This is a genomic window from Adlercreutzia sp. St.1H8, from assembly GCF_059728655.1.
Window position 1 is genome coordinate 2523015 of record NZ_AP039376.1, and the last position, 353368, is coordinate 2876382.

Sequence of the window (353368 nt, forward strand, 5' to 3'; positions counted from 1 at the left end):
AGACGGGGCTCGGGGCCTCGGAGTGAGCGTCGGGCAACCAGGTGTGCATGGGGAACAGGCCCGCCTTGGTGCCAAAGCCGATGGCCGCGAACACGAAGGCGATCATCATGAGCGAAGGATCGAGCAGAGACGCGTTGGGCAGGATGGCCGTCCAGAACACGGCCTGATGAGCATCGGCCATGACGTCGGCGGCGTTGGCGTAGACGAGCAACGTGCCGAACAGACCGAAGGCCACGCCCGCCGTACACACGATGACGTACTTCCAAGCCGCCTCCAGGGCCAGCTTGGTGCGATAGACCCCCACGAGGAACACCGTGGAGAGGGTGGTAGCCTCCACCGACACCCACATCATGATGATGTTGTTCGACGTAACAGCCAAGATCATCGAAAACACGAAGAGGCTGAAGAAGGCGTAGTACTGCTTCACCTGAGAGGGCCCGAGCCTGCCGTCGGCCACGTCGTGGGCCACGTAGGGCAGCGAGTAGACGCCGGTGCACGGAGCGATAACGGCGATGAGCCCGAGGAACAGGGCCGACAGGCCGTCGAGGTGAAACCATCCCCCCAAGGCGAACACGTCCGCCCCGAAAAAGACAGACGCCACCAGGGCAAGGCCCGCCACGGCGACCCCGGCCAGGGAGACCAGGTGGATGGCCGCGTAGATGCCCTGCGGAACGCTGCGGGACGGCAGCACCGCGATGAGAAGCGCCGCCGCCAGGGGGCATCCCAGCATGATGATGAGCAATGTTGAGTAGTCCATGGCTTATCCCTTCAGCTCGCAGAGGTCATCGGCGTCAAGGGTGTGGGCGTAGCGCGCCATGCGAACCACGAGCACCGCCAGGATGATCACCGCGAAGATGGCGTCGGTGGCCACCCCGATCTCCACCAGCTCGGGAGCCTCAGGCGCCAGAAGCGCCAGGGAGACGTGCGAGCCGTTCTCCATCAGGCAGTACCCGAAGATCTGCTTGAAGATGGAGCGCTGGGTGACGATGCAGGTGAGCCCGATGAAGAAATGCGCCAGCGACACGGCCAAGGTGGGCTTGACCTCAGCAGCCGTGGGCAGGTCGATGCCCGACACGGCCACGAAGCAGACGAACACCTCCACAGCCACCAGCGCCACCGACTTCATGGGGTTGAGCTTGGGCGGCAGGTCGGCCTGGGCGTCGTCGCCGATCTTCTTGAGGGCATACAGGAGGATGGCGGGCACGAGCACCACCTTAGTCGCGAAGGCCGTGGCCGACCAGGTGAACAGCTCCCCCGACCCCGTGGCAAAACCAAGGGACGCGAGCACGCCCACGAGCACGAGGGACTGAAGGGAGTAGAGCCAGGCCGCGGTGCGCCCCGCGCGGGCGAGCACCACCATCATCGACGTGATGATGAGGCAGGCCCCGAGGACGTTGACGAGCGGGTAACCGAACATGACATCACCACCTTAGATTCCGATGACGAGGAACACGAGAGACAGCGACGCTATCCCCACGACGAACCAGGTGTAGCGGCCGAGCAGCTTGTAGCGCACGCGCATGACCGAGTTCTCGATGACCGCCGCCACCAACAGCACGGCAGCCAGCTTGACCAGGTAGGTCACCAGGCCCAGCAGAAGATCGGCCGGAGCGAGCGAGGCAGCGGCGCCGAAGGGCAGGAAGATGGCCACGAACAGGCTGGCCACCACGAGCTGCTTCACGGACACGCCCAGCTTCAGCATGGCCAGAGACGGCCCCGAGTAGGCCGCCAGCGGCCCTTCCTGGATCTCCTGCTCGGCCTCGGCCAGGTCGAAGGGCAGCTTGCCCATCTCGATGTAGCAGGCCATGGCGCACGCCACGCCAGCCACCACCACGGCCACCGCCGGGTATGCGCTCAGGGTTCCCACGGCTTCCGCCATGACGCCCACATTTGTCGAGCCCACCGCCAGCGCCATCACGAACAGCACGAGCATGAGAGAGGGCTCCACCAGCACGCCGACGAGCAGCTCGCGAATGCCGCCGATGGAGGGGTAGGCGGCGCCGGAGTCGATGGACGCCAGGCTGAACAGGAAGCGCGGCAGCGCCATGAGGTAGAGGATGGTGATGATGTCTCCGAGCAGCGGAACGGGGCAGGCCTGCATGATGAGGGGCAGCCCCGCGGCAAGGAGGGCCATAGTGCCCAGGTACACAGCCGGCATGGCGCGAGACACAAGTCCGCTCGGCCCCTCGCGCACCTCGCAGCGGTGCCAGAGCTTAGCCAGGTCGTAGTAGTCTTGCAGGACGCTCGCGCCCGTCCGGGAGTGCATCCGCGCGCGAATCTTGCGGGCGATACCCGACACGAGAGGCGCGAGGGCTACGAGGAGGACGGCCTGGAGCACAGCGATGATGACAGTCATGGCGTCCCCCTATCGAACCAGGATGATGAGCGCGAGGAAGAACACGAGCGCTCCGACGATATAGACGATGTAGGTGCGGAAGTCCCCGCTCTCCAGCCGGCTGAACCAGCGGCCGACCGACGCGACGGCCGAGAGCACCGAGGTCGACAGCGCCGAAGGCGCCTCCTCGGCCGGGGCTATGCCATGGCGCAGATCGCGCTCGTAGCGCGAGGAGCCCTCGGCGCCAGCGCCAGCCGCGGCCGGCGCGGCAGACACGGGGGCATCCTCAGGCGAGCTGAGAGCGCGCTCCAAGAGGCGCGCCACCGCCTGACCCGCGCGGTTGACCGCATGTCGAATGCCGTAGAGCGGCCCCATGAAGGCGCGCACGTTGGCACCCACCGTAGAGGCGAGCACCTCCATCGACAGATCGGGCTCGTAGCCGCACTGCCAAGGCGCCGGGTCCTCCTTGAAGCCGGCGCGGCGGTTGGCCGCGTTGCGCACGAGGGCGCACGCGCCAATGACCACGGCCATGAGCACCGCCAGGATGAGGGGCGACACCACCGATGCGGTGCCGAGGGACACAAGCTCGAGCCCCGCGGTCGCCGGCAGCTCCGGCGCCAGGGTAAGGGACGCGCCAATGGCGTTCACCACCGGGGTCACGGCAACAGCCCCCAGGCCCAGCGCCACGCAGGCAATGGTGAGCAGCACCATGGCGGCGGTCATGGGAGCCGGCGACTCATGGGCGTCGGCCGCCGCCTGGGAGCGGGGCGCAGCGAGGAACGTAACACCGAAGGCCTTCACGAAGCAGGTCACCGCCAGCGCGCCGGTGATGGCCAAGGCCACCACGGCGAAGGCGAAGACGATGCGCAGGAACAGGTCGCCCTCCATGGCCGCCCCGATGAGCCCCTGGTAGGTGAACCACTCGGACACGAAGCCGTTGAGCGGCGGAATGGCCGAGATGGCAAGCGAGCCTACCAGGAAGCACGCAGCCGTCCACGGCATGAGCCGCGCCAGGCCGCCGAGCACCTCCATGTTGCGAGTGCCGGTGGCGTGCAGCACGCTACCAGCGCCAAGGAACAGCAGGCCTTTGAACATAGCGTGGTTGACCAGGTGGTAAAGCCCGGCCAACAGTCCGATGCCCGCCACCCAGGGAAGCCCCGCGGCCCAACCGTAGATGCCGGTGCCCACGCCGAGCAGGATGATGCCGATGTTCTCCACCGAGTGGTAAGCCAGCAGGCTCTTCAGGTCATGCTCGCCCAAGGCGTACACCACGCCAAGCACCGACGACGCCGCGCCGATGACGATGACGAGCACGCCCCAGCCCACCTGGCCGCCCGTGGCGCCCAGCAGGTCGAAGCACACCTTGAGCATGCCGAAGATCCCGATCTTGATCATGCCGCCCGACATGAGGGCTGACACGTTCGACGGTGCCGCGGGATGGGCCTGGGGCAGCCAGGAGTGGAACGGCACCATGCCCGCCTTGGCCCCGAACCCGAAGAAGGCGAGCACGAAGGCGATGGTGGCAGTAGCCGGCGCGAAGGCGCAGGTGCGGTAGTCCATGAACTCAAGCGAGCCGGCAGACACGGCCATGGTGAAGAACGACAGCGCGATCATCAGGAACCCGATGTGGGCCATCACCAGATAAAGGAAGCCGCCGCGTAGTGACTTCTCCGTCTGGTCGATGATGACGAGCACGTAGGATGTGAGCGACATCAGCTCGAAGAACACGAGGAACCAAAACGCATTGTCTACCAGGATGACAAGGTCCATGGAAGCGATGAACAGGTTCATGAAGAACCCGATGACGCCAATGCCCTTGTCGTAGTACTCGTCAAAGTAGGACAGGCCGTAGAGCCATGCGGCGAAGGCCAGCACGGCGATGACGGCCACCAGCAGTCCCGCGAGCGGATTCAGCAGGAGCGTGAAGTCGGTGAAGGGCATAGGGCCCGGCAGGCTCACGTACACGGCGGGCCCGAACAGCGCCATGATGCCGCCAGCGGCGCCGGCCACGGCTGCGGCCATGCCACCGACGCAGGCCACCGTCTTCGACGCCGCCCGCGCCTTCCCCAGGATGAGGGAGGCCACGGCGGTCACGCAGGAGAGCCCCAGCGAGAGCACGATAAGTTCAAGCATTTAGGGCCTCCTCAGGTTCGTCGAGCGGTTCATCATGATCTGGTTCGCGGTAGCCGCGGCCCTCATCTTCTCCTTGCGGATGCCGGTGAGGGCGGTGACGTCGCGCACGTAAAGCGCGTTGGTGGGGCAGGCGCGCACGCAGTGCGGGCCGCCCTCGGGGTCGTAGGTGGAGCACAGGTCGCACTTGACGGCGCACGTGTACACGCCGATGCTCCACGCAAGAAGGGGCGAGACGCCCCTCGGCTGGGTAGGCGTGGGAAACGACAAGCCGGCGACGCCTGCCGTGGACGTGCCTGAGGGGTGGATGGCCCCGAAGGGGCACACCACCGCGCAGAGCTTGCAGCCTATGCAGGTCTGCTCGTCCACGACGATGGCCACGTCGGTGCGCGTGATGGCATCAACGGGGCATACGGCGAGGCAGGGCGCCCCCTCGCACTGATGGCAGGTGACCGCAGCGGTCACCTGCGGGGTGAACGTCAGCGCGAGGCGGGGCTCCGCCTGCAGCCCGGCCTTTCGGTGGCCTTCGCTGCAGGCGGCTTGGCACGTTCCGCACCCGATGCACCTATCCGGCTCGATGGCGATGAAGGTGTTCATTGGCAATCCCATCAATGATGTAGTCGGTTGGCGGATACCCCTTACTCGGCGCCCTCGCAGGTAGGCTCGACGTGCTGGGCGGCAGCCGTCTCGGCCAGATCCTCCTTGAGCTGGCTGTAGAGCTCCTGCAGGTGGCGCTCCGCCCACTTCTGGTCGGGCAGGGCCTCTACCTGGCAGGCGGAGAACTTGTCCTCCGGCGTGCGGGAGCGATCGTCCACGTGATGCAGGGTGAGGTTGTTGCACTTGCCAATCCACCACTGGTAGGTCATGTAGACCGTGCCCGCGTTCACGCGCTCGTCGATGACCGCGCGACTCATGGTCTCACCGCGACGCGACCAGGCCCGCACGAGCTCGCCGTCACGGATGCCTCGCTCCTTGGCGTCATCGGGGTGGATGCGCAGCTCACCCGGCTCGTCGGCCAGCAGGGCCAGCACCTTGCAGTTGCCCGTCATCGAGCGACAGGAGTAGTGGCCCACCTCGCGCACCGTGCACAGGATGAGCGGGAACTCCTCGTCGGGCATCTCAGTGGGATCGCGGTAGTCGTGGGCCACCAGGTGCGCCTTGCCCTCCGGCGTGGTGAACTTCCCGCCGAGGAACAGATCCGGCGTGCCGGGGTGGTCGAGCGTGGGAATGGGCCACTGGGCGTGCCCCGTACCCGCCATCTTCTCGTAGGTGGCGCCGTAGGCAGCCGGCCACAGGGCACGGCACTCCTCGTCCCAGATCTGCTGGGCGTTCTCCCAGTGCATGTCGTAGCCCATGCGCTCAGCGAGCTCGCTGAATATCTGCCAGTCGTGCTTGCACTCGCCCTTCGGCGGCACCGCCTGGCTGAAGTACTGGAAGGTGCGGTCGCAGGCCGTGAAGACGCCCTCATGCTCGCCCCAGCTCGTGGCCGGCAGCACCACGTCGGCCATGGCCGCGGTCTGGGTCATAAAGATGTCCTGGCACACGAACAGGTCGAGCTTCTCAAGCATCTTGGTAAGATGCGGCACATCCGGCTCGGTTTGGACAGGATCCTCGCCGAAGTTATAGAAGGCGCGGATCTTGCCCTCTTCGATGAGCCTCGGCAGATCGGAAACCTTGTAGCCCACATGATCCGACAGCGCCTCCACCGGCACGTTCCAGTGGTCGGCGAACTTCTGGCGGATATCCGGGTCGGTGACCTTCTGATAGCCGGGGAAGTAGTTGGGCAGCGCCCCCATGTCGCAGGCACCTTGGACGTTGTTCTGGCCGCGTACCGGCGCCACGCCCGAATTGGGCTTGCCTATCTGGCCGCTGACGCAGGCGATGGCGGCGCAGGCGTGCACGGCTTCCACGTTCTGGAGGTGCTGGCAGACGCCCATGCCCCAGCACAGGATGGAGGACGGCTCGGCGGTAGCGTACATGCGGGCAGCCTCGCGGAGCAGCTGCGGGTCGACGCCCGTGATCTCCTGAGTGTTTTCCGGCGTGTACTCCTTGATGGTGTCCCACCACTCGTCGAAGCCGAGGGTGTGCTCCTTGACGAATTCCTCGTCCACCAAGCCTTCGGTAACGATGACGTTGGCAAACGCGTTCAGGAAGGCGATGTTGCTGCCGTTCTTAAGCGGCAGGTAGATGTCGGCGATGCGCGCTGTCTCGATGACGCGCGGGTCGGCGACGATGATCTTCGCGCCCTTCTCCTTCGCCTTGACGATGCGACGGGAGACGATGGGGTGCGAGGCGCTCGGGTTGTACCCGAACAGGAACAAGCAGCCTGCGTCCTCCATGCCGGGGACGCCGCAGCTCATGGAACCAGCTCCGAGGGTGTCAATCAGACCGACGACAGTGGGGCCGTGTCAAGTTCGGGCGCAGTTGTCTATGTTGTTCGTACCGAGACAGGCGCGCGTGAAACGCTGCATGGCCAGGTTCGACTCGTTGCCGGTGCCGCGGGAAGACCCCGTGGTCATGATGGCGTCGGGGCCGTACTTCTCCTTGATCTCCATCAGCTTGGAAGCCGTGAAGTCCAGGGCTTCGTCCCAGGTGACGCGCTCGAGCTTCCCGCCCTTCTCGCGACGCAGCATCGGATGGTACAGGCGCGGCGTGAGGATCTTCGTGTCGTTCACGAAATCATAGCCGCACATGCCTTTCAGGCACAGCTCGCCTTGGTTGGTCAGGCCATCCAGGCCCTCCGAGCCGACGATCTGGTCGTTCTCTACCAGCAGGTTCAGCTTGCAGCCTGCCCCGCAGTACGGGCAGACGGCCATGTGCTTCTCCATCAGGCTCTCCTCTCTTTCCTCGGTTATCGTCCTAGTTCAACGGCACGCTCGAGAAGCTCGCGTGCGCCTCGGCGGCCGCCCGGCGCTTCTCACGCTGGCGGCGTTCAAGCTCCTCCTCATCCACAAGCAGCAGACCACCGGTGGGGCAGGCAGCCACGCAGGCAGGGCCGCCCTCGCGGTCGACGCACAGGTCGCACTTGATGATGGCGGCTCGGGGGGTGGTGGCCAGGCGCAGCCCGCCAAGCAGGGCCGAGCCCTCCTCGGTCACTATCTCCACCGCCCCGTAGGGACATGCCAGCACGCAGCTGCGACAGCCGATGCATCGCTCTTGGCGGATGGCCACGCGCCCCTCGTCCTGATACAAGGCGCCCTGGGGGCATGCCGCGGCACAGGGGGCATCGGCGCAGTGGTGGCACACGATAGGCGCCGACACCGACAGCGTGGTGATCAAGTTGAGCCGCGGACGCGGCACGTCCCCGGGGACGCTGTGCTTCAGCACGCAGCCAGCCATGCAGGTCTGGCAGCCGATGCACAGGCCCGGGTCGGCGACGACGAACTTTGAGCCCATGATCCCTCCTTTTCGTAGATTGCGCTTCCTATCTCACGACCAGCACGGCCGATGGCGCCAAGACAGCGACAAGCCAGGAGGGCATGGCTTCGCCCTCGCGCGGATCGTCACGTTGGTGGGTTGAGTTGTAGGATTCCTCGACGGGACAGGGACGGCGAGGCGCCTTGCAGGGGTTGGCGGAGCGTCTCGTCGTGGACGTTATAACCCCGGCCGAAAAGGTTGGCAAGTACCCTCTTTTCGCCGCCCGCGCTGCAGGGGACAGCTCGGCTGCGCGGGATGATTCATAAGGCGTGTTACAATCGTACTACATTGATTTAGATTGACCTGGGTATTCAGTGACGACAATGGGGCATTCCGCTGGGTTTTCGCCACAAGAGAGCCTTCCCGGCGCTCCGGGAATTTTTTTGGGAGGGGGACGCCATGCCGAAGCAGGCGACTCTGCAGGTGAGGATGGACGAGGAGACGAAGGCGCGAGCAGAGAAGCTGTTCGCGGCCCTGGGGCTCACGCTATCCGAGGCCGTCCGGCTGTTCATGGCCCAGAGCGTGAACGAGCGGCGACTCCCCTTCACGCCCCGGCTCAACGGGGGCGAGGGCGGCGACGGCGCCTTTGGCAAGCTACGCCCCTACGGCAAGCCGAACCTCGACGGCGAGGCGCGAGCCGTTTGGCTCCGCGAGCAGGGAGAGCGGGCCGAACGCCGGCAGCGGCGCGTCACGCGCGCGGAAAGCGATGAGACCACCATCGTGGACGAGACGATGCTGCTGCACTACCTGCTCGATGATGAGCCCCGGGCGGCGGCCCAGGCGCGGCGCATCATCGGATCGGGAGCTGCTCGCGTCTACCCGGAGACCATGGTGGCCCTCGTCGATGCCCTTGAGACCGACTACCGGGTGCCGCGCTCGCTCATCGGCACCGTCGCCGAGCTGCTTATCGACGACGTGACCCTCGACGACGCCCCCGCCATACGGCTGGCCTCCCGGCTCTACCCCACCGCACGGCTTCCCTACCGCGCGTGCCTCCTGGTCGCGCGCAGCACCCTGACCGGCTACCCGGTGGAAAGCCTCGACAAGGCCGTGACCCGCGCCGCCCGATAGCCCCCCCCACGCAGAAGGGCCCCTCCCGCATCGACGAGAGAGGCCCTTCGCTCAATCGCAGCGCCTCCGCGCCTACAGCAGGCGCAGGTTGACCTCCTTGAGCTGGCGGCCGGTGACGGCGTTGGGGGCGCCGGTCATGGGGTCGCTCGCGCTCGAGGTCTTGGGGAAGGCGATGACGTCGCGGATGGAGTCCTTGCCGGCCAGCAGCATCACCAGGCGGTCGAGGCCCAGCGCGATGCCGCCATGCGGCGGGGCGCCCAGCTCAAGCGCGTGGATGAGATGGCCGAACTTCTCGTCGATCTCCTCGTCGGTGAGGCCCAGGCGGCGCAGCACGCGGCGCTGCTCCTCCACCTGGTGGATACGGATGGTGCCACCGCCCACCTCGAAGCCGTCCATGACCAGGTCGTAGCTGTACGAGCCGCACTCCAGCGGAGCGTCCTCGATCTTGCCCAGGTCCTCCTCCAGGATGTGGGTGAAGGGATGGTGCTCGGCGGAGTACTTGCCCTCGTCCTCGTCGTACTTGAACATGGGGAAGTCCACTACCCACAAAAGCGCGTGGCCCTCGCGCGGCACGTCGAGAGCCTCGGCCATATGCAGGCGCAGGGCGGAGAGCACCGCGTTGGCCACCTCGGGCTTGTCGGCCGCGAACAGCAGCAGGTCGCCCGGCTCCACCTCCATCTCGGCCTTGAGGGCCGCCCACTCCTCGTCGGTAAAGAACTTCTTGATGGGGCTCTTCTCCTGGCCGTCGGTGGTGAACGCCACCCAGGCCATGCCCTTGGCGCCGTTGGCCTCGGCGATGGAGGCCAGCTTCTCCACCTCGCCGCGGCTCCAGTCGCCCGCGCCCTTCGCGTTGATGGCCTTCACCACGCCGCCGGACTGGGCCACGCTCGCGAACACCTTGAAGCCGGTGTCCTTCACCAGGTCGGTGATGTCGTGCAGGAGCATGCCGAAGCGAACGTCGGGGCGGTCGTTGCCGTACTTGGCCATGGCCTCGGCGTAGGGCATGCGCTGCAGCGGGAACTCGTGCGCCACGCCGATGGCGTCGAGCGTCTCGGCCATGACGCCCTCCATCATGTTCATGACGTCGTCGCCCTCGACGAAGGACATCTCGATGTCCACCTGCGTGAACTCGGGCTGGCGGTCGGCGCGCAGGTCCTCGTCGCGGAAGCAGCGGGCAATCTGGTAGTAGCGCTCCACGCCGGCCATCATGAGCATCTGCTTGAACTGCTGGGGGCTCTGGGGCAGGGCGTAGAACTTACCCGGGTTGGGGCGGCTCGGGACGATGTAGTCGCGCGCGCCCTCAGGCGTGGAGTTGGCGAGGATGGGGGTCTCGATCTCCAGGAAGCCGCGCTCGTTGAGGGCCTGGCGCATGGCCTGGGCCACGCGGTGGCGCAGGGTGAGGGCGGCCAGCATCTCCGGGCGGCGGATGTCGAGGTAGCGCCACTTCATGCGGGTAGTCTCGTCGGTCTCGATGCCGTCCTCGATGGCGAACGGCGGGGTGACGGACTCGTTGAGCACCTCCACGGCGCTGGCGAGCACCTCGATGTCGCCCGTGGCCATGTTGGGGTTGACGGCGTCGGCGCCGCGCTCACGCACCGTGCCGGTCACCTTGAGCACGTACTCGCGGCCCAGGTGCTCGGCGCGGGCGAAGTCCTCCGCGCTCACGCAGTCGGGATCGACGACGACCTGGGTGTAGCCCTCGCGGTCGCGCAGGTCCACGAAGATGAGGCCGCCGTGGTCGCGGTTGTGCCACGCCCAACCGGTCAGCACCACCTCGCTGCCCACGTTTTCCTGGCGCAGCTCGCCGCAAGTGGCGGTATGCATGCAGTTTTCGTTCTTCAGGTCGTTCATGACGGCGTCTCTCCTTGGGACCGGGTATCTTGCCTGCCGCCCGCGCCGCCGCGCCCCGCAACCGGGACACGACAGCCCAAGCGGCCTGATCGCGCAAACTGGCCTATTGTACCGCGCCCGCACGCCCACGACGAGCCGCGCCCCTAAATCGAGCAAACCTCCACGCAGCTGACCCGGCATTCGGCGCAGAGGCCGGCGAGTCGCTTGTCGAGGGTGAACAAGGTGGCTCCCCGACGGCGCGTCAGCACCAGGTACATCATGTCGTAGATCGGGTGGTTGCAGCGAATCGACTCCGCCAGCGCCTCCTCGATCAGCTCCCCGTCTTCCACGAACTCGTCCACCAGCATGGCAAGGCCCGCCAGCACGGTCGACGCATCCGTCGGCGGAAGCACACCAGCCCGCACGCACTTCCAGACCACGTTGGCCCCCTCGATGAGGTAGAAGCGGGGCGCGATGACCTTCTCGCCCTCCAGCATGAGAGCTTCCAGCGCCTGGCCCTCCCCCGTCTGGCGGGCCATGGCCATCGCGGCGCTCACGTCGAGCACGATCATGCGCTTCTCCCCACTTCCCGCGCAGCCGGCTCCTCGCAGAGCCCGCAGGCCTCCAGGATGCGTTCCGTGCGCTCCTCGCGCCCCTCGCGAACCATGTCCACGATCTCGTCGGTGGTGACGTCGACCTTCCAAGGCAGCCGGCGAATCTCCTCGAACAGGCGCCTTCGCTTCCCGATGCGAGCCTGGCGGTCCTCCTCGGTGTCGAGCACGAGGGGGCTGGGAAGCAGATCCGGACGCGCAGGTTCCTCGCTGACGCCGGCAGGGCTGTGGCGTCGCAGCCCCTCCTCCACCAGCGCTATGGTCTGCTGGGCCACGCTGCGATGCTCGGCCGCGGCAAGCGCCTTCAAGCTCGCGTACAGGCCATCCGGAAAGTCCCTCACTTGCAATGCGGGCATGGCGTCCTCCCCTCAATGAATGCATATTGCATGCATTGTACATGGTACGAGGCGGGAATGCTGCCATGATGGGAGGAGATCAGGCAGTCACGGCCGACTATCCCCTGATAGGGAGCGGCTTTCCTCGAGGCTTGCCTACAGCTAGACCAGCAGATGCGGGCTCGCCCGCCATCGCTCGACCCCTTCGTCGAAGACCTCCCGCCACACAAGCCCCACCGCGGCGCCCCGACGCAACCCAGCGCCTCAACCCCGCCCCGCGCACCAGTCGGCAACCACGCGAGGATGCGGTAGAACGGCGCCGAGGACGGCCGAGCCCTACCGCACAACGCGGCACCTTCGCAACAAGCCAGCGAGATCGCCGCTTTTTTCCACCGACCCCCCCCCCGCAACGGGCCCCAAACCCAAGCACGCCGCCCGGGGAGGGGCGGCGCGCTTGGCGACAATGCATGCGAGGCGCCGGAAAGACGGCGCGTCGGTGTCTACAGAAACACCCGGTGCATCTCCTCGGGGACGTCCTCGAGCTTGACGCGGGCCTCCTCGTGGGTGCCCATGTCGCGCAGGGTGCAGGCCCCCTCGGCCAGCTCGTCGGGACCCAGGACGGCCACGCGGGCGGCGCCCAGCTTGTCGGCCAGCTTGAACTGGCTCTTCAGGCTGCGTCCCTGGTGGTCCATCTCGCAGACCACCCCGGCATCGCGACACGCCTGCACCAGCCCGAAGGCCTGGGCACGCACCGAGTCGTCCACGCAGGCCACGAACAGGTCGCAGCGCTGGGCGCGGGGCAGCTCCACGCCCGCAGCCTCCAGCACCAGCATGCAGCGCTCGTAGCCCAGGGCGAACCCGAGGCCCGGGGTGGGACGGCCGCCCACCTCCTCGGCCAGCTTGTCGTAGCGCCCGCCGCCGCCGATGGCGTTCTGGCTGCCCAGGCCGTCGCTCGCCTGCACCTCGAAGACGGTGCGGGTGTAGTAGTCCAGCCCGCGCACCAGCGTGGGATCCTCGGTGTAGGCCACGCCGGCGCCGTCGAGCAGCGTCAGCACGTCAGCGTAGTGCTGACGGCAGTCGTCGCACAGGTGGTCGGTGATCTTAGGCGCGCCCTCCATAACGGCGGCGCATCCCTCCTTCTTGCAGTCGAAGGCGCGCAGGGGGTTGATCTCCGCGCGGGTCATGCACGTCTCGCACAGCGCGTCGGCGTGCTCCTCCAGGTAGGAGCGCACCAGATCACGGTAGGCCGGGCGGCACTTCTCGCAGCCCATGGAGTTCACCAGCAGCTCCATGGAAGCGGCGGGGATGCCCACCTCCTCGTAGAAGCGCATGAGCATGATGATGGCCTCGGCGTCGATGGAGGGCGCCTCAGCCCCCAGGCACTCCACGCCTATCTGGCTGAACTGGCGCTGACGGCCCTTCTGCGGACGCTCGGCGCGGAACATCGGACCCGCGTACATGAGCTTGGCCGGGGCCGCTCCCTGCGGCACCAGGTTGTGCTCCACCACGGCGCGCACCACGCCGGCCGTGCCCTCGGGGCGCAGCGACAGGCGGCTCTTGGACTTGACCTTCTCGCCTGCCAGCAGACGCTTGAGGTTCTCGCCCGAGAGCGCGGCGAACATCTCCTTGGACACCACGTCGGTGGCCTCGCCGATGCCGCGCACGAACAGCTCGGCCTGCTCGATGAGGGGCGTCTCGATGAGCACGTAGCCGTAGCGGCCGAACACCTCGGCGGCCGTGTCCTTGAAGCGCGTCCAGAACAACGCCTCGTCAGGCAGCAGATCGCGGGTTCCCTCGGGTGCTTGGATGGCCATGGTTCCTTCTTTCGTCAGGTTTTCCGGGCGCTATTGTAGCGCAAGGCAAGGCTGCGGCGGGCACCCGCCCCGCCGGGATGCGGGCACGGCACGGCGCCGGGCGCAGGGACGTCGCGGCCCGGACGGGGCCGCCGCGTAGAATCCGGCCGCAAAATGGCCAAAAATGTCGACCTGACGACGTATTGGGGGCACCTGGAGGCGGCTTTCCGAGGCACGGCGTTACGCGGACAGATGCCTACAATCCATGACCTGGGATTACGTTAAGCGAACCGCCGGGCGCCCACTGTGCCTTGTCGTCAAGTCGTCATTTTTGGCCATTTTAGGCAGACGCTCCGCACGAAGCCCTGGCAACGAGAGGGCGTCAGGGCAGCGGGCAGGCGCGCAGGCGGGCGGCGGGTCCCAGGACAGCGGGCGTCGCGCAGGCGGGCGGCAGGCGGCAGCCCCCCGGGGGCGCAAACGACCCCCGCAGGAGCACCCCTCAACCCCCCCCCTCAGGCGCGAGGACGACTGGAGAGGGAGCGCAAAACGCTGGCCAGGGCGTCATCGGGACGATGCTGGAGGTAGGTGGCCAGAAGCGAGCGGCCCACCGCGAACAGGTTGGCGTCCACGGCGGCGCGCAGGGCGTCCCACAGCTCCACCAGGCGGTCATCCACCGGCGCGACGGGGATGCCGGCGGCGTCGAGCACGTCGTCCACCTGCTCGCGCGGCAGCAGGTCCAACCCCTCCTCGCGCATAAGCTCGTGCAGCTCAACCGACGCCTGGGGCGCGTACACCGGCGACGCCATGATGGACTTGCAGTAGCAGGCCAGCCCCTCCCGCGCGCGGCCCGCCTTCCATTCCACGTAGGCCAGCTGGTAGTACGCCATGGCTATCTCGTCGGAGGCCGTGGAGAAGGCCAGGCAGCGCACGAGCAAGTCGGCGGCGGCCTCCAAGTCGCCCACCAGCATGGAGGCCCGCGCGCAGCGGCGGTACGCCAGCGAGAACGTCGGCGCCAGCTCGATGCAGCGCTGTCCGTAGGCCATCGCGGCCTCGGACTGGCTGAACGACTCGTCGAGCAGGTTGATGGCGTCCAAATAGCACAGCAGCAGCGCCGGCGGAACGAGCTCCACCTCACGCCCCTCGTCGAGCCCGCGCAGGTTGTAGGCCAGACGCCCCGCATAGCTGTCGAAGAAGCGGTGCACGGCCTCGCCGGTGTCGGTGAAGCGGCCGCTCGACTCCGCGGCGGCGATGGCCTCGCCCAGGATGTCGGCCGCCCGCTGCGGATCGGCGGGCACGGCGGCGCGGGCGCGGGCCACGGCCTCGGCCAACGGGTTCTCGCCGATGAGGCAGGCACGCACGGCCTCGCGCTCGCCCAGGGCCACGCTGCCCTGCGTGAGCGCCGTCATCAACCGCGTGCAGCCCTGGTACACGAGCGGGTCGCCCGTGGCTCCTTGGACGGCCAGCACCTCGTGGATGGCCTCCTGCACGGTAGCGGCACCGGCCACGGCCTCGGCCAGCTCATCAGCCGCGCGGCGCAGCCCGCCGTCGTAGACGACGCGCACATCGCGGGCCGAGCGGGCACCGAGGGCTTGCCGCCAGGCATCGGCGAGCGGGGCGTCGGCGCACTCGGGCGCGTCCTCGCGCACCACGCGGGCAGGGCGGCCCTCCAGCAAGCAGAAGGGGTCGCGCGGCTGCGGGCCCAAATCGCCCACGGCCGCGGCATCACCTTGCGACGGGTCCAGCACCGCGCCGAAGGAGCCGAGGAACGCCACTGGGTCATCCGACGCGACCCCCCGACGGGCGAAGCGCGCCCGGTCGAATACCACCTGGTAGAAGAGGGGGCCGCCCGAGAGGTCGGTGGCGGCATCGGGCGCAAGCGCCTCGTCGTCGGCAGCCAGCACGAGGGCGGCGACCTCATCCCACGAGTACCGCGCCTCAGCCCCGCCATCATCCGGCGAGCCGTCCTCCTCCGCCGCGAGCGGGCGGGTGGTCACCATCACCTCATCGATGGATCCCGATGCCGCGAAAGCCGCGCTCGCCAGGGCGATGCCCAGCTGCGCCGCATAGGCGCGCGCCATCTGGTCTCGCTCGACGGGCGCAAGCTCCACCCAGCGCGCTGCCGCCTCATCGTAGCGATGGCGCGGCATGAGCGAGGCATCGGGCGCCGTCACCAGAAAGGCCGCCACGCCCGGCGCGGCCACGTCCACGTCGAACGCCACGCGGAAGCGATACGGCAGGCGCAGGCGCTCGAGGGCCTCGGCCACCGACACCCGCGCGTCCCACTCCCCCGCCGCCGACCCGGCGCCTTCGCCGCTCGAACGCGCCGCGTCGCCCACCTGGGAGGCAACGCCCACGCGCAGGGCCTCATCCCACTGGGCGCACGTGGCCTCATCGGCCAGGGCCGCCCGCGCGCCCAGGGCATCGCTCAGCAGCAGAAAGCGATTGAGCGCCGACTCCACAGCCCAGATCGTCCGCTCCGGAATGCCCGCGTCCTCGTCGACCTCGCCCAGGTAGAAGGTGTTCGCGTAGCGCCGCGTGCGGATGAGCCGCAGCGGCCCCTCCTCATCGGCGCCGTAGAGCCAGCCGCGACTCGCGCGATCCGTGAAGCCCGCCTCCTCCAGCCACGCCACCAGCAGCGACGCCAGCGCCGGCGGCCGCAAGGCCGGATCGCGCCGGGCGCGCTCCACCAGCAGGCGCACGGCGCGCAGCCCGCGCACCGGGTTGGCGGTTCCCAGCAGCTCGAAGATGCACCCCAGCCCGCTCGACGGCACGGGGATGCCCGTGAGCGACGGTCGGTAGACGCAGGCCAGGTACGCCCGCGCCAACGCGTCGGGATAGGCCAGGCCGGATGCGGCGGCGCCGAAGTCGTACCAACTGCCGAACAGGTCGTAGCGCCCGGCGCTCACCCGGTACGACGCCACGCGCCGCTCCTCGCCGCCCGCGTCGGCAACCACCACCCAGCCCGCCTCATCGGCCTCCGGGGCCACCTCGTCATCGCGCACGAACGCCAGGTCGGGGACGCGAGCCGGCGGCACTTCGCTCGGCTCGTCGGCGGCAAAGGCGCGGCCGAAGCGATCGAGGTACGCCAGGACGCGCACCTCGCTGCGTCCCGTGAACTCCACGAGGTAGCGGTCGTCTTTGAAAGGGGCCGGCAGCACGCCGCACACCCAGCCTACCGCCACGTCCGGGCCGATGGGACGCCCAGCCGGCGCCGCCTCGGCCGCCGACGGCAGCCGCAGCACCGTGCCATGGGGCCCCGGGAGCACCCCGCCCTCGGGCAGCGGCTCCGAGAACGGGCCGCCGGAGGGCTCCTCCGCCCCGGGAAACGGCGCCAACGCGCCCTCAAGCACCCGTCGGGAGCCACCGAGCACCCCGGCCAGGCCGCCTATGCTAAAAACACGGGGCTCACGGGCCCCGTCGTTGGTTTCCACGTCTCTTCGCTCCAAGCGGACAAGGCGCCCCTGCGAGGCGCCGCTCATCGTTCCGCTCAATTGTAGCGCAAGCCGTCCCCGCCCACCGCCCGTCCGAAGTCCCGGCGCGAGGAGAGGATGCGATCCGCCTTCACCACAGCGCCCTCCACGATGAAGAAGGCGACGTAAGGGCCGAGCCGCCCCAAGCACCGTCATTGCCGCCGAATTGCAGGCATGAAAAAGGGCCGCCCGCGAATGAACTGAACCCCGATAGTGGGACTGGAAACAAAAGTTTTCAGTCCCACTTGTTTTGAGGGGTGATAGCTTGAGGCACGGAACGGACGTCAGAGCCGAGGCGGTGAGATGCTTCGAGGCCGGCTACGCGGAAAATGCGGTCGGACGAATGCTGGGAATATCCGTCACCATCGTAAAGAAATGGCTTTACACTTACAGGGCACTCGGAAAGGAGGCCCTGCTTGTGACCGGGCGCAATACCTACACGCACGAACTCAAGGTCGAGGCAGCCAGAGCCGTCATCGAGGGGAGGATGTCCAAGCCCGATGCCATGAAGGCCTACGGCCTCAGATCGAAAACCCAGATAGACACTTGGTGCAGGCTCTATCGAGAGGGCGGTGCGGACGCGCTTCTGCCCAGGCCGAAGGGCAGGCCCAGGAAGGCGGAGATATGCTTCCCCTCCCGCGAAGAGGAGCTGGAGGCGCGGGTGCGCGAGCTGGAACTGGAGCTCGAAATCCAAAAACGAATCAACGCCTTGGCGGACGAGATCGAGCGGAAGCGGCGGACTCGCTGAGGCGCGACTACCCGCTCAAGCTCGTGCTCGACAAGCTTGGGCTCCCCAAAAGCACCTACTACCGCTATGCGGGCGGCAGAAACCCCGCGCCCGACCGATGGTCCGGCGTTCGCCCTCTCGTGCGCGAGGTCTTCTCCCGCACCCCGAACGGCATGGGCTACCGGCAGGTCGCCATGGCGCTCAAGGCCGAGCACGGCCTCTGCGTCAGCGGCAAGACCGCCCTCAAGCTCATGCGCGAGGAGGGGCTCCGCTGCCGCATCCGTCGCAAGAGGTACGACTCCTATCGGGGCGAGCGGGGCAAGACCGCCAAGAACATCCTCGATCGCGACTTCGGCGCCGAGGTCCCGATGGCCAAGCTCGTCACCGACGTCACCGAGTTCAAGGTGGCAGACGGCAAAGCGTACCTGTCGCCGGTAATGGACCTCTACAATAACGAGATCGTAGCGTGGTCGGTGGCAAGGAGCCCCAACCTCGCGCAGACCATGGAAATGCTCGACGGCCTAGAGCCGCGCCTCGAAGGACCTGCGCTTCTCCACTCCGACCAAGGCTGGCAGTACCAGCAGCCCGCCTATCGGAGGCGCCTTGGGGAGATGGGTGTCACGCAGAGCATGTCGAGAAAGGCGACCTGCCTGGACAACGCCTGCATGGAAGGGTTCTTCGGTCATTTGAAAGACGAGTTCTACCGTGGTCGGGAGTTCGACTCCTTCGACTCCTTCAAAACCCAGCTCAATGAATACATCATCTATTGGAACACGAAACGTTACCAGTTGCGCCTAAATGGGATGGCCCCGGTGCAGTGTACTGCCTCCCATTTCTTGGACACGAGAAATGGGAGGCTTCTTTATGCCATCAGACCTTAGGATCAGATACGACGTCGATGTCCGCAGGGCCGCAGCGGAGCTCTTCGAGGAGGGCTATGGGTATCACGCGGCCGCGACCGTCCTAGCGCTTCCTCCTTCCGTTGTGAAACAATGGTGCTACAAGTTCGGCGCTGTTGGATTGGACGGATTGCTGCAGATGGGCGGACGACAGGTCAGATACACCTACGAGCAGAAGCTGGCCGCCGCGAAAGCGGTGGTCGAGGACGGCGAGAAGGTCCCCGATGCCATGGCGTCTTTCGGCATAGCCTCGAGGTCGGCGCTCCTCAAGTGGTGCAAAGCGTATCGGGAGGGCGGCGCTGAAGCCCTGCGCCCCAAGCCGAAGGGCCGACCCAAAGGGAGCGGGGCCGCGAAGGAAGGGATGACTCGCGAGCAAGAGCTCGAAGTCCGCGTCCGAAAGCTCGAGGCGGAGAACGCCTACCTAAAAAAATTGGCGGCCCTGAGGGCGGAGAAGAGCCTTCGAACCGGGAGAAGGCAGCGGCCGTAGCCGCGCTCTCAGGGCATTACCCGCTCGCTGATCTGCTGGAAGCGGCGGAGATGGCGCGATCGAGCTACTACTACGCGCTGTCGCATCCGAAGGCGCCGACCCGACCGGAGCTATGGGACGCCATAAGCGAGATATTCTCACGGACTCCCAACGGCTGCGGACATCGGCAGATCGCCATGTGCCTGCGCGCCGAGCGCGGCGCGCGCATCGCGGACAAGACGGTGTTGAAGGTCATGCACGAGATGGGGATCAGCTGCGGCATCCGCCGCGAAACCGACTATCACAAGTACAATTCGTACAAAGGCCTCGTCGGCGAGACCTTCGAGAACGTGCTGGGGCGCGACTTCGGAGCGGAGGGCCCTTGGCAGAAGATGGGCACCGACGTCACGGAGTTCAAGCAGGCGTGGGGCAAGGCCTATCTCGCGCCGATATACGACTTCGGGAGCAAAGAGATAATAGCGTGGTCGGTGTCGAAGAGCGCGAGCATGGCCCAGCAGCACGATATCCTCGATCAGCTTTTCTCCAGGATGCCGAAGGGCGCGACACCGATCCTGCATTCGGACATGGGCTGGCAATACCAGCAGAGGGCCTGGGCCGAGCGACTGAGAGAGCATGGCATCGTGCAGAGCATGTCGAGAAAGGGCAACTGCATCGACAACGGGGCTACCGAGCAGATCTTCGGTCATATCAAAGATGAGTTCTTCAAGGGTCGGAAATGGGCTACCTTCGAAGAGTTCAAGAAAGATCTGGACGCTTACATCGTTCATTGGAATACGAGGAGACGACAGGTTAAACTGAAAGGACTGACTCCGGAGGAATTCCGAAATCAGTCCTTAGCAGCTTAGTCCTTACTAATTCGTCCAAGTTTTGGGACGCAGTTCACAGTACCGGGGCCATCAGATAAGGGCCGCTTAAGAACTTTATTTAACCGTCCCACTTTTGGGGTCTAGTTCAGAAGGACGGCCCCTCAGCACGGGGGGGTCGGCACACGATGCCGCGACCCCCGGGCGACGCAACCTAGTGGTGGCAGGCGTTCTCCGGGCCCATGGTGGGCACCTGGCCGGCGGCCACCATCTCGGCCACCTTGCCCACGTTGGGGGTCTGGTTCTCGAAGTACACGGTGATACCCGCGTCGGCAAATCCCATCATCGGACGCATGCCCATGCCGGCCGCCACGATGGCGTCCACGCCGACATCGTGCAGCAGGCTCACGGGACGCAGGCAGCCGCCCTCCTCATGAGGCGGGTTGTCCAGCGCATCCACCTCGGTGATCTCGCCATCGACGATGGTGACGATGGTGAAGCAGTCGCAGTGGCCGAAGTGGCCGCTGCGCTCGGCGTCCAGGCCGGCGGCACCCATGGTGGGAACGGCAAGCTTGATGGCAGTCATAGGAGTCTCCTTCTCGTCGGCGCCCCGTCCCTCGGAGCGCGCTCTGGGTATCCCCACCATTCAAGCCGTTATCGCCCGCCGCGTCAACTATCCCCGGAATAAAAGGGCGGGCGGCAGCCTCGCAGGGACGGCATTCTTCGCCCCCCCCCGCTGCCCGTCCGGCCGCTGCCCCCACCGCCCCGCCAAGAAGCCGATGGGCGACTCGGACGCCCGAAAGCCGCCCGGGCCTTCGCGGCCACAGGCCCGGAAGCCGCGCGCACCCGAGACCACACGCCCGCCGATCCCGCACACGCAGCAGGGCCCCGCGACGCTGCGCGGGGCCCTGACAAGACGATGAGACAGGCCGGCGGCGACGCGGCGCCATGCCCCCTAGTTCGCGCGGTAGTCCTTCCAGTCGTCGGGATGGCGGCCCCACAGCTCGGCGAACTTCTCCGTGGGCTGGATGCGCTCGGCCACGAGCGAGCCCATCAGCTCGGTGCCCACCACCTTGTCCTCCGGCGTGTCGGCCTGCTTGATGTCGCCGGTGCGGAAGCCCGCGTCCAGCACGGCGGTCACGGCGGCCAGCACGTCATCGGCGGCCTCCTGCATGCCGAAGCTGTAGCGCAGCATCATCTCTACCGAGAGGATCTGCGCCAGCGGGTTGGCGATGCCCTGCCCGGCGATGTCCGGCGCGCTGCCGTGGCTCGGCTCGTAGAGCGCCACGCCGTCGCCGAGGCTCGCGCTCGCCAGCATCCCGAGCGAGCCGGAGAGCATGGAGGCCTCATCCGACAGGATGTCGCCGAACATGTTCTCGGTCACCACCACGTCGAACTGGGACGGCCGGCAGATCAGCTGCATGGCCGCGTTGTCCACCAGCAGGTCTGAGAGCTCCACGTCCGGGTAGTCCTTGGCCACGTCGTGGACGATCTCGCGCCACAGACGGCTCGTCTCCAGCACGTTGGCCTTGTCGATGGAGCACACCTTGGAGTGGCGCTTGCGAGCCATCTCGAAGGCATGGCGCGCGATGCGGCGAATCTCGTACTCGCGGTACTCCAGCGTGTCGTAGGCGCGCTGGCCGTTGCCGCCGTTCTCGCCAGCGCCCTCCTCGTCGTAGAAGCGCTCACGCTCGCCGAAGTACAGGCCGCCGGTGAGCTCGCGCACGATGAGCAGGTCCACCCCGTCGATGACCTCGGGCTTGAGCGTGGAGGCGTCGGCCAGGGCGTTGAAGATGGTCACCGGGCGCAGGTTGGCGTAGAGCCCCAGCTCCTTGCGGATGCCCAGCAGTCCCTGCTCGGGACGAGGGCGCGTCGGGTCGGTGGTATCCCACTTCGGGCCGCCGACGGCCGCGAGCAGCACGGCGTCGGACGCCTTGGCCGTCTCCAGCGTGGCCGCAGGCAGCGCCTCGCCCGTCTCGTCGATGGCGATGCCGCCGATGAGGGCCTCGTCGTAGGTGAAGCCCACGCCGTACTTCTCGCCCACGGCGTCAAGCACCTTCACGCCCTCGGCGATGATCTCCGGGCCGATGCCATCACCCGGAAGCAAGCAGATGCGGTACGTCTTCATTTCACGCCTCTTTCCTGGTATACTCATGGAGCCGGCGAAGCCCGTAGGTTGTGACCCATGGACGGGCGGCGCAGGTTCAGTTGATTAGGTTAAGGCCGGTTGCCGCCGGCCTTTTCCTTTTCTCCCTTCGTCATCCGGCATTGCTTATATTCCCTCCACGTCTCGAGCAGAAACCCGGCGACCGTGGCAATGGCCGCAGCGACGTTCAGGATTTCTCGGAATACCTCCATAGGCGATCACTCCCTTCGGGGAGCGCCGCCCGCAATCGGACTTCGCCAGCTGCCGTCATTCTAACGGCGAGCGCGCCTCCCCCTGACCGGAGGCGGCGCGTCCACCAATTGACCATGCGTCTCTACCCCAGCCGCGCCTTCCAGCGGTTCACCAGGCCGCCGGCCTCGATGATCTCGCGGATGAACGGGGGGAACGGCTGGGCCGTGAAGGTCTGGCCGGTGGTCTCGTCGGTGATGACGCCCGCGTCGGCGTCCACGCTCACCACGTCGCCGTCGGCAATGGCGTCCACCGCCTCGGGGCACTCCATGATGGCCAGCCCCGTGTTGATGGCGTTGCGGTAGAAGATGCGCGCGAAGGACTTGGCGATGACCACGTCCACGCCGGCCGCCTTGATGGCGATGGGCGCGTGCTCGCGCGAGCTGCCACAGCCGAAGTTCTCCTCGGCCACGATGATGTCGCCCGGCGCCACCTTGTCCACGAACGCCGTGTCCAGGTCCTCCAGGCAGTGGCGGGCCAGCTCGGCCGGGTCAGAGGTGTTGAGGTAGCGCGCCGGGATGATGACGTCGGTGTCGATGTCGCGCCCGTAGCGATGGACGGTGCCCTTGAACTCCATGGCGTCCTCCTATTCCGCGTCCGCCGCGCAGGCGACGGGCTCCAGGTCTTCCGGCAGGCCGATGTGCCCCAGCACGGCGCTGGCGGCGGCGACGGCCGGCGAGGACAGGTACACCTCGCTCGTCGGGTCGCCCATGCGGCCGACGAAGTTGCGGTTGGTGGTGGCGATGGCGCGCTCGCCCGCGGCCAGGATGCCCATGTAGCCGCCCAGGCACGGGCCGCAGGTGGGCGTGGACACGGCGCAGTTGGCATCGAGGAACACGTCCATCAGGCCCTCCTCCATGCACTGGCGGTAGACCTGCTGGGTGGCGGGGATGACGATGCAGCGCACGTCCGGATGCACCGTGCGCCCGCGCAGCACCGCCGCAGCCTGGCGCATGTCGTCCAGGCGGCCGTTGGTGCAGCTGCCGATGACGGCCTGGTCGATCTTCACGTCGCGAGCCTCGGCCACGGGACGGGTGTTGGAGGGCAGGTGCGGGAAGGCCACCGTGGGCACGATGTCCGCCGCGTCGATCTCAATGACCTGGGCAAACTGGGCGTCCTCGTCGGAATAGTAGGCGGTGTAGGGGCGCTCGACGCGGCCGTCCATATAGGCGCGGGTCACGTCGTCAACGGGGATGAGGCCCGCCTTGCCGCCGGCCTCGATGGCCATGTTGGAGATGGAGAGGCGCTCGTCCATGGGCAGGGCCTCGATGGCGCTGCCGGTGAACTCCATGGCCTTGTACAGCGCGCCGTCCACGCCGATCATGCCGATGATGTGCAGGATGACGTCCTTGCCGGTCACACCGGGGGCCAGCTCGCCGTCGATGACGAACTTGATGGTCTCGGGCACCTTGAACCACGCCTTGCCCGTAGCCATGCCCACGCCGGCGTCGGTAGACCCCACGCCCGTGGAGAACGCGCCGAGCGCGCCGTAGGTGCAGGTGTGGCTGTCGGCACCGATGATGAGGTCGCCCGCGCCCACCACGCCCTGCTCGGGCAGCAGCGCGTGCTCCACGCCCATGCAGCCCACCTCGTAGTAGTGGGTGACGCCCTGCTCGCGCGCGAAGTCACGCACGATCTTGGCCTGCTCGGCGCTCTTGATGTCCTTGTTGGGCACATAGTGGTCCGGCACCAGGATCACGCGCTCAGGATCAAACACGCGGTCGGTGATCTCGCGGACGGTCTTGATGGCGATAGGCGCCGTCACGTCGTTGGCCAGCACCAGGTCCAGGTCGCACTCGATGAGCTGCCCCGGCTCCACCTCGTCCAGGCCGGCGTGGGCGGCGAGAATCTTCTCCGCCATGGTCATGGGACGTGCCATGTACGCTCCCCTTCCGGTAATGCCTACGTAAAACCCCAGCATTGTACCACCGGCCCCTGCGGGAAAACGGCACAGTTAACTATGGCGAAACAAAGGCGGCGGGAGGAAGGAGCCGGCGGCTCCGTGACGGAAGCGCGGACGCTCTGCGGCGAGAACCGGGCGCGAGCCGCATCCGGCGCAAGCGGCGCGACACCCGGCCAGCAGACCACCGGTGAAACTCCGCCGCCTTCCCTTCCTCAGGCAGAGGCGCTACTCCGAAAGCGCCAGGCAGAGCGCGTCGAGCAGCGTGATGGCGAAGTGCTGGGCCGAGCGATCGGCGCCGGCGTCCTCCCACATCTGGCTCGGCAGCGCCAGCGTGATGCGGGCCGGCCGCGCGGCGCGAGCCGCCGCGATGGCGGTCTTGAGCCGCAGGGAGAGCCCCTCGTCGTCAGTGCAGTCCACGGCGGGCACGGCTTCCTCCACCGGAGCGCCCTGCACCGCCACGTGCACGAGCAGCATGCGGTCGTCCGGCGCCACCGAGAGCGCGTCGGCACTCACTATCTTAGAGGCCGGGTTCGTGGCCAGCGCCAGGTTCGACATGCGCGAGGCCACCGACCGCGTGAAGCCGTCGGTGCCGAACAGGCACAGCGCGTTGGCCTCCAGCACGTCGGCCGCGCGGGCAAAGCCCAGGTGCAGCGGCGCGTGGGCCGCCCCCTTCCCCTCCCACGAGTGATGAAGGTTGCGGAGGGCCGCGTAGGTGTAGGCGCCGGCGATGCCGTCCGAGGGCAGGCCCAGGTTCAGCTGGAACTTGCGCAGGGCCATCTCGGTGTAGGCACCGAAGATGGCGTCCTCATGCCCCACGGCAAAGCCGAGCGCGCCGAGGGCCTGCTGCAGCTCCAGCACGTCATGGCCGTGGAAGTAGGGCATACGCAGGTAGAGCGTGCGGTCGCCGAGCGAATAGGACGCATCCACCAGGGCCGCCCACACCTTCTCGGTCACCTCCGACGACTCGGGCACGCCCACGTTGCGGCAGAACGCGCGCACGGCCTGGGCAGTGGCCTCGTCGTAGGAGCCCGTCACCTGGTCTTCCGCCAGGTGGCCGATGAGCATCAGGCGATGCTGGACGTCTTCGACGGCGGGGCCCGTCTGGCCGATCTCGATGGCCTTCATGGCTACTTCAACCTGCTCACGAACCAGTCGGCCATGGACACGAGCAGATCACGAGAGGGCGACGGCTCCACCATGTCGATGAGACGGTTCTTCGCGATGCTCGTGAGGTTCTCCGCGTAGGCGCGCGCGTAGTCCACCGAGCCGCTCGCCTCCATGATCTCCACGGCCTCGGCCAGCACAGCCGGATCCTTCTCCTTCGAGGAGAGGATCTCGATCAGGCGGTCGCGCTGCGGCGAGCTCTGCAGCGCGTGCACCACCACGAGCGTGCGCTTGCCCTCGGTCAGGTCGTTGCGGAAGTCCTTCTTCGTGGACTCCTCGCTGCCCACCAGGTTGAGCAGGTCATCCTGGATCTGGAACGCCAGGCCCGTGTCCAGGCCGTAGTTGCGCAGGGCCTCCACCTGGGCGTCCGTGCCGCCGCCGATGATGGCGCCGATGGCCAGGGGCACGGCGCCCGAATAGTGGGCGGTCTTGTGCGTGGCCATGACCAGGTAGTCCTCGGGCGTGATGTCGTAGCGGCCGTCTCGCGCCCAGCCGATGTCGAGCGCCTGCCCCTCGATGGTGCGGCGCGTCATGTTGATGAGCTCGGTCACCACGCGCACCTTGGTGGCGTCATCGAGGCTGGCGTCGTTCATCACCGTGCCGTTGACCAGGGAAAGCGCCAGATCGCCCATGTTGATGGCCAAGCCGAGCCCCTCGGTGAGGTGCAGGCACGGCTCGCCGCGGCGCAGCTCGGCCTCGTCGGCGATGTCGTCATGGATGAGCGCCGCCGTGTGGAAGTGCTCGATGGCCGCAGCCGCCGAGGTGGCGCGCTCCATGTCGCCACCCACGGCTCGGCAGGCCGCGAAGCAGATGAGCGGCCGGTGGCGCTTGCCGCCGTTCTGGCTGTAGGAGAACAGGGGCTCATAGAGGTAGCGGTCCATGTCAGGATGGGTGCCCCGGGGAATGTACTCGTTGACGAGCGTGCCCACCTTGTCCGCGTAGCAGGTCAGGTACTCCTCGAAGGAGGTGGGGGGCTTCTCAACGCCTGCGATGATCTCGTTGATGGTATCCATAGCGCTTTCTTGCCTAGGGTCGGACGGTCAGCGTGCGGCGGAAGATATTGGTAGGGGCGAAGGGGTTCGAACCCTTAAGCCTTGCGGCGGCGGATTTTAAGTCCGCTGCGTATGCCAGTTCCGCCACGCCCCCGCAGCACAGCCCATCATGTTAGCACAGCGGCACCGGGAAAAACCTTACACTCACGCCACGACGGCGGAAGCCCACGGGCCGCAGGCGAGACTACCCGCGGGCGGCCTCGAGCACCATGCCGTCGAGGATGTCGGACTCGCTCACCGTGAAGCCGGGCAGGCCCATGAGGGCGAGCACCTCCTCCAGGATGACCATGCCCGCCACGATGACCGGCGCACGCCCCGGGTCGAGCCCCACCACCCGCTCGCGCTCGGTGAGGGGCAGCTCCTCCAGGCGCTCGGCCACCGCGCGCAGATCGGCGACGGAGACGAAGGCGCGGTGCACGCGCGCCGAGTCGTAGGAGGCCATCGCCTCGCGGACGGACACCACCGTGGTGGCCGTCCCCGCCACGGCCACCATGCGCCCCACGCCCACCGCCGCGCGCAGATCGGCGAAGTAGGGGGCCATCTCGTCGTGCGCCCAGGCCCGGGCGGCCGCGCGCTCGGCGGCGGTAGGCGGGTCGGACGCGAGGAAGCGCTCGGTCATGCGCCGGCAGCCCACGTCGAAGGAGCGCGCCATCGCCGGCTCCGCGCCAGCGCGGCCGGCCACCACCTCGGTGGAGCCGCCGCCGATGTCCACCACCGCCACGTCCTCGCCGGGGAACCCGCTGCTCGCGCCGAGGAACGAGAGCGCGGCCTCGCGCTGGCCGGGGATGACCGCCAGCGTGACGCCGCGCTCGGCCAGGAGCGCCGCGAACTCGGCGCCGTTGGCCGCGTCACGGGTCGCCGAGGTGGCCATGGCGATGGTCGTCACGGGACGGCCCGGCTCGGCCAGGGCGTCGCGCACCACAAGGTAGCGGTCGACCGCCGCCAGCACACGATCCATGGCAGCGCGCGAGAGCAGGCCCGAGGCGTCTACCCCCTCGCCAAGGTTGGTGATGGCGTATTCCTTGGCCAACTCGGTGATGGCGCCGTCAGCCGCCACATCGGCGACAAGCATGCGGCAGGTGACGGTTCCGATGTCGATGGCCGCATAGCGGCCGGGACGATACCCCATGACATGCTCCCTTCGCTTGCGGGAAAGCCGTCGGCCCGCAGCCGGCGGCACGGTGGCGGGGCGGCGCTAGCTCACCCCGAACAGCGGGTCGAGGAAGGAGTACCAGGTCTCAGGCGCGGGAATCTCGCCCGCCACGATGTTGGCCGTGAACCTCGACTCATCCGGCACGTCGATGCCCGTGACGCTCACAGAGCGCTCGCCCTCCATCACCCAGCCGAACTCCGCGCGAGCCTTGTCCTGCACCCCAGCGTCGGCTGACAGGTAGTCCACCTCGCGCTGGATGGCGTCGTTGCGCTGCTGGATGGCGTCGTACTCGGCCTGCAGACGGTCGCGCTCGCGCACCTCCTGGTAGTACTGCTGGGCCGGCGGATAGAGAAACACGCAGGTCAGCAGCAGGCATACGGCCACAGCGCCCAGGGTGACCAGGCGGTTGCGGGCCGAGCCGGCCTCCCGCTTGTCAGAGGGGCGGGACGGAGCGGACGAGCGGCGCGCACCGTCCCGGCCGTCCTGCAGGCGTGCGGCGCGCTTGTGCTGGCGGCCCATCTGGGTCTCGTAGACAGCGGCGCGAGGGCCCGACTCGGCGGCCGAGGGCTTGTCGTCGCCGTAGCGGCGGGTGAACTCACGGTCGGCCTTGGCCTTGGAGGCGCTGCGCCGCGCCTTCGACAGGCGGCCCATCAGGCCGCGCTTGGCAGGCGGCTCGTCCTCGACGCCCTCGTCGCGCGTGTCACGGCGGGCGCGGGTGCGCTCCAGGTAGTCTTCGGCTGCCGCCTCGCCAGCGTCGCGGCGGGCGACCCGCGCCTCAGCGGACGCGCCGCGCGGTCGGCGCCCCTCGGCGACCAGCGAGGAGGCTGCGCCACGAGCGGCGGCCGGCACCGCACCGCGCGAGCGAGTGCCGCGGGCGGGCGAGCCGCCGTCCAGCACGCGTACCTCGTCACGCAGGCCGTCGTAGCGGAAGGTCTCGCGGCCGCCCGGGAGGGATCCGCGAGAGGAGCGGCCCGCTGCCGCGCCGACGGACGACGCGTCGCGAGAGGCCCGCCCCACGACGGAGCCCAACGTCGCGCCGACGCCCGATATGTCCGCAGGGCGCGCCGCGCCACGACCGGCCTCACGCCCAGGTCGCATTGCGTCCCGCGCGCCCGCACGCGTGCCGGCAGTCGGGCGGCCCGCAGCGCCAGGGGCGTCGCTCGAGCGGCGCCCAGCGCCCTGACGAGTGCGCGCACCGCGGCCCGATTCCCCACGACTCCCCCATTCGGAACCGCTTTCAGACACAAAAGAACGACGCGAGCGCTTCGCGTCGTCGAAGGAAACGATATGCGTCTGCCGGTTCAAGTCCGAGGTGCTCCTTCAGGCATGGGGTTCGTTGGTAGTTCGGGTATGCGAGAAGCCTCTCGCAGGATACCACAGCCCCGCGCCGCGCCTCAACGCCGTCACGAAACAGACAAGCCCGCCGGGCCTCCCCGTCCGCGAGCGTCCCGCCACGCCCTTCCGAGAGCGTCCGACCCGCCCGCACGTCCCCCCCCCCAAACACCAAGGCGCCCGGCCCCGTCCCGCCCCCCCAAACGTCAAGGCACCCGGCCCCGCCTCGCACTCGATCGCACCCGGTCAGCTTTCGCGGCCTTTTCCTGCGAGAAAGTGCGGCTTTGCATGACAGAACCAGCCAAGCGCAAGGCCCGCTCCTTCCAGATCCCCCGTTTGCCCAGGTCGCAATCGCCAGCACCCAACGCCATCCCCGCTTAGACGCCAAGACCACCGCGAAAGTCATGCATATCCGCACTTTCTCGTAGAAAATCACCTCGTTTTGCGCCCGGCCCCAACGCCAAGGCCCATGAGGTGGCGCAGCCCACTATCCGCTCCGTGCAAGCAGCCGGGCGCCCACTCCTCGCGGAGCGGGCGCGCAAAGCAGCATCTCTTTACTTTCCGGGCGCCTTCGGAGCGCCGGGCACCTTCGGCGCACCCGGTGCCGCCGGGATCCCCGGAGCTCCCGGCACGCCTGGAGCTCCGGGAGCCATCGATCCCTTGGGCAGCTCAGCACCGCAAGAGGCGCATACGGAATCCGCCGAGCCGACCTTCTCTCCGCAATGGGGGCAGGTTCGCTCCGCATCAACAGCTGCAGGTCTAAAGCACATAGTCATTCCTTTCTAATCTCTCACGCCCTCTCTCTGAGAGCGCTAATCCCTCGAAGGAGAGGAGCTCGCCCCCGCATGAAGCGCAGCTATGAGCTGTCGGGCCATTCAAGAAGCCACAGGCAGGGCACAGGCCCGGGATGATCTTCATCGGCGCGTCTCGACCGGCAACAAGCGCGCACCGCCCACAAAGCGTGCAGAACTGGCCACACATCGCCTTCGTCCCTCCTCTCTACCATTCCTCACTTGTGAGATAATGTTCAACAGGCATTGACGGGAGGAGGGTGCATGCGCATCGATCATCTTCGGTACTTCGCAGATGCGGCTGACCTCCAATCCATCAAGCTTGCCGCTGAGAAAAACTGCATGAGCCCCCAAGGCATAAGTCGCGCTATTCATAACGTCGAGGAGGCTATCGGGGCTCCCCTCTTCGTACGCAACGCAAATAGCGTCTTGCTTACCCGCCGAGGACACGATCTGCTCCCCTACGCTCGTCGCGTTGTGGCTGACTACGACCTCCTCCTCGCTCAGAATCGTCAGCGGCCGCAAGACACCGCGCAAAAGCGCATCGAAGCCTACTGCTGCACTTTCTTCTTCGTCATGGGTCTCCTGCCACTTCTGCGCCAAGGCCTGCGCGGCCTCAGCTTGCCCACCCCAGAGCCCCAGATCATCCAAATGCATACCGCCTCCATCGTCAGCACACTTATCAATCAGCCCCCCCCCCGGGGGGGGGACGACAGCGACATCCAGCGAGTTGGGCTCCTGCTGTTCTTTGACACCTCGACTGAGCAGAACCAAGCCTTACAAGACTCGCTCCACTCTCATGGCATAGCCTATAGGCCCTACCTTCGCTATCACGACGTCGTCCTGGCAACGCCTCAGGCCTTTACTGCTGCCGGACTGGCTCCAGGAGACCCCGTAGGACGCCAAGCTTTGACCAAGCTGCCAGTTGTTTCCTCAAGCGGAGAGCAAAGGGTGGCTCTTGAACACTATCTCGGATCTCCCGCAGACACCTGCATAGAAGACATCGGAACCCGTCTCCAGATCATCCGCGAAGGACGCGGCGGCATCCTCGTGCCCCCTTTCTCCCAAGCTGCCAGCGATGAATCCCTCGAAGCGCGGGATCTGCGAACGCCTTACGGAGTGGAGATGGGCATCGCTGCGCATCCGGAGGTATTCGATGAGCCATTCGTGCTCTCACTGCTCACAACCTTGAATGCGCACTTTCGACCGCTTGCCGCCAATGGGCTCTGCCGCCTGCTCTAGCCCGCACTGCCTAAGGCATCCCGAGAAACGCGCATAGGGCCGGCAGAAGCGTCACCGACAGCGCCACAAGCACAACGGACGGTATCCACCCCACCCTCACCATATCGGCCATGGTGTAATAGCCGTAGCCATAGGTGAGCACAGGTACGCAGTCCAAAGGCAACAGATACGATATCGACGCCTGCCAAGCCACGACCATGACCATGGCAGCTACGCTAATTCCGTAATCTCCCGCCAGGGAGCCCAGAGGAAAAGCCAAGACGGCCGCTACAGCCGGCCCCACGGGCACTACGCCATGGATGAGGCAGCCCGCCACCGAAGCAGCCAGCAACATTCCAGTTGCCGTATGCAGCCCCGCAGGAACCAGAGCCACCACTCCATCAACGAACCATTGGCCAGCCCCTGTCACCACAATGAAATGAGCCACCGACATCACGCTCATAATCATGAGGATGACGCCCCAATTCATACGAGACAGCAAGGTGCGAAAATCCAGCACGCAGCAACCCGGCAACGACAGGGCGGCCAGAGCCAAGACAGCCACAAGAGCCGTATTGACGAAAGGCACCCACGAGCTAACCACCCATCCGATCAGAGCAGCCCCGATCACGATAAGCGTAGCCTTCTCGGCTCGCATCAAAGGGCCGCATGCACGAGCCTCGGAAACGATGAGTTCCAGGGCTTCCTCCTTAAGGGGCTCCGTTCGGAAAACCGTCGTTAAAGCCGCCCAGGCCACCACCAGCATGGCAACAGCCACCGGAGCTCCCAAGATAAACCACTGAGCAAACGTCACCTCCACACCGAAGAGATCCCTGAAAAGATCCACCGCCAAAACGTTGCATCCATTCCCCGTCATCACCGCGCAACCCCCGGCATAGGAGGCCCAGGGGATGCCCATCATGAGAGCCTTACCCAAAGAGGAGGAGCCAGCCTTCTCGCCATTCAATTCCAGCAAGCGCTTGCCCACAGAGATAAACACCCCGCAAGCCGCCACGTCGGACATGACAGTAGAGAGCGCCGCCACAGCCGCCATCAGTCCGAAAAGCATCTTGCGCGAGCTTGTCCCCGACCAGGCCAACACAGCCCCAGCTATGCGCGTCGGTATCGAAGTCGCATCAAGGGCAACAGTAAACGCGAAAGGGCCAAGCAGAAAGAAAACCGTGCTACCGATGGAGTTGGCAAACGCATCCTCGTAGGAGCATACGCCACAAAGCGGCATGGCCACGAGCATGAGCAGCGCCGTAATTGCCAGAGGAAGAGCCTCGCTCACCCAGAGCACCACCGCAACCAGAAGAATGGCCACGGTGGCCTTGCCCTCATGGCCAAGTCCAGGCACCTCTGGGCCCATAAGCGCCGACGCCAGCAAGACAGCCGCCACGACGAAAGGCGCCGCCTTTCTAAGCGTACCCAAGAGATTTCCGCGAACCGCACGCGCCTCCATTGACCCCGCGCCCCCTCACTTCATGCCCCGAGCCACCTCATCTGGATGGGGCGAAGGCTCTCTTCCGGGCCTTCGCCCCGAGGCAAACGTCTTACACAAGCCCCAGAACTGAACACATGAGGGGCATCACAGTGCAGTTGAGCGCCACCTGCAGAACGGTAGGAACCCACCCACACTTGGCCATGTCGCCAAATTTCAGGTACTTGTAGCCCTGGTAGGACACCAGGTTCACTGCATCGAGAGGCAAGAGGTAGGCGATGGCAGACCACCAGGCAACCGTCATGGCCATGGAGACCACGCTGCCGCCCGAGGCCACCATGAAGCCCACAAAGGGCACCGTCACCAGGCCGGCGACGGCCGGGCCGCCAGGAATGACGTTGTGGATAGCCATGGTCACGATCGAGCAAACAAGTAGCGTCAGCAGCCAGGGCATCGCAGCCACATCGCCGAAGACAACGTTGATGAGCCAGTCGACCGTGCCGGTGCTGGTAAGCGCCGCAACGATGGCGTTCACGGCCATCAGCATGAGAAGCAGCCCCCAAGGACTCTCTTTAACGAAATCGTCGAATTTGATGACGCGCAGCCGCGGAATGAACATGGCAGACAGAGCCAGCAGGGCCACCGAAGTGGTATTGAGCATGGCGACCCAAGAACCGGCGATCCACAGAACAAGCGTGATGAGGATGATGGCTACGTTGGCACGCTCGCGGAACGGCATAGGCGGCAGCTCGCCAGCGCTCCGGATGCCGGAATCCACAGCCTCCTGGGACAGAGGCTCGGGCCTAAACACCATCACCGCAGCAAGCCAAGTGCCAATAAGCAGCACCACAACGGGAATGGCGGCCACCATCACCCACTGGGCAAAAGTAATCTCTATGCCAAAGGTCGTCTGAACCATGCCGATAACCATCAGGTTGATGGGGCCACCGCAGGGAGTGAGCATGGAGCCGATGACCACGGCCCAAGGCACTGCGACGGCCATCGCCTTGCCCAGACGCGACTCGCCCTCGTCGCAGCCGCTCTCCTGCAGCAGCGAATGAACCAGCGCCATCATGACCGCCGCCAGCGCGATATTGCTCATAACAGTGGATATAGCTGCGGAAACAATCATGAACCCGAGGATGAGTTTCTTCGGATTGGTGCCCGACCACCGCAGGATGACGGCAATGAGGCGCTGCGCCACCGAAGAGTGCTTGATGAATACGGTGAACCCAAACGTACCCACCAGAAAGAGAATGAGGCTCGACATGGTAGCAGCCCAGGTATCGTTGAACGACATTATGCCGAACAGGGGAATAACGGCCACCATGGCCATGGCTGTCACCGGCACCGGCAGACAGCCCGTAGCCCAATAGATGATTCCGACGAGCAGAATAGCCAACGAAAGCGTGCCTTCGTGAGAGAGTCCAGGGATATCCACCACCAGCGCCGCCAATGCAATCAGCACAACGCCGACAACGAGCCAGACAAGACCCCTTGTCTCCTTTTTCTCGTTCATTTTCCTTCCTTTCTACGCAATAGCGCCGCTGCAGGGCTTCGGAGGCACTTGAAGAATGAGCTTCTGCTGGCCATCCAACTCGGCAGCCAGATCATCCACGTCGCCGTACCTCAGGCATTGCGCCTCGCAATGCTGCACGCATGAGGGAAGGAGGCCGGCCGACGTGCGTTCGGGACACTGGGTGCACTGAGCGGTATACACAGGCACGAAGTCGTATTGCCACTTCTTCGTGCCGTACTCCCAAGGGCCCACGCACTCCACCTTGATGCCGTACTGGCCCACCGGCAGGTCATGAAGCATCTGGCATGCCACCTCGCAGGCATGGCAGCCAAAGCAGTCGTCGTAATTGATGAGGAACGCCTTTGTCATATCCATCTCCCCCTAGCTCTCGTCAGTTACCTTGTAGATGCGGCACAGGCTTGACTTGTAGTTCGACCCTACGCCGCATTCGCCCACGGAATCCCAGTCGAGCAGGCGGTTGATGTTGAGATCGTCGACGTCGAAGTTGTTCTCCAAGCCAGCCTCGGGATGCGACCAACCATGAGTAGTAGCCACCACGCGAGGATCGACGGCCGGCGTAGTCTTGATCATGCGCTTGGCGCGGCCATAAAGGCCCTCCACCCATACCCACTCACCATCGTTCACGCCATAGGCGGCGGCGGTATCAGGATGGATCTCAAGCGTAGGCTCGGGAGCGATGGCGCGCAGGTGCTCTTGGCGTCGGTTCTCGCTATGGAACGTATTGAAGTCACGGCAGCCGGTGATGATGATCAGGGGATAATCCTCGTATTTGTCCGGCGTGGAATAGGGGCTAGGCGCCGGCTCGTGATAAGCGGGCATGGGATCCATCCCCAGATTGGCGTAGAACGTCGACCAGAGCTCCACACGACCCGTAGGGGTGTTGAAGCCTGGCTGGCCATCCGGTCGCAGCAGCCCCTTTTCGTACTTGTAATACTCGTAAGGCAGATAGACGGGAGCCTCCTCCTGCATCTGCTCGAAAGTAAGGCCGGTGGGCTCCAAGATGTAGGAGTACATGTCTTCCACCGTCTCCCAAGGCCACGCCTCAGGATTGAACCGCTTGCCCAGCTCGAGGTTGATCTCCATATCCGATTTGACCTCGCCGCCGTCAACAGCCTTGTTGATGGTCTCTCCGTGCTGCACGCCATCGCCCACGCGAATGCCATTGCGCTCCGGATACGTAGCCGCGGGCAGAACAATGTCACACAGCTTGTTCATCGTAACCGTCATGAACAGGTCGACGCCCACGTTGAACTCATTGAGCAGCAACGCCTTCTCCGCACGCACCGGATCGGGACCCGTACCCGTCAGCAGATCCGAGGTCTGGATCCAAGCCGCCTTCTGGACATAGGGCTCACCAGTCTCACAGGCACGGAGAATCAGCTGGTCGGAAGCATTAGTGACACCCGATCGATAGAAGGGGTACTCCTTAAGGCCGAGCATCTTCTCCTTCTGCTCCGGCGAGAGGAATTCGCTACCCCAGCCACCAATGTACTGCAGGAGCTCCGGCGGAACGATCATGCCACCCGGCTTCTCCAGATTGCCCGTGATGGCCGCGATGGAGAACATAGCCTGGCTGCCCGGCAGAGCCTCCTTAGTCTGGTCGATGGCAACGCCCCATTGCAGCGCCATGCCATCAGCGGCAGCGATGGCGCGAGAGGCTTCGACGAACTCCTCCTCGTCCACCCAGCACACCTCGGCCACCCGTGCCGGAGTCCACTCGCTCACCCTCTCGGCAAACTCGTCGAACCCATAGCACCAGCGCTCCACGAACTCATGATCGTAGAGGCCCTCCTTGATGATGACGTTGGCCATGCCCATGGCCAGGGCTGCGTCGGTGCCAGGGCGAATCTGCAGCCAGTACTTGGCACGCGAGGCAAGCCAGGTCAAGCGCGGATCGATAACCACCAACTCGCTCCCGCGATGCATGCAGTCGGTGATCCAAGGGCCATACAAACCATCAGAGTTGGAGGCGATGGGGTTGTTTCCCCAGATCAGAATAATCTCCGGCACCTTCCAGGCCGGATTGTCGTAGCGATCGGCAAATTGCTGGGAGTAGTCGCCCACGTAGAAATTACCGCAAGTGGATTGGCAGCCAAACACACGGGGGAGATAGCAAGCGATGCCGTTGATGCCCGACGTAAGGTTAGGACTTCCGAACGACCAGGCCAGGCGCGAGATGTACGTGGCGATATCGCGGCCGGTGCCCTTCCAGAACGAGACCGACTCCGCGCCGAAGTTATCCCGGTAGTACTTGAATCTCTCCTCAATGGTGTCGAAGGCCTCTTCCCACGTGATGCGCTCCCACTTAGAGGCATCTCCGCGGAACTGAGGGTCTCGCTTGAGAGGATAACGCAGACGATCCTCATGGTTCACAGCCTCAGTCAGCGCCAGGCAACGACAGCAGAGACGTCCCTGGTTGTACGGATTATCGGGGTCGCCTTCGACGCGGACGAGCTTGCCATCCTTGTCGGTGAACATGAGCACCCCGCAGCCGTCGTGGCATCCAGGGCCCGACCAGGCGCTTCCCCGCGTGACAGTCAGGTCTCCCACCTGATAGCGATAGGGCTTGTCGTGGGGAACACGAACGCACGCCTCGCTAATTTCCATATTCGCTCCTCCTTATCCTCGATTGGCCAGAAGGAGGATCAGAAGGCCGAGACAGCCTCGGGGAAGAGACGATCGACCGTTCCCCTCCTTCCGCTCACACCTTATCGAGCAGAAAAGGGGTCGAAAACGAGCGGCTTCGACGCCATAGGCCAACATTTCGATGGCCTAAAGCAACCTGTTCCCAACGCAAAGACGCCCGGCCCCGCCTTCGCGGAACCGGGCGCCTCGCGTCTTCTCAGACGACGACCCTACAGGTTGAGCCCCTTGATGTAGGTCGACCACTTCTCGAACGACTCGTCGCTGATGGCGTGCTCCATGAGACAGGCCTCGTGGTCAGCTCGCTCCTCGGGGATGCCGAGGGCCTTGTGCAGGAACTGGAACAGCAGGTTATGACGATCCAGCACCGACAAGCCGTAATCGTAGCCCGGCTTCGTCAGGGTGATGTCGCCGTAGTAGGGCTGCTCCGCGTAGCCCTTCTCCTTCAGAACCGACATGGCCTTGTTGACCGACGCCTTCGAGACGCCCATCTTGGTAGCCACGTCGACGGACCGGATGGGCTTCTCCGGCGAGGCCCCCAGCATGACCATGGCTTCGAGATAGTCCTCGTGGGACATGGACATCTTCTCCACCGCACCCCTCCCTTCCTTAGGTACGGGCTATGGTACCACAGCCCGTCGCTGCCAGGCGGAAGGCTCAGCGTTCGACCAAACCGCCGTCGCAACGGGCCGGGATCGAGGCCGCCAGGGCTGGCTTGTCCGACAGCCCGAGGGACGACGCTCCCTGGGAAGGACAGCCGCCCGAGGGACAGCTGCCGCCGGCGCAGCCCGCGCATCCGGCACAGCCTCCCTCCTTATCGTGGCAGTCGCAGAGGCCACGATGGGTCAGGCGCCGTACCGCCAGGGCAGCGAGGGCGGCGATGACCGCCAGCAGCAGCACCGTCGAGGGGGTGAAGGCCATCTCAAGCATCGTCGTTCTCCTTCAGACGTCGGACTCTAGGCGTTCTGGGCGGCCGTGCCGGCAGCCACCTTGTCCTGCTTGGGACGCGGCGCGGGGCGCAGCAGCAGGAACAGCATGCCCGCCAGCACGGCCAGGGCCACCACAGTCCACAGGCTGAAGTCCACCTCACCCAGGGCCAGGCCGCCCAGCTGGTAGATCATGAGGCCCACGCACCAGGCGAACCCGCACAGGTAGCCGATGGTCGCCCAGGTCCACTTGGCGGACATCATCTGGCGGCGGATGGTGCCGATGGCCGCGAAGCAGGGAGCACACAGCAGGTTGAAGGCGCAGAAGGCCATGATGGCCGCGCTGCCGCCGCCCAGCATGGCGGCAAAGGAGGCCCACAGGGACGGATCGGTCTCGCCCGCCTCGCCGAGGCTGGTGATGACGCCCACGGTGGCCACGACGTTCTCCTTGGCCACCAGGCCCGTGATGGAGGTGACGGTGGACTCCCAGGTGCCGAAGCCCAGCGGCGCGAAGACCCACGCCAGCAGGTTGCCCAAGCCAGCCATCAGGCTGTACTGGATGTAGTCGTCCATGTCGGGGTCAAGCAGGCCGAACTGCCCCTCGTAGAAGCCGAAGTTGAGCAAAAACCAGATGACCATCGAAGACAGGAAGATGATGGTTCCGGCCTTCACCACGTAGCTGCGCACGCGCTCCCACATGGACAGCAGCACGTTCTTCACCGTGGGCAGGTGATACTGGGGCAGCTCCATGATGAAGGGAGCCGCCTCGCCGGAGAAGGCCTTGAACTTCTTGAGGATGATGCAGGACAGAATGATGGCAGCCAGCCCCATGAAGTAGAACAGGGGCGCCACCCACCAGGTGGCCTCGTAATCGCCGCCCGCCAGAGCGCCGAAGACCAGCGCGATGATGGGGAGCTTGGCACCACAGGGGATCATGGTGGTGGTCATGATGGTCATGCGGCGATCGCGCTCGTTCTCGATGGTCTTGGTGGCCATGACGGCGGGCACGCCGCAGCCGCTCGCGATGAGCATCGGGATGAAGGACTTGCCCGAAAGCCCGAAGCGGCGGAACACGCGGTCCATGATGAAGGCAACGCGCGCCATATAGCCGCAGCCCTCCAAGAAACCGAGCAGGATGAACAGCACGATCAGCTGCGGGATGAAGCCGATAACGGCACCCACGCCGGCGATGATGCCGTCCAGGATGAGCGACTGGATCCACGGCGCGGCGTCAATGGCCTCGAGCCAGCCGCCCACCACCACGGGCACGCCCACGTGGTAGAGGCCGTAGCCTGCCGGATCGGGCTCCTCAGCCTCGAGGGCCCTGGCGAAGGCGGCGGAGCCGATGGTCTCGATGGCGACCTCGCCGGTCTCCTCGTCCTCGACCTCCATCTCGCCCTCGACGCCTGCGCTGGCGGCGGCGTATAGGAAGTTCTCGATGACCTCCTCGTCCTCGGCGTTGGGCTCCTCAGCCGCGAGGGCGGCGGTGAAGCCCTCCACGTCCAGGCCGTCCTTCTCGGCCGCCTCCAGGTAGGCATCGATCTGCGCCTGGTAGCCCTCGTACTCCTCGGCGTCGGCCTCGTAGGACTCGGTGTTGGTGTAGAGCCAGCCGTCGCCGAACAGGCCGTCGTTGGCCCAGTCGGTCACGAGCGTGCCCACCGTGGACACGGAGATGTAGTACACGAGGAACATGATGACGATGAAGATGGGCAGGCCGAGGACGCGGTTGGTGACCACGCGGTCGATCTTCTGGGTGGTGGTCAGGGCCTTGGGCGACTTCTTGACGCACGCGGCGCACACCTCGCCGATGTTGTCGTAGCGCTCGTTGGTGACGATGGACTCGGCGTCGTCATCCTCGGCCTCCTCAAGCGCCTCGCGGATGGCGTCGATGCGCACCAGGTCATCCGCCGGCAAGCCGAGCGCGTCGATGGTCAGCTCCTCGCCCTCCAGCAGCTTGATGGCGAACCAGCGAGCCTGGGCCGGCTTCACGCGAGAGCCCAGGATGTCGGACACCTGCGCGAGCGCCGCCTCGGCATCGCCGGAGAAGCGCAGCTCGGGAGTGGCAGGCTGGCCCGCCTTGGCCGCCTCGACCGCCTTCGCGATAAGCTCCTCGACGCCCCGCCCTTTGAGCGCGGTGGTCTCGACAACGGGACAGCCCAGACGCTGCGAGAGCCCCTCCACATTGATCTCATCACCGTTCTTGCGCACCAGGTCCATCATGTTGAGCGCGACGACCACCGGCAGGCCCAGGTCCAGGATCTGCGTGGTCAGGTACAGGTTGCGTTCCAGGTTGGTGGCGTCCACCAGGTTGACCACCACGTCGGGCTGCCCGCTCAGCAGGTAGTCACGCGTGACGATCTCCTCGGGGGTGTAGGGGGAAAGCGAGTACACTCCCGGCAGGTCCGTGACGGTCACGTCCTTGTCGCGGGTGTACTTGCCCTCCTTCTTCTCAACGGTCACGCCGGGCCAGTTGCCAACGTACTGGTTGGCCCCCGTGAGCTCGTTGAACATGGTCGTCTTGCCGCAGTTGGGATTGCCGGCAAGCGCAATGTTGATTCCCATGATCTGCCTTCCGTCTCTCTCGTGTTTCTCTCGTATCTCTCTCATTAGCGTCAACTTAAGTTAACCACTACTAACTGCAATGCCAAAAAAATCGCGCCCCTGCGCGAACGCGACCGTGACCCCCCAGCCGCTTGGCCGCTTTGCCGCTTGGCCGCCTCGGAGCCCCCCATCGCCAAAAGTGCAAAACTCCGCGTTCGAACTGGCTTTTCACTCGCGATGAACCAGCCGCTTGCGAAAGATCCTCGCCAGCGGAGCCAGTAGGGCGGCCCGGATGATCGGCGCCACGCGAGCGAGCAAGCGCAAGCCGCAGGATGCGAAACGCAGAGCGATGGCTCAGAGCGCGGGGCTCGGGGTACGCGGCCCAAGACACGAAGCTCGGAGCACGAAGCTCGGGGCACGGAGCGCGGAGCCCCGGACTCAAAGCGAAGGGCGCGAGCCAAGCCCAAGCGCAGGGCGCTGGACGCAAGCCGGCGCGGGATACGCGACACCTCAGACGCCGCCGCTCGACACGACCCCAGGAGGTGCGGCCGATCTGGCGTGGCGCGAGGGCGCGACCCGGGGGCCCTAGGAGACCAGCACCTGCTGGGCCTCGTCCTTGCGCAGCGACAGCTCGAAGCCGCGCACGGTCACCTCGATGGGATCGCCGAGCGGCGCCACCTTGCGCACGAAAACATCGGTGCCCTTCGTGATGCCCATGTCCATGATGCGGCGCTTCACCGCACCCTCACCCGTCAGGCGACGAACCACTGCCGACTGCCCCACCGGCACGTCGCGCAGCGTCCGCGTCCCTTCCATCTCACTCATTCCTTTCCTTCCCTTCAAACTCGTGGTGCTAGCACTGATAGGCATCTGCCCGAAGACGCGTCACCCGCCGCCGGAATGTTTCACGTGAAACACTCGTACGCCACAACGGGAGCGATTCCCGCGAAATGCCGGCGGAATCTCAGCAAGATTCCGAGCAATCCCGCCGGGACCCCGGCAAAGTCCCGCCAAAGTCTCTCCGAAGCCCCCGAGGGCTCTCCCGGGATCCTCGCAAGATCATCGCGAACCGCTCGCGAGGCGCTCGCAAGACGCCCGCCCTATCGCGTTCGCCCTCGCAGCTGCATCGCGCTCGGCCCCGCAGCCACATCGCCCCGCCCCATGCCTCGCGAACTCCCATGCCACGCGAATGTTTCACGTGAAACATTCGTACGCGCCATGATGCGACCCAGGCACTGCGCGGAATGCAGCCGGCAGCTCGGCCCTAAGCAGCGGCGGTGATGATCTTCGACGCCACCGAACGGTCGAGCGCCACTTGAGCGCCCTTGACCTCGACGATGTAGTTGCCGGCCTGCTCGCTCACCACGCGCACGACGGCGCCCTCGACGAAGCCGAGGTTCTCCAGATGATGATGCACCTCGCCGCGTCCGCGCACCTTCGCCACGCGCGCCGCGTCCCCGCTTCGCAGAAACGTGAGCGGCATCTGGGGCAGCGCGCCCGCCGCGGTCGTCGGGTCCATCGTCGCCGGAACGGCAGCGGAGACGACGGTCACCCTGCCGTCTGCAGCGCCAGCGAAGCCAGCGCCGGTCATCGTCATCACGCCTTCCATGCAGACTCCTATCAGTGTTAGCTTACTGAAACAAAAAGTATCATACAGCAAACTCTTACCAAATGGAACCATGGATAACTTTTTCGCTCAGAATTAGGAACCTCCCGGCCCGAAAGGCTGAAGAGCCCCCAGCGGCGGCACGCCTAGGGCAAATCGCAGACGCAAGACCAGACGGCGCCCGTCCCCCGGGCGAACTCGCAGCCGAAACAGCTCTCCTTCTCGCAGCGCCGATCCGATCGCATCTCCTCCGGAAGCAGGTCTGCGGAAAGGCCCGCGAACGCCTCAGCCAGGGCGGCCTGTTCCGCGTCCACCCGCCCCGCGGCAGCTTCGACCGCCTCCATTGCCGCCACGGCAAGGGCGGCGAGCTGCTCCATGCCTCGCCCGGTGGGATGGGTGCCGTCGCTCGCCTCGTAGTCGAAGCCCGCAGCGCGCACATCGGCCACCAGGCAGCCATTGGCAACTGCCGATGCGCGGATGACGTCGTTGTAGTCATCGAGGTCGATCCCACGCAGCCGGTACGCGAAGGAGGCGCGCCCCGCCCCGAGCTCACGCCCAGGCAGCAGCGTCAGGCACCAGATGCGCGCATGGGGGCAGGCCTTCCGCATCCGAGCAAGCATGGCATCATAGGCGCGAGCGAATGACGGCAGCGACTCCTCAGTCGCAGGCCCGGGCTCGCCCTCGGGGACGGCCAGCGCCTCGGGACACTGCGGCATGGCCGCGCTGCGCGCCGCAGCCTGGGCCCAAGGACCGGCCCACCCATAGTCGTTGATGCCGATGAACACCAGCACGTCATCGGGCTCCTCGCCGTCAGGCCCCGCAATCTCCGCGATGCGCTCAGGCGTGTGCCCGGCAGGGAATCCCGCGCCATCCACCATCGAGCCGGAAAACGCCGCGTTCGACACCAGCCTGCCGTCGAAATGTGCGATCACCCGGGCCCACCAGGTGTCCTCCGGCTCGAGCACGCCGGTCGACCGTCGCAGGTCGCCCGCATAGTAGATGCGGTTGGCCGGGCTCGTCACCCCCTCGAAAGTAGAAATGGAATCCCCAAAGACCGAGAACGTGCGCTGCGCCATGGGCCCTCCTCGCCTCGCGACCAGACGACGCGCCGCCCACGCAGGGCGATTGCGCGTTGCATGAAAACCTGGGGCGGCGGCAAGCCGGCCCGAATCGCAGCATAGTATACTTGTCCGCGTCCGTCCCAGAGAAGGAAGAGACCCCATGACAAACGCCTCATCCGGCGAAGCCGGCCAGAACCTCTACGTCGACACGCGCGGCTGCTGCGAGGCCCCCGTTCCCTTCACCGAGGCCGTCGTAAACGGCCTGGCCCAAGGTGGCGGCCTCTATGTGCCCGAGCACATCCCCACGCTCACCCTTAAGGAGATCACGGCCCTCGCCAAGCTGCCCTACGCCCAGCGCGCAGCGGCCATCTACAAGGCCTTCGCCATCGACCTTCCCGACGATGAGATCGACCGCCTGATGGCCCGCTCCTACGGCGACAACTTCGATGACGACGCCATCTGCCCCATCACCTCGCTGGATGACGATACGCACGTCCTCGAGCTGTGGCATGGGCCCACCAGCGCCTTCAAGGACATGGCGCTCCAGTGCCTACCGCAGTTCTTCTCCGCCAGCGCAAGCGCCCTGCGCGAGTCCGGACAGCTCGACCACGAGTTCCTCATCCTGGTCGCCACCTCCGGCGATACGGGGAAGGCAGCACTTGAGGGCTTCAAGAACGCCGAGGGCGTGCGCATCGGCGTGCTCTTCCCCGACACCGGCGTGAGCGACATCCAGCGCAAGCAGATGGTCACCACCGCTGGCGACAACGTCCAAGTATGGGGCGTGCGCGGCAACTTCGATGACTGCCAAACCGGTGTCAAGAAGGCCTTCTCGGATGATGCCTTCGCCCAGAAGCTTCTCCGCGAGCACAGCGTGGCCCTCTCGAGCGCCAACTCCATCAACTGGGGGCGTCTCATGCCCCAGATCGTCTACTACGTCTCCAGCTATGCTGAGCTAGTAGCCCAGGGCAAGGTGGAGGCCGGCGCACCCGTGGACGTCTGCGTGCCCACGGGCAACTTCGGCAACATCCTGGCCGCCTGGTACGCGAAGGCCATGGGGGTTCCCTTCGGCACGCTCATGTGCGCCAGCAACGAGAACCGCGTCCTCGCCGACTTCATCAACACCGGCACCTACGACATCTCCGACCGCGACTTCGTGACCACCCCCTCCCCCTCGATGGACATCCTCGTCTCCTCGAACCTGGAGCGCCAGCTCTTCGAGCTCACCGGTCGCGACACCCAGGCCATTGCCGGCTGGATGCGCGATTTGTCGGAAAGCCGCCGCTTCCGCGTAGACGCCGACACCTTCGCCAAGGTGCGTGCTGACTTCGTGGCAGGCTCCGTAGGAAACGACGAGTGCCTCGCCGTCATCCGAGAGGTTCTCGATGAGCACGGCTACCTGCTCGACCCGCACACGGCCGTCGCCTACCGCGTGGCCCAGAACGTTCGCGGCGAGAACCCGGTGCTCATAGCCAGCACGGCCCACTGGGCGAAGTTCGGCGACAACGTGTACCGCGCCCTCCACGATCTGCCGGCCGGCGCCCCGCTGCCCGCAGACGTGGCGGCCCTCACTGGCTGCCAGCTCAACGAGCTCATCTCGCGAGAGACGGGTGGGCGAGCCATCCCCGCCGGGCTCTCCTCCCTCGACGAGATGCCCGTGCGATTCGCCGAGGTGATCGACGGCGACGTCGCCTCCATTGAGTCGGCTGCGGAGGATTTCCTCAGCCGCTAAGACGCCTTCCGTGCGAAAATAGCCCGGGGAGCCACTCATGAGCGCCCCCGGGCTCGTCGATAGCCAGCTCGCGTCCACACGCAAGCCAACGTGTTGCGCAGCCAACAGGGCATCACGACCCACCAGACCGAAGGGACTCGCCATGGACCAACTTGACAAGCTCGAGACGAGCGTTCGACTCTCCGTAAGAAACCCCCTTTCCGAGAGCACCTCCGTCTTCGGCCGCGGCGTTGCCGACCTCTGCCTGGGAGTGCGCACCCACGGCTCGCTCAACGCCGCCGCGAAGCACATGGGCATGGCCTACAGCAAGGCATGGCGCATCATCAAGGACACCGAAGCCGCCCTCGACGTCCAGCTGCTGAACCGAGACGGTGCCCACGGAAGCGAGCTCACCGAGGAGGGCGGTCGCATCCTCGACACCTACATCGCCATCAACAACCGCCTCCAGGCCGAGGCGCAGCAGCTCTTCGCCGAGCTCACCGCCTAGGCACCGACACCGCAGCCTTCTCCCGCACCGCCCGCGCGACGCCAGGAGAACCCGCCCCGCCACCGCGCAGCGCCGATGCCTCGGCTCCCGTCGATGCGCAGTCCTCGTAGGGCGGTATCAGCTCAGCCGCCCAAACCTGGTCGGGATCAGAGAGGCTGCGAACCTCAAGCCTTACCGCCCAGCGCCTCATGTCACCCTCGCGCAGCGGCGCAGCCTCCTCCAAATTGCTCGCCGCCTTCTCCAGCGCCGGCTCGCTCCCAAAGCGATAGAGGCAGCCGTAGCACACCTCCATATCCTCGAAGAGCGTAGTCTTGCACACCGGGCACACCTTCATGGCTCCCCCTCTCATCGCAGCGCCGTTCCCATGACGGCCATCTCAACCTTGTCGCCCGCGCTCAACCACGGGCCCTCGCCCGCAAACCGCTCAAGCACGGCCCGGGCCCTCCGGCAGCGCAGACGCCGCCCGGGAGCGACTGCGCGATGGGCCTCGACCACAAGCCCCGTAGCATCCACGAACGCGACATCGACGGCATGTCCCATGCCAAAGGTGTGGACATCGCGACAGGGCGCGAGCAGCATTACTCCCGCCTGAGGGCGTCGGAAAAGGAGCCCACGCAGGCGCGATGCCAGACTCGTCGCCAGGCAGAGCGATCCCGAGCCCCCTCCCATGCGCCCCTCGAAGGAGCACTCCCCAACTGTCGCACACCTCGACACGCCGCCACGGGCAACGGCGCCACGCAGGTCGTCGGGATCAACCAGCGGTACCATGCGGCCCGGCGCGCGCCGCCTCAGCCAACCTTCCTGGCACCGCATCGCGCCCCTCGTCCGAGCGAGGCTCCGACGCGAGCGCTCGTGACGCCGTGGCGCCCGCCCCTCCGCTGGGGCGCCTCGCGCCCTGCCCGTTATTCCACCATCCGCACGCGCACTACGACGCTTGTCCATCCTGCCGCATCGGTGCACGACACCATTGCCCATCGACATAGGCCCTCTCCTTTCACGAACGTCGCGCAGCCCTCCACGCCGCTGGGAACCCCCAGCCAGCCTCGGTCGACCAGCGCTTTCGCCATCATCTCGGCCCTATCGGCCGCAACGCCGGGGAAGACGAAGCCCAGCACCTGCCCATCTTCGCTGGCGTATGACTCCCGAGCACCCTCGGGAGAGAACAGCTCCTCGACGAACCATGCCGGAGCCGACGGCCCCGCACGATAGCCGGGAAGCACCTCCTCCCACGCTGTCTCGCCGCCAAGCACGGCTCTCACCAGAGGAGAAGCACGCGCTGGCCCCGCCACCTCGGGCGCGGGCCCCTCCTCCAGCCGCTGCAACAGCCCCGGTACCGCCACCATCCCCAGCATCCCTGCCACGAGCGCCGCAGCCGCAAGCGCCCGTCTCCGTTGCCTCTTCTCGCCCATTCGCCCTCCTCAGAACAGCATTCCCGGCTTGTACGGATCCACCGTCAGCGACACCCGATGCTCCAGACGCGGAAGCCGCACGCCGAGCACCTCGTCACGCAGCCCCAGCCCGAACAAGGTCGGGGCATAGGCCAGCGTGGCCGTGTAGGTGACATGCCCGAGCACACCGCCCGACACCTCCACTCCCACCGCCAGGTTGTCGCGCACGAGCGCCTCCTCGATCACCGCCCGAATCTCCTCGGCGCCCCGCCCCGCGTCCTGCCCGTACGCCGGCGACGCCGCACAGAGACGCACTGCGTTACGCGCAACCCGATCGAAGGCTGCGCAATCTCCGAAGAACGTGAGCGCATTCACGGCAACAACCGCCACGATGAGCACCACCGGCAGCACGACTAGCAGCTCCACGGTCATCTGGCCCCGGTCGTCAGCCAGCACCCGGCTGCGAAGCAAGGCGATGCCCGCTCTCACCGCCATGGCCTGATCACCTCCGTCGCCTCGCCGTACAAGGATCCCACCGCATCGAAGCAGCGTTCCACCAGGCTGCGAGCACCCTCGCCAAGGGAGGGCGGCAGCGCCACAATCACGGGAATGGACACACCTCCGACCGGTAGCTCGATTCGCGCCACCTCGATCCCGCGCTCGCCAGCCGCCACGGCATCAAGCGCCTCAGCCTCTAGCTCCAGAGCCACCGACGAGAACAGATCAGCGGCCGGAGACGAGAACCGGAGAGCTTGCTCCCTCACCGAACGATATGTGGCAGAAAACCTCCCCTCTCCCTCAGCGACCACATGCACGCTGTTCACGAGCACCGGCCTTAAGGCGTTCAGCCGAGCCGGCTGCAAGCCCGCCGACGAGAAGGCGCCCTGCAAAGCGCCAGCCGCCCACGAGCCCAACCCGCTGGCACTGACCAGCGGAACGGAGGAGGCCGCCGCCTCTACAGCGCCCGTAAGTGCCTCCTGCCCCTTCCCGTAGGCACGTAGCAGCCCCGACCAGGCATCGAGCACGATGCGCGCCGCCCCCACCGCCGCGCCAGCATCCTGACCGAAGCCGTCCAGCAGCGCCGTGATGACCGTTTGCCCCTCGGGCGAGGGATCTTCGAGCAGCGTTGAGCCCGAGACGGCTGCCCGCGAGCCCAGCGTCATGCCGCCGACGACGAACAGCGACTCAAAGCCTTTGTCTGCCGCCACGGAGCCCGTGCTCACCACCAACGACACCGCGCCCCGATACCCCGGGGGAGCCGCCTTGATGCGATAGGCGCCTGCCGACCGAGCCGCTTCAGCGCATTTTCCGATGAGGTCCCCCGCCGCGTCCTTGGCCGCTTCCAACTCTGGCGCGAGCCTCTCCTTGGCAGACCGATACTCGTCAGCGGCCTGGGCTATGGCCGCATAGTGGTACTCGAACCCGTTCTCGATGGCCGTAGACGCCGACGCCACGCTTCCCAAGCTTGACGACGTGAATTCGCACGTAGGGCAAAGCGAGAACTCGCCCGCCTCCCAGTCGGCAGCAGAGCCCATCCCCACTGCCTCCGCCGCGCCCGGGCAGCCACTCCAGGCGTGCATGGCGCGCTGCTCCCCCTCCGTGATGGGAAACGCGACCATGCGATAGAGCGCCGTTTGCCTCATCTCGTCAGTGTTGCGCGGCAGCCGCGGAAAGAAGGCATCGAACGAGTCATCCGTCTCAATCACATAGCCACGCGCAAGCTCATCGGCAGCGAACCGGTAGAACAGCTTGCGCAGAGCCGACCGAGCCTGCTCCTCCACATCGTCTGTCGCGGGGCGTTCCTGGGCCAAGCGCTGCACGTAGTAGGCGCGAGCCCGCTTGAGCGGCACCGCAAACGACCAGGCATCGACGCTGCGATAGAGCGGGTTGAGCGATTCGTCTAAGGCAGCCAGGTGGTTCGCACGCTCGTAGAGGCAGTAGCCAGGGTGAGCGCCGCAATCTCGCTCGAAGGCCCGCTCCTTAGCCTCCTGCGCTTCGCGTGCCGCCTGCTCCGCCGCGGCAGCTGCGCGCTCGAGGGCGCCGGAATTCTCCTCCATGGACTCGCGCAGCACGCCAGCCGCCGCATCGGCCCCCACCGTGATGTCGACCCCCTTGGAGGGGACGAGCATGGCTGCTGTCAGGTAGCCGCCACCCGAAGCACCGCCCTGGTTGGCGACCCCCACAGCCGCAGCGTTGGCGGCCGCTAGAAAGGGCAAGGCGGCCTGGAGCCGATTGAGCCCCCGCGCTGCGCGCTCGGCGAAGGCGCTGCGCGCGTCCAGAATCTTCGAACCCAGCTCCACCAAGCGTGCGCCCACGCTCGCGGTCGGCGGAACGCACAGCGCCACCACCCCTGCGCCATAGGTCACCGCCCCCAGCAATGAGAGCGACAACACCACCGCGTCGCACAGACGCACCGCCACCATAAACTCCGCCACAGGGTTCTCGGCAGCCAGCGCTGCCGCGTCGGCAACCTCTTGAATATCGGCCGCGGCGGCATTCACTCGGTAGACCTGAGCGCTGCTGAACACGAGCGCCAAAACCAGCAGCAGCGCCACGGCCATGCCCGCCGTGGTAAGCCCCTCCTCATCGCAGATGAGCCGACCCCACACGTCCTCGGCAATCCCGCGCGTCACCTGCCGATGCTCCTCACCCGTCCTCATCGATCCACGCTCCTATCCAGCGGGCCGGGTCGCGCCCGACCTGTGCCCCCGCCGCCCACGCCGGCTGCGTCGGCATCGACCGCTCCACTGACATCACGATGTTGCCGCGCTCGTTCGCCAACCCCAGCAGCGCCGCTCCACCGTCAAGCAGGGGAAGCGGGCGCACCTCAGTAGAGACCCTCACCGCCACCCGGTCGGAACGCTCGTCACCCGACATCTCGATGCGCCACGTACAACCGCCCTCATGAACATGGAAGCAAGCCGCCGAGGGAACCGACCCCAGCCGACGCAAGACGTACTCCTCGCAAAGCGTCTCAGCATCGCCCATCGCGTCGGATCGCGTGGCAAGCAGCCGGCACCCCTCGGCTGCCGCCGCCTCCATGACCATGCGGTCGTACAGGAGAATCCCCGGCTGCAGGAGGAGAAGGGCGAGCAGAAACAGCACCGGCAGAGCGAAGGCGGCTTCCACCGTTGCCTGGCCGCGCTCGCCCCGCAAGCGCTCGGCGATGCGACGAGACCCCGGCAGCGAGCCCCGACAGCGCAGGATTCGACGCCTCCGCGTCCGAGTTATTACGCGGCTGCGACGAATCCCGCAACCCGGCCCCGTCCTCATTTGCTCCTCCTCTCCCCCTCGTCAATAGCAGAACGCATCGGATGCCCATCCCGCCGCTATCCCCACGTGGTGGGAGGCCGCAGCCAGGGCATGCTCGACGAACAAGCCCCGCTCCAGAGCGGAGGCAAGCAGCCCGCATGTCGCCACGATGACCACCAGAATCCCAGCCACCACGGCATACTCCACAGTGGCTTGGCCTGACTCATCCGCTATAAGCCGTTGATGCCAGCGGCTATGGCGTCCCACAGCTCCTGCAGTTTTGGCCTGAACAGGGTGATGGCCAGAATGGCTATCACCACTAGGATGCCCACCAGAATGGCGTACTCCGTCGTGCCCTGACCGGCCTGGCAAGCCAGCTTCTCCCGCACGCGCCCCCGCAGTCTTCCCCAGACAATGCCAGCACGCTCCCAGGCGGCGCGCATGCGCGCTGCCCCTCCCTCGATCATCTTCACCTTCACGTCTCTTCTCCTCTCTCATGAGAAACCTCCGATAAGCTCTAGCATCACTGGGCCGAGCACCAGCATCAGCATTGCGGGCAGGATGAGCACCGCCGTGGGCACCATCATCTTGACCGGCGCCTTCGCCACCTGCTCCTGCTTGCGTGCGCGGTAGGCGGCCCGCGCCTCCCTTGCTGCGCCCTCCAGGCTCTCGGCAAGCGAGGATCCGAAGCGCAAGGAGCGCACCACGTTCTCCACCACCCGGCCGAACAGCGCCGAGTCATAGGAGGCGGCAACACGGCGCAGCGCCTCCTCGCGCGAGGTCAGGCCACAGCCCCACTGCCGCTGCGCGGCTGCGAGCGAGGAGGAAAGCAGCGTGTCGAAGTGCTCTCCGTAAAGCGCGAGGCTGCGATCGAACGACAGCCCGCTGCGGAGCCCCAATGCCACTACGTCGAGCATCTCTGAGAGGTGCCGTTCCAGCTCCTCTGCCCGACAGCGGCACCGCCTCTCCACCGCCCAGCGCGGCGCCCGTGCCCCCACGACGGCACCCGCCGCGCCCAGCAGCGCCGCTACCTCGGGAGAGGCGGCCGACCCTACCAGAGCCCCGACCCCCGCGCCAGCCACCAGCAGGCGAACGCGCGCCTCCCCGCACGCCTCTACCGTCACCGCATCCCCTAAGCCCGCCAGCCGCAGACGATCCTCGAACCACTGAGGGTGACGCAGCGGAGGGGGCGCCCACGGTCGAAAGGAGCCCGCTGCCATCTGCCGGGCGACAGCTGCCAGGTACCCTGCGACACGCTCGTCAGCGGCCTCGCGCCGATCGGAGAGCGAGGCCTCCATCCCCCGAACGCCTCGACGGTGCCGCAGACGACGCGCTGCTACGTCGGCACGCATCCATGCCCACAGCCCGAGGAGCCCGGCGAACGCGCACGCGCCGACCGCCCAGGGCCACATCATCTGCTCCACGTCGATCACTCCCTCTCAACGTCAAGCATCCGCCGGACGAGAACCACGCCCGTCACCTGCATGCCCAGCGCCGCTCCCAGTAGGACGAACCCAGCCGGGCTGCTGAAGAAGGGAGCGAGAAAGTCATCGCTGACCAAGGAAAACAACGCCACCAAGATGAACGGCATGAGCGTTACGATGCGAGCGGAGAGCTTCGCCTGCGCCGTCTGGACGCGAAGCGAACGGCGCAGCTCCAACTCGCCCTCCACCGACTCTCGCGCCGCCTCGAGCACCGTGACCAGGCTTCCGCCGCTCTGATGCTGCACGTCAAGGGACACCGCCACAAATGAGAGCTCCGGCAGGCCTCGCTGATCACGGAAGACCGCCAGAGCCTCGGTGGGAGAGCATCCCGTGTCAAGGCGGGCCGCCGCGCGGGCGAACAAGGTGCCGATCCCATCGCCCATCTCGGCCGCCGTCTGCTTCAGCGTCTGCGAAAGGGAGAGTCCCGCCCGAAAGCACACCCCCATCGACCGCAGGGCCTCGGGCACCTCCTCGCGCAAAAGCACCTGGTGCCTCTCCCGGGCTGAGCGCAGCGCACCCGCAATCGCCACCGCGCCGCAGCCGACCACCGCCGCAGCGCACACCACCGATCCGGACGCCATCCCTGCCACCATGCCTGCCGCAAGACAGAGGCCAAGCGCCAAGCTGGCCAACGACTCCGCCGAGGCCAGCATCCCCCGCCCATCCAGCAGCGACTCAGCGTCCTGCGCCATGCGGCGCAGCCGCGTGCTGCGCAGGAGCGCTCGCGCAAACGGCCGCAGAGGCGCCACGCCGTTGCGCAGGAGCCAAGGCACCATGCCCGACCCACGCGATCCCACGAGCGCCTGGGCCCTACGCGCACGCTCCACCGCCTCGGCGACTTGCTGGCCTAGCACCAGGCCCGCAGCCGCAGCGCCCGCTAGCGCGCCACCTGCCATGGCAACTGCCGTCTCCATCGTTCCACCTCCCTCCCATCGATAAGGCCAGCTCGCGCCGCTTGAGCCACCCACGAGGGCTCCGCGAGCCACTGCCCGCAAGCCTCCCCCAGCCCCCGCTCGTAGAGCGGAACGAGCTCGCAAGCCCGGCGCCGCTGATCAAAAGACACCTCGGCCGCAGCGGAGACGAAGCGCGTCCCATCGCGAGCGCGCGTGGTCTGCACTATCAGGTCGAAGGCGTTGCCTATCTGGGCCTCTACCGCGTCGAGCGGCAGGTCAACCGCATAACGCACCATAGTGACCAGGCGGTCGACCACCTCCTGCGGCGCATTGGCGTGCAGCGTGGTCAGCGAACCCTCATGACCCGTGTTCATGGCCTGAAGCATGTCGAGCGCCTCTCCGCCGCGGCACTCGCCGACAATGATGCGATCCGGCCGCATGCGCAGCGCGTTGATGACGAGCTCGCGAATGGTCACCTCTCCGGTTCCCTCGGCATTGCTGGGCCGCGCCTCCAACCGCACCACGTGGGGGTGCTCAGTGAACTTCAGCTCAGCCGAGTCCTCGATGGTGATGACGCGCTCCCCATGCGGGATATGGCACGACAACGCGTTCAGCAGCGTGGTCTTGCCGCTACCCGTCCCGCCCGACACCGCCACGTTCTTTCGCGCGACCACCGCCCACACGAGCATCTGACGAAAGTCGTCGCCAAACGACCCGCCCGCTGCCATCTCGTCAAGCGTCATGACGCGGCGCGAGAAGAGTCTGATGGTCAGCAACGGCCCATCAGGCGAAAGCGGGGGGATAATGGCGTGCACGCGGTGTCCCTCGGGAAGCCGCGCGCTCACCGTCGGCGAAGCCTCGTCGATGCGGCGTCCAAGCGGCCCGATGATGCGGTCGATGAGCACGCGCACCTGCTCGTCGCTCGCGAAGACCGCGGGGCTGCGATGCAACCGGCCCTGGCGCTCGTAGTAGATGCTCTGCGTCCCATTGACCATGACCTCGGTCACCGTGTCGTCTTCGAGAAGCCCGTCGATGGGGCCCATGCCGAAGACGACGTCCACGAGATCATTCACCAGACGCTCGCGATCCTCCACAGACACGCGCTCCCAGCCGCCCTCGGCGAAGGTCTGGCGGCAGGCAGCGCGCAGCTCGTTGCGCGCACGCTCGGGATTCTCGGCCATCAACGCGGCCACCTTCTCCATGGCAAGGCGCCTGCGGACACTGCGGCGCAGATCCTCCACCGTCGCCCCACGAGGCGCAGTCGCAACGTCGCGCGACGCCCCCACCGTACGGGCTCGCTCGAGGAGCGTCATCGCTCGGCTCCTGACTCAATCGCAACCGATGCTTTGGGGCGTCTCCCCCAAAGGCCCGACTTCCGACCGCTGCGCGTACGCCCACGCCGGCGGTCGGGCGCATCGGAAGCAGCCGACTCCGACGCCGGCGGCGCGACCCTGCGCCCCTTCCGGCCACGCAGGCCGCCGCCCGCCTCGCCATCTGGCAAAAGCCCGTCGAGCACGGAAGACAGGCTCGCACATAGCTCATTGCGCTCAGCCGCGAGAGCCGCCGCCATCCCCGAGCCTAAGAGCTCCTCCACCGCCGTGCCGCCGTCGCGCAGCTCCGTGACAGGCGCTCCCTGCAGGGCGCAGGATACGTCAAGAGCGGTAAGGGGGGCGCCCTTGGCGCAGCGATTGAGCAGGAAGAGGAACGAGCCCGTGGCGATGCCGCAGCGCTCGCAGAGCTCGAGCGCATGGCGGCAGGCTCGCACCGACGAGGCTCGCTGGTCCACCAGGAAGAGCGTGCGCGCGCTGCGCTCGATGACGACAGCCTGCGCCTCCGACCAGCTGGATCCTGTGTTGACGAAAACCACGTCGAAGCGTGTCGAGGCCGCCTCCATGAGGCACGGCAGCTGCCCTGCCAGCTCCTCCGCCCGCTCCGGGCGACGCGGGGCAGCCACGAGCGCCGGAACCCCCTCCCCGACCAGCGTGTCAAGGCGTCGCGGATCGGCCAGCACCTCGTCCACCGTAGGCGCGTCAGAGGCCCCGAGCAGATCCGCCGCGTCTCCGAACTGGAGATCCCCGTCAACCAGAAGCACGCGCAGCCCTCGCGCCGCGGCCAGGCAAGCGCTCAAGACGGCGACGGCGCTCTTCCCGGCACCTCCGCTACCGCTCACCACGGACACCACATAGGCCGGCGCCTTCGCGGCGCAAGACTCTACGGCCACAGCGTGGGACGGAGACGCTGCCGCAAGCGCGGGGGCGACGGGCGGCTCCGGTCTCCGAGACCCTCCGACAGCCACCGGAGGCAGCGGCGCGGTATCGGCCGCCGACAACGCGGTTGGCGAAGAGGGCGCAGGCGGCGGCTCCGGCACAGGAGGTCGAGAGGCCCCCAGCGGCTCTGCCGCGGGTGCCTGCGGGGCGTCCGCCATCCTCGCAAGCGCAGGCGACGACTCCGGAGCAGGCTCCTCCCCCAGGAGTTCCGGCTCCCGGGGAAGCTCGTCTATCCCCGGCAAGGGCCGGCGGACGCTGACCGTCGGCGGGGTCTCGCCGGAAAGATCATCTGGCCGGGTGGACGCCTCGGCCGCGCGTAGGGCCGCTGCGCGCGCTGCCGCCCCCAAACGGCGCCTCTCTTCGTGGGCGACACGCCGCGCCAGTCCCTCAGGCGAGAGCATCCCCGTGATTCCCGCAGCCTGGGCACGGCTGATAGCCGACCCGCTAAGGCTCTCGGACACGAGGTAAATGGGGATGGAGGGGGCATCTCGTCGCAGGGCCGCCGCCAGGTTGACGGCGTCCATCTGATCGCTTGAGGCAACCCAAGCCTCCTCAACGGGGTCGCCTTGGCTCAGGCGATCGCGCGCCGCAGCTGCGTTCGAGAACGCCTCCAGCCAGGTTCGACGCGACCACGCCCTCCCATCTAGCCCCAGGGAAGGGGGATCGGCGAGCGACGCGCTGTCAGCGCATAGCAGTATGGTACCCATGGCAGTCCTTTCCGCCGGCCGAAGCCGGCTCATCTCTAGGCCTCGGCCCTGACGGGGCCCTTAACATCCGTGGGAAGCACGAAGTAGATCTCGAGGCTCTGGGCCGCCGACACCAGCTCCTGCACCGCCGAGGGCGCGACTGCGAGCGTCACCCACTCCACCGCGCCTGACGCGAGCGCCCCCGACGTGTCGGTGCTCGTAGCCACGACTAACGCGCGCGGAACGATCAACTCGGTAGCGCTTGCGCCCGTGGCGTAGACGTCAGCGCGCATCCCCGCCTGTAAGGCTCCGCCCACCGCCTGCACCTCGCGCGCGGGAACGCTCACGGCAGCAAGCCCCTCGGGGATATCCAGGGTCGGCGTCAGCCCTGCGCCAATGCGACGAACCGTGAGCGCCTCTCCCTTCAAGATGGCTGCAGAGGCCTGCTTGCCCACCACCTCCCCGCGCGCAGTGACCACGCCGTCTGGCAGCAGGTCGGCCACCCACATCCCCATCGTCACCGCCCCCTCGTCGATGGTCTCGCCGGGCGCAATGTCGCGTCGGGCCACGCACACCTCCAGCTGATCGCCGCCATAGCGAGCCAGCGCCTCGGCCCGAGCGGCCTCAGCCTGGTCGCTCACCTGCACGAGAAACGCGCCCGTGCAGATTGCGCAGCCTGCAGCGCAGGCGATGCCCATGGCCAGGGATCGACTTCGCTTCATAGAACCTCCGTCCTCTCAATGGAAGCGCCATCATGAGCGCCCCCGCCGACACGTGGTCGGAAAACGGGCGACGGGGCGGGGGCGGGGAAGCGGAAGCCGGGAGGTTCGCACGCGAAGCGCGCGCGGGCGCAGGGAGTTGCCCCTGCGGCGCGAAGGGCGGCCAGGACGGCGCCCCGTCGCCTCGCGAGCGACACGAGAGCGCGCCCTGGGAGATGCTGAGAGGACGGCACGGGGGGAGACGGACCGCACGCGAGCGCCGAGAGAGCACGGAAGGGCGGCATCGCACTCGCTGAGGGAGGGGGCGGCCCGACGAGTGGGGCCCTCTGGGATACGCGGCGGGCACGCCACGAATGGCTATCTGCCCAAGACCCAACCGGGCCTCGAATCCGCCTGCCAAAACCTGCCGAGGAAAACCCTTGACGAAACTCCCCGACGCGCCTCACCGGACACTCGTCTGCCAAGTTCTGCCAGGAAGCTATCCGTCCACAGAGAGCCATAGAAAAGAAAAACCCCATTTGAAATGGGGCTTTCTCTTTTTTCTATGGTGGTCGCGGAGGGATTTGAACCCCCGACCTTGTGCTTGTAAGGCACCTGCGCTCCCGCTGCGCCACGCGACCGTCACGTTAAGAGGAGCGCTGCTTCATGGCGGCTCCTCGCGTTTCGGTATTTTCCCACAGATGCCCCGCGGGGGCAATCTTAACGATGGTTGCCGGCCCGATCGCCCCTGAGAAGCTTGGACTGCCCCTTGAGGTCGCGGGCCTTCTTGGCGGTGGAGGCGAGGTCGGCGAGGAAGATCCAGCGTTCGAGTCGCACCGGCGGCAGAGCGCGGGGACACGGGGGATGCGGCAAGCGCCGGGGGGCGGGGATGTGACGGGGCGGGATGCGGGACGCGGGCGGGATAAGGGACGAGACGGGAGCGCGGGCGCGGCGGGGCGCGAGACGCACGGGCGCGGCGGCGAGACGGGGGCGTGGCGGCGCGGGCGCGGCGGCTAGGCGGGAGCGTGGCGGCGCGGGCGCGGCGGCGGGGCGCGGGCGCAGCGGCGGGGCGCGCGGGTGCGGCGGGCGCCGTTTCCGCTTGAATGTGGGGCTGTGCCAGCGGCAGGTGCGATCAGGGGCTTCTGTGTCATAATCGGACTCGAGAACATCGAGGGAGAGCAGGCACATCATGACTGAGACCCGTGACGAGGCGCTCGACAGCGCCCCATCCTCCTTGCGCATCGGCATCGACGCCGGCTCGAAGACCATCAAGGTGGTCATCGCCGACGCGGACGGCGTGATCCTCCATTCCGCCTACCAGCGCCACCAGTCCAACATTCGCAAGACGCTTCAGAGCGTGCTGCACGACCTGTCCTGGCGCTATGGCAACCTGGAGGGAACCGTCGCCATCACCGGCTCGGCCGGCATCAGCGCCGCCGAGATGCTCGGCGTGCCCTTCGTCCAAGAGGTGGTGGCCACCACGCGGGCCGTGCGCGGCGCGTACCCCGCGGCCGACGCCGTGGTGGAGCTGGGCGGCGAGGACGCGAAGGTGATCTACCTGACTGGCGGCCTCGAACAGCGCATGAACGCTACCTGCGCCGGCGGCACTGGCGGGTTCATCGACACCATCGCCTTCATGCTGGGCGTGCGCACCGGCGCGATGAGCCGGTTGTCCATGGGCGCGTCGCGCCTCTACCCCATCGCGTCGCGCTGCGCCGTGTTCGCGCAGACCGACGTGCGGCCGCTGCTGAACGCGGGGGCCGCGAAGGCAGACATCGCCGCGAGCGCGCTGGACGCCGTGGTGCGCCAGACGCTGGGCGGCCTGGCCTGCGGACGGCCCCTACGCGGAACGCTCGTGTTTTTGGGCGGACCCTTCGAGTACGTGCCCGACCTGGCGCACCGCTTCCGCCGTGCCTTGGGGCTCACGCCCACCACCGGCATCCTGCCGCGGGACGCGCACCTGTTCACCGCCCTGGGAGCGGCCCTCATCTCCGAGGAGGAGGGCAAGACGGCATCGCTCGACGCGCTGTGCGAGCGGGCGGCCGCCGGCGAGCTCTTGGAGGCCGAGGAGGAGCTGGGGCGCCTTCCCGCCCTCTTCTCCGACGAGGCAGAGCTGGCCGCCTTCCGCGAGCGGCACCGCGCCGCCGTCTTTCCCACGCTGCGTACCTTTGACGCGCGCGGGCCGGTGTTTCTGGGCGTGGATGCGGGGTCGACCACCGCGAAGGTGGCCCTGGTGGACGCGGAGGGGCGGCTGGTCTACAGCGCGTACGAGCCCACGCGTGGCGATGTGCTGGACACCGTGCGGCAGATGGTGCTGGGGGCGCTGGCCGCCCTGCCGAACTCGGCCCCGCGCGGCGAGGAGGCGCCCTGGATCGCGCATGCGACGGCCACCGGGTACGGCGAGGATCTGCTGCGCGCGGCGCTCGGCATCGACTCGGGCGTGGTGGAGACGGCGGCGCACCTGCGCGGCGCCCAGGCCCTGCGCCCGGACGTGTCGTTCGTGCTCGACATCGGCGGGCAGGACATGAAGGCGCTCTGGGTGGAGAGCGGCGCGGTGGCCGACGCCGTGCTGAACGAGGCGTGCTCGAGCGGATGCGGTGCGTTCATCGAGGGCACCGCGCACAGCCTGCGGTCGACGCCCTCGGACTTCGCGGCAGCCGCATTGCGCGCGGAGAGTCCCGTTGACCTGGGGATGCGCTGCACAGTGTTCATGTCGTCGCGCGTGAAGCACGCCCAGAAGGTGGGGGCGTCGCTTGAGGACATCGCCGCAGGCGTGGCGTACTCGGTGGTGCAGAACGCGCTGTTCCGCATCATCGGATCGGAACGCGCGACGTCGCTCGGCCCCTGCGTGGTGGTGCAGGGCGGCGCGTTCAAGTCCGACGCGGTGCTGCGCGCCTTCGAGCTCATCTGCGGCGTGGAGGCCGTGCGGTGCGACCGCGCGCACCTGATGGGCGCCATCGGCGCCGCGCTCATCGCGCGTGACCGCTGGGAAGCGGAGGAGTGCGAGAGCGGGGAGGCAGGATGCGGCAGGCGCTCTGACGGCGACGGGGCGACGCTCGGAGCGGGAGGCGCGCCGGTCGGGGCGACGACAGCGGCAGGCGCGCAGACTGCGGGGGCGGAAGACGCGCGGGTCGGAGCGATGAGCGCGGCGGCCGCGGAAGCTGCGGGGGCGGCGACCGGCGCAGACGCGCAGGCTGCAGGGGCGGCGACCGGGGCGGAAGGCGCGGAGGCCGGGGTGCCAGGCGCGGCGGGCGCGGGGGTGACGCCCGGAGCGGGAAGTTCGGAGGTCGGGGCGGCGCCTGGGGACGGAGCTGGGGCTGCGAGGGCGACGCGGCGCGGCAGCGGGCTGCTGGGGCGCGAGGCGCTGAAGGCCCTCAAGCCCACGCATCGCGCGCTCGCGTGTACGGGATGCGCGAACGGCTGCTCGCTCGACGTGGTGGAGTTCGGCGAAGGACGCGCATTCGTGAGCGGCAACAAGTGCGAGCGTGGCGCCGACGAGCTCGAACGGCGCACTGCCGCAGCGGCGTGCGAAAACGGCAAGGGCGAAGGAGCGGACACGGGTGTTTCACGTGAAACACCCGGCGATGCAGCGGCAGGCGATACAGCGGCAGGCGGCGCGGCGGATAGCAGCGGCGCGAGCGGCGTCAACACAGCAACCGACGCGATGGACGAAAGCGATGCCGTGGATGTTTCACGTGAAACATCCACGGCCGCTTCCCCGCTCGGTGCGAGTGCGCAAAACGCAGCGTGCAACGGCATGCGCAGCGCGGCGGGCGCAAAAGCAAGTACGAATGTTTCACGTGAAACATTCGGCAACGAAACGACGAGCAAAAGCAACGCTATATGCGGCCGTGCAGCTGCTGGGGCGACAAGCGACGCGGCGGGCGGCGCGGCGAATGCGGACGACCCGACGGGAGCGATGGGCGTGGCGACCGTCGACGCGCGCGACGCCGACAAGGTAACCGGTGCGACGATGGCGGGAGCAAGCGCAGGCGCCGCAACCGTAAAAGCGGATACGGGCGTTTCACGTGAAACACCTGGCGATGACGCGGCGGGCGGAGCAACGAACGGCGCGGCAGATGGCGCGGCGGGTGACGGCGGTGCTCCGAACCTGATGGCGCTTGAGCAAGGGCTCATCGCGCGGCTGGGGGACGTCGAGTCCGCCGAACCGCGCGGAAAGATGGCGCTTGGGATATTAGATACACTCGAGATGTACGAGACGTTCCCCTTCTGGCATACGCTGCTGGCCGAGCTCGGGTTCAGCGTGCGCGTGCCTGACCACGCCATCGGCCAGGGAGGATCGCGTGCGGCTTGGGAGACGGTGCCTTCCGAGAGCGTCTGCTATCCCGCGAAGCTGACTCACGGCCGCCTGTTCTCGCTCGTGGACAAGGGCTGCGACGCCGTGCTCATGGCGCGCTTCGACCGTAGCCACCACTGTCCGGTGACCTGCGAGTACGCCGACGCCCTGGCCGATGGCGCCGGCCTCGGCATCCGCGATGGCATGCCGACGCTCCTAGCCCCGACGCTCAGCCAGAGCAAGCCGCGCTCCCTCGTCGCGTGCGCCGAGGATCGGGCGACCCTGGCCGCCTACCTCGAGCCGCTCGCGGCTGCCACGGGCATGCCCTTGGAGCCGAGTGAGCTGGATGCCGCCCTGGCAGCGGCGCTCGCGGCCCAAGAGACCTTCGAGACCACGATGGAGCAGGCCGGCACGGCGGCGCTGGCCTGGGTGGAGACCGATCCTCGTCGCCATGCTATCCTGGTGGCAGGCCGCCCCTACCACAACGATGCGGCACTCGCGCACGACGTAGACGCGATGCTCCACAAGATGGGCTTCGCCGTGCTCAACCCGCTGGCGCTCGGCAACCGCCTGCGCGAGGTCGACGGACGCGCGCCAGGCGCTTATCCGTGGAAGCCCGCCAAGCACCTCGTCCGGGCAGCTCGCTTCGCCCTCGGTCATCCGCAAATCGACCTCGTGTGCCTCCAGTCGTTCGGCTGCGGGTTCGACGCGGTGAGCCTGGAGGAGGTGCGCGACCTGGCCGTGGAAGCCGGCGCCCCCTTCACCGCCCTCAAGGTGGACGAGATGGTGGACACCGCCCACCTTCGCATTCGCCTGAGAACCCTCGGCGAGACCATCGCCGCCCGAAAGCGCCGTGCCACGCGCGTTTCACGTGAAACACAAGCGGGATCCGACGACGGGGGCGTGCGCGAGGGTTCGGCACGCCAGAGCGCCTTCGGCGGAGGGGGCTGCGCGTCCGACGCCCTCGACGCGCACCAGGGGGCAGGCGCGTCCGGCGCCCCCGACACCTTCGACGACCTCAGCTCGTCGGGTGCGCCCGGCGCCCCCGGCACGCCCGCTGCGCCGGGCGCCCACGGATCCCCGGTCGCCTCCAGCATGCTCGGCTCCCTCGACGGGCGGCGGGAGGGAACGCCCGGCACGTCGCCGGGCTGCTCCCCCGACTCCGACTCCCCCGAGGGGCTCCAGCAGAAAGGCGGCGGCGCCTTCCTGCTGGATCGAGGGCTGGACGAAGGCGACCTCGAGGTCGCGCGGCGCTGCACGGCCAAGGACGTGTGCTTCACGGCCACGGCGCTGGCGGCGCGGGCCATTCGCCTGCTGGAGGAGAACCCGGAGCTGGCGGCCATCACGCTGCCGGCGGTGTGCGAGCGGTGCCTGGTTGACGCCGTGCCGCGCATGGTCGAGCGCGCCACGGGGCGCGCGCCGGAGTTCGTCTGGGAGCGCTCGTGGCGCGCGGATGGCGCCGACGACGCCTCGCCGCAGCACTCCGGAGAAGCAGCGCTGGCCGCAGGCGGCGCCCCGGAAGCCGAGCCCGAGGCGCCTGCCGCGCCCACCGGCTCAGCCGCGGAGGCGGAAGCGGCCGGCGCGCGTTCGACGGACGCCTCCGCCCAAACGCGGGCAAGCGCGAAGCCGCGCATCGGCATCGTGGGAAACCCGCTGCTCGTGCTCGACCCGTTCATGAACGATGGGCTGGTCGATCTGCTGAAGTCGCTCGGCGCCGATCCGGTGCTTCCCGACGCCGACCTGCTGTTCGCCGATGACGTGCGCTTCCTTCCGCAGCTCGACGCGTTTGCGGCCGCGGGCGTTCGCCACGTCATCTACCTCCAGTCCTTTGGCTGCCTGAAAGGTCACGTGAAGAGTCGCGGCGCCCTTCATGACCTGGGGAGGCGCTACCCGGACCTGCAGGTGACGGTGCTCGACTACGATCCGGAGGCATCGGCGCTCAACCGCGAGAACCGCGTTCGCCTGGTGGTGGAGGCGGCGCGACGAGAAACGACCTAGCTCGCCGCCACCGGCCTGCCCCCCGACGACGAAGGCGCCCCCTCCGAAGAGGGGGCGCCTTCGCGGGAACGCTAGCGGAAAGACGGAGCGCGGGGCAGGAGAACAAGCCGACGCCCCGCCTTCGCCTCTTCCTACCCCGCCTCGCGCGTTCCTCTCTGGCAGGAAGAGATCGCGATTGCGCCGCGGGGCGCCAAGGGCCGGAGAGGACGCCGGCGACCACCCCCTCCGAAGAAGGGGGCTTCACGGGCTGCGCTGCCTACGGGCGGGAGAGGCCGTCCACGGGAATCACGGCACCGGAGATGTAGCTGGCCATGTCGCTCGCCAGGAAGAGGTAGGCGTTGGCGATGTCAGAGGGCTCGCCCATGCGGCCGAGCGGGATGCTCGCGATGAGCGGCTGGATGAGGGACTCGGGCAGCGCGTCCACCATGTCGGTGTGGATGACGCCCGGTGCCACCGCGTTCACGCGGATGCCGTCCTTCGCCAGCTCGCGCGCGAGCGAGAGCGTCAGCCCGTTGACCGCGAACTTCGACGTGGGGTAAGCCGAACCCGAGGGCTGGGCGTAGCGCCCCACCATGGACGACGTGTTGATGATGCAGCCGCCCTCGCCCTGCTCGCGGAAGATGCGCGTCGCCGCCTGGCTGCAGAGGAACACCGCATCGACGTTGAGCTCCATGACCCTGCGGAACTCGTCGGCCGTGTAGTCGAGGATGGGCGTTCGCGAGCTGACGCCAGCGTTGTTGCCCAGGATGTCAAGGCGACCGAAGGCGTCAGTCACCTTCTGGAACTCAGACGCGATGGAGTCCGGATCGGTCAGGTCAGGCGCGATGCCCATGACCGGGTAGTCGCCATCGATCTCGCGGAGCTCCGCGAGCGCGCGCTCCACGGTCTCCGGGCGCGATCCGCAGATGGCCACCTTCGCGCCGCACTTCAGGAACTCATGCGCGATGGCAAAGCCGATGCCGCGCGTGGCGCCGGTGATGATGGCCACCTTGCCGCTGAGGATTCCCTCTTCCATGATGCCTCCTTCTTCGGCCTCGGGCGCCACGCGCCGAGCCGGATGTGGTTGAGCGTTTCGCCCATGATAGAAGAAGGCCGCCGCACCCGAGGGCACGACGGCCAATTGCAACGGAGGCGAAACGCGGTGGATGTTCCAAGCCGCCCCGCCAGCCCGCGAGGCGCGACGCTTCCGACGCGAGCTTACTTCATGTTGACGCAGTGAACCTTATTGCCGTTCTCCAGGTAGTCCATGATCTGGTTGACGGCCATGATGGCGCAGTTGTCCTCGGCTTCGGCCGTGGAGGCGCCCAGATGCGGAATGACGATGGCGCCCTCCATGGCCATGACGGCCGGGTTGGCGAAGTCGGTGACGTAGCAGCCCACCTTGCCGTCGGTCAGGCCAGCAGCCATGGCGGCGTCGTCCACGAGGGTGTCGCGCGAGAAGTTGAGGAACACGACGCCGTCCTTCATCTGGGCGATGGCCTCGGCATTGATCATGCCCTTGGTATCGGGCGTAGCCGGCACGTGGATGGTGATGAAGTCGCAGGCCGGGTAGAGGTCGGCCAGGTCGGCGACGAAGGTCATGGCCGGCGAGATGGCGGCGGCGCGGTCGGCGTCGAGGAAGGGATCGTAGCCGACGACCTTCATGCCGAGTGCCTCGGCGGCGGCCACGACGAGCTTGCCGATGGCGCCCAGCCCGATGACGCCGAGGGTCTTGCCGGTGATCTCGCGGCCAGCGAACTGCTTCTTCGCCTTCTCCGCGGACTTGCCGATGTTCTCGTCGCCAGCGTTGTCGCGGCACCAGGCGATGCCGCCGACGATGTCGCGGCTAGCCAGCAGCATGCCGGCGAGCACGAGCTCCTTCACGGCGTTGGCGTTGGCGCCAGGGGTGTTGAGCACGGGGATGCCCGCCTCGGCCATGGCCTCGAGCGGGATGTTGTTAACGCCGGCGCCGGCGCGAGCGACCACCTTGAGGTTGGCGGGGATAGCCATCTCGTGCATGTTGGCACTGCGCACGAGCACGGCGTCGGCCTGCTCGATGTCGTCGACGAGCTCGTACTGGTCGGTCAGCAGGGCCAGGCCCTCGGGCGAGATGTTGTTGAGGCAGTGGACTTTGTACATGGCAACCCCTTAGCGTCGGCGCGTGGCCACCGGCTCGCGCGCGTTATCAGTGACGGCCCTAAGGATAGCGCGCCCCCCGACCGTGCGGCGTCCGCGCCTGGCTGTTTTCGGGTGAGGTGAGCCTGAGAGGGCGCGTGCGCATCAAGGCGGGCCGTTTTTGGACATTTACTTCGAAATTCCGAGGCTCATCTCGGGTTTTGCGGGCAGAAAGCGGGAGCTTGGCAAAAGACGAAAAACGCGACCTGGGGAAACGCTTGCGCCACAACCAGACGTGGCCAAATGAGGCTCGGAATTTCGAAGCAGATGGCCATTTTCGCGGCATTCGCGCGCACGCCGAAGGAGGGCGAGGCGACGAAGCGCGGGCACGCTAGCTGGCGGCGTAGACCCGGCAGCCGCCCACGTAGGTGGCGAGCACACGGGTCTGGAGGATGGCCTCGGGGTCGATGACGGTGAGGTCGCGGTCGAGGACGACCAGGTCGGCAAGCATGCCAGGCGCGAGGACGCCCAGATCGGCGGCGCGCCCGGCGGCGCAGGCGCTGCCGGCGGTGTAGGCGCGCAGAGCCTCGGGCACGGTGAGCGCCTCGGCCGGCAGCCAGCCGCCGGCGGGCTCACGGGTGTCGGCGTCCCTGCGGGTGACGGCCGCGTAGACGGCGGCGAGCGGGTCGGTGGGCGTGACGGGCGCGTCGGTGCCGAAGGCGAGCGTGGCGCCCGCGTCGAGCAGCTGGCGGAAGGGCCACATATACGGCACGCGCGCGGGGCCCAGATCGCGCTCGGGCCCGCCGGGGTCGAGGGTCATGTGGCGCGGCTGCACCGACGCCACCACGCCGAGGCGGGCCAGGCGCGCGATGTCGGCTGGCTGGAAGTTCTCGAGGTGCTCGAGGGTGAAGACGGACGCGACGGGGTCGGCGGCCGGATCGGGGGCGCGGCGGGTAGCATCCGCGGCGGCCGGGTCGGACGCGACGGAGCCGGAGGCCAAGCCGGCGGCCGGGTCGGACGTAGCAACCGGGTCGGGAGAGATAGCCTGGCTGGGCGCGCGGCAGGCGGAATCCCCGGCAGCCTGGCTGGGCGCGAGACGCACAGCATTTGCGGCGGCCTGGCCGGGCGCGACGGGGCTGGCGGCCGGGTCGGGAGCGCAGCACGCAGCATCCGCGACGGCCTGGCCGGGCGCGACGGGGCCGGCGGCCGGGTCGGGGGCCGGGCCGGGCGCGTAGCGCTCGGCGGGCGAGCCGGGCACGCGGCGGGCGGCGGGCGCGGTAGCCAAGTCGGGCGCGCGGCGGGCGGCGGGCGCGACGGGGCTGGCAGCCGGGTCGGACGCGCGGCTCGCGGCGAACGCTCCCCCGCCCGGCCTTGACGCGCCGGCGCGCTCGTAGAGGTCGAGCGCGACGTGGATGGCCTCGTCGCCGATGGCGTGGATGCGCACGCCCTGGCCCTCGGCCGCAGCCCGCTGGACAAGCGCGCTCATGACCGCAGGAGCCACCGTTGGGCGTCCGCAGTCGCCGGGGAAGCGGGCGTTGGCATAAGGGTCTCGCAACCAGGCGGTGTGCTGGCTCGAAACGCCGTCGAAGAACTGCTTGTAGCCCTGCGCGCGCACGAGCGGGCCGCGCAGGCGCGCCTGCAAGTCGGCGAGGCGCGAGCCCTCGGCCAGCAGCGTGGGGAAGAGCGACACGCGCAGGGTCAGCTCGCCGGCATCCTCCAACGCGGCAAACAGGTCGTCACGCACGAAGTCGAGCCCCGGGCCCGCCATGAGCGCCAGGTCGCAGACGGCTGTGACGCCCTGGGCGTTGAGCGTCGCCTGGAAGGCGCGGTAGGCGTCAAGCAGCTCTTCGGCGGAGAACGACCCGACGATGCGCGGCATGAGCTCCATGGCAGCGGCCTCGCGCACGATGCCGGTGAGGCGACCGTCCGCGCCCCGGTCGTAGCTGCCGCCGGCGGGCGGCTCCGCGTCCTCCGTGATGCCCAACCGCTCAAGCGCACACGAGTTCAGCCACAAGGTGTGAGCGTCTCCGGAATAGAGCGCCACGGGACGATCGGGGTAAACCGCGTCGAGCGAGGCGCGCGTGGGCGTCACCGGCGGATCCCAGCGATACTCGCGCCAGCCCTGGGCCAGCAGCCACGAGCCGGCAGGACGGCGCGCGGCCAGGTCGGCCAGGCGATCGACGCAGTCTTGCTCGCTCGTGCCGAGAAACTGGTCGGCCAGGGGCGACGCGTAGAGCGCTGCATGGAAGAAGTGCAGGTGCGCGTCGTGGAAGCCCGGCATGAGGAAGGCCTCGCCCCAGTCGTCTACCACGGCACCTGCGGCGATGGGGTGCGCAGCGTCGCCCGCCTGCGCCGGGTCGCCCGTCCATGTGATGCGATCGCCCGCGATGCCCGCGGCCAGCGGACGCGCGGCATCGTCAAGCGCCGTGAATCCGCGGCGCGCCACCACCACGCGCTCCGCCGCTCGCGGAGCGTGCGGTCCCGCCGGCGCAGGGCACGCGACCCCGTCCCACGCCGTCCGCACGCCTGCCGGAGCCCCGTTTGCGCTCGCGTCGCCCGTTGCCTGCACGGGCGCAACCACGCTTGCCGCAGGCTCTGAGGCCCGCAGGCCATCGCCAGCCATGACCGCCCCTAGCCCGCGAGTTCGACGCCGGCGCCCAGAAACACGAGAAGCGCGAGGACGGCGACCACCACCGCGGCCCCCAGAGCCACGCCAACCGCCACCCGGCGCCGCACGGCCCCGGCGTCCTCCGGCTCAGGCGTCTCACGGCGCCCCATCGCCGGCTCGCCCATGGACGCCATGAGACGCGTGGCGTCTCGCTTCGCGCAGTCAGGCTGATAGGACATGGCAGAACCTCTTCCTCATAGGCAATGATGACAGGAAGCATAGCACGGCGCGTCTGCCTCCGCGGACACACCGGCGCCGCGGCAACGCAACCGTAAGCCGCGCCCGCAGCGCCTGAGGCCATCCAGCCGCAGCAGCCCGGTGCCGGCGTCCCCTGCCCCACAACACGAAAGCGGACCGGCTCCATCGGGGAGGTGCCAGTCCGCTTTCGCTGTGTTTTAGACTACATACACTATAGGATGTAATCAAATAATCGTCAATATCCATCTTTGAAAGGATCTTGGAGATGGGCGCCTTCCCCGCTCCTTGGTCTGATTTCGGACTAAGCTACTAAGTCCGAAATCAGACCAAGGAGTGAGCATGAAAACGGCAGCTACGGCACGCAGCGAAGAAGGGGCCGCCGGAGGCCTCGACGACGGGACCGACGCCAAGGATCTCCTGGCGCAGATGGACCGCTTCTACCTGGAAACTGACGATATCTACCGCCAGGGGGCCCGCAAGGCGGGGCTCTCGGACAGCGCCTTCGACATCCTGTACTCGCTCATGCTCGATGACGGACTCACCCAGAAGCAGCTCTGCGAGCGCAGCTTCACGGCTAAGCAGACAGTGAGCTCCTCGGTGCGGCGGCTTGTGGAGCGAGGGCTCGCGATGCCCGAGGAGGGCAGCGAGCGCAACGCGCCGATCTGGCTGACCGCGGCCGGGCGGGCCGTCGTGGAGGCACGCGTGCGGCCGGCCTATCTCGCAGAGCTTCGCGCCGCCGAGGCCCTCAGCGCAGCGGAGCGCACCACGCTCGCACGCCTGCTCAAGCGCTACACGACTGCCCTGCGCACCGAATTCGGCGCGCTCTAGCCGCCCGCGCGCAATCTCCGCCACCGTGTCCCAGCCCAGCAAGGAGCCCCCATGACCGTCGACATGTCCCGGCACTTCACCACAGGCGCGCTGCTCAAGTTCACCGCCCCCTCCATAGCCATGACCGTGTTCGCGTCGCTCTACACCATCGTCGATGGCGTGTTCGTGTCGAACTTCGCGGGCAAGACGGCGCTGGCAGCGGTCAACTTCATCTTCCCGTTTATCATGATCCTCTCCTCGGTGGGCCTCATGATAGGCACCGGCGGCAGCGCCATCGTGGCCAAGACCCGCGGCGAGGGCGACGACGAGCGCGCCAACCGCGCCTTCTCGATGCTCGTCTGGTTTGCCCTGGCAGTCGGCGTCATCCTAGCCGTAGCAGGATTCCTGCTCACCGAGCCGGTTGCGGCCGGGCTTGGCGCCCAGGGGCAGATGCTGGCCGACGCCACGCTCTACGGTCGCCTGCTCTTCCTCACCCTCCCCTTCTTCATGCTCCAGTATGCCTTCCAGAGCTTCTTCGTCACCGCGGGCAAGCCGCAGCTGGGCTTTGCCGTGATCGTCGCGGCTGGCCTGACGAACATAGCGCTCGACGCGCTGTTCGTCGGCGCGCTTGGCTGGGGGCTCGCCGGCGCGGCGCTGGCCACCAACATCGGCGAGGTCGTCGGCGGCGGCCTGCCCCTCGTCTACTTCCTGCGCAGGAACTCGAGCTTCCTGCGGCTGCGCCCCGCGCGGCCCGCGTGGCGCGTCATCGGGAAGGCGTGCGCCAACGGATCATCGGAGATGGTGGCCAACGTGGCGATGAGCCTGGTGGGGATGCTGTACAACTTCCAGCTCCTGCGCTATATCGGCGAGGACGGCGTGGCGGCCTACGGCGTCATCATGTACACCGGCATGGTGTTCGGCGCCATCTTCATGGGGTACGCGATGGGGTCGTCGCCACTCATGAGCTTCCAGTACGGCGCGCGGAACCGCCGCGAGATGCGCAGCCTCCTCATGAAGAGCCTCGGACTCATCGCGGCCGGCAGCGTAGCCATGTTCGTCGCCGGACAGGTGCTGGCCGAGCCGCTCTCGCGCATCTTCGTGAGCTACGACGCCGCGCTGCTCGAGCTGACGGTGCACGGCTACCGCGTGTACGCGCTGTGCTTCCTGCTGATGGGGTTCTCCATCTACGGATCGGCGTTCTTCACGTCGCTGGGCAACGGGCTCGTCTCGGCGCTCATCTCGTTTCTGCGCACGCTCGTGTTCGAGACGGCCTCGGTCATCATCCTGCCGCTGTGGCTGGGCGTGGACGGCATCTGGCTCTCCGTCACTGTGGCCGAGCTAGCGTCGGTGGCGGTGACCACCGCGTTCATGGTGGCCCTGAGCGGGCACTACGGCTACCGCAAGCGCCTCATCGCCGACAACGCCTAGTCAACGGGTAGGATATGGCTGCGTTTCAGGCAGCCGAAGCCAACCCGCCATCGCGCGAAAACCCGTAACCTGTGCCAAACACCTCGGCGGTGCCTCCGACTCGCTAACTCATCGGCGGCACCGCAAGGGGACTGATCCGCTTTGGAAGGAGCACACCATGGGTTTCACCGATAAGCTGAAGGACATGGCCGAAGACGCCAAGGACGCCATCCAGGACGCGGCCCACGATGTGGCTGAGAAGGCCAGCGACGTGGCTCACGACGTGGCCGAGAAGGCGGGCGACCTCAAGGACGCCGCCGCCGAGAAGGCCGGGGACATCGCCGACGCTGCGGGCGACGCCGCGAAGAAGGCCGCTGACAAGGCGGGCGACCTGAAGGACGCCGCCGCCGAGAAGGCCGGCGACCTGAAGGACGCCGCTGCGGACAAGGCGGGTGACCTGAAGGACGCCGCCAGCGATGCCGCGAAGAAAGCAGGCGACAAGGCCGACGACGCGAAGGACGCCGTGGCCGCCAAGGCCAACGAGGCAAAGGGCGTCGTGGAGGCCAAGGCCGACGACGCGAAGAAGGCCGTGCAGCAGTAGCGGCCAGCCCCTCCGGAACCAGAGAGCCCCCCGTCGCGCAGCCTGCGACAGGGGGCTCTTTTTTGCGGGCGACCCGCCGGCCGCGGGAGGCGAGCGACCCGCCGGCCAGGGCGCCCCCCGCGCCGGCTCCGGCCGCCCGCGGGGAACCCGCCAGGCGTCGCGCCGCCTCTTCCCTACCCTATCTCCCCGGCACGCACCTTGTCGCGCAGCACCCAGCTGGCCGCCACATAGACGAGCACCGTCAGCGGGGCCACCACCAGAAACGGCACGGCCACGGCGCCGGTGGCGTAGAGCACGCTGCCGAGCAGGCCCACCGCCGCGATGGTGCCCACGCCGCGCCAGTTGACCTCGTGCTCGGGCGCGTCCAGGTCGATGCCCACCGCGCCGATGCCCATCTTGCCGCGCACCAGGTAATAGTCGGTGATGAGCAGCACGCACCAAGAGCTCGTGAGAATGGAGCCGTAGCTCATAAACGCGTTCACCTGGTCGAGGATGTTGCCCAGAATGAACGCGAGTCCGATGGCGTTGGCGCCGATGACCGCCGCCGCCCAAGGCAGCTTGCGGCCGGTAAGCGAGTTGACCAGGTTGGACACGGCGTTGGCGCCGCCGATGGAGTTGGACGTCTCCACCTTCATCTGCGACAGGCAGATGACCGCCAGGCCCACGCCGCCGGCCGCCAGCACGAGCGACACGCCGGGGTTGGTAACCGCCGCGTTGGCCGCGAGCGTGGCGCCCATGCCCTGGGCGGTGAAGTACTCGACCGACTTCTCGAAGCCGTAGTAGACGATGAGCGCGCCGCACAGGTAGGTGATGATGGCGAACACGCTGCCGGTGGCGGCGATGGGCGCGATGTCGCGCTCCTTGCGGGCGAACCGCGTGAAGTCGGCGGCGAACAGCGCCATGAGGCCGCTCGTCATGATGGCGTAGTTCACGGAGTAGGCGAAGCCCTGCACCGGCTCGACGCCGGGAATGAGGATGCCGTGGGTGGCCGCGTCGACCAGCTGCCCGTCGGCGGCGATGAGGTAGATGACGTAGCCCATGACGCAGAACAGCGCCACCACGAACACCGCGTTCATGCGGGCGATGACCTTGGTGCCGAACAGCGCCATGACCACCCACACGCACGAGATGCCGATGAACAGCGCCCAGCGGACGGCCTCGCCCTCCCAGCCGAAAGCGAACAGGATGGCGTTGCCCAGCTGCACCGTACCCACGGCCAGCACGCCTACCAGGCAGAATATCCAAATGAGGGATCCGGCGGCCGATCCGCGGCGGCCGAAGATGTAGAAGCGGGACACCACGTTGTTGGGCAGGCCCTCGCGAAAGCAGATCTTGCCCACCAGCAGCGTGAGCAGAAACGACAGGACGAACGTGATGGCCACGGTCACGCCGCCCATCTGGCAGCCGGCGTAGAACGCCACGATGCCGCCGCCCATCACCTTCGACAGGCTCGACACCACACCGCCTAGGATGGCGCCGATGTCGGGCCACGCGAGCCGCTTGTCAGCCGGCACGCGCTCGAACAGGGACACCTGCTCGGTGGCCGAGCCCTTCCTGCGGGACTTGGCCGAGGCGCCCTCGCCCGCCGGGGCCCGGCCCCGCGTCTTCTCGGCCACCTCGTCGGTGGGCTTGCCCTTCGCCTCGCTCGTCTTGCTCTCCATTGGCGGATCGCCCCTCTCTGGTTCCGCTCGCCGGTGCCGTGCGCGAACCGGTTGCCGCAGGCCGCCCGCGCTCCGCGAGGGAGGGCTGGCGGCCGCCCCTCGGCGACCGGCGAATGCCTTTCCCTTCCCGAGGCCGCCCCCGCGGTGGGGTGCGGCGGGCGGCCTCGGGAAGGGAGCTGGGCGCTCGGGATGAGCGCCCAGCGGGAATGCGGGTCCTAGGCCCCGGGGGCCTTGGGCGCGCCCGGGGCCGCAGGAGCAGCCGGAGCGCCGGGAGCCTTGGGGGCGCCGGGAGCGCCCGGTGCAGCCGGAGCGGCCGGGGCGCCGGTCGGCAGCGGCGTGGAGCCGTTGAGGTAGGGCGTGAAGTCGCACTTGCAGAACGGGCAGGTCTTCAGCTCGATGCCGCCCATGGCCTGGATGGTCTTGCCACACTCGGGGCACTTGGCCGGGCCGGCGGAGGCGCCGGTGTCAGCAGGTCTAAAACACATGGTTGTTCTCCTCAGTCGATCAGGGGATGGGGCGCGAGGGGCCCCGGGGGAAGCCGGCCGGGCCACGAGGGAGCTTGGAGGATGCCGCCTGCGGCCCGGTCGGTCAGGTGACGCAGGGCTCCTAGTAGATGCCGACGGTAGCCATGAGGATCATGACCACGAGGGCGCACAGGCCGGCGCCGATGGAGATGGCGGCGATGTGCTTGTAGGAGTTCTTGTGGTTCAGGCCCATGGCGGCCATCATGCCGAACATGGCGCCCGAGTTGGGCAGCGCGCCGCCGATGGTGGCCGACGTGGCGATGATCTTGGCGAGGGCCGCGGGATCAACACCGGTGGCCAGGTAGGGCTCCAGGAAGTTCTGGGCGATGATGCCCACCGCGCCCGAGCCGGAGCCCATGATGCCGCCCAGGGCAGCAGCCATGGTGGCGGCGGAGACGTAGGTGCCGCCCGGCATGTTGAAGATGGCCTCGTAGATGACGGTGAAGCCCACGGAGGCGGCGGCCACGGTGCCCACGCCCACGGCAGCGGAGGTGAACACGGCCGGGCCCACGCCGGCGACGGCGCCCTTGCCGAGCGCGTCGCGAACGGAGGGCACGTACTTGAAGAAGCACACGATGGAGGCGATGATGCCGGCCAGCATGCCGATGTAGACGACGTTCTTCATGCCGGTGGCGGACAGGCCGATGATGACGCCGATCAGGATGATCAGCGGCAGCAGGGCCAGAAGCAGGCTGGGCAGATCCTTCTGCTCCTCGACGGCCTCGTCGTCAGCGTCGGCCACGAAGTGCTCGCCCTTGGCCTCAGCGCGCTTGAGGGCGAACTTGATGTAGAGGCAGCTCACCACGATGGCGATGAGGGAGCCCACGATGCCCATGATGGGGGCGGCGGTGAGGGACACACCGCAGCCGTTGGCGGCGTTGATCCAGGCCACGGCCGGCACGCCGGGGATCATGGCCATGGTGAACGAGCAGGCGCCCAGAGTCCAGGCAGCGCAGAACAGGTGCCACGGGATGTTGCACTCGCGGAACATGGGACGCGCCAGCGGAATAAGGGCGAACATGGCCACGAACATCGAGATGCCCGCGTAGGTGAGCAGGGCGCCCACGCCGGCGATGCCCAGCAGCACGAAGTACGGGCTCTTGGTGCCCACCTTCGCCATGATGGCCTGGGCGATGGCCTTAGCGGCACCCGACTTGTCCATGAACTCGCCCATGATGGCGCCGCCCATGAAGATCATCAGGTTGCCGCGGATGAAGCCCGCGAGGCCCGTCGCGTAGGACTTATCGGCGCCTACCATGGAGTTCATGACGTCCATGCCGTTGGTCAGAGCAATGATGATGGCGGTCACGATGGACGTGATGAGCACGTTCCATCCCTTCATAGCCGCGATGACGAAGAAGACGAGACCGGCGACGATGCCGATGACTCCTATCCACTCCATTTCTTTCCCCTTTCAGGTTGATGCGTATTTCCCCTAAGCCCACTTCCAAGTCCTCCAAGCCTGCAAGTGGACGTAGATGGTGCTGATGACGCGGGGCGGGGCCCGCCTCCCGCGGAGAAGCGCTCGGGCGCGGCGAGGGAGGCGGTGGCGCGGGGCGGAGCGAAGGCTGCGCAGCTTCTGAGCGCAGCCTCGCGCCACCGCCTCCCGTCCCACAGGTCAAGGCGATTCGAAGCCCTACGCCATGTCGTTGCGAGTCGCGCGCATGAGCTCGATGTTGTTGTCGAACTTCATCTGCAGCTTGTCGCGGCGGATGGTGCCCTCATCGAAGGTGGTGAGGTCCTCCTCGCTCTCGAACATGGTGCCCAGGTCGCCGCGCTGCTGGTTGAGCGCGATGGCCTCGTCCACGGGATACGGGATGAGCTGCTTCTTCTCGCGCGGGTTCCAGACGAGATAGGCCGGCTTGGTGGCGTCCGGGGAGGGCATGCCCTCGCAGTAGCGCACATCGCCGTACTTCTCGATGAGCTCGTCGAGCGGGCCGAAGTCGAAGGCGCGCAGCGGGCAGCTCAGGGTGCAGAGGGGCTGCTGGCCGTCGGCCAGGCGGTCGACGCACATGGTGCACTTGCTCATCTTGGCCGTCGGCTCGTCAGTGGCGAACTTCGGCGCGCCATAGGGGCACGCGTCGTAGCACTTGCGGCAGCCGGTGCACTTGTCCTGGTCCACCAGGACCGCGCCGAACTCGTCCTCCTTGTAGAGGGCGCCCGACTCGCACACCTTCACGCACGAGGGATCCTCGCAGTGCGCGCAGGGGAACGCGAGCGCGTGCAGGCGGATGTTCGGGAACGTGCCCTGCTCCCACTCGTAGACGGTCATCCACTTCTCGGCGCCGGGCTCAAGGCCGTTCCAGTCCTTGCAGGCAATGCTGCAGGCCTGGCAGGCGTAGCAGCGGTTCATGTCGAAAAAGAATCCGTACTGGGTCATTGTCTGTTTCCTCCTCTCGAAGTCTTCGCCACTAGGCCGTGGCGGCCGCGTCGCGGGCGCCGTCCTTCTTGGCCAGGGCATCGCGGGTGCCAATGGCGACCGATGCGCCGCGCATGCCGCCGCGCTCGGCCTCGGAGCCGTAGCCCTCGGCGTCGCCGTCGGCCACCTTCTCAACGTTGATGAGGCCGGCGATGATCAGCGCGCCCAGGATGTGGGGCAGGTGGCCGTCATCGAGGAAGATGTTCGGCGTACCGCGCATATCCTGGCCAAAGGCGTTCATCTCGCTCGTCTCGCCGTTGGTCTGGTACCAGCCGCCATGGTGGATGGCCGCGGTGCCGGGCATGCAGCGGTTGGTCACGTAGGCCGTGAGGATGGCCTCGCCGCGATCGCTGTAGACGCGGCAGACGTCGCCGTCCTTGATGCCGCGAGCCTGGGCGTCCACGCCGGAGATCCACACGCCGTGGCGGTAGACGTCCTCGCGCATGAACGGGTTGTTGTCGTTGGAGGAGTGCTGTCGGTAGATGGACACCGGGGTGACCAGCGACAGCGGATAGTCCTTGACCTTCGGGTTGTAGAAGCCGTCGTTGGAGGCCGTGGAGATGTCGCCCTCGACGTAGCTGGGGCTCCACACCGGCATGGCCTCGTACTGGCCGCGCCAGCGGGTCTCGGTCATGTCGTTGTTCTTCACGAAGTTGGACACGAACTCAACCTTGCCCGACGGCGTGAGGAACGGGCTGTCGCCACGCTCCATGACGTTCTTGAAGGGGTAGTACGGCACGTCGATCTCGGTGCGGACGACCGGATTCGCGTTGAACTCCTCCCAGGTGGGGCGCTTCTCGTAGCCGAGGTAGGCCATGACGGTCTCGTTGTCGGCCCACTTCTCGAAGGCCTCCTTGTAGATGGCCTCCTGGGCGTCAACCCACTTCTCCACCGGAACGTCCTTCATGCGGGGGTTGTAGCCCTCGACGACCTCATCGCCCAGACGCTTGGCGATCTCAGTCCACACCCACTCCTTGGAGCGCACCTCGCCGGGGAAGTCGCAGCCACGGGCGCAGAAGGTGAAGTAGTTGCGCATGCCGTTCGGGCCGCTCACGAAGCGCTGATGGCCGTACATGTACTCGTCCATGCCCTCGAGCTGCCACACCGGCGCCGGCAGGATGATGTCGCAGAGCTCGGCGGTGGGCTGGTTCATATGCCACTGGAAGCCCCAGTTGAACTCCGTGTCGGCCATGCCCTGGAAGCGACGGTTCACGTTCGAGTGGTTGTTGGCGTAGTTGTTCTCGAAGATGATCATCTGGATGTTGGGCAGCGGGCTGTCGTTGGTCGGCGAGCCGATGCGATGGCGGAACTCGTCCTCGCTCATGCGGCCCTCCCAGTAGTCCTTCTGCGACGCCAGGATCTCGGTCAGGCAGTTGTTGTTGAACAGCACCGGCACCGTGTAGTCACCCGGATTGCGGCCGAAGTCGGCGCGAGGCGCGGGCACGCGGCCGGGGGTGGGCAGGCAGGCGCCCGACTCGCAGCCGCCAGCACAGGCAACGTTGCCGGTCATGGCCTGGAGCAGCATGGCGGCAGCCGCGCTGTAGTCGCCCAGGTGGCGCTTGGCGCAAGAGTAGAAGTACTGCAGATGCACCGGCTTCTCGGTACCGTAGAGACGCGCGAACTCGCGGATGGTCTCGGCCGGCACGGCGGTGATGGGGGCGGCCCACTCGGGGGTCTTCTTGATGCCGTCCTCGCCCTCGCCCATGACGTAGGCGCGCCACTCCTCGAAGCCGTCCTTCTCGACCCACTCGTCGACGAACTCGTGGTCGATGAGATCCTCTTCATAGAGCACCTGGGCCACGGCCAGCATCATGGCCAGGTCGGTGCCGGGGCGAATGGGAATCCACTGATCGGCGAGAATCTCGGCGGACTGGGTGTAGCGCGGGTCGATGACGATGGTCTTGCAGCCGTACTCATGGGCCAGCTGCATGTAGTAGGACGTCGGTCCGAACCAGGCGACCACCGGATCCATGCCCCACATGATGAAGAGCTTGGAGTTGAAGATGTCCGAGGCCTCGAAGCCCGGCAGGTTATCCGCGACGCCGCGAGCGCACTTGGGCATGTCGACGCCCAGGTGGAACATCTCGCCAGCCGCATGGCCCGAGCAGGAGTGCTCGCCCCACGCGCCGAAGCCCGCCTCCCACCAGGGGGCCAGCGGGAAGCCGTTCTTCTCGAAGCTGGGGTACTGGGAGTGGAAGATGCCGTAGGGGCCGTACTTGCCCTTGATCTCGATCATCTTCTCAGCGATGGTGTCGAGGGCCTCTTCCCAGCTGATCTGCACGAAGTAGCCGTTGCCCGGGCCCTTCTTGCCGACGCGCTTCATGGGGTGCAGAAGGCGCGTCTCAGCGTAGAGCTCCTTCTTCCAGGAGTGGCCCATGGCGCAGGGGCGCATCTGCACGTTGCCCTTCCACAGGTTCTCCCAGCCGCAGTCCTCGCGGCTGTCGTTCTTGTTAATGGAGTCGTCGGGCTCGACGGCGATGAGCTTGCCGTCCTTGAGATGGCACTTCAGAACGCATGCGGAGTCCCAGCATCCGTTCGCCGGGCAGGACGTGTAGAAGATGCGCTCACCTTCGCGACGCTCCCGGCTGGCCTCGATGATTCCCTGTTTGTCCATCGATTCCTCCTCTTCTTTCCTCTTTGGCACTCAGGTTTGGGAGCTTCGATCGACGGTTCTGTGTGGGCCCCCTCGGCGACACGACTCCCCCTTCGCCTGTGCTTCGATCATAGGAAGGTGTAGGGAATCACTACCGCGTCAGTCACCGATTCGCCGTTCGACTTCCTTGCGGGGGTTGCAAAGGAAAACTGACATGAAAGCTTTTGTTACAGCTTCGGGTAAAAAGAACTTCACCGATTCGCGCTGATACCCTGGACTAACTCCAAGTGCGCAGTGTTTAATCTACTCATGTGTGCTTAATCGCGGATGCTGCGCCAGCGTTGCAGAGCCGAGTGAGCCACCCTCTTTCGCACAGCGCAAAGCCGGATGGCGCCCGCCCGACACCGACCACGCTCGTAGCTCCCGGAGGCAAAGGGGGAACGATGCTGTTCGATGACGTTGAGGTCCTGCTCGTTCTATCGAAGGCGAAGAGCCTCTCGCAAGCGGCCGACCAGCTGTATATGTCGCGCCCCGGCCTTTCCCAGAAACTCAACAGCATCGAGAAGAAGTTCGGCACCTCGCTCATCAACCGCTCGTCATCGGGCATATCGCTCACGCAGGCCGGCAAGGTGGTGGTGAAGTTCGCCCAGAACGTGGCGGACATGGAACGCGTGCTGGCCTCGCAGATCGCCGCCATCGACGAGCACTTCCCCGCCAGCCTGACCGTCGGCATGAGCTTCGCCGACGGAGTGGCGCTGCTGCCGCGCCTGGTGGCCGAGTACGTGGAGCAGCTGCCGAGCGCCCGCGTCCACCTGGATGCCGGCTACGAGCCCGACCTGGTGCAGAAGCTGAAGGACGGCGAGCTGGACTTCGCCATCCTGGAGAACCAGCCCATGGAGCCGGGCATCGTCAACGAGGTGCTGGGCTACAAGAAGCTCGTGTTCCTGGCGCCGGACAAGCCGCCCTACAACCAGGCCATCTACCCCGTGCCGGTGGAGACGCTGCTCAAGTGGCCCATGATCGTGTACGAGTGGCATTCCGGGCGGCATATGGTGGGCAATCGCCACTTCCGCGAGCGCTACGGCATATCGCTGCGCGAGCACAACATGGTGGGCTGCTTCGACACGCACGAGGCCATGGTGGAGGGCGTGAAGGCGGGACTGGGCTGGGCCACGCTGCCCGAGTGCATCGCGCACCGCTACCGCAACGAGCCCGGCGTCGTGCGGTTCAAGGTGGCCACCGATACCATGTGGTACCCCGTGTCGCTGACCTGGCCCTCCGAGGCGCCGCGCTCGGACGAGGCCCGGGCGTTCGCCGAGTTCGTGGCCGCCAACATCCCCGAGGGCTACTTCAGCCGCAGCGCCGAGGCCGTGCTGAACTCGTAGGGTGCGGAGGCGCGGGGGTCGCGGGGGTCGCCCGGCGGGGGTCGCGGGGGGCGCCGGGCTGCGGGGGTCGCCCATACCGCCCCGGGCCGCGGGAGTCGTCCATCTCAGTGGGGTCGCGGGCCGTGGGAGGTCGCCGGAGGCGGGCGGCTCCCGCAAACTGCACAGTTTTTGCGACTTTGCGACAATTTCGCCGCTAATCCGGCGCCTTTCCACGCACACCCCGAGTCCGCGAAGAGGCCTCGCCGCCCCGCCGCTCCTGTGACCTGGGAATACGTCGGAGCTTCCCGCTCGCCGAGAGCGCGGCTTGTCGCAAAGTCGCAAAAACTGTGCAGTTTACCCGACGACGAGCTACACGGCACCCGCCTCGACGAGGTCGAGCAGCTCCTGCTTGGTGTGGACGCCCATCTTCTGGTAGATGCGCCGGCGGTGACTCGACACCGTGCCCGCCGATATGAAGAGGGACTTCTGGATATAGGCCGTGTCCCGCCCGCGAGCCAGCAGGAGGAACACCTCCGTCTCCCGTGGGGAGAGCCCGTAGCGCTCCGCCATGGCCGCCAGCTCCCCGTCATCGGCCACAGCGCCTGCCGCGCTCCTTCCGTCCGAAGCAGGCGCAGACGCGCCGTCGGCATCGGGCAGCGCCTCCCCCGTCGCCACGCGGAGATCGTGCTCGGGAAGCACGAACAAGTAGGACACCAGCAAAATGACGATGGCAGCCACCACCATGCTCCCCATGGCGTCCACCGACACATGGTAGGGATCGGGCCATAGGTGCCGCACGACGAAGAGCGACCCGGCGTACCCAAACCAGTAGAGCGCGAACTCAACCGCGAAGACGCGCCCCGCCGGCGTCTTAGAGCAGCAGGCGATGCGAGGCGCGAAGAGCCAGAACACCAGCTGGAACCCCAGGCGCCCCACCAGAGCGCACGCATAGGCCACCAGCGGCGAGAGCTCTTGCAGGAAGGCGGAGAGCCCGCCGATGACCAGGAACAGCGGGATGAGCCGGTAGATGCTGCGCAGCGAGGTGCGCGGCAGCACCGCCAGGCCCAAGGCAACGAGGCACACGGCCGCCGTCACGCAGGTGCGCAGCAAAAGCAGCAGCCGATCCGACTCGCTCGCACCACCGATAACCGAGAACTCCATGGGCATCGAACAGAACACCGACGCCACGGCAAACAGCAGGAACGCCACGGACGCCCGAGCGATGAAGCCGGCCTCCACCCGCTCCGCCCCGCCGGCGCGCACATCACTGCCCGCCCGCTGCGCGAGCGAGCCTTCCGAGGCCGCCCGGCAGCGGCGCAGCTTCATCAGGGCCAGGCAGGAAGCCGGCCCCGCCAAGGCGGCCAGCACCTGATAGGCCGGGGCGAAGAGCCCGGCGCCCGTGTTGAGCACAGCCGCGAGAAAGAAGCCCGCGATGATCGAGAACAGCCCCTCCTCGCGCCAGCGCACCCCCAGCGCACAGCCCCACTGAACGGTCATGAGGGCGACGCCCACGCTCGCGCAGATGGCAAACGGCCCGGCCAGCTCCCCCCAGCCGCCCACGGAGAGGGCCGCGTAGGACAGGGCGCCCAGCGCCATGCAGGCCGCGCCCAGCGCGGCGGCGATATCCGACCGGAAGAAGGCCGGCCTCCTGACAAGCGCGACGGATGCCACCAGGAAGGCGAGCAGAAAGCTGTACGCATCGTAGGCGCTGTTCGCCATGGTGGCCTGGGGCTGGGGCAGCACGTGGTTCGAGACGAAGAAGATCGAGATATAGAGCCGGTAGAAGGTGAAGCCCAGCGTGGCAAGAGCAAACTCTCGCCATCGCCATTCCCCGTGCCGGTACTTCCCTCCCGGGATCATCGTCAGTCCTGCCTCCCCTTGAGCCTGCCTCCCCCTCCGTATTGTAAGGGGCCACGTCGACGAACCCTCTTCGGAGCAGGGCGAAAATAGGCCCGCGAACTCAAAATCATACGTCCTGATGACACGGTTTCCCCTTTTCACCTGTCGTGATGATACCTCCGACCTCCCCTCTTGGATGAAGCTGGAGCCGCGTCCCCGCCACGACGGGCGGAGACGAAGAGCGGTTCACCGAATGAGAAGGAGGGAAATCGTGGAAGAGAGGAACGCACCGAGGGAGATCGTCCCCCTGAGCCGTCGCCGCTTCCTCCAGTGGAGCGCGGCGATAGGCGCCGCGGGGTGCGCAGCCCAAGCGGGCTTCGGCGCCTTCCGCCCTCTGGAGGCCCAGGCCGAGGAGCCCAACGGGGAATGGCGCAACGCCTCGTGCTGGTTCGACTGCGGCGGAAACTGCGTCAACCAAGCCTACGTGAAGGACGGCGCGGTGCTCTACCAGCGCACCGACGTGAGCGGCGACGACACGCCCGACATGCCCCAGCAGCGCGGGTGCCACCGCGGGCGCTCCATGCGCACGCTCGTGTTCGGGGCCGACCGTCTGAAGTACCCCGTGAAGCGCAAGCACTGGGAGCCCGGCGGCGGCGATCGCTCCCTTCGCGGCTGCGACGAGTGGGTGCGCATCAGCTGGGACGAGGCGCTCGACCTCATCGCCGCCGAGACCAGGCGCATCGTGGACACCTACGGCAACACGGCCATCCTGTCGTCGGAGCGCAGCGGCCCCGGGCGTTTCTTCAACGCCATCGGGGGATCGACCACCATGTGGTCGTGCTGGTCCTCGGGCGGCTTCTACTGGACGTCGCAGAAGATGGTGGGCGGCGGCTGGCCACGCCATGCGCTCACGCTCTCCGACCGCTTCGAGTACTACGACTCCAACCTCATCGTTCTCTGGGGCCACAACCCCGTCTGGTCGAGCCAGGGAAACCCCATCCTCACGTTCCTGGAGGCCAAGCGCCGGGGAGCCCGCATCATCGTGGTCGACCCCATCTACCACGACTCGGCCAAGGTGCTGGCCGATGAGTTCGTGCCCGTGCGCCCCTGCACCGACACCGCCCTCCTGCTGGGCATCGCCCATGAGATGATCAGCAACAACCTGCAGGATCAGGCGTTCCTCGACACCTACACCATCGGATTCGACGCCGACCACATGCCCGCCGGCGCGAACCCCGAGGACAACTTCAAGGACTACGTGCTAGGCACCTATGACGGCGTGCCGAAGACCGCCGCGTGGGCCAGCGAGATATGCGGGACGCCCGTCGAGCAGATCAAGTCCCTCGCCTATGAGATGGCCACCACCAAGCCCATGGCCCTCACCTGCAGCCGCGCGCCAGCCCGCACCGCCAACGGCGACCAGTTCGCCCAGGCGTTCCTCACGGTGGGATGGATGACGGGCAACGTGGGCAAGCGCGGCGCCATGGTGGGGCACGTGGTCACCTCCAACGTGGGGTCAGGCACGGGCGGCCCTTGGCTCATCAGCGGCGGCGCCACCAAGGTTCCCGCCATCAAGAACCCGGTGAGCCCCTACGAGTACTACACCATCGACCCGGCCGATACCTCCGACTGGACGTGCATCAACCACTCTGAGATCTGGGACGCAGTCATCGACGGCGAGTACCATGCCGGCGCGCGCGGCGTGCTCCCCATCAACATCCAGATGATCAACCACATCGGGCGAGGCGCCACGCTCAACCAGTCCCCGGCGACCAAGCGCGGCATCGAGGCCCACCGCAAGGTGGAGTTCGTGGTGGCCAGCGGCTACCACATGAACACGAACTGCCGCTACGCCGACATCGTCCTGCCCGCCTGCACCCGCTGGGAGGAGCCGGGCGACACCCTCCTCTACACGAAGACCAACCGCGAGACCATGCTGTCGGCCCAGCAGATCTGCGAGCCCCTGTTCGAGGCGCGCACCGACGCGTGGATCGACGAGGAGCTGGCCGCCCGCATGGGCGTCGACCGCGCGCTCATCAACCCCCTCTCGCTTGAGCAGGTGGGATGGAACCGCATCAGCGGAGCCACCGTGGTGCTGGAGGACGGCGTGACCAAGGCACCGCTGTTCACCCTGGAGGCCGACGACATCCCCGAGGGCGTCGAGGGCAAGCCCCAGGAGGGCACGTTCTCCTATAAGCAGTTCCTCGAGGACGGGTTCTGCCGGGTGGAGCGCCACGAGGGCGACAACTACGGCTACACCGCGCTGAAGGACTTCGTGGACGACCCGGTGGCCAACCCCCGCCCCACCCCTTCCGGGAAGCTGGAGATCTACTGCCAGGGCATCGTCGACTTCGTCGACGCGGTGGGCTTCACCAAGAAGTCGCCCATCGCCAAGTACGAGGTGCCCGCAGAGGGATACGAGGACACGCTGGCCGACTGGGAGACGAAGGAGCCGGGCGAGTTCCCCTTCCAGCTGGTGACGCTGCACTGCCTGCGCACCGTGCATTCCTCGTTCGACAACGTCCCCTGGACGCGCGAGGCGCACCCCAACGACTTCCAGATGAACAGCGCCGACGCCGCGCGGCTCGGCATCGAGAAGGGCGACACCGTCCTCATCCGCAGCCGCTGGGGCTCCTGCCTGCGTCGCGCCGACGTGAGCGAGCGCATCATGCCGGGCGTGGTCAAGCTGGACGAGGCCACCTGGGTCGACGTAAACGAGGAGACGGGCATCGACCGAGCCGGCTGCGCCAACTACCTGGTAGGGCCCCTCAAGTCCGGATCGGGCATCCAAGCCTGGAACAGCTGCAACGTCAGCGTCGAGAAATGGGACGGCGAGGCGCTCGATCCCGACTGCCTGTGGCCGCAGCGTATCGTGGAGGTGGGATAAATGGCTCAGAAAGGCTTCTACTTCGACATGACGTCATGCACGGGCTGCAAATGCTGCCAAGTGGCGTGCAAGGACGTCAACGACCTGCCCGTCGGGCGGTTCTTCCGCGAGGCCCGCGACTTCGAGGGCGGCACGTTCCCCCATATGTGGGCGGCCACCGTACCAATGGGGTGCAACCACTGCGACAACGCGCCCTGCGCGGCCAACTGCCCCACCGGGGCCATCAGTAAGGATCCGGAGACGGGACTGGTCATCCAGGACCGCGCCCGCTGCATCGGATGCCGCATGTGCGAGTGGTCATGCCCCTACGGCGCCCCCTCCTGGGACGAGGCGGAGAAGCGCATGGGCAAGTGCGACGGGTGCAAGGAGAAGTTCCTCGACAAGGGCATGGAGCCCGCCTGCGTGGGCGCCTGCTCTACCCGGGCGCTGCGCTTCGGCGACATCGACGAGCTGCGACGACAGCACCCCGACGCCGTGAGTGACCTCTCGGTGCTGCCCCCGTCCTCGCTCACCCACCCCAACTACCTGACGACTCCGAAGGAGGCTTTGCGATGAGCTACGAGTGGCCCCTCCTCATCTTCACGTTTCTGACCGCCGCCTCCGTGGGAGCATTCATCTGCGGGGGAGGCGCCCGGCTGCTCATCGAGCACGCCGGCGGCGACGCGAGCGCATCCGAGCGCCGCTTCCCGGCGGCCGCCTTCTTCGGCGGCTGCGCCCTCGTGCTGGCCGCGGGGCTGGCAGCGTCGATGGCGCACCTCGGCTCCATCCTGGGCGCGCCGACGGCCCTTCTGAACGTGGGCAGCTCGTGGCTCTCCCGCGAGGTGCTCATGGGAGCCCTCTCCCTCGCGTGCATGGCCGTCACCGCCCTGCTGGCCTGGAAGGCGAGCGGCAGCGTCGCCACCATCTCCTGGGCCGTCTCGGCCGTGGTGGCCGTCGGGTTCCTGGCCAGCGCGGGCAACGCCTACCTGCTGCCCACCATCCCCTATTGGAACACGCCCGCCACGCCGCTGGGGCTCATCATCGGCTCCCTCATGGCCGGATGCGCCGTGGCGTCAACCGTCACGCTGTCCCTTGCGAGGGGTGACGAGGCGGCACGCGGCCGCGCCATCGGCTTTGCCGTGGCCGGCGCGGCGCTGCTCGGGCTTCTGGGATTCGCGACGGCCTTCGGCTTTGGGCTGGCGGGCGCCGAGGGGCCGGCCGGCGTGGCGTCCATCGCCCTGGCCACGGGCGTCCAGGCGCCCCTGCTGCTGGCCGAGGCCGTCTGCGGGGCCGCCGGCGCCGGTCTCCAGGCCGCCGGGGCGCTGCTTGCCGGGCGCGCGGGCTCCGAGGGGCTGGGACGCGGGCTGTCCCTGGCGGGATGCGCGCTGGTGGTCATCGCCCTGCTGCTCGCCCGCGCACTGTTTTACTCCTGCTCCGTCAACCTTCAGTATTAGCCAACCGGGGGCGCCGAGGCGAGGCGCCCCCCTCTTTGGCGAAAGGACGCGCCATGGATAACGATGCCAACCTCACGGTCCGCGAGGCGGTTGCCCGTCTGGGATTCCTCTCCCAGGCGCTGCGCCAGGCGCCCACCGGGGAGATGATGACGGCGTTGCTCGGGCAGCCTGCGACCGAAGCCGAGGCGACTGAGGCGGCCCGCGACTTCCAGCGCCTGCTCGAGGGGCCGGAGAAGCCGCTCTGTCCGCCATGGGAGTCGGCCTGGATGAGCGAGGACGACCTGCTCTTCCAGCGGGAGACCCTCGAGGTGCGCTCCTGCTACCGGCGCCATGGGCTCGCGATTGCGGGCGCGGGGCGGGAGCCCGAGGATCACATCGCCTTCGAGCTGGCTTTCTGCGCTTTCTTGTTGGATAGCCTCGCTGACACCGAGGACGAGGAGGAGGCGTGCTCCCTGAGCGCGGATCTCCGCGCCTTCCACGAGGAGCACCTTGGGCGCTGGAGTGCGGGATGGGCGCGCTCGCTGGCCGAGCGGGCCCGCACGCCCTACTGGCGCGAGCTCGCCGCGCTGCTCGCGGAGGAGCTTGCCGCGCTGGAGGCGCTTCTTGGGAGCGGGCTGGGCCGGTAACCGGGCGCGGATGCGGGCGGGGCAGCCGGGTGGCCGAGGCCGGGGTAGTCGGGCGGCTCGGACGACCGGGGTACCACCGAAGCAGCGGGTCCCGCCCTTCCCGACGGCGTGATGCGGCAAACTGCACGGTTTTTGCGACTTTGCGACAGTCCGGCCCCGATTTCGGCGCTCGCGACGACCATGCGCAGCGGCCCCTCACGAGACGCCTTCCCGCGACCTGCGGAAACGTCCCGACCGCGTGCCGCCTGGCGCGGACGCCTGTCACAAAGTCGCAAAAACCGTGCAGTTTGCCCCCCCAGGGCCAAGCGGCGCCTGTGCCGCCTGCCGGTGAGGGCCGATCGGGCAGAGCAGCTTGGTGCTACACTTCTGGCTATGGGACACTTCAAGACGACATGGGGCGCGCGCTTTGGCGGCGTCCGCGCTAACTTCTGCCTGCGGATATTGATCATGACGGCGGGCGCCATCCTGGTGGCGCTGGGCATCGCGCTCTCGAAGCACTCGTGCATGGGAACGGCAGCCATCTCGTCGATGCCGGCCGTGTTTACTGACGTATCAGCTGCCCACGGCGCCGAATGGATGACCATGGGCGCGTGGACCTTCCTGCTCAACCTTCTGTTCCTGCTGGCGGAGATCGTCCTGCTCCGTGGCGAGTTCAAGCCAATCCAGGTGCTGCAGCTTCCCCTGTTTCTCGTCCTGTCCGTCGCGGTGGACGCGTGGCTTTGGGCGCTCTCGTTCGTGCCGGCCGACAGCTACCCGCTGCAGGCAGTGTTCCTGGCCCTCTCCATCATCACACTCGCGCTGGGCATCAACCTGCAGCTGGCTCCCGATCTGGTGATGTGCCCCGCAGACGCCATCGTCCAGGTGGTGTCGTACGTATCGGGCCGACCCTTCCCGAAGTGCAAGGTGCTCATCGACGTCACGCTAATGTCCGCAGCGGCAGTGGTCTCGTTCGCGGCCCTCGGCGGCTTGCATCAGGTGCGCGAGGGCACCATCATCGCTGCGTTGCTGGTCGGCCGCGCCGTGGGCCTGTGGGGCCGTGCGCTCAAGCCCACGCTGGCGTGGCTGATCCCTCCGTCGCCGCGCACGTTCATCGCGCCGCTCATTCCGAAAGACGGCACGCGAGCGCGAAACGCGAGCAAGCGCATGGTCGTGGAAGACGCCGAGGCGCAGGCGCAAGGAGCCGCGGCGCACTAGCGCGAGGCGACGCAAGCCGAGATGCCGAGGCGGGCGGCCCGAGGCCGATGGCCGCAAGAACGCAAAGGCACCCTGACCTTTTTGCGCAAAGCTCTGCTGCAGATTGGACAAAAACGACGACTTGACGACAAGAACTCGCCGACCTCAGGCATCCTTGCCGCTTGGCGGATCTGCCCGCTTTTGCGACCTGGGCAAACATGCAACGACGCCCGGCATGAGAGTCACCGAGCGTCGTCAGATCGTCATTTTTTGGCCAATTTAGGGCGCCGTTTCGCACAACCCCATCTCACGCCGACGGCCATCAGCCGGGGCTGCAGACCTTGCAGGGAGCGTATCCCTTCGCGCGGGCGTCGGCATAGTCGATGGGGATCTTGCTCTTGCTGAGGTGGCGGCAACCATCGCGGTGATACTTCTCGCCCGTATTGGTAATGTAGACCGTATGCGTACTCTTCTGCGCTGCCGCGGCTTCCTCCTGGGCCTTGCGCTGGGCCTCTGCCGCCGCAGCTGCAGCCGCAGCCTCCTGGGCCTTGCGCCCCTCCTCAGCAGCCTGGGCCTCCGCCGCAAGGCGGGCCTCCTCGGCAGCACGCGCCTCCTCGGCAGCCCGGGCCTCGGCGGCGGCCTTCTCTGCAGCTGCGACCTCCATCGCCTCACGGTCGACCTTTGCGGCCAGCACGACCTCCTGGCCCTCCTCCCCGTCATAGACGCAGCTGGCCGACGTGGGCACGCAGAGGTACGCGTCATCGTAGGGCGCATCGGCCTCGACGGAGAAGCGGTAGGTGCCCGGATCACAGCTCAGGTCGTAGACATGCCCCGGCAGAGCCCGGTACTGGCGCGAGAAGTCCTCGCCGTCGGCCCCCTCGCCCTCCACCTTTATCACGAGGGGCACGTCCTGGAACTCATCGTCGTCCAGGTTCACCGTGAAGGTAAGCCGCGGATCAGACGCGGCCTCCCCGCCTGGTCCGGTCTGCGCCAGGCTCTGCCCTTCGCCATCGGCGGCAGGAGACTCCGGCTGGCATCCAGGCAGACAGGCCGCCCCCACGCACAGCACGAGCGCCAGCGCGACGGCCGACAGGGGCCGGCTGGCGACGGGCACCCCCTTCCCGAAGATGGCGGCCAGCAGCCGCGCGTTGCGCTTCCTACTCATCGATCGATCCCTTCGTCGTAAGGACTATGCCGTCGCCGGTGGAGACGGCCAGGATGTCACCACCCTGGTCGGTACGCAGAACGCTCGCTCCCTGGGCTGTCAGGCGCCTAAGCACCTCGTCGGTCGGATGCCCATAGGAGTTGTCCCCCACCGATATGACCGCATGCTGCGGGGCAACGGCTGCCAAGAAGGCGGGCGACGAGGCGCCAGCCGAGCCATGGTGTCCTACTTTCAGTACATCAGCATGCAGGTTGGCGCCTGCGGCGACCAGGTCAGACTCCTCCTCGCGCTCGGCATCGCCGGTGAAGAGGAACGAGTCGTCGCCATGGTCGATGCGCAGCACAAGCGAGTTGTTGTTGTCATCTGACGCTGGACGCACGGGCCCGAGGAAGGTGACGCGCGCCGCGCCCAGGCTGAAGCTGTCGCCCGGTGCGGGGATGGTGATGGGGACGCCCTGGCGACCGAGCCGCTCGCAAAGGCTGCGCCAGGTGCGCGTGTCCGATTCGGCAGTGGGGCTGTAGAAGGTGCCGCAGGCGGCTGCCTCGAGCGCGCCGGAGATGCCGCCGGCGTGGTCGGCGTCGGGGTGGGTGGACACGAGGTAGTCGAGCCGCGCGACGCCGAGGCGCCGCAGCACGGAATAGACGGTCGACGACGCCTGGGGAGGCCCCGCGTCGATGAGCAGCCACTGGTCGTCGCAGCTGATGAGCGCGCAGTCGCCCTGCCCAACGTCGATGAAGCGCACCTTGAGAAGCGACGCATCAGGGGCAGGCGCGGAAGCGGCGTCGCCCGTGCCGGCGAGGGGCGCGGACGAATCTGCGGCGCCCTCGCCCGCGTCTACGCCGGAGGGCGCGTCGCTCGCAGGGGCCTCGACCTCCTCTGCCACCTCCACCGCACGCTCGACGCGCGGCTCCGACGCGGCACCACCGGACTCCCCCGAATCTCCGCCCGCCGCGCATCCGCCGAGCGCCAGCAGGCCCACCGCAACGACCAGCGCCGTAATGCGTAAACGCGTCTTTACAAAGCGCCCCGAGCGCACGTCATCACCGCCCCGCGGCGCGCCGAGAAAAACCATGGGATCCCCTCTCGATTCAGCCGTCTCCCCTGCTCAACGACCCTCCCTTACCAAGGATGCTACCCTATCCCCCACTTCGGCACAACTTCGAAGGCTATTCGAGGTCAACCCCGACATCATCGCAATACCGGCGGCACGTGCTCAGCAGCGCATCGAACTCACGCTCGATGACCGCCCATATTATCTCCGCGTCAACATCTCCGTAGGCATGCGCCAGACGATTGCGAACCCCCGACGCGCCTGCGGTGTTGAACCCATACGAGCTCGCCAGTTCGTCATCCAGGCGCCCGACCTCCTCCGTCACGCGAAGAACCCGATTCATGAATCCCTCGGCCAGCACCTCATCCTGATCATTCCCCGGATGAAGAAAACGCGCCTTATCAAATGACAAGGCTCCGAGCTGGCGCTGCGTCTGGACGATAACATCGTAAATCTCCTGGATACGCGCAAGGTCAGTCGGTTTTGCGCTCATATACGAGCACCTTCTCTCGGTCGATAGCTGCCGCAAGCGCCTCGTTCGCCACATCGGCGGCCGACACTACGTCGCATTCCCTCCCCGTCTCCTGCTGCACGATCTTCGCAAAGTGACTCAGCTCGCGGAGGGTGAACCCCTCCCCCCGGTCAATCACAAGACGCACATCGACATCACTCCCCGCCGTTTGCGACCCACGCGCGAACGAACCGAAGAGGTAGGCACGCTCGATAGCCGGGAAGAGTGACGCGGCCTCGGCAACCGCCTCCCTCACCTTCTGCGCCTCCCGCGCCGCCGAAACAGGCGCCTGGAGAAGCGCCGATAAGTCATCGAGAAGGGCCCGGTACTCGCCAACGCGCGCATCCGCGCCTTCGCACCCGCCCTCGTCGCCGCCACGCTGCAGACCCTTCTTGATAAGGAAGAGGTAGGCATCGGTTTTTCGCACGCCGTGCTCCCGCGCGAAGCCATCCACCTCATCCGCCAGATCCGCAGGAACGCGCAGAGAGACCGGCACCCGGCGTTGAGCGCCTATCGCAGAGGAAATGTCGCTATGTCGCATGGCTCCCCCTTCCATTCGCAAAGTAATACCATTTGTCATACATATTGTATTACGAATTGTATTATACATGGGCCACCTCCCGCGAAAACCCCTCATGCAGGCGGGTTGGCTTCGACGTGGAAATGGCGTGGGACTGGGGCGGACGTGGTAGGATGAAGGCGACGAGAGGCCGGCGACGTCGGGGGACGCGCGGCCGAGCGCGCGCCGACGAGCGGGCGCCACTACGGATCCACGGCGTCGCGCCTCGGCGCGCGCCCGACTCACCGAGGAGGCAAGGCGCCTCGGCGCCGAACGCTATGGCGAGCAACAATCCCAGACACAACGCCCAGGCAGGCCGGCGGCACAACCCGCAGCGCGGGGGCGATGCGGCCGGCGGGCAGGGCATCCGCACGGGCCAGGGCATCCACTATCAGCCCTCGGGCGGGGACGACGCCTTCTACGCTGACGGCGGAGGCTTCGACGGCGGCCGGGGCGGCGGCACGCCCGGCAACCCGCGGGCGCGGGCCGGAGCGGGTGGGCGACGTACGTCTGCCCAGACCGTGCGCATGAACGCTGGGGCCGCAGGCGGAGCGGGCGGCGGGCAGCAGCCGGGTCGCACCATCGCCATGCCCCCGACCGGAGGACGCGGCGGACGTCGCGGAGCGACGGCCCCGACGCCGGCTGCCGGCATGGTGCCGCCCGGCACCACCGCCAAGCGCCGCGGGAAGCACAAGAAGCTGAAGGTGGCGCTTGGGATCGTGCTGGCGCTCGCCCTGGTGGGCGGCGGCGCCTTCGCCTTCTGGATCGGGGCCCTCGACCGCGCCCTCGGCTTCAACACCGAAGCCGAGCGCCAGGCGCTGCTCGACAAGCTGGCGCCCACGCGCGGCGACGACGCCTACTACGTGGCCATCCTGGGTAGCGACGCGCGCAAGGGCGACACCACTAGCCGCAGCGACGTGACCATGCTCGCCCGCATCGACCAGAAGAACAAGGTGGTCGACCTCATCTCCATCCCCCGCGACACCATGGTGACCATCGAGGGACACGGCACGCAGAAGATCAACGCCGCCTTCGCCTTCGGCGGCGCACCGGGGGCCGTGGACTGCATCTCCGAGTTCGCCGGCGTCCCCATCAGCCACTATGTCGAGGTGCACTTCGACGAGCTGAAAGACGTGGTGGATCTGCTCGGCGGCATCACCGTCACCGTGCCCGAGAGCTTCAAGGCCGGCAACGGCGGCATGAGCTTCAGCGCCGGCGAGCAGCGGCTCAACGGCGACCAGGCGCTGGCCTTCGCGCGTGAGCGCTACAACGTGTCCGGCGGCGACTTCGGCCGCGCCCAGGCGCAGCGGCTCATCATCATGGCCATCATCCAGCAGGTGCTCGACGCCCCGCCCACGCAGCTGCCCGGGCTCATCGGCGAGCTGGCCGGCTGCGTGACCACCGACTACTCCGTCGGCGACCTGGTGGGGCTAGCCACCAAGTTCCAGGGGAGCGGGCTCGTGATGTACCAGGCCGCGTGCCCCAGCTACTCGCTGAGCCAGGGCGGCGTGAGCTACGTGGGCACCATGTTCGACGAGTGGCGCGCCATGATGAAGCGCGTCGACGCGGGCCTCGACCCCACGGACACCTCCGCAACCATTCCCGAGCCCCAGGCCTCAAGCACCACGCTCGGCGCCGCCACCAACTCCGCCGCGCCCAAGGACTACCGGGCGCTCGCAGCCAAGGCCGGCCTGACCACCGACGACGTGGCAAGCGCGGGATAGCCCTTTAGTTCAATATTCGCTAACGATAAGGGCCCTATATTTACCATATAGGGCCCTTATCGTATCAATTTAGGCTTATAATTTGCTAATAGTTTTACTTATAATGCAAGAAAGGCGACTTTATGAATGAAAATGAGCTTATATTATTGCTTAATTCGCTCAATCGCCATTCGGAAAATGAGATTCTCGAGCTTAAAGAGGCCAAAGACTCATTTCGGATAAAGGATTTGGGAAAGTACTTCTCCGCGCTTAGCAATGAGGCCAACCTTCGCGGTGCTTCGAGCGCCTTCCTCGTATTCGGCGTGCAGGACGACGGCAAGACCTGCGGTACCTCGTTTCGCCGCGAGGCCCAGATGCCCAGCAAAGGACTCCAAAAGCTCAAGAAGGAGATCGCCGAGAACACCAACAACCGCATCACCTTCCGCGAGATCTACGAAATCGAGCATGAGGGAAAACGCGTTATCGTATTTGATATTCCTGCGGCAACACGCGGCATCCCCACCCAGTGGGCAGGCGCCGCCTGGGCGCGCGAAGACGAGGACCTCGTCCCCCTCCCCATCAGCAAGATCGACGAGATTCGCCAACAACCGCCTGCGGACTGGAGTCGGCAAGTCGTCGAAGGGGCGACCCTGGCCGACCTCGACCCCGAGGCCATTGGCGTCGCACGGAAAAAGATGCGCGAGCGCTATGGCGATCGCGAGGGGATCATCGACGGGCTCGACGACAGCGAGCTGCTCGACAAGGCCGGCATCACTTTCCGCGGCAAGATTACTCATACCGCCCTGCTGCTTCTGGGCACGCCGGAGTCTGCCAAGCTCATTGCCGGCGCCCTTCCGAAGATCACGTGGTCTCTCTACGAGGCAACCGGCACCATACGCACCTACCAGCACTTCGAACCACCGTTCCTGCTGCGCATCGACGACCTGATGGCGAAGATCCGCAACGAGGAGATTCAGCTTCTCGCGAATCCCGATTCACTCATTCCCCTCACCACTACCGAGTACAACGACTGGTCCCTGCGCGAGCTTGTGGGAAACGCCATCGCCCACCAGGCCTACGACCGCGGCGGCAAGGTGAACATTGAGGAATTCCCTGACCGAATTTCATTCCTCAACGAGGGCGGGTTCATCCCTGGCAGCCTTGAGAAGGCGCTCGAGCAGGGGTACAAACCGCCCTTCTACCGCAACCCCTTCCTCGTGGATGCCATGCTGAGCGTGAGAATGCTCGACCAGAACGCCATGGGCATTCGAACGATATGCGAGAAGGCGCGCGAGCGCGACATGCCGCTGCCGACCTACGATCTGTCGGATCCTCAGCGCGTGCGGGTAGACCTCCCCAACCACGAGATCAACCCGACATACACCCACCTGCTGTTCGCGAACCCCGATCTCCCCATCCTTACCGTGCTTGCCCTCGACAAGGCGCAGAAGGGCCTGCCGCTCGGCGCCGACGAGCGCGCTGATCTCACGGCGCGCGGATTCATCGAGGAGGACGGCGGGCGGCTCCGCCTTGTTGAGCCTCGCGCAAGGAGAGCCCCGTCGCCAAGCTCGCACGATACGGCTCCCGAGGCGAAGGCTTCCGCACGTCTCCTCAGCAAGAGAGAGCTTGACGACCTCATCTGCCAGACGATCATCGACGAGCTGAGGGCCCGAGGGGCCGCCTCGCGCGTGGGCCTCACCGACGCCGTCAGTCGGCGACTGCTGAACCTGGGGGCGCTAGACGCAGACCTGAAGCCCGTTAACGGGAAGAAGATATACCGTCTCCTTCGATCGCTCGAGGAGGCAGGCGTCGTGCGAAGCGAGGGAAACACCCGAGCTACTAGGTGGATGCTCGTCTAGGGGAGCCTGCGGCCGGCGCTTAAGCGCAGCCGCCCCCCGTCGGCGGGGCCCCGTGCTCCGCTGGCTTTCCTAACCCGATTCGTCAACGAACGGGTTGCTGGGCGGCGGCGGGTTGGTGCCGATTCGTCTCGGAGGGCGTCGCGGGTGCGCGGGCGGCATAGCATGATTCCAACGGCAGACGAGCCTTGGGAGGTCATTATGGTATTCGCGAACATCCTGGTTGCGTACGACGGATCCGACCACGCGAAGGCGGCGCTCGAGATGGCGCGGCAGTTCGCCCTCGAGGGCGAGGATGTGCGGCTGCGTCTGCTAACCGTCGTCTTTCCCGCCGATGTCGACCCCGGCATGTACTACGACGGCACCATGGGGCCCGACGTGGAGAGCCTCGAGCTCGATCAGGAGATGGACAAGGCCGCTCAGACCCGCGCGCTTGACGAGCTCCACGAGGCGGCCGCCACGCTAGAGGGCATCCCCGCCGACCGTATCGCCTGCGATGTCGAGCTGGCCCCCGCCGCTGCCGAGACCATCGCCGCCTTCGCGAAGGAGCACGGCTGCGACCTCATCGTCATGGGCCGTCACGCCAAGCGCGGCATCCTCGACTTCCTGGGCAGCACCGCCAAGGCCGTCATGCGCAAGACCGACCTGCCGGTGCTGACGGTGGAGTAGGAATAGCTTCCGGCTTTGACCTCCCCTTTTCTGGCGGTTGCTCATCCGAATACTCTGTGTTCGGGTCATCCTTCGCCTGGTATCCACTCTTGGCTGGTATCATTGTGACTATCTGTTCAATGCAATTCGCGTGCCTGATCACACGGGCATTTAACCAGGACGAAGAGGAGCATCATGACGGATAGGTTTGACGAGGGCTTCCCGCCTGAGCGGCGTCGCCCCCAAGCGGGAAGCCATAACCCGCGCCAGCAGGCCCGGCAAGCTGCCGGCGGAGACCCGCACGGAAGCCGGGGCGGACGAGCTGCGCAGCGCGCAGGCCAGCCTGCGCCTCGGCCCCAGGGCGGCCGCGAGCAGCGAGCCGCCGGCCAAGGGGCCCGCCCCGCAGCCGCCCCCAGCAACAACCCGCGGCTGAATGCGTCGCGCAGCGGCCAGGCTGGCGCCGCACAGCCCCGCGAGCAGCGAGCCGCTGGCGCCGGCAGGCAGCATTCGCAGCGCCCCGCCGCGCAAAGCCAGCCCGCCGCCCGGCCTTCCGCCCGCGGCGGCCGTCGCTCCGGCGTCAACGTCCCACGTGGGCAGCGCCCCGGCGCCCGCCCCGCCGGTATGGCACCCGTCGGTCAGCGGGGCCAGAGCGGCTTCACCGGCTTCGGCAACTACCAGGAGATGATGGCGCCGCCCGCCAAGAAGCGACGTCGCAAGTGGCCCTTCGTCGTCCTGGGCGTCATCGTGCTGCTGGCGGTAGCTGTGGGCGTGTCCGGATTCACCATGCTCAACTCCGCCAAGACCTTGAAGGCCCAGGCCAACACCGTGATGACCAGCGTCTCGGGCATCAAAGACCAGATTGTCGGCGGCGACTACGCCGGTGCTGCGGCGGCCGCGAAGAAGATTGACGACACCGCCAGCGCCATGCAGTCAGAAATGGACGGGCCACTGTGGGGCCTTGCGTCCGCGCTGCCCGTGGTGGGGCCCGACATCCAGAACGTGCGCACGGTGGTGGCCACGCTGAAGGACGCGTCTTCCAACGCGCTCATGCCGCTGACCAGCGCGCTTGAGGCCAACCCGCCCTCGGCCCTCATCACGTCGGAAGGCGCCATCGACGTGGCCGCATTGGGCCTGCTGCTCGACTCGCTGCAGCAGGCAGCGCCCGTCATGCAGCGCTGCACCGACACGCTGTCGAACATGACGCCCATGAACATTGACCAGCTCGAGGCCGTCATGGGTCCCGCGCGTGAGAAGATCGTCGGCATCAACGACACCTTCCAGCAGGCGAACGCCTTCGCGCCCCTGGTGGGCACGCTGCTGGGCGTCGACGGCGAGCGCACGTACCTCATCGCCGCCCAGAATTCCGCCGAGATCCGCTCGAGCGGCGGCTTCCCCGGTTCCATGGGCACGCTCAAGATCAACAACGGCGCCATCTCGCTTGACGACTTCGCCACCGTCTACGACATGCTTACTGATACCACACCGTCATCTGTCCAGTTCACCGAGGCAGAGGTGGCCCTGTTCGGCAATTGGATGACCGTGCCGCGCGACGCCGGGTTCGACCCCGACTTCCCCACCGTGGCCAACATCTGGGCCACGTCCTACACGGCGCGCACGGGCAATTCCGTAGACGGCGTCATCGGCATCACGCCGTGCGTCGTGCAGAAGATCCTGGCCATCACCGGGCCCATCAAGCTCTCCAACGGCACCGAGCTCAACGGCCAGAACGCCACGAAGGTGCTGCAACATGATCTGTATTGGAAGTATCTGAGCGGCACGCCGACGGAAAGCGGCAACCAGATCTGCGACGCCCTGTTTGCCGAAGCAGCTGACCTCTCGTTCAAGAACCTCATCGGCAACATGAACTCCGAGACGCTCATGAAGTTCGCCACCCTCATGATGGAGTGCATGCAGAGCCGCGAGACCATGCTGTGGCTCACCAACGAGACGGATCAGGTCACCATCCAGGAGATCGGCTGGTCGGGCTCGCTCGACACCACACCGGAGACCCCGGCGGTGGGCGTGTTCTTCAACCTGTGGATCGGCTCCAAGCTGGGCTGGTACCTCGATCTGAACAACGAGATCCTCGGCAAGACGGCCAACGCCGACGGCACGGTGTCCTATGAGGTCAAGACCACCTTCACCAACACGGCCACCCAGCAAGAGGTCTACGACGGCGGCCCCTACATCATGGGCAAGCTCGACGGCTTCCAGAGTGGCGACATGATCCCGCAGATCTACCTCTACGCCCCGGCTGGCGGCACCATCACCAACCTAGTCGCCAGCGACGGCTCCGCCCTCTCGTCAACCACCCAGGCCGGCCTGGAGGCCTACCTCTGGTTCCGCCCGAGCCTGCTGCCGTCAAAGAGCATCACCCTCACCTACACGGTGACCACCGCCCCCAACCCCGAGGAGGATTTGGCGTTCTACCACATGCCCACGCTGACGGCGTACCGGTAGGCGATAGACATCACTGCAGAGAAAAGGCCTCACATTGCCTCCACAATGTGAGGCCTTTTCTATGTCGTAATAAATTCATTTATTACGACATCCTTTGCCTAAATTAGGCTATCTGGCGGTTTTATTGCGATATGCAATCGAGAGGAGGGGGCATGCCGTCCCCCAGCGCAGAGCCTAGCATCTCAGAGCGACAGGCTCAGAGAATCCTCCACCAACTACACGAGGAAGGACTCACCACACGAGAAGGGCCTAACAAAGCAGGTCGAGGGATAGCCTCAGAGAACGACTTCGATATTCTCAGAGAGACGTCACGCCAGATGACAACCATCGCTAGCTCATCCAAGAAGGAAAGCGCGCCCGATATGAATCGCTTGGCCGACGCCAGCGATTCCACAAGCGGAGAACAACCATCATCGGGAGATATCGGCCGCAGCCAGACAGACCAGCCCGTCTGCGCCAGGCATGCCGTCGACACCATGTACGCGCAATGCAGGGCGATCTCCTCCTACGCCCATAATGCTAGAGAGTTTTTTGATTCTTCGCGACTGTCTTTTTTATCTTAGCGACAATCCGCTCAAGGGCCCCTCTTCGAAAATCCCACCTTTTCACCAATACACTCATATCTGAGGCCCTCCTCGCATCGTCGAGAAAAGCGGTTCTTTTCGCGTACGGCTCTACACTGCGAACCAATGCGCTGTTCCCAGCCGCGATATCCGCAAATGACGCGGGTCCGCTTTCAATGACAAACTGCAGGTCGTTCAAGGCTTGTTGCCCCTTGTCCGTATTAGTCAGCACAGCAGAAACGCCATCAGATCTGTCAAGACTAGGTAGCGTTCGATCAACTCCCCAGTAGTCTCCTAGGGTTACATCGCTTCCACTTGAGCATTTCGCCGGACAGGCAAAGCATGAAGACCGGATTGAGGCATTGCAGAGAAACGCCTTCATAAACCAGTCATCCTCATGCAAGGACGACTCAGTCGTTCCATCTTCGAAAGAGTACTCAACCGAGAAGTTCTCCCAGTCGATACGCTTTGATCGGAAGTTAACCGAAATGATTCTTTTTTGAGCCACCTCGGAACGCAGCCGTATCCATTGCCGCCAAAGCATCGGAGATGGCACTCCATGACATATGATTTCCGCCAGCAGAAGATTACCGACGGGAGCTTTCATTAATTCGAGGTACCTTTTTACCCCCTTAATCTGACAGGGAGTCCCCGACACTAGAACACGATTACCAGCCGCAAGGTCTTCGCGCATGGATCTATAGAGATCAATCGTCAAATTACTCTGCACATATTTTGACCGCAGTAACTCATTCAGACAGGACGGATCACCAACCCTCACATGACGAACAGCGTCGAACGACTGGGTAAAGGCCGCCCCGTATACAATCCCGCCATCATTGAACACTTGCTTGGCGAGTAATCCAAAGACACCTCCGGACGAGGACTCCAAAAGGAGCTCCCGATCGGCCGCTTTCGCCCAAAGAGCATGCCCTGCTCCCACTGCCACATTCGATGACAAGGCCGGGCACACATCCTCGCACCTCAGACAGCTGACGCATCTATCCAAATCAACAGAAGGGTAAGGAAATCCCAGATCGTCTGCCTTCATTGAAATACAGGAAACAGGGCAAATGGCAGCACATGCCGCACAGCCGCAGCAGCGCTCCCCCAGTCCAACTATTCTAGTCAACTCTCCCCCTTCGCCTCAACATCCTGAATGGGTAGGCCAGTATCGCTTTCTCATATCGATTCAGCCATCCGCCCCAGAGAACCAGCGTGTAAAACGCCAGGAAAAAAGCCGCCTCGCCTGCAAGTGCCAGCCAAGAAACAGTCGGAAAAAACCAGTCGGCTGCAAGATAGGTAGCCGTTCCTGCGAGCGCTGCGGGAACAATCAGGGGCGTGACACTTCCAATAAATTGCTTTATGTCCAGCTTCACTACACGCGCATAGTAGATATTCATGATCGGCCCCGTGCAAAGAAAAAGCAGTATCGCAGCCGTCAGCGCACAGCCGATGACTCCAAATTCTCGTGATACCGGAATCGATACGACAAGATCCAGGCCAGCAGCTACTATATAGAGCACCGAGCGGAATGCCTGCTTATTCTTAGCCTGCAAAATGGAGATCCCAAGATTCTGTATGAGCGATATAGATAGACCCAGCATGAGGACGACAATGGCCGGATACGCATCCGCAAAATCACTTCCCGCCCATAGTAAAACGAACTGACGACCAATAGCTATAAACGCCGCACATGTCCCCCAAATCATTATTGCCTGGAGACGGCCTATTCTGATAAAGAGCTCGTTAATCTCCCCCATATCCTCCGTTCGGCTTGCAACGGCTGTCAACTTTGGCAAAAACACACTCGTTAACCCCGTTGATATCTGCATGTATGCCGAAGTGATCACCTTGCAAACCACACCGTAAACCGCAACCGCCGCTGCCCCGCACACGGCCCCCAGAACAACTTGTCCGGTCTTCCAGAATACTTGATCAAACACCATATTGAGCAAAACGAAGAAACTGAACGATGCAAGGCCTCTGAAGAGAGCCCAATCCCATCTCACCAATCGACACGAGATCGAGAGATTTCTTCTGCAATACACCACATAAAAAAGGACGACAATCGCATTCAAGGCAACCTGCACGGCCAGAACGCCGACAGCATCTCCCTTGCAAACCAAAACTACCCACACGACCAATATCTGCATAGCGTACTTCACGATGGAGAGCACACGGGCAAAAACAAATCTCTCGTTTGCATTGATGAGAGCCAGGAACCAGTTTCCCGGCAAAACGACGGCACAGTTAAGGATGACCAAGAGCATCATCTGATGCGCAAGCTTCAGTTCAGCCTCCGTAAATGTGGTCAAGAAGAGGATTTCCAGGGACGAATCAACCCCCATGCCAACCAGGATGGCCAAAACAGTTATCAAAACATAGATAATGGCAGCCATAGCTAGGAGGTTTTCCACAGAGCCATTCTCCGAGTCTGACTTCGCCTTCACATAGAACCTGGTCAGAGTTGTAGAAAGGCCGACATCCATAACGGATAAATACGAAATAATCGACCCGATTAGCTCGTACACCCCATATTCGGCCTGCGTAAGATGACTGAGCAGAAGGGGAACATACACAAACGATATGATCCCGTTTACCAAAAGGGAGGCATAGGACAACAGTGCCCCGGCTTTGCGCTGGTTAAGCAATTTCTTTCTGATCAATCACCCGGATTGACGGATAGATGTTGCACCGATACGAGTATGAGATAGACACAGCCAGGAAAAAAGGCATAAACACGAGCGTCATTTGAAGCAATGTTCCGAAGGTGCACGCGTAGAGCAGAGCAAATATCTGAAACGCAGCTGCAAAAGCGGCCGACTGCTTCCGGAATACTTTTAGAGAAGGATCGCAATCGCTCGACACGTCTGACTTCAACATGATTACAGCCTTTACGCTAACCACCAATGTTCCCACCGATGCAGCAAGAAAAATCGCCGCGCCAAGAACCCCGGTTTCGGCTAGAAGCTGAAGGATATCATTATGCGCATATATTGATACCAAGCTCCCATTCGGCCATAGGAAGGCGAAGGTGCTCCATCCTGTTCCTACCACAGGGCTTTGACCCCATTGCTCCAAAGCATGAGCCCAAAGAAGCACACGTCCGGAAGTAACCTCGTTCATGTTGTCAGCTGTGGTGGTTTCGATGATCCTCTTGATCGAATTTGCTATTCCCTCAGAATACTGAGCAAGGATCATTATTGCCACCAAAGCAAGCACAGAAAGTAGTGCCAGCTTTAGAATCTTGTTCTTTCTTTCCGTCATTAGGTAGAGACAGATTACTCCCAAAATCCCAAAGCCCAATTGTGCACGCTTCTGCGTAAGGAACAGCGCAAACAAAAAGAGCAACATCAGGATCAGGTACAGAGCGCCCTTTCCCTTCTTGCTAAAAAAGAAGAATGAGGAGCTTAGTATCAATCCAAATGCCATCAAATCGCCATTGTTGCTGTAATGCATGGTAAGACCGGATTGGTATCCAATAGCGTCGGGTTGATCTGCGAAGAAACGCGGCTTAACAAAGTCGGTGTAGACGTCCGGAAAGACATAGAAAAAGAATGTCGCCAATAAGTGGATCACCAGCATCCAGAGCAAGACACGAAGAAAAGGCTTGACCCACTCAGTAGCGGCTGCCCCAAATAAGGCGAGCAGGATTGAAATGAAGAGAGCGAGAACGGGAAACTCAGTCACTTGGAAGGTGGCAAGGTAGCCCAGAAGCGCAATAACCCCCAACACAAGCCACAGAATCCCCACGCCATAAGACCGCAAATCAAAACTCTTCTTTTTGACAAAGAGGCATGCAGCGATCGCGAACCCCAGGAAAAAGAGGGAGCGTGTAAAAATTTTGGGAAGAACATCTTCGAAGAGCGGATAAGCCAGCAGTAAAACCGCCAGGATGTAGTAAAGACTCTCGCTTTTGGATATATTTAAGCCTCTCTCGATCACCGTGATTCTAGCGCTCTCTTCAGAAACTCCTCCGACTCACTTCTTTTTATCGAGAGAAGGGCTTTCGCCTTGGCATATGGCAAGGACACTTGCTGCGGGCCCTCACCGTCAGAAACAAGGCTCTCGTTCAAATCAAATTGACTCACGAAGTTTATGATCCGTGAGTTCATTGAAGCCTCTTTGGCATCTGAACGTTCGAAAATGTTTAGCGGACGCTCGTATATAAGAGAGAAGACCGCCGCATGGAAAGAATTCGTACAGATTAAACTTGCATTTTTTATTAATGCAATAAAGTCTTGAGGGCCCGCCTCGTAGAAGAGCGGACTAGAGAGGTTCATTACCTCAACGTTCTGCAGCCCCTCGCGCTCGCAATACTCGTCAACCAACCGCCGTTGCTGCTCAACATTATTCCCGAGAAAATACGAGAAAACATAGTCGCCGTCCGGCACCATACGAACAGACGAGACGGCATCCCATTGCCCCTCATCGAGAAGAAGCGTTGGGTCAAGAACGACCGGGACGTCTAATCCCGTGAGCTCTTTGATAATTCGCGCTCCAGCCTCTTCTCTCACAGAAATCGATCCTATCGAATCGAGTCCTGAACGATACTCATTCACGTATTGGGGGGGCAGCACGTCAATGCCAAAACTAGGAGCGTAGGCGATGCATTTTTGCTTCGGAGAAAAAGCGGCGAACTGAAAATCCGGATCCGTCAAATGATCCGGATTCCATATCTGGTCGCTGCCAATGCAGAAGAGATCGGCTTTGTTTGCAAGATCCGCTAAATTTGACTTACTCCGAACCTTATACTTTTTGATCGTTCGATCGAACTCTTGGAAGGCCCTGTACCTTCTCGCGCGAACACTCCGATTCAAGGGGTTCCACACCAGCGGCTTGGCAAGTTCTTTGACCATCGGGCCGAATCCAGCCGCAGGGTAATACGCAATCGTTCCGCATGAGTTCCCGAGCTGCTCTATCTTGTGCGTTAACGCAAAATTCTGCAACCGATTCCCATAGTTGAATAGACCATAAGGGGTCACTATCAAGATATTGGCCATTAGCAAAGACCTCTTGCCCTCAGCAAAGCCGATTCGATTCTGCTTTTAAAAAGGAATACGTCTACGTTAATCCCACTTTTACATAGCGCCCTCTTCACCGCAAAGAACATCCCTCGCCTCCCCTTCGATACGTTTCGAGGCAACAGATCCGCGTGGATCCTCTCGTATGTGCGTCGAACCCTCCTACGCTTTTCTTTTATCGGCAAATCGCACTCCTGGAGAAGGTAATTCTTAGCCACACGATTCACTTCGCCAAGGAAACGGCATTCGACCTCGAAGCCATACTCCTCCAAAGCCTCATCATCCAGAACTTTCCTCAATGTATTGATTGCCTCATAAGCCACGGAATCGCTATTTGCCCTATATCGATGAATACTTGATTCGCGCAATTGGTAATATCGATACCAACACGTCTTAACCACTGCAATGGAATCACATCTTTGAAATAGCTTAACGTTCCATATGGTGTCTTCGCAGACTGCCACACCTTCGGGAAACAACACCCTCTTCGCTATGTCCCGCTTTATCAAACGGGCGACCGGACCACCAGATATAACATCGAGAACATCGTGCCGTATGCAAAGGTTTTTATTCTTCGTTCGCCCCGTCAAGGCATATCGAAGCAGCTCGTCCGGCTCCAGCGCGCACACCTCTCCATTTAGCTGCTGCAACGGGATGGGGCAATAGGGTATTCCGCTCGCGTAATACTTCTGAGAAAATCCCAGCAACACATCGTAATTGCCCTCACGAGCAACACTTAAAGCCTGAGCTAAAGCACCCTCCTCCAACTCATCATCACTATCTACGAACATTACATAGGGCGCGCTGGCAAACGAAATCCCGATATTGCGAGCGGCGGAAACCCCTCTGTTCTCCTGGTTGATTATTACGACGTTCTCTTTCTCCAGCGAATAATTCGCCAGATACGCCTCCGTCGTCCCATCGCTGCCATCATTTACCAAAATGAGCTCTACAGCCCCAGGTTGCTCCACGATACTCGTAAGACACCTGCACAACCGGTCAAGCGGCGGATTAAACACGGGTACGATCACGCTTACGTCGAAAATGCTCTCTGTCTTGCGCGTTTCTCCCACGTGCTACAACAGGCTTCTTCTCATCAAATAACTCACCGAACTGCCCTCTCCGGTATAAGCAAACCCGCTCTTTTCATAGAGAGCCCGAGCCGACGCATTGTCTTTCAAAACTTCCAGCGCGATCCGTTCCATTCCTTTCGATCGGGCGATGGAACACGACTCTTCGAGAAGAACCCTGCCATAGCCTAGACCGCGATGCTCTTCGTGAATGGCGAGTTGAGTGATATAGGCCTGCTTCTGCGAAGCATCATTCACATACAACGAGATTGCCCCTATAAGATCATTCGACTTAAAGAGGGCGTAGGTCTCCGCCTTCTCTGCCACCTTGCGAATATAGCCCTCAAAATCGGGGAGCGCTATCCACAGGGGAGGCTCATAGTATCTGCCCAGCACCTCCCAGAGGGCCCTTACACCCTCCTCTCCCCTTACCGGAACAAGCCTGAGGCTCTGATCGTCAACCAAGGCTACTCGACCCCTTGCATCAGTCGCGGAATCTCACGAATCGACGCCGCCGTCAGCACGTCATCACGCTCGTCGCTTGAGATAAGAATGGCATCGCAGCCAGCCGCCCGCGCCATGGCGATATCGCTTTCGTAGGAATCGCCTACCATAAGGAGCTGGTCAGCGCTCAATCCGTCCTCTTCCATGACCGTCTCGATCATGAATGGGCTGGGCTTGCCGACGATGACGTCGCAAGAGCGGTTCGCACACCACTCAACAGGTGCCGTCATGGCGCCACAGCCAGGAAAGAGTTTAGCTCCCTCGCCGGGAAAAACTCTCTCGCGATTACAGGCGATAATCCGCTTGGCATTCAGGGCCACGCGCACGGCCATGGTTAAATCCTCATAGGTCATATCCGGGTTGTAGCCGATCAGGAGGTTCTCCGCCGTGCCATCGTGGCTCACCGTAACCCCAAGGCTCTCGAACTCCTCAACGAGGTTCGGAGAGCCAAATATATGTATGTCCTTGAGTCCCCTCCTGAGAGCATAGAGTGCCGCGAGGTAACCTGAGGTAAGAACCTCCTCGAGGCGGCAGTCGACGCCCATTCCGCAAAGCCGCTCGAAGATCTGTTTGCGGGTCTTAGTGGAGTTATTTGTGGCGAAGTACACCTTTATGCCTTGGTTCCTGAAAAAGGTGATCGTGTCATTTGCCCCAGGGATAATCTTACTGCCGTAGTACACCGTTCCATCTAGGTCGAAGAGAACCGCTTTCTTTTCGCTGAGATTTGGCCTGTTGAGCATCTCCATATCCCTCCCTTTCACAGGCAGTTGAAACTACCAGCCAGTTTTATCCACGCGCACTCTTAACAAGCGCACAGGCTTCGCGCGTCTGCTCCTCAATGGAAGCGAAGTCGCCCTCGTCGACGAGAGACGCCTTGACCATCCAGCTGCCACCGCAAGCCGCAACTCTGTCGCACGCAAGATAGTCACCGAGATTCTTCGCACTCACTCCACCTGTAGGGATAAATGAAAGGCCTGGGAAAGGCGCTCCAAGTGCTTTCACTGCCGAGACGCCGCCAAGCTGTTGGGCCGGGAAGAGCTTCACCACGTTAAGCCCCTTCTTCACAGCAGCCATTATCTCCGTGGGGGTAGCACATCCCGGAAAGACCGGAATGCGCTCCGCGAGGCAATAATCTACCAGCTCAGCATCGAAGCCCGGAGAAACAATGAAACGAGCTCCTGCCGAGACGGCACGGCTGGCTTGATCAATCGTAAGCACCGTGCCCGCGCCCAGAAGCATGTCAGGAAGAGAGGAGGCTATCCGACGGATAGCCTCCTCTGCCGCCGCTGTTCGAAACGTCACCTCAGCACAAGGAATACCACCGTTTACCAAGGCCTTCGCCAAGGGCACCGCCTTCTCGGCGTCATTGAGCACCACGACGGGGATAACCCCCAACTCCCTGATCTTCTTTTCTGCCGAATTGTCCATCTCAGTCCTTTCCGTCGTCGTTTCAGTCGATAAGTACGCGAACATATCGATCGATTTCGTCTGTCAGAGACTTCATCTCCTCGACGTTTGACGCCTTGAACAGAATGGTTCCAAGGGAATGGGAAGTATTGCGATACGCCTCGACAGGCTCTCCCAAGCTGCAGGTGCAATGGACTTCCATTAGGTTGTTTTTTTCGAAATCGTCATCAAACCAAAGACCCGCGAAGCGACCTGATTTGGTGCTGAGAATCATGTAGTTGCTCACACAGCATCGCGTCTCAGCCCGCTTTAAAGATGAGCAGTCCTCGCCCAGGGCCGCCTTTATGGCATAGTCGACCAGATTTACGCCCGTGGCATACGAAATTAACTGGGGGATATAGCTTCCCCCGTTGCGAGGGCCCAGCTCAATGAGGTAAACGTCGCCGCGATCGTCCACAATGGCCTCGATGTTATAAGCAGCAGTGCCCATGCCGAGGGCGGTTATGAGTCTTTGCAGCTCATCATCGAGCCGCGCAAGGTCTTCGTCACTGTGAAGCGAAGGCCAGAACTCCCCAAGCGCAACATAGTCACGCGTTCCCTTATTGCTGTAGAGCTCATTCCCGTAGCTGGTGAAGACCAGCTTGCCATCAACGGAGAACCCGTCGCCAGATATCTGGTATCCCTGCTTCTGAATAAACTCCTCGATGACTATGCGACCACTGCGCGAATAAGAAAAAGCCTCTCGGACAGCCTCCGTGAAATCCTCGGGTCGCTCAACCTTGACGACTCCCTTGCTGCCCGACGAATCAACGGGCTTCACCATCACCGGCAGCTCGAAAAGGCCTCGCCCCTCTTCCGCTTCCGCAAAAGAGGAGTATCCGCAAGCACGCGGAGCGTTGAATCCGTGCTCGCTGAGGAAGGCCCTGAAGCTATCTTTTCGCGTGAGGATCTCAACCGCAGCAAGCGGGTTAGCGCCTGGCAGTCCCAGCTCGCCGGCCACATAGGCAGCCGTCGGAGCCGCTGGATCAGAGGCATAGGCAAGAATGCCGTCGACAGCCAGCTGCCGTGCAAGGCGCAGAACCGCCTCACGATCGGTGGTGCTCACATCATGGTATTCATCTGCCAAGGCATGGCCGGGATTATCGGGCAGATAGTCACAGGTAATGACATAGCACCCCAGTTCCTTCGCACGGCGTATCGCAGGTATCTGCTGCATGCTACCGCCAAGCATGAGAAGCTTTTTTTGGCTCATCTGGCAGCATCCTCGCATTCGCGTCGACATACGAAGCGTTTGATCCTCAGAGCCGCCTCTTCAAGCAGAGAGACATCAAGGGTATAAGCGATTCTCACATAGTCCCCATAAGCTGACCCGTAAGTGATGCCGGGAACAACGGCAACTTGCTCCTCTCGCAAAAGTTCATACGCAAACTGGAGCCCATCGAATCCCGTGCCGGAAACGTTGACAAACAAGTAGAACGCGCCACGGGGCTTGGCGAAACGCAGCCCCGGCACTTCGGCAAGCGCCGTGCAAAGCGCTTCTCTGCGATCCTCAAATACCTCTTTGACAGTAGGATCGTTGCCACATAGCTCGTAAGCAGCCAGCGCCGCATACTGCGAGGGAAGCGGCGCGCAGGCAGCGACGTTCTCCTGCATTATCGTCATGCTATCCGCCAGCGTTGTAGGAACAACGGCATAGCCAAGTCGATAGCCGGTCATGGAGAAACGCTTGGACACACTGTTCACCACTACCGTACGCTCTCGCATACCCGGCACGGTGAAGATGCTCGGGCACGAGGCCTCACTGTAGACCAGCGTCCGATAGACCTCGTCTGACACCACGACGAGGTCATGGCGAATGGCCAAGTCTCCCAAAGCCTGCAGCAAGTCCGCATCCATAACCGCACCGGTAGGATTACAGGGGCTGTTGACGAGAAGCGCGACCGTCCTGTCGGTTATCGCATCCTCAATGGCGGCAAGAGAGGGAAGGAAGTCGGCGCCTTCCTCCGAGTCGACGACAACGGGAACCGCTCCGCACATCTTAATCATCTGAACATAGTTCACGTAATAGGGCGCTGGAACAACGACCTCATCACCAGGATCGAGCAGGCAGGCGAACGTGAGGAAAAGCGCCTCCATCCCCCCCACCGTCACGACGATTTCTGACTGCGGATCAACCTCCATTCCATACTCTTCTGAAAAACGCTTCGCTATCGCCTCTCTCAAAGCAGGAAGCCCCGCATTAGCCGAGTAGCGAGTGCGTCCCTCCATGACGGCCTCGCACGCTGCCGACCTAATGGCAGGAGCAGGAAGAAGATCCGGGTCGCCTAACGTCAAGTCAATGACGTCTTCGTACTCCTTCGCCATATTAAAAAGCCGTCGCGAGAGAGACGGCTCTATGGCTTGCGCCATCTTCGATATCTTTATTGCCATCCATGCTCCTTGGCGCACGCGTCAACGTACTCTTGGGGGACTCCACTCAGCGTCACGGCGATCCCTTCCTCGGTATATCCCAGGAACGTGCCGTCTTCTTCCGCATCGGCGCGCGCTGCTGCGTTCTTTGAATCTAATGCGAATTTGAAGAGGTTGACGAGCATCTTGCAATCCGTCTTGAAGCTGACGTTCTCCACATACCAGACATCGTTTTCCAGACGCTCTTGCCAGGTGCGCGGCTTCCCCGTAAGCTCTCGAGGAGGACACTCCAGGCCTGGACGAACAAGAAGACGGCCCTTGTGCCGCTTGTGATAGAGAGGGGTATACCCGGCAACCAGTGGCCTCGGCCCAATAAGACTCATATCGCCCTTGAGAACGCTCCAAAAGTTCAACAGTTCATCCAATGAGGTTTTGCGCACGAATTTTCCGAACTCGGTTACGCGCTCGGAGGCGTTCAACAGCTCGCCTCGCTCGTCATAGAGGTTCCGCATGTTGCGAAACTTCACAAGCGTAAAAGGCTTCTCATCTTTCCCAATTCTCGTCTGCTTAAAGAGAATCGGACGTCCCACATCAAAGAACGTGATAACCCCAAGAACGAGATTGACCGGAAGCGTGACAGCACAACCAACTAAAGCAAAGAGCGCGTCAAGGATGCGCTTACCGTAGCGGACATACAGTCCGTCGGCCGGCCGCACGTCATCCAACCTGGCGTTTATCATGGGGAGGCGGTCTTCGGCGAGCTTTCCCGCAACGACCCACTGCTGATCAAGCGTCAGGTCTTCTTTTCTCACTGAGAGTCCCCTTGACGTCCTTTGAGAGCCTGACGCTCGGCACTTACGATGATCTCGCAGATCCTAGCTACATCATTTCCTCCGAGATCCGCGAACATCGGCAGCGTAAGAACTTGCGTGGAGATGCGGTGCGCAACCGGCGTCTCCTTGGCGGCATCCTTACCCCCATAACACCCATACTCGCTAGTCAGGGGATAGAAGTAGCGGCGCGCGCTAATCCCCTCCCGCGCCAGGGCGGCGGATACCTCGTCGCGAGTGGCACCGAAGACCTCAGGATCGAAGACTACGGGCATATAGGCGTAGTTGGGGGTGATGTCCTCGGCGGGACGGTAGAGCTGCAGACCCGGCACACCGTCGAGCAGCCCCCAGTAGCGCTCGCTCACCGCCTTGCGCTTGGCAATCTCGTCGTTCACATGACGCAGGTTGCAGATGCCCATGGCGGCAGCAAACTCGTTGAGCTTGGCATTGCCGCCGGGATACTCCACGTGCTCCTCGTCGATGATGCCGAAGTTGCGCCACTGGGCGAGCCGGTCGCAAAGCGCCTGGTCGGAATGGCAGATGGCACCACCCTCGATAGTGTTGAACACCTTGGTGGCGTGGAACGAGAACATGGAGGCATCGCCGAACCGAGCTGCCGGCATCCCGTCCTTCCGTACGCCGAAGGCGTGGGCCGCATCGTAGACGACCTTAAGGCCATGCTTGTCGGCGACGGCCTTGATCGCATCGACGTCGCACAGGTTTCCGTAGACGTGCACCGGCAGAATGGCGCAGGTGCGCTCGGTGATAAGCGGCTCGATCTTAGCAGGATCAAGCGTGTAGTCATCGGGCTTGATGTCGGCGAAGACAGGCTTGAGTCCCTTTCGCACAATGGCGTGGGTGGTGGACGCAAAGGTGAAGGGCGTCGTGATGACCTCATCGCGACCATCCTTGCCCAGCTCCATCGTCTCAAGCACGCACTCCAACGCGGAATGGCCGTTGACGAACAGCGTCACGTAGTCGGCTCCCAGGTATTCCTGCAAGCTCTTCTCCAGCTCCTTGTGCTTCACACCCCGGTTGGTCAGCCAGTGACTTTCCCACAAGGGCGCAATCTCTGCGCAATACTCCTCGAACGGCGGCATCGACGACCGCGTAACGAGGATCCGCTTATCCTCTACCATACGAAGCGGCTCCTCTTACCCTTGGAGCACGCTGGCAGCGCGCCTTTCCCTATTCCCTTGTCAACCGGTCTTCTTGACAATCCCCAGTCCTACTTTTGCCTCTAGTGTTCTTCCGAACATCTCGATTTCCAGATACGCTAAGCGCTTATGACGGTTGATCTTTTTGATCCAGCCTTCGTGGTGCCGCAGCGGCCCCTTGGTGATGCGAACCTGATCGCCCTCGATGACACCCTCGGACATCTCGATAACCCGATCGCCGCTCTCGGTGAAGGCGGCTATCCAGTCGATCTCCTCGGGTGCGAGCGGCAAGAATGCATCGCCGCTGGCCAGGAGCTTAGTGAAGGCCGGCACCTTGCGAAGCTCGGCCTCAAGCGCGTCGATGTCGTCAGTCACCACGATCACGTACCCGGGAAACAGCTTGGCGGTGCACAGCCGCCATTCGCCGCGGAAGCTTTTCATCAGCTCATAGCGGGGCACGAAGCACTCCTCGAGAGCCCCCTCGTCGACAAAGCGACGAATCATCGCCTCGGCGTTGGCCTCACGGCCGGCGGCCACCTGCACGACATACCACACATCAATCACGTCCTTCGCGATGCGCAGGGTATGCGTTGCCATCGGAGCACAGCCCCGTGGCTTCAAGCCGGCACGCCAGCGGCCGAGGAGGCACGTAGCCTCCCCTGCTGCCAGCGCAAAGACGCCAAGGCGCCCGGCATGGCTTCGCCCCTTGCATCTGCAAGAAGAAATAAGCGCTCTTCATTCGCCTGAGCTCACGAAGCGCGCGCGTGGCGTCGTCTTCGCTCCTTCGGGCTATGTTCGGGACAATCGTAACAATGACGCGATCTAGAGTAAACTCCAGCCGCGCCGAGCCTCCCCTGAAGGGGAATACGTGCATCCCGTTGACCGGGCGCTCGCGAGCTGCGCGCCAAGGCGCAAAACAGCTGGTCGCAGGCGTCCAATACGGGAGTAATGATAACACGTCGTCATGAGTGCGTCAGGTGAGACCCCCCCCCATGCCGTTTTTCCGATTTCAGAAGATCCTTCGACTGCTTTTATGGAACAACAGATGGAAAAGCCACCGTTATCAGGGGTTTTGCCCGCCACTCACCGACGCGGATACGAGCACCGAGCCATCGTTTACACACAGAATGCGCACAAACACGCACCCTGGGCACGTGACAGATGAAACCCCTGGTAAATGCCACCTTTCCCACTTAGCAAAAGAGGGGCCGCGCTCGATGCGCCCCTCGGCAGTCGTCACGCTAAGAGTCAACGCGGGCGGGGCTTACTCCCAGCACCACCGCTCCGGATTCCACACATGCCCAACGCATAGGGATCGTAAGACCGGATCGTAGAGATCCTTGCACTTTGATTCAGCAGCGCCAAGCGTTGGGCAGATCTCAAGAACGTGGGCATCGCGCGCTACCTTCTTGTAGAAGTCGCCATAGTCGGCATACCAGCTCGAAGGCACCCTGAACTCATCCGGCAGAACCTTATGCCGCATCCGAGCCTCTACTTCAAGTTTTTGCCGCAGCTGCACTTCATCGATAGGGCAATGCGACGCATAGAGGATTATGTCGACAAGATCCTTCACGCGGGAGGAAACTCGCCCATTGTGCAGGTCAACAACACCCGGCAAAGCAAGCGATGCCGATAGAACCCCTCTATGACCCTTCCTGTATCGAGCGGCGAGTCCCTTGCGGCCTGCTTTATCGCCATTTCAAGCGCCGACGCAGATCGATACCTCATCGTCCCTCCTCCGATGCTATGACAAATCGAGCGGCCAGGTCTGCTCCCTCCTCAACGCCGAACTCCCTTCCCAGGAGGAGGGCAAACCTTCGCAGATCAAAATGACCTCCTCGCGCATCCTTAAGCGCAGCAATGATCTGAGACGGATCCTCTTTGTCGAGAATGAGATCCAGCATTGTACGCTCCGGCTTCGTCAGAGCAAACCCCTCTGAGAACGAGACATCCTCCCTCTCTATCACACGCGTGCCAAAACACACGCCATCTCGTCGGCTGTTGAATCGAACTGGGGAAAGCACTCTAAGAGGGGTAAGGTGAAAATCTCCTAGACCCCGAATAGCAGCTGCGCTACTCCCTCCAATCGCAACGCCATCCCAGCTCTCAGCCGCCATACGCTCGGCGGTCATCTTGCCTGGAGCAGTAAGGCTCCAGGCTGCTTTAGCGCCATCGAGGGGGCCTGCCTGGGCGCCTACAAGCCGATAAGCGCCATGCGCAACACGCTCAAGCATATGAGTGGAACTCGCATATGAAAGCGCGCTCCTCGGAATACCAAACCGCTCCGCCTGGGCAGTTGTGAATACGCCCTCCTCCTCTGAGAGTTCTTGAATGAGCGATCTGTACGTTTGATATTTCATGTTGCAATTGTATTAATTTTTATAACAATTGCAACATGAATTACAAGAAGCAAAAACAAAATAGCTGCGTTTGTATACGCATCCGTATACAAACGCAGCTATCAGAAAGCTACTGTTTCTCGCGCTCCCCTACCGTCGAGAGCGTTTGGGCGTAGCGGCCTTGAGGCGCTCCATGGACGTCTTGGACTCGCTCGCCCTGTGGGAGCGGCTCGTACGCGCGCCACGGCCGCCACGGCCGCCAGCCGGGGCTGGGGGCTGCACCATCACGAAGCCCAGCACCTTGGCGGACGCGATGTCCAGCTGATTGGCCACCTCGGCCAACTCGGCCGTAGGCGTCTCGAACTCAGCCAGGGCCAGTACCGTGTTGCCCACTGCATGCGCGATGTAGGCGAAGTCCGCATGGTTAGCCGGATCGGACGTGTTCACCACCACCAGGCTGTAATGCTCCTTCGCCTCGGCGACGAACTTCTCGAAGGCCGAGGAGCCCAGCATGGTCACCGGGTTCACGAGCGGGCTGCCGGCGGGCAGGTAGTCCACCGACGGCGCGAAGGGGATAACGCACGCGTCCAGCTTGGCTCGCTTCGACACGACGTCCGCCAGACCCACAGCACGGCGTCCGCCCTGGTCGCCACGCATGGCGTCAAGCGCGCCCTCGGCCAGGTCGCCCTCGATGAGCAGCGTCTTCACCTTCGCCTGGCTGGCCGCCTGGGCCAGCTCCAAGCACGCGAGCACCGAATTGCGCGTACCGCCCACTGGCACCACGCACAGCGCGCGCTCGCCCTCGCCAGCAAAGCGGATGTTGGCCAGGAACGCCTCGCGCGCGTGTTCCGGCGTGGGGAACGGCAGATCGCCCAGCTGGCGAATCTTGAGCCCCTCCTCCACCTCCGCGGCGCTGTGCACGGGAGCACGGCGCATATCCATCAGCACGACGATGCACACCGCCACGAACAAACCGGCCAAGAAGGCCACGGCCGAGTACTTCACCAGGCTTGGCGACACGTCAACCGCCGCGCTGGCGTTGGCCACCTGCACCTGCACGTTAGGATAGAGCGTAGCGGCCTGCGTCTTGAGGTTGCCGGCCACCTCGTTGACCGTGTTGACGCAGCTCTGGCCGTTCACATCCTCAGCCGTGATGGCGACGGTCTTGTTGGTGGTGTTGGCCTTGGCCGTGACCTCGAGCTTGCCGGAGCTCTTCTCCTTGGCCAGGCCCTCGGCCACGCCGCCGATGCCGCCCGGCTCACCCGACACCGACACGTTCGCCGTCGCGGAATACGTCTTGGGCATGACGACCAGCACCACGGCGCACACGAGCATGCACGCGACGGGCAGCGCCACGACCATCTTCCAGTTGCGCTTCAGCAGTTTCAGCAGATCCATCAGGGTCATGAGTCCAGCCTTGCCTTCGGCTCCGACGGGCGGAGGTTCTGTCAACGACACACGCCGCATTGGACGGCGTACAGCCTTTCAGTATAAAGCAAAGCCCCCGCGTAGCCGCCGTCATTCATGGCGTCCACATGGGCGATTAGATCGGATCGGAACAGCGTCAGGTCAAGTCGCCGGAATCGGCAAGGTTGACGGGCGCAGCGTCATGAGCGGACTCCACGGGAACCTGAAGAAGGGTGTTGAAGAAGTCCTTGGTGCGAGCGACGGCCTCACGCAAGCTGTACATGCGCTGATTGTCGTAGGCGCCGTGATCGCTGGCCACGCCGCGCGTCTCCATGCCCAGGCCCTGGGCGGCGAACATGGCACGGTACAGGTGGTACGCCTGGGTGGTCACGATGATGCGCTCGGCGCCGAACACATGGCGCGCACGGTACATCGACTCGTAGGTGGAATAGCCCGCATGATCCTCGTAGACGTCCTCGCTCGGCACGCCAAGCGCCACGCAGTAGGCCTTCATAGCCGCCGACTCGTTGTAATGGGACGTGCGGTTGTCACCACTCACGATGATGGCGCCAGTCGCCCCCGAGCGATAGAGGGAGACGGCCGTCTCCAGGCGATCCTGCAGGATGTCGGATGGCGTCCCGTCGGGCTTCACCGACGCACCCAGGACCACCACGGCATCGGCGTCAAAGTCAGCCAGATCGGAGACGGTGTGCACGTTGTCGCGCGTAGACATCACCGTGATGAGGTTGGCCCCACCGACGATAAGGAGCGCCGCCAGCAGGCAGCCCACGACCACCCTCAGGGCAATGCCCAGGAGGCGGCGCACGGGGCCTTTGGAACGGCGGGACATGGGCGGCAGCACTTCCTTGAGGTTCGGGTGCGGGTAAGGTGCGATCGATCATAGCAGAGGCCCTCGCGGCACGCAGGGGCCTCCGAGGGGTTTCAGACGATGGACATAGAGCCGGGCGCGAAAACGCCTTCTGCGTGGCAAGCGATGACGGGTCTGCAACTTTTCCTGGGGTTAAACGGCGGGCTGCCTGAGCAGGCGTAGGCGTTTGCCCTGGTCAGACTCTGTTGAATCCGCTGGGTTTTCCCGCAGTCGGCGAAAAGGGCCGAAAAAATGTTGCAGACCCGTCATCGCTTGCCAAAAAAAGGCAGGATTCTCTGCCGGGCATGGGGAGGCGCCGGCAAGCGGGGGGGTCGGAACGCCGGGGGCCGGGAGTCGAGGGGCGGGACCGGGGCGGGACGACGGGAGCGCCAACAAACGGGAGACGCCGACGACAAGTGAGGAGCGCCGGGGCCAGGGTGGGGGCGGGACGCCGGCGCCGTCGACAGGGACGCCAGCGGCAAACGCGCACAGGGCCCCCAATAGCAGTGGGCGCCCGCAAAAGCGGACGCCCACGCAAGCGAAGACCCTTCGCGCCGCCCTACTTAGCCACCACGTTCACCAGGCGGCCGGCCACGACGACCACCTTCTTCACGTCCTTGCCCTCCAGGGCGCGGGCCACGGCGGCCAGGGCCTCCTCGCGGATGGCCTCCTCGGACGCGTCGGCGGCCACGGTGATCTTGGCCTTCACCTTGCCGTTCACCTGCACGGCCAGCTCCACCTCGTCGGCCTTGGCAGCCTCCGGGTCGTACTCCGGCCAGGGCTGGGCGTGCACCGATGAGTCGGGGTGTCCGAGCACGGTCTGCCACAGCTCTTCGGCCCAGTGCGGGGCGATGGGCGCCATGAGCTTCACGAGCGTCGCGGCCACCTCGGCGTCGAGCGCCTGGTGGTCGGGGCAGGCGCCGCGCGCCTCGGGCGAGAACGCGCGCAGATACTCGCCCGTCACGTTCGACAGCTCCATGATGGCGGCGATGGCGGTGTTGAAGTTGTTGCGGTCGAAGTCGTCGCTCACCTTCCCCACCACGCGATGGCGCTCGCGCATGAGCTTCTGCGCCACCTTGACGGCGGCCTCAGGGTCGGGGGCAGCCTCGAACAGCGTGTCCTCCCCCGCGGCGCCCGCCAGGTCGTTCACCTGGCGCCACAGGCGGTTGAGGAACTTCGCCATGCCGGCCAGGCCGTCTTCGTTCCACAGCTTCTCCTTGTCCGGCGGGCCCATGAACAGCATGGCCGCGCGCACAGAATCGGCGCCGTAGTCGCGGATCATCTCCTCGGGCGACACCACGTTGCCCTTGGACTTGCTCATGACCTCGCCGTTGGCGTCGAGCACCATGCCCTGGCACAGCAGGTTGGCGAACGGCTCGTCGAAGTCGAGCAGGCCGCAGTCACGCAGCACCTTGGTGAAGAAGCGGCTGTAGAGCAGGTGCAGGATGGCGTGCTCGATGCCGCCGATGTACTGGTCGACGGGCATCCAGCTGTTGGCCTTGGCCGGATCGAAGGGGGCCTGGTCGTTGTGCGGGTCGGTGTAGCGCATGTAGTACCAGCTCGAGCACGTGAACGTGTCCATGGTATCGGTCTCGCGCTTGGCCGGCGCGCCGCAGACGGGGCAGGTGGTGTTCACGAAGCCCTCGTGCGTGGCCAGCGTCTCGCCGGCGGCCAGGTCGATGTCCTCGGGCAGGCGCACGGGCAGCTGATCCTCGGGCACGGGCACCACACCGCAGGTCGGGCAGTGCACGGCGGGGATGGGGTTGCCCCAGTAGCGCTGGCGCGAGATGAGCCAGTCGCGCAGGCGGAACTCCACGGTGCGCTTGCCGCGGCCCATCTCCTCAAGGGCGGCCACCACGGCCTCCTCGCCCGGGGAGTGCTTGCCGCCCACCAGGCCCGTGTAGGGGCCCGACTGCACCAGGATGCCCTCGGCGGCGTAGGCCTCGGGCCAGTCCACCTCGGTCACCACACGCCCCTGCTCGCCCTTGAGCTGCGGGAACAGCGGGTCGTCCTCCCCCAGGATGATGGGGATGATGGGCAGGTCGTACTTGCGGGCAAACTCGAAGTCACGCTGATCGCCGCAGGGCACGGCCATGACGGCGCCGGTGCCGTAGTCGGCCACCACGTAATCGGCCACCCAGACGGGCACCTTCTCGTCGTTGATGGGATTCACCACGTAGCGGCCGGTGAACACGCCGTGCTTCTCGCGATCGCCCATGGCGCGCTCCACGGCGCTCACCTTCTTCGACGCCTCCACCAGTTCGCGCACGGGCGCCTCGTAGTCGGTGCCGGCCACCAGCGCGTCCAGCCCGGCGTATTCCGGAGCCAGCACGAAGAAGCTGCAGCCGAACAGCGTGTCGGCACGCGTGGTGAACACGGTGATGATGTCGTCGGCGCCCGGCTCGGCCGGCGCGTTGCCCTCGGCGTCGCACAGGATGAAGTCGACGTTGGCGCCCTCGGAACGGCCGATCCAGTTGGCCTGCTGCTGCTTCACGCGCTCCGGCCAGCCCTCCAGCTGATCGAGGTCGTCCAGCAGCTCCTGGGCGTAGTCGGTGATCTTGTAGTACCACTGGGTGAGGTCGCGCTTCTCCACCTCGGAGTCGCATCTCCAGCAACGGCCCTCGATGACCTGCTCGTTGGCAAGGACTGTCCCACAATCAGGACACCAGTTGACCGGGCTGTTGCGACGCTCCACCAGGCCGCGCTCCCAGAACTTCAGGAAGATCCACTGGCCCCAGCGGTAGTACTCGGGGTCGCACGCCACCACAGTGCGGTCCCAGTCGTAGGAGAAGCCCATGCGCTTGAAGCTGGCGCGCTGGGTGTCGATGTTCTGATACGTCCACGTGGCCGGATGGCTGTGGTGCTTGATGGCTGCGTTCTCAGCCGGCAGGCCGAAGGCATCCCAGCCCATGGGATGCAGCACGTCGAAGCCGCGCATCGTGGAGTAGCGCGCCACCACATCACCGTAGGTGTAGTTGCTCACGTGGCCCATGTGGATGTCGCCCGAGGGGTACGGAAACATCTCGAGCACGTACTTCTTCGGACGGGGCGAGTCCTCGACGACGGCGTAGGCGTCATCGGCCTCCCATTGGGCTTGGAGGCGCGGCTCTATCTCGTGGGGGTTATAAGGCTTCATGGGGCTCCTCGCGATCACGGATGCGGGCACCCGCGCCGACGCGGACGCCCGTTTTTCAGCAGCTTCCCATTATAGGGCTATCGCGCGGCGCTGGGGAGATGAGGCGGGGAAGGAACGGGGCGCCCGGGCACCGCCAGACGCCGGACGCAAGCCCGCCGACGCCGGGCGGCGCGACTCGCAGAACCCCCATGCCGCCGGTTCGGCCCAATCATCAGACCCGATGCTAGCCTCGGCCGGCAGCGTCCTCGGCGCGCCTACGAGGCGCCGAGGCCCTCGCCAGCGGAACCTTCGCTGAGCGCCCCCCCCAGGCGGGTTTTTCGCGGGTCGCTCGTTGATGAGCATGACGGTGGTGCGGAACCAGCAGTCGTCCTCCGCCTCAGCCTTGAGCGATCCGCCGTAGCGGCAGGCCAGGCTTCGCAGGATCTGGAGGCCCCAGCCGTGGGACGCCACGGGCAGCTCGCGGTCGGCGAAGGCCACGCGGGGGCGGAGCTCCTCGGCGGAGGCGTCGCCCTCCCCCTCCGCGACCCGGCCGTTCAGCAGGTCGACCATGAGAACGCCCGACACCAGGCACGCCTTGATGGTGATGCGCCGGCACGGCCCCTCCACGGCGCGGCAGCTGCGGATGGCGTTGTCCATGAGGTTGGAGAACACGGCGCACAGGTCCACGTCCAAGATGGCCAGATCCTCGGGGACGACGATCTGGCAGTCCACGGGGATGTCCGCGTCCGCGCAGGCGCGCAGCTTCATGGCCATGAGCGCGCCCACCGCGCGGTTCTCGCAGCAGTACTCGTCGGCGGAGTCCATGTTGTCCGCAGCGCGCCGGATCCGCTCAGCCGCCTCGTCCGCCCGGCCCTCCGCAAGCAGCCGCTCCAGGTCGCACAGCACGGCCACGATGTCCTCGCGCATGCCGCGCGCCTCCTCCAGGCCGCTGCGCAGGCGTTCGTAGTACACGCGCTGCAGCTCGCGCTGCTCCTCCAGCAGACGCACGCGCTCGGCTGCCAGCTCGGACTCGTCGATGGCGGACAGGGCCCGGAACAGCATGACGTCGGCGACGATGCACAGCGCCGCGACCACCCCTACGGCCACAAGCACCCACAGCGGCGGCTGATAGGCCACCGCGTACCACACGAGGAACGAGAGCACGACCAGCTGGCTGAGCGGGAACGCAAGCGAGATGAGCGCGCGCCGCCGCGGCGTGCGCAGCACGGCCGCCGTCGGGCGGGCCGGCTTGCGGCGCCACGACACGTCGTCCAAGGCAGAGGCTGCCGGGCCATCGTCCGCATCCCCATCGGCACGCCGCGCCGCCGTGCCGGCGCCCGCATCCTCGGCGCCCCGCGCCTCCACGGCCAGCACACCCTCCGCGTCGGCAGCCGCCTCTCCCTCCAGCCCAACGATCTCCACCACGCGCCCCAGCAGCTCGCACACGAAGGCATGCGCCTTGTCCACGGCGCCCTGCGCGATGAGCATGAGCGCCACGTTCGCCTGGTTCCTCAGATCATGCCGCACGCGAGCGACGGCGCTTACCTCGCGCTCGACCTCACGATAGCGCGCCAGGTAGTGCGACAGCTCAAGGGCGAGCACCTGGGCGCGCTCGTCCTCACGCACCTTCAGGTTGTAGCGCTCCATGAGCGGGAAGAAGAACGCGTCGGCCACCACGCACGCCGCCGCCACGATCAGGTTGCCCAGCACGATGGGACGGCTCACGTCGCCGGTGACCTCCATGATGCCCACGCTGAACGCGATGAGCAGGTACTGCACCACGATGAACCCGATGAACTGCGCGATGCCGTTGCGCGTGCTGGTGGATCGCAGCCAGCGCTCCACGGCCTCTAGAACCACGAGCAGCCCCATGAGCACCACCAGGTGCAGCAGGTGCGAGGCGATGAAGAAGTCGAGGTTCACGCCTGCTGCGGGCTTCACGGCCAGGTCGGGCCCGATGACGTGGCTCCACAGGAACGTGGGCGGTATCTCGGCGATGACGACGACCAGCATGATGAGCACGGAGACGAACAGGCGACGCGGCAGCGGATCGCGGGCGAACACGAGCCAGGGAACCATCATCCCCGCCGTACCCAGCAGCATCCGCGCCGGCTGCCTCAGAACATCCTGGGCCACGAGGAACGGCAGCACGACAAGCAGGCTTACCAGCCAGTACCAGCCCTTGCGCGGGATATCCAGCAGGCGCGTGGCGGCATAGATCAGCACCAGCTGGCAGGGCAGACCGGTGAGGAAGTTGATGAGGTTCTCTGGCATGCGCTCGCTCGACGGAGGGACGATGCCCCTAGCCTACAGCCTTTCCTTCAGGAAGTCCATGAAGGCCTCGCGCGTGGGGCGCGAGCGCTTCTGGCTGATGGGAATGGTGGCGCCGGAGAGCAGGTCGATCTGGTCGCTGCGCATCTCGGCGATCTTCTCCATGTTGACGAGGAAGCTCTTGTGGCACTGCACGAAGGTGCCGGGCAGCTTGCGGGAGATGCCGCCCAGGGACTCGTAGGCCTCGATCACCTGGTCGGCCAGGTGGATGCACACCTTGCGCCGGTCGCTCTCCACGAACTCGATGTCAGCCGGCAGTACGCGCATGATGCGGCCGCCCACCTTCACGCCGAAGGGACGCGCGATGCGCTCCTCCAGGTTCTCGATGGCCTTGTCGAGCGCATCGGTGAAGTCCTCAGGCTGGAGGGGCTTGGTGAGGAAGTAGACGTGACTCGTGCGGTAGACCCGCGTGCAATACTCGACGTGGCCCGTGACGTAGATGACCTGGACGCCGGGGCACTGCTGAAGCAGCTTCTGCACGGCGGTGATGCCGTTGCCGGCAGATCCGGCGGAATCCTCGAGCACGACGTCCATGAACACGATGTCCGGAGAGAAGCCGCGGCGCAGGCGCTCGTCAAGAGCGGCGAGGCTGGTACAGATCTCCACCTCGAAGGTCTTATGGGTAGGATACTGCTCAAGCATGCGCTCGAGCGCATGCGCTTGCTCTCTGTCGTCATCGACGACCAAGACGCTTACCGTGTTCATACGTTGCTACTCCTGGTGCGACATCCCTTGGGGTACGAAGGCTCTCCCCGCAGGTTCTCCCGATTGTGTCGCCGCCGAGGGCCCCGATTCCCCCGTCTTATTCGACGCGCTGCCCTCTATTGTAGCCAAGCACGAGAAAATGAGTGCGAGACCTGGTTTTGGATGTAACAATCAAGTTCTAAAATGCACTTTCCTACGGCCCTTTGCTGCCCAGCGGCACTGAGAAGCGCATACCCCCCCCCCGGTACCCTTTTCACGGCAGGTCAGGTAGCCGGGCGCCGCGCTTCGCCTACTCGCCGACTGCCCGGGAAATGAGGGCGCGCAGCTCCTCGATGCCGCCGCCCTTCTCGGCAGAGGTGACCACCACCGGCGTCCCCTTCGGCAGGTCGAGCGCCTTCACGATGACAGCGCGCTGCTTGGCCGCCTGCTGCTTCGAGAGCTTGTCCGCCTTGGTGAGCGCGATGGCGAAGGGGAGCTCGGCCTCCTTCAAGAAGCCCACCATGCCGCGGTCGAGCGCCGAGGGCTCGTGGCGGATGTCGATGAGCGAGACCACCAAGGCGAAGGCGCGCTCCTGGTTGAAGTAGCCGTCGATCAGCTCAGACCAGCGCCCCTTCTCGGACTTGGAGACCTTCGCGTAGCCGTAGCCGGGCAGATCGACCAGGTCGGCGCCGTCCACGTCGTAGAAGTTGATGGTGGCGGTCTTGCCCGGCGTGGACGACACCTTCGCCAGGCCCTTGCGGTACATGAGCTTGTTGAGCAGCGACGACTTGCCCACGTTGGAGCGGCCGGCGAAGGAGACCTCGGGGCCGTTGGAGGGCGGCAGCTGCGCTGAGGTGCCGTAGGCGGCCAGGAAGCGGGCGTTGTGGAAGTTCATGGGGGCTCCTTCGCGAAGGGGTTCGTCGGGCCATTGTACCAACAAACGCGAGGCGGCCCGCGAGCAGGTTCGCGGGCCGCCTCTTATGACAGCGGGCAGGAGCGGGGGATCCCGCCCTCGGGATTAGTTCTCGAAGTTCTCGGCGAAGCGGGCGTTCATCTGCGACTCCTGCACCACGGCAGCAGCCTGCGGATGCTCCACGCGCTCGTAGAAGAAGCGCACGTAGTGGCCGAGCACGAACAGCACCATGATGGCCGCGAACGCCGTCTCCAGGCCGATGAGCACCTGAAGCGCCTCGGGGAAGGGCAGCGCCACGCCAGCGCCGGTCAGGAAGGCCACGCCCTTGGAGAGCGCCGTGGCCGAGATGACGAAGGGGAACGTCATCGCCGCGAAGCTGGGGTAGAACTTGAGGGCCACCAGCTTGGGCAGGCGCGTCAGCACCATCGCGAACAGCGCCTGGGCCAGCACCATGAGCACGCCCACGAACACCGGGTTGGGGTTGGGCGAGGTGGACAGGTAGCCCACGAGCGACAGGCTCATCGGCGCCGCGTAGATGCAGAACAGCGGACGAGCAGGCTCGGGAATCTCATGGCGCAGGTAGCGAAGGGTGACCACGGCCAGCAGCACGGCATAGCAGGCAAAGCCCAGCCAGAACAGGCCGTAGCCCAGCGACTCCATGTTGAACGCCGGAGAGGTGACCGACGCCACGATGATGCCCACGTAGCAGATGAAGTAGGTGGGAAACACCTCATGCAGCTTGAAGCGGCGAATGAAGCGGAAGCTGAACCACACCATGAGGGACAGGTGCGCCGCCACCGCGCAGATCCACAGCCCGAAGGCGGGAACGATGGCCACGGGCGCCAGGTAGCCCGCCAGCTGCATGAGGGCCATGAACAGGGTGGCCGACACGCTGGCCAGGATAGAGTTGTGCAGGTCATCGCGGATCATCGAGGGAAACAGCACGATCTTCGCCGCCAGCAGGCTCACCAAGGCCAGGGCCAGCAGGCCGCACACGCCATGGGCAATCTCGGTGTAGGGCTGGAGCAGGTTGCCCAGGGCCGCCAGGCCAAGGGCCACGCCCGCCGTGGGGATGGGGACCTTCTTTATCAGCTCGCGCATTGGCCGCCTTTCATACGGGTATAGACAAGCGTTCAGACCACGCGCCGCCGGTGGAGGACGCAGCGGCGCGCAGGAACGTGGTGAAGTCATTCTGCCATCCAGTATACCAAATGAAAACTAATGAGTTTTTATCTATCGATAAGATAGTTTTATGATACGGTGGCGACGGCCAGAAGAACGAGAAGGGAGGCGCCCGTGCAGGACTTCCGCGTAAGGACCTTCCTCACGGTGTGCCGCACCCTCAACTACACGCGCGCCGCCGAGGAGCTCCACATCACCCAGCCCGCCGTCTCCCAGCACATCGCCTTCCTCGAGAAGGAATACGGCGCCGACCTGTTCACCTATCGGCGCAAGAAGCTCGAGCTGACGAAGGCCGGCCTCGTGCTGCGTGACGCGCTCTCCACCATGGCCCACGACGAGTCCATGCTCCGCGAGCGCGTGAGCGCCTTGGCGTCGGGCTCGGCCGTGGAGCTGAGCATCGGGATGACGCTCACGGCTGGCGAGTATCTGGCCGCCGCCCCCCTGGCGGAGTACCTGGCCGCGCGGCCCGACATCCGCGCCACCGTGCGCTCGGGCGGCACGCGCCGTCTCATCGAGCTGCTCGACGCCGGCACGGTGGACTGCGCCTTCGTGGAGGGTCTCTTCGACAAGAGCGCGTATGAGTGGGACGTATTCCGCACCGAGCGGCTCATCTGCGTATGCGCCGCCGGCCACCGGTTCGCCCGGGAGCCGCAGACGATGGAGGACCTGCTGGGCGAGCGCCTCGTCACCCGCGAGCCGGGCTCGGGCACCCGCGCCGTGCTCGACCACGCCCTGGCCGCGCGCAACCTCTCCATCGAGGGGTTCGCCGACACGCTCATCGCCGAGAGCCTGGGCGTCATCAAGGTGATGGTCGCCCACGACCTGGGCGTGGCGTTCCTTTACGAGGCCGCCGTGCAGCGCGAGCTGCAGGAGGGCTCGCTCAAGGAGGTGCCCCTGGCCGGCCCGCCCATCCAGCACGACATCGCCTTCATCCGCCTGAAGGGCAGCGCCTTCGAACCCGAGCTCCAAGCGCTCTTCGACGCCCTGCGGGAACGCTCCTAGCCCCCCCCAGACGCAAGAGGGGCCCGACCAGACGGCCGGGCCCCTCGCATCAGCGATGCCTTGGCGTCGCGCTACTCGTCCACGCTCATGGTCAGGGACAGCAGGGCGTCATGGGCAGCCGCCTGCTCGACCAGATCGCGGGTGAGGATGACGCCGCGGGCAGCGGCGAACACGCCGTCGGCGCTGGCCACGTCCTCAGTGAGGGTCTTGCCGATGAGGAATTCCACCAGCTGCGCATCCTCCTCGGAGAGCTCGAGGACCTCCTCCGCAACGGCGGCCTCCGCGAAGTCCTCCACGATCTCGTCCTCGACCGCCAGGGCAGCCACGTCGTCGGCCAGCAGCACATCGTCGGCCACCGGCTCGTCAGCCGCGACCGCGGCCGCAGGCTCGCCGCTCTCGCGCAGCTCGGCAGCCGTCTTGGCGCCGTCGTCGACGAAGACGAACTCGGGGGCGAAGAACACGAAGGCATCAGCCGCGAACACCGTGCCATCGTCGAGGGTGAGGCTGGTGACGGTGCCGTACACCGGGTCGAAGGCGTAGGTGGCCACGACGCCCAGCTTGTTGCCGGTGCGAGTGTAGACCTCGGCGCCGATGAGCGCGAAGCCGTCGCCGATGAGGGCCTGGGCCTGCGGGTCGGACGCCGCCAGGAAGTCCTCGCGCGACTGGACGGTGATGAACGTGTCGCCGACGGCGATCACGTTGGCGAAGGGCAGCACAAGCGGGGTGTTGGTGGTGGCGTTGGAGACGATGTAGTGGCCGACGGCCAGGGTATCGCAGTCAACGCGCAGCTCGCGCATCTTGCCGAGCACCTTGCGGTCATCCAGGCCGACGATGCTGCGAGTGAGGATGGATTCGTTGGTTTCCATGGTGGCTCTTTCTCCCAATGATGGACGACGGTGGCCGCAAGCGCGGCGTTGGTGCCCGCATTTCGCGCGCTTGGCCCATTGTATACGAAACGATGCCCGCCCGGGGAGGGAAGCAGCGCTATTTGCTGGGCTCCACGCTTCCCTCGGCGAGGGTGACCGTGGAGGAGTCGTCCACCAGGTAGATGTCGCTTGAGAGCAGGTCACGCGTGGTGCGCACGCCGTCCTGGTAGTACACGCGGAACGACTCGGAGATGTAGTACTGGCGCAGCTCGCCCTCGGCGTCCTTCTTCTCATAGCGATCCACCACGCGCGAGGTGGCATCCACGGTGACGCCCTCGGGCAGCGGGTCGCCGACGATGGTCACGTCCACCGTCTGGCCGACGGCCTTGGCGTAGATGGTGATGTCGTGCTCGGTGTTGTTGCGGATGCGCAGGTCGATCTGGCCGTAGACGATGGTGGCGTCCAGGCCGATGGGCGCGTAGTCCGACACGACGGAATGGGGATGACGCTCGACGATGTCCAGGTCGGCCTTGACGGCCGCGATGTAGAGGGCGGTGGACACCTGGCAGATGCCGCCGCCATCGCCGACGGCCACCTTGCCGTTGCGGATGACGGGAGCCTCCTGGTAGCCGCGCTCGGCGGAGCTGTCGCCCACCACCTCGTTGAACGAGAAGACGCCGCCGGGCTCGATGACCACGCCGTCGATGGCGTCGGCCGCCAGGCGGATGTTCTGGGCCCGCGCCGCGTCCTCGCTCTGGGAGATGGCCTGGTACTGGCCGATGATCTGCTGCTCGGGGGCCTCAGGCTCCTCCGGGGCATCGGGAGCGGGCGTGGGAGCCTCCTCCGGCGGCGCAGCGGCAAGGGCCTCGGCGGCCTGGTCGTTAGTCATCCACAGCACCGGGTTGCCGAAGGCCATGCAGGCCGAGACGGCCAGGGAGCAGAGCACCACCACGGGCAGCGCCGCCCAAGAGGCCCGGTAGGACGGAGGCATCTCAGGACGGCGGCGCGGAGCGGGCGCCCGCCGGTCAACGCGCTGATCGGGGCGGGCGTGGGCTGCCATGGCCTACCCCATCCTCTCGACTGCGTCCAGCTTCATGCGCTCGACGCGGGTGAGCACGCTTGACTGGCGCAGCTCGGCGGCGACCGCGCGGGCCTTGTCCCCATCGCCTGCCTTGACGTAGCAGGCCAGCTCGTCGAAGCGGGCGCGGCGGGCCTCGTCGGGCGTCGGCGCCGCGGCGGCGGCCTCTGCGAAGAGGCGCGCGGCAATGGGGTACACGCCGCGCTCGCGCAGCGACTGCGCCTTAGCGCAGAAGCCGTCATAGGACGAGGCCGCGGCAGGGGTCGGCTCGGGGGTCGCGATGGGCTCGGGCTCCGGCTCGGGCTCGGGGGTCGCAATGGGCTCGGGGGCCGGCTCGGGCTCGGGGGTCGCGATGCGGGCGGGCGCGGGCTCGGGGACGAACGCAGGCTCGGGCTCCGGCTCGGGAATGATGGCGGGTTCCGGCTCCGGCAGGGGCTCGGGAGCCACGACGGGCTCGGGGGCCGGCTCGGGCTCGGGGGTCGCGGTGCGGGCGGGCTCGGGCTCGAAGGCGACGACGGCAGGCTCGGGCTCCACGGCAGGCGCCACGGCAGACTCGGGCTCGAAGGCCGGCTCCACGGCAGGCGCCTCCTCCGGCGCGCGGGCAGCCGCGGGCTCCGGCTCGGGCGCAGGCTCAGGCTCCGGCTCGGACGCGAAGGAGAACACCTCCCACGTCGGCTTGGAAGATGCCGCGGGCTCCGGCTCGGACGCGGGAACGAACGCCGGCTCAGGCTCGCGCATCGGCTCGGGCTCGAACGTGACGACGGGCTCCGCCGGCTCGAACTCCTCGTCCTCCGGCTCCGCGTCAGCCGGCACGAAGGGCGAGGCTACGAACGGGATCTCCTCCACCGCCTCGATTTCCGCGGCCTCCAGGGCGGCAGCCTCCTCCAGGGCGCGACGGCGCTCCTCCTGCTCCTCGGCGAGCGGGCGCAGGTCGATCACGTTGACCTTCTCCACCGGAACCACCTTGGTAGTGGTGAGGTCGGCGAAGGGAAGCGATATCGTGGCGGGAGTGGGCTTGCCGTGAGCGGGCTTGGTGGGCTTGCTAGGCTTGGGGGCGACGCGCTTGGTGGGCTTCTTCGGCTCGACCACGGGCTTGACCAGCGGCTCGGCCGCCTCTTCCGAGGCAGGCTCCTGCGCGGCGCGGGCCTTGGCAGCCTCGTCCGCGCGCTTGCGGCGACGCGTCTTGTCAGCCGACTCGGTCATCCCCACGTAGACGGCCACGGGAACGACGATGCAGGCCACGGCAAACAGCGGGGCGGTCCACCGCTGCGAGAGCGCGATGGCGACCAGGAAGAACAGAACCACCACGAGGGTCACGCCGCCGAGCGATCCGATGACGGCACGGCGCTGGGAGCCAGGCGGGCTCAGGCGAATGCCCACCACCAGGCCGATGACCACGACCAGGGCCATCAGCGCGATGCCGATCCACGAGTTCTGCATGTCACCTCCCCGCACGAAAAAGAGCACACTGAAGCAATTATCCTATCGAAACCTGGAGTATACCACCAAGGCCCCGTTCGCAAGGGGCGATCAGGGCATCTCACGACTTCTCGCCAGCAAAACGCACAGTTCCCTCCCCCAGACGCAGGAAGGGCCCCGTCATCGGGGCCCTTCGGAAGCGCGGGAGTGCCGCAGAGCGCATCGTCAGGCGCGCTCCGCCTTCCTGCGTTAGCGCGTGTTGGAGACGTAGGGCGTCTTGTCCTTCAGCAGGACGTCGTGGGCGCCGCCCTCCACGATGGACGTGGCGCTGACCAGGGTCAGCTTCGCCTTGTCCTGGAACTCGGGGATGGTGAGCGCGCCGCAGTTGCACATGGTGGACTTCAGCTTGAGCAGCGTCACGTCCACGTTGTCCTTGAGGCTGCCGGCGTAGGGCACGTAGGAGTCCACGCCCTCCTCGAAGGTGAGGGCCTTCTTCTTGCCGCCCAGGTCGTAGCGGGCCCAGTTGCGGGCGCGGGCGCTTCCCTCGCCCCAGTACTCCTTCATATAGGTGCCGTTCACCATCACCTTGTTGGACGGGCTCTCGTCGAAGCGGGCGAAGTAGCGGCCCAGCATCACGAAGTCGGCGCCCATGGCCAGGGCGAGCGAGATGTGGTGGTCGTACACGATGCCGCCATCGGAGCAGATGGGCACGTAGATGCCGGTCTCGCGGAAGTACTCGTCGCGGGCCTTCGCCACCTCGATGGTGGCCGTGGCCTGACCGCGGCCAATGCCCTTGGTCTCGCGGGTGATGCAGATGGAGCCGCCGCCGATGCCGATCTTGATGAAGTCGGCACCCGCGTCAGCCAGGAAGCGGAAGCCCTCGGCGTCCACCACGTTGCCCGCGCCGATCTTCACCGTGTCGCCGTAGTGCTCGCGCACCCACTCGATGGTCATCTTCTGCCAGTCGGAGAAGCCCTCGGAGCTGTCGATGCACAGGATGTCGGCCCCGGCCTCCACGAGCGCGGGGATGCGCTCGGCGTAGTCGCGCGAGTTGATGCCGGCGCCCACCATGTAGCGCTTGTGGCCGTCGAGCATCTCGTTGGGGTTGGACTTGTGGGAGTCGTAGTCCTTGCGGAACACGAGGCTGACCAGGTGATCGTCGGCATCCACCACCGGCAGGGAGTTGAGCTTGTGCTCCCAGATGATGTCGTTGGCGTCCTTGAGGGAAACGCCGTCCTGGGCCACGATGAGCTTCTCGCGCGGGGTCATGAAGTCGGCCACCTTCTCGGTGAGCTCCATGCGGGAAAGCCGGTAGTCGCGCTCGGTCACCACGCCGAGCAGCTTGCCGTGGGCCGTGCCGTCCTCGGTGACGGGCATGGTGGAGTGGCCGTGCTCGTCTTTGAGCTCCACCACGTCGGCCAGCGTCATGTCGGGCGAGAGGTTGGCGTCCGAGGTGACGAAGCCGGCCTTGAAGTCCTTGACGCGAGCCACCATGGCCGCCTCGTCCTCGATGGTCTGGTTGCCGTAGATGAACGAGAGGCCGCCCTCGGTGGCCAGGGCCACGGCCATGCGGTCGTCGGAGACGGCGGCCATGATGGCGGACACCATGGGGATGTTGAGGGAAAGCGGGCACTCCTCCTCGCCCTTGCGGTACTTGACCAGGGGCGTCTTGAGGCTGACCGCCGCCGGCACGCAGGACGCGGGCGTGTGCCCAGGAACCAGCAGGTACTCGTTGAACGTGCGGGACGGCTCGTCGAAATAGAATGCCATGCGCTCTCTCCTTCTTCTCTATGGCCCTCTGACCTGCGGTGACGCCGCTTGCGAACGCGGCTGCGCGATAGGTTGAGTGCATTATAGACGGCAAAACCCCAGGTCGGCAGTCAGATCAGAAAATCGGCGGAATCTCCCGGCATGCGCGGGAGCGGGAGGGGGGGGGCGGGAGGACACGCCCGCAGGAGGGCAGAAGGACGGGGGCGGCCGCGCCCGCGGGAGGGAGCGCAAGCGCAGGAGGGCGAGGCGACGGGCGAGAAGGGGGGGGCGCCCGCGGAGGGGCGGGGACGCGACAAGGTGGGGCAGGCGAGTCGCAGGAGGGCGAGGCGACGGGCGCAGCGGCCGGCGGGCGCCCGCGGGAGGGCGCAGCGGCCCGCAGCCCGCCGGCCGCCCTGGGCTCGCGGAGGGTGCAGGGGCGGCCGACGCTCCGGCGCGCGGCGCCCCTGCCAGCGGAGACCGGACGCTAGGCGTTGCGCAGGAAGGCCTCGTAACCGCAGCGCGCCTCGTAGATGTCGGCCTTGCTCGTAACCTCCCACGGCGCGTGCATCGAGAGCACCGGCACGCCCGAGTCGATGACGTCCATACCATAGCGCGCGGGAATGTAGGCGATGGTCCCGCCGCCGCCTGCGTCCACCTTCCCCAGCTCAGCCGTCTGGAAGCTCACGCCGGCGTCGTCCATGACGCGCCGCACGCGGGCCACGTACTCGGCGCTCGCGTCGTTCGAGCCGCTCTTGCCACGCGCGCCGGTGTACTTGTTGAACACGAGGCCGCGGCCGAGGAAGGCGGCGTTCTTCGCCTCAAATACGCTCGCATAGGCGGGGTCGAAGCCGGCGGACACGTCGGAGGAGAGCATCGACGAAGCCGCGAGGGCGCGGCGCAGGGGCAGCGCGCCCTCCTCGCCGGCGAGCGCCATCACCTCGGCGATGACGTTCTCGAAGAACAGCGACTCCATGCCCGTGGCGCCCACCGAGCCGATCTCCTCCTTGTCCACGAGCACGGTGACGGCCGTCTTTGTCGGCACCTCGTCGGCCAGCGCCAGCTGGGCCACGAGCGACGTGTAGGCGCACACGCGGTCGTCCTGGCCGTAGCCGATGATCATCGAGCGGTCGAAGCCCAGGTCACGCGCGCGTCCGGCGGGCACGACTTCCAGCTCGGCGGAGAGGAAGTCCTCCTCGGCGATGCCGTACTTGTCGGCCAGCAGCGCCAGCGCGAAGGCCTTGACGGGATCCTTCGGCGCGTCGGCGGCAGGAGCGCCGTCGGGGGCGGCGGCGGCAGGAGCGCCGTCGGGGGCGGCGGCGGCAGGAGCGTCGGCGGGGGCGGCGGCGGGGTCCCTCGGCGCGTCGGCGGCGTCTCCGGCCGTCTGGGTCGCAGGCGCGGCCGCGGCAGCCGGGGCCTTCCCCGCCTCGGCGACGAGCGGGCGGTTGCCGACGAGCACGTCGAGGTCCTCGCCTTCCACGACGATGCTCCCCTTCTTCTCCATCTGCGCGCGACCCAGGTGGGGCAGCAGGTCGGTCACGCAGAACACAGGGTCGGCCGGATCCTCGCCGACGTTCACCTCCACCACAGAGCCGTCGGTCTTGGCCACCACGCCGTGGAGCGCCAGCGGCAGCGCCGTCCACTGGTAGTTCTTGATGCCGCCGTAGTAGTGCGTGTCCAGCAACGCGAAGCCGTGGGCCTCGTAGAGCGGGTTCTGCTTGAGGTCGAGGCGCGGCGAGTCCACGTGCGCACCCAGGATGTTCATGCCCGCGGCGAGCGGGCTATCCCCCAGCTGCACCAGGACGAGCGCCTTGCCCTGGGCGGCAGCCCACACCTTGTCGCCCGGCACGAGGGCGCGCCCTGCGGCCACGGCCTCGGACAGCGGGCGGTAGCCGGCCGCCTCGGCCTTGGCCACGGCGGCGGTCACGCATTCGCGCTCGGTCTTGTTTTCCGAGATGAAGTCCCGATAGTCGGAGGCCAGGGCCTCGACGGCCTCGTGGGCGGCCTCGTCGTACGTCTTCCACGCTGCTTCGCGTTCCATGCGGTTCCCTTCTCGCGCTTTGGGGCCTGCCGGCATCGGCAGGCGAAACGTCTCGCCCCCATTATCGCCAAGCAGTTGCGCTATTTTGGAAACATTTGTGAAAAGCAGGGAATGGGCGGCTGCGCCCCCGCCACGGTCGTGCCTATAATAGGCGGGCACACGAGATGACCCCGTCTCGTCATCCGAACAAGCAAGAAGGAGCAACGCCATGACCATGAAGATCCGCCAGGAGATTCCCACCCCCGCCAACAGCACCAACTTCAACGTCGTGCCCGACAGCACCACCACCGTCGGCACCACGCTCGAGAACCTGAAGGCCGCTGTCATGGGCGAGACCGGCGCGTCCGCCAAGTACGCCGCCTTCGCCGCCGCCGCCCGCGCCCAGGGCTACGAGCAGATCGCCCGCCAGTTCGAGGCCACCTCGGCCGCCGAGCAGATCCACATCGGCCTTGAGGCCGCGCTCATCCAGGCCGCCGAGCCCGACTACGTCCGTCCCGAGGCTCCGCAGATGGAGGGCATCCAGACCGACCTGAACCTCATCTCCGGCGCGCTGGGCGAGATCTACGAGACCTCCGACATGTACCCGTCCTTCATCGTGAAGGCCCAGGAGGAGGGCGACGCCAAGGCCGTGCAGGTGTTCACCCGCGCCAAGCTGGCCGAGTCCGTGCATGCCGAGCTGTACCTGGACGCCTACAACAACATCGACGCCGAGGACGACCGCTCCTTCTACCTGTGCCCCGTCTGCGGCTACATCCACAAGGGCGACGACTTCGAGAAGTGCCCCATCTGCTTCTGCGCTAAGGACAAGTTCCAGGTGTTCTAAGCCAGCGCAAGACAACGTGCAAGAAAGGCCGTCCCATCAGGGGCGGCTTTCTTTTTTTGTCGTCCAAAGGGCCAAAGTACACCAAGGAGAACAATCCCCGCCGCACAACGCTGACGCCGACCAGGACGGAATGCTCGCATTGGCGGGAACAGTGCTGTGGAGCAGAGGCGCGGGGAGGGAGCCGGAGCTGCGGACGGGGCGGAAACGCGGGGCCGTCGGCGGAGCACCGTGGGACGGAGGCGCGGGGGAGCCGGAGCTGCGGAGCCGTCGGCGGGGCTGCGGGGCGGGAAGGCGGGAGCCGTCGGCGGCGCGCTGTGGGCGACACAGCTCTGAGGCGGAGTGCCGCTGCCCGCATTGGCGACGGGCAGAGGGATGGGGCGCGAGCGCCGCGCGGGCATGCGAAACACCGTGCGCCGAATGTTTCACGTGAAACATTCGTTCTCGCCGCAAAAAGCAGACGCTAAGGATGGCGGGGCCATGTGAAGAGAGACTCCCCCTCGAGAGACTCGACGTGCGCGCTGAGAATGCGGCCGCCTTCGACAGACACCTTCGCAATGGAACGCGGGAAGCCGCCACGAGGACGAAACGCCGAGCCGGGGCAGATCAGCAGCGTGGCGGGCCGGACGTCGCTCCCCCACTCGAGCTTGGGCACGTGGGTGTGGCCGTGAACGCAGATGTCGGGCAGCGGGTCGCCAGGCGCCAGGGCCGCGCTGCCGGCAGCGGTAACGCGCACATCGCGAGGGTAGTGGGCCACGAGGAAACGAACGCCCTCGAGGACAGGACGCGCGAAGCGCCCCACGAAGTCGCCGTATTCCGGGAAGTCGTTGTTGCCCAGAACGGCAGTCACCGGAGCCAGCGTCTCCAGCTCGCGCAGGATGGCAGGGTCGCCGATGTCGCCTGCGTGGATGATGTGATCCACATCCGCCAGCGCCGCGTAGGCCCGATGGTCGAGCCGTCCGTGCGTATCCGATATGATGCCAATGGTAGCCATGCCCCCCATAGTAGCAAAAACCACCTGCGTCCGCTCGCGCCTGCACACGCCTCGCCCCGACGGCCGTGCCGGCTCGCCCGCGCTCGCCCGCCCTACCGACCACGCTCGTCTGCCCGCGCCTGCTCGCTCCCGCCGCCAGCTCGCTCGCGCTCGCCTCCCGCCCACGCTCGCCTCATCGACCACGCTCGTCTGCTCGTGCCTGCCCGCCGTCATCCGTGCCTACTCGCGTTTGCGTTCACGCAGCCGTGTCGAGCGCTCTTTCCGCGTCCGCACGCGTCCACTTCATCCAGACTTGTCCTGCGCTCAGTGCCTCTGGGATGTTTCACGTGAAACATTCGTTTGCAAAACAGCGGCTCCCGTACCCCCCGTTTTCACCGTACGAATGTTTCACGTGAAACATTTTCTCCGCGCTGGATGGGGTTTCTCCTAGGAGTTCGTTGCCGAAAACCCACGTGGAATTGACTAGGAGGTTACGACGATGACGAGAACATGAGGGGAGAGTGACACGGGGGTAACTACGCCGCCACGAGGCCACGAGGCTCCTTGGGCGCTCGCTATACTGCTAACCAGCAGATGACAAGTACATAAGAAGACAGTTTCCTTTCCTCCTTCTCTCCTGAGAGCGCCGGTTCCTCCCCTTTCCGGTGCTCAACCGAATCGGCGGCTCCCCCTAGGCCGCCCTTTCGGCGTTTTCGGGGCTTCTCGCACGAGAGAGCGGGGAGGTCGACCACACGAGAGGAGTCTCCATGAGCCTCGTCGAAAACAATGAGATCATTCACGATTCCCATCGGGAAGATCAGCATTCACTGCCCCAATTTAAGGACATCGAACTCGTCAGCGACGGGTGGATCAAGAAGTATGTGCTCACCTATGAGATGCCCGATGGGTCGGAATACCGCTACGAGAGCGTCTCGCGCAAGGGGCTTGACGCCTATCGCGCCCAGCTGCTGGGAAACGCCGCCGGCCGCACGCCCGAGCCCGACGCCGTGTGCATCGTGCCCGTGCTCCCCGACGACAGCCTGCTGCTCATCCGCGAGTTCCGCTACCCCGTGAATGCCTCGGTCATTGCGTTTCCCGCCGGACTCGTCGAGCCGGGCGAGACGCTGGCGGACTGCGTCGACCGCGAGCTGCGCGAGGAAACCGGCTACCGCCTGCGTCGCGCGTTCGACCGCGACCCGCTCATGCCGCTGCCGCAGTCGGGGTATTCGTCGGTGGGCATGGCGGAGGAGAACGTGCGCGTGGTCATCGCCTACGTCGAGCCCGACGGCGACGCGCAGCCGGGAGAGGGCGAGTTCATCGAGCATTTCACGCTCACCCGCGACCAGGTGGGACCCTTCCTCGACACGAATCGCGAGCTCATCGGCACACGCTGCCAGCTGCTGCTCGAGGCCGTGCGACGCACCAACGTCCTGCGCAAGCGCCTCACGCTGCTGCAAAACCCCCTCAGAAGCGAGGACTTCGCCTAAGGGGGCGGAAGCATCCGGGCTCGGGCAAATCGGCGGAATCGCCCGAGCCGCTGCCCCCCGGGCGCCCGGGCCATCCGGGCCGCCGGCACCACCGGCACCGCTCGAACCATCCGACCCGCCCAAACCACTGGCGCCACCCGAGCCGCTGGGCGCCTCCTCCGACCCGCCCAAACCGTCGGCGCCAATCGAGTCGCCGGACACCCCCCGGCGCCGGCGTCACCCGAGCCGCTAGGCCCCTCCCTCCGGGCGCCCCGAGCGCCCGGGCTGCTCCCTCCTTCCCCGGCCACCCTGCGTGCAAGGAGGGAGCGGCCCGCAGGGCCCCACCAGAACGAAGCGCTAACTAGCGGGCAGCCTTGAGGGCGGCTACCTTCTCGCGTGCCTCGGCGAGCTGCGCCTCGACGTCGATACCGCGCACGTCAAGGTTCTCGGCGACGGCAAAGCGCACCTCGGGGATGCCGAACATGCGGGCGATACCGCACAGGTACTCATAGCCCAAGTTGGCACCGGCCACCGAGCCGCCGCAGGTAGTGAGGTAGGTGAGATGCCGCGCGCGGCAGAGGCCCTCGCAGCGGGCGTCATCGGTGTAGTGGAAGGTGATATCGCACACGCTCACATGCTCGAGGTACACCTTGAGCGCTGCGGGAAACGACAGGTCCCAGTACGGCGCGCCGACGACGATCTCATCGGCCTCCGCGAACTGCTTGGCCAGGTCGAACACCGGGTCGTCGAAAACGCCCGCTGCCTCCAGCTGAGCGCGGTAGGCGACGGATTCCGCATAGAAGGGCTCCGGGCGCATCTGGCCCAGGTTCACTTCCTGCACGCCGTCGATGCCCTCCAAGTACTCGCGGCACAGGCCCAAGGTGCGCGACTCCTCGTTGCGCAGGCAGGCATTCACGAACAGCACGGTCACGGCTTCCTCACTTTCCCTCGAGCACGTCGAGCGCGGCGCGGTAGCCGCCGCTGCCGTAGCTCAAGCACTTGGACACGCGGGCGATGGTGGTGGCCGACGCCCCGGTGGCCTCCTCGATGGCGGCATAGGACTTCCCCGCCGCAAGCAGCCGCGCCACAGCCAGGCGCTGAGAGGTCTCGCGAATCTCGCGAATGGTGAACAAGTCCTCCAACAAGGTGAACACGGTGTCCTCATCGTCAAGGGCCGCCAGCACGGCCAGCAGGTCGTCAACGTCCTTCGTGCGAATGTCGCTCATGGTCAGATCACTCCTCTGCGGAAGCGGCCGCCGGGCGCTCAAGGCTCCCGCGGTGCGCCGCGCGCACCAGGCCGTACTCTATGGAATCGACGAGCGCGTTCCACGACGCCTCGATGACGTTCTCCGACACCCCCACCGTCCCCCAGGTTCCGCAGGTGTCTGCGGAGGTGATGGTGACGCGGGTGATGGCGTCCGTTCCCTGGCTCTCGTCGAGCAAGCGCACCTTGTAGTCGATCAGCTCCATGGCGGCCACCTGCGGATACGACTCGCTGATGGCAAGCCGCAGAGCGTTGTCGAGCGCGCCGATGGGGCCGGTTCCCTCACCCGTGGAGACGAACCGGCGGGCGCCCACGTGAATCTTGACAGTGGCCTCGGACATGGCGTCCTTAGCCAGCGCGCCCGTATCCTCGTGATCATCCACGATGACCCGGAAGCTCTCCAGCGTGAAGGCGGGGCGGTAATCCCCCAAGTGACGCATGAGCAGCAGGGCGAGCGACCCGTCGGCCACCTCGTAGGAGTAGCCGGCCGCCTCGCGCCGCTTGATGTCGTCGAGTACCGCCTGCACGTCCACGTCAGGCACCGTCAAGTCAAGGCCGAGCGACGCCGCCTTCTGGACGAGCGACGCCTTTCCCGCAAGCTCGCTCACGAGCATGCGCGCGCTGTTGCCCACGGCCTCGGGACGTGCATGCTCGTAGGCCTCGGGAAAGCGCGCGATGGCGCTGGCATGCAGGCCGCCCTTGTGGGCGAAGGCCGAAGCGCCCGTGTAGGGATGATGAGCTGGCAGCGACACGTTGCACAGCTCGGCCACGTACTGGGCCACGCCGGTCAGGTCGCGCAGGCGGTCGGGCCCCACGCAGGCGGCGCCCATCTTCAGTTCCAGGTCGGCGATGACCGTGAGCAGGTCGGTGTTGCCCACGCGCTCGCCTATGCCGTTGACGGTGCCCTGCACCTGCGTGACGCCGGCGCGCACCGCGGCCAGGGTGTTGGCCACCGCGCAACCGGAATCGTTGTGACAGTGGATACCGAGCGCCTGCTCCGGCAGGGCGGCTGCGACGGCCGCGACGGCCTCCTCCACCTCGAAGGGGAGCGCCCCGCCGTTGGTCTCGCACAGGTCTATCGAGTCGGCACCGGCCTCAGAGGCCGCGCGCAGGCACGCCAGCGCGTAGGCGGAATTGGCCTTGTAGCCATCGAAGAAGTGCTCGGCATCGAACACAACGCGCCGCCCCGCGGCCTTCAGGTAGGCCACGGAATCGGCTATCATCCGCAGGTTCTCCTCAAGCGAGGTCTGAAGCGCGCGAGTGACCTGGGCATCCCAGGTTTTTCCCACGATGGTGACCACGGGCGCCCCGCAGGCCAGCAAATCGGCCAGCCCCGGATCGTCGGCCGCGGCCACGCCCTTGCGGCAGGTCGATCCGAAGGCGGCTATCTGCGCGTGGGCCAAGGAAAGCTCCCGCACCTGGCGGAAGAACGCGATGTCCTTGGGGTTGGACGCGGGAAAGCCGCCTTCGATGTAGTCAATGCCAAAGGCGTCGAGCCGCTCGACGATGCGCAGCTTGTCCTCAAGCGAGAGCGTGATGCCCTCGCACTGCTCACCGTCGCGCAGCGTGCTGTCATAGGTGTGGATGCGGCGACTCACCGCGCCTTAGACCTCCGTCAGCCAGTCAGTGTACTCCTCCACGCGACCGTAGGCCACAGCGAAGAAGCGCTCCTGGAGGGCGCGGGTGACCGGGCCCGGCTTGCCCACCTCGCGGCCGTCCACGGCCCCGATGGGAGTCAGCTCGGCAGCAGAGCCGGTCATGAACACCTCGTCGGCAACGTAGAGGTCGCAGCGGGTCAGGCTCTCCTCGATGGCGGGAATCTCCAGATCCTCGGCCAGGCAGAGCACCGTGTCGCGCGTGATGCCCTCGAGCAGGCCGTCGGAGAGCGGCGGCGTGGAGAGCACGCCATCGCGCACGACGAACAGGTTCTCGCCCGTGCCCTCGCAGACCAGGCCGTCCTCGTTCAGCATGATAGCCTCAGCGTAGCCGTGCTCCTTGGCCTCCAGCTTGGCCAGGATGGAGTTCATGTAGGACGCGGTGGCCTTCACCGCCGGCGGGATGGCATTGTTGGAGCGCTGACGCCACGAGGACACGCCCACGGACACGCCGCTCTCCAACGCCTCGGGGCCCAGATAGGCATCCCACGGCCACACGGCGATGACCACATCGGTCGGCGCGCCGCTGGGATCGACGCCCATGACGCCGTAGCCGCGATACACGAGCGGGCGAATGTAGCAGGACGGCAGCTTGTTCGCGCGAATGACCTCGAGGGTGGCTTCGCACAGCTCGTCCACCGTGTAGGGCAGATCGATCAACGCGATCTTGCAGCTGCGGTGCAGACGCTCCATGTGGTCGCGCAGGCGGAACACGAAGCTGCGGTCGGAGTCGGGGTCCTTATAGCAGCGGATACCCTCGAAGACACCAGACCCGTAGTGCAGGGAGTGCGACAGCACGTGCGTGGTGGCCTCAGCCCACGGAACCAGCTCCCCGTTCTTCCAAATGTAGTCCACTTCGGTGATGTCCATCTTGCGCTCCCTTCTTGGACCCTCTTCCAGATGACACCGCATTTTACTCCAACGAACTAACGTCCACCGCCTTTTCCGCCGAGTGGGGCAAAAAGAAGGGCCCCGCCAGCTCAGCAGAGAGCGAGGCGGGGCCCACGGCCGCGTCCCCGGGGGAGGAGCGGCTGAAAGCAGGTGTGCTTAGGACAGGAACTGCGCCAGGCGCTGCAGCGGCTGGGACATCAGCTTGGCAGAGCCCTTGTCCTTGCCCAGGACGAAGAGGTCGGCAACGGGAGTCATCGGATCCTCCACCAGGTCGGTGATGACCTGGTCGGTCACCGGGCGCGTCTCGATGACGCGCTTGGCGAAGGTGGGCATCTGATCCTCCATGGCGGTGATCTTCACCACGTCACCCGTGTGCGGCGCCTGGATGTAGTAGCCGTCGCCCAGGTACATGGCCACGTGGCCCACGCCGTCGGACTGGCGATCGAAGAACAGCAGGTCGCCCATGTGCAGGTCCTCGAAGTCCACATCCTCGCCCACCAGGCACTGGAAGTAGGTGGTACGCGGAATCTCGACGCCCAGAACCTCGCGGTAGCAGTACTGCACCAGGCCAGAGCAGTCGAAGCCGTCCGGGGTGGTGCCGCCCCACAGGTAGGGGGTGCCCAGGTGGGACGTGGCCTCGGCCACCAGGTCAGCGAGCGTGCGCTGCTCCATGATCGCCTCGCCGGTGATGGGGTCGAGCATCTCCTTGCCGGTTTCCGGATCAATGACCGGGAACTCGAAGGTGGAGACCATCTCGTAGTCCAGCGGCTCGTCGAAGCGGGTCAGATCGTAGGTCTCGATGATGTCCTGCAGCTTCTCGGAGTACTGGGTGTCGGTGGCGTAACGGCCCTCCAGGTAGTCCGTGGCGTCCACGAAGGTGGGGGCGTTGGACTTCCACACCGGCGCATAGAAGCCGTCGAGGCCCTCGCACATGAGGTCGGCGTAGTCGTTGAGGGAGTCCTTCACCGTGTCGTACTTGCGGAAGTCCGACAGAATGAAGTAGATGAGGCCGGTGCCGTCGTCCTCGGCGGTGCGCATGAGGACGCTCTCGCCGTTGTGGGAGCCCTTGATGCCGAAGAGGTTGTTGTTCGGCGCCTTGGCCAGCATCGAATTGCCCGAGGCAGACTCGAGAATGGCCTGGGCAATCATGACGGACGCGTAGAGGTCGCGCTCCTGGCCGATCTCACGCGCCTGCTCGCCGATCATGGCGATGAACTTCTCGGTGGTGAGATCGTGGGTGTAGTGCTTCGGCGTGTAGGTGGTATCGCCGTTGTAGGACCACGACGGGTAGGACGGGTTCTCCGCCGCCGGCGGGTCGGCCGGCGTCACGGGCGCCGGAGGCGTCGGGACGGTGGGCGCGACGACCTCGGCCGGCGCCTCGGCGTCGGGGGCCTCAGCCTTGGGAGCCTCGGGGTCGGCCGGCTTGGCCGGATCCTCGGCCTCCGGATCCTTGGGGTCGGCGGGGTCGGTCTTGTCCGCGGGATCGGCCGGCTTGGCCGGGTCGGCCGGCTTCACGGGATCGGTCTGGTCGCCTGGCTTGGCCGGCTCAGAGGGATCCGCCGGATCGGTCGGGACGGTCGGCTCAACCGGCTTCACGGGATCGGTCGGCTCAGCCGGGTCAACGGGCTCCGTCGGGACGGTCGGGTCGGTCGGCTCGACGGGGTCAACGGGGTCGATCGGATCCACCGGATCGACCGGATCGGTGGGGTCAGTCGGCTCAACCGGATCAACGGGGTCAACCGGGTCGGTGGGGTCAGTCGGCTCCCCAGGCTCCCCGGGCTCCCCGGGCTCCACGGGATCCGTGGCGTCAGGGTTCTCGGGATCGACGGCGTCCGGATCCTTGGAGTCGGGACCGACGATGGGCGCCGGGTTATCGGGGTCAGGCTCGACGGCCTCGCCGTTGGCGGCCGCGTTCTTCTCGGCCTCCGCCTTGGCGGCAGCCTCTTCGGCGGCCTTCTTCTTCGCCGCTTCCTCCTGGGCCTTCTTCTCGGCCGCAGCAGCCTGGGCCTTGGCCTTGGCGCTGGCGATGTTGTCCGCAGTGGCGGGATCGATGGCACGCAGGGCGCCCAGATCGATGGAGTTGAGCTCCTCCAGGCTGAGGGAGCCGCCATTGAGGTACTTCACGACCGCGCCGCTGCCGGCAAAGCCGGTGCTGCGAACCTTCTCGATGACGGCCGAAGCCGCGTCCTTGTCGCCGAAGGCATCACCGTCTGCCAACGTGAGGCCTGCGATGGGCGTCACCGCAAGCGCGGTGGCGACCACTACCGCGGTTGCGCCCTTGACGCGATTGCGCCGGGCCCGCGTATCCTTGCCGCTATTCTTACGCATGAGAACCTGCTTTCAGAGTAATGCGCCGCAAAGCAGATAGAGCGGTAAAAGCGTGTGCTACCGCGCGCTGCCCTGCATGCGCGTCTTCTGTCATCGACGCCCATCGCCCCCGCAACGGCATCGATCCTCTTCTCAGATAACCGTGAATTTATCACAGGCACCCGACGACCGCAAGGCAAAGATGTCGTTTTGGTAACAGACGCAGACAGGTTTCAGGGAAAATTCAAAGTGCCGAAGTCAGGATATCCCCGACTCCGGCACAGGCTCCGATGACGTCCTCCGCTGTTTCTAAGCAGTAACCCCGCCCTTTCCATCTGGACGATCGCCGCCACGGTCGAACCCGCCGAATCCGCCGCGGCCGCCGGCCCCCTCAAGCCGGGAGGAGCCCTCGGTGGAGACGGTGGCGCTCACCGCAGAGCCGCCGTCAACGGAACCGCCCCGCCAGAGAGCGCCCTCCGGGACAGCGCCGACCAGCATGCCGCCCACCACCACCTGGCACGTCGCGCCGTCGGCCAAATCGGGGCTCGACACTACGACGCTCTGGAAGGCGGCCTCCGCGGTGAAGGAGGCCAGCACGACGCCAGCTTCGTCGACGAGGGACACGGCATCGCCCGCGGCGCCGCTCGCGGCCACCAGGACCGAGGGCTGCGTGCCGCCCGTAAAGCCCATGGCCATGCCCGCCGAGCCCACCATGATGACGGTGCCGCCGTTGACGGTGGCCTCGAGCTCGTAGTCAAGGGTGCTGTCCGCGCCGCCCGTCGGGCCCGTGACGAGAACGGTACCGCCGTTCACCTCCACCGATCCGTTGCTGTCGATGCCGTCACCGCCGGCCACGATGACGAGGGACCCGCCGTTCACCTGGATGAGGCACTCCTCGCTGGCGCCGGGCAGGGCGCCGCCCCCGGCCCGAAGCCGCCGCGTCCGCCCCCGCCGTCGGGGGCGCCGCCGGGGCGCTCCGCGGAAGGGGCGCCCTCCGCCGACGCGCCATTGGGGGCGTCCTGTGGGGCGGCGGGAGGCTCGGTGCCCTCGGGCAGCACGGGAGGCGTGCCTCCTTCGGCCGAGGCGCCAGCGGGCGGGGCGGACGAGCCGTCCTCACCAGGGGCGGCATCTCGCCAGGACGGACGCTCGTCCCCGGGGGAAGCCTCGTCAGAGCCGGGCGCCGGGGCCGGAGCGGCGCCCGGGTTCCCCGCCCCGCCCGACGGCGCGTCGCCGGCAGGCGCGCCCTCGGCAGGCGCCCCTGCGGTGGCCCCTGCGCCTGCGCCTTCGCCTTCGCCTTCCGCAGCGGTCGGGTCTTCCGCTGTCGAGGCGTTCACCGCGTCGTCGGAGGCCACGATGCGCGTGGCCCCGCCGTTGACGTAGACCTTCTCGGACTCGTAGCCCTCGTAGCAGGCCGCCACGTCAACCTGACCGTCGTCGACCACCAGCTCGTACTCGGTATGGAAGGCGTCGTCGCCTGCCCGCACAGACAGCGTGCCGCCCGCGATGCGCCCGAGCACCTCCGAGCGGAAGGCGTCATCGGCCGCGTCAATCGTCACCGTGCCACCCGTGACGCGGAAGAGGGTGTAGGCGTCGACGCCGTCGTCGCCAGCCGTCAGGTCGAGCGTGCCGCCATCAAGCGTGACGAAGCCGCGCGCCGGATCCTCGTCGTTGTTGGACTTCACCGCATCGCCCCCGGCCGTCACCGTGATGTCGCCGTCGGCCACCTTCACGCAGTCGCGGCCGCGCAGGCCGTCCTCCGCCGCCGTCACCTCGTAGGTGCCGCCGGCGACAACCAGGTCGTCCTTGGAGACGATGCCGTGGCGGTAAGAGCCCTCCACGGCAAGCGAGCCCGTGCCGTTGAAGGTGAGGTCACCCTTGCTGAATACGGCGCCGTTCGGCTCGTCCTCGCCCTCGGCCAGCTCGTAGGACGCGCCGTCGGCCAGGACGTTGCGCGTGCCGTCGGCGAGGGTCACGAACACCTTGTCGGCGCTCTTCACGTAGAGGGCCGGGCCGGACTCGTTGCGCACCGACGCGCCAGCCAGCACCACCTGAACCTTGTCGGCGTCCTTGTCCGCCTCCACGACGATCTGCCCCTGATCGAGGCTACCGGTCACGACGTAGGTGCCGGCCGCGTTGATGGCAAGGGTGCCCGTGGCGGCGTCGAACGCGGCGCCGGGCCCTTCCACGGTACCGGCGGACAGATCGACGGCCGTGACCGAGGTCGCGTCGTAGGAGGCGTCGCCATCGCGCTTGCTGTACTCGAAGTCCATGGCCCCCACGTCGGCCAGGGCGGCCGCCTCGGCTGACGCGGGGGCCTCCGAGGCGGCAGGCTCGCCGCCGGACGCACTCGCGTCGGCGGCCGGCCCGGCCGAGCATCCGGCCAACCCCAGCGCGAGCGCAGCCGCCAAGGCCGCGCCCAGCACGCGCTGGCCGGCGTGCGACCGGGGGCACGCGGCCAGCCCGCCCGCGCCACCGCGCGCGATGGCGGCCTGAGCTCCGTGACGGAAGGGGCCAGCGCCCCCGCGACGCGCTCTCCAACGCCTAAGGGCATCCGCCCGGCGCGCTCCTCCCCCGCCATCCTTCGCGGCCACGCGCCCCAGACGGCGCCTCGTCCTCTCTTCCACGTGTCCTCCTTCTGCAGGCTTGTCGCAGCAGTGCAAGCCCTTTCGCGTATTCTCTTACTTATATATAGGTAGGGTTCTCTTCATTACGAGCCGCAAGATGCCGCACCGCTAGAGCGACTCCCGCAGCTGCGGCGCACGCCCGAGCGAGATCTTCAGGTTGCCGTTGAGGCAGCGCAGCTCATCGATGAGCGCCTTCTCCTGCCCGGGCTGGCGCATCCGCAGCTGATACTGGAGCTGGAAGAGGCTGCCCATGTTGGTGGTCTGAACCTCCACGAGCTCGTATTCCGCAGCATAGCGACCAAGCACCTCGTCAAAGACGCCGTCGTACTCGAGGTCTTCGGGGATGGAGACCTTGAGGGTCTTGCCGGGCTCGCGCGGGCGGCCGAAGGGCGTCGCCACGAACAGCACGTTCACCACCGCCACGATGGCCGTGAACACAACCGCGAGCACCAGGTACCCCATGCCCGTGGCCAGGCCGACGGCCATGGCGAGAAACACGCTGCCGATATCCTTCGCGCTGCCGGGGATGGAGCGGAACCGCACGAGATTGAACACGCCCATGACCGCGATGCCCGCACCCAGGTTGCCGTTGACCAGGGTGATGACCATCTGGACGATGAGCGGCAGCAGGGCAAGCGTGACCACGAAGTTCTTCGAGTAGCTATGACGGAACATGTAGACGCCTGCGCAAGCCATGCCCAGCACGATGGATGCCAGGCAGCAGACGAGGAAGTCGGCGGGAGACACAGCCGAGACGAGCGAGTCGGCCGTGCCGAAGACAGAGGTGAATGCCGCATCAAGCACAGCGGCCTCCTTTCACGAGCGAGCGCCAGTTTTTCGGGCGCGGATGGCACTGATTGGCGTTTTGGTACGGTGGTGGGGGCGATTCGGGGGCGATTTGCCGGCCTTGAGGGGGATTTTGGCGCTCGCAGAAAATCTGACCTGGGGAAACGCCGGAGCTTGGAGAGGGTCGGCTGGCTTGCACCGTACCGAAACGCCAATCAGTGCCATTTTCGGCGGAAAACGTGGCTTTCGCAGCCAGCTGATAGGCCGCGCCGTACTTGGAGAAGGACGCGGGGTAGGCGCGGACGTCGGCGAGGAGGGCCGCGAGCCAGCGCGGGTAGGGGCCGGCGTTCTTGATCTCCATGATGGCCTCGGCGGCGGGAATGACGGGATGCCATGCCAAGGCGGAGGCGGAATCGGGAGCAAGAGGCACGGAGGCAGGGCCGAGAGGCGCTGCGCCGTCGGGGCCAGGAAGCGCCGCGGCATTGGAGCCGAGGGACAGCGCGCCGTCGGGGCCGGAAGACGGCGAGAGGCCGAAGCGGAAGTCGAGGAAGACCAGCCGGTCGTCAAAGGTGACGCGCGGTCCGGCCTCCGCCGATTCGCGTGGCGCCCAGGCCACGCGCTCGCAGCGAATGGCCATCGAGGGCGCGAGGCGACCGTGCCGGACGAGGGCCGCGTCTAGCTCGCGGGCGATCTGGCGGCTGCGCGGCGCGAGCGACGCCTGCTGAAGCGCAGCATCGGCCAAGGGGCGTGCCGCGCAGGCCTCCTCGTAGGGCACCCCGTCGAGGTAGGCGACGGCAGCGCCCAGCGAGAGGCTGACGCGTCGCTTGTAGACGACGCCGCGAAACTTCTTCTTGATCTCGAGGAACACCGGCATGCCAAGATCGGCGGCAGCCGGGGCGGCCAGGCCTGCGCCACCCGAGACGGCAGCCGGGGCGGCCAGGCCTGCGCCGCCTGCGAAGGCAGCCGCGAGGGCGCGGCCGGCAGGCTCGCCGTAGGCGCGGAGACGCAGCTTCTCCTTATAGGGCGGCTTCTCGAGCGAACGGTCGATGAGCGTGCGCTCCGGGGTGTCGAGGTAGAGGCTCGTGATGCACGCGCGCCCATAGCCGTCCGGCGCCAAGGCCGCGGCCAGACCCTCCTCCAGGGCGGCGCGTCGGGCGGCGTCCAGCCGGTACTTCTTCTCCACGCGCTGGAACACGTCGGCATAGGCGGGCATAGGGCATCCTCTCGGGGCGTCGGTCGGCAAGGGGCTCCGGCGAGGCCACGGCCCCGCCGGACGGGAGGGGCGCCGCCGTGCCGGGCAGAAGCCGGTGACACGGCGGCGTGCGGAGGCGCGGCTCGTCAGACGAACGACCGCACCGCCGCAGGTGCCGGGGAACACCGCAGCGCATCCTACGGGAGGGCGCTGAAAACTTCCTGAAACCCCCGCCCGTCCCTTTCAGGAACTTTTCAGCCGGCCCGCTACAATGGGGGCATGAGAGAAGGAGGCCCCGTGCGCATACTCATCGTGGAAGACGACGTCAGCCTGGCCGCCGCCCTGGCGCGCATCCTTGAGGACAACGGGTACGCAGTGGATGTCGTGCACGACGGGAACGCAGGCGTGGCCTGGGGAGAGAGCGGACTCTACGACGTGATCATCCTCGACGTCATGCTGCCAGGCCAAGACGGGTTCTCCGTGGCACGCGCCCTGCGCCGCTCCTCGGTGAGCACGCCCGTGCTGCTGCTGACGGCGCGCGACGCCACCGCCGACAAGATAGCCGGGCTCGACGCCGGCGCCGACGACTACATGACCAAGCCCTTCTCCCCCGCCGAGTTGATGGCGCACCTGCGTGCGCTCACGCGTCGCCAGGGCGATGTGGTGTTCGAGCGGCTGGCCGCCGGCGACTTGTCGCTCGACCTGGAGGCCATGGATCTGGGCTGCGGCGGCAAGACGCTGCACCTCTCCGCCAAGGAGTTTGCCCTGATGAGGCTGTTTATGGGAAATGTGGGGCAGGTGCTCTCGAAGGACACGCTCATCGAGCGCGCCTGGGACGTGGGCTCGAACGCGGGCGACAACAACGTGGAGGCCTACGTCTCGTTCCTGCGCAAGAAGCTGCGCCACCTGGGCTCGACTGCGCAGATAGAGACCATTCGCGGTGCCGGGTACCGCCTGGCGGAGCACGCGGAGGACGCACGGTCATGAGCGGCGATGCCGGGGCGGGAGCAGCCCAGCCCATGCTGCGGCGCCTGCGGGTGAAGTTCGTGGCGCTGTCGATGACGGTGGTCACCCTCGCCCTGGTGGCGGCCCTCGCGGCCATCGGCTACCTCGACTACCGCCAGAGCGTCGACGACGTGTACGACGAGCTGCGCCAGACCCTCGGCCTGGCCGCATCGGTCGACGCCGGGCATCGCGGCGACGGGAGGCTCTTCGGCGAGCCGACCCTCATTCCCGAGAAGCGCCACCCCCTCGGCGAGAAGGCGCAGGGAGGCGAGGCGCCGGAGGCTCCCGCGCCGCCTAGCGCTGAGGAGCCCCCAGCGGACGAGGCGCCGAGCGACGACACGCCAGCGCCTCCGGAGATCGGGCGCGGCGACGGCCAGGGCCTGACGCCCATGGCGGTCTACCGCGTGGACGCCCAGGGCACGGCGACGGCCCTCGGCCGGTTCACCACGGCCTCCGTGGCGCCCGACTTGCTCCCCAAGGCCCTAGCCGACGCCTTGGAAGACGGCAGCGCCCAGGGGTACTTGGGCGACCTGGGGCTGTTCTTCGCCACCCGTCGCGCCGGCAGCGACGTGCTGGTGGCCTTCGCCGACCAGACCGCCGCCTCGTCGTGGCAGAACCTGGCCCTCACGCTGATCGGCGTAGGCGCCGGCGCGCTGCTCATCTTCCTGGCGGTGAGCATCCTGTTCGCCCGCTGGGCCCTGCGCCCCGTCGAACGGGCATGGGAGCAGCAGCAGCGCTTCGTCGCCGACGCGTCGCACGAGCTGAAGACCCCCCTCACGGTGATCCTGGCCAACCTGGCCATCGTGCGCAGCCGCGGCGAGGAGCTGGTGGCGGCCCAAGACCAGTGGCTGGCCGGCACCGAGGTGGAGGCGCGACGCATGCAGTCGCTCGTCGGCGATCTGCTCGACCTGGCGCGCACGCCCGATCCGGCGGCCCTGCGCGCGGGGTTCAGCACCGTCGACCTGAGCGACTTGGCGGAGGGCGAGGCGCTCCAGTTCGACTCCGTGGCGCTTGACCGCGGGGTCTCCATCGCGTGCGATCTGGAGCCAGCAGTGCGTGTGGAGGGCGACGCGGCGCGCCTTGAGCGGCTGGCCGCCGTGCTCATCGACAACGCCTGCAAGTACGCCGAGCCCGGCAGCGAGGTGACCGTGCGCCTGGCCTCAGAGGGCCGCGAGGCCGTGTTGAGCGTGGCCAACCGCGGGCCGCTCATCGCGCCCGAGAACCTGGCGCGCGTGTTCGACCGCTTCTTCCGCGTCGACGCGGCGCGCACCCGCGGGCTCGTCGCCGACGCCGACGAGCCCGCAGCCGGCGGCTACGGCCTGGGCCTGGCCATCGCCCGCGAGATAGCCCGCGACCACGGTGGTGCCATCAGCGCCGCGAGCACGCCCTGCGCCCCCTCCGCCGAAGACGGCGGGGAGGCTATCACGGTCTTTACCGTGAGGCTCCCGAAGGCGTAGCGCGAGGCCGTGCGGGCGCCGGGCGGGCGGCGCAGGAGCGGGGCTGGCGCACGTGGTCGCGGGAGCGACGGGCGGCGAAGGCGAGGCGACCGACGCCCCGGCCCGCGCCTGCGACCCGGAGGAACCCGAGGGCTCGGACGAGGCGCCGGAGCTGGACGAGGGCCCGCACTCCGCCGACGCCGCCTCTTCCTCCGAGCCCTCGGAGGCGCGGCTGGCCATGCTCGGGGAGATCGGCAGCCAGGCCGAGGCCGGCGCGAGCACTGCAGGCAGCGCCGACCAGCTGCGCCTGCAGTGCGAGGCCATCGCCAACACCTACCTGCTCTCCAAGCGGGAGGCCGAGGTCATGTTCTTCCTAGCGCGCGGCTTCAAGTCGTCCTACGTCCAGGAGAAGCTCTACGTCTCCGAGGGCACCGCCAAGACCCACATCCGCCACATCTACCGCAAGCTCGACGTCCACAGCCAGCAGCAGCTCATGCGCCTGGTGGGCACGGTGGAGCTGTAGGGAGGCGCTAAGCCCCCGAACGGCGAGGCTCGCCGTTCGGGGGCTTAGCGCCCTTGCCGCACGAAAAGCGCTGAAGCGTGCGGGGCTCCGTGCGGGCGGCGGCACCCGGCGGTGGAGGGCGGCAGTTGGGGGTTGCCCGGCCACCCAAAACCTTCGGAAAGCGGGGGCCGTCTGCAAATTGGGACGGTTTTGCACTCTTGGCATGGTGCTTGGCGACCGCTTTGCAAGCAGTCGCCCCTATGCGAACCCCACTCACCTGGCCTTTTGCGAGCAGTCTCCTGAGCAGTCCTTCGCCGCAGCCCGGAAGAGAGTGCAAAACCGTCCCAATTTGCGCGCAGGGGGGCGTTTTTCGAAGCACGTCCGCTGCGAGGCGCCTTGACGCTCTCCCGATACTCGCCACCTGCCGGGTGGGCCTGCCGAGGCGCCGCCTGCCCGGCGCGCTCCTCGGCGCTAGCGCTCCGCCAGTCCGCGCCTCGCGCCGGGCGGCAATGGCAGCGGCTTGCCGCAGCGGGCGCAGCGCACCTCGCCAGCGGCGTTCTGGGTGCCGCAGAACGCGCAGTAGCCCGCCGGCCTCACCCGCGCGTCGGAGGACGGCGGGCCGCACTTGCCGCAGTGGATGCACGCAAAGCACCGGGGCATGACCGCCGCCTACTCCGGACGTCGGGCCACGAGCGCCCGCATGGGATGGACGAGTCCAATGACGGCTACCACGACGGCAAGCCCGATAAGCACGGGAAACACGGCATCGAGCCCAAGGCCGGGCAGCGCCACCATGGATGCGGAGAACACGTAGGGAGCGAGGAACGGCCCCAGGTTCATCATGGAGGTCATGACGCCGCTGACAAAGGGCACGCGATCGGGTGGCGCGATGTTGCCTGCGGCGTTCTGGGCCGCCGTGAAGAAGGCCGACCCCGCGAACCCAAGGACGAACACGCCCAGGGCGTAGACGAGCGGGCTCTCAGCTAGAAGGCACGGGACGATGCCCACGGCGATAAGCAGGGCCGCCACGCCGAACAGGCGCCCCCTGAGCCAGCGGATGAGCACGGGGAACAGCAGCCCGCACAGGATGGTCCCGATGCCGCAGCAGTTGATGACGAGGGCCGCCTCGCCCGGGCCGGCCAGCCCGCGCCAGTCGAGCACCGACGACGTGACCACCTGCACGGTGACGACGCACGTCCACCCCGCCAGAGCGAACAAGGCGTAGCCGGCCACCGCCGGCGGCACCGCGCTCCTGGCGCGGCCCCCTTCCCCTGCGTCAGCGCCCGCGTGCGACGGCGCGGCCTTCACGGCGTCTTTGGCCTCAGGCATCCACGCCAGCACCGCCGCGAGCGGCACGAGCCCGACGAGATAGGCCAGAAACGAGTAGTTCCAGCCCAGCTCGGTGAGGTAGCCGGCCACCGTGGTGTAGATGATGTTGAAGACAAACTGGATGGTGATGCCCAGGCCCAGAAGCCGCGAGCGCTCCTCACCCTCGCACAGGGCGATGATAGCGGCGTTGCCCACGGGGAACATGACGCCCAGGCCCAGACCCACGACGACGCGCGAGACGATGACGATCCCGTAGTCGGTGATGTCGGGCAGGAGGAAGGGGAAGGCGCCGCCGAGGGTCATCACGAGAATGCCCCCGATGGCGGCCCGCCTGAATCCCACGCGGGGCAGCAGGGCGCCCGACGCGACGCTGACCGGAACCGACACGATGCCGGTGATGGAGTTGGCCAGCATGATGGTGGTGATGTCCGTGCCTACGAAGTGATGGGAGAACGCCGCGATGGACGGCGTGAGGATGGCGAACTCGCTCATGGTGCAGAACAGGGCGAGAATGCCGATGACGCTCGTCGTGCCCAGCGAGCGCGACGAGGAAGCACGCAAAGCCACAACCCCTCCTCTCTTGGGTTGACGGACGCGTCCGCCAACCCGGCAAGGGCCGGCCGGGCACTACGTCCGGCCGGCCCCACGAGGCGGCGCGGCCACCCCGCCGCGCCGCGCTCGGCGGATGTCTAGAGCTCGAGCTCGCAGGGAGTCCACAGCACCTGCTTGGGCTTGCGGGCTAGCTCGACGGCCATCTCCTCGATGGTGCCGAAGCGGATCACGTCAGCCAGGCAGTTGTGCATGCACACCGGCTCGCGGCCGTCGCGGATGCGGTCGGCGCACAGGTCGCACAGGTCGGTGGGAACGGGGATCTTGTTCCAGTTGAAGCAGCTTCCCTCGTCCTTGGCGTCGTCCTTCTGCCACGGGCCGTCGTCCATGACGCGGATCCCCCACTTCCCCACGGGGAAGTGATGATGCTCCTTGCAGCTGACCTCGCAGCTCTGGCATCCCGTGCAGAACTCGTAATCGATAAGCAGTCCGTACTGGGGCATAATCTACACCAACTTTCCGAATTTCTCGTCGAACGCGGCCATGTCCACGTCGTAGCTTTCCTTCAGGGGCACCACGTTGCAGCAGGCGCTCTTGTAGGGCGCGCCCAGGCCGAGGGCGTTGTTGTGGTGCGCGGGAACGAGGTCGTTGCAGTTGGACTGCCACACGCCGAACAGGCTGGGCTCGCTGCCGTCCTGCTCGGGGAACCACCAGCCGTGATCCACCTCCACGTGACCCTCGTGCACCGTGGGCATCACGCGGGCCTTGAACTTGGCGCTGCCGAACATGTTGGATATCTCGCACCACTGCCCGTCGGCCAGGCCGATGCGCTCGGCGTCTGCGGGGTTGATCTCGATCCTCGGGTTCGGGTCGAGCTCGCGCAGCACGGCCACCTGGCGATGCTCAGAATGGAACGAGGAGTAGCGGCGATGGCCCGTAGACATGATGAAGGGGTACTTCTCGATGATCTCCTCATGGGGCAGATCGCGCTCATGCCACTTGGCGTCGAGTTCCTCGGGGACGAGCGGGTTCTTCTTGAGCTCCAGCTCCTCGGCGGACTTTTCCGGGATGCGCGGGCTCAGATCGGGCTCATAGTAGTAGGGCAGCGGATCCATGCCGTTTTGGGCAAAGGCGGACGACCACAGCTCCACGCGGCCCGTCGGGGTGAGGAAGCCAGGCTGGCCGTCAGGGCGCAGCTTGCCGGTCTCGTACTTCCGGTAGTACACCTTGCGCTTGAACTTGACCAGCTCGCGCACCTCGTTAAACGAGTGACGGCCTTCCAGGCGGTTCTTCTCCAGGTAGTCGTGATAGTCCGGGTACTTCTCGTGGGCGAAGCGGGCCTTGGGGTCGTCGGGGAACATCGCGGCCATGCGCTCGGCCAGCAGGCAGTAGATCTCCAGGTCGGACTTGGCCTCGCCCACGGTGATGGCCTTGTTGCCGCAACCGGTGGTGATGGACGCCGCGCCGTAGTGGGTGCGGTTCACGCCGTCATGCTCAGCCACGGTGGAAAGCGGCAGGAACACGTCGCACACGGCCTGGATGGTGGGCGTGATGAAGCAGTCGGTGCCGAAGGCGAAGTCGATGGAGCGCTGGAAGGCGGCGTGCCAGCGGGTGGGCTCGGCGGAGTTGGTGGGCGCGAGCAGGTTGGTGTTGGCGATCCACGCCATGCGGATGGGGTACGGCTCGTCAGTCTCCAGCGTGTCGAGCACGCAGTCGGCCTGCGCGCCGGTGATCTGGTTGCAGTAGAGCGGGTACTTGTCCATGCCGATGCACTTGTCGCGTTCCTCGTCGGTCATCTGGTACCAGCCCTCGGTGATGAAGGCGCGGGTGTCGGTGTTGTGAGCCGACTGGCCGGCGGCCGCGGCACCCGTGAGGTCCTCGGGCATGGACAGGTCAGCCACGATGTTGCCGCCTGGCACGTCCAGGTTGCCGCACAGGCAGATCATGGCGAGCACGCACTGGCCGGCCTGCATGCCGTTGGTGTTCTGGTCGAAGGCCAGGCCCCAGGCGATGGAGGCGGGATGCGCGGCGGCGTACATGCGAGCCACCGTGTAGATGTCCTCGACGGGAACCTCGCAGATGCGGGCAGCGTCCTCGGGCTTCATGTAGGCCACGCGCTCGGCGAACTCGTCGAAGCCGTAGGTCCACTTCTCCGCGAACTCGTGGTCGTAGAGGTCCTCGGAGATGATGATGTTGCACATCGCCATGGCGAGCGCCGCATCGGTGCCGTTGCGCAGGCGCAGCTGCAGGACGGAGCGGGTGGCCAGCCAGTTGACGCGCGGATCGATGGTCACGAGCTTGGCGCCGCGCTTCATGAGGTCGATGATCGCGTGGCCGAAGAAGCCGTCGGGGTTGGAGGCCAGCGGCATCTTGCCCCACAGGATCATGAGCTCGGGCACCGTGTACTCGGGATCGTCATAACCGCCCTCCAGGCCGCCGGCGTAGTCGAGCTCGGGATAGAGCGCGCCGAGCACCATCTGGGACGACATCATGCGCGGCTGGTAGCAGGCGTAGCCGGACTGGGTGTAGGCCAGGTTGGGCGTGCGGAAGATGGACAGCTGGAAGTCCTGCGAGAGCATGCCGTCGCGACCGGTGCCGACGAAGATGGCGAGCGTCTCGCGGCCGTACTCGTCGGTGAGGCGGCGCCAGTTGTCCATGATGATGTCAAGGGCCTCATCCCAGCTGCAGCGCTCCCAGGCCTCGGCGTTGCCGCGCTCCTCCCGGGCGCGCTTCTGGGGGTAGATGACGCGCGTGGGGTTGTAGATGTAGTCCTTGAGCGCCACGCACCGCGGGCACAGGCGGCCACCGGTGACCGGGTCGTTCTCGTCGCCCTCCACGTGGTCGAGGCGACCGTCCTTGTCCACGTAGAGCTTGATGCCGCACCCCACCGGATGGCAGCCCGGGGGCGACCACACCGAAGACCGGATGACGGTGAAGTCCCCATCTTGGAACTTCCACGGCTTGCCAAGGTCGTTCTTAAATTCCATGCTTCCTCGTTCCTCTCTACTCTCTTGTTTCTCTTCTCAGATGACGGATAGGCAGTTGGATGGCGCGGGGCGGCTAGGCGGCGCGCTTGGCGTCACGGGCCCGGATGACCGCGAACAAGGCGATGGAGCCGACGATGAGAACCGCGCCCACGCCCATGAGCAGGCCGGTGCAGGCGCCCCAGCCGGCGCTCGACACCACCACGCCCACGAGGCCGAACAGGATGCCGCCGACGCACTGGCCGCAGCTCATGAGCGACGAGGAGATGCCCGCCAGCTCGGGCCGCGGGGCAATCTCGGCCACCATGGTGAAGAAGATGGCCGGCACCACGCCGTTGGACAGGCCGAACACGATCAGCCAGGGAACGAGCAGCCCCTCGCTGATGGAGTACGCCAGGGAGAACGACGCGCCGAGCACCACGGAGGCCGCCACCAGGATGGCAAGGCGCTGGCCGTTGCCCGTGAAGAGGTTCATGACGACGCCGATGGCGATGCCGCCGACCACCACGGCGATGTTCGCGATGTTCATCATGCCGTTGGCGGCCAGCTGGTCCATGCCCATGGTCTGCACCAGGTAGAGCGTCTCGAAGTTCATGACGCAGGCGGTGCCCAGCGAGAACGCCGCGAAGGCGATCATGGAGATCCAGCAGGACAGGCTCTTGAAGCCCTCGGACATCTTGGGCTTGGGCGCCGCGGGATCCTGCTCCTCAAGGTAGGACACCTGCGGGTCGCGGATGGCGGCCACCCACAGCACCGTGACGATGACCAGGAGCGCCACCACGAACCAGAACACGTTGTGGTAGGTCTGCGGGTCGCCCACGGTGAAGAAGAAGCCGGAGCTGGCCATGATGAACATGGAGCCGAGCGGCACCCACACGGAGAACAGGCCCATGGGCACGCCGCGCTTGGACGGCGGGAACCACTCGGAGATGATGACCGGCACCGTGGAGCCGATGCAGGCGTAGCCGACGCCCTCGATGAGGCGGCCGACCATGAGCACCGCCACGGTCCGTGGCCGCGGCGCTGATGACGGCGCCCACCGCGGCGCAGGCCAGCACGAGCGTGGTAGCCTTGCGCGCCCCGAACCGCATGATGATGGCGGCCACGACGAACGTCATGATCAGGCCGACGTAGCCGTTGAGCGACATGATGTTGGCGAACATGCCCTCATCCATGCCGAGCGCCGGAATGACCAGCGATGCGGTGGCCGGCAGCTTGTTGCTGTTGACCGAGACCAGAATGGAGGCGATGATGGCGATGCACGCCACGATCCACGCCCTGCCAGACTGGAATACCTCAGCTCTCTTCTCTTCCTTCGTCATAGGCGACCCCTTCTCCCCTTTCACGCGATCGATGACCTTTCGTCTCATTCGACGATAGGGAGAAGGTAGGCGGCGAACGGCGGCTAACTCAAGGAGCGATGGCCTTGGAGCGTTCCGAGTGATGGGACAAATCTGGCAAAACGTCCTTTTAGGTTAGATTTTCATCCTCGATCGCACTATGATCGACTTTGCATTCCGGACTTCCGTCCTTAGCAGACAGGAGACGCCATGGCAAATCAGGCAACCTCGCACAACCGAGTCTACTCGCGTTCGTACCTCACGAAGATGAAGGTAGCCGAGGCCATGGACAGGCTCTGTCACCAGAAGCCCTTCGGCAAGATCCGCATCGAGGACATCGTGCGCGAGTCAGGCGTGAGCCGCTCGAACTTCTACCACAACTTCGAGGACAAGAACGCTGTGGTCAACTGGCTGAGCCGGCAATGCCACGCCAATGGGATCTTCCGCATCGGCCGCGACCTCACGTGGTTCGAGGGGCACCTGATCACCACCCGCGACATGGCGCGGTTCACCTGCCTCTTCCGCGAGGCGTCCAACTGCGATGACTACGACGCTGCCGTGCCGTCCTTCGTACGCGGACGCCAGCAGAACCTGCGCGAGACCATCCTCGAGTTCCAGCGCAAGCCCCTCACCGACCAGCCGGAGTTCGAGATACTCGCCTTTCCGACCTGCGAGGTGGTCATGGCGTCGCGATTCCGCAACAACGAGCTTCCCTATACGCTCAAGCAGTTCTGCGAGCACCTGGTGGACATGACGCCGCGCGCCCTCTACCAGGCCCTCGAGCACCCTGTCTCAGCGCCCCTCGCCGGGGAGATAGCCGAGGCGCGGGGCTAGGCGCGCTCCGGAGGATTCCGCGCCCCCTTCGCGGCACGCTCAACCTTTTGGTTTCAGATGGCTTCTGAGGCTGTTACGGATGAGGCTGCCAAGAGGCTCTTCGTCCATGCCACCTCCACAATGGGGGAATCACTGGCATCGACACGAGAAGGCGAGGGCCTATGAAACTTCCTGACATCAGCCGGCGCACCTTCGTCGCTACCGCCGCGGCGGGCGGGGCGGCCGTGGGACTGGGCGCCATCGGGGGCGCCGATCCCGCTGACGCGCTCACCCCAGCCGAGCCCCTCGGGGGCAGCTGGGTGCGCACCACCTGCTCGCCCAACTGCACCGGCGCCTGCGGTGTCGAGGCGTGGGTGGAAGACGGCCAAGTGCGCATGGTGCGCCAAGCCGCCGACTATCCCTACGAGCACTACAATCCGCGCGGGTGCCTCAAGGGACTCTCCGTCAACACCATCCTCCACGGGCCCGACCGCCTGACCATGCCCCTCGTGCGCAACGAGGCCGGCGAGCAGGTGGAAGCGGACTGGGACACCGCGCTCGACGACGCCGCCGGCCGGCTGCGCGCCATCATGGACGAGTACGGCCCCAATTCCGTGGGCGTCATCTACCAGGTGCAGGGCACCGGCCACATCCAGAAGGGCGCGCTCGTGCGCATTGCCAACACCTTCGGCTGGTCGGTCATCGGCGGCTATGAGCTCAACGGCGACCTGCCGATGTTCTGGCCCGAGACCTTCGGCTGCCAGAGCGAGGAGCTGGAGTCCTACTGCTGGGAGGACTCGCGGCTCACGCTCATCTTCGGCTCCAACATCATGGTCACGCGCATGCCCGACGCGCACTTCCTCACCTATTCCCAGGAGGCGGGCGGCAAGGTCATCTACTTCGATCCCAACTACTCCGCCTCGGCGGAGAAGGCCGACGAGTGGGTGCGCATCGCACCCGACTCCGACGGCGCCTTCGCGCTGGCCATGGCCAAGGTCATCATCGACGAGGGGCTCTACGACGCCCACTTCATGGCCACCTACACCGACGCGCCCCTGCTCATCAACTTGGCCACCGGCAAGCGCATCCTGGCCGACGACGTGGCGGGGCTCGCCGCCGTGCCCGACGTTCCCGACTATCGGTCGAGCTTCGTGGCCTTCGACCAGGCGATCGGCGCGCTGGCCGCGGTGACGCCGCTTGAGCTGCCCGACAACGCCTACGCGCTGACCGGCTCCTTCGACGTGTCCCTCAAGGACGGCAGCACCGTCCAGGCCAAGACGGGCTTCCAGCTGCTGACCGAGCAGCTGGAAGCATACACGCCCGAGGACGCCTCCGTCATCTGCGGCATCGATCCCGACGTCATCACGCGCATCGCCCGCGAGGCCGCCACGGTGAAGCCGATGCACATCATCTTCGGCGGTGGCACCCAGCAGTGGTACCACGGCGACCTGAAGGGCCGCGCCTGCGCGCTCGTGGCGTGCCTGACGGGCAACATCGGCCAGCTGGGCGGCGGCATCTCCACCTATGTCGGCCAATACAAGACGCGCTTCAACACCGCCAGCTGGATGGTGCCGCCCGACGCCGTCAAGGCGTCCTGCCCGTTCCACTACGCGGTGAACGGCCCCACGCCGCTCATGAAGGCCACCTACCCCAAGGACGGCTTCAAGGCCCTCGTGGTGGGCTGGGGCAACCCGCTCGAGCAGCACAACGTGGCCGACTGGCTGCGCGGCGCGCTGGCCTCGGGCCAGATCGAGTGCCTGGTGAGCCTGGACTTCCAGCGCACCCTCACCGTGGCCGAGTCCACCGTCGCCTTCCCCTGCGCCAGCTGGTACGAGAAGACCGAGCTCACCACCACCCCGCTGCACCCCTACGTGCAGCTCCAGCAGCGCATCGTCGACCCGCCGGGCCAGGCCCAGGAGGAGATCTGGGTGCTCACCGAGCTGGCCAACCGCATCGACCCGTCGAAGGCCGAGGCGTGGCCGCGCTTCGCCCCGGAGGACTCGGAGAAGCGCGCCGACGAGGTGCTGGCGCTGCTGCTGCGCGAGGGCGGCCCCACCATTAACCACCTCACGCCTGAGCTGCTGCGCGAGGGCCCGGGCAAGCTGGCCCACAGCAACCCCGGCGAGAAGCGCATACCCTTCTGGGAGCAGGTCAACGAGCGCATCCCCTTCCCCACCGTCTCGCGCCCGAACCCCCTCGACGTCACCTCCAAGTTCGTGCGCTCCGGGCGCATCGAGTTCTACCGCGACGAGGACATCTTCCTCGACCTGGGCGAGCAGCTTCCCTGCTACAAGCCGCCCTTCGAAGACACGGAGTACGCCGCCAACCCCGACGCGCGCGAGCTCTACCCGCTGGGCTACACCACACGCAACAGCGCCTTCCGCGTCCACGCCACCTACGTGAACAGCCCGTTCATGCTGGAGATGCAGGACAACACGCCCAAGGTGTGGCTCAACCCCGCCACCGCTGCCGAGCGCGGCCTCAAGAACGGCGACTGGGTAGAGGTCTACAACGACCGCGGCGCCGTGCAGGGCCAGCTCGTGGAGGATCCCGGCGTCTACCCCACGCAGTGCATCTTCGATCAGGGCTGGTGGTCGCACTACGACAACGGCACCAGCTACAACTCGCTCATCTGGCCGTGGATCAATCCCACTAACGAGGCGTACTACCTGGTGAGCGTCTGGTCGCCCAACATGGCCTGGAACGAGACCGCCTGCAACGTGCGCCTGTACGAGGGAGGCCGGCCTCAGGTGGTCACCGACACCGGCAAGAGCGTCCTCCAGGGCGGCGCGGGGGCGGCCTCGCCCGTCGAGTACGGGAAGGAGGCGTAGATCATGCGATACGCCATGGCAATCGACCTCGACCGCTGCATCGGGTGCCGAACCTGCGCGGTGGTCTGCAAGAACTTCAACGCCCAGCCCCAGGGCATCTGGTGGAACCGCGTGTTCACCAGCGGCACCCCGGAATACGACGTGGCCGTGAAGGTGGACGACCAGCTGCGCATGGAGTTCGTCCCCATCAGCTGCCAGCACTGCACCGACGCCCCCTGCGTCACCGCCTGCCCCACGCAGGCGTCCTACGTTGACGCGGACACGGGCACGGTGCTCATCGACTACGAGCGCTGCATCGGGTGCCGCATGTGCGCGAGCGCCTGCCCCTACGGCGTGCGCCAGTACAACTGGGGGAAGCCCGCCAAGATGGTGGGCCTGGGCGACACCGCCTACGAGTACGGCTACCCGCGCGACTACCGCGACGACGGCCACCTGGTGTACACGCCCGAGCGCCCCGAGGGCGTCATGGAGAAGTGCACCTTCTGCGCGCAGCTCACCTCCCAGGGCGAGGATCCGGCCTGCTGCACCGCGTGCCCGGGCAACGCGCGCATCTTCGGCGACCTAGACGACGCGAGCTCGGCCATCCGGACGTACCTGGACGGCACCGACCGCGAGCCGTTCACCTTGGGCGACGAGTACCACACCGAGCCCAACGTCTTCTACCTGGCATCCCATGAGGTGTCGCAGGAAAACCCGCTGGAAGACGCGGCTGACGAGAAGGGGGCGTAAGGTCATGGAGAAGTCAACGCGCATCGTGGGCATCGTCGGCGCCGTGCTGCTGGTCGCCGGCGCCGTCGGCTGGGGAATCCAGCTCTCGGGGGGCCTGCTCGCCCACTCGGGCATGACCAACATCTTCCTGTGGGGCGTCATGATAGCCATGTTCGCCTTCCTGGTGGGCTTCGGCGCCGGCTCGCAGCTGGTGGCCAGCGCCATCTGGCTGACCGGCCGCGAGGATCTGCGGCCGCTAGCGCGCACCGCCGCCACGTGGGGGCTCGCCTGCGTGGCCGGCGCCGGCGTGGCCATCCTGGCCGACCTGGGCGCCCTGCGCAACATCCTGGCCATGATCGTGGGCCTGAACCTGCGCTCGCCCCTGGCCTGGGACATGATCGCCATGACGGCGTTCATCGTGCTGGCCGTCATCGAGCTGGTGGCCATGGCCCGGCAGTCCCCGCGCACCCAGCTGTGGGCGGTGCTGGCCGGCGTGGCCGCGGTGGCGCTCCAGGTGGTGGAGGGGCTGCTGTTCTCCACGCAGAGCGCGCATAGCTGGTGGGCCACGCCCATCATGCCGGTGGACTTCCTGGCCGTGGCCTTCGTGAGCGGCTCGGCGCTCATGCTGCTCATCGCCTGCGTGAGCGGCCGGCTGCGGAAGGAGGGCGCGGCCGAGGCCCCCAGGGCCGACCATGCCGCCCCCGCCGAGGAGGGCGCCGGGGCCGCGGGGGCCGTCTCGTGGCTGGCGCGCTTCTGCGCCTGGGCCATCGCGGCGCACCTGGTGCTCGCCCTGGCCGACCTGGCCCTGGTGGTCGCCGAGGGCACGCCGCAGGCAGGCGGCGTGCTGGATGTGCTGGGCGCCTACGCGCCGCTGTACGCGAGCGAGCTGGTGCTTCCCGCCGTGGCCATGGCCATCCTGTTCTCTGTGGGCCGCAAGGGCAGCCGGCCGTGGTGCGCGACGGCGGCCGTGCTCACCATGGCGGGCATCCTCGCCCACCGGATGATGCTGCTGTACCCGGCGTACAACGCGCCGTCGCTGTACCTCCAGCTGTCGGGGACGCCCTACACCACCGGGCCCTACCCCATCTCGACCGGCCGCTACCTCGACTGGGACGCCACCTTCGGGCTGGCCACGGCCTACGTCCCCGCGCCAGCCGAGCTGCTGGCCACGCTGCTGCCCGTGGGCGTCGCCCTGCTGGCAGCCGCCGTGCTCACCTGGATAGTGCGCCGCGCCGCCTGCCCCGGGGCGCACGCCAACTGCGACTTGTAGGCAACGGGGGGGGCGGGCGCCGCTCGGTGAGCCCACGGGCGCCCGCAGCGGGGCCTGGTCGGGCGGCCTGGTCGGGCACCGCTTCCTCGCGCGTGCCCCAACTCGCGCCTTCACGCAAGAGGGGCCCCGGCGCCGCTTGGCGCCGGGGCCCCTCTGTTCTGCGCTTTCCTACGCGTAGAACAGGATCTCGTTGTACGTGGGCACCGGCCAGTGCTCGTGGGCAACGATGATCTCCATGGCGTCGACGGCCGCGCGCAGGTCGTCCATGACGGGGATGATCTCGTGCGCGTTCATATTGGCGCGCTCCTGCTGGTCGGCGATTTCGAGCGAGGCGTAATGCAGCTCGTGCAGCTTCTCGAGCAGCACGTTGACGCGAGCCGCGCCCTCGGTCAGCTGGCGCAGGCGCGCCTCCTGCGGGCTCAGGTCGGCATCGGCCATGACCCCGCGCACCTGGAAGATGTTGCGCGCCACCTCGGCCGCGTAGTTGTTGATGGCCGGCAGGTAGTCGCGGCGCACCAGGCGCTTCATGGTGCGGATCTCGATGTTCATGATCTTGTTGTACTTCTCGAGCTTCACCTCGTAGCGGCTGCGCACCTCGGTCTCGGAGAGCACGCCGAACTCCTCGAACAGGTCGATGGACTTCTGCGCCACGAGGCAGGGCAGCGCGTCAGCCGTGGTGCGGTTGTTGGCCAGCCCGCGACGGGCGGCCTCCAGGGGCCATTCGTCGGAGTAGCCGTCGCCGTTGAAGATGATGCGCTGGTGGTCGGTCAGCGTGCGCTTGATGTAGTCGATGGCAGCGGCCTCGAACTGCTCGGCCGGCACGGCCTCCATGGTGTCGGCGAACTCCTTGAGCGACTTGGCCATGGCGGTGTTGAGGATCATGTTGCTGTCCGACAGGTTCTGCGCGCTGCCGGGCATGCGGAACTCGAACTTGTTGCCCGTGAAGGCAAAGGGGCTCGTGCGGTTGCGGTCGGTGTTGTCCTTGAGGAAGTTGGGCAGCACGTCCACGCCCAGGTCCATGGCCACGCGCTCGGCCGAGGTGTAGTCATGGTCGTCCACCAGCGCGTCCACCACGGCGCCCAGCTCATCGCCCAGGAAGATGGACACGATGGCCGGGGGCGCCTCGTTGGCGCCCAGGCGATGGTCGTTGCCGGCGCTGGCGGCCGACATGCGCAGCAGCTCCTGGTACTCGTCGACCGCCTGGATGACGCCGGTGAGGAACACGAGGAAGCGCAGGTTCTCGATGGGGTTCTCGCCGGGGTCGAGCAGGTTCTTGCCGCCGGCCGAGATGGACCAGTTGTTGTGCTTGCCCGAGCCGTTGATGGACTCGAAGGGCTTCTCATGCTGGAGGCACACCAAGCCGTAGTGGCTGGCCAGCAGCTTCATCTCCTCCATGGTGAGCAGGTTCTCGTCGATGGCGCGGTTGGTCTCGGCGAAGATGGGCGCCAACTCATGCTGGGCCGGGGCCACCTCGTTGTGCTTGGTCTTGGCCGACACGCCCAGCTTCCACAGCTCGTCGTCGAGCTCCTTCATGAAGTTGTTGACCGTGGGGCGGATGGCGCCGAAGTAGTGCTCCTCGAGCTCCTGGCCCTTGCACGGCGGGTAGCCGAACAGCGTGCGCCCGGTGAGCACCAGGTCGAGGCGGTTCTCGTAGTCCTTCTCGGAGATGAGGAAGTACTCCTGCTCAGCGCCGAGGGTGGTGGTCACGCGGGTGGCGGCATCATCGCCGAACAGCTCGAGGACGCGGTGGGCCTGATCCTCGATGGCGCGCATCGAGCGCAGAAGCGGCGTCTTCTTGTCGAGGGCCTCGCCGGTGTAGGAGCAGAAGGCGGTGGGGATGCAGAGCACCTCGTCCTTGATGAAGGCGTAGGAGGTGGGATCCCACGCGGTGTAGCCGCGGGCCTCGAAGGTGGCGCGCAGGCCGCCGGAGGGGAAGCTCGACGCGTCGGGCTCGCCCTGGATGAGCTCCTTGCCGGAGAACGTCATGATGGCGCGGCCGTCGTCGGTGGGGTCGATGAAGCCGTCGTGTTTCTCGGAGGTGATGCCGGTGAGGGGCTGGAACCAATGGGTGTAGTGAGTGGCCCCCTTCTCGATGGCCCACTCCTTCATGGCATGGGCGACCACGTTGGCCACGTCGATGTCGAGCGGCACGCCCTCCTTGATGGTTCGCATGAGCTGCTTGTAGGTGGCCTTGGGCAGGCGCTCCTGCATCGTGTGCTCGTTGAACACCATGGATCCGTAGATGTCTGAGACTCTCGCCATCGGGGTACGCTCCTCACTTGTCTCCGTGTCCCGGTCGGCTCCCTGCTCGCCGCGGACGCGTATCTGGAAAAGATACCACGCGAGATCGAGAGCCTCCCTCTCAACTGCCGTCTATCAAGCTAAAGGCCGAATGTTTCCAGGAGTTTTCTAGGCAGGGAAGGCTGTGTTGCGTGACTGGCACGACGCGACCGACGCCAACATTTTGCGGGCAGGTTTCGCGTTTCTGTTGACTTTTGTTAGATATAGTCTAATATAAGTATTGGTCTGAAGCACAGGAGAAGCCGGGATCTCACCCCCTAGAGATTCCGGCTTCTCCCGTTTTCACCCCCCCCCCGAGCGAGCTCCCGCGCCGGGGGCTTGCGCGCCAAGCCGGGCGCGTCGAGTCGCCCCCGCCCTGCCGCCTCACGCCGAGCGCCCCTTGGCGGGAGACCCCCTGGCGAGCCCCCTCCTGGCAGGAACCCCGGCCGAAGCGTCTTGTTCCTGGCGAGCCCTCCCCCTGGCGGGCACCCCGAGGCCCCGCCCCCTGATGGCGCGCCACCTCCCGACTGCGGGAGGTGCAGCCGAATGCACGTTCTTCGCCGAAATTTGGTCATTTCGTTCGAAATTCCGAGGCATGGCAACCCTCCAACACCCTGCTTGACGACGTTAACCCAGGTCAGAAAAATCGACCAGTCGCAACCATCAAAAAAGACGCCGGCAAAGCCCGCTCCCCCTCGGAATTTCGAACGAAATGACCAAAAACGGCCCTTCCTGCTGCGCCAAGCTGCGGAAGGACGCCGAAAACCATCCAATGGAAGGAGTCACCCATGTCCGAGAGCACCTCCGCGACCGCGCCGGCGACCGCAGCCGGCGCCGAGCCCACGGCACCGACGCTCGACCCGCAGACCCGCGCGGCGCTGGCTGCGCTCATGACCGGCCGCGCCAACGTCTATCGCCTGCTCTCACGTTGCTACCGTAGCGAGGTAGACAACGCCCTGGCCCGCGATCTGACCAGCGAGCTCACCTTCGCGAGCGATGACCCGACCCTCGTCGAGACGCTGGACGCCATGCGCGCGGCGCTCGCCGACGCAGACGAGGCCGCCCTTGAGCAGCTTGCCGTCACCTTTGACCGGGTGTTCTTCGGCATGGGCCCGCTGACCGCGCGCCACGCCTTCCCCTACGAGTCGGTGTACACGAGCGGCCGCGGCATCATGATGCAGGACGCCTACGCCCAGGTGGTGCGCGCCTACCGCGAGCAGCACCTGGCCAAGGGCGCCTCCTTCACCGAGCCGGAGGACCACCTGGCCGTGGAACTAGCCTTCATGGCCACGCTAGCCGACCGAGCCGAGTCCTTCCTCACGACAGGTGACGCCTCCGGCGACGAAGCGGCCGACCAGACGGTGCGCCAGTCGCTGACATTCGCGCGAAACCACCTGCTGAACTGGGTTGATCGATTCTGCGCCGACCTCGATGCTGCGGCATCGACCGACGACGCGGACGGCTTCTACCCGTCGCTCGCCCGCTTCACCGCAGCCTTCGTCCGCGAGGACGCGCTGCTGCTGGACGACATGCTGGACTGACGAGGCGCTGCCCGGCCTCCGCAAGGCCGGACGCCCCTTCGCAGGAGCGCCTGGCTCTGCGCGTCCGCGAAGGGGTCCGAGCACGAGAACCAAGGGGGAAAGAGATGAAGGGGATGGATAAGGACAACGCCGCCCCCCCCCAAGGGGCGGAGGGCACAGGAAAGGCCAACGACGCGCAGGTCACGCGCCCGAACGCCGCGGCGGTTCTGGAGAACGGGAGCAGCGCGGCGTCGGGAACCGTGGCGGCGGTCGCCGTGGGCGCCGCACTCGACACCACGCCCACGGCGACCGCCGACGCACCCGCAACCTCCGCCACCACCGCGCCCGCCGACGCGGCACCCATGGCACCCGCAGCGACCGTCGACGCCGTGCCGGCGCCGACCCCAACGCCGCGCGCGGTCGCAGCAGCCTGGCGGCGCAGGGCCTGGTGCTGGCCGTGCTGCTGGCGGTATTGCTGGTGATCCACTTCCCCGTGTTCTGCCTGTTCTGCCCCATCGGGCTGGCGTTCGGAACGCTGTTCGCGGTGAGCCGCATGTTCGTCACCTGGCAGCCGGGCTGGGAGCTCATCGTGTTCCCCGCCATGCTGCTGGCCGAGGTGTTCCTGCTGCGGCGCTGGTGCGCGGCCATCTGCCCGCTTGGCTTCTTCTTCGGGGTCATAGCCAAGCTGCACGTGCGGCTCCCGTTCCTGCCGCAGCCGCGCGCCCGCGCGGAGAAGTGCCTCTACGGCGAGGGCTGCCGCACGTGCGCCACCGTCTGTCCGGAGGACCTCTGCGTAGCCACCGCCACCCCGCGTGACCTGGAGGACTGCACCGGCTGCCTCGACTGCACAGAGCACTGCCCCACCAAGGCCGTCACGCTGGGCAAGCCGAAGGAGAAGTAGGCTCCCCTCCCCCCCCGGAGAGCTCCCCCCCCGGGGGGGAGGTCAGGGAAGGCGAGCGGGACGCGAGAAGCCTCGGGCGCGCCTCCGGAGAAAGCGCGCGCAGGAAAAGCAAGCCGCTGCCCGTGAAGTAGGGGGTGCCCGCAAAGGCACCCCCTACTAGTTAGAGGCTCCAGTCGGCCTGGCAGGTGTGGAGGAGGTGGTGGGCCCTCTCGGAGAGAGGGGCTCCCAGGAACTCATCGTAGGCAGCTGCTACCTGGGGATTCTCGTGGCTGAAGCGCGTGGGGCGCTGACGATCCAGGCCGTAGAGCACCTGGCCGCGCTCACCGGCCAGCTCGCGTCCCTCGCGGATAGGCTGCCCGCCGCCACCCGCGCAGCCACCGGGGCAGGCCATGACCTCCACGAAGTCGTACGCCGCCCCGCCCGCCTCCAGGGCGTCCAGCAGCCGGGCAGCGTTCGCCAGGCCGCTCGCCACGGCCACGCGCACCGGCGTGCCGTCCAGGTCGAAGGTCTTCTCGCGCCAGCCGTCCAGGCCGCGCACCTCGCTGAAGGCGTCCGGGTCGGGGTTCTTCCCCACCGCCAGGGCGTAGGCGCTGCGCAGGGCCGCCTCCATCACGCCGCCGGTGGCGCCGAAGATGACCGCCGCCCCCGTGCCCTCGCCCATGGGGTCGTCGAAGGCCGACTCGCCCAGCGCAGCCGGTCTCAGCTGCTTGACGCGCATGAGGCGCGCCAGCTCGCGCACGGTGAGCACGGCATCCACGTCCGGCTGGTCGCCGCGCGCCATCTCCCCCACCGCAGCCTCGTACTTCTTGGCCACGCAGGGCATCGTCGACACGCAGAAGACGCGCCGGCCGTCGGCGTCCATGCCGAGCTTCGGGCCCACGTACTCCTTGAGCGTGGCGCCGAACATCTGCTGCGGCGACTTGGCCGAGGACAGGCTCCCCAGCCACTGCGGGCGATGCGCCTTCAGGTAGCGCACCCAGCCGGGGCAGCACGAGGTGAACATCGGCAGCGCGGGCACGGCGCCAGGGCCGGCCCCCGCGGCGCCCGCCGCCCCGGCAGCACCGCAGGCACCACCCTCCGCGGCGCCCGCCGCCCCGGCGTGCGCCAAGCGCTCCAGGAATTCCGATCCCTCCTCCATGATGGTGAGGTCGGCGGCGAAGTTGGTGTCGAACACGTAGTCGAACCCGAGGGCGCGCAGAGCGGCCACCAGGCGGCCCTCCGTAGCTTCCTCACGCGAAATTCCCAGGTCATCACCCCAGGCGGTACGCACAGCCGGCGCCACCTGCACCGCAGTGACCACGTTCGGGTCGGCGAGGGCGGCCAGCACCGCCGCCGTATCGTCTCGCTCGCGCAGAGCGCCGGTCGGGCAGTGGGTGACGCACTGGCCGCAGAGCACGCAGCCGGCCTGGTCGATGGGCAGGCCGTCGCGCACGGCCACGTCAAGGCGCGTGGCACGGTTGCGCACGTCCCACACGTCGCAGCCCTGCACCTTCGCACATACCTGCACGCAGCGCAGGCAGCGCACGCACTTCGCGCTGTCGCGAATGAGCGGGAAGCTGGCGTCCCACACGTCGCGGGTGACGGCGGTCTCGTAGGGGACGTCCATCACGTTGAGATCGCGCGCGAGCGACTGGAGCACGCAGTTGCCGCTGCGCACGCACAGAGCGCAGCGCGCATCATGCTGGGAGAGCAGCAGCTCCACGTTCACGCGACGCGCCTCGAGCACGCGCGGCGTGTCGGTGCGCACCGCCATTCCCTCCTCGAGCAGCGTGTTGCAGGCGGCGGCCAGCCTCTCGCGGCCCTCCACCTCCACCACGCATACGCGGCATGCGCCGATGTCGGAGAGCCCCTCCATCGTGCACAGCGTGGGAATGCGGAATCCCGCCGCGCGGGCAGCCGCGAGGATGGTCGCGCCCTCCGGCGCCTCGACGGGCGCTCCGTTGATGATGGCCCTTACCATGACAGGCTCCTTCCTCCGCGCAGCGCGCCCAGCCCGAAGCGATCGCAGCGCAGGCACCGGCCGGACTCCTGGGCGGCCTCCTCGTCAGTCAGGCAGCCCTCCACCGGGGCGAAGTCGCCTCGGCGCTCGGCCGCAGGGCGCTCCGGCGCGTCCGCGCGCCCGCAGGGCCCGCATCCCCCGCCCGCCGGGGCGGGAATGTCGCCATCGAAGCGGATGTCGTGGCTGAAGCCCAGGTGGGCGTCGATGTTGCGCGCCGCCGCCTTGCCAGCCGCGATGGCGCGGATGACCGTAGCGGGGCCCGTCTCGCAGTCGCCGCCGGCGAACACGCCGGGCAGCCCCTCCACCTGGCCGAACGGGCCGGCCACCACCCGGCCCCACTCCACGGGGACGCCGTCATCGATCAGGCCGTCTGAGTCCACGCCCTGGCCGATAGCCACGAGCACGCGGTCGCAGGGCAGCGTCATCGGCGGCGCATCGGCGGCGCGCGGCTTCGGACGGCCGCGGTCGTAGGCGCCGATGACCTGGGGCTGAACCTCCAGCCCCGTCACGCGCCCACCCTCTGCCACCACACGCAGGGGGGCGTGCAGCGCCAGGATGTCGCAGCCTTCCGCGATGGCGCCCTCCACCTCCTCGCGCTGGGCGGTCATGTCCTCCGCGCGGCGCCGGTAGACCACGGTTACGCTGGCCGCGCCCAGGCGCACCGCCGAGCGCGCCACGTCCATGGCCACGTTGCCGCCGCCCACCACGGCCACGCGCTCGCCGGAGAAGTCCGGCTGGAGCCCGTCGCCGATAGCGCGCAGCATCTGCACGGCGGAGAGCACGCCCTCTGCGTCCTCGCCCGGAACGCCCAGGCGCTTCTCCGCGTGGGCGCCGACAGCCAGGTACACGGCGTCGAACTCCTCGCGCAGGGCCGTCAACGTCACGTCGCCGGGCACCGACACGCCCGTGCGCGCCTCGATCCCCTGGGCCAGCAGCCAATCCAGCTCGCGATCGAGCTCCTCGCGCGGGAACCGGTAGGCGGGGATGCCGTAGCGCATCATGCCGCCCAGGCGGTCGCGTTGCTCGAAGACGACGGGCGCGTGTCCCATGAGCGCCAAGTAGTAGGCGGCGGTGAGACCCGCAGGCCCGCCGCCCACCACCGCCACGCGCCGACCCGTGGCCGGATGGCGGAAGGGCGCGGCGGCGGGGCTGGCGGGGTCGAAGGCCTCGGGGGCACGCTCGACCGCGTAGCGCTTGAGGCCGCGAATACCCACCGGCGCGTCCACCACGCCGCGACGGCACGGCACCTCGCAGGGGTGCTCGCAGATGAGCGCGCAGGCCAGCGGGAAGGGATTGTCCTTGCGGATGAGGCGCACGGCGTCGGCCGGGCGGTCGGCATGCACGAGGGCCACGTAGCCGGGGATGTCCACGTGCGCCGGGCAGCCGGAGCGGCAGGGCACCGCCTCACGCGGGCCGGCGGCGCAGCGCCCGCACCCCACATGGGAGGCGAAGTCAGCCGCATGGCCGTCCAGGGCCCGCAGCACCGCGGCGCCCGCCTCGTAGCCGATGGCGCAGTCGGCGCTCTCATAGGCCGCGCGGGCCGTGCGCTCCAAGGTGCGCAGGTCGGCCGCATCGGCGCCGCCGTCGAGGATACGGCCGATGAGCGCGGCCATCTGGGCCAGGCCCACGCGACACGGCACGCACTTGCCGCAGGACTGCGCGGCGCACAGGCCCACGAGCGCGCCGGCCAGCTCCACGGGGCACGCCCCTGCCGATCCGGAACGCGCGCGGCGGGCCAGCTCCTCTCGCACGTCGGCCATCGCCGCCTGGGCAGCCGTCGGCCTCTCGATCTCCATCAGGGGCATGTCGCTTCCTCCTACTCCTCGGGGGGTGCGAAGACTGATACGCGCAACCTTATCATTGCCGCCCGCTCCCCCTGACGCCGGTGGCGGGCGCTTCGGCCTGCGGCGCACAGGCATCGGAAGACACCGTGCTAGAATGCTCGGCCATACCGACGCACGGAAAGGAACCGCATGACCCTCGCCACGCCGCGCACGCCTTCGAGGTGCCGAATCGCCGCCCTCCTCCTCGCCGCGCTGACGGCGCTCGCCGTCTTCGCCATCGCGGGATGCGCAAGCCCTGCGCCCTCCCCCTCGACCGACAACCCGGCGCCCGGCGGCGCACCGGCCGAGGAACCCGTGACGCTGCGCGTGGCCTCGCTCAAGGGCCCCACCTCCATCGGCCTGGCGTCGCTCATCGCCGAAAGCGGCGGGCTTGCCGCCGCCGACGACCCTGCCGCGACGGGCCCCAACCAGGGCGGCGCCGCGCCCGCTGCGACGGGCGACGTCGCAGCCTCCGGTGAGTCGCCGGCCTATGCCTTCACCATCGCCGGCACCGCCGATGAGATAGTTCCCGCCCTGGCCAGCGGGGATGTGGACATCGCCCTCATCCCCGCCAACCTGGCGGCCACCCTCTACCAGCGTACGGACGGCGGTATCCGCGTCATCGACGTGAACACGCTCGGCGTCCTCTACGGCCTGTCCGGCGACGAATCCGTGCGGTCGATGGCCGACCTGGCCGGCCGCACCGTCTACCTGACCGGCAAGGGCACCGTGCCGCAGTACACGCTTGAGTGCCTGCTCGACGCCGCGGGCGTGCCGCCCGACGCTCTCACCTTGGAATACCGCTCCGAACCGGCCGAGGTGGTGGCGCTCCTCGCCGCCGACCCGAGCGCCGTGGGCATCGTGCCGCAGCCCTACGCCACGGCCGCCCTCGCGCAGAACGAGACGCTGCGCACGGTGCTCGACCTCACCGAGGAGTGGGACCTGCTGGCAGCGCGCAGCGACCAGTCGGCGCGCGTCTTCGGACGCCTGGTCACCGGCGTCACCGTGGCCCGCGCCGCGGTGATCGACGAACACCCCCAGGCCGTCGCCGCCTTCGTGGAAGCCCACCGCGCCTCCGCCGCCACCGCCGCGAACGACCCTGCCGCCGTGGCGCCGACCGTGGTCGACCTGGGCATCGTCGGCAGCGCGGCCGTGGCGGAGCGCGCCATCCCCCAGTGCAGCATCGTCTGCCTGACCGGCGCCGAGATGCAGGACGCCCTCGCCGGCTACCTGGCCATGCTGGAGGAGCGGGCGCCCCAGGCCATCGGCGGCCAGCTTCCCGACGACGACTTCTACTACCTGGGCTAGCCTGCCATGCGGAAGGGAGCGATGGAAGGGGACCGGAGCGAACACGAGGGCGGCGGCCTGCGCCGCGTCGCACGGCGCGGCGCCATTGTCCTCGCCTGGCTCGCGCTCTGGCAGCTGGCGGCCCTGGCCGCGGGCAACGCGCTCCTGCTCTGCGGCCCCGCCGAGGCAGCCGCCGCCCTTGCCCGAAACCTGGCCGACCCTGCGTTCTGGACGGCGACGGCACGCTCCTTCGAGCGGATCGCCCTCGGGTTCGCCGCGGCCTGCGCCCTGGGGCTGGCCGCCGGCGCCGCAGCCGCGCGCTGGGCAAGCGTGCGCGACTTCCTGGCGCCGCTCCTTCACGTGGTGAAGAGCACGCCGGTCGTATGCGTCATCGCGCTGCTGTTGGTAGGGGCCGGCGCGAATCGCGCCACCTCCCTCGTGGTGGGGCTCGTGGTGGCGCCGCCGTTCTACTTCGCCGCCCTCGAGGCACGCGACGCCCGCGATCGGGCCCTCGACGAGATGCTGACCGTCTTCTCCGTGCCGCGCCTGCGCCGCTGGACGTGCGTGCGCTGGCCCGAGGCCGCCCCCTTCCTGCGCGCCGCCGCCAAGACCGCCGTCGGCATGGCTTGGAGGGCGGGAGTGGCCGCCGAGCTCATCGGCCTGCCCGCGCGCTCCATCGGCGAGCACATCTACCTGGCGAAGCTCTCGCTCGACACCGCCGACATCATTGCCTGGACGGTGGTGGTGATAGCCCTGGGCTGGCTTTGCGAGAAGGCCGTCGTGGCGCTCATCGACGCCCTCGCCCGCCTGCCCCGTCTCCTCCTGCGCGAGCGCCCGGACGGCGGATCGCACGCTTCGCCCAGCGCGCCGGCGCCCTCGCCCGCCGCCGGTGCCAGCGCCGGCGGCCCAGCTACCGCACCCGCCCCCGACTCCATGCCCGGCGCCCGCGTGCAGCTGAGCGGCGTCGCCAAGTCCTTCGGCGACCACCTCGTGCTGGACGACCTCTCGCTCGACGTGGAACCTGGCGGCCGCCTCTGCGTCATGGCGCCCTCTGGCACCGGGAAGACGACGCTCTTGCGCCTGGTAGCGGGACTCGAGCGGCCTGATGCGGGCGCTGTTCAGGTACAGCCGCCCCGGGTGAGCATGGTGTTCCAGGAGCCGCGTCTCGTCGAGGAGCTCACCGGTCGCGAGAACCTCGCCCTCACCGCCCGCGACCCCGCCGAGCGTGCCCGCGGCACCGCCCTGGCCGACGCCCTCCTTCCCGACGCGCCCGGCCTCCTCGACCGCCCCGTCGCCCAGCTCTCCGGCGGTCAGCGCCGCCGCATCGAGCTGGCCAGAGCGCTGGCCCATGACGCCGCCCTCGTCATCCTCGACGAGCCCTTCGCCAGCCTCGATGATGCCTCTCGGGAAGCCGCCGCCCGCCTCGCCCTCCAGGCCCTCGGCTCGCGCACCCTCGTCATCGCCACCCACCACCGCGGCACCCCCGAGGCCCTCCGTGCCCGCCTCCTCTCGCTCAATTGAGTTAAACGTTTAACACCTTCGTCCTGAATTCCCCATGATTGAGTTAAAAATCGCCCGATTTTTAACTCAATCATCCCCTTATCACGTCTACTGAGTTAAAATAGCGACAGAATTTAACTCAATGAGAAGGTTCGCCTATGACTTACCGAGACCTCCGCAAGCTCTTCCACGACCCCGCAGCCGATGCCGATGGCGCCTACGAGAGTCGCTTCAACGACCCGCGCACCCTGCACCTCGACACGACGGTATCCGGCGCACCCGCCTTCGTCTTCATGGCCCCCGAGATCTACGAGGCCATGTTGGAGGCGGCCCGGCTCGACAAGGAAATCCTCAAGCTCGAACTGTCCCTGCCCGGCCGCGCCCTTGAGAGCTACCGCGACAGCTGTCTCATCGACGAAATCGTGCTCACCAACGAGATAGAGGGCGTCCGCTCCACGCGGCGAGAGATCGGCGAGGTGCTCGAGCGCCTGCGCGAGAACGACCGCAACGGCCGCTTCCTCGGCATCGTGCAGAAATACGCGCTACTCGAAAGCCGCTCCCCCGTCGCCACCGAGACCTGCCCCGACATCCGCGCCATCTATGACGACCTCGTTCTCGCTGAGGTGAGGGCGGCAGACCCCGGCAACGTCCCCGACGGGCGCTACTTCCGCCGGGGGGTCGTCCACGTTGTCGACCAGGCCGGCATCCCCATCCATGACGGCCTGGAGCCCGAGAGCCGCATCATCGAGGAGCTCGACAACGCCCTGCGCCTGCTCAACGACGATGACGTCGAGCTGCTCGTCCGCGTGGCGCTGTTCCACTTCCTCTTCGGCTACATCCACCCCTTCTATGACGGCAACGGGCGCACCAACCGCTTCATCAGCAGCTACCTCATCGCCCAGGAGTACGAGCCCCTCGTGGGGCTTGCCCTCTCCTTCGCCGTCAAGAACGACATCAACAAGTACTACAAGGCCTTCACCACCTGCGAGCATGCGCTCAACCGCGGCGACCTGACTCCCTTCGTCATCTCCTTCTGCGAGATCATCGTGCAGGCTATGCGCAACCTCCGCGATTCCCTCGTCGAGAGGCGACGCGCCTTCGAGCAGTGCGTGACCGCGACTGACCGCCTCGTGCCGCCGGAGAGCCGCGATGTCGCCGAGGTACTGGCCACCGCCACGCTGTTCTCCTTCGAGGGCATCAGCGGCATCAACATGGCCCGCGCAGTCGGAATCTCCCGCCAAACGCTGTACAAGCGCCTTGAGCCCCTGAAGGAACTGGGGCTTGTCGAGGCGTTCAAGGTGGGGCGCAAGACCCACTACGCCCTCGATCGGGAGCGCCTTGAAGCGCTCGTCGCCGAGGCCCCGCTTTCCCCGGCTGACCCGGAATTGAGTTAAACGTTTAACACCTTCGCCTGAAATTCCCCACAACTGAGTTAAAAATCACCCGATTTTTAACTCAGTAAGCCCCACATCCCCTCTTGCTGTTAACCGCTTAACACCTGCAACAAAAAAGGCCTGCTCTTTCGAGCAGGCCTTCTCTGGTATCGCGTACGCGAAACTAGCGCTTGGAGAACTGCGGGCGCTTGCGAGCCTTCTTCAGACCGTACTTCTTACGCTCCACCATACGGGCGTCGCGGGTCAGGAAGCCAGCCTTCTTCAGCTCGGCGCGGTAGTCGCCAGCAGCCAGCAGGGCGCGGGAGATGCCATGGCGCAGGGCGCCGGCCTGGCCGGACACGCCGCCACCGGTGATGTTGGCAATCACGTCGAAGTGACCCTGGGTGTCAGTCACCTTGAACGGGGTCTTCGCGTAGTTGAGCAGAGCCTCGCGGCCGAAGTACTCCTCGCCATCGCGGCCGTTGACGGTCACCTTGCCGGTACCGGGAACCAGGCGCACGCGGGCGACGGCGTTCTTGCGACGGCCGGTGCCGTAGTACAGAGCTTCACCTGCCATGATTAACCCTCCATCTCAATCTTGCGGGGCTGCTGAGCCATGTGCGGGTGCTCCGCACCGGTGTAGACCTTGAGCTTCTTGCCCATGGCGCGACCGAGCGTGTTCTTCGGCAGCATGCCCTTGACGGCATGCTCGATCACGCGCTCCGGATGCTTGGCCATGGCCTCGGTGAAGGTCTCGGACTTCAGCCCGCCGGGGAAACCACTGTGGCGGTAGTAGCTCTTGGACGCGGCCTTCGTGCCCGTCACGCGAATCTTGTCCGCGTTGATGATGATCACGAAGTCACCGGTGTCCACATGGGGGGTGTACTGCGGCTTGTGCTTGCCCTTGAGGATCTGAGCGGCCTTGGTGGCCACGCGACCGAGCACCTGGTCAGTGGCGTCGATCAGCACCCACTCGCGCTCGACCTCGCCGGGCTTTGCATGATACGTCTTCACTTACGTTCCTCCAATTAGCTTGCAGGTCCTGTCCGGCGGCTGAAGCCTCCGGCCCACGGGGTCGCGCGTAGCCATGAGGCCGCGCCCGCTCCCGCGAGCGGCGGAGCCCGCCTCGCAGGGGTGTTTGTTTTCAAAAGTGCAGCTGACCTCGGGTGTTGGTTTCCTACGCCAACGCACGCGGTGTGGGCCTGGACTCCCTCCTTGCGCGCTTCCGAACTCGCACTGCCGTTACGGGGCTTTTGAAAGCGAACTTTTGCATTGTATATACGCGCTTCGACCAAAGTCAACGAAAACCAGGCAAAGCTGACGAAAATTCCCAGCTAAAGCGGGCAAAGCGGCTGGATCGACAACCGCGCCGCACCCAGAGAACGGCCCGCGGAACCGCCACGACGGCACGGCCCGACCGGAAGCATCGGCGCCGACGGGCGCGTCATCCGAGGCGTACCCAATGTCGCTTCCTCAGGCAACGCGGAGGGGCCCGACTGAAGTTAGCCTTAGTTTACGCTCGCTAAAGAATCGCCTTTCCTGACATCGTCGAGGGGTTTCATCATTATTATATTTGGGTAACTTTCGTCCCCACCCTCTCCGGAAGGCTGTATCGCGCCATGGAATCGATGGATCCGTTTCTGTTCATAACCCTCGTCACCCTGCTGGCCGGTGCCGGCGGAACGGGGCTGGGCGGCCTGGTCGGCGCCCTGTTCAAGAGCGAGTCGAACCGCACGGTCAGCCTGCTCCTCGCCTTCGCGGGCGGCGTGATGACCGCCATGGTGTGCTTCGACCTGCTTGCCGAGGCGGTGGAGGCGGCTCAGGAGGTCCACGAGCACGGGGTGTTCATCGCCGTGGCGGCCGTGGCCGCCGGCGTGGCGGTCGTTTACGGGCTCAACTACGCCATTGACCGGCGCACGCGCCACGAGGTGCCCCACGTAGCCGACGCCGACCACCCCGCCACCCATGACGACATCGACGAGCTCATTCACGCCGACCACTTCAACGAGCACAAGCGCAACAACGACTCACGCGTATCGCTGGTGGTGGCCGGCGTCGTCATGGCCTGCGCCATCGCGCTGCACAACATCCCCGAGGGCATGACCATCGGTGCCAGCTTCGCCATCTCGGACAACCTCATGCTCGGCACCGGCATGGTGATGGCCGTGCTCATCGGCCTGCACAACATCCCCGAGGGCATGGCCGTCGCCGTGCCGCTCATCAGCGGCGGCATGGGCCGCGTGCGCGCCACGCTGCTCACGGCCGCCTGCGGCGTGCCCACGCTGCTGGGCGCGTGGCTCGGCTTCTGGCTGGGCGACATCGGGCCGCTCGGGCTGTGCCTGTCGCTCGGCTTCGCATCGGGCGCCATGCTCTACGTGGTGTTCGGCGAGATCCTGCCCGAGGCCTACCTCATCTACCGGTCGAAGGCCCCCGCGTTCGCCATCATGGCCGGTCTCGCGCTCGGCCTCGTCATGATCTGCCTTTAGAGCCCGTCGCCCTTCCTCCGCACCTCGAAGGCGAGGAGGGGCCGCTCGTCGCCTGACCCTCGGCTATCCTTCGAGCTGGACGGGCGGCGCCGAGTCGCCGCCCGTCGCTGACAAGCTTGCCCCGCAGTCGGAAGCTGTCGGCCGCCTTCCGACGCGACCTGGCCACGCGCCCCACGAGAGCGCGGCAGGCTGCACTCATCGCTCCTCCCAATTCCATCGTCGCCAGCGCGCGAAAACGGCCGCACCTTGCACGCGATTTGAGCGTTTCTGGCCATTTGCTTCGAAATTCCGAGATAAAGCTGGCAAAACCCGATTTTTCCGCTTTGGATCGCGTCGATGAAAAATGCTGACCAGGCAAAACGGTGGCAAGCGCATGGAGGGAACAGGGTCACGCCTCGGAATTTCGAAGCAAATGGCCAGAAACGCCCCCTCCGCCTGCAACGGGCAGGACCAAAGCGGCCCGGTGTTTCCCGTGAAACACCGGGCCGCGCGCAGGAGATCGGGGCCTTCCAGCTCCTCGACGCCCTTAGATGGCCGCCAGCGCCTGGTCGAGATCGGCGATGAGGTCCGCGGCGTCCTCGATGCCGCAGGACAAGCGCACCAGATCCGGCCCTATGCCGGCAGCCGCCAGCTCCGCCTCGGTCATCTGGCGGTGGGTGCTGGCCGCGGGATGCAGCACGCAGGTGCGCGCATCGGCCACGTGCGTGGCGATCTGCGCCAGCCGCAGGTTCGCCATGAACGCCTCGGCCGCCTCGCGCCCGTCGGCCACGCCGAAGCTCACCACGCCGCAGCTACCCTCCGGCAGGTACTTGGCCGCGCGCTCATGCTCAACGTCGCCCGGCAGCGACGGATGGCGCACCCAGGCCACCTTCGGATGCGCTGCCAGGTACTCGGCCACCGCCAGGCCGTTGGCCGCATGACGCGCCATTCGCAGGTGCAGGCTCTCAAGCCCCAGGTTGATGAGGAATGCGCTCTGCGGGCTCTGGCAGCAGCCGAGGTCGCGCATGAGCTGGGCCGTCGCCTTGGTGATGAACGCCCCGCCTTGGCCGAACCGCTCGGTATACACCACGCCGTGGTAGCTCTCGTCAGGCTCGCACAGACCGGGGAACCTGTCGGCATGCGCCTGCCAGTCGAACGTGCCGCCGTCCACGATGACACCGCCCACGGTGGCCCCATGGCCGTCCATGTACTTGGTGGTGGAATGCGTCACGATGTCGGCGCCCCATTCCAGCGGCCGGCAGAGCACCGGCGTGGGGAACGTGTTATCCACCACCAGCGGTACTCCGTGGGCGTGGGCCGCAGCCGCGAATCGCTCGATGTCGAGCACGGTGAGCGCCGGGTTGGCGATGGTCTCGCCGAACACGAGCTTCGTGTTGGGGCGAAACGCCGCCTCGAGCTCGGCGTCCGAACAGTCGGGCTCGACGAAGGTGCACTCGATGCCCATGCGCCGCAGCGTGTGGGACAGCAGGTTGAACGTGCCGCCGTAGATGGACGCCGACGACACGATGTGATCGCCCGCCCCCGCGATGTTGAAGACGGCCATGAAGTTGGCGGCCTGGCCCGACGACGTGAGCATGGCGGCGGTGCCGCCCTCCAGCTCGGCGATCTTGGCCGCCACCGCATCATTGGTGGGATTGGCCAGGCGCGTGTAGAAGTAGCCGGACTCCTCCAGGTCGAACAGGCGGCCCATGGCCTCGCTCGTGCCGTACTTCCACGTGGTGTTCTGGTAGATGGGAACCTGTCGCGGGTCGCCGTCGCCGGGGCGCCAGCCGCCCTGGACGCACGTAGTGCCGATGGTCTCGCTCATAGGATGGCCTTTCGTCGTGCCGGAGAAGAACGCCGCCTATTGTACGACGAGGGCACAGCTGGCGTCTCCCTCGCATTCGATATAGCCAGCTACCCGATAAACGAATAAGCCGATAACCGCTCTGCGCCTCCGCCCGCGCAGCCTTCTTATATAGTAGGATGCGCCAAACGCGCGCCCCTGCGCCTGCGCGCCCCTGCGCCCGCACAGCCGCGCGCCCGCGCCGCCGCCAGCAAGCCGGCCAGGCGCGACCCTGCCCCAACCAAAGGAGCCCGCCATGCCCATACGCATCCCCGACTCGCTTCCCGCCACCCAGGCGCTCGAAAGCGAGAACATCTTCGTCATGACGGAGTTTAGGGCCATGCACCAGGACATTCGCCCGCTCAAGCTGCTGCTGCTCAACCTCATGCCCACCAAGATCACCACCGAGACGCAGATCCTGCGCAAGCTGTCCAACACGCCGCTGCAGGTGGAGGTCGAGCTGCTTCAAACCGCCAGCCACGACTCCAAGAACACCGCCGCCGAGCACCTAGAGGCCTTCTACACCACCTTCGACCAGGTGCGTGACCGCCACTTCGACGGCATGATCATCACCGGCGCCCCGGTAGAGCAACTCGACTTCGAGGACGTCGATTACTGGGACGAGCTGTGCGACATCATGGCCTGGTCCGCCACGAACGTGCACTCCACGCTCCACATCTGCTGGGGTGCGCAGGCCGGCATCTACTTCCACTACGGCGTGCCCAAGCACGGGCTGGACGAGAAGACGTTCGGCGTGTTCGCGCACCGCCTGACGAAGCGCACCTCGCCGCTCGTGCGCGGCTTCGACGACGACTTCTGGGCGCCCCACTCGCGCTATACCGAGGTGCGCGCCGCCGACATCGAGGCCCATCCCGACCTGGAGCTGGTGGCCGTCTCCGACGAGGCCGGCGTCTACATCGCCAAGTCCACCGACAGCCGTCACTTCTTCGTGTTCGGCCACCCCGAGTACGACCGCGAGACCCTGCGCGCCGAATACGACCGCGACATCGCGAAGGGCCTGGCCATGGCGGTGCCGGCCCACTACTTCCCCGACGACGACCCCGCCGCCGAGCCCGTCGCGCGCTGGCGCTCGCACGCCCAGCTGCTCTACACCAACTGGCTCAACTACTACGTCTACCAGACCACCCCCTACGACATCGACGCCATCGGCACCGACGAGGAGGCGGAAGGCCCCAGAGCCGAAGCCCGCACGAATGTTTCACGTGAAACATCGACGGAAGCCCCGGCCGCCCGCACCTCCCGCGAGGCAGCAGGCGGCGCCGATGAGAGCGGCACGGGCGAGAAAGGCGCGGAAGGCGCGAACGCGAACGCGGAGGGCGCGAACGCGAACGCGGAGGGCGCGCGGGACAGGGACGCAAGCGCCGAAGCCCGCACGAATGTTTCACGTGAAACATCGGCGGAAGCCCCGGCCGCCCGCGCCTCCCGCGAGGCAGCGGGCGGCGCGCGAGTCGCGAACGCGGGCGCAAGCCGCACCGACGCGGAAGCAGGCGCATAGCGATGGCCATCGACCCGCGGAAAGATCCGAACGCGACCGTCGTCACCACGCCGCTGCCAAGCCAGATCGCCCGGAAGCAGGCCGCCCGCGCGGCGGCCGAGCACGCGGGCGGGTCGGGCACGGCGGAGGCGCCCGCGCCGCCCGACCCCTTCCGCCGTCCGGCCAACGAGGACGACGACGGCTACGACCCCTACTCCGACCGCCCCGCCGACAACCCCCTCTTCGAGCGCGATCCTTGGAATTAAGAGGGGGCGGACGCACGAGGGGCCCCTTCGAGAAGGGGCCCCTCGTGCGTCTTCGGCTACTTCCCGCCGCGGACCGCGTCGTCCGGATGGATGCTCATGGACTGGAAGCGATGCTCCATGTAGGCATTGTCGAAATGCCTGTCGTAGAAGCTCTGGATGGGCGTGTCCACCTGGTTGCCCGAGAGGCGCTCATACCAGCAGTCGAGCGACTGCAGCGTCATGATGGCGTCAGCCAGCATGAGCGCGGCGCACACCGTGGTCACCGCATAGCGCCAGTTCCACGGGATGAGGTTCACGATGCGCAGCATCACCGGCAGCAGCAGCTTGATCCACACCACGCCGAGCACGCCCCACATGATCATGAACAGCCCGCACGTCCGCCCGCCGATGGAGAGCCACATGCCCGTGTAATCCCAGGCCACCGCGCCGAAGGCATACTGCATGAACACGCTGGTGAAGTACTCGAACGCCCCGCCGATCACCGCGCTCACGAAGAAGATGAGCACGACGTTCTTCTTATGGAACCGGTTGAGGAACACCGTCATCAGCACCGCGCCGATGCCGTAGATGGGCGAGAACGGCCCGAACAGCAGCCCCGCGCGATCCTGGTACTGGCCAGGATCCACCACCAGGAAGTGGTAGACCGTCTCGATCCCCAGGCCCAGCACCGAGCACACCACGAATATCCAGAACAGGTTGAAGAAGTTGAGCGTGATGAAGCCCCGGCCCGTCTCGTCCAGGCCCAGCGTGCCCGCCTCGGCCTCGTCTCGCAGGTCCATGTCACGCAGCTTTCGCCGCAGCTCGCGCTCCTCGGCGAGTGACGGATCGAGATAGGACTGCATGGCAACGGCAAACACGAGCAGCACGCCGTAGCCGATGAGGTAGTACCCAATGCCCTGGAGCATGACCGAGCACAGCACGCCCACCACCAGCAGGATGAAGATGAAGTCGAGCGTGAGCGCGGCCAGGCGCCGGCGGTTGCGCAGCAGGCGCAGGCCGAAGAAGGCGAACGACGCCAGCAGTAGCGCGTAGTCCGTCGTCATGGCAATCTGCACCACGAGCGTTGAGATGCCCAAGGTCTCGATGCTCTCGGGCTGGAACAGGCGCCACGCCTCCAGCACGCCCCAGACGACGCCGGCCAGGTTGTACACGCCAGCCACCAGGCACAGCACGCCGAGCACCTTCATGGCCAGCGGCAGCTTCTTCTTGTCGCTCGGCCCCTCGGTCTCGCTGACGATGCGCTGGCCGACCTCCTCGATGGCCTCGCGCCGATGCTCGACCGCCTGCTTGGCAGCCTCCAGCTCGCGCGACGGATGGGCCAGGTCATCGGCGAGGCGCTCCACCTTGGCCGACTCGCGGGCCACGGCGGCGGCCGCGCCCTCGCGCAGCGCCTCCGGGTGCGTGAGCAGCTCGGCCGCGCGACGGAGGTCGGCCTCCTTGCGGCGGGCGCTCTGCCCGGCAGCCGCCCGATCCATCTCCAGCTCATGGCGCGCAGACGAGACGCCCTCGACCAAGCCCTCCTTGGCCCGGCACTCCGCCTCTCTCACCTCGCGCTCCGCGACGGCTTCGGCCGCGGCCGCATCCTCGCGCACGATGCGCGCGGCCTTCTCGGCCTCCTCGCTCAGACGCTCCTCTGCTCCGGGGGCGTGGTGACGCTCGGTCATGGGGGAACAACTCCTCGACAACGGGAAGGTACAGTCCCTTTGATTATAGGCGAGCCTGCGCGCGGACCAAGAAGTCGTCAGGATTCAGTTGACTAAACCCACGGATGGCCAGGTCGGCCTCGGCTGCCAAGTCGTCATAGGAGCCGGCCAGATCGTTGTCGTAGACGCCCACGGTGCCGTAGCCGGCCGCAGATAGAGTGCGCACGGCGTACAGCGCGTCCTCGAAGCCCCACGTCTGGGCGCGCGTCGTCCCAAGCGGCTCGCGGGCGCGGTCGTACACCGCCGGCTCGCGCTTGGAGGCTCCCACGTCATCCACCGACACGATGTCCGCCAGGTAGGGCGCGAACCCCGCATGGGCGAGCCCTGCGCGCAGCAGCGGCGCCGGTGTGGACGACGCCACGCTCTGGGGCACGCCGCGCTCGGCCAGGGCGCGCACGAAGGCGAGCGCGCCGGGACGCTCCTGGGCGCGGTTCGCGTAGAAGTCCATCATGAACTCGTCGATCATCCCCTTCACCGCAGCGCCCGACGCGCCCAGCCCGAACTTCTCGTGGAAGAAGTCGCCGCACTCAGGGATGGTGAGGGTGGTGATGTGGTCGGTGTCGGCCTTGGTCAGCGTGAAGCCGCCCTGCGCCGCCAGCTCGTCCTCGAGCGCGCGCCACACCCCCATCGAGTCGATCAGCGTCCCGTCGCAGTCGTAGACGACGCCCACTCGCGGACTTTTCCCCTGCATCGGCAATCTCCCTTTCCCGTCAGTGTCAGCAAGAGGCCCCCTGGCTTTCCAGATGCCCCGAGAACGCGAGAACGCGCACCTTCGGTACGCGACGATCGTTCGCAGGGAGCAGCCGGAAAGCCAGGGGGCCTCGCAGCGTCGGCCGACTCGTCGTTGCGCCGGCGACGACGAGTCCGCCTACTCTTCCACGCGGATGAGCGACGGCTCGGCGTGCAGCACGTCTTCCAACGCCGCTATCTCGTCGATGACGGCGCGGATGGCGCGCTCCTGGGCGGTGTGGGTGACGTACACCACGTCCACCACGCCGCTCTTGCCCTTGCCGCGCTGCACCACGGAGTGCACGCTCACGTTGTGCTGGGCGAACACGCCGGTCATGGCCGCCAGCACGCCGGGGCGGTCGGACACGCTGAAGCGGATGTAGTACTTCATCTCCAGCTCCTCCATGGGGAGGATGGGCAGCGCGTCGGTGCAGGTGCAGCCGACGATGGGGCCCACGCCCTGCTGGATGTGGCGCGCCACCTCCAGCACGTCGCCCATGACGGCGCTCGCCGCAGGGCCCGAGCCGGCGCCGGCGCCGAAGAACATGGTCTCGCCCACGGCGTCGCCCACCACGTAGATGGCGTTCATTACGCCGTTCACCGTAGCCAGCTGGTGGGTGTCGGGGATCATGGTGGGGTGCACGCGCACGTCGATGCCCTCGGGGCGACGGTGCGCGATGGCCAGCAGCTTCACCACGTAGCCCATGTCACGGGCGGCCTCCAGGTCCACGGGGCTGATGGAGGTGATGCCGCTCGTGTACACGTCGTCCATCACCACACGCGAGTTGAAGGCGATGGAGGCCAGAATGGCGATCTTGGCCGCCGCGTCGAAGCCGTCCACGTCGGCGGAGGGATCAGCCTCGGCGAAGCCGGCGGCCTGGGCCTCGCGCAGGGCCTCGTCGTAGTCCATGGCGTCGTCGGCCATGCGGGTGAGCATGTAGTTGGTCGTGCCGTTCACGATGCCCATGACCGACGTGATCTCATTGGCGATGAGCGAGTGCTTGAGCGGGTCGATGATGGGGATGCCGCCGCCCACGCTCGCCTCGAAGGCGATCTCCTTGCCGGCGGCAGCCGCGGCGTCCATGACCTCCTGGCCGTGGGTGGCCATGAGCGCCTTGTTGGCGGTGACCACGTTCTTGCCAGCGGCCAGGGCCCCCAGCACCACGGTGCGCGCGAAGGTGGTGCCGCCGATCAGCTCCACCACCAGGTCGATGTCGGGGTCATTGATGACCTCGTTGAAGTCGTCGGTGAACAGGTGCCCCACGCCATGCGCCTCGGCCTCTGCCGAGCTGAGCGAGCACACGCGCGCCAGCTCCACGTCAATGCCGTAGTGGCGCTTGAAGTCGTCCTTGTGGTTCTGCAGGATGTCGATGCAGCCACCGCCGACGGTGCCCGTTCCGACCAGTCCAATCCTCACTGCCATGGGTTCTCTCCTATCGCTGCCAAGGCCTGCGGGCCCGGCTCTTCCCTAGAGGTCTCTCGCGTACAGGTCATTATACGTCTCACGCCGGGTGACCACGCGGGCCTGCCCGTCGCGCACGAAGACCACAGCCGGGCGGGGCTGCCCGTTGTAGTTGCTGGCCATGGTCATGTTATAGGCGCCCGTGCCGAACACGCACACCACATCCCCCAGGTCCGGGTGCTGCAGCGGCATGTCGATGACCACCGCGTCCCCGCTCTCGCAGTGCTTGCCGCACAGGGTGACAATCTCGGTGCGCGGCTGGCCCGCCTTGTTGGCGATGACCGGCTCGTAGTCCGCATGGTAGAGCGCCGTGCGGATGTTGTCGGACATGCCGCCGTCCACGGCCACGTACTTGCGGATGCCGGGCAGCGTCTTCAAGATGCCCACCGTGTACAGCGTGACGCCGGCGTTGGCCACCAGGCTGCGGCCCGGCTCCACCAGCAGGCGCGGCAGGGGCAGGTCGTGATCGGCGCAGAACTCGCGCACCGCCGCGCAGGTGACCTCGGCGAAGTCGTCGATGGAGGACGGCCTGTCCTCGGCCGTGTAGGCGATGCCCAAGCCGCCGCCCAGGTCGAGCTCCTCGATGAGGTAGCCGTAGCCCTCGCGGATGCGCGCCATGAACTCCACCATCACCTGGGCCGCCTCGCGGAAGGAGTGCAGCGCGAAGATCTGCGACCCGATGTGGCAATGCAGGCCCGCCAGGCGCACGTTGGGCGCCGCCAGCACGTCGGCCACGCACTTATAGGCGAAGTCCTCCAGCATGGTGAAGCCGAACTTCGAGTCCTCGCAGCCGGTGCGGATGTACTCGTGGGTGTCGGCCTCCACGCCAGGGGTGATGCGCATATATATGTCCTGCGTCTTGCCCAGGCGTCCCGCTATCTCGGACACGCGAGCCAGCTCGATGCGGCTGTCGAGGATGATGCGCCCCACGCCGGCGGAGATGGCCTCCTCCAGCTCCTGCGGGGTCTTGTTGTTGCCGTGGACGAACACGCGCTCCATCGGGAACCCGACGCTCTGGGCGCAGGCCAGCTCGCCGCCGCCCGACACATCCAGGCACAGCCCCTCGCGCTGGGCCAGGCGCAGCACCTCCTTGTTGAGGAACGCCTTGGAAGCGTAGATGATGTCGGAGTTCTCGTAGCGGGCGCGGAAGGCCTCGCGGTACGCCTCCATGCGCGCCACCAGGTCGGCCTCGTCGAAGACGTAGAGGGCCGTGCCCTGCTCGCGGGCCAGCTCCACCATGTCCACGCCGCCGATGAACAGGTGGTCGTCGCGCACCTCGGCGGTGGCGGGCAGCACCGCGCCCAGCTCCATGGTGATGCGCTGATCGGGCTGCTTGGTCAGGTCGGATGCAGGAAGTGACATGCCGCGTCCTTTCTTCATCGCGCGCGCCCGTCACGACCGCCTGCGCGCCTCAGCGCCAGGCCGGCCGTCGACGCGCCACGCCGTCGGTTCTCGTGAATTCTCGCTATCTTACCAGCCGACCTGGCGGTTTCCCATGTCCACCCCGTTAAATCACGCGAGAGCGAACCAAGCGGCACGCGCCCTTATCCTCGGATGTGGTATATTCTCCCCGGCAGATAAAGTCTACCGAACAAGTAAGCTTTAAGCGAAAGGTGGCACCATGGCGAAGACCGAACCCTCCGTCGACCAGTGGCTTGCCGAGGCCAAGGCCGATCCGGCGGCGGCCCAGTGCGGCATGTTCCTCACCCACAACGGCGTCGTGCGCGTCACGCCCAAGAAGCAGGTGCGTGAAGGCGTCGAGGGCCTGGGCGAGGTGGTGGCCGTTGAGTTCTCCTACGACGCCGAGGGCCTGGCTGCGGCTGAGGCCGAGGCGCTCACCTGGCCGGGCGTCTACTACGTGCGCACCTGGCTCAACGAGGGCCGCTGCGAGGTGGGCGACTCGCTCATGTACGTGCTCATCGGCGCCGACATCCGCCCCAACTGCATCGACGCCCTCCAGAAGCTCGTCGGCCACATCAAAAACGAGCTGGTCGTCGAGAAGGAGCTCTTCGCGGAGTAACGCACGCGAGGTCATGTCGCGACCGCGAAGGGGGCCCGCCGCGTACTGCGGCGGGCCCCCTTCGTCATGCGGCGCAAGATTCCTCGGTCGTCCCGCCTGGCCGCAGCTGGTCTCCGCCCCGCCGCCGGGGAGAGCCCTTGCGTCGCGCGGCCTCGGGTTCGCCGCCCCTTCGCGCAGATCACGTTACGCCCTGCCAACCACCGCGGGACGCCGGTACGAGAGCGGGCTCACGGGCCTACACTGGAAGCTGAGAGAATCAGTCAGACTTTCGCGAATGCGAGGACGCCATGCCCTACCTCCTCGACTACCTGGATACCGAGTTCGCCCCCTTCGAGCGCGAGCCTTTCAACGTGCTCGACGCCGCCGTACTCACGCAGTTCGCCATGATCCGCAGCAAGGGGGTCATCCCCGCGCTGCGCGAGCGCGCTGGGTTCGCCGACGTGCGCACCGTCGTGCGCAACGCGCTGGGCCCGCGGCGTAAGCCGGCTCGTTTTCGCGAGCTGCTGCGCGCCGAGGACTTCCCCACCATGTTCACCGGGCTTGACCCCGACCGCATCAAGCAGTGCCTCTTCTCGCTGGCCGCCAGTCCGCGCTTCCGCGACATGACGGCGCGCGACTACCTGAGCCTGCTCGACACCGAGCGCGAGACGCAGTTCGCGGCCGTCACCCTCGTCTACAAAAACGACTTCGCCTTCATCGGCTTTCGCGGCACCGACACCTCGCGCACCGGTTGGAAGGAGGACTTCAACATGACGTTCTCCGCCCCGGTGCCAGCCCAGGAGCACGCGGCGCGCTACCTGGAGACAGTGGCCCCGCACCTGCCGCGCCGCCTGTTTATCGGCGGCCACTCCAAGGGCGGGAACCTGGCGGAGTATGCCGCGCTCAAGGCCAGCCCCGCCGTCCAGGACCGCCTGGAGAAGGTGTTCATCCTCGATGGCCCCGGCTTCAAGGACGGCCTGTTCGCAGCCGAGGACTACGCGCCCGTGGTCGGGCGGATGCACAAGGTGATCCCCGAGGGCGCGCTCGTGGGCATCTTGCTGGACTCCCTGGCGCCGCTGCGGGTAGCACCCAGCAGCGCCAAGGGAATCGCCCAGCACTCGGTGTTCACCTGGGAGGTTGACCCGGAGGCGCACGACTTCCGCTACCTGGACGACCTGCCCGACGCCACAAAGGACACGGCCGCCACCTTGCGGGTATGGCTCGACCGCTACGACGACGCCGAGCGCGAGCAGGTGGTGGAGGCCCTCTTCCGCGCCATCGACGTCTCGGGCGCCGAGGACGCTCTGGACTTCCTAGCCGGCGGCCCGCACGCGCTCAGCCTGCTGACCAACGCCGCGCTGCGGGTGGACGGCGCCGACCGCGCGCTCGTCTTCGACGCCGTGCGCAGCTTCGTGGAGGTGTCAGCCGCCCAGGCAGCCGCCAACGCCGGGCAAGCCGTTCAGGGCGCCGCCATCACCGCCCAAGCCGTCGGCGAGGTGGTGGGCGAGATGATCGGGGAGGCCGTGGGCAACGCCATCGATCGTGTACAATCAGGAGCGTCCCCTAAGAATCGGAGGCTCCCATGATCACCCTGATCGCAATCATCGTCCTGCTCGTGCTGCTCGGCTGGATGAGCCTGTTCATCGTGCCCCAGCAGAAGGCGGTCATCATCGAGCGCCTGGGCAAGTTCAACCGCGTCACCGGCGCGGGCCTGCGCATCAAGATCCCGCTCATCGAGGTCATCGCCGCGCGCGTCGACCTGCGCACCCGCCAGGAGGAGTTCGCCATCGACGCCAAGACGCGCGACAACGTGACGGTAACCATGGCCATCGCCGCGCAGTACCGCGTGAGCACGGCGCCCGGCGCCACGCCGCAGCAGTCCGGCATCTACCGCAGCTACTACATGCTGGCCAACCCCGTGTCCCAGATGCGCTCGTACCTGATCGACGCACTGCGCTCCTCGGTGCCGCAGTACACGCTCGACGAGGTGTTCGACAAGAAGGACGCCATCGCCTCCGACGTGAACCGCACCGTGTCCGACCTGATGGTGGACTACGGCTACGATGTGGTGTCCACGCTCATCACGAGCATCGACCTGCCCTCCGACGTGGAGCAGTCCATGAACCGCATCAACTCCGCCCAGCGTGAGAAAGAAGCGGCCCAGTCGCTCGCCGAGGCCGAGCGCATCAAGGTGGTCACCGAGGCCCGCGCCCGCGCTGAGGCCATGGAGCAGGCCGGCCGCGGCATCGCCGCCCAGCGCAAGGCCATCGCCGACGGCATCTCCGAGTCGCTTGCGGTCATCAAGAGCTCGGGCGTGTCGGCCACCGAGGCCAACCAGCTGTTCATCTTCACCCAGTGGACGGACATGATGAGCGAGTTCGCCCGCAACGGCCGCCAGACCACCGTGGTGCTGCCAAGCGACTTCTCGCAAACGGCCTCCATGTTCGAGCAGATGCTCGTCGCCAACGGGGCGGAGGAGGAGAGCGAGTTCGTCATCGTCGAGAAAGACGAGTAGCGCTCCTGCGATCCGCTATCGCCAGGTGGCGGGGCCACGCGCGTCCGCCACTGCCACGTTTTGCCGCCAAAATGGCACTGATCCCGAGTTTGGTACGGTAAGACAGCCGAGATTGGGCGCACGGCATTGCATTTGCCCAGGAAAAGGAAGGGTCCCGACCTCCAAAATGGAAGTCGGGACCCTTTTTACCGTACCAAACTCGGGATCAGTGCCATCCCACGCCGAAAAAGCGGCGGTGAGCCACTACTTGGCGTCAGCCTTGGGCGTCTCGGCGGTCTCGGCAGCCTTCGCAGCCTTCGCAGCGGCCTTCGCAGCGGCCTTCTCCTCCTTCGCCTTCTCGCGATTCGAGAGGCGGAACCCGCTGCCGAACAGGCCGCGGCGCGCAGGCTTCTCGTCCTTCGGCTGCTCCTCGGCCGCCTGCTCGGCGGCGTTGGCCTCGGCAGCTGCCTTCTGCGTCTTGGGGTTGCGGCTCGCGTTCTTGCCCGACCCCTTCTTCGACGACGCCTGGGCTGCGGCGCGAGCGGCAGCTCGCTCCTCCTTCTTCTGCTTCGCCTCCAAGGCGACCATGCGATCCTGATACGCACGGCGCTCCTTGCGAATCTTCGAGAAGTCGACATAGAACGCGGCGATGATCAGGGCATACGCAGCCACGATAATGCCCATGGACACCGCGTCGCCCAGCGACTCGCGCAGGAAGAACGAGCCGGCCGTGCACACCACGGCACCCCCCAGCAGGCCCCACCACAGACGGCGGAGGCGCTTGTACTCCTTCGTATCGGGGTTGTAGTACTTGCGGTCGAGCGCACGCTGCTCATCCTGGGCCTTGCGGCGCGCGGCCTTGGCATCGGCCTTCTTCTGCTGCGGCGTCTTGGAGGACGTCTGCACCACCACCGAGGCCGCCGCCTTGCTCTTGGGCTTGGCCGACGCGGCGCTCTTGCGCGTCTTGCCCTGGTGATCCTCGGACTGATAGCGCTCGTTCATCGGGTTTCGCTGAGACATGATTCTCCTTGGGGTCTATCGCTCGAAGGTGCGGCCCGTGATGATCTCATAGGCCTGGATGTACTTCTCGGACGTAGCGTCGATGATCTCCTGGGGCAGGCGCGGCGGGTTGCCGGTCTTGTCCCAGTTGGCGGTGAGCCAGTCGCGGACGAACTGCTTGTCGAAGCTGGGCTGGTCGGCGCCCTCCTCGTAGGTGCCACCGGGCCAGAAGCGCGAGGAGTCGGGCGTGAGCACCTCGTCGGCAAGGATGATCGCGCCGTCCACCACGCCGAACTCGAACTTGGTGTCGGCGATGATGACGCCGCGCTCGGCCGCGTGGTCGGCCGCGGTCTGGTAGACGCGCACGGCCAGGTCGCGCAGAGCGGCCGCGTCGGCCTCGCCGATGAGCTCGGCGCAGCGCTCGAAGCTGATGTTCTCGTCGTGGTCGCCGATCTCGGCCTTGGTCGAGGGCGTGAAGATGGGCTCGGGCAGCTTCGCCGAGTTGACCAGGCCCTCCGGCAGCTCGATGCCGCAGACCGTCCCCTCACGCTGGTATTCCTTCAGCCCGCTGCCGGCCAGGTAGCCGCGAACGATGCACTCGACGGGGAACATGTCCGCCTTCTTCACCAGCATGAAGCGGCCGCGCAGGTAGTCGGCGTAGGGCTGGAACTCCTCGGGCAGATCGGCCACATCGGCGGAGATGAGATGGTTGTCCACCACGTCACCGAGAAGCTCGAACCAGAAGCACGAGAGCTGCGTGAGCACCTGCCCCTTGTAGGGGATCTCGTCCTCCAGGATGTAGTCGAACGCCGAGATGCGATCCGTGGCAACCAGCAGCAGCCTGTCGCCCAAATCGTACAGATCGCGAACCTTGCCCTGGGCATCGGGCTTGATGTCGATTCCCGTCATGGCGAACCCTCCCCTTCGTAGAAAAACCCACGTTCGAACGCGCGACTAACCATTATCGCACAATCTCAAGGAGCACACGGGGAAAGCCCGCCCCACCGTCCCATCCGCCCTCAAGAAGCAGAAAGGCGCGGGGGCAGGGAGGTCGATCCTACCCGATCTTGCCGCTGTTGTGGGCCTTGGCCTTTCCCTGCTTGGCGGCGCGGGCCTGCTTGGCGGCCTCCTTGGCCTGGGTCTTCTCGCGAGCGCGGGCGCGCTCCTCATCATAGAGCGGGATGTGGATGGTGAAGCAGGCCCCCTTGCCCTTCTCGCCCTCCACCTGCACCCAGCCGCCGTGCCGATCCACGATCTCCTTCACCACGGCCAGGCCCACGCCCAGGCCGCCGCTCTCGCGGGTGCGGCCGGCATCGGCGCGCCAGAAGCGCGAGAACACCATCTTCGCCTCTTCGCGCGAGAGGCCGATGCCCGTGTCCTTCACCGCGATGGACGCCATGATGTCGCCGCGCCTCACGCTCACGTCGATGGTTCCGCCCTCGGGGGTGTAGCGCACAGCATTGGAGATGAGGTTGGCCGTGGCCTGGCGAATCATGTCCGGATCGCCCATGACATACACGTCGGGCTGGGCCTCGTAGCGCAGCGTCAGGCCGGAATCAGAGACGAATATCTCATGTGTGGCGATGATGCCCTCGATGAGCTCGCCGACGTTGACGATCTCCTCCTTCATGGGGTTGGCGCGGTTCTCCAGGCGCGACAGGCGCAGCAGCGCGTCCACCAGGCGCGACAGGCGCTGAACCTCGGAATTCACCGTCACCAGGCGCTCCTCGTCGGCCTCGTAGACGCCGTCGACCATCGCCTCCACCGTGGCCTGGATGGCCATGAGGGGCGTGCGCAGCTCATGGGCCACGTCGGTGGTGAGCCGCCGCTCGAGCATACGATCCTTCTCCACCGACTCGGCCATGGCGTCGAACGTCTCGCCCAGGCGGGCGATCTCGTCTTCGCCGTGCAGCTCGGTGCGGGCGGACAGGTCGCCCTCCTTGATGGCGCGCGCCGTGGAGGTCATGCGGTTGATGGGGGCCACCAGGTTGCGCGCGAACAGGAAGCCGATGCACGACGCCAGCACGATGGCCACCAGGGCGGCGATGCCCATGGCCTGGTAGGAGTTGTCGCGGAACTCCTGGTCGGGCTGGCGCATGAGCGTGTCGGAGCCATACACCCAGATGCGCACCGACCCCACCGCCACGCCATCCACGACGATGTTGGCCATGGCCACCTGGGAGGCGTCGTTAGGCTCGAAGGAGCGCTGGAAGCCGTCGACGTCCTCGTCGATGACGATGGACGAGTCGAACGGGGCGCCGCCGGCGGCGTCGATCACCTTCACGCCCACGCCGGTGGTCATCTCCACCACCTGGGCAGCGGGCTTGGTGGTGTCGGGGTTCCACAAGTCCCCCGTGCGCTCGTAGATGGTCGCGATACGCTGGGCCGTGATGTTGGCCGTGTTGCGCATGTTGTCGGTGGTGTAGGTCTGGAAGTGCTGCTCCCACACGAACGACACCACGCCGATGGCCACCAGGGCCGTCATGGCCGCTATGAGGGCGAAGGCCAGGGTGACGCGCGTAGTGTAGGAGAAGCTCGACCAGGCGAGGCGCTTCTTGTCTTCCACAGGGCCGCCCTACGAGGCGCTCTTGGTGGGATCCTCGAAGCGGTAGCCGACGCCGTGGACGGTGTGCAGCCACTTCGGGCTGCGCGGGTTGTCGCCGATCTTGGCGCGCAGGTTCTTCACGTGGGAGTCGATGGTGCGCTCGTAGCCCTCGAAGTCGTAGCCGAGCACCTTCTCCACCAGCTCCATACGGGAGTACACGCGGCCGGGATAGCGGGACAGCGTGGTGAGCAGCTTGAACTCGCTGGCCGTCAGGTCGATCTCCTCGCCGGAGACGAGCACCTTGTGGCCGGACACGTCGATGGTCAGCTCGCCGAACTCCAGCACCTCGCGCTGGGGCTCGGAGTCGGCGTGCACGCGGCGCAGCAGGGCGCGGGCGCGGGCCACCAGCTCGCGGGGGCTGAAGGGCTTCACCAGGTAGTCGTCGGCGCCCAGCTCCAGGCCGATGATGCGGTCCTCCACCTCGCCCTTGGCGGTGAGCATGATGATGGGCACATCTGACGTGTCGCGGATGACGCGGCAGACGCGCTCGCCCGGCACGCGGGGCAGCATGAGGTCGAGAATCACCAGGTCGAAGTGGTGCTTCTGGAATTCCTCCAGCGCCTCCTGGCCGTCGCCCACGGCGGTCACCCAGTAGTTCTCGCGCTCAAGGTAGGCGGTCACCGCATCGCGGATGGCCTTCTCGTCCTCGACGAGGAGAATGCGGCGGGTTTCGTTGCTCATGATGGTTGCTCCTCAGGTTGGCGTTCGCTCGTAGGAAGCCGCCCGCGAACACCGCGGAGCGGCGAAAGTTGCCCGATAGGGTCGTGTTTGCGTTTATTGTAGCAATTGCCCGGAAGGGCCCTTTGAGCTGTGCGTGAAATGACACAATAGCCCCATGCCACAGAAGAGGATCAAGCACGTGCGCTCGTCGGCTTCGCCTTCTCGCCGCTCCGCCGGCGCCGGCCCCCGAGCCACGTCTGCCGCCCCCCGGGGCGGCCATAGACAGAGAAGCGTCGCCAAAGGCCCCAGCGCCGCCCGGTCAGGGCGCTCGCGCGCGGCCCATCGCGCCGCGCCCTCGGAGCCCCAGCGCCGCGTACCCGCCGACGGGGCGGCCGAGGGCCCTCGCGTCGCGCTGCCCGGCGGGCGCGAGGTGCTGCTCACCCGCCGCCACTTCCTCTACGGCGCCGCCGGCCTGGCGGCCCTGGCGGCCGTTGGCGCAGGAGGCTATGCGGCCTCCCGGGCCGCATCGTCCGGCAGCGGCGGGCTCGCCACCCTCAAGGTGCCCGAGAGCGCCGTGTTCACCTCCGAAGACTGCGAGCAGATCGAAGATCCTGATACCGTCATGCGCCTGATCACCACCAAGGAGCTGCCCTACGGCAGCCTGGTCTGGGCCAACGACGATGACGTAGCCGCCTGCCTCATGCCCACCGACCAGGCCCGCCCGCTCTGCACCGTAGGACTGCTCTCGCTCTCGTCCGGCACGGTGAACACCGTGCTCAAGCAGGCCGTCGGCCAAGACGAGGGCTTTGAGGTGTACGACGTGCGCGCCTGCTCCCGCGGCGTGGTATGGGCCGAGGCCGACATCCTCGACGGGCTGTGGCGCGTCTACTCCGCATCGAGCGACGGCGCCTCCATCGGCCAGCCCGCGCTGCTTGAAGAGGGCACCACCGACTGGGAGATGCCCACCCTGGCCGCATCCGGCGACTACGCCTGGTGGCAGGTGCTCCCCCGTCTGGAAGGACCCAAGAAGACCGAGGCGTCGCTTCTGAAGCGCGCGCCCTTCGGCAGCACTCAGACAGAGAAGGTCTACTCGTCCAACGGGCGCATGACCACCCCGCCCTGCGCCGTGGAAGGCGGCGTGGTCATCACGCCGCGCGCCGCCACCAGCGGCACCTACTACCAGCTGACGCGCCTCGATGCCGCGACGGCCCAGGTCACCGACGCCGTGGTGCTCCCCTCGTCCATGCGCCCGCTTGAGGCCGCCTACGGCCCCACGGGCTTCAGCTTCGCCTTCGATGCCATCTACAACTACGGCGACGGCATCAAGAACCTCGGCACCTACGTGCCCGCCAGCGCCGTCTCCGTGGAGGCGCCGGCCGCCGAGAGCGAAGCCGACGGCGACTCCTCGCCAGTGCGCACGCTCGACGCTGCGGGGGCCTCCGCCTACGGCGCGGCGCCCTGGTTCCGCTTTCCGCGCACCCCCACCGCTCCGCCCGCCTGGTGCGGCAAGTGGTTCATGGTGAAGTCGACGAAGGCCGTGTGCGGCATCGATCCGGAGTCGCGACGCTACTTCACGTTGGACGTGAAGAACGGCACCGACGATTACGGCGACTACCTGGCCTCCACCGGCAGCGGCAGCCGCGTGGTCACCTTCTCCAACATCGACTACACCCCCCTCGAGGGCGACCCCCAGCACCACTGCCTCGTCCGCGTTTGGAGCCCTGCGGAGTAAGGGACGCAACCGCCAGACGGCGCTCAAGCTTCACGCTCCAGCCACGCTCTTCCTCCTGATCCGCCGCTCAGCGTTCTCGACTTTTTGTCCCCGCTATGTAAAAAGATTTCGAAATGGTTGATATAATAAATTTATAACTTATTTGTCTATAGAGGAGGAACTATGACTCTTCCGCTGCCTCAGATTCGGCCCATCAGCGATCTTCGAACCGACCTCAACGATGTGTGCGCGATGGCTCGCGAGAGTCAGGAGCCCATATTCATGACAAAGAACGGCAAAGCGTCACTCGTGGTCATCGACTGCGAGGCCTATGAGAACCAGCGGCAACGCGACCGCTACGTGCAGAGCCTGCGCGAGGCCGAGATAGAGGCGCGGTATCATCCCGACACGGTAAGCCGCAACCAGCTCGACGACACGATGTCCCGTGTCTTCGCGCAGTGGGGCGTTTGATGCGCACCCCCGCCTTTCGTCCACGCGCGGCGCTCGACCTCGAGTCCCTTGTCGTGTACCTCGGCGAGGTGTTGCGCTCCCCGCAGGCGGCGCGCGACACCTACGCGGCCATACTCGATGCGGTCGACCGCCTCTGCGAGATGCCCACGCTCGGCCGGTCCTTCCTCGACGACTCCCTCGAAGGCGAGGCCTACCGCTGGCACCTGGTCGGCCAGTATCGCATCTTCTACACCCACAGCGCCGAGACGCTCACCGTCTGGCGCATCCTCCACACCCGCCAAGACCTCGACGGATACGCTCTCATCGACTGGGGGGAATAGCGCAGTCGAAACAGGATTTCTGGCCATTCTTGCCATGCTTTACGCAGCTAGCGCATCGCGGCAAGCAACTGGGAACGATCTCCCCCACACCTGACCTGGGATTATTCAAAAGCGAAGTCGCGGCCAAGCCCTAATCCGGCGTAAAGCGCGCCCTTTTTGGCCACAAATGCCACGCCGCGCAAGAGGCGCGGCCGGCACTTCGTCAGCCTCGGATCGGCGCCAGGGTTCGAGAAGCCCCTGAAAGCCAAAGCCCGGCGGCAGATAGTCCGGCGCAGGCGCATCGCCGCCAGGTCCTTCCGCGAAAGCATCCAGGCTCAGGGAAACGCCGACGGCGGGAATGCCGCGCCCTCCTCCCCGGCCCAACCGGGGCAGAGCCGTCCCACGATACGCGAGCGCCCCCCTCGCACCCCCCGCGCCGCGCACTCCCTACCCCCCCCGCCACCCCCCCCGATCCGGGCACCTGCCGCGCAGAAACACACCCCCAAAGTGGCCAAAAAAGACGACCTGACGACAAAATTCGGGTGCTTTGGAGATGAGTCGGGGGCCGGAGGGTGTAACCGCCATTCGCGACCTGGGGTTTTGGGCGCATGCCGCGCTTGCGTGGGGCTGCGAAGCGCTTCCATTGTCGTCAGGTCGTCTTTTTTGGCCACTTTGCGGCGCATTTCTGCGCAACGCCCCACGACGGGAGGAGACGCCCGCGCCTGCGACGCCCGCGCCCGAGGCACGCGCGGGATCCGGCCTCAACCCGCGCCCCACGCGCCATACGCAGCCGAAACGCAAAAGGGGGCCGGCACACGGCCGGCCCCCTTGGCGCGCGGGACGCTCTAGAACTCCAATCCCTCCAGCCTCTCGAAGACGACGTCCTTGCGGGTGAGGAAGCCCCAGGGGTCGAAGATCTCGTCGAGCTTGGCGGCGGGCAGGAGCTCGGCGGCCTCAGGGTCGGCCTCCAAGCGCTCGCGGTAGGTGGGGCCGTCCACGGCGTTCTGGATGTCCTCCCACACCTTCATAGCGTTGCGCTGCACGATGACATAGGCGTCCTCGCGCGTGATGCCCGTGTCCACCAGCGCCAACAGCACCTTCGAGCTGAAGATGAGGCCCTTGGTGCGCCACAGGTTGTGCTCCATCTTGGCCGGGTAGGTCTGCAGGCCGTCGAGCATCCACTGCATCTTGCCGAACATATAGTCAAGCGCGGTGAAGCTGTCTGCCAGGGCCACGCGCTCGGCGCCGCTGTGGGAGATGTCGCGCTCGTACCACAGCGCCACGTCGTCGAAGGCCACCTGGGCGTTGGCCTTCACCACGCGGGCCAGGCCGCAGACGCGCTCAGCCGTGATGGGGTTGCGCTTGTGCGGCATGGCGCTCGAGCCCTTCTGGCCCTTGGCGAAGGGCTCCTCGGCCTCGATGACATCGGACTGCTGTAGCAGGCGCACCTGCAGCGCGATGGACTCAAGCGTGGAGGCCGTCACCGCCAGCGCGGCCATGACCTGGGCGTGGCGGTCACGCGCCAGCACCTGGGTGGACAGCGGGTCGGGGGTGAGGCCCATCTTCTCGCACACGTACTGCTCGACGTAGGGGTCGATGGACGAATAGGTGCCCACCGCGCCGGAGATGGCGCCGGTGGCAGCCACCGCGCGGGCCTGCTCCATGCGCGTGAGAGCGCGCTTGAGGGCCCAGGCCCAGCTGCCGAACTTCATGCCGAAGGTCATGGGCTCGGCGTGGATGCCGTGGGTGCGTCCCACGCACAGCGTGTCCTTGAACTCGAGGGCGCGGCGCTTGCAGGTCTCGCCCAGCGCGCGGATGTCCGCGATAATGAGGTCGCACGCCTGCGTGACCTGGTAGGACAACGCCGTGTCACCCAGATCAGAGGACGTCATGCCGTAGTGCACCCAGCGGCTCGGCTTCTCCTGGCCCTCGGGCACGTCCGCGTCGATGTAGCCGGCCATGCAGGTGGTGAAGGCAATGACGTCGTGGTTCGTCACCTTCTCGATCTCGTCGATCTCCTCCACGGTGAAGTCGGCGTGGTCGCGGATCCACTGCGCCTCCTCGCGCGTGATGCCCGCCTGGCCCAGCTCGGCCTGCGCCTCGCAGGCCAGCACCTCGATCTCCTTCCAGATGGCGAACTTGTTCTGAAGCTCCCAGATGCGGCCCATCTCCGGGCGGGTGTAGCGGTTGATCATGCGGAGGCACATCCCTTCTCTTGCGAACCCCTTGCCAGTCTCTGCGAAAAGCGTACCACGTCAGAGCGCGCGGAACATGGCGCGCACGTCGTCGAGGACGTCGTTGTCGGCCACCACGATGGCCTTGTCGCCCGGATAGAGCACGAGCCCCTCGCTCGCCACCTCCACGTCGTCCTTGGTGGCGACCGCGGCGATGAGCGACCCCTCGGGCATGGGGATGGAGTCGATGACGATGCCAGCCTCGTTGGAGTGGTGCCTCATGCGCGGCACCACCACCTCGGTCAGGGCCACGTTGCCATGCGTCAGCGACGACACGATGCTCACCGAGCCGAGCAGGGCCTCCTCCTCGATGAGGTTGGCGATGAGCGTGGTGGACGACACGCACTCGATGCCCACCTCGCGGAAGATGCGCAGGTTCTTGGGGTTGTTCACGCGGGCGATGCAGCGCGGCACGTTGAACACGCGCTGGGCAATCTCGCACGACACGAGGTTGTCGTCGTCCTGGCCGGTGGTGGCCACGAACACGTCAGCCTGGCGGATGCCCGCGTCCTCCTGGTAGCGCGAGTCGCAGCCATCGCCGTGGATGACGAGGTAGCGGCCCTCCAGCTGCACCGACAGGCGGTCAGCCGTAGCCAGAGTCTCTTCGATGACGGCCACCTCGTTGCCGCTGGCCAGCAGCACGCCCGCCAGGTACGACCCGATCTTTCCGCCCCCTGCGATAACGATGTACATGATCGTCCCCTAATCCTGGATATACTTGCTGAACGCGCCGATGAGGTCGTGGTGAACGCAGGCCAGCACCGTGTCGCCGTTGTAGAGGACGGAGTCGCTCGTGGGGATGGACGACGCCGAGCCGTCAGCCCGCTCGAAGGCGACGATGCGCACCTCGTGGTCGCGCTCCATCTCAGAGACGCGGATGGTCTTCTGGTTCTCGCGCCAGGAGAGGTCGAGCGAGAAGCGCAGCACCTCGAACTCGCCGAGCGTCTCGATGTGGGCGCCGTGGCCCGAGACGATCTTGCTGAACACGTCCTCGGCCACCAGCGACGTGCCGCAGACGTAGTCGATGCCCAGCTGCATGTAGGCGCGCTCATGGTCGGGATTGTAGAGGCGGGCGATGACATGGGGCACGTCATAGAGCCGGCTGGCCACCTCGGCGCACATGAGGTTGGCGTTGTCGAACTGCGTGACGGCAGCCAAAACGTCGCACTCCTCCACGCCGGCGCGCACGAGCACGTCCTCGTCGAAGCCCACGCCCTGGATGGTGGAGCCGTTGAAGTTGCGTCCCAGGTTGGCGAAGGCGTCGGCCGAGCGATCGATCACGCACACGTTGCTGCCGTTGTCCGACAGCATGTTGGCCAGCTGCGATCCCACGCGCCCGCATCCGATGACGATGACGTTGCTCAATCTGACCTCCTTCTACGAAAAAAGAGCCCGGGATAACCCGAGCCCCCTCAGTATATATCCCGTCCTGCCGGCCACCTAGATCTTGGCCATCTCGTTCAGGGTGTCGCGATACCAGTTGTCGTAGTTCGGCGGGCAGTACTTCATGGCGTTGGCGTAGCTGATGGTGTAGCCGTAGACATCGGCCAGGCCCTTCACGTGGGCGCGGATGGCCGTGTCCCAGTTGGGCCAGGCGGACTGGCCCCAGCCCCAGGCGTTGTGCGGGCTGAAGCACACCGACCCGCGGGTGCTCTCGGTGTTGGAGATGGCGGGCGACCAGCGCGGATCCACGCCGTTCTCCCAGGCCGCGATGGCAAAGGTCTCGCCGTGGCCGGCCAGGGGGAAGCCCTCGAGGTAGTCATTGATGCGAACGGTCCACTCGGCGACGAAGGCCTCGCGCCCGATGCTGAAGTCGACGTTGGAGACGGGCAGGCTGCCGTACTTGGCAAGGTAGGCGGACTTGGCATCTGCCACCTGCTGGATACAGGCCTTTTCCTTGGCGATGCGCTCCTGCTCGGCGGCGATGCGGGCAGCCTCCTCCTCGGCGGCGATCTCCTGGTAGCCCTGGGAGACGTCGCGCTGGGCGGTGGCCTCGATGGCCCGCTCCTCCTGGATGGCGGGCGCGGCGATCTCGGCCGGGGAGTCGTTCACCTGCAGGATGACCGCATCGCTCGTACCGCCCAGGCCGAAGCCGGCGGCGTCCGCGCCGGCGCCGCCGGCGGATGCGATGCCGAAGCCGAAGCAGCCGGCGACGAACAGCGAGGCGCAGGCCACCGCGGCGAACACGCCGACGAAGCCCCTTCCCGCACTCTTCCGTCTTGCGACCATCTGCCTGGCCAACCTTTCACGAAGCGCACACGACCAACCGCCCGGGGGCGGTGACAGCGTGTTAGGTTGGGTGTGGGTATGCTGCCGAATGGCTCGATATGCATTTGTTAGTAGCCGTATTTTACCGTAGCAGGGCCCTTAGTGCCAAAACCTAATGGCAACGATTCATGGTTTGTTCGCTTGACAAAGGTGAGCGGCTAAGGTTCCGCAGGTGAGAGCGATGCGTTTTTCGGCCTCCCTGGGGGCGTCTCCACAACTTTTTCGCTATAAGCGCGTGACGCGGATGGTGGAGATGCGCGAGCGGCGCATCTTCTCTATCTTGAAGGAGAACCCGTCCACCTCGAACTCGTCACCGGTCTTGGGAACGAAGTCGAGGGTGTCCATGAGCCAGCCGGCGATAGTCTCGTAGTCGTCGGACTCGGCCACCGGCCAGCCCAGCTCCAGGGCGTCGTCCACGGGCAGGCCGCCATCGGCGCGCCAGCAGCCGGGGCTGAGCAGCGTCACCGGCTCGCGGTCGCGGTCGGTCTCGTCGATGATCTCGCCGACGATCTCCTCCACGATGTCCTCCACCGTGATGAGGCCGTCGGTCCCCCCGTACTCGTCCACGACGATCGCCATCTGCTGGCGCTGCTCCTGCATCTCGGAGAGCAGGGGGATGACGTCCTTCGTCTCGGGCACGAACATGGGCTCGTACATGAACTTGGTCACCGGATCGTCCACGCGGCCGTCCATGAGCGGGCCGATGAGGTCTTTGTAGTGCACGATGCCCACGATGGCGTCCATGTCGTCGTGGTACACCGGCAGGCGCGAGTAGCCGGTGCCGCGCATGCGCTCGAGGGCGGCGCGCCCCGTCTCGGTGTCCTCCACCAGGATCATGTCCACCCGCGGCTTCATGATCTCGCGTGCCGTGAGGTCGCGCAGGTCGAGGATGTCGTGGATCATCCGCTTCTCGTCATCAAGCAGCTCGCCGGCGCCGGCCACCATGTCCTTGATCTCCTCCTCGGACACGGGCTGATGGCGCCCCACGCTGAAGAAATCGAAGAAGCCCTTCTTCTCGGGAGCCTTCTCGGATGAGTGTTCTTTGTCCATGGTCGCCTTCTCTAGATCACAAACAGAATGATGGAGAGGAACTGCAGCACGCTGCCCGCCAGCACGAACACGTGGAAGACGGAGTGCATGTAGGGAACCTTCTTCAGCACGTAGAAGACGGCGCCCACCGTGTAGCTGATGCCGCCCGCAGCCAGCAGCCAGAAGCCCGGCGCGGGCAGAAGCTCCCAGAGCTGCGGGATGAAGAACGCGACGCTCCAGCCCAAGAGCACGTAGAGCACAGCCGAGACCCAGCGCGGCCTGAACGTCCAGAATGCCTCGCAGGCAACGCCGGCCACGGCGGTGGCCCACACGAACGCCGCCAGCCACACGCCGCCGGACGCACCGAGGGTGACCAGGCAGTACGGCGTATAGGAGCCGGCGATGAGCAGGTAGATGCAGCTGTGGTCGAGCACCTTGAACACGCGCTTGGCGCCCTCGTGGGCAAGGGCGTGATAGAGGGTCGACATGAGGTACTCGAGCAGGAGGGAGATGCCGTAGACCAGCGCGGAGAACAGGAGCACGCCGCCGCCGTCCACGACCGACTTCACGATGAGCACCACGAGCGCGGCGACGGCCAGGCAGGCGCCGATGCCGTGGGTGACGGCGTTGGCTATCTCCTCGCCCAGGGAGTACTCGCGTGCGCTGCGCCGCGAGCGCCGGCCGGCCGAGGGAGCTGCGGCCGAGGCTGCTCCCGAGGCGGCCGAGGGAGCCACCGCGAGGTAGCCCCGGGACGAGCGGCTACTTCGGCCGCCCGCTTCGTCTGATGAGGATCGTTTGCTCATGGGAGCTACTGTAGCACATTTCCCCTCGGCTTGAGCCACGCGAGCCACGCACGAGCGTCTTCCTCCCCCACGTCGATCAGGCGAATGGTGGTGCCGCCCACGCCCGCGGCGGTGCGGGCGGAGAGGGTGGCGGTGTGGGCCAGGCGCTGGAAGGGATTGGTCTTGGCGTAGCCGAACTGGATCTTCTGGCGCGGGAAGCTGACCGTCTCACGCGAGATGCCGCCGTTGGACACCTGCATGAAGCGGTCGTTCACCGCGAAGCTGGACTCGCGGTACCACAGCACGGTGCCCACCACGTCCACGACGAGCAGCACGAGCGCGAACAGGTAGCCCACGAGCGCGCCGCCGTCCAGGTAGGGCAGCGCCCAGGCCTCGGACGGCTCCGCGGCGACCAGCAGGTGCAGCCCCACCTGGCAGATGAGCACCGCCACGGCCAGCCAGAAGCCTTCGCCCTGCCACAGGCAGCGGCGAATGAGCCCGCGGCGCAGGGCCACCGGCGCCACGCGGCGCGGCTCGGTGGGCAGGTCGGCGAACTCCGGGACGAGGCCAGCCAGGATCTCCGGCACGCGGCTCGCCTTCACGAAGGGGTGGATGACCAGGACGCCCTGGCTGGCCGTCCCCTTGGACTCGTCGCCCTCAGACGCGGCGTCGATCTTGCCGAGGGACACCTCGCAGCAGCCGAGCAGGCGCCGCACGAAGCCCTGCTTGACGATGACGGACTGCACGCGGTCGATGCCCACGCCCTGGAACTGGTGCTGGAGCAGGCCGCGCTCCACCTCGATGCGGTCATCGCGGCGACGGGCGCGGAAGCCGCCGTAGGACAGGCACGACGCAAGCGCCGACAGCAGCCACAGCACGAGCGAGCCGCCGATGAACGCGGCGAAGAGCACCGCCGCCAAGCCGCCGGCCGCCGGCCCCGAGGCCGCCGAGACCACGGCGTCGACCGCCGCGTCGCCCGAGCCGGGGATGAGGTCGAAGAGGATGTCGGCGAATTGGCCGACGGCGCCGAGGATGGCGATGATGACCACCACGAAGGCGGTGTTGTTGGAGAAGCCCGTCAGCAGCAGCTCCTTGTTGGTGAGGCCGTACTCGTAGGAGACGCGGCCGGTGTCCACGGCCGCGCCGGCGAACACGCCGCCCACCTCGTCCCACACCCCGGTGGCCACGTCGAGCACGTTGCCGGCCGAGGACCCGGGAGCTGTGGGGGCGACCGCCGCGAGGCTGGGGGCCGCGGCGGGCTGCACGGGCGCGGCGCCCACGGCGACGGGGAAGGCAGCCGGGTCGTTGCCGGCGGCCAGCCACTGCTTGCGGGCGAACAGCTGGGTGCGCAGGGTCTCCGCCTGCTGCTTGGCCAGGTAGGGCACGATGACGGCCTTGTTGTTGGCACCGCCCGCGGTGTCGATGGACACGGTGCACACGCCGAAGAGGCGCTGGAGCAGCGTCGCCTTCTGGTCGACCGACTGGATGCGCTGATAGGGCACGTGCACGCGCTTCTTCGAGAACACGCCGCTGAACAGGTTGAACTCCTCGGAGCCCAGCTGGTACCACAGGTGCTTGTAGGAGATGGCGTGCACAGCGAAGAGGATGCCCAGGGCCACGATGACGAGAAGCGCCACGATGGCGATGGCAACGAACAGGCCGAAGCCGGCGTCCATGCCGGCCATCGCGCGCTGGATGCTGGAGATGGCGCTCGCGATGGAGGAGAACGCCGCGATGGCAACGGCGAACAGCGCAGCTGCGCCGGCGCGCAGGCTGCCGAGCCAGATGTAGCTGTGGTGGACGTGCTGGCGCTCGCCCGCCGCCGGCTGCGCGACCGGCCCGGAGGCGGCGGGGACGGCCGGCGGGACGGGCTGCGCGACGGCCTCCGGAGGTATGCCGCCGGCAGCGGGCTGCGAGGCGGAAGCGCTTCGCGGGAAGGGGCGGGAGGAGTTCTGGGGGTCGGTCATCACACGTCCTCCCGAGCCAGGCGGGCGAGCTCGGCGGCGCGGTCGCGCAGCGCATCGGCCGCGGCGGCGTCAAGGCCGGGGATCTCGTGAGCGCCGGCAGCCGTGGAGACGGTCACGCTCGACAGCCCGAAGGCGCGCATGACCGGGCCCTGCTTGGTGTCGGTGTTCTGCACGCGGATGAACGGGATGATGAAGCGCTTGCGCCAGACGATGCCCCGGGCGATGTCCAGGTACTCAGGCGACAGCTCGTAGCGCCAGCGAAGGTAGCGGATGGGCGGCAGCACCACCACGAACAGGATGAGCAGCGCCGCGAACGCGATGCCCTCCCCCGCCAGCACCGCGAACATCCAGGGCTCCGGATCCGCCAGCGCCATGAGGGCAAAGGGCGCAGACGAACACAGGAACACGACGACGATCCAGATGGCATCGTTGATGCGCCACACGTTCTTGATGCGCGGATCCAGCTGATTGGCGGGAAGCTCTCTCATCCCCAAGTCCTTTCCTCGGAAAAAGTTCGGGAACCATAGTAATGGTCTTTGCCAAGCGCGCAACTAACCTTAAAGGTTTCTTCAGCGCGCTCCCCGTCCTGGCGCTTACCTTCACGTAAGGTTTCCCGCTGCGGAGAGGCGGAGCGGTAGAATAGGAGGCGTTCTTTCGCGGGAGGAGGATCGGTGAGCCGCATCTACATCATCGAGGACGACGAGGCGCTGCGCACGGAGCTGGCGCACCTGCTCGAGCTTCAGGGATTCTCGGTGGCGTGCTGCGCCACCTTCGGCACGGCTGCGGCCGACGCCCTGGCCGCGCGGCCCGACTGCGTGGTGCTCGACCTCAAGCTCCCCGGCACCGACGGGCACAGCATCTGCCGTGACATCCGCGCCGCAAGCGACGTGCCCATCATCATGCTCACGTCGTCTGAAAGCGAGTTCGACGAGGTCATGGGCATGAACCTGGGCGCCGACGACTATGTGACCAAGCCCTACTCCCCCGCCGTGCTCATCGCGCGCATCCAGTCGGCCATCCGCCGCAGCTCAAGCGGGCGCGACGAGCTGACCATCGAGCACGCCGGCGTGCTGCTGAACGTGGGGGCGGGCACCGTGTCCTTCGGCGGACGATCCACCGAGCTCACCCGCAACGAGCTTCGGATACTCCACATCCTCATGCGCAACCCGGGGCTCGTCATCAGCCGGCAGGAGATCATGTGCGAGCTGTGGGAGTCTGATGCGTTCATCGACGACAACACCCTCACCGTCAACGTGAACCGCCTGCGCAAGACGCTCGGGTCGCTCGGCGTGCCCGAGGACTTCCTGACCACGCGGCGCGGCCAGGGGTACCTGGTATGAGCCTTCTGGGCTGGCGCGACGACGAGGAGGCGCCCGGCTGCCCCAACGCCCCGGAGCACTTCGGCCCCGGCGCCTACCTGCGCGACCACGCGATCGCCCTCGGCATCACGGCCTTCTGCGTGGCAGGCGTCATCTGCATGCTGCCGGCCCTGGGGGTGAGCCTGCCCGGGGCGCTCACCATCGCCGGTTTCGTGGCCCTGTGCGCCGCCATCGCCTTGACCCTGGACTACAGCCGTCGCGCGCGGTTCTACCGGGAGGCCTCGGACCTCGTCACCGAGCTCGGCAGCGCAAGCCACTTCCCCGCGCTCATCGACGAGCCGGACTTCCTGGAGGGCCGCATCGCCTACCAGGCGGGGGCGGCGCTGGCCCGCCTCTCCAACAACGAGGTGAGCGCCGCCCAGGTTGACGCCCAGAACTACCGCGAATACGTGGAGCTGTGGATCCACGAGATCAAGACGCCCATCGCCGCGGCCAAGCTCATGCTCGCGAGCATGCACGATGCCCAGGGCGCCAAGCTCACGCGCGAGCTGGAGCGCATCGACGCCCAGGTGGAGCAGGCGCTCTACTACGCGCGCTCCTCGTCGCTGGCCAACGACTACGCCATCCGCGAGGTGCGCCTGGCCGGCGCCGTGCGCGAGGCGTGCAAGAAGAACGCCCGCTTCCTCATCGAGCGCTCGGTGGCTCCCGTCATCGACGTGCCGGAGGACACGCGCGTGCTGGCCGACGAGCCCTGGCTCGTGTTCGTCCTTGGGCAGGTGGTGGTGAACGCGGCCAAGTACGGCGCGCGGACGATCACGTTTTCCACCCGGGTGGAGGAGGCGGGCACCCCGCGCGAGTGCACGATGCTCGAGGTGCGCGACGACGGATGCGGCATTCCCGCCGCCGACGTGCCGCGCGTGTTCGACCGCGGGTTCACCGGCGCCAACGGACGCAGCCAGGGCAGCGCCACGGGCATGGGGTTGTACCTGGTGGCGCTCATGTGCGAGCGCATGGGACTCGGCGTGGGGCTGGCCAGCGAGGAAGGCGTGGGCACCCGCGTGCTGCTCTCCTTCCCCCACGACCGACGGCGGGCGGTGACACCCCCCCCCGTCGGCCCTTGGCGCTGACCTGGTGAGCGCCGGCAACCTGACAAACTCGTAAGGCAGGCGTAAGCGGCTTCGATGGCAGGCACGGCAGACGCGCGCCATCATGGGATACCGTAAGCTTCGTAGAGAAAACGCAGGAGGAACCATGACCGAAGTCTACGCAACCCCGTCCGCCGCCACGTACGCCTCCGGCGGCGCCGTCCCCTACGGCGCCCGCGCGCCGCAGCCCACCCTGAGCGTCCGCCAGATCGAGAAGGTCTTCGGCAGCCGCGACTCCGTCACCCATGCCCTGGCCGGCGTCAGCTTCGACGTGGAGGCCGGTGAGTTCGTAGGCATCATGGGGCCGTCGGGCTCCGGCAAGACCACGCTGCTCAACTGCATCTCCACCATCGACGCGGTGACGAGCGGGCGCATCCTGGTGGGCGGCACCGACATCACCACCATGTCCAAGCGCCAGCTGGCGAAGTTCCGCCGCGATGAGCTGGGCTTCATCTTCCAGGACTCAAACCTGCTCGACACGCTCAACGGCTACGAGAACATCGCCCTGGCCCTCACCATCAAGCGCGTGAGCCCCGCGCGCATCCCCGAGCTGGTGGAGAACATGGCCCGCACGCTGGGGGTGGAGGGGGTGCTCAAGAAGTACCCCTACCAGATGTCCGGCGGCCAGAAGCAGCGCGTGGCTGCGGCGCGCGCCATGGTGAGCGACCCCAAGCTCATCCTGGCCGACGAGCCCACCGGCGCGCTGGACTCCCGCAGCGCCGCCGTCATGCTGGAGATGCTGGAGATGATGAACCGGCAGCTGGGCGCCACCATCATGATGGTCACCCACGACGCCTTCGCCGCCTCGTTCACCAACCGCGTGCTGTTCATCAAGGACGGCGTCGTGTTCAACGAGCTGCGCCGGGGCGACGCGAGCCGCGATGAGTTCTTCGCCCGCATCATGGAGGTCGTGTCGTTCCTGGGAGGCGAGGCCGGCCATGTCGCTTAAGCTCGCCCTGCGCAACATCCGCCGGTCCGTCCGCGACTACGCCATCTACTTCATCACGCTGCTGTTCGGCGTGGCGGTGTTCTACGCGTTCAACTCCATCGGCAGCCAGCAGATCCTCTTCGACCTGGAGAACACGGCGTCAGGCGCCCAGTTCGAGACGACCACGCAGCTGCTCGGCATGTTCTCGGTGGTGGTGGCCTGCGTGCTGGGCTTCCTCATCCTCTACGCCAACCAGTTCCTCATCCGCCGCCGCAAGCGGGAGTTCGGCACCTACCTGGTGCTGGGCATGACGCCGGGGCACGTCTCGCGCATCGTGCTATACGAGACGGTGCTGGTGGGCCTCATCTCCCTGGCCGCGGGCCTGGTCTTCGGCGTGCTGCTGTCCCAGGGGCTGTCGTTTCTGACCGCGGCGCTGTTCGGCACCACCATGACGAACTACCAGTTCGTGTTCTCGTCGGACGCCTTCATGACCACGCTCGGCTGCTTCGCCGCCATCTACGTGGTGGTGGCCCTGTTCAACACGCTCACCGTCAGCCGCTGCAAGCTCATCGACCTGCTGCGCGCCGATGCGAAGAGCGAGCGCGGCGGCGTGCGCAACCCGTGGGTATGCCTGCTGGTGTTCGTCGCCTCCCTCGCCGTGCTGGCCTTCGCCTACCAGCAGCTGATCGAGAGCGGGCTGGTCATGCTCGACGATCCCCGGTTCGCCTACGCCACCGTGGCCATGCTGGTGGGCACGCTCATGTTCTTCTGGTCGCTGGCCGGGTTCGCCATCGCGGTGCTCACGCGGCTGCGCGGCGTGTACCTGCGCGGGCTGACCGCGTTCACCGTGCGCCAGGTGGCCAGCAAGGTGAACACGGCGTTCCTCTCGCTGTGGGCCGTGTGCGTGCTGCTGTTCTTCTCCATCACCGTGTTCTCCAGCGGCATGGGCATGGTGGACGTGTTCGTCGGCGGCACCGAGCGGGCGAATCCCTACAGCGCGTCGCTGACGTCGGCCGTGTGGTACGGCCCCGACGGGTCGGTCGCCTCGTCGTCGGACGATCCCCACGACCGCATCAAGGAGATGGCCGCCGGGGCGCCCGAGCGCCTGGCCCAGGCCGAGGCCTACGGCTGGGACATGGCCGCCGCCCTGCGCGACGCCGCGCCCGAGCAGTGGGACGCCACGGTGGGGGCGTCGTCCCAGATCACCATGTTCGCGCTGCCCAACCTGACCTACAGCCCCCTCGTCGACGCGGCCCAGGCGGGCGCGGGCGGCGCCGACCTGCGCGTCAACGACCTGGGCAAGGTGCGCGAGGCAAGCGTCAGCGTCATATCGCTCAGCGACTTCAACGGCGCCCGCGTGCTACAGGGCCTGGCCCCCGTGGAACTGGCCGAGGGGACCTGCGGCCTGGCCAGCAACATCGAGATGGTGGCTCCCCTGGCGGCGGCCACGGTGAAGGCCGCGCCCACCATCGAGGCGGCAGGCCGCGCACTCACCGTGACGGGCCCGGTCTACGACACCCAGCTGGAGGACAACGCCATGAGCGCCGTGGCCATGACCCTCATCGTGCCCGACGCCGTCATCGACGACCTGTGGGCCGAGGGGCTCATCCCCGAGACGCAGACCCTCAACATCCAGTACGCCGACAACGGGCTCACCGCCGCCCAGAACGACGAGGCCCTCGGCGCCATCGTGGCTGCCCTGCAGCCGCGCGACCTGGGAGGCTTCGAGAAGGGACCTGCCAGATCCCAGGATGCGTGGGCCAGCCTGCTGTGGCCGGTGACCCGCATCATCACCGCCGATGCCATGGTGGCCCAGTCGGGCGGCCTGCGCCTCATGATCACCTACCTGGCGCTCTACATCGGCTTCGTGTTCCTGGTGTCCACGGCGGCCATCCTGGCCATCCAGCAGCTGTCCCAAGCCTCTGACTCCAGCCCGCGCTACCGCACGCTGTGGAAGCTCGGCTGCGACCAGCGCATGATCAACCGCTCGCTCCTCACCCAGGTGCTCGTGTACTTCCTGGTGCCCCTGGGGCTGGCGATGTGCCATTCGATCTGTGCCGTCAGCGTGCTGAGCGACTCGCTGTTCGACGCCATCGGCACGTCCACCTTCGGCCCTATCATGATGGCCGCGAGCCTGGTTCTGGTGGTCTACGGCGGCTACCTGCTGATGACCTACCTGGCCAGCCGCTCCATCGTAGCCGGCGCGCTCAAGGAGGGCTAGGGCGTCCGGCCAGCCCGGCTGGCGGTCGGCTGGCGGCGGCCGGGCGGTCGGCTGCCCCCTCCCTCCTGACACAGCGAAGGGCCCCGCGGGATCGAATCCCGCGGGGCCCTTCGCTGTGTCATGGCGTTGCGCCGGAGCGGCTACACCAGGCCGAAGAGGTAGTCCAGCTCCTCGGTCCAATCGTCCTCGTTGAGCACCCAGGTTCCGTTCTCCAGGGTGCAGTTGATGGTGGCGTAGTCCTCCGTGGTGGTCGTGGTCTCGGTGACGGCGGCCATGAGCAGCTCGCCCAGCTTCTGCTGCACCTGCTCCTCGGTCATGGCGTTGGCCTCGCCGCTGGTGTCGAAGGCGTCGACCTTCTCGTTGAACAGGTCGAGCACGGCGAAGATGTCGCGGCAGGTGACGTCCGCGCTCACCCAGCCGGTGCCCTGCTTGTCGTTGACCACCACCAGGTCAATCTCGTAGGTGAGGTCGTCGGTCATGAGGCGCGCGTAGTTCACCGGGTCGATGCCGCACTGCTCCATGGTGACGCCGGTGGCCTCCTGGAAGCCCTCGGACGCGATGGAGGCGACCTTCTGCATCATCTCGGCCTCGCCGCCCTCGAGCGCGTCGAACTGGGCGCTCACCAGGTCGAGCACGGTCTGCTCGTTCTCGTCGTAGACCGGCTCGCTGCTCGAGCTGGAGCTGGACGACGAGCTGCCGCGGTCGGTGCTGCTCGTGCCGGGCGCCGAGAGGCTGCTCGACGGCGAGCTGCTCACCGTAGGCGTGTTGAGCACGGTGGAGTAGGCCCAGATCATCGCGCCGATGGCGAACACCCAGAGCAGAACGGAGAGCACGACGCCCACGATGCCGCAGATGCGGCCGGCCTTGGCCTTGCCGTCTTGCCCGAAGGTCTTGAGGTAGGAGCCGCCCATGACGATGGCCACGATGCCGAGCACGATGCCGATGAGTGGGGTGCCGCACAGCACGATGGCCAGAATGCCGCAGACGAGCGCGCCCGTGGCCTTGCCGGAGCCGGACGGGGCCGGCTGGGTCGGAGGCACCGAGCCGTAGGGCGACGCGGGCGCGCCGGGCTGGGCGGAGGCGTAGGGGCTTGCCGGCTGCTGCGGGGCAGCGGCGCCGGCGCCGGGCTGCTGGGCGCCAGGAGCGGGAGCCGCGCCGACGGCATAGGGCTCCGCCGCGGAGGCCGAAGCGCCGGGCTGCTGGGCCTGCGGGGCCGCGGGCGGCACGGCGCCGGACTTCGTGCCGGACACGTTGTTGGTCATCTTGCTATCAACCGCGGGGGCCGCATCAGCGGGCGTCACGGCCTGGGCGGCCACGGGCTCCGCCGGCGTCACCGCCTCGGAGGCCACCGGCTCCGCGGGCTCAACGGGCGAGCCGCCGGAGGCGATGGCCTCCGGATTGCTCTGGGGGTCTTTGGTCTGGTCTTCCATGGGCTTGCCTTTCCCTTTCTCTGTTGAATCCGGTCAGCATTATACGCCCACCGGCGTCTGACGAGGACGGGCCGGCCGCGGAGCACCCGCAGCCGGCCCGCCAGCCTCGCGACCCGAAGGCCGCCTTCTTGCGCAGAGCCGCCTAGTGAGCCAGGTCCTCCGGCGTCACGCGACCGCGGAACGTGCGGTAGATCACCACGTGGTAGACCAGCACGAGCGGCAGGCCCACGCACACGATGACGGTCATCCAGAACAGGGAGAGCTCGGACGACGCGGCGTTCAAGATGGTGATGGTGGGCCCGATGCTGTCGGGCGAGGCCACCACCAGGCAGGGGAACATCGAGCACGCGAGCAGCCCCACCAGCGAGAACGCGCCGGCGCTCTGGCCGAGGAAGGCCACCAGGTCGCTCTTGGGGCAGTCCTTCCGGCTGCCGACGCGACCCGCCACCATCGAGCCGATCACCGTCACCAGGAACAGCGCGGCGAACAGCCAGCGCAGGATGCCCAGCTCAGGCGCCATGTCAGGCGCGTAGAAGAAGTGACCGAGCACCGATACCACCGCGAAGAGCAGCACGGCCACAACCTGGAGCGGCACGCGCAGGGCCTGGGCGCGACGATGGAGGTCGCTTCCCAGCGGGGCCTTGAGCGCCGTCCACGTGGCGCCGGCCGAGAGGAACATGGCCAGGCCCAGCAGGCCCGTGAGCAGCGTGAACGGGGTGATGAGCCCCAGCAGCGGCACGCCCATGTAGTCGCCGTTGGCGTCCATCGGGATGCCCGCGTAGATGTTGCCCACCGCCACGCCGAACAGCAGCGCCGGCAGCAGCGACCCCACGAAGAAACACGCGTCCCACACCTTCGCCCAGCCAGGGTCGCCGGCGCGGAACTCGAAGGACACGGCACGCACGATCAGGCCGAAGAGCACGAGCATCACAGCCAGGTAGAACCCGGAGAACGTGGTGGCATACGCGTCGGGGAACGCCGCGAACAGCGCGCCGCCCGCCGTGAGGAGCCACACCTCGTTGCCGTCCCACACCGGCCCGATGGACCGGCGCATGAGAGCCTTCTCCTCCTCGTTCTTCGCCAGGAACGGAGCGAGCACGCCCACGCCCAGGTCGAAGCCGTCAAGGATGAAGTAGCCGGCTATCAGCACGAAGATCAAGAAGAACCACAGGACGCCCAGGATGGTCATGGTCATGGCTACTCACCGTCCTTCCCAGAGGCAGCAGAGCGCGGGGCGGCCGACTCCTCCGCCACGGCCTCTTCGAGCGCCTCCACCACCGCGTCGCCCGCGGCGCCGGCTTCGCCAGCCTCGCCAGCCCCGGCGGCGGCCAGCTGCTCGGCCGGGCCCTCCTTGATGAAGCGGCCGATCACGCGGGCCCAGCCCACGAACAGCAGCAGGTACACGAGCGCGAACAGCGCGAGCGTCGTCAGCAGCTCAGGCGCGCTCACCGACATCGAGATGGCGTTGTCAGTGAGCAGCTCGACGCCCTCGGGGCCCGAAACCGACGGGTAGACCACCCACGGCTGGCGGCCGACCTCAGCCGTGATCCAGCCGGTGTTGATGGCGATAAGCGGGAACAGCGGCGAGATGAGCAGCAGCTTCTGCAGCCAGCGCATCTTCTTCACGCGCCCGCCCTTGAAGGTGAACACGATGGCCAAGATGGCCGTCAGCATGATGAGGCCGTACATGGCCACCATGATATGGTAGCTCTGGAACACGAAGTTCACCGGCAGGTCGGCCGGGTCCATGGCGCCGTACTTCTCCGTCTCAGCCAGGTCGTTGAGACCCGGGTACTCGGTGTCCCACGTGCCCGTGGCCAGGAAGCTCGTGCCGCCGGGGATGGAGAACGGGGCAATGACCTCGCCCGATTCCTCATCGACCCATCCGAAGGCGTACAGCGGCGGTGCCTCCGTGTCGTACTGGCCCTCCATCATCGCCAGCTTGGTGGGCTGCTCTTCCCACACCACCACGGCCGACGCATGGGCGAACACGATCATGAGGCAGCTGGTGACGATGCCCACCACCGCGCCGATGCGCATGATCTTCATGGCGAAGTCGGCATGGCGGCCCTTGAGCAGGTACCACGCCGCCACGGCCATGGCCACGAAGGCGCCCATGATGAGCAGCGCGTCCACCGTGTGGGTGTAGCGCGCGAAGATGGAGGGATTGAAGGCGGCGGCGAAGAAGTCCGTGATGATGGCCTCGTCGCCCGCAGCGTTGAGCGCGGCGCCGGCCGGCGTCTGCATCCATGAGTTGGCGATGAGGATCCACAGCGCGCTCAGGCACGAGCCGAACCACACGAGCCAGGCGGACACCATATAGGCCCGCGGGCTCACGCGCTTGCGGCCGAACAGCAACACGCCCAGGAACACCGACTCCAGGAAGAACGCGAACAAGGCCTCAGCCGCCAGCGGCGCGCCGAAGATGTCGCCCACGAAGCGGGAGTAGTTGGCCCAGTTGGTGCCGAACGAGAACTCCATGGTGATGCCCGTGGCCACGCCGATGGCGAACGTGGCGGTGAAGATCTTGACCCAGAAATGGGTGGCCGCCGCGTCGCGCTCATCGCGGCTGCGGTAGTAGCGCGTCTCGCAGATGGCCAGGATGAGGCCCAGGCCAATCGAAAGCGGGACGAACAGGAAATGGTACGCCACCGTCAGCGCGAACTGGATGCGCGACAGCAAGGCGACGTCGGTGAGGATTTCCATCTCACGCCTCCTCTTGCTTACGTACTTGACCTGGGAAAAACGATGACGCCTGCCACGCTTGCCATCGCGAGCCGCATTCGCCTTTCCCAGATCAAGCCCCAACGAAACAGAAAGATGATACCCAACTTGTGGCATATCGGTGAAGATCGCCGACCGGGTTCTGTTCGCCGTTGCCAAATCGATACCCGTCCCAGCGCGCAACCGCGCACGGCCCCCGCCGCCCCCGAGCACGCACGGGCGATTGGCGTTTTCTGGCCAAAAATACTGCGGTTTACGCTGATCTGCGTCTTGTCGACGGGGCAGGGAGCGCGTTTCCCCAGGTCGCGATTGCCTGGAAGCCGCTATTCGCCCGCCAGGGGGCGTAAAGCGTAGTGTTTTTGGCCACTTTTGCGGAAGCCTGCAGTGAATGCGGGGGCGGGCGAGGCGAGAGGAATGGGGGGGGGCGGGAACACGCGGCGGGGCCGCAGGCGGGACGGGGGGGGCGAATGGGGGGGCGGGAACACGCGGCGAGGCGGGGGGGGCGGGGGGCGGCTGAGCGGAAAAGCTCCGGCCTGGGGGCTGGCGGCCGGCCGGGGAACGGGGGCGTGTTTCACGTGAAACATACGCATGCGCGCCAGCGCGAGGGGCCTCCCGACTGGCGGGGGGCCATCCGCGCAGCAGGGCGGCCCGGCCGCGGGCGAGGCGGCGGGGCGGCCGATGTTTCACGTGAAACACGCTGGCCGGTCCCGGCATGCGGGATCCGCCCGCCGAGGAGCGCCGGAAAGCGCTTCGCGCGGCGGGGTCGTCGCAGAGGGTGGACTGCTGGTCGGCCGGGGAGCGAGAAGGGCGTGGCGGTGGTGGCAGCTGGGCGGAGGAGCTCCGGCCTGGAGGGGCTGGCGGTCAGCCTCGGCGCAGGGTCGGCCCGCGGCCGCTCGCGGGGCGAGCGAAGCCTCGGCCGGACGGAAGGCGGCGGGGGGGGGCGGAGGGGGCGAGGTGCCTCACGTGGAGCACCCGCCGCGCCGGAGCCGGGGCGAGCACGCCCTCCTGGCAGGTAGCGCCTCGGCTGCAAGGGGTCGGGGGCGGCGAGGAGAGCGAGGAACCGGCGACGGCCATCCGCGCAGCAGGGCGGCCCGGCCGCGGGTGAGACGGCGGGGCGGCCGATGTTTCACGTGAAACACGCTGGCCGGCCTCGGCATGCGGGGCCCGCCTGCCGAGGAGCGCCGGAGGGTGCTTTGCGCGGCGGAGAGGGTCTGGCGGCGAATGGCGCGGGCCCCGCCGGTCGCGTCATCGACTGCGGCGTACGCTCTCGGTGTTCGAGACGTCACCTGCAAGTTGGCCGCCTTGCGATCTCCCGACGGGTGGCCTCCCGTCCACGAGCAGCATTGGCGAGGACGGACTACCAAGGTAAGGATGAGCGGGAGGATTGCGCAGACGATAGTCGCTCGGCATCCACTGCCCCTCCCCGAAAACGAACGGTTCACCCGGCATCCATCGCCTCTGGCAACACCCCTCAGGAGAGAGGGGGCCTCGTCGACAGAGGGCGGGGCTTCCGAAGCGCGGGGAAAAGGGGCGCAAACAGAGCTGCCTGGGCAAGGGCTGAGGTCGCGGGGTCGGCTGGCGAGCGAATGGGAGCGCGCGGCGGGGTCGCGGGGCCGGCGGGTGGGACGGGGCGAGCCACAGGGGGGGGCGACGAGGCCGGCGAGGCGCCGGGGCAGAGATCGCGAGCGGGGGCTGCGCAGGCGGCGGTCGCTCGGCATCCACCACCTCGGGACAACACCTCTCAGGAGAAGGGAGCCGCACGGCGCCCCGCGCCGACGGAGGACAAGGCTGCCGGCACAGCGCGAGCGGAAAGAGCGAGCAAGCTGCCGCAACGGCGAGGCTGACGGGAAGACGGCCTTCCGCCTCGTGACGCACCAGCCCCACGCGGCCGGCGTTTGCGAGCGCCGGAGGACGGAGATCAGCTAGGCAAGGATGGGCGCCAGGGCTTCCTCAAGGGAAGTGCGCGATGCCGCGGCGAGAAGGGCGTCCTTCTCATCGCGAGAAAGTTGCTTGAAGCGATACTCGGCGCTCATGGCGTCGTGCTTGGTGGCGAACCCTGCGTAGGCGAGCAGCTTCACGGGCCGCCGAGCACGCGTGTACTTCGCACCCCGACCGGCGTTATGGGTCTCGAGACGCCGGCGCACGTCCACCGCATACCCTGTGTAGAGCGAGCCGTCCACACATTCGAGGACGTACATGAAGTGCGCGGGGCCCTCTTCCCCACCCGTTGGGCTCGCGTGCTGCGGCACGCCCGGAGGCGTGGCGGAGATGGAGTTGCAGTCGTCGTTTTCAGTGCGCGTGGTCATGGGAAGAATTATAGTGGTCGGCAGGCGCACCGCGAGCGCCCGCGACGGAAGGACGACCATGTGCCATCGATTCACCATGCTTACGCCTGACGAGGTCGACCGCGTGCTCGCGCACCTGCGCGCGGTCGCCCGACTGCTAGGCGAGGGCGCGCTCGGCGGCCCAAGCGTCGCAGACGACACGCTGCCAACCCTGCACCGCCCTCGCGACATCGCGGACATCGACGCCTTCCCCGGCTCGGAGTGCTGGGTTATCGTCGCCGACGCCGAAGGCAAACGCACGGACGAAGAAGTTAGCCACGTGCGCATGTTTCACGTGAAACATTCCTGCGCGCTCATGAGCAACGGCGCAGAGCACGCTCCCGCGAAGCCAGGTAGCCTGGAGGCAGCGGGCGGCAACGCGGAGGCGGGCGCTTCCGTCAGAGAAGGAACCCGGGAAACTCACGGCGGAGGCGGGGCGGAAATCTGCGTTGCGACGAAGGCGGCGGGCGCAGGAGACGACCTCGATGCGCTTGGCCCGCTCTCCGCGTGGGCCAGCGGACTGACCCGATCGGCGCTCACCTGGGGCATCGACGTCTCCTGGAAGAAGGGACTTGTGTTCAACACGCGTATCGAGTCGGCGCTCGCCGGCCGCGCAATGTGGCGCGACGCGCTCGATCACGGACGCTGCCTCGTGCCCGTGCGCGCGTTCTTCGAGACGCGCAGCGTCGAGCCGCCGACCGCCGAGCTGCTCATCGATGCGTCCGGCGCCTCCGCGAGCGAGGGATCTTCCTCCGCAGCAGCCGCGTCAGATAAGGCCGCGCGGAGAAGACGGCCACAGTTCCGATTTGCCGGGCCGGGCGACGGGGCGCTGCTGCTGGCAGGACTGCGGATGGGCGACCGTTTCACCATCGTCACCACCGAACCCAACGATGTCGTGGCACCCGTTCACCATCGCATGCCACTCGTGCTGAATCCCGTCGAGGCGCTCACCTGGCTTAACGGCACGCCAGGCGAGCTAGCCAAGCTGGCTGACCGGGCGCGCGTCGCCCTCGAGCGCGCCGAGGCGCCGGAACCCAGCCGCGCCAGCGGCCCGGGTGGCGGCCCCCATCCCGACCAGCTCTCGCTGTTCTAGCGCGCCGAGCAGCCGACGGTCGCCCCGGTCGCCCCGGCGCCACCACTCGGCCCAATCGTCCCCACGGTCGCCCCGCCAGTCCGGTAGCCCCGGTCGCCGTCCGGCAAGCCGGCCCATTCCGCTGCGAGCACCACGAGATTCCGAGTTTCTGGCCAAAAACACTGCGGTTTACGCATCTTCTTGGAGAACAAGCAGCCTTCAGGCAGTGGCGACCTGGGGAAACGCACTCGCCAGAGCCTTATCGAGACGCAGATCAGCGTAAACCGCAGTGTTTTTGGCCAGAAATCTTCTTTTCGAGCAGAAAAAGGAGTGGCTCCCGTCACGAACCGAGGAAGCCCCCCCCCCGAGAAGCCCAGCACGTATTCGCGGCAAAACGAACTTCGGCATCTGATTAGGAGGCATTCGCACGACAAGCCCGTGCGCCCAGGAGGGTCTCACGCGTTCGGAGCGCCCGCCGCGCCCCAGCGCCACCAAGGCTCCCGCCTTCCCGGGCGTCCTCGCGCCGCCACCCCCCAAGCCTCTCGCCATCCAACGCGCACCAGCGTCAGGGCGCGCCACCTCGGGCGCCCCTCCACAGTACCCCCGCCTCGGGGGGGGCAGCGCCCCCGCTGTCCGGGGCACCCGCCTCCCAGCGCCTACGCCGTCCGGCGCCGCCGCCATCCGGGCCACGCCTCCGCCCGAGCGAGCCGGCCACCTGGCGCCGCGACCCAGCGCCTTCTCAGCCTGGGACGCGCCGCTTCCCAACGCCTCCGCGACCCAGCGCCCCCGCAGCCCGGGACGCGCCGCCTCCCAACGCCGCCGCAGTCCGGGGCACGCCGCCACCTGGGCGTCCTGCCGTCCGGGGCGCATCGCTTCCCAACGCCTCCGCTACCCGGGGCATACCGCCGCTCCGGCGCCGCCGCCATCCGGGGCACGCCGCTCCCCAACGCCCCCGCTACCTGGGGCACGCCGCTTCCCGGCGCCTAGTAATACCGGAAGTACGCCGCGCAGCTTCCCTCGCTGCTCACCATGCAGGGGCCGACCGGGTTCTCCGGCGTGCAGACGGTGCGGAACAGCGGGCAGTCGCTCGGCGCCATGATGCCGCGCAGGACGTCGCCGCAGCGGCAGCCGCGGTGCTCCACGGTGGGCTCCACCTCCGGCGAAAAGCGGCGCAGCGCGTCGAACTCGGCGAACTCCTCACGGATGCGGTAGCCGCTGCCGAGGATGTCGCCCAGACCGCGCCAGGTGGCGGTGCAGGTCTCGAACACCTCGTCGATGGCGGCCATGGCCACGGGGTTGCCCTCGGGCATGACGCCGCGCGCGTAGGCGATCTCGATGTCGGCACGCCCCTCGTGGAGCTGGCGCATGAGCATGGCGATGCCCTGCAGCACGTCCACCGGCTCGAACCCGGTGATGACGCCGGGAATGCCGTACTTCTCGGCCAGGAAGCGGTAGGGCTCCACGCCGATGATGGTGCTCACGTGGCCCGGCAGGATAAGCGCATCCACCTTGAGCTGCGGATCGTTGATGATGGCCTCCAGCGCGCCGGGCATGTTCTTATGCGCGCCGTAGACGGTGAAGTTGCGCAGGCCCGCGGCCTTGGCGCGCTTGATGGCCATGGCTACGAGTGGCGTGGTGGTCTCGAAGCCCACGCCCACGAACACCACCTGGCGGTCGGGGTTGTCCTGCGCCAGGCGCAGCGCGTCAAGCGGCGAGTACACGATCTCCACCGCGCGCCCCGCGGCCTGCTCGGCCAGCAGGCTGGAGGTCGATCCCGGCACGCGCGTCATATCGCCGAAGGTGGCAATGGTCACCTCGGGCACGCGCGCGAGCGCTATCACCTTGTCGATGTCGTGGTTCGAGGTGACGCACACCGGACAGCCGGGGCCGGACGCCAGGCGCACGCCCTCGGGCATGAGCCCGCGGATGCCGTTGCGCGCGATGGCCACCGTATGGGTGCCGCACACCTCCATGAGGGTGGCGCCCCCAGGCGCCCAGGCGCGAATGGACTCCACCAGGCCGCGCGCCAGCGCGGGATCCTTGAACGCCTTCAGCTCGTCTGCGAGGTCGGCCATGGCTAGTCCTCAGCCAAGGCGGCCCGCACCGAGGCGGTCGCCGTCGCGCCAGGCGCGGCCGCAGCGGTCGGAACGGCTACGTCGGCAGCGGACAGGTCGTCAGCCACCAGCTCGGGGAACTGGCGGATGAGGTCGATGGTCTCTTGGGCGAACTGCTCGTCCACCACCTCGATGGCGAAGCCCGCGTGCACGAGCACGTAGCTTCCCACCTGGGCAGACGGAGTCAGGTCAACGGAAATCTCGCGGGTGACCCCCAGGATGTCGACGGTCGCGAGACCGCCCTCCCCCATCTCGGTCACCTTCGCCGGAATAGCCAGGCACATAGGCTCGCACGCTTTCTCTCGACGGCGGGTACGGCGGATGCGGCGCGTCCGCCCCGGAGCCCCGCGCGCACAAGAGCGCCCGAGACGCGAGGGCTACGACGCCGCGACGTCCCCGCCCGTGGTTTTGGCCCATGCTACCACAGCCTGGCCAAGCGAGATGCATCCGTCGTTGGGCGGCAGGTCGCGGTTGACCGCGGTGGTAAAGCCGGCGGCCTCAAGCTGCGCGAGCACGCGCTCGACGAGGTAGCGGTTCATGAACACGCCGCCCGAAAGCGCCACCACGTCGATGCCGTAGAGGGCGCGCACCAGCTCGGCCGCCATAACCACGGCGCTCGCCATGGCGTCGTGGAAGCGCCGCGCGATGACGGACACGGGCACGCCGGTGGCGAAGTCGTCGAGCAGCGCGGTGAAGGTGGGCGCCGCGTCGAAGAGCACGACCGACGTGTCCTCGGCAGTGCTGGCCTCGGTGGCCACGTTCTTGGTCACCGTGACGGCATAGCGCTCGGCAGCGGCCAGGTCGTCGGCTGTCTCGTCGCGCGCCGCCTGGGCAGCCGGCTCGTCCACGCGGGCGCTGACCGCCGCGCGCGCGGCAACGTCGGCCGGGGCCGCGGACAGCCGGTCGGCGAAGGCCGAGGGCACGCGGCCCTCGATGGCGGCCTCAAGCAGGATGGCGCCCTCGCCTTCGTAGGCCGGCGCGAGGCACAGGCCCAGCAGCGCGCTCGCGGCGTCGAAGAGCCGACCGACCGACGAGGTCATGGGCGTGTTGAGGCCGCGCTCGATCATCTGGTCGCACAGGCCGGCCGTATCGGCGCCCAAGGCCTCCAGGGCCGGAGCCGCGCCGGGATGGTCAAGCAAATCGAAGGCCCACAGCGCGCCATAGGCCATGCGCAGCGGGTGCTTGATGGCCGCCGCGCCGCCGGGCATGGGCACGTAGGCGAAGTTGCCGAAGCGCTCGAAGGCCGCCGGGTTGGCCAGCAGCACCTCGCCGCCCCAGATGGCGCCGTCAGGGCCATAGCCCGTGCCGTCGAAGGCGATGCCGCACACCGCATCAGACAGTCCGTGCTCAGCCATCACCGACACCACATGGGCATGGTGATGCTGCACCCGAATAACGGGAATGTCCTGATCAGCGGCCCATTTCGAGGTGAGGTACTCCGGATGCAGGTCGCAGGCGACAAGCCCCGGCTCCACCTCGAAGAGCCCCTCGAAGCGGCGCTTGGCGGCCAGCCACGCGTCATAGACGTCGGCGTTCTCCATATCGCCGATATGCTGGGAGACGAAGGCCTCGGCTCCGCGCAGCAACGCGAAGGTGTTCTTCTGCTCGGGCCCGGTGGCGAAGATGTCGGGGGACGCCGCAGGCGCAAGGGCCTCGCCGGCCTCCGGCGCACCGGCGCGAGCCTCCTCGGCCGCCTTCACCAGGGGCACCTCGATGGGCAGCGGCGCGAAGCCGCGAGCTCGGCGGATCACCTGCACCGCGTCGCCGGCGCTCCCCGCGCTGATGACCCTCACCACCGAGTCGTCGAAGCGCGTGAGGATGGGGCGGTCGTTGCCCAAAAAGCCGTCGGCCACCGCGGCCAGGCGCTCGTAGGCGTCCTCGTCGTCGATGACGATGGGCTCGTCATGCAAGTTGCCCGAGGTCATCACCAGCAGCGGCGGATTGGCCGCCAAGGCCGCCGCGGAGGCGTCCGCGTCCGAACCTCCCTCCCCGCCCGCGGCCGCCCGCCACGCCTCGGCGAAGTCGTGCATCAGCAGGTGCTGCACCGGCGTGTAGGGAAGCATCACGCCCAGCTCGGTCAGCTTGTCGGCCAGCCCGGGGGCAAACACGGCGTCCGGGCGCTTGCGCAGCAGCACGATGGGGCGCGCCGGCGCGGCCAGCACGGCCTCCTCGGCCGCGTCCACCTCGCACACCGCCCGCGCGGCGTCCGCATCAGCCGCCATCACCGCGAAGGCCTTGCCCTCGCGGCGCTTGCGGGCGCGCAGCAGCGCCACCGCGGCGGGGTTGTTGGCGTCGCACACCAGGTGGAACCCGCCGAGCCCCTTCACGGCCAGTACCTTCCCCGCCAGGAGCATCTCCACCGCGCGGGCCAGGATGGCGTCGGATTCCTCGCGCGTGGCGCCCCAGCGGATGGCCAGCCCCGCCGCCGTGCGCGCCGGACGCCCCAGGCCCGCGCCCGCGGCATCGTCGCCCGCCGCGCCCTCCGCACCCGCGCCCGGGGCCGCGCCCGCGGCATCGGCGCCTTCCACGCCCGCGGCCGCCGCATCTTCCGCGGCCCCCACGGCTTCCACCCACGAAACCGCCGGCCCGCACGCGAAGCAGGCGTTGGGCTGGGCGTGGAAGCGGCGGTCGAGCGGGTCGGCGTACTCGGCAGCGCAGCGCTCGCACAGAGGGAAGCCGCGCATCGACGTCTTGGCGCGATCGTAGGGCAGCCGGTCGATGATGGTAAAGCGCGGCCCGCAGTTGGTGCAGTTGATGAACGGATAGCGGTAGCGGCGGTCGTTGGGATTGAGCAGCTCCGCCACGCAGTCGTCGCAGGTAGCCAGCTCCGGCGAGACAAGCGTCGTCTTCTCCACCGCGCCCTCGTCTGAGAAGCGGATCTCAAAGGAGTCAAAGCCCTCCAGCGGCACCTCGCGCAGGTCTATCTCGGTCACCTGCGCGGCGGCCGGCGCGTTGTCCGACAGCTCCATCACGAACTCGTCGAGCAGCTTCGACTCGCCTTCCGCATGGATGGTCACGCCGTCGGCAGCGTTCAAAACCCATCCATTGATCAGGTATTTCTTTGCCATGCGATAAACGAAGGGGCGGAACCCCACCCCTTGCACGATACCGCGTACCTGAATGTCCAGCGCCTCGACCATGAGGGCACCCTCCCATCAGAGAAAAGCGCGGCCGCCCGTCGAGGCCGGCCGCGCGTCAGCGTCTTCGCCTACTCGCCCGCCTCGAGGGCGCGATCTACCAAGAGGTCGGCGATCACCCCGTTCACCACCTCGGCCAGGCAGCGCAGGGTCACGCCGGAGTTGTCGGGCAGGTGCAGGTGCACGCAGCGTCGACCGCGATCGGCCAGGGTGATGAGGTCGCCGGACGCCTGCGCCTTGGCAAGCGCGCCCAGGCTCTCGGCCTCGCGGGCCAGCGGCACGTCCTTCAGCTCGTCGGCCGACAGGATGAGGAACACGCCGCAGTTGGGGCCGCCCTTCTGGAGCTGGCCGGTGGAGTGCAGGTAGCGCGGCCCCACCTCCAAGCACGACACCACGCCGAAGGACTCGGCCACGTCATGGCGGATGGCCTCAAGCGCCTCGCGCCGGCCCTCGCCCGTGAACGGCAGAAACGCGTTGAGCGCGAAGAAATCCCCTGGCTTGATGCTGCCCAGGAGCGCCCGCAGCGCGCCGCGTACGTCCGTGCAGTCCGCAAACAGCGGCGCCAGGCGCACCTCCGCCTCGCCCATGTGCACATCGTCGATGAAATCCTGCGTGAAGTCGGGCGCCGGCTGGCCGTCGCGCAGGATGTCGAGCACCACGGCCTTGGCCGAGGCCACGTCGGGCTGGTCGAAGGGACACACCTTCATCAGGTAGCCGCACATGGCGATGGCGTACTCCCACATGATGAAGTGCTCGGCCAGCTCCTCCACCGAGTCGATGCGGTAGTGCTGGCGCGGGATGGACGGGTCGATGTAGGCGAGCGACATCTCGAAGTTCTTGGACTCGTCCCACAGGTCGGCCTTGGTCTGGTACATGATGACGCTGCGGTCGCCCGGATCGGCGGTGAGCAGCAGCGTGTCTATCTCGATGTTCGGCAGGATGCCTTGGCCGTCCTTGCCGAGCGACTCGGCCACCAGCTGCTCGATCCACAGGCCCAGCACGCGCCCGCGCTTAGGCGTGAGGAACGAGAACTTGTTGCGGCCCTTCAGGTAGTTGTCATAGAGGAACGCGGCCAGGTTGATGGCCGGGTTGTCGATGGCATCCTCGCTGCAGAGGCGCTCGGCCTCGATGGCGTGGTCCATGAACGAGCGCAGGTCGATGCCGGCCAGCGCCGCCGGCAGCAGGCCGAACACGGAAAGCGCCGAGAAGCGGCCGCCCACGGTGGGCTCGCCGGAGAACACGGCCGCCCAGCCCTCCTCGGCAGCCTGGCGCTCAAGCTCCGAGCCGGGATCGGTGACGGCCACCAGGTGCCGGGCCAGCTCGTCGGCGGGCATCACCTGGGCGAAGGCGTCGCGCAGGGCTGAGAGCACCAGGCGCGGCTCGATGGTGCCGCCGCTCTTCGACGAGATGATAATGAGCGTCGTGCGCGGATCGGCCGTGGCCAGCACCTCGCGCAGGCGCACCGGCGAGTCGGAGTCCAGCGTGCGGAACGTCACGCGGTTGTGATCCTGCTTGTTGTACTTGGTGATGGTCATGGGCGCCTGGGTGGAGCCGCCCTGGCCGATGAGCACCACGGTGTTGATGCCACCGGCCACCGCCTCGTCGGCGAACTCCTGGATGCGCTCAAGCGAGCAGGCGGGATGGCTGGCCAGGTCCGTCCATCCCATGAAGCTCTCGGCGCAGGCGCGCGCCTCGTCGGAGAAGTCGTACAGGGTGGCGTCCTTGCCGTGGATGCGGCTGGCCACGCAGTCCTTCACGAGGGTCTTCGCGGAGGGATAGAGCTTCTCCATGTCTCCGGTGATCATAGGGTTCCTTCTCTCAGGTTATGTTTCGAGTAGTTTACCAAAGCCTGGTCAAAGGCACTAATTCACCGTCTTTGCCGTATGGCGGTTATGTGAACGAAAGCGGCCCGCGCCATCACGCGCGGGCCGCCTGGCGCGCGACCGCCCGAGGCGCCGCGCGCATTCCAGATAGACGGGGGGCTACTCGGCCAGCACCTCCGGCTCGTTCTTCTTGCTGCCGCCCAGCTTGCGCAGCACGAGCACCGCCGCCACGATCAGCACCACGCCGAGACCCAGGGAGATCCAAGGGCTCTTGGTGAAGCCGGCGATGACGTAGCCGATGAGGCACACGACCATGACGAGCGTGGCATAGGGAATCTGCGTGGCCACGTGGCGCAGGTGGTTGCACTTGGCGCCGGCCGACGACAGGATGGTGGTATCCGAGATGGGCGAGATGTGGTCGCCATAGACGGCGCCGGCCAAGGTGGCGCCCACGGCCACCAGGAACAGCGGGTCGCTCGGCTCGAACACGCCGATGACGATGGGCAGGATAAGCGCCACCGTGCCCCAGGAGGTGCCCATGGCAAAGCCGATGAACGCCGACACCACGAAGATGACGGCCGGCAGGAAGTCGAGCCCGACGCCCAGCTCGTTCAGGAAGCCGGACACGAACTCGCCGGTACCCAGCAGGTAGCGGCACACGCCGCCGAGCGACCAGGCCAGCACGAGGATCATGATGGCGCCCACCATGGAGCGTACGCCCTCGGACATGGCGTCCATGAAACCCCCGAGCGTGGTCAGCTTGCGCGGCAGGAACTGCGCAGCCGCCCACACAAGCGACACGCACACGCCGATGCACAGGCCCATGACCGGGTTCTCGCCCACCGCCGTGGCAAAGTCGACGCCCTCGAAGAAGCCGCCCACGTAAAGCATGCCCGCGATGGAGAACACGATGAGCACGAGAATGGGCAGCACCAGGTCGAGCACGCGCCCCTTCTCCGAGATGTTGAGGCCCTTGTACTCCTCGATGGTGCCGGAGACGGCCTCCTCGATGTCGGCGCGCTCGGTCACCTTCGGCGCGAGCTCCGGGAGGTTCCCCGCGCCCTTCAGCAGGCCAGCCTCAGCGCGGTCGGCCTCGGCCTCCAGGCGCTCCTCCTCCACGGAGTCCTCGGCCGGAACGCGGTTGTGCTGCGACGCAGCCTCGGCAGCGCGCATGGGGCCGAAGTCCACATTGGTGGCCAGCATGAAGAACACGAAGAAGATGGTGAGCAACGCGTAGAAGTTGTACGGGATGGAGGCGACGAAGGTGTTGAAGCCGTCCTCGCCCATATAGCCGCCCACAGCCACGGCCCACGACGACACCGGCGCGATGATGCACACAGGCGCGGCAGTGGAGTCGATGATCCACGCCAGCTTCTCGTGGCTGATGCGGAACCGATCGGTGACCGGGCGCATCACAGCGCCCACCGTCAGGCAGTTGAAGTAGTCGTCCACGAAGATGATGATGCCGAGCGCCGCCGTGAGGATCTGCGCCATACGCGCGTTCTTAATGTGCTGGGACACCCACTCGGCATAGGCGCGGGAGCCGCCGGACACAGCGATGACCACCGTAAGCGCTCCCAATAACGCGAGGAAGAGAAGCAGCGCCCCATTCCCCGCTATCTGCTCCGCCATCATCTGCGGAACCATCGAGAACGACGCGATGAGCTGCTCGCCCCCGGCTCCGTTCAGCGTGAACTGGTAGATGATCATACCCACGAACACGCCCACGGTCAGCGATGAGTACACCTCTTTGGTGAGAAGCGCCAGGCCAAGGGCCAGAAGCGGGGGCACGATCGACCAGATACCGGAACTGATCAGTTCAAACCCTTCCATTGTTTCCCCTCCGTCGGATGGATACGACGCGGCCAGCGGCCGCAGGGTCGCGATGCGCGGGCCGCAGGCATGACAAACCTGCCTCCCGCCCGCGAACCGCAGACGCTCACCAGTATAGCAGGGGGAAGCCGCGGCTCCTGCGCAAGCCGGCAGGGGGCGGGGGCAGAAAGGGACGCGGGCCGCAAGGCCGGCGGCCGACAGAAGGGCGCGCAGCCCGCCGCCTCGCTCGGCACCAGCGCCGCATGCGCGCGGCCCGGCGCCTACGGCGCCTCCCCTGCGACTTGGCGGCGGCAGGCAGGAGCGCGACGGAGCGAACCTGCCCCGCACCCCACCCCTCCGCCTGACGGCCGGCCAGGTCCCTCGCGGCCGCTCCGCCCTCTCACCATGTCGCGCAGAACCCGAGGGCCAAAGTGGCCAAAAATGACGACCTGACGACACTCTGGGGGCGCAAAGGCCGCTTCGATGCGCGAGCGGCAACACGCGACCTGGGGTTTTGCGCTGGCCTCGCCGCGCGATTGCCCGGACGAGGGCCTTTTTCGTCGTCAGGTCGTCTTTTTTGGCCACTTTACGGGCGAAGACCGTCCGACACCCCCTTCGTAAATTATTACTTGCGGCATCGCTTTATTGTGATAAAGTAGCGTCCATGGCTGACCTGCGAGGACATAGCGGTTTTCTGGGCGCGGAGGAGTGCGCCCTGATGAGCGAGCACTTTGCCCAGAAGTGTTGCGGCGAGCGCGCCCGCGCCGTCATGAGCGAGCACCTGGCTCAACAGTCCCCGCACGCCGCTTCCCCGCAATTTACCTACCGATACCAATAGCACACGGGTTTTCGCCCGTGGCTATTTTTTTGTAGCCCCGGGCGAGAGGTCGTGTGCGCCTTCGGTTCGGCCCCGTTGCGGGGCGTTGCACGCACGTTCGGATAGGAATCACCATGATCGAGAAAATCATCCTCGTACTGCTGTTCATCGCCGTGGCGGTGGGCGTGGGCATCTACTGCCGCAAGTCCACCAACACCGTTGACGGCTTCATCTTGGGCGGCCGCAAGGTAGGCCCGTGGATGAGCGCCTTCGCCTATGGCACCAGCTACTTCAGCGCGGTGGTGTTCGTGGGCTACGCCGGCCAGTTCGGCTTCAAGTACGGCCTGGCGGCCACATGGGCGGGCATCGGCAACGCCATCCTCGGCAGCCTGCTCGCCTGGTGGGTGCTTGGCCCGCGCACGCGCGAGATCACCCACCGCCTGGGAGCGGCCACCATGCCCGAGTTCTTCGGCAAGCGCTACGACTCCAAGGCCCTGCGCATCGCGGCGGCGGCCATCATCTTCGTGTTTCTCATCCCGTACACCGCGAGCGTCTACAACGGGCTCTCGCGCCTGTTCGGAATGGCCTTTGCGCTGCCCTATGACGTCTGCGTCATCGGCATGGCCGTAGTGACCTGCGTCTACGTGGTGCTGGGCGGCTACATGGCCACGGTGATGAACGACTTCATCCAGGGCATCGTCATGCTGCTCGGCATCACGGCGGTGATCGTGGCGGTTATCCTCAACAACGGCGGCTTCTCGGAGGCGGTCATCTCGCTGTCGCAGATTCCGGCCGAGGGCACGGCCATGGAGGGCGCCTTCATCAGCTTCTTCGGACCCGACTTGTTCAACCTGCTCGGCGTGGTCATCCTCACGTCGCTCGGCACCTGGGGCCTGCCCCAGATGGTGCAGAAGTTCTACGCCATCAAGAGCGGCCCGGCGGTGAAGCAGGGCGCCATCATCTCCACGGTGTTCGCCTTCGTGGTGGCCGGCGGGTCGTACTTCCTCGGCGGCTTCGGGCGCCTGTACTCCGGTCAGATCGAATACGCCGCCAACGGCACGCCCGTGTATGATTCCATCATCCCCACCATGCTGTCCACGCTGCCGGATGTGCTCATCGGCCTGGTCATCGTGCTGGTGCTCTCGGCGTCCATGTCCACGCTGTCGTCGCTGGTGCTCACCTCGTCCTCCACGCTGACCATCGACCTCATCCAGGGCAACGTGGTCAAGGAGATGAGTGAGAAGCAGAAGATCGGCTACATGCGCGTGCTGCTGGTGGTGTTCGTGGTCATCTCGGCGGGCATCGCGCTGCTGCAGTACCACTCCTCCATCGTGTTCATCGCCCAGCTCATGGGCTACTCGTGGGGCGCGCTGGCCGGCGCGTTCCTGGGGCCGTTCCTGTGGGGCCTGTACTCCGGCCGCATCTCCAAGGCCGCGGTGTGGTGCTCGTTCGCCATCGGCGTGGGGCTGACCGCCGTCAACATGGTCATGGGATTCGCGGGCACGCCGCTCATCGCGAGCCCCATCAACTGCGGCGCGCTCTGCATGCTGCTGTCGCTGGCAGTGGTGCCGCTGGTGAGCCTGGTCACCAAGGCGGTGCCGTTCGAGATCAACCCGCCCTCGGCCGAGGGCGCCATCGACCGCGAGTTCGAGCGCGAGCTCGAGCAGGAGGAGCTGGCCAGCGCCGCCACCGGAGCAGCCGCCGACGTGTAGGAGCGTTCCAAAACGGCGTCGCGCGGCACTTGTCGCGAAATGAGGGGGGGCGTCCTGCGGGGCGCCCCCCCTCGTACGAGGACGCCTCTCCTTGCGTGCGCGCTCGCCCCCGACTGTGTCCCTCGCACATGAGGATGGGCCGTCCCCCACCCCATCCCGCCCCGCAAGACCCGATTCGGCACCAAGGTGGCGGGCGCCGTGCAGTTTTCCGTCCGCAAAGTGGCCAAAAATGACGACCTGACGACATCCTGCGGTCGCAAAGGCCGCTTCGATGCGCAAGTGGCGACACACGACCTGGGGTTTTGCGCCGTGCGCCTTGGCCGGTCGTCTCTAAAGGGGCTCTTTTCGTCGTCAGGTCGTCATTTTTGGCCACCTTGTCTCCGAGTTTCGCAACACGCAAGAAAGCGGCGTCGAGGCAGACGACAAGCACATAAGGCAGCCGGCACGGGAGAAGGCGTAGCGGCTGCGCTCGCCACTACCGCCGCAGCAAGAGCCCCAACCCAATCGACAGCCACCCGGCACCGGTCGGAGCCCGCCCGTCGCCTGGCCCGACGCCTGTCGGCACCGGCACCGGCCCCGGCGCCCTCGTCCGGCCCTCGACGCCCGGCGCCCGCCCCATCGCCCGCAAAAAAAGCGCCCCCGAACGGGGGCGCTAGAGGAAGGGGTCGCCCGGCGAGGGCGCGTACCCCTAGAACATCCACTCCTGGAGGGTCTTCACCAGGGCGTTGATCTCCATGGGCTTGGACATATGGGCGTTCATGCCGGCGGCATGGGCGCGGCGGATGTCCTCGGCAAAGGCGTCGGCCGTGAGCGCGATGATGGGGATCTTCGCCAGGTCGGGACGGCCGTCCTCGGCCGCGGCACGGATGGCCTCGGTGGCCTCGTAGCCGTTCATGATGGGCATCTGGATGTCCATGAGCACCAGATCGTAGTAGCCAGCCGGATGCTCGGTGGCCATCTTCACCGCCTGGCGACCGTTCTCGGCGCGCTCCACCATGACGCCGGTCATGGCGAGGATGTCCTCGGCGATGGCTGCGGCCAGGCTGTTGTCCTCAGTCAGCAGGATGCGCCGGCCCTCGCAGTTGCAGGACTTGAGCAGGGCCATCTCGTCGACGACCTCCCCATCGCCATCGGACAGCAGATCCTGCATCACGTGGACGAGGCGCGAGCGGAACAGCGGCTTGGATATGAAGGCGTCCACGCCGGTGCGGCGCGCCTCCTGCTCGATGGCCGACCAGTCGTAGGCCGACAGGATGATGATGGGCAGGTCGTCAGAGGCCACCTCGCGGATGCGCTTGGCCGTCTCCACGCCGCTCATGCCGGGCATCTTCCAGTCGAGGATGACGGCCGCATAGGCGCGTCCTTCCGCGACGGCCTCGGCCACGCGGTCGACCGCGTCCTGCCCGCTCGTCACGAACTCGGGTGCCATCCCGATCTGCTCGAGCACGTTGCAGGCGCTCTGGCAGGCGCTCTCGTCGTTGTCGGCCACCAGCACGTTCAGGCCGGCCAGATGCGTGAGGTCCTGGCTCTCGGCCGAGCGCAGCTTCAGGTAGATAGTCACCACGAAGGTAGTGCCCTCGCCCAAGGTGCTCTCCACCTCGATGGTGCCGTTCATCAGGCTGACGATGCTCTTCACGATGGACATGCCCAGGCCAGTGCCCTCGGTGTTGGTCACGCGGTTGTCGCGGGCGCGGCTGAACGGCTCGAAGATGCGCTTCACGAACTCCTCGTCCATGCCGCAGCCGGTGTCGGTGAACGTGAACTCGTAGCAGCCGCAGCCCTGGATGCGCGAGGGCTTCTCGGCGATGTGCAGGCCGATGGTGCCGCCTTCGGGCGTGAACTTGATGGAATTGCCCATGATGTTGACGAACACCTGCTGCAGGCGCATCGAGTCGCCCACCACGTGCTCGTGGGTGATGTCGGCGATGTCGACCTTGAGGTGCTGCTGCTTGTCCTCGATCTGGGGGTTCACGATGGTCAGCAGGTTCTCGACGGCCTCGGGCAGATCGAAGTCCTCCTCGTTGAGGGCGATCTTGCCGCTCTCGATCTTGGCCATGTCGAGCACCTCGTTGATGAGGCCCAGCAGATGGCGGCTGGCCACGGTGATCTTGCCGAGGCAGTCCTTCACCCGATCCATGTCCTCGATGTGCATGGCGGCGATGGCCGTCAGGCCCATGATGGAGTTCATGGGGGTGCGGATGTCGTGCGACATGCTGTTGAGGAAGTCGCTCTTGGCCTTGGACGCCTGGTCAGCGGCGCGGTAGGCTTCCTCCAGGGCCTCGCGGCTGGCCTGCTCGCGGCTCTTCACGTCGGTGATGTCCTGCACGGTGTACAGCACGCCCGTGGGCACGCCGTCCTCATCGCGGCGCAGGCACAAGGTGGACGCCTGGATCCACACCACGCCGCCGTCCTGGTTGATGCGGTACTCGTGCTGGAGGAACGGCACGTCCGCGGTCAGATCCTCGCGAATGAAGTCCGGGCCGATGGCCTTGGCAAGCGTCTCGGCGTCCTCGCCATCGAGCACGCGTGCGCTCCAGTAGTCCCGGAACTTCTCGAGCGGGCCGCTAGGGGGCAGGTCGCCGCCGATGTCGTCGCCCTTCAGGTACTCGTAGGTATGGTTCGTCAGGTCGATGATGACGAAGCGCTTGAACAGGTTGACGGAGGTGTCGATGATGCGCGTGGCCTCCTTGTTCTCCAGCAGGAGCTGCTGCTTCTGCTGGCGCGCCTGGATGAGCAGGATGGTGATGAACACCACGAAGGCCACCACGATGCCGATGATGAGGTTCACGCCGGCGGTGTTGGCCCGGTTCACCATGGCGCTGGTGATGGACTCGGGGAAGGCGCGCAGCAGCATGAGGTCGGCCACGTCAAGCGGCGCGGCGTAGGCGGCGCCCAGGCCCGAGGACGACTCGTAGGTGAAGCCGACGGGCCGCCCGTCGGCGAAGGCGTCCTTCATGTCCTGGTAGCTCACGTCGTTGTGCTCGCCGATGTAGAGGTCGAAGGCGGTGTCCACCTTCACCGCGAAGTTGCTCGAGCGCGCAAGGATGTTGCCTTCGCTATCGCAGAGGTAGCTGGACGTCTGCTCGCCGAAGAAGTAGGTGGTGAGCAGGTCGGATACGGTGGCCTCGGTGTAAACGCCTGACATGACGCCGATGATCTTGCCGTGGTAGCGCAGCGGCGCGTAGAACACGAGCGCGTTGCCCTCGCCGATGTTGGCGCCGTACACCGCGCACACGCCGGATTCGCCCTGCATGCCGCGCTGGTAGTACTCGCGATCCACCATGTCGGTTCCCTGGCCCTGGATGTTGGACACGCTGCCCTGCTCGTTGGTGAACAGCAGGTAGTCGAACGAGGTGTCGTTGGACAGCTGCACCAAGTCTTCCTGCGTCACCGTGGAGGACTTCAGCGTCAGCTCGAAGATGCGCGAAACCGTGTCGATGTTGTCCTGCGCGTTGTCGAACAGCTCGTTGAGGCGGCGCGCCGTCTGCTCGGTGGAGCCCTCGACGTAGCGCCCGTTCTGCTCGACGATGCGGTCGAGGTTGGCGTTCATGAAGGCGATGAAGGCGGCGATGATCAAAGCCAGCACGACAAGGGCGGCAATGATGCGGTTGCGGGTGATGCTGGTTGCGGTGGTCGTCATGACGTCGACCTTTCTCGCGGACGTGCGCGGCTGGAGCAAGGACACAGGAGGGCGACCCGCAAGCGCCGCGAGGGCGCCCGACAGGCCGTCAACGAAGCGAGGCTAGAGGGCGGAAACGGCGGCGACGGTACGCTGGTAGGCCTCCTCGGTGACGCGGAGCAGCTCCGGCACGGCACTCATGTCGGCCGGAACGCCGGCGTCATCGAGACGCAGGGCGTCAGACAGCGCGCTTGAGGCCTCGAACAGCGGCGTGAACCCCAAATCGCGGCTGATGCCCTTCATGGTGTGGGCGGCGCGGAACGCCTCGGCCAGGTTGCCCTCCTCAAGGGAAGCCCCCAGGTTCTCGAAGCTCTTGTCCTCGAGGAAGATGGCAGCGAACTTGCGGATGCGCTCGTCGGTCAGAAGTCGGCCGCGCACGCCCTCCAGGTCGCCGCCCATGGCTGCATAGCAGGATTCCAGGGACATCTTCTACTCCTTCTCGTCAGGCTCGCTGCCGTCGATGGCAGACAGAACCGATTTGCCGTCCTCCAAAGTGGTCATGTCGCTGAAGACATAGCCGCCACGGCCGCCGCGCTTCATGTCGTAGAGGGCCGCGTCCGCGTTGCGGAACAGCTCGTCGTAGCCGTACTCGCCGCCGACGGTGCACGCCACGCCCATGCTCACCGAGAGCTCAAAGCCCTCGTACTCACCGGTGATCGAACGGAACACGCGCTCCACCAGGGGCTCAGGCTCGGTATGGCAGTCCACCAGGCAGATGAGGAACTCGTCGCCACCCACGCGGGCCACGATGTCGCGATCGCGCACGCTGGCTAAAAGCCGGCGGGAGAAGTGGCGCAGAACCTCGTCGCCGAACTGGTGGCCGCGGGTGTCGTTGGCCTCCTTGAAGAAGTCCAGGTCGAGAATCATGAACACGAAGTTGCCCTCGGGGCTCACCTCCATGCGGTCGATGATGGCCTGGCGCGCCGAGGCGTGGTTCAGAAGGCCCGTCAGCGCGTCATGGCTGGCCTTGTACTGGAGGTCGATCAGGCGCTCGTGGCTCTCGGTGATGTCCACGAGCTTGCCGATGGAGCCGTGGTAGACCGGCTCCTCGTCGTCGCTCCAGATGGCGCGCGAGGTGGAGCGGAACCAGCGCGGCTCGCCGTTGACCATCACCTGCAGATCGTGCTCGACTACGGGGTTCTCCGGCGTCGTGGCATGGAGCGCCTCGACCGTCGCGTCGAGGATCTCGCCGCCGAAGGCAGAGCGCAGGCGCTCGTCGTTGAGCGGATCGAGGATGATCTCGTCCAGGTCGAGCTGGGACTTTCCCCAGTCCGACACCGTCAGCATAGGCGGATCGAGCGTGAACTCGTACTGGATCTCGTTGGACATGGACGCGAAGAAGCGGTACTTCATGCGCTCGTAGTCCAGCAGCTCCAACGTGCGGCTGGAGGTTGCGTCCGGGCGCACCACCTTGTCGACGATCTTGCCGATCTCGCGGTCGGTGTGGTCGGAGAACGACGCCACCTTCAGCTCCTCCTGCACGTCGTCAGCCACCTCGGCCAGGCATTCCAGCAGGAAGGGGTTGAAGGCGCCGCACTCGCCGTCCATGATCATCTGGATGGCCGTCTCGTGCGAGTAGGCGTCCTTGTACACGCGCTTGGACGTGAGGGCGTCGTACACATCGGCCAGGGCCACCACCTGAGCGGCGATGGGGATGTCGTCCCCCACCAGGCCGTCAGGATAGCCGCGGCCGTCGTAGCGCTCATGGTGCCAGCGAGTGATCTGGTAGGCCAGGCGCACGAGCGGCTCGTCGCGGTAGGTGGGCAGATCGTCGAGCATCTCGGCGCCGATGACCGTGTGCTTCTTCATGAGGTCGAACTCTTCGTCCGTCAGGCGCCCGGGCTTGTTGAGCACCTCGTCGGGAATGGAGATCTTGCCGATGTCGTGCAGGCTCGACGCCATGGCGATGAGCGAGATGTCCGACGGGGTGATCTGGTAGCGATCCGTCTTCTGGATGATGTGGTTGAGCAGAAGCTCGGTCATGGCGCTCACGTGGAGCACGTGCAGGCCGCTCTCGCCGTTGCGGAACTCGACGATGTGGCTCAGGATGGCCACCATGAGGCTGTTGCCCTTCTCGCGCTCGTAGATCTGGTCGGCCACCATGCCGATAAGCGCCTTCTGCTTGGCGTAGAGCATGGTGGTGTTGAGCACGCGGCGACGCACGATGTTGGCGTCGAAGGGGCGGCTGATGAAATCGGTGACGCCCAGCTCGTAGGCGCGCTCGATGTAGGTGGAGGCGCTTTCCGACGACACCATGATGACGGGAATGTCCTTGATCCAGCCGTGGCGGTTCATGACGGCCAGAACGTCGAAGCCGTCCATCTCGGGCATGACGATGTCGAGCAGCACGAGCGAGATGCCCGTGCCGAGGGCCTGCATCTGACCGATGGCCCGAAGGCCGTTCTCGGCTTCCAGGATCTCGTACTCATCCCCGATCATATCCGCCAGGAGCGCTCGGTTCATGGCAGAGTCGTCAACGATGAGAATGGTCTGCTTCTTCTTAAATGCGGGGGCCTCCACAAAACACCTCTTCTTTCGTGCGGGGCGCCTAGTAGCGACTGTCGAAGATGCGCTTCGTCTTCTTCTCGGAGCGCGGCAGCTCACCGATCGGCACGCCGCGCGCCTCGGGCGTGCAGCCGAGCTTGGCCTTGAAGATGAGCGCGAGCTCCTCCTCGCAGCGGGCAAGCGCCTCGCCTTCGAGCGGCGTCTCGAACAGCACGGTGAGCACGTCGCGGCCGTTGATGGCCTCGATCATCACCTGGTACTCCGAGCTCGTGCCGTCGGTGGCCTTGATGACCTCCTCCACCTGGGCCGGGAACATGTTGCAGCCCTTCACCTTGAACATGTCGTCGGTGCGGCCGGTGAGCGTGTCAATGCGCGGGTGATGGCTGCCGCAGGGGCAGGTGCCGGGGATGATGCGCGTGAGGTCGTGGGTGCGGTAGCGGATGAGCGGGGCGCCCTGCTTGCGCAGCGTGGTGAGCACCAGCTCGCCCACCTCGCCGTCGGGCAGGTTCTCGCCGGTCTCCGGATCCACGATCTCGATGTAGACGAAGTCGTCCCAGATGTGCATGCCGGCGTGGGCGTCGCAGGAGATGCCGATGCCGGGGCCGTACACCTCGGTGAGGCCGTAGATGTCGTAGATCTCGATGCCCAGCTCATTCTGGATGCGATTGCGCATCTTCTCGCCCCAGCGCTCCGAGCCGATGACGCCCTTCTTCAGGTGAATCTTGTCGCGCAGGCTGCGCTTGGAGATTTCCTCGGCCAGGAGCAGGGCGTAGGAGCTGGTGGCGGTGATGACCGTGGACTTGAGGTCCTGCATCATCTGGAGCTGCTTGTCGGTGTTGCCCGGCCCCATGGGGATGGCCATGGCGCCTAGGCGCTCGGCGCCCAGCTGAAAGCCGATGCCAGCAGTCCACAGGCCGTAGCCCGGGGTAATCTGGATGCGGTCGAGCGGCGTGATGCCGGCCATCTCGTAGCAGCGGGCAAACTGGGTGGCCCAGTCGATGACGTCCTGCTGGGTGTAGGGGATGATGACCGGCGTGCCCGTGGTGCCCGAGGAGCTGTGGATGCGCACCACCTCCTCGTCGGGAACGGCCTGCAGCCCCAGCGGATAGGCGGCCCGCAGGTCGTCCTTCTCCGAGAAGGGAAGCTTCTCGAAGTCGGCCTGGGTGCGGATGTCCGCGATGTCGATGCCCTCGAACTTCTTGGCGTAGAAGGGCGAGCGCTCTTTCAAGGTGGCGAACTGGGCGGTGATGAGCTCCAGCTGCTCAGGAGTCATTTGCATGGCACACTCTTTCTGTTTGCACAGTAACGGTAACCATTCTATGACAAAGCGTGCGCCGAGAGAACGGGAACCCAAGGCTGGGAGGGGAAAACTCTGAGCCGGCCGAAGGAGGAGGCGGGGGCCGTGGGAGACGCGAGTCCGAGGCGGGCGGGACGGGGGCCGAGGGGGGGGGGCGGGACCCGTGGGGCGGGACGAAGAGGCGGGACCCATGGGGCGGCCGGCCGGCCAAGGGCCCCGAGGCGGAGCAGCCCCTCCGGCGGGCGCGAGCCCGAGGCGGGCGGGGCGGGGGCCGAGGCGGCGGGGCCCGTGGAGAGGGAGCGGGCCGAGGGGACGAGGGGGGGGGCGGAGGCCGGCCGCCGGGACGCCCCCCTCGGAGGCTAGGCGATCGCGCCGCCCGCGATGTTCGCGGCGGCCAAGTCGACGGCCTGCAGGTTCAGGGAGACGAAGGCCGGCTTGACGCAGGCCCCGATGGCCGCGCGCAAGTCGTCGAGCGTGAGGGGAACGCAGCCCGTTGCCAGGGCTGACGCCAGCAGCACCGTGTTGAGCGCGCGGCGGTTGCCAAGCTGATCGAGCACGGCGGCGTCGTCCACCACGACGAGGCGCGCAGCGGGGGCGGGGGCGCCCGCCGCAGCGGCGCCTGCGAAGGCGGCCCGAAGAGCGGCCAGCACATCGGCGGCGCGGTAGGCCGTGCCCGCGAGCGCGGCCGTCACCGGCTGCACGGCGGAAGACGCGGTGACCAGCGTGCCGCCAGGCGCCAGGAAGGGCAGCGCGCGGGCCGCCTCGCCGGGCTCGAAGGCAATGACGAGGTCAGCCGAAGCGCAGGTCACGAGCGGGGCGCTCACCGGCTCTCCCCCATCGCCCATGCGCACATGGGACGTGACCGACCCGCCGCGCTGGGCCATGCCGATGGTCTCGGCGGTGCGCACCTGCCAGCCCTTGGACTGGGCCGCCTGGGCCAGCACCTTCGCGGCCAGCACCGTGCCTTGGCCGCCCACCCCGCAGAGAAGCACGTTAATCACGGGAGCCTCCTCTCGTCACCGCAGGCGACTCTTCCGCACCGCCGCTCCCCTGCTCGCCGCCGGGGGCATCGCCCAGCACGCCGGCGGACTCCGCCTCGGTCACGTCGCCGGCCGCCGCCGGCTGCGGCACCAGGGCGCCGTCAGGAACGAGCGCGTCGAACGGGCAGACCTGCGCGCACAGGCCGCAGCCGGTGCACAGGCCGGCGTCCACGAACGCCTGGCCCCGGGTGCCGCTCTTGGGGCCCTCCGCGTCGGGCGCGAAACCGATGCCCGGACAGCCGATCTCGGTGATGCACTTCTTGCAGCCGGTACAGCGCGCGGCATCGACCGTCAGGGCCGGCGCCGGCTTGGCCAGCTGGATGCAGGGCGAGCGGAAGATGACGGCGGAAGGGCCGTCGAAGTCGATGGCCTCGGCCGCGGCGGCCTGGGCCGCGGCGCGGTCGAGCGGGTCGGCCACCGTCACGCATCCCACGCCGAGGGCCCGCAAGACGCCCTCGATGTCGATGGGCTCGCGGCGCGGTCCCATGAGCGTGACGCCTGTCCCCGGGTGCGGCTGGGATCCGGTCATGGCCGTGGTGGCGTTGTCAAGCACCGCCACAGTGATGTCATGGCCGTTGTAGACGGCGTTGGCGATGCCGGTGAGGGCGCTCGCGAAGAAGGTGGAGTCGCCGACGAAGGCGACGGCCTTCTTTTCTGGGTCGGCCACGGAGAAGCCCTGGGCCATGGTGATGCCGGCGCCCATGCACAAGCACGTGTCCACGGCATCGAGGGGCGCGGCGTTGCCGAGCGTGTAGCAGCCGATGTCGCCGCAGAGCACGGCGGGACGCCGGCCGAGGGCGCGCTTGACAGCGTAGAAGCTGCCCCGATGCGGGCAGCCGGCGCAGAGCACCGGGGGGCGCACCGGCAGCGGTCCGTCGTAGGCAGGCGCGCCGACCGGAGCCAGCGCGGCCTCCACCAGGGCCGCCAGGGACGAAGCGGGGAACGCGCCGTGGGCGGCAGCGTCTTCGCGCGCCAGCTCGTAGGCGGCGGCCAGCTCCTCCATGGCGCCGAAGCGCTCGGCGGCGGACGCGCTGGCGCAGGCCGCGCGCTCGTCGAAGATGCGCGCCAGGCGTCGGGCGATATCCTCGACGTCGCTCTCGCCGCGGTCGCGTGCGTCGCCGGTCAGACGGCCGCGCACACGCCAGGCGGCGTGGTCTTCGCCGGCCAGGCGCAGCAGCTCCTCCTCGAGCACCGAGTCCAGCTCCTCGAAGACGACGATCTCGTCAACGCCCTCCGCGAAGGAGCGGGCCGCCCCATCCGGGAACGGGTAGGGCGTGCCCACCTGCATGAGCCGCCACGGGGGCATCGCCACGCCGGCGCGCTCGGCCTCCCGGGCGATGAGCGCCAGCGCCTCTCGCGCGTAGGCAGCCGACACGCCACCAGCCACGATGCCCAGACGCGGGGCCGGAGCCGCCGGGTCGCCGGAAGCGCCGCCCTCGGTCACGGGGTTGAACACGGCGAGGGTCGGGTCGGCGGCGAAATCGACGGCCATGGCGCGCAGCCGCTCGTTGATCTCGCCGTGGGCCTCCCACGCGCGCTTGGGGAAGATGACCCAACGCGGATCCTTCTGAAAGCCGCCCTCAGGCACGGGGCGCGCCTCGGTCTCGTCCGCCACGTCGAAGAACGTCGAAGCGTGGCAGATGCGCGTGGTGGGCCGCACGATGACCGGCGTGCCGTAGCGCTCGGACAGGTCGAACGCGGCCTGCATCATGGCGAACCCCTGCTCAGGCGTGGCCGGGTCGAGTACCGGCACCTTGGCAAAGGCCCCGAAGCGGCGCGTGTCCTGCTCGGTCTGGGACGATATGGGACCGGGGTCATCCGCCACGAACAGCACCGTGCCGCCGCGCACGCCCACGTAGTTGAGGCTGAGCAGCGCGTCACTCGCCACGTTCAGGCCCACCATCTTGCAGGTGAACAGCGTGCGTGCGCCGCAGTAGGCCGCACCCGCCAGCACCTCGAGAGCCGCCTTCTCGTTGGTAGACCATTCCACGTGCACGCCGTGGGCGGCGCCCTGGGCGTGGCGCCTGGCCACCGTCTCCACCAGCTCGGAGGAGGGCGTGCCCGGATAGCCAGCCACCACGCGCACCCCGGCCTCCAGGGCCGCGTAGGCGAACGCCTCGTTTCCCATCAGCAGCTGTTTCATGTGACTCCTGTTCTCCCGCTCTTCCTCGATTCGCCAAGGCGACGGGGCCGCCGGCCTATTGCACGGGACGGGCTGCGACATCACGCCCGCCCTCCCTCCTAGCAAGGCGCAGCGCCCCGCCAGAGGGCGCGTCGGGCCAAAGTGCACAGTTTTTTCGACTTTGTGACAGGGCCTCGGGCCCCCGCCGCGAGCTGATGGCCAAAACCCCAGGTCAGCTTTGATCTATCCGATACGGCGCATGCGACAAAAGCTGTTTTTCGGAGAAGCCGGCACTTTTTCCGGGCCCGTTTGTCGCAAACTCGAAAAAACTGTGCACTTTCGGCCGCGCGGGGCGAAAACTACGCCTCGGCCATCTCGCGCTTGAGGTCGATGACCTTCTGGCGCAGGGCCTCGTCGCCCGCTCCCATGATCTGCACCGCCAGGATGGCCGCGTTCTTGGCGCCGTTGATGGCCACGCAGGCCACCGGCACGCCCGAGGGCATCTGCACCATGGACAGCAGGGAGTCCAGGCCGCCCAGGTCGCTCGTCTTCATGGGCACGGCGATCACCGGCAGCGGCGTGTAGGCCGCCACCACGCCGCCCAGGTGCGCGGCCTTGCCCGCTGCGGCCACGATGACGCGCATGCCGCGCTCGTGCGCGCCGGATGCCCAGTCATGCACCTCGGCCGGCTTGCGGTGGGCGCTGGCCACCTTCACCTCGTAGGGAATGTCCCATGCGTCCAGCTGCTCCATGCACGGCTCCATGGCCGGCATGTCCGACTTCGACCCCATGATGATGCCGACCAGCGGCGTTTCCTGCGTCATGGCTCCTCCTCGCCGTCGTGTTCCGCCTGCGCCGGCCGCGCGGAGCGGTCGGAAGGCGCTCGCCCGCAATCACGCGCCCGCACGTGCGGGCGCGCCCCGCAAGCGTTTCGTCATCCCGCTATTCTAGCCCACCAACCCCCGTCGCCCCCGCCCGCATCGGCCACAGAGCATCCGCCTCTGCGTGAGAGACTAGTTTTATCGACTGTAATCGATAAAAACTCAAATACGCTGCCTTTGTCGTTTTTTCCGAGGTCGGCACCGCCTACTCAGTCGATAGCATCGTGAACATGCTCAAGCAGGAGAAGCGAGACCTCTCGAACGACACGGTGTACAACTACCCCCAGGCAGCCGAAGATGCGCTGCTCATCAGCCGCGTGAAGCGCTACGACATCAAGGGGAAGGCCCTGTTGCGCGGCAGCGAGAAGGTGTACGTCACCGACATCGGGCTGCGCGAGGCGCTGCTGGGAACCAACGCCAGCCGCGTCGATCTCGTCTTGGAGAACCTCGTGTTCAACGAGCTGCGCCGCCGCGGGTACGCCGTCCACGTCGGGAAGATGGGCAGCCGCGAGATAGACTTCGTGGCCGAGCGCGAGGGCGAGCGCCTGTACATCCAGGTCGCGTACCTCTTGGAGCTCGAGTCCACGCGCGAACGCGAGTTCTCGGCATTCAACGGCATCCCCGATGGGTTCCCCCGCCTGGTCGTCAGCGCCGACACGGCCCACTGGTCGCGCGACGGCTGCCGCCACTGGAACATCATCGACTTTCTCCTCGCCGACGCCTGGTAGGAAGGCGAGGACGGCACGGTGGCAGAGAGGCTGGCGAACGGGGGGCGGAGGATGGCAAGGCAGGTGCGGTTTCGAACATGAAAAAGGCCCCCTTGCGGAGGCCTTCTGGAAAGTGGTGGTCGGAGGGGGACTTGAACCCTCGGCACGCGGATTTTCAGTCCGCTGCTCTACCAACTGAGCTACCCGACCGGATGCGCCGGAACCGTGGCGTCAAGGCGCTGGTTCCTGAAGCGGATATACATTTTATAGGTGCGCACGCCGAAGCGCAAGGACAAATTGCGGAAAATACCGGCGAGACGATGAGGGGCGCGGCCGGCCCCGCCCAAGGGCGCGTGCGGCCGCACGCACGCCGGATTCCGCTAACTCGCCCCGCTCCCGCAGGGCGCGCCCGCAGCCGGAGAGACTGCGGGCGACGCGCGGGAGGGAAGGCGCGGCCCCGCCCCGCCTACAGGGCCTCGACAGCCTCGGCAGCCAAGGCGAGCAGGCGGGCGTAGAAATCGTCGTCGACGCGGGCCGCGTACTCGGCGGCTCGGCCGAACCAGGGTCGGGCGTGCTCGGCGGCAAAGCGGGCGAGCAGCCGCTGGGCGGCGGCCGCCCGCCCCTCGGCATCGGCCCCCGGGGTCTCGCCGGCCCCCGGGGCCTCGGCCGCGCCGGTCGCCGCGTCACCGCTCGCGACCAGCGCCAAGGACGCCATGAACTCCAGCTCGCAAGCCAGGGCGTCGGGCTTCAGGCCCTCGGCCACCACGCCGCGGGCGCCCCACCCGGCAGGATCGAACCCCACCGCGCGGTAGCACGAGAGCACGTGGTCGGAATGGCGCGAGCGCAGGGGCCCGAAGCGCAGGCGGCCGTCATCCTCGTAGGCCTCGCGCACGCTCCCCTCCACCAGCGGCAGGTAGTAGGGGCTCGCGGTTACCACGAAGCGGTCGAAGAACCGCTGCTCCAGGGCCTCGCCCGGCGTGACCGCCGCGAAGCGGTCATCGCCGAGCGCCTCGGCCACGCGCTGCACCTCGCCCACGACGGCCTCGTCGGGCTGCTGGGCGAGGGCCCGGGCGACGGCATCCGCCACCAGGGCGAACCCCCGCAGCTGGGCGGCGTCGAGGGTGGGGGTGTTATCGGTCATGGCCGAAGTCCTTTCCTACAGGAAGATGGGCACAGCGGCCATCACGACGGCATAGCGGAAGGCGAAGCCGCCCACCAGGATGCACACCCACTCGGCCAGGCCATACCACGCCGGGGCCTTATCGCCCTGACGCTGGCGCAGGACGGCCAGGGCCAGCGGAGCCACCAGGCCCACCGCCACGACGCCGCCCCAGAACACCACCGCCTGGGAGCCGGACACCAGGTTGGCCACAGACGCCGCGGCCGCAGCCGCGCCGCTGCCGGCGGTGCCGGACACCACGGCCAGCAGCAGAATGAGCGCCGCCGCCTCGGCCACCGGCAGCACGAGGGCCGCCCGCGACACCCACGAGGGAGCCGCAGAGCCGCCGCCCGCCACGCGGGTAGCCAGGCCCCAAGCCGCATAGCCCGTGTAGGCCGCCGACACCAGGAAGGCAATCGGCAGCGCGGCCAGGCTCCACAGCGGGAAGGCCGGGGCGGTGCCCAGCAGCACGCCCGTGTAGAGGGAGACGCCCAGGCCGAGCACGGCCGTCACGATCTCCAGCGCCCTCGGCGGCTGCTTCTTCGCCAGCATCATGCCCGCGCAGACGATGGCGCCCACCAGGAACAGGCTGATGAAGATGACGCCCCAGGCCATGACGGACCCGAGGTTGCCGATGAGATGCACGAAGCGCAGGGGGTGCATCATACCGCCGCGGGCGTCCACCGCCAGGATGAGGGCACCCAGCCCGACAGCCACGATGGCCACGGCCACGGCGGCCAGCTTGGCCTTGCGCGCCGCGTCGTCACGGCCGCAGGCAAACGCCGCGAAGATGAACGTCCACGCGCCCATTCCCGCCAGGAACAGGTCGATGGCGACAATTCCATCCCAAACCATTACTGCCTCCCCTCATAGGGGGCGATCACGTTGCCTCCCTTGTGCACAGCCGACACCGGCTTGGCGGCCAGGGTCTCATCGAGCCCGATGTAGTAGACGCGGGGCTCCATGCCCAAGTCCTCCATCAGGCCCTTGGCCTTGTCCCCGGCCTCCGCGAGCTTCTTGGAGATGTCGCTGTCGGGGTCGTTCAGGTCGCCGAACATACGCGAGGTGGTCACGCACGTGCTCACGCAGGCGGGCAGCAGGCCCTCGGTGGTGCGGTGGTGGCAGAACGTGCACTTGGACACGTCGCCGGACTCTTCCACCATATAGCGGACGCCGTAGGGGCAGGCGGCCATGCAGTACTTGCACCCGATGCACTTGTCCTGGTCGATCTGGACGGTTCCGTCATCGGCCTGGTAGCTGGCGCCGGTGGGGCACACGCTCACGCACGCCGGGTTCTCGCAGTGGTTGCACAGCTTCGGCAGGTTCGCGCGGGTCACACGACCGTCCTCCACCTCGGCATCCCAGCTCTCCACCCACGTGTTGAACTTGGTCAGGGGCGGCTCGTTCTCCTGCTTGCAGGCGACCGTGCAGGCGTTGCATCCGATGCAGACGCCCAGGTCGATCAGCATACCCAGTCTCTTCTCACTCATGGTCACTCACCTCCTACGCCTTCTCGATCTTGAACATGCCACCGCAGCGGCCGGGGCTGGACGCGTCGTTGTCGGCGATGATGCCCAGGCCACCGTGTTCGGCCACCACCGGATCCACCATCATGTGGATGCGGGTGCCCGCGGCAATGGCCGGGTCGCCCTTGGTCACCTTGCCGTCGATCTCCACGTCCTGGGCGCCGTAGTTGATGTGGCCGTAGCCGAAGGCCACCGCGAAGGCGCCCTTCACCTGACCGGCGCGCACCATGGCCTCGCCCTCGGTGACGTCGCCCAGCGGCGTGATGGCACGCACGCGGTCGCCGTCCTTGATGCCCAGCTCAGCGGCGTCTTCCTCGTTCATCTCGATGTAGTTGTGCGCGGCGATGTCACGCATGATCGGGCTGTTGGAGAGCATCGTGACCGAGCGGAACTTCGGCTTGTGCTCGCTGCAGAGGAACGGGTACTCCTCGACGGAGTAGTGATCCGTCATGGGCGACAGGTCGGCAAACATCTGCTCGTTGTAGTTGAGCGTCGGCGAGAGGCGCTTGCCCGAGTACGGGTTGGTCATGAGGGCGCGCTTCTCGTTGTAGACATAGGCCTCCTTGGCCTTGAGCCCCTTGAAGCGACCGTCGGCGCCGCGCTTGTAGTCCGCGCCCCAGTAGCGGCCGCCGCGGGAGAGCACCTTGAGAACCTTGGGCCACTCCTCGTCGGTGACGGCCTTCTTCCAGTTCTCGGGCAGCTCGTCGAGGCCCTGAATGTGTGCCTCCTCAGCGGTGATGTCCTCCACCGGCTCCACGGCGTAGGCCAAGTTGGCGACAGCCTTCAGGTAGTAGTCGTAGGAGTCGTTGAACGGGTGCATCGCACCGTTGACGTCGGGGATGGCGTTCTCGCCCCAGCCGGGCAGCTCGCACGCCTTCGCCACGTCGATGAGGAAGGTCTCCCAGCACACGTAGCGGTCGTCAGCGAGCTTGGTGGTCTCAGGGGTCTTGGCCTCCCAGCGGACGGTGGTGCCGTAGCCGCCGATCATGCTCACGGTGGGCAGGCCGAAGCTCTCGTACTGCGTCACGTCGGGGATGAGGTAGTCGGCGTACTGCGCCATCTCGCCCACCACGATGTCGCACACGATGTGCAGCGGCAGAACGGAGGTGTCCTTCAGCTTCTCGATGACCTCGTCGCGCATGGCGCCCGGGGTGGCCTGGATGACGTTGCACATCCACGTCATGAGGATCTTGCACTGGTAGGGGTACTTGTTGACGATGGACATGATGGCCTGCGCGTCGGACTGCGGCGCGTTGGTGTACCACGGCAGCATCGGCTTGGGGTCCTTCTCGCCCGCGGCCACGCGGCTCTTGTACTCGTCGGTCTTCTCCCAGGCCTTGCTGCCGCGGGAGATCATGACGGCGTTCTTGTTGGACACGTCCGGCTTGCCGGCGATGGTGGTCAGGTCATAGCAGGCGCCCTTGCCCTCGGTGACGGGGGCCTGGCCGGACGGGAAGCTGCCGCCGGTCATCTGGTTGGTGCCCATCATGGCCTTGAGCAGCTCGCGGCCAGCCGGGGTGTCGAAGCCGACGACCGACGCGGTCGAGGCTGCGGCGGCCTGGACGGACACCTTGTGGCCATGAGAGCCGAACTCCTTACCCATGCGCTCGATCTCGCTGGCGGGGATGCCGGTGATCTCGGCGTACTCGTCGATGGTACGCTCGTTGACCGAGTCGCGCAGCATGCTGAAGCCGGTGCGCACCTTCACGCCGTTGACCTCGCCCTCGAAGAACAGGTCGCCCTTGGCCGCAACGGTGTGCAGGGCCGGCTCGCCGGTGGCCGCATCGATGACCACGTAGTACGTGGGCTGCATGGTGGCCTCCGGATCGGCCGGGGGAACCTCCAGCCCGGCGTCGGCCGCGCGCATCAGCTTGCGGTAGTTGGGGTGGTTCTCGTCGGCGATGACGAGGTAGGTGGCGTTGGTGTGACCGCCGTAGCCGCCAGCCAGGGCAGCCTCATGGCTCGGGAAGGCCATGGCGTCGGCGTCGAAGGTGTTGTCGCGAATGAGAATCTGCGCGATGGCAGAGTAGAGCGCGCCGTTGGTGGCGGGCTTGATGGGCACCCAGTTGATGCCCTCGGCCGTGGGCGTGATGACGCCGTTGGCCAGGGTGGGATCGAGCACGTCGATCTTCAGGTTGCCCTTGCGCAGCGCACGGGCCGTCTCGCGGCCGATGTACTGGAAGTTGGATCCGTTACCGCCCGGGAACGAGCCGGACCAAAGGATGTACTCGACACCGCCAGCGGTGTCGGGGGTAGTGCCAGAACCGGATGAATAGAGCGAACTCGCTCCGCCTGCAGCGCCTCAACTGGAGTTGTGGCTGAAGGAGTTCAGGGTTCCGTAGGTCGTGGCAAAGCGCGCGTTGAGCTGGCGGCGACCGTCAGCACGCGTGTTCATGACCACGATCTGGTTGGACTTGGGGCCCAGGTCGGGCTGATCGGGGTTGAGGGGAGTCGTGGTGTCGTGAAGCTCCTTGAAGCCCTCGACGTACTGATCCTCGCCCAGGTCAGCGAAGATCTTGCCGCCCTCGGTGACCTCCTTGATGAGCTGGTCCCAGCTGATGGGCTTCCACTTGCCCTCGCCGCGCTTGCCGGCACGCTTGAGCGGCACGGTGATGCGGTCGGGCTGGCTCACGCCGTCAAGCGTGCCGTTGCCGCGGCCGCAGACGGTGCCGTGGGTGATGGCGCCGTGGCCGTTGGCATAGCTCATGGAGCGATAGGCGTCCTCCAGCGGCGCCTCGAAGTCCAGCTTGTCGCCAGAGCACGCGGGATTGTAGGGATTGCCGCCCACGCCGATGACGCGCCCGGAGGCACGGTCGAGCTTGATGCGGTTGCCGCAGGTGCTATAGCAGCCCACGCAGCTTGAGTAACGGACGATGACGTCGTCGTTGATCTTGACGTCTCCCGTCTTGGGATCGACGCTCGCCTCGATGGGCTTGCCCTTCTTGGGCACGGGGAACTCGGCGTCAGCGGCAACGGCCAGATCGGGGGTGAGGGCAGAGCCCGCACCTCCCGCCAGCGACGCTGCGCCCAAGGCACCCATGGCCCCGAGGAAGCGACGTCGATCAATGTTCAAAGAAGGCATTGATCTCTCCTATGGTTCTTTCGGCGGTTCCTTTTGCTGGACGGCGCGTGCCGCCCCCTCCCTCCGCCGAAGGCCGATGGACATCCCTTGGGGCATGTTGCTCCCCTGGGATCGGTTGCGCATCCGATCGACAGGAGCAGACCCGCGGGAAGTCCCTCTTGCGTGTGTGCGATCTTTGGCCAAATGCACGGCTAGACACTTTAACGTGTCGGTTTGGTAACGTAAATGATGAATTATTGCTCATCATTTGACGGCAAGCGGGTTTTCAGGACTGGCAAACGGTAGTTAGTTTGGAGAAACTGTGGCTTTGAGCGGGGGGGGGGGGTAAATCTGTTACGAGCCGTTGCCGAGCTGTGCGATTGGTGGAAAAGGGCGTTCACAGAAAAACCATGGAGAGCAGGGCCACGCCAGCACCCACGGCAATTCCCGGCCCAAACGGAACCGCTCCCAGAGCGCTGCGCTCCGAAGACGGCGCGCCGCCAGCAGGGTGCGAAGCGTCAGATACCGGGTGGGGGTATGTTTCACGTGAAACATTTGTTTCACGCCCATCGAACGAGGAATCCGGCCGGGAGGCGGGCGTGGGGGTGGGGGCCGTCGTCGGGACGGGGGTCGCCGCTGGGGCGGGAGTGGGGCTCGCGGGGGTGGGGCTCGCCGGGGTAGGGGCCGTCGACGCGGGCGCCTCGGGGACGGGCGCTTCGAGCACGGGGGCCGCGGGGATGGGGCTGGCGGGGATCGCGGGCGCGGGGCTCGCCGGGGCGGACGCCGCGGGGGTGCGAGTGGGGCTCGCGGGCGCGGGGGACGCCGGGGCCGGGGTAGGGGCCGCGGAGGTGGGCGCGAAGGTCGGCGGGGCGGGACGTGGGGCCCAGCCGAGACGCGGGAGGAGGAGCGCGAGCAGCAGGGAGATGAGGCAGGCCGTCAGCAGGCAGACCAGGCCGCCTTCGATGCCGAGGAAGAGCCCCACAGCGGCCATCAGCTTCACGTCCCCGCCTCCCATGGCGCGACGTCCCGTCAGCGCTTCGAAGGCAAGCGTGACCGCCAGCAGCCCTCCTCCGAGCACCAACGCCCCCAGCAGACCATCGGCAACCGACAGAGCAGGAACGAGAGCACCCTCGGGATGCGTTGCCGCCAACGCGATACGCCAGACGATCCACACGGCCGCCAAGGCCGCCACGATGCCGTTGGGAATCCGCAGCTCACGCAGGTCATCCCCCGCCGCCACCGCCAGCAGCAGCATAAACGACCCGTAGGCCAGCAGCGTGACTATCATGGAGGCCTCCTCTCCCCCTCAAGGGCATCATCCCATGATACGCAAGCCCGCGCGCCCTGACGCAGGACGCACCCGATCCACATCCTCCCTTGATTTCTCACTCAAACTTAGAGGAACTTAGAGGGTGCCGATGAGAAGAGAGAACCCCTTCACCCCGAGCTTCGGCGAGATACCCGCGCGCCTCGCCGGCCGCGACCAGATACTCTATGACGTGACGAGGGCCCTTGAGTCCGAGCGCCGGCGCCCCGATCTCACCACCATATTCTCCGGGGCGCGCGGAACGGGAAAGACGGCCCTGCTCGCCCTCATCGCAGAGGAGGCGGAGCGGCGCGGGTGGGTGGCCGTGTCGACCACCGCATTGCCGGGAATGCTCGAGGACATCGAGATTCGAGCACGACGAAAGGCCGCGCAGTACCGCAGGCGCCTGCTCGACGCCGGCGTGATCGGCGAGAGACGTCGCGGCGTCATCGGGTTCGACCCCCCGTTCTTCCGTGACTACCTAAGCGAGAAGAAGGCGGAAGGGTCGCTGGGGATATAAGCGCGCCCGATACGCGGCGCGCCCGCCTCCTCCAGGGGCGTGGGCAGGCGCACAATCGCAGACCTAGCCGAAGATCAGCTCACGCTCCTCGCCGGTGAGGGCTGCGCGGGCTTGGTCGCGCAGGTTGTTCACGCCGATGAAGAACTGGCGCATCATCACCACGGTCAGGTAGCGGCCCTTCGGGGTGAGCGTCAGCTCGTCGGCGTTGTTGGTAGCGAACGCGCCGGCAGCCGTCATGAACGCCATCTCCACCGGCAGGCCCACCTCCACCGACACGCCGAAGTCCTCCTTGAACTTCCGCTTGTCCAGACGCAGGCCGAACAGCTGCATCATGAAGCGGTAGCGCATGCGATCGTGCTTGGAGAAGGTGGTCTTGCCCATCATGGACATGCGGCCCTCCTCGATAGCGCGGTTGTAGTCCACCACCGAGAACGTGTTCACGTAGAGGTTGGCGCCCAGGTAGGTGATGCCGCCCGAGCCGATGGCCGGGTACTCCTCGTAGTCCACCACGTATTCGTCGATCATCGCGTCCTCGGCCGCCATGCCGCGGCGGTTGAACGTCCACGCGCTGCCGAAGTCGAACAGGCCGCGCTCGCCGTGGGGGCCGGGCGCGCCGGTGTCCACGCCGGGCAGCGCGTCGGTCAGAAGCGCGCAGATGATCTCGTAGAAGCGCTGCTCGCGGTCGTAGTCCACCTTTCCCACCGTGCGCGCGAGCGACTTCTCCACCGACGGCGACGCCATGAGCGGGTAGAAGGTGGTCTGGCTGGCGCCGGACTCGATGACGCGCTCGATGTCACGCACGAGGATGTCCTCGGTCTGCGCCGGGAAGTTGAAGATCATATCGGCGTTGAGCGAGGTGAAGTAGGGACTCGCCTCCTGGATGCGCTCGAGGATCTCCTGGCCGCTGCCGTACTTGTCGTAGCGGTCCATCTGGCGCAGCAGCCCGTCGTCGAAGGACTGAACGCCCACGGACAGCCGCTGCACGCGGCCCTGGAGCTTCTCGAGGTAGCTCGGTATCAGGTGGTTGGGATTGGTCTCGCTGGAGACCTCCTTGATGGAGAACGTGTCACGCGCCAGGTCGATGGTCTCGCACAGCTCGTCGAGCATGATGGTGGGCGTGCCGCCGCCGATGTAGATGCTGTCGAAGTCGTAGCCCAGATCGCGCAGCATGAGCATCTCCTTGCGCATGTTGGCGAAGTAGGGCCGCGCCCGGTCTTCCGCGAAGGGAAAGCGGTTGAACGAGCAGTACGGGCACAGCCGCTCGCAGAACGGCACGTGCAGGTAGAGCATGTAGCGCTGCCCCGGCACGGGCGCCGGCATCACGCGCTCTTCGGCGGGCTTGAGCTTGAGGTAGCTCCTGGTGCACTCCCGCACCACCGTGGAAAGCATCCGTTCGGAAAGCATGGGCTACTCCCAAGCGCTACGGCCCTGCAGGGCCTTCTTGCCGATGTCGTTGCGCAGCTGCTTGCCCTCGAAGTTGATGAGGTCGCAAGCCTCGTAGGCGCGCTCGCGGGCCTCCTCGAAGCTGTCGCCCAGGGCCACCACGTTGAGCACGCGCCCGCCGGCGGTCACCAGCTCGCCATCGGCGTTCACGCGGGTGCCGGCATGGAACACGGTGACGCCGGGGATGTCCTCGGCCTCCTCGATTCCCAGGATGACCTTGCCCTTCTCGTAGGAGCCGGGGTAGCCCTCGCTGGCCAGCACCACGCACACGGCCCAGGTGTCCGACCACTCCAAGCTCACGTCCTGGGGGCGCCCCTCGGCCACGGCGACCATGACGTCCACCAGGTCGGTCTTGAGGCGCGGCAGCACCACCTGGGTCTCCGGGTCGCCGAAGCGCACGTTGAACTCAACGATCTTCGGGCCCTCGGGGGTGAGCATGAACCCGCCGTAGAGCGTGCCGCGGTAGTCGGCCGCGAAGGGCTCGCGCGCGGTGGCTGCGGCTGCTTTCTCCATGATGGCCACCATGGCGGCCATCTCGTCGTCGGTGACGATGGGCACCGGCGAGTAGACGCCCATGCCGCCAGTGTTGGGGCCCATGTCGCCGTCGTAGGCGCGCTTGTGGTCCTGGGCCGGGGCCATGGGGAACATGCGGCCGCCGCTGACAAAGGCCAGGAGCGAACACTCAGGGCCGGTCATGCACTCCTCGATGACCACCGTCTTGCCCGCGTCGCCGAAGGCGCCCTCGAAGCAGTCGCGCACGGCCTCTTCCGCGTCCTCGAGCGTCTCGGCCACTACGACGCCCTTGCCCGCCGCCAGGCCATCGGCCTTGATGACGATAGGCGCGCCCTGCTCGCGCACGTAGGCAAGCGCCGGCTCGCACGCGTCGAAGCGCGCGTAGGCGGCGGTGGGGATGCCGTTGGCCTCCATGAACGCCTTGGAGTAGGCTTTCGAGCCCTCCAGCTGGGCACCCTCGGCGTTGGGGCCGAACACGGCCACGCCGGCCGCGCGCAGACCGTCGGCCACGCCGGCGACGAGCGGAGCCTCCGGGCCGATGACCACCAGGCCGATCTTGCGCTCCTCGACGAAGCGCAGCACGGCGTCGGCGTCCATCACGTCCAGGTCGGCGACGTTCTCCGCGATATCGGCCGTGCCGCCGTTGCCCGGCGCCACGTACAGCACGTCGGTGCGCGGCGACTTCGCCAGCGCCCAGGCGATGGCGTGCTCACGGCCGCCGGAGCCCAAAACCAGAATGTTCACAGCAGTTCCTTTCCGAAGACCCGCGCCGCAGGTGGTGCGACGCGGTGCGGGGAGACGTGCGCGCCACGGGAGGCGCGCCTCGCGGGCGGGGCGCACCGGGCGCATCAGGGCGCCCGGCACGGCGCCCGGGCAGCGCCCGAGCGGAGCCCTCCCCTACCAGCCTCGCATGATGGTCTGATCTCTGTCCGGGCCCACCGAGACGATGCTCGCGGGCACGCCGGTTATCTCCTCGATGTACTCCACGTACTTGCGCGCGTTCTCCGGCAGCTCCTCGTAGGAGCGGCAGCCGGTGATGTCAACGTCCTTCCAGCCCGGCAGCTCCACGTAGATGGGCTTGGCGTGGAACAGAACCGATTGCTGCATGGGGAAGTAGTCGTAGCGCTCGCCGTCGCACTCGTAGGCCACGCATACCTTGAGCGTGTCGAAGGCCGAGAGCACATCCAACTTGGTGAGGGCCACGTCGGTAAGCCCGTTCACATCGGCGGCGTAGCGCGCGATGACCGCGTCAAACCAGCCGCAGCGACGCTTGCGCCCGGTGGTCACGCCGAACTCGTGGCCGATGGTGCCCAGGGTCTGGCCGTCAAGTGCGTCCTGGCCCACGCCGCCCTCGTCGGCGGTCTTGAGCTCGGTCGGGAAGGGGCCGCCGCCCACGCGCGTGACGTAGGCCTTCTGGATGCCGAGCACGCGATCCATGCGCGCCGGGCCCACGCCCGTGCCCGTAGCCGCGCCGCCTGCGCAGCACGACGAGGACGTGACGTAGGGATACGTGCCGTGGTCGATGTCGAGCAGCGTGCCCTGGGCGCCCTCGAACAGGATGGACGCGCCGTCACGCAGGGCGGTGTTGAGCATGTACGCCGTCTCGGTCATGAACGGCTTGAGGATGCGCGCGTAGGGCAGGTACTCCTCGCAGATCTCGTCCACGGTGTAGGTGTGCAGACCGTAGATCTTCTCGAGGATGGGATTCTTCTGGGCAAGCACCGTCTCCAGCTTCAGGCGGAAGATGCGCTCGTCCATGAGGTCCTGGATGCGGATGCCCTTGCGGCCCATCTTGTCCTGGTAGCACGGGCCGATGCCGCGCTTGGTGGTGCCTATCTGGTTGGAGCCGAGGCGCTTCTCGTCCGCGCCGTCGAGATCCTTGTGATACGGCATGATGACATGGGCGTCGCAGCTGATCTTGAGGTTCTTGCAGGAGACGCCCTCGGCCTCCAGCATGGCCATCTCCTTCACCAGCACGCCGGGATCCACCACCACGCCGTTGCCGATGACGGGCACGGCGTTCTCGTACATGACGCCGGAGGGCATGAGGTGCAGGGCCAGCTCCTTGTCACCGTGGATGACCGTGTGACCGGCGTTGTTGCCGCCCTGGAACCGCACGACGTAATCATAGTCGCCGGCGATGAGGTCGGTGATCTTACCCTTGCCTTCGTCACCCCACTGGGCACCGACGAGCACTGTACTGGGCATGTGTTTCGCTCCCTCTCTTCGGCCGCGGGCCTCCGCGGACGGCAGATTCTCTCGCAACCTCCGAATTATAGTATAGGGAGCGCGCGCAGGCCGCAGAAGGACGGCTAACCGGGGGCAAACTCCCCTATCCAGCGTGGGAGGCTGCGAGCACTGGGCAAAACCTGCTAAAAAACGCTGCCGCGCTGCAAATTCGGACGGTTTTGCACTCCCCGCAGAGTGGCTGCGTCTCGGCAAAGGCTTGCGAGGCATTTGCGACCTGGCCTTTTCCTTGTTGGCCACAGGAAAAAGGCGCGGGCAGCCGTGAAGGCCGGTGCAAAACCGACTGAATTTGCAGCGCAGCCCAAAAAACCGGAGGGCGACCCACGAGCACGCGACACGAGCCGCCGGGGGGGGCGCGGGGCCCGCACGAGCCGCCGGGGGGGGGCGCGGGGCCCGCACGAGCCGTGGGGCCTGTGCGAGCCGCAGGGCCTGTGCGAGCCGTGGAGCCCGCACGAGCCGTGGGGCCCGTGCGGAGAGGTGGGCGCCCGGTGGAGCCGCTCGGGCGGGAAACAGCAGGGAGAGGGTGATACCCGGTGGGGGTATGTTTCACGTGAAACATTTGTTTCACGCCCTCGCCAAGGAGGCGCCGCAGGTGAAGCCCACGGACGCATGTCGCGCAGAAACGGCGGCCGCGACGCGAGCTGCGGCGCCGCGGGTGCGGGGGCAAGCCGCGAGGGCCCCGCATAGGGGGGCGAGTCGCGGGGCCCGCGCATGGGGCCGTGGGCCGCGAGGGGCCCGCAAGCCGCGGGCGCGGGCGCTGGGGACCGCAGGGTCGGGGCGCTACAGGTCGATGCGCGTGGCGTCTGGGGCGGCTTCACGGAGGGCGGCGACTACCTCCTCGTGGCAGGTGAAGAGGATCACCTGGCGTGTGACGGCCAGCTCGGCCAGGGCGCGGGCGGCCCCACGGCGACGCTCGGCGTCGAAGTTCACCAGGATGTCGTCGGCCAGAATGGGGATGGCGCGGCCCACGTTGTCGGCTGTCAGCAGCAGCGCCATGCGCATGGCCAGGTACAGCTGTTGGCACGTGCCGAGCGACAGGTGCACCGGCTCGAGCGTGGTGAGCGCCCGGTCGGTTACCCGCAACACGCCCTCGGACGAGAGCGACACGCTTGTCCAGCGGCCGTCGGTCATTACCGCGAGCAGGCGACTGGCCTGGCGGTACACCTCCGGCTGGCTCTTGGATTCCCAGGTGGCGATGGCCGCCTGAAGCATGCGCTCGGCCAGCAGCAGCCGCTCGAAGTCGGCGGTGGCCTCGGCTAGGCGCGTGCGCACCGCCTGGTAGCGGATCTTCAGCTCGTCGAAGGAGCGCAGCGTGCCCGCCTGCGCCAGCAGCTGGCGAAGCTCGCCATGGCGGCGGTTGAGCTGCTCCGACGCCTCCAGCAACCCCTCGCGCTGAAGCGTGCGGCGCGAGACGGCCTCGTCCACGGCGGACAGTGGCGCGCCCGGCTCCATGCCGGCGCGCTCGTAGAGCTGGTCGCGCTGAAGCGCTATGTCGCCCAGGCGCCGCTCGGCCTCGGTCAGGCGCGCCGTGGCCGCCTGCCGTCGCTGCTGGGCAAGCGCCATCTCGGCCCGCACGTCCTTCGCCTCGTCGAGCAGGGAGCGCGCCCGACGCAGCGATCCTTCCGCCTCGGCAAGCCCCGCCCCGTCCAGCTCGGCGCGGATGGACGCTGCCAGCTCCTCCTCGTCGGCCAGGCACGACGCGAGCTTCTTCTCGTCCTGGCGCATCACCCACTGCGCGTCGCGCAGGCGCTCCTTGCGCGCGTCGGCGTTCTTGTCGGGACGCACGAGCATCACGAAGGCCGCCGCGGCCATCAGCAACGCGAAGGCGGTGATCACCAGCCCGAGCGACATGTACGTGAGGCTGCCGCGGGCGCGCCCGAGGGCGAACAGCGGCAGGCCGCCCATCAGCATGACCACCGGCAGCGCGGCAGCCAGAGCCAGTCGCATGCGGCGCGTGGCGGCCTCATGTGCGCGTTCTGCCTGGTCGTCACCGGACTCCAGCACCACCTCGTAAGCGGCCTTGGAGGCTGCGAAGTTGCCGCGCGCCCGGTCGACGGAGTGGGCCTGGCGCTCCTCCTTGGCGCCCAGGGCGTCCAGCCGGTCACGCAAGGCGCGGTCCTCCGCGTTGGAGAGCCGCGCGAGCCGTCGGCCCACCGTACCCTCCAAGGCGCGCCGATCGGCCACGGCCTGGCGCTCCTCCTCGCGTAGGCGCTCGCACTCGGCCTCGAGCATGCGCGCCTCGGCCTCGAGGCCCTCGGTGCCGGCGCGGCAGGCCGAGAGCGCCTCAAGCGCCGCATTGGTGTCGGCCACACGCTCGGCCATGGCCTGGCGCTGACCCTCCAGCTGGTGAAACTCGGCGTCCTGCTTGCGATAGGCGTCCATCTCGTCGGCAGCCGCATGCAGCTGCGCGCGCAGGTCGCTGCGTTCGGCCGTCAGCTTGACGAGAGAGCCCTCGGCGCTGGCAGCGCGCGACGTGCACGCGGCCAGGCGCTCCTGCACTACGGACAGCGCATGGGCCGGCGAGGCCCCCGTGCCCGACCCCGCCGTCAGCAGCTTGGCCGTCACGTCCGGCGTGTTGCGCAGCGAGCGCAGCTCGTCGCTGTTGAGCGAGAACATGGTGCGGAAGGTGTCGCGGTCGATGTCGGCCGCCACCGCCACGTCGCCCTGCAGCCCGTCGGCGTTGCGCGCCCGAAAGACCACGAGGTCGGGCGCATCGACGCACGCCGCGGAGCCCCCGTCGAAGGCGCGCCCTCCCGCGAGGCCCTCTCGCAGGACGCCGCCGGGGCCGATGGAGGCATCGCCAGCGCCCTCCTCCCGAAGGCCCTCCCCCGGCGAGGTCCCGAGGCCCCCGAGGCCGCCGGGCGCACCAGGCCCGGTCAGTTGGCCGAAGACGAGCGTACCTGCACGCTCGGCGTTCTGCGGCTTGTAGGTGTTGCGCGTGCCACGCGCTTCCTCCCAGCCGAACAGCACGCCGTCCACGAACGACGACAGCGTGGTCTTGCCCGCCTCGTTGCGCCCGAACACCACGTTGAGCCCTGGCGAGAACGGCCCCACCACGCGATTGCTCAACGCGCCGAAGCTCGTCACCTTCAGAAACTTGAGGTACGCGCCGCGCCGCGCGTCGCACGCCCTCGCGGCAGTCCGAGCCGCCTCCGCGTGCTGCCCCTCCGAACCCCGCACGTCCCGCACGTCTTCGGCGCCTTCCGCGCGCCGTCCCTCCGCGCCCATCACTTCTCCTCCTGGGTGAGCAGGTCGAGCACGAGCTCCTGGGCCTCGGCCGCCAGCTTGTCAAGCTGGCCCGAAGGCGCCGAGGGCAGCGCGATGCCACGGCGCAGGAACTCCTCCTGCAGGTAGGCGCGCTCCTCGTCTGAATCGGCGCGCAGGGTCTCGGCGGCGCGTAGGAACACGGCCGGGAACAGGCCTTCCGCCAGCAGCGCCTCCCTATCACGCGGACGCGTGGTCTCGTCTATGAGCGCATCGCAGAAGAACTCCGGATACGAATCGTTGACGCTCGTGCGCACGTCCTCCAGCACGCCGGGGCGGCCGAGCACCTCGTGGAGGTCGGTCGCACCCGTCAGCGTGATGCGCGTCACCATCTCCTCGCACGACGAGCGGCCATTCACGGCGAACAGCTCGCGCATCACCTTCTCCACCAGGGCTGGCAGCGTCGGGCTGTCCGACGCGTCCACCGCCACCTGCTGCCAGACGATGCTCGCCGTGGGGATGAACTCGACACGGTTAGGCGCGCCCTTCTCCAGCGTGACCAGGCTTACGCCGCGCCGACCCGTCTCGCGGATGTCGCGTCCCTGAATGCAGCCGGAGAACACGAGGCGCGGGTTCGCCGGGTCGTCCTCCCAATGGCGGTGGATATGCCCGAGCGCCCAGTAGTCAAAGCCGGCGGCTCGCAACGCGTACGGGCTGGTGGGGGCCTTCACCGGATCGAGGTCGAGCCCGGTGTGGAGCACGCCCACGCCGAAGAGCGCCTCGGTCGCGCGCGGGCCGAGCGCCTGCTCGGCGGCGGTGCGGGTGATGCCCGCGGCGATGTCCTCGTCATCGGCCCATACCTTGTTGGGGTAGCCGCGACCGGCGATGACGCACAGCGGACGCCCGTCGCGCTCGTGCAGCGCGAAGCTGGGCCGATCGGCGGCGAGCATGACCGCGTGTGCGGGCAACGAGAAGAAGTCCTGCTGCCAGGTGGCGTAGGGGTCGTGGTTGCCCGTGCACAGGTAGCTGGCGATACCCACCTCCTCCAGCCGCTCGAGGCCGCGGAAGAAGTGCAGGTAGTCGCGATAGGAGGCGCGTGCCGTGTCGAAGATGTCGCCGGCGATGACCACGAAGTCCACGTCATTGCGCACGGCGGCGTCCACCACGCGGTCCCATGCCTGCGGGATGGCGTCCATCAGCCGATCGGCCCACCGCGGAGAGAGCGCCCGCAACCCACGGAAAGGCGCGCCGATATGCAGGTCAGCCGCATGGATGAACCTGAGCGTATCCCCCACCGCGCCTCCTTCCGCCATCGCCGCCACGCCGCCACTGCGCATAGCATACCCGAAAGGGCCCACGCTTCCCCGCGCGTCCCGCCCGCAACCACATTTCGCGGCTTTGATGGCACAGATCCGGAGTTTGGTACGGTGGCGAACCCTCGCGAGACACCCTCTGAAAAAGCCGACCTGGGGTTTTGTCTCTCGGGTCCCCACGAAACAGGGCTATCAAGCCGTTTTCGCGTCTCGCCACCGTACCAAACTCCGGATCTGTGCCACGTTTCCGCAAAAAAGTGGCAGCGAGGGGGGGGGCAGCCGGAGGCTGCCGGCGCCACGGTGCGCACGGAGAGCGGGGTGCCAAAACGGCGGCGGCGCAAAAAAACGCCCCCTAGGGGCGCAGTGCTCGATGGTGGAGAAATGGCCGCCCGCAGGGCGCTGCCGGGTCTTGGCAAGCCGGGTCGGGAACCCGAAGACCGGTGGTATATCCGGATGCGCGGGTGGTCGTCGGAACTAACGGGCGGCAATTTCCCATCCAACGGGCCGCAGACCGGGTACCTCTTCGAAGCGGGTGGCAGCCCTCTTCTTAGACAGCGCCGGGGCGTGAGTAATGCAGGTAAAAAGTACTACAAGCGCAGTGTGGAGCCTTGCGGCCCTAAAGTAAAGTCAAAAACCGTAAATACCTGGAATATGTGCGATTTTCTCAGGTTTTCCTACATATAGCCGGCCACACGCGAGTCGTCGATGAAGTCCATGAAGCGCGTGTACTCCGGGTTGAACGCCAGGTCGATGTCGCGGGTGGCGCCATTGCGGTGCTTGGCCACGATGAGCTGGGCCTGCCCCAGGTCGGGCCGGTCCTCGCTCTCGGCCTCCATCTCGTCCATGGAGCGGTCGATGAACATGACGATGTCGGCGTCCTGCTCGATGGAGCCCGACTCGCGCAGGTCGGAGAGCATCGGGCGCTTCTTGCCGCGCATCTCCACCGCGCGTGACAGCTGCGACAGCGCGATGACCGGCATGTCCATCTCCTTGCCGAGGATCTTGAGGCCTCGGGAGATCTCGCCGACCTCGACGGCGCGGTTGCCGTCGCGGCGCGACTGCGGCGGCTGCATCAGCTGGAGGTAGTCGACGATGATGAGACCCTTGCCCTGGCCGGAGGCGTGGCGCAGCTCGCGGCGCGCCTTGGCGCGGGCCTCCAGGATGGAGAGGCCGGGCGAGTCGTCGATGTAGATCTCCAGCTTGGAAAGGGTGTTGGACGCGTCGGCGATGGCGCCCCAGTCGCCCTCGGCGATCTGGCCGCTGCGGATCTTGGACAGGTTGACGCGGGCCTCGGCGCACAGGATACGCTGCACCAGCTGGCCCGCGCTCATCTCGAGCGAGAAGAAGGCCACCGCCGCGCCGGACTTCGCCGCGTTCACGGCCAGGTTGAGCGCGAAGGAGGTCTTGCCCACGCCGGGGCGGGCGGCCAAGATGACCAGGTCGCCGCCGCGGAAGCCGTGGAACAGGTCGTCCACGTCCCTGAAGCCGGTGGGCACGCCAGCCATCGAGGTCTTCTGCTCGGCTAGCTTCGTGATCTCCTCGAAGGCGTCGGTGATGAGCGTGTCCATCTTGACGAAGCTTGAGGAGACGCGCTTCTCCGTGACGTTGAACAGGGTCTTCTCCGCCTCCTCGACTACTTCGTTCAGGTCGTCGGGGGCGTCGTAGGCCAGCGCGTTGATGTCGGCGGCCGCGTAGACCAGCTCGCGCAGGATGGCGTTGCGCTTGACGATGTCGACGTGGCGCTGCCAGTTGGTGAGCGCGAAGGTGTTGTCCGCCAGCTCCACCAGGTAGGCCTTGCCGCCCACGGCCTCCAGCTGGCCCTTGGCCTGGAGCGTGTCGGCCAGCGCGATGGGATCCACGGGGATGCGGCGCACCGTCAGGTCGTAGACGGCCTCGAAGATGATGCGATGGGCCGGGCGGAAGAAGTTTTCCGGCTTGAGGCGCAGGATGATCTCCTCCACCGCCTCGCCGTTGAGCAGGCACGCCGACAGAACCGACTGCTCGGCCTCGATGTTCTGCGGCAGCGACGCGCGCTTGGCCGGGTCGAGGGTATCGGCGGTGGTGTGGGAGTTCTGCAGCGGTCCGGGCATGGCAATCCTTCGGGTCAGCGGGCAACCTCCCTATGGTACTCCAAGCAGGCCCCGGCGAGCGCCCGCGCCGCGCGTCCCCATCAAAAGAAAGCGGGCGGCCGCATTCACGCGACCGCCCGCTCGGGAAGGCTAGGCTTCCTCTTCCTCCCTGCGGCGCCCGAAGAGCAGCGCCAGGAAGATGAGGGCCACCGAAACCCCTGCCGCCGTGAGCACCAGGTGGATCCAGCTCACGTCGTCGCCCGTCTGGGGAAGTCCCAGCAGCACTGGGTGCTTGGGGTCGCGCGGCAGCCGGTCGGGCGTCAGCGGATTGCGCGGGTCATCGGGACTCGGCGGATTATCGGGATCCTCCGGCTCCTCCGGGTCGATGGGCGTGTGAAGGCCCAGGTCAACCGGATTACCCGTGCCGTCCTCATGCCGCGCCCAGCTGGCTGGCGCGAAGGTCGCGTAGGTCAGGCCGTAGGCGTTGGGGCCCGAGGCCTTGCGGCCCAGCGGCGCCAGCACGTCGGTGACGCCCTCGTGCTCCGGCACGCGCTGGCCCACCAGGTTCAGGTGCGCCCACTCGTTGTCGAGGGCGTCGCTGTCGCCGGCGTTCAGCGGCACGTACTCGGTGCCGTCAGGCTTGTCCATGCGCAGGCGGTACTGGTAGGGCTTGCCCTGGGCGTCCACCACCGGCACGACGAAGCGATAGCAGCCGTCCTCGTCGGTGACCGTCTGGCCGGCCTTCTCCCACGTGCCCTCCGAGAGGATGCCGTCGAACTCGACGCGCTCGTTCGGGTCGATGACCTCCTCCGGATCGTCGTCGGCGTCGTTCTTGTCGGAGGCGCCGGCGTCGTCCTTGCCGCCCGCAGAGCCCCCGGCCGCCAGACGCGCGCGAACCATGGCCAGCAGGGGCTCGTCCATCACCAGGCGGCCATCCTCGGCGGCAGCCGCGTCGGGGAAGCCGGGCTCGTCGCCCTCGGCGTCCGGCGCGTCGGGGCCATCCGGGCCGTCATCCGGGCCGGGCTCCGGATCGGCCGGGCCGTCGGGCCCGCCCGGCTCCTCGGGCTTGTTCGGCTCATCCGGATCGGTCGGGCCGTCGGGGCCCTCGGCCGGGCCGAGGTCGAACCACTCGATGGTGCGCGGGGCCTTCTCCAGCGGCTCGCCGCTCAGATCGAGATGGCTGCCCTTCACGCCATCGGTGGTGCGGCTGTGCCAGCCGTCGGCCACCGCGTCGGTCAGCGACGTGGAGCGCCGCTCGAGCGTGACGACCATGCCGGGGTACTTCACGTCGGAGAGGTCCTCCAGCTGGATGCCGTCCTTGTCGGCGTCCTCCCACACCCAGCCGCTGATGAGGGCCGAAGAGAAGGGCGCGACGCCGGCGTCGTTATGCTCGCTCTCCTCCACCGTGGCCGTCGACCACTTGGCGCCCTGCGGGCCCTCGATGAGCACCTCGGCCGCCTCGCCCGGCTGCTCGCGCACGGCCAGCAGGATCAGGCCGTCCACCGGCTCGTCGGGGATGAGGCGCGTGGTGGCGTCATCGAGGTCGGAGTCGACCGTCGCGTCGCCGCCCCGGTCACGCGGGGTGGCGTCGTAGCCCGCCGGCAGCTCCACCAGGTTCACGCGGTAGCCGTAGACCACCTGGATCTCCTCGCCGCCGACCACCTGGAGGCCCGTGGCCGGCAGGTCGTCGAAGCGGTAGGTGCCGTCGGCCTCAACCACGCGCTCGCGGTCGGGGTAGGCGTCCTCGCCCTCGCCGTTGAACGCGCGGTCGTAAACCCACAGCGGCTCGGGCCCGAAGGCCTCCTCCTCGTCGGCGCCATCGCCAGCGGCCGGGCCGTCGGCACCGTCGCCGTCACCGGCGCCCGGGCCGGCATCCGGATCGTCGTCGCCCGTGCCACCGGACGTGCCGGCATCGCCCGCGCCACCGGACGTGCCGGCATCGCCCGTGCCGCCGTCACCGGCATCCGGGCCGGCATCCGCATCCGCGTCCCGCGTCGTGGGGCCGCCGGGCGCGCCGGCATCGGGGTCTCCCCCATCGGGCGTCCCGGCGTCAGGCGCCTCCGAGGTCACGCCCTCCGGCTTGTACCAGTAGCGGGTCAGGCGCACGACGGCCTGGCCGGCATGGCCGCGCTCGCCCGTCTGGCGGATGCCGTCGTGGTTGAGGTCGTCCCACACGATGCCGGAGACGTGGGTGGTCGAGACCTCCTTCACGCCGGCATCGCCGCCGCGCTGGGTTGCCAGCGCCTTGGGGGTGTCGTAGGTGACGCTCTTGTAGGCGTCCTCGTACTGATGGCCGTCGCCAGCCGCGGCCTCCACGCTCGTCAGCACGTAGCCGTCCTTGCGCGCCAGCTTAGCCGCGCCGTCCAGGAAGTGCTCGGCCAGCACGAGACGGCCGCCCTCGTCGCGGGTAAGGTCGGAGTCGTAGCGCTGGTCGTCCGCGCCTGCCTTGGGCACGTCGTAGCGGCTGGGCGCGAACCCGGGCTTCAGCTCGCCCAGGGACACCCGGTACGCCACGAGGCACACGTCGTCAGCGGCGCCGCGCTCCTCATGGGCAACCGGATTGCCCGCGGCATCCAGCTGGAGGTAGCTCGGCAGCCCCTCGAAGGCGTAGATGCCCTGGGCGTCGGTGGTGGACGCCTTGGCCCCCAGGGGCGCCGACGTCACCGACGGCTGGGGCGTGGTCGTGCCGTTGGGAACGTAGCCCACCGAGGAGCCCGCGCCCTCCGGCAGCGTGACGACCGTCACCGGCGCCAGCGGCGGCCCCGGCGGCACGGCCTCGCCGCTGCCGTCGCCGTCGCCCGAGCCGTCACCCGAGCCGTCGCCCGAGCCGTCCGCGTCACCGGCGCCGGCATCGCCGTCGCCAGCGCCATCCGCACCCGCGCGGCCGGCCGGCTCGCCGCCGTCGCCCGCAGTCCCGGCGTCACCGCCGTCGCCCCCGTCCGGATCGGTGCCCGAATCGCCCGGGCCATCCGGGCCGTCCGGCCCCGGACCCGGCTCGGGCTCGTCGGTGCCGGGCCCTTCGGTACCCGGGCCCTCCACGGCCTCCTTGCCGCGGGCGCGCGCCGTCACCGCGTAAGAGCGGCCGCTCTCAAGCCCGTCGAACACGACGCGGCCCGCCTCGTCGCCCGCCACCCACACGGCATCGGGGCTCGTCGGGTCGTCGGCCAGCGTGTACTCCCAGCCGTAGGGCGCGTCACCCGCCGGCGGGGCCGTCACCTCCAGGGAGTCGGCCGACACGCGCACGGTGCCCGAGGGCCCCGTCACGGTGGCGGCGCCCAGGGTCATGACCATCATCGGCGTCTCGCACAGCTCGTCACGGGCGGCCACGTGGCGGCAGATCACCGCGTACTCGACGGCCGGGTCGAGCCCCTCGAACACGCCCTCCTTGCCCGGCCACGGGTTGGCCGCGCCGTCATCGCCGTACCACGTGAGCGTGGTCAGGTCGGGCAACGCGCCCGGCGCCAGGCCGGCGGTCGGGTAGATGGCGTACTCCGTGCCGTCGACGACACGCTTGACCGTCACCGAGGTGTCGGTGGCAGTCAAGTCGCCCACCTCGGGCAGCTTGGAGCCGAAGTTCTTGTTGAGCGTCCACTCGCCCGTCACGGGATGCTGGTACCACTGGGTCAGGAACACGCGCTGGCCCGGAACCGGCTGCTCCTCCTGGTCGATCACCGACACCGGCGGGGTGGTTCCCTCGGCGTCGATGAGCGGGTTGCGGAAGTTGCGCAGGCCGTCGTAGTTCTCGTCGTCCCACACGATGCCGCGGATGACGGTGGTCTGGAACGGCCCGAACCCCGCGTTCAGGCGCAGCTCGTCGCGGCCCTCGGAGATGTCGAAGCCGCCGGCCGTCGTCTCGCGGTAGTACAGGTCGGTCGCCTCGGCCTTGGTCGTGGGCGCCGCGATGACGATGCGACCGTCCACCACCGAGAAGCCGCCGTCGGAATCGGCCGCCACGCGCGCCGTGCCGGAGAAGTCGGGCTCCTCGAAGTGGTTGGGCTCGCCCCAGGCGAGCGGATAGTTGCCCGCGCCGTAGGCCAGCGGGGTGACGATGTCCTTGCTCAGCGAGGCATCACCGGGGCGATGGGCCTTCGAGTTGACCTCGTCGGCCTGGGCCTGCGCGTCGGCCGCGTCGTCCGTCGTCTCGTCAGCATCGGCCTTCGCCGGCTGCGCCAGCAGGCGCGTGACCGGCAGGCCCGTCACGCCGGCGTCGCCCTCGCCCTGCACCTCAAGGGTGTAGCCCATGAGGAACTGCTTGTCGGGATCGTAGTTCTGCCCGTCCGGGTCGTACGGATCGTAGTTGGTGCACACCGGGCTGTCGCGGAACTCGTAGTAGCCCGGCTTGCCCGCCTCGTAGCCCGGATCGCCCGGCTGCGGGTCGGCGGGGCCCGAGCCGCTCAGGGCCGCGCCCGTCATGAACTCGATGCTCTCGCTCTCGGGCATCTCGTTCCACTTGCCGTTGGCCCACACCCACGGCCGCAGGATGACGCGCTTGCCGTCGAGCATCTGCTCGCCCTCGTCGATGAGGCCGTTGTAGTTGCGGTCATTCCACACGTAGCCGGAGATGACCTGGCTCTGGGGCATGCGCACGCCGCCGTCGTTGTAGGCGCGGTCAGAGCCCTTCGCGGCGTCGTAGGTGAGCACCGGCTCGGTGGGCGCGGTGTCACGCGGGGCAGCCGGCTCGCCCAGGGCCGCCAGGGCCCGGGCCGCCTCAGCCGGGCGCTCGATGAGCCCCAGGTTCCAGTTGTCGTTGTACGAGTTGCCGGCCTGGACCTTGTTGCTGGCCACCGACGAGCCGTCGGCCACGTCCAGCAGCACGGTGTACTCGCCCGACGACGAGCCGTCCACCTTCATGAGGTAGGCGTCGTGGTAGTTGAGGTTGGAGTCGAGCGTCGGGTCGTCGCCGCGCTCGTACTTGGCCGTCAGGAAACCGCGGGTCTTGTAGCGCGGCTCGGTGACACGCATCCGGTAGGCGTACACGCGCACCTCGCCGTCCACCCGCGTCTGGGTGGGCAGGTCGTTCCAGCGGTACACGCCGTCGCTCAGCTCGCCGTCGGCCGCCTCGCGCTTGGCCGTCTGCTGGTTGTGGCCGCGGTCAGGCGCACCCAGGCCATTGGTGTAGTTGGCGCGGTAGGCGTCCCACTCGTCCTGGGTGGCCCAGGTCAGGTCGTCCTCCCAGCCGCCGGCGCCGTCGGAGACGTAGCGCTCCAGCGTCACCTGGATGCCGTTCACGCCCGGCTCAAGCAGCTTGGGCTTGCCGTCGTCGCCCATCACGAGCGCGCCGTTCTCGTCGCGCTCGAACTCGTCGGACTGGATGCCGTCGTTCACCACGTCGTCCCAGATGACGCCTACGATGTCACGCACCGGGGACGGCAGCTGGCCCACGTCGCCGCCGTCGACGGCCTCGTCCTCGCCCACGCGGGTGGTCAGCCAGTCGAAGGCGCGCGCGTCCTCGTCGGACACGAGCACCTCGCCCGCTCCCAGCTGCACGTGGGAGTCGCGCCACTGCTCGTAGCCGTCGGCTTCCACCTCGCCCGCCAGGATGATCTGGCCGTCATGGGCGCGGGTGCCGAAGGCCGTGCTGTCGGCGCTGAACGCCTCGCGGCCCTGCACCACCATGTTCACGAGCGAGTCCACCGAATCGGGCACATCGGAGTCAAGGCCCGTCGACGCGGCGGCGCCCTCCTCGTCGGCGGCGTCGGAGTCGGTCGCATGGTAGCGCGACAGCAGCCAGTAGTTGTCGTTGCCGTTGGCGTCCACGCTGTGGTTGAGCTCGGCCAGGCGCACGCGGTAGCCCGCCAGGAAGTGGGCGCCCTGCGGATCGGTGTAGGCCGTCGGCAGGTTGTCGAAGGCGTAGGTGCCGTCCTCGCCGGTGCGCACGCTCACCACGCCGTTGGCGGCCGTGCCGCCCGTCACCACGGGCCCGGCCCACAAGGGGTTGCCGTCAGCATCCTCCTGCGGCACGCCGTTCTCGTCCACGGCGCGCACGCCGGTGCGGTCATCGGCGCCGAAGGCCTCGTTGCGGAACCAGTGGCTGCCCCCGTCGTCGGGGTTGGTGCGGGCCGGGTCGTAGAACCACTGGGTCAGCGTGACCACCTGCCCCGGCACGCCGGGCTCCACCAGCACCGGGTTGCCCTCGGCGTCCATCACCTCGTTGCCGTCCTCGTCGACCTCTGCCTCGAAGGACTGGATGCCGTCGTAGTCCTCGTCCTGCCACACGCGGCCGGTCACCGTGGAGCGCGGAACCTCCACCAGGCCCGCGTCCCAGTGATCCACGCGCACCGCCGCCGCCAGGTCATAGCGGGTGAAGCGGCTGCCCTCGCCCACCAGCACGGAGTTCTCGGGAAGCGAGGTGCCCTCCTGGTACCGGTCGGCCACCACGATCATGCCGTCCGGCGCCACGTCCTCGTCGGCAACCGTGCTGCCGGCCCCCTCGTTCAGGTAGTAGGAGAAGGCGTTGTCCGCCGCGAAGGGCGCCGGCGTGAGCGTCTGCTGGTGCGCGGGGATGGCGCGCACGGTGCTGCTCGCATCGGAGTCCAGGTTCTCGTCGGGGTTGCCGTCCTCGTCGAGCGCGCGGTTGCGCAGCGAGAGCGCCCAGTCGGCCGAGAGCCCCCGCAGAAGCTCGCGGTCAATGCGCAGACGATAGCCCGCCAGGTACTTCTTCTTGTCCTCGTCCTTGATGTTGGGCGAGGCCTCCGGGTCGGGCACGTAGGTGGGGATACCCTTGAACATGTAGCTGCCGGAAGGCGTGGTGGTCTGGGTGAGGCTGGCCTTCAGGCGCTCGCTCATGCGGTCCTCGGGCACGGGAACCCATGCGCCGTCGATGCCGTCGGTGCCGGTCTCGTGGCCGTTGGGGCGCCACCAATACTGCTCGAGGGTCACCTTCACGCCGGCGATGCCCGTCTCGGTGCCGTTCTGCACGCCGTTGTAGTTCTCGTCGTTCCACACGTAGTCGCCCAGGTAGCCCTTGGTGCCGTCCACCCAGCCCAGGGCGAACTTGCGATAGTGCTTGAAGCCGAGCCACTGCTGGCCCGCGTTCTCGTACACCGCATGGCCCGCATCGTCCACGGGCACCTTCAGCTCGAAGGGCGCGGTCTGGTTGACGCCGCCCACGATCTTCAGGTCGTTGTCCCACACGCCGTTGGCGCCCGGCATCTCCAGCGGGCCGCCGTTGGCCCAGGTGTACACCGTGGGCTTGAGCAAGCGCTGGCGGTTGTCCTCGCAGGTGATGACGTAGTGGCGGTCGGGAATGAGGCGGAACTCGAAGCGTCCCTGGGCGTCGGTGTTGAAGGCCGCCGCCACGCCGTCGGCCGTGATGGCCGGCTCGGGGTCGTAGGTGTCCGTCTCCGGATCGTACTCGTGCACCACCACGCGCATGTTCTGGAGGCGCAGCTCCTTCTGCTCGGTGCCCGAGGCCATCAGCTCCTCGGTGGTCAGCTTGTCGGCGTTGTCCCAGTCGGCGCCCACCCAGTCGAGAACGCCGTTGATGTCGTCGGGATCCTCCTCGGTGAGGTCTTCCAGCATGTCGTCGCGGAAGGCCACGCCGTTGATGGTCACCGGACGCGCCAGGCCCACGTCGTAGCTGGTCATGCGCGCGTCGTAGCGCTCATGCACCGGATCGGGCTCGCCGGCGGCGAACTTGTCCTTGTCGTAGGCCACGGCCTCCACGTCGATGGCCTTGGTGGTGGTGGCGATCATCTGGTTGTTCTTGCGCTCCACCGAAAGCGGGTTGCGCGCGTCGTCCGGGCCGATGGACTGCGTGGTCAGCGAGAACCACGCGTACTCCTGCGGGAACGTGAAGCGCAGCTTGTACTTGCCGGGCTTCAGGTTGGACAGGATGTAGTACCCCTTGTTGTCGTAGTAGTCGCTCTCGGTGACGTAGGAGTACGGCTCGCCGTTGTCGGCGCTGATGTAGCCGTCCAGGTCGCTGCGCAGGGGCACGCCCGTCTGCGGGTCGGCCACCACCCAGCGGTCCTCGAAGCCGGTCTTGTCGTCGTTGCGCAGCACGGCCACCTCGCCGTCGCGGTTGCACGGCCAGCCGTACTCGTTGAGCAGCTCCACCTTCACGCCGTTGACGCCCGGATCCTCCGCCACGCCGTCGAAGTTCACGTCCTTGAACAGCGCCGAGGTGGGCTGGCCGTTGCCGTAGAGGCCCGTCCACACGCCCGTCTGGGGGTCGATCTCCTTGTCGGTGGATAGGAGGAAGCGGCCGTTGTCGGCCTTGTGGTAGGTGGTCGAGCGGCCCAGCCCGTCGGTGGTCAGCTCGCCCAGGGTGTCGTCCTGCAGGCCGTTCCAGTCGGTGTCCAGCCACACGTAGTCGCCGATGTAGCCGCGGCCCTCGGGGGCGTCCACGAACACGCCGGCCATGACCTCTTCCTTGAGCGAGGTGCTGCCCGACGCGCCGCCGGTGGTCTGGCGCTGGGCGTAGGTGTTCCACTGCGTCACCTCGGCCAGGCGCGCGGCCAGGCCCGGGTTGGCGTCAGGCTGGCCGTCCACCTCGTTCATGTCGAAGTCGCGGTCGCCCGTCAGGGTGCCGTTGTACTTGGGCAGGTTGAGCGGGGTGCGCAGGTCGTAGCTCAGGCGGATGTAGCCTTGGCACGGCAGGTTGGAGTTGTCGTTGACCACGCGCATCCACACGAAGCGGATGGCCTTCTTCAGCTTCTCGGCCTCGTCGGGATGATCCTCCACGTACTGCTTGAGGGTGTTGAGGTTCACCATGTTGATGGAGGCCATGCCCGCGTCATCCTGGGAGATGGCGTCCATCCACTCGATGATGTACTGGTCTTCCTGGGTCTCGCCGGACTGGGCGTAGGGCGGCGTGATCCCCGACTCGGGCAGCGGCACCAGCTTGCCGCCGCGCGTGGCGATGGGGCCCACCCACAGCTTCGCCTCGAGGTCGCGCTCGGCGCCCTCGGTCACCATGACACGGCCGTTGGGGTTGTCCTCGTCCAGCGGATCCATCATCACGAGCTTCACGGAGTCCAGGTCGTCCAGCCAGCCGTTCCACTGCGACTTGCGGCCCACCGGCTCGCCGTCCATGAGCTGCTTGACCTTGGTGTCGCCCTCGTAGGGCAGGATGTCCATGAAGGCGGTGCGGATGTAGCCCTTGGCTTTCTCGGCGTCGGCGCCCACGTTGAGCGCGGAGATCTCGTAGGTGTAGCTGGAGCCCTCCGGCGCGGCCGCCGGGCCGTTGACCGCCTCGTTGAACATGGAGTTGAGGTCGGTGGTGGACTCCTTCTTCTGGCTGATGGTCTCGCTCGACACGAAGCCGAGGGCGGCCAGCTGCATGCACACCATCTTCTGGTCGGTCTTGCCGTCCAGGTTCACGTCACGCGAGTCGCGCTCGAGCGCGATGCGGTCGGCCGTGGTCTGGATGGCCGGCACGTAGCCGTTGAAGTTGCCGTCCTTGTAGGCGTAGCTGGACGCCATCAGCAGATCGCGGCTCACCGCGGAGCTGGCGTCCGAGCGGATGGGCATGAGGATGTCCACGATGACGGCCTGGCCCATGTCCAGACTGCCCTTGCGCAGGGTGCCGTCGCCGTAGGGCGCGCCGGTGAAGCGCCAGTTCATGAACTTGCGCTGGGTCTTCACCGTGGCCGAGCCGGCCTTGTCCTCGATGAGCAGGCTGCCGCCGATGCGCGGGTCAGACAGGCGCACGTCGTTCACGCCAGAGGCGTCGGCAGGCGTGGTGGTGGTCAGATCGTCGGACACGTCCACCACGCGGTAGGTCCACATGGGCTTGACGGCGTTCAGGTTCTGGGCAGGCGTGACCACCACGGTGTCCATCTCCACGAGCCACACCGGGTTGCCGTCCTCGTCAAACACCGGATTGCCGTCCTCGTCGGTCTTCTGGATCTTGTTCCCGTCCCCATCCAAGATGTAGACGGGGTTGCCGTCCTTGTCCAGGATGGGCTCGTCGCGGGTGACGGCCACGCTCTTGTAGGCCATGTTCAGCGGGTGCGTCGGCTTGGCCGCCTCCGAGGCGGGCACGTAGCGGAAGTCCGCGTCGCTGAGCGCCGTGGCCGCGCCGTAGCCCTCGATGAAGGGCAGCAGCATGGATATCTGCGGGTTGGAGCAGTAGTCCACCTTGGCCGCGCCCGTCACGCCCAGGGCGGCGAGCTGCTCGGCGCTCAAGTTGGTGAGCTGGACGGAGTAGCGCATCATGCGCGATCCGCCGGGGTCGATGGCGGGGGTGCCGGTGCTCCAGGAGTACTCGGTGCGGTAGTTGCCCGAGAAGTACGACTGGCTCATGTCGATCTTGATGTAGGGGAACTCCGGGTCGCGGTAGAAGCCGGCGCGGTCGCGCTCGGCCTCCACGAACTTGGTGTCGTCGTAGCGCGGCACGGCGCTCACGAAGTGGTTGATGTGGGACGCGGTGGTAGCGCCGGTCACGTCGCCCTCGGCCAACACGGAGATGCCGTCGTCCACGCCAGTGGCCAGCAGGTGGGTGCCCTTGCGCATCTTCTCGTACAGGGGGATGGGCCGCTGCTGGATGGTGGGGTCCTCGCTCACACGGGTATGGCTCAGCACGCCGGCCGCGTTGCTGGTGATGGTGGTCGGCATGTCGGTGCCGTTCTTGAGCATCTTCTCGCCGTCGGCGTTGAGCAGGTAGTCGCCGTTGGACATGGTGTACCACTGCCAGCCGATGTTGTTGCGGTTCGGGTCGATGTCGTCGGCCTCCTGGGCGCCCTTGGTGGCCGCCTCCTTCTCGGGGGTGGACAGGTCGTCGGGCATGGCGTCCACCGCCAGGCGGAACCCGTGGGGCACCGGCGTCACGTGCGACTCGTAGTCGCTCGACACGTCGCCGTCCTCGCCCACGGCCTTGATGACCCAGCGCACCTGGCGCACGTCCTCGTTGCCGGCCGAGTTGATGGGGATGGCGGTGTTCTGCTTGTCGGAGACGGCGTAGCCCGCGCGGCTGCCCACCAGCCGCCAGGTGCCCTGCTTGCCGTCAGCGGTGTTGAAGTCGTCGGCGTCGTCCTCGCCGTAGAAGTAGTCGCGGTCGGCATCGGTGCCGGGCAGCGCGAAGTTCTCATGGTCGATGTAGGCCGCGCCGTTCTGCTCGTCATAGCCGTTCAGGGCGGCGGAGGGGTCGTTGGGAGCCTTGCGGACGTACACGAACACCCGCAGCTTGCTCTCGGTCTCGGCCTCCTCGTTGGCCGGCACGCGCCGGGCGCCCGGCGTGCTGGCGTCCACCTCGGCCCCGGCGGCATCCACGTACTTGTACGCGGCGCCCGGAACCTCCCACACGCCCGTGTTGACACGCGCGATGCTCGGCTCGATGCGGCCGATGGGCGTCGTCTTGCTCTGGAACGGCGCGTCGGTGATGGTGGAGTCGCCCGTGGACCACCACGGCACCTGCCAGTCGACGATGAAGCTGTTCACCGCGCCGCCGGTGTTGATGGCCTGGGTCAGGTAGAACTGGTTGTTGCCGCCGTCATGGCCGTCGTCGGCCAAGGTAACGGTGGTGAAGTCGGGGTCGGTGATCTGGCGGCGCAGCACCGCGGTGTCGGCGCGCACGCTGGCCATGGGCTTGCGCACGCGGAACCAGCCCGCCTGGGCGCCCACGTACACGTCGTCGTACTCGCCGTCGCAGTCCAGGTCGATGGCGGGCATCTCGTCGCCCGTCACCTGGTCGACGTAGGCAGGGCTATCCTGGGCCTTCGTGCCGCTCAGGAAGAAGCGCACCGGCGACTGCGCGGCGAAGTCGTCCACGCCGAAGTCGGCCAGCGGGTCGTCGGGGCGCACCGGCTTGGAGGCAGTGGTGCCCGCCTTGTCGCCCGCCGCGTAGGTGTGATCCCAGTCGTCGCCCTGCATCCACTGGAGCTGGCGCTCCTCGGTGGTGTAGTAGGCCTGGCAGCTCTCGCCGTCCCACGAGCGGATGGTGTCCATCTGCTCCTTGTAGCTCACGGGGCGGCCGTCCACCAGCATGCCGTCGGTAGCAGACTCCTCCGAGCCCAGGCTGTCGACGCGCGTGCGCACCTTGAGGGTCACCACGTCCTGGTAGCCCAGGTAGCCATCGGGGTGCACGCCGCCCCAGTAGGCCGCCAGCAGGCTGTCGTACTTGTCGAACTCCTCGTCGGAGGCGTCGTCGGGCGGGGCCAGCTCGAACACCACCACCTCGCCCTCGTGGGCCTTGGGCTTGACCGTGGGGTCGTCCGGCACGTCGGTCGGGTCGTCGGCGTCCGGCTTGCCGTAGTCAGGGTCGGTGAAGTTGTTCTCGTCGTAGGCGGGCTGGGTGGTCACGTTGACCGTCCAGCCGCGCGCCACCAGCTGCTTGGGGGTGAGCTTCTCGTGGGTGACGGCGTTGCCGTTGTGGCGGTCCTTATAGGTGCGCTCCACGTAGAACGCGTAGTCGTCCCCCTCGTAGTCGGCCAGGTAGCGCTCGAAGGCGCCCGTCGCGTCGTCCTCGGCGTTCACCAGCTTGTCGTGGTCGTAGAAGGTCACGAAGTCGGGCAGGTACAGGGCGAACACGAGCTTGCCGTGGTTGAGCGCGCCGCGGCCGCCCACGCTGGCGGTGCCGTCGGGGTTGGCGCAGCGCAGGGTGGCGGCGAACCAGGGGGTGTCGGCGTACTCGAAGGGCTTGTCCGGGTCGCCGGCGGCGCTCACCGTGCCGTCGTTGTTGAGCACGTTCGTGCCCTGGGCGCCCTTGCCCGTGGACGTCGAAGCCCCCGACCACGTGGCCGGGTCGTCGTCGCGCGGCCGGTCGGCCGGCTCCAGCTCCGCCTCGTAGGACGAGCTGAACGTGGGCGACACGAAGCGCAGCTTGAGCGTGGCGTAGACGCCCGCATCGGTGTGGGTGCGCGGCGCGTCAGCCGTCTTGGCCTGGAACTTCTCGGTCACCTCGGCCGCATCGTTGCCGTTGAGGCCCTGGGTGGTGGCCGACGAGAGCGCATACTGGCGGCGGAAGGTGTAGTCCGACGCGTTGAGGCCCTTGTCGCCCTCGGGGCCGGCCAGCGCCACCGACTTCAGGCCGGCGCCGTAGGTGCCGCCCGTCTCGGTGTACTTGCCGAAGTAGCCCGTGAGCGGGCTGTTCTGCACGCCCTCGCGCGTCTGGGTGCCGTCGTTGTAGTAGTTACGGGGCAGGGCGCCGGTTTCCATGAAGCGAGTCCAGGTGTTGTGGTAAGAAGAATCCTGGTAGTCCGCCGGGCGATGGGCGTCCTGCTCGTAGGACCAGGAGATGCGCGGCGTGGTGTCGTTATGGGTGCCACGATAACAGCTATCTTGGCTCTGGGATTGGTATCGGTACGACTCCACCGGCGCGTCCAGGCGCTTGTCGAAGTAGCGATCCACCACGCCACAGTCGTCGTTTTCCCCCACGCCCGTCTCGCCGCGGTAGCGCGCCGGCGCGCCCACGGTGAAGGGGTTGTTGGCTATGTCGTTGTCGGTGAGGAACTGGTACCCCGTCATCTTGGAGGTGACGTAGGTGCGGATGTTCTCGTTGGCGCGCCCCGCCTCCAGGTGATCGGGCTCCTCCGGCCACTCCGGCTCCTCCACCAGGGAGATGTCGAACTTGAACGTGTCCATGCCCAGCGCGGGGATGCGCTGCTCGGCATCCTCGGCATGGTCGAGGTCGTCGCCCTTCGCGGTGAAGCGCACCACGAAGCGGTACTGCGGCTCGTCATCGTCATAGGAGGTCTCGGGGTTCACCTGCTCGTAGGTGACCGTGGCGCGGAAGTTGGCGTCCTTCCAGGCATTGTCCTCGTTGTCCGTCACCTCGGCAGTGTTGCCGGCGTAGGCGTTGTAGGAGTAGGCCGCGTCCCAGTCGGCCAGATCCATCTCCTGCTCCACCCCGGGCCATTCGCCGTAGGGCTTGCGCGTGCCGCGGTGCACGGGAGCCATGCCCTCGGGCAGCACCGTGGTCACCACGGGCAGGATGAGGTCGCCCTTCTGGCCGCCGTTGGTGGTGTAGTTGGCCGTGCGCCGCTCCTCCACCGAATTGCGCCAGGAGCAGCGGGCGTACTGATCCCACCAGTAGCGGTTCTCCACGTGGATGTTGAGCTGGCGCGTGTCGGTCTCGGCCGCCAGGTAGTAGTCGGTGGAAGGGCCGGACACGCCGTTCTCGCCGATGGTGTTCCACACGCGCACGAGCGGCTTGCGCTGCACGGCGCGGGTGCCCGTCTGGGCGTACACCACCGCATCGGCTCCCACGGCCGCATCCCCGCCCTTGTAGGCCTCGCTCCAGAAGCCGTCGAAGCCGTCGTTGCGTGCCACCGACCCCATGGCGTTGCCCTCATCGGTGCGCACGGTGGCGTTCTGGATGGTGTAGCCGTTGATGGACGGCATGTTGGGCGAGCCGTAGAGCTGCTGGTAGTCCTGCTCGCGGAGCCAGCGCGTGTTGATGGTCTCCTTCCAGTCCATGCCGTAGACCTGCATATGCTTCTGGCCCTCGTGGTGGCCGCCCTCGAAGTGATCGACGTCCATCACCTGGTAGTAGGCGCTCGACTTGCTCGGCTCCTGGCCGGCTGCTGTGTCGTCGCCCGCGGGCTTCACGTCCACCGGGCGCGTGAGCAAACGGTCGTACCAGGCGCCGTCCTCGTTGCTGCCGAACACGTGCGAGGCCAGGTTGACGGCTATCTGGTAGCCGTTGTCGCCATACTCGTCCGGGTCGGCCGCGTTGGCGTCCGTGCCGTCGATGGCCCGGCCGTACCACTTGCCCAGGTCGTGCTCGACCGTCACGCGGATGACCCAGGGCTGGGAGCTGTCGCGGTACGCGGTGCTGTGGGCGTTGGCGCTGTCCGAGGGCACGCTCGTGTAGGTGGACTTCTCGGTATCGGCCGAGAGGTCGGCCACCGTGGGCGTGGCGCCGCTGCGGTAGACGCCCGGGTCCTGGGCGGCGCTCGGGGCGTCGTAGCCGGCGTAGGCGCTCGCCGGCGACTGGAGCACCTCGATCTTCACCTTGGCCTGGTCGATGGGATCCCACGTCTTGTCGGACACGTGGGGGTCGTACTGCTGATCCTGCGGCGTGCCGCGGTTCGTCATCACGTAGGCCTTGGCCGTGGCCTCATCGTTCAAGAGGGCCGAGAGCGCCGCCAGGTCGCCCATGTCGATGCCGTCGGCCGCCGCGTTACCCGTGAACTTGGGCTCCACGCCGCGCGGCATGACGTAGGTGAACTCTACGCCGTCGAGCGTGCGGTCGCCGTAGTTGTAGGCGATGAGCTGGCTCGTGAAGTCCTGGTTGTACTCGAGGGCCGTCACGTAGTGGCCGTTGATGAGGCCGGAGCGGTCACGCAGCCATTGGCCGGCGTAGTCGTAGTCGCCCACGCGCCACCGGTAGCGGCTGTCCACGCCGCTCGGGTACTTGCGCGAGGCCTTGGCGTCGCCGTCCTGGTCGGTGATGAAGTCACTCGACGTGGCGAGCCACGCCTTCTGCATATGCACGCGGGTCTCGCTCCACACGAGCGGCACGGTGCTCCCCCACCGCTCGGTCTGGCTGTCCATGTCGCCCTGGGTGCGCGCCTTGGTCACAAACGAGTAGTAGTCGCGCACGTAGCGGTTGGTGAGCGACGAGCCGTTGTCGTTGGCCTGGGCCGTACCGCCCGTGTTGGCGCTGCCGCTGTCCCACCAGCCCTCGTAGCGGGTGCTGGAGGGCAGCAGCCCCTTGGCGTCGCCCACGGTGTCGGCGTAGGGGCGCGGCGTGTAGCGCACGCGCTGCTTGTTGCGCGCGGTGCGCACGTCCTCGTCGAGGAAGATGCCGCGAGAGCCCTCCTCGCCCCAGTTGTTCACGTCCCACCAGTTGTAGTAGGGCTGGTGGGTGGTCTCCACGCCGGGAATCCACGTGAGCGAGCCGTCGAACATCTCCCACACGTCGGTCTGCTCGGCCTTGTCGCCCGAGAACGCCGAGTCCAGCAGCAGGGAGTCCAGGTCCATGAGGTTGCTGGCCGTGTTCACGTACACGGGGCTGCCCATCTCATGGGTGCCGTCGAAGATGGTGCCGTTCATCTGGTTGATGCGGCCCGAGGCGCTGTTGCCGTAGGCGTAGGGATAGTAGTAGTACTCGCCCATGCGCGGGAAATACGCCGGCTCCACGCCCGCATTGCCCGTGAGGGCGCCCGTCGCGCCCAGGTCCAGGTACACCTGGGGCAGGCCGTCCACGGCCGCGCGCACGGGGAACCACACCTCGATGAGGTCGCCCACCTCCATGCGGGAGTTGCCCGGCGTGGCCACGTCCACCGGACGGCTGGCCGCATCATCAGGGTCGACCTCGCTGCCGGCGTCGTCGCCATCGGGCACCCAGGATATCTTGAGCAGCGTGAACTCGGTCGGCCGACTGGCGTTGGCCGCCGTGGGGTTCAGGTCGGTGAAGGCGCGATAGCCTGCGTGGCCTCGCGTGGCCGCGGCGCGCGCGTAGGTCATGGCCCCGCCGTAGTCGAGCGCCTCGCCGCTGCCCTCGGCCACCGCCTCCACCTTCAGGCGCATGCCCTTCAGGCGGGCGGCGGACACGTCGTCGCCGTCACGGTCGGTCCAGCGCACCTGCAGCACGCGCTCCAGGTAGGCGGCGTCTATCTGGCCGCCGTCCGTCGTCTTCAGGTAGTCGGAGGGGATGCGCTCGTAGAGCACGGGGTTGTACAGCTCGCCCTCCAGCTCGCGAATGCCGGGGTTGGTCCCCTTGGGCACGTTCTTGAGCGAGTTCTTGTACCAGAACTGCTCGCCGGGCACGTAGCCGAGCTTCTGGGCGGCGTTCACGTCCCAGGCCGCCTCGGCCATGGCCTCGGTCTGGAACACCTGGCCCTGGAACTGCATCACCGGCGTGCGGCGGTACACCTTGAGGGTGCGCGTGGCGCCCTCGTCCTGCTTGGTGAGCCACTGGCCGTGCTCGACCGCCGCGCCAGGGGCGGCCAGGGCGGGGGCCGCGCCGGCTACCGGGTCGTCGTAGAAGTCGAGGACGGTGGACTCGTTATGGTAGTGGGTCAGCGCCAGGTCGGCGGCGTCGGTGGGAGTCCAGCTGTTGGCCTGCTCGCTGCTGGGCAGCTGGGCCGAGAGGGCGCGCAGGTCCGCGTAGCGGCCCACGCCCACCAGGGCCACGTCCTCCAGCTCGTAGGGCGCCGCGCCGTCCTTGGTGGCCGGCACGTCGTAGTAGGTCCAGCGCACGCCGGTGACCTTGCGGAAGAGGTTGCCGTTGGCCGAGTGCCCCTCGTCGGTCGCATCCGGCGTGGCGGTGCCGTAGCGCGCCACCAGCTCGGCGTAGCTCACCCACTTGCCCGGCGCCGAGGCAGCACGCGCCAGATCGGTGCCGGTCATGAGGGCCGCCGGCTGCAGGGCGTAGGCGGCGGGATCGGCCGTGGCCGCGGGATAGCCGGAGTCGAAGTACTCCACCTTGATGGCGGGACGGCCGGGCACGAGGCTGCCGTCCTCCCCCTCCACCGGGCCCACGCCGTTAGCCGGCATGTCCTTCGGATAGCGCAGGTCAACTACGGCGCCGCCCTCGGTGAGCACCGTCTTGTTGGACGCGGCTATCTTGGGCGTCTCGGTCAGCTCGAAGAGCACCTTGCCCGAGGGATCGCCGCCCACGTTGCCGTCGGTGAAGCGCACGGTCACTTGCAGGTCGTTGGTGTGGCGCGTGTAGTTCTCTATGTCGCTCACCGTCAGCTGGGCCGGGTTGCCGTCGCCGTCGGCCGGCACGGCCGGGTTGGAGGGCGTGTTCGTGGTGAACTGGGCGTCCAGCTTGATGACATCGTCTTTGTGGTAGTGGAAGCGGATGTTGGAGTAGTCGCGAGCCGCCAGCTGCCCCTTGCCGTCGTAGCGCAGGGCGATGTCGTTCACCGACGCGTAGCGGATGGGCTCGAGCGCGCTGCCCGGGCTCGTGGAATCCGTCGCATAGCCGGTCTTGTTCTCCCAGTCCAGACCGCCCTTGCCGTGGTTCAGGCTCGTGGCGCGGTACTGCGTGTAGCCGTGCTTCGGGCGCGCCACGGCGTAGAAGTTCGACTCCACCGTCTGGTTCTGGTAGCTGGGGTTGTCGTCCTCGTAGGCCGTGTTGCCGTCGTCGTGGTAGTCCGGATCGTCGTTGAGCTCGTCAGTCGCCTGGGTGATGACGCGCAGCCACAGGCCCTTGCCCGGAGCGATGCCCGAGGCATCGGGGTCGGCCGCATCGTACTCGCCAATTTGGAACAGCAGGTCGCGGTTTTGGCTCAGGCCCTCGGCGCCGGCGTCGAGGGACAGGTCGGTCTTCTCGGGCGCAGGGCGCTGGGCCGAGCCGTCGTCGGCGGAGAGGAAGGCCTTCACGTCCAGGCCGGTGGCGTTGCCGTTGACCCACGTGCCGTCGGCCTTCTGTACCTTGGCCACCTCCCAGCCCACCACGCGCTGGCCGGGAGCCGTGTCGAAGCGGGCGTCCACCTGCTCGAGCGGCAGCGAGGGCTCCTTGGCGGCCTCGTCCAGCCACTCGTCGGTACCCACGTAGAGCAGGTACTCGATGTAGTCACCGGCGTACACGTCGCCGTTGGGGATGTCCGACACCTCGCCCGAGGCGGGGTCGTAGCTCACCGGCGTGGTGATGGAGCGGTCATCGAAGTCGTAGGCGAACACGGTCTGGGCGCCCGCGTCGGTCTGCACCGTCTTGCCGCGGGTGAGCGAGGTCTCCATGATGGCCAGCCGGTGCGACAGCAGGTAGTTGGCCGTAGGAGCCGCCGTGTTCTTCGACTGGTCGGCCAGGGCCTTGAAGTTGGGGTCCTTGGTGGCCACCTGGTCCACCACCAGCTTGTTCGGCAGCTTCCAGGTATCGAAGTCGTTGCCGTCCTTGCAGAAGGTGGGCGTTGAGGTGTAGTCCCAGCGGCCCGCCTCCAGGTCGGTGGCCGTGGTGGCCGTGGCGGCCTTGAAGTTTCCGACGGTGCGATCCACGTACACGCCGTCGAAGGCGTAGGTGTAGTGGGGCTGGGTGCCCGCGGGCAGCGCCTTTCCGTCGCGGTCGACCAGCTGGGAGGTCGCGCCCGCCGAGGCGGTCAGGTTGCGCTCCCGCAGCGGCGAGAGGTACTCGCCCGAGTCGAGCATGGTCTCGGGCTTGGCGCGGTCGGCGTTGGGCGAGTCGAACTCAAAGGACACCTTGGCCACTGCGGGCTTGGCGTAGGTGAGGTCCACCGTCGCGTCGCCCTTGAAGCCGGGAATGGTGTTGGTGGCGTCGACTGCCTGATAGGACAGCGTCAGCTCGTCGGCATGGTCGCGCAGGTACTTCTCCACGTCAATCACGTAGTCGCCCGCATGATCGCCCGAGGCCAGGGGCGCGTCGGAGAGGATGCCGGCGTCGCGCATATCCTTCCAGGTGAGCACGACGTCCTTGGTGAGCGTGGTCGTCCCCACCGTGTTGCGGATGGTCAGAGTGAACTTGTTGGCCTGGAACCACGTGACGTCGTGACCCGTGTGATCGGGCACGAACTCGGCGGGCACGTACACCTTCTGCAGGCGGAAGGTGTCGTGCAGCTCGCTCGTCAGCCGCGCGTGGCTGATGTGCGCGATGCGGTTGGGGCCGTCGGGACGCGCATCCAACGCGAGGCCCATGTCCTCGTCCTCCGAGTTCCAGAAGCGCGCCTCGAACTCAGCCAGGTTGGGCGTCTTGTTGTCGCGCGCGTAGTCGTACATCGACACGTCCGCGGCGTTGTTGTTCTTGGCGTTGAGGCTGTAGTTGTCCTTGAACGGGATGAGGTAGCCCAGGTAGTAGCCCTGGTCGGACTCCTGGTGCTCCACGCCGGCGTTGGAGTTGGCCTTCCAGCCGCCCGAGGCCAGGGGCTTGAGCGGGTCGGCGTAGCGGTAGTAGCGCGCGTTGAACGAGTTGGTGGCGTCGGCCTTGTCGCTCACGCTGCCGGTGAGCGGGTTCTTCTCGCCCTTGTAGATGTAGGGGCGGCCGAGCAGGTAGAAGTCGGTAGCCGCGTCCGCCGCGTCGCGGTCGACGGGATTGCCCGCTATCTCGGACGTGGAGTCGCCGTTGCCGTAGTAGGGCCCCAGATCCATCACGTAGGAGGTGACGAACTCGTTTTCTTTGAGCGGCACGGTGGCCGGCTCGGCGCCCGTGCGGTTATAGTCCTCGGTGCCATCCGGGTTGGTGGTGTAGGTGCCGTAGGCGTTGGCGATGACCGCCGCCTCGCGCTCGTCGGGGCGCCCGAACTTCAGGAAGCCGTCGCCGGTGGAGCCGGGGTTGGCCACCATATAGTCGAGGCCTTGGTCGTTGAGCTTAGCCTGACCGGTGATGGCGCCGCTGCCGTCGTAGGTCACCTCGTACTGGCCGTCGCGGCGCACCACGATGGTGCGCGCGGTGCCCTCGACGTAGCTGTCGCCCGCCGCATCCCACTGGCGGGTGGTCAGCGTGATGGAGGCGTTCTCGTAGTCGGACAGGTGCTTCCACACGCCCGAGTCCTTGAGGAAGTGGAAGCCGGTGGAGAGGTAGCCGTAGTACTCCAGGTCGCTGTCGGGGATGCACTTGGGCAGCGTGTCATGGAGCGTCACGCGGTCGGCGAACGAGGCGTAGGTATCGTACCAGTCGTCGCCGGAACGGTAGTCGGTGCTGCTGTAGAACCAGCGGATGTTCTTGCGGTAGAACGACATGGCGTAGTGGTAGTCGTCCGCGAAGCGCGCGTCCTCGTAGCCGTAGTTGCCCAGGCGGTTGCCGTAGGCGCCGGCGGCGTTGGTCACCGTGTCCTTGCGCACGTAGTTGCCGTCCTCATGCACGATGAGGTGCTGGTTGGTCACCAGGTGGCGCATGCGGCCTTCCATGTGGTGATGGCTCCAGTAGCTATCATGGCAGATGTAGTCCTGGTAGGACCAGTTGCTCTTGATATCGGAGGAGTTGGGGCCCTTGGGGGCGTTATAACGCGTGACGGCCTTGTGCTGCGGGCGCACGTTGCCCGACAGGTCGCCGCCTACCTCCATGGTCACGCTTGACTGGACGTTCACGCCGTCGCCGCTGGTCACGGCGTAGGTGCGGCCCGTCGTCTCGAAGGCCATCTTGTTGAGCCAGTCGGCCCAGTCGCCGTTGCTCACGCCGTACCAGGTGCCGTAGTCGGGCTGGCCTGCGCTCTGCCAGGCGTCGCCCGAGGCCTCGAAGGTGCCGTCGGCGAACAGGTTGTCCGCCCCGCCGGCGAACTGCGCCTGGTTGATGGACACATCGTAGGTGATGCTCGTCACCGGGTTGCCCGGCTCGCCCACGTTCTGGTAGTCAGTGATGCCGTCCTTGCGGGCGTACCGGTCGGCCTCGGCCGAGCTGCCGAAGCTCGCCTCGGGCTGGCCGGCGGCGTTGGCCTTGAGCAGGTTCAGGCGGAAGTACTTCTTGCCGTCCACGTCCGTCTGCTTGGAGAACGCCTCGCCGCTCGCCCAGGCGTCGCGGATCTCCTGCTCGCTCACGTACAGCTTGTCGCCGTTCTTGTAGGTGACGGTGATGCCCCTGAGGTAGGGCACCGCGGCGCTGCGAACCTTCACGTAGTAGGCGTCGAAGTAGCCGGCCGGCATGGTCTGAGTCAGGTGGATGAGCGCGCCCGAGTTGTAGGTGAGGGCTCCCACGTAGGAGGCGCCGCCCTGCTCGGTGTGGCACGACCACTCGGGCGCATACGACTGGGCGCCCGGCCCGCTGTTCACCTGGCGGAAGTCAGCGAGCAGCGACACCTGGGCCTTGTAGCCCGCATCCAAGGCGCCGTTGCTCTCGCCGCCGGCAGTGTAGCTGTCCGCCTTCCAATGGGTGGAGTCCCACGAGCCATCAGTGCCCTGGTTGAACCGGTCGGTGCCGTTAGTGCCCGTGCCGTCGTCCCAGAAGCCCGAGCGGCTCACCGTGTCGAAGTACATCTTCGACACGTAGATGTCGGAGCCGTCGCGGCGCAGAACCTCGTAGTCGCTGCCGAGCGGGGCCTCGCGGATGCCGTTGAGGTGGTTGGTGGCCGTGGTGGTCATCCGCTCGGTGGTGGCGAAGTTCGCGTCGGTGTAGCCGTCGAAGGTGAAGGTCTGCGCCTCCTTGCCGGCGGCGCTGTGCTCCCAGTCCATGTTCTTCCAGCTGTGCAGCTCGGCGCTCGCCAGGTTGGCGATGCCCCAAAAGTAGAGGAACTCCTCGCCGATCACCAGGCCGTCATCGGTCACCGCCAGCTCGGAGAGGCGCGCATAGTCAGGATCGGACGCATCCGGCGTCACGGTGCTGCTCTTCACCACGAACTTCGTAGGCAGCTTGCCGGCGCCAGGCACGTAGTCATCGGCCGGCTCCAGCACGATCTCGCGCGCGGTCGTCCCGTCATCATCGACGTAGCCCTTGAGCACCACGGTGCCCACCAGGCCCTCGTCCTCGAAGCACTCGAGGAACGGGTGGGCAACGGTGATCTTGGTGGTGTGGAATCCCGTCCAGGCGCTCACCGTGGAGCCGTCGGCCTGGGCAATGCCCGTCTCCCACTTGAGCGGCAGCGTGGTCTTTACGTCCACGTCGTCGAGGGTGGAGTAGCCGCGCTGGTTCCACAGGCGCGTGAACAGCTTGAAGTCGCGGTCGTAGGGCACCGTGGTGAGGGTACGGCTGCCATCCATGCTGGCGGCATCGCCCGTGGTGTGCGTGTCGGTATAGTCCCACTCGCCGTACTGGCCGAAGGTGTGCAGCTCCAGCGCGGGACGGAACACCTGCAAGGCAGACGCCTTGTCGAAGGCGCCCTTGGTGTCCAGCGCGCCCTGCTGGATGACGCGGGCGCGGGCGTCCAGGTTGTCGTAGTCCTTCCCGTTCACGCGCTTGTACCACCAGTTGGCGGTGCCGTGGGCGGTAACGGTGACCTCCTTGCCGGCGGCCACCGGGTCGATGCCGGCGTACTCGATCTCCACGCGCTCCAGGTAGCGGTCCTTGAAGGCGGCGAACGCGCCCGTGGACAAGTCGATGGTGAACGAGCCTGAGGTGGCGCTCGCATCCAGCAGCGCCTTGAGCTCGGCCGCGGTAAGCGTCACGTCCACCGCCGCGCCCATGTTCGCCGTGCCAGAGGCCGAGCGGAAGAAGAAGCGCGCCTCCTTGAGCGCCGAGGCCTCGGTGCCGTCGGCCTGGGCCACGGTTCCCAGGGAGAACAGCCCCTCGGTGAAGGTGAGCGTGCGCGTCTTGTAACCCATCACGCGGCTCACCGGCGCGGGGAGCAGGCCGCTCAGGCTCTCGATGTCCAGGGTGACCATGGTCTTGTCCGACCGCGCGTGCTGGCGGTTGGCCACCACGAAGCGGTAGCCCACATCCTCAGAGTAGTTGGCCACCTCAAGCGGCGCGGTCTGATCGGCGGCGCTCGTCTCGTTGGGACGCACCCCCACCGGCTTGTGGGCGTAGGCCTCCACGGTGGCGGCGAAGGGCTTGATGACCATGACCTTGTGGGCCTTGGGGCGCACCTCCGACCCCGTTCCGTACTCGGCCGTGGTGGGGTAGGCGGCGCAATCGGTGCTCACGCGCTCGTCGAGGTTGGTGCCGTGGGTGTCGGCGCGGCCCAAGATGAGGGCCCGCACCGCCGTGCCGCTGGAAGCCAGGGCGCGCTTGCGCACGGCGCCGAAGTGGATGCGCACCGACTTCACCGTCTGGCCGTCCAGCCCCTCGTCCAAGGGCAGCTTGAGGGTGGAGGTGCCGTCGCCCGCATCTTCCAGATAGGGCTCCAGCTCCGCCATCGACCAGCGCTTGAGGGGCACGAGGCCCTCGTCCTTGACAGGATCGAACTGGAGCGTGTCAGAGAGGCCGAACACCTCGATGTACTCCACGCTGCCCTCGCCTTGCTGAAGCCAGCCCTCCTCGCCCGTCGCGGCGTCCACCACCCCGCGGTGGAATCCGGCCAGCCGCAGCTCCTCGGGAACGAAGCCGCGCACGACCGTCTGGTTGCCGTTATCCGGATCGGCGGTCTCGGCCAGGTCGTTCACCACCATGTCCAGGTTGTAGTCGCGCATGAGGTAGTCGGAGTCGTTCTCCAGCGTGTAGGAGTACCACGCCTCCTCGCCGTCGCCATCGCCCCAGCGGTAGGGCACCTTCTCCGGCGCGCTCGCGCTGTCCCAATGGTCGGCCGTGCCGTCGTTCCAACCGAAGCTCGGCGTGATGCGCGGCTTGATGGGCACGTACATGCTGCGCAGCGTGGCCGTGTCGGTGTAGGACTGGTTGACCGGGTTCGGCACGTGGTAGTCGGTGGCGAACACCGCCGTCACGGGGATGTCCTGCACGCGCGTGGGCGTGCCGTTGATGTCGACGAAGGCGTCCTCGCCCGCGCCGGGCGCGCTGCCCTCGAAGGAGTCCATGACCACCTCGACCTGCGAGAGGTAGCCGTTGGCCCAGCGGCTCAGGGGGATGACGGCATGCTCGTAGTCGGGGTTGGGCTGCGCCACGCCGTCCACGGTGATGGTGGGGTTGTTGTCCACGAGGGCCTTCACCTGGTCGCCCGTGAGCGTCACCGTCTGGGGCAGGGCGCCTATCTGCCACGACCCGCCCACGTTCTCGCGCGGGTAGTACGTGATCTTAACCTCGCTGATCTCGGCATTGGCCAACAGGTCCTTGCTCAGCACCACCTTCTTCGCGGTGAAGTCGTCGCGCTTGCCCGTGAGCGTGTCCTGCGAGCAGAGGCCCGTTATGGTCAGCTTGGCCGGCTCCATCTTGGAGACGGCGGAGTTGGACACATGGAAGCGCCAGCCGGCATCCGGCTCGCGCACGAGCGCCTCCTTGGTCTTCTTCTCGTACACGCCGCCGGTCACATCGCCGCCGTAGGTGCTGTAGGCGCCGGCGACCACCTTCGGCGAGGTGCTGATGGGCTTGAAGGTGGCGCTCGCGTCGTTGGAGGTCAAAGGCAGGCTCTCGTAGGCCTCCTTCGGCGCGGCCAGCCAGCGCTTCTGGCCGTAGAGGATGGAGGCGTCGTTGACGTAGTTCTGGTTGGACTTGTGCATGGTGCCCGTCACCTTCACGCTGCTGGCGACGGCGACGTTCTTGGGAAGCGGGCTCTTGAACAGCACGCGGAACTGCCCGGTGAACGTGCGCGAGGGCTGCTGGCCGGGGGCGTACTGCTTCTGCGGGATGGCGGCGATGCCCTGGGCCTCCAGGATCTCCGCGATGCCCGTGCCCGGCACCTTGTCGGCCTCGGCGTCGCTGATGCCCAGACGATAGGTGGCGCTCGTGGGGGTGCTGGCCGTCTGCTGCGGCGTGCCCACGTTCACCCACGAGGTGGCGCCGGAGGCGTCTGCCACCTCCACCTGCACCATCTGGGCGGCGTTGGCGTAGTACCAGTCGGTCAGCTGGGGGCCGACGGCCGGATCGCTCTCGCCTGACTGGTTGACGGTGAACACGAGCGACTGGAGCTCGAAGCCGTCGGGGAGCGTGTCGCGCAGCTCGGCGCCGACGCGCTGGGACTCGTCCACGTCCAGCTGCAGGTCGCGCCCGTACAGCGGCACGTTGGAGCCGGCGGTGGTCATGCCGTCCAGAATGTAGCTCACCGGATAGCCCAGAGGGCCGCTCGCCGTCATGGTGGCGCGGTTGGTGGCAGGGTCGATGACGTACTTCGACACCTCCATGTTCAACTTGGCCGCCTTGAACTCCGAGGTGATACCCGTCTGCTTGGTCCAGCCGTAGTCGTTGTTCTCACCGCGGCCGCCGAACCACACGGTGGGCGACGCCTTCATCTCCACGGCCGGGTAGCGCTTGCCGCCTTCCGCCGAGGGATCGAGCTCCGCCGTGAAGTTGGTGGTGTAGGGCATGGCGATGACGAGCTTCTTCTCGTCGTGCACCTCGTCGGCCGGCGTGTCGGGGCCGGGCGCGCGCAGGGGCCCGCCCATCTGGTTCTCGTGGACGATGAGTGACATCATGCCGTCCTGACCGCCCGTCGAGTAGTACAGGGGCTGAAGCCCCAGCTCCTCGGCGTTGGAGAACGTGTCCAGGTCGAGCTCGGCGTACTCCTCGTCCTTGTCGGTGACGTCGTAGATGAGAATGCCGCCCTGCCCCGGCTTGCCGATGAGCGTGTGCCCATCGGAGATGCTCGCGCCCTCCAGCTTGGTGGTGGCGCCGGTGTCCGGGTCATAGGACCACGCGCACACGTCCTTGGTGATCATGCCCTGACCATCCTGGACGTAGTTGGGGAAGTTGAAGAAGAACGACAGGTAGTCGATGAGGCTGTCAGTGCTCTCGGACACGTTCTTGACCGTGGCCTCGTACACCATGTAGTTGTAGCGATCCCAGAGGATGGGAGTGCCCACGCACTTCATGTCGTACTCCCAGTCCAGGTTGGTCTTGATGAACGTGGCGGTGCGCATGGTGCCCGACGTGGAGTCGGAGCCCGTGCCTATGTAGACGGGCACTGAGGACGTGGTGGTGTTGCCCTTGGAGTCGGTATAGGAGTTGTACTGGGCGCCGTAGAGGATGGAGCCGCCCGTGTTCTCCGGCACCGCGCCTTGGAACTTGACGTTGAGCGAGAGGCGCTTGAAGCCCCTCTCCATGCGGTAGTTGCCATCGCTGCCGGTGTAGACGAAGCGGAACTTGCCGGTGAGGCCCTGCGGGTAGTTGCGATCATAATACCCCTTGGTGACCTTGGCGTCACCGCCGTTGATGTCGTAGATCTCCCACTCGTCCCACACGTCCGAGGGCAGCGACGCGGTAAGGCGCTGCCCGTCGTTGCCGTTCTTGCCCTGGGCGTCATTCCACGTAGCGTGGTCATAGGTCTCCTGCATGACGCCGTTGCTGTCGTAGTAGAGGAAGGGGATGTCCAGGAGCAGCTGAACGGCGGAATCCTCCTGCTCTTTCTTGTTGTCGCTCGAGGTGCCCAGGTAGCCGCCGGACGTGAGCGAGAAGTTGCCGTCCATGGTGATGGACGGGGTGTCGGCGTCCTTCACCATGTAGGTATTGCCGCCCAGCTCCTGGCCGCCGCCGGCCTTGGCCGTCAGGTTGGGGTCGAAGAGCTTCGAGCTCAGCTCCCCCAGGGCGCGCGTGCTGTAGAGCGCCAGGGGCGGCATGATGCCGGGGTTGGTGCGCGCGATGGGGCCGCTGGGCAGGTCGGCCTCGTAGCCGGAGGGCTCGGGCAGCGGGTCGGCCTCGGGGGCGCCGTCGGGCGCGGGGGCCGGGTCGGCGGCCGCGGGCGGCTCCGGATCGTCAGCCGCGGGGTCGTCAGCCGCGGGCGGCTCCGGGTTGTCAGTCGCGGCGTCCGGATCGACCGCGGGGGCCTGGGGCTCGCGCTGGAAGGCGGCGCTCAGCACCGCGTGCTGGGCGATGGCCACCGTCGAGCCCTTGGCAATAGCGGTGACCTGCGCATCCACCACGACCTCCACTGGCTCGAACGCAGCGGGATCGTCAGCCGACGCGTCGAGCGCGGCCTCCGCGTAGGGAGCCGCTACGTAGAGGACGCGCTGGCCCTCGGGCTCCACCGTCGCGTCGCTCCCCTCCAGGAGCACCTGGATGCGGCCGTCCTCGGCCACGGCGTAGGGCAGCGGGGACACGCCCAGCGCCTCCAGGGCGCCGGCGTCGGCGGGGTCGAGCGTCGCACGCTGCTCGTCGGTGAGCGCAGTCACGTCGAGCACGACGGCGCCGCCCTTCCCCGGCACGCCCACGAAGCGCGCGTCGGCGCGCGTCGCGTCAGAGGTGTCCACCGCGCCAGCCTCGTCGCGGTTCTCGACGGTAGCGCCCAGGTCATCGAGGCGATAGGCCATGAGCGCGTCCAGCGGCACGCCGTGGCGGCCCTCGTTATCGGCAGGATAGGCGGCGCTCACCGCCACCGTGCGGACCGTCGGCGCATCCTTGGGGACGGACACGCGAATCAGGCTAGCGAGATACCCCCCCCCCGTCAGCTATTTTCGGCTGGGAAGCCAGCTCGGCTTCAAGAGACGCCTTCGCGGTGGTCTCGTCGTTGACCAGGGTGAACGAACCCGCCGCCTTGCGCAGGGCGTCGCCGCGCTGCACGGCGGGAGCCGGGTCGGCCTCCGTGGCGCGCGGGGTGAAGCTGTGGGCCTCGTAGCCGTAGGTGACGGTGGCGCGCGCCGCGGCATCCACGGAGCCCACCAGGCCGAACTCCAGGTTGGGAACGGGAGTCGACGCGTCCAGCTTGCCGCCGTTGCCGTCCCAGCGCGCCACGATGCGGCCCGAGACGCCCTCCTTGAGCGCGTCGGCGCTCAGACGCAGGTAGCCGTCTCCGTGCTGCTGCCAGAACGACCAGCCCTCCGGCTCGCCCTCGGCGAACAGGGCCGCGCGCTGACCGCCGCGGTCGAGGGCGCCCGGACGCGTGATGCCGCGGCGGGCCTTCCACTCCTCCTGGGAGAGCGTCGTGCGCAGGCTGCCGTCGGCGGCCTCGTAGAGGTACGGCACGTCGAAGGTGAGCACCACGGCGTCGCCCTGCTCGCTGCCGCCCAGGTAGCCGCCCTCGAGCAGGGCCGACAGGTTGCCCAGCTCGTAGGCGCCCTTGAGGCGCTGGCCCTTCACGAGGAACGCGCCGTTGGAGGCGAGGGGCGCGCCGTAGAGCACCAGTGCGGGGCTCAGGCGACGCAGCACGTCGTCCGTGCCGCCCTTGACCTGGGGCAGAACCTCTTCTGCCGCCGTCAGGCCGGTTGGCATGAGCGCCTTGACGACCTCCTCGTCCACGACGTCCTGCTCGGCGGGGTCCGCGGCGTCCGCGGCGTCGCCGGCAGACGGGGCAGCGCCCGCGGCGTCGGAAGAGGGCTCGTCGCCCGAGCTGGCGGGATCGGATGATCCGGCAGGGACGGCGTCGGCAGCGGAGTCGTCCGAGGGGGTGGCCGCATCGCCGGCGTCCTCGCCGGTGGCAGCGGGCTGGGCCAGCGCGCCCGCCGGGGCAGACGGCGCAGCTGCGGCGTCCTGGACGAGCGGAGCCAGCCCCGTCGTGTCGAACACGGTGACGGCCAGCAGCACCGCCATGGCCGTGGACACCGCCTTCACCCACGGACGCTCCCGGAAGGAGCGGCGATCCCTCGCGCGCGCGCCCGCGCGTATACGAGGAGACGCCGCGGCGCGCGAGCGACCGCGAGCGTCAAGGCGCTCGGACGCATGCGGGGAGGCGCCGCCCGAAAGCGTGCGCTCCGCTTCCGGCACGTCGGAACGCGCCGGCTGGCTATGGACATGACAAGAGGCTGAGAACTTCTGCTCGCTCATGTTCGATCCCTTTTGTTCAGTTACGTTTCCACCGCGCCGCTTGCCCGACGGCGCCGGTCAATACGGCGAAAAAGCCTGGTTACCGGCGTAATTGTAATGGCTTTGATACCCTCCGGCAACTTTTTTGGCAAAGCGCCCGCAAGGCGGGCACGGAATGTAACTGATCGTTTACATTTCTTCCTCACGCTCTTCATTTTTTGACAAAAAAAGCCCCTGACTCGAAAGTCAGGGGCTTGGCGCTTGAAGCTCTTCGGAGCCTTGGCGGGAGCGGCGAGCGGCTACTCCTCGACCTCGGTGACCTCAGCCTCGACGGTGCCGTCCTCGGACACCTGGGCGTCGATCTCCACCATCTCGTCCGCCGGAGACTCGGCGATGTCGATGGCCTCCTCCAGCGCGTCGATGGCGTCCTCGGCCTCCGCGTCCTCGCGGCCCACGACCACCTGAACGGTGGCCTTGATGTCGCGGTAGAGGGAGACGGTCACAGGATGCACGCCGGCAACCTTGATCGGCTTGCCCAGCTCGACGCGGCGCTTGTCGATCTCGGCATCCACGGCGGCCTGGATGGCGTCGGCGACCATGACGGACGTGACGGAGCCGAACAGCTGCCCCTCCTCGCCCACCTGGGCGTCCACGGTGACCTTCAGGTCGTCCAGCTTCGCCTTGAGCGCCTCGGCGTTGGCGATGCGGGTCTCCTCGCGCTTGGCGATGTTGTGCTTGCGCTGCTCCAGCTGCTTCAGGTTGCCCTTAGTGGCCAGAACGGCATAGCCCTGGGTGAGCAGGTAGTTGTTGGCGAAGCCGCGGGCCACGTCGATGACGTCGCCTTCGCCGCCCTTGCCCTTGAGCTCCTTCAGAAGAATAACTTTCATGGGGACCTCCTAGCCTAGCGGTTGCGGCGGTCGCCACGGCCGCTGACAGCGGGAACCGCATACGGCATCAGGGCCATCTCGCGAGCACGCTTCACGGCGTTCGCGACATCACGCTGGTGCTGGGTGCAGGCGCCCGTCACGCGGCGGGGCTTGATCTTACCGCGGTCGGTAACATACTTGCGCAGCATCTGGGTATCTTTGTAGTCGATGTACTCCACGTCGTCCTTGCAGAACTGGCAGTACTTGCGACGAGGCTGCTTTGCATAATCGGCCATTGCATTAACCTCTTTCGTTTCGCTTAGAACGGGATGTCTTCGTCATAGACCGAAGAAGAGGCGTCGATGACCGGGGCCGCCGGCGCATTGTACGCCGGAGCCGGGGCCGAGTAGGCCGGGGCGTCGTAGCCGCCGGACTGCTGAGCACCGCTGTTGCGGCTCGACATGAACTCGAGCTCGTCGACGATCACCTCGATCTTGCTGCGCTTCTGCCCGTCGCGCTCCCACTGGCTCCAGCGGAGCTTGCCCTCGATGGACACCTTGGTGCCCTTGCTCAGGTACTGGGAGAGGCTCTGGGCGCGCGTGCCGAACATGGTGCAGTCGATGAAGTTCGGGTAGTCCTCCCACTCGCCGGTCTGCTGGTTCTTGCGGCGGTCGTTGACCGCCACGCCGAAGCCGAGCACCGGCATACCCGAGGCCGTAGAGCGCAGCTCGGGATCGCGGGTAAGATTGCCGCTGATGATGACGCGGTTGATGCTCATTTCCACCTCTTCTCAAGCCGGGGGCGCCGCAGAGGCGCCACCCTGATTTCACTACTAATCGCGGTCGGTGCGGGCGACGATCATGTGACGCACCACGGCATCGGTGATGCGCAGCACGCGATCGAGCTCGGCGATGGACTGGGGATCAGCGTGGAAATCAATGAGGGTGTAATCACCGTCGGTGAGACCATTGATCTCATAAGCGAGTTTGCGCTTGCCCCACGCCTCGACGTTGTCGACCTTGCCCTCGCCAGCGGCGATGGCGGTCTCGATGCGCTTCATGACACCAGCGCGATTCTCTTCGTCGATAGTGGGAGCGACAATGAACAGCAGTTCGTAAGCCTTCATCAGCTCACCTCCTTTGGACTGTACGGCCCCGGGCTGATGAAGGCACGACCGGGGCAGGAAATAGCCTGCCTATTCTAGCAAACCCGGTCACGCGCCCCAAACAAGACACGCCAACTCCACATTTGCCACCCGCGACGACGAGGGGGGGGCGCCCCCAGACACCGGCGGGCTGGACGCGCGGCGGGGCTGGGGGCTGGGGTGAGAGAGCGGTGCCTGGGGGCCGGCGGCGCCCCCCAGGCACCGGCGGGCTGGGGCGCGAGAACGGGGGGGGCGGGGCCGAGGCTGGCGGGGCCTGCGGCGAGGGGGCGGCCCGGGCTGGCGGCAGGAGCTGGTCCCGACAGTGCTGCGCCAGGTGCCGGCGGCGGGCGCGGGGCCGGCAGACTGGGCACGGGCGGAGGCCGAGGTTGGCAACGGACGAAGGGGCGGCGCTACGCCAGGCTCCGGGGGGCTCGGCGCGGACGGAGGCGGGGCGCGGGCTTCGGCCGCATTGGGTCGCCGATACCCCGTGCCATCAGCGCGGGTCGGGCGCCTCCCCGCCTCCTGGGCGGAAAGGCGCCTGACTCGTCGTGAAGCGCCGGACGCGGATGCTAGAAGGGAATCCGCTCGTCGTAGACGCCTGACGACGGAGGCTCGCCGCAAGGAGCGCCGTCGTCGGGAGCGGGGACGGGAGCTGGGGCGGGAGGAGCCGAATTGGGAGCAGGGGCGGGGTCGGATGCGGGGACGGGAGCGGAGGGGACAGAAGCGGATACGGGGGCGGGAACGAAGTCGTCGCGGCGAGGCGAGAGGAACTCCAGCTCGTCGACTACCACTTCCAGCTTGGAGCGGCGCGCGCCTTCCTTCTCCCATGAGCTCCAGCGGAGACGGCCCCTCAGACATACCTTCGTGCCCTTGCGAAGGTGCCGGTGAAGCGCAGCCGCGCGGTTTCCGAACAGGGTGCAGTCGACGAAGTTGGGATACTCCTCCCAGTCGCCGGTCTCGCGGCTCAGGCGGTAGTCGTTGACCGCCACGCCGAAGCCGAGCACCTTCCAGTCGCTCTGGGTGACGCGCAGCTCTGCGTCACGCGTCAGGTTGCCGCTGATGATTACGTTGTTGATGCCCATGTCGTGCCTCTTTCCGCGCCGCGCGCGGGGCCGGCGCCTCGTCGTGCGCCCGCGGGCGCGTCTGCGTGGAGCCCCCGAGCAGACGGGAGACGGAGCATCTGACACGAGGCCCGGCTCCGCCTCCCTGCGGGGGCTGCGCCTCTGGCGGGGCGGTCAGGATCCGGCTCTCCGTCATTTGCCTTCGTCATCCGTCGATCCGCCGCCATCCGCTGAGGCTCCTGCCACCCTAACCGCCCCCGCCGACGCCAGAACGGCGAGACGTCCTCGTCCTCATCCGCGCGAAACCGCTGCCCTGCCCTGCCCCGCTACGCCAGGTCGCCCCCATCGCGCTGCCACCCCTCCCCCAGCCCCGCCCCCGTCGCCACCCCGTCGGCCCGACCGCACGGCCCACCACACCGCGAGCCCCGCCCTGTCACGGCAGGCGTCCCCCGCCGGTGCCGCCTCGTCGGGTCGGGCGCTCGCCCCGTCATCGCCCTGCCGTCGCGGCAACACGCCCCATCGCTGCCCCGTCGGGCCGAGAGCACGGCCCGACGCCGCCCCACCACAGCAGGCGCCCTCCCCCGTCGTCGCCCCATCGTCACGGCGGCACACTTTGTCGTCATCCCCGTCGGCACGGCGGCACACTCCGTCGTCGCCCCGTCGGCGCTCCGCCGCCGCGGCGACACGTCCCATCGCCGCCCTATCGGGTCGAGCGCCTTTCCCCGTCGCCGCCCCGTCGGGTCGGGCGTCCGCCCCATCGCTGCCCCGCCGTCGCGGCGGCACGCCCTGTCGCTGCCCCGTCGGGTCGAGCGCCTTCCCGTCGCGGCGGCACGGCGGCACGGCCCATCGCTGCCTCGTCGGGTCGGGAGCCTTTCCCGTCGCCGCCTCGTCGTGGCAAGCCGCCGTATCGTCGCAGCGGCAGCCCTTCTCGTCGCCGCTCGCGATACCGGGCCGTCCGTCTGTGTCTCCGCCCTTCGCCGACGCTGCTGCGCTCTGCTCCTGGCTGGCGCCTCCATCACCCGTCGCGACGGCCGCCCTCCGTCGTCGCCTCCGTCGTCGCCGCCCGTCGAGTCGAGCGCCCGGGGCGGCGGGCGGGGGTTCTTGCGGTGCTTTCCGAGATGTTTCACGTGAAACATTCGTTCCCCGCACTTGGGCACAAAAAAACGCCGGCGCGGGGCCGACGTTTTCTTGGGTGAGGGGAGCGTATCTGACGAGCAGGGGCTATAGCGCCTCGGGCTCCGGCTCGTCCTCGGGGGCGTCTTCCAGGTACTTCTCGTCGATCTCGTCGTCGCCGTACTCGGAAGCGTCCTTCAGGGAGCCCATGAAGTTGGGAGCCGCGCCGATGAACACCGGCTCGTCCTCGAACACCGGCTCCTCGTCCTCGATGGTGTAGAGGAAGCCCACGGCGAAGCCCTCGTCCTCGCCCGGGACGCCTCCCTCGGCGATGAGCGCGTCCTTCTGCCCGTCGTCGGTGTCGATGTAGCCGTCGTAGCACAGCGCGTAGGCATCGGCCCCGCGCGCGCCCTTCACCGTGTGCTCGGCGAAGTTGAAGCACTCCTCGGCGGTCTCGCCGGGATGCGACTCGATGAAGAGGTTGTCCTTGACCACCAGGGCCGTGAACGGGATGACCTCGGCGCCTTGGGACATCTTCTCCTTCGCCTCATCGAGGGAGAACAGCAGCACCTTCTCGAGAATCTCGGGAATCTCGGGGACTTCCTGGGAGTCGTTTTCGATCTCACGATCGGCCATGGCGGCCTCCTTTCTCGGCGCGAACCCGTCTGCGCGGGCGCGCCCACTCGCCCGTAAGGGCAATCGCGCGTGCCGCCCGCAGGCAACACGCGCTCCGTCGCTGTGCAGCAGTTTACTGGTTTCCCGCGCACGTGCAGCCGCGACGCGAATGTTTCACGTGAAACACTCCCCCGACGGCCGCACGGGGAGCGCGCCGCCGCGCCCCGGCCGGCCCTGCGGGTTCCGCCGAAAGCGCGGGCAGTCGCACGCGGGAGCCCCCCGACTCGCAAGCCAACCTGGGCGGGGGCCCCGCCGCGGGGGCGGGCGCGAGACGCGGGAGGGCCCCCGCCGCGGGGGCGGGCGCGGCCAAAAGGACGCGACGGTCGCGGGCGCCATGGGCGTGACAGTCGCGGGCGCCGGGCCTTGGGCAAACGCGGACGGGCGGGTGGCCTGTTCTAGTACGGCAGGCCGTTGGGGAAGGGATTCACGGTGATGTCGGCGCGGGCGCGCAGGTCGGCAATCCAGGCGAGTGCCGCCTGGGTGCGCGCGGACTCGAGGGCGGCCTCGTCCCGCACGGCATCGCCGGCGCCGGATGCGGCGTCGCCCGCCTTGTCGTAGGCGCTGTCGTCGGCGTCGCGCATGGCTTCGTAGGCCAGCTCGGGATCCTCGGCGAGAGCCTGCGTCACCTTGGCGGAGAGCAGGTCCAGCTCGGTCTCCTCGCGGAAGGACTTCTCGTCCAGGCCGGCGGCGGCCAGGGCCGCGCGCCACTGCTCGTCGGACTCGTAGGTGCGCCGCTTCACGGCCACCGCCTCGTCCAGCTCTTCGCCTGTCACACGCACGCCCAGTTCAGAAGCGCCCTGGCGCATGATCTCGCGCGAGACCAGCACGTCGATCACCTGGTCGCGAACGCCCTCCGATGTCTGGCCGCTGTCTTCCAGGTACGCCTTCCACGCAGCACCGTCCTCAAGCCCCTGCGCTGCGCGCAGGCTCTGCACGTAGTCGGTCACGGCTTGCTCGGGAATGGCCGTCCCATTGACCGTCGCAGCCGTCCCGTTGGCACCAGAGCATCCCATGCACGTCACCACCAGCGCCATCGCCGCCAGGACGGCCAGCAAACGCGACGGGAAGCGCGCCGAAAAGAAGGGGCGACCCGAGAAACGGAATGTTTCACGTGAAACACTTCGCCCCGCCGCACGGGCACGACCCGCCCGCGGGAAGACAGCCCGCAGGAAGACAGCCTTCAGAGCGCCCGCCTCGCGCGCACGCCAACTCGCACGACCAGCGCCACCGTCCTCGCGCGCCTCAGGGAGCACGGGCGCGCCGCCCGCGGAACACGCAGACGCACTATCGCGACTCCCCGCCGGAGCCGGAGGAACAACGCCTTTGCACGCAGACGAAACCGCGGGAATAGCGTTCTCACGTACTCGAAAGAGCGCCAGAGGAACGCCTTCGAATGTCTCGGAGAGTGCGGGAACGGCGCCGTCGCGACTCCCCGCCGAAACCGAAGGAGCGGCGCTCTCTTCCGCCCCAGGAGAAACAGGGGCGACGGCTGCGAGGGCCGCGGGAGCCGAAAGGGCGGTGGCCTTGCGCGCTGCGGAGAGCGCGAATGCCTCACCGCAGCACGTCACGGAAGCAGAGGGGGCGCCGTTTTCGCCTGCCGCGAGGGGCGAGGGGGCGTCGGTCGCAGGCGCCTCAGGAGCCGCAGGGGTGATGCCCGAGAGAGCCGCGGGAGCAGAGGGGGCGTCGCCCGCGCACGTCGCGCGAGCAGAGGGGGCGCCGTTTTCGCCTGTCGCGAGGGGCGAGGGGGCGTCGGCCGCAGGCGCCTCAGGAGCCGCAGGGGTGATGCCCGAGAGAGCCGCAGAAGCCGCGGGGGCGGCGTCCGCGCACGTCGCGGGAGCAGAGGGGGCGTCGCCTGCGCATGCCACAGGAGTCGAGGGGGTGCCGTTCTCTGGCGCTGCGGAGGGGGCGGGGCTGCTGGGTGCGGCGGTGGGGATGGGGGGTGGGAACATGGGGGCTCCTGTTCGGGAAAGGGAGGGGCCGCTTTCTCAGGCGGCCCCTCGGGTTAGTCTTGCTGGTCGGCGGCCTTGCGGCGGCGACGCGCCAGCAGGGCCAGGCACAAGGCGAGCAGCGCCGTGGCCGCTGCTACCAGCAGCATCAGCCCGTCGCCCGTCTTGGGCAGGGCCAGGCGCCACGGGTGCAGGGGGTCGCGCCCGCCCTCGTCCTCGTAGGCGAGGCCGAGGTCGACGGAGCGCTGCTCCTCGCTCGTCCAGTTCTCGGGCTCGTGCATGCGCCACGTCTGGCCGTAGGCGTTCACGTGGCTCGCCGAGGCCGATCCGCCAGCCGCCGTGCCCCCGGTCGTCCCGGCGGCCGCACGGCTCGCGGCCCCGCCCTCGATGGCGTCGGCCTGAGTGGCGGCATCAGCCGGCGTCGGGTTGGCGGACTTGGCCACCTCGCGCAGGACGGAGACCTTGAGCGGGTTGGTGACGCCCTTGACGTCGCCCTCCTTCTCCGGACCCCAGTCGTTGTCGACGTTGTCGTCTCCGCCGACGTTCACCGGCACGTACTTGGCCTCGGCCGGCTTGTCCATCACCACGCGGTAGACGTAGGCACGGCCGTACTCATCCTCCAGGGGCAGGTTGTTGAAGCTGTAGAAGCCCTCCTCGTCGGTCTGCTTCGAGGCCACCTGCGCCCACTCGTTCTTCTTGGGCACCACCGCGTTAGCCGCGTCCTTGCTGCTCAGCCCGTAGGTCTCGTAGGGCTTGTCGGGCTTCGCGGCAGGCTTGGACGGCTTGGCGGGCTCGTCCTTGTCGCCAGCATCGCCCTTGTCGCCCGCGCCCTCGATGGCGTCACCCGCGACATCTGCCGAGGCAGCACCGTCGGCAGCCGCCTGCATCGCCGAGGCGGCGGTGGCGGCCACGGCGGAGAAGGTGCGCGTCACGCGGTCGGCCACGGAATGCGCAGCCTCGCCAGCAGCCAGGGAGGCCAGAGCCGGCGCCTCGACCTCCGGATTGAGCAGCGCCACGATCTCGTCGGCCACCTGCGGATCCATGGCGGCCAGCACCAACGCCACCTGAGCCGCGTCCACCTGGGCCAGCACGGCGGCCGCCACCGGGCGGTCGACGGCGGCCAGGGCCTCGGCGGCCGGAGCCGGGGTCATGGCATCCACCATGGCCGCAGCCACGGACGGATCGAGGGAGAACATGACGCCCGCGGCCAGCGCGACGTCCATGACGTCAGCCACGGCCGCAGCGTCGGCCGGGTCAAGCAGCGCCATGATGGCCGCCGCGTCGCCGACGTTCAGCTCGGCCAGGGCCAGGGCAGCCGCAGCCGGGTCGGCATCCGCCACCACGAGGGCGGCATCCGCCGGGTCGAGCGCGCCCAGGTCGGCCAGCGGGTCGTCCGGGTCGGGCGTGTCGATGCCGGGGGCGTCCGGGTCGGTCGGCTTGCTCGGGTCGTCCGGATCGCCGCCGGGGCCGGGGGCGTCCGGGTTATCCGGGTCGGTCGGCCCCTCCGGGTCGTCCGGCTCGCCCGGCACGCCGGGATCGTCCGGATCCACCGGGCCGGTCGGCTCGTCGGGCTCCTCCTCGCCGTAGCCCTTGACCGGCACCCGCACCTGGCCGCGCTCCGCCTTCTCGAGCGGGTCGCCCGGCGTGGTGAGGTCGCTGCCCGCCGCACCGTCGGTCAGGTACTGGCCGCGACCAGCGGGAACGTCGGCCGGCTCGTCATCCACCAGCTTGCGCTCCAGGCGGACGGTCATGCCGGGCAGAATCTCGTCACCCTCCTGGCGCAGGCCGTCCTCGTCGGCGTCGTTCCACGCCACGCCGCTGATGACGGCGTTCTGGTAGGGAACGAGGCCGCTGTCGTTCTCCAGGCTGTCATGGCCCACGGCCAGCGAGCGGGGCACGCCGCCGGGGCCGTCCTTCACCAGCGACAGCTTGTCCTCGGTACCGTCGGAGCCCTTGGCGGGAACCACCAGGCCGAAGGCGCCGCCGTCGGCCAGGTCGGGCACGAGGCGCGTGTTGGCCTCGTCCAGGCTCGAGTCCACCGTGCGGTCGTCGCCGACGCGTAGCGCGGCCACCTCGTAGTCCTCGGGCAGCACCGGCACGTTGACGCGGTAGCCGTAGACCACGCGGTGCTGCTCGCCGTCGATGGTCACCACGCCGGTGGTGGGCAGGCCGTCAAACTCCCAGTAGCCGTCCTCGTCAGACCACGTGCAGGGCACGCCGTCCAGAGGACCGGTCACGTTGAAGGCCTCGTCGTAGACCCACTGGCCCTTGCCGAGGTCGTAGCGGTCGTAGTTCGGATCGGTATCGGGCTCCGGCTCGGGCTCGAGCGCCTCGCCGTCAACCGTACCCGCCACAGCGTCCGCAGCGGCGCCCATGAGCGGCTCCTGGAAGAAGGCCAGGGCCACCAGGACGGGATCGCCCTCGGACACGATGGGATCGATGGGATCGGTCACCTCGGGGCCCGTCGTCCCGGCGTCGGGGTCGGTCGCATCAGGGCCGGCATCCGGGTCACCCGCGTCAGGGTCGGTCGCGTCAGGGTCACCCGCATCGGGATCGGTCGCATCGGGATCGCCCGCGTCGCCGCCAGCATCCGGGCCACCCGCATCCGGGCCATCCGCATCCGGGTCGCCCGTGCCGTCGCCCACGCCCGGCACCTCGGGCTTATCGCCCGCGTCGGGGGCATCCGGGCCCTCCGGCTTGTCCAGCTCGTCGGGATCGAAGGCCGTGAACTCCTCGGGGAGGAAGTAGTAGCGGCGCAGCTCGACGTAGACGTCCTCGATGCCGTCCTCGGTGTAGTCACGCTCGTAGCGCGGCTCCACGTCCTCGGGGGCACCCTCCTCAGGCGCCACCTCCTTCAGCTCGTAGTTGCGCAGGTCGTCGTGGTCGGCGTCCTCCCACACCGTGCCGGCAATCTTGACGGTCGGCGGGTAGGTGAAGCCGAAGTCGACGGAGCTGCCCGTGGGGTTGCCGTCCTCGTCCTCCTCGTCCTGATGGTTGATGGGACGGTGGGCCTGCCACAGCTGGCCGTAGGCGTTCACCGTGTTGCCGAACAGCGGCTTCACCACCTCGTAGGCCTGCGTGGTGCCCATGAGGGGCGACAGGTCGACCGTCGGGTTCTCAGGCTCCACCACGGGGAACCAGTCGTTGTCCACGTCGTCGTTGTCGCCCATGTCGAGCGGCGCGTAGAACGTGCCGTCCGGCTTCTCGTAGCGCAGGCGGTAGCGATAGGACTTGCCCTCGTCGTTCACCAGGTCAAGGCCGGCGAACGCATAGCGGCCGTCCGCGCCGATCTTGCGCTGGGAGATGGTGACCCACTCGCTGCCATCGCCCTCATCCGGCACGGTCGCATCGCCGTCGCCCGAGCCGTCGCCGTCGCCGGCACCGTCGCCCGAGCCATCGCCGTCCGCGCCCGCATCCGGGTTGCCCGCATCGGGATCGCCCGCGTCAGGCGCACCCGCGTCGGGCGCGCCCGCATCGGGGTCGACGCCATCCGCCGGCGCCACGGCATCCGCCAGCACATCCAGCGGCGCGGCCAGGCCAGCACGCGTAGCGGCCGCGCGGGTCTTCGGCGGTATGCGATCGGCCTTCACCAGCGGCTCGCCGGTCACGCCGTCCAGGTTCGAGCCGGCCGCGCCGTCCGTCAGCGTCCAGCCCTGCAGGGCCAGCACGTCAGGATCGACGGGAGCCTCCGCCTCCGGCACCAGCATCCGCTCCAGGTACACCGTGCCCAGCGGCAGCGGCTCCTCGGAGGCGTCCTGGATGCCGTCCAGGTTGTTGTCGTTCCACACCATGCCGGCGATGACCGCGCCCGCGTAGGGCACCAGGCCGGCGTCGTTGTGGTAGCTGCTCTCAACGTTGGCCTGAGACCACAGGCCAACGTGGTCGGGGTTCTCCCACGTGCTCTCCGCAGGACCGGCGATGAGCGTGGCCATGTCCTCGTCGGCCTCGGCCTCCTGCATGGGAACGAACAGGCCGTTCTGCGGGTCGTCGGGCAGGATGCGCGTGGTGGTCTCGTCCAGGTCGGAGTCCACCGTGGCGTCGCCGACGTTCGGGTCGGTCACCGCGTACTCGTCGGGAACCGACGGGATGTTCACGCGGTAGCCGAACACCACGGGACGCGACTCCTCGTCGGCAGGCAAAAGCCCGCTGTCCTCGGTGAGCACCTCGAAGGCCGGGAGCTTCTCGAAGATCCAGTTGCCCTCCGCGTCGGTGGTGGTCTCGGCCACGCCGCCGTTAGCCGGGTTCAGGCGCTCGTCGAAGATCCACGTGCGCGTCTTCACGTCGTACCAGTAGCGGCGCAGCTCCACCTTCTGGCCGGGCAGGCCGCGCTCGGCGTAGAGCGGGTTGCCGTCCTCGTCCGCCTCGGGCGTGCCGTCCTCGGCCGTCTGGTAGTTGCGGATGCCGTCGCCGTCCGCGTCCACCCACACCGTGCCGGCAATCTCCACCGGCGAGGGCACCTTGAAGCCGGCGTCGCCGCCGCGGTAGTCCACCATCGGGTCGAGCGGATCGTACTCGCCGCCGTTGGCCACTACCTTGTACTGCGAGGCGCGCTGGTCGCTGCGCGGCTTGGCCACGATGATGAGGCCCTCGCTGCGCTGGCCGTTCTCGGTGCCGTCGGGCAGCACGATGGGGTACGTCTCGAACAGGTGGTAGTTGCTCGAAGTGTCAGCCGTCACGTCGTCGATGTCGGTAGCCAGGTCGGAGTCGGTGCGGATGGTGGCATCCTCCACGTGGAAGCGCGTGACCACGCTCGAGGACGTGACGTTGTCGCGCACGACCTCCATGTGGTAGGCCGCCAGGTAGAACTCGTCCTTGTCCTTGCCGGTGCCCTTGGGCACGAAGCCGGGCAGCTCGTTGAACTCGTACACGCCGTCGGCGCCCGTCCGCGCGTACACGGCCGGGTCGTTCGGGTCGGCGCCGTTGGCGTACATCTCGGCGTCGGTGCCCGTGCTGTTCGCGATCTCCTTCGCGAAATCGGTCGCGAAGTTGCCGTCCGGCGTCCATTTCCCGTCGATGAGCAGCCAGCGGGTCAGGCGCATCTCGATGCCCGCCAGGCCGGCCTCGCCGATGACCACGTCGTCGGCGTCGATCGGGTCGTCGCCCAAGCGGTCGGCCGCGTACTCGCGGATGCCGTTGTAGTTGACGTCGTTCCACACCACGCCCCGCAGGGTGGTGGTCTGGAAGTTGCCGAAGCCGGCGTTCATGTGGATGCGGTCGGCCGGGCTGGTGATGTCGTAGCCGCGGACGATGTACTCCTCCTCGGTGCCGCTGCCCTCCACCGCCGGGTTGCACAGCACCAGGCGGCCGTCCACCACCGGCGCCCCGGCGTCCACGGCCAGGTTGTAGGTGATGGGATAGTTGTTCTCCAGGTCGTAGAGGGCCTTGTCGGACGCCGGGACGTTCACCGGGCGCACCGCCTTGGAGTTGACCTTCTCATCATCGCCCGGGTTGTCCGGGTCGTTGATCTGCTGCCACAGGGTGACCGGGCGGCCGCCCACGCCCGTAGGCTCGTTCTCGCGGCCGTCGATCTCCAGCGTGTAGCCCTGCAAATACCAGCGCTCGGTGTCGTCGACGCGCATGGACACGGGCATGTTCTCGAACAGGAAGTGGCCGTCCGCGTCGGTCTGCATGGTGCGCACCGCATCGAAGCCGGCGTCGGCGCCGGGCTTCTTCCACTGCCCGTCGGCCGGGTCGTAGTACCAGCGGTGCAGGGTGATGGTCTTGTTCTCGAAACGCTCCTCGTCCTCGTCGATCAGGCCGTCGTAGTCCTGGTCGTTCCACACGTAGCCGGCGATGTCGGCCGACGGCGGAATCTCCACGCCGCCGTCGTTGGAATCGCGGCTGGAGGACATGGCCAGGTCGTAGTTGTAGGTGAGGGGGCTCGCCGCGCGCGCCAGGCGCATCACGCGGCCGAGGGCGTTGGCCGTGGCCACGGCCGGGCCGTCGCCCTGGTTGGGGTTGTTGGACGGGGCGGCCTTCACCACGTTGTCGGCGAAGGACTCGGGCACGCGCTTGTCCAGCAGCACGTCGTACTCGTCCACCGTCAGGTTCATGAGGTAGGAGTCGTCGTAGCGCAGGTCGGAGTCCACCGTGTAGTCGTCGCCCTGCTGGTACTTGGCGATGAACAGGGTGTAGCGCACATCAGGCGCCGCCTTCACCCACGCGCGGTAGGCGAAGATGGTGGTGGAGCCGTCGGCCTCGCGACGCTGGGAGGGCAGGTCCTCGAAGCAGAACCAGCCGCCCTTGCCCGGGTACTCCAGGCGCGGGGTCCAGCTGGGATCGGGGCTCCAGCCGTCGGGCGCGTCAGCATCGGGCACGAAGCGCAGCAGCTCGATCTGGATGAGCGTGCTGGCATAGCCCGGCTCGCCGGCGTCCTGGATGCCGTTGGAGTTGACGTCGTTCCACACCACGCCGGAGATGTCGCGGCGCGGCGCGGGCAGCTGGCCGGCGTCGCCGCCGCGGAACACGATCAGCTGGGACGTGGTGCCGTCGTCGGCCTCCACCTCGCGGATCTCCACGTCGTCGCCGTCCTTGCGGATGGTCAGCCAGTCGTAGGCCGCCGGCGCGCCCTCGGTCAGCTGGCTGGCCGGCACGCGCACATGGCTCTCGTGGCTGCCGTCGGGCGTGGCCACCGGCGCCGCCAGGATGACCTGGCCGTCGTTCACGCGGGTGTAGCGGTCGCGGTCGGTCGCGTCCACGGCGTCGCGGTCCTCGATGGCCAGGGTGGCCGAGGACAGCACGTCGGAGTCGATGGTCAGATCCTCGCCGATGTGGGACTTGGTGAGCAGCCAGTAGTTGTCGTCGTCCGGGTTGCCGGTGCCGCCGGGGCCGGTGCCGTCATAGTCCACGTGGGTCTCGTAGAGCTTCACGCGGTAGGACGCCAGATAGTGCGCGCCCTCGGCATCGGTGTAGGCGGTCGGCAGGTTGTCGAAGAGGTACTCGCCGTTCTCGTCGGTGTAGACGCCCACCTCGCCGTCGCCGAGCTTGCCCCACTCGTCGGCGTCGAAGGAGCCGTCCACCAGGCTATCCCAGGCAGACTGGTTCAGGGCGGCCTCGAGCAGGGCGCCCACCTTGTCCGTATCCACCGTGCCATCCAGGCCGTACTTCCAGTTCACCACGTCCTTGGACACGCCGCCCGTGACGTTGGGCACACGCATCTCGAAGTCGACGGTGATCTTCTCCTCCGGCGGGGTGGTCTCGCTGCCCGTGCCCGGGTAGTCCGGGTTGTTGATGGTCACGGGGACGCTGCCCACCACGTGCGAGGTGCGCAGGTCAGATCCGAAGGTGAGGTTCTGCTTCCAGGCCCCCACGCCGCCGGCGTCGTTGACGGCCGCCGGATCCCAGTACCACTGGGTCAGCACCACCTTCTCGCCCGGCATGGGCTTGTCGTGCTTCTCGACCTCGGGGATCTCCGGCTTCTCCACCGCGCCCGGGTTGTCCGGGTCGACGGGCTCGTCGCCGCCGTCACCGTCGCCGCCGTCGCCGTCGCCCGCGTCGGGGTCAGTCGCGTCGGGGTCGGTCGCCCCCGCGTCGGGGTCGGTCGGGTCGGTCGGGTTCTCGTCGATCTTGCGAATGCCGTCGTAGTCGGCGTCCTCCCACAGCACGCCGGAGATGGCGCCCTCGGGCACGGCCACCAGGCCGGCGTCCCAGTTCTCGAAGCGCTGGGCGTTGGTGAAGTCGTAGGTGTAGGAGATGCCGGCGGACGGACGCACCGTCACCGTGTTCTCCAGCAGGGTCTCCTCGGTGGGCGCGCCGGCCAGCACGATCATCGAGTCGGTACCCAGGCCCATCTCCACGTCGGGGCGCAGCCCGTCGGTGGGGGCGTTGAGATAGTACACCGGCACGGTGACGATGGCCCCGCTCGTCGGGTCCTTGGTGGCGCCGTCCAGCGGGCCGTTCATGACGGTGGTCTTGAGGTCGGAATCCTGCTCGTCGGCCGGGTCGTCGGTGGTGTTCGTGGTGTTGCGGAAGGTGAAGCCCCAGTTGGTGCCCAGGGTCAGCAGGTTCTTGCGGTCGATGCGCAGACGGTAGCCGGCCAGGTACTTGACCTTGTCCTCGTCCATCTTGTCCAGGTCGTCGTCAAGCGGGTCGGGCACGTAGGTGGGCAGGCCGGCGAACACGTACTGGCCGGCGTTGTTGGTCACGCGGGTGGAATGCTCCTTGGGAGCCCACTCCCACTCCTGCGTCTGCTTGTTGAACTTACGCGTGCGCTCCACCAGCTGCCAGGCGCCCTTGCCCTTGGCGATGGCGTCCGGGTTCCACCAGTACTGCTCAAGCGTCACCCGCACGTTGGGCACGCCGGGCTCCAGCAGGTCCTGCACGCCGTTGTAGTTGAGGTCGTTCCACACGTAGTTGCCCAGGTAGCCCTTGGTGGCGTCCACGTAGCCCAGGCCGAACTTGCGGTAAACCTTGAAGCCCTTCCACTCCTCGTTGTCCTCGTAGATGGCGTGGCCGTCCTCGTCGGTGGGAATGGCGGCGAAGATGGGATAGCACTCGCCCTTGACCGCCTTCTTGGTGCGGCTGTTGCTCTCGGACTCGGGGTAGCGGTCGTCAAAGTCGGGGTTGGGCACCACGTAGGTCTTCAGGTACAGGTCGTTGTCCCAGATGCCGCACGGGTCGGTCTTGTACTTGGCCTCGGCCGCGGCAAGCTGGGCGTCCGTCAGGTCGCTCAGATGCGTGGGCGCGGCGGTCAGCCCCAGGTCGGCCCAGTGGGCCACGATGAAGTCGAGCAGGCTGTTGTGCTCGGGCGCCTCCAGCGGGTCTTTGGTGTAGAGGTAGGGTGTCGGCTTGATGAGGCGCGTGCCCAGGGCGTCCTCGGAGCGCAGCAGGTAGTAGCGATCCGGCTTCATGTTGAAGCTGAACGTGCCGTCCTCGCCGGTCAGCAACGTGGCCGGCTTATCCTCGGCGTCGAGCGCCACCTCGTTGGACACCTCGCCGGTCTCTGGGTCGTACTCGTAGAGCGACACCTGCATGTTGGCCAGGCGCTGCTCCTTCTGGTACTGGAGCGCCGAGTCGGGGTCGTTCTGGTCCTTCTGGCGGTCGAGGTAGCCGTCGATGAGGTCGATGCTGTCGTCGCTCGGGTCCTCCGGGTCGTCCATGGGGATGCCGCCGTCGTACATGTCGTCGCGGAAGGTGACGCCCTCCACGGTGACGGGCGCGCTGATGCCCACCTGGTAGCTGGTCATCTCGGCGTCGTAGGCGCGGTGGATGCGCTCCGGGTTCTCGAACACGTCGGTGTTGGCCGGATCGAGGAAGTAGTCCTTGTCGTAGGCCACCGGGCGAATCTCGAACGCCTCGGCCGTGGTGGCCACGAGCGCCGTCTCGTCCACGTCCGGGGTGTCCGGGTCGTCGGCGCGGTGCTCGATGTCCATCACGTAGTCAGCCTCGCCGTCGCCGTCCTTGTCCGGGCCGATGGCCAGGGTGGTCAGCGTGTAGCCGGAGTACTTCTTGGGGAAGGTGAAGCGCAGCTTGTACTTGCCGGGAATGATGTTCGACATGATCCAGTAGCCCTGGTTGCCGTAGTAGTCGCTCTCGGTGGTATAGGTGTAGGGGCCGCCCGCGTCGGCGTTGATGTAGCCGCCACCGGCGTTGAGCAGAGGCTCGCCGGTCACCGGGTCGCACTGGATCCAGCGGCCGGTGCCATCGCCCGCCGCGCCCTCGAGCCACAGGGGAACCTGGCCGTCGCGGTTGACGGGGAAGCCGTTCTCGTTGAGCAGCTCCACCACCACGCCGTTGACGCCGGGGTCGTTGGTCTCGCCGTCGAAGTCCAGGTCCTTCAGCATATCGTCGCTGCGCAGCGTGGCCGGGTTGCCGTCCTCGTCGGTGCCCTCGTAGACGCCCTTCCACGTGCCCGTGGCCTCGTCGTACTCGGTGTCGGTCGCCAGCATATAGCGGCCGTTCGGGCCCTTGTGGTAGGTGGTCGGGCGACCCTGCGCATCGGTGGTGACGGGCGCGCCGTCCTTCGTGTCGTTCTTGAACTTGTCCCAGTTGAGGTCGATCCACACGTAGTCGCCCACGTAGCCGCGCTCGTCGGGCGCAGCCACCACGGCGCCAGCCTGGCGGTTCTCCACCAGGCGGGCCGACGCGTCGCCCAGGGCGTCCGCGCCGGTAACGTTGACGCGCTGCGCGAAGCTGTTCCACTGGGTCACCTCGGCCAGGCGGGCAGCGCCGTTCGGGTTCAGGTTGGGGTCGGTGATGTCGAGGTTCATGTCGAACAGCGCGTCGCCGGTGGTCGAGCCCAGGTACTTGGGCAGGTTCAGCGGCGTATGCATGTCGTAGGCCAGCGAGATGTAGCCGGTGGGCGGCAGGTACACGCTGTCCTTCTCGGCCTGCACCCAGAAGCCGCGCAGGGCGTGGCGCAGGTTGAGCGACTCGTCCGGATGCGCCTCCACGTAGGCCTTGAGCTCCTCGAGCGGCATGAGGCCCGCCTCGCGCAGGCGCATGCCAGTCGGATCCTCGCGCATCTCGTTGATGGCCTGGAGCTGGAGCGCCTGGCTCGGCTGCTTCCAAAGCGCCGGCAGCGCGTCAGCCTCCAGGGCCTTCACGTGGGTCACGTTGCCCTTGGCGTCGCGGGTCACCTCATAGGGGCCGGCCCACACGCTCACCTCGCGGCTCGGGCCCTCGCTGATCAGCTCGCGGCCGTTGGGGTGATCGGCGTCGCGCGGGTCGAAGCTCATCACCTTCACGGAATCCAGGTCCTCCACCCAGCCGTGCCAGGTGGACTTGCGGGGCACCGCCACGCGCTCCGGCTCGCCGGCCTCGTTGTACTCGAAGCCGCCGTCGAGCACCTTCGGGTCGCCCTCGTAGGGCAGCACGTCGAAGAGCACGGCATGGACGTACTGCTTGGCGATGGCATCGCTCGCGCCCAGGTTCTCAGCGCGGGACAGGTAGTCGTAGTTGCCGCCCTCGCCCACCATGACCGGGCCGTTGACGGCCTGGGTGTAGAGGGTGCCCAGGTCGGACGACGAGAACTTCGACTGGGCCTGGGCCGTGTTGGCCACGAAGCCCGCACCCTCCAGCTGCAGGGAGAGCAGCATCTCGTTGGTGTTGTTGTCCAGGTTCACGTCGCGGGTGTCAAGGATGAAGCCCGTCTTGTTGTTGCCCTGCTGGGTGGGGATATAGGGGTTGTAGTTGCCCGACTTGTAGGCATAGCCGGTGGTGGTCATGAGGTCGGAGCTGATGGAGGAGTTGGCGTCCGCGCGGATGGGCATCATCATCTCGATGATGACGGCCTCGCCCTGCTGGAGCGTGCCGCGGATGTTGCCGCCCGCCGCCGACGTGAAGCGCCAGTTCATGAACTTGCGGTTGTAGCCCGAGCTCACCGAGCCCAGCTTGTCGGCGGTGGTGAGGCTGCCGCCCACGGTGGGCTGGGTCAGCGTGACGTTGGGGTTCTCCACCACGCCCTGGGACACGAAGCTGTCGTCGAGCTTCTCGACGTGCCACGTCCACAGCGGCGTCTTGCCGTCCAGGTTCTGGGCGTACCGGTCGTAGACGACCTCCTGGTATTTGTTGCCGTTCTCGTCCCTGAGCGGTTCGCCGTTCTCGTCCAGGATGTCCACCTTGCGCGTCTCCGCCACATCGTGGTAGCCGATGTTGAGCGGGCTCAGCGGCTTGCCCGAGTCATCGGTCTTGAGGCTCTCCGCATAGGGCACGTACTGGAACGACTTGCCCGACATGGTGGCCGCCGCGCCGAAGCCCTCGATGAAGGGCAGCACGATGGACAGGTCGGGGTTCGAGCAGAAGTCGCCCTGCTGGCCCACCACGCCGAGGGCCTTGAGCTGGGCGGTGCTCAGGTTGGTGAGCGTGATCTTGTAGCGCATCATGAGCGATGCGGCCGGGTCGATGGCCGGGCGGCCCACCACCCACTCGTAGCGCTCGGACGCGTTGCCGTTGTAGTAGGCCTGCTCCATGTCCAGCTTGAGCGTGGGGTACTCGGCCACGCGGTAGAAGCCCACGCGGTCGCGCTCGGGGTTGGCGTACTTCGTGTCGTCGTAGCGCAGCACGGTGGACACGAAGTGGTTCAGGTGGGCTTCCTTCGACACCTGGGTGGTGCCGCCATCGCCGTCGCCCGAGCCGTCGCCCGCGTCGCCGCCATCGGCCCCGCCGTCCTGCGCGAGCGGGCCGTCGGCCACGGTACGCAGGCCCATGGTGGAAAGCGTGAAGTCCTCCAGCACGAAGGTGTGGCACATGATGCCGGCCGCGTTGGAGTAGAGGCCCTGGGGCATCTGGGCCTTGGTCTGGAGCTTCTTGCGCTTGCCGTCGCTCGTCATGACGTACTTGCCGGTGGCCGCGTCCTTCTCCCACTTCCAGCCCACGTTCAGGCGCTGCGGGTCGAGGAAGTCGGCCTCCTGCTTGCCGATGGTGTCGCTGTAGTCGTTCAGGCCGTCGTCGTCGGCGCCAGTCACGTCGGGCACGGCGTCCACGTCCAGGCGGAAGCCGCGCGGCACCGGGTTGCGCTGCGCCATGGAGTCGTCGATGATGGCGTCCCAGCCGGTCTTGACCGGGTTGCCCGCGTCATCTTCCTCCACGGCCTTCACCACCCAGCGCACCTGGCGGATGTCGTAGCCGCCCGCGTTGCTGTACTGCGTGGTGTCGATGCGCGTGTTGGTCTTGTCGCGCACGGGATAGCCCGCCGGGTCGCCCAGGATGACCCAGGTACCCGCCTGGGAACCACCCCAGGTGCTCGGATCCAGGCCGTCAGCGGTGTTGCCGTCAGGATACTGGGCGCTGCCGCGGTCGTCCTCGCCGAAGAAGTAGTCGCGGTCGGCGTCGGTGCCCGGCAGCGCATAGTTCTCGCGCTCGTTGGGCGTGGGGCCGTTCTGCTCGCCGAAGACGGACTTCGCCTTGTCGGCGTCCTTCGTGGACGTGTTCACCACGCGGGCGAGCACGAACACGCGCAGCTTGTTCTCTATCCGCGCCTGCTCGTTGAGCGGCTGGTCGTAGACGTCCTCGTACTTGGGCTTCTCCTTGAACTTGGCCACGAACACGGTGTCCTTGTAGAACATGCCCGCCTCGGCGGATTCGGCTTCGTCGCTCGCGTTGAGGTTCGCCTTCACCAGGTCGGGCGTCAGGGTAGCCGTTCCCGTGATATCGTCGTAGACCACCTCGATCCGGTCGTCGCGGTAGTCGGTCACCGTGACCACCGTGTTGTCGGGCAGCGTCTCCTCGCGCTCGAACTCGGTGCGCTTGTACCAACCCTCGAAGATGTAGCCCGTGTCGGGGATGGCCTTGGAGCCGGAGATGCCGTTGGTGGCCTTGTACGGCATGTCCAGGTTATAGGGGGTCTCCACGCTGCCGTGGGGACTCTTGTCCGCATCTGGGTCGAGCGGCTCAGCCAGGTAGTAGACGTTGTAGGTCTTCTGCTTGAAGTGAGCGGTGAACGTGGTCTGGCTGTACCGGATCTCACCGGTGGGCTTGCCGTCGGCGTCCGTCACCTCCGTCATGTTGAGGTTGGCGGCCACTATCTCGGGAGTCAGGGTGCAGGTGCCGTCCTCGGCCACCGGCACGTCGATGTCCTCCTCGTAGCTCTTGCCGTTCTCATCGGTGCGCATGACCGTCCAGCCCTTGACCTCGAAGTGGAGGTTCGGCGTGGCCGTCGACCCGCGGATGCCCTCAGTCGTGCCCTGGGGGATGTTGAAGTCATTCGTCACGCTCACCTTGCCGTCGATGCCGTCGGTCCGGTAGCTGATGCTGTACGTCTCGGACGGCGTCGACCCGCCGTCGCCGTCAGCCGCGCCTCCGTCGCCCTCGGCAACGGGCAGCGCGACCTCATCGGACTGCGGTGCCACGGGCTCGTCGGCCACGGGCTCGTCGGCCACCGGCGCATCAGACGCCGGGTCGGCGGAGTACGCGGCGATGCCCGCATCGTTCGCAGGCGCGCTGGCCGAGGCCGCGGCTGCGGTATTCGGCACCACCACCTGCTTGATGGACCACTCCGCGCCGGGCACCTCCCACACGCCGGTCTGCACGTAGCTCACGTAGGGGTAGGTGCGCACCACCGGCTGGCTCGGGTCAGCCAGCGGGGCGTCGTAGGACAGCGCGTTCAGGGTGCCGTAGTAGGGCACCTGCCAGTCGACGATGAAGCTGTTCACCGCCGAGCCGGTGTTGACGGCCTGGGTGACCAGAAGCTCGTTGTCGCCGGCCTGGTGCGAGTCGTCGGCCAGGTTGATGTCGAAGTCCTGGTCGGTCATGAGCGCGCGCTGGACGAAGGTGTCGCCGCGCACGCTGGAGCTGGGCTTCAGGATCTTGAAGAAGCCCGACTTGTCGTAGATGTAGCTGTCGGTGAGGTCGCCGTCGCGGTCGTAGTCCTTGGCGGGGATCTCCTCGCCCGTCACCGGGTCGATCTTGGCCACCTCGTCGTTGATGAGGCGCACGTAGCCGTTGTAGCGGCCCCAGCGAATGAAGCGACTCATCTTCTGCTCGTTGAAGTCATAGGGCTTCTGGCCCGGCTCCGTGGCGGTAGGCGTCACGGGCTTGGTGGCCTGGGTGCCGGCCGGCGTGACGACGCCGGTGTCGGGATCAGTCCAGTCGTTCTCGTAGACGTGCGTCCAGCCCGGGCCGCCGTTGGCCTGCTGGAGCCAGCGCAGGTTGGTGTCGTGCACCGTGGCGTACATGGTGGAGTTGCCGCCGTTCCACGTGCGGAGCTCCTTGAGCTGGTCGGCATAGCTCGTGTGCATGCCCGTGAGCGCGCTCTCCGCGTCGCCCAGGTTGTCGATGCGCGTGCGCACCTTGAGCGTGATGGCGTCGCCAATGAACATGTGGCCATCGGGATGCACGCCGCCCCACTGCGCCTGGAGCAGGCTGTCGTACTTGTCGAACTCCTCATCGGTGGCATCATCCGGCGGCGCCAGCTCGAAGACGACCACCTCCTCGTCGTGCGAGGCGGACTTGATGTTGTCGGGCGCCAGGTCATCAGGCTGGTCGGCGTCGGGCTTGCCGTAGTCGCTGCCGCCCTGGGTGGCAGCGTAGTTGTTCGACGTGTAGTTGGGCTGGTCGACCACCTTCACCGTCCAGCCGTTGGCCACCAGCTGCTTGGGCGTGAGGTGCTCGGTCACGAACCCGTTCTGATGACGATCCCAGTGGTGCCACTCCACCAGGAACTGGTAGTCGTCGCCCTCGTAGTCGGTGATCAACTTGTAGGCCGCGTCCTTGGCCGCCACGGCCGGATCGTCGGTCAGCATCTTATCGGTGTAGAACGTCACCTGCTTGGGCAGGTGCAGCGCGAACACGATCTTGGCGTGCATGAGGCGGCCCGACTGGGCGTAGCCGTTGTTCAGGTTGGAGAACTTGGCCTGATACCACAGCGTGTCGCCGTACTGGAAGGCGTTGGCGTCGGGGATGGTGTTGGCCTGGCGGGTGCCGTCGCGGCCCAGCCAGTAGTAGAAGTCGTTGCGGCCGCCGCCCGACTTGAGGCTCTGGTCCCAGTAGGCGCCGTTGCCCATGGCCGAAGGCGTGGCGCCGTTGTCGCCGGTGCCGCGCGCCACCTCGTACTCCGCCTTCACGGTGGGATACGAGCAGCGGATCTTCAGGCCGGACATGAGGCCCTGGTCATCGCGGGAGTCGGCCACGCCGGTCTTGTTCCGCTTGAAGGCCTCGGTGCTGCGCACGGCGTCGTTGCCGTTCAGGCGATAGGTAGCCTGCGCGTCCAGCGCATAGCTCTCGCGGAAGCGGTAGTCCTCCACGATGACGCCCGCGTTGCCCGCCGGCGTCACGCTGTCCAGGCCGTTCTGGCTCTCGGTGTAGCGCTTGACGAAGCCGGGCAGGTAGTTGGTGGCCGGCTCGTTGGCGCGGGTGTAGCTGCCATCGCTCACAGCGTTCTTGGGGATGACGCCCACCGAGCTGATGTTGTAGGGATACGCGCTGCCGCTGGCATTGCCCGTGTAGTCGGTGGTGTCCCAGAAGTAGTAGTTGTAGCCGTCGCGCTTGGACGTGCGGTACTGCGCCTGGCGGGCGTCGAGGCGCGTGTCATCGCCCACACCGCCCCAGCGGCGGTACTGCACGGGCGAGCCCACCTGGTAGGGGTTGCCCGCTATGTCGGAGTCGGCCAGGAACTGGTAGCCGTCCATCTTCGACGACACGTAGGTGCGGATGTTCTCGTAGCTGCGCCACGTCTCGGGGTAGGCGGTCTCGTCCGCGTCGGAGCGGCTGGCGCCGGTGGTCATGATGTTGAACTTGAAGGTGTTCATGTCGTAGGCGCGGATGCGCTGCTCGCCGTTGCCCTTGCGGGTGGCGGCCACGTCAAGGTCTGCCGCGACGTTGCGCTTGACGCTCGCGTCGGCGTAGCTGCTGTTGCGCCCGCCGTTCCAGGCGCCCTCCACGGCCACCTGATCCGGGTCGAAGCCGTAGGCGAAGTCGGCCGCCGTCTCAGCGGAGGTGTCCACGTCGCCGCGGGCCTCGAAGCGGATGACGAAGCGGTACTGATCTACCGGCGGCTTGGCCGGCACGTTGCCCACCGCGGGCGTGCCCTCGTCCTTCACGTTCTCGTAGGTCACCGTGGCCTTGAAGTCGCGCCAGGCCCCCGGCGCGTCCATGTTGTTGGTCAGCTGGCCGGTGTTGCCCACCCGCGCCTCGCGGGCGTAGTTCACCGACCAGTCGCCGGCGGCGAAGCCCTGCTCCACGTCGGGGAGGCGGCTGTAGGGCTCGCCGTTGGCGCGCAGCGGCACGATGTTCTCGGGCAGCACCACGGTCACCACGGGCATGACGAGGTCGCCCTGCTGGCCGCCGTCGACGGAGTAGGTGTGGTACAGGCGCTCCCACCAGCCGCCCTCGTGGTACCAGTCTCCCGAGTTCTTGGTGGTGACGTTCTGGGCCGTGTGATCCCACCAGTAGCGGTTCTCCACGTGGACGTTGAGCTGGCGCACGGCGCCCTCGGGCTCCGCGTAGTACTCGGACAGGTTGCCGGTCACGCCGTTGGTTCCCAGCGTGTTCCACATGCGCACCACGGGCTTGCGCATCTGGGCGCGCGTACCCGTCTGGGCATACAGCGTGGGCGTGCCCTCCTCACCGTAGTCCTTGTAGGCGTTGTGCCAGCTGCCGCCAGCCGTGGTGTCGGTCACCTTCACGCCGGCCGGCACGGCCTTGCCGGTGTCGCGCCAGGTGCCGTCGGCGTTCTGCTCGAAGCGGGTGAGGCGCACGGTGTTGTTCTGCACCACGCGCCCGTTCACCGACGGCATGTTGGGCGAGCCATAGGACTGGTCGTAGGTGCTGGGGAGGTTCCACGAGCTGTCGTTGTTGCGATAGCGCGCCGTCCACACGTAGTCCATGCCGAAGGGCTGGCTGTTGTTGGTGTCTCCATCGCCCTTGTTGGTGTCGGGCTCCCAGGCGGCCTTGCCCTCGTAGTGCTCGATGTCGAACAGCTGGTAGTAGGCGCTCGACTTGGAGGGCAGCTCGCCGGTAGCCGTGTCGGATCCGGTCACCTCGCGGGTGTCCACGGGGCGCGTGAGCACGCGGTCGTACCAGTAGCCCGACGTGTTGGTGGCGAAGATGTGCGACGGGATGTCCACGATCATCTTGTAGCCCTGGGTGCCGCTGTAGCTGTCGCGGTCGGCGGTGTTGGCAGCGTTGTTGTCGATGTCGCGGCCGAACCACTTGCCGAGCGGCTTGCGCACGGTCACGCGCACCACCCACGGCTGCGAGCTGCCCACGTAGTCCTCGCCGTGCAGGGTGGCGTCGCCGCCGCTCACGGCCTCGTAGCTGGAAAGCGCCGGGTCGACTGACAGGTCCTCGGAGCGGCGCGCCAGGCCGTTGCGGTAGTCGGCCGGGTTCTGCGAGTCGGAGGGCGCGTCATAGCCCTGGTAGGGGCCATAGGGCGTCTGGATGATCTCGGCGTCCACCAGGTCGTCTCCGATGCGCGCCCAGTTCTCCTGCACCTGCGCGTCGCTGTCGAGCCACGACGGCCCGCGGTTGTACCCGTTCAGGGTGTACGCGGCCAGCTTGAGGCTGCCGTCCTCGTTGAGCTGCGGCTCGGTGCCGCGCGGGAATATGTAGGTGAACTCCACCGCGTCGAGGTTGCGGTCGCCGTAGTTGAGCGCCTGGAGCCGCGTGGTGTAGGCCTGGTTGTACTGCATGGCGGTGTTGTACTGGTTCCACAGCACGCCCCGCTGGTCGCGGATGGTGTGCTTGTACAGGTTGTTGTAGTAGCTGTTGGTGTTCTCGTACCACCACTCGGTGGCGTCGCGGCCGCTCAGGTACTGGCGCTGCGTCTCATGGGTGCCGGTGGTGGCCCACAGGCCGCCGATGGCCGGCGTCGAGTCGTTGGTCGGATACATCTGGGACGACGTGGCCAGCCACGCCTTCTGCAGGTGCAGGCGCGTCTGCGACCAGATGAGCGGCGTCTCGGAACCCCACTGCGTGGGCAGGCCCGTCGCGTTGCCCTCATCGTCGGTGTCCACGGTGTTGCCCACCCACGTGCGGCGGATGGTCACGAAGTTGTCGTAGTCGCGCCAGTAGCTGTAGCGGTAGTCGCGGTACCGGTCCGAGCGCTCGTTGACGCGCGCCACGGTGGAGTTCCAGCCCGAGCTGTACCCGTTCACCAGGTAGCGGGTGGTGGGCAGCGCGTTCTTGTGCAGCGCCGCCTGGCTTGCCGCGCTGAAGGGACGCTTGGGCGTGTAGCGCGTCCACTGCACGAAGTTCTGCGTCTTAGCGTCGGTGTCCAGGAACACGCCGCGGAAGCCGTCCTGGCCGTACATGGTGTTGGGCTGGCTGTTCCAATCGTAGCTGAGGTAGCGGTCGACGTTCTGGTTGGTGGCCTCGCCGGGGATGAAGGTGAGCGAGCCGTCCCACATCTCCCAGCGGTCGGTGTTCTTGGGCTTATCGGCGGTAAAGGCCGACTCGTGGAGCAGCGAGTCCATGTCCATGAGCACGCCGGCGTTGTTCACGTAGCTCGCGCCCGTGCCGGGACGCGACGCGCCGAAGCTGCCGCCGGAGAGCGGGTTGACGTAGACGCGGCCGGTGTTGGAATTCCAGCCGCCCGTGTTGCCGTTGGAGTGCCAGTACTCGCCGATGCGCGGGAAGTACGCGGGCTCCTTGCCGGTGGTGGTGGAGTACTGCGTCTTGGCCATGTCGCCGTAGACCTGGGGCAGGCCGTCGATGGCCGCGGTCACGTCAAACCACAGCTCGATGGTGTCGCCCACCTCCACGCACACGTTGCCCGGCTCCACCAGATCGACGGGCGATATCTCCTCGCGGTTATCCGGCACCTTCGAGCCGGGCTCGGAGGCGTTGGGGTCGGGCACCCACTCGATGCGGAACAGGCCGAAGCGGGTGTCCTCGGTCGCGCCGGCCGTGGTGGGGTTCAGGTCGTTGAACGGCTTGGCGCCCATGTCGCGGGTGCTGTAGCCCATCGGCGCGTTGTTGTAGTTCATCATGCCGCCGTAGTCCTTGGCCACCTCCGGCGCGTCCTCCTCGGCTACGCGGGTGACCTGGAGCTTCATTCCGTTCAGGCGCGCGTCCTTCACGTCGCTGCCGTAGATGTCGTACCAGCGGATGTTGTTCTGCAGGCGCGCGGCCAGGTAGTCGGCGTCTATCTCGCCGGCGGAGCCGTCGGCCTTCTTCAGGTAGTCAAGCGGAATGCGCTCGTAGAAGACGGGATTGTACAGCTCGCCTTCCACGTCCATGTAGGAGTTGGTGCCGCGCGGCACGTTCCACAGGGTGTCCTTGTACCAGAACTTCTCGCCGGGGATGTAGCCGGTCTTCTGGGAGGCGTTCCAGCTCTTGGCACCCGTGCCCTTGGCCTGGGCCTCGGTCTGGAACACCTGGTTCTGGAAGCGGATGACGGGCGTGCGGCGGTACACCGTGAAGTTGACGTTCTTGCCGCTGTCCTGCTTGGTCTGCAGGACGCTCTTCGTCTGGCCCTCCACCGTCTTCTCGAAGTGCTTCACGGCCGGCGTCAGGATGGGGCCGCCCTTCTCGCCGTCGGCGCCCTCCTGGTAGAAGTCGAGCTGCGTCGTCTCAGCGTGGCGATGGGTGTAGCCGAAGTCCACCGGCACGCGGTCGGCCGTCCAGTACTCGTAGAGCTCGCCGGTGGAGTCGCGGTTGTCCTGGTAGCGGGCCACGCCCACCAGGGCCACGTCATCGAGCTTGTAGGCCGTGGTGCCGTCGTCGGACATGGTAGCCGGCAGGTCGTAGTAGGTCCAGCGCACCTGGGTGACGTAGCGGAACTTGTTGGAGTTCTTGTAGTAGCCCTCCACGGCCACGGTGGGCTCGCGGTCGGGCTGGGCGTTCAGGCGATCGAGCTCGTCGATGGTGATCCAGGCGCCCTCGTAGGTGCCATCGGCGTTCTTGATGGCGCGGGTGTCCCAGTACTCGATGAGGATGGGGTCGCGGTCGCCGAGGGTCTCGGGCTCGTTGACGGACTCCTTGCTCAGATCCTCCTTCACGGCCGCCTTCTGGAACCGGGCGATGAAGGTGGTGTCGATGTAGAGGCCGGTGTCGTCCTTCTGCAGGAAGGCCTGGGCCTCCCAGGCGGAGAGCGTGAGCCCCGCACCGTCGATCTTCTGCTCGACCTTCTGCTCCTGGATGGCGCCGCTCGCATCGGGCACGTACTCGATGGTCTCGACGAACCAGCCGACGAACTCGAAGCCGGCGTTGGCCTTAGCCGTGGCGCCGGTCACGCCATCGGTGCTCGTGGCGTCCAGGTTGGGGTTGGAGGTGACGTCGAGCGTGCCGTCCACCACCTTGTAGGTGACGGTGTAGGGGTCGAAGTCCTCGTCCGGCTCGTTGCCGCTCTTCTCGGCGAACTTGCACACCAGGAGCAGGTCGGCGTAGAGCCCGTCGGCGTCCTTGCGCTTCTCGAGCTCGGCCACCACCTGGTCCTTGGTGAGGGAGGCGCGGGCGCCCGCCACCAGCTCGTCCTTGGCGACGGACACGGTCTCGTAGACGAGGTTGCCGTTCTCATCCTTCTTGGGCTCCATGACGGGGTTGCCGTCCTTGTCGAGCACCGGCTGGAGGATGGGGTTGCCGTCCTCGTCCACGACCAGGCGATTCTCCTCGATATACATCGGCTCGCCGTAATCGTCGTACTTCTGGTGGCCGTCCTCATCGAGGACCGGAACCTTGACCTTCTCCCACTTCTCCTCCAGCTTGGGCACCATCACCTGCCGCTGCTCGTCCACGTAGGTGCGGACGTACCAGCCGGCGAACTTGTAGCCGTTGGCAGGCAGCGCCACCGAGCCGGTGACGCCCTCGGTGGAGAGCACCTGGATGTCGGCGTTGGTCTTGGTCTCCACCTCGCCGGCCAAGACCGACACCTCGGTGCCGTCGTCCTGCTCCTTGACGTAAGGGTCGGCCTCGTAGGTGACCGTGTAGGTGCGGTCGCCCTCTGCCTGGAACTTGGCGACGAACGCCGTATCGGCATACAGGCCGTCCTTATCCTTGGCCAGGCGCGCCTTGGCGTCGGCGGCGGTGAGCGTCAGGTCCTCGGTGACCTTGGCGTCGGTGTAGGTGGGCTCCCCGCCCTCGGACTCGGGCTCGCCGTAGGTGCGCAGGTACCAGCCGGCGAACTCATAGCCCGGCTTGACCGTGGCGGTGGCGCCCGTGACCTTGGCGGTGCTGAGCTTCTGGTCGACGTTGCTGGCCGCAGACACGGTGCCGCCCTCGGTGGCGGTATAGCTCACGGTATAGGTGAGCGCCGCGTCCGGCGTGAACTTGGCGGTGAAGGCGGTATCCGCGTAGAGGGTCTCGGCCGGCGTCTCGCCTTCCGCCTCGGTGGTGGTCGTGTTGAGCGCGGCGATGACCGCGGCGGCCGTGAGCTCGGCGTCGCTGCTGATGCGCTTCTCCGTGGCGGTGCCGTCGGCGGCCTTCTGGGTGACGTACCAGCCCTCGAAGGCATAGCCGGCCTTGCTGCGCGCCTGGACGCCGGTGACGCCCGCGGTGATGAGGGCCACGATGTCGGTGTTGGAGGCGCTCGCGCCCCACTCGCCGAAGCCCACTTCCTCGCCGTCCTCGACGGTGCCGAGGGTGCGCACCTCGCCGTTGCCGTCGGTGCCGTAGGTGACCGCGAAGCGCGCCTCGGTCTTGGGGCTGAACTTGGCCACGAAGGTCACGTCACCCGTGAGCTTGCAGCCCTCGCCCTCGGTGGTGAACAGGCCGGCCACGTCCTCGCGCGAGAGCACGGCAGCCTGGGTGACGGCCGTGTCGGTCACGCCGTCGTCGCCGGTGGTGCGCAGGAACCAGCCGTCGCACTGATAGCCCTCGGATGCCTGGGCCTCGGCGCCGGTGATGGTCGAGCCGTCGGCGGGAACCTTGCGGTTGTCCGCGCTCGTGCCCCACGCGCCGGGCTTCACCTCGTCGCCCGCGCCCGGCTTGTAGCCGGCGGTGCGCACCTGGCCCTCGCCGCTGGCGAGGTAGCTCACGGTGAACTTGCGCTGCGACTCGTCGACGAACTTCGCGACGAAGGCGGCGTCGGTGTAGAGGCCGTCATCGCCCTTGAACTGGGCGTCAAGCACCTCGCGCACGTCATCGACGGTCAGCTGGAGCTCCTCGGTGACGAGGGTGTCCACCTCCGCGCCGCCCGCATCGCGCGTGCGCAGGTACCAGCCGTCGAAGATGAAGCCCGCAGCCGGGGCGGCGGTCGAGCCAGTCACCTGGGCGGTGCTGAGCGCCTGCATGGCAAGGTCGCCCTCGTTGGAGACGGTGCCCTTGTCCTTGTCGGAGGACGCGTAGGTCACGGAGTACTTCCGCTTGTCATCGGCCTTGAACTTGGCGACGAAGGTGGTGTCGTCGTAGATGGTGGCCGGCCCCGTGCTCGGCGGCTCGGCCTCGCCGGAGCCGTCGGCGTCGCCCGCGTCACCCGCGTCGCCAGAGCCGTCGCCAGAGCCGTCGCCGCCCTCGGCGTCGGCGCCGGGGCCGGGCTGCTCGGGCTTCTCGGTGTCCACCGCGGCCTTGGTGTTGAGGTTGGCCGCGATGAGCGAGGGGGTGAGCGCCGCCACGGCGCCCTCGATCTTGGTATCGGTGAAGGTACCGTCCTCGTTCTTGACGCGCTTGTACCAGCCCTCGAAGACGTAGCCGGGCTTGGCCTCGGCCGTCGAGCCCGCGATGTCGCCCTCGGCGTAGGCCGAGTTGGCCGGCAGCTTGCCGGCGAAGGACGGGTCGGTGCCCGGATCGACGTCCGGATCGACCTCGCCGCCCGTGTCGGCCACGTAAGATACCTGGTAGGTGGGCACGGTGGAGGAAATGTCCTCCACGTCGCCGCCGCCGCTCACGCCGCCGCCGGCCGAGCCGATGGAGCTCAGCACGTCGGAAAGCGTGCTGTCGCGGCTATCCAGGTTCAGGCTGGGCGGGATGTTGGACGGGTAGCGCAGGTTGATCATCTTGCCCTTGTCGGGGCCCTCTGCCGTCACGCGGCGCACGGCATCGGTGCCGGCAGCCAGCTTGGGCGTGTCGGTCAGCTCGAACACCTGGCGGCCGCTGCCGTTCTTGTCGAGCAGGCTCACCGTCACCGTGAGGTCGGTGGTGTGGTACGTGGGATTGGTGATGCCGCCGATGGTCAGCTGCGCCGTGTCGCCGTCCGCGCGCGGGCGGGAGTGCAGCAGCGTAGCCGGATCCTGGCCCGTGTACTTGAGGGTGATGGCGGGATCGTTGTAGTGATCCACGCTGTTACGCGGACGATCGGCCCGGTGGTTGTAGAAGCGCACGTAGTTGTACACGCGCGAGCCGTACTGGCTGTGCACGCCGTCGGTGAGGTAGGTGCCGCGCTGATGCGCGGTGGTGTAGGAGCTGATCAGCCTCAGGCCCGTGTCGTTGGAGTAGCCCCACACGTCATGGTTGTTGTCACCGCCGCCGGGCACGATGTACTGCAGGTAGCCGTGCATGGGCGCGCTGGCCGCGTAGAAGTCGGCGCGCAGGGCGGCGTCGCGATAGGACGGCAAGTCGTTGGCGCTGCCGTAGGCCGCCGTGTTCTCGGACTCATGGTAGGCGTCGGTGCCCAGCTCTCCCGTCAGCTGGGTGATGATGCGGATGGCCACGTACTCGCCGGGCTCTACCTGGCGATCCTCCTGCGGGGTCATCACGTCCTCGTACACCGGCTCGCCCTGCTCGTTGACCTTGTCCGAGCCGTCGGGGTTCTTGGCCTTTTGCTCCACCCACTTGTCGGCGCCCAGCTTGATCATGAGCACGCGGTTCTGGTCGTACTGCTCCACGCCGCCCACGACGGAAAGGTCGGTCTGGGCCGGCGCGTCGCGCAGGGCCGCCAGGGCGTCGTCGCCTATCTCGGCGGTGACGGGCAATCCCGTGGGGTTGTCCTCGGTCCAGGTGCCGTCGGCCTGCTTGACCTTCTGCACCTCCCAGCCCACGATGCGCTGGCCCTTCTCCACCTGGAAGCGGGCGTCCACCGATTCCAGCGGCACGTCGTACTTGCCGCCGGGGGCGTCGGCCGCCTTGTTGCCCACGCGCACCACGTATTCCACGTAGTCGCCGGCATAGAGGGCACCGTCGGGGATGTTGGCGTCCTTGGCCTGGGACTCCGGGCTGTAGGACACGGGCGAGGCCACGTCATTGTTGGAGTTGTCGTAGCCGAAGATGGTGGTGTCCACGCCGTTGAGGGTCACCTGCTTGCCGCGCACGCTGGAGGTCTCCATCTGCGCCAGGCGGTGGAACAGCACGTTGTCGGCGTAGGGGTCGTGGTTGAGCGGCCCCACTTGGCTCACATAGTTGGGATCGTTGACAGAGCAGTGGTTGGGATCGCGCGTGCGCACGCTCGTCACGGCGAGCGTCTCGCGGCAGTTGATGTCCGGGTAGGCCATGCCCTGCTTGTTGCCGGCCGGCGTGGCGTACTCGTTCCAGTTGCCCTTCGTCAGGTCGGTGTAGGTGGTCTCCTGCGCGCTCAGGAAGTCGTCGAGCGTGCGGTCGACGTACACGCCGTCGTAGGCGAAGGCGTAGTTGTAGCGCCCGCCCTTGGCGTTGTCCGGGTCGCCCGAGAGGTACTGGCTCGCGTCGAGCATCGTGTCTTCCTGCTTGCGATGCGCCGTGGGCGAGTTGTAGCTGATGGTCAGGTCGCTGATGCGGCTGTTCACGTAGGTGCGGTTGACCGTGGTCAGGTCGGGCGCGTAGCCGGGGATGAGGTTGGTGGCCGACACGGCGGTGTAGGTGACCGGCTGGATGCCGTTGGCACCGCCGCTCGTCTTCCACAGGTTGAACTGCTCGCGCAGGTACTTCTCCAGGTCAACCTCGTAGCAGTCGGCGTAGGGGCCGCTGGCGAGCGGCGCGGCGGACACGATGCCCATGCCCGCGAGCGTCGGCCAGTCGACGGATACGGTGCGCCCGTTGTAGACGAACGAGAAGTTCTCCACCGCCAGCCACGCGGGCTGGCCCTCCGCCGTCTTGGGGCAGTCCGGGTCGGTGGGCACGAGCTGCTTGGGCACGTAGACCTTCTGCATGCGGAAGTCGCCGGAGGTGGTGGCCTTGAGCGTCACCTGGTTGATGTGGGACGCGCGGCCGAAGTTATCCGGGTCGGGGTTCTGCGCGAGCGAGAAGCGGTCGCGGATGTTCCAGAAGCGCGCCTCGAAGGTGCCGTGGGCCGGTGCCAGGTTGTCGGCGGCGGAGAAGTGCGACATGCGGCCCGCGCCGGTGATGTCATGCGTCGTGCCGTCGGCGCGCTGCATGCTGTAGTGGTAGCCGAAGGGAATGAGGTAGCCCAGCAAGAAGGCGTTGTCGGTGTTGACGAAGTCGTCGCCGCTGCCGGAGGTGCCCAGGCCGTCGGTGCCGTGCCAGTACTCCTGCTTGCCCTCGCCCAGGCCGTCGCCGTAGCGGCGCGTGAACGTCTGAGACGTGTTGTTCACGTCGGAGTTCACCGTGGGGGTCTGGTTGACGTAGGCGTAGGGACGGCCGTAGACGCGCACGTCGGGGTTGTCGCGGTCGGCGTCGTAGTCGGCGGCGTGCTTGCGGCCCACCTCCTGGGTATGATCGCCCGCGCCGCCGAACTCGTTGAGCACGATGTCGTAGCTGTCGACGAACTCCTCCGCGCCGAGGCTCAGGCGGTAGGCCGAGCCGTTGTCGATGGCCGCCTTGAAGTCGGTCGGCGACTCGGGAACGTCCTCCTTGAGCCCCTTCGGGCGGTTGAAGTAGATGTAGACGCCCTTGCCGGCGGCCTCCGCGGCATCCACGCCCAGGTCGGCGCGGCTCACCGTGACCGAGCGCGTGCCCGCGACGGTGCCGTCGGCGTTGTACTGCTCCAGGTGGAAGATGACCTCCTTCACGTGGGGCAGCACATGCTGGCTCGCGGCGTTGTCCTTGCCAAGGATCTGCATGCCGGTGGAGAGGAAGCCGTAGTAGTCCATCTCGGCATCCGGCTTGCACACGGGCATGACATCGCGCAGCACGGCCTCGTCGGTGAACGAGAGCTTGTTGCTCCACTGGTTGTACTGGGCCGACCCGTAGTGGCGCTGGAACGACACGGTGAAGTACTGGTCGCTCGCGAAGCGGATGGCGGTGCTGCCCTCCAGGCCGTTGATGCCGTCGCGGCCGTTGGTCAGGTTGCTCAGGCGGCCCTTGCGCGTGTAGGCGCCGGCCTCCACCACCGCCGCGCGGGCGCGCGTCCACAGGTGGCGCATCTTGTAGGGGGTGTGCCCGTGATGGCCGCTTTGCACGTAGTCCTGGTAGGACCAGTTGGAGCGGTAGGCCTGGGCGGCGTTGCGGTCGCCCGAGTCGTAGCGCACCTGCGCCTTGTGGTAGGGACGGTCGCCGCTGTTGCCGTTGTCCGTCGTGCCCGGCGCGGCGGCGGTGGAGGCGGTGTCGCCCAGGCGCATCTTCACGTTGGTGGTGGAGTAGATCTCGTTGGTCACCTTGTAGAAGCGGCCCGACACCTCGAAGGCGTCGTAGTTCGGGTCGTTCCAGCGGAACCACGTGCCGAAGTCCACCTGCTTGGCGTGGGCCTCGGTGGCGTCGGTGTACTGGTCCTGGTTGATGGACACGTTGTAGACGATCTTGACCACGCGGTCGCCCGCGGCCGGGTCCGAGCTGTTCCAGTACCCGGAGTAGGCGTCCTTGAAGTAGGCGGCCTCGTTGTTGCTGAAGTCCGCCACGTGCTTGCCGGAGGCGTCCTTGGCCAGCAGGTTCAGGCGGAGGTACTTCTGGCCGTCCACGCCCGTGCCGTTGCCGTTGTGGCGGTTGGCCATGATGGAGGCCTTGTCCGCGACGAAGCTCGAGCCGTCGGCGTAGTAGACGGTGATGGAGTTGAGGTAGGGCACCGCCGCGTCGCGCACGCGCACGTAGTAGGCGTCGAAGGCGTCAGACGGGATGGTCTGCTCGAAGTCGAGCACGGCTGCGCTGTTGTAGGTGCGCCCGTCGATGGGGCTCGCGTGGTTGCCCGCGCGCCCTTCGGAGCACCAGGTGAAGATGTTGTAGCCCGTGCGGTGCTCAGTGCACCACTGGTCGTAGTGGCAGGCGGCCTCCACGCCGTTCGTCCCCGTCAGCTGGCGGAAGTCCACCGTGTAGGAGCCGAGCGCCTTGTAGCCTACCTCCAGCTGCTGGTCGATCTCGGTGCCGCCCCAGCCCCAGTAGCTGTTCCAGTAGTCATGATCCTCGTCGAAGGCGTACGACCAGTTCTCGTAGGCCTTGCTCTCGTTCGCCATGTCGTTGTAGGCCACGCGCGTGTTGGCGTCGAAGAACATCTTCGACATGCGCACCTCGGTGCGGTCGTTGCGCTTCATCTGGTAGTAGTAGTTGTCGTCTACCTGCGCGTTCTCGCGGATGTTGTTGAGGAACACCGTGGTGTTGGCGCTCAGGCCCGTGATGGTGGTGCCCAGGTCCTTGTCGCTGAAGCCGTAGAAGTAGATGCGCTGCACCTCCGCGCCGCCGGCAGCCTGGTAGGTGCGGCGCTCCATGTCGCGCCAGTCGAGCAGCTTGACGTTGGTGAGCTCCTGGATGCCCAGGTCGATGAGATCCTTCTCCGTGAGCTCGAAGCTGCCGTCGGCCTGGATGGCGAAGGTGCGCGCGCCGCTCTTGAAGCCGGCGAGGTCGCCGGTGGTCGCGTCGATCTGCGGCTCGAGGGTGGCCTTGAGCGAGGCGGTGGCCTCGGACGAGAGCGCGCCGGTCAGCTGGATCTTGCCTGGCTTGCCCCACTGCTGCAGGTACTCGGCCGCGATGACCATCTTGGTGGTGTGGAAGCCGGTCCACGCCGTGGCGCTGCCGGTCACGCTGCCGCCCGGGGGCGTGACGATGCCGCTCTCGCGCGCCAGGCCCAGGGCCAGGTCCACATCGGCGTCGTCGATCATGTTGTAGGCGTGGCTGTTCTCGAACTGCGCCCACAGCACGAAGTCGCGGTCATAGGGAACGCTGACGCGGGTGATGTTGTTGTCACTCGTGGCCGTGGTGCCGTAGCTGCCCTCGCCCATGTCCACGTACTTGCCATGGGTGGTCACGTTGAGGTAGGGGCGGCCCGTGAGCAGGCTCGGGTCTCGGCGCGTGGAGCGGGCGACGTAGTTGCCGCCGGGGAAGCCGGTGCCCGTCTGCACGGCGGTCATGACGCCGTCCATATGCACGGTGGTGTCGTAGTTCGACCACCACGTGGTCTGGCCCTTGAAGTCGGCGGTCATCTGCTGCCCGAAGTACGCCGGGTCTATCACGTCGTAGTTGAGCGTTACCTTGCGCAGGTACTTGGACGCCTGCGCGGTGAAGTCGGCGCCCGCCGTCAGGCCGGCATCGGCGTCGGTGTGCACCACCATCTTGTAGCTGCCGTCGGGCTGCTTGTAGGCCTGCAGCTGATCCGGGGTCAGTGACACGCTGGGCGTGGTGGGAACCGCGCCCGTAGCGGAGTCGACGAAGTAGAAGTTGACGGACTTGAGCGTGGACTTGCCCAGGCGCGAGTTGCCCGTGCCGTCATCCAGCTCGTCCCAGTACTTGCCCGCGTCCACCACGCCGGCGCTCAGCGTCACCTCCTTGGTAAGGAAGCCGTACACTTCCGCCGGGTTGCTCACCGTGAGCTTGTTGCCCACCGACGTGAGGTCGTAGGTGATGACGTTGTAGTCCGAGCGCGAGTTGGTGTTGTTGTTCGCGGTGAAGTGATAGCCGGAGCCGTCCGCGTAGTGTACGACCTCCACCGGGTCACCCTGGGCGGCGGCCATGAGCGGGGCCGTCTGGCCAGGGGCGGTGTACGCGTCGCGGTAGGCGTAAGAGCTCGACGCCCAGTCGAACCACCCGATGTAGCTGCGCCACGACTCCGTGCGGCCAATGGAGTGGTTGCCGGCAGCGTCGTTGTAGCGGTCGTCGATGGGTCCGAACGCGCAGCTGCCCGTGGTGTAGCGGTACTGGTACATGGGATCAGCCGGAACCCAGTAGCCGTTGTGCTGGCTCGTTGCCGGCACCCAGTAGCGGTTGGCGTTGTTCACGGCCGCGCCGTGGGTCTCCATCATGCCGTAGATGCGCGCCACCAGGGTCTTGTCGTCCTTCACCCACTCGTTGAGCGTCTGGTAGTTCAGGCGCACCTTCTTGACGCCGATGTTAGTCACCGTGCCGTTGACGTTGGCCTTGAAGGGCAGCGTCAGCACGCCCGAGGCGTCGATGAAGGGAGCCAGGTCGTCCATGGTCAGGCTCAGGGCCTTGGCGCCGGTGTGATCGTACACGTCGATGCCGTGCAGCGTGCCCGAGGAGTGCACCCACGCGCCCTTGTCGTTCTTGCTGAAGCCGGCTATCACCAGCTCGCGGCCGACGAAGCCGCGGAACTCGCCGCGGTTGGCGTCGGTGTCGGCGGCCATCTCGTCAACGGCCAGGTCGAAGTACACCTCATCGCCCGAGCACTCCGTGTTGTTGGTGAGCGAGTACTGGAACCACGCCTTCTCGCGGGCGGGGTTCTCTCCCCAGCGGTAGGGCACGACATCGGCCGCCACGTTGATGCCCGCGCGGTCGCCGGCGCCATGGCGCACGCCGGAGTCGTGGGCGGTGCCGTCAAGCGACCAGCCGGCCGCCATGGTGATCTGCGGGTTGATGGTGTTGGCCGTCAGCTTGGCCGACGCGGTGGAGGACTTCTCCTTCGTGTCGTTGTCGGCCTGGTCGCCCAGGTGCAGGGTGCGGAACGTGCCCGACATGGTACGCGTGCCCATCTGCGTGGGCATGCCGTGGATGATGACGGCCGTGTCGTCGTAGCTGCCCGTGGGCGTGGCGGTCACGTTGGGGTCGTAGCGGTCGAAGTACACCTCCACGCGGGCGAAGTACTCGCCGTTCCACGCGGAGGAGGGCAGCACGATGCTGCCCACGGCGTCGGCGCCGTACTCGGTCGCCTGCGCGCTGCCGGCCGCCACCAGGTACTGCTGGAGGTCGGCGCCGCCGGCCGCACCCGCCCTCCAGGGGATCTCCACGTAGTTGTCAGCCTCGGCGTTCACCGAGTAGTACAGGCGCACCTTGCTGATCTGCCCCTTGGCCAGAAGGCCCTTGGTCAGCGTGACCGAGGAGGTGTCGTAGCCGCGCTTCTTCCCGTCGATCACCTGATAGGTCAGGTTGGACGTGCTGAACACGCCGGGGTCGACGTAAGAGTCGTTGGTGTTGCGCAGGCGGAAGTACCAGCCGGAGCGCTTGGAGTTGAGCGGGCCGGACTGGGTTCCCCCGGCGGCGCTGAACTTGGGGCTCTTCTTCACGTCGTAGGCATAGGCGTCCACCACCGGGCTGGCGTTGTACGGCGCCAGGATGGCCTCGCAGGGATAGCCGGCGATGTACGTGCCGTTCACATCCTTGCCGATGCTGCTGACGTTCATCGTCTCGTCGATCTGCTCATCGCCGTTGTCGTCGAGGTAGGTGTACCAGCTGCGCAGCTCGCCCTGGACCTTCAGCTGGCTGTCCAGCCAGGTGGTCGTGCCGTGAATCTTCACGCGCGGGCCATGGTCGTTGCCGCCGACGGCCGCCGATACGTTGGCGTTCATCTCGTCGAAGCGCACCTCGATGCGGCTGAAGTAGTTGTTGCCCCACTGGGCGGGCGTGAGCGTCACGCTGCCGTCGGCCGCCTTGAGCGGGGTGATCTGGTCGGTCGAGTCGTTCTTCTTCCAGGAGTAGGTGACCTCGTTGTTGTCGGCGTCGAGCGCCACCACGACAATCTCGTTGACCGTGTTGTTGGTGCAGTCGAACACCTCGCTGGAGATGAGCACCGAGTCGGTCTCGAAGCCGCGGCGCGTGCCGTCATGCATCTCGTAGGGCATGGCGGTCGTGCGGAAGCGGCCGGGCTCGAGCGCGGTCGGGCTGTAGTTGCCCCAGTGGAACGCGAACCCGGAGCGGTTGCGCAGCAGCGCCGAGGGACGCTCCCGGTTCCAGCTGCTCCATCCCAGGCCGTCCTCGTAGGCGTTGGCGTAGACGCGCGGCTGAGCCGGGTTGACGTTGAGCGTGCCGCTGCCCGTCGCCTTCACCGGCGTGCCGCCCAGCTGGTAGCTGGTGGTGAACGTGCCCGTCACCGTGTACTGACCGGTGTAGCTGGTGGTACCGCGCAGGATGACGGTGGGCGTGCCCGTGGCAGCCGGCGAGGCCGCGTTGGGGATGTCGCTGGCGAACTTGTCGAAGGTGATCTCCAGGCGCAGGAAGTAGTTGTTGTCCCGGCCCGAGCCCGCCCACACCGACTTGGGAATGACCACGCTGCCGTCAGCCTGGAGGTAGGCGCTCGCCAAGGTAGCGCGCGGGATGTCCTTGTAGGTGATGTTGCTCGCGGACGATCCGGAGCCGAAGTTGTAGTTGGGGTTCTGGTACCACACGCGGATGCTGGAGATGTTCGAGTTGCTCCACAGCGCAGGCGAAAGCTCGATGGCGCTCGTATCGAATCCGCGATACTCGTTGATGCGCAGGCTGCCATCATACAGGCCGGTGAAGCGGTGGTCGGCCACGCGCATGTTGGTAGTAGTGAACGTGCCCGGCTCGATCATGGACGAGGAGTTGTTGCCCAGGTGGAAGATGAAGCCGGAGCGCGACTCGTTGAGCGGCGCGTTCTCGGTGCCGTTCCACGCGCTGAAGTTGGGCACAGCCGCGCCGTCGGGCGTGTCGAAGCCCGCGCCGCCCACCCAGGGACGCACGCCGCTCTCGGGCAGCAGGCTCGCCTGGGAGGTGGCGCCGTAGTACTTGGCGGTGTCGTACTTCTGCGCGGGGACCACCCACTGCTTGCGGCCGTACTCGCCGTCGACGGTGTTGGTGTAGCGGCCGTCCGCGCCGTTGCTGATGGGCGAGCGCATGATGCCGTGGATGGTGATGTCCACGGGCAGGTTGGTGTTCTTCGGCAGCTCGTTGGCCATGAGGAAGCGCATCTTGCCGGTGAAGGCCATGGACGTGCTCGTGCTGCCCACGACGGAGTTGCGCGGCTTGGCGGCGATGCCCCTGGCCTCCAGCTGCGCGGCGATGCCGTCATTGCTGGTCGTGCCGCCCACGCGGTAGATGACGTAGGCGCTGTCGTTGGGGTCGGGGCCCACGTACTGCGGGCTTCCTGTCAAGGTCACCCACTGGCGCGGGGCGGTGGGGCCGCCCTTGTCAGGGCCGGTGCGCACCTCGAACTGGATAGCGCTCGCGGGGCTGCCCGCGCCGTCTATATAAAGGTAGTCGGACAGGTCGTAGGGGACGGTGTCTCCCGCCACCAGGTGATCCTTCTTCATGCGGAACTCGACGTTCACCAGCTCGTAGTTGTCGGGCATGGTGTCGTTGATCACCGCGCCAAAGGGCAGGGAGAGGTCGTTGGAGGAGACGGGCGTGTTGCCCGTGGTCTTGATGCCGGAGATGCGGTACTTGGTCAGATAGCCCAGGCGGTCGCGCGCGTCGCCCGTCCAGTTGTTCCCCAGGCGGTTGTAGGCCTCCTTCGTGTACTCGAAGCCGTTCTTCGCCTCCTTGAACGAGTCGGAGTTGTAGAGCGTCTTGGCCCAAGAGTAGTCATCTTCGCCGCGGCCGCCGAAGTAGACGGTGGTCGTGGTGTCGAGCGACACGTTCGGATACACCTTGTTGCCGTTCATCGTGAACGGCGTGAAGTTGTTGGTATAGGGCAGCGCCAAGAGCATGACCATGTGGTCGTCGTCCCCCTGCGGAATGAGGGTGCCGCCTTCGTTTTCCGTAATACGGACGGAGATGGAGTTGTTGAAACCACCCGTCACGTACGGGAGCTGCGTGACCAGCGGCTCTCCCGTGGTCGGGTCGGTCCGGCTGAGGAAGTCGTCGATGTTGGTGAACTTGTCGAGGTCAAGGCCGCCGTTTTCCACGCCGCTCCAGATGATGTCATCCACATTGGTGACGTCATAGATGAGCACGCCGCCCTCCATCGGCTTGCCGATGAGGTTGTCGTTGCCGTTGGGGCCCTTCAGGTTGGCCGAGGGGTTCTTGATCGCCGAGCCGTCTTCGGCCCAGAAGGCCATGACGTCCTCAAGGCGCATGCCGCCGCCACCCTGCTCGTTGGTGGGGTACTTGAACACGTTGCCGAAGTAGTCGATGAGGGTGTCCTTGTCCTCCGACGTGTTCACCGTCTCCACGCGGTACACCATGTAGTTGTACCGGTCCCACATGGCAGGGCTCCACATGTTGGTGACCGTGGTGTTCCACTGCAGGTTGGTCTTGATGAAGGTCATGGTGCGGTTGTGGATGTCGCCCGTCTCCATCTTGCCGGGATCGCGGTGGAAGTTACCCGTGTGCTTGGTGGTCATGTCGTTGTAGAGCGTCGCGTCGCCGCCTATGAGGACGGTGGCGCCCGTGTTCTCGGGGATGGTGCCGCGGAACTCCACCTGGAACTCGGGACGCTTGAAGTTGACGTCCATCTCGCCACGGGCGTTGAGGCCCTTGTAGGAGAACGTGAACGAGCCCACCAGGCCGTCCTTGTAGTGAATGTTGTAGGTGGATGCGGTGATGGAGCGGTTGCGGTCGTCCTTCACGTCCCACTGGGTGAAGAAGCTCGTATCGGGGATGAGGCGCAGGCTCATCTCGCGGCCGACGTTGTATTCGTAGTACTTCTTGATGGCCGCCTGGTAGTCGTCATAGGTGTAGGCCTGCCACACGGAGTACTTGTCGTCGAAGTACAGGTAGGGGATGTTCACCGTGAACTTCGTCTTGTTCTGCTGATCGCCCAGATAGCCGATGTTGAAGCTGAAGTCGGCCGTCAGGTTGATGCGGGTGATCTCCGATGACCCCTTGATGAGCCAGGTGTTCACCGTGCCCGGGAGCGCCTCGTTCTCGGTGAGGAGCGTGGAGTACGGATCCATGATGTTGTTCCAGTCCACCGCCGCACGCGAGCTGCCAGCGGCGCGGAGCGGAGAGCGCATGACGGTGAAGCTGCCGCCGACGGCCATCAGGTTGTCCACCGTAGGCGCCATCGGGACGGTCGGGCCGTCCTTGAGCTCGACCGACGGGCCGGTGGGCGGGGTGACGCCGTTCTCGTCGGGCTCGGCCGGGGCGGCGGGCTCGTCGGCGGCATCGGGGTCGGCGGCGGGCTCGTCATCGCCGGGAGCCGGCTGCTCGGGGGCCGCGCCGCGCTCGAAGGTGGCGGCGAGCTCGGTGATGTCGGTCAGGTAGACGGGCTTGCCGTCGTCCACCGAGCCGGCCTGCAGGCCGAAGGTGGCAATGACGGGCTGGTAGCCGGGCGTGGCGTCGGGCGCGGCGCCCTCGGGCAGCGGCGCGTCGACGAGCGCCGACTCGGCGAAGGGCGCGGCCACCAGCAGCCGGCGCTGCTTCTCGGGCTCCACGCGCCCGGCGGCCTTGTCGCGCAGCACGCGGATGGTGCCGTCGGCAGCCAGCTCGTAGGGGATGGGCTCCAGGCCGAGCGCCTCGATGGTGGCGGGGTCGGCCGCGTCGATGGTGGCGATCTGGCGATCGGTCAGGTCGGTGACGTCCAGGATGACGGCGCCGCCCTGGCCGGGCACGCCGCGGTAGGTGTTCTGGGCCAGGGTCTCGGCGCTCACGTCGACGGCTGCGCCGGCGGCCAGCTGGTCGACGTAGCCAGCAGCGCGGGCGGCCTCGTCGTCCCCATCCTTCGCCACGCGGAAGCGCGCGAGCGATGCGGTGGAGATGCCGCCTTCGCCCTGCCAGTCGGCGCGCCACTGCGCAGTGAGCGCCAGGGAGCTCGCGGCCACCACGTCACGCGGCATGGCGAAGGTGGCCAGCGCGTGCCACCAGCCGGTGCCCGCACCGTCGGCTTGCGGCATCGTGGGGGTGCCCAGGCTGGAGACGGACAGCTCGGCCTTGGCCTTGGAGTCGGCGTTGGTGAGCGCGATGGCGCCCGACGCCTTGCGCAGGGCCTTGCCGACGGTCACCGTGGGCTGAGCCTCGGGAGACTCGGGGTCGATGGCCGCGGCGGCCTCCTGCTCCTCGGTGAGGGGCGCGGTGTAGCTCTGCAGCTCGAAGCCGTAGGAGACGTTGACGGACTCGTCCTCGGGCACAGCTCCGGTAAAGCCCAGCTCGAAGGAGGGGCTGGCCGCGGCCACGTCGGCGGCGGAGAGCTGGCCGGGGCGCTCAGGGTCGGTGCCCTCCCAGCGCAGGATCACGCGGCCGGACACGCCGGCGCGCAGGTCGGCGTCGGTGAGCGCGACGTAGGCGCCGTCGTGCTCCTGCCACAGCGACCAGCCGGCCGGCACGCCGTCGGCGAACAGGGCCACGCGCGGGGCGCGGGCCGTGTCGTCGGGATTGGCGGCGCGGGCGGCGGCTGCGGAGGCCACGGCCTGGTAGTCGGCGGGCGCGTCGGCCTTGGAGGCCTCGGACCACAGCGCGGTGCGCAGGCGCCACTCCTCCTGCGAGAGCGTGGCGGAGAGCGCGTCATCGGACACGCGGTACAGGTAGGGCAGCTCGATGGTGGCCGTCAGCACGTCGCCGTCGGCCGAGCCGGCCACGTAGCCGCCCTCAAGCAGCTGGCCCAGGTTGCCCAGGTCAAGACGGGCCTTCGCGCGGTTGGACTTGGCGTAGAACGTGGTGCCCTCCATGAGCGGCGCGCCCCACACGTCGATGAACGGGTTGATGCGGTTCGCCACGGCGGCCGCGTCCTCGGTGTCGTCGGTGAGGCGGGGAAGCACGTCGGCCGCATCCGTCAGGGACGTCGGCTTGAGCGAGGCCAGCACGTCGGCGTCCAGCGGCTCGTCGGCCACCTGCTGCAGCAGGGCCGCCTTCGCGGCAGCGGGATCCTGAGGCTCGGCGGCGGGCTGGTCGGCAGCGGCGTCGTCCTCGGCAGAGGGCGCTTCGGCGTCGGCGGCGGCGCCGGTGGCGTCCTCGGCAGGGGTCGCGGCATCGTTCGCGGCGTCTGCGGCAGCGGGATCGTCGGCATCCGCGGCGGCAGGGTCGTTCGCATCGGCGGCGGTCGGGTCGTTTTCGCCCTTCGTGGCGTCGTTCGCCTGCTCGGTGGCGGCGGTGGCGTCGTCGTTGGACACGTCGAACATCAGGGGACGCAGGCCCGTCACGTCGAACAGCGTGACGGCCAGGAGCACGGCCATCACCGCGGAGACCGCGCGCACCCAGGGACGCGTCCGGAACGAGTTAACCACCTGGTCAGCGGCGGTCTTCGCATCCCCGCTATATACGCGCGCGTGCGTCTCGTCGTGCCCTGGAGCGCGCTCAGCCCGCTCCAGGGCACGACGAGACGCACGGGAGCCCGTGGATCGCGCTGCTACGTACGCCTCGTATGCCTCCTCGCGGGTAGCGTCGTCGCGAGGAGGCTCGACCGGATCTGAGCGCAGCTCCTCGTCCATGCGCGCCTGCATGCGCGACGGGTCTGCCTCACGGCGGTCGGGAAAGCCTGATCTGCTGTTCATTGAACTCACCATTCTCACTCCAATGGAGCATCGCTGGACAGCGCAAAACGCCGCCCTCAGCTGATAGTTGTCCTTCTCAGAGCCGGCCTTGCCCCGCCGGCCCCTCCAAGAGCACGAAGCCCTCTGCCCAGAGCCTCGCCAATGCGCTTCTAGAAGGCACACTTCCCTCTGCCTTCAACCCCCAATTGTAAATATGGCGTTACATTTTTGCAATGAAATAGCTACATTGGGACCCCCCCCCCGCACAAAAAAAGGGCGTGCCCCCCGTTAGGGGACACGCCCTTCGTGCGCGTGATAGCTGAGAGCTTGCTAGTTGCTCGTGGTGCCGCTTCCGCTCGCGGAGCCTCCAGAGGCGGGAGCGCCCGCGTCAGCGCCCTGCGCGTCGGCGCCCTGCGCGGAACCGGCGTCGGCGCTGCCCTGGTCGGCCGCACCCTCGGTCGCACCCGGGTCCTCAGCGGTCACGTCAGGCGTGGCAGCCTGGTAGGCCGAGAGGTCGATGGCATAGGGGAGCTTCTCCGGCATGGGGTTGATCACCAGGTCGGCCGCGTCGCGGTAGTCGCTGTACCAGGAGTAGAACGAGGTCGTGCCCGAGCTGGCCGTCATGTTGGTGCGGACGGTCTCGACAATCTCCTCCGGCACCTGGCCGAGCTCGGTGATGCCGCCCTCCGGCACGTTGTACACGTCGGTGCACTTGATGATGTGGATACCGTAGTCGCTCTCGACCAGGTCGCTCACCTGATCCTTCTCCAGGCCCTCGAGGGCGTTCTGGTAGCCGGTCACGAAAGACGCGGTGGCATCCCAACCCACGTCACCGCCCTGGGCGGCGCTGCCGGTGTCGGCGGAGTACTGCTCGGCCGCCGCGGCGAAGTCCAGCTCACCGGAGTTGATGCGCTCGAGCACCTGCTCGGCCGTGTCGCGATCCTCGCTGTTGAAGAGGATGTGGCTCGAGCGCTTGGTGCCGTCAAGCAGCGACGCGCTGTCCTGCAGGTAGGCGAGCAGCTCCTCGTCGGACGAGCCGGTGCCTTCCTCGCTGGTGAGGGCCTCCTGGATCTTCTGCTGCAGAAGGTTGGTGCGGATGACCTCGTCGATGTACTCTTCCTCGGTCATGCCGCTCTGCTCGAGGGCTTCCTTCCACTTGTCCTCGCTCTCGAACATGGCCTTGGCCTGGGAGAGCTGGTCGTCGATCTCGGACTGCTCGATCTTGATGCCCTTCTCCTCGGCCGCCTGGTCGAGCAGGAGCTTGTCGGCGTAGAAGTTGATGACCTCCTCGCGGACGGACTCGGGCGTGTAGCCGTTGGAGACCATCCACTGGCCCCAGGCATCGTCGTCGGTGAGGTCGGCGGACTCGCGGAACTCGGCGACGTACTCCGTGATGGCCTTCTCGCCGATGGGCTTGCCGTTCAGGGTGGCGGCAGTGCCCTGGGAGGTATCGGAGATACCGTTGCCGCCGGCTGCGCAGCCGGCCATGGTGGCAACGAGCGCCGCGCTCACCGCCACGGCGCCGAAGCGTTTGAGATTCGAAAGTGTAAGCATCGTGTGGGTAGCCTTCCTGTTACGTTACGAAAACTGCCCCATTTTAGTCACTCGAACCTGAAAATAGGCTGAAAGAACCCCGAAACCGCCCCCGAAGCGCCAACTCTCCACATGATGAGACGACAAAAACGCGGCCTTTCACCGTCCCCTTCCTCCCCTCAGGTGCCCTTCGCTTCACTTCATCACTTGAGTCTCACTGAAATTCAAGTGATATTTCAGTGAGACTTTCGGTACTTTCTGTTCTTACTTGTTTGAACTGCCGTGGGGACAAGTCGGCCTTCCGTCACCAAACGCCTCACCTGGTAGCGCGTCTTCTCTATATCTTGCCCAACCCCCGCTGCAATATCACGCATTCCCAGCGTCTCATCCGAGCCAAACAGAGACAGGATAGCGTCACGAAACTCCTCGCCAGTTATAAAGGGGCTTTCTCCTGACAGCCTGAACTCATCTGGCCCAACCTTTGCTACAACGCCTTCGTGGGCAAGCTTGCGGAAAACCTCCCTTATTTCATCTGAGTCAAACCTCAAAGCCAACCTGACTTCCTTCACCGAGGCCTTCTTGTATCTCCTCATATAAAGAAGAACCGCTTCCTCATGATGGGAGAGCGTCTCATCTGTCAGACCCTTCATCCACTGTCGGCTCTCGGCTATTTCTGTGCCATAACGACCGAGGATCACCTTAAAGCGGTCGAAACTTACCTCAAAACGCGGTCTCTCCAAAGCACGCGACTCCATCTCGTGAATCATGTAAGGAACGCCTGAGCCATTTCCCTCCGCAGGCGACCCCTTGTCATCGGCGAGAGGGACCAGCGTCATGAGCTTCATGAGAGCCTCGTTACGACAGCGGGAAGACCCATCCGCAAGGTTGGAAAGCGTCTTTCCTCCCCAAAGACCTCCCGGATTGGATATCTCCACACGATCCGAGAAAACATCTACTGAAACCGATTCTCCTTGGAACCGCGCACTGTACTCACGATGAACCACCGCGTTTGCTATTGCCTCTCGAAGAACCTCTTCTGGTATCTCCAATTCTTCCCGTCTACCAGTTCCCCTAACGACGGCAAACGTTCTCAAATTTTTCGCTGTTGCGTGTACGGCATCATCCACCACCTCTGCCAAAGGGCCTTCGCAGATGACCCTGTCGAGAAAACGGGGTGAATCGGGAGTAGACTTCTCGACTCCTGGATGAACTGCTACGTCGACAATGAACTTCGGATAGTACTGCTGAGGATAAGAACCAGCCACGAGCAAGCCTGCCAAGCAAAGGCCCCCTCCCACACCAGTAATATTGAGGCGCTCAAGCTGTCCCATGCGGTCATTCACTCCACGAAGAGCCTTTGCATTCCGACTCTTCGCACGTTCAATAAGGTCATCGATGAGACTTTGGTCGAGGTCCTTCTGTGTGGCGCCGTCTACCAAGGACCGATCAGCAGGTGAGGGAATAAGGGCGTTCTGCATCTCGTAAAGCTCTGTCGGGGAAAGCTTTATGTCTTTGTCATCGACGCGCTTGTAGCTTCCGTTGTTTACGCCGCGGGCCGTGATGTAGCACGGCTTGAGAGACACCTCCACTTCCTTGAGCTCAACGACCAGAAGGGGAAATCCCTCCAGATCGTGTCTCTCTATTTCGTATTGAGGGGGATTGGTGAGCTTTCCAGGCTGACCGCCATCTCCAATGCCTGACACGAATTGATCGATGATCTTATTGACATCAAAATCTTTCACTGGTTGAAAATCATTTTTCTCAGCCAGCCCCAGAATCAGGGCTCCGCCGTGTGTGTTACCGAAAGCGCTCACGCTTTCCCAAACGTCGCTAGAAAGATCGACGGCACATCGCTTTACTTCGACCTCAGCATCGTCGCTGCCCTGTCGGCGAAGACGCTCTACCGTCTCGCGAAGATCCTCTGGCGTCATTTCCTCTCCTGCCTCCCGACGATGGGGCTCATTCTACGACATGGCATCACTCTCACTTGATCACTTCACTTTATCACTTGAATTTCAGTGAAGTATCACTTGGATTTCAGTGATACTCAAGTGATCGGGAAGGATCACGGAAAACGAGAAGGCCTGGTGCTTCTGTACTAGGAAAAGGAGGAAATGCGTCGATGCGCGGCAGGCGTCACGCTGCGGTCCTCGGGCCACCCGGCGGCGGAACACGGAGGCGCGAGAACGCAGCGCAACCTCGATATATTACAGCTTGGCAACAAACCCTACAAGAGAGGCCGCGGCACTCACCGCCCCCCTTCCTTCTACTCAAAAGAAAAATCCTGCTTGTGAGCTCGCAAGGCGTCCGCTATACTACGTATTTGCTGCATCGGCGATTATCGCCGGTCGGCCTGTAAGCAGCGGAGAGGTGTCCGAGCTGGCCGAAGGAGCACGATTGGAAATCGTGTATGCGCCAAAAGCGTATCCGGGGTTCGAATCCCCGCCTCTCCGCCACTAAGAGTTAACAGCCCCCTTCCCCGTTTCACGTGAAACACTCAGGGAAGGAATGCGGCTCGGGAAGACGCAGCGCAAACCACCGCCCGCCTTCCGTCATAGGGAGCGTCCTCGGACGCCCGCCCCAAGCGGAGGGGTGGCAGAGTGGTTGAATGCGGCGGTCTCGAAAACCGTTTCACCGGTAACCCCGGTGACGAGGGTTCGAATCCCTCCTCCTCCGCCAGAAACAGCGAAGCGCCCCGCCATCCGCGGGGCGTTTTTTGTTGCGCGACGCAGTACGATGCCCGCGCGCATCGGATGATACGACGCAGCAGGACGCATCACGCGGCACTGCAGCGAGCTCCACCCTTTCGCAACGTGTCACGTTGTTGAAGCCTCCCCGCAGAACCGTGGCGCGCTCTGATTATTCGCGGCGTGGCGTGTTGCGCTGCCGAATGTTTCACGTGAAACATTCGTACGTCGAAAAACAGGAAGCCGATGGGCCCGGCGCTCGCTTGCGCCTTCCTTGGTCCTTCCTCTACGCAAGCAGGCCCCGCGTTCCCAGTGGAACGCGGGGCCTGCTCTTCCTGCGGCGTCTTGGTTATTGCTGAGCGCCCTGGGTGCCCTCGGCGGGCTGATCGGCGGCGCCTTCCTTCGCGGCATCGCCCTCGCCAGCGGCGGCGCCATCATCAGCGGCATCGCCTTCCGGCGCGGCATCGCCCTCGGTGGGCGCCTCGGGGGTCACGCCCTCGGTGCCGCCCTCGGTACCGGCCTCGGTGCCGGTACCCGTGTCGGGGTTATCCGCACCCTCGTCAGCCGTCTCGAACTGCGTCATGTCAACGTAGTAGGGCAGGCCCTCGGGCATCGGGTTCACTACCACATCGGCAGCCTCGCGCTGCTCGGTCAGCCAGGTGGTGTAGCCCTGCGAGCTCTGGCTCTGCGACAGCATGGTGCGGATGGAGGTGACGAACTCCTCCGGCAGCTGATCGGTGCTCGTCACCTCAGACGGCGCCGTGAACACGTCGGTGCACTTGATGATGTGGATGCCGAACTGGCTGGGCACCAGGCCACTCACGGCACCGTTGTCCAGATCGTTCAGCGCGGTCTGGTACTCGTCGACGAAGGTGGTCAGCTTGTCCCAGCCCACGTCTCCGCCATTAGCGGCCGAGCCGGTGTCCTTGGAGTACTGCTTGGCGGCCTCGGCGAAGTCGAGCTGCCCGGCGTTGATCTTCTCCAGCACCTCCTGGGCAGTGGCCTCGTCGCCCGAGTCGAACAGGATGTGGCTCGAGCGCTTGGCTCCGTTATAGGAGGAGGCGAACATCTGCGCGTAGGTCAGCATATCCTCGGCGGCAGGCTCGTCATCGGTGGCCACGGTCTCCATCAGGCGGTTGGAGAGCAGCGAGAGCTCGATGTTCTCGCGGTACTCTTCCTCGGTCAGGCCAGCCTGCTCAAGGGCGTCCTGCCACTGCTCGTCGCTCTCGTAGCGCGAGCGCATGCTGTCCACATAGCCGTCGATCTCGGCCGCATCCACCGTGATCTCCTGCTCCTTGGTGATCTGGCGAATGAGCTCCTCGTTCACCAGGCCGTCGATGACCTGCTCGCGCACGGTCTCGGGGGTGAAGCCGTTCTGGGCCATCCACTCGCCCCAAGCCTGCTCGTCGGTGAGTCCCATGCGCTCGCGAATGGCCTGCACTTCCAGCGTCACGTCGTCCTCGGGGATCTCGGTGCCGTTGACAGTGGCCGCCGTGCCACCGGTGAGCTTCACGCCGTTGACAGTGGTGCCGCCGGAGCAGCCGACGATGCCCCACGCACAGGCGAGGGCCAAGCTGGCAGCGCAGACGGATTTTGCGACAGATAGCTTCTTCATGATCGCCTTTCTCTATCATGGGCGCCGGGATTGATGCACGATTTTAGGCATCGGCCCCCATGGTCATTTCGCGTGTATTCTTGCACACGGCGTAGAGGGGCGCGCGGCGGTTCACGATATGACCACTTTCGTTTCACAGCCGGTAAACAGCGCAGTAGGAAGTTTCCCGCTCCAAGCAAGCGTGTTTCACGTGAAACACGCTCTCGGGAAAACGAGCCGAGGGCCGCCAGGTCTCCCCCGACGGCCCTCGGCTCGTGCTTCTTCGGCGCCCACGCCGGTGAGAACGGCGACGCTCAGCAAACGCGTGGCGCCTCCATGCTGAGCATGTCCCGAGCGCGACCCGCTCTCCCGTCCCGCTCGCGACTAGCACGCTGCGGGCGTGCCCAGCCGCCGCTCTCTGCGCGGACGACGCAGGCGCGGGCGCGCTCGGCGTTACGCGCGCTTGGCCGCCTTCTTGCGATCAGTGGCCGAGAGCAGGCGCTTGCGCAGGCGAATGGACTGCGGCGTCACCTCCACCAGTTCGTCGTCCTCGATGTACTCCAGGGCCTCCTCCAAGGTGAAGGTGATGGGCGGCGTGAGCTGGATGGCCTTGTCGGCGGTGCTCGAGCGCTGGTTGCCCAGGTTCTTCGTCTTCTCGACGTTCACCACCATGTCGCCTTCCTTAGCAGACTCGCCCACGATCATGCCCTCATAGCACTCATCGCCCGGCGACACGAACAGCCGCCCGCGCTCCTGCAGCGTGTCGAGCGCGTAGGCCACGGCCTTGCCGGTGGACATGGCAATCATGCCGCCGTTCTTGCGACCGGCCATCTCGCCGGAATAGGGACCGTACTCCTTGAAGTGATGAAACAGCACGGCCTCGCCGTGGCTGACGTTGAGCACGCGGGTCTTGAGGCCCATGGTGCCGCGCGAGGGGATGCGGAAGGTGAGGTGCGTCATGGTCTCATCCGACGCCATATCCTCCATGATGCCGCCGGCCGTACCCATGACCTCGATGACCTTGCCCGCGTACTCGCTGGGCACGTCCACCGTGGCCTCCTCGATGGGCTCGAGGCGGCTGCCGTCCTCGGCCTTCTTGTACACCACGCGCGGGCGGCCCACCTGGAACTCGAAGCCCTCGCGGCGCATCGTCTCCATGAGCACCGACAGGTGCAGCACGCCGCGGCCGGCCACCTCGATGCCGCTCTTGTCCTCAAGCTCGTTGATGCGCATGGAGATGTTGCTCTCCTTCTCGCGCAGCAGGCGCTCCTTCAGCTGGCGGCCGCCGACGATGTCGCCCTCGCGGCCGACGAGCGGGCTCGTGGAGGCCTCGAACACGATGGCCATGGTGGGCTCTTCCACCGCGATGGCCGGCAGCTCCACGGGGTTATCGGGGCAGGTGAGGATGTCGCCGATGTCCGCGTCCTCGATGCCGATGACGGCCACGATGTCGCCCGCGTGCGCCTCGGGCACCTCAACCTTGCCAAGGTTCTCGAAGGTGTACACCTTGCGAATCTGGGCAGTGCGCTCGGTGCCGTCGGCCTTCACCACGAGCACGGTCTCCTTCTCGTGGAGCGTGCCGCTGTGCAGGCGCCCCACGCCGATGCGCCCCTCGTAGCTGGAATGGTCAACCGTGCACACCTGCAGCGCCACAGCTCCGTCGGGGTCGACGTCCGGCGCGGGGATCTCCGCCAGGATGGTGTCGAGCAGCGGCACCATGTCCATGTTCCCGTCTTCCGGGTCCTTGCGCGCATAGCCGTTGACGGCCGAGGCGTACACGACGGGGAAGTCGAGCTGCTCATCGGTGGCGCCCAGCTCCACCATCAGGTCGAACACCTTATCCACTGCGCCTTCGGGGTTGGCGTTGGGGCGATCGATCTTGTTCACCACCACCACGATGCGCAGGCCGCGCTCCAGCGCGTGCGACAGCACGAAGCGCGTCTGAGGCTTCGGGCCCTCGTAGGCGTCCACGATGAGCAGCGCGCCGTCAGCCATGTTGAGCACGCGTTCGACCTCGCCGCCGAAGTCGGCGTGACCCGGGGTGTCGATGACGTTGATCTTCACGTCCTTGTAGGTGATGGAGATGTTCTTGGAGAGGATGGTGATGCCGCGCTCGCGCTCCTGGTCGTTGGAGTCGAGCACGCGCTCCTCTACCTGCTGGTTCTCGCGGAACACGTGGGAAGCCCACAGAAGGCGATCGACCAGGGTGGTCTTGCCGTGATCGACGTGGGCGATAATGGCGACGTTGCGGATGTTCTCTTGCTGCATAGGTTCGGGGTTCTCTTTTCTCTTGCGATGGGATGCCCTGTCGACACGCGCGAAAAGCGGCTGCGAACACGGCGTTCGTGGTGCGTGCGTATTATACGCGCGCCGAACGCCACCAACAGATGTTTCACGTGAAACACGCGGAACGCCTCCTCGGCGGAGCCACCAGAGCCCCAAGTCGGCAGCCGGACGCGAAATCGGGGGAGCTACTCGTCGAGGAGCGCCTCGTATTCCCTACGCTGACGAGTCAGCTCGTCCAAATGCTCGTTGAGGGTCGTGAGGTTACGCTGCGACGACACTACCTGGACGATTCCCCACACCGTGGCGGCCGAGGCAGCGGCGGCGATGACGCCGAGAATGCCGAAGGGACGCCGCGCGGTGAGCAGTGCGAGTACCGCGCCGATGGCCGCCATGACCGCACCGTTTCGACGCTCGTCGAGCAGGGCGTCGCGCTGAGCCACCATCTGGACACGGGCGGCGGCGATACCTGCCAGCCGCGCGCGCAGCTCCGCGTCGGTGACGTATTCGACCTCGTTGCCATCCTCGTCCACCTCGACGTGCGGCCGCGCTGTTCCCGACGCCCCCGCGCCGGTGCTTGCGCCCGCGCTCTGCGCCCCCGCACCCTGCGTGCCGGCACCAGACCACCCCGCGGCGGCCGCCCCGCGGCGGCGAGCGCCCGCGTTCGCCCCGCCGGGGCGGTGCCCCGTCCTCCCCGCGTCCCTTTGCAGGAAGTCGTACGCCTCTTGCAGGCGCTTGAACTGCTCGGTCGCGCGATCTTGCAGCTTCTTGTTGGCGGCGAAGCGATCCGGATGAAGGATCTGCGCCGTCTCCCTGTAGGCCACCTTGATGTCCTCAGGCGTGGCATCGGAGTCCAGACCCAGCGCGCGCAGCGCCTCCATGCGGTTCACGGGCCTCTCCTTCCTTTCCGCCTACGAGCGGCGGCAGTCTTGATCGTCGTCGTATGGTAGCACGCCACGACGGGCAATTCCGAGGGCCCAAGCCGCCGGCCACAGCAGAACCACGGTCGACGCGACCGCGGGCGCCCATTCTGCGGGCGTCGTGCTGATATAAGTAAGGGGAAACGCGCCTGTCGCCAGCACCACCGGCGCAAAGTACAGCAGGTCAAACCCGAAGTGAACGCCAACGGGCACAGCCAGCCCGTCCAATCGCACCAGATTCGCTACGCCCTCCATCGCGCCAGACGCACTCGCCCCCGAGCAGCGCGTCCGAGAGAGCGAGACCAGGCGCAACCCGGCCATGGCGATGCCGAAGAGCAGCGCCTGCATCACCTTGAGCCCCGCAGCAACCGCAACCCCCACCGCGCCCCCGACTCCCGGCGCGGCCTCAACTCCCATCGCGCCCCCGGTTTCCGACGCGACCTCCGCTTCAAGCGCCATCTCCCACGGCCACGGCTCTCCTGCTGCGGGAACAATATGCAGCGCCGCAAACACCATCGCGCTCCCCACAACGGCCACCAACGCCACCGTACCCGCAGCGCATCGCGATTCATGAGGCCCACTCGAATCTCCCCGCGGTTTCGAATGTTTCACGTGAAACATTCGAGAGCCCTTCCCCTCACCCCGTCCGTCACTATCGTACGGCTCATCGTTTATCCCACGATGTTTCACGTGAAACATCACGCGCTCCCCCGCGTGGAGCAGCGCGTTCATGAGCAAGCCGCGAAAGAGCACCTCCTCCACAACCGCCGTCAGCGCGCACCCCGCCATAAGCACTGAGAAGTTCCGCAGAAGTTCACTATAGGTAACGTTATCGCTGCAAGAGAGAACGCACCCAGCCAAGCCGGCCGCCAGAATCACCACCACGATGGGCGTCCGTGCAGCAAGGCCCCCAATGGGGTTTTTCCAGGTGCCGCTCGGGGCGTTCCGCCTCTCTGTTCTCTGCCGTGTTTCGCTCATGCCCCCATAGTACGCCCCGAGCTCAACCCGGTGGAGTGTACTGCCTCCCATTTCTTGGACACGAGAAATGGGAGGCTTCTTTATGCCATCAGACCTTAGGATCAGATACGACGTCGATGTCCGCAGGGCCGCAGCGGAGCTCTTCGAGGAGGGCTATGGGTATCACGCGGCCGCGACCGTCCTAGCGCTTCCTCCTTCCGTTGTGAAACAATGGTGCTACAAGTTCGGCGCTGTTGGATTGGACGGATTGCTGCAGATGGGCGGACGACAGGTCAGATACACCTACGAGCAGAAGCTGGCCGCCGCGAAAGCGGTGGTCGAGGACGGCGAGAAGGTCCCCGATGCCATGGCGTCTTTCGGCATAGCCTCGAGGTCGGCGCTCCTCAAGTGGTGCAAAGCGTATCGGGAGGGCGGCGCTGAAGCCCTGCGCCCCAAGCCGAAGGGCCGACCCAAAGGGAGCGGGGCCGCGAAGGAAGGGATGACTCGCGAGCAAGAGCTCGAAGTCCGCGTCCGAAAGCTCGAGGCGGAGAACGCCTACCTAAAAAAATTGGCGGCCCTGAGGGCGGAGAAGAGCCTTCGAACCGGGAGAAGGCAGCGGCCGTAGCCGCGCTCTCAGGGCATTACCCGCTCGCTGATCTGCTGGAAGCGGCGGAGATGGCGCGATCGAGCTACTACTACGCGCTGTCGCATCCGAAGGCGCCGACCCGACCGGAGCTATGGGACGCCATAAGCGAGATATTCTCACGGACTCCCAACGGCTGCGGACATCGGCAGATCGCCATGTGCCTGCGCGCCGAGCGCGGCGCGCGCATCGCGGACAAGACGGTGTTGAAGGTCATGCACGAGATGGGGATCAGCTGCGGCATCCGCCGCGAAACCGACTATCACAAGTACAATTCGTACAAAGGCCTCGTCGGCGAGACCTTCGAGAACGTGCTGGGGCGCGACTTCGGAGCGGAGGGCCCTTGGCAGAAGATGGGCACCGACGTCACGGAGTTCAAGCAGGCGTGGGGCAAGGCCTATCTCGCGCCGATATACGACTTCGGGAGCAAAGAGATAATAGCGTGGTCGGTGTCGAAGAGCGCGAGCATGGCCCAGCAGCACGATATCCTCGATCAGCTTTTCTCCAGGATGCCGAAGGGCGCGACACCGATCCTGCATTCGGACATGGGCTGGCAATACCAGCAGAGGGCCTGGGCCGAGCGACTGAGAGAGCATGGCATCGTGCAGAGCATGTCGAGAAAGGGCAACTGCATCGACAACGGGGCTACCGAGCAGATCTTCGGTCATATCAAAGATGAGTTCTTCAAGGGTCGGAAATGGGCTACCTTCGAAGAGTTCAAGAAAGATCTGGACGCTTACATCGTTCATTGGAATACGAGGAGACGACAGGTTAAACTGAAAGGACTGACTCCGGAGGAATTCCGAAATCAGTCCTTAGCAGCTTAGTCCTTACTAATTCGTCCAAGTTTTGGGACGCAGTTCAGAGCGCAGGGTCGTCTATGATGTCCTCATGAGCAAGAGCGGCGTAGGCATATCCTCTTTCTGGCTGAAGGTGACGGCTATCGTCGCCATGACGTGCAACCATGTTGCCAACGTCTTCGCTTCGACGATTCCGACGGCGGCGATGGGGCTCTACCCTCTCGGCGGCATCACGTTTCCCATCATGGCCTTTCTGTTGGTTGAGGGCTACCACTACACCTCGAATGTGCGCCGCTACGCATTGCGCTTGGCGGCGTTCGCCGTGGTATCACAGGTGCCGTATTCGCTGCTGTGGGGTGCGGTGCCGAATGTTCTGTTCACGCTGCTCGTGTCGCTCGGCGTACTCGTCGCGCACGACCGCGTCTCATCGCGACCGCTGTTCGTGCTGATCGCAGGCATGGCAACGCTGGCTACCCTCCCCTTCGACTGGGGACTCGTCGGCGTGCTGACGGTGCTGCTCTTCCATCGGCTTCGTCATCATCCACACGGCGTGCCGATGGCGCTGGCCGTCCCCTTCCTCGCCATAGGCTTGCCGCCGGCGCTCGCGATCGTCTCCCACGGCCCCGACGCAGTAGGCGCCCTCAGTATGCTGACAGCCGATCCCTTCGCTGCCGCAGCGCCATCATTCAGCGCCACTAATACCATCGACGACCTCGGAGCCCTCCCCGCGCTGTGGGCTACCGTTTTCTTTTCGCTTGTGGGATTCTTCTTCGGAAGCGCGCTTATCACCTGCTATGACGGTCGGCGTGGTCGGCCGATGAAGTGGTTCTTCTACGCTTACTATCCCGTCCACCTGGCCGTCATCTGGCTGATGAGCATGCTGATCATCTGATTTCCCCGCTCGCGTCCATGTTTTCGACACGCGCGCGATGTCTTTCCTAAAGCGCCGTGCCCCGCTTCGGCATGTAAAGGCCGTCCGCCTTCACACCTTCGTGCTCGAGCAACCACATCTTGCGCGTGAGGCCGCCCGCGTAACCGGTGAGGCTCCCGTCGGATCCTACTACGCGATGGCAGGGGATGACGATGCTGATGGGGTTATGGCCCACCGCTCCCCCCACGGCCAGGGGCGCCGTGCGGCGTCCGCCGCGCTCTTGCGCTACCTGCTCGGCGAGGGCTCCGTACGTTGTCACTTCGCCGTAGGGGATCTTCGTGAGCAATCGCCATACCAGGCGCTGGAACTCGCTGCCGATGGGCGCGAGCGGAACCTTCTCAAGGACCGGACGAGCGCCGGCGAAGTAGGCGTCGAGCCACGCGCGCAGCTCGTCGAAGCCGCCTGCCTGGTCGTTACGCTCCAGTTCCCCGGCGATGCCGGCGCCGTGGTACTTCTGCCCCTCGAGCCACAGGCCGCAGATAGCCTGGCCGTCGCTCGCCAGCGTCAGCTTTCCTACCGGTGAGTCGTATTCCGTCGAGTAATACACGGCAATCTCCCTTCGTCGTCCCATCCCCGCTGCGTCTTGCCGGACGCTGGCGGCTAGGGGCTCGTCATCTCAGCCGTCTTCGAGCGAGTTCCACAGGCATACGTTGGCGTAGCTGCGCCAAGGCCTCCAGCGCTCGGCGAGGGCGCGGCGCTCACGCGGGGTGAGCTCTGGCAGCGCCTGGGCCACGCCCACATCAGTCTCCATGAAGGCATCCGGATGCCCCAGCGTGCGCATGGCCAGGTAGTTGGCCGACCATGGGCCGATGCCGCGTATCGCCAGCAGGCGCTCCATCTGGTCTTTCGCGTCTGCTTCGGGACAGAGCGATAGCTCTCCCGCTTCAATGAGACGCGCGAGCTCGACAATCGTGCGCGAGCGCGATCTGATGACGCCCAGCGTGCCAAACGCCGTTTCCACATCATCAATCGCCAGCACCTCAGCCGGTGTGGGGAACGCGTGGGTAAGACCTGCTATCCCCGTTTCCACCAGCGAGCCATAACTCTCGACAATCCGCGCGGCGAACCGGCCGGCAGCTGCCACCGTCACCTGCTGACCGAGTACCGCGCGGCACGCGGTCTCGAACGAGTCGAAGCACCCCGGAACGCGGGTTCCCTCGACGGCGGCGCCCGGCACCGCCTCGTCGAGCAAGCGAAGGCCCTCATGAACGGCCTGCGGATCCGTCTCTACGTCAAACTGGCGGCGAATGCGAGCGCTCACCTGCGGCTCATAATTAATGAGTGATTCACTTATAGTAAGTATGAGTGACTGGGAGGAGGGATCGTCGGTGACCCGCAGCCATCCCTGCGCTTCATCGCCGCCAGGCAGCGCAAGCCGAACCGTCCGAGCGTAGGATTCCCCCTCGACCAGCTCGACGCCCTCCAACGCGCGGCGGCCGAAGAATGCAAGCAGTTTGTCGAATCGGTACGGCGCGCGGTAGCCTATCCGCACCGTCTCTTCGCTGGTCATTCGGCCACCTCCAGCCAAGACGTCGTCGTATTCCCCTTCTCGTCCACTATAGCGCCCTCAGGTGGCACTTGAGCGAAAACCGCACAAATGTTTCACGTGAAACATTTGATCCGCAAAAAAAGAGGGCCAACTTAATGTTGACCCTCTTCATCATATTTGGTGGAGCATAGGGGGATCGAACCCCTGACCTCAGGCTTGCAAAGCCCGCGCTCTCCCAGCTGAGCTAATGCCCCGTGCTCGTTGCCTGGCTCGTTGCGCGTTCCGACAGCCTCAGCCGTGTTTCACGTGAAACAGCAAGCGAAACGATCAGAGCAAGAACCGGCAGGGAAAATAATAAACGCTCCACCGGCTAACTCGGCTCACGGTGGAGCGTTTATCGCAAAAAATGGTGGGCCCGAATGGATTTGAACCAGCGACCTCACGCTTATCAGGCGTGCGCTCTAACCAACTGAGCTACGGGCCCTTGAAAAAGTGCTTGACTACCTTATACCAAGTGACAAAGGATGGTCAAGCACTTTTTGCCGTTAATTGGGATAATGTTTCACGTGAAACATCCAGCGCCGCGAACGGTGGCCCCGCATATTTTGGAAGACAGGAGCGAGCATGATTCCCCTTCGCGTTCTCACCCTCATCGTCACGGCCCCTGGACAGCCATCGGTGCTGGTGCTCGAGCCTATTGAAGACACGCCAGAAGGGAAATCACGCATCGTCCCCATTTGGATCGGCACGCAGGAGGCCACCCAACTCGGCATCGCCATCGAGCATGTGCGCCTGCCGCGGCCCACCACCCATGATCTGTTCCTCGATGCGGTCACCAACCTCGATGCGCGCGTTGACCACGTGGTCATCAGCGGGGCGAAAGGTGCCACCTTCTTCGCGAAGCTCTCCTTGCGTCAAGGCGGGCGGCTCATCGAACTAGACGCGCGGCCCACTGATGCGCTCTCGCTGGCCATTCGTCAGGAAGCTCCGTTCTATATTGACGAAGCGGTGCTCGAGCGCACGTCGTTTCCCTATGTGTTCCGCACGCGGGACGATGATGAGGCCGTCATGCAAGAGTTCCGCACCTTCCTCGACACCCTTGCCCCTGAGGACTTTGCCGACGATGGCCACGACACCCTCGACAGTTAACCGCCGCGCCTCAACAGCGTCACACCGCTGCCACGTCGGCACGTCGCTCTTTGGCGCGCAAAAAAGTTAGCCATGGTTGAATGTTTCACGTGAAACATTCAACCACACGCCGCCGGCCAACCACCAGACGCTCGCAACCGCTCCCGCCGATCAATCACCACACGGCGCAGTGCGGCACCCGGCACCCGGCGCCCGCGCCGCCGCCGACGTCTGCAACCGCCGTCCAGGTGGGCGCCCGGCACAATGCGTCGCTCGGTGTGCGCTGCCGACCGTCACCCTCGCCGTAGCCGACGACGCCCCGCAACCGCTTCCGAGGCACCCTCCAACCGCCGCCGGCACCCGGCAACCGGCACCAACCACTGCCCCCCGCTATCTGCACGCAGCACCCACCAGCCAACTGTCCACCCTCGCCCCGGCCACCGGAGCCCTCTCCGCTGCCGTAGCCCTCGCCGCCGCCTGGGGCGCCACCCGGCGCAGTGCGGAACTCGGTACCCGCCGCCAACAGCCACCCTCACCGCCGCCGCCCACACCAGCTGCCCAGAGCGTCCGCCCTCGCCGCCGGCCACACCCGCCCGGCAGCCGCCCAGGGCGCCAACAGCCGTCCTCCAACCACCCAACGCCAGCCTTCCACCACCTGCCGCCCTCACCGCCGCCCCCTCGCCCCACCCACAAAAAAGCCCCGAAGATCCTCCTTCGGGGCTTTTCTCGCTACTCGCAGCGCCGTCAGCCGGCGCTTTCGCCGCAGTGCGCTACTCCTCCAGGTCGTCCAGGTCGTCCTCTCCGAGGACGCCGGTCTCAGACTCGGCCTCCAGCAGCGCCATCTGATCCTCGTCGATGTCCGCGCCCGGCTTGGCCTTGCGCTTCTTGCCGGTGCTCGAGATGGCCACGGCCGTCACACGATCCTTGTCGGCCACGCGCATGACCATCACGCCCTGGGTCGAACGGCCCAGCTCGGAGATGCCCTCGACCGGAGTGCGCACGATGACGCCTTCCTCAGACACGATCATGATCTCGTCCTCGGGCCCGACGATCTTCATCACCGCGAGCAGGCCCTTCTTGTGAGTCATGGTGATGGTGTACACGCCCTGGCCGCCGCGATGATGCTCGGGGTACTCCTCGATCTTCGTGCGCTTGCCGAAGCCCTTCTCGGTGATGACGAACAGGTCGGTGCCAGGGCGCGCGATCTCCATGCCCAGCACGTGGGCATCAGCCGGCACGTTCATGCCGCGCACGCCCATGGTGTCGCGACCCATGGCGCGCACCTCGTCCTCGCTCCACATGATGGCCTTGCCGGCGCTCGACACCATGATGACGCGCTCGTCCTTGGCCACGCGGCGCACAGCGATCAGCTCGTCGTCGTCCTTCAGGTTGATGGCGATCAGGCCGTCGCGGCGAGTGCGGTCGTACAGGTCCATGGACGTCTTCTTCACCATGCCCTGCGCGGTGGCGAACATGAGGAACTCGTCCTTCGGGAACTCCTTGGTGGCGATGACGGCCGAGATGGTCTCGCCCTTCGCCAGCGGCAGCAGGTTCACGATGGCCGTGCCGCGCGCATGGCGCGACGCCTCGGGAATGTCGTAGACCTTCAGGCGGTACACCTTGCCGGCAGTGGAGAAGAACAGCATGTAGGAATGCGTCGAGGCCACGAACAGGTGCTCCACGAAGTCGGAGTCCTTGAGGTTCACTCCCTGCATGCCCTTGCCGCCGCGCTTCTGCTGGCGGTAGGTGGTGACGGGCAGGCGCTTGATGTAGCCCGCCTTCGTCATGGTGACTACCATGTTCTCATCCGCGATGAGGTCCTCGACGTCGATGTCCTTGGCCTCGCCGGTGATGCGGGTGCGGCGCACGTTGCCGTAGCGCTTCTTGATGTCGCGCAGCTCCTCCTTGATGATGTCGCGCACGAGGGCGTCATCGGAGAGCACGCGCTTGTAGTAGGCGATCTTCTCGCGCAGCTCGGCCAGCTCTTCCTCGATCTTGGTGCGCTCCAGGCCGGTCAGGCGGCGCAGGCGCATCTCGAGGATGGCGTCGGTCTGCTTCTTCGAGAGGCCGAAGCGCTCAGTGAGGCGCTTGGCGGCCTCCTTGTCGGTCTCCGACGAGCGGATGATGGAGATGACCTCGTCGATGTTGTCGAGCGCGATGATGTAGCCCTCAAGGATATGGGCGCGCTCCTCAGCCCGGGCCAGCTCGTAGCGCGTGCGCCGCAGGATAACGTCCTTCTGGTGCTCGATGTAGTAGAACAGGATCTCCTTGAGCGAGAGCACCCGGGGGCTGTTGTCCACCAGCGCCAGCATGTTGATGCCGAAGCCCACCTGCAGCTGCGTGTGCTTGAACAGCTTGTTCAGCACCACCTGCGGAATGGCATTCTGCTTGAGGTCAATGATGATGTCGATGCCATGACGGTCAGCCGCGTCGTGGATGTTGCTGATCTCGGGCAGCTTCTTGTCGCGCACGAGCTCGCCGAGCTTCTCCAGCAGGCGCTTGCGGTTTACCTGATAGGGGATCTCCTTCACCACGATGGCGGAGCGCCCGTTCTTCTTCTCCTCGATCTCGCACTTGGCGCGCACGGTGATGTTGCCGTGGCCTGTCTCATAGGCGTCGATGATGCCCTTCTTGCCCATGATGATGCCGCCGGTGGGGAAGTCGGGACCAGGCAGGGCCTCCATCAGCTCCTCGGTGGTGACATCCGGATTGTCGAGCATCAGGCACGTGGCCTCGATGGTCTCGCCCAGGTTGTGCGGCGGGATGTTGGTGGCCATGCCGACGGCGATGCCGTTGGAGCCGTTGACCAGCAGGTTGGGGAAGCGGGCCGGCAGCACCTTGGGCTCCTGGAGCGACTCATCGTAGTTCGGCTGAAAGTCGACCGTCTCCTTGTCCAGGTCGCGCAGGAGCTCCATGGCCGCCTTGTCCAGGCGCGCCTCGGTGTAACGCATGGCAGCGGCGGAGTCACCGTCGATGGAGCCGAAGTTGCCGTGGCCGTCGATCAGGGGAAGGCGCAGGCTGAACGGCTGGGCCAGGCGCACCATGGTGTCGTACACCGCGCTATCGCCGTGCGGGTGGTACTTGCCGATCACGTCGCCGACGGTACGGGCCGACTTCATGTGCGGCTTGGTCGGCGTGTAGCCGGACTCGTTCATGGCGTAGAGGATGCGGCGGTGCACCGGCTTCAGGCCATCGCGCACGTCCGGCAGGGCGCGCGAGACGATAACGCTCATAGAATACTCGAGGAAGGAAGTCTGCATCTCCTTGCCCAGGTAGGCCGCGCGCACCGTGGTGCCCTCGCCGCCGTTGGCGTCCTCGATGATGGAACCGTGCGGGTTGGGCATGTCCTTCAGCATCGAGCGGGCGATGTCCTCTTCGGAAGCGTATTCCTCCACGGTGGACGACGCGCTCGCCTGCTCGGCGTCCTCGTCGCCCTCCTCTTCCTCGTCGATGTCCTCGAAGTCCTCCTCGGCGCGGTCGAGCAGCCTGTCCAGGCTGTCTTCGTCCGTGCTCAGGCCGTCGTTGATCTCGTTGTTCTCGTCAGACACGGGGCCTCCTTAGATGTCCAGGAAGCGCACGTCACGCGCGTGCTTCTGAATGAATTCCTTACGGGGCTCCACCTGGTCGCCCATGAGCTCGCTCACCACGCGCTCGGCCTCCACGGCATCGTCGATGTTCACCTGCAAGAGCGTGCGGGTGGCCGGCTCCATGGTGGTCTCCCACAGCTGCTCCGGATCCATCTCGCCGAGGCCCTTGTAGCGCTGCACGTCGTACTTGCCGGGGTCGTCGTACTCCGCCAGGGTGGAGGACAGCGCCTTCTCGTCGTAGATGTAGCGCTCGATCTTGGGATTGCGCGAGTTCTTCTTCTTGATGCCGAAGATGGGCGGCTGCGCGATGTAGATGTAGCCGCGGTTGATGAGCTCGGGCATGTAGCGGTAGAAGAACGTGAGCAGCAGGCAGCGGATATGCGCGCCGTCCACGTCGGCATCGGTCATGATGATGATGCGGTGATACCGCGCCTTGTCGGCGTCGAAGTCCTCGCCGATGTTGGTGCCGATGGCCGTGATGAGCGAGCTGATGGTCTCCGAAGACAGCGAGCGATGAAGGCCCGCGCGCTCCACGTTGAGGATCTTGCCGCGCAGGGGCAGGATCGCCTGGAACTTGCGGTCGCGGGCCTGCTTGGCCGAGCCGCCTGCGGAGTCGCCCTCTACGATGAAGATCTCGGAGAGCGAAGCCTCCTTGGACGAGCAGTCCGCCAGCTTGCCCGGCAGCGCGAAGGAGTCAAGCACGTTCTTGCGTCGCGTCATCTCGCGCGCCTTGCGGGCAGCCTCGCGCGCCTTGAGCGCCTGGGTCGCCTTGCCGACGATGCGTTTGGCCGGCGTCGGGTTCTCCTCCAGGTACTCGGCCAGGCCGCGGGTGACCGCGTTCTGCACGAGCGGGCGGATCTCGGTGTTGCCGAGCTTCGTCTTGGTCTGGCCCTCGAACTGCGGGTCATGCAGCTTCACCGAGATGACGGCGGCCAGGCCCTCGCGCGCATCCTCGCCGGAGAGGTTGGAGTCCTTCTCCTTGAGCAGACCCTTCGCGCGGGCGTAGTCGTTGATGGTACGGGTGATGGCCTGCTTGAAGCCATCCAGGTGCGTGCCGCCCTCGTGGGTGTTGATGTTGTTGGCGAAGGCAAGCACCGACGTGGTGGAATACGAAGTCGACCACTGCAGGGCCACCTCCACCGTGCCGTCGGCGTTCTCCGCCTCGAAGTACACGGGCTTGTTGAGCGTCTCCTTGCCCTCGTTGAGGTACTTCACGAAGTCGACGATGCCGCCCAGGGCCTGGAACACCTCGGTACGCGGGTTGCCGTCGGCGTCGGTCACGCGCTCATCGTGGAAGATGATCTTGAGGCCCTTGTTGAGGAAGGACATCTCACGGAAGCGGTTAGCCAGGGTATCGTAGTCGTAGATGGTGGTCTCGGTGAAGATCTCCGGGTCGGGCCAGAAGGTGGTCTTGGTGCCGGTGCCCTTCGCCTTGCCGATCTCGTGGAGCTTGGTGGCCGTCTTACCGTGGTCGAAGTCGATGGCGTACTCCTTGCCGTCGCGCTTGACGCACACCTCGACGCGCGTGGAGAGCGCGTTCACCACCGAGACGCCCACGCCATGCAGGCCGCCGGACACCTTGTAGCCCTCGCCGCCGAACTTGCCGCCGGCGTGCAGGATGGTGAGAACCACCTCGACGGTGGGGATCTTCTCCTTGGGATGCTTGTCCACGGGAATGCCGCGGCCGTTGTCCGCGACGGTGATCGAGTTGTCGGGATGAATCCACACCTCGATGGTGTCGCAGTAGCCCGCGAGCGCCTCGTCGACGGAGTTGTCGACTACCTCGTAGACCAGGTGGTGCAGGCCGCGCGGGCCCGTCGATCCGATATACATGCCCGGACGCTTGCGCACGGCCTCGAGGCCTTCCAGGACTTGGATGTCAGAACCATCATAGTGATCTGGTTTACTCGCCACTGACACGCTCCTTTTCCAGATAGAGAGGGTTTCCAGACGCCTTGCGACCCAGGACGCGGCCTGTAGAGTCGGTTATAAGGCGGAATCTGACTGATTCTATCATATTGATGTAGGGAAAAGCGCTCATAACCGCTCACAGACGCTGTTTTAAGCCGTTCTAAGGCGTGTTTCTCGACTTTTCCTCTATCGGTATCGATTCACAATAAAAACAAGTGCTTAAATCGGCGCTTATTCCGCAATGGGAAGATGTATCACCTGGGCTGCGCGCAACATTCGCTCATCGAAGTAGGCGAGGTTCGCCGTAGTGATGAAGGTCTGCACATCCTCTGAAATGTAGGAGACGAGCGCGGCGCGACGGGCCTCATCGAGCTCACTCATCACGTCATCGAGGAGAAGCACCGGCTTCTGGTCGAGCACTTCCTCGATGACGGCTGCCTCTGCCAGCTTGCAGGCCAGCACCACCGAGCGCTGCTGACCTTGGCTTCCGTAGAGCGTCGCGTCCATTCCGTCGATGGAGAAGCTGATCGTATCACCGTGGGGCCCCACGACCGCGCGGCGGCGGGCGCGTTCTTCGGCGCGGCGACCAGCGAGCGCCTCCTCAAGGGCCGCCCGCGCGACATCCCGGGTGAGCGACTCCCAGCCCGCTTCCTCCCCAGACGGGTTGCCGTCGCGCAGCTTCTCCCATGAGGGCCGGTAGGTCGCGCGCAGCTTCTCAGCGCTGCCCGCTATCTCGCTGTAGCGCCGGGCTATCTGAGGCTCAAGTCGCGTGAAGAGCGACGCGCGGTAGCACGAGAGCTGCGCGCCCACGGTCACCAGCATCTCGTCGATGCTGTCGATCATCACCTCCGACGCCTCTTCCTTGAGCAGACGGTTCTTGTACTGGAGGACCTTCTCGTAGTCCTTGAGAATAAGGTAGTAGTTGGCCGAGAGCTGCGACCCCAATACGTCGAGGGCCTTGCGGCGCACGCTCATCGACCCCTTAACCAAGTCGAGGTCGTCCGGCGTGAACGTCACCGAGGGGACAAGCCCTTTCAGATCCGCCGTCTTCTTGGCCTTCCCGTTCAGGGAGTAGCGTTTGGTGTGACCCTCCAGGCGCAAATCGACGTCAAGCTCGCGGCTTCCATCGCTCACGTGGGCGGTCAGCCGGGCCGCCGGCGCGCCGTGGCGCACCATCTGCTCGATGGTGGGATGGCGAAACGAGGCGAGCGCAGTCAAAAGCTGGATTCCCTCGACTATGTTCGTCTTTCCCACCGCATTCGGCCCGACGAACACCGTCAGGGGGCCCAAGCCGTCAAGGCGCAGCCGGTCGTAGCTCCGAAAGTCGCGGAACGCTATGCTCTGAATGGTCAACGTCATGGACGGCGGCCTCGGGCCGGCGCGGTCTTAGGACAGGCGCACGGGCATGACCAAGTACAGGAAGTTCTCCGGCGCCTCGGCACGGAAGATGCCCGGCTTCATCGACGACTGAGCCTCCAGGTACACGCGCTCGGTGCCCACCGACTGCAAACCATCCAGCACGTAGGCGTAGTTGAAGGCAATCTCCACATCCTCGCCCTCAATCTCGCAGGTCAGCGTCTCCTGAGCCGATCCCACGTCCTGCGACGCCGCCGAGATCTGCGCCGTCTGCGAGGCGGCGTTCAGGTCGAACCGCACCGGAGTGGACCCGGTTCCCAGGATGGACGCGCGCTTGACGCTGGCCATCAGGCGGTCGACCTCCAACGTGGCGCGCGTGACGTAGGCATCAGGCAGCAGCTGCTTGTAGTTGGGGAAGTTCCCCTCGATGCGGCGGTTGATGAACACCGTGTCCTCGCAGGTCACGACAATCTGATTCTCCGCCAGGGCCAACGTCACCGGAGACTCGGTCTTGGGAAGCGACGCGATCTCCTGCAAGAAGCTGCCCGAGATGACGGCCTGGAAGGGATCGGCCGCCGACTCCTCCAGCTCAGCCTCGGTGATGGCCAAACGATAGGAGTCCGTGGCCACCATGCGCAGCAGGCCCTCCTCAAGCGTGATGAGCACGCCGGTGAGGATGGCGCGGCTCTCATCCTTCGAGACCACGCGCGCGACGCGGCGAACCATGGATGAGAACTGGGCGAAGGGAACCTCGATGCGCTGGGTCACGTCAACCGACGGGAATCCGGGAAAGTCCTCGTAATTGAGGGCCTTGATCGAGAACGACGAGGTGTCGCAGGTAATGAACGCCTGATCCTCCCCGGCGTCCACATGCACCGCTGCATCGGGAAGGTTCTTCACGATGTCCGAGAACAGCTTGCCGGGAACCACGGCCTTGCCCTCCTCCTCGACGAGGGCAGCCACCGAGTATTGGATGGAGAGTTCCAGGTCGGTCGCCTGGAGGGTGATCTTATCGCCGCGCGCCTCAATGAGGATGCCCGAGAGCACCGGCAGCGTCGAGCGCGTGGACACACCCTTCAAGACGATGGAGATGGCGTTCTGCAGTTCCGTGCGATTGATGCTGAATTTCAAGGCGTCCTCTTCCCTCGCGCTCCACCCCTCGGCTCAGAGGCAGAGGGGTGGTGAATATCTTTCGGAATATCGGTCATTATAGACAATGACGACCGCCCCCGAAGGCCGCGCGGCGCGTGCTTCCCTTCCTCTTCGGCGAGATGCTCGGAGTTTTCCACTGTTTTTTCCAAGAGCATTGTGGAAAATGTTGAAAACTTTGCCGAACAAGGGCTTACGCTGGCCTTCCTTCGTCAAAGCCGGTGCAAATCTCAAGGGGCGTCATGGTTTGTTTCTTCGGAGCTAAAACCATCGCCCTTTTATGAAAAACTGAAAATTAGCTGTTTACCTGGTGTTTTACAAAAACTCCATCGGTTGAGAGCCACCTCACGCCCACTTTTCCATCAAAGGGGCGAACAAAGGAGCGCTTCCTCGAAACCCCTTCTCAATTAACCTGGCGAAACGCAAATACCTTAAAAGTCAAGCAAATTCTTCCCTAGTTTTTCACCACGCGATCTGGTTTTCAAGAATCTGGAATTCATAGTTTTCAGCGTTTTCCACTTTTGATGAATAAATTGTTGATAACTCTGAAAACAGCAGGTCAGATATGACTGAACTTTCCTGAAAAGCTGAATTCGCTGCTTTTCATCCACTGAAACCGCAGGTGGGCTAGATTTAGGTCGGTGAATAACGTTAAAATGCCCTTGGAATTTCCTGAAAACGCTGAATAATCGAAGAAAAATTGGAATGACCTTGAATAACGCTGAATCACATAACCCCGTGGAATCCCTCCCCACCGAGGATCCCTACGGGTTTGACTTCACCTTCGTCCACACCACCGCGCGTATTGCCCTCTACGACGACCTGCGCAGCGCTCCGCGGGTAGTGGAGGTTGAGCCTGCGGACACGACGCAGTACATCGAGAACCTGGCATCCACCATCTACCGCGAGGCGCAGCAAGCTGGCGGAACCATCCCCTACACGGTTATTCGCGAGGTGTCGGAGAACTTCATCCATGCGCGATTCCGCGAGATCGTCGTCTCCGTGCTCGACCGCGGCAACACCATTCGCTTCGCCGACCAGGGGCCGGGCATCCCGTTCAAAGACCAGGCCCAGAAGCCCGGCTTCTCGTCAGCCGTCGAGCCTATGAAGAAGTACATTCGCGGCGTTGGCTCCGGGTTGCCCATCGTGCGGGATTACCTGGACATATCCCATGGCAACATCTCCATCGAGGACAACCTGGGGCAAGGCTCGGTGGTTACCATCAGCGTTACGCCCAACCCCTCGGTGCCTCCCATGCTGGGCGCCGGCGGATGGCCGGCCCAACAGCCCGCGCAGCCCTTGCAGCAGACGGCGGGTGGATACGCCATTCCCGCACCGCAGCCGACGATGCCCTTGCAGCAGCCAGGCGGAGGATACGGCGCGCCAGCGCAGACCTACGGCGCGGCGGCTTATGGCACGACACCCGCAGATCCCTACCATGGCGGCTACGCCCAGCCCGCGCCAGCCTTCGACGCTTACGGAAACGCCATTCCCCCGCAGCAGCTGGCCGCGATGGGCGGCATACCCACCCAGAGCTACGCCGTGGTTCCCACCACAAGGCATCCCCAGATTCCCGCACCTCCGCTTTCCGATCGTGAGCAGGAAGTTCTTCGCCTGCTCTACCAGGATGGCGAGCTGGGGGTCACCGATATATCCAAGTACCTCGAGGTAGCCCAGTCGAGCGTCCACAACATTCTTGAGAAACTCGAGCAGGCGGCACTCGTGGTGAAGGGACAGAACAAGAAGAGGCGTCTCACCGACATGGGGGCAGCTGTGGCCCAGGGGCTCTAGCGGCCGGAGACCGCCGCGTCGCGGGGC

The 353368-nt window shown here is 66.8% G+C and carries 234 protein-coding genes, 7 tRNA genes and 2 pseudogenes (1 of these 243 running past the window's edge); 65 read left to right on the plus strand and 178 right to left on the minus strand.

The window, feature by feature from the left end; translation table 11 throughout:
• The 7 genes in view from AC6I0Y_RS10000 to AC6I0Y_RS10030 are tightly spaced (at most 41 nt apart) and all read right to left on the minus strand, a layout consistent with a single transcriptional unit that may run on beyond the window.
• A protein-coding gene (locus AC6I0Y_RS10000) for a hydrogenase 4 subunit F (protein ID WP_497731516.1) crosses the window boundary here: on the minus strand, positions 1-757 show its 5' end (the start). The gene continues 821 nt to the left of window position 1, outside the view; 757 of the gene's 1578 nt are visible here — the first part of the coding sequence; it begins with the start codon at positions 755-757; its stop codon lies beyond the left edge, outside the window.
• A gap of 3 nt (positions 758-760) precedes the next feature.
• Complete coding sequence (gene hyfE, locus AC6I0Y_RS10005; RefSeq protein ID WP_497731517.1) at positions 761-1417, minus strand: hydrogenase 4 membrane subunit; 657 nt, start codon at positions 1415-1417, stop codon at positions 761-763.
• 12 nt (positions 1418-1429) lie between these two features.
• Positions 1430-2356 carry a respiratory chain complex I subunit 1 family protein gene (locus AC6I0Y_RS10010; RefSeq protein ID WP_497731520.1) on the minus strand — a complete coding sequence of 309 codons (927 nt, stop codon included), beginning with the start codon at positions 2354-2356 and terminating at the stop codon, positions 1430-1432.
• 9 nt (positions 2357-2365) lie between these two features.
• Positions 2366-4468, minus strand: a complete 2103-nt coding sequence (gene hyfB, locus AC6I0Y_RS10015; RefSeq protein ID WP_497731523.1) for a hydrogenase 4 subunit B — start codon at positions 4466-4468, stop codon at positions 2366-2368.
• Positions 4469-5062: a 4Fe-4S dicluster domain-containing protein gene (locus tag AC6I0Y_RS10020; RefSeq protein WP_497731525.1), complete on the minus strand. Its 594-nt coding sequence runs from the start codon at positions 5060-5062 to the stop codon at positions 4469-4471.
• Positions 5063-5103: 41 nt separating this feature from the next.
• Positions 5104-7293 (minus strand): formate dehydrogenase subunit alpha, encoded by a 2190-nt coding sequence (gene fdhF, locus AC6I0Y_RS10025; protein WP_497731529.1) that lies wholly within the window; start codon positions 7291-7293, stop codon positions 5104-5106.
• A 31-nt stretch (positions 7294-7324) separates the two neighbouring features.
• On the minus strand, positions 7325-7861 hold the full coding sequence (locus AC6I0Y_RS10030) for a 4Fe-4S dicluster domain-containing protein (protein ID WP_160707708.1): 537 nt from the start codon (positions 7859-7861) through the stop codon (positions 7325-7327).
• 420 nt (positions 7862-8281) lie between these two features.
• Between AC6I0Y_RS10030 and AC6I0Y_RS10035 the strand changes: the two genes are divergently transcribed.
• Positions 8282-8953 carry a type II toxin-antitoxin system RelB/DinJ family antitoxin gene (locus AC6I0Y_RS10035; RefSeq protein WP_160707710.1) on the plus strand — a complete coding sequence of 224 codons (672 nt, stop codon included), beginning with the start codon at positions 8282-8284 and terminating at the stop codon, positions 8951-8953.
• A 72-nt stretch (positions 8954-9025) separates the two neighbouring features.
• On the opposite strand, the gene aspS is transcribed toward AC6I0Y_RS10035, so the two are convergent.
• The 5 genes from aspS to AC6I0Y_RS10060 all read right to left on the minus strand — a co-directional run bounded on the left by aspS (position 9026) and on the right by AC6I0Y_RS10060 (position 16953).
• Positions 9026-10804 carry an aspartate--tRNA ligase gene (aspS, locus tag AC6I0Y_RS10040; protein ID WP_497731532.1) on the minus strand — a complete coding sequence of 593 codons (1779 nt, stop codon included), beginning with the start codon at positions 10802-10804 and terminating at the stop codon, positions 9026-9028.
• 143 nt (positions 10805-10947) lie between these two features.
• Positions 10948-11355: a type II toxin-antitoxin system VapC family toxin gene (locus AC6I0Y_RS10045; protein ID WP_497731534.1), complete on the minus strand. Its 408-nt coding sequence runs from the start codon at positions 11353-11355 to the stop codon at positions 10948-10950.
• Positions 11352-11750, minus strand: a complete 399-nt coding sequence (locus AC6I0Y_RS10050) for a ribbon-helix-helix domain-containing protein (RefSeq protein WP_497731537.1) — start codon at positions 11748-11750, stop codon at positions 11352-11354. Before AC6I0Y_RS10050 ends, AC6I0Y_RS10045 begins: the two co-directional genes overlap by 4 nt.
• A 479-nt stretch (positions 11751-12229) precedes the next feature.
• On the minus strand, positions 12230-13543 hold the full coding sequence (gene hisS / locus AC6I0Y_RS10055) for a histidine--tRNA ligase (RefSeq protein ID WP_497731539.1): 1314 nt from the start codon (positions 13541-13543) through the stop codon (positions 12230-12232).
• Between the two features lie 491 nt (positions 13544-14034).
• The gene (locus AC6I0Y_RS10060; protein ID WP_497731541.1) at positions 14035-16953 is read right to left on the minus strand and encodes a tetratricopeptide repeat protein; all 2919 of its coding nucleotides are present in this window, start codon (positions 16951-16953) and stop codon (positions 14035-14037) included.
• Positions 16954-17257: 304 nt separating this feature from the next.
• Between AC6I0Y_RS10060 and AC6I0Y_RS10065 the strand changes: the two genes are divergently transcribed.
• Genes AC6I0Y_RS10065 through AC6I0Y_RS10080 form a run of 4 tightly spaced genes read left to right on the plus strand, consistent with a single transcriptional unit; the run spans position 17258 to position 19950 of the window.
• The gene (locus AC6I0Y_RS10065) at positions 17258-17740 is read left to right on the plus strand and encodes a transposase (protein ID WP_497731544.1); all 483 of its coding nucleotides are present in this window, start codon (positions 17258-17260) and stop codon (positions 17738-17740) included.
• A gap of 23 nt (positions 17741-17763) precedes the next feature.
• Positions 17764-18600, plus strand: coding sequence for an IS3 family transposase (locus AC6I0Y_RS10070; RefSeq protein ID WP_497731547.1), 837 nt, complete (start codon positions 17764-17766; stop codon positions 18598-18600).
• On the plus strand, positions 18584-19105 hold the full coding sequence (locus AC6I0Y_RS10075) for a helix-turn-helix domain-containing protein (protein ID WP_217983490.1): 522 nt from the start codon (positions 18584-18586) through the stop codon (positions 19103-19105). Before AC6I0Y_RS10070 ends, AC6I0Y_RS10075 begins: the two co-directional genes overlap by 17 nt.
• Complete coding sequence (locus AC6I0Y_RS10080) at positions 19048-19950, plus strand: IS3 family transposase (RefSeq protein ID WP_160214616.1); 903 nt, start codon at positions 19048-19050, stop codon at positions 19948-19950. Before AC6I0Y_RS10075 ends, AC6I0Y_RS10080 begins: the two co-directional genes overlap by 58 nt.
• Positions 19951-20122: 172 nt before the next feature.
• Here the strand turns inward: AC6I0Y_RS10080 and AC6I0Y_RS10085 are convergent, their stop codons facing one another.
• The 11 genes from AC6I0Y_RS10085 to AC6I0Y_RS10135 all read right to left on the minus strand — a co-directional run bounded on the left by AC6I0Y_RS10085 (position 20123) and on the right by AC6I0Y_RS10135 (position 29683).
• Positions 20123-20494 carry a NifB/NifX family molybdenum-iron cluster-binding protein gene (locus AC6I0Y_RS10085; RefSeq protein WP_497731549.1) on the minus strand — a complete coding sequence of 124 codons (372 nt, stop codon included), beginning with the start codon at positions 20492-20494 and terminating at the stop codon, positions 20123-20125.
• Positions 20495-20863: 369 nt separating this feature from the next.
• On the minus strand, positions 20864-22036 hold the full coding sequence (leuB, locus tag AC6I0Y_RS10090) for a 3-isopropylmalate dehydrogenase (RefSeq protein WP_160707724.1): 1173 nt from the start codon (positions 22034-22036) through the stop codon (positions 20864-20866).
• A gap of 89 nt (positions 22037-22125) precedes the next feature.
• The gene (locus tag AC6I0Y_RS10095; protein WP_160707726.1) at positions 22126-22266 is read right to left on the minus strand and encodes a hypothetical protein; all 141 of its coding nucleotides are present in this window, start codon (positions 22264-22266) and stop codon (positions 22126-22128) included.
• Between the two features lie 122 nt (positions 22267-22388).
• Positions 22389-22880, minus strand: coding sequence for a 3-isopropylmalate dehydratase small subunit (locus AC6I0Y_RS10100; RefSeq protein ID WP_497731552.1), 492 nt, complete (start codon positions 22878-22880; stop codon positions 22389-22391).
• 9 nt (positions 22881-22889) lie between these two features.
• Positions 22890-24182: a 3-isopropylmalate dehydratase large subunit gene (gene leuC / locus AC6I0Y_RS10105; protein WP_497731556.1), complete on the minus strand. Its 1293-nt coding sequence runs from the start codon at positions 24180-24182 to the stop codon at positions 22890-22892.
• Between the two features lie 249 nt (positions 24183-24431).
• Complete coding sequence (locus tag AC6I0Y_RS10110) at positions 24432-25331, minus strand: peptidoglycan-binding domain-containing protein (RefSeq protein ID WP_497731559.1); 900 nt, start codon at positions 25329-25331, stop codon at positions 24432-24434.
• Positions 25332-25333: 2 nt separating this feature from the next.
• On the minus strand, positions 25334-26383 hold the full coding sequence (locus AC6I0Y_RS10115) for a polyprenyl synthetase family protein (protein WP_160707734.1): 1050 nt from the start codon (positions 26381-26383) through the stop codon (positions 25334-25336).
• Between the two features lie 48 nt (positions 26384-26431).
• A tRNA-Leu gene (locus AC6I0Y_RS10120) sits at positions 26432-26516 on the minus strand.
• A 90-nt stretch (positions 26517-26606) separates the two neighbouring features.
• On the minus strand, positions 26607-27551 hold the full coding sequence (locus AC6I0Y_RS10125; RefSeq protein ID WP_497731562.1) for a Ppx/GppA phosphatase family protein: 945 nt from the start codon (positions 27549-27551) through the stop codon (positions 26607-26609).
• 66 nt (positions 27552-27617) lie between these two features.
• Positions 27618-28673 (minus strand): FtsB family cell division protein, encoded by a 1056-nt coding sequence (locus AC6I0Y_RS10130; protein ID WP_160707738.1) that lies wholly within the window; start codon positions 28671-28673, stop codon positions 27618-27620.
• A 788-nt stretch (positions 28674-29461) separates the two neighbouring features.
• Positions 29462-29683, minus strand: a complete 222-nt coding sequence (locus tag AC6I0Y_RS10135; protein WP_160707740.1) for a zinc ribbon domain-containing protein — start codon at positions 29681-29683, stop codon at positions 29462-29464.
• 279 nt (positions 29684-29962) lie between these two features.
• Here AC6I0Y_RS10135 and AC6I0Y_RS10140 point away from each other — a divergent pair.
• Positions 29963-30085: pseudogene (locus AC6I0Y_RS10140) on the plus strand (helix-turn-helix domain-containing protein); the annotation flags it as partial.
• Positions 30086-30607: 522 nt separating this feature from the next.
• Positions 30608-30940, plus strand: coding sequence for a hypothetical protein (locus tag AC6I0Y_RS10145; protein WP_160707744.1), 333 nt, complete (start codon positions 30608-30610; stop codon positions 30938-30940).
• Positions 30941-30950: 10 nt separating this feature from the next.
• Here AC6I0Y_RS10145 and AC6I0Y_RS10150 read toward each other — a convergent pair whose 3' ends face one another.
• The 10 genes from AC6I0Y_RS10150 to AC6I0Y_RS10195 form a co-directional block, all read right to left on the minus strand.
• Positions 30951-32381, minus strand: coding sequence for an SLC13 family permease (locus AC6I0Y_RS10150; protein WP_160707746.1), 1431 nt, complete (start codon positions 32379-32381; stop codon positions 30951-30953).
• A gap of 91 nt (positions 32382-32472) precedes the next feature.
• On the minus strand, positions 32473-33879 hold the full coding sequence (locus AC6I0Y_RS10155; protein WP_160707748.1) for an SLC13 family permease: 1407 nt from the start codon (positions 33877-33879) through the stop codon (positions 32473-32475).
• 12 nt (positions 33880-33891) lie between these two features.
• A complete protein-coding gene (locus AC6I0Y_RS10160) occupies positions 33892-34254 on the minus strand; it encodes a 4Fe-4S dicluster domain-containing protein (protein WP_160707750.1) in 363 nt (120 codons plus the stop codon).
• 6 nt (positions 34255-34260) lie between these two features.
• The gene (locus tag AC6I0Y_RS10165; protein ID WP_160707752.1) at positions 34261-36507 is read right to left on the minus strand and encodes a molybdopterin-dependent oxidoreductase; all 2247 of its coding nucleotides are present in this window, start codon (positions 36505-36507) and stop codon (positions 34261-34263) included.
• A gap of 248 nt (positions 36508-36755) precedes the next feature.
• Positions 36756-37136 carry a metal-dependent transcriptional regulator gene (locus AC6I0Y_RS10170; RefSeq protein ID WP_160707754.1) on the minus strand — a complete coding sequence of 127 codons (381 nt, stop codon included), beginning with the start codon at positions 37134-37136 and terminating at the stop codon, positions 36756-36758.
• Between the two features lie 64 nt (positions 37137-37200).
• Positions 37201-37473, minus strand: a complete 273-nt coding sequence (locus AC6I0Y_RS10175) for a hypothetical protein (RefSeq protein WP_160707756.1) — start codon at positions 37471-37473, stop codon at positions 37201-37203.
• A gap of 26 nt (positions 37474-37499) precedes the next feature.
• Complete coding sequence (feoB, locus tag AC6I0Y_RS10180) at positions 37500-40031, minus strand: ferrous iron transporter B (RefSeq protein WP_497731569.1); 2532 nt, start codon at positions 40029-40031, stop codon at positions 37500-37502.
• Between the two features lie 564 nt (positions 40032-40595).
• Entirely contained in the window at positions 40596-40835 is a 240-nt protein-coding gene (locus AC6I0Y_RS10185; protein ID WP_160707760.1) for a FeoA family protein, read from the minus strand.
• 439 nt (positions 40836-41274) lie between these two features.
• On the minus strand, positions 41275-41619 hold the full coding sequence (locus AC6I0Y_RS10190) for a FeoA family protein (RefSeq protein WP_236643275.1): 345 nt from the start codon (positions 41617-41619) through the stop codon (positions 41275-41277).
• Between the two features lie 143 nt (positions 41620-41762).
• Complete coding sequence (locus tag AC6I0Y_RS10195; protein WP_160707762.1) at positions 41763-42692, minus strand: SGNH/GDSL hydrolase family protein; 930 nt, start codon at positions 42690-42692, stop codon at positions 41763-41765.
• Between the two features lie 145 nt (positions 42693-42837).
• On the opposite strand from AC6I0Y_RS10195, the gene thrC reads away from it, so the two are divergent.
• Positions 42838-44406 carry a threonine synthase gene (gene thrC / locus AC6I0Y_RS10200; RefSeq protein ID WP_497731573.1) on the plus strand — a complete coding sequence of 523 codons (1569 nt, stop codon included), beginning with the start codon at positions 42838-42840 and terminating at the stop codon, positions 44404-44406.
• Positions 44407-44548: 142 nt separating this feature from the next.
• Entirely contained in the window at positions 44549-44893 is a 345-nt protein-coding gene (locus AC6I0Y_RS10205) for a winged helix-turn-helix domain-containing protein (protein WP_497731576.1), read from the plus strand.
• Here the strand turns inward: AC6I0Y_RS10205 and AC6I0Y_RS10210 are convergent.
• The 14 genes from AC6I0Y_RS10210 to AC6I0Y_RS10275 all read right to left on the minus strand — a co-directional run bounded on the left by AC6I0Y_RS10210 (position 44883) and on the right by AC6I0Y_RS10275 (position 56202).
• Positions 44883-45227: a hypothetical protein gene (locus tag AC6I0Y_RS10210; protein WP_497731579.1), complete on the minus strand. Its 345-nt coding sequence runs from the start codon at positions 45225-45227 to the stop codon at positions 44883-44885. The two genes, AC6I0Y_RS10205 and AC6I0Y_RS10210, sit on opposite strands and share 11 nt — an antisense overlap.
• A gap of 11 nt (positions 45228-45238) precedes the next feature.
• Positions 45239-45874, minus strand: coding sequence for a DUF192 domain-containing protein (locus AC6I0Y_RS10215; RefSeq protein ID WP_497731582.1), 636 nt, complete (start codon positions 45872-45874; stop codon positions 45239-45241).
• The gene (locus AC6I0Y_RS10220) at positions 45796-46302 is read right to left on the minus strand and encodes a hypothetical protein (RefSeq protein ID WP_497731584.1); all 507 of its coding nucleotides are present in this window, start codon (positions 46300-46302) and stop codon (positions 45796-45798) included. Before AC6I0Y_RS10220 ends, AC6I0Y_RS10215 begins: the two co-directional genes overlap by 79 nt.
• A 9-nt stretch (positions 46303-46311) precedes the next feature.
• Positions 46312-46752 carry a hypothetical protein gene (locus AC6I0Y_RS10225; RefSeq protein ID WP_497731587.1) on the minus strand — a complete coding sequence of 147 codons (441 nt, stop codon included), beginning with the start codon at positions 46750-46752 and terminating at the stop codon, positions 46312-46314.
• 14 nt (positions 46753-46766) lie between these two features.
• Positions 46767-48941 (minus strand): molybdenum cofactor biosynthesis enzyme, encoded by a 2175-nt coding sequence (locus AC6I0Y_RS10230; RefSeq protein ID WP_497731590.1) that lies wholly within the window; start codon positions 48939-48941, stop codon positions 46767-46769.
• A complete protein-coding gene (locus AC6I0Y_RS10235) occupies positions 48928-49410 on the minus strand; it encodes a TadE/TadG family type IV pilus assembly protein (RefSeq protein WP_497731593.1) in 483 nt (160 codons plus the stop codon). Before AC6I0Y_RS10235 ends, AC6I0Y_RS10230 begins: the two co-directional genes overlap by 14 nt.
• A 165-nt stretch (positions 49411-49575) precedes the next feature.
• Positions 49576-49728, minus strand: coding sequence for a hypothetical protein (locus tag AC6I0Y_RS10240; protein ID WP_497731596.1), 153 nt, complete (start codon positions 49726-49728; stop codon positions 49576-49578).
• 35 nt (positions 49729-49763) lie between these two features.
• A complete protein-coding gene (locus AC6I0Y_RS10245) occupies positions 49764-50012 on the minus strand; it encodes a hypothetical protein (RefSeq protein WP_497731598.1) in 249 nt (82 codons plus the stop codon).
• A gap of 15 nt (positions 50013-50027) precedes the next feature.
• A complete protein-coding gene (locus tag AC6I0Y_RS10250) occupies positions 50028-50657 on the minus strand; it encodes a type II secretion system F family protein (protein WP_370520243.1) in 630 nt (209 codons plus the stop codon).
• A gap of 305 nt (positions 50658-50962) precedes the next feature.
• A complete protein-coding gene (locus tag AC6I0Y_RS10255; protein ID WP_160707776.1) occupies positions 50963-51931 on the minus strand; it encodes a type II secretion system F family protein in 969 nt (322 codons plus the stop codon).
• Positions 51895-53112 carry a TadA family conjugal transfer-associated ATPase gene (locus AC6I0Y_RS10260; RefSeq protein ID WP_497731602.1) on the minus strand — a complete coding sequence of 406 codons (1218 nt, stop codon included), beginning with the start codon at positions 53110-53112 and terminating at the stop codon, positions 51895-51897. The genes AC6I0Y_RS10255 and AC6I0Y_RS10260 overlap by 37 nt, the downstream gene beginning before the upstream one ends.
• Positions 53113-53219: 107 nt before the next feature.
• Entirely contained in the window at positions 53220-54089 is an 870-nt protein-coding gene (locus AC6I0Y_RS10265; protein ID WP_497731605.1) for a CpaE/TadZ family protein, read from the minus strand.
• 830 nt (positions 54090-54919) lie between these two features.
• Positions 54920-55585, minus strand: a complete 666-nt coding sequence (gene cpaB / locus AC6I0Y_RS10270; RefSeq protein ID WP_160707782.1) for a Flp pilus assembly protein CpaB — start codon at positions 55583-55585, stop codon at positions 54920-54922.
• 542 nt (positions 55586-56127) lie between these two features.
• Positions 56128-56202: transfer RNA gene (locus AC6I0Y_RS10275), tRNA-Val, on the minus strand.
• A gap of 548 nt (positions 56203-56750) precedes the next feature.
• Between AC6I0Y_RS10275 and AC6I0Y_RS10280 the strand changes: the two genes are divergently transcribed.
• Complete coding sequence (locus AC6I0Y_RS10280) at positions 56751-61856, plus strand: BadF/BadG/BcrA/BcrD ATPase family protein (RefSeq protein ID WP_497731608.1); 5106 nt, start codon at positions 56751-56753, stop codon at positions 61854-61856.
• A gap of 256 nt (positions 61857-62112) precedes the next feature.
• Here the strand turns inward: AC6I0Y_RS10280 and AC6I0Y_RS10285 are convergent, their stop codons facing one another.
• From AC6I0Y_RS10285 to AC6I0Y_RS10300, 4 genes are all read right to left on the minus strand, one after another.
• Positions 62113-62871: an SDR family NAD(P)-dependent oxidoreductase gene (locus tag AC6I0Y_RS10285; RefSeq protein WP_497731611.1), complete on the minus strand. Its 759-nt coding sequence runs from the start codon at positions 62869-62871 to the stop codon at positions 62113-62115.
• Positions 62872-63053: 182 nt separating this feature from the next.
• Positions 63054-63974: a 3-phosphoglycerate dehydrogenase gene (locus tag AC6I0Y_RS10290; RefSeq protein WP_497731613.1), complete on the minus strand. Its 921-nt coding sequence runs from the start codon at positions 63972-63974 to the stop codon at positions 63054-63056.
• A gap of 367 nt (positions 63975-64341) precedes the next feature.
• Positions 64342-66396, minus strand: a complete 2055-nt coding sequence (locus AC6I0Y_RS10295) for an amidohydrolase (RefSeq protein ID WP_497731615.1) — start codon at positions 66394-66396, stop codon at positions 64342-64344.
• Between the two features lie 185 nt (positions 66397-66581).
• Positions 66582-66797, minus strand: a complete 216-nt coding sequence (locus AC6I0Y_RS10300) for a hypothetical protein (RefSeq protein WP_497731618.1) — start codon at positions 66795-66797, stop codon at positions 66582-66584.
• Positions 66798-67155: 358 nt separating this feature from the next.
• Here AC6I0Y_RS10300 and AC6I0Y_RS10305 point away from each other — a divergent pair, with 358 nt between their 5' ends.
• The 3 genes from AC6I0Y_RS10305 to AC6I0Y_RS10315 all read left to right on the plus strand — a co-directional run bounded on the left by AC6I0Y_RS10305 (position 67156) and on the right by AC6I0Y_RS10315 (position 69631).
• A complete protein-coding gene (locus AC6I0Y_RS10305) occupies positions 67156-67644 on the plus strand; it encodes a MarR family winged helix-turn-helix transcriptional regulator (RefSeq protein ID WP_497731621.1) in 489 nt (162 codons plus the stop codon).
• 51 nt (positions 67645-67695) lie between these two features.
• A complete protein-coding gene (locus tag AC6I0Y_RS10310) occupies positions 67696-69051 on the plus strand; it encodes an MATE family efflux transporter (protein WP_497731624.1) in 1356 nt (451 codons plus the stop codon).
• A gap of 157 nt (positions 69052-69208) precedes the next feature.
• Positions 69209-69631: a hypothetical protein gene (locus AC6I0Y_RS10315; RefSeq protein ID WP_497731625.1), complete on the plus strand. Its 423-nt coding sequence runs from the start codon at positions 69209-69211 to the stop codon at positions 69629-69631.
• Positions 69632-69804: 173 nt separating this feature from the next.
• On the opposite strand, the gene AC6I0Y_RS10320 is transcribed toward AC6I0Y_RS10315, so the two are convergent.
• The 5 genes from AC6I0Y_RS10320 to AC6I0Y_RS10340 all read right to left on the minus strand — a co-directional run bounded on the left by AC6I0Y_RS10320 (position 69805) and on the right by AC6I0Y_RS10340 (position 76849).
• Positions 69805-71292 carry a purine-cytosine permease family protein gene (locus AC6I0Y_RS10320; protein ID WP_497731628.1) on the minus strand — a complete coding sequence of 496 codons (1488 nt, stop codon included), beginning with the start codon at positions 71290-71292 and terminating at the stop codon, positions 69805-69807.
• 215 nt (positions 71293-71507) lie between these two features.
• Entirely contained in the window at positions 71508-71777 is a 270-nt protein-coding gene (locus AC6I0Y_RS10325; protein ID WP_497731630.1) for a hypothetical protein, read from the minus strand.
• Between the two features lie 121 nt (positions 71778-71898).
• Complete coding sequence (locus AC6I0Y_RS10330; protein WP_497731633.1) at positions 71899-73218, minus strand: GntP family permease; 1320 nt, start codon at positions 73216-73218, stop codon at positions 71899-71901.
• A 234-nt stretch (positions 73219-73452) separates the two neighbouring features.
• Positions 73453-74196: a 4Fe-4S dicluster domain-containing protein gene (locus AC6I0Y_RS10335; RefSeq protein ID WP_497731635.1), complete on the minus strand. Its 744-nt coding sequence runs from the start codon at positions 74194-74196 to the stop codon at positions 73453-73455.
• Between the two features lie 31 nt (positions 74197-74227).
• Entirely contained in the window at positions 74228-76849 is a 2622-nt protein-coding gene (locus AC6I0Y_RS10340; protein WP_497731638.1) for a molybdopterin-containing oxidoreductase family protein, read from the minus strand.
• Positions 76850-77271: 422 nt separating this feature from the next.
• Here AC6I0Y_RS10340 and AC6I0Y_RS10345 point away from each other — a divergent pair, with 422 nt between their 5' ends.
• A complete protein-coding gene (locus AC6I0Y_RS10345; protein ID WP_497731641.1) occupies positions 77272-78213 on the plus strand; it encodes a LysR family transcriptional regulator in 942 nt (313 codons plus the stop codon).
• Between the two features lie 348 nt (positions 78214-78561).
• On the opposite strand, the gene AC6I0Y_RS10350 is transcribed toward AC6I0Y_RS10345, so the two are convergent.
• Positions 78562-80052, minus strand: a complete 1491-nt coding sequence (locus tag AC6I0Y_RS10350) for a helix-turn-helix transcriptional regulator (RefSeq protein WP_497731643.1) — start codon at positions 80050-80052, stop codon at positions 78562-78564.
• A gap of 250 nt (positions 80053-80302) precedes the next feature.
• Between AC6I0Y_RS10350 and AC6I0Y_RS10355 the strand changes: the two genes are divergently transcribed.
• The 5 genes from AC6I0Y_RS10355 to AC6I0Y_RS10375 all read left to right on the plus strand — a co-directional run bounded on the left by AC6I0Y_RS10355 (position 80303) and on the right by AC6I0Y_RS10375 (position 86171).
• A complete protein-coding gene (locus AC6I0Y_RS10355) occupies positions 80303-82918 on the plus strand; it encodes a molybdopterin-dependent oxidoreductase (RefSeq protein WP_497731645.1) in 2616 nt (871 codons plus the stop codon).
• Positions 82919-83473, plus strand: a complete 555-nt coding sequence (locus tag AC6I0Y_RS10360; protein WP_497731648.1) for a 4Fe-4S dicluster domain-containing protein — start codon at positions 82919-82921, stop codon at positions 83471-83473. It begins immediately after the preceding gene.
• Positions 83470-84351, plus strand: a complete 882-nt coding sequence (locus tag AC6I0Y_RS10365) for a dimethyl sulfoxide reductase anchor subunit family protein (RefSeq protein ID WP_497731650.1) — start codon at positions 83470-83472, stop codon at positions 84349-84351. The genes AC6I0Y_RS10360 and AC6I0Y_RS10365 overlap by 4 nt, the downstream gene beginning before the upstream one ends.
• A 53-nt stretch (positions 84352-84404) precedes the next feature.
• Positions 84405-84977 (plus strand): TorD/DmsD family molecular chaperone, encoded by a 573-nt coding sequence (locus tag AC6I0Y_RS10370; RefSeq protein WP_497731653.1) that lies wholly within the window; start codon positions 84405-84407, stop codon positions 84975-84977.
• Between the two features lie 372 nt (positions 84978-85349).
• On the plus strand, positions 85350-86171 hold the full coding sequence (locus AC6I0Y_RS10375) for a YczE/YyaS/YitT family protein (RefSeq protein WP_497731656.1): 822 nt from the start codon (positions 85350-85352) through the stop codon (positions 86169-86171).
• Between the two features lie 301 nt (positions 86172-86472).
• On the opposite strand, the gene AC6I0Y_RS10380 is transcribed toward AC6I0Y_RS10375, so the two are convergent.
• The 4 genes from AC6I0Y_RS10380 to AC6I0Y_RS10395 all read right to left on the minus strand — a co-directional run bounded on the left by AC6I0Y_RS10380 (position 86473) and on the right by AC6I0Y_RS10395 (position 89418).
• A complete protein-coding gene (locus AC6I0Y_RS10380; RefSeq protein ID WP_497731659.1) occupies positions 86473-87315 on the minus strand; it encodes a hypothetical protein in 843 nt (280 codons plus the stop codon).
• Positions 87308-88387, minus strand: a complete 1080-nt coding sequence (locus tag AC6I0Y_RS10385; protein ID WP_497731661.1) for a ComEC/Rec2 family competence protein — start codon at positions 88385-88387, stop codon at positions 87308-87310. The genes AC6I0Y_RS10380 and AC6I0Y_RS10385 overlap by 8 nt, the downstream gene beginning before the upstream one ends.
• A 94-nt stretch (positions 88388-88481) precedes the next feature.
• Positions 88482-88859, minus strand: coding sequence for a HepT-like ribonuclease domain-containing protein (locus AC6I0Y_RS10390; RefSeq protein ID WP_497731663.1), 378 nt, complete (start codon positions 88857-88859; stop codon positions 88482-88484).
• Positions 88840-89418, minus strand: a complete 579-nt coding sequence (locus AC6I0Y_RS10395; protein ID WP_160709415.1) for a nucleotidyltransferase family protein — start codon at positions 89416-89418, stop codon at positions 88840-88842. The genes AC6I0Y_RS10390 and AC6I0Y_RS10395 overlap by 20 nt, the downstream gene beginning before the upstream one ends.
• A 296-nt stretch (positions 89419-89714) precedes the next feature.
• Between AC6I0Y_RS10395 and AC6I0Y_RS10400 the strand changes: the two genes are divergently transcribed.
• The 4 genes from AC6I0Y_RS10400 (at position 89715) to AC6I0Y_RS10415 (ending at position 96103) form a co-directional block, all read left to right on the plus strand.
• Positions 89715-91160 (plus strand): LCP family protein, encoded by a 1446-nt coding sequence (locus AC6I0Y_RS10400; protein WP_497731666.1) that lies wholly within the window; start codon positions 89715-89717, stop codon positions 91158-91160.
• Between the two features lie 122 nt (positions 91161-91282).
• Positions 91283-92998: an RNA-binding domain-containing protein gene (locus AC6I0Y_RS10405; RefSeq protein ID WP_497731669.1), complete on the plus strand. Its 1716-nt coding sequence runs from the start codon at positions 91283-91285 to the stop codon at positions 92996-92998.
• A 198-nt stretch (positions 92999-93196) separates the two neighbouring features.
• On the plus strand, positions 93197-93664 hold the full coding sequence (locus AC6I0Y_RS10410) for a universal stress protein (protein ID WP_497731672.1): 468 nt from the start codon (positions 93197-93199) through the stop codon (positions 93662-93664).
• Between the two features lie 600 nt (positions 93665-94264).
• The gene (locus AC6I0Y_RS10415; RefSeq protein ID WP_497731674.1) at positions 94265-96103 is read left to right on the plus strand and encodes a DUF4012 domain-containing protein; all 1839 of its coding nucleotides are present in this window, start codon (positions 94265-94267) and stop codon (positions 96101-96103) included.
• Positions 96104-96622: 519 nt separating this feature from the next.
• Here the strand turns inward: AC6I0Y_RS10415 and AC6I0Y_RS10420 are convergent.
• The 22 genes and pseudogenes from AC6I0Y_RS10420 to AC6I0Y_RS10525 all read right to left on the minus strand — a co-directional run bounded on the left by AC6I0Y_RS10420 (position 96623) and on the right by AC6I0Y_RS10525 (position 121828).
• The gene (locus AC6I0Y_RS10420; protein ID WP_497731677.1) at positions 96623-97798 is read right to left on the minus strand and encodes a Coenzyme F420 hydrogenase/dehydrogenase, beta subunit C-terminal domain; all 1176 of its coding nucleotides are present in this window, start codon (positions 97796-97798) and stop codon (positions 96623-96625) included.
• A complete protein-coding gene (locus tag AC6I0Y_RS10425) occupies positions 97791-99335 on the minus strand; it encodes an oligosaccharide flippase family protein (RefSeq protein ID WP_497731678.1) in 1545 nt (514 codons plus the stop codon). Before AC6I0Y_RS10425 ends, AC6I0Y_RS10420 begins: the two co-directional genes overlap by 8 nt.
• Positions 99313-100614, minus strand: a complete 1302-nt coding sequence (locus AC6I0Y_RS10430; RefSeq protein WP_497731681.1) for an O-antigen ligase family protein — start codon at positions 100612-100614, stop codon at positions 99313-99315. The genes AC6I0Y_RS10425 and AC6I0Y_RS10430 overlap by 23 nt, the downstream gene beginning before the upstream one ends.
• Positions 100611-101672: a polysaccharide pyruvyl transferase family protein gene (locus tag AC6I0Y_RS10435; protein ID WP_497731683.1), complete on the minus strand. Its 1062-nt coding sequence runs from the start codon at positions 101670-101672 to the stop codon at positions 100611-100613. Before AC6I0Y_RS10435 ends, AC6I0Y_RS10430 begins: the two co-directional genes overlap by 4 nt.
• Complete coding sequence (locus AC6I0Y_RS10440; RefSeq protein WP_497731685.1) at positions 101672-102766, minus strand: glycosyltransferase family 2 protein; 1095 nt, start codon at positions 102764-102766, stop codon at positions 101672-101674. Before AC6I0Y_RS10440 ends, AC6I0Y_RS10435 begins: the two co-directional genes overlap by 1 nt.
• Before the next feature lie 3 nt (positions 102767-102769).
• Entirely contained in the window at positions 102770-103228 is a 459-nt protein-coding gene (locus AC6I0Y_RS10445; RefSeq protein ID WP_497731688.1) for a GNAT family N-acetyltransferase, read from the minus strand.
• 2 nt (positions 103229-103230) lie between these two features.
• Positions 103231-104013 (minus strand): HAD-IIA family hydrolase, encoded by a 783-nt coding sequence (locus AC6I0Y_RS10450; protein WP_497731690.1) that lies wholly within the window; start codon positions 104011-104013, stop codon positions 103231-103233.
• Between the two features lie 40 nt (positions 104014-104053).
• The gene (gene eda / locus AC6I0Y_RS10455; RefSeq protein WP_497731692.1) at positions 104054-104695 is read right to left on the minus strand and encodes a bifunctional 4-hydroxy-2-oxoglutarate aldolase/2-dehydro-3-deoxy-phosphogluconate aldolase; all 642 of its coding nucleotides are present in this window, start codon (positions 104693-104695) and stop codon (positions 104054-104056) included.
• Positions 104696-104717: 22 nt separating this feature from the next.
• A complete protein-coding gene (locus AC6I0Y_RS10460) occupies positions 104718-105926 on the minus strand; it encodes an ATP-grasp domain-containing protein (protein ID WP_497731694.1) in 1209 nt (402 codons plus the stop codon).
• Entirely contained in the window at positions 105923-107104 is a 1182-nt protein-coding gene (locus tag AC6I0Y_RS10465) for a pyridoxal phosphate-dependent aminotransferase (protein ID WP_497731696.1), read from the minus strand. Before AC6I0Y_RS10465 ends, AC6I0Y_RS10460 begins: the two co-directional genes overlap by 4 nt.
• On the minus strand, positions 107095-107895 hold the full coding sequence (locus AC6I0Y_RS10470) for a sugar transferase (RefSeq protein ID WP_497731697.1): 801 nt from the start codon (positions 107893-107895) through the stop codon (positions 107095-107097). The genes AC6I0Y_RS10465 and AC6I0Y_RS10470 overlap by 10 nt, the downstream gene beginning before the upstream one ends.
• Positions 107892-109052 carry a DegT/DnrJ/EryC1/StrS family aminotransferase gene (locus tag AC6I0Y_RS10475; RefSeq protein WP_497731700.1) on the minus strand — a complete coding sequence of 387 codons (1161 nt, stop codon included), beginning with the start codon at positions 109050-109052 and terminating at the stop codon, positions 107892-107894. Before AC6I0Y_RS10475 ends, AC6I0Y_RS10470 begins: the two co-directional genes overlap by 4 nt.
• A gap of 60 nt (positions 109053-109112) precedes the next feature.
• Positions 109113-109667, minus strand: a complete 555-nt coding sequence (gene loaP, locus AC6I0Y_RS10480) for an antiterminator LoaP (RefSeq protein WP_201750941.1) — start codon at positions 109665-109667, stop codon at positions 109113-109115.
• A 1127-nt stretch (positions 109668-110794) separates the two neighbouring features.
• The gene (locus tag AC6I0Y_RS10485) at positions 110795-111037 is read right to left on the minus strand and encodes a hypothetical protein (RefSeq protein WP_497733689.1); all 243 of its coding nucleotides are present in this window, start codon (positions 111035-111037) and stop codon (positions 110795-110797) included.
• Positions 111038-111277: 240 nt separating this feature from the next.
• Positions 111278-111430, minus strand: a pseudogene (locus tag AC6I0Y_RS10490) (type IV toxin-antitoxin system AbiEi family antitoxin domain-containing protein); the annotation flags it as partial.
• A 129-nt stretch (positions 111431-111559) separates the two neighbouring features.
• Positions 111560-112816 carry a Wzz/FepE/Etk N-terminal domain-containing protein gene (locus tag AC6I0Y_RS10495; RefSeq protein WP_160708670.1) on the minus strand — a complete coding sequence of 419 codons (1257 nt, stop codon included), beginning with the start codon at positions 112814-112816 and terminating at the stop codon, positions 111560-111562.
• Positions 112817-112973: 157 nt separating this feature from the next.
• A complete protein-coding gene (locus tag AC6I0Y_RS10500; protein ID WP_160708672.1) occupies positions 112974-113666 on the minus strand; it encodes a SanA/YdcF family protein in 693 nt (230 codons plus the stop codon).
• A gap of 577 nt (positions 113667-114243) precedes the next feature.
• A complete protein-coding gene (leuS, locus tag AC6I0Y_RS10505) occupies positions 114244-116820 on the minus strand; it encodes a leucine--tRNA ligase (protein ID WP_497731705.1) in 2577 nt (858 codons plus the stop codon).
• Between the two features lie 69 nt (positions 116821-116889).
• A complete protein-coding gene (locus AC6I0Y_RS10510) occupies positions 116890-119073 on the minus strand; it encodes a GHKL domain-containing protein (protein WP_497731708.1) in 2184 nt (727 codons plus the stop codon).
• 33 nt (positions 119074-119106) lie between these two features.
• Positions 119107-119835, minus strand: coding sequence for a LytR/AlgR family response regulator transcription factor (locus AC6I0Y_RS10515; protein ID WP_497731711.1), 729 nt, complete (start codon positions 119833-119835; stop codon positions 119107-119109).
• Positions 119836-120124: 289 nt separating this feature from the next.
• Entirely contained in the window at positions 120125-120709 is a 585-nt protein-coding gene (gene yihA / locus AC6I0Y_RS10520) for a ribosome biogenesis GTP-binding protein YihA/YsxC (RefSeq protein ID WP_242162309.1), read from the minus strand.
• Between the two features lie 123 nt (positions 120710-120832).
• Positions 120833-121828 (minus strand): TDT family transporter, encoded by a 996-nt coding sequence (locus tag AC6I0Y_RS10525; protein WP_497731714.1) that lies wholly within the window; start codon positions 121826-121828, stop codon positions 120833-120835.
• 195 nt (positions 121829-122023) lie between these two features.
• On the opposite strand from AC6I0Y_RS10525, the gene AC6I0Y_RS10530 reads away from it, so the two are divergent.
• On the plus strand, positions 122024-122911 hold the full coding sequence (locus tag AC6I0Y_RS10530) for a LysR family transcriptional regulator (RefSeq protein WP_160708684.1): 888 nt from the start codon (positions 122024-122026) through the stop codon (positions 122909-122911).
• 71 nt (positions 122912-122982) lie between these two features.
• On the opposite strand, the gene AC6I0Y_RS10535 is transcribed toward AC6I0Y_RS10530, so the two are convergent.
• From AC6I0Y_RS10535 to AC6I0Y_RS10555, 5 genes are all read right to left on the minus strand, one after another.
• Positions 122983-123777 (minus strand): hypothetical protein, encoded by a 795-nt coding sequence (locus AC6I0Y_RS10535; protein ID WP_497731718.1) that lies wholly within the window; start codon positions 123775-123777, stop codon positions 122983-122985.
• Positions 123778-123895: 118 nt separating this feature from the next.
• The gene (locus AC6I0Y_RS10540) at positions 123896-124837 is read right to left on the minus strand and encodes a VanW family protein (RefSeq protein ID WP_160708688.1); all 942 of its coding nucleotides are present in this window, start codon (positions 124835-124837) and stop codon (positions 123896-123898) included.
• A gap of 3 nt (positions 124838-124840) precedes the next feature.
• On the minus strand, positions 124841-126295 hold the full coding sequence (locus tag AC6I0Y_RS10545; RefSeq protein WP_497731721.1) for a hypothetical protein: 1455 nt from the start codon (positions 126293-126295) through the stop codon (positions 124841-124843).
• Between the two features lie 228 nt (positions 126296-126523).
• Entirely contained in the window at positions 126524-128044 is a 1521-nt protein-coding gene (locus AC6I0Y_RS10550; protein WP_497731724.1) for an IMP dehydrogenase, read from the minus strand.
• 463 nt (positions 128045-128507) lie between these two features.
• Positions 128508-130061 (minus strand): aminopeptidase 1, encoded by a 1554-nt coding sequence (locus AC6I0Y_RS10555; protein ID WP_497731726.1) that lies wholly within the window; start codon positions 130059-130061, stop codon positions 128508-128510.
• Positions 130062-130269: 208 nt separating this feature from the next.
• Here AC6I0Y_RS10555 and ngr point away from each other — a divergent pair, with 208 nt between their 5' ends.
• Entirely contained in the window at positions 130270-130884 is a 615-nt protein-coding gene (gene ngr, locus AC6I0Y_RS10560) for a nigerythrin (RefSeq protein ID WP_497731729.1), read from the plus strand.
• Between the two features lie 460 nt (positions 130885-131344).
• Here ngr and AC6I0Y_RS10565 read toward each other — a convergent pair whose 3' ends face one another.
• Positions 131345-131875 carry a metallophosphoesterase family protein gene (locus AC6I0Y_RS10565; protein WP_497731732.1) on the minus strand — a complete coding sequence of 177 codons (531 nt, stop codon included), beginning with the start codon at positions 131873-131875 and terminating at the stop codon, positions 131345-131347.
• Positions 131876-132621: 746 nt separating this feature from the next.
• On the opposite strand from AC6I0Y_RS10565, the gene AC6I0Y_RS10570 reads away from it, so the two are divergent.
• On the plus strand, positions 132622-133341 hold the full coding sequence (locus tag AC6I0Y_RS10570) for an NUDIX hydrolase (protein WP_160708698.1): 720 nt from the start codon (positions 132622-132624) through the stop codon (positions 133339-133341).
• A 340-nt stretch (positions 133342-133681) separates the two neighbouring features.
• On the opposite strand, the gene AC6I0Y_RS10575 is transcribed toward AC6I0Y_RS10570, so the two are convergent.
• The 9 genes from AC6I0Y_RS10575 to AC6I0Y_RS10615 form a co-directional block, all read right to left on the minus strand.
• The gene (locus AC6I0Y_RS10575) at positions 133682-134251 is read right to left on the minus strand and encodes an NAD(P)H-dependent oxidoreductase (protein ID WP_497731735.1); all 570 of its coding nucleotides are present in this window, start codon (positions 134249-134251) and stop codon (positions 133682-133684) included.
• A 7-nt stretch (positions 134252-134258) separates the two neighbouring features.
• The gene (locus AC6I0Y_RS10580; protein ID WP_160708702.1) at positions 134259-134546 is read right to left on the minus strand and encodes a YerC/YecD family TrpR-related protein; all 288 of its coding nucleotides are present in this window, start codon (positions 134544-134546) and stop codon (positions 134259-134261) included.
• A gap of 7 nt (positions 134547-134553) precedes the next feature.
• On the minus strand, positions 134554-136182 hold the full coding sequence (gene cimA / locus AC6I0Y_RS10585) for a citramalate synthase (protein ID WP_497731739.1): 1629 nt from the start codon (positions 136180-136182) through the stop codon (positions 134554-134556).
• Positions 136183-136188: 6 nt separating this feature from the next.
• The gene (locus tag AC6I0Y_RS10590; protein ID WP_497731742.1) at positions 136189-137109 is read right to left on the minus strand and encodes a branched-chain amino acid transaminase; all 921 of its coding nucleotides are present in this window, start codon (positions 137107-137109) and stop codon (positions 136189-136191) included.
• A gap of 177 nt (positions 137110-137286) precedes the next feature.
• A complete protein-coding gene (locus AC6I0Y_RS10595; protein WP_497731743.1) occupies positions 137287-139458 on the minus strand; it encodes a C40 family peptidase in 2172 nt (723 codons plus the stop codon).
• Between the two features lie 288 nt (positions 139459-139746).
• On the minus strand, positions 139747-140316 hold the full coding sequence (locus AC6I0Y_RS10600; RefSeq protein WP_497731746.1) for a hypothetical protein: 570 nt from the start codon (positions 140314-140316) through the stop codon (positions 139747-139749).
• Positions 140313-142061, minus strand: a complete 1749-nt coding sequence (locus AC6I0Y_RS10605; protein ID WP_497731749.1) for a carbohydrate-binding domain-containing protein — start codon at positions 142059-142061, stop codon at positions 140313-140315. Before AC6I0Y_RS10605 ends, AC6I0Y_RS10600 begins: the two co-directional genes overlap by 4 nt.
• Positions 142062-142169: 108 nt before the next feature.
• A complete protein-coding gene (locus AC6I0Y_RS10610) occupies positions 142170-142865 on the minus strand; it encodes a DUF4956 domain-containing protein (RefSeq protein WP_497731751.1) in 696 nt (231 codons plus the stop codon).
• Positions 142858-144060, minus strand: coding sequence for a VTC domain-containing protein (locus tag AC6I0Y_RS10615; protein ID WP_497731754.1), 1203 nt, complete (start codon positions 144058-144060; stop codon positions 142858-142860). The genes AC6I0Y_RS10610 and AC6I0Y_RS10615 overlap by 8 nt, the downstream gene beginning before the upstream one ends.
• Positions 144061-144336: 276 nt before the next feature.
• Between AC6I0Y_RS10615 and AC6I0Y_RS10620 the strand changes: the two genes are divergently transcribed.
• From AC6I0Y_RS10620 to AC6I0Y_RS10630, 3 genes are read left to right on the plus strand one after another with little or no spacing between them, the layout of a single operon-like run.
• Entirely contained in the window at positions 144337-145026 is a 690-nt protein-coding gene (locus AC6I0Y_RS10620) for a response regulator transcription factor (protein WP_160708133.1), read from the plus strand.
• Positions 145023-146501: a sensor histidine kinase gene (locus AC6I0Y_RS10625; protein WP_497731757.1), complete on the plus strand. Its 1479-nt coding sequence runs from the start codon at positions 145023-145025 to the stop codon at positions 146499-146501. The genes AC6I0Y_RS10620 and AC6I0Y_RS10625 overlap by 4 nt, the downstream gene beginning before the upstream one ends.
• A 52-nt stretch (positions 146502-146553) precedes the next feature.
• Positions 146554-147003 (plus strand): response regulator transcription factor, encoded by a 450-nt coding sequence (locus AC6I0Y_RS10630; protein ID WP_497731760.1) that lies wholly within the window; start codon positions 146554-146556, stop codon positions 147001-147003.
• A gap of 450 nt (positions 147004-147453) precedes the next feature.
• On the opposite strand, the gene AC6I0Y_RS10635 is transcribed toward AC6I0Y_RS10630, so the two are convergent.
• From AC6I0Y_RS10635 to AC6I0Y_RS10655, 5 genes are all read right to left on the minus strand, one after another.
• On the minus strand, positions 147454-147642 hold the full coding sequence (locus tag AC6I0Y_RS10635) for a hypothetical protein (protein ID WP_160708131.1): 189 nt from the start codon (positions 147640-147642) through the stop codon (positions 147454-147456).
• Between the two features lie 9 nt (positions 147643-147651).
• A complete protein-coding gene (locus AC6I0Y_RS10640; protein ID WP_160708129.1) occupies positions 147652-148878 on the minus strand; it encodes an MFS transporter in 1227 nt (408 codons plus the stop codon).
• Between the two features lie 122 nt (positions 148879-149000).
• Entirely contained in the window at positions 149001-149363 is a 363-nt protein-coding gene (locus tag AC6I0Y_RS10645) for an oxidoreductase (protein WP_497731763.1), read from the minus strand.
• Between the two features lie 3 nt (positions 149364-149366).
• Entirely contained in the window at positions 149367-151847 is a 2481-nt protein-coding gene (locus AC6I0Y_RS10650; RefSeq protein ID WP_497731766.1) for a molybdopterin dinucleotide binding domain-containing protein, read from the minus strand.
• Positions 151848-151920: 73 nt separating this feature from the next.
• Entirely contained in the window at positions 151921-152844 is a 924-nt protein-coding gene (locus AC6I0Y_RS10655; RefSeq protein ID WP_497731768.1) for an MFS transporter, read from the minus strand.
• A gap of 146 nt (positions 152845-152990) precedes the next feature.
• Here AC6I0Y_RS10655 and AC6I0Y_RS10660 point away from each other — a divergent pair, with 146 nt between their 5' ends.
• The 5 genes from AC6I0Y_RS10660 to nrfD (AC6I0Y_RS10680) all read left to right on the plus strand — a co-directional run bounded on the left by AC6I0Y_RS10660 (position 152991) and on the right by nrfD (AC6I0Y_RS10680) (position 158806).
• Positions 152991-153224, plus strand: a complete 234-nt coding sequence (locus AC6I0Y_RS10660; protein WP_497731771.1) for a hypothetical protein — start codon at positions 152991-152993, stop codon at positions 153222-153224.
• A 170-nt stretch (positions 153225-153394) separates the two neighbouring features.
• A complete protein-coding gene (locus tag AC6I0Y_RS10665; protein WP_497731774.1) occupies positions 153395-154018 on the plus strand; it encodes a TetR/AcrR family transcriptional regulator in 624 nt (207 codons plus the stop codon).
• A 161-nt stretch (positions 154019-154179) separates the two neighbouring features.
• The gene (locus AC6I0Y_RS10670) at positions 154180-156828 is read left to right on the plus strand and encodes a molybdopterin-dependent oxidoreductase (protein ID WP_497731777.1); all 2649 of its coding nucleotides are present in this window, start codon (positions 154180-154182) and stop codon (positions 156826-156828) included.
• A 3-nt stretch (positions 156829-156831) separates the two neighbouring features.
• Entirely contained in the window at positions 156832-157557 is a 726-nt protein-coding gene (locus tag AC6I0Y_RS10675) for a 4Fe-4S dicluster domain-containing protein (RefSeq protein ID WP_497731780.1), read from the plus strand.
• Between the two features lie 4 nt (positions 157558-157561).
• The gene (gene nrfD / locus AC6I0Y_RS10680; RefSeq protein ID WP_497731783.1) at positions 157562-158806 is read left to right on the plus strand and encodes an NrfD/PsrC family molybdoenzyme membrane anchor subunit; all 1245 of its coding nucleotides are present in this window, start codon (positions 157562-157564) and stop codon (positions 158804-158806) included.
• A gap of 168 nt (positions 158807-158974) precedes the next feature.
• On the opposite strand, the gene AC6I0Y_RS10685 is transcribed toward nrfD (AC6I0Y_RS10680), so the two are convergent.
• A complete protein-coding gene (locus AC6I0Y_RS10685; protein WP_497731786.1) occupies positions 158975-161068 on the minus strand; it encodes a glutamine synthetase III family protein in 2094 nt (697 codons plus the stop codon).
• An 806-nt stretch (positions 161069-161874) separates the two neighbouring features.
• Between AC6I0Y_RS10685 and AC6I0Y_RS10690 the strand changes: the two genes are divergently transcribed.
• The 3 genes from AC6I0Y_RS10690 (at position 161875) to AC6I0Y_RS10700 (ending at position 163507) form a co-directional block, all read left to right on the plus strand.
• Complete coding sequence (locus AC6I0Y_RS10690) at positions 161875-162627, plus strand: TorD/DmsD family molecular chaperone (protein WP_497731789.1); 753 nt, start codon at positions 161875-161877, stop codon at positions 162625-162627.
• A gap of 113 nt (positions 162628-162740) precedes the next feature.
• The gene (locus AC6I0Y_RS10695) at positions 162741-163088 is read left to right on the plus strand and encodes a hypothetical protein (protein WP_497731792.1); all 348 of its coding nucleotides are present in this window, start codon (positions 162741-162743) and stop codon (positions 163086-163088) included.
• Positions 163055-163507 carry a 4Fe-4S binding protein gene (locus tag AC6I0Y_RS10700; RefSeq protein ID WP_497731795.1) on the plus strand — a complete coding sequence of 151 codons (453 nt, stop codon included), beginning with the start codon at positions 163055-163057 and terminating at the stop codon, positions 163505-163507. Before AC6I0Y_RS10695 ends, AC6I0Y_RS10700 begins: the two co-directional genes overlap by 34 nt.
• Positions 163508-163667: 160 nt before the next feature.
• On the opposite strand, the gene AC6I0Y_RS10705 is transcribed toward AC6I0Y_RS10700, so the two are convergent.
• On the minus strand, positions 163668-165467 hold the full coding sequence (locus AC6I0Y_RS10705) for a [Fe-Fe] hydrogenase large subunit C-terminal domain-containing protein (RefSeq protein WP_497731797.1): 1800 nt from the start codon (positions 165465-165467) through the stop codon (positions 163668-163670).
• Positions 165461-167311 carry an NAD(P)-binding protein gene (locus AC6I0Y_RS10710; RefSeq protein WP_497731799.1) on the minus strand — a complete coding sequence of 617 codons (1851 nt, stop codon included), beginning with the start codon at positions 167309-167311 and terminating at the stop codon, positions 165461-165463. Before AC6I0Y_RS10710 ends, AC6I0Y_RS10705 begins: the two co-directional genes overlap by 7 nt.
• A 168-nt stretch (positions 167312-167479) precedes the next feature.
• Here AC6I0Y_RS10710 and AC6I0Y_RS10715 point away from each other — a divergent pair, with 168 nt between their 5' ends.
• The 3 genes from AC6I0Y_RS10715 (at position 167480) to AC6I0Y_RS10725 (ending at position 171510) form a co-directional block, all read left to right on the plus strand.
• Positions 167480-168637 (plus strand): ABC transporter substrate-binding protein, encoded by a 1158-nt coding sequence (locus AC6I0Y_RS10715; RefSeq protein ID WP_497731801.1) that lies wholly within the window; start codon positions 167480-167482, stop codon positions 168635-168637.
• A 21-nt stretch (positions 168638-168658) separates the two neighbouring features.
• A complete protein-coding gene (locus AC6I0Y_RS10720) occupies positions 168659-170137 on the plus strand; it encodes an ATP-binding cassette domain-containing protein (protein ID WP_497731804.1) in 1479 nt (492 codons plus the stop codon).
• A 137-nt stretch (positions 170138-170274) separates the two neighbouring features.
• Positions 170275-171510, plus strand: coding sequence for a Fic family protein (locus AC6I0Y_RS10725; RefSeq protein WP_497731805.1), 1236 nt, complete (start codon positions 170275-170277; stop codon positions 171508-171510).
• A gap of 163 nt (positions 171511-171673) precedes the next feature.
• On the opposite strand, the gene rpsI is transcribed toward AC6I0Y_RS10725, so the two are convergent.
• Both rpsI and rplM read right to left on the minus strand, forming a co-directional pair.
• Positions 171674-172066 carry a 30S ribosomal protein S9 gene (gene rpsI, locus AC6I0Y_RS10730; RefSeq protein WP_160708101.1) on the minus strand — a complete coding sequence of 131 codons (393 nt, stop codon included), beginning with the start codon at positions 172064-172066 and terminating at the stop codon, positions 171674-171676.
• A gap of 2 nt (positions 172067-172068) precedes the next feature.
• Positions 172069-172503, minus strand: coding sequence for a 50S ribosomal protein L13 (rplM, locus tag AC6I0Y_RS10735; RefSeq protein ID WP_160708099.1), 435 nt, complete (start codon positions 172501-172503; stop codon positions 172069-172071).
• Between the two features lie 605 nt (positions 172504-173108).
• Here rplM and AC6I0Y_RS10740 point away from each other — a divergent pair.
• The gene (locus AC6I0Y_RS10740) at positions 173109-173975 is read left to right on the plus strand and encodes a ZIP family metal transporter (protein ID WP_497731809.1); all 867 of its coding nucleotides are present in this window, start codon (positions 173109-173111) and stop codon (positions 173973-173975) included.
• 526 nt (positions 173976-174501) lie between these two features.
• On the opposite strand, the gene AC6I0Y_RS10745 is transcribed toward AC6I0Y_RS10740, so the two are convergent.
• Positions 174502-175782 carry an O-acetylhomoserine aminocarboxypropyltransferase/cysteine synthase family protein gene (locus tag AC6I0Y_RS10745; RefSeq protein WP_497731812.1) on the minus strand — a complete coding sequence of 427 codons (1281 nt, stop codon included), beginning with the start codon at positions 175780-175782 and terminating at the stop codon, positions 174502-174504.
• A 274-nt stretch (positions 175783-176056) separates the two neighbouring features.
• Between AC6I0Y_RS10745 and metA the strand changes: the two genes are divergently transcribed.
• Both metA and AC6I0Y_RS10755 read left to right on the plus strand, forming a co-directional pair.
• Positions 176057-177316 carry a homoserine O-acetyltransferase MetA gene (metA, locus tag AC6I0Y_RS10750; protein WP_497731814.1) on the plus strand — a complete coding sequence of 420 codons (1260 nt, stop codon included), beginning with the start codon at positions 176057-176059 and terminating at the stop codon, positions 177314-177316.
• Between the two features lie 2 nt (positions 177317-177318).
• Positions 177319-177561 carry a hypothetical protein gene (locus AC6I0Y_RS10755; RefSeq protein ID WP_497731817.1) on the plus strand — a complete coding sequence of 81 codons (243 nt, stop codon included), beginning with the start codon at positions 177319-177321 and terminating at the stop codon, positions 177559-177561.
• Positions 177562-177617: 56 nt separating this feature from the next.
• Here the strand turns inward: AC6I0Y_RS10755 and AC6I0Y_RS10760 are convergent, their stop codons facing one another.
• The 4 genes from AC6I0Y_RS10760 to lysA form a co-directional block, all read right to left on the minus strand.
• Positions 177618-179225, minus strand: coding sequence for a putative ABC transporter permease (locus AC6I0Y_RS10760; protein ID WP_497731819.1), 1608 nt, complete (start codon positions 179223-179225; stop codon positions 177618-177620).
• Positions 179226-179268: 43 nt separating this feature from the next.
• Positions 179269-179955, minus strand: coding sequence for an HAD family hydrolase (locus tag AC6I0Y_RS10765; protein WP_497731822.1), 687 nt, complete (start codon positions 179953-179955; stop codon positions 179269-179271).
• A gap of 177 nt (positions 179956-180132) precedes the next feature.
• A complete protein-coding gene (locus AC6I0Y_RS10770) occupies positions 180133-181416 on the minus strand; it encodes a homoserine dehydrogenase (RefSeq protein ID WP_497731825.1) in 1284 nt (427 codons plus the stop codon).
• Positions 181417-181461: 45 nt separating this feature from the next.
• On the minus strand, positions 181462-182817 hold the full coding sequence (lysA, locus tag AC6I0Y_RS10775) for a diaminopimelate decarboxylase (RefSeq protein WP_497731828.1): 1356 nt from the start codon (positions 182815-182817) through the stop codon (positions 181462-181464).
• 259 nt (positions 182818-183076) lie between these two features.
• Between lysA and AC6I0Y_RS10780 the strand changes: the two genes are divergently transcribed.
• From AC6I0Y_RS10780 to AC6I0Y_RS10790, 3 genes are all read left to right on the plus strand, one after another.
• Positions 183077-183475 carry a molybdenum cofactor biosynthesis protein MoaE gene (locus tag AC6I0Y_RS10780; RefSeq protein WP_497731831.1) on the plus strand — a complete coding sequence of 133 codons (399 nt, stop codon included), beginning with the start codon at positions 183077-183079 and terminating at the stop codon, positions 183473-183475.
• 287 nt (positions 183476-183762) lie between these two features.
• Positions 183763-185040: an Mbeg1-like protein gene (locus AC6I0Y_RS10785; protein ID WP_497731834.1), complete on the plus strand. Its 1278-nt coding sequence runs from the start codon at positions 183763-183765 to the stop codon at positions 185038-185040.
• On the plus strand, positions 185037-185969 hold the full coding sequence (locus tag AC6I0Y_RS10790) for an SPFH domain-containing protein (protein WP_497731837.1): 933 nt from the start codon (positions 185037-185039) through the stop codon (positions 185967-185969). The genes AC6I0Y_RS10785 and AC6I0Y_RS10790 overlap by 4 nt, the downstream gene beginning before the upstream one ends.
• A gap of 243 nt (positions 185970-186212) precedes the next feature.
• Here the strand turns inward: AC6I0Y_RS10790 and AC6I0Y_RS10795 are convergent, their stop codons facing one another.
• The 4 genes from AC6I0Y_RS10795 to AC6I0Y_RS10810 all read right to left on the minus strand — a co-directional run bounded on the left by AC6I0Y_RS10795 (position 186213) and on the right by AC6I0Y_RS10810 (position 190233).
• Complete coding sequence (locus AC6I0Y_RS10795) at positions 186213-186968, minus strand: hypothetical protein (protein WP_497731840.1); 756 nt, start codon at positions 186966-186968, stop codon at positions 186213-186215.
• 15 nt (positions 186969-186983) lie between these two features.
• Positions 186984-187856: a phosphoribosylaminoimidazolesuccinocarboxamide synthase gene (locus tag AC6I0Y_RS10800; protein ID WP_497731843.1), complete on the minus strand. Its 873-nt coding sequence runs from the start codon at positions 187854-187856 to the stop codon at positions 186984-186986.
• A gap of 148 nt (positions 187857-188004) precedes the next feature.
• Positions 188005-189513 carry a sensor histidine kinase gene (locus AC6I0Y_RS10805; RefSeq protein WP_497731845.1) on the minus strand — a complete coding sequence of 503 codons (1509 nt, stop codon included), beginning with the start codon at positions 189511-189513 and terminating at the stop codon, positions 188005-188007.
• A 9-nt stretch (positions 189514-189522) separates the two neighbouring features.
• Complete coding sequence (locus AC6I0Y_RS10810) at positions 189523-190233, minus strand: response regulator (protein ID WP_160708077.1); 711 nt, start codon at positions 190231-190233, stop codon at positions 189523-189525.
• 409 nt (positions 190234-190642) lie between these two features.
• On the opposite strand from AC6I0Y_RS10810, the gene AC6I0Y_RS10815 reads away from it, so the two are divergent.
• The 3 genes from AC6I0Y_RS10815 to AC6I0Y_RS10825 all read left to right on the plus strand — a co-directional run bounded on the left by AC6I0Y_RS10815 (position 190643) and on the right by AC6I0Y_RS10825 (position 192714).
• Positions 190643-191944 (plus strand): twin-arginine translocation signal domain-containing protein, encoded by a 1302-nt coding sequence (locus tag AC6I0Y_RS10815; RefSeq protein ID WP_497731848.1) that lies wholly within the window; start codon positions 190643-190645, stop codon positions 191942-191944.
• Between the two features lie 162 nt (positions 191945-192106).
• A complete protein-coding gene (locus tag AC6I0Y_RS10820) occupies positions 192107-192394 on the plus strand; it encodes a type II toxin-antitoxin system Phd/YefM family antitoxin (RefSeq protein WP_160708073.1) in 288 nt (95 codons plus the stop codon).
• On the plus strand, positions 192394-192714 hold the full coding sequence (locus AC6I0Y_RS10825; protein ID WP_160708071.1) for a type II toxin-antitoxin system RelE/ParE family toxin: 321 nt from the start codon (positions 192394-192396) through the stop codon (positions 192712-192714). The genes AC6I0Y_RS10820 and AC6I0Y_RS10825 overlap by 1 nt, the downstream gene beginning before the upstream one ends.
• Positions 192715-193538: 824 nt before the next feature.
• Here the strand turns inward: AC6I0Y_RS10825 and purB are convergent.
• The 8 genes from purB to AC6I0Y_RS10865 form a co-directional block, all read right to left on the minus strand.
• The gene (gene purB / locus AC6I0Y_RS10830; protein WP_160709914.1) at positions 193539-194888 is read right to left on the minus strand and encodes an adenylosuccinate lyase; all 1350 of its coding nucleotides are present in this window, start codon (positions 194886-194888) and stop codon (positions 193539-193541) included.
• 60 nt (positions 194889-194948) lie between these two features.
• Positions 194949-195620: a potassium channel family protein gene (locus AC6I0Y_RS10835; RefSeq protein ID WP_160709913.1), complete on the minus strand. Its 672-nt coding sequence runs from the start codon at positions 195618-195620 to the stop codon at positions 194949-194951.
• Between the two features lie 9 nt (positions 195621-195629).
• Complete coding sequence (locus AC6I0Y_RS10840) at positions 195630-196292, minus strand: potassium channel family protein (protein ID WP_497731854.1); 663 nt, start codon at positions 196290-196292, stop codon at positions 195630-195632.
• A 75-nt stretch (positions 196293-196367) separates the two neighbouring features.
• Positions 196368-197156, minus strand: coding sequence for a CMP-2-keto-3-deoxyoctulosonic acid synthetase (locus AC6I0Y_RS10845; protein WP_497731857.1), 789 nt, complete (start codon positions 197154-197156; stop codon positions 196368-196370).
• A gap of 264 nt (positions 197157-197420) precedes the next feature.
• A complete protein-coding gene (locus AC6I0Y_RS10850) occupies positions 197421-198245 on the minus strand; it encodes a hemolysin family protein (RefSeq protein WP_160709910.1) in 825 nt (274 codons plus the stop codon).
• 11 nt (positions 198246-198256) lie between these two features.
• Positions 198257-199027 (minus strand): PAQR family membrane homeostasis protein TrhA, encoded by a 771-nt coding sequence (trhA, locus tag AC6I0Y_RS10855; RefSeq protein ID WP_497731860.1) that lies wholly within the window; start codon positions 199025-199027, stop codon positions 198257-198259.
• 5 nt (positions 199028-199032) lie between these two features.
• The gene (locus tag AC6I0Y_RS10860; RefSeq protein WP_497731862.1) at positions 199033-200973 is read right to left on the minus strand and encodes a PH domain-containing protein; all 1941 of its coding nucleotides are present in this window, start codon (positions 200971-200973) and stop codon (positions 199033-199035) included.
• Complete coding sequence (locus AC6I0Y_RS10865; RefSeq protein WP_160709907.1) at positions 200973-201461, minus strand: PH domain-containing protein; 489 nt, start codon at positions 201459-201461, stop codon at positions 200973-200975. Before AC6I0Y_RS10865 ends, AC6I0Y_RS10860 begins: the two co-directional genes overlap by 1 nt.
• Before the next feature lie 183 nt (positions 201462-201644).
• Here AC6I0Y_RS10865 and AC6I0Y_RS10870 point away from each other — a divergent pair, with 183 nt between their 5' ends.
• From AC6I0Y_RS10870 to AC6I0Y_RS10885, 4 genes are all read left to right on the plus strand, one after another.
• Positions 201645-202313: a response regulator transcription factor gene (locus AC6I0Y_RS10870; protein ID WP_160709906.1), complete on the plus strand. Its 669-nt coding sequence runs from the start codon at positions 201645-201647 to the stop codon at positions 202311-202313.
• Entirely contained in the window at positions 202310-203419 is a 1110-nt protein-coding gene (locus AC6I0Y_RS10875; RefSeq protein WP_497731865.1) for a sensor histidine kinase, read from the plus strand. The genes AC6I0Y_RS10870 and AC6I0Y_RS10875 overlap by 4 nt, the downstream gene beginning before the upstream one ends.
• 124 nt (positions 203420-203543) lie before the next feature.
• Entirely contained in the window at positions 203544-204386 is an 843-nt protein-coding gene (locus tag AC6I0Y_RS10880; RefSeq protein WP_160709904.1) for an ABC transporter ATP-binding protein, read from the plus strand.
• Positions 204376-206586, plus strand: a complete 2211-nt coding sequence (locus AC6I0Y_RS10885) for an ABC transporter permease (RefSeq protein ID WP_497731868.1) — start codon at positions 204376-204378, stop codon at positions 206584-206586. Before AC6I0Y_RS10880 ends, AC6I0Y_RS10885 begins: the two co-directional genes overlap by 11 nt.
• Positions 206587-206726: 140 nt before the next feature.
• Here AC6I0Y_RS10885 and AC6I0Y_RS10890 read toward each other — a convergent pair whose 3' ends face one another.
• The 4 genes from AC6I0Y_RS10890 to AC6I0Y_RS10905 form a co-directional block, all read right to left on the minus strand.
• The gene (locus AC6I0Y_RS10890; RefSeq protein ID WP_497731871.1) at positions 206727-208016 is read right to left on the minus strand and encodes a hypothetical protein; all 1290 of its coding nucleotides are present in this window, start codon (positions 208014-208016) and stop codon (positions 206727-206729) included.
• A gap of 142 nt (positions 208017-208158) precedes the next feature.
• Positions 208159-209211, minus strand: a complete 1053-nt coding sequence (cydB, locus tag AC6I0Y_RS10895) for a cytochrome d ubiquinol oxidase subunit II (RefSeq protein ID WP_370520337.1) — start codon at positions 209209-209211, stop codon at positions 208159-208161.
• A gap of 2 nt (positions 209212-209213) precedes the next feature.
• Positions 209214-210722: a cytochrome ubiquinol oxidase subunit I gene (locus AC6I0Y_RS10900; RefSeq protein ID WP_160710510.1), complete on the minus strand. Its 1509-nt coding sequence runs from the start codon at positions 210720-210722 to the stop codon at positions 209214-209216.
• Positions 210723-212662: 1940 nt separating this feature from the next.
• A complete protein-coding gene (locus AC6I0Y_RS10905) occupies positions 212663-213124 on the minus strand; it encodes a GIY-YIG nuclease family protein (protein ID WP_497731875.1) in 462 nt (153 codons plus the stop codon).
• Here AC6I0Y_RS10905 and AC6I0Y_RS10910 point away from each other — a divergent pair.
• The gene (locus AC6I0Y_RS10910) at positions 213105-214157 is read left to right on the plus strand and encodes an SOS response-associated peptidase family protein (RefSeq protein ID WP_497731878.1); all 1053 of its coding nucleotides are present in this window, start codon (positions 213105-213107) and stop codon (positions 214155-214157) included. The two genes, AC6I0Y_RS10905 and AC6I0Y_RS10910, sit on opposite strands and share 20 nt — an antisense overlap.
• Before the next feature lie 962 nt (positions 214158-215119).
• On the opposite strand, the gene hypD is transcribed toward AC6I0Y_RS10910, so the two are convergent.
• The 5 genes from hypD to AC6I0Y_RS10935 all read right to left on the minus strand — a co-directional run bounded on the left by hypD (position 215120) and on the right by AC6I0Y_RS10935 (position 223043).
• Positions 215120-216211: a hydrogenase formation protein HypD gene (hypD, locus tag AC6I0Y_RS10915; RefSeq protein ID WP_497731880.1), complete on the minus strand. Its 1092-nt coding sequence runs from the start codon at positions 216209-216211 to the stop codon at positions 215120-215122.
• A 2-nt stretch (positions 216212-216213) separates the two neighbouring features.
• The gene (locus AC6I0Y_RS10920) at positions 216214-216534 is read right to left on the minus strand and encodes a HypC/HybG/HupF family hydrogenase formation chaperone (protein ID WP_497731881.1); all 321 of its coding nucleotides are present in this window, start codon (positions 216532-216534) and stop codon (positions 216214-216216) included.
• Between the two features lie 93 nt (positions 216535-216627).
• Entirely contained in the window at positions 216628-219390 is a 2763-nt protein-coding gene (locus AC6I0Y_RS10925) for a carbamoyltransferase HypF (protein WP_497731884.1), read from the minus strand.
• Between the two features lie 68 nt (positions 219391-219458).
• Positions 219459-221192 carry a phosphoglucose isomerase-related protein gene (locus AC6I0Y_RS10930; RefSeq protein WP_160709959.1) on the minus strand — a complete coding sequence of 578 codons (1734 nt, stop codon included), beginning with the start codon at positions 221190-221192 and terminating at the stop codon, positions 219459-219461.
• A gap of 177 nt (positions 221193-221369) precedes the next feature.
• Positions 221370-223043, minus strand: a complete 1674-nt coding sequence (locus tag AC6I0Y_RS10935) for a Na+/H+ antiporter NhaC family protein (protein ID WP_160709958.1) — start codon at positions 223041-223043, stop codon at positions 221370-221372.
• Positions 223044-223686: 643 nt separating this feature from the next.
• Between AC6I0Y_RS10935 and AC6I0Y_RS10940 the strand changes: the two genes are divergently transcribed.
• Together AC6I0Y_RS10940 and AC6I0Y_RS10945 are read left to right on the plus strand one after the other, a co-directional pair.
• Entirely contained in the window at positions 223687-223860 is a 174-nt protein-coding gene (locus tag AC6I0Y_RS10940) for a hypothetical protein (RefSeq protein ID WP_497731887.1), read from the plus strand.
• 113 nt (positions 223861-223973) lie between these two features.
• Entirely contained in the window at positions 223974-225551 is a 1578-nt protein-coding gene (locus AC6I0Y_RS10945) for a sodium:solute symporter family protein (RefSeq protein ID WP_497731889.1), read from the plus strand.
• 688 nt (positions 225552-226239) lie between these two features.
• Here AC6I0Y_RS10945 and AC6I0Y_RS10950 read toward each other — a convergent pair.
• The 7 genes from AC6I0Y_RS10950 to purE all read right to left on the minus strand — a co-directional run bounded on the left by AC6I0Y_RS10950 (position 226240) and on the right by purE (position 237018).
• Positions 226240-229191, minus strand: a complete 2952-nt coding sequence (locus AC6I0Y_RS10950; RefSeq protein ID WP_497731891.1) for a hybrid sensor histidine kinase/response regulator — start codon at positions 229189-229191, stop codon at positions 226240-226242.
• Between the two features lie 102 nt (positions 229192-229293).
• The gene (locus AC6I0Y_RS10955; protein ID WP_160709955.1) at positions 229294-229656 is read right to left on the minus strand and encodes an Hpt domain-containing protein; all 363 of its coding nucleotides are present in this window, start codon (positions 229654-229656) and stop codon (positions 229294-229296) included.
• 3 nt (positions 229657-229659) lie between these two features.
• Positions 229660-231750 (minus strand): bifunctional diguanylate cyclase/phosphohydrolase, encoded by a 2091-nt coding sequence (locus AC6I0Y_RS10960; RefSeq protein WP_497731896.1) that lies wholly within the window; start codon positions 231748-231750, stop codon positions 229660-229662.
• 28 nt (positions 231751-231778) lie between these two features.
• The gene (locus AC6I0Y_RS10965) at positions 231779-233014 is read right to left on the minus strand and encodes a phenylacetate--CoA ligase family protein (protein WP_497731899.1); all 1236 of its coding nucleotides are present in this window, start codon (positions 233012-233014) and stop codon (positions 231779-231781) included.
• Positions 233015-233391: 377 nt separating this feature from the next.
• The gene (locus AC6I0Y_RS10970) at positions 233392-234033 is read right to left on the minus strand and encodes a 2-oxoacid:acceptor oxidoreductase family protein (protein ID WP_497731902.1); all 642 of its coding nucleotides are present in this window, start codon (positions 234031-234033) and stop codon (positions 233392-233394) included.
• Positions 234026-236215 carry a thiamine pyrophosphate-dependent enzyme gene (locus AC6I0Y_RS10975; RefSeq protein WP_497731903.1) on the minus strand — a complete coding sequence of 730 codons (2190 nt, stop codon included), beginning with the start codon at positions 236213-236215 and terminating at the stop codon, positions 234026-234028. Before AC6I0Y_RS10975 ends, AC6I0Y_RS10970 begins: the two co-directional genes overlap by 8 nt.
• Before the next feature lie 338 nt (positions 236216-236553).
• Entirely contained in the window at positions 236554-237018 is a 465-nt protein-coding gene (purE, locus tag AC6I0Y_RS10980) for a 5-(carboxyamino)imidazole ribonucleotide mutase (RefSeq protein WP_497731906.1), read from the minus strand.
• Positions 237019-237305: 287 nt separating this feature from the next.
• Here purE and AC6I0Y_RS10985 point away from each other — a divergent pair, with 287 nt between their 5' ends.
• Positions 237306-237803: a DUF8612 domain-containing protein gene (locus AC6I0Y_RS10985; RefSeq protein WP_497731910.1), complete on the plus strand. Its 498-nt coding sequence runs from the start codon at positions 237306-237308 to the stop codon at positions 237801-237803.
• A 113-nt stretch (positions 237804-237916) separates the two neighbouring features.
• On the opposite strand, the gene AC6I0Y_RS10990 is transcribed toward AC6I0Y_RS10985, so the two are convergent.
• The 7 genes from AC6I0Y_RS10990 to AC6I0Y_RS11020 all read right to left on the minus strand — a co-directional run bounded on the left by AC6I0Y_RS10990 (position 237917) and on the right by AC6I0Y_RS11020 (position 244816).
• Positions 237917-237992, minus strand: a tRNA-Phe gene (locus AC6I0Y_RS10990).
• Positions 237993-238248: 256 nt separating this feature from the next.
• Entirely contained in the window at positions 238249-238923 is a 675-nt protein-coding gene (locus AC6I0Y_RS10995; protein ID WP_497731912.1) for a hypothetical protein, read from the minus strand.
• Between the two features lie 15 nt (positions 238924-238938).
• A complete protein-coding gene (gene nrfD, locus AC6I0Y_RS11000; RefSeq protein WP_497731915.1) occupies positions 238939-239796 on the minus strand; it encodes an NrfD/PsrC family molybdoenzyme membrane anchor subunit in 858 nt (285 codons plus the stop codon).
• On the minus strand, positions 239796-240431 hold the full coding sequence (locus AC6I0Y_RS11005) for a 4Fe-4S dicluster domain-containing protein (RefSeq protein ID WP_497731917.1): 636 nt from the start codon (positions 240429-240431) through the stop codon (positions 239796-239798). The genes nrfD (AC6I0Y_RS11000) and AC6I0Y_RS11005 overlap by 1 nt, the downstream gene beginning before the upstream one ends.
• A gap of 13 nt (positions 240432-240444) precedes the next feature.
• Complete coding sequence (locus tag AC6I0Y_RS11010; protein WP_497731920.1) at positions 240445-242589, minus strand: molybdopterin dinucleotide binding domain-containing protein; 2145 nt, start codon at positions 242587-242589, stop codon at positions 240445-240447.
• A gap of 180 nt (positions 242590-242769) precedes the next feature.
• Entirely contained in the window at positions 242770-243549 is a 780-nt protein-coding gene (locus AC6I0Y_RS11015; protein WP_497731922.1) for a hypothetical protein, read from the minus strand.
• Positions 243550-243925: 376 nt separating this feature from the next.
• Positions 243926-244816: a prepilin peptidase gene (locus AC6I0Y_RS11020; protein ID WP_497731924.1), complete on the minus strand. Its 891-nt coding sequence runs from the start codon at positions 244814-244816 to the stop codon at positions 243926-243928.
• A gap of 130 nt (positions 244817-244946) precedes the next feature.
• On the opposite strand from AC6I0Y_RS11020, the gene AC6I0Y_RS11025 reads away from it, so the two are divergent.
• Complete coding sequence (locus AC6I0Y_RS11025) at positions 244947-245354, plus strand: ATP-binding protein (protein ID WP_497731927.1); 408 nt, start codon at positions 244947-244949, stop codon at positions 245352-245354.
• A 63-nt stretch (positions 245355-245417) separates the two neighbouring features.
• Here the strand turns inward: AC6I0Y_RS11025 and AC6I0Y_RS11030 are convergent, their stop codons facing one another.
• The 18 genes from AC6I0Y_RS11030 to AC6I0Y_RS11115 all read right to left on the minus strand — a co-directional run bounded on the left by AC6I0Y_RS11030 (position 245418) and on the right by AC6I0Y_RS11115 (position 332046).
• The gene (locus AC6I0Y_RS11030) at positions 245418-246758 is read right to left on the minus strand and encodes a coproporphyrinogen III oxidase family protein (protein ID WP_497731929.1); all 1341 of its coding nucleotides are present in this window, start codon (positions 246756-246758) and stop codon (positions 245418-245420) included.
• A gap of 3 nt (positions 246759-246761) precedes the next feature.
• Positions 246762-248054, minus strand: coding sequence for a phosphoribosylamine--glycine ligase (purD, locus tag AC6I0Y_RS11035; RefSeq protein ID WP_497731930.1), 1293 nt, complete (start codon positions 248052-248054; stop codon positions 246762-246764).
• 153 nt (positions 248055-248207) lie between these two features.
• Entirely contained in the window at positions 248208-249518 is a 1311-nt protein-coding gene (locus tag AC6I0Y_RS11040) for an adenylosuccinate synthase (RefSeq protein ID WP_160710350.1), read from the minus strand.
• 819 nt (positions 249519-250337) lie between these two features.
• Positions 250338-252785, minus strand: coding sequence for an AAA family ATPase (locus AC6I0Y_RS11045; protein ID WP_497731934.1), 2448 nt, complete (start codon positions 252783-252785; stop codon positions 250338-250340).
• A complete protein-coding gene (locus AC6I0Y_RS11050; protein WP_497731938.1) occupies positions 252785-254056 on the minus strand; it encodes a metallophosphoesterase family protein in 1272 nt (423 codons plus the stop codon). Before AC6I0Y_RS11050 ends, AC6I0Y_RS11045 begins: the two co-directional genes overlap by 1 nt.
• 692 nt (positions 254057-254748) lie before the next feature.
• Complete coding sequence (dnaB, locus tag AC6I0Y_RS11055) at positions 254749-256164, minus strand: replicative DNA helicase (protein WP_160710453.1); 1416 nt, start codon at positions 256162-256164, stop codon at positions 254749-254751.
• Positions 256165-256293: 129 nt separating this feature from the next.
• Positions 256294-283812, minus strand: coding sequence for an SdrD B-like domain-containing protein (locus tag AC6I0Y_RS11060; protein WP_497731940.1), 27519 nt, complete (start codon positions 283810-283812; stop codon positions 256294-256296).
• Between the two features lie 10 nt (positions 283813-283822).
• The gene (locus AC6I0Y_RS11065; protein WP_497731942.1) at positions 283823-284947 is read right to left on the minus strand and encodes a hypothetical protein; all 1125 of its coding nucleotides are present in this window, start codon (positions 284945-284947) and stop codon (positions 283823-283825) included.
• A gap of 491 nt (positions 284948-285438) precedes the next feature.
• Entirely contained in the window at positions 285439-286026 is a 588-nt protein-coding gene (gene rplI, locus AC6I0Y_RS11070; protein WP_160710536.1) for a 50S ribosomal protein L9, read from the minus strand.
• A gap of 14 nt (positions 286027-286040) precedes the next feature.
• Positions 286041-286301 (minus strand): 30S ribosomal protein S18, encoded by a 261-nt coding sequence (gene rpsR / locus AC6I0Y_RS11075; protein WP_160710535.1) that lies wholly within the window; start codon positions 286299-286301, stop codon positions 286041-286043.
• Between the two features lie 23 nt (positions 286302-286324).
• Entirely contained in the window at positions 286325-286783 is a 459-nt protein-coding gene (locus AC6I0Y_RS11080) for a single-stranded DNA-binding protein (RefSeq protein WP_242162528.1), read from the minus strand.
• A gap of 54 nt (positions 286784-286837) precedes the next feature.
• Positions 286838-287131: a 30S ribosomal protein S6 gene (gene rpsF / locus AC6I0Y_RS11085; protein WP_160710664.1), complete on the minus strand. Its 294-nt coding sequence runs from the start codon at positions 287129-287131 to the stop codon at positions 286838-286840.
• A 587-nt stretch (positions 287132-287718) separates the two neighbouring features.
• On the minus strand, positions 287719-288231 hold the full coding sequence (locus tag AC6I0Y_RS11090; RefSeq protein WP_497731947.1) for a single-stranded DNA-binding protein: 513 nt from the start codon (positions 288229-288231) through the stop codon (positions 287719-287721).
• 1200 nt (positions 288232-289431) lie between these two features.
• A complete protein-coding gene (locus tag AC6I0Y_RS11095) occupies positions 289432-289959 on the minus strand; it encodes a hypothetical protein (protein WP_497731950.1) in 528 nt (175 codons plus the stop codon).
• Positions 289960-290393: 434 nt separating this feature from the next.
• Entirely contained in the window at positions 290394-291947 is a 1554-nt protein-coding gene (locus tag AC6I0Y_RS11100) for a SurA N-terminal domain-containing protein (protein ID WP_497731953.1), read from the minus strand.
• Positions 291948-292000: 53 nt separating this feature from the next.
• Positions 292001-328603, minus strand: coding sequence for an InlB B-repeat-containing protein (locus AC6I0Y_RS11105; RefSeq protein ID WP_497731956.1), 36603 nt, complete (start codon positions 328601-328603; stop codon positions 292001-292003).
• Between the two features lie 309 nt (positions 328604-328912).
• Positions 328913-330136 (minus strand): peptidylprolyl isomerase, encoded by a 1224-nt coding sequence (locus tag AC6I0Y_RS11110; protein ID WP_160707680.1) that lies wholly within the window; start codon positions 330134-330136, stop codon positions 328913-328915.
• 215 nt (positions 330137-330351) lie between these two features.
• On the minus strand, positions 330352-332046 hold the full coding sequence (locus AC6I0Y_RS11115; protein ID WP_497731959.1) for an ATP-binding protein: 1695 nt from the start codon (positions 332044-332046) through the stop codon (positions 330352-330354).
• Between the two features lie 433 nt (positions 332047-332479).
• On the opposite strand from AC6I0Y_RS11115, the gene AC6I0Y_RS11120 reads away from it, so the two are divergent.
• Positions 332480-332571 (plus strand) — tRNA-Ser (locus AC6I0Y_RS11120).
• Between the two features lie 130 nt (positions 332572-332701).
• Positions 332702-332794, plus strand: a tRNA-Ser gene (locus AC6I0Y_RS11125).
• 357 nt (positions 332795-333151) lie between these two features.
• Here AC6I0Y_RS11125 and AC6I0Y_RS11130 read toward each other — a convergent pair.
• The 4 genes from AC6I0Y_RS11130 to AC6I0Y_RS11145 form a co-directional block, all read right to left on the minus strand.
• On the minus strand, positions 333152-334417 hold the full coding sequence (locus AC6I0Y_RS11130) for a peptidylprolyl isomerase (RefSeq protein WP_497731960.1): 1266 nt from the start codon (positions 334415-334417) through the stop codon (positions 333152-333154).
• Positions 334418-334849: 432 nt separating this feature from the next.
• Complete coding sequence (gene typA / locus AC6I0Y_RS11135; RefSeq protein ID WP_160707678.1) at positions 334850-336664, minus strand: translational GTPase TypA; 1815 nt, start codon at positions 336662-336664, stop codon at positions 334850-334852.
• Between the two features lie 203 nt (positions 336665-336867).
• On the minus strand, positions 336868-337569 hold the full coding sequence (locus AC6I0Y_RS11140; protein ID WP_497731962.1) for a J domain-containing protein: 702 nt from the start codon (positions 337567-337569) through the stop codon (positions 336868-336870).
• 21 nt (positions 337570-337590) lie between these two features.
• Entirely contained in the window at positions 337591-338484 is an 894-nt protein-coding gene (locus AC6I0Y_RS11145) for a hypothetical protein (protein ID WP_497731964.1), read from the minus strand.
• Positions 338485-338659: 175 nt separating this feature from the next.
• Here AC6I0Y_RS11145 and AC6I0Y_RS11150 point away from each other — a divergent pair, with 175 nt between their 5' ends.
• The 3 genes from AC6I0Y_RS11150 (at position 338660) to AC6I0Y_RS11160 (ending at position 340891) form a co-directional block, all read left to right on the plus strand.
• The gene (locus AC6I0Y_RS11150; RefSeq protein WP_217983490.1) at positions 338660-339181 is read left to right on the plus strand and encodes a helix-turn-helix domain-containing protein; all 522 of its coding nucleotides are present in this window, start codon (positions 338660-338662) and stop codon (positions 339179-339181) included.
• The gene (locus AC6I0Y_RS11155) at positions 339124-340026 is read left to right on the plus strand and encodes an IS3 family transposase (RefSeq protein ID WP_160214616.1); all 903 of its coding nucleotides are present in this window, start codon (positions 339124-339126) and stop codon (positions 340024-340026) included. Before AC6I0Y_RS11150 ends, AC6I0Y_RS11155 begins: the two co-directional genes overlap by 58 nt.
• A gap of 64 nt (positions 340027-340090) precedes the next feature.
• Positions 340091-340891, plus strand: a complete 801-nt coding sequence (locus AC6I0Y_RS11160) for a TraX family protein (protein ID WP_497731966.1) — start codon at positions 340091-340093, stop codon at positions 340889-340891.
• A 46-nt stretch (positions 340892-340937) separates the two neighbouring features.
• Here AC6I0Y_RS11160 and AC6I0Y_RS11165 read toward each other — a convergent pair whose 3' ends face one another.
• From AC6I0Y_RS11165 to AC6I0Y_RS11180, 4 genes are all read right to left on the minus strand, one after another.
• Positions 340938-341477, minus strand: a complete 540-nt coding sequence (locus tag AC6I0Y_RS11165) for a methylated-DNA--[protein]-cysteine S-methyltransferase (RefSeq protein WP_497731969.1) — start codon at positions 341475-341477, stop codon at positions 340938-340940.
• A gap of 69 nt (positions 341478-341546) precedes the next feature.
• On the minus strand, positions 341547-342440 hold the full coding sequence (locus AC6I0Y_RS11170; RefSeq protein ID WP_497731970.1) for a DNA-3-methyladenine glycosylase family protein: 894 nt from the start codon (positions 342438-342440) through the stop codon (positions 341547-341549).
• Positions 342441-342597: 157 nt separating this feature from the next.
• Positions 342598-342673: transfer RNA gene (locus AC6I0Y_RS11175), tRNA-Ala, on the minus strand.
• A gap of 153 nt (positions 342674-342826) precedes the next feature.
• Positions 342827-342903, minus strand: a tRNA-Ile gene (locus AC6I0Y_RS11180).
• Between the two features lie 140 nt (positions 342904-343043).
• On the opposite strand from AC6I0Y_RS11180, the gene AC6I0Y_RS11185 reads away from it, so the two are divergent.
• Positions 343044-343568: a bifunctional nuclease family protein gene (locus AC6I0Y_RS11185; RefSeq protein ID WP_497731971.1), complete on the plus strand. Its 525-nt coding sequence runs from the start codon at positions 343044-343046 to the stop codon at positions 343566-343568.
• Positions 343569-344317: 749 nt separating this feature from the next.
• Here AC6I0Y_RS11185 and gyrA read toward each other — a convergent pair.
• From gyrA to dnaN, 4 genes are all read right to left on the minus strand, one after another.
• Positions 344318-346891, minus strand: coding sequence for a DNA gyrase subunit A (gene gyrA / locus AC6I0Y_RS11190; protein WP_497733675.1), 2574 nt, complete (start codon positions 346889-346891; stop codon positions 344318-344320).
• A gap of 213 nt (positions 346892-347104) precedes the next feature.
• Positions 347105-349048: a DNA topoisomerase (ATP-hydrolyzing) subunit B gene (gene gyrB / locus AC6I0Y_RS11195; RefSeq protein WP_497731972.1), complete on the minus strand. Its 1944-nt coding sequence runs from the start codon at positions 349046-349048 to the stop codon at positions 347105-347107.
• Between the two features lie 228 nt (positions 349049-349276).
• On the minus strand, positions 349277-350404 hold the full coding sequence (gene recF / locus AC6I0Y_RS11200) for a DNA replication/repair protein RecF (RefSeq protein ID WP_497731974.1): 1128 nt from the start codon (positions 350402-350404) through the stop codon (positions 349277-349279).
• A gap of 27 nt (positions 350405-350431) precedes the next feature.
• On the minus strand, positions 350432-351532 hold the full coding sequence (dnaN, locus tag AC6I0Y_RS11205) for a DNA polymerase III subunit beta (RefSeq protein WP_497731977.1): 1101 nt from the start codon (positions 351530-351532) through the stop codon (positions 350432-350434).
• 723 nt (positions 351533-352255) lie between these two features.
• Between dnaN and AC6I0Y_RS11210 the strand changes: the two genes are divergently transcribed.
• Positions 352256-353341 carry an ATP-binding protein gene (locus tag AC6I0Y_RS11210; protein ID WP_497731980.1) on the plus strand — a complete coding sequence of 362 codons (1086 nt, stop codon included), beginning with the start codon at positions 352256-352258 and terminating at the stop codon, positions 353339-353341.
• The last annotated feature ends 27 nt before the right edge of the window (positions 353342-353368 follow it).

Coding starts and splice junctions, on each gene's coding strand:
- hyfE (WP_497731517.1), bottom strand. CDS start 1,417: ATGTTCGGTTACCCGCTCGTCAACGTCCTCGGGGCCTGCCTCATCATC.
- AC6I0Y_RS10010 (WP_497731520.1), bottom strand. CDS start 2,356: ATGACTGTCATCATCGCTGTGCTCCAGGCCGTCCTCCTCGTAGCCCTC.
- hyfB (WP_497731523.1), bottom strand. CDS start 4,468: ATGCTTGAACTTATCGTGCTCTCGCTGGGGCTCTCCTGCGTGACCGCC.
- AC6I0Y_RS10020 (WP_497731525.1), bottom strand. CDS start 5,062: ATGAACACCTTCATCGCCATCGAGCCGGATAGGTGCATCGGGTGCGGA.
- AC6I0Y_RS10030 (WP_160707708.1), bottom strand. CDS start 7,861: ATGGGCTCAAAGTTCGTCGTCGCCGACCCGGGCCTGTGCATCGGCTGC.
- AC6I0Y_RS10035 (WP_160707710.1), top strand. CDS start 8,282: ATGCCGAAGCAGGCGACTCTGCAGGTGAGGATGGACGAGGAGACGAAG.
- aspS (WP_497731532.1), bottom strand. CDS start 10,804: ATGAACGACCTGAAGAACGAAAACTGCATGCATACCGCCACTTGCGGC.
- AC6I0Y_RS10045 (WP_497731534.1), bottom strand. CDS start 11,355: ATGATCGTGCTCGACGTGAGCGCCGCGATGGCCATGGCCCGCCAGACG.
- AC6I0Y_RS10050 (WP_497731537.1), bottom strand. CDS start 11,750: ATGCCCGCATTGCAAGTGAGGGACTTTCCGGATGGCCTGTACGCGAGC.
- hisS (WP_497731539.1), bottom strand. CDS start 13,543: ATGGCCATCCAAGCACCCGAGGGAACCCGCGATCTGCTGCCTGACGAG.
- AC6I0Y_RS10075 (WP_217983490.1), top strand. CDS start 18,584: ATGCCATCAGACCTTAGGATCAGATACGACGTCGATGTCCGCAGGGCC.
- AC6I0Y_RS10085 (WP_497731549.1), bottom strand. CDS start 20,494: ATGACTGCCATCAAGCTTGCCGTTCCCACCATGGGTGCCGCCGGCCTG.
- leuB (WP_160707724.1), bottom strand. CDS start 22,036: ATGAAGACGTACCGCATCTGCTTGCTTCCGGGTGATGGCATCGGCCCG.
- AC6I0Y_RS10095 (WP_160707726.1), bottom strand. CDS start 22,266: ATGGAGGTATTCCGAGAAATCCTGAACGTCGCTGCGGCCATTGCCACG.
- AC6I0Y_RS10100 (WP_497731552.1), bottom strand. CDS start 22,880: ATGGAGTTCAAGGGCACCGTCCATCGCTACGGGCGCGACATCGACACC.
- leuC (WP_497731556.1), bottom strand. CDS start 24,182: ATGGCACGTCCCATGACCATGGCGGAGAAGATTCTCGCCGCCCACGCC.
- AC6I0Y_RS10110 (WP_497731559.1), bottom strand. CDS start 25,331: ATGAAGGCCATCGAGATCGGCCAGACGGGCCCCGCCGTCGAAGACGTC.
- AC6I0Y_RS10115 (WP_160707734.1), bottom strand. CDS start 26,383: ATGGATACCATCAACGAGATCATCGCAGGCGTTGAGAAGCCCCCCACC.
- AC6I0Y_RS10125 (WP_497731562.1), bottom strand. CDS start 27,551: ATGGGGTATCGTCCCGGCCGCTATGCGGCCATCGACATCGGAACCGTC.
- AC6I0Y_RS10130 (WP_160707738.1), bottom strand. CDS start 28,673: ATGCGACCTGGGCGTGAGGCCGGTCGTGGCGCGGCGCGCCCTGCGGAC.
- AC6I0Y_RS10135 (WP_160707740.1), bottom strand. CDS start 29,683: ATGACTATGTGCTTTAGACCTGCAGCTGTTGATGCGGAGCGAACCTGC.
- AC6I0Y_RS10150 (WP_160707746.1), bottom strand. CDS start 32,381: ATGGAGGCGCGTGCGGTTCGCGGAAATCTCTTGGGTACGCTTAGAAAG.
- AC6I0Y_RS10155 (WP_160707748.1), bottom strand. CDS start 33,879: ATGAACGAGAAAAAGGAGACAAGGGGTCTTGTCTGGCTCGTTGTCGGC.
- AC6I0Y_RS10160 (WP_160707750.1), bottom strand. CDS start 34,254: ATGGATATGACAAAGGCGTTCCTCATCAATTACGACGACTGCTTTGGC.
- AC6I0Y_RS10165 (WP_160707752.1), bottom strand. CDS start 36,507: ATGGAAATTAGCGAGGCGTGCGTTCGTGTTCCCCACGACAAGCCCTAT.
- AC6I0Y_RS10175 (WP_160707756.1), bottom strand. CDS start 37,473: ATGCTTGAGATGGCCTTCACCCCCTCGACGGTGCTGCTGCTGGCGGTC.
- feoB (WP_497731569.1), bottom strand. CDS start 40,031: ATGGGAATCAACATTGCGCTTGCCGGCAATCCCAACTGCGGCAAGACG.
- AC6I0Y_RS10185 (WP_160707760.1), bottom strand. CDS start 40,835: ATGAGTGAGATGGAAGGGACGCGGACGCTGCGCGACGTGCCGGTGGGG.
- AC6I0Y_RS10190 (WP_236643275.1), bottom strand. CDS start 41,619: ATGGAAGGCGTGATGACGATGACCGGCGCTGGCTTCGCTGGCGCTGCA.
- AC6I0Y_RS10195 (WP_160707762.1), bottom strand. CDS start 42,692: ATGGCGCAGCGCACGTTCTCGGTCTTTGGGGATTCCATTTCTACTTTC.
- thrC (WP_497731573.1), top strand. CDS start 42,838: ATGACAAACGCCTCATCCGGCGAAGCCGGCCAGAACCTCTACGTCGAC.
- AC6I0Y_RS10205 (WP_497731576.1), top strand. CDS start 44,549: ATGGACCAACTTGACAAGCTCGAGACGAGCGTTCGACTCTCCGTAAGA.
- AC6I0Y_RS10210 (WP_497731579.1), bottom strand. CDS start 45,227: ATGAAGGTGTGCCCGGTGTGCAAGACTACGCTCTTCGAGGATATGGAG.
- AC6I0Y_RS10215 (WP_497731582.1), bottom strand. CDS start 45,874: ATGTCGATGGGCAATGGTGTCGTGCACCGATGCGGCAGGATGGACAAG.
- AC6I0Y_RS10220 (WP_497731584.1), bottom strand. CDS start 46,302: ATGGGCGAGAAGAGGCAACGGAGACGGGCGCTTGCGGCTGCGGCGCTC.
- AC6I0Y_RS10230 (WP_497731590.1), bottom strand. CDS start 48,941: ATGAGGACGGGTGAGGAGCATCGGCAGGTGACGCGCGGGATTGCCGAG.
- AC6I0Y_RS10255 (WP_160707776.1), bottom strand. CDS start 51,931: ATGGAGACGGCAGTTGCCATGGCAGGTGGCGCGCTAGCGGGCGCTGCG.
- AC6I0Y_RS10260 (WP_497731602.1), bottom strand. CDS start 53,112: ATGGAGAAGGTGGCCGCGTTGATGGCCGAGAATCCCGAGCGTGCGCGC.
- cpaB (WP_160707782.1), bottom strand. CDS start 55,585: ATGAAGCGAAGTCGATCCCTGGCCATGGGCATCGCCTGCGCTGCAGGC.
- AC6I0Y_RS10280 (WP_497731608.1), top strand. CDS start 56,751: ATGACTGAGACCCGTGACGAGGCGCTCGACAGCGCCCCATCCTCCTTG.
- AC6I0Y_RS10285 (WP_497731611.1), bottom strand. CDS start 62,871: ATGGAAGAGGGAATCCTCAGCGGCAAGGTGGCCATCATCACCGGCGCC.
- AC6I0Y_RS10290 (WP_497731613.1), bottom strand. CDS start 63,974: ATGTACAAAGTCCACTGCCTCAACAACATCTCGCCCGAGGGCCTGGCC.
- AC6I0Y_RS10300 (WP_497731618.1), bottom strand. CDS start 66,797: ATGTCCTATCAGCCTGACTGCGCGAAGCGAGACGCCACGCGTCTCATG.
- AC6I0Y_RS10305 (WP_497731621.1), top strand. CDS start 67,156: ATGAAAACGGCAGCTACGGCACGCAGCGAAGAAGGGGCCGCCGGAGGC.
- AC6I0Y_RS10310 (WP_497731624.1), top strand. CDS start 67,696: ATGACCGTCGACATGTCCCGGCACTTCACCACAGGCGCGCTGCTCAAG.
- AC6I0Y_RS10315 (WP_497731625.1), top strand. CDS start 69,209: ATGGGTTTCACCGATAAGCTGAAGGACATGGCCGAAGACGCCAAGGAC.
- AC6I0Y_RS10320 (WP_497731628.1), bottom strand. CDS start 71,292: ATGGAGAGCAAGACGAGCGAGGCGAAGGGCAAGCCCACCGACGAGGTG.
- AC6I0Y_RS10325 (WP_497731630.1), bottom strand. CDS start 71,777: ATGTGTTTTAGACCTGCTGACACCGGCGCCTCCGCCGGCCCGGCCAAG.
- AC6I0Y_RS10330 (WP_497731633.1), bottom strand. CDS start 73,218: ATGGAGTGGATAGGAGTCATCGGCATCGTCGCCGGTCTCGTCTTCTTC.
- AC6I0Y_RS10335 (WP_497731635.1), bottom strand. CDS start 74,196: ATGACCCAGTACGGATTCTTTTTCGACATGAACCGCTGCTACGCCTGC.
- AC6I0Y_RS10340 (WP_497731638.1), bottom strand. CDS start 76,849: ATGGACAAACAGGGAATCATCGAGGCCAGCCGGGAGCGTCGCGAAGGT.
- AC6I0Y_RS10345 (WP_497731641.1), top strand. CDS start 77,272: ATGCTGTTCGATGACGTTGAGGTCCTGCTCGTTCTATCGAAGGCGAAG.
- AC6I0Y_RS10350 (WP_497731643.1), bottom strand. CDS start 80,052: ATGATCCCGGGAGGGAAGTACCGGCACGGGGAATGGCGATGGCGAGAG.
- AC6I0Y_RS10360 (WP_497731648.1), top strand. CDS start 82,919: ATGGCTCAGAAAGGCTTCTACTTCGACATGACGTCATGCACGGGCTGC.
- AC6I0Y_RS10365 (WP_497731650.1), top strand. CDS start 83,470: ATGAGCTACGAGTGGCCCCTCCTCATCTTCACGTTTCTGACCGCCGCC.
- AC6I0Y_RS10370 (WP_497731653.1), top strand. CDS start 84,405: ATGGATAACGATGCCAACCTCACGGTCCGCGAGGCGGTTGCCCGTCTG.
- AC6I0Y_RS10375 (WP_497731656.1), top strand. CDS start 85,350: ATGGGACACTTCAAGACGACATGGGGCGCGCGCTTTGGCGGCGTCCGC.
- AC6I0Y_RS10380 (WP_497731659.1), bottom strand. CDS start 87,315: ATGAGTAGGAAGCGCAACGCGCGGCTGCTGGCCGCCATCTTCGGGAAG.
- AC6I0Y_RS10385 (WP_497731661.1), bottom strand. CDS start 88,387: ATGGTTTTTCTCGGCGCGCCGCGGGGCGGTGATGACGTGCGCTCGGGG.
- AC6I0Y_RS10390 (WP_497731663.1), bottom strand. CDS start 88,859: ATGAGCGCAAAACCGACTGACCTTGCGCGTATCCAGGAGATTTACGAT.
- AC6I0Y_RS10395 (WP_160709415.1), bottom strand. CDS start 89,418: ATGCGACATAGCGACATTTCCTCTGCGATAGGCGCTCAACGCCGGGTG.
- AC6I0Y_RS10400 (WP_497731666.1), top strand. CDS start 89,715: ATGGCGAGCAACAATCCCAGACACAACGCCCAGGCAGGCCGGCGGCAC.
- AC6I0Y_RS10405 (WP_497731669.1), top strand. CDS start 91,283: ATGAATGAAAATGAGCTTATATTATTGCTTAATTCGCTCAATCGCCAT.
- AC6I0Y_RS10410 (WP_497731672.1), top strand. CDS start 93,197: ATGGTATTCGCGAACATCCTGGTTGCGTACGACGGATCCGACCACGCG.
- AC6I0Y_RS10415 (WP_497731674.1), top strand. CDS start 94,265: ATGGCACCCGTCGGTCAGCGGGGCCAGAGCGGCTTCACCGGCTTCGGC.
- AC6I0Y_RS10435 (WP_497731683.1), bottom strand. CDS start 101,672: ATGGCCAATATCTTGATAGTGACCCCTTATGGTCTATTCAACTATGGG.
- AC6I0Y_RS10450 (WP_497731690.1), bottom strand. CDS start 104,013: ATGGAGATGCTCAACAGGCCAAATCTCAGCGAAAAGAAAGCGGTTCTC.
- eda (WP_497731692.1), bottom strand. CDS start 104,695: ATGGACAATTCGGCAGAAAAGAAGATCAGGGAGTTGGGGGTTATCCCC.
- AC6I0Y_RS10460 (WP_497731694.1), bottom strand. CDS start 105,926: ATGAGCCAAAAAAAGCTTCTCATGCTTGGCGGTAGCATGCAGCAGATA.
- AC6I0Y_RS10465 (WP_497731696.1), bottom strand. CDS start 107,104: ATGGCAATAAAGATATCGAAGATGGCGCAAGCCATAGAGCCGTCTCTC.
- AC6I0Y_RS10475 (WP_497731700.1), bottom strand. CDS start 109,052: ATGGTAGAGGATAAGCGGATCCTCGTTACGCGGTCGTCGATGCCGCCG.
- loaP (WP_201750941.1), bottom strand. CDS start 109,667: ATGGCAACGCATACCCTGCGCATCGCGAAGGACGTGATTGATGTGTGG.
- AC6I0Y_RS10495 (WP_160708670.1), bottom strand. CDS start 112,816: ATGACCCTGATGGATCTGCTGAAACTGCTGAAGCGCAACTGGAAGATG.
- AC6I0Y_RS10500 (WP_160708672.1), bottom strand. CDS start 113,666: ATGTCCCGCCGTTCCAAAGGCCCCGTGCGCCGCCTCCTGGGCATTGCC.
- leuS (WP_497731705.1), bottom strand. CDS start 116,820: ATGAAGCCTTATAACCCCCACGAGATAGAGCCGCGCCTCCAAGCCCAA.
- AC6I0Y_RS10510 (WP_497731708.1), bottom strand. CDS start 119,073: ATGCCAGAGAACCTCATCAACTTCCTCACCGGTCTGCCCTGCCAGCTG.
- AC6I0Y_RS10515 (WP_497731711.1), bottom strand. CDS start 119,835: ATGAACACGGTAAGCGTCTTGGTCGTCGATGACGACAGAGAGCAAGCG.
- yihA (WP_242162309.1), bottom strand. CDS start 120,709: ATGAACTTCCACAACGCCCGCTTCCTGGCCGCCTACGGCACCTCAGCG.
- AC6I0Y_RS10525 (WP_497731714.1), bottom strand. CDS start 121,828: ATGCGCGAGCTGATAAAGAAGGTCCCCATCCCCACGGCGGGCGTGGCC.
- AC6I0Y_RS10535 (WP_497731718.1), bottom strand. CDS start 123,777: ATGGAAACCAACGAATCCATCCTCACTCGCAGCATCGTCGGCCTGGAT.
- AC6I0Y_RS10540 (WP_160708688.1), bottom strand. CDS start 124,837: ATGGCAGCCCACGCCCGCCCCGATCAGCGCGTTGACCGGCGGGCGCCC.
- AC6I0Y_RS10545 (WP_497731721.1), bottom strand. CDS start 126,295: ATGCAGAACTCGTGGATCGGCATCGCGCTGATGGCCCTGGTCGTGGTC.
- AC6I0Y_RS10550 (WP_497731724.1), bottom strand. CDS start 128,044: ATGGCATTCTATTTCGACGAGCCGTCCCGCACGTTCAACGAGTACCTG.
- AC6I0Y_RS10555 (WP_497731726.1), bottom strand. CDS start 130,061: ATGGAACGCGAAGCAGCGTGGAAGACGTACGACGAGGCCGCCCACGAG.
- ngr (WP_497731729.1), top strand. CDS start 130,270: ATGACCATGAAGATCCGCCAGGAGATTCCCACCCCCGCCAACAGCACC.
- AC6I0Y_RS10565 (WP_497731732.1), bottom strand. CDS start 131,875: ATGGCTACCATTGGCATCATATCGGATACGCACGGACGGCTCGACCAT.
- AC6I0Y_RS10570 (WP_160708698.1), top strand. CDS start 132,622: ATGAGCCTCGTCGAAAACAATGAGATCATTCACGATTCCCATCGGGAA.
- AC6I0Y_RS10580 (WP_160708702.1), bottom strand. CDS start 134,546: ATGAGCGACATTCGCACGAAGGACGTTGACGACCTGCTGGCCGTGCTG.
- AC6I0Y_RS10590 (WP_497731742.1), bottom strand. CDS start 137,109: ATGGACATCACCGAAGTGGACTACATTTGGAAGAACGGGGAGCTGGTT.
- AC6I0Y_RS10595 (WP_497731743.1), bottom strand. CDS start 139,458: ATGCGTAAGAATAGCGGCAAGGATACGCGGGCCCGGCGCAATCGCGTC.
- AC6I0Y_RS10615 (WP_497731754.1), bottom strand. CDS start 144,060: ATGCCCGCCTATGCCGACGTGTTCCAGCGCGTGGAGAAGAAGTACCGG.
- AC6I0Y_RS10625 (WP_497731757.1), top strand. CDS start 145,023: ATGAGCGGCGATGCCGGGGCGGGAGCAGCCCAGCCCATGCTGCGGCGC.
- AC6I0Y_RS10635 (WP_160708131.1), bottom strand. CDS start 147,642: ATGCCCCGGTGCTTTGCGTGCATCCACTGCGGCAAGTGCGGCCCGCCG.
- AC6I0Y_RS10645 (WP_497731763.1), bottom strand. CDS start 149,363: ATGCCCCAGTACGGACTGCTTATCGATTACGAGTTCTGCACGGGATGC.
- AC6I0Y_RS10650 (WP_497731766.1), bottom strand. CDS start 151,847: ATGGAATTTAAGAACGACCTTGGCAAGCCGTGGAAGTTCCAAGATGGG.
- AC6I0Y_RS10660 (WP_497731771.1), top strand. CDS start 152,991: ATGATGTTGGCGAACATGCCCTCATCCATGCCGAGCGCCGGAATGACC.
- AC6I0Y_RS10665 (WP_497731774.1), top strand. CDS start 153,395: ATGGCAAATCAGGCAACCTCGCACAACCGAGTCTACTCGCGTTCGTAC.
- AC6I0Y_RS10670 (WP_497731777.1), top strand. CDS start 154,180: ATGAAACTTCCTGACATCAGCCGGCGCACCTTCGTCGCTACCGCCGCG.
- AC6I0Y_RS10675 (WP_497731780.1), top strand. CDS start 156,832: ATGCGATACGCCATGGCAATCGACCTCGACCGCTGCATCGGGTGCCGA.
- nrfD (WP_497731783.1), top strand. CDS start 157,562: ATGGAGAAGTCAACGCGCATCGTGGGCATCGTCGGCGCCGTGCTGCTG.
- AC6I0Y_RS10685 (WP_497731786.1), bottom strand. CDS start 161,068: ATGGCGAGAGTCTCAGACATCTACGGATCCATGGTGTTCAACGAGCAC.
- AC6I0Y_RS10690 (WP_497731789.1), top strand. CDS start 161,875: ATGTCCGAGAGCACCTCCGCGACCGCGCCGGCGACCGCAGCCGGCGCC.
- AC6I0Y_RS10695 (WP_497731792.1), top strand. CDS start 162,741: ATGGATAAGGACAACGCCGCCCCCCCCCAAGGGGCGGAGGGCACAGGA.
- AC6I0Y_RS10705 (WP_497731797.1), bottom strand. CDS start 165,467: ATGGTAAGGGCCATCATCAACGGAGCGCCCGTCGAGGCGCCGGAGGGC.
- AC6I0Y_RS10710 (WP_497731799.1), bottom strand. CDS start 167,311: ATGCCCCTGATGGAGATCGAGAGGCCGACGGCTGCCCAGGCGGCGATG.
- AC6I0Y_RS10715 (WP_497731801.1), top strand. CDS start 167,480: ATGACCCTCGCCACGCCGCGCACGCCTTCGAGGTGCCGAATCGCCGCC.
- AC6I0Y_RS10720 (WP_497731804.1), top strand. CDS start 168,659: ATGGAAGGGGACCGGAGCGAACACGAGGGCGGCGGCCTGCGCCGCGTC.
- AC6I0Y_RS10725 (WP_497731805.1), top strand. CDS start 170,275: ATGACTTACCGAGACCTCCGCAAGCTCTTCCACGACCCCGCAGCCGAT.
- rpsI (WP_160708101.1), bottom strand. CDS start 172,066: ATGGCAGGTGAAGCTCTGTACTACGGCACCGGCCGTCGCAAGAACGCC.
- AC6I0Y_RS10740 (WP_497731809.1), top strand. CDS start 173,109: ATGGAATCGATGGATCCGTTTCTGTTCATAACCCTCGTCACCCTGCTG.
- AC6I0Y_RS10745 (WP_497731812.1), bottom strand. CDS start 175,782: ATGAGCGAGACCATCGGCACTACGTGCGTCCAGGGCGGCTGGCGCCCC.
- metA (WP_497731814.1), top strand. CDS start 176,057: ATGCCCATACGCATCCCCGACTCGCTTCCCGCCACCCAGGCGCTCGAA.
- AC6I0Y_RS10755 (WP_497731817.1), top strand. CDS start 177,319: ATGGCCATCGACCCGCGGAAAGATCCGAACGCGACCGTCGTCACCACG.
- AC6I0Y_RS10760 (WP_497731819.1), bottom strand. CDS start 179,225: ATGACCGAGCGTCACCACGCCCCCGGAGCAGAGGAGCGTCTGAGCGAG.
- AC6I0Y_RS10765 (WP_497731822.1), bottom strand. CDS start 179,955: ATGCAGGGGAAAAGTCCGCGAGTGGGCGTCGTCTACGACTGCGACGGG.
- AC6I0Y_RS10770 (WP_497731825.1), bottom strand. CDS start 181,416: ATGGCAGTGAGGATTGGACTGGTCGGAACGGGCACCGTCGGCGGTGGC.
- lysA (WP_497731828.1), bottom strand. CDS start 182,817: ATGTCACTTCCTGCATCCGACCTGACCAAGCAGCCCGATCAGCGCATC.
- AC6I0Y_RS10780 (WP_497731831.1), top strand. CDS start 183,077: ATGGCGAAGACCGAACCCTCCGTCGACCAGTGGCTTGCCGAGGCCAAG.
- AC6I0Y_RS10785 (WP_497731834.1), top strand. CDS start 183,763: ATGCCCTACCTCCTCGACTACCTGGATACCGAGTTCGCCCCCTTCGAG.
- AC6I0Y_RS10790 (WP_497731837.1), top strand. CDS start 185,037: ATGATCACCCTGATCGCAATCATCGTCCTGCTCGTGCTGCTCGGCTGG.
- AC6I0Y_RS10795 (WP_497731840.1), bottom strand. CDS start 186,968: ATGTCTCAGCGAAACCCGATGAACGAGCGCTATCAGTCCGAGGATCAC.
- AC6I0Y_RS10800 (WP_497731843.1), bottom strand. CDS start 187,856: ATGACGGGAATCGACATCAAGCCCGATGCCCAGGGCAAGGTTCGCGAT.
- AC6I0Y_RS10810 (WP_160708077.1), bottom strand. CDS start 190,233: ATGAGCAACGAAACCCGCCGCATTCTCCTCGTCGAGGACGAGAAGGCC.
- AC6I0Y_RS10820 (WP_160708073.1), top strand. CDS start 192,107: ATGACTCTTCCGCTGCCTCAGATTCGGCCCATCAGCGATCTTCGAACC.
- AC6I0Y_RS10825 (WP_160708071.1), top strand. CDS start 192,394: ATGCGCACCCCCGCCTTTCGTCCACGCGCGGCGCTCGACCTCGAGTCC.
- purB (WP_160709914.1), bottom strand. CDS start 194,888: ATGATCAACCGCTACACCCGCCCGGAGATGGGCCGCATCTGGGAGCTT.
- AC6I0Y_RS10835 (WP_160709913.1), bottom strand. CDS start 195,620: ATGTACATCGTTATCGCAGGGGGCGGAAAGATCGGGTCGTACCTGGCG.
- AC6I0Y_RS10845 (WP_497731857.1), bottom strand. CDS start 197,156: ATGGTCGCAAGACGGAAGAGTGCGGGAAGGGGCTTCGTCGGCGTGTTC.
- AC6I0Y_RS10850 (WP_160709910.1), bottom strand. CDS start 198,245: ATGGACAAAGAACACTCATCCGAGAAGGCTCCCGAGAAGAAGGGCTTC.
- trhA (WP_497731860.1), bottom strand. CDS start 199,027: ATGAGCAAACGATCCTCATCAGACGAAGCGGGCGGCCGAAGTAGCCGC.
- AC6I0Y_RS10860 (WP_497731862.1), bottom strand. CDS start 200,973: ATGACCGACCCCCAGAACTCCTCCCGCCCCTTCCCGCGAAGCGCTTCC.
- AC6I0Y_RS10865 (WP_160709907.1), bottom strand. CDS start 201,461: ATGAGAGAGCTTCCCGCCAATCAGCTGGATCCGCGCATCAAGAACGTG.
- AC6I0Y_RS10875 (WP_497731865.1), top strand. CDS start 202,310: ATGAGCCTTCTGGGCTGGCGCGACGACGAGGAGGCGCCCGGCTGCCCC.
- AC6I0Y_RS10880 (WP_160709904.1), top strand. CDS start 203,544: ATGACCGAAGTCTACGCAACCCCGTCCGCCGCCACGTACGCCTCCGGC.
- AC6I0Y_RS10885 (WP_497731868.1), top strand. CDS start 204,376: ATGTCGCTTAAGCTCGCCCTGCGCAACATCCGCCGGTCCGTCCGCGAC.
- AC6I0Y_RS10890 (WP_497731871.1), bottom strand. CDS start 208,016: ATGGAAGACCAGACCAAAGACCCCCAGAGCAATCCGGAGGCCATCGCC.
- cydB (WP_370520337.1), bottom strand. CDS start 209,211: ATGACCATGACCATCCTGGGCGTCCTGTGGTTCTTCTTGATCTTCGTG.
- AC6I0Y_RS10900 (WP_160710510.1), bottom strand. CDS start 210,722: ATGGAAATCCTCACCGACGTCGCCTTGCTGTCGCGCATCCAGTTCGCG.
- AC6I0Y_RS10910 (WP_497731878.1), top strand. CDS start 213,105: ATGTGCCATCGATTCACCATGCTTACGCCTGACGAGGTCGACCGCGTG.
- AC6I0Y_RS10905 (WP_497731875.1), bottom strand. CDS start 213,124: ATGGTGAATCGATGGCACATGGTCGTCCTTCCGTCGCGGGCGCTCGCG.
- hypD (WP_497731880.1), bottom strand. CDS start 216,211: ATGGCCGACCTCGCAGACGAGCTGAAGGCGTTCAAGGATCCCGCGCTG.
- AC6I0Y_RS10920 (WP_497731881.1), bottom strand. CDS start 216,534: ATGTGCCTGGCTATTCCGGCGAAGGTGACCGAGATGGGGGAGGGCGGT.
- AC6I0Y_RS10925 (WP_497731884.1), bottom strand. CDS start 219,390: ATGGTCGAGGCGCTGGACATTCAGGTACGCGGTATCGTGCAAGGGGTG.
- AC6I0Y_RS10930 (WP_160709959.1), bottom strand. CDS start 221,192: ATGATCACCGGAGACATGGAGAAGCTCTATCCCTCCGCGAAGACCCTC.
- AC6I0Y_RS10935 (WP_160709958.1), bottom strand. CDS start 223,043: ATGGAAGGGTTTGAACTGATCAGTTCCGGTATCTGGTCGATCGTGCCC.
- AC6I0Y_RS10940 (WP_497731887.1), top strand. CDS start 223,687: ATGGCTGACCTGCGAGGACATAGCGGTTTTCTGGGCGCGGAGGAGTGC.
- AC6I0Y_RS10945 (WP_497731889.1), top strand. CDS start 223,974: ATGATCGAGAAAATCATCCTCGTACTGCTGTTCATCGCCGTGGCGGTG.
- AC6I0Y_RS10950 (WP_497731891.1), bottom strand. CDS start 229,191: ATGACGACCACCGCAACCAGCATCACCCGCAACCGCATCATTGCCGCC.
- AC6I0Y_RS10955 (WP_160709955.1), bottom strand. CDS start 229,656: ATGTCCCTGGAATCCTGCTATGCAGCCATGGGCGGCGACCTGGAGGGC.
- AC6I0Y_RS10965 (WP_497731899.1), bottom strand. CDS start 233,014: ATGCAAATGACTCCTGAGCAGCTGGAGCTCATCACCGCCCAGTTCGCC.
- AC6I0Y_RS10975 (WP_497731903.1), bottom strand. CDS start 236,215: ATGAAACAGCTGCTGATGGGAAACGAGGCGTTCGCCTACGCGGCCCTG.
- purE (WP_497731906.1), bottom strand. CDS start 237,018: ATGACGCAGGAAACGCCGCTGGTCGGCATCATCATGGGGTCGAAGTCG.
- AC6I0Y_RS10985 (WP_497731910.1), top strand. CDS start 237,306: ATGCTCAAGCAGGAGAAGCGAGACCTCTCGAACGACACGGTGTACAAC.
- AC6I0Y_RS10995 (WP_497731912.1), bottom strand. CDS start 238,923: ATGACCGATAACACCCCCACCCTCGACGCCGCCCAGCTGCGGGGGTTC.
- nrfD (WP_497731915.1), bottom strand. CDS start 239,796: ATGGTTTGGGATGGAATTGTCGCCATCGACCTGTTCCTGGCGGGAATG.
- AC6I0Y_RS11005 (WP_497731917.1), bottom strand. CDS start 240,431: ATGAGTGAGAAGAGACTGGGTATGCTGATCGACCTGGGCGTCTGCATC.
- AC6I0Y_RS11015 (WP_497731922.1), bottom strand. CDS start 243,549: ATGCCTTCTTTGAACATTGATCGACGTCGCTTCCTCGGGGCCATGGGT.
- AC6I0Y_RS11020 (WP_497731924.1), bottom strand. CDS start 244,816: ATGATAGTCACGCTGCTGGCCTACGGGTCGTTTATGCTGCTGCTGGCG.
- AC6I0Y_RS11025 (WP_497731927.1), top strand. CDS start 244,947: ATGAGAAGAGAGAACCCCTTCACCCCGAGCTTCGGCGAGATACCCGCG.
- AC6I0Y_RS11030 (WP_497731929.1), bottom strand. CDS start 246,758: ATGCTTTCCGAACGGATGCTTTCCACGGTGGTGCGGGAGTGCACCAGG.
- AC6I0Y_RS11040 (WP_160710350.1), bottom strand. CDS start 249,518: ATGCCCAGTACAGTGCTCGTCGGTGCCCAGTGGGGTGACGAAGGCAAG.
- AC6I0Y_RS11045 (WP_497731934.1), bottom strand. CDS start 252,785: ATGGGCGCGGAGGGACGGCGCGCGGAAGGCGCCGAAGACGTGCGGGAC.
- dnaB (WP_160710453.1), bottom strand. CDS start 256,164: ATGCCCGGACCGCTGCAGAACTCCCACACCACCGCCGATACCCTCGAC.
- rplI (WP_160710536.1), bottom strand. CDS start 286,026: ATGAAAGTTATTCTTCTGAAGGAGCTCAAGGGCAAGGGCGGCGAAGGC.
- rpsR (WP_160710535.1), bottom strand. CDS start 286,301: ATGGCCGATTATGCAAAGCAGCCTCGTCGCAAGTACTGCCAGTTCTGC.
- AC6I0Y_RS11080 (WP_242162528.1), bottom strand. CDS start 286,783: ATGAGCATCAACCGCGTCATCATCAGCGGCAATCTTACCCGCGATCCC.
- rpsF (WP_160710664.1), bottom strand. CDS start 287,131: ATGAAGGCTTACGAACTGCTGTTCATTGTCGCTCCCACTATCGACGAA.
- AC6I0Y_RS11090 (WP_497731947.1), bottom strand. CDS start 288,231: ATGGGCATCAACAACGTAATCATCAGCGGCAACCTGACGCGTGACGCA.
- AC6I0Y_RS11095 (WP_497731950.1), bottom strand. CDS start 289,959: ATGGCCGATCGTGAGATCGAAAACGACTCCCAGGAAGTCCCCGAGATT.
- AC6I0Y_RS11100 (WP_497731953.1), bottom strand. CDS start 291,947: ATGTTCCCACCCCCCATCCCCACCGCCGCACCCAGCAGCCCCGCCCCC.
- AC6I0Y_RS11105 (WP_497731956.1), bottom strand. CDS start 328,603: ATGAACAGCAGATCAGGCTTTCCCGACCGCCGTGAGGCAGACCCGTCG.
- AC6I0Y_RS11110 (WP_160707680.1), bottom strand. CDS start 330,136: ATGCTTACACTTTCGAATCTCAAACGCTTCGGCGCCGTGGCGGTGAGC.
- AC6I0Y_RS11115 (WP_497731959.1), bottom strand. CDS start 332,046: ATGACGCCAGAGGATCTTCGCGAGACGGTAGAGCGTCTTCGCCGACAG.
- AC6I0Y_RS11130 (WP_497731960.1), bottom strand. CDS start 334,417: ATGAAGAAGCTATCTGTCGCAAAATCCGTCTGCGCTGCCAGCTTGGCC.
- typA (WP_160707678.1), bottom strand. CDS start 336,664: ATGCAGCAAGAGAACATCCGCAACGTCGCCATTATCGCCCACGTCGAT.
- AC6I0Y_RS11150 (WP_217983490.1), top strand. CDS start 338,660: ATGCCATCAGACCTTAGGATCAGATACGACGTCGATGTCCGCAGGGCC.
- AC6I0Y_RS11160 (WP_497731966.1), top strand. CDS start 340,091: ATGAGCAAGAGCGGCGTAGGCATATCCTCTTTCTGGCTGAAGGTGACG.
- AC6I0Y_RS11170 (WP_497731970.1), bottom strand. CDS start 342,440: ATGACCAGCGAAGAGACGGTGCGGATAGGCTACCGCGCGCCGTACCGA.
- AC6I0Y_RS11185 (WP_497731971.1), top strand. CDS start 343,044: ATGATTCCCCTTCGCGTTCTCACCCTCATCGTCACGGCCCCTGGACAG.
- gyrA (WP_497733675.1), bottom strand. CDS start 346,891: ATGCCCAACCCGCACGGTTCCATCATCGAGGACGCCAACGGCGGCGAG.
- recF (WP_497731974.1), bottom strand. CDS start 350,404: ATGACGTTGACCATTCAGAGCATAGCGTTCCGCGACTTTCGGAGCTAC.
- AC6I0Y_RS11210 (WP_497731980.1), top strand. CDS start 352,256: ATGACCTTGAATAACGCTGAATCACATAACCCCGTGGAATCCCTCCCC.